Annotated in this window: 412 protein-coding genes, 7 tRNA genes, 2 other RNA genes and 1 pseudogene (1 of these 422 only partly in view); 281 read left to right on the top strand and 141 right to left on the bottom strand. The window is 68.1% G+C overall.

The window, feature by feature from the left end:
• Window positions 1-1202, top strand: partial view of a glycoside hydrolase family 13 protein gene (locus tag C5B99_RS10615; RefSeq protein ID WP_104241686.1) — the 3' portion only. The gene continues 496 nt to the left of window position 1, outside the view; only the last 1202 of its 1698 coding nucleotides appear in the window; the start codon falls outside the window, past its left edge; the stop codon is at window positions 1200-1202.
• Between the two features lie 216 nt (window positions 1203-1418).
• On the opposite strand, the gene C5B99_RS10610 is transcribed toward C5B99_RS10615, so the two are convergent.
• The 3 genes from C5B99_RS10610 to C5B99_RS10600 form a co-directional block, all read right to left on the bottom strand.
• Complete coding sequence (locus C5B99_RS10610) at window positions 1419-2972, bottom strand: HNH endonuclease signature motif containing protein (protein WP_146081983.1); 1554 nt, start codon at window positions 2970-2972, stop codon at window positions 1419-1421.
• 345 nt (window positions 2973-3317) lie between these two features.
• The gene (locus C5B99_RS10605; protein ID WP_104241684.1) at window positions 3318-4286 is read right to left on the bottom strand and encodes an SDR family NAD(P)-dependent oxidoreductase; all 969 of its coding nucleotides are present in this window, start codon (window positions 4284-4286) and stop codon (window positions 3318-3320) included.
• A gap of 56 nt (window positions 4287-4342) precedes the next feature.
• Window positions 4343-6325 carry a beta-galactosidase gene (locus tag C5B99_RS10600; protein WP_104242139.1) on the bottom strand — a complete coding sequence of 661 codons (1983 nt, stop codon included), beginning with the start codon at window positions 6323-6325 and terminating at the stop codon, window positions 4343-4345.
• Between the two features lie 90 nt (window positions 6326-6415).
• Here C5B99_RS10600 and C5B99_RS10595 point away from each other — a divergent pair, with 90 nt between their 5' ends.
• Window positions 6416-7435, top strand: a complete 1020-nt coding sequence (locus C5B99_RS10595) for an aldo/keto reductase (RefSeq protein ID WP_104241683.1) — start codon at window positions 6416-6418, stop codon at window positions 7433-7435.
• 26 nt (window positions 7436-7461) lie between these two features.
• Here C5B99_RS10595 and C5B99_RS10590 read toward each other — a convergent pair whose 3' ends face one another.
• Window positions 7462-8391, bottom strand: coding sequence for a LysR substrate-binding domain-containing protein (locus C5B99_RS10590; RefSeq protein WP_258063142.1), 930 nt, complete (start codon window positions 8389-8391; stop codon window positions 7462-7464).
• A 289-nt stretch (window positions 8392-8680) separates the two neighbouring features.
• Here C5B99_RS10590 and C5B99_RS10585 point away from each other — a divergent pair, with 289 nt between their 5' ends.
• The 7 genes from C5B99_RS10585 (at window position 8681) to C5B99_RS10555 (ending at window position 16534) form a co-directional block, all read left to right on the top strand.
• Entirely contained in the window at window positions 8681-9979 is a 1299-nt protein-coding gene (locus tag C5B99_RS10585) for an NAD(P)/FAD-dependent oxidoreductase (RefSeq protein WP_104241682.1), read from the top strand.
• Entirely contained in the window at window positions 9976-10410 is a 435-nt protein-coding gene (locus C5B99_RS10580; RefSeq protein WP_104241681.1) for a RidA family protein, read from the top strand. Before C5B99_RS10585 ends, C5B99_RS10580 begins: the two co-directional genes overlap by 4 nt.
• Window positions 10407-11078, top strand: a complete 672-nt coding sequence (locus C5B99_RS10575) for a DUF1028 domain-containing protein (protein WP_104241680.1) — start codon at window positions 10407-10409, stop codon at window positions 11076-11078. The genes C5B99_RS10580 and C5B99_RS10575 overlap by 4 nt, the downstream gene beginning before the upstream one ends.
• Window positions 11071-12252, top strand: a complete 1182-nt coding sequence (locus C5B99_RS10570; protein ID WP_104241679.1) for a M20 family metallopeptidase — start codon at window positions 11071-11073, stop codon at window positions 12250-12252. Before C5B99_RS10575 ends, C5B99_RS10570 begins: the two co-directional genes overlap by 8 nt.
• Before the next feature lie 15 nt (window positions 12253-12267).
• Window positions 12268-12750 carry a hypothetical protein gene (locus C5B99_RS10565; protein ID WP_146081982.1) on the top strand — a complete coding sequence of 161 codons (483 nt, stop codon included), beginning with the start codon at window positions 12268-12270 and terminating at the stop codon, window positions 12748-12750.
• 191 nt (window positions 12751-12941) lie between these two features.
• Window positions 12942-14435 carry an aldehyde dehydrogenase family protein gene (locus C5B99_RS10560; protein ID WP_104241677.1) on the top strand — a complete coding sequence of 498 codons (1494 nt, stop codon included), beginning with the start codon at window positions 12942-12944 and terminating at the stop codon, window positions 14433-14435.
• 92 nt (window positions 14436-14527) lie between these two features.
• Complete coding sequence (locus C5B99_RS10555) at window positions 14528-16534, top strand: primary-amine oxidase (protein WP_104241676.1); 2007 nt, start codon at window positions 14528-14530, stop codon at window positions 16532-16534.
• A gap of 180 nt (window positions 16535-16714) precedes the next feature.
• Here C5B99_RS10555 and C5B99_RS10550 read toward each other — a convergent pair whose 3' ends face one another.
• The gene (locus C5B99_RS10550; protein WP_104241675.1) at window positions 16715-18151 is read right to left on the bottom strand and encodes a cytosine permease; all 1437 of its coding nucleotides are present in this window, start codon (window positions 18149-18151) and stop codon (window positions 16715-16717) included.
• Window positions 18152-18520: 369 nt separating this feature from the next.
• Here C5B99_RS10550 and C5B99_RS10545 point away from each other — a divergent pair, with 369 nt between their 5' ends.
• From C5B99_RS10545 to C5B99_RS10525, 5 genes are all read left to right on the top strand, one after another.
• Entirely contained in the window at window positions 18521-20059 is a 1539-nt protein-coding gene (locus tag C5B99_RS10545) for a GMC family oxidoreductase (protein ID WP_219819632.1), read from the top strand.
• A gap of 127 nt (window positions 20060-20186) precedes the next feature.
• Complete coding sequence (locus C5B99_RS10540) at window positions 20187-20684, top strand: Asp23/Gls24 family envelope stress response protein (RefSeq protein WP_104241673.1); 498 nt, start codon at window positions 20187-20189, stop codon at window positions 20682-20684.
• A 126-nt stretch (window positions 20685-20810) separates the two neighbouring features.
• Window positions 20811-20993, top strand: a complete 183-nt coding sequence (locus C5B99_RS10535) for a hypothetical protein (protein ID WP_104241672.1) — start codon at window positions 20811-20813, stop codon at window positions 20991-20993.
• Between the two features lie 206 nt (window positions 20994-21199).
• Window positions 21200-22141, top strand: coding sequence for an alpha/beta hydrolase (locus tag C5B99_RS10530; protein ID WP_104241671.1), 942 nt, complete (start codon window positions 21200-21202; stop codon window positions 22139-22141).
• A 149-nt stretch (window positions 22142-22290) separates the two neighbouring features.
• Window positions 22291-23349 (top strand): magnesium and cobalt transport protein CorA, encoded by a 1059-nt coding sequence (locus tag C5B99_RS10525; RefSeq protein WP_104241670.1) that lies wholly within the window; start codon window positions 22291-22293, stop codon window positions 23347-23349.
• A 37-nt stretch (window positions 23350-23386) separates the two neighbouring features.
• Here C5B99_RS10525 and C5B99_RS10520 read toward each other — a convergent pair whose 3' ends face one another.
• Together C5B99_RS10520 and C5B99_RS10515 are read right to left on the bottom strand one after the other, a co-directional pair.
• Complete coding sequence (locus C5B99_RS10520) at window positions 23387-24238, bottom strand: Cof-type HAD-IIB family hydrolase (protein ID WP_181064985.1); 852 nt, start codon at window positions 24236-24238, stop codon at window positions 23387-23389.
• Between the two features lie 4 nt (window positions 24239-24242).
• Window positions 24243-24890, bottom strand: coding sequence for an isochorismatase family protein (locus C5B99_RS10515; protein ID WP_104241668.1), 648 nt, complete (start codon window positions 24888-24890; stop codon window positions 24243-24245).
• 140 nt (window positions 24891-25030) lie between these two features.
• Here C5B99_RS10515 and C5B99_RS10510 point away from each other — a divergent pair, with 140 nt between their 5' ends.
• From C5B99_RS10510 to C5B99_RS10480, 7 genes are all read left to right on the top strand, one after another.
• The gene (locus C5B99_RS10510) at window positions 25031-25975 is read left to right on the top strand and encodes a GlxA family transcriptional regulator (protein ID WP_104241667.1); all 945 of its coding nucleotides are present in this window, start codon (window positions 25031-25033) and stop codon (window positions 25973-25975) included.
• A gap of 290 nt (window positions 25976-26265) precedes the next feature.
• Window positions 26266-28851 (top strand): nitrite reductase large subunit NirB, encoded by a 2586-nt coding sequence (gene nirB / locus C5B99_RS10505; protein ID WP_104241666.1) that lies wholly within the window; start codon window positions 26266-26268, stop codon window positions 28849-28851.
• Window positions 28848-29237, top strand: coding sequence for a nitrite reductase small subunit NirD (gene nirD / locus C5B99_RS10500; protein WP_104241665.1), 390 nt, complete (start codon window positions 28848-28850; stop codon window positions 29235-29237). The genes nirB and nirD overlap by 4 nt, the downstream gene beginning before the upstream one ends.
• On the top strand, window positions 29234-30469 hold the full coding sequence (gene cobA / locus C5B99_RS10495) for a uroporphyrinogen-III C-methyltransferase (protein ID WP_104241664.1): 1236 nt from the start codon (window positions 29234-29236) through the stop codon (window positions 30467-30469). Before nirD ends, cobA begins: the two co-directional genes overlap by 4 nt.
• Window positions 30466-31647 carry a uroporphyrinogen-III synthase gene (locus C5B99_RS10490; protein ID WP_104241663.1) on the top strand — a complete coding sequence of 394 codons (1182 nt, stop codon included), beginning with the start codon at window positions 30466-30468 and terminating at the stop codon, window positions 31645-31647. Before cobA ends, C5B99_RS10490 begins: the two co-directional genes overlap by 4 nt.
• A 27-nt stretch (window positions 31648-31674) precedes the next feature.
• A complete protein-coding gene (locus tag C5B99_RS10485) occupies window positions 31675-32388 on the top strand; it encodes a sirohydrochlorin chelatase (protein WP_104242135.1) in 714 nt (237 codons plus the stop codon).
• Between the two features lie 149 nt (window positions 32389-32537).
• Window positions 32538-33392, top strand: coding sequence for a formate/nitrite transporter family protein (locus tag C5B99_RS10480; protein ID WP_104241662.1), 855 nt, complete (start codon window positions 32538-32540; stop codon window positions 33390-33392).
• Between the two features lie 246 nt (window positions 33393-33638).
• Here C5B99_RS10480 and gndA read toward each other — a convergent pair whose 3' ends face one another.
• Complete coding sequence (gene gndA / locus C5B99_RS10475) at window positions 33639-35111, bottom strand: NADP-dependent phosphogluconate dehydrogenase (RefSeq protein ID WP_104241661.1); 1473 nt, start codon at window positions 35109-35111, stop codon at window positions 33639-33641.
• 212 nt (window positions 35112-35323) lie between these two features.
• On the opposite strand from gndA, the gene C5B99_RS10470 reads away from it, so the two are divergent.
• The 6 genes from C5B99_RS10470 to C5B99_RS19490 all read left to right on the top strand — a co-directional run bounded on the left by C5B99_RS10470 (window position 35324) and on the right by C5B99_RS19490 (window position 42677).
• The gene (locus tag C5B99_RS10470) at window positions 35324-36157 is read left to right on the top strand and encodes a hypothetical protein (RefSeq protein ID WP_104241660.1); all 834 of its coding nucleotides are present in this window, start codon (window positions 35324-35326) and stop codon (window positions 36155-36157) included.
• 178 nt (window positions 36158-36335) lie between these two features.
• Entirely contained in the window at window positions 36336-36935 is a 600-nt protein-coding gene (locus tag C5B99_RS10465; RefSeq protein ID WP_104241659.1) for a 50S ribosomal protein L25/general stress protein Ctc, read from the top strand.
• Between the two features lie 131 nt (window positions 36936-37066).
• Window positions 37067-37660 (top strand): aminoacyl-tRNA hydrolase, encoded by a 594-nt coding sequence (gene pth, locus C5B99_RS10460; RefSeq protein ID WP_104241658.1) that lies wholly within the window; start codon window positions 37067-37069, stop codon window positions 37658-37660.
• Entirely contained in the window at window positions 37657-38094 is a 438-nt protein-coding gene (gene dtd, locus C5B99_RS10455) for a D-aminoacyl-tRNA deacylase (RefSeq protein ID WP_104241657.1), read from the top strand. The genes pth and dtd overlap by 4 nt, the downstream gene beginning before the upstream one ends.
• 72 nt (window positions 38095-38166) lie before the next feature.
• Window positions 38167-41781 (top strand): transcription-repair coupling factor, encoded by a 3615-nt coding sequence (mfd, locus tag C5B99_RS10450; protein WP_374953464.1) that lies wholly within the window; start codon window positions 38167-38169, stop codon window positions 41779-41781.
• A gap of 2 nt (window positions 41782-41783) precedes the next feature.
• Window positions 41784-42677, top strand: a complete 894-nt coding sequence (locus C5B99_RS19490) for a MazG nucleotide pyrophosphohydrolase domain-containing protein (RefSeq protein WP_104241656.1) — start codon at window positions 41784-41786, stop codon at window positions 42675-42677.
• A 124-nt stretch (window positions 42678-42801) separates the two neighbouring features.
• Here C5B99_RS19490 and C5B99_RS10440 read toward each other — a convergent pair whose 3' ends face one another.
• The gene (locus tag C5B99_RS10440) at window positions 42802-44052 is read right to left on the bottom strand and encodes a winged helix-turn-helix domain-containing protein (RefSeq protein ID WP_104241655.1); all 1251 of its coding nucleotides are present in this window, start codon (window positions 44050-44052) and stop codon (window positions 42802-42804) included.
• A 25-nt stretch (window positions 44053-44077) separates the two neighbouring features.
• On the opposite strand from C5B99_RS10440, the gene hisS reads away from it, so the two are divergent.
• From hisS to C5B99_RS10405, 7 genes are all read left to right on the top strand, one after another.
• Window positions 44078-45394, top strand: coding sequence for a histidine--tRNA ligase (gene hisS / locus C5B99_RS10435; RefSeq protein ID WP_104241654.1), 1317 nt, complete (start codon window positions 44078-44080; stop codon window positions 45392-45394).
• Window positions 45395-45582: 188 nt separating this feature from the next.
• Window positions 45583-46863, top strand: coding sequence for a phosphopyruvate hydratase (gene eno, locus C5B99_RS10430; RefSeq protein WP_104241653.1), 1281 nt, complete (start codon window positions 45583-45585; stop codon window positions 46861-46863).
• A gap of 119 nt (window positions 46864-46982) precedes the next feature.
• On the top strand, window positions 46983-47678 hold the full coding sequence (locus tag C5B99_RS10425) for a septum formation initiator family protein (protein ID WP_181064984.1): 696 nt from the start codon (window positions 46983-46985) through the stop codon (window positions 47676-47678).
• 70 nt (window positions 47679-47748) lie between these two features.
• Complete coding sequence (locus C5B99_RS10420; RefSeq protein WP_258063141.1) at window positions 47749-48279, top strand: DUF501 domain-containing protein; 531 nt, start codon at window positions 47749-47751, stop codon at window positions 48277-48279.
• A 51-nt stretch (window positions 48280-48330) separates the two neighbouring features.
• Window positions 48331-49857, top strand: a complete 1527-nt coding sequence (locus tag C5B99_RS10415) for an NAD(P)/FAD-dependent oxidoreductase (protein ID WP_104241651.1) — start codon at window positions 48331-48333, stop codon at window positions 49855-49857.
• 52 nt (window positions 49858-49909) lie between these two features.
• A tRNA-Leu gene (locus C5B99_RS10410) sits at window positions 49910-49983 on the top strand.
• A 147-nt stretch (window positions 49984-50130) separates the two neighbouring features.
• Window positions 50131-50946 (top strand): shikimate 5-dehydrogenase, encoded by an 816-nt coding sequence (locus C5B99_RS10405; protein ID WP_104241650.1) that lies wholly within the window; start codon window positions 50131-50133, stop codon window positions 50944-50946.
• Between the two features lie 49 nt (window positions 50947-50995).
• On the opposite strand, the gene C5B99_RS10400 is transcribed toward C5B99_RS10405, so the two are convergent.
• Complete coding sequence (locus C5B99_RS10400; protein ID WP_104241649.1) at window positions 50996-52492, bottom strand: ATP-binding cassette domain-containing protein; 1497 nt, start codon at window positions 52490-52492, stop codon at window positions 50996-50998.
• A gap of 479 nt (window positions 52493-52971) precedes the next feature.
• Here C5B99_RS10400 and C5B99_RS10395 point away from each other — a divergent pair, with 479 nt between their 5' ends.
• The 6 genes from C5B99_RS10395 (at window position 52972) to ilvA (ending at window position 58202) form a co-directional block, all read left to right on the top strand.
• Window positions 52972-53340: a hypothetical protein gene (locus C5B99_RS10395; protein WP_104241648.1), complete on the top strand. Its 369-nt coding sequence runs from the start codon at window positions 52972-52974 to the stop codon at window positions 53338-53340.
• Window positions 53341-53439: 99 nt separating this feature from the next.
• A complete protein-coding gene (lipB, locus tag C5B99_RS10390; protein WP_104241647.1) occupies window positions 53440-54087 on the top strand; it encodes a lipoyl(octanoyl) transferase LipB in 648 nt (215 codons plus the stop codon).
• A complete protein-coding gene (lipA, locus tag C5B99_RS10385; protein WP_104241646.1) occupies window positions 54084-55076 on the top strand; it encodes a lipoyl synthase in 993 nt (330 codons plus the stop codon). Before lipB ends, lipA begins: the two co-directional genes overlap by 4 nt.
• Before the next feature lie 39 nt (window positions 55077-55115).
• Window positions 55116-55685 carry a LemA family protein gene (locus tag C5B99_RS10380; protein ID WP_104241645.1) on the top strand — a complete coding sequence of 190 codons (570 nt, stop codon included), beginning with the start codon at window positions 55116-55118 and terminating at the stop codon, window positions 55683-55685.
• A 40-nt stretch (window positions 55686-55725) separates the two neighbouring features.
• On the top strand, window positions 55726-56958 hold the full coding sequence (locus tag C5B99_RS10375; RefSeq protein ID WP_104241644.1) for an AI-2E family transporter: 1233 nt from the start codon (window positions 55726-55728) through the stop codon (window positions 56956-56958).
• Complete coding sequence (gene ilvA, locus C5B99_RS10370; protein WP_104241643.1) at window positions 56955-58202, top strand: threonine ammonia-lyase; 1248 nt, start codon at window positions 56955-56957, stop codon at window positions 58200-58202. The genes C5B99_RS10375 and ilvA overlap by 4 nt, the downstream gene beginning before the upstream one ends.
• A gap of 85 nt (window positions 58203-58287) precedes the next feature.
• On the opposite strand, the gene greA is transcribed toward ilvA, so the two are convergent.
• Both greA and C5B99_RS10360 read right to left on the bottom strand, forming a co-directional pair.
• Window positions 58288-58773 carry a transcription elongation factor GreA gene (greA, locus tag C5B99_RS10365; protein WP_104241642.1) on the bottom strand — a complete coding sequence of 162 codons (486 nt, stop codon included), beginning with the start codon at window positions 58771-58773 and terminating at the stop codon, window positions 58288-58290.
• A 67-nt stretch (window positions 58774-58840) separates the two neighbouring features.
• Window positions 58841-59281, bottom strand: coding sequence for a DUF4307 domain-containing protein (locus tag C5B99_RS10360; RefSeq protein ID WP_104241641.1), 441 nt, complete (start codon window positions 59279-59281; stop codon window positions 58841-58843).
• Window positions 59282-59390: 109 nt separating this feature from the next.
• Here C5B99_RS10360 and mca point away from each other — a divergent pair, with 109 nt between their 5' ends.
• Together mca and C5B99_RS10350 are read left to right on the top strand one after the other, a co-directional pair.
• Window positions 59391-60272, top strand: a complete 882-nt coding sequence (gene mca, locus C5B99_RS10355; RefSeq protein ID WP_104241640.1) for a mycothiol conjugate amidase Mca — start codon at window positions 59391-59393, stop codon at window positions 60270-60272.
• On the top strand, window positions 60269-60622 hold the full coding sequence (locus tag C5B99_RS10350) for a hypothetical protein (protein ID WP_374953437.1): 354 nt from the start codon (window positions 60269-60271) through the stop codon (window positions 60620-60622). Before mca ends, C5B99_RS10350 begins: the two co-directional genes overlap by 4 nt.
• On the opposite strand, the gene C5B99_RS10345 is transcribed toward C5B99_RS10350, so the two are convergent.
• Window positions 60619-61359: a hemolysin III family protein gene (locus C5B99_RS10345; RefSeq protein ID WP_258063140.1), complete on the bottom strand. Its 741-nt coding sequence runs from the start codon at window positions 61357-61359 to the stop codon at window positions 60619-60621. The two genes, C5B99_RS10350 and C5B99_RS10345, sit on opposite strands and share 4 nt — an antisense overlap.
• A 70-nt stretch (window positions 61360-61429) precedes the next feature.
• Here C5B99_RS10345 and C5B99_RS10340 point away from each other — a divergent pair, with 70 nt between their 5' ends.
• From C5B99_RS10340 to C5B99_RS10330, 3 genes are all read left to right on the top strand, one after another.
• A complete protein-coding gene (locus C5B99_RS10340; RefSeq protein ID WP_374953192.1) occupies window positions 61430-62206 on the top strand; it encodes an isoprenyl transferase in 777 nt (258 codons plus the stop codon).
• Window positions 62207-62464: 258 nt separating this feature from the next.
• Complete coding sequence (locus C5B99_RS10335; protein WP_258063174.1) at window positions 62465-63784, top strand: PhoH family protein; 1320 nt, start codon at window positions 62465-62467, stop codon at window positions 63782-63784.
• Between the two features lie 102 nt (window positions 63785-63886).
• A complete protein-coding gene (locus C5B99_RS10330; protein ID WP_104241637.1) occupies window positions 63887-64513 on the top strand; it encodes a prepilin peptidase in 627 nt (208 codons plus the stop codon).
• A gap of 104 nt (window positions 64514-64617) precedes the next feature.
• On the opposite strand, the gene C5B99_RS10325 is transcribed toward C5B99_RS10330, so the two are convergent.
• The 6 genes from C5B99_RS10325 to fbaA form a co-directional block, all read right to left on the bottom strand.
• Entirely contained in the window at window positions 64618-65979 is a 1362-nt protein-coding gene (locus tag C5B99_RS10325; RefSeq protein ID WP_374953467.1) for a class II fumarate hydratase, read from the bottom strand.
• Window positions 65980-66080: 101 nt separating this feature from the next.
• Window positions 66081-66728, bottom strand: coding sequence for a DUF4245 family protein (locus C5B99_RS10320; protein WP_104241635.1), 648 nt, complete (start codon window positions 66726-66728; stop codon window positions 66081-66083).
• On the bottom strand, window positions 66728-66964 hold the full coding sequence (locus C5B99_RS10315) for an exodeoxyribonuclease VII small subunit (protein WP_104241634.1): 237 nt from the start codon (window positions 66962-66964) through the stop codon (window positions 66728-66730). Before C5B99_RS10315 ends, C5B99_RS10320 begins: the two co-directional genes overlap by 1 nt.
• Window positions 66961-68262 (bottom strand): exodeoxyribonuclease VII large subunit, encoded by a 1302-nt coding sequence (gene xseA, locus C5B99_RS10310; RefSeq protein WP_374953466.1) that lies wholly within the window; start codon window positions 68260-68262, stop codon window positions 66961-66963. Before xseA ends, C5B99_RS10315 begins: the two co-directional genes overlap by 4 nt.
• A gap of 189 nt (window positions 68263-68451) precedes the next feature.
• Window positions 68452-68898: a DUF6264 family protein gene (locus tag C5B99_RS10305; protein ID WP_146081981.1), complete on the bottom strand. Its 447-nt coding sequence runs from the start codon at window positions 68896-68898 to the stop codon at window positions 68452-68454.
• Window positions 68895-69920: a class II fructose-bisphosphate aldolase gene (gene fbaA / locus C5B99_RS10300; protein WP_104241631.1), complete on the bottom strand. Its 1026-nt coding sequence runs from the start codon at window positions 69918-69920 to the stop codon at window positions 68895-68897. The genes C5B99_RS10305 and fbaA overlap by 4 nt, the downstream gene beginning before the upstream one ends.
• Before the next feature lie 232 nt (window positions 69921-70152).
• Between fbaA and glpX the strand changes: the two genes are divergently transcribed.
• Window positions 70153-71085, top strand: coding sequence for a class II fructose-bisphosphatase (glpX, locus tag C5B99_RS10295; RefSeq protein WP_228496858.1), 933 nt, complete (start codon window positions 70153-70155; stop codon window positions 71083-71085).
• 162 nt (window positions 71086-71247) lie between these two features.
• Here the strand turns inward: glpX and C5B99_RS10290 are convergent, their stop codons facing one another.
• Entirely contained in the window at window positions 71248-72471 is a 1224-nt protein-coding gene (locus tag C5B99_RS10290; RefSeq protein ID WP_104241629.1) for a DNA recombination protein RmuC, read from the bottom strand.
• A gap of 30 nt (window positions 72472-72501) precedes the next feature.
• Complete coding sequence (locus tag C5B99_RS10285; protein WP_228496608.1) at window positions 72502-73131, bottom strand: 3'-5' exonuclease; 630 nt, start codon at window positions 73129-73131, stop codon at window positions 72502-72504.
• A 68-nt stretch (window positions 73132-73199) separates the two neighbouring features.
• Here C5B99_RS10285 and ychF point away from each other — a divergent pair, with 68 nt between their 5' ends.
• From ychF to C5B99_RS10265, 4 genes are all read left to right on the top strand, one after another.
• Window positions 73200-74273 carry a redox-regulated ATPase YchF gene (gene ychF / locus C5B99_RS10280; protein WP_104242123.1) on the top strand — a complete coding sequence of 358 codons (1074 nt, stop codon included), beginning with the start codon at window positions 73200-73202 and terminating at the stop codon, window positions 74271-74273.
• A gap of 33 nt (window positions 74274-74306) precedes the next feature.
• Entirely contained in the window at window positions 74307-74588 is a 282-nt protein-coding gene (locus tag C5B99_RS10275) for a type II toxin-antitoxin system RelE/ParE family toxin (RefSeq protein WP_104241628.1), read from the top strand.
• Window positions 74563-74883: a HigA family addiction module antitoxin gene (locus C5B99_RS10270; protein WP_104241627.1), complete on the top strand. Its 321-nt coding sequence runs from the start codon at window positions 74563-74565 to the stop codon at window positions 74881-74883. The genes C5B99_RS10275 and C5B99_RS10270 overlap by 26 nt, the downstream gene beginning before the upstream one ends.
• Before the next feature lie 91 nt (window positions 74884-74974).
• Window positions 74975-75673: a mismatch-specific DNA-glycosylase gene (locus C5B99_RS10265; RefSeq protein ID WP_104242121.1), complete on the top strand. Its 699-nt coding sequence runs from the start codon at window positions 74975-74977 to the stop codon at window positions 75671-75673.
• 40 nt (window positions 75674-75713) lie between these two features.
• On the opposite strand, the gene C5B99_RS10260 is transcribed toward C5B99_RS10265, so the two are convergent.
• Entirely contained in the window at window positions 75714-76907 is a 1194-nt protein-coding gene (locus C5B99_RS10260; RefSeq protein ID WP_104241626.1) for a N(5)-(carboxyethyl)ornithine synthase, read from the bottom strand.
• Window positions 76908-77059: 152 nt separating this feature from the next.
• Between C5B99_RS10260 and C5B99_RS10255 the strand changes: the two genes are divergently transcribed.
• The 3 genes from C5B99_RS10255 to C5B99_RS10245 all read left to right on the top strand — a co-directional run bounded on the left by C5B99_RS10255 (window position 77060) and on the right by C5B99_RS10245 (window position 81745).
• Window positions 77060-79297 (top strand): hypothetical protein, encoded by a 2238-nt coding sequence (locus tag C5B99_RS10255; RefSeq protein ID WP_104241625.1) that lies wholly within the window; start codon window positions 77060-77062, stop codon window positions 79295-79297.
• Window positions 79294-81066 (top strand): HSP90 family protein, encoded by a 1773-nt coding sequence (locus tag C5B99_RS10250; RefSeq protein ID WP_181064982.1) that lies wholly within the window; start codon window positions 79294-79296, stop codon window positions 81064-81066. Before C5B99_RS10255 ends, C5B99_RS10250 begins: the two co-directional genes overlap by 4 nt.
• Before the next feature lie 67 nt (window positions 81067-81133).
• Window positions 81134-81745: a dihydrofolate reductase family protein gene (locus C5B99_RS10245; RefSeq protein ID WP_104241623.1), complete on the top strand. Its 612-nt coding sequence runs from the start codon at window positions 81134-81136 to the stop codon at window positions 81743-81745.
• Between the two features lie 52 nt (window positions 81746-81797).
• On the opposite strand, the gene C5B99_RS10240 is transcribed toward C5B99_RS10245, so the two are convergent.
• Window positions 81798-82232: a hypothetical protein gene (locus C5B99_RS10240; RefSeq protein ID WP_104241622.1), complete on the bottom strand. Its 435-nt coding sequence runs from the start codon at window positions 82230-82232 to the stop codon at window positions 81798-81800.
• A 180-nt stretch (window positions 82233-82412) separates the two neighbouring features.
• Here C5B99_RS10240 and C5B99_RS10235 point away from each other — a divergent pair, with 180 nt between their 5' ends.
• Window positions 82413-82811, top strand: coding sequence for a VOC family protein (locus C5B99_RS10235; protein WP_104241621.1), 399 nt, complete (start codon window positions 82413-82415; stop codon window positions 82809-82811).
• Between the two features lie 69 nt (window positions 82812-82880).
• On the top strand, window positions 82881-83240 hold the full coding sequence (locus C5B99_RS10230) for a DUF2695 domain-containing protein (protein WP_104241620.1): 360 nt from the start codon (window positions 82881-82883) through the stop codon (window positions 83238-83240).
• Window positions 83241-83246: 6 nt separating this feature from the next.
• Here C5B99_RS10230 and C5B99_RS10225 read toward each other — a convergent pair whose 3' ends face one another.
• Window positions 83247-83609 (bottom strand): TraR/DksA C4-type zinc finger protein, encoded by a 363-nt coding sequence (locus C5B99_RS10225; RefSeq protein WP_104241619.1) that lies wholly within the window; start codon window positions 83607-83609, stop codon window positions 83247-83249.
• Window positions 83610-83747: 138 nt separating this feature from the next.
• Here C5B99_RS10225 and C5B99_RS10220 point away from each other — a divergent pair, with 138 nt between their 5' ends.
• The 7 genes from C5B99_RS10220 (at window position 83748) to C5B99_RS10190 (ending at window position 92031) form a co-directional block, all read left to right on the top strand.
• A complete protein-coding gene (locus C5B99_RS10220; RefSeq protein ID WP_104241618.1) occupies window positions 83748-84998 on the top strand; it encodes an NAD(P)/FAD-dependent oxidoreductase in 1251 nt (416 codons plus the stop codon).
• Window positions 84999-85029: 31 nt separating this feature from the next.
• Window positions 85030-86595 carry a cryptochrome/photolyase family protein gene (locus C5B99_RS10215; RefSeq protein WP_258063138.1) on the top strand — a complete coding sequence of 522 codons (1566 nt, stop codon included), beginning with the start codon at window positions 85030-85032 and terminating at the stop codon, window positions 86593-86595.
• Between the two features lie 122 nt (window positions 86596-86717).
• Complete coding sequence (locus tag C5B99_RS10210) at window positions 86718-87128, top strand: VOC family protein (RefSeq protein WP_104241616.1); 411 nt, start codon at window positions 86718-86720, stop codon at window positions 87126-87128.
• Window positions 87129-87288: 160 nt separating this feature from the next.
• Window positions 87289-88689, top strand: coding sequence for an MFS transporter (locus tag C5B99_RS10205; RefSeq protein WP_104241615.1), 1401 nt, complete (start codon window positions 87289-87291; stop codon window positions 88687-88689).
• Between the two features lie 80 nt (window positions 88690-88769).
• Window positions 88770-89207: a Rieske (2Fe-2S) protein gene (locus C5B99_RS10200; protein ID WP_104241614.1), complete on the top strand. Its 438-nt coding sequence runs from the start codon at window positions 88770-88772 to the stop codon at window positions 89205-89207.
• Window positions 89204-91342 carry a 4-alpha-glucanotransferase gene (gene malQ / locus C5B99_RS10195; RefSeq protein ID WP_104241613.1) on the top strand — a complete coding sequence of 713 codons (2139 nt, stop codon included), beginning with the start codon at window positions 89204-89206 and terminating at the stop codon, window positions 91340-91342. The genes C5B99_RS10200 and malQ overlap by 4 nt, the downstream gene beginning before the upstream one ends.
• Window positions 91343-91347: 5 nt before the next feature.
• Entirely contained in the window at window positions 91348-92031 is a 684-nt protein-coding gene (locus C5B99_RS10190; RefSeq protein WP_146081980.1) for a hypothetical protein, read from the top strand.
• A gap of 61 nt (window positions 92032-92092) precedes the next feature.
• On the opposite strand, the gene C5B99_RS10185 is transcribed toward C5B99_RS10190, so the two are convergent.
• Window positions 92093-92899 (bottom strand): CPBP family intramembrane glutamic endopeptidase, encoded by an 807-nt coding sequence (locus C5B99_RS10185; RefSeq protein WP_104241611.1) that lies wholly within the window; start codon window positions 92897-92899, stop codon window positions 92093-92095.
• Between the two features lie 189 nt (window positions 92900-93088).
• On the opposite strand from C5B99_RS10185, the gene C5B99_RS10180 reads away from it, so the two are divergent.
• The 3 genes from C5B99_RS10180 (at window position 93089) to C5B99_RS10170 (ending at window position 97854) form a co-directional block, all read left to right on the top strand.
• The gene (locus C5B99_RS10180; protein ID WP_104241610.1) at window positions 93089-94957 is read left to right on the top strand and encodes an ABC transporter family substrate-binding protein; all 1869 of its coding nucleotides are present in this window, start codon (window positions 93089-93091) and stop codon (window positions 94955-94957) included.
• Between the two features lie 153 nt (window positions 94958-95110).
• Complete coding sequence (locus tag C5B99_RS10175) at window positions 95111-96685, top strand: ABC transporter permease (protein WP_104241609.1); 1575 nt, start codon at window positions 95111-95113, stop codon at window positions 96683-96685.
• A 14-nt stretch (window positions 96686-96699) separates the two neighbouring features.
• On the top strand, window positions 96700-97854 hold the full coding sequence (locus tag C5B99_RS10170) for an ABC transporter permease (RefSeq protein ID WP_104241608.1): 1155 nt from the start codon (window positions 96700-96702) through the stop codon (window positions 97852-97854).
• A 44-nt stretch (window positions 97855-97898) separates the two neighbouring features.
• On the opposite strand, the gene C5B99_RS10165 is transcribed toward C5B99_RS10170, so the two are convergent.
• A complete protein-coding gene (locus tag C5B99_RS10165) occupies window positions 97899-98504 on the bottom strand; it encodes a hypothetical protein (protein ID WP_146080502.1) in 606 nt (201 codons plus the stop codon).
• Window positions 98505-98584: 80 nt separating this feature from the next.
• Between C5B99_RS10165 and C5B99_RS10160 the strand changes: the two genes are divergently transcribed.
• From C5B99_RS10160 to C5B99_RS10135, 6 genes are all read left to right on the top strand, one after another.
• Window positions 98585-100378, top strand: a complete 1794-nt coding sequence (locus C5B99_RS10160) for an ABC transporter ATP-binding protein (RefSeq protein ID WP_104241606.1) — start codon at window positions 98585-98587, stop codon at window positions 100376-100378.
• Between the two features lie 107 nt (window positions 100379-100485).
• Complete coding sequence (gene typA / locus C5B99_RS10155; RefSeq protein ID WP_104241605.1) at window positions 100486-102402, top strand: translational GTPase TypA; 1917 nt, start codon at window positions 100486-100488, stop codon at window positions 102400-102402.
• Window positions 102403-102447: 45 nt separating this feature from the next.
• The gene (locus tag C5B99_RS19285; RefSeq protein WP_181064981.1) at window positions 102448-102900 is read left to right on the top strand and encodes a hypothetical protein; all 453 of its coding nucleotides are present in this window, start codon (window positions 102448-102450) and stop codon (window positions 102898-102900) included.
• Between the two features lie 14 nt (window positions 102901-102914).
• Window positions 102915-103241: a ferredoxin gene (gene fdxA, locus C5B99_RS19625; protein WP_104241603.1), complete on the top strand. Its 327-nt coding sequence runs from the start codon at window positions 102915-102917 to the stop codon at window positions 103239-103241.
• A complete protein-coding gene (dapC, locus tag C5B99_RS10140) occupies window positions 103238-104368 on the top strand; it encodes a succinyldiaminopimelate transaminase (protein WP_104241602.1) in 1131 nt (376 codons plus the stop codon). Before fdxA ends, dapC begins: the two co-directional genes overlap by 4 nt.
• A gap of 130 nt (window positions 104369-104498) precedes the next feature.
• Window positions 104499-105833, top strand: a complete 1335-nt coding sequence (locus C5B99_RS10135; protein WP_104241601.1) for a citrate synthase — start codon at window positions 104499-104501, stop codon at window positions 105831-105833.
• Between the two features lie 191 nt (window positions 105834-106024).
• Here the strand turns inward: C5B99_RS10135 and dapD are convergent, their stop codons facing one another.
• Window positions 106025-107008, bottom strand: coding sequence for a 2,3,4,5-tetrahydropyridine-2,6-dicarboxylate N-succinyltransferase (dapD, locus tag C5B99_RS10130; protein ID WP_104241600.1), 984 nt, complete (start codon window positions 107006-107008; stop codon window positions 106025-106027).
• Window positions 107009-107083: 75 nt separating this feature from the next.
• Between dapD and dapE the strand changes: the two genes are divergently transcribed.
• Entirely contained in the window at window positions 107084-108214 is a 1131-nt protein-coding gene (dapE, locus tag C5B99_RS10125) for a succinyl-diaminopimelate desuccinylase (RefSeq protein ID WP_104241599.1), read from the top strand.
• Entirely contained in the window at window positions 108196-109458 is a 1263-nt protein-coding gene (locus C5B99_RS10120) for a hypothetical protein (RefSeq protein WP_104241598.1), read from the top strand. The genes dapE and C5B99_RS10120 overlap by 19 nt, the downstream gene beginning before the upstream one ends.
• Window positions 109459-109550: 92 nt before the next feature.
• On the opposite strand, the gene C5B99_RS10115 is transcribed toward C5B99_RS10120, so the two are convergent.
• Window positions 109551-110147, bottom strand: coding sequence for a superoxide dismutase (locus C5B99_RS10115; RefSeq protein WP_104241597.1), 597 nt, complete (start codon window positions 110145-110147; stop codon window positions 109551-109553).
• Window positions 110148-110364: 217 nt separating this feature from the next.
• On the opposite strand from C5B99_RS10115, the gene C5B99_RS10110 reads away from it, so the two are divergent.
• Window positions 110365-110535: a DUF3117 domain-containing protein gene (locus C5B99_RS10110; RefSeq protein WP_082775374.1), complete on the top strand. Its 171-nt coding sequence runs from the start codon at window positions 110365-110367 to the stop codon at window positions 110533-110535.
• Between the two features lie 101 nt (window positions 110536-110636).
• Here the strand turns inward: C5B99_RS10110 and C5B99_RS10105 are convergent, their stop codons facing one another.
• Window positions 110637-111266: an O-methyltransferase gene (locus C5B99_RS10105; RefSeq protein ID WP_104241596.1), complete on the bottom strand. Its 630-nt coding sequence runs from the start codon at window positions 111264-111266 to the stop codon at window positions 110637-110639.
• Window positions 111267-111401: 135 nt separating this feature from the next.
• Between C5B99_RS10105 and C5B99_RS10100 the strand changes: the two genes are divergently transcribed.
• Window positions 111402-111821: a Sec-independent protein translocase TatB gene (locus tag C5B99_RS10100; protein ID WP_374953186.1), complete on the top strand. Its 420-nt coding sequence runs from the start codon at window positions 111402-111404 to the stop codon at window positions 111819-111821.
• Between the two features lie 65 nt (window positions 111822-111886).
• On the opposite strand, the gene C5B99_RS10095 is transcribed toward C5B99_RS10100, so the two are convergent.
• Genes C5B99_RS10095 through C5B99_RS10085 form a run of 3 tightly spaced genes read right to left on the bottom strand, consistent with a single transcriptional unit; the run spans window position 111887 to window position 115021 of the window.
• On the bottom strand, window positions 111887-113011 hold the full coding sequence (locus C5B99_RS10095) for an Mrp/NBP35 family ATP-binding protein (protein WP_104242119.1): 1125 nt from the start codon (window positions 113009-113011) through the stop codon (window positions 111887-111889).
• Between the two features lie 5 nt (window positions 113012-113016).
• On the bottom strand, window positions 113017-113694 hold the full coding sequence (locus C5B99_RS10090; protein WP_104241594.1) for a DUF1003 domain-containing protein: 678 nt from the start codon (window positions 113692-113694) through the stop codon (window positions 113017-113019).
• The gene (locus C5B99_RS10085; protein ID WP_104242117.1) at window positions 113681-115021 is read right to left on the bottom strand and encodes a magnesium transporter MgtE N-terminal domain-containing protein; all 1341 of its coding nucleotides are present in this window, start codon (window positions 115019-115021) and stop codon (window positions 113681-113683) included. The genes C5B99_RS10090 and C5B99_RS10085 overlap by 14 nt, the downstream gene beginning before the upstream one ends.
• 96 nt (window positions 115022-115117) lie before the next feature.
• Here C5B99_RS10085 and C5B99_RS10080 point away from each other — a divergent pair, with 96 nt between their 5' ends.
• Window positions 115118-115891 (top strand): general stress protein, encoded by a 774-nt coding sequence (locus tag C5B99_RS10080; protein WP_146081979.1) that lies wholly within the window; start codon window positions 115118-115120, stop codon window positions 115889-115891.
• A gap of 21 nt (window positions 115892-115912) precedes the next feature.
• Here C5B99_RS10080 and C5B99_RS10075 read toward each other — a convergent pair whose 3' ends face one another.
• Window positions 115913-117493, bottom strand: coding sequence for an aminopeptidase P family protein (locus C5B99_RS10075; protein ID WP_374953463.1), 1581 nt, complete (start codon window positions 117491-117493; stop codon window positions 115913-115915).
• Window positions 117494-117560: 67 nt separating this feature from the next.
• Window positions 117561-118616 (bottom strand): endonuclease/exonuclease/phosphatase family protein, encoded by a 1056-nt coding sequence (locus C5B99_RS10070; protein ID WP_104242113.1) that lies wholly within the window; start codon window positions 118614-118616, stop codon window positions 117561-117563.
• Between the two features lie 86 nt (window positions 118617-118702).
• Here C5B99_RS10070 and C5B99_RS10065 point away from each other — a divergent pair, with 86 nt between their 5' ends.
• Window positions 118703-119578 (top strand): PHP domain-containing protein, encoded by an 876-nt coding sequence (locus tag C5B99_RS10065; RefSeq protein WP_104241592.1) that lies wholly within the window; start codon window positions 118703-118705, stop codon window positions 119576-119578.
• A gap of 105 nt (window positions 119579-119683) precedes the next feature.
• On the opposite strand, the gene C5B99_RS10060 is transcribed toward C5B99_RS10065, so the two are convergent.
• The gene (locus C5B99_RS10060) at window positions 119684-121183 is read right to left on the bottom strand and encodes a DEAD/DEAH box helicase (RefSeq protein WP_104241591.1); all 1500 of its coding nucleotides are present in this window, start codon (window positions 121181-121183) and stop codon (window positions 119684-119686) included.
• A 199-nt stretch (window positions 121184-121382) separates the two neighbouring features.
• Between C5B99_RS10060 and C5B99_RS10055 the strand changes: the two genes are divergently transcribed.
• Complete coding sequence (locus C5B99_RS10055) at window positions 121383-122114, top strand: ferritin-like fold-containing protein (RefSeq protein ID WP_104241590.1); 732 nt, start codon at window positions 121383-121385, stop codon at window positions 122112-122114.
• Window positions 122115-122253: 139 nt separating this feature from the next.
• On the opposite strand, the gene C5B99_RS10050 is transcribed toward C5B99_RS10055, so the two are convergent.
• Together C5B99_RS10050 and C5B99_RS10045 are read right to left on the bottom strand one after the other, a co-directional pair.
• Window positions 122254-122577: a hypothetical protein gene (locus C5B99_RS10050; protein WP_146080504.1), complete on the bottom strand. Its 324-nt coding sequence runs from the start codon at window positions 122575-122577 to the stop codon at window positions 122254-122256.
• Between the two features lie 8 nt (window positions 122578-122585).
• Entirely contained in the window at window positions 122586-122810 is a 225-nt protein-coding gene (locus C5B99_RS10045) for a DUF3107 domain-containing protein (protein ID WP_104241588.1), read from the bottom strand.
• A gap of 165 nt (window positions 122811-122975) precedes the next feature.
• Between C5B99_RS10045 and C5B99_RS10040 the strand changes: the two genes are divergently transcribed.
• A complete protein-coding gene (locus C5B99_RS10040) occupies window positions 122976-126332 on the top strand; it encodes a UrvD/REP family ATP-dependent DNA helicase (protein ID WP_104241587.1) in 3357 nt (1118 codons plus the stop codon).
• The gene (locus C5B99_RS10035; RefSeq protein ID WP_104241586.1) at window positions 126329-129643 is read left to right on the top strand and encodes an ATP-dependent DNA helicase; all 3315 of its coding nucleotides are present in this window, start codon (window positions 126329-126331) and stop codon (window positions 129641-129643) included. Before C5B99_RS10040 ends, C5B99_RS10035 begins: the two co-directional genes overlap by 4 nt.
• Here the strand turns inward: C5B99_RS10035 and C5B99_RS10030 are convergent.
• The gene (locus C5B99_RS10030; RefSeq protein WP_104241585.1) at window positions 129618-130808 is read right to left on the bottom strand and encodes a phosphotransferase; all 1191 of its coding nucleotides are present in this window, start codon (window positions 130806-130808) and stop codon (window positions 129618-129620) included. The two genes, C5B99_RS10035 and C5B99_RS10030, sit on opposite strands and share 26 nt — an antisense overlap.
• A gap of 94 nt (window positions 130809-130902) precedes the next feature.
• Between C5B99_RS10030 and nudC the strand changes: the two genes are divergently transcribed.
• A complete protein-coding gene (gene nudC, locus C5B99_RS10025; protein WP_258063137.1) occupies window positions 130903-131841 on the top strand; it encodes an NAD(+) diphosphatase in 939 nt (312 codons plus the stop codon).
• A complete protein-coding gene (locus C5B99_RS10020; RefSeq protein ID WP_258063136.1) occupies window positions 131825-133597 on the top strand; it encodes an ATP-dependent helicase in 1773 nt (590 codons plus the stop codon). Before nudC ends, C5B99_RS10020 begins: the two co-directional genes overlap by 17 nt.
• Window positions 133598-134493: 896 nt before the next feature.
• Here the strand turns inward: C5B99_RS10020 and C5B99_RS10015 are convergent.
• Window positions 134494-135861, bottom strand: a complete 1368-nt coding sequence (locus tag C5B99_RS10015) for a zinc-dependent metalloprotease (protein WP_104241583.1) — start codon at window positions 135859-135861, stop codon at window positions 134494-134496.
• 130 nt (window positions 135862-135991) lie between these two features.
• On the opposite strand from C5B99_RS10015, the gene C5B99_RS10010 reads away from it, so the two are divergent.
• The 3 genes from C5B99_RS10010 (at window position 135992) to C5B99_RS10000 (ending at window position 140965) form a co-directional block, all read left to right on the top strand.
• Complete coding sequence (locus tag C5B99_RS10010; RefSeq protein ID WP_104241582.1) at window positions 135992-137209, top strand: PDZ domain-containing protein; 1218 nt, start codon at window positions 135992-135994, stop codon at window positions 137207-137209.
• Window positions 137210-137367: 158 nt separating this feature from the next.
• Entirely contained in the window at window positions 137368-140307 is a 2940-nt protein-coding gene (locus tag C5B99_RS10005; RefSeq protein ID WP_181057785.1) for a UPF0182 family protein, read from the top strand.
• Window positions 140308-140888: 581 nt separating this feature from the next.
• Window positions 140889-140965, top strand: a tRNA-Met gene (locus C5B99_RS10000).
• On the opposite strand, the pseudogene C5B99_RS19820 reads toward C5B99_RS10000, so the two are convergent.
• From C5B99_RS19820 to C5B99_RS09980, 3 genes and pseudogenes are all read right to left on the bottom strand, one after another.
• Window positions 140922-141926, bottom strand: a pseudogene (locus tag C5B99_RS19820) (IS1249 family transposase); the annotation flags it as partial. The gene C5B99_RS10000 and the pseudogene C5B99_RS19820 sit on opposite strands and share 44 nt — an antisense overlap.
• Window positions 141927-142277: 351 nt before the next feature.
• The gene (locus C5B99_RS09985) at window positions 142278-143486 is read right to left on the bottom strand and encodes a hypothetical protein (protein WP_104241579.1); all 1209 of its coding nucleotides are present in this window, start codon (window positions 143484-143486) and stop codon (window positions 142278-142280) included.
• Between the two features lie 246 nt (window positions 143487-143732).
• Window positions 143733-144179 (bottom strand): hypothetical protein, encoded by a 447-nt coding sequence (locus C5B99_RS09980; RefSeq protein WP_146081978.1) that lies wholly within the window; start codon window positions 144177-144179, stop codon window positions 143733-143735.
• A 560-nt stretch (window positions 144180-144739) separates the two neighbouring features.
• On the opposite strand from C5B99_RS09980, the gene C5B99_RS19005 reads away from it, so the two are divergent.
• From C5B99_RS19005 to C5B99_RS09955, 5 genes are all read left to right on the top strand, one after another.
• Complete coding sequence (locus C5B99_RS19005) at window positions 144740-144958, top strand: hypothetical protein (protein ID WP_146080981.1); 219 nt, start codon at window positions 144740-144742, stop codon at window positions 144956-144958.
• A gap of 234 nt (window positions 144959-145192) precedes the next feature.
• Window positions 145193-145390 carry a hypothetical protein gene (locus tag C5B99_RS09970; RefSeq protein WP_104241576.1) on the top strand — a complete coding sequence of 66 codons (198 nt, stop codon included), beginning with the start codon at window positions 145193-145195 and terminating at the stop codon, window positions 145388-145390.
• 2 nt (window positions 145391-145392) lie between these two features.
• Window positions 145393-145989, top strand: coding sequence for a hypothetical protein (locus tag C5B99_RS09965; RefSeq protein WP_104241575.1), 597 nt, complete (start codon window positions 145393-145395; stop codon window positions 145987-145989).
• A gap of 461 nt (window positions 145990-146450) precedes the next feature.
• A complete protein-coding gene (locus C5B99_RS09960) occupies window positions 146451-146714 on the top strand; it encodes a hypothetical protein (RefSeq protein WP_104241574.1) in 264 nt (87 codons plus the stop codon).
• A gap of 1253 nt (window positions 146715-147967) precedes the next feature.
• Window positions 147968-148858, top strand: coding sequence for a DUF817 domain-containing protein (locus tag C5B99_RS09955; RefSeq protein ID WP_104241573.1), 891 nt, complete (start codon window positions 147968-147970; stop codon window positions 148856-148858).
• Here the strand turns inward: C5B99_RS09955 and C5B99_RS09950 are convergent.
• Window positions 148855-150384 carry a cell wall metabolism sensor histidine kinase WalK gene (locus tag C5B99_RS09950; RefSeq protein ID WP_104241572.1) on the bottom strand — a complete coding sequence of 510 codons (1530 nt, stop codon included), beginning with the start codon at window positions 150382-150384 and terminating at the stop codon, window positions 148855-148857. The two genes, C5B99_RS09955 and C5B99_RS09950, sit on opposite strands and share 4 nt — an antisense overlap.
• Entirely contained in the window at window positions 150381-151160 is a 780-nt protein-coding gene (locus C5B99_RS09945; protein ID WP_104241571.1) for a response regulator transcription factor, read from the bottom strand. Before C5B99_RS09945 ends, C5B99_RS09950 begins: the two co-directional genes overlap by 4 nt.
• 111 nt (window positions 151161-151271) lie before the next feature.
• Between C5B99_RS09945 and C5B99_RS09940 the strand changes: the two genes are divergently transcribed.
• Entirely contained in the window at window positions 151272-151901 is a 630-nt protein-coding gene (locus tag C5B99_RS09940; RefSeq protein WP_181062961.1) for a GNAT family N-acetyltransferase, read from the top strand.
• On the opposite strand, the gene dnaE is transcribed toward C5B99_RS09940, so the two are convergent.
• Both dnaE and C5B99_RS09930 read right to left on the bottom strand, forming a co-directional pair.
• Window positions 151820-155173, bottom strand: a complete 3354-nt coding sequence (gene dnaE, locus C5B99_RS09935; RefSeq protein ID WP_104241569.1) for a DNA polymerase III subunit alpha — start codon at window positions 155171-155173, stop codon at window positions 151820-151822. The genes C5B99_RS09940 and dnaE overlap by 82 nt on opposite strands.
• Window positions 155174-155180: 7 nt before the next feature.
• Window positions 155181-155465, bottom strand: a complete 285-nt coding sequence (locus C5B99_RS09930) for a hypothetical protein (RefSeq protein ID WP_104241568.1) — start codon at window positions 155463-155465, stop codon at window positions 155181-155183.
• A 180-nt stretch (window positions 155466-155645) separates the two neighbouring features.
• On the opposite strand from C5B99_RS09930, the gene C5B99_RS09925 reads away from it, so the two are divergent.
• The 4 genes from C5B99_RS09925 (at window position 155646) to C5B99_RS09910 (ending at window position 161545) form a co-directional block, all read left to right on the top strand.
• The gene (locus C5B99_RS09925; protein WP_104241567.1) at window positions 155646-156794 is read left to right on the top strand and encodes a mandelate racemase/muconate lactonizing enzyme family protein; all 1149 of its coding nucleotides are present in this window, start codon (window positions 155646-155648) and stop codon (window positions 156792-156794) included.
• A 135-nt stretch (window positions 156795-156929) separates the two neighbouring features.
• The gene (locus C5B99_RS09920; protein ID WP_181057787.1) at window positions 156930-158246 is read left to right on the top strand and encodes an MFS transporter; all 1317 of its coding nucleotides are present in this window, start codon (window positions 156930-156932) and stop codon (window positions 158244-158246) included.
• Complete coding sequence (locus tag C5B99_RS09915; RefSeq protein ID WP_104241565.1) at window positions 158243-160753, top strand: glycosyl hydrolase; 2511 nt, start codon at window positions 158243-158245, stop codon at window positions 160751-160753. The genes C5B99_RS09920 and C5B99_RS09915 overlap by 4 nt, the downstream gene beginning before the upstream one ends.
• Window positions 160754-160858: 105 nt before the next feature.
• Window positions 160859-161545: a FadR/GntR family transcriptional regulator gene (locus tag C5B99_RS09910; RefSeq protein ID WP_104241564.1), complete on the top strand. Its 687-nt coding sequence runs from the start codon at window positions 160859-160861 to the stop codon at window positions 161543-161545.
• Window positions 161546-161556: 11 nt separating this feature from the next.
• Here the strand turns inward: C5B99_RS09910 and C5B99_RS09905 are convergent, their stop codons facing one another.
• Window positions 161557-162297, bottom strand: coding sequence for an SOS response-associated peptidase (locus C5B99_RS09905; protein ID WP_104241563.1), 741 nt, complete (start codon window positions 162295-162297; stop codon window positions 161557-161559).
• Between the two features lie 69 nt (window positions 162298-162366).
• On the opposite strand from C5B99_RS09905, the gene hisC reads away from it, so the two are divergent.
• Both hisC and C5B99_RS09895 read left to right on the top strand, forming a co-directional pair.
• Complete coding sequence (hisC, locus tag C5B99_RS09900; RefSeq protein WP_104241562.1) at window positions 162367-163434, top strand: histidinol-phosphate transaminase; 1068 nt, start codon at window positions 162367-162369, stop codon at window positions 163432-163434.
• Window positions 163431-164720 carry an ATP-binding protein gene (locus C5B99_RS09895; RefSeq protein WP_104241561.1) on the top strand — a complete coding sequence of 430 codons (1290 nt, stop codon included), beginning with the start codon at window positions 163431-163433 and terminating at the stop codon, window positions 164718-164720. The genes hisC and C5B99_RS09895 overlap by 4 nt, the downstream gene beginning before the upstream one ends.
• A gap of 171 nt (window positions 164721-164891) precedes the next feature.
• Here C5B99_RS09895 and C5B99_RS09890 read toward each other — a convergent pair whose 3' ends face one another.
• Entirely contained in the window at window positions 164892-165272 is a 381-nt protein-coding gene (locus tag C5B99_RS09890; RefSeq protein ID WP_104241560.1) for a hypothetical protein, read from the bottom strand.
• 147 nt (window positions 165273-165419) lie between these two features.
• Here C5B99_RS09890 and C5B99_RS09885 point away from each other — a divergent pair, with 147 nt between their 5' ends.
• Window positions 165420-166322, top strand: coding sequence for a carbon-nitrogen hydrolase family protein (locus C5B99_RS09885; RefSeq protein ID WP_104241559.1), 903 nt, complete (start codon window positions 165420-165422; stop codon window positions 166320-166322).
• A gap of 4 nt (window positions 166323-166326) precedes the next feature.
• On the opposite strand, the gene C5B99_RS09880 is transcribed toward C5B99_RS09885, so the two are convergent.
• Window positions 166327-167532, bottom strand: a complete 1206-nt coding sequence (locus C5B99_RS09880) for an aminotransferase class I/II-fold pyridoxal phosphate-dependent enzyme (RefSeq protein ID WP_104241558.1) — start codon at window positions 167530-167532, stop codon at window positions 166327-166329.
• Between the two features lie 140 nt (window positions 167533-167672).
• On the opposite strand from C5B99_RS09880, the gene C5B99_RS09875 reads away from it, so the two are divergent.
• On the top strand, window positions 167673-168989 hold the full coding sequence (locus C5B99_RS09875; RefSeq protein WP_181064980.1) for a S1C family serine protease: 1317 nt from the start codon (window positions 167673-167675) through the stop codon (window positions 168987-168989).
• Between the two features lie 9 nt (window positions 168990-168998).
• Here the strand turns inward: C5B99_RS09875 and C5B99_RS09870 are convergent, their stop codons facing one another.
• Window positions 168999-169895 (bottom strand): hypothetical protein, encoded by an 897-nt coding sequence (locus C5B99_RS09870; protein ID WP_104241556.1) that lies wholly within the window; start codon window positions 169893-169895, stop codon window positions 168999-169001.
• A 131-nt stretch (window positions 169896-170026) separates the two neighbouring features.
• Here C5B99_RS09870 and C5B99_RS09865 point away from each other — a divergent pair, with 131 nt between their 5' ends.
• The 3 genes from C5B99_RS09865 to C5B99_RS09855 are packed head-to-tail and all read left to right on the top strand — an operon-like array spanning window position 170027 to window position 172962.
• A complete protein-coding gene (locus C5B99_RS09865; RefSeq protein WP_308471423.1) occupies window positions 170027-171082 on the top strand; it encodes an ABC transporter ATP-binding protein in 1056 nt (351 codons plus the stop codon).
• The gene (locus C5B99_RS09860; RefSeq protein ID WP_104241555.1) at window positions 171058-172629 is read left to right on the top strand and encodes a hypothetical protein; all 1572 of its coding nucleotides are present in this window, start codon (window positions 171058-171060) and stop codon (window positions 172627-172629) included. The genes C5B99_RS09865 and C5B99_RS09860 overlap by 25 nt, the downstream gene beginning before the upstream one ends.
• A gap of 42 nt (window positions 172630-172671) precedes the next feature.
• On the top strand, window positions 172672-172962 hold the full coding sequence (locus C5B99_RS09855; protein WP_104242105.1) for a DUF3039 domain-containing protein: 291 nt from the start codon (window positions 172672-172674) through the stop codon (window positions 172960-172962).
• Between the two features lie 110 nt (window positions 172963-173072).
• On the opposite strand, the gene C5B99_RS09850 is transcribed toward C5B99_RS09855, so the two are convergent.
• Window positions 173073-174413 carry a nicotinate phosphoribosyltransferase gene (locus C5B99_RS09850; protein WP_104241554.1) on the bottom strand — a complete coding sequence of 447 codons (1341 nt, stop codon included), beginning with the start codon at window positions 174411-174413 and terminating at the stop codon, window positions 173073-173075.
• Window positions 174414-174503: 90 nt separating this feature from the next.
• Between C5B99_RS09850 and murI the strand changes: the two genes are divergently transcribed.
• Genes murI through rdgB form a run of 3 tightly spaced genes read left to right on the top strand, consistent with a single transcriptional unit; the run spans window position 174504 to window position 176739 of the window.
• Complete coding sequence (murI, locus tag C5B99_RS09845; RefSeq protein ID WP_104241553.1) at window positions 174504-175337, top strand: glutamate racemase; 834 nt, start codon at window positions 174504-174506, stop codon at window positions 175335-175337.
• A 50-nt stretch (window positions 175338-175387) separates the two neighbouring features.
• Window positions 175388-176119 (top strand): ribonuclease PH, encoded by a 732-nt coding sequence (rph, locus tag C5B99_RS09840; protein ID WP_104241552.1) that lies wholly within the window; start codon window positions 175388-175390, stop codon window positions 176117-176119.
• On the top strand, window positions 176116-176739 hold the full coding sequence (gene rdgB, locus C5B99_RS09835; RefSeq protein ID WP_104241551.1) for an RdgB/HAM1 family non-canonical purine NTP pyrophosphatase: 624 nt from the start codon (window positions 176116-176118) through the stop codon (window positions 176737-176739). Before rph ends, rdgB begins: the two co-directional genes overlap by 4 nt.
• 493 nt (window positions 176740-177232) lie before the next feature.
• On the opposite strand, the gene C5B99_RS09830 is transcribed toward rdgB, so the two are convergent.
• Together C5B99_RS09830 and C5B99_RS09825 are read right to left on the bottom strand one after the other, a co-directional pair.
• On the bottom strand, window positions 177233-178609 hold the full coding sequence (locus C5B99_RS09830) for an aspartate aminotransferase family protein (RefSeq protein WP_104241550.1): 1377 nt from the start codon (window positions 178607-178609) through the stop codon (window positions 177233-177235).
• Between the two features lie 155 nt (window positions 178610-178764).
• Window positions 178765-178846 (bottom strand) — tRNA-Leu (locus tag C5B99_RS09825).
• A gap of 123 nt (window positions 178847-178969) precedes the next feature.
• Here C5B99_RS09825 and C5B99_RS09820 point away from each other — a divergent pair.
• Window positions 178970-180199 carry a CpaF family protein gene (locus tag C5B99_RS09820; RefSeq protein ID WP_104241549.1) on the top strand — a complete coding sequence of 410 codons (1230 nt, stop codon included), beginning with the start codon at window positions 178970-178972 and terminating at the stop codon, window positions 180197-180199.
• Here C5B99_RS09820 and C5B99_RS19815 read toward each other — a convergent pair.
• From C5B99_RS19815 to C5B99_RS19275, 4 genes are all read right to left on the bottom strand, one after another.
• Entirely contained in the window at window positions 180090-180539 is a 450-nt protein-coding gene (locus C5B99_RS19815) for an HIRAN domain-containing protein (RefSeq protein WP_374953462.1), read from the bottom strand. The genes C5B99_RS09820 and C5B99_RS19815 overlap by 110 nt on opposite strands.
• Window positions 180540-180789: 250 nt before the next feature.
• A complete protein-coding gene (locus C5B99_RS09815) occupies window positions 180790-182478 on the bottom strand; it encodes an LPXTG cell wall anchor domain-containing protein (RefSeq protein ID WP_104241548.1) in 1689 nt (562 codons plus the stop codon).
• A 261-nt stretch (window positions 182479-182739) separates the two neighbouring features.
• The gene (locus tag C5B99_RS19280; RefSeq protein WP_181059263.1) at window positions 182740-182892 is read right to left on the bottom strand and encodes a hypothetical protein; all 153 of its coding nucleotides are present in this window, start codon (window positions 182890-182892) and stop codon (window positions 182740-182742) included.
• Window positions 182885-183061: a hypothetical protein gene (locus C5B99_RS19275; protein WP_181059265.1), complete on the bottom strand. Its 177-nt coding sequence runs from the start codon at window positions 183059-183061 to the stop codon at window positions 182885-182887. The genes C5B99_RS19280 and C5B99_RS19275 overlap by 8 nt, the downstream gene beginning before the upstream one ends.
• Window positions 183062-183211: 150 nt before the next feature.
• On the opposite strand from C5B99_RS19275, the gene C5B99_RS19620 reads away from it, so the two are divergent.
• The 11 genes from C5B99_RS19620 (at window position 183212) to smpB (ending at window position 190627) form a co-directional block, all read left to right on the top strand.
• Window positions 183212-183337: a hypothetical protein gene (locus C5B99_RS19620; protein WP_258063135.1), complete on the top strand. Its 126-nt coding sequence runs from the start codon at window positions 183212-183214 to the stop codon at window positions 183335-183337.
• A gap of 424 nt (window positions 183338-183761) precedes the next feature.
• The gene (locus C5B99_RS09810) at window positions 183762-184625 is read left to right on the top strand and encodes a type II secretion system F family protein (RefSeq protein WP_104241547.1); all 864 of its coding nucleotides are present in this window, start codon (window positions 183762-183764) and stop codon (window positions 184623-184625) included.
• Window positions 184622-185560 carry a type II secretion system F family protein gene (locus C5B99_RS09805; RefSeq protein WP_104241546.1) on the top strand — a complete coding sequence of 313 codons (939 nt, stop codon included), beginning with the start codon at window positions 184622-184624 and terminating at the stop codon, window positions 185558-185560. The genes C5B99_RS09810 and C5B99_RS09805 overlap by 4 nt, the downstream gene beginning before the upstream one ends.
• A gap of 21 nt (window positions 185561-185581) precedes the next feature.
• Entirely contained in the window at window positions 185582-185758 is a 177-nt protein-coding gene (locus C5B99_RS19270) for a hypothetical protein (protein WP_181057789.1), read from the top strand.
• Window positions 185745-186164, top strand: coding sequence for a TadE/TadG family type IV pilus assembly protein (locus C5B99_RS09800; RefSeq protein WP_258063134.1), 420 nt, complete (start codon window positions 185745-185747; stop codon window positions 186162-186164). Before C5B99_RS19270 ends, C5B99_RS09800 begins: the two co-directional genes overlap by 14 nt.
• A complete protein-coding gene (locus C5B99_RS09795; protein WP_104241544.1) occupies window positions 186133-186591 on the top strand; it encodes a pilus assembly protein TadE in 459 nt (152 codons plus the stop codon). The genes C5B99_RS09800 and C5B99_RS09795 overlap by 32 nt, the downstream gene beginning before the upstream one ends.
• 59 nt (window positions 186592-186650) lie before the next feature.
• Window positions 186651-187055 carry a hypothetical protein gene (locus C5B99_RS09790; protein WP_146081977.1) on the top strand — a complete coding sequence of 135 codons (405 nt, stop codon included), beginning with the start codon at window positions 186651-186653 and terminating at the stop codon, window positions 187053-187055.
• A gap of 54 nt (window positions 187056-187109) precedes the next feature.
• Window positions 187110-188225 (top strand): peptide chain release factor 2, encoded by a 1116-nt coding sequence (prfB, locus tag C5B99_RS09785; protein WP_104241542.1) that lies wholly within the window; start codon window positions 187110-187112, stop codon window positions 188223-188225.
• Window positions 188226-188308: 83 nt separating this feature from the next.
• Window positions 188309-189151: a cell division ATP-binding protein FtsE gene (gene ftsE / locus C5B99_RS09780; protein WP_104241541.1), complete on the top strand. Its 843-nt coding sequence runs from the start codon at window positions 188309-188311 to the stop codon at window positions 189149-189151.
• A complete protein-coding gene (ftsX, locus tag C5B99_RS09775) occupies window positions 189148-190059 on the top strand; it encodes a permease-like cell division protein FtsX (RefSeq protein WP_104241540.1) in 912 nt (303 codons plus the stop codon). Before ftsE ends, ftsX begins: the two co-directional genes overlap by 4 nt.
• Before the next feature lie 91 nt (window positions 190060-190150).
• Window positions 190151-190627, top strand: coding sequence for an SsrA-binding protein SmpB (gene smpB, locus C5B99_RS09770; protein WP_104241539.1), 477 nt, complete (start codon window positions 190151-190153; stop codon window positions 190625-190627).
• A gap of 92 nt (window positions 190628-190719) precedes the next feature.
• On the opposite strand, the gene C5B99_RS09765 is transcribed toward smpB, so the two are convergent.
• Window positions 190720-192774: a hypothetical protein gene (locus tag C5B99_RS09765; RefSeq protein ID WP_104241538.1), complete on the bottom strand. Its 2055-nt coding sequence runs from the start codon at window positions 192772-192774 to the stop codon at window positions 190720-190722.
• A 171-nt stretch (window positions 192775-192945) separates the two neighbouring features.
• Here C5B99_RS09765 and ssrA point away from each other — a divergent pair.
• Window positions 192946-193314: a transfer-messenger RNA gene (gene ssrA / locus C5B99_RS09760) on the top strand.
• 82 nt (window positions 193315-193396) lie between these two features.
• On the opposite strand, the gene C5B99_RS09755 is transcribed toward ssrA, so the two are convergent.
• From C5B99_RS09755 to C5B99_RS09745, 3 genes are all read right to left on the bottom strand, one after another.
• The gene (locus C5B99_RS09755) at window positions 193397-194041 is read right to left on the bottom strand and encodes a DNA-3-methyladenine glycosylase I (protein WP_104241537.1); all 645 of its coding nucleotides are present in this window, start codon (window positions 194039-194041) and stop codon (window positions 193397-193399) included.
• Between the two features lie 149 nt (window positions 194042-194190).
• Window positions 194191-194634, bottom strand: a complete 444-nt coding sequence (locus tag C5B99_RS09750) for a septum formation family protein (RefSeq protein ID WP_146081976.1) — start codon at window positions 194632-194634, stop codon at window positions 194191-194193.
• A gap of 9 nt (window positions 194635-194643) precedes the next feature.
• Window positions 194644-195219: a septum formation family protein gene (locus C5B99_RS09745; RefSeq protein ID WP_104241535.1), complete on the bottom strand. Its 576-nt coding sequence runs from the start codon at window positions 195217-195219 to the stop codon at window positions 194644-194646.
• Window positions 195220-195378: 159 nt separating this feature from the next.
• Here C5B99_RS09745 and C5B99_RS09740 point away from each other — a divergent pair, with 159 nt between their 5' ends.
• A complete protein-coding gene (locus tag C5B99_RS09740; protein WP_104241534.1) occupies window positions 195379-196932 on the top strand; it encodes an MFS transporter in 1554 nt (517 codons plus the stop codon).
• A 42-nt stretch (window positions 196933-196974) separates the two neighbouring features.
• On the opposite strand, the gene C5B99_RS09735 is transcribed toward C5B99_RS09740, so the two are convergent.
• From C5B99_RS09735 to aroA, 3 genes are read right to left on the bottom strand one after another with little or no spacing between them, the layout of a single operon-like run.
• Window positions 196975-197790: an inositol monophosphatase family protein gene (locus C5B99_RS09735; protein WP_104241533.1), complete on the bottom strand. Its 816-nt coding sequence runs from the start codon at window positions 197788-197790 to the stop codon at window positions 196975-196977.
• A gap of 26 nt (window positions 197791-197816) precedes the next feature.
• Entirely contained in the window at window positions 197817-198878 is a 1062-nt protein-coding gene (rsgA, locus tag C5B99_RS09730; RefSeq protein WP_104241532.1) for a ribosome small subunit-dependent GTPase A, read from the bottom strand.
• A gap of 2 nt (window positions 198879-198880) precedes the next feature.
• Window positions 198881-200326: a 3-phosphoshikimate 1-carboxyvinyltransferase gene (aroA, locus tag C5B99_RS09725; RefSeq protein WP_104241531.1), complete on the bottom strand. Its 1446-nt coding sequence runs from the start codon at window positions 200324-200326 to the stop codon at window positions 198881-198883.
• Between the two features lie 149 nt (window positions 200327-200475).
• On the opposite strand from aroA, the gene C5B99_RS09720 reads away from it, so the two are divergent.
• From C5B99_RS09720 to C5B99_RS09710, 3 genes are all read left to right on the top strand, one after another.
• Entirely contained in the window at window positions 200476-201111 is a 636-nt protein-coding gene (locus C5B99_RS09720; RefSeq protein WP_104241530.1) for a sigma-70 family RNA polymerase sigma factor, read from the top strand.
• Window positions 201108-201368, top strand: coding sequence for a zf-HC2 domain-containing protein (locus tag C5B99_RS09715; RefSeq protein WP_104241529.1), 261 nt, complete (start codon window positions 201108-201110; stop codon window positions 201366-201368). Before C5B99_RS09720 ends, C5B99_RS09715 begins: the two co-directional genes overlap by 4 nt.
• Before the next feature lie 88 nt (window positions 201369-201456).
• Window positions 201457-201942, top strand: coding sequence for a hypothetical protein (locus C5B99_RS09710; RefSeq protein ID WP_146081975.1), 486 nt, complete (start codon window positions 201457-201459; stop codon window positions 201940-201942).
• An 83-nt stretch (window positions 201943-202025) separates the two neighbouring features.
• Here the strand turns inward: C5B99_RS09710 and C5B99_RS09705 are convergent, their stop codons facing one another.
• Window positions 202026-205733, bottom strand: a complete 3708-nt coding sequence (locus C5B99_RS09705) for a multifunctional oxoglutarate decarboxylase/oxoglutarate dehydrogenase thiamine pyrophosphate-binding subunit/dihydrolipoyllysine-residue succinyltransferase subunit (protein ID WP_104241527.1) — start codon at window positions 205731-205733, stop codon at window positions 202026-202028.
• 145 nt (window positions 205734-205878) lie between these two features.
• On the opposite strand from C5B99_RS09705, the gene C5B99_RS09700 reads away from it, so the two are divergent.
• The 5 genes from C5B99_RS09700 (at window position 205879) to C5B99_RS09680 (ending at window position 212292) form a co-directional block, all read left to right on the top strand.
• Window positions 205879-207318 carry a GuaB1 family IMP dehydrogenase-related protein gene (locus tag C5B99_RS09700; protein WP_104241526.1) on the top strand — a complete coding sequence of 480 codons (1440 nt, stop codon included), beginning with the start codon at window positions 205879-205881 and terminating at the stop codon, window positions 207316-207318.
• Window positions 207319-207499: 181 nt separating this feature from the next.
• On the top strand, window positions 207500-208846 hold the full coding sequence (locus C5B99_RS09695; RefSeq protein ID WP_104242103.1) for a hemolysin family protein: 1347 nt from the start codon (window positions 207500-207502) through the stop codon (window positions 208844-208846).
• Window positions 208839-209882 carry a hemolysin family protein gene (locus C5B99_RS09690; RefSeq protein ID WP_104241525.1) on the top strand — a complete coding sequence of 348 codons (1044 nt, stop codon included), beginning with the start codon at window positions 208839-208841 and terminating at the stop codon, window positions 209880-209882. Before C5B99_RS09695 ends, C5B99_RS09690 begins: the two co-directional genes overlap by 8 nt.
• 68 nt (window positions 209883-209950) lie before the next feature.
• Window positions 209951-210886 carry an ADP/ATP-dependent (S)-NAD(P)H-hydrate dehydratase gene (locus C5B99_RS09685; protein WP_181064979.1) on the top strand — a complete coding sequence of 312 codons (936 nt, stop codon included), beginning with the start codon at window positions 209951-209953 and terminating at the stop codon, window positions 210884-210886.
• A gap of 20 nt (window positions 210887-210906) precedes the next feature.
• Window positions 210907-212292 carry a glycosyltransferase 87 family protein gene (locus C5B99_RS09680; protein WP_104241523.1) on the top strand — a complete coding sequence of 462 codons (1386 nt, stop codon included), beginning with the start codon at window positions 210907-210909 and terminating at the stop codon, window positions 212290-212292.
• Here C5B99_RS09680 and C5B99_RS09675 read toward each other — a convergent pair.
• Together C5B99_RS09675 and C5B99_RS09670 are read right to left on the bottom strand one after the other, a co-directional pair.
• Window positions 212185-213393 carry a homoserine O-acetyltransferase gene (locus C5B99_RS09675; RefSeq protein WP_104241522.1) on the bottom strand — a complete coding sequence of 403 codons (1209 nt, stop codon included), beginning with the start codon at window positions 213391-213393 and terminating at the stop codon, window positions 212185-212187. The two genes, C5B99_RS09680 and C5B99_RS09675, sit on opposite strands and share 108 nt — an antisense overlap.
• A 28-nt stretch (window positions 213394-213421) precedes the next feature.
• Complete coding sequence (locus C5B99_RS09670) at window positions 213422-214711, bottom strand: bifunctional o-acetylhomoserine/o-acetylserine sulfhydrylase (RefSeq protein ID WP_104241521.1); 1290 nt, start codon at window positions 214709-214711, stop codon at window positions 213422-213424.
• A 144-nt stretch (window positions 214712-214855) separates the two neighbouring features.
• Here C5B99_RS09670 and C5B99_RS09665 point away from each other — a divergent pair, with 144 nt between their 5' ends.
• Genes C5B99_RS09665 through C5B99_RS09650 form a run of 4 tightly spaced genes read left to right on the top strand, consistent with a single transcriptional unit; the run spans window position 214856 to window position 218641 of the window.
• Complete coding sequence (locus C5B99_RS09665; protein WP_104241520.1) at window positions 214856-215677, top strand: SDR family oxidoreductase; 822 nt, start codon at window positions 214856-214858, stop codon at window positions 215675-215677.
• Entirely contained in the window at window positions 215674-216405 is a 732-nt protein-coding gene (locus C5B99_RS09660; RefSeq protein WP_104241519.1) for a Type 1 glutamine amidotransferase-like domain-containing protein, read from the top strand. The genes C5B99_RS09665 and C5B99_RS09660 overlap by 4 nt, the downstream gene beginning before the upstream one ends.
• Window positions 216402-217124 carry a uracil-DNA glycosylase gene (locus C5B99_RS09655; protein WP_104241518.1) on the top strand — a complete coding sequence of 241 codons (723 nt, stop codon included), beginning with the start codon at window positions 216402-216404 and terminating at the stop codon, window positions 217122-217124. The genes C5B99_RS09660 and C5B99_RS09655 overlap by 4 nt, the downstream gene beginning before the upstream one ends.
• Before the next feature lie 47 nt (window positions 217125-217171).
• Window positions 217172-218641, top strand: a complete 1470-nt coding sequence (locus C5B99_RS09650; protein WP_104241517.1) for an amidase — start codon at window positions 217172-217174, stop codon at window positions 218639-218641.
• A gap of 6 nt (window positions 218642-218647) precedes the next feature.
• On the opposite strand, the gene C5B99_RS09645 is transcribed toward C5B99_RS09650, so the two are convergent.
• From C5B99_RS09645 to C5B99_RS09635, 3 genes are all read right to left on the bottom strand, one after another.
• Window positions 218648-219043, bottom strand: coding sequence for a Fe-S oxidoreductase (locus C5B99_RS09645; protein ID WP_104241516.1), 396 nt, complete (start codon window positions 219041-219043; stop codon window positions 218648-218650).
• Between the two features lie 107 nt (window positions 219044-219150).
• Entirely contained in the window at window positions 219151-219906 is a 756-nt protein-coding gene (locus C5B99_RS09640; RefSeq protein ID WP_104241515.1) for a PspA/IM30 family protein, read from the bottom strand.
• An 89-nt stretch (window positions 219907-219995) separates the two neighbouring features.
• The gene (locus tag C5B99_RS09635; RefSeq protein WP_181064978.1) at window positions 219996-222140 is read right to left on the bottom strand and encodes a TPM domain-containing protein; all 2145 of its coding nucleotides are present in this window, start codon (window positions 222138-222140) and stop codon (window positions 219996-219998) included.
• A 222-nt stretch (window positions 222141-222362) separates the two neighbouring features.
• Between C5B99_RS09635 and C5B99_RS09630 the strand changes: the two genes are divergently transcribed.
• Complete coding sequence (locus tag C5B99_RS09630; protein WP_181062988.1) at window positions 222363-222665, top strand: DivIVA domain-containing protein; 303 nt, start codon at window positions 222363-222365, stop codon at window positions 222663-222665.
• 68 nt (window positions 222666-222733) lie between these two features.
• Complete coding sequence (locus C5B99_RS09625; protein WP_104241512.1) at window positions 222734-223564, top strand: siderophore-interacting protein; 831 nt, start codon at window positions 222734-222736, stop codon at window positions 223562-223564.
• A gap of 21 nt (window positions 223565-223585) precedes the next feature.
• On the opposite strand, the gene C5B99_RS09620 is transcribed toward C5B99_RS09625, so the two are convergent.
• The 4 genes from C5B99_RS09620 to C5B99_RS09605 all read right to left on the bottom strand — a co-directional run bounded on the left by C5B99_RS09620 (window position 223586) and on the right by C5B99_RS09605 (window position 227069).
• Window positions 223586-225025: an SDR family NAD(P)-dependent oxidoreductase gene (locus C5B99_RS09620; RefSeq protein WP_104242101.1), complete on the bottom strand. Its 1440-nt coding sequence runs from the start codon at window positions 225023-225025 to the stop codon at window positions 223586-223588.
• A gap of 152 nt (window positions 225026-225177) precedes the next feature.
• On the bottom strand, window positions 225178-226431 hold the full coding sequence (fmdA, locus tag C5B99_RS09615; RefSeq protein ID WP_104241511.1) for a formamidase: 1254 nt from the start codon (window positions 226429-226431) through the stop codon (window positions 225178-225180).
• 78 nt (window positions 226432-226509) lie between these two features.
• The gene (locus tag C5B99_RS19810; RefSeq protein ID WP_181057795.1) at window positions 226510-226797 is read right to left on the bottom strand and encodes a zinc ribbon domain-containing protein; all 288 of its coding nucleotides are present in this window, start codon (window positions 226795-226797) and stop codon (window positions 226510-226512) included.
• A 199-nt stretch (window positions 226798-226996) separates the two neighbouring features.
• Window positions 226997-227069 (bottom strand) — tRNA-Arg (locus C5B99_RS09605).
• A 130-nt stretch (window positions 227070-227199) separates the two neighbouring features.
• On the opposite strand from C5B99_RS09605, the gene C5B99_RS09600 reads away from it, so the two are divergent.
• The 9 genes from C5B99_RS09600 to prfA all read left to right on the top strand — a co-directional run bounded on the left by C5B99_RS09600 (window position 227200) and on the right by prfA (window position 238861).
• On the top strand, window positions 227200-227991 hold the full coding sequence (locus C5B99_RS09600) for a transglutaminase family protein (RefSeq protein ID WP_181057844.1): 792 nt from the start codon (window positions 227200-227202) through the stop codon (window positions 227989-227991).
• A gap of 57 nt (window positions 227992-228048) precedes the next feature.
• A complete protein-coding gene (gene argS / locus C5B99_RS09595; protein WP_104241508.1) occupies window positions 228049-229713 on the top strand; it encodes an arginine--tRNA ligase in 1665 nt (554 codons plus the stop codon).
• A gap of 6 nt (window positions 229714-229719) precedes the next feature.
• Window positions 229720-230505: a DUF2993 domain-containing protein gene (locus tag C5B99_RS09590; RefSeq protein ID WP_104241507.1), complete on the top strand. Its 786-nt coding sequence runs from the start codon at window positions 229720-229722 to the stop codon at window positions 230503-230505.
• 107 nt (window positions 230506-230612) lie between these two features.
• Window positions 230613-231728: an LmeA family phospholipid-binding protein gene (locus C5B99_RS09585; protein ID WP_104241506.1), complete on the top strand. Its 1116-nt coding sequence runs from the start codon at window positions 230613-230615 to the stop codon at window positions 231726-231728.
• A gap of 66 nt (window positions 231729-231794) precedes the next feature.
• Window positions 231795-233255, top strand: coding sequence for a diaminopimelate decarboxylase (gene lysA, locus C5B99_RS09580; protein WP_104241505.1), 1461 nt, complete (start codon window positions 231795-231797; stop codon window positions 233253-233255).
• 13 nt (window positions 233256-233268) lie between these two features.
• Window positions 233269-234621, top strand: coding sequence for a homoserine dehydrogenase (locus tag C5B99_RS09575; RefSeq protein ID WP_104241504.1), 1353 nt, complete (start codon window positions 233269-233271; stop codon window positions 234619-234621).
• A gap of 96 nt (window positions 234622-234717) precedes the next feature.
• The gene (thrB, locus tag C5B99_RS09570) at window positions 234718-235668 is read left to right on the top strand and encodes a homoserine kinase (protein WP_104241503.1); all 951 of its coding nucleotides are present in this window, start codon (window positions 234718-234720) and stop codon (window positions 235666-235668) included.
• A 143-nt stretch (window positions 235669-235811) separates the two neighbouring features.
• Complete coding sequence (rho, locus tag C5B99_RS09565) at window positions 235812-237761, top strand: transcription termination factor Rho (protein WP_104241502.1); 1950 nt, start codon at window positions 235812-235814, stop codon at window positions 237759-237761.
• A gap of 17 nt (window positions 237762-237778) precedes the next feature.
• Window positions 237779-238861, top strand: a complete 1083-nt coding sequence (gene prfA, locus C5B99_RS09560; protein ID WP_104241501.1) for a peptide chain release factor 1 — start codon at window positions 237779-237781, stop codon at window positions 238859-238861.
• Between the two features lie 140 nt (window positions 238862-239001).
• Here prfA and cysE read toward each other — a convergent pair whose 3' ends face one another.
• Window positions 239002-239604, bottom strand: coding sequence for a serine O-acetyltransferase (cysE, locus tag C5B99_RS09555; protein ID WP_104241500.1), 603 nt, complete (start codon window positions 239602-239604; stop codon window positions 239002-239004).
• A 3-nt stretch (window positions 239605-239607) separates the two neighbouring features.
• Window positions 239608-240543, bottom strand: a complete 936-nt coding sequence (cysK, locus tag C5B99_RS09550) for a cysteine synthase A (protein ID WP_258063133.1) — start codon at window positions 240541-240543, stop codon at window positions 239608-239610.
• A gap of 134 nt (window positions 240544-240677) precedes the next feature.
• Between cysK and prmC the strand changes: the two genes are divergently transcribed.
• From prmC to C5B99_RS09470, 16 genes are all read left to right on the top strand, one after another.
• Window positions 240678-241589, top strand: coding sequence for a peptide chain release factor N(5)-glutamine methyltransferase (prmC, locus tag C5B99_RS09545; RefSeq protein ID WP_181059281.1), 912 nt, complete (start codon window positions 240678-240680; stop codon window positions 241587-241589).
• Between the two features lie 6 nt (window positions 241590-241595).
• Entirely contained in the window at window positions 241596-242369 is a 774-nt protein-coding gene (locus C5B99_RS09540) for an L-threonylcarbamoyladenylate synthase (RefSeq protein ID WP_104241497.1), read from the top strand.
• A 1-nt stretch (window position 242370) separates the two neighbouring features.
• Complete coding sequence (locus C5B99_RS09535; protein WP_104241496.1) at window positions 242371-243582, top strand: MraY family glycosyltransferase; 1212 nt, start codon at window positions 242371-242373, stop codon at window positions 243580-243582.
• Window positions 243579-244019: a hypothetical protein gene (locus C5B99_RS09530; protein WP_104241495.1), complete on the top strand. Its 441-nt coding sequence runs from the start codon at window positions 243579-243581 to the stop codon at window positions 244017-244019. Before C5B99_RS09535 ends, C5B99_RS09530 begins: the two co-directional genes overlap by 4 nt.
• 174 nt (window positions 244020-244193) lie before the next feature.
• A complete protein-coding gene (gene atpB, locus C5B99_RS09525; RefSeq protein WP_104242099.1) occupies window positions 244194-245021 on the top strand; it encodes a F0F1 ATP synthase subunit A in 828 nt (275 codons plus the stop codon).
• A gap of 58 nt (window positions 245022-245079) precedes the next feature.
• The gene (atpE, locus tag C5B99_RS09520; protein ID WP_104241494.1) at window positions 245080-245310 is read left to right on the top strand and encodes an ATP synthase F0 subunit C; all 231 of its coding nucleotides are present in this window, start codon (window positions 245080-245082) and stop codon (window positions 245308-245310) included.
• 12 nt (window positions 245311-245322) lie between these two features.
• Window positions 245323-245889 carry a F0F1 ATP synthase subunit B gene (locus tag C5B99_RS09515; RefSeq protein WP_104241493.1) on the top strand — a complete coding sequence of 189 codons (567 nt, stop codon included), beginning with the start codon at window positions 245323-245325 and terminating at the stop codon, window positions 245887-245889.
• Window positions 245889-246680, top strand: coding sequence for a F0F1 ATP synthase subunit delta (locus C5B99_RS09510; protein ID WP_104241492.1), 792 nt, complete (start codon window positions 245889-245891; stop codon window positions 246678-246680). Before C5B99_RS09515 ends, C5B99_RS09510 begins: the two co-directional genes overlap by 1 nt.
• A gap of 52 nt (window positions 246681-246732) precedes the next feature.
• Complete coding sequence (gene atpA / locus C5B99_RS09505) at window positions 246733-248358, top strand: F0F1 ATP synthase subunit alpha (protein ID WP_104241491.1); 1626 nt, start codon at window positions 246733-246735, stop codon at window positions 248356-248358.
• A 38-nt stretch (window positions 248359-248396) separates the two neighbouring features.
• Window positions 248397-249299 (top strand): F0F1 ATP synthase subunit gamma, encoded by a 903-nt coding sequence (locus C5B99_RS09500; protein ID WP_104241490.1) that lies wholly within the window; start codon window positions 248397-248399, stop codon window positions 249297-249299.
• A 30-nt stretch (window positions 249300-249329) separates the two neighbouring features.
• Window positions 249330-250796 (top strand): F0F1 ATP synthase subunit beta, encoded by a 1467-nt coding sequence (atpD, locus tag C5B99_RS09495; protein WP_104241489.1) that lies wholly within the window; start codon window positions 249330-249332, stop codon window positions 250794-250796.
• Window positions 250797-250798: 2 nt separating this feature from the next.
• Window positions 250799-251077, top strand: coding sequence for a F0F1 ATP synthase subunit epsilon (locus C5B99_RS09490; protein ID WP_104241488.1), 279 nt, complete (start codon window positions 250799-250801; stop codon window positions 251075-251077).
• Window positions 251074-251889 carry a YaaA family protein gene (locus tag C5B99_RS09485; RefSeq protein ID WP_104241487.1) on the top strand — a complete coding sequence of 272 codons (816 nt, stop codon included), beginning with the start codon at window positions 251074-251076 and terminating at the stop codon, window positions 251887-251889. The genes C5B99_RS09490 and C5B99_RS09485 overlap by 4 nt, the downstream gene beginning before the upstream one ends.
• A gap of 171 nt (window positions 251890-252060) precedes the next feature.
• Window positions 252061-252786: a DUF5684 domain-containing protein gene (locus tag C5B99_RS19260; RefSeq protein WP_181057798.1), complete on the top strand. Its 726-nt coding sequence runs from the start codon at window positions 252061-252063 to the stop codon at window positions 252784-252786.
• 156 nt (window positions 252787-252942) lie between these two features.
• Window positions 252943-254052 carry a DUF4192 family protein gene (locus C5B99_RS09475; RefSeq protein WP_104241486.1) on the top strand — a complete coding sequence of 370 codons (1110 nt, stop codon included), beginning with the start codon at window positions 252943-252945 and terminating at the stop codon, window positions 254050-254052.
• A gap of 124 nt (window positions 254053-254176) precedes the next feature.
• Window positions 254177-257020, top strand: coding sequence for an FtsK/SpoIIIE domain-containing protein (locus tag C5B99_RS09470; protein ID WP_181059283.1), 2844 nt, complete (start codon window positions 254177-254179; stop codon window positions 257018-257020).
• Here C5B99_RS09470 and C5B99_RS09465 read toward each other — a convergent pair.
• Complete coding sequence (locus tag C5B99_RS09465; protein WP_104241484.1) at window positions 256986-257999, bottom strand: asparaginase; 1014 nt, start codon at window positions 257997-257999, stop codon at window positions 256986-256988. The genes C5B99_RS09470 and C5B99_RS09465 overlap by 35 nt on opposite strands.
• A gap of 111 nt (window positions 258000-258110) precedes the next feature.
• Here C5B99_RS09465 and C5B99_RS09460 point away from each other — a divergent pair, with 111 nt between their 5' ends.
• The 12 genes from C5B99_RS09460 to rbfA all read left to right on the top strand — a co-directional run bounded on the left by C5B99_RS09460 (window position 258111) and on the right by rbfA (window position 271482).
• A complete protein-coding gene (locus tag C5B99_RS09460; RefSeq protein WP_104241483.1) occupies window positions 258111-259448 on the top strand; it encodes an RIP metalloprotease in 1338 nt (445 codons plus the stop codon).
• 123 nt (window positions 259449-259571) lie between these two features.
• Entirely contained in the window at window positions 259572-260576 is a 1005-nt protein-coding gene (locus C5B99_RS09455) for an AAA family ATPase (protein WP_374953440.1), read from the top strand.
• Window positions 260577-260578: 2 nt separating this feature from the next.
• The gene (locus tag C5B99_RS09450) at window positions 260579-261475 is read left to right on the top strand and encodes a DUF58 domain-containing protein (RefSeq protein ID WP_104241482.1); all 897 of its coding nucleotides are present in this window, start codon (window positions 260579-260581) and stop codon (window positions 261473-261475) included.
• A complete protein-coding gene (locus C5B99_RS09445) occupies window positions 261462-261950 on the top strand; it encodes a hypothetical protein (protein ID WP_104241481.1) in 489 nt (162 codons plus the stop codon). Before C5B99_RS09450 ends, C5B99_RS09445 begins: the two co-directional genes overlap by 14 nt.
• Window positions 261941-262936 (top strand): VWA domain-containing protein, encoded by a 996-nt coding sequence (locus tag C5B99_RS09440; protein ID WP_146080508.1) that lies wholly within the window; start codon window positions 261941-261943, stop codon window positions 262934-262936. The genes C5B99_RS09445 and C5B99_RS09440 overlap by 10 nt, the downstream gene beginning before the upstream one ends.
• Window positions 262933-263919 carry a VWA domain-containing protein gene (locus C5B99_RS09435; protein ID WP_104241479.1) on the top strand — a complete coding sequence of 329 codons (987 nt, stop codon included), beginning with the start codon at window positions 262933-262935 and terminating at the stop codon, window positions 263917-263919. The genes C5B99_RS09440 and C5B99_RS09435 overlap by 4 nt, the downstream gene beginning before the upstream one ends.
• Window positions 263916-264638, top strand: coding sequence for a hypothetical protein (locus C5B99_RS09430; RefSeq protein WP_146080991.1), 723 nt, complete (start codon window positions 263916-263918; stop codon window positions 264636-264638). The genes C5B99_RS09435 and C5B99_RS09430 overlap by 4 nt, the downstream gene beginning before the upstream one ends.
• An 84-nt stretch (window positions 264639-264722) precedes the next feature.
• Window positions 264723-266501 (top strand): proline--tRNA ligase, encoded by a 1779-nt coding sequence (locus tag C5B99_RS09425; protein ID WP_181059285.1) that lies wholly within the window; start codon window positions 264723-264725, stop codon window positions 266499-266501.
• A 109-nt stretch (window positions 266502-266610) separates the two neighbouring features.
• A complete protein-coding gene (gene nusA / locus C5B99_RS09420; RefSeq protein ID WP_104241476.1) occupies window positions 266611-267630 on the top strand; it encodes a transcription termination factor NusA in 1020 nt (339 codons plus the stop codon).
• Window positions 267536-267916: a YlxR family protein gene (locus C5B99_RS09415; protein WP_308471422.1), complete on the top strand. Its 381-nt coding sequence runs from the start codon at window positions 267536-267538 to the stop codon at window positions 267914-267916. The genes nusA and C5B99_RS09415 overlap by 95 nt, the downstream gene beginning before the upstream one ends.
• Before the next feature lie 96 nt (window positions 267917-268012).
• A complete protein-coding gene (gene infB / locus C5B99_RS09410; RefSeq protein WP_104241474.1) occupies window positions 268013-270892 on the top strand; it encodes a translation initiation factor IF-2 in 2880 nt (959 codons plus the stop codon).
• Between the two features lie 155 nt (window positions 270893-271047).
• Window positions 271048-271482, top strand: coding sequence for a 30S ribosome-binding factor RbfA (rbfA, locus tag C5B99_RS09405; RefSeq protein WP_104241473.1), 435 nt, complete (start codon window positions 271048-271050; stop codon window positions 271480-271482).
• A gap of 42 nt (window positions 271483-271524) precedes the next feature.
• Here the strand turns inward: rbfA and C5B99_RS09400 are convergent, their stop codons facing one another.
• A complete protein-coding gene (locus tag C5B99_RS09400) occupies window positions 271525-273492 on the bottom strand; it encodes a 2-dehydropantoate 2-reductase (protein ID WP_104241472.1) in 1968 nt (655 codons plus the stop codon).
• Between the two features lie 51 nt (window positions 273493-273543).
• Here C5B99_RS09400 and truB point away from each other — a divergent pair, with 51 nt between their 5' ends.
• Genes truB through C5B99_RS09380 form a run of 4 tightly spaced genes read left to right on the top strand, consistent with a single transcriptional unit; the run spans window position 273544 to window position 276242 of the window.
• Window positions 273544-274467 carry a tRNA pseudouridine(55) synthase TruB gene (gene truB, locus C5B99_RS09395; protein ID WP_104241471.1) on the top strand — a complete coding sequence of 308 codons (924 nt, stop codon included), beginning with the start codon at window positions 273544-273546 and terminating at the stop codon, window positions 274465-274467.
• Window positions 274464-274850, top strand: a complete 387-nt coding sequence (locus tag C5B99_RS09390) for a hypothetical protein (RefSeq protein ID WP_104241470.1) — start codon at window positions 274464-274466, stop codon at window positions 274848-274850. The genes truB and C5B99_RS09390 overlap by 4 nt, the downstream gene beginning before the upstream one ends.
• Window positions 274850-275299 carry a hypothetical protein gene (locus C5B99_RS09385; RefSeq protein ID WP_104241469.1) on the top strand — a complete coding sequence of 150 codons (450 nt, stop codon included), beginning with the start codon at window positions 274850-274852 and terminating at the stop codon, window positions 275297-275299. The genes C5B99_RS09390 and C5B99_RS09385 overlap by 1 nt, the downstream gene beginning before the upstream one ends.
• Window positions 275283-276242 carry a bifunctional riboflavin kinase/FAD synthetase gene (locus C5B99_RS09380; RefSeq protein WP_104241468.1) on the top strand — a complete coding sequence of 320 codons (960 nt, stop codon included), beginning with the start codon at window positions 275283-275285 and terminating at the stop codon, window positions 276240-276242. The genes C5B99_RS09385 and C5B99_RS09380 overlap by 17 nt, the downstream gene beginning before the upstream one ends.
• On the opposite strand, the gene C5B99_RS09375 is transcribed toward C5B99_RS09380, so the two are convergent.
• Window positions 276230-276904: a maleylpyruvate isomerase family mycothiol-dependent enzyme gene (locus C5B99_RS09375; protein ID WP_104298641.1), complete on the bottom strand. Its 675-nt coding sequence runs from the start codon at window positions 276902-276904 to the stop codon at window positions 276230-276232. The genes C5B99_RS09380 and C5B99_RS09375 overlap by 13 nt on opposite strands.
• A gap of 265 nt (window positions 276905-277169) precedes the next feature.
• Here C5B99_RS09375 and C5B99_RS09370 point away from each other — a divergent pair, with 265 nt between their 5' ends.
• Both C5B99_RS09370 and C5B99_RS09365 read left to right on the top strand, forming a co-directional pair.
• Window positions 277170-279326, top strand: a complete 2157-nt coding sequence (locus C5B99_RS09370; RefSeq protein WP_104241466.1) for a DEAD/DEAH box helicase — start codon at window positions 277170-277172, stop codon at window positions 279324-279326.
• Window positions 279327-279377: 51 nt separating this feature from the next.
• Entirely contained in the window at window positions 279378-280874 is a 1497-nt protein-coding gene (locus tag C5B99_RS09365; protein ID WP_104241465.1) for an aspartate ammonia-lyase, read from the top strand.
• A 135-nt stretch (window positions 280875-281009) separates the two neighbouring features.
• On the opposite strand, the gene C5B99_RS09360 is transcribed toward C5B99_RS09365, so the two are convergent.
• Window positions 281010-281474 (bottom strand): hypothetical protein, encoded by a 465-nt coding sequence (locus C5B99_RS09360; RefSeq protein ID WP_104241464.1) that lies wholly within the window; start codon window positions 281472-281474, stop codon window positions 281010-281012.
• Between the two features lie 169 nt (window positions 281475-281643).
• Between C5B99_RS09360 and C5B99_RS09355 the strand changes: the two genes are divergently transcribed.
• From C5B99_RS09355 to C5B99_RS09310, 10 genes are all read left to right on the top strand, one after another.
• Window positions 281644-282825 (top strand): PrsW family intramembrane metalloprotease, encoded by a 1182-nt coding sequence (locus tag C5B99_RS09355; protein ID WP_181059287.1) that lies wholly within the window; start codon window positions 281644-281646, stop codon window positions 282823-282825.
• The gene (locus C5B99_RS09350) at window positions 282822-284102 is read left to right on the top strand and encodes a PrsW family intramembrane metalloprotease (protein WP_146081974.1); all 1281 of its coding nucleotides are present in this window, start codon (window positions 282822-282824) and stop codon (window positions 284100-284102) included. The genes C5B99_RS09355 and C5B99_RS09350 overlap by 4 nt, the downstream gene beginning before the upstream one ends.
• A 3-nt stretch (window positions 284103-284105) precedes the next feature.
• Window positions 284106-284480 carry an FKBP-type peptidyl-prolyl cis-trans isomerase gene (locus tag C5B99_RS09345; RefSeq protein ID WP_068480291.1) on the top strand — a complete coding sequence of 125 codons (375 nt, stop codon included), beginning with the start codon at window positions 284106-284108 and terminating at the stop codon, window positions 284478-284480.
• A gap of 110 nt (window positions 284481-284590) precedes the next feature.
• On the top strand, window positions 284591-284860 hold the full coding sequence (gene rpsO / locus C5B99_RS09340; RefSeq protein ID WP_104241461.1) for a 30S ribosomal protein S15: 270 nt from the start codon (window positions 284591-284593) through the stop codon (window positions 284858-284860).
• A 112-nt stretch (window positions 284861-284972) separates the two neighbouring features.
• A complete protein-coding gene (ppk2, locus tag C5B99_RS09335; protein ID WP_104241460.1) occupies window positions 284973-286055 on the top strand; it encodes a polyphosphate kinase 2 in 1083 nt (360 codons plus the stop codon).
• A gap of 236 nt (window positions 286056-286291) precedes the next feature.
• Window positions 286292-288550 (top strand): polyribonucleotide nucleotidyltransferase, encoded by a 2259-nt coding sequence (locus C5B99_RS09330; RefSeq protein ID WP_104241459.1) that lies wholly within the window; start codon window positions 286292-286294, stop codon window positions 288548-288550.
• A 136-nt stretch (window positions 288551-288686) separates the two neighbouring features.
• Window positions 288687-290036 (top strand): pitrilysin family protein, encoded by a 1350-nt coding sequence (locus C5B99_RS09325; RefSeq protein WP_104241458.1) that lies wholly within the window; start codon window positions 288687-288689, stop codon window positions 290034-290036.
• Window positions 290036-290635: a histidine phosphatase family protein gene (locus C5B99_RS09320; protein WP_104241457.1), complete on the top strand. Its 600-nt coding sequence runs from the start codon at window positions 290036-290038 to the stop codon at window positions 290633-290635. Before C5B99_RS09325 ends, C5B99_RS09320 begins: the two co-directional genes overlap by 1 nt.
• 72 nt (window positions 290636-290707) lie before the next feature.
• Complete coding sequence (gene dapB, locus C5B99_RS09315; RefSeq protein WP_104241456.1) at window positions 290708-291445, top strand: 4-hydroxy-tetrahydrodipicolinate reductase; 738 nt, start codon at window positions 290708-290710, stop codon at window positions 291443-291445.
• Complete coding sequence (locus tag C5B99_RS09310; protein ID WP_258063132.1) at window positions 291442-291903, top strand: hypothetical protein; 462 nt, start codon at window positions 291442-291444, stop codon at window positions 291901-291903. The genes dapB and C5B99_RS09310 overlap by 4 nt, the downstream gene beginning before the upstream one ends.
• An 18-nt stretch (window positions 291904-291921) precedes the next feature.
• Here the strand turns inward: C5B99_RS09310 and C5B99_RS09305 are convergent, their stop codons facing one another.
• Window positions 291922-292875, bottom strand: coding sequence for a TIGR01777 family oxidoreductase (locus C5B99_RS09305; RefSeq protein WP_104241455.1), 954 nt, complete (start codon window positions 292873-292875; stop codon window positions 291922-291924).
• A 140-nt stretch (window positions 292876-293015) separates the two neighbouring features.
• Between C5B99_RS09305 and hemW the strand changes: the two genes are divergently transcribed.
• A complete protein-coding gene (gene hemW, locus C5B99_RS09300) occupies window positions 293016-294227 on the top strand; it encodes a radical SAM family heme chaperone HemW (protein WP_104241454.1) in 1212 nt (403 codons plus the stop codon).
• A gap of 6 nt (window positions 294228-294233) precedes the next feature.
• Here hemW and C5B99_RS09295 read toward each other — a convergent pair whose 3' ends face one another.
• Window positions 294234-294797 carry a DUF4870 domain-containing protein gene (locus C5B99_RS09295; protein ID WP_181064977.1) on the bottom strand — a complete coding sequence of 188 codons (564 nt, stop codon included), beginning with the start codon at window positions 294795-294797 and terminating at the stop codon, window positions 294234-294236.
• Window positions 294798-294950: 153 nt separating this feature from the next.
• Between C5B99_RS09295 and hrcA the strand changes: the two genes are divergently transcribed.
• The 11 genes from hrcA (at window position 294951) to leuA (ending at window position 305885) form a co-directional block, all read left to right on the top strand.
• Window positions 294951-295982, top strand: coding sequence for a heat-inducible transcriptional repressor HrcA (gene hrcA / locus C5B99_RS09290; protein ID WP_104241452.1), 1032 nt, complete (start codon window positions 294951-294953; stop codon window positions 295980-295982).
• Between the two features lie 88 nt (window positions 295983-296070).
• The gene (gene dnaJ / locus C5B99_RS09285; RefSeq protein ID WP_104241451.1) at window positions 296071-297156 is read left to right on the top strand and encodes a molecular chaperone DnaJ; all 1086 of its coding nucleotides are present in this window, start codon (window positions 296071-296073) and stop codon (window positions 297154-297156) included.
• Between the two features lies 1 nt (window position 297157).
• The gene (locus tag C5B99_RS09280) at window positions 297158-297928 is read left to right on the top strand and encodes a 16S rRNA (uracil(1498)-N(3))-methyltransferase (RefSeq protein ID WP_104241450.1); all 771 of its coding nucleotides are present in this window, start codon (window positions 297158-297160) and stop codon (window positions 297926-297928) included.
• A gap of 9 nt (window positions 297929-297937) precedes the next feature.
• Window positions 297938-298288, top strand: coding sequence for a histidine triad nucleotide-binding protein (locus C5B99_RS09275; RefSeq protein WP_104241449.1), 351 nt, complete (start codon window positions 297938-297940; stop codon window positions 298286-298288).
• Between the two features lie 88 nt (window positions 298289-298376).
• On the top strand, window positions 298377-299330 hold the full coding sequence (locus tag C5B99_RS09270) for a PhoH family protein (protein WP_104242093.1): 954 nt from the start codon (window positions 298377-298379) through the stop codon (window positions 299328-299330).
• Window positions 299327-299794, top strand: coding sequence for an rRNA maturation RNase YbeY (gene ybeY, locus C5B99_RS09265; RefSeq protein ID WP_104241448.1), 468 nt, complete (start codon window positions 299327-299329; stop codon window positions 299792-299794). Before C5B99_RS09270 ends, ybeY begins: the two co-directional genes overlap by 4 nt.
• Window positions 299791-301065: a hemolysin family protein gene (locus C5B99_RS09260; RefSeq protein ID WP_104241447.1), complete on the top strand. Its 1275-nt coding sequence runs from the start codon at window positions 299791-299793 to the stop codon at window positions 301063-301065. Before ybeY ends, C5B99_RS09260 begins: the two co-directional genes overlap by 4 nt.
• On the top strand, window positions 301062-301952 hold the full coding sequence (gene era, locus C5B99_RS09255) for a GTPase Era (protein WP_104241446.1): 891 nt from the start codon (window positions 301062-301064) through the stop codon (window positions 301950-301952). The genes C5B99_RS09260 and era overlap by 4 nt, the downstream gene beginning before the upstream one ends.
• The gene (locus C5B99_RS09250) at window positions 301918-303303 is read left to right on the top strand and encodes a sensor histidine kinase (RefSeq protein ID WP_104241445.1); all 1386 of its coding nucleotides are present in this window, start codon (window positions 301918-301920) and stop codon (window positions 303301-303303) included. Before era ends, C5B99_RS09250 begins: the two co-directional genes overlap by 35 nt.
• Window positions 303300-303956, top strand: coding sequence for a response regulator transcription factor (locus C5B99_RS09245; RefSeq protein WP_104241444.1), 657 nt, complete (start codon window positions 303300-303302; stop codon window positions 303954-303956). Before C5B99_RS09250 ends, C5B99_RS09245 begins: the two co-directional genes overlap by 4 nt.
• A gap of 156 nt (window positions 303957-304112) precedes the next feature.
• A complete protein-coding gene (leuA, locus tag C5B99_RS09240) occupies window positions 304113-305885 on the top strand; it encodes a 2-isopropylmalate synthase (RefSeq protein ID WP_104241443.1) in 1773 nt (590 codons plus the stop codon).
• A 41-nt stretch (window positions 305886-305926) separates the two neighbouring features.
• Here leuA and C5B99_RS09235 read toward each other — a convergent pair whose 3' ends face one another.
• A complete protein-coding gene (locus C5B99_RS09235; protein ID WP_104241442.1) occupies window positions 305927-306718 on the bottom strand; it encodes a trimeric intracellular cation channel family protein in 792 nt (263 codons plus the stop codon).
• Between the two features lie 84 nt (window positions 306719-306802).
• Between C5B99_RS09235 and recO the strand changes: the two genes are divergently transcribed.
• Together recO and C5B99_RS09225 are read left to right on the top strand one after the other, a co-directional pair.
• Window positions 306803-307642 carry a DNA repair protein RecO gene (gene recO, locus C5B99_RS09230; RefSeq protein WP_104241441.1) on the top strand — a complete coding sequence of 280 codons (840 nt, stop codon included), beginning with the start codon at window positions 306803-306805 and terminating at the stop codon, window positions 307640-307642.
• Window positions 307639-308460 (top strand): isoprenyl transferase, encoded by an 822-nt coding sequence (locus C5B99_RS09225; protein WP_104241440.1) that lies wholly within the window; start codon window positions 307639-307641, stop codon window positions 308458-308460. The genes recO and C5B99_RS09225 overlap by 4 nt, the downstream gene beginning before the upstream one ends.
• A 27-nt stretch (window positions 308461-308487) precedes the next feature.
• Here the strand turns inward: C5B99_RS09225 and C5B99_RS09220 are convergent, their stop codons facing one another.
• The gene (locus C5B99_RS09220) at window positions 308488-310902 is read right to left on the bottom strand and encodes a hypothetical protein (protein WP_146081973.1); all 2415 of its coding nucleotides are present in this window, start codon (window positions 310900-310902) and stop codon (window positions 308488-308490) included.
• Between the two features lie 244 nt (window positions 310903-311146).
• On the opposite strand from C5B99_RS09220, the gene C5B99_RS09215 reads away from it, so the two are divergent.
• From C5B99_RS09215 to hutI, 17 genes are all read left to right on the top strand, one after another.
• Window positions 311147-312526, top strand: a complete 1380-nt coding sequence (locus C5B99_RS09215; protein ID WP_104241438.1) for a glycine--tRNA ligase — start codon at window positions 311147-311149, stop codon at window positions 312524-312526.
• A 28-nt stretch (window positions 312527-312554) separates the two neighbouring features.
• Window positions 312555-313145, top strand: a complete 591-nt coding sequence (locus tag C5B99_RS09210; protein ID WP_181064976.1) for a DUF4352 domain-containing protein — start codon at window positions 312555-312557, stop codon at window positions 313143-313145.
• A 77-nt stretch (window positions 313146-313222) separates the two neighbouring features.
• The gene (gene dusB, locus C5B99_RS09205; protein WP_104241436.1) at window positions 313223-314377 is read left to right on the top strand and encodes a tRNA dihydrouridine synthase DusB; all 1155 of its coding nucleotides are present in this window, start codon (window positions 313223-313225) and stop codon (window positions 314375-314377) included.
• Window positions 314378-314379: 2 nt separating this feature from the next.
• Entirely contained in the window at window positions 314380-315678 is a 1299-nt protein-coding gene (locus tag C5B99_RS09200) for a deoxyguanosinetriphosphate triphosphohydrolase (protein ID WP_258063131.1), read from the top strand.
• The gene (gene dnaG, locus C5B99_RS09195) at window positions 315669-317651 is read left to right on the top strand and encodes a DNA primase (RefSeq protein WP_104241435.1); all 1983 of its coding nucleotides are present in this window, start codon (window positions 315669-315671) and stop codon (window positions 317649-317651) included. The genes C5B99_RS09200 and dnaG overlap by 10 nt, the downstream gene beginning before the upstream one ends.
• Window positions 317652-317731: 80 nt before the next feature.
• Window positions 317732-318739 (top strand): ATP-binding cassette domain-containing protein, encoded by a 1008-nt coding sequence (locus C5B99_RS09190; RefSeq protein WP_104241434.1) that lies wholly within the window; start codon window positions 317732-317734, stop codon window positions 318737-318739.
• Window positions 318740-318745: 6 nt separating this feature from the next.
• Window positions 318746-319753 carry an NAD(P)-dependent oxidoreductase gene (locus tag C5B99_RS09185; RefSeq protein ID WP_181064975.1) on the top strand — a complete coding sequence of 336 codons (1008 nt, stop codon included), beginning with the start codon at window positions 318746-318748 and terminating at the stop codon, window positions 319751-319753.
• A 98-nt stretch (window positions 319754-319851) separates the two neighbouring features.
• Window positions 319852-319924 (top strand) — tRNA-Asn (locus C5B99_RS09180).
• Between the two features lie 103 nt (window positions 319925-320027).
• Window positions 320028-321284 (top strand): D-arabinono-1,4-lactone oxidase, encoded by a 1257-nt coding sequence (locus C5B99_RS09175; RefSeq protein ID WP_104241433.1) that lies wholly within the window; start codon window positions 320028-320030, stop codon window positions 321282-321284.
• A gap of 152 nt (window positions 321285-321436) precedes the next feature.
• Window positions 321437-322537, top strand: a complete 1101-nt coding sequence (locus C5B99_RS09170; protein WP_104241432.1) for a M23 family metallopeptidase — start codon at window positions 321437-321439, stop codon at window positions 322535-322537.
• A gap of 155 nt (window positions 322538-322692) precedes the next feature.
• Complete coding sequence (locus tag C5B99_RS09165) at window positions 322693-323898, top strand: glutathionylspermidine synthase family protein (protein ID WP_219819630.1); 1206 nt, start codon at window positions 322693-322695, stop codon at window positions 323896-323898.
• Complete coding sequence (locus C5B99_RS09160; RefSeq protein ID WP_104241431.1) at window positions 323895-324494, top strand: hypothetical protein; 600 nt, start codon at window positions 323895-323897, stop codon at window positions 324492-324494. The genes C5B99_RS09165 and C5B99_RS09160 overlap by 4 nt, the downstream gene beginning before the upstream one ends.
• 38 nt (window positions 324495-324532) lie before the next feature.
• A complete protein-coding gene (locus C5B99_RS09155; protein WP_104241430.1) occupies window positions 324533-325066 on the top strand; it encodes a HutD family protein in 534 nt (177 codons plus the stop codon).
• 106 nt (window positions 325067-325172) lie between these two features.
• Entirely contained in the window at window positions 325173-325847 is a 675-nt protein-coding gene (locus tag C5B99_RS09150; protein ID WP_104241429.1) for an IclR family transcriptional regulator, read from the top strand.
• Window positions 325848-325910: 63 nt separating this feature from the next.
• On the top strand, window positions 325911-327569 hold the full coding sequence (gene hutU / locus C5B99_RS09145; RefSeq protein WP_104241428.1) for a urocanate hydratase: 1659 nt from the start codon (window positions 325911-325913) through the stop codon (window positions 327567-327569).
• Window positions 327570-327636: 67 nt separating this feature from the next.
• Window positions 327637-328995 (top strand): formimidoylglutamate deiminase, encoded by a 1359-nt coding sequence (locus C5B99_RS09140; protein ID WP_104241427.1) that lies wholly within the window; start codon window positions 327637-327639, stop codon window positions 328993-328995.
• Window positions 328992-330149 (top strand): imidazolonepropionase, encoded by a 1158-nt coding sequence (gene hutI / locus C5B99_RS09135; protein ID WP_104241426.1) that lies wholly within the window; start codon window positions 328992-328994, stop codon window positions 330147-330149. The genes C5B99_RS09140 and hutI overlap by 4 nt, the downstream gene beginning before the upstream one ends.
• A gap of 32 nt (window positions 330150-330181) precedes the next feature.
• On the opposite strand, the gene C5B99_RS09130 is transcribed toward hutI, so the two are convergent.
• Both C5B99_RS09130 and def read right to left on the bottom strand, forming a co-directional pair.
• Entirely contained in the window at window positions 330182-330460 is a 279-nt protein-coding gene (locus C5B99_RS09130) for a hypothetical protein (RefSeq protein WP_104241425.1), read from the bottom strand.
• A 41-nt stretch (window positions 330461-330501) separates the two neighbouring features.
• On the bottom strand, window positions 330502-331077 hold the full coding sequence (def, locus tag C5B99_RS09125) for a peptide deformylase (RefSeq protein ID WP_104241424.1): 576 nt from the start codon (window positions 331075-331077) through the stop codon (window positions 330502-330504).
• 65 nt (window positions 331078-331142) lie between these two features.
• Between def and C5B99_RS09120 the strand changes: the two genes are divergently transcribed.
• Both C5B99_RS09120 and C5B99_RS09115 read left to right on the top strand, forming a co-directional pair.
• Window positions 331143-332246: a DMT family transporter gene (locus tag C5B99_RS09120; protein ID WP_104241423.1), complete on the top strand. Its 1104-nt coding sequence runs from the start codon at window positions 331143-331145 to the stop codon at window positions 332244-332246.
• Window positions 332247-332365: 119 nt separating this feature from the next.
• Window positions 332366-333619, top strand: a complete 1254-nt coding sequence (locus C5B99_RS09115) for a glycosyltransferase (RefSeq protein ID WP_258063130.1) — start codon at window positions 332366-332368, stop codon at window positions 333617-333619.
• A gap of 37 nt (window positions 333620-333656) precedes the next feature.
• Here C5B99_RS09115 and map (C5B99_RS09110) read toward each other — a convergent pair whose 3' ends face one another.
• A complete protein-coding gene (gene map / locus C5B99_RS09110) occupies window positions 333657-334457 on the bottom strand; it encodes a type I methionyl aminopeptidase (protein WP_104241422.1) in 801 nt (266 codons plus the stop codon).
• A gap of 76 nt (window positions 334458-334533) precedes the next feature.
• Here map (C5B99_RS09110) and C5B99_RS09105 point away from each other — a divergent pair, with 76 nt between their 5' ends.
• A complete protein-coding gene (locus C5B99_RS09105; RefSeq protein WP_104241421.1) occupies window positions 334534-334830 on the top strand; it encodes a helix-turn-helix transcriptional regulator in 297 nt (98 codons plus the stop codon).
• A 6-nt stretch (window positions 334831-334836) separates the two neighbouring features.
• Here C5B99_RS09105 and C5B99_RS09100 read toward each other — a convergent pair whose 3' ends face one another.
• Window positions 334837-335181 (bottom strand): thiamine-binding protein, encoded by a 345-nt coding sequence (locus C5B99_RS09100; protein ID WP_104242083.1) that lies wholly within the window; start codon window positions 335179-335181, stop codon window positions 334837-334839.
• A 274-nt stretch (window positions 335182-335455) separates the two neighbouring features.
• Here C5B99_RS09100 and C5B99_RS09095 point away from each other — a divergent pair, with 274 nt between their 5' ends.
• The gene (locus C5B99_RS09095) at window positions 335456-336532 is read left to right on the top strand and encodes a DUF5677 domain-containing protein (protein WP_104241420.1); all 1077 of its coding nucleotides are present in this window, start codon (window positions 335456-335458) and stop codon (window positions 336530-336532) included.
• Window positions 336533-338130: 1598 nt separating this feature from the next.
• On the opposite strand, the gene C5B99_RS09090 is transcribed toward C5B99_RS09095, so the two are convergent.
• Window positions 338131-338334 (bottom strand): AlpA family transcriptional regulator, encoded by a 204-nt coding sequence (locus tag C5B99_RS09090; RefSeq protein WP_104241419.1) that lies wholly within the window; start codon window positions 338332-338334, stop codon window positions 338131-338133.
• 103 nt (window positions 338335-338437) lie between these two features.
• Here C5B99_RS09090 and C5B99_RS19485 point away from each other — a divergent pair, with 103 nt between their 5' ends.
• From C5B99_RS19485 to C5B99_RS09070, 4 genes are all read left to right on the top strand, one after another.
• Window positions 338438-338911, top strand: a complete 474-nt coding sequence (locus C5B99_RS19485; protein ID WP_219819629.1) for a hypothetical protein — start codon at window positions 338438-338440, stop codon at window positions 338909-338911.
• Between the two features lie 128 nt (window positions 338912-339039).
• Window positions 339040-339732 (top strand): hypothetical protein, encoded by a 693-nt coding sequence (locus C5B99_RS09080; RefSeq protein ID WP_146081972.1) that lies wholly within the window; start codon window positions 339040-339042, stop codon window positions 339730-339732.
• Between the two features lie 26 nt (window positions 339733-339758).
• The gene (locus C5B99_RS09075; RefSeq protein WP_104241417.1) at window positions 339759-339992 is read left to right on the top strand and encodes a hypothetical protein; all 234 of its coding nucleotides are present in this window, start codon (window positions 339759-339761) and stop codon (window positions 339990-339992) included.
• 455 nt (window positions 339993-340447) lie between these two features.
• Window positions 340448-341209 (top strand): site-specific integrase, encoded by a 762-nt coding sequence (locus C5B99_RS09070; RefSeq protein WP_181064974.1) that lies wholly within the window; start codon window positions 340448-340450, stop codon window positions 341207-341209.
• Here the strand turns inward: C5B99_RS09070 and C5B99_RS09065 are convergent.
• A tRNA-Ile gene (locus C5B99_RS09065) sits at window positions 341207-341281 on the bottom strand. The genes C5B99_RS09070 and C5B99_RS09065 overlap by 3 nt on opposite strands.
• 130 nt (window positions 341282-341411) lie before the next feature.
• Between C5B99_RS09065 and C5B99_RS09060 the strand changes: the two genes are divergently transcribed.
• From C5B99_RS09060 to C5B99_RS09030, 7 genes are all read left to right on the top strand, one after another.
• Window positions 341412-342023, top strand: coding sequence for a ScbR family autoregulator-binding transcription factor (locus tag C5B99_RS09060; protein ID WP_181059305.1), 612 nt, complete (start codon window positions 341412-341414; stop codon window positions 342021-342023).
• A gap of 188 nt (window positions 342024-342211) precedes the next feature.
• Complete coding sequence (locus C5B99_RS09055) at window positions 342212-345937, top strand: efflux RND transporter permease subunit (protein WP_258063129.1); 3726 nt, start codon at window positions 342212-342214, stop codon at window positions 345935-345937.
• Window positions 345938-346040: 103 nt separating this feature from the next.
• Window positions 346041-347186, top strand: coding sequence for a glutamate 5-kinase (gene proB, locus C5B99_RS09050; protein ID WP_104241413.1), 1146 nt, complete (start codon window positions 346041-346043; stop codon window positions 347184-347186).
• A 32-nt stretch (window positions 347187-347218) separates the two neighbouring features.
• A complete protein-coding gene (locus C5B99_RS09045; RefSeq protein ID WP_104241412.1) occupies window positions 347219-348538 on the top strand; it encodes a glutamate-5-semialdehyde dehydrogenase in 1320 nt (439 codons plus the stop codon).
• A gap of 94 nt (window positions 348539-348632) precedes the next feature.
• Window positions 348633-349103, top strand: coding sequence for a hypothetical protein (locus tag C5B99_RS09040; RefSeq protein WP_104241411.1), 471 nt, complete (start codon window positions 348633-348635; stop codon window positions 349101-349103).
• 52 nt (window positions 349104-349155) lie between these two features.
• Window positions 349156-351705, top strand: coding sequence for an alpha-glucan family phosphorylase (gene glgP, locus C5B99_RS09035; protein WP_104241410.1), 2550 nt, complete (start codon window positions 349156-349158; stop codon window positions 351703-351705).
• Between the two features lie 177 nt (window positions 351706-351882).
• Window positions 351883-352389, top strand: a complete 507-nt coding sequence (locus C5B99_RS09030) for a DUF3145 domain-containing protein (protein WP_104241409.1) — start codon at window positions 351883-351885, stop codon at window positions 352387-352389.
• Between the two features lie 139 nt (window positions 352390-352528).
• On the opposite strand, the gene C5B99_RS09025 is transcribed toward C5B99_RS09030, so the two are convergent.
• The 6 genes from C5B99_RS09025 to aceE all read right to left on the bottom strand — a co-directional run bounded on the left by C5B99_RS09025 (window position 352529) and on the right by aceE (window position 360277).
• Entirely contained in the window at window positions 352529-353770 is a 1242-nt protein-coding gene (locus C5B99_RS09025) for a beta-ketoacyl synthase (protein WP_104241408.1), read from the bottom strand.
• A 90-nt stretch (window positions 353771-353860) separates the two neighbouring features.
• Complete coding sequence (locus tag C5B99_RS09020) at window positions 353861-354106, bottom strand: acyl carrier protein (protein ID WP_068479114.1); 246 nt, start codon at window positions 354104-354106, stop codon at window positions 353861-353863.
• A gap of 89 nt (window positions 354107-354195) precedes the next feature.
• On the bottom strand, window positions 354196-355206 hold the full coding sequence (locus tag C5B99_RS09015; protein WP_104241407.1) for a beta-ketoacyl-ACP synthase III: 1011 nt from the start codon (window positions 355204-355206) through the stop codon (window positions 354196-354198).
• A gap of 39 nt (window positions 355207-355245) precedes the next feature.
• Entirely contained in the window at window positions 355246-356169 is a 924-nt protein-coding gene (locus C5B99_RS09010) for an ACP S-malonyltransferase (RefSeq protein ID WP_104241406.1), read from the bottom strand.
• 78 nt (window positions 356170-356247) lie between these two features.
• Window positions 356248-357492, bottom strand: coding sequence for a CdaR family transcriptional regulator (locus C5B99_RS09005; RefSeq protein ID WP_104241405.1), 1245 nt, complete (start codon window positions 357490-357492; stop codon window positions 356248-356250).
• A 40-nt stretch (window positions 357493-357532) separates the two neighbouring features.
• Complete coding sequence (aceE, locus tag C5B99_RS09000; RefSeq protein WP_104242081.1) at window positions 357533-360277, bottom strand: pyruvate dehydrogenase (acetyl-transferring), homodimeric type; 2745 nt, start codon at window positions 360275-360277, stop codon at window positions 357533-357535.
• 168 nt (window positions 360278-360445) lie between these two features.
• Here aceE and C5B99_RS08995 point away from each other — a divergent pair, with 168 nt between their 5' ends.
• Together C5B99_RS08995 and C5B99_RS08990 are read left to right on the top strand one after the other, a co-directional pair.
• On the top strand, window positions 360446-360940 hold the full coding sequence (locus tag C5B99_RS08995; protein ID WP_219819628.1) for a redoxin domain-containing protein: 495 nt from the start codon (window positions 360446-360448) through the stop codon (window positions 360938-360940).
• Window positions 360931-361006: transfer RNA gene (locus C5B99_RS08990), tRNA-Val, on the top strand. The genes C5B99_RS08995 and C5B99_RS08990 overlap by 10 nt, the downstream gene beginning before the upstream one ends.
• A 230-nt stretch (window positions 361007-361236) precedes the next feature.
• Here C5B99_RS08990 and C5B99_RS08985 read toward each other — a convergent pair.
• Window positions 361237-361494, bottom strand: a complete 258-nt coding sequence (locus tag C5B99_RS08985) for a hypothetical protein (RefSeq protein WP_104241403.1) — start codon at window positions 361492-361494, stop codon at window positions 361237-361239.
• Window positions 361495-361728: 234 nt separating this feature from the next.
• Between C5B99_RS08985 and C5B99_RS19000 the strand changes: the two genes are divergently transcribed.
• Together C5B99_RS19000 and C5B99_RS08975 are read left to right on the top strand one after the other, a co-directional pair.
• The gene (locus tag C5B99_RS19000; protein ID WP_146081971.1) at window positions 361729-362088 is read left to right on the top strand and encodes a hypothetical protein; all 360 of its coding nucleotides are present in this window, start codon (window positions 361729-361731) and stop codon (window positions 362086-362088) included.
• 599 nt (window positions 362089-362687) lie between these two features.
• Window positions 362688-363371, top strand: a complete 684-nt coding sequence (locus C5B99_RS08975; RefSeq protein WP_104241401.1) for a hypothetical protein — start codon at window positions 362688-362690, stop codon at window positions 363369-363371.
• 93 nt (window positions 363372-363464) lie between these two features.
• Here the strand turns inward: C5B99_RS08975 and C5B99_RS08970 are convergent, their stop codons facing one another.
• Entirely contained in the window at window positions 363465-364523 is a 1059-nt protein-coding gene (locus C5B99_RS08970) for a hypothetical protein (protein ID WP_104241400.1), read from the bottom strand.
• Between the two features lie 438 nt (window positions 364524-364961).
• Between C5B99_RS08970 and C5B99_RS18995 the strand changes: the two genes are divergently transcribed.
• Window positions 364962-365645: a hypothetical protein gene (locus tag C5B99_RS18995; protein ID WP_146081001.1), complete on the top strand. Its 684-nt coding sequence runs from the start codon at window positions 364962-364964 to the stop codon at window positions 365643-365645.
• A 364-nt stretch (window positions 365646-366009) separates the two neighbouring features.
• Here the strand turns inward: C5B99_RS18995 and C5B99_RS08960 are convergent, their stop codons facing one another.
• Window positions 366010-366357 carry a hypothetical protein gene (locus C5B99_RS08960; protein WP_104241398.1) on the bottom strand — a complete coding sequence of 116 codons (348 nt, stop codon included), beginning with the start codon at window positions 366355-366357 and terminating at the stop codon, window positions 366010-366012.
• A gap of 119 nt (window positions 366358-366476) precedes the next feature.
• On the opposite strand from C5B99_RS08960, the gene C5B99_RS08955 reads away from it, so the two are divergent.
• Together C5B99_RS08955 and C5B99_RS08950 are read left to right on the top strand one after the other, a co-directional pair.
• Complete coding sequence (locus tag C5B99_RS08955; RefSeq protein ID WP_146080520.1) at window positions 366477-367007, top strand: hypothetical protein; 531 nt, start codon at window positions 366477-366479, stop codon at window positions 367005-367007.
• A gap of 52 nt (window positions 367008-367059) precedes the next feature.
• On the top strand, window positions 367060-367581 hold the full coding sequence (locus C5B99_RS08950) for a hypothetical protein (RefSeq protein WP_104241396.1): 522 nt from the start codon (window positions 367060-367062) through the stop codon (window positions 367579-367581).
• Between the two features lie 26 nt (window positions 367582-367607).
• On the opposite strand, the gene C5B99_RS08945 is transcribed toward C5B99_RS08950, so the two are convergent.
• Window positions 367608-368078 (bottom strand): GNAT family N-acetyltransferase, encoded by a 471-nt coding sequence (locus C5B99_RS08945; RefSeq protein ID WP_104241395.1) that lies wholly within the window; start codon window positions 368076-368078, stop codon window positions 367608-367610.
• Between the two features lie 23 nt (window positions 368079-368101).
• Window positions 368102-368827 (bottom strand): hypothetical protein, encoded by a 726-nt coding sequence (locus tag C5B99_RS08940; RefSeq protein ID WP_104241394.1) that lies wholly within the window; start codon window positions 368825-368827, stop codon window positions 368102-368104.
• A gap of 200 nt (window positions 368828-369027) precedes the next feature.
• Between C5B99_RS08940 and C5B99_RS08935 the strand changes: the two genes are divergently transcribed.
• On the top strand, window positions 369028-369567 hold the full coding sequence (locus C5B99_RS08935) for a hypothetical protein (RefSeq protein ID WP_104241393.1): 540 nt from the start codon (window positions 369028-369030) through the stop codon (window positions 369565-369567).
• A gap of 85 nt (window positions 369568-369652) precedes the next feature.
• On the opposite strand, the gene C5B99_RS08930 is transcribed toward C5B99_RS08935, so the two are convergent.
• From C5B99_RS08930 to C5B99_RS08905, 6 genes are all read right to left on the bottom strand, one after another.
• A complete protein-coding gene (locus C5B99_RS08930) occupies window positions 369653-370072 on the bottom strand; it encodes a hypothetical protein (RefSeq protein WP_104241392.1) in 420 nt (139 codons plus the stop codon).
• 12 nt (window positions 370073-370084) lie between these two features.
• Window positions 370085-370585, bottom strand: a complete 501-nt coding sequence (locus C5B99_RS08925; RefSeq protein WP_104241391.1) for a DUF1990 family protein — start codon at window positions 370583-370585, stop codon at window positions 370085-370087.
• A 6-nt stretch (window positions 370586-370591) separates the two neighbouring features.
• A complete protein-coding gene (locus C5B99_RS19255; protein ID WP_181064972.1) occupies window positions 370592-371638 on the bottom strand; it encodes a hypothetical protein in 1047 nt (348 codons plus the stop codon).
• Between the two features lie 109 nt (window positions 371639-371747).
• Window positions 371748-372725, bottom strand: a complete 978-nt coding sequence (locus C5B99_RS08915; protein ID WP_104241390.1) for a zinc-binding dehydrogenase — start codon at window positions 372723-372725, stop codon at window positions 371748-371750.
• A gap of 2 nt (window positions 372726-372727) precedes the next feature.
• Entirely contained in the window at window positions 372728-373150 is a 423-nt protein-coding gene (locus C5B99_RS08910; protein WP_104241389.1) for an organic hydroperoxide resistance protein, read from the bottom strand.
• Window positions 373151-373152: 2 nt separating this feature from the next.
• Window positions 373153-373611 carry a MarR family winged helix-turn-helix transcriptional regulator gene (locus C5B99_RS08905; protein WP_181059309.1) on the bottom strand — a complete coding sequence of 153 codons (459 nt, stop codon included), beginning with the start codon at window positions 373609-373611 and terminating at the stop codon, window positions 373153-373155.
• Between the two features lie 464 nt (window positions 373612-374075).
• On the opposite strand from C5B99_RS08905, the gene C5B99_RS18990 reads away from it, so the two are divergent.
• Window positions 374076-374282 carry a hypothetical protein gene (locus C5B99_RS18990; RefSeq protein ID WP_146081970.1) on the top strand — a complete coding sequence of 69 codons (207 nt, stop codon included), beginning with the start codon at window positions 374076-374078 and terminating at the stop codon, window positions 374280-374282.
• Between the two features lie 90 nt (window positions 374283-374372).
• Here C5B99_RS18990 and C5B99_RS08895 read toward each other — a convergent pair whose 3' ends face one another.
• Window positions 374373-375053: a Pr6Pr family membrane protein gene (locus C5B99_RS08895; RefSeq protein WP_104241386.1), complete on the bottom strand. Its 681-nt coding sequence runs from the start codon at window positions 375051-375053 to the stop codon at window positions 374373-374375.
• A 64-nt stretch (window positions 375054-375117) separates the two neighbouring features.
• Here C5B99_RS08895 and C5B99_RS08890 point away from each other — a divergent pair, with 64 nt between their 5' ends.
• Entirely contained in the window at window positions 375118-376149 is a 1032-nt protein-coding gene (locus tag C5B99_RS08890) for a sensor histidine kinase (protein ID WP_104241385.1), read from the top strand.
• A gap of 35 nt (window positions 376150-376184) precedes the next feature.
• Here the strand turns inward: C5B99_RS08890 and C5B99_RS08885 are convergent, their stop codons facing one another.
• The 4 genes from C5B99_RS08885 to C5B99_RS08870 all read right to left on the bottom strand — a co-directional run bounded on the left by C5B99_RS08885 (window position 376185) and on the right by C5B99_RS08870 (window position 380681).
• Window positions 376185-377078 (bottom strand): SDR family oxidoreductase, encoded by an 894-nt coding sequence (locus C5B99_RS08885; RefSeq protein ID WP_104241384.1) that lies wholly within the window; start codon window positions 377076-377078, stop codon window positions 376185-376187.
• Between the two features lie 52 nt (window positions 377079-377130).
• Window positions 377131-377931 carry an SDR family NAD(P)-dependent oxidoreductase gene (locus C5B99_RS08880; RefSeq protein ID WP_104241383.1) on the bottom strand — a complete coding sequence of 267 codons (801 nt, stop codon included), beginning with the start codon at window positions 377929-377931 and terminating at the stop codon, window positions 377131-377133.
• Between the two features lie 61 nt (window positions 377932-377992).
• Window positions 377993-378883, bottom strand: a complete 891-nt coding sequence (locus C5B99_RS08875) for an SMP-30/gluconolactonase/LRE family protein (protein WP_104241382.1) — start codon at window positions 378881-378883, stop codon at window positions 377993-377995.
• Entirely contained in the window at window positions 378873-380681 is a 1809-nt protein-coding gene (locus C5B99_RS08870; protein ID WP_104242079.1) for a glycoside hydrolase family 15 protein, read from the bottom strand. Before C5B99_RS08870 ends, C5B99_RS08875 begins: the two co-directional genes overlap by 11 nt.
• Before the next feature lie 210 nt (window positions 380682-380891).
• Between C5B99_RS08870 and C5B99_RS08865 the strand changes: the two genes are divergently transcribed.
• Genes C5B99_RS08865 through C5B99_RS08840 form a run of 6 tightly spaced genes read left to right on the top strand, consistent with a single transcriptional unit; the run spans window position 380892 to window position 387190 of the window.
• The gene (locus C5B99_RS08865; RefSeq protein WP_104241381.1) at window positions 380892-381962 is read left to right on the top strand and encodes an acyl-CoA dehydrogenase family protein; all 1071 of its coding nucleotides are present in this window, start codon (window positions 380892-380894) and stop codon (window positions 381960-381962) included.
• Window positions 381959-383446: a bifunctional PIG-L family deacetylase/class I SAM-dependent methyltransferase gene (locus C5B99_RS08860; protein ID WP_104241380.1), complete on the top strand. Its 1488-nt coding sequence runs from the start codon at window positions 381959-381961 to the stop codon at window positions 383444-383446. Before C5B99_RS08865 ends, C5B99_RS08860 begins: the two co-directional genes overlap by 4 nt.
• Window positions 383443-384273: a glycosyltransferase family 2 protein gene (locus tag C5B99_RS08855; RefSeq protein ID WP_104241379.1), complete on the top strand. Its 831-nt coding sequence runs from the start codon at window positions 383443-383445 to the stop codon at window positions 384271-384273. The genes C5B99_RS08860 and C5B99_RS08855 overlap by 4 nt, the downstream gene beginning before the upstream one ends.
• Entirely contained in the window at window positions 384270-384797 is a 528-nt protein-coding gene (locus C5B99_RS08850; protein ID WP_104241378.1) for a hypothetical protein, read from the top strand. Before C5B99_RS08855 ends, C5B99_RS08850 begins: the two co-directional genes overlap by 4 nt.
• Entirely contained in the window at window positions 384794-386221 is a 1428-nt protein-coding gene (locus tag C5B99_RS08845) for an NAD(P)/FAD-dependent oxidoreductase (protein ID WP_104241377.1), read from the top strand. Before C5B99_RS08850 ends, C5B99_RS08845 begins: the two co-directional genes overlap by 4 nt.
• 30 nt (window positions 386222-386251) lie before the next feature.
• Window positions 386252-387190, top strand: coding sequence for an aldose 1-epimerase family protein (locus tag C5B99_RS08840; RefSeq protein WP_104241376.1), 939 nt, complete (start codon window positions 386252-386254; stop codon window positions 387188-387190).
• A 2-nt stretch (window positions 387191-387192) separates the two neighbouring features.
• On the opposite strand, the gene C5B99_RS08835 is transcribed toward C5B99_RS08840, so the two are convergent.
• On the bottom strand, window positions 387193-388179 hold the full coding sequence (locus C5B99_RS08835; RefSeq protein WP_181064971.1) for a LacI family DNA-binding transcriptional regulator: 987 nt from the start codon (window positions 388177-388179) through the stop codon (window positions 387193-387195).
• 174 nt (window positions 388180-388353) lie between these two features.
• Between C5B99_RS08835 and C5B99_RS08830 the strand changes: the two genes are divergently transcribed.
• From C5B99_RS08830 to C5B99_RS08820, 3 genes are all read left to right on the top strand, one after another.
• Complete coding sequence (locus C5B99_RS08830; protein ID WP_104241374.1) at window positions 388354-389178, top strand: Nif3-like dinuclear metal center hexameric protein; 825 nt, start codon at window positions 388354-388356, stop codon at window positions 389176-389178.
• Between the two features lie 101 nt (window positions 389179-389279).
• Window positions 389280-390014: a zinc ribbon domain-containing protein gene (locus tag C5B99_RS08825; protein ID WP_104241373.1), complete on the top strand. Its 735-nt coding sequence runs from the start codon at window positions 389280-389282 to the stop codon at window positions 390012-390014.
• Between the two features lie 149 nt (window positions 390015-390163).
• Window positions 390164-391312, top strand: a complete 1149-nt coding sequence (locus C5B99_RS08820; RefSeq protein ID WP_104241372.1) for an ABC transporter ATP-binding protein — start codon at window positions 390164-390166, stop codon at window positions 391310-391312.
• A 200-nt stretch (window positions 391313-391512) separates the two neighbouring features.
• Here C5B99_RS08820 and C5B99_RS08815 read toward each other — a convergent pair whose 3' ends face one another.
• The 3 genes from C5B99_RS08815 to C5B99_RS08805 all read right to left on the bottom strand — a co-directional run bounded on the left by C5B99_RS08815 (window position 391513) and on the right by C5B99_RS08805 (window position 395030).
• Window positions 391513-392475, bottom strand: coding sequence for a carbohydrate ABC transporter permease (locus C5B99_RS08815; RefSeq protein WP_104241371.1), 963 nt, complete (start codon window positions 392473-392475; stop codon window positions 391513-391515).
• Window positions 392472-393602 (bottom strand): carbohydrate ABC transporter permease, encoded by a 1131-nt coding sequence (locus C5B99_RS08810; protein ID WP_104241370.1) that lies wholly within the window; start codon window positions 393600-393602, stop codon window positions 392472-392474. The genes C5B99_RS08815 and C5B99_RS08810 overlap by 4 nt, the downstream gene beginning before the upstream one ends.
• Window positions 393603-393713: 111 nt before the next feature.
• On the bottom strand, window positions 393714-395030 hold the full coding sequence (locus C5B99_RS08805) for an ABC transporter substrate-binding protein (RefSeq protein WP_104241369.1): 1317 nt from the start codon (window positions 395028-395030) through the stop codon (window positions 393714-393716).
• A gap of 322 nt (window positions 395031-395352) precedes the next feature.
• Here C5B99_RS08805 and rnpB point away from each other — a divergent pair.
• An RNA gene (gene rnpB, locus C5B99_RS08800) (RNase P RNA component class A) lies at window positions 395353-395719 on the top strand.
• 89 nt (window positions 395720-395808) lie between these two features.
• Here the strand turns inward: rnpB and ppgK are convergent.
• Together ppgK and map (C5B99_RS08790) are read right to left on the bottom strand one after the other, a co-directional pair.
• Complete coding sequence (gene ppgK / locus C5B99_RS08795; protein WP_104242077.1) at window positions 395809-396591, bottom strand: polyphosphate--glucose phosphotransferase; 783 nt, start codon at window positions 396589-396591, stop codon at window positions 395809-395811.
• A 40-nt stretch (window positions 396592-396631) separates the two neighbouring features.
• Window positions 396632-397504: a type I methionyl aminopeptidase gene (gene map, locus C5B99_RS08790; RefSeq protein WP_104241368.1), complete on the bottom strand. Its 873-nt coding sequence runs from the start codon at window positions 397502-397504 to the stop codon at window positions 396632-396634.
• Window positions 397505-397516: 12 nt separating this feature from the next.
• On the opposite strand from map (C5B99_RS08790), the gene C5B99_RS08785 reads away from it, so the two are divergent.
• Window positions 397517-397705 carry a hypothetical protein gene (locus C5B99_RS08785; RefSeq protein ID WP_104241367.1) on the top strand — a complete coding sequence of 63 codons (189 nt, stop codon included), beginning with the start codon at window positions 397517-397519 and terminating at the stop codon, window positions 397703-397705.
• 33 nt (window positions 397706-397738) lie between these two features.
• Here C5B99_RS08785 and panB read toward each other — a convergent pair whose 3' ends face one another.
• The gene (panB, locus tag C5B99_RS08780; RefSeq protein WP_228496594.1) at window positions 397739-398566 is read right to left on the bottom strand and encodes a 3-methyl-2-oxobutanoate hydroxymethyltransferase; all 828 of its coding nucleotides are present in this window, start codon (window positions 398564-398566) and stop codon (window positions 397739-397741) included.
• A gap of 75 nt (window positions 398567-398641) precedes the next feature.
• On the opposite strand from panB, the gene glnA (C5B99_RS08775) reads away from it, so the two are divergent.
• Window positions 398642-399979, top strand: coding sequence for a type I glutamate--ammonia ligase (gene glnA, locus C5B99_RS08775; RefSeq protein WP_104241365.1), 1338 nt, complete (start codon window positions 398642-398644; stop codon window positions 399977-399979).
• 3 nt (window positions 399980-399982) lie between these two features.
• Window positions 399983-403000: a bifunctional [glutamine synthetase] adenylyltransferase/[glutamine synthetase]-adenylyl-L-tyrosine phosphorylase gene (locus C5B99_RS08770; RefSeq protein ID WP_104241364.1), complete on the top strand. Its 3018-nt coding sequence runs from the start codon at window positions 399983-399985 to the stop codon at window positions 402998-403000.
• 57 nt (window positions 403001-403057) lie between these two features.
• Here the strand turns inward: C5B99_RS08770 and C5B99_RS08765 are convergent, their stop codons facing one another.
• Both C5B99_RS08765 and glnA (C5B99_RS08760) read right to left on the bottom strand, forming a co-directional pair.
• On the bottom strand, window positions 403058-403384 hold the full coding sequence (locus C5B99_RS08765) for a hypothetical protein (RefSeq protein ID WP_104241363.1): 327 nt from the start codon (window positions 403382-403384) through the stop codon (window positions 403058-403060).
• 134 nt (window positions 403385-403518) lie between these two features.
• A complete protein-coding gene (gene glnA, locus C5B99_RS08760) occupies window positions 403519-404943 on the bottom strand; it encodes a type I glutamate--ammonia ligase (protein WP_068492563.1) in 1425 nt (474 codons plus the stop codon).
• A gap of 169 nt (window positions 404944-405112) precedes the next feature.
• Here glnA (C5B99_RS08760) and C5B99_RS08755 point away from each other — a divergent pair, with 169 nt between their 5' ends.
• Complete coding sequence (locus tag C5B99_RS08755; RefSeq protein ID WP_104241362.1) at window positions 405113-405538, top strand: RDD family protein; 426 nt, start codon at window positions 405113-405115, stop codon at window positions 405536-405538.
• Window positions 405539-405574: 36 nt separating this feature from the next.
• On the opposite strand, the gene C5B99_RS08750 is transcribed toward C5B99_RS08755, so the two are convergent.
• Window positions 405575-406294, bottom strand: a complete 720-nt coding sequence (locus C5B99_RS08750) for a DUF4191 domain-containing protein (RefSeq protein ID WP_104241361.1) — start codon at window positions 406292-406294, stop codon at window positions 405575-405577.
• Between the two features lie 116 nt (window positions 406295-406410).
• Here C5B99_RS08750 and C5B99_RS08745 point away from each other — a divergent pair, with 116 nt between their 5' ends.
• Window positions 406411-408135, top strand: a complete 1725-nt coding sequence (locus C5B99_RS08745; RefSeq protein ID WP_104241360.1) for a hypothetical protein — start codon at window positions 406411-406413, stop codon at window positions 408133-408135.
• A gap of 5 nt (window positions 408136-408140) precedes the next feature.
• Here C5B99_RS08745 and sucB read toward each other — a convergent pair whose 3' ends face one another.
• The 3 genes from sucB to C5B99_RS08730 all read right to left on the bottom strand — a co-directional run bounded on the left by sucB (window position 408141) and on the right by C5B99_RS08730 (window position 412613).
• Window positions 408141-409622: a 2-oxoglutarate dehydrogenase, E2 component, dihydrolipoamide succinyltransferase gene (gene sucB / locus C5B99_RS08740; protein WP_104241359.1), complete on the bottom strand. Its 1482-nt coding sequence runs from the start codon at window positions 409620-409622 to the stop codon at window positions 408141-408143.
• A 32-nt stretch (window positions 409623-409654) separates the two neighbouring features.
• On the bottom strand, window positions 409655-411055 hold the full coding sequence (gene lpdA / locus C5B99_RS08735; protein ID WP_228496588.1) for a dihydrolipoyl dehydrogenase: 1401 nt from the start codon (window positions 411053-411055) through the stop codon (window positions 409655-409657).
• A 91-nt stretch (window positions 411056-411146) separates the two neighbouring features.
• Window positions 411147-412613 (bottom strand): leucyl aminopeptidase, encoded by a 1467-nt coding sequence (locus C5B99_RS08730; protein WP_104242075.1) that lies wholly within the window; start codon window positions 412611-412613, stop codon window positions 411147-411149.
• A gap of 102 nt (window positions 412614-412715) precedes the next feature.
• Between C5B99_RS08730 and C5B99_RS08725 the strand changes: the two genes are divergently transcribed.
• From C5B99_RS08725 to C5B99_RS08715, 3 genes are all read left to right on the top strand, one after another.
• A complete protein-coding gene (locus tag C5B99_RS08725) occupies window positions 412716-413630 on the top strand; it encodes a proteasome assembly chaperone family protein (protein ID WP_104241357.1) in 915 nt (304 codons plus the stop codon).
• A 101-nt stretch (window positions 413631-413731) separates the two neighbouring features.
• Window positions 413732-415048 carry a nitrate/nitrite transporter gene (locus C5B99_RS08720; RefSeq protein WP_104241356.1) on the top strand — a complete coding sequence of 439 codons (1317 nt, stop codon included), beginning with the start codon at window positions 413732-413734 and terminating at the stop codon, window positions 415046-415048.
• A gap of 131 nt (window positions 415049-415179) precedes the next feature.
• The gene (locus C5B99_RS08715; RefSeq protein WP_104241355.1) at window positions 415180-416586 is read left to right on the top strand and encodes an RNA polymerase sigma factor; all 1407 of its coding nucleotides are present in this window, start codon (window positions 415180-415182) and stop codon (window positions 416584-416586) included.
• A gap of 87 nt (window positions 416587-416673) precedes the next feature.
• Here C5B99_RS08715 and C5B99_RS08710 read toward each other — a convergent pair whose 3' ends face one another.
• On the bottom strand, window positions 416674-416913 hold the full coding sequence (locus tag C5B99_RS08710) for a hypothetical protein (protein ID WP_104241354.1): 240 nt from the start codon (window positions 416911-416913) through the stop codon (window positions 416674-416676).
• A gap of 228 nt (window positions 416914-417141) precedes the next feature.
• Here C5B99_RS08710 and C5B99_RS08705 point away from each other — a divergent pair, with 228 nt between their 5' ends.
• Together C5B99_RS08705 and C5B99_RS08700 are read left to right on the top strand one after the other, a co-directional pair.
• The gene (locus C5B99_RS08705) at window positions 417142-418425 is read left to right on the top strand and encodes a Mur ligase family protein (protein ID WP_228496586.1); all 1284 of its coding nucleotides are present in this window, start codon (window positions 417142-417144) and stop codon (window positions 418423-418425) included.
• Complete coding sequence (locus C5B99_RS08700) at window positions 418422-419180, top strand: type 1 glutamine amidotransferase (protein WP_104241353.1); 759 nt, start codon at window positions 418422-418424, stop codon at window positions 419178-419180. The genes C5B99_RS08705 and C5B99_RS08700 overlap by 4 nt, the downstream gene beginning before the upstream one ends.
• 69 nt (window positions 419181-419249) lie before the next feature.
• Here C5B99_RS08700 and C5B99_RS08695 read toward each other — a convergent pair whose 3' ends face one another.
• The gene (locus C5B99_RS08695) at window positions 419250-420302 is read right to left on the bottom strand and encodes an alanine racemase (protein WP_104241352.1); all 1053 of its coding nucleotides are present in this window, start codon (window positions 420300-420302) and stop codon (window positions 419250-419252) included.
• The gene (locus tag C5B99_RS19480; RefSeq protein ID WP_219819482.1) at window positions 420299-420979 is read right to left on the bottom strand and encodes an alanine racemase C-terminal domain-containing protein; all 681 of its coding nucleotides are present in this window, start codon (window positions 420977-420979) and stop codon (window positions 420299-420301) included. The genes C5B99_RS08695 and C5B99_RS19480 overlap by 4 nt, the downstream gene beginning before the upstream one ends.
• A 218-nt stretch (window positions 420980-421197) precedes the next feature.
• Between C5B99_RS19480 and C5B99_RS08685 the strand changes: the two genes are divergently transcribed.
• Window positions 421198-423297, top strand: coding sequence for a type IIA DNA topoisomerase subunit B (locus tag C5B99_RS08685; protein ID WP_104241351.1), 2100 nt, complete (start codon window positions 421198-421200; stop codon window positions 423295-423297).
• A gap of 85 nt (window positions 423298-423382) precedes the next feature.
• Here C5B99_RS08685 and C5B99_RS08680 read toward each other — a convergent pair whose 3' ends face one another.
• A complete protein-coding gene (locus tag C5B99_RS08680) occupies window positions 423383-425935 on the bottom strand; it encodes a DNA topoisomerase (ATP-hydrolyzing) subunit A (protein WP_258063125.1) in 2553 nt (850 codons plus the stop codon).
• A 51-nt stretch (window positions 425936-425986) separates the two neighbouring features.
• On the opposite strand from C5B99_RS08680, the gene C5B99_RS08675 reads away from it, so the two are divergent.
• Entirely contained in the window at window positions 425987-427135 is a 1149-nt protein-coding gene (locus C5B99_RS08675; RefSeq protein ID WP_104241350.1) for an alkaline phosphatase family protein, read from the top strand.
• 9 nt (window positions 427136-427144) lie between these two features.
• On the opposite strand, the gene sepH is transcribed toward C5B99_RS08675, so the two are convergent.
• Complete coding sequence (gene sepH, locus C5B99_RS08670) at window positions 427145-428245, bottom strand: septation protein SepH (protein WP_104241349.1); 1101 nt, start codon at window positions 428243-428245, stop codon at window positions 427145-427147.
• A 214-nt stretch (window positions 428246-428459) separates the two neighbouring features.
• On the opposite strand from sepH, the gene C5B99_RS08665 reads away from it, so the two are divergent.
• On the top strand, window positions 428460-428756 hold the full coding sequence (locus C5B99_RS08665) for a DUF4193 domain-containing protein (protein ID WP_104241348.1): 297 nt from the start codon (window positions 428460-428462) through the stop codon (window positions 428754-428756).
• A gap of 113 nt (window positions 428757-428869) precedes the next feature.
• Here C5B99_RS08665 and C5B99_RS08660 read toward each other — a convergent pair whose 3' ends face one another.
• On the bottom strand, window positions 428870-429334 hold the full coding sequence (locus tag C5B99_RS08660) for a DUF3093 domain-containing protein (RefSeq protein ID WP_104241347.1): 465 nt from the start codon (window positions 429332-429334) through the stop codon (window positions 428870-428872).
• A gap of 75 nt (window positions 429335-429409) precedes the next feature.
• On the opposite strand from C5B99_RS08660, the gene dut reads away from it, so the two are divergent.
• From dut to C5B99_RS08635, 5 genes are all read left to right on the top strand, one after another.
• Complete coding sequence (dut, locus tag C5B99_RS08655; protein WP_201297641.1) at window positions 429410-429871, top strand: dUTP diphosphatase; 462 nt, start codon at window positions 429410-429412, stop codon at window positions 429869-429871.
• Window positions 429858-430613 carry a DUF3710 domain-containing protein gene (locus C5B99_RS08650; protein WP_104241346.1) on the top strand — a complete coding sequence of 252 codons (756 nt, stop codon included), beginning with the start codon at window positions 429858-429860 and terminating at the stop codon, window positions 430611-430613. The genes dut and C5B99_RS08650 overlap by 14 nt, the downstream gene beginning before the upstream one ends.
• Window positions 430610-431359: a DUF3159 domain-containing protein gene (locus tag C5B99_RS08645; protein ID WP_104241345.1), complete on the top strand. Its 750-nt coding sequence runs from the start codon at window positions 430610-430612 to the stop codon at window positions 431357-431359. The genes C5B99_RS08650 and C5B99_RS08645 overlap by 4 nt, the downstream gene beginning before the upstream one ends.
• Window positions 431360-431478: 119 nt before the next feature.
• Complete coding sequence (gene acnA / locus C5B99_RS08640; RefSeq protein ID WP_104241344.1) at window positions 431479-434295, top strand: aconitate hydratase AcnA; 2817 nt, start codon at window positions 431479-431481, stop codon at window positions 434293-434295.
• 153 nt (window positions 434296-434448) lie between these two features.
• Window positions 434449-435600 (top strand): glycerol dehydrogenase, encoded by a 1152-nt coding sequence (locus tag C5B99_RS08635; RefSeq protein WP_104241343.1) that lies wholly within the window; start codon window positions 434449-434451, stop codon window positions 435598-435600.
• 76 nt (window positions 435601-435676) lie between these two features.
• Here the strand turns inward: C5B99_RS08635 and C5B99_RS08630 are convergent, their stop codons facing one another.
• From C5B99_RS08630 to C5B99_RS08615, 4 genes are read right to left on the bottom strand one after another with little or no spacing between them, the layout of a single operon-like run.
• Window positions 435677-437818, bottom strand: a complete 2142-nt coding sequence (locus C5B99_RS08630; RefSeq protein ID WP_104241342.1) for a 3-hydroxyacyl-CoA dehydrogenase NAD-binding domain-containing protein — start codon at window positions 437816-437818, stop codon at window positions 435677-435679.
• A 5-nt stretch (window positions 437819-437823) separates the two neighbouring features.
• Window positions 437824-439065 carry a thiolase family protein gene (locus tag C5B99_RS08625; protein ID WP_104241341.1) on the bottom strand — a complete coding sequence of 414 codons (1242 nt, stop codon included), beginning with the start codon at window positions 439063-439065 and terminating at the stop codon, window positions 437824-437826.
• A gap of 60 nt (window positions 439066-439125) precedes the next feature.
• Window positions 439126-440352, bottom strand: a complete 1227-nt coding sequence (locus C5B99_RS08620; RefSeq protein WP_104241340.1) for an HRDC domain-containing protein — start codon at window positions 440350-440352, stop codon at window positions 439126-439128.
• The gene (locus C5B99_RS08615) at window positions 440342-440947 is read right to left on the bottom strand and encodes a DUF3000 domain-containing protein (protein WP_104241339.1); all 606 of its coding nucleotides are present in this window, start codon (window positions 440945-440947) and stop codon (window positions 440342-440344) included. The genes C5B99_RS08620 and C5B99_RS08615 overlap by 11 nt, the downstream gene beginning before the upstream one ends.
• A gap of 104 nt (window positions 440948-441051) precedes the next feature.
• On the opposite strand from C5B99_RS08615, the gene C5B99_RS08610 reads away from it, so the two are divergent.
• The gene (locus C5B99_RS08610) at window positions 441052-442233 is read left to right on the top strand and encodes an alpha/beta hydrolase (protein WP_104241338.1); all 1182 of its coding nucleotides are present in this window, start codon (window positions 441052-441054) and stop codon (window positions 442231-442233) included.
• Here the strand turns inward: C5B99_RS08610 and C5B99_RS08605 are convergent.
• The gene (locus C5B99_RS08605; protein ID WP_104241337.1) at window positions 442230-442673 is read right to left on the bottom strand and encodes a SufE family protein; all 444 of its coding nucleotides are present in this window, start codon (window positions 442671-442673) and stop codon (window positions 442230-442232) included. The two genes, C5B99_RS08610 and C5B99_RS08605, sit on opposite strands and share 4 nt — an antisense overlap.
• A 169-nt stretch (window positions 442674-442842) precedes the next feature.
• Here C5B99_RS08605 and zapE point away from each other — a divergent pair, with 169 nt between their 5' ends.
• The 4 genes from zapE (at window position 442843) to C5B99_RS08585 (ending at window position 446881) form a co-directional block, all read left to right on the top strand.
• Window positions 442843-443829, top strand: coding sequence for a cell division protein ZapE (zapE, locus tag C5B99_RS08600; RefSeq protein ID WP_104242065.1), 987 nt, complete (start codon window positions 442843-442845; stop codon window positions 443827-443829).
• A 205-nt stretch (window positions 443830-444034) separates the two neighbouring features.
• On the top strand, window positions 444035-445267 hold the full coding sequence (locus C5B99_RS08595; protein ID WP_104241336.1) for an ammonium transporter: 1233 nt from the start codon (window positions 444035-444037) through the stop codon (window positions 445265-445267).
• Window positions 445268-445389: 122 nt separating this feature from the next.
• Window positions 445390-445890 (top strand): DUF456 domain-containing protein, encoded by a 501-nt coding sequence (locus C5B99_RS08590; protein WP_104241335.1) that lies wholly within the window; start codon window positions 445390-445392, stop codon window positions 445888-445890.
• 112 nt (window positions 445891-446002) lie between these two features.
• A complete protein-coding gene (locus C5B99_RS08585) occupies window positions 446003-446881 on the top strand; it encodes a hypothetical protein (RefSeq protein WP_104241334.1) in 879 nt (292 codons plus the stop codon).
• Between the two features lie 104 nt (window positions 446882-446985).
• On the opposite strand, the gene C5B99_RS08580 is transcribed toward C5B99_RS08585, so the two are convergent.
• Window positions 446986-449850, bottom strand: a complete 2865-nt coding sequence (locus C5B99_RS08580; RefSeq protein WP_181064970.1) for an ExeM/NucH family extracellular endonuclease — start codon at window positions 449848-449850, stop codon at window positions 446986-446988.
• Window positions 449851-449956: 106 nt separating this feature from the next.
• The gene (locus C5B99_RS08575) at window positions 449957-450964 is read right to left on the bottom strand and encodes a Ku protein (protein WP_104241332.1); all 1008 of its coding nucleotides are present in this window, start codon (window positions 450962-450964) and stop codon (window positions 449957-449959) included.
• 93 nt (window positions 450965-451057) lie between these two features.
• On the opposite strand from C5B99_RS08575, the gene C5B99_RS08570 reads away from it, so the two are divergent.
• Window positions 451058-453460, top strand: coding sequence for an ATP-dependent DNA ligase (locus tag C5B99_RS08570; RefSeq protein WP_104241331.1), 2403 nt, complete (start codon window positions 451058-451060; stop codon window positions 453458-453460).
• A 90-nt stretch (window positions 453461-453550) separates the two neighbouring features.
• Here C5B99_RS08570 and C5B99_RS08565 read toward each other — a convergent pair whose 3' ends face one another.
• The gene (locus C5B99_RS08565) at window positions 453551-453754 is read right to left on the bottom strand and encodes a hypothetical protein (RefSeq protein WP_146080211.1); all 204 of its coding nucleotides are present in this window, start codon (window positions 453752-453754) and stop codon (window positions 453551-453553) included.
• A gap of 143 nt (window positions 453755-453897) precedes the next feature.
• On the opposite strand from C5B99_RS08565, the gene C5B99_RS08560 reads away from it, so the two are divergent.
• Both C5B99_RS08560 and C5B99_RS08555 read left to right on the top strand, forming a co-directional pair.
• On the top strand, window positions 453898-454461 hold the full coding sequence (locus C5B99_RS08560) for a hypothetical protein (RefSeq protein WP_104241329.1): 564 nt from the start codon (window positions 453898-453900) through the stop codon (window positions 454459-454461).
• A gap of 87 nt (window positions 454462-454548) precedes the next feature.
• Window positions 454549-454767, top strand: coding sequence for a DUF3263 domain-containing protein (locus C5B99_RS08555; protein WP_104241328.1), 219 nt, complete (start codon window positions 454549-454551; stop codon window positions 454765-454767).
• A 42-nt stretch (window positions 454768-454809) separates the two neighbouring features.
• On the opposite strand, the gene C5B99_RS19475 is transcribed toward C5B99_RS08555, so the two are convergent.
• Complete coding sequence (locus tag C5B99_RS19475; RefSeq protein ID WP_219819627.1) at window positions 454810-455223, bottom strand: DUF5996 family protein; 414 nt, start codon at window positions 455221-455223, stop codon at window positions 454810-454812.
• Between C5B99_RS19475 and C5B99_RS08550 the strand changes: the two genes are divergently transcribed.
• Both C5B99_RS08550 and C5B99_RS08545 read left to right on the top strand, forming a co-directional pair.
• Entirely contained in the window at window positions 455175-455417 is a 243-nt protein-coding gene (locus tag C5B99_RS08550; protein WP_104241327.1) for a hypothetical protein, read from the top strand. The genes C5B99_RS19475 and C5B99_RS08550 overlap by 49 nt on opposite strands.
• Window positions 455418-455485: 68 nt before the next feature.
• The gene (locus tag C5B99_RS08545; protein WP_104241326.1) at window positions 455486-455812 is read left to right on the top strand and encodes a hypothetical protein; all 327 of its coding nucleotides are present in this window, start codon (window positions 455486-455488) and stop codon (window positions 455810-455812) included.
• 19 nt (window positions 455813-455831) lie between these two features.
• Here C5B99_RS08545 and C5B99_RS08540 read toward each other — a convergent pair whose 3' ends face one another.
• On the bottom strand, window positions 455832-456038 hold the full coding sequence (locus C5B99_RS08540) for a hypothetical protein (protein ID WP_104241325.1): 207 nt from the start codon (window positions 456036-456038) through the stop codon (window positions 455832-455834).
• Between the two features lie 87 nt (window positions 456039-456125).
• Here C5B99_RS08540 and C5B99_RS08535 point away from each other — a divergent pair, with 87 nt between their 5' ends.
• Entirely contained in the window at window positions 456126-456815 is a 690-nt protein-coding gene (locus C5B99_RS08535; protein WP_104241324.1) for a hypothetical protein, read from the top strand.
• Window positions 456816-457064 lie beyond the last annotated feature (249 nt).

The following is a 457064-nucleotide window of genomic DNA, read 5'->3' as shown; positions in this document are numbered from 1 at the left end:
GCGGACCGGCTTGGCATCGTGTCGAGGACGGCCAGTGGTACTTCCACAACTTCGCGGTCGAGCAGCCCGACTTCAACTGGGCGAACCCCGAGGTGCGGGCCGATTTCCTGCACACCCTGCGGTTCTGGTCAGACCGAGGTGTTGATGGCTTCCGCATCGACGTCGCCCACATGCTGACGAAGGACCTCAGCGGCGAGCTGCCGTCGAAGGCGGTGCTCGACGCGTTGCCCTTCGACGGCAATCACCCCATCATCGACCGCGACGACGTGCACGAGGTCTACGCCGAGTGGCGCAAGGTCTTCAACTCGTACGACCCACCGCGGACGGCCGTCGCCGAGGCTTGGGTCGAGCGTGATCGCCGCCCGCGCTACGCGAGCCCGGAGGGGCTCGGGCAGGCCTTCAACTTCGATCTCCTCGAGGCCGACTTCGATGCCCGCCAGTTCTCGAGCATCGTGACCGACAACCTCGAGCTCGCCGAGCGCTCTGGGTCGTCGACCACGTGGGTGCTGTCGAACCACGACGTGGTGCGTCACGCGACGCGCTACGGACTCCCGCATCCGGAGCGCAGCGAGAAGGGGCACCCGGTCGTGAAGCACGGCTCTGAGTGGCTGCTCTCGGGTGGCGAGCACCCTGTGCTCGACGCGGAGGGTGGGCTGCGTCGGGCGCGCGCGGCGACGCTGTTCACGCTCGGGCTGCCCGGTTCTGCGTACCTGTACCAGGGTGAGGAGCTCGGGCTCCACGAGGTCGCCGACATCCCGGACTCGGACCGCCAGGACCCCACCTTCTTCCGCAACCCCGGCGTCGACATCGGCCGCGACGGGTGCCGTGTTCCTCTGCCTTGGGTTGCCGAGGGTCGATCGTTCGGGTTCGGGGAAGCGGATGCGCACCTTCCCCAGCCCGGATGGTTCGGCGCGTCGGCCGTCGAGCTCCAGGAAGAGGACGCCGGTTCGGCGCTTGCGCTCTACCGGAAGGCCCTCGCGCTGCGGCACGAGCTGCAGAGCGGGGAGCAGCTCGAGTGGCTGCCGAGCGGGAGCGCGGACGTGCTTCGCTTCGCCCGCCCGAACGGCTGGGAGATCGTGACGAACTTCGGGTCCGAGCCGTTCGACCTGGGCGCTGACGTCGAGGTGCTGCTGCGCAGCGACCTCGACAGCGGCACAGACTTGGCGGGCGAGACGACCGCGTGGGTGCGTCGCCCGGCCTAGTCGGGGCTCGGTAGCCGGAGCCCGTCGGCGACCAACGGTAGGCGGCGGGAAGTGTGAAGTAGCAAGAAGGAGAGAGCGAGCAGCGCGGAGCGACTCGCGACTCCCACTTGGGTGCGCCCTCGCTCGTCTCAGGAGCGAGGGCGCACCTCTGCGAGCGCGCCTCGTGGAGGCAGCGCGTCGCCCGCGGGTCGCGTCGCCCGGGGTCGCGTCGCCGAGTCAGAACGGTGGCGCGCTGGAGTTGGGGCCGAGCTGCGGCGGCGGGTCTTCTTCAGGGACCGAGCGCTCACTCGAGTTGGGCCCTGGGTGCTCGTCCGCTGGTCTGAAGAGTTGATCGGTGGGTCTGAAGGTGGGGCCGTGGGGTTCGGGGTGATCGATGTAGGTTTTTCCGCTTGGGGTGGTCCATTCGAGGGTGCCGCCGTCGTGTTGGGTGACGGTCCAGGCGGTGTGGTGCTTGATGATGTGGTGGTTTTTGCAGAAGTCGCTGAGGTTCCAGGTGGCGGTTGTGCCGCCGTATTGGTGGTCGATGGTGTGGTCGAGTTCGCAGTTCGTGGCGGGTTGGCGGCAGCCGATGAAGCGGCAGTGGATGTCGCGGGCTTTCAGGAAGGCGCGCATGGCCGCGGTGGGGGTGTAGGAGTCGACGGCTTGGAGTGCTCCGGTGATGGGGTGGGTGAGGAGGCGGATGAAGGCGGGTGCGGTCGCGGCGAGGTGTTTCGCGTCTTCGATGGGCATGGGGGACATGCCCTCGAGCAGCGCCGGTGCGCGGCGAGGACGGCCATCTCTGCCGGCTTCGGTCGGGCCTCCGCCTCCGCTGCCGTCCACGCCGGTGTCGGTGTGGGTGAGGAGTGTCGTGATGGGGATGCTGAGCTGCACGGTGGCTTGAATGCCCTTCGCGGCGCTCGAGATGGTGGGGTCGCTGGTGAGGAGCAGGTCCGCGATCACGTCGGACATGACCTGGTCGAGGGTGCGCTCATCCGGCGCGACCGTCTCACCTGTCTCGCCCGTTTCGGCGGTCTCGCCGGCCCGACCGGCTGTGCTGCTCTTGGGGGTGGTGTTGGTGGCTTGCTTGGGGCGGGCTCTGATGATGGCTTTGCTCTGCTTCCGCGCTCGGTCGCGGATCGCGTGCGCGACGAACGAGCTCATGAGCACCCGCAGGATGCTCATGCCGTCGCCGAGGTCCTCAACGCTCACGCGGCGCCGTTGCTTCGCGCGTTCGTGGCGTTGGTCGATGGACTCCCCGGTGAGCTCTTCCGCGACGCGCTCGGCCGCGTGCTGCAGCGCTGCCGGCGGGAGCGGCTCCCGGCGGCAGCGTTCCAGCATGAGCTGGACGAACTCGCCCCGCCGGTGGGTCTGCTCGGCCGGGTCGTCGTGGTTGACCTTCAGGCCGGTCTCGACGAGCTTGTGCACCTGCGCGGGGGTAGCAGCATTGCTCTCGAGCGCGAGGGCGAGGGCCGGGAACTCGCGCAGCGTCACGGATGCGGACGCGAGGTGTCCCTGGGCGGTGCCGGCGGCGAGCTTCACGAGCAGAGCGACCTCGTTCGCGATCGATCGCACGTGCATGGCCGATTCCGCGCATCCCTCAGCGACATCGAGGGCGTGCCCGAAGTCGTAGGCGGCGGCGTGGGCTCGCAGTTGCAGGGCGGCGCCGGCCGCGAGCATCGCCGCGGCTGCTTCCTCCATCGCGAGAATCTCGGACCGTCGAGCCGCGACAGAAGCCGGGTCCGAAGGGTCGAACCCCGGATCGGCCACGTCGTTGCTGCGGTGCTGTTGCATGGACCCAAGTATACCGGACCGGTCCGATTTTGGGGAGGGTCGTGCATAACTTTTGCGGGCTCCCGAAGCCACATGCGGGCGTTCACGGGAGGTATCCCCAGAAACGGCAGGCACTCAGCTTGGTCGATATTCGTAGCTGTGTGCGATTAGCCGCCCTGTGTGCACGTGAAATAGCATTCACAAAAGTCTAACGAGGCGGAAGCTGGTCCCGATGGGAATGCTCACGAAGGCACCGCGACCCGCCGACGCCCCGACCCGTGCCATCACGGGCGCGCGCGCCCACCTCGCGCGCCCACCTCCGTGCCTACTCCCGTGCCGGTTCAGCCAGCAGCTCTCGGAGCGCGGTCAGCATTCGCGGGGCCTGGAGGCCTCGTCCGCGAGGAGTGACTCTGAGAGCTCCCAGAGTCTGCGAGCGGCATCAGGGTCGACGGCGTGCGGGACGACGCCGTGCACGCCGTCGGTGACCTCCTCGACGAGCTGCGCCGGGTGGCAGTCCTCGTAGTAGGCCGGCGTGCCGGGTCCGAGCTCGGCGCGGGTTGCGACGTACACGGACGTCGCGGCGCCCTGCTCGGGTGTCTTGGTCGGGAAGCGTCGCTTCATGTCGGCGAGCACCTCGGGGTCCCAGTGTCGCTGCAGGTTCGTCCAGATCCCTCCGGGCATGAGCGCCGCGGCCGTGATGCCGCGGTCGGCCCAGCGCCGCGTCGCCTCGAGCGCGAAGAGCACGTTCGCGGTCTTCGACTGCCCGTATGCGAGTCCGGAGTCGTAGTCGTCCCTGACGAAGAAGGGGTCGTCGAAGCGGATGCCGCTCGAGGCGTGCCCGCTCGAGCTCACGACCACGACGCGCGCGTTCCCCGCCTCGGTGAGGGCGGGCAGCAGCGCATTGGCGAGCGCGAAGTGCCCGAGGTGGTTGACGGCGAACTGCAGCTCCCAGCCGCCCGGGGTTCTGAGCTCCGGGGTGTGCATGATGCCGGCGTTGTTCACGAGCAGGTGCAGGGGTCCGGTCCAGGCCTGGGCGAGCCTCTGCACGGTCGCGAGGTCGGCGAGGTCCAGGTGCTCGACGCGCACGTCCGGGTTGCTGGTGGATGCGCGAATGTCGGCCGCGGTGCGCTCGCCGGCGTCGAGGTCGCGGACGGCGAGCGTCACCGCCGCCCCCGCCGAGGCGAGCGCGCGGGCCGTCTCGACGCCGATGCCGGAGCTCGCGCCCGTCACGAGCGCGGTCCTGCCGGTGAGGTCGATACCCTCGATGACGTCGAGGGCCGTCGAGCTCGCATCGAACTGGGGCGTGCCGAACGCGGGCGTCGTCTGGGGTGTCATGACTCGTTCCTATCAGCGCGCCGTGACGAGACCCTGACCGTTTCGGAGTGCGCCCGTCAGTCGTCGGCGCGCGGAACGGCGACGACGCGGACGCTCCCGCCCGGGACGGTTTCGTCGGAGCTCACCGCCCTGTCGGCGAGGAGGTCGTGCCCGGCGATGCCCGCGCCCGCATCCAGCGCCCCGTGGTTGATCTGGAACACGTAGTCGGTGCCGTCGCCGTGGCGCACGACGGTCTCGAGGTCGCTGATCGGTGAGTATGGGGAGTCGGCGCTGTCGAGCACGGCCGTGACGAACCCGTCGAGGTCTGCACCGTCGAGCGCGGTGGAGAGGTACCAGGCGGTGCCCTCTCCGAAGCTGTTCCGGGTGATCGCCGGTCGGCCCGCGCCGGGCCCGTCGGCGAAGTCGGTGACGCTGTGTGCGCCCTGGAGCTCGATGTCGTCGCTCCAGACACGGCCTATCGATCCGTCGGCGAGCGTCGTCCGCTCCCCGGCGCGCAGGGGGAGGAACTCCTCGATGACAAGTCCGAGCACGTCGCGGAGCTGCCCCGGGTATGGGCCGGTCGGCACGTCGTCGTTGCTCGAGACGATGCCGGAGAAGTAGGAGAAGGCGAGCGTGCCGCCTCCTGAGGCGTAGTCGCGGAGGTTGGCGGCGGCGTCGTCCTCGATGAGGTACAGGGAGGGGGCGAACACGACGTCGTAACCGGTGACGTCGGCGGCGGGGTGGACGAAGTCGACCGTCACGCCGCGGCGCCAGAGTGCCGAGTAGAACGCTTCGACCCGTTCCCGGTGGTCGAGGTCGACGGACGGCCGCCAGTCGAGGTCCTGCGCCCAGAAGGAGGTCCAGTCCCAGGCGATCGCGACCCGAGCGTGCACTCGGGACCCGAGGATCGGGGCGAGGGCGGTCAGGTCGGCTCCGAGCGCGACGGACTCGCGCCACTTCCGCGATGCCTCGCCGGCCTGGGGGATGAGGGCGGAGTGGAACTTCTCTGCGCCCTTCTGTCCTGCCCGCACCTGGAAGAACAGCACCGCGTCGGCGCCACGGGCCGCGTGTGCGAGGCTGTTGCGCCGCATCTCGCCCGGGCGCTTGGCGATGTTGCGGGGCTGCCAGTTCACGGCGGAGGTCGAGTGCTCCATGAGGATCCACGGCTTGCCTCGGGCGAGTGAGCGTGTCAGGTCGGCGGCGCGTGAGAGCTGGATGTGGTTGTCGTCTTGCTCGGCGGTGAGGTAGTGGTCGTTGGCGACGATGTCGACCTCGTCGGCCCACTGCCACAGGTCGACGCTCGGGCAGATGCCTGCCATGAAGTTCGTGGTGATGGGCTGCGGGGCGTGCTCGCGGATCACGTCGCGTTCGGCCTTGAAGCACTCGAGCAGCGCCGCCGAGCTGAAGCGATGGAAGTCGAGGCGATGGGCGGGGTTGCTCGCCGTTCCCGAGGTGCGAGGGGCGTCGATCTCGTCCCAGGAACCGTAGCGCTGCCCCCAGAAGTTCGTGCCCCAGGCCGCGTTGAGGGTGTCGAGTGTGGCGTAGCGGTCCTGCAGCCAGGCGCGGAACGCGGTGACGGAGGCGTCGTCGTAGCTCTCCGTGATCGGGGCGCCGTACTCGTTGTGCACGTGCCAGAGCACGACTGCCGGGTGCTGCGCGTAGCGTTCTGCGAGCTTCGCCGCGATGGCCGTCGCTGCGAGGCGGTATTCCGGGGAGCTTGGGCTGACGATGCCGCGCGAGCCGAAGGCCAGGGGGGCGCCGTCGCGAGTGACGGCCCTCGTGTGCGGGTACTTCCGGTAGAACCAGGCGGGCGGGGAGGCGGTCGGCGTCGCGAGGTCGACGTCGATGCCGGCGGCGTGGAGCAGCCCGATGATCTCGTCGAGCACCGTGAAGTCGTAGACGCCCTCCTCTGGCTCGATGAGGGCCCACGAGAAGATGCCGATGCTGACGAGGTTGATGCCGGCGTCGCGCATGAGGCGGATGTCCTCGTCCCACACTTCACGAGGCCACTGCTCGGGGTTGTAGTCGCCGCCGAAGCGGATCTTCTGGGGGCCGGGCATCCACGTCGATGTGTTCACCCGAAAGAGCTTACGTCATCGTAAATGTTGCGCGCCATTGACTTACGAAAGTGAAAGTGGCTGAATCGGTGCATGACCGACGAATCGCGCCCCGCCTACGAGGCTGCCCCCGACCGGTACGAGCGGATGCGCTACAGCCGTTCCGGAAGGAGCGGGCTGAAGCTCCCAGAGCTCTCCCTCGGCCTCTGGCACAACTTCGGGCGGGAGCGGCCCCTCGAGACGCAGCGGGCGATCCTGCGCCGGGCGTTCGACCTCGGCATCACCCATTTCGACCTGGCGAACAACTACGGCCCGCCGCCCGGCTCAGCCGAGGAGAACTTCGGCCGGATCTTCGCGCAGGACCTCGCCGCCCACCGCGACGAGATCCTCGTCTCCTCGAAGGCGGGCTACGCCATGTGGTCGGGGCCATACGGAGAGTGGGGGTCGCGCAAGAGCGTGCTCGCCTCGCTCGACCAGTCGCTCGGCCGCCTGGGCCTCGACTACGTCGACATCTTCTACTCGCACCGATTCGACCCGGAGACGCCGCTCGAGGAGACGATGGGGGCACTCGCCACGGCGGTCGACTCCGGGCGGGCGCTGTACGTCGGCGTCTCGAACTACGACCCCGCCCAGACGCGCGAGGCGGCGCGCCTCCTCGCGGGACACGGCATCCCGCTCACCATCCACCAGCCCAGGTACTCGATGTTCGACCGCCACATCGAGCGGGGCTTGCTGCCCGTGCTGGATGAGGTCGGGGCCGGCGGGATCGTGTTCTCCCCGCTTGCGCAGGGGCTCCTCACCGACCGCTACCTCGGTGGTGACGTGCCGGAGACCTCGCGGGCCGCGACGTCCAGGTTCCTGTCTGCCGATGGAATCGACGCCGAGTACCTCGCCCGGGCCCGCGCGCTGAACGACATCGCGGCGGGGCGCGGGCAGACGCTGGCGCAGCTCGCGCTGAGCTGGGTGCTCCGGCACCCGCAGGTGACGAGCGCGCTCATCGGCGCGTCGAGCGTCGGGCAGCTCGAGCAGAACGTGGCCGCGCTGGAAGCGCCGGCGCTGACCGAGGCCGAGCTCGCCGCGATCGAGCCCTTCGCCGTGGATGGCTCCGTCTAGCGTCTGGCCGAACGCCGGGGCTCGCTTCAGCTGGCGTCGGCTGTCGTCCCGAAGAGCTCGCGTGCGAGCTTCGCGATGACACGGACCTTGGCGCTCGGCTTGACTTCGGAGAGGCGCACGAAGCAGACGTCGAGGGGCGCGACCTTCTCGGCGATCGGCACCGAGACGAGTTCGCCTCCGTCGTAGGTCTGCGGCATCTCCGGGCGGTGGTTGAGGATCGAGAACCCGTGCCCGCGCGCGACGAGCGAGCGAACGGTCTCGTAGCTCCTCGAGCTGTAGCGCACGGCGGGGTGCACGCCCGCGTCGGCCAGCATGCCGAGGAAGTAGTCGCGCGAGTGGGCGATGTCGAGGAGGATCAGGTCCTCCTCGGCGAGCTCCGCCAGCTTGATCCGCTTCCGCTGCGCGAGGTGATGGTCGACGGGCAGGATGATGTGCGGCGGCGACGCGTACAGGTGGTCGAACGTGAGGTCGTGCACCGCCCCGAAGTCGTAGGCGATCGCCCCCTCCACCGAGCCGTTGAGGAGGAGCTCGACCGTGCCGTCGACATCGGCCTCGATGATCTCGATCTGCAGCTCGGGGTGCTCCTCCTTGACCCGGGAGATGAGCCTGGGGAGCACGAAGGGGGCCAGCGTGACGAAGCAGGCGAGGCGCAGGGTCCCGCGCACGGAGGTGTGGTGACCGCGCACGTTGTCGGCGACCTCGTCGACTTGGGCGAGGAGCGGCTGCGCGTCGCGGAGCAGCTGCGTGCCCGCATCCGTCAGTGCGAGTCCCTTGCTGCGCTGGCGGATGAAGAGCTGCACGCCGAGCGACCGCTCGAGCTGGGCGATGGCGGTCGAGACGGCTGACTGCGCGACGTGCAGGTCGAGGGATGCCTCGGTCATCGACTGCTTGGTCGCGGCGGCGACGAAGTACTTTAGCTGGCTGAGGGTCATGTCGAAGCGGCTGGATCTGGCCATGCACGGATGGTATCTCGACTGATGATGTGAGCGACGCTCCAGTTCACTAATTCTGATGCCGTTCTGGGAGGCCGAGAAGCCCTCGTGGCCCGAGATTCCCGGCGACGACGGACCCACATCAAGAGATTCGATGGACTGCCTCGGCAACGCATATTTGCCGCCACTTCCGCGGTGGGGTTTGGTGGGAGTCACTCGGGGCGGACGACGTGGCCGCCCAGCGATCAGGTGCTTCCGGCTTCGGCCGGGGTGTGGCTCGCGAGCGAGTTTCTTCGCCAGCATGGAGGTTCGTATGTCGTTCCAGGAGACGGAAGTGCTCGTCGTGGGTGCCGGCCAGGCCGGAGTCGCGATGAGCGAGCACCTGACGAGACGTGGGGTGCCGCACCTCGTGATCGAGCGGGAGCGCGTCGCCGAGCGGTGGCGGACGGGCCGCTGGGATTCGCTCGTCGCCAACGGGCCGGCCTGGCACGACCGGTTCCCGTCGATGGAGATCGAGGGCGTCGCGCCTGACGCGTTCGCGACCAAGGACCAGATGGCCGACTACTTCGAGCAGTACGCGGAGCGCTTCGGCGCCCCGGTCCGCTGCGGAGTCGAGGTCACCGAGGTGCGCAGGCGCGAGGGCGTTCCCGGCTTCCACGTGCAGACGAGCGAAGGCCAGATCGATGCGCGCTACGTCGTGGCCGCCACCGGGCCATTCCAGCGGCCCGTGTTCCCGGCGATCGTGCCGGCCGAGACCGGCATCGAGCAGCTCCACTCGAGCGCGTACCGCAACCCGGAGCAGCTGGCCGACGGCGCGGTCCTCGTGGTCGGCGCAGGCTCCTCCGGCGTGCAGATCGCCGATGAGCTGCGCCGCTCCGGCCGGGAGGTCTTCCTCTCCGTCGGCCCCCACGACCGCCCGCCGCGTGCCTACCGGGATCGCGACTTCGTCTGGTGGCTCGGCGTGCTCGGCAAGTGGGAGGCCTCGGCGCCGCCTCGCGGCGCGGAGCATGTGACGATTGCCGTCAGCGGCGCGAGAGGCGGGCACACGGTCGACTTCCGTGCGCTCGCGGCGAGCGGCATCACGCTCGTGGGTCGCACGAACAGCTGCGAGGGCGGGGTCATCAGCTTCGGGCCGGACCTGGCCAAGAACATCGCCGACGGCGACGCCAACTACCTGTCCGTCCTCGACGAGGCGGATGCGTTCATCGCGCGCAACGGGATGGACCTCCCGGAGGAGCCGGAAGCGCGCGTCTTCGGTCCCATCCCGGAGTGCGTCGAGCATCCGCTCGCACAGCTCGACCTGGCTGAGGCAGGCATCACCTCGATCATCTGGGCGACCGGCTTCGCCGTCGACTACAGCTGGCTGCCGGTCGAGGCCGTGGACGAGCGCGGTCGCCCCAAGCAGCAGCGTGGCGTCTCGACGGAACCCGGCATCTACTTCCTCGGCCTGCCGTGGCAGTCCCGGCGCGGCTCGAGCTTCATCTGGGGCGTCTGGCACGACGCGAGCTACGTCGCCGACCAGATCATGATCCAGCGCGGCTACGCCGACTACCGCACGGAACCCAGTACCAGCAGCGCCCCCGTCCCCGCCTCGATCGGAGCTTCGCGATGACCACGCACACCCGCATCCGCCCCTTCAACACGAAGGTGACCTATCCCGAGCAGAACCTCGACAACGATCTCTGTCAGGCGGTCGTGGCCGGCGGAGTCGTCTACCTGCGCGGGCAGATCGGCCAGGACCTGGAGTCGCGCGAGTCCGTCGGGATCGGCGATGTCGAGGCGCAGGCGGAGAAGGCGATGGCGAACATCGCCATGCTGCTCGACGAGGCAGGCTCGTCGCTCGACGACATCGTGAAGGTGACCGTCTACATCATCGACCCGCGCTACCGGGAGCCCGTCTATCGCGTCATGGGACGGTGGCTGAAGGGTGTGCATCCCGTGTCGACCGGCATCGTGGTGAGCGCCCTCGCGCGCCCCGAGTGGCTCGTCGAGATCGACGCGACGGCCGTCATCAGCACGCCGGCGGACGGGGATGCCCAGTGACGTTCTCCATCGTGGCCAGAGACGAGACGGGAGCCCTCGGCTCCGCGATCTGCTCGTCGTCGCCTGCAGTGGCCGCGCGGTGCACGCACCTCGCCGATGGTGTCGGTGCCGTCAACTCGCAGAACGTGACCGACCCGAGGCTCGGACCGATCCTGCTCGAGGCGTTGCGCACGGGCGCGTCGGCTCAGGAGGCGCTCGACACCGTCACCGCGCAGACGGAGCACATCGAGTACCGGCAGCTGCTGGTCGTGGATGCGGCTGGCGGGTCGGCCGTCTACTCGGGCGGCCGGGCGCTCGGCATCTTCGGCGACAGCCAGGGCCAGGGGGTCGCCGCGGGCGGAAACATGCTCGCAGCGGCCACGATTCCAGACCTCATGGTGGCCGCCTTCGGCAGCGCCGCGGGCGAGCTGGAGGAGCGGCTGCTCGCTGCGTTGCGGGCGGCCATCGCGGCCGGCGGCGAGGCTGGGCCGGTGCACTCGGCGGGGCTCTCCGTGGTTCGGGCCGCTGGCTGGCGGGTGACCGACCTTCGCGTCGACTGGACGGACGCCGACCCAGTCGCCGAGCTTGGCGACCTCCTCGAGGTCTGGCTGCCGCAGCGCGACGACTACGTCTCCCGCGGCATCGACCCGACGGTGGCTCCTTCCTATGGGGTGCCCGGAGATGAGTGACCTCAGCATCGAGGACGCCAAGCGCCGCGCAGACGAGCGCGTCTCGGAGGCGGCGCCGTCGCTCATCGCGCTCTCCGAGCGACTGCACGCCAACCCGGAGACCGCGTGGCAGGAGCACCAGGCTGCCGCGTGGGTCGCGACGGCGCTGGAGGATGCGGGCTTCGCGGTGCAGCGCGCCTACCTCGGCTTCGCGACGGCCATCCTCGCCGAGTACGGCACGGGGCCGCTCAAGATCGGCATCATGGCCGAGTACGACGCCCTCCCGGGGCTCGGGCACGCGTGCGGCCACAACCTGATCGCGGCCTCCGCAGTCGGGGCGGGCCTCGCGCTCCTCCCGCTCGCCGAGGAGCTCGGCGTGACGGTGCGCGTCTACGGGACACCCGCGGAAGAGGGCGGCGGAGGAAAGATCGAGCTCATCGAGGCCGGAGCGTTCGCCGACCTCGACCTCGCGATCATGGTGCATCCTGCCCCCGTCGACGTCGCCGAGGCGAGGCCGTTCGCGGTCTCCCACAGCCACATCACCTACGAGGGGGTTTCGGCGCACGCCGCGGCGTATCCGGACGAGGGCGTCAACGCGAACGACGCGTTCCTCATCGCGCAGCTCGCGCTCGGGCTGCTCCGACAGCAGCTGCCCGCCGACACGCGCGTGCACGGTATCCAGACGGTCGGTGGGTTCGCGCCGAACGCGATCCCCGAGCACACGGAGGGGCGCTGGTACGTGCGCGCCAACACGCTCGAGGAGCTGCACCGGCTCGAGGAGCGCGTGAACCGCTGCTTCGAGGCGGGGGCGCTGGCGAGCGGCAGCACGCTGCGCATCGAGCCGGAGAGCAAGCCATACGCGGAGTTCCGGACCGACGAGAAGGCGCTGGCGGCGTACACGGCCAACGCGATCGCCCGCGGTCGGGTCTTCGCCGACCCGTCGACTGCCGGTCGCATGAACCGCGCCTCCACCGACATGGGCAACGTCTCGCAGCTCGTCCCCGCGATCCACCCGTACATCGGCGTCGACTCGCTGCCTTTCGCCAATCACCAGAAGGAGTTCGCAGCGGCCTGCGTCGGGCCCGCCGCCGAGCGTGCGCTGGTGGATGCGTCGGTGCTGATCGCCTGGACGGTCATCGATGTCGCGTCCGCCGCAGCATCCGCGTCCCGCTCGGACGGCCTCGGCGAGGGCTGACGCCCCGCCTCGCTCATGAGCACCATGGTGAGGGGCCTCCCGCGGACCGAGGGGCAACGACCGGGAGCCTCCTGGTGGGTGCACCACGCGGTCATGCTCGTCGCGATGATCCCGTGCCTCGTGAGTGCGCACGAGCCGATGCTGCACGTCGGGGGAGCGGTGCTGATCTACCTGCTCTGCATGGCGACCGCCCGTCGATGCCGGAGGGACGGCCAGCACCTGCCGGCCCTCGTGGACGAGCTGGCCATGCTCGCGCTGCTCGTGGCTGGCTTCCTCGCGGGCCACGCCGGCGAGGCGACCATGGCGTCGTCGCACCACGGGGGCCAGGGGAGCGTGCAGCTCGCGCACCTCATCGCCGCCGCGACGGCGTTCGCCTGGCTGACGGCACGCGGGCTGCTGTGGCGAGACCTCGCCATGGGTCCGCGGCTCGGGCAGGTGTCGTTCGCCGTCAACGCGACGATGGTGGCCTGGATGCTCGTGGCGACGCTCGCCGGGTGAGCCTGCCTGCGACAACGTCGGCATCGAAGATGCAGATGCAGTAGATCGAAATCGTGTGCTTGGTAGATGTGCCGACGTGACGCAGTGTGGATGCACCACCGACAGCGATGTCGCTCGGCCACGCGCGGGTCGACGACACCGCTGAGCATTCCAGAGCACGACCCGAGTGCCCCCGACGAATGGAGACGCAGATGGAAGAGCCCACCTCGATCGACTGGCACGCCCGCGCCCAGTCCCTCACGCCAGATGGGCGCCTCTTCATCGACGGCGTCCGCGCCCACGCGTCGGACGGCGCCGTCGTCTCCAGCATCAACCCCGCGACGGCCCAGGCGTTCGCCGCAGTCGCCGCCGGGACCACGCAGGACACCGAGCGAGCCGTCGCGACGGCCAGGGCCTCGTTCGAGGCCGGCACGTGGAGCGGCCTCGCCGCCGCCGACCGGGGCCTGATCATGCAGCGCTGGGCGGACCTCGTCGAGCTCCGCGCCGAGGAGTTCGCCCTCCTCGAGACCCTCGACATGGGCAAGCCGATCGGGCAGTCCATGACCGTGGATGTTCCCGGGTCCGTCGCGACCATCCGCTGGTACGCGGAACTCGCCGACAAGCTCGGCGACGAGGTGCCATCGACGCCCCCTGGCTCGACTGCCGTCGTCTCGCGCGTGCCGCTCGGCGTCGTCGCCGCCATCACGCCGTGGAACTACCCCATGGAGATCGCCTGCTGGAAGATCGCGCCCGCGCTCGCGGTCGGGAACAGCGTCGTCCTGAAGCCGGCCTCCGAGTCGTCGCTGACCGCGCTCCTGCTGGCGGAGCTCGCCGTCGAGGCAGGGGTGCCCGCCGGTGTCCTGAACGTCGTCACGGGCTCCGGCCGCGTGGTCGGCGAAGCCCTCGCACGGCACCGTGGCGTCGACGCCCTGACTTTCACCGGATCCACTGCGGTCTCGAAGCGACTGCTCGTGGCGTCCGGCGAGAGCAACATGAAGCGCCTCTCGCTCGAAGCTGGCGGCAAGAGCGCGAACCTCGTGTTCGCCGACGTCGAGTCGGTCGAGCTCGCCGCCGAGAAGGCGGCCTTCGGCGCCTTCTACAACCAGGGCGAGGTGTGCTCGGCGAACTCCCGCATCTACGTGCAGCGCCCCGTGCTCGACGCCTTCATCTCCGCCTTCCAGCTCGCCGCCAGCTCCTACGCTCCCGGGGATCCCCTCGACTGGTCGACCGGCGGCGGCGCGCTCGTGAACGAGTCCCACACGGACGACATCGAGCGTGCCGTGGATGCTGGACGCTCCGCTGGCGACATCCTCTTCGGCGGCGAGCGCATCGAGCGCGGAGCGTCGCGGGCGTTCTACGCGCCCACCGCGGTGGCAGGCCTCGACGCGAAGCACCCGCTGGTCGTCGACGAGCTCTTCGGGCCCGTCGCCACCATCATCGCCTTCGACGACGAGGACGACGCCGTCCGCCAGGCGAACGACTCCGCCTACGGCCTCGCGGCCTCGGTCTGGACCTCGAACTTCGCCAGGGCGCACCGTGTCGCCGACCGGCTCGTCGCAGGAACCGTCTCGGTCAACACCGTCGACGCGCTCGGCCTCACGACGCCGTTCGGCGGCTTCCGCGAGTCCGGGTTCGGGCGCGACCTGTCCCGCCACGCGATCGACAACTACGTCGGCCTCAAGACCACCTGGTTCCAGCACGGCTGAACCGCGTGCCGCACCCCGACCGCGCAACGGTCGAGTGGTGCTTCCGATCTCCGACGGGGAGAGTCCCCGTCGTTCCGCGCGAGGAGGCGCTCATGACCACAACAGAACCCCTGCACACCACGGGTCAGCGGGTGTCGCACCTCGACGAGGTCCGGCATCCGCTCGACCCGCTCACCGCCACCGAGATCGAGCGCGGCCGTTCCATCCTCGAGGCCGAAGGGCTCCTCACCGAGCAGAGCCGGTTCCCGAGCGTCATGCCCGTCGAGCCGGACAAGGAGTTCGTCCGCGGCTTCACCGAGGGCGGCCCGCTGCGCCGCCGCGTCGAGTACGTCGTGCTCGAGACGGACACGGGCGTCTCCACCGAATACGTCGTCGACCTGGACGCCGGCGTCATCGCATCCCGTGACGTGGTGGCAAGCGGGGAGTTCCCCTACGGGCAGCCCGCCTACCTCTTCGAGGAGTACGACCGCGCGATGGAGATCGCCAAGTCGAGCGAGGAATGGCAGGCCGCGATGCGCCGCCGCGGCCTCGAGGATCGCATCGAAGACGCGTTCTGCTCCCCGCTGGCCCCCGGCTACTTCGGCTACGAGGACGAGATCGGGCGACGGATGATCCGCTCCCTCACGTTCCTCCGCGACCACCCGGACGACGTCGCCTGGGCGCACCCCGTCGAGGGCCTGCTCGTGACGATCGACCTCACGACCGGGAAGGTCGTGAGCGTCTTCGACGAGGGCGACGTCGTCACCGCGGCGACCTCAGGGCGCTACGACGACGAGCACGTGGGGCCTGCGCGATCCACGCTCAAACCCATCGAGATCACGCAGCCGGAAGGCCCGAGCTTCGCCGTCGACGGCTCCCTCGTCGACTGGGAAGGGTGGCAGTTCCGCGTCGGCTTCAACGCGCGGGAAGGGCTCGTCCTCAACCAGCTCAGCTTCCTCGACGGCGAGGAGCGCCGACCGATCATGTACCGCGGCTCCGTTCCCGAGATGATCGTGCCCTACGGCGACACCTCCCGGAACCGGTACTGGATCAGCTACTTCGACGCCGGCGAGTACTACCTCGGCAAGAGCGCCAACTCGCTTGCGCTCGGCTGCGACTGCCTCGGCGTCATCCACTACTTCGACGGCATGAGCCACGACGACCACGGACACGCCATGCGCGTGCCCCAGGCGATCTGCATGCACGAGGAGGACGCGTCGATCCTCTACAAGCACACCGAGTTCGGCTACGGAACGGATGTGCGTCGGCAGCGGCGCCTCGTCATCTCCTACATCGCCACGGTCGGCAACTACGACTACGGCTTCTACTGGCACCTGTACCTCGACGGCACCATCGAGGTCGAGGCCAAGGCGACCGGGCTCGTGTTCAACGGCTCGGGAGTGCCGGGGGCGTCCGAGGCGCACCGGCTGGAGATCGCGCCGGGGCTGTTCGCGCCGGTGCACCAGCACATCTTCTGCGCGCGGCTCGACATGGAAGTCGACGGACCGGACAACTACGTCGACAGGTCGGAGGTGCGACGCATCCCGATGGGGGAGCAGAACCCCTATGGCAACGCCTTCACGTGGGCTCGCGAGCGGATCGAGACCGAGGGCGGCTTCGACGATGACCGCTCGGTGCGACGGACCTGGCACATCGGGTCGAACGCGCGCCGCAACGCGATCGGCAAGTCGACCGAGTACGAGCTGCTCGGCGAAGGGTGGCCGACGCTGCTCGCCGACCCCGAGTCGAGCGTCTACCAGCGAGCGACCTTCGCCGCCCACAACACGTGGGTCACGAAGTACCACGAGGACGAGCGCTGGCCGGCCGGCAAGTACCCGAACCAGCACGCGGGCGGCGCGGGGCTTCCCGCGTATGTCGACGATGCCGAGTCCGTCGACGGTGGAGACATCGTCGTCTGGCACTCCTTCGGTCCAACGCACCTGCCGCGCCCGGAGGACTTCCCGATCATGCCCGTCGACATCTACCGTCTCCAGCTGAAGCCGTACGGCTTCTTCGACCGCAACCCGGCGCTGGATGTGCCCGACTGGGCGACACGAGGGGCTGGCTCCTGCTGCTCGCACAGCGCGGAGCGCAGGTACGGTCGCATGCCCGCCGAGTAGGCCAGGAACGACTCGAAGGTGCGCCGCGCGGAGATCCGCGCGGCGCACCTTCGCGTGTGGGCCGAGAGCCGGGGCCGGCGCCGAGGGTCGGGGCGAACACCGAGAAGCGGCGCTGACACCGAGAATCGGGCCAGGAGCGAGTGCACTCGCTCCGGGCCCGATGTCCTTCTCCGTGCGGGGTTAGCTTTTGGCGACGGCCCCTGGAGCGGTGGAGTCCACCGCGACGGGCACGCTCACGAGGTCGCCATCGTCCCGCTTCGTCACCTTGACGAGCACCAGGTAGGCGACCGCGCTGACGACGAAGCCGACGATCCACGCGACATCCACGTTCCCGAGGGGAGCCGCGAGCGGGCCCGTGTAGAACGCGGAGATCATGAACGGTGCCTGCGCGAGAAGGCCGAGCGCGTAGGTGCCGAGGCCGACGGCGTTCCAGCGACCGTAGCGTCCGCCGTCGCGCTGGAAGAGCTCATCGACGGCGTACTCGCCCTTTCGGACGATGAAGTAGTCGACGAGGTTGATGGCGGACCAGGGGATGAGCACGTAGAGCAGGAGCGCGACGAAGCCCTGGAAGACGACCATGAAGTCGGAGTCGCCGGCCATCGCGCCCAACGTGGCGATGACGCCGCAGATGATCGTCGCCGTCACGCGGGTGCGGCTCGTGATCGTGATGCGGCTGAAGCTCGACTGCGCAGCGGTGAGCGCGCACATCACACCCGAGTACAGCTCGGCGGCGTTGATGACGGCGGCGGTCAGGCCGAAGATCAGCAGCACGACGATGCCGACGGGACCGAGCAGCTCGGCGAGCGCGCCGAGCGGGTTCTCCGGGTTGGCGGCGCCGAGCAGCACGCCGAGGACCATGACGAACACGCTGCTCAGGACGAGCCCGAGGTAGGTCGCCCAGAAGGCCGCCGCGGGGCCCGTCTTCTTGGGGAGATACCGGGAGTAGTCGGAGACGTAGGGAGCGTAGGCCAGCTGCCAGACGATGCCGATGGCGAGCATCCCGAAGAAGCCCTCCGTCGTGAAGCCGGCCTCGGCGCGCTGCGAGGTGACCGCCGGGTTCATGAGCAGCCCGACCATCGCGACGATGACGGCGACCGCGATGAGGGTCGAGAGCACCTTCATGATCTTCTGCAGCAGGTCGTAGCCGACGATCGCGATGACGATGCCGACGACGGCCAGCACGGGGATGGTCAGCGAGCCGGGGAGCCAGGGGAAGACGGCGACGAGGCTGTCCTTCGCGACCACGAGGATGCTCGCGAAGAAGCCGAGGAACATGAGCAGCGCGATGGCCGCCAGGAGGCTGCCGCCCAGGTAGCCGAACTGCGCACGGGCCTGGAGCATCTGCGGGATCCCGAGGTGCGGGCCCTGGGAGGCGTGGAGGGCCGCTCCGAACGCGCCGATGAGGTTGCCCGTCAGGATGGCGACGATGCTCCAGCCGATCGAGAGGCCGAATCCGCCGCTGGCGAGTGCCCCGGTGACGACGGTGAGGGGCAGCATGTTGATGCCGACCCAGATCGCGAAGAGCGACCAGACGGATCCGGTCCGCTCGTTCTCGGGGATGGGAAGGATGTGTCTGGTCTCGAATTGGACCACGGATGTTGCGGGTGTTTCGGGCATGGCGAACTCCAGGGGTCGGCGTCGTTGCCGCGTCGCAGTCCTGGCCTCAGATCTGGCGGAAGGAGTGCGGTTGCGTGCTTCGAACCTAGCCGCGCGGCGGCCCTCGGTGGATAGCGATTGGCGATCAGCCGCATCGCTTCGCGAGATGCGCCGCGGTGGCGGATCGCGGCGTTCATCGCGCGGCATCCACTGGAGGGCCCAGGATGGAGCCCCGGCGTTTCCCATTCGTTTCAGGAATGTTGAGGCGACTTTGCATCACGGAAAGCGATGCACGTCTTCAGGCTTTCGTATTTGCGTCGCCACGGTCGAAGCTCGGATGCTGGGAGCGAGCCCGAGTCGCAGACCGGCATCAACCGAGCGGAGTCGCACGTGAACGCAGAAGTCCAGCAGCTGTTCGACTACGTCGTCGTCGGCGGCGGAACAGCGGGGAGCATCGTCGCGTCGCGCTTGAGCGAGGACCCGAGCGTCACCGTCGCGCTCATCGAGGCTGGGCCCAGCGACGTCGACGAGCCGCGAGCCGGCAGCATCCGTCGCTGGGCCGAGATGCTCGAGGGCGAATACGACCTCGACTACCGCAGCGTGCCGCAGGCCCGCGGCAACTCGTTCATCCGTCAGGCCAGGCTGCGCATCCTCGGAGGCTGCTCGACCGCGAACACCATGATCAGCTGGCGTCCCCTGCGCGGCGACCTCGAGGAGTGGGCGGCGGCGGGAGTCGAGGGGTGGGGCTACGAGGAGGTGAGCCGGGCCTTCGACCGGATCGCTGCGCCGATGGTTCCGGTCGCGGATGCTGACCGCAATCCGTACATCCAGGATGCGGTGACCTCCGCCGCCGCGGCGCTCGACCTGCCGCAGCGACGCCGGTGGAATGCCGAGGAGTTCGTCGAGGGCGCTGGCTTCTTCGAGATCGGCTACTACCCGGAGAACAACGACCGAGCCTCGAGCTCGCGCGCCTACCTCCACGACAACCTCGACCGGCCGAACCTGACGGTCGTGCTGAGCTCCATCGTCGAGCGACTGACCATCGAGGGCGGCCGTGTCACGGGCGTCCTCGTGCGGCCCGAGCGCGGCGAAGCGCACCAGATCACGGCGCGGCGCGAGGTCGTCCTGAGCTGCGGTGCCATCGACACCCCGGCGCTCCTGCAGCGATCCGGAATCGGCCCAGCCGAGGTGCTGCGAGCTGCCGGCGTTGAGCCCATCCTCGACCTGGCCGGGGTCGGCGAGAACCTCCAGGATCACGCGGAGGGCCTCGTCGTCTGGGAGGCGAGCGGCGAGCGCTCCGAGGTGTGCGCGACGGGCTGGGATGCCGGCTACGTCGTGCGCGTCGACCCAGAGAGCGCCGTCCCCGACATCTCGACGCACATCCCGCTCCACTCCTGGACGGTGCACGCCGAGCGGTTCGGCGCGGACATCCCGGCCAACAACGTGTCGCTCGCGCCGAACGTCGCGAAGCCGCGCAGTCGCGGACGCGTGTGGATTACGTCCCCGTCGCCCGACGAGGCCCCGTCCATCGACTACGAGTACTTCACCGATGCGGACGGCCGCGACGAGGCCATGCTCGTCGAGGGCGCCAAGCTCGCGCGCCGAGTCGCGCAGCAGGAGCCGTTCGCCTCGCACCTCGTGCGGGAGGTGTTCCCCGGCCCCGACGTCGTGTCCGACGAGGAGCTCTCCGAAGTGCTCCGCGCGACGCACCAGACCGTCTACCACGTGTCCTGCACGGCACGGATGGGCGCGGCGGGGGATGCGCTCGCGGTGGTCGACTCGAGGCTGCGCGTGCACGGCATCGAGGGCCTGCGCATCGCCGACGCGTCGGTCTTCCCCACGATCCCGGCGCTGAACCCGGTCGGCACGGTCATGACGGTTGCGGAGCGCGCCGTCGACTTCATCCGCGAGGACGCCGGGGCGCGCTGAGCTTTTCCCTGAGTGTTCGCCGAGAGGCTCGAGAACTTTGTGACGCAATGGCGGTGGACCACGTCTCCCTTGTAACGCCCCACAGCGGTGCACCGGCACCAGGGCTCGAAACCAAGGAGAGCATCCCATGACGAACGTCACCCCCAACGCTTCCGCCACCCCCAGCACCGTGGCAGCGCCGAAGACGGACGCGGCCTCGAAGAGCGTCGTGACGTCCGGCCACGCGGGCACTGAGCTCGCCTCCACCCACGGCACGACGACCGTCGTCGACAGCGTCGTCGCCCGTGTCGCGGGCATCGCTGCCCGCGAAGCCCGTGGGGTCTACGACCTCGGTGGCGGTGCGGCCCGCGCGATCGGCGCCATCCGCAATGCGCTCAACGCGAGCGACCAGAGCCAGGGCGTGAGCGTCGAGGTCGGCGAGAAGCAGGTCGCCGTCGACATCACGATCGTCGCCGAGTACCCGGTCTCGCTGCAGGACGTCGCCGACGGCGTCCGCGCCGACGTGATCCGCGCCGTCGAGTCGATCGTCGGCCTCGAGGTCACCGAGGTGAACGTCACCATCAACGACGTGCACCTGCCGAGCGACGACAACCAGGAAGAGCCCGCAGGAGCGCGCGTCGAGTAGTCAGCAGCACGAAGCCAGCGCGCCTCCAAGCGGGTGCCTGCCCTCGGAACCCATCACCTCAGCCGGCCTGGCCGCCGATCGGCGGCCAGGCCGCGCCAGTTAACACACCCCGAAAGCGAGTCACCCATGTTCCTGCGAATCGTCACCTTCGTGCTCGGAATCGTCGTCAAGAAGCGCAGCGCCAAGAAGAAGCGCCAGCAGCAGGCGGACGCCCGCGCCAAGCACACCGCGAAGTCCAAGAAGTCCGGCAAGTCCAAGCACGGTGCCCGCTCGAAGCGGAGCTCGAGCAGCCGCGGCCGTCGACGCTGATCCTGCGTCCGTGCATAAAGCCCACCCGTTCCCGTGGCCGAGCCCGGCCGCCGTCGCAGAGGCCGTCGCGGTCGCCGCTCGGTCGGTCCACGCCTGAGGACGCCATCGGCTGAAGGCCAGAACTCAGGCCTTCGGCCGATGTGCTCGGCCAGTCCGAGCGGAAGACTCATCTGGTCGGCGCGTGGTGCGCCGCAGGAGAGGCGTGAGTGAAGAAGTTCGTGAAGAGGGCACTGCTCGGGGTTGCGGCGGTATGCACGGTGGTTGCGCTCGCGTTGGTGTCGACGACGGTCGTGCACGCGGTGGCGTCTGGGATCGAGAGCGGCCGGATCGAGCAGTACGGGCAGAAGGTCGACGTCGACGGTCGCCAGATGAACGTCCTCGTCGCGGGCGACGCCGCCGACACGATCGTGCTGCTCCCCGGCTCCGGCACGGCGTCCCCGGTCCTCGACTTCCAGCCCCTGGTCGACGACCTGGCGCGGGATCACCGCGTCATCGTCGTCGAGCCGTTCGGCTACGGGCTCAGCGATGGCACGGATCGAGAGCGCACGACGGAGAACGTCGTCGCGGAGGTTCACGCGGCGCTGCAAGAGCTCGGCGTCGATCGCTACATCCTCATGGGCCACTCCATCGCCGGCATCTACGGGCTCGAGTTCGCCGAGCGCTACCCCGACGAGGTGACGGCGTTCGTGGGGATCGACACCAGCGTCCCCGGTCAGCCGGGCATGGACGAGGAGTTCCCGACGGGCCTCTTCGCAGCGGTCAGGAACCTCGGCCTCATGCGACTCATCACCGCCATCGGGGGAGTCGGCTACGACGAGCCCGTCTACACCGATGAAGCTCGCGAGCAGATCACGCTCATCAGCAACCGGAACTCGCTCAGCCCGACCTACCTCGACGAGATGGACCACTTCGGGAGCAACTTCGGGAACGCGCTCGGCACGAGCTTCCCGGAGCAGTTGCCGCTCCTCCTCTTCGTGGAGGCCGACAACGCGAACAACGGCGACTGGATCGGCCTGCACGAGCGGCAGGCCGCCGAGGTCAGCGACGGCACGGTCATTCCCGTGGATGGGGAGCACTACCTCCACCACACGCACGCCGCCGAGATCGCGCAGGACTTCCGGGAGTGGCAGCTGGCGCGTTCCCTCTGAGGGTTCTCGCTTGCCGGGGGATGCATCGGCGGCTGGTTGTCGACGTGCGAGGAAGTAGTGTCAGTCGGCGGGGCGGCACCATGGTCCGCGGCTGATCGCTCAGCTGCCGTGGAAGCCCCACCGACATCCGACGTGCTAGGAGGGCAGCCATGGCCTTGATCGACAATGGGATCTACGTGAAGGGGCGTCGCTGCTTCACCCCGGTGACGCTCGATGAGACGTTCGAGAAGCTGCGCGAGCACGCTGGCATGGCCTGGATCGGCCTCTTCCAGCCGAGCAACGAGGAGCTCGACGCGGTCGCCAAGGAGTTCGATCTGCATCCGCTCGCCGTCGAGGATGCACGGGTCGGGCACCAGCGGCCGAAGATCGAACGCTACGGCAGCACCCTCTTCGTGGTGCTCCGACCCGCCTGGTACGTCGATGCCACCGAGACGGTGCACTTCGGCGAGATCCACCTGTTCGTCGGCCCCGAGTTCGTCGTCACGGTCAGGCACGCGGCACGCCCGGAGCTGGGAGACGTCCGGCACCGGATGGAGCAGAGTCCCGCCCTCCTGAGCCTCGGCCCCGAGGCTGTCCTCTACTCGGTGCTCGACCAGGTCGTCGACGGATACGCCCCCGTGACCGCCGGCCTCGAGAACGACATCGACGAGATCGAGGATCAGCTCTTCGCGGGCGACGAACGCGTCACGCGCCGCATCTACGAGCTCCTCGGCGAGGTCATCAACTTCCAGCGGGCGACGAGTCCGCTGCGAACCATCCTCGAAGCGCTCCTGCGGGGCGCCGAGAAGTACAACACCAGCGAGGAGCTCCGCGCCCGCTACCGAGACGTCCTCGACCATTCGCTGCGCATCGCGGAGCGCGCCGACTCCTTCCGAGTGCTGTTGGAGAACGCCCTGACCGTGCACAGCACGTTGGTCACGCAGCAGCAGAACGAGGCCATGCGGGAACTCTCGGAGGCCAGCCTCGCGCAGAGCGAGGAGACGAAGAAGCTCTCCGAGCAGAGCATCGCCCAGAACGAGGAGATCAAGAAGATCACCAGCTGGGCGGCGATCCTCTTCGCCCCGAGCCTCGTCGGCACGGTCTACGGCATGAACTTCACGAACATGCCGGAGCTCGAGGCCGAATGGGGGTACCCGCTCGCGCTCTTCGGGATGCTAGCGCTCGGCGTCGTCCTCTGGTCGGTCTTCAAATGGAAGAAGTGGCTCTAGGCCGTGTCCGACGAGGTGTCGCCGACCGCCGGTGAGCTCACCGGCCTGCGTGCGCCTCGACGAGGCCGAGACGCACGAACGCCGCGTGGAGTCCGTCCTCGTCCACCGCCCCGGTGACGAGGTCGGCGGCAGCCTTGGCCTCGGCGGTCCCGTTGCCCATCGCGACGCCAACGCCGCACGCGACCAGCATCTCGAGGTCGTTGCCGCTGTCTCCGACGGCGATCGTGTCCTCCATGCCGAGGCCGAGCACGGGGAGCAGGGCCTCGATCGCCGCCGCCTTGTGGACGCCGCGCATCGAGATCTCGCCCCCGCCGTTGCCGAGGCCCGGCATGGTGCCGCCGACGATCGCGTAGGCGCTCCCGAGTCGGGCCTGCACTCGATCGAAGGAGGCCTCGTCGTCGCTGCTGAACACGACCTTGGCGGTCTGGTCGAACTTCATCGGGCCGGAGTCGACGACGTGGTGCCGCAGGCCCGAGTTCTCGATGTCCGTGTAGCCGAACCCCGTGAGCAGGCGCCGCATGCGCGAACGGTGCCCCTCGGTCGTGTGCATCCCGTGTCGCCCCTGCAGGCTGTAGTCGATGCCGAGATCGTCCAGCTCCGCGGCCAGCGAGCGGGCGTCCGCCTCGTCCAGGTGCAGGTCCACGAGCCAGGTGCCCGCGTGCTGCACGTAGGCGCCCGCGCCCGCGACCATGCCGTCGAAGCCGATCTCCTCCACTCGGGGGTCGATCTCGAGCGGGCTCCGGCCGGTCGCGAGGAAGACGAGGTGACCCCTGGACTGGGCCGCGTGGATGGCCGCCGCCGCTGAGGGTGGCACGTTGCCGAGCCCGTCCGTCAGGGTTCCGTCGATGTCGAGGAACACGGCCCGCCGAGAAGTGGTGCTGATCGTCACCTGACTATTGTCCAGCCTGACGGGCCGAGCGCGCGACACCGGCCACGGCCGAGGTCGGCAGGTTGTCCTTCGGGAGTGGCTGGCCCGCCTCGACGGCCGCCGCCCAGTCCCCGCTCGCCGCGACCGCCGCGAGATTGGACTGCAGGAGCGCCATCAGGGTGGAGTGCACGGTCTTCGCCGACGCGAAACCGGCGCTGTTCGCGAGGTTGATCGCGCCGGTCGCGTCGGAGAGCACCTCAACATCGATGCCGAGTTCCTCAGCAGCCACAGCAGACGCGATGATGCAGTTGTTGGTCATGTAGCCGACGAACGTCACCGTGTCGACGTCGGCCGCCCGCAGCCAGGCGAGTAGCTCTGTCTCGGCGAAGACCGAGCTGAAGCGCTTCGTGATCGCCTTCCACGCGGGCCGCCGTCGTGCCTCGACATCGGGGTGCAGCGCGAACTCCGGCATCGTCGGGTTGAACACGGGAGCCTGATCTCCAGACGAGTGCTGGACGACGGCGATCGGAATGCCCGCCGCCTCCGCGGCGTCGATCGTCGCCGTGATGCGAGGAAGCGAATCAACGTGGGGCGGGTGGTGGATCTCGAGGGGCCCCGAGAAGTACTGCAGCTGGACATCGACGAGGACAAGTGCTCTGCGAGGGGAGGTCATGATCTGTGCTCCTCTTGGGGTGCGGGGTGTGGGTTGGAGCGGCGGCGCGTCGCCCGCATCCATCATCTGCCTTCGCTGCGAGGGAGGCTATTGGCAGAAAAACCTCTCTACAATGGAATCACGCCAAAGGAGGCAGGGACATGAGAATTGCCGTGTACGCGTTCAATGGCGCGACGGTCTTCCACCTCTCGGTGCCCCACCTCGTCTTCGACGAGGTCGCGCGCAGCGGCGCCGCGCCCTGGGAGACGTTCCTCTTCTCCGACGAGCCAGGGTCCATCCGAACCGCCGAGGGGTACACGATCGGCGGCATCCGAGGACTCAGCAGTGCCGCAGACGCCGACATCGTCGTCATCCCGTCCTGGATCGAGGACGGAGTTCCCCCGGCAGCGGGCCTCACCCGGATGCTGCGGGACCAGCACGACCTCGGCATCCCCATCGTCGGCCTCTGCCTCGGCGCGAACGCCCTCGCCGACGCGGGCCTCCTCGCCGGCCGCAGTGCCGTCACCCACTGGACGAGCACGGCAGAGCTCGCAGGGCGCCACCCCGACATCGACGTCCAACCGGCCGCCCTGTACCTCGACCACGGCGACGTCATGACCTCTGCGGGGACCGCATCCGGCATCGACGCCTGCCTTCATATCGTGCGAACCAGACTGGGGTCCGAGGTCGCGAACCGAGTCGCCCGTCACCTGGTCGTGGCACCCCACCGCGAGGGCGACCAAGCCCAGTACATCGAACGCCCGGTCCCGCCAGAGGCCTCAGGGGGAGCGATCGCTGCGACGTGCGCGTTTGTGCTCGAGCACCTTGCGGATGACCTCAGCGTCGACCGCCTCGCCACCGTCGCCCACCTGAGCCAGCGGTCGTTCGTGCGCGCCTTTCGAGAATCGACGGGGGCGACCCCCGCAGCTTGGGTGAGGTCGCGTCGCCTCGACGAAGCCCGCCGCCTGCTCGAGACGAGCGACCGCGCCATCGACCAGATCGCCGCCCTCTGCGGCTTCGGGAGCCCGGTCACGTTCCGCCAGAACTTCGCGACCGCGTTCGGCAGCACCCCGTCGAGCTACCGGCGCCGCTTCGACGCGCGCTGAAGCCCAACAGCGCCGCCGATGCCAGCAGCACCGCCAGCGCGGTTTCCCGTTTCTCACTCCTCACACCCTCCGCGAGCGCACGTGCCAAGGAAGTTGCCTCGGGGAAACAGCAGCACGCACCTCGTGAAACATGCGGTTTCTACGCTCTGACATGTCAGCGACCACCCGTCGCCGTTCATCAACGGAGGAGCCACGATGCGCGCACCCACTCGAGCACACCGAGACGAGCTGTGATGACCCCGAAACAATTGCCGCACGGTGACGAAACATCGCAGACCTACGCTCACGACATGCCAGCCCCCGCGCCCCGCTCTCGCCACGTCGTGGTGATCGGCGCTGGCATGGTCGCGCACCGATTCATCGAGTCGCTGCGATCGCAGGACTCCGATGGGGTCTGGGCGATCACCGTCATCGGCGACGAGCCGTGGCGACCCTACGACCGGGTGCAGCTCACGAGCACCTTCTCGGGCGTCGCCCCAGCCGCCCTCGAGCTGGGCAGGCCGCTCATGTGGTCGCACCCCAACGTGACGCTCCGCACCTCCGAGACCGTGACGAGCATCCAACCGGAGACCCGCACCCTCGTCACCTCCCTCGGCGCGACCGAGCACTACGACGAGCTCGTCATCGCCACCGGGTCCGCCGCCGCGAAGCCCCCGATCGCGGGAGTGGATGCGCCAGGCGTGCACGTGTACCGCACGGTCCACGACGTGGTCGCGCTGAAGGCGGAGGTTGCGGAGTTGTCACAGCGACTCGGCCGCACCGTCCGCGGCGCGGTCGTCGGTGGGGGACTCCTCGGCCTCGAGGCCGCAGGAGCCATGGTCGCCCTCGGCGCCGAGTGCACCGTCGTCCAATCGTCCGGCCACCTCATGTCCGCCCAGCTCGACGCGGGTGGCGGCGAAGCCCTCCGTCTCCTCATCGAGCATCTCGGCGTGGATGTGCGCACCGGTTCACGAGCCAGCGCTGTCGTCCTCGACACCGAGGGCCGCGCGGCGGGACTCGACTTCCCGAACGGCGAACCCGAGCTCGCCGACCTCGTCGTCTTCGCCGTCGGCATCCGGCCCCGTGACGAGCTCGCGCGTGACGCCGGGCTCGCGCTCGGCGTTCGCGGTGGCATCGAGGTCGACGACGCCTGCCGAGCATCCGTCGCCAACATCTTCGCGATCGGCGAGGTCGCCTCCATCGACGGCGAGTGCTTCGGGCTCGTCGCCCCCGGATACTCCATGGCCGAGGTCGTCGCGAACCGCCTCACCGGGGGAGCGGCGACCTTCCCCGGAGTCGACCTCTCGACGAAGCTCAAGCTGACGGGCGTCGACGTGGCGAGCTTCGGCGACGCCTTCGCCGAGTCGCCCGGCGCGCTCGAGGTCACCTACGCCGACCCGGTTGGCGGCGTCTACAAGAAGCTCGTCATGTCCGACGACGGGAAGGTGCTGCTCGGCGGCATGCTCGTCGGCGACGCCTCCGCCTACACCTCCCTGCGCCCGATGGTCGGGCGCGAGCTCGGCACCGACCCGGCCGCGTACCTGCTGCCGGCCGACGGCATGCCGGAGGTCGGCGGCGACCTGCCCGACGACGCCACCGTCTGCTCCTGCAACAACGTCTCGGTCGGCGCGGTGCGCGGCGCCGTCACCGACCACGCCTGCACCGACCTCGCGGGCGTCAAGGCCTGCACCAACGCGGGCACCGCGTGCGGCTCCTGCGTGCCGCTCGTGAAGAAGATCTTCTCCACGGAGCTCGCGAAGACCGGCGTCGAGGTAAGCAACGCTCTCTGCGAGCACTTCGCGATGTCCCGCGCCGGGCTCTTCGATGCCGTCCGCGTCACTGGCCTCCACACCTTCACGGGCATCATCGAGCGGCACGGCAACGGGGGCCGAGGCTGCGACATCTGCCGCCCGGTCGTCGCCTCGATCCTCGCGTCCCTCGGCAACGGGCACATCCTCAAGGGCGAGCAGGCAGCCCTGCAGGACACCAACGACCACGTCATGGCGAACATGCAGAAGGACGGCACCTACTCGGTCGTCCCACGCATCCCCGGCGGCGAGGTCACCCCGGACGGGCTCATCGCGATCGGCGCCGTCGCCAAGGAGTACGGCCTCTACACGAAGATCACCGGCGGCCAGCGCATCGACCTCTTCGGCGCACGAATCGAGCAGCTGCCCGAGATCTGGAAGAAGCTCGTCGACGCCGGGTTCGAGTCAGGGCAGGCGTACGGCAAGGCGCTGCGCAACGTGAAGTCGTGCGTCGGCTCCACCTGGTGCCGGTACGGCGTGCAGGACTCGGTGGCCATGGCCATCTTCCTCGAACTGCGCTTCCGCGGCCTCCGCTCGCCGCACAAGCTGAAGTTCGGCGTCTCGGGATGCGCGCGCGAATGCGCCGAGGCGCGCGCGAAGGACGTGGGTGTCATCGCCACGGAGAAGGGCTGGAACCTGTACGTCGGCGGCAACGGTGGCTTCACGCCACGCCACGCGGAGCTGCTCGTCGAGGACCTCGACGACGAGCAGCTCATCACCGCCATCGACCGCTTCATCGGCTACTACATCCGCACCGCGGACCGGATGCAGCGCACGGCCCGCTGGATCGAGGACCTCGACGGCGGCATCGACACCCTCCGCGCCGTCGTCCTCGAGGACAGCCTCGGCATCGCGGCGGACCTCGACGCCATGGTCGCGAACCACGTCGACAACTACAAGGACGAATGGCAGGAGGCGCTCAACGACCCCGAGGTCATGGAGCGGTTCGTCTCCTTCGTCAACGCCCCCACCACGCCGGACCCCTCGCTCGGCTACGTGCCAGAGCGAGGGCAGCTCCGCCCGGCAAACGACACCGACCGCAGCGCCGGCACGGTCATCGCAGGAACGACCTTGGAGGTCCGACGATGAGCATCGCCATCGACACGCAGACGGTCGACGCCGCGGCCGCGCAGACGCAGTGGGTCGCCGTCTGCCCGCTGAGCGCCCTCCACCCGGAACGTGGGGTCGCCGCCATCCTCGACGGAACGCAGATCGCGCTCTTCCGCCTCGGCGACGAGTCGGTGTTCGCCGTGCAGCAATCCGACCCGTACTCCGGCTCGCAGGTCATGAGCCGTGGCCTCGTCGGCACTCGCGGCGGACGGCTCACCGTCGCCTCGCCCATGTTCAAGCAGGTCTTCGACCTCGCCACGGGCGAATGCCTCGACAGCGTCGGCAAAGAGGAGCGCACCCTCCTCACCTACCCCGTGCGCATCCAGCACGGCACCGTGCTCGTCGACCTCGGAGGCACACGATGAGCACGCTCATGGCACTCGACTTCACCGGCCGCGACGTCGTCATCGTCGGCGCGGGTACCGTCTCCGCGAGACGCGCCCAGAAGTTCGTCACGGCCGGCGCATCTGTCACGATCGTCGCCCCCGAACTCGGCGGCACGATCGGCGGGCTCGTCGCCGACGGACTCGTCACCTGGCTCGCCGAGCCCGTCCGCGCAGACCACCTCGACGGTGCCTGGTTCGTCCACACCGCCACCGGCGACCAGACCACAGACCTGCTCGTCGCCGAATGGGCCAACGAGCGACGCGTCTGGTGCGTGAACGCGAGCGACGCATCCGCCGGGAGCGCCAAGACTCCCGCCACCTCCGACGCCGGGGCCGTCGAGATCGGTGTCGTCTCGAAGCAGGGCGCCGACCCGCGCCGCAGCCGCCTCATCTGCGACCAGCTCGCCGAGAACCTGCGCGCCGGGGACATCGACCTGCGCCGCCACCGTGCAGGCACAGGGCGGGTCGTGCTCGTCGGCGGGGGACCCGGCGACGCCGACCTCTTGACGCTCCGCGGCCGCCGCGCCCTCGCGGAGGCCGACGTCGTCGTCACCGACCGCCTCGGGCCGCGCTCGGTGCTCGCCGAGCTGCCCGCCGACGTCGAGATCATCGACGTGGGCAAGCAGCCCAAGCACCACCCCGTGCCGCAGGACGAGATCAACCGCATCCTCGTCGAGAAGGCCGAGCAGGGGCTCGTCGTCGTGCGCCTCAAAGGCGGAGACCCCTTCGTCTACGGGCGGGGTGGCGAGGAGGTGCTCGCCTGCAACGAAGCGGGCATCGACGTCGAGGTCGTCCCCGGCATCAGCAGCGCCATCTCCGTCCCGGCCGCCGCGGGCATCCCGGTCACGCACCGCGGCGTCGCCAACTCATTCCAGGTCGTGACCGGCCACCAGCGACTCGGAGCCGAACTCCTCAGATCGGTGAAGGGCGACACATGCACCCTCGTGGTGCTCATGGGAGTCTCCGCCCTCGGCCGCATCTGCGACGAGCTCGTCGACGCCGGAGTCCGAGACGACATGCCCGTCGCCATCGTCGAGAACGGACACACGCCCCGCCAGCGCGTCACGCGCGGCAGCCTCCGCACGATCGACGCCACAGCGCGCAGCGTCGGCGTCGCCAACCCCGCCATCATCATCATCGGCGAAGTCGCCCAGTTCGGCCTCCTGCAGGCCGCTCGTTCGCTCCAAGAACAGGACGCACTGTCAGCATGAGCCTCCCACCAGCGAGCGGTGCACGCACCCGCCCTCCCCAGGAACAGCACCTGGCAGGCGTCGTCGTCGTCGTGACAAGCGATCGCCGCTCCGGTGAGCTCGCGACCGCCCTCGAACGACGCGGCGCGATCATCCGCCACTCGCCCTCGCTCACCATGACCGCCGTCGAAGACGACGCCGACCTGCTCGACGCGACGAAGCGCGTCATCGCGAACCCTCCGGACATCGTCGTCGCCACCACCGGCGTCGGCTTCCGAGGGTGGATCGACGCAGCGGATGCGCACGGGCTCGCGGAGGACCTCGTCGCGGTGCTCTCAAACGCGCGCATCGTCGCGAGGGGGCCGAAGGCACGCGGGGCGATCCAAGCGGCCGGGCTCAACGCCGACTGGGTGGCCGAGTCGGAGACCTCCGCCGAGCTCGCCCAGTTCCTGCTCGCAGAAGGCGTCGAGGGCGCGCGCATCGCCCTGCAGCACCACGGCTCGGGAGCCGACGGACTCGACGAGGAGTTCCTCGCCGCGGGGGCCGACGTCGAGAGCCTCATCGTGTACCGGTGGGGGCCACCCGCCGACCCGGCGCTGCTCTCGCGGTGGGCCTTCAAAGCGGCGGACGGCGAGGTCGACGCGATCGTGTTCACGTCGGCGCCGGGCGTCTCCGCCTGGCTCGAGTCGTTCTCCAGCGACGCGGACGCGGACGACGCCGAGAAGAGCGGCGGCGCGCTCGACCGGATCCGTCAGCGCTGCCGCGATGGGTCGCTCGTGACCGTCGCCGTCGGCCCCATCACTGCCGCCCCGCTCCGCTCGGTCGGCATCGAACCCGTCGTCCCGAAGCGCGGACGGCTCGGCGCGCTCATCCGCGAGCTCATCGAGCACTACGCGCAGCGCGCTGCCGAAGGCATCGAGACCGAAGCGGGACGCCTCTTCCTCCGCTCCAGCTGCGCCGTCATCGGCGACGACGTCATCGAGCTCTCGCCGGGTGCCCTGCGCGTCCTGCGCCTCCTCGCCGGCAACCCGGGCGGTGTCGTCACGAGGGAGCAGATCCTCGCCAGGCTGCCGGGCAGCCCGACGACCACCCATGCGGCTGACGTCGCTGTCGCCCGCCTCCGCGAATCCTTCGGCGACCGAGCGATCGTGCAGACCGTCGTGAAGCGCGGCTACCGACTGCGCATCCGCACGAGCTGATCCCAGGCCAAGAGAGTGAGCACGGAGATGAACGAGCAGCCCCCGCGTCCCACGATCCTCGTGGGTGCATCCCACGGGACGGACAACACCGACGGGCAGGCCGTCATCCGTGAGCTGCTGCGGCGCGCCCAGCAGCTGCGGCCCGACGTGCAGGTCGTCGAAGCGTTCGTCGACGTCCAGCAGCCGAGCCTCGTCGAGGTGCTCGCGGGGCTCCCGGAGGACGCCGACGTCGTAGTCGTGCCCGTGCTGCTCACGGTCGGATTCCACACGCAGGTCGACATCGCCGAAGCCGTCGCCGCACGCCCCGGCACCTCCGTGGCCGCCCCGCTCGGGCCCGACGCGCGCCTCTCGCAGCTGCTCTGGGAGCGTCTCCTCGAAGCTGGCGGCAGTGCCGAAGACGGAGTCGTCATTGCCGTCGCGGGCTCCACGGCCGCCGCCGCCGTGCCCCGCTTCCACGAGCTGCGCGAGCAGTTCAACGGCATCGGCGGTGCGGATGCGCTCCTCGGCTACGGCGCGGCCCTCGACCCGCGCGTGCTCGCCGCCGTCGATATCGCCAGGCGCCAGCGACCCGGCGCGAGCGTCAGCATCGCCAGCTACCTCCTCACCCCTGGCTTCTTCCACGACCGGGTGTCGGAGGCGGGAGCCGACATCGTGGCGGCGCCCCTCGGCGTGGACGACCGCATCGCGGAGATCATCCTCGAGCGGTTCGACGCCGTCGTCACCACGGCGGCGCTCGTCTGACGGCCCTTCTCACAGCGCGCGGACGGAGGCGAGAGGGAATGGAAACCAGAACGCACCGCACGAGCCACGGAGCCGAAACTGCACGCGAATAGCGTGTGGACACCGGGCCGAACACGGCCACAGAGCACCGCCAGAGCGAAAGGGAACCTGTGTCCTACGTCAAGCCGAACGACCTCGTCACCACCATGATCGATGCCGGCGAGAGCAAGATCTTCCTCTCGACCCGCGACACCATCATCCGCTCCACGATGGGCGGCGCCTTCCTCACCATCGCCGCGGCCTTCGCCGTCACCGTCAGCGTGACGACCGGCGTCCCGCTCCTCGGCGCCCTGCTCTTTCCCGTCGGCTTCATCATGCTGTACCTGCTCGGCTACGACCTCCTCACGGGAGTCTTCGTGCTCGGCCCGCTCGCCTGGCTCGACAAGCGGCCCGGTGTCACGCTCCGGGGCGTGCTCCGCAACTGGGGCCTCGTGTTCGTCGGCAACTTCATCGGCGCCTTCACGATCGCCGTGCTCATGGCCATCGTCGTCACGAACGGCTTCGCGACACCCCCGAACGCGGTGGGCGAGGCCATCGGCCACATCGGCGAAGGCCGAACCGTCGGCTACGCCGAGCACGGTGCCTCCGGGATGCTCACGCTGTTCGTCCGTGCGGTGCTCTGCAACGCCATGGTCGCGACCGGAGTTGCACTCGCCATGATCTCCAAGAGTGTCTCCGGCAAGGTCATCGCCATGTGGATGCCCATCATGCTGTTCTTCTTCATGGGCTTCGAGCATTCCATCGTGAACATGTTCCTGTTCCCGTCTGGCCTGCTCCTCGGTGCCGACTTCACGCTCCTGGACTACCTCATCTGGAACGAGATCCCCACGGTCGTGGGCAACCTCGTCGGCGGACTGCTCTTCGTCGGCCTGCCGCTGTACTTCACCTACGGCCGCACCGGTACGCCTCGAGCGGTGGCCGCCAAGCTCGCTGCGACCGAGGCGAAGGCCCCTGCCGCGGTCTGAGCTGCCCGCTCACCCGACTGACCCGCCCACCCGGGTGGAAGAGTCAGCCAGATGCATCCTCCTTTGTTCGGGAGCCTGCTTCTGGCTGACTCTTCTCGGGTTTCTGCGCTGTTCTCAGCCCACCGCCACCGCCACCGCCCAGCGGGGGAGCTCCGCGCCTCTCCGCGCACGCGAAAGGCCCCGGCCCTCAGGCGGTTGCCTGAAGACCGGGGCCTCGCGCGTTGCTTCTGCGGTTCGCCGAGCTCGCTACGCGTTGTGCTCGGTGCGGTCGCCGGACCAGTCGGTGTGGAAGACGCCGTCGCGGTCGACGCGCTTGTAGGTGTGGGCGCCGAAGAAGTCGCGCTGCCCCTGGATGAGGGCGGCGGGGAGGCGCTCGGCGCGCAGTCCGTCGTAGTAGGACAGCGACGAGGAGAACGCGGGGGCGGGGATGCCGGCCTGCGCTGCCTGGACGACGACGCGGCGCCATGCGGCCTGCGCTGTGTCGACGGCCTCGCGGAAGAACGGTGCGGTGACGAGGGCGACGAGCTCGGGGTTCTCGGCGTAGGCCTCGGTGATGCGGTTCAGGAAGCGGGCGCGGATGATGCAGCCTGCACGCCAGATCGCGGCGATGTCGCCCTTCTTGATGTCCCAGCCGTACTGCTCGGCGCCGGCGATGATGGCGTCGAATCCCTGCGAGTAGGCGATGATCTTCGACGCGTAGAGCGCGAGGCGCACGTCTTCGACGAAGCCGTCGGCGTCTTCGACCTGGAAGCCGTCGGGGCCGGGGAGGGTGCGGGATGCGGCGCGCTGCTCGAGCTTGGAGGACACGGAGCGGGCGAACACGGCTTCGGCGATGCCGGAGACGGGCACGCCGAGGTCGAGCGCGGTCTGCACCGTCCAGGCGCCGGTGCCCTTGGCCCCGGCGGCGTCGAGGATGACGTCCACGAGCGGGAGCTGCGTGTCGGCGTCGACCTGGCGGAGCACCTCTGCGGTGATCTCGATGAGGTACGACTCGAGCTCGCCCTTGTTCCACTCGGCGAAGATCTCGGCGATCTCGGCGGGGGACTTTCCGGTGCCGCGGCGGATGAGGTCGTAGGCCTCTGCGATGAGCTGCATGTCGGCGTACTCGATGCCGTTGTGGATCATCTTCACGAAGTGGCCGGCGCCGTCGGTGCCGACGTGGGTGACGCAGGGCTCGCCCTCGGCGACCGCGGCGATGGTGCGCAGGATCGGGCCGAGGGTCTCGTACGACTCGACGGTGCCGCCCGGCATGAGGGAGGGGCCGTTGAGGGCGCCCTCTTCGCCGCCGGAGATGCCGCAGCCCACGAAGTGGATGCCCGTGGAGCGCACGGCTGCCTCGCGGCGGCGGGTGTCGGTGAAGAGGGCGTTGCCGCCATCCACGATGATGTCGCCAGGCTCGAACGCCTCGACGAGCTGGTTGATGACCGCGTCGGTGCCGGCGCCCGCCTGCACCATGATGATCGCCGTGCGGGGCTTCTGGAGGGAAGCCGCGAAGTCGGCGACCGACTCGGAGGGCACGAACCCGGCCTCGGGGTGCTCCGCGACGAGCGTGCGGGTGCGCTCGGGCGAGCGGTTGTACACGGCGACGGTGTTGCCCTCGCGGCTCGCGAGGTTGCGTGCGAGGTTGGAGCCCATGACGGCCATGCCGACGACGCCGATGTTCGCGCTTGGGGACGAGCCGGTTTCCGAGGAGATCGAGGGGGCAGCGTCAGTGGTCATAGATGCGTCTCTTTCAAAGTGGATGCGAGCTCCCGTCAGGGCGATGCACGGGACACTCCACGGTATTGCACGACGGGCAGTCGTACCCTGACTTGTGGCACGAGCGAGGCAACCATTTCAGAACATGACGAAACGGCGCCGGATTCGGCACACAGCCAGGACGATAGCTGGCTGCATGCGTGACCGCGAGCACCAAGACAGGAGACACTCCAGTGGCTGACCATGACGCCCGCACGAGAGCCTATGATTTCGGGCGCCCAGACGATGACGGCGACGCCATCACCGATGAGCAGCCCACGACGGCGATGCCGCGGACTCGCGCGACGCCGTCCACCTCTCGGGCGTCGTCATCCAGCCTGTACGAGGGAAGCGACGAGTCGACTCGCGTCATCCCGCAGCAGGCTCCGCCGCCGGCTCCCGCGTCCGCGCCCGCGGCACCTGGTCGTCCGGCAGCAGCGGCTCGGTCGCCGCGAGCCGGTCAGCAGTCCGGTCTCGCGGATGCGCGTGGCAGCGAGGCGCGAAGCGGCCGCGCCCGCGAGTCGGCGAGCCCGAACGTGTGGGCGCGCATTGGCTCGGTCTTCCTCGCCGTCCCGCTCTACGTGATCTGCGTGGTCGCGTTCAGCGCCATCCCCGTGCTGATCATCGTCTCGGGCGTCTCGTCATCGGCGGGCAGCTTCCTCGGCGACGGCGTGGGTGTCTCGCCAGTGTGGACGATGCTCGTCACGATGCTCGCGGCCGTCGGCTTCTTCCTCATGGCCCTCACGATGCGCCTGTCCGGCACGGGCTCGGTCGTCTCCGGGGCACTTTCGGTGCTCGCGGGGCTCGGCTGCTTCCTGCTGCACGCGCAGATCACGGCCGCGCTCGTCGCGGCTCCCCTCTGGCAGGAGGAGCTCTCGACGTTCCAGCTGTTCGCGGGTCCGGCATCCGGCATGGCGGTCTCGCTGCTCGCCGCCGAACTTGTCGTCTTCGGGTTCGCGATGCTGGGCGCAGGAGCTGCTGTCAGCAGCGCCAGGCGCCACGGCTGGCGCAAGGCCGTCGGCTTCTAGCGGCAGCTCGTTCTGACGGTTTCGAGGAACGGCCCCACGCGGCGCCCGTCATGGCGTAAAGTGGGGGGCTGAACTTCGGCGAGGGGCCGTAAGGCCCGTGATCGACGCGGTGATGTGTCCTTGAATGGGCCTCCACACGCTTCCTCAGTCTGTCGAGAACCACCATCAAGGAGACAACATGGCAGAGACCAACAAGCTCAGTGTCGAACTGCGCGAATCGTTCGGCAAGGGTGCAGCGCGCAAGATCCGTGCTGCCGGCAAGATCCCCGCGGTCCTCTACGGCCACGGCACCGAGCCCCGCCACCTGACCCTCCCGGGTCACGAGACGATGCTGCTCATCCGCAAGGCGAACGCGCTCATCGAGCTCGACATCGAGGGTGACACGCAGCTCGCGCTCGTCCGCGACGTCCAGCGCGACCCGGTGCGCCAGATCATCGAGCACCTCGACCTCGCGGTCATCCGCAAGGGCGAGCGCGTCGAGGTCGACGTGCCGCTGCACCTCATCGGCGAGCCCTTCCCGGGCACGATCGCCGTCCAGGACGCGACGACGATCCTCGTCGCCGCAGACGCGACGGCTATCCCGAGCTTCATCGAGGTCTCGGTCGAGGGCCTCGAGGATGGCACGCTCATCCACCGCGAAGACCTCAAGCTCCCCGAGGGCACCGTTCTCGTCGACCTCGCTGAGGACGCCGAAGAGGTCGCTCTCGTCTCGATCCAGACGCCTCGTGGCGAGGACGAGGACGAGGACGCCGAGGAAGAAGCAGCCGCGGCCGAGTAGTTCCTCGTCTGGCGTCGTTGACTCGACGTATCGTCGGAAGGCGGGTGGCTTCGGCTGCCCGCCTTTCGCGTCCCATCATCCGTGGACGAGCCGCCGCCCGCCGCGTCCCGTCCCATGAAAGGCTTTGCAGCATGGCAGCAGACACCTGGCTCGTCGTCGGACTCGGCAATCCCGGCGAGAAGTACGCGAAGAACCGTCACAACGTCGGGCAGTTCGTCGTGGATGAGCTCGCGAAGCGCATCGGGGCCAGCTTCTCGCGGCACACCAAGGCGAACGCTCGTGTGGCGGAGGGGCGCACGGCTCCCGGCGGCCCGAAGCTCGTGCTGGCGAAGTCGAACGGCTACATGAACACCTCGGGTGGCCCCGTCTCGCAGCTCGTCGACTACTACGGGGTCGATGTCGACCACGTCGTCGTCGTGCACGACGAGCTCGATCTGCCCTTCGACACGTTGAAGCTCAAGGTCGGCGGCGGCCACGGCGGTCACAACGGCCTGCGCGACATCAGCGCGGCGCTGGGCGATCCCGGGTACCTGCGTGTGCGCGTCGGCATCGGGCGCCCGCCCGGACGTCAGGACGCCGCGGACTTCGTGCTGAAGGACTTCGCGGGCAGCGAGCGGGAAGTGCTCCCCGTCCTCGTCGGCGACGCGGCAGACGCGGTCGAGCTCATCGCGCTCGAGGGCATGCAAGCCGCGCAACTTCGAGTGCACACGGCAGCTGGCGCGTGAAGCTCGTCGTCCAGCGCGTCACCGAGGCGAGCGTCACGGTCGGCGATCGCACGGTCGGCCGCATCGACGAGGCCGGGCTCCTCATCCTCGTCGGCGTGACCCACGCGGATACCCCGGCGGATGCAGCCAAGCTCGCCCGCAAGCTGCTCGGGCTGCGCATCCTGAACGACGAGAAGTCCGTCGTCGATACGGGCTCGCCGCTGCTCGTCGTCAGCCAGTTCACGCTGTACGGGGATGCGCGCAAGGGGCGGCGCCCGTCCTGGTCGCTCGCGAGTGGTCGCGAGCATTCCGAGCCGCTGGTCGAGGCCTTCGTCTCGGACCTCCGCGCCGGTGGAGTGCGCGTGGAGACCGGTGAGTTCGGCGCCATGATGAAGGTCGCGAGCGTCAACGACGGACCGTTCACCGTGCTGCTCGAATCGGCAGAACTCGCGTAGCTCGCTCTCAGCGCAGAAGAGAGCCTGGGGACTGTAGGAAGTATCTTCCCCTCGGCGCGTACAATTCCCCGAGTGACTCTGCACGGCTTCGTACGCTCCATCCAGTCCACCCCTTCCTTCGAGCGCGCCATGGGGCGCGCCGGTCGCGACACCGACTTCTCGCTCGTCGATGGGGCAAGGGCCCCGCTCATCGCGAACCTCCTCGCCGCACGCCAGACCGAGCTCGGCGCCGCCCCGATGCTGTTCGTGCTCACCGCGACGAGCCGTGAGACCGAGCAGTTCGGCGCCGACCTGCAGTCGTTCGTGCCGGATGCGCACATCGCGGAGTTCCCGGCGTGGGAGACGCTCCCGCATGAGCGGCTGAGCCCCTCCGTCGAGACCACCGGCCGCCGACTTCGTGCCATGCGCGAGCTCACCGACTGGAAGGCGGGGGAGCGCACCGCGCCGTTCGTGCTGCTCGCCTCCGTGCGCGCCGCCCTCCAGCCACTCCTGCCCGGCCTCGACGCGGCCACGACCATCCGCCTCGAGCGCGGCTCTCGTGGCAACGACCTCTCGAGCCTCGCCCTGCAGCTCGTCGACCTCGCCTACTCGCGGGTCGACATGGTCACGCGACGAGGCGAGTTCGCCGTCCGCGGCGGGATCCTCGACGTGTTCCCACCGGATGCGTCGCACGCCCTCCGCATCGACTTCTTCGGCGATGAGGTCGACGAGATCCGCGTGTTCTCGGTCGCGGATCAGCGCTCGCTCGAGTCCGAGGTCACCGAGGCGCTCATCACCCCGGCGCGCGAGCTGCTGCTCACCGAGAGCGTGCGCCAGCGCGCACGCGAGATGCAGCACGAGTTCCCGAACCTGCAGCAGATGCTTGCGAAGATCGCCGAGGGCATCCCCTCCGAGGGCATGGAATCGCTCGCCCCTGCGCTCGTGAGCGAGCTCGTCCCGATCACGAGCTACCTGCCGGAGGACGCCGCCATGGCGGTGCTCTCACCCGAACGAGTCGCGACGCGCGCCGTGCACCTCTCCGAGACGAACCACGAGTTCCTCGAGGCCGCCTGGAGTGCCGCGACCGCCGGTGCGGATGCCCCCATCGACCTCAGCTCCGGCGACTTCCTCAGCGTCTCCGGCCTCCGCGACGCTCGCGGCGCCCGGCCGTGGTGGTCGCTCTCGCCGTTCCAGTCGCTGGAGATCCCGGAGGAGCAGCTCGACGCGAGCGAGATCCTCGCCGTGAAGATCGAGGGCGACGCGGTGCCCAGCTTCGCCGGCAACGCCGACGGCGCGATCGAGCACGTCTCGGCGCTCCTCAAGGAGGGCTGGCGCGTCGTCGTCACGAGCCAGGGGCCCGGCCTCGTGGAGCGTGCCAGCCAGCTGCTCTCCGAGCATGGCGATGCTGCGAGGCTCGTCGACGAGCTGCCCGACGAGCTCGAGACTGGCGTCGCCTACCTCACCCAGTCACCCGTCTCCACGGGCGTCCAGGTGCCAGGTCAGAAGCTCGCGCTCGTCACCGAGACCGACTTCTTCGGACGCGCCGTCGGATACGACTCGCGCCAGCCGAAGAAGCTCGCCAGACGACGCGCCAACTCGGTCGTCGACCCGCTGCAGCTCAAAGCCGGTGACTTCGTCGTGCACGAGACGCACGGCATCGGCAAGTTCATCGAGCTGCGCCAGCGAGAGGTCCAGGCGGGCGGCAGGAACGCCCCCAAGACCGTGCGCGAGTACCTCCTCATCGAGTACGCGCCGTCCAAACGCGGCCAGCCGGGTGACAAGCTGTTCATCCCGACCGAGCAGCTCGACCAGCTCACGAAGTACGTCGGCGGCGAGGCGCCCGCCCTCTCGAAGATGGGCGGCTCCGACTGGTCGGCCGCGAAGGGCAAGGCCCGCAAGGCCGTGCGCGACATCGCCGTGGAGCTCGTGAAGCTCTACAGCACCCGCATGGCCTCGAAGGGGTACGCGTTCGGGCCCGATACGCCCTGGCAGCACGAGCTCGAGGAGGCGTTCCCGTTCGTGGAGACGCCCGACCAGCTGCAGACCGTCGACGAGATCAAGCGCGACATGGAGCGACCCATCCCCATGGACCGCCTCGTCTCGGGCGACGTGGGCTTCGGCAAGACCGAGGTCGCCGTGCGTGCCGCGTTCAAGGCGGTGCAGGACGGCAAGCAGGTCGTCATCCTCGTGCCGACGACGCTGCTCGTCCGTCAGCACCACGAGACCTTCTCGGAGCGGATGGCGGGTTTCCCCGTCACCATCAAGCCCCTCAGCCGGTTCCAGTCGAAGAAGGAGTCGGAGGAGACGATCCGCGGCCTCGCCGACGGCTCCGTCGACATCGTCATCGGAACGCATCGCCTCCTCACCGACACCATCGCGTACAAGGACGTCGGCCTGATCGTCATCGACGAGGAGCAGCGGTTCGGCGTCGAGCACAAGGACGCGCTCAAGAAGCTCAAGGCCAACGTCGACATCCTCGCGATGAGCGCGACGCCCATCCCTCGGACGCTCGAGATGGCGGTGACGGGGATCCGCGAGATGTCGACCCTCGCGACCCCACCGGAAGACCGGCACCCGATCCTCACGTTCGTGGGCGCCAAGTCCGAGCGGCAGGTCGCCGCCGCGATCCGCCGCGAGCTGCTGCGCGAGGGGCAGGTGTTCTACGTGCACAACCGCACCGCATCCATCAACCGGGTGGCGGCGGAGATCGCCGAGCTGGTGCCGGAAGCGCGGGTCGCGGTCGCGCACGGCAAGCTCAGCGAAGCGCGGCTCGAGCAGATCATCGTCGACTTCTGGGAACGCAAGTTCGACGTGCTCGTCTCGACCACCATCGTCGAGACCGGCCTCGACATCGCCAACGCGAACACGCTCATCATCGACGACGCCGAGCGCTACGGGCTCAGCCAGCTGCACCAGCTGCGCGGACGTGTGGGTCGTGGACGCGAGCGCGCCTACGCCTACCTGCTGTACGACGGAACGCGCCCGCTCACGGAGACGGCGACCGACCGCCTCGAGACGATCGCGGCCAACAACGAGCTCGGCTCCGGCATGCAGGTGGCCCTCAAGGACCTCGAGATCCGCGGCGCGGGAAACCTGCTCGGCGGCGAGCAGTCCGGCCACATCGCCGGCGTCGGCTTCGATCTGTACCTGCGCATGATCGGCGAGGCCGTCAACACCTTCCGCGGCGAGGTCGCCGAGGGGCAGACGGAGCTGCGGCTCGAGATCCCCGTGGATGCCCGCGTGCCCGAGGACTACGTCGCGAGTGAGCGACTGCGCCTCGAGGCCTACCAGAAGCTGTCGAGTGCCTCCAGCCCCAACGCGAAGCCGGGCCAGATCGGGCTCGTCCTCGAGGAGCTGCAGGACCGCTACGGGGAGCCGCCCATCGAGGTGCAGCGCCTCATCGAGGTCTCGAAGCTGCGCCGCCTCGCCGTCAAGGCTGGCCTCGGCGAGCTCGTCGTGTTCGGCAAGACGCTGCGCATCGGACCCGCCGAGCTGAGCGACTCCAAGCAGATGCGCCTGCGGCGCATGTATCCGGGGTCGAAGATCGTCGATGCCACGAGCTCGCTCGCGATCCCCATCCTCGAGGGGCGCGACGGCAACCCGCCGAGCGACGAGGAGATGCTCATCTGGGTGCGCAACATCCTCAAGGCCATCTTCGAGGTGGAGGACGAGGTCGTCGAGGTCCCCAGTGACACGGAGGCCAAGTAGCCGTGGGGGAGGCGAGCGATCGTCCCGAGCTGCTCCGGCTGCTCAGCGTCGTGGAGGCGTTCCGCGGAGACGCCGGATGCGCCTGGTACGAGGAGCAGACCCACGCAACGCTCGTGAAGTACCTCACGGAGGAGTCCGCGGAGCTCGTCGAGGCGCTCGAGAGCGACGACCCCACCGACATCCGCGAGGAGCTCGGCGACGTGCTCTTCCAGGTGCTCTTCCACTCGGACATCGCCGCCCAGCGGGCGCAGGGCGCCTTCACGCTCGAGGACGTCGCTCGTGAGCAGGCCGACAAGCTCGTGCGCCGGAACCCGCACGTCTTCGGGCCGACGCCCACCCGCGACATCGACGAGATCATCCGCCTCTGGCAGGAGGCCAAGGCCATCGAGAAGCGCGACCGCACGAGCGTGCTCGACGGCGTGCCCCGCGGGATGTCGGCGCTTGCGCTCGCGCAGAAGCTGCTCGGCAAGGAGCGCCAGCTCGGTGCGGCCGCCGTCTCAGCCGCTGCCTCGCCCGCCGCCTCGCCCAGCGATTCGCCCGTCGCCTCGCCCGCCGCCGCCTCGCCCAGCGATTCGCCCGCTGCCTCGCCCAGCGATTCGCCCGTCGCCTCCCCCAGCGATTCGGGATGGGTTGGGCGCTTCGGGATGGAAAGCAAGCCATCCGGAAGCGTGGAAGCCATCCCGAAACCCGGGGTGGGAGAGGAGGGCGCAGCCACCGGGGACGCGCCTGACGAGGAACTGACGCTGGGGCGAACGCTGCTTGCGCTCGTGCGCGACGCGGATGCACGGGGGCTCGACGCCGAGCGTGCGATGCGGCTCGCCAACCGCGAACTCGAGGCGCGCATCCGATCGGCCGAAGCCGAAGCCGAAGCCGAAGCCGAAACGCGAGACGCCTGAACTACGTGATCGCTGCCCGTTGAATACCCCTCTGGGGCAAGACTTGGAGGGCGAAGCGCCGGGCAGCGTTCGACCAGGCCGGCGGGCCGGGCAGGCAGGCGGGAAGGCCGGCCGCGGCGTCGCGTCAGCTCGTCGACGTGAGCGCGCCGCCCAGGTCGCGGGCGAGATTGCCACGGTCGGCCACGACGATGTCGTCGAGGTGCTGCCAGGCGGCGGCATCGCGCAGCAGCACGGCGGTGCGTTCGGCGATGTCGGCGGGCGCATCCGCCTCGCTCCATGCAGATTGCACGCGCAGGATGCGCGACTGCCGGTCGTTCTTCAGGTCGACGCGGCCGACCACCGCGTCGCCGAGCAGGATCGGCAGGGAGTAATAGCCGTAGACCCGCTTCTCGGCGGGTGTGTAGATCTCGATGCGGTAGTGGAAGTCGTGCATCCGCTCGGCTCTCGGTCGGAACCAGACGACGGGGTCGAAGGGCGAGAGGAGCGCTGCCGCGTCCATCGCGCGTGGCCGCCTCGCGTCGCGATGCAGCCACGCCGTTCCCGACTGACCGTCCTTGCCCCACTCGGCGACTCGGACGGGCAGGACCTCGCCGGAGTCGGCGAGCTCTTCGAGCGCCGTCTTCGTGAGCGCCATCGGCACGCGGAAGTAGTCGGCCAGGTCGGCCGTGGTGCCGATGCCGTGGGCGGCGGCGGCCATGCCGGTGAGCGCACGGACCGCGTCGCGCGTGCTCACCTCGGCGCCGAGCACCTCGGGCGGCAGCACCTGCTCCGGCAGCGCGTAGCGCCGCTCGAAGCCCTTGCGGGGTGCTGATGCGAGCTCACCCCAGCGGAAGAGGTACTCGAGCACGATCTTGACGTCCGACCACTCCCACCAGGAGCCGCGCCGCTTGTTGGCCTCGTGCTCGAACTCGCTGGCGGCGAGCGGGCCTCGCTGGAGGAGTTCGGCACGCAGCCACGCGATCGTCGCCGCGTGGCCCTCGAGGAACTCTGCGTTCTTGCGGCGGTCTCGTTCCTCTTTGTCGCGCATCCGCCACCCGAAGAGCGGGAGCGACGAGACGGGGAGCAGCGCCGCTTCGTGGGCCCAGTACTCCGTGAGGCGCGGTTGGCGACCGGACGCGAGACGGTCGAGTGCTGCCTTGTCGTAGTCGCCCAGTCGAGAGAAGACGGGCATGTAGTGGCTGCGCTCCCACACGTTCACGGAGTCGATCTGCAGCAGGTGGATGCGCGAGAGCAGCGAGCCCAGCTGCCGCGTTCCGGCTTCGGTCGCGGCCTTCCGCCCGCCGAACCCCTGGGCCGCGAGCGCGATGCGTCTGGCCTGAGCCGCACCGATGAGGGGGAGCTGGCCGGTCACGCGGCGCCCCCGAATCCGTCGCATGCGATCATCCTGCGAGAATAGTGCAATGGCTTCTCAGATCACTCCGCCTCGTGGCATGCGCGATTTCCTTCCGGCAGACAAGCGCAGGCGCGAGCGCATCCTCGGGACGATCCGCGAGGTGTACACGAGGCACGGCTTCGATGAGATCGAGACGCCGGTCGTCGAGGACGCCGCGCGGCTGCACTCGGGGCTCGGCGGCGACAACGAGAAGCTGTCCTTCGCCGTCATGAAGCGCGCGCTCGACGCCGAGGCGCTTGCCGCTGCCGCCGAGGCCGGCGACCCTCTCGCGCTGAGCGACCTTGGTCTGCGCTTCGACCTGACGGTGCCGCTCGCGCGGTTCGTCGCCACGCACCGCGGAACCCTGCCCGGGGTATTCCGCAGCCTGCAGATGGCGCCGGTCTGGCGCGCGGAGCGGCCGCAGAAGGGGCGCTACCGGCAGTTCGTGCAGTGCGACATCGACATCATCGGCGAGCCGGGTGCGCTCGCCGAGGTCGAGCTGCTGGTCGCGTCATCGGCCGCGCTCGTCGAGCTCGGCCTCGACAACTGCACGATCCGAGTCAACGACCGGCGCCTGCTCACCGCTCTGCTCGTGCACTGCGGATTCGCGGAATCCGAGCACGGCGCCGCACTCATCACGATCGACAAGCTCGACAAGATCGGGCCAGAGGGAGTGGCGGCTGAGCTCGCGACGCTCAACGCGACGGCCGCGCTGCAGCTCGCGGCGGCGCTCGCCACGTGGGCGCCCCTGCTCGAGACCGGCATCCGTCTTGATCGCGCGACGGTGCTCACGAGCCTGCCCGGTGCGCTCCGGGAGGACCCGGCCGTCGTCGAGGTCGTCGAGGGCATGGTCGAGATCGCGGATGCGGCCTTCGCGGCGGGCGCCTCCATCCGGCTCGTGTTCGACCCGAGCCTCGTGCGTGGCATGGGCTACTACACGGGCACGATCTTCGAGGCGGCGCACCCGGAGTCGGGCTCCTCGGTCGGGGGTGGCGGACGCTACGACGGCATGATCGGCCGTTTCCTTGGTCAGGATGTGCCGGCGTGCGGGTTCTCGATCGGCTTCGAGCGCATCGTCGACCTCGCGCAGCTGCCCGACTCGGGCGAGGAGCGTGCCGTGGCGCTGCTCTTCGACAAGCGAGCGTCGGTCGCTGACATCGCGAAGGTCAAGGGCGTGGTCGTGCGCTCCGGAGCGTCGCGCGTGCGCGTCGCCAAGAAGCCCAAGAACGTGCGCGGCCTTCTTGCCTCGCTCGCCGAGCAGGGGTTCACGCACGTGGCCCACGTGCGCGACGAGCACGTCGCCGCGCCCGAGACGCTCAGCTTCGAGGCGCTCCAGGGCTCGTAGCCTGGCACCTCCGAACGAGGGGGAGCGCTTCTCGGCACGATCCCCGCGGGGCGGAGGTCGCAAGCCACGTCGCCCACCTCGTGACGTCAGCGCGTCCGCGCCCTCCTCACGTTCCGCCGACCCCGATACACTGACGAAGGACCGCGTCTCTGGCGGTCCGTACGCTACTGATTCGCAAGGAGCATCCTGTGGCCCTTATTGACGTCGTCCACGCCCGCGAGATCCTCGATTCCCGAGGCAACCCAACCGTCGAGGTCGAGGTTCTGCTCGATGACGGATCGACCGGCCGTGCGGCTGTGCCGTCCGGCGCATCCACCGGCGCCTTCGAAGCCTTCGAGCTGCGCGACGGCGACGCCGACCGCTACCTCGGCAAGGGCGTCCAGAAGGCCGTCGAGGCCGTCATCGACGAGATCGACCCCGCCATCGAGTTCTTCGACGCCAGCGACCAGCGTCTCGTCGACGAGGAGCTCAAGGAGCTCGACGGTACCCCCAACAAGAAGCGCCTCGGCGCGAACGCCATCCTCGGCGTGAGCCTCGCAGTCGCGAAGGCAGCAGCCGACTCGGCTGGCCTCCCGCTCTTCCGCTACGTCGGCGGCCCCAACGCTCACGTGCTCCCCGTGCCGATGATGAACATCATCAACGGTGGCGCGCACGCTGACAACGGCATCGACGTGCAGGAGTTCATGATCCTCCCCATCGGTGCAGAGACCTTCAGCGAGGCGCTTCGCTGGGGCACCGAGGTGTACCACCAGCTCAAGAAGACCCTTCACTCCAAGGGCTACGCAACGGGCCTCGGCGACGAGGGCGGCTTCGCCCCCGACCTGCCCAACACGCGTGCGGCACTCGACCTCATCGTCGAGGCCATCGGCGCGACGAAGTACGAGCTCGGCACCGACATCGTGCTCGGCATGGACGTCGCCTCGAGCGAGTTCTTCAAGGACGGCAAGTACCACTTCGAGGGTGCTGAGGTCTCGGCTGAGGAGATGACGTCCTTCTACGAGAAGCTCGTCGCCGACTACCCGATCGTCACGATCGAGGACCCGCTGGACGAGGACGACTGGTCCGGCTACCAGGCCCTCACGGCCGCCATCGGCGCCAAGGTGCAGATCGTCGGCGACGACCTGTTCGTCACCAACCCGGAGCGCCTCCAGCGCGGCATCACGGAGGGCGCAGCGAACTCGCTCCTCGTGAAGGTCAACCAGATCGGCACGCTCACCGAGACGCTCGACGCTGTCTCGCTCGCGCAGCGCGCCGGCTACACGGCGATCCTGTCGCACCGTTCGGGCGAGACCGAGGATGCGACGATCGCGCACCTCGCGGTCGCCACGAACTCCGGCCAGATCAAGACGGGTGCGCCTGCCCGCACCGACCGCGTCGCGAAGTACAACGAGCTCCTCCGCATCGAGGAAGAGCTCGGCGACGCAGCCGTCTACGCAGGCCGCAGCGCCTTCCCCCGCCACAAGGCTTAGGCATTCGGGCCGGTCGACGCGGCTCACCGCCGCGCTGATCAACGCGACACACGAACGGGTCGGGGCAAGTCCCCGGCCCGTTCGGCATGATGGGAAGCCGACACGGGAGGGGGATGCGCATGGCGAAGTCGACGGGAAAGTCGAGCTCGGGCCGGAGCGGGGGAGCCGAGTCGAAGGCCACGCCGCGCGCTCCGTCGAGGCCGAACGCGGGCGCGAAGTCGAGCGGGAGCGCCAAGCCGAAGGGCGGCACCCCAGCCAAGGCGGCGGCGAAGGGCTCGTCGAAGTCCACCCCGTCGAAGGCCACGCCCTCGAAGTCGAGGTCCCGCTCCAAGCCGTCGTCGTCGTCGCCGCGCAAGCAGTCGTCCAGCGGCTCGTCGAGCGGGTCGTCGAAACAACGGCGTCGTATCCCGACCGTGCGCCCGAACGGCGCGACCGTGCTCGTGGCACTCGTCGTGATCCTCGGCATCGCGGTGCTGGCACCCACCGCGCAGCGCTACATCGCGCAGCGGCAGTACGTCGCGCAGCTGCAGGCCGAGCTGACGGAGACGCAGCAGAGCGTGGATGAGATCGCCACGGAACGCGACAGGTGGAGCGACCCCGCCTACATCCAGTCGCAGGCCCGCGGGCGCCTCTTGTTCGTCATGCCCGGCGACACGAGCTACCTCGTGCTCGACCCGCCCGCCACCAACAAGCAGCAGCAGAGCAACATCAGCACCGAGCTCCACGAGACGCAGGCCAGCTGGCTCGACAGCTTCGTCGAGTCGATGGTGACCGCCGGCACCGCGCCGGCACCCGCGCCCACCCCGGGCGACTAGCACCACGAAGCACATCGAACCCCGCGGATCGTCACTCCAGCGCATCCGCCCGCAGAACCGAAAGCGACTAATGCTCGAGTACTCAGTAGCCAGCGAACGCGACCTCGAGGTCATGGGGGAGCAGCTCGGCCGCCCCATGCGGGGTGTCGTCGGGATCGGCGCCCGGTGCGTCTGCGGCAACCCGACAGTCGTCGTCACGCGCCCACGGCTGCCCGACGGCACACCGTTCCCCACGCTCTACTACCTGTCTCATCCCGCCGCGACCATCGCGATGTCGCAGATCGAGGCGGAGCAGATCATGCCGGAGATGCAGCAGCGGTTGAGCGACGACGAGGAGTTCCGTGTCGCCTACCTGGCCGCACACGAGCGCTACCTCGCCGAACGCGAATCGCTCGAGGTCGTCGAGGAGATCGCCGGTGTCACCGCCGGCGGCATGCCCACGCGCGTGAAGTGCCTCCACGCCCTGGCCGCCCATTCGCTGGTCGCGGGGCCCGGAGTGAACCCCGTCGGAGACTGGGCGCTCGAGCTGTCCACCTGGTCTCCGAAGCGCTGCGTGTGCGCGAACCCGGGCGATGCACTCGCCCGTGACGCGCAGGAGTAGACTTGACAAGGTTTTCCTCGCCCAACCATCGCATGCAGGGAGTACAAGTACGTGACTAAGATTCTCATCGTTGGCGGAGGCTACGCCGGCTTTTACACGGCGTGGCAGCTCGAGAAGCAGCTGAACCCGGGCGAAGCCCAGGTCACAGTCGTCGATCCGCTGCCGTACATGACGTACCAGCCATTCCTCCCAGAGGTCATCAGCGGCAACATCGAGCCGCGTCACGCAGTCGTCTCGCTGCGTCGCCACCTCAAGCGCTCGCGCGTCATCACGGCTGAGGTCACGAACATCGACCACGCCACGAAGACGGCGACCATCACGCCCCAGATCGGCGAGCCGTACACGGTCAACTACGACATCATCGTGGTCACCGCCGGCGCCGTCTCGCGCACCTTCCCGATCCCCGGCATCGCCGACAACGCGATCGGCGTGAAGACGGTCGAAGAGGCCACGTGGATCCGCGACACGATGATCGACAACTTCAACAAGGCGTCGACCATGGCCCCGGGCCCGGAGCGCACGCGCCTCCTCACGTTCGTCGTCGTCGGCGGTGGCTTCGCCGGCATCGAGTCGTTCGCCGAGATGCGCTCGCTCGCGACCGCGCTGCTGGAGGACTACCCGTCGCTGCAGTTCGACGACGTGCACTTCCACCTCATCGAGGCTGCCGGGCGCATCATGCCCGAGGTGTCGGAAGACACCGCACTGTGGGTCATCAAGAACCTCGCGGAGCGCGGCGCGACGGTGCACCTCAACACGCAGGTCACCTCTGCGGTCGATGGCGTCGTCGAGACCTCGGCTGGCGACAAGTTCCCCACCGATGTCATCGTCTGGACCGCCGGCGTCATGGCAGCTCCGATCATCAAGAGCAACAGCGACCTCCCGGTCGACGAGCGCGGACGCCTCCGGGCACGCGCCGACCTCCGTGTCGAGGGCGACAACGGCATCGTCCAGGACGCCTGGGCGGCCGGCGACGTCTCGGCGGTCCCCGACCTCTCCGGTGGTGGAGTCGGCGGCTTCTGCGTGCCGAACGCCCAGCACGCGGTCCGTCAGGGCAAGCTCATGGCCTCCAACCTCGTGGCGACGCTCCGCGGCGGAACGCCGAAGGACTACTACCACGAGAACATGGGCGCGGTTGCCGGTCTCGGCATCGGCGTCGGCGCATTCCAGTCGGGCACCTTCGCCCTGACCGGTGTGCTCGCCTGGCTCGCCCACCGTGGCTACCACGACCTGGCGATCCCGACCGTCGAGCGCAAGATCCGCGTGCTCACGGGCTGGATCAACAACTTCGTGCTCGGCCGCGACTTCGTCTCGCTCAGCGCCCGCGAGACGCCTCGCGCCGGTTTCGAGCGGTTCGCTTCGCGTCCCCGCCCGGCAGCCCCCGAGGCCAAGGCGGATGCGCCGAAGAAGCTCCCCGCGTCGAGCGAGCACGGCGGCGACAAGGCTGCCGCCTCGACCGAGAAGCCTGCGGCGGACACCAGCGGCAAGACGGTGACCGAGAAGGTCGCCGCTGAAGCGGGATCGGCTGCTCCGAAGCCCGCCGCGCGCGCGGCCAAGGCGCCTGCTGGCGACAGCAAGTAGCTGACCTCGTCGGGGCCGTCACATCTTCGGATGCGGCGGCCCCGACGTGTACGCCCCTATGGCCCAACTGGCAGAGGCAGAGGACTTAAAATCCTTGTGTTCTGGGTTCGAATCCCAGTGGGGGCACTGAGCAACGACTCCGGCTCGCGTCGAGCTTCGCGCGCAACCGCCGCATCCCTCACCTCGACGTCCTGCCCGTCTGATCGCTGTGGTGTGTCCGCGTTCGTGGCAGCTGCTGGGGCGCACTCGGCGCCGACCCGCGATACTGGCCGTATGCCGATTCTCAACAAGGACATGACCCTCTGCATCTCGCTCGCCGCGCGGCCGTCGAACCTGGGGACGCGGTTCCACAACTACCTCTACGAGGAGCTCGGTCTCAACTTCATCTACAAGGCCTTCACGACGGACGACATCGAGGGCGCGATCCGCGGTGTCACCGCGCTCGGCATCCGCGGATGCTCCGTGTCGATGCCCTTCAAGGAAGCCGTGATCGCGCTCGTCGACGAGCTCGACCCTTCCGCCCTGGCTATCGAGTCGGTCAACACGATCGTGAATGACGGCGGCAGGCTCATCGCGTCGAACACCGACTACGAGGCCATCGCCGAGCTCATCGCCGAGCACGACATCAGCTCGACGCTGCCGGTGGTCGTGCGCGGTGCCGGTGGCATGGCGAAGGCCGTCGTCGCGGCGTTCCGGGACGCCGGCTTCGGCGATCTGACCGTCGTCGCGCGCAATGAGATCGCCGGCACCGCCCTCGCAGAGAAGTACGGGTACCGGTGGCAGAGCGCCGACCCCGAGCCAGGTGCCTTCGTGCTGGTCAATGTCACGCCCCTGGGCATGACCGGGGCAGACGAGGCCGTGCTGTCGTTCAGCGAGGAGCAGGTGGCCGCCGCTGCACTCGTGTTCGACGTCGTCGCCTTCCCGGCGGAGACCCCACTCATCAGGCTCGCACGAGCGCAGGGTGTTCCCGTGGTCACCGGTGCCGCTGTTGCCGCCCTGCAGGCGGCCAGGCAGTTCGAGAAGTACACGGGGGAGCGCATCACCGCCGAGCAGGTCGAGCGGGCGGCCGCCTTCTCTCGAGAGCTCTAGGCCGCTCGACGGGACCGGGGCGCCGCGGTCTCGGTGGCGAGCCAACCTGCTACGTGGCCGTGGCTGCTCGGCGCCCAACTCGTTCGGCGCGCTGGGCGCCGAGCATTGCGTGCACGATCATGTCCTCGTCGAGCAGCTCGGAGCGTCCCTCGAGCGCGGTCCTGCCGTTGGCGAGCACCACGACGCGGTGGCTCCACCTGAGCAGCTCGGTGAGATCTGTGCCCAGGAACACGACCGCCGTGCCGGTCTCGGCGAGGCTGTGGAGGAAGGTGAAGACGGCACGACGTGCGCCGACGTCGACGCCCTGCGTCGGGTGAGCGAGCACGAGCACCGTGCCGCCGCGCTCGACGGCACGGATGAACTCGGCTTTCTGCTGGTCTCCGCCCGAGAGCTCTGCGAGCGCGGTGTGGATGCTCGCGGTGTTGATGCGCAGTCGGTGCACGAGGTCGATCATCTTCCTCGCCCGCGAGATCTCCGCGCCGAGGGTCGCATCAGTCGCGCCGACGCCGTGGATGAGGCTCCGGTCGGCGTCGAACCCCGGAACCGCGTCCGCGAGGAAGCTCACGCCGTGAGCTTCGGCGACGCCTGCCTCTGCCAGGTCGACAGGCTCCCCGAACAGCTCCACGTGGCCCTGCTGCGGGCGGGTCGCGCCACCGAGGATCTCGATGAGCTGACGGACGCCCGAGTCGTGCGTCCCCGTGACGCCAACGACCTCGCCCGGCCGCACGTGGAGATCGACGCCGTGCAGAAGGCGCCCGTCGCCGACGCCGAACGCGGCGAGCGCGGCACGGTGCGCATCCTCCCCGGAGCTCGCGAGGCTCGCTTCCGCGTCCGGCAGCTCGCCGATGAGCATGACCGTGAGCTCCTCGGCGCTGAGCCCGCCGATGGGGGTGTCGATGGCGATCGTGCCGTCACGGAGCAGGAGGACGCGGTCGACGATCGACTGCACCTCGTCCATGCGGTGCGTGATGTACAGGATGCTTCGGCCCTGCGAGGCGAGCTGCCGGAGCACTCGGTGCAGGAGCGCGATCTCGTGGTCCGCGAGCGTGACGGCCACCTCGTCGATCACGACGAGCTGCGCCTCCTCGGCGAGCATGCGAACGACCTCGACGAGCGCGCGACGACCCCGGTCGAGCTCATCGATCATCGCGTGAAGATCGAGTTCGGTGCTGGTCTGCTCGACGAGTTCCCGTGCGCGTTCGAGAACCGCCTCGTGCGACTCATCGGCCCGATAGGTGTTGCGGAAGAGCGCCTGCGCGACCGTCAGGCCCCTCGGCGGCTCCGCGTTCTGGGTGATCACTCCGACGCCGCAGGCCTGCGCCTCCGCGAGTGAGGCAGGCGCGTACGGCTCCTCGCCGAGAATCATGGTTCCGGATTCGAGCTGCTGGCGTCCGACGAGTGTGCTCACGAGCGTGCTCTTTCCTGCGCCGTTGACGCCGATGAGCCCGACGATCTGCCCCCGATACAGGGTGAGGTCGACCGCCCGGAGCACCTGTCGGTTGCCGTACGAAGTCGTTGCGCCGATCAGGTGCACAAGAGTTTCCATCGTTCCCCCTCGATAGATGTGCGAAGCATGATTCTCAGAGCGAAACAGCTCCGCGTGTCTGCCCCCCTCGCGGAGATCCGCGAACTCAGACGACTCCAATCTATACGAGATCGGCGCTCTGCATGGCCAGAGCACCGCTCGGGTGTGCGCTACTGTCGTTTCGGCTGCTATCTGCAGCTGATGCCGACACGTACAACGTCGGCCTGATGTTCACGCGCAGACACCCTTCTCGCCGGTCGATCGGATGAGGGAACCGGATCTACCTGCCGTGTGGACGACGGCCGACGTGACGGGGTGGCCGCTCCGCGAGCATGCAGGACCGCTCGCGTACGGTGCGCCGCTCGCGGATCGTTGTCCCGTCGGCATGGGCGAGTCGGATGCCTCATTCACTTCGACAGGGACGATGGTGCAGGACGACATCTGACCTGCAGGTCCGGGGTCGATGAGGCAGCGACACAAAAACAAGGGGGAGACAAGACATGAGTTCACTCGATGAGGCCATCAACCAGCTGCTGAGCATCGAAGGCGCGACGGGGGCCGCGATCGTCGACTACGCGAGCGGCATGGCGCTGGCGCAGGGCGGCAATCCGTCGTTCGATCTCGGCATCGCCGCCGCGGGCAACGCCAACGTCGTGCGCGCGAAGCTCAGCACGATGTCCGAGCTCGGCATCGCCGATGAGATCGACGACATCCTGATCACGCTGAGTTCGCAGTACCACCTCATCAACGTCCTCAACTCGCAGGGGTCGAGCGGTCTGTTCATCTATCTGGTGCTCAATCGCACGAGCGCCAACCTGGCGCTCGCTCGCCACAAGCTGAAGGTGGTTGCTGCGCAGATCGCGGTGTAACCGGCGTCGGTCGTGCCGGCATGAGGGCCGCCCAGAACGGTGCCCCTCGTGCCGGCAAGCAGTTGTTGTACTTCGTACAGAATATGCAACACTGTCGTCATGATGCATGTGCTGACGCCGGGATTCGAGCCCACCACGGTCGACTACGCGGAGGCTCTCGCGCTCCAGCGGCGGCTGCACGCCGAGCGCGTTCGGGGAGACCGGGGCGACGCGCTTGTCCTCCTCGAACACCCGAGCGTCTACACGGCGGGGCGCCTCACCAGGCGGAGCGAACGGCCCAGCGACGGCACGCCCGTCGTCGAGGTCGACCGCGGAGGGCGGCTGACCTGGCATGGGCCCGGCCAGCTCGTCGGCTATCCGATCGTCAAGCTGCCCGAGCCCATCGACGTCGTCGCCCACGTCCGCCGCCTCGAGGCGGCCCTCATCGAGCTCGTCGCCGAGTTCGGCGTCGAGGGCGTGCAGGTCGACGGCCGTTCCGGCGTGTGGGTCGAGGACGACCACGGTGCTCGGAAGATCGCCGCGATCGGGGTCCGTGTCGTCGAAGGCTGCACGATGCACGGCTTCGCGCTCAACTGCTCCAACTCCCTCGAGCCCTTCAGCCGCATCGTGCCGTGCGGCATCGCCGACGCCGGAGTCACGTCCCTGAGCGCGGAGCTCGGGCTGTCGATCACCCCCGCGGAGGTTGCTCCGAGAGCGGCCGAACTACTCACCGCTCACCTCGGTGTCGACGCGGGAGTCGCAGCGTGACGATCAAGCCCGAGGGCCGCAAGCTGCTCCGCGTCGAGGCGCGGAACGCCCAGACACCCATCGAGCGCAAGCCGGAGTGGATCAAGACGAGAGCGAAGATGGGGCCGGAGTTCCGGCAGGTCTCGGAGCTCGTCAAGGCGGGCGGCCTGCACACCGTCTGCCAGGAGGCAGGCTGCCCGAACATCTACGAATGCTGGGAGGACAGGGAGGCCACGTTCCTCATCGGCGGTTCGCAGTGCACCCGTCGCTGCGACTTCTGCCAGATCGATACGGGCAAGCCTGCCGACTACGACACCGACGAGCCGCGCCGGGTGGCGGAGTCCGTCACGACCATGGGGCTGCGCTACGCGACCGTGACCGGAGTCGCCCGTGATGACCTGCCGGACGAGGGCGCCTGGCTGCACGCGGAGACGGTCCGGCGCATCCACGCCGAGAACCCGGGGACCGGTGTCGAGATCCTCGCGACGGACTTCTCCGGCAACCCTGCGCTTCTCGGAGAGGTCTTCTCCTCGAGGCCCGAGGTGTTCGCGCACAACGTGGAGACCGTGCCTCGCATCTTCAAGCGCATCCGCCCCGCCTTCAGATACGAGCGCTCGCTCGACGTCCTCACGCAGGCCAGGGCCGCGGGGCTCGTCACGAAGTCCAACCTGATCCTCGGCATGGGGGAGGAGCGCGATGAGATCGAGCAGGCGCTCGCCGACCTTCACGATGCGGGCTGCGACATCATCACGCTCACGCAGTATCTCCGGCCGAGCCCAAGGCACCTGCCCGTGGCGCGGTGGGTCAAGCCGCAGGAGTTCATCGCGCTCAAGGCCGTGGCCGAGGAGATCGGCTTCCTCGGGGTGCTCGCCGGCCCGCTCGTCCGCTCCTCCTACCGCGCCGGTCGACTCTGGGCACAGGCTGCTCGACGCCGCGGGATGCCCATCCCGCAGCATCTTCAGCACCTCGCGGACTCCGCATCCAGCGAATTCGCTCAAGCGGTGGGCTGACCCCGCCGTCTCGCAGTCGAGGCGGGTTACCATTCCGGCATGCTCGAAGTCTGGATCGCTGTCGGAGCCGTGCTCCTCATCGTCATCGCCGTAGTCGTCTACGTCGTCGCCACCAACCGCTCGCTCAAGCGCCTGAGCGCCCGCGTCGACGGAGCGTGGAGCGACATCACGACGCAACTGGCGGCCCGCGAGGAGCTGCTCCCGCAGCTCGAGACGCGTGTGCGCGGCCTCGCGACGCATGAGGACAAGGTCTTCGCGGCGTTCGAGGAGGCTCGAGCCGCGAGTTCGCGCGCGACGACACCCGAAGAGGTGAGCGCGGCCGAGAACCTCGTGCAGGGCTCGCTGCGCGGCGTGTTCGCCGCGGCAGAGGCATACCCGCAGCTCCAGTCCAGCCGCGAGTTCCTGCAGCTGCAGTCCGACCTCGTCGACGTGGAGAACCGCATCCAGGCGTCGCGTCGCTTCTACAACGGGGGAGTGCGCGAGTACAACACCAAGGTGAAGGTGTTCCCGAACAACCTCGTCGCGGGCCCGCTCCACTTCGAGCAGCGGACCTTCTTCGAGGTCGCCGACCGGGCTGCCATCTCGCAGCCCCCTCGGGTGCAGTTCTAATGGCATCGCAGCGTCCGCGGGCGCTCCTAGTATTGAGCCTATGACCGAACGCGACCTCGACGAGACTGCCGCCAAGGCGGCATCGCCGAGAACCGGCTCCACCCTGGCGCAGAACCCCACGCCAGCGCTCCGCAACGAGAGCGAGGACGAGCTCGTGCCCCGGGGGCTGCGCATCGGCGCGGCCTGGGCCTGGCGCACCGTGGCCATCCTGCTGGCCCTGATTCCCCTCGGGTGGCTCGTCGCACAGGCATCGATCCTCGTCATTCCGCTGCTCGTGGCCGCGCTCCTGGCGTCGCTGCTCGCACCGCTCATGAAGTGGCTCGTGGGTGTCGGCCTCCCGAGGTGGGCGGCGCTCATCCTGTCGCTCATCGTCCTGCTGGTCGCGATCGGCACGCTGATCAGCCTGGTCGTCAGCCAGTTCGCGCAAGGCTTCAACCTCGACCTGGGCAAGCTCGAGGCTCAGTACCAGCTGGCGCTGCAGTTCCTCAGAGACTCCCCGCTGCATGTCACCGAGGAGCAAGTCGACGCGGGACTCAGCGAGATCGTCGGCTGGGTGCAGTCGAACGTGAACTCCATCGCGTCCCAGGCGGTCTCGGTCGGCTCCAATGTCGTCGCCTTCCTCGCCGGCACGCTCGTCACCGCCTTCGCCCTGATCTTCTATCTCCTCGACGGCCGCAGCATCTGGCTCTTCATCGTGTCGATCTTCCCCAAGAAGGCGCGCGCCGCCATCGACGGTGCTGGCCAGCGGGGCTGGATCTCGGTCGGCCACTACGTGCGCGTCCAGGTGCTCGTCGCGCTCATCGACGCCGTCGGCATCTACCTCGGTGCCGTCATCCTGCAGGTGCCGTTCGCGTTGCCGATCGGCGTGATCGTCTTCCTCGCGTCGTTCGTCCCCTACATCGGCGCGATCTCGGCCGGCACGATCGCCGTCGCCGTGGCGCTGGCCTACAACGGCTTCCTCAATGCGCTCATCATGCTCATCGTCGTCGTCGCGGTCATGCAGATCGAGTCGCACATCCTGCAGCCGCTCATCATGGGCAGCGCCGTGAAACTGCACCCGCTCGCGGTGCTGTTGTCGGTGAGCGCAGGAACCATCTTCGGCGGCATCGCCGGCGCCGTCTTCGCCGTTCCCCTCGTCGCGGCAGGCAAGGTCATGGTCCAGTTCATCTCGCGTGGCACTTGGCGCGATGACCCCGACCCGACGAAGATCACGCAAACCCCCGTATCCAAGCGCGAGAAGGCCAAGCGCGAGAAGAAGGCAAGCACGGTATGACCGCTCCCACCATCACGCTGGAACAGATCGTCGCCGCACGTGAAATCGTGCGGCAGGTCATCTCCCAGACCCCCATCGACTCGGCCCGGTTCCTGTCCGAGAAGCTCGGCTCTCCTGTGCTCCTCAAGTGCGAGAACATGCAGCGCACGGGCTCGTACAAGATCCGCGGGGCGACGTACCGCCTTTCGCGGCTGAGCGAGGAGCAGCGCTCGCGTGGAGTCGTGGCCGCCTCGGCCGGCAACCACGCGCAGGGCGTCGCCTTCGCGGCCCGCGAGCTCGGCATCAAGGCGACGATCTTCATGCCGGTCGGCGTTCCGCTGCCGAAGCTGCAGGCGACCCGCGGCTACGGTGCAGAGGTCGTCCTGACCGGCGTCAACGTGGCGGATGCGCTCGTCGCGGCCAAGCAGTTCGCCGTCGACACCGGGGCCGAGTTCATCCACCCGTACGACCACGCCGACATCATCACGGGCCAGGCCACCCTCGCGCTGGACATCCTCGAGCAGGCGCCCGACGTCGACACGATCATCGTGCCCATCGGCGGCGGCGGGCTCATCTCGGGCGTCAGCGTCGCGGCGAAGCTCCTCGGCGAGCAGCGTGGGCGGCCCATCCGCATCATCGGCGTGCAGGCGGCCAACTCTGCGCCGTTCCCCGTCTCGCTCGAGGCCGGCTACCCCGTGAAGATCCAGGCTCGCCCGACCATCGCCGACGGCATCGCCGTCGACATGCCCGGCGAGATCACCTTCGAGGTGGTCCGCAATCTCGTCGACGAGGTCGTCACCGTCTCGGAAGACGACATCTCGCGCGCCATCCTGCTCCTCGTCGAGCGGGCCAAGCTCGTGGCCGAGCCGGCAGGTGCGACCGCCGTCGCTGCCATCCTCGCGGACAAGATCAAGGACGCGGGCACCACGGTCGCCATCCTGTCCGGCGGCAACATCGACCCGCTCATGCTCGAGAAGGTGCTGAGCCGCGGCCTCGCCGCCTCTGACCGCTACCTGAAGCTCGTCATCGAGCTGCAGGACGTTCCCGGCCAGCTCGCGCTGATCGCGAAGACCATCAGCGAGGTGAACGCGAACGTGGTCGAGGTGCTGCACACCCGCCACAACAAGGGTCTGCAGGTGAGCCACGTCGAGCTTGAGGTGTCGGTCGAGACTCGAGGCACCGAGCACTCCCACCAGGTGATGGATGCGCTGCGTGCGCTCGGCTACCAGCCGCGGACGAGCAGGGACGCGTCCCCGCTTCCCTGATCGCGAGCACCCTCGCAGGAACGAGAAGAGGACCTCCCGCGGGAGGTCCTCTTCGTGTGTCCGAGTGCGTGGCCGCGTCGAACGGCTACGGGTGGAAGGTCTCGACCTCGGTGATCTCGACGTCGATGGAGTTGCCGTTCGGCGCCTCGTAGCTCGTGGATGCGCCGATCGCGAGGCCGAGGATCGAGGCTCCGAGCGGGCTCTCGCCCGAGTAGACGCGCAGCTGGGTCTGAGACGCCATCTCGCGGCTGCCGAGGAGGAACTTCTGCTCCTTGCCGCCGATCTTCGCCGTCACGACGGTGCCCGTCTCGACGATGCCGGACGCTTCTGGCGCTTCGCGGACCTCGGAGTTCTTCAGCATCGTCTCGAGCTGGTTGATGCGGGCTTCGATCTTGCCCTGCTCGTCCTTCGCCGCGTGGTAGCCGGCGTTCTCCTTGAGGTCGCCGTCTTCGCGCGCCTCTTCGATGCGCTTGGCGATCTCTTCACGACCGTTCACAGCGAGCTCGTCGAGCTCCGCCTTGAGGCGGTCATACGTCTCCTGGGTGAGCCAGGTCACCGATGGGTTAGCCATGCTGGAACTCCTTGTGCAGCCGGATACGACCAAAGCCCTGACGCGAGTCAGGGCCTCTGGTGCCATTCTACGGCAACCAGCATTCCTTCACCAAAGCCGTGGTTCCTGCCTTCGTGGTGCGCACCTGCGCGTTGAGGACCTGCGAGGCCTCGTCGGTCGCGGGGACGTCGACGATGTCCCAGCCGACGACCGCCTGCTGCTCGTCGCGGATCTCGATCGCGCACGTCGCCTCGGTTCCGGCAGGGGCGGTGATGCGGTAGTCGAAGCTCACGTTCGCGTCGTCGACGATGGAGAAGCGCACCGTGTCGGCTCGGATCGCCGAGGAGGAGACAGGGCCGACCGTCGTCGTCGCCCAGAAAGCGACGACGGCGATGACGAAGATGCCGACGACCATCCAGATCCAGCGCTCCGGCTTCTTCTCCGAGCGAGGCGCGCGGGCGCCGTAGCGGTCGACGAGGTCAGCTGAGGTGGCGGCGGTGTCGGCGCGGGTCTCGCGTTCAGCTGACACGTGGATTCCTCTCGACTGAGGGCGGGCGCGGCCAGAAAGTGCGGGCCGCGCGAGATAGGCTCTCTGTCTAGGTTAACGTTCCCCGAGGAGACCAGTGACACTTCGACTGATGGCGGTCCACGCCCATCCCGACGACGAGTCCAGCAAGGGCGCCGCGACATACGCCGCGTACCGTGCCAAGGGCGCCGAGGTCATGGTGGTGAGCTGCACCGGAGGCGAGGCCGGCGACATCCTCAACCCGGGTCTCGAGTCCGTCTCGCACGCCCAGCGCGACCTGGCGGGACTCCGGCGCGTCGAGATGGCTGCCGCCCAGGAGTTCCTCGGCGTCGAGCACCGCTGGCTCGGGTACGTCGACTCCGGCATGGCCTCGGAGGACGGATCGCTGCCGCTGAACTCGTTCGCGAGCATCCCCCTCGACATCTCCGCGCGTCCGCTGCTGCGCCTGGTCAGGGAGTTCCGCCCGCACGTGCTCGTCACGTACGACGAGAACGGCGGCTACCCGCACCCCGACCACATCCGCACCCACGACATCTCGATGCGCGTGTGGCGGGAGTCGGGCCTCGCGACGCACCCCGAGCTGGGCTCGCCGTGGCGCATCTCGAAGCTGTACTACGACCGCACCATGAACGGGAAGCGGGCAGACAGCCTCCTGCAGCACATCAAGGCGCTCGACCCCGAGTCGCCGCTGCTCGAGCGCCTCGAGCAGATGCTCGCCTGGATGCGAGACAAGCCGAGCAACGTGACGACGCAGATCCAGATCGACGAGTTCTTCGACGCCCGCGACTCGGCGCTTCGCTCGCACGCGAGCCAGGTGGCGCCTGACAGCGGGTTCTTCGCGATTCCTCGCGACATCGAGGCCGCGGCGTACCCGTACGACGACTTCGAGCTCGTCGACTCCCGAGTGGATGCCCCGACGCCAGAGACCGACCTGTTCTCGGGCGTCGACGAACGCAACGACGACAAGCAGGGCGCTGCGGAGGCCTCCGAGTGATGCTGCTCGCCTCCGCCCAGTCCTGGGTGCTGTCGCTTGCGGCGACGGCGCCGACGCCTGGGGAGGAGCTGCCCTTCAACCCGGACGACGTGACGCCGGGCCCGCTCGGCTTCTTCGTCTTCATCTTCGTCGCCGTCGCGACCGGCCTCCTGGTGATGGACCTCATCCGCCGCACGAGTCGGGTGCAGGCGAGGGCTCGTATCCGCGAACAGCTGCAGGCCGAGATGGCAGCGAACGAGGGAACGGTGGCCGAGGGCACCGAGAGCCCTCAGCTCGGCCAGGAGCCCGAGGAGCAGGCCGCGCCTGAGCATCGCGAGCCCGACCACGAACCCCCGGCGGCCAAGCCCTAGGCGAAGACCGGCGGGTCGATGCAGAGCAGCAGGATGCCCGTCCACTGGCTGAGGAACGCCAGCACCGTGAACACGTGGAACAGCTCGTGGAAGCCGAAGTGCCCCGGCCAGAAATTGGGGCGTTTGAGCGCGTAGAAGACGGCGCCGGCCGTGTAGAACAGGCCGCCGACGACGATGAGCACCACCGTGGCCACGTTCACGGCGGCGATGTCGCCGAGGTAGGCGACGGCAGCCCAGCCGAGCGCGATGTACAGGGCGACGTACAGCCACCGCGGGGCGCCGATCCAGAACACGCGGAAGCAGATGCCAAGCAGCGCTGCGCCCCAGACGATCGCGAACAGCGGCCACCCCTTCTCCGGCGGCAGCGCGACCAGCGCTATGGGTGCGTAGGTCCCAGAGATGAGCAGGAAGATGTTCGCGTGATCGAACCGCTTGAGGGCGACCCGCGTCTTCTCGCTCCAGTTGAAGCGGTGGTAGAGGGCGGAGATGCCGAAGAGCAGCCAGGAGCAGATCGCGTAGAGCGCGCAGGCCAGCTTGGCGGTCGTGCCCTCGGCGAGCACGATGAGCACGATCCCCGCCGCGATCGAGACGGGAAGCGTGCCGGCGTGCACCCAGCCCCGCCACGATGGCTTCGCCTCGGCGACGCTCGCGCCCGATTCAGCTTCGAGCAGGGGCAAGTGCACGGTGGGCTCCTGGCCCGAGTCGAGTTCCGAATCCGCGTGATGTTCTGAAGCCACCCTCGCACTCTACGCGGCCCCGTGCACGTGCATCTGACCCGTGGTCCGGTACGTTGTTCGAACCATGTCGATGATTCCCACGAGCCTGCGGAGCTTCCTGTACGGGCTGTACACGAGGCGACTGCGCCGATCTCTGCACGGTCGTCCCAAGCCGAAGCACGTCGCGATGATCATCGACGGCAACCGGCGTTGGGCCAGGCAGCTCGGGTTGCGGGATGCGGCCCAGGGGCACGCAGCGGGGGCCGCCAAGATGATGGAGTTCCTCGCCTGGTGCGACCGGGAAGGCGTCCAGGTCGTGACCCTCTACCTCCTGTCGAACGACAACCTCAAGAACCGCAGCAGCGAAGAGCTCGACGCGCTCATCGACATCATCGAGAAGCTCGCGATGCAGATCGCCGACAACGCGCGCTGGCGGGTGCACCACGCCGGATCTCCCGAGCACCTCCCTTCCGGACTCGGGGCGACGCTCGAGCGTCTGCAACGCGACACGGCGCAGCGTCGAGGCATGCACGTGAACCTCGCGGTCGGGTACGGAGGCCGCAGCGAGATCGTCGACGCGATGCGCAGGATCGTGCGCGCACACGCGGCAGATGGTGGCGACGTCGCGGCCCTCGCGGACATCCTCACGCCTGACCTCATCGCCGAGCACCTCTACACGGGCGGCCAGCCGGACCCCGACCTGGTCATCCGCACCTCCGGTGAGCAGCGGCTCAGCGACTTCATGCTGTGGCAGTCTGCGCACTCCGAGTTCTACTTCGTCGAGGCACTGGGACCCGACCTGCGCGAGGTCGATTTCCTCCGCGCGCTGCGCGACTTCGCGTCCCGCCAGCGACGCTACGGCCAGTAGCCGCGACGCTCCCAGACACGACACGAAATTTAACTTTCGCCTGCGCGTGGCGTGGTCCCCGCCGTCGTACGTTAATGCCATCAGGTACGGTGCCTGATCGAAACGGCCACAGGTTCCCGAAGTTCGTTTCCCCCTACCGAGTGCCCCTGTGGTCGGAACGTAACCCAGCGACGAGCGAGAGCTTGGCGAAGGAGCGGAACTGCCGTGATACCCGCACAGCGCAACACCGACCACCTCGAGAACGAGGAAGGGGGCGCCGTGCATGCCGCGGTTCCCGACTCGTCCATCTCGACCCGCACCTACGTGCTCGACACGTCGGTGCTGCTCAGCGATCCGAGGGCACTCTTCCGCTTCGCGGAGCACGCGGTCGTCATCCCCGTGGTCGTGATCACGGAGCTGGAGAAGAAGCGCCACGACCCGGAGATCGGGTACTTCGCCCGCCAGGCGCTCAGGTTCCTCGACGAGCTGCGCATCAAGCATGAGCGCCTCGATTTCCCCATCGCCATCGGGGAGGCAGGCGGCACGCTGCGCGTCGAGCTCAACCACTCGAACATGAGCGTCCTCCCCAGCGGAATGCAGCTGGGAGACAACGACACACGCATCCTGGCCGTCGCGCAGAACCTCGCTGGTGAGGGCCTCGCCGTGACGGTGGTGTCCAAGGACCTCCCGATGCGCGTGAAAGCCTCGGCGATCGGCCTGGCTGCTGAGGAGTACCGAGCCGAGCTGGCCCGCGACACCGGTTACACGGGGGTCGCCGAGATCTCCCTCGGCGCGGACGAGCTCGACACGCTGTACACGGACGAGACGGTCGCGACCGCCACCGTCGACGAACTGCCCATCAACACGAGCCTCGTGATCCACTCGGACCGCGGATCAGCACTCGGACGCGTGTCGGGGAAGGGCGCCGTCCGACTCGTCCGCGGCGACTTGGACGTGTTCGGCGTGCACGGGCGGTCTGCGGAGCAGCGACTCGCCATCGACCTGCTGCTCGACTCCTCGATCGGCATCGTCTCCCTCGGCGGACGCGCGGGCACTGGGAAGAGTGCCCTCGCCCTGGCTGCAGGGCTCGAGTCGGTGCTCGAGCGCGGGCTGCACCGGAAGATCATGGTCTTCCGACCGCTCTTCGCCGTCGGCGGGCAGGAGCTCGGCTTCCTGCCCGGCGATCAGGGCGAGAAGATGAACCCGTGGGGCCAGGCGGTCTACGACGCCCTGTCGGCGATCGTGTCGGAGAACGTCATCGACGAGGTCATGGACCGGGGGATGCTCGAGATCCTGCCCCTGACGCACATCCGGGGCCGGTCGCTGCACGACGCGTTCGTGATCGTCGACGAGGCGCAGTCGCTCGAGCGGAACGTGCTGCTCACGATGCTCTCTCGGATCGGCAAGAACTCTCGCGTGGTGCTCACCCATGATGTGGCGCAGCGGGACAACCTGCGCGTCGGCCGGCACGATGGGGTGGCCTCGGTCATCGAGACCTTGAAGGGACACAAGCTCTTCGCCCACATGACGCTCACGCGGTCCGAGCGCAGCGACATCGCGGCGCTCGTCACGGAGCTGCTCGGCGACTACGAGGTGTGATGGGGACGCGGGCCCGGCTCGGTTGCGCTGCACCGAGTCGGGCCTCGACCTGGCCTGTGGGGAACTTCTGCGGGTGGCTCCAGATCTGACTAGTGTCCGGGCATGGCAGAACGTGCGGAGGCCGACCCCCTTACTGTGACGGGGCCGGATCCCCTGCGCGGTGCTTCGGACGCGCAGGGTCCGGTCCCGCGGTCACGGTGGTCGCGCGCCGGAGCGGCGCTGTGCGTCGGGGCGCTGCTCGTGATCGGCGTGGCATCGGCGGTCCCGCAGCACCCGGAGCTCCTGCCGGCGGCGCTCGCCGTCGCAGCGGTTACTCCACGACTCGTGGCGGTGGATGCCCGGGAGCACCGGCTGCCGAATCGCCTCGTCGCGCTCGGGGCGCTCGGGGTCCTCATCGCCTGGGTCGCCGACTGGGCGCTGCACGGAACGCCGGATCTTCTCGCCGCCGCCACCGGCGCCGCGGCAGGGGCCGTCCTGCTCGTCCTGGCGCTCACCGGCGGCCTCGGCATGGGCGATGTGAAGCTCGGGGCCGTGCTCAGCTGGGCGGCGGCGCTCGTCGACCCCTCGCTCGCCGTGCTCCTCGGCGTGCTGGCGATCCTCATCGGGGGAGTGCAGAGCGTCGTCGTCCTGGCACGGACCCGGGATCGCCGTCGCAGCATCGCGTTCGGGCCGGCGCTGCTCGCCGGGTACTGGCTTCCCGTCTTGTGGCTCGCCGTGCCGTTCGGGTAGTGCCGGCGCTCGCGCTCGCGCTCGTGCTGTCGAGGCGCAGGCCTCTGGGGACGCAGAAGGCCCGCCGGGTTCTCCCGGCGGGCCTTCTGCTGTCGGCTCTTCGCCTACAGGTTGGGCGTGGTCATGCTGAGCACGTCGAGCTTCTCGTCGAGCTGCTCTTCCGTGATGTCGCCGCGCTCGACGTAGCCGAGGTCGATGACGGACTGGCGCACCGTGACCTTGTTGGCAACCGAGTACTTCGCGATCTTGGCTGCCGCCTCGTACCCGATGATGCGGTTGAGCGGGGTCACGATCGAGGGCGACGACTCGGCGAGCGCGCGGGCACGCTCCTCGTTCGCGACGAGGCCATCGACGGTCTTGTCGGCGAGCACACGCACGCCATTGGAGAGGAGGCGAATCGACTCGAGGAGCGCGGTTCCCATGACCGGGATCTGCACGTTGAGCTCGAACGAGCCGGACGCTCCGCCGAAGACGATGGCTGCGTCGTTGCCGATGACGCGCGAGGCGACCATGAGCACGGCCTCCGGGACGACCGGGTTCACCTTGCCCGGCATGATCGAGGAGCCAGGCTGCAGGTCGGGGATCTGGATCTCGCCGAGTCCCGTGTTCGGGCCCGAGCCCATCCAGCGGAGGTCGTTGTTGATCTTGATGAGGCTCACCGCGATGGTGCGCAGCGCGCCGGAGGCCTCGACGAGGCCGTCGCGTGCGCCCTGAGCCTCGAAGTGGTCGAGGGCCTCGGTGAGCGGGAGCTTCGCGTTGTCGGCGAGCTCGGCGATGACCTGCTGAGAGAAGCCGGCAGGCGTGTTGATGCCGGTGCCGGTCGCGGTGCCGCCGAGGGGGACCTCAGCGACGCGCGAGATGGTCGACTGCACGCGCTCGATGCCGAGGCGGATCTGACGGGCGTAGCCCGCGAACTCCTGTCCCAGCGTGACCGGGGTGGCGTCCATGAGGTGCGTGCGCCCGGCCTTGACGGTGGATGCCCACTGCTGCGCCTTGCGGTCCAGGGCCTCGGCGAGGTGCGTGAGACCCGGGATGAGGTCGTTGAGGAGCGCGTCCGTCACGGCGACGTGCACGGAGGTCGGGAAGACGTCGTTCGACGACTGCGACGCGTTGACGTGGTCGTTGGGGTGGACGGGGCCGCCGAGGCCGCGCGTCGCGAGTGTCGCGAGGACCTCGTTGATGTTCATGTTCGAGGAGGTGCCGGACCCGGTCTGGTAGACGTCGACCGGGAACTGGTCGAGGTACTTGCCGTCGATGATTTGCTCAGCGGCCTCAACGATCGAGTCGGACACCGGCTGCTCGATGATTCCGAGCTTCGCGTTGACGATCGCGGCGGCGCGCTTGATGCGCGCGAGGGCGATGATCTGGCCCGGCTCGAGGCCTGCACCGGAGATGGGGAAGTTCTCGACTGCGCGCTGCGTCTGCGCGGCGTAGAGGGCGTTCTTGGGAACGCGGACCTCGCCCATCGTGTCGTGCTCGATGCGGTACTCGTCTTGATTTTCCACCACGTTGTGTGACCTTTCCAGGTAGCCGATCTCTGTCCGAGCCAGCCTATCGAGTCCTGGCCTCAGTCGAGGTCGGCCGCGACCAGCTCTGCCAGCTTCGTGACCGTCTCGGGGGAGTTGTTGCCGTAGACGAGGTAGGCCTGGCCGTCCTGCTCGTGGACGAGCATGTAGGCCCGGTTGCCTGCATCCTCCGGGCTGAGGTCGGTCGCGTCGTATTCGATCCAGTCGAGGCCGCCGACCTGCACGGTTCCCGTCGGGGTGCGCTCGCGCGTCGCGTCCAGCAGCCAGGTGGGGTTGACGCCGATGCCCTGGCTGACGCCGACGTACTCGGTGGGTGCGCCCTTCGGGCCGACCAGGAAGCCGATGTACCACTCGCTGACGCCGTCGGCGCTTGTGCGGATCTCGGCTTCGTTCGCGGTCCAGTCCGCCGGAACCTGAGGCACGACCAGCGGGGCGGCGAAGTCGCCCTGCGCGCTCTGCGCCTCTGACGCGAAATCGACGTCGAAGGTCACGGGAGTGTCGTTGCGCGGCACGATCGCCACGATGAACAGCACGAGGCCCAGCGACACCAGGAGCGAGTAGACGAGGTTGTTGATCGTCTTGCGCTTCCGGTATAGCCGCGAAGACTCGGCCTTGCGCGCGAACGTCTCCTCCGGGGTCTCCGGCCGCCCGAGTTCCGCGACGACCGGTGGCTGCTTCTGCTTGGCCATCAGGCCTCGTCCAGAGCTTCGTCGTCGCGTCGACGTGCCGCCTCGAGGCGCTTCCTGGCGCCGAGGAGCCAGGACTCGCAGTGCGCGGCGAGCTGCTCCCCGCGCTCCCAGAGCTTGAGCGACGCCTCGAGGGAGGCGCTGCCCTGCTCGAGCTGGCTCACGACCGAGATGAGCTCGTCGCGTGCCTGCTCGTAGCTGAGCTCGGCGATGTCGGTCTGTTCCTGCATGGTGGTCATTCTACGTTCGCCTCCGTTGCGCCGTCCGGGGCGCCTGGTGTGATGATGGCCTCGCCGCCGAGCGACGAGGCTGAGATGCGGCCATCGGCCGTTCGGATGCGGAGCTCGGTCGACGCGGGGGCGTCCTGCCATCCTGTGACGAGCGACTTCGCACCACCGTCGACGCGTTCGACGATGGAGTAGCCGCGCTCGAGCGTGCCCTGCGGCGAGAGGCCCCGCAGGTGCCTCGCCAGCGATTCGAGCCGGTCGTGTTCGCGGTCGATTCGCCGAGTGATGAGCTCTTCGCCGCGTTGGGAGGCGCGCATGAGCTCCTCGCCGCGCTGGTCGATGATCCACGACGGGTTGGCGAGCGCTGGCCGTGAGACGAGCGACTCGAGGGCGTTGGACTCGCTGCGCACACGGTCGACGATGCGCTGCAGGATGCGGGCTCTGGCCTGCTGGACGCCAGCGAGCTCCTCCGCGACGTCCGGCACGACGCGCTTGGCGGCGTCTGTCGGGGTGGAGGCGCGCAGGTCGGCGACGTCGTCGAGGATCGGACGGTCGGCCTCGTGGCCGATGGCGCTGACGACGGGCGTGGAGAGCGTCGCGACGAGGCGCACCAGGCTCTCGTCGCTGAACGGCAGCAGGTGCTGGAAGTCGCCGCCGCCTCGGGCGACGATGATGACGTCGACCTCGGGGTCGGCGTCGAGCTCGCGGAGCGCGGCGGAGACCTCGGCAACGGTGCGGTCACCCTGCACGGGGGTGTGGATTGTGCGGAACTGCACCGCTGGCCAGCGGAGCTCGGAGTTGCGGCGCACGTCCTTCTCCGCGTCGGACTCGCGCCCCGTGATGAGACCGATGGTGCCCGGCAGGAAGGGGAGGGGCTTCTTGCGCTCGTCGGCGAAGAGGCCTTCTGCCGCCAGCTGCTTCCGGAGTCGCTCGAGCCGCTCGAGAAGATCGCCGAGCCCGACGTGCCGGAGGTCCGAGACCTGCATCGACAGCGTGCCGCCCTTGACCCAGAAGTCGGGCTTGATGCTGGCGATGACGCGGTCACCCTGCTTGAACTCGCTGTCGAGACGCTGCACGACGCTGCGCCAAGCGGTGACCGACAGGGTTGCGTCCGCGTCGAGGTCCTTGATCTTCCCGTAGGCGTGCCCACCGCGGATGCTCCAGCCGGTGAGCTCTCCCTCGATCCAGACCGACCCGAGGCGTGCGATCCAGTCGCGGACGAGCTCTGAGACGACGCTGACGGGCCACGGCGCATCCGGCGTTGACTTCGGGGGCTGGATGACGACCACGTGCCTCTTCTCGAATCTGATGTCTCCCGCTGCGATCGCGGAGGGAGCGTGCTGCTGGGCACAAAGAATCGGCCGCCGCATGCGAGATCGAGGATATCGCGTGCGGCGGCCGATGCTTCAGTGCTGTGGAGAACCCGGCCCGCCCGGGCGGCCAGGTGGCTCGCCCGGGCAGGCACGTGGTGACGTCAGCGTGACTGCTGTCGCCACGCCCTACGTGGAGGTTGGCGTCGGCATCGGCAGGGCGCCGCTCGAGATGGCCTCGAGCAGTTCACCGTGCATCAGGATCGCGGCGATCGTGAAGCCGAAGATCGTGATGAGGGTGACGACGGCGCCGATGATCGGGATCCACATCGCCCGCTTGCCGGCCTTCCAGCGGACGAGCGTCAGGTACAGCGTGAGGGCGTAGATCGCCGGCAGTACCAGGACAGCGGTGGTGGACAGGGAGCCGAGACCCTCAGGTCGCACGTAGCCGCTGATCCCGAAGTCCTCGTAGAGCAGGGCCATCTGGCCCGCCAACGAGTTCTCCGTGAACGTCGTCATGTTCAGGACTGTGGCGACGAGGCCGAGCACGAGGAACCCGATGCCGAGGAAGCGGTCGTTCTTCCGCTTTACCTCCTGCACCGAGTCCTGCGGCTCGGATCCCGGCGTCACGCTCACGCGGCCGAGTGACCGAACGAGCCGAGCTGCTTGGTGGCCTCGATGATGCGAGCCGCCATGGCGGTCTCGGCCTTCTTGCCCCATGAGCGGGGGTCGTAGACCTTCTTGTTGCCCACTTCGCCGTCGATCTTGAGGAAGCCGTCGTAGTTCTTCAGGACGGTGTCGGCGACGGAGCGGCTGAACGCGTACTGCGTGTCGGTGTCGATGTTCATCTTGATGACGCCGTTGCGGACCGCCTCGGCGATCTCCTCGTCGGTCGATCCCGAACCGCCGTGGAAGACGAGGTCGAGCGGCTTGGCGCCGGTTCCGTACTTGGCTGCGAGGCCTGCCTGGATCTCCGCGAGGAGCTCGGGGCGCAGCTTGACGTTGCCCGGCTTGTAGACGCCGTGGACGTTGCCGAAGGTGAGCGCGGCCATGTAGCGGCCGCGGTCGCCGAGGCCCAGTGCCTCGACGGTCGCGATGGCGTCGTCGAGCGTCGTGTACAGGTGCTCGTTGATCTCGTGCGCGACGCCGTCTTCTTCGCCGCCGACGACGCCGATCTCGACTTCGAGGATCTGGTTGTTGGCCTGCGTGAGCTTCAGGATCTTCGACGCGATCTCGAGGTTCTCCGTGAGCGGCACAGCCGAGCCGTCCCACATGTGCGACTGGAAGATCGGCTCGCCGCCGCGCTTGATCTGGTCAGCGGATGCCTCGAGGAGCGGGTAGACGAAGCCGTCGAGCGCGTCCTTCGGGCAGTGGTCGGTGTGCAGCGCGACCGTGATCGGGTAGTTCTTCGCGACCTCGTGCGCGAATGCGGCCATGGCGAGCGCACCGGAGGCGCGAGCCTTGACGGACTGGCCGGCGAAGTAGTCGGCACCGCCCGTGGTGACCTGGAGGATGCCGTCTGAGCCGGCTTCGGTGAGACCCTGGAGGACGGAGTTGATCGTCGACGAGCTGGAGACGTTGATCGCTGGGTACGCGAAGCCGCCTTCCTTGGCTCGGTTCAGCATCTCGGCGTACTGGTCCGGTGTTGCGATGGGCATATGTGCTCCTTCAGCGCTTGGAACTTACGACTGAAGTCTAGCCAGGGCCGCCGACTTTCTCCGAGCGCTCGTACTAGGGTTGAGAACCGGATGGCGCGGAGCAATGGTGTCGTGTGATTGCTCGGCGAGAACGTCCATAACGCCAGCGAAAGGGACCCTTGTGACCTCATCTTCCGCCACTTCAACTCCGGAGCACGGGCAGCTCTTCGCGAACCCCGACCGCAACCTCGCTATGGAGTTGGTGCGTGCGACCGAGGCTGCGGCCATCCGGGCGACGCCGTTCATCGGGCGAGGTGACAAGAACGCCGCCGACGGTGCGGCGGTCGACGCCATGCGCAAGTTCCTCTCGACCGTCGATTTCGCCGGTGTCGTCGTCATCGGCGAGGGCGAGAAGGACGAAGCCCCGATGCTCTTCAACGGCGAGCAGGTCGGCAACGGGCAGGGCCCCGACTGCGATATCGCCGTCGACCCGATCGATGGCACGAGCCTCACGGCCGCTGGCCGGCAGAACGCGCTGAGCGTCATCGCCGTGGCCGACCGCGGCTCGATGTACAACCCGAAGGACCTCTTCTACATGGAGAAGATCGTCACGGGTCCCGAGGGTGTCGGCGTCATCGACCTGGCCCGCCCGATCGGCGAGAACATCCGCGCCCTCTCCAAGGCGAAGAACAAGCCGGTCGAGGACATGGTCATCGCCGTGCTCGACCGTCCGCGCCATGAGGAGCTCATCAACGAGATCCGCGCGGCGGGTGCCGGCACACAGCTCATGCTCGATGGCGACGTCGCCGGTGGCATCAACGCAGCGCGCGGCACCGGGCGCATCGACATGTGCGTCGGCATCGGCGGAACTCCCGAGGGCATTATCACGGCGTGCGCCATCAAGGCACTCGGCGGCGTGCTGCAGGGCCGCTGGTACCCGCGCAACGCCGAGGAGCGCGAGCGCGCGATCGCTGCCGGGCATGACCTGGACGCAGTGCTCACGCAGGACGACCTAGTCCGCACCGAGAACACGTACTTCGTGGCGACGGGTGTGACCGACGGTGGACTGTGCGCCGGGGTTCGCCGGTCCGGCAATCGCATCTTCACGGACTCGGTGGTGCTCCGGTCCCGCTCCGGCACCGTGCGTCGTGTGACGGCCGAGCACCTCGCGGACAAGTGGCTCTGATCTCCGCCGGCAGCTGACGCAGCTCTTCTGGAGCTGCCGCCAAAGCGCTGCCAGTCTGATGTTCCCGGCGTTCACCGTCGCGGCATCGGGCTGGCAGCGTTTGTCGTTGAGGAGCCGTTCGCGTGCGGTTCTTCCGGGAGTTCGCCCGTTCGAGGGGTCGGGTCAGCGCTCCGTGAGCTCGGGCTGCGTGTCTCGATGCTCGGTGAGTTCGGGTGCGGTGAGCCCGCGAAGCTGCTCCTCGACGGGGCGCGGCGTGCTGATGGGGGAGCCGATGTTGAGGGCGTCCAGCTTTCGAGCGGTGGGGAGGACTCGCGTCTCGAGGGAGCCCAGGAACGCGTTGTAGCTGGTGGTGGCGCCAGCCAGCGACCGGCCGAGCTTGTCGATGTGCGTGGCCAGCGTGCCGAGACGCGTGTGGAGCTGGGTGCTGAGTTCGAAGATCTCGTGGGCCTGGTCTTCGAGCACGTCCTGCTGCCAGGCGTAGGCGATGGCGCGGAGGGTGGCCCAGAGCGAGACGGGAGACGTGACCGCGACTCCGCGGTGGATCGCGTCTTCCAGGAGCGACGGGTCGGAGGCGACTGCGGCCGAGAGCGCCGACTCGCTGGGGACGAACGCGATGACCAGTTCGGGGGATCCGGGCACCGCGCTCGGGTAGCCGCGCGCGGCGAGGGCGGTGACGTGTGAGCGAAGGGCCTTCGCGTGGTCGCTCATGAGGCTGCGCCGGCGTGCGGTCTCCTCCTGGTCGCCGAGTTCGCTGAGCTGGCTCGCGGCGAGATACTTCGCCATCGGGGCCTTCGCGTCGATGACGAGGTGCTTGCCCCCTGGCAGGTGCACGATCATGTCCGGGCGCCCCGCGCCCTGCTCCCCGGTGAGCGTGACCTGCGTGTCGAAGTCGACGCGCTCGATCATTCCGGAGGCCTCGACGATGTTGCGAAGCTGGGCCTCGCCCCACACACCTCGTGCCTGGTTGGACTGCAGAGCGGAGGCGAGCGAGTCGGTTGTCGCCCGCAGGCGCTCGTCAGCTTCGTGCTGGTTGCGGAGCTGCTCGCTGAGCTCGCCGTGCTGCTGCAGGCGCTGCTCCTCGATGGCGGCGACGGCGCGGCGCATGAGTTCGAGCTGCTTGTTCACCGGGGCGAGCGCCGTGAGCACCTGCTGTTCGCCGACGTCCTTCGTGCGGCGCGCCTCGAGCTGCGAGCGCTCCCGTGCGAGCACCTCCTCGAGGTGCTGCTCGGCGGTGGAGCGTGCCTCGCTCGCAGCGAGGGCGCGTGCGCTGGCACCCGCCAGCTCGGTCGCCAGCTGTTGGCGCTGGTTCGCTCCCCGCATCGCGGCGATCGCGAAACCGACGATGAGGCCGAGGAGGAGGCCGATGACGAGCGGGAGAAGGTCCATGCATCCACCCTCGCAGGTGCCTCCGACATTTCAGGCGAAGGTGGCCGCCGCGGTGAGTGTCGCGGCGAGTTCCCGCTCCCTGCTGAGCTCGATGCGCTCGATGTCGACGCCCGTCGACGCGCCCACGTCGGCGAGTTCCACAGCTCCCAGCCTTCGTGAGACGTCGACGACGATGGCGGCGCTCGCCTCCGCATCGGAGACGGGGTCGTGGTGCACGAGCGTCGTGAAGCCTGCCGCCTCCGCGGCCACCGGGAGGCGGTAGGAGTGCAGCTCGTAGCTGCGTCTCGCGAGTCGGAGCGAGCAGAAGTAGGCGAGCGGTGGAAGCGTCGTGTTCGTCGCAAGGCTGATCGTGACGGCCACGCCGATGTCGAAACGCGCGTTGTGCGCGACCAGCACATCGTCTCCGACGAAGGCCAGGAGACGGGGGAGCTGCTCCTCCCAGGTCAGAGCACTGCGGGTCATCTCCCGGCTGATGCCGTGCAGCTGGACGTTGAAGGGCAGGAACGCGTCGTGGGGCTGCGGGGGCTGGATGAGCCAGCTGGCGCGCTCGACGACGGCACCGTCCCGCACCTTGACGAGTCCGACGGCGCACGCTGAGGCCGGAGAGCCGTTGGCGGTCTCGAAGTCGATCGCGGTGAAGTCGATGGTCACGTCATTCATGGTGGCACGAACCTGGCGTCGGTCGAATCGGGTGTGGCGCATCCGGTGGGCAAGTACGATAGGTGCTCGTGGCTCTTACTCTTGGCATCGTCGGCCTGCCCAACGTCGGCAAATCGACCCTTTTCAACGCACTCACGAAGAACCAGGTTCTCGCGGCGAACTACCCGTTCGCCACGATCGAGCCCAACGTGGGGGTCGTCGAGCTGCCGGATGCACGGCTGAAGGTGCTCGCCGAGATCTTCGGCTCTGAGCGCATCCTGCCCGCCGCAGTGTCGTTCGTCGACATCGCCGGCATCGTGCGCGGTGCGAGCGAGGGCGAGGGGCTCGGCAACCAGTTCCTCGCCAACATTCGCGAGGCGGACGCGATCGTGCAGGTCGTGCGCGGCTTCGAGGACGGCGACGTCGTGCACGTCGACGGCAAGGTCGAGCCCGCGAGCGACATGGAGACGATCAACACCGAGCTGATCCTCGCCGACCTGCAGACCATCGAGAAGGCGCTCCCGCGCTTCGAGAAGGAGGTCAAGCAGAAGCGTCTTGACTCCTCCGTGCTCGAGGCGGCGAACGAGGCGAAGGCGGCGCTCGACGAGGGCACGCTGCTCTCGGCCACCAAGATCGACCTCGAGCCCATCAAGGAGCTCGGCCTGCTGACGGCCAAGCCCATGATCTTCGTCTTCAACATCGACGAGGCCGCGCTGAGCAGCGAGGAGAAGCTGGCTGAGCTCGCGGCGCTGGTCGCTCCGGCGAAGGCGATCTTCCTCGACGCGCAGACCGAGTCCGAGCTCATCGACCTCGACCCCGAGGAAGCCGCCGAGCTCCTCGCGTCGCTCGGTCAGGACGAGTCGGGCCTCAGCCAGCTCGCCCGCATCGGCTTCGACACGCTCGGGCTGCAGACCTACCTCACCGCGGGCCCCAAGGAGTCGCGCGCGTGGACGATCCGCAAGGGCTGGAAGGCCCCAGCGGCGGCCGGCGTCATCCACACCGACTTCGAGCGCGGCTTCATCAAGGCCGAGGTCATCTCGTTCGAGGACCTCGTCGAGACCGGCTCCACCGCTGAGGCTCGCGCCAAGGGCAAGGCCCGCATGGAGGGCAAGGAGTACGTCATGCAGGACGGCGACGTCGTGGAGTTCCGCTTTAACGTCTAGCGTTATTGACGCTCTGCGTTATACGCTGACCTCGTGATCAGATCGTTCGGGAGCAAGGAGACCGAGCGCATCTGGCGCGAGCAGTATGTCAAGGGCGTCGATCGGGCGGTCCAACGAGCAACCCTGAGGAAGCTCGAGCTGATCCATGCGGCGAAAGATGCGGAAGATCTGAGGATCCCTCCGGGGAACCGCCTGGAGAAGCTGGCTGGCGATCGACGCGGTCAACACAGTATCCGTGTGAACTCCCAGTGGCGTATCTGCTTCGTCTGGAGAGAGGGAGGGGCGGAAGATGTCGAACTCATCGACTATCACTGACGCGGACGCGATCGAGCCGATCCACCCAGGGGAAATCCTGATGGAGGACTTCATCGAGGGGTTCGGCATCACGCAGAACAAGCTCGCGGTGTCCATCGGTGTGCCTCCGCGTCGGATCAACGAGATCGTGCACGGCAAACGCGGCATCACCGCCGACACCGCGATCCGACTGGCGCGGTACTTCGGGACGTCGGAGGAGTTCTGGATGAACCTGCAGTCGAACTACGAGTTGCGACTCGAGCGCAGGGCTCTGCGCGACAAGGTTGCCGCGATCACACCGTTGAAGGTCGCATGACGGATCTGTCGATCGGTGTCTCTGCGCACGGTGACGCAGTCGACGCTGAATGCCTGTCGCCGTGACTCCGCATGGCTCGGATGGCGTGAAGATGTCGTCCCTTTCTCCGCCTCGTGCGGCTGGAGTTGAGATCGACCCGTCGACTTCCTCGTCGGTCCCGGCCAAGGAGCGTCGCGCGTCCCCACTCGGCGGGCGCAAGCCCGTGACCGCCGAGCTGGCACAGTTCCAGACGCCCGATGAGCACGCCATGGACGACATCCTCCCCGTCGACCTCGCGACGGTTCGTTTGCTTATCGTGGGCGTCAACCCGGGACTGTGGACGGCCGCGGTCAATGCCCCCTTCGCGCGACCCGGCAACCGATTCTGGCCATCGCTCCACCGGGCCGGCTTCACGGATCACACCGTCGACGCATCGCGTGGCCTGTCTGCGTCAGACGAGCAGCAGCTGCTCGGCCGGGGCATCGCGCTCACGAACCTCGTGGGCCGAGCGACGGCGCGTGCCGACGAGCTGACGCCCTCGGAGCTGCGCGAAGGCGGCCGGCGAGTCATCGAGCGCGTGCATGAGATGCGGCCCGACGCAGTTGCCGTCGCCGGGATCACCGCATTCCGCACCGCGTTCGGCCTGCCGAAGTCGAAGCTCGGGCGTCAGGAGGCGGGGACTGTCCCGGGCTGGCCGGAGGACGTCGACCTGTGGGTCGTCCCTCAGCCCAGCGGGTTGAACGCGCACGAGACGATCGACACCCTCGCCGCCAAATGGCGAGAGGTCTGGGACTCGCTTCCTGCCGAGTGACGACGCAGCCCTCACGTCATGGACAACCAGGCATGCTCCGTCAGGACGCGAGCGGCACCTGGGCGGTGACAACGCGGTGCGGGTACTCGGCTTCGCGCCCCTGGAAGCTCAGGATGCTCGGGTTCTGGATCACACCGTCCCGAATCTCGATCGCGCGAGTGAGCGTCGCACTCTCAGCCCACGCCTCCGGGCCTTCGAGAGCGGGGCGGAGGAACGGGAGCAGGGCCTCGCTGATGTCCCAGGTGGCGGAGTTCCACAGGTAGGACGGGCTGTGGTCGACGGCGTAGTAGTTGACGCCCTGCCCGACCGTGAACATCGGCTGCTCGAACGTCGTGGGCCGTGCCCACTCGAACCCCATGCCCTCGTCGCAGGAGACGTCGATGATGAGGCTCCCCGTCGAGAACCGCGCGAGGTTCTCCGTGAGGAGGTAGGTCAACGGCGCGGCGACATCCTGGAAGGTGCAGTTGACGACGATGTCGTAGGTGGCCAGGAAGTCGGGGAGCAGCCAATCGCCCTGCTCGGTGCTGACGGTGCTCAGGTGCGTGGGTCCGTCATCCGTGTTGAGCTGCGTGATGTGGGCGTTGTGGATAGGAGAGCCCACGGCCGCCGCGCCGCGCTGTGTCAGCACCTCGATGTCGTGGATGCCGTGCGCGTTCAGCGCCGTCACCGCGCCTCGAGCGGTCGCACCGAAGCCGATCACGACTGCCCTGAGGCGAGGGCCGTAGAGGCCCGTCAGCCCGATGAGGCTGAGCGCGTGGATGACGGAGCAGTAGCCGGCGAGCTCGTTGTTCTTGTGGAAGACATGCAGGCTCATGTCACCCTGCGGCGTCCAGTGGTTCATCGCCTCGAACGCGATCAGCGTCAGCTTCCTGTCGATGGCGATCTGCGTCACCTCCGGGTCCTGGACGCAGTGCGGCCACCCCCAGAGCACCCGCCCCGGCGCGAGCGCCGCGACATCCGCAGCCTGCGGCTTCGGGAGCAGGAGCACGTCAGCGGAGGCGAGGACCTCGGCTCGCTCGGCGACCCTCCCGACACGCGATTCCACGTAACCGGGCTCGAGCTGGAAGTCGGCCCCGTAGCCGCGCTCCACGATCATGCGAGCCCGCACATCCGCGTCGATCCGATCGAGGTGATGCGGGTGGAGGGGAAGCCGGCGTTCGTTCTCCATCGAGGAGTCGGCGAGGACTCCGAGCGAGAGCAGCGGAGCGCGGGTGGAGGCGACAGCGGACGACATGGGATCCCATCATTGGGGAACCAGAGTCAGCTCCTGCCCTGACAGTACGCCCATTTCGGGCAGGCGCATTCGCTAGGGTGACCGGCAGCCACCTTCCCCAGCGTCCAAGCGTGCGGTGACCTCGGGAAGCAGACCGCAGCTTGGAGGCCCAGATGATCGCGTACTCAGAGATCGCCACGCTCGACGCCGAGCAGCACGAGCGCATCCAAGCTCTCTTCGAACGCAGCTCCGCGATCTGGGACCTTCCCGAGGACGAGGGCAAGCTCGAGGTCTGGGACGAGTTCATCGAGGACTGCGAGCGCGCCGAGTTCCCTCACCTCATCGCGAGCGCCCGCTTCGGCCAGTACACGACCCTCGTCAAGGCGGGACTCGCGGTCCGAGCGCTCGATGCGTACGTGCGGCTCATGCAGGTCATCCACCGCCATGGCGACCTCATCGCGCCCGAGAACGTCGGGCGCATGCTCAATTCCATCGCGACCGCGAGCATGACGCTCGTCGACGACCCGGCGGTGTCGCTTGAGCAGATCGCCCGCGCCATCGACCTCGTCGAGCAGCAGATACGACAGCGCGGTGCCGACATCGTGGGCGTCTACGTGGCGCGCGCCGTGGTCTCCGCGGCCAGGGGAGACGCCGACGCGACGTTCGACTGGATCCAACGGTGGCGATCCGAGAACAGCGTCGAGTGGCGGCCGGACGACTCCGGCGTCATCCAGATGGAGCTGCCGCTCGTCGCGCGCTTCGATCTGCCGCGCGCGACGGAGACGCTCGAGCAGCGGCTGCGGATGCTCGAGATCGACCCGGGTCAGTTCGACGCCACGCGTTCCGACGCGGAGAACGCCACGCCCCTCCTCATCCTGCTCGCCTTCTTCTACGTGCGCGCCGGCCGTCGAAGCGACGCGAACCTCATCGCCGACCAGCTCCTCGCCGGGATCGGGGCCTCCCGACTCGCGCGGGACGGGGTCGCGGAGTTCCTCATCCCAGTCCTCGAGGAGCGTCCGGAGGCCGCGCTCGAGGCCGTCGACCACACCCTCCGCAACCTGCACCTCGACGGGAGCGACTGGGAGGCCACCGCCGCCACGGCGCGCAACCGCATCCTCGCCGACCCGACCGGGGACGAGGGCGGGCTGCTGCGAGCGCTCGCCGAGGAGGCTGCCGCCACGCTCGACCGACGCGGCGGAACCGACGTGCACTCGCGGGAGCTCGACGAGTTCAGGTGGGCCGGCCTGCCCGCACCGACGCGACCGGAGGCTGCCGATGACGAGGGCGTCTGGGGCGACGTGGAAGAGCGAGCGGAGACGATCCTCGCGTCCGGCTGGCTGCCGCGCACCGCCTCGGTCAGCATGGACGAGCCGCCCATCTCCATCAAGCACCGCTACGTCGCGCACCTCGGCGCCACGATGGACCTTCTCTCGGCCGAGACCTCCCAGGACGCCGACGCCCTCGCGGCCTCGCTCTCCGCGCGCTCAGAGCAGCTGAAGTGCGCCACCACTCGGTACTGCGTGCCGCTGCTGCATGGCCTGCGCGCCGGCCAGCAGGGCGACATCGCCACGCTCGTGCGCGACTTCCGCGCGGCCCAGGTGGAGCTTCGGAACGACTCGGACGCGATCGAGGACTCCATCGCGGCCATCGGCGAGCGCTTCTTCGCCGTGACCGTCGACCAGGCGGTCGCCGCGCCCTACGTCACCTGGCCGGAGATCGAGGAGCTCATCGAGGCAGAGGTGCGCCTCCGAGCGGTCACCGGGGGACCCACCGCCCACCTGACCCTCGCACGCGCGGAGGTGGCGGCCCACCGCGGCGACACGGCGTCGCTGCGCGCCGCCCTCGAGCAACTCGGACCCCAGCTGGAAGCGGAGAGCCGGATGCTCGATCGGGTCACGGTCGACCTCGAAGTCGTCCGCCTCACCGCGTTCGCGGCGCCTGCGTTCGCGGCGGCAACCGCGAGAGGGATCCTCGCGGACGGCGACGCTGAGCAGGTGCGCGCCGCGACCGCCTGGCTGTGCTGGCTGGACGCTCGGTCAGGGAACAGAGCCGCCGCCTCGGCCGAGCTGGCCCGCATCCTCAAGAGTGTCGACGGCGACGTGGACGCGTTCGGTCCGCTGCCCGGATGGGTGCTGCTCGAGGGGATAGCCGCACCCGGCGTCGAGCTCGGGCCGCTCATCGACGCGCTGCTGGCGGACGTCGACGAGTCGCCGAGCGACCTGATGATCTTCGCCGCGTGCGGCAGCGCCCTGCTCGCCACGGCCCCCGACGACCCTCGAGGGCCGGACCTCCGTGCGCTCGCCGCCGACATCACCCGCCGACTGGATGCCCGCAACGGCGATGACCGCTGGAGCACCTGGGTGCGCGAGAGATGGTTCGCGGGCGACGCTTCCTTCGGGGCGTCCGCATGAGCGGGGAGAGCTTCCGCGTCGACCTGCGCGGCATCGTCGACATCCTGTCCCATCACCTGTACTCGAGTCCGCGCGTGTACCTCCGCGAGCTCATCCAGAACGCCAGGGACGCGGTCGTAGCCAGGAGCGAGCTCGATCCGACCGCGCCCCAGGAGATCGCGGTCGAGGTCGAGGACGGTGGGGCCGTGCTGGTCCGCGACCATGGCATCGGGCTGACCGAGGAGGAGATGCGGTCGGTGCTCGCCACCATCGGCGCGTCGAGCAAGCGCAGCGACTTCACCCGAGTGCGCCGACAGTACCTCGGCCAGTTCGGCATCGGCCTCCTCTCCTGCTTCCTGATCGCGGATCGCATCGAGGTGCGCTCGCGCAGCGCGCGCTCGGCGGACGCGCCGACGATGAGCTGGGTTGGGAGCTCGGACGGCACGTTCACGATCACACCCGCGGAGACTCCGTTGCCGGACGCGGGCACCGAGGTGCGCGTTCAGGCTCGCGCCGACGACCGAGAATGGGTCGACCCGGTGCGGGTGCGTCTGCTCGCCGAGCGCTTCGCCAGCCTGCTTGAGCTCCCGATCTCGCTGCGCACGACCCCCCGGCACCCGCCGGAGCTCGTCAGCACCAGGACGCCACCGTGGCGGACCTCCGACTTCGAGGCGGCCGAGTGGTGTCGCCGTGAGTTCGGGTTCATGCCCCTCGCAGTGCTCCCCGTCGACGTCCCGACCGCGGGTGTGGTCGGCGTCGCCTTCATCTCGGACAGCCCGGGGCGGGTCGGGAACCGACACGGCGACACGGTCTACTCGCACGGCATGTTCGTCGCCGACGACAACGTGCAGCTCGCTCCGAACTGGGCCTACTTCGTGCGGCTCGCCGTCGAGGGCGGCGACCTGCCCCTGACCGCATCCCGCGAGTCCCTCCAGGACTCGTCGGCGATCGGCGAGGTGAAGGCGCAGATCGGCACGCAGCTCCGGCAGTGCATCGAGCACTTCGCGCTGCGCGATCCGGTCGGCTTCGACCGATTCATGGACGTGCACGCGAAGGGCATCCTCGCGATGGCGGCGGGGGACGACGACATGCTCGACCTCGTGATCGGCCACGTGCCCTGGGAGACCAGCGAGGGCACGATGACCCTCGCCCAGATCCTGCGCATCTCGGACGACGTGCAGTACACCGCCTCGATGACCGACTTCACGGCGTTCGCGCCGCTGCTTCGCGCGAGGAAGGCGCTGCTGGTGAACGGCTCCTACGTGTACGGGAGCGAGATCCTGCGCAAGGTGCGCGAGCGTCGTGGGCACGCGGCGCGCGTTCGGGCGTTCGACCCCCACTCGTTCCTCGACGAGCTGCCGGAGCCGCGTGACGACGACGCTGCGGCTCGAGGATTCGAATCGCAGGCGCGCATCGTCCTCGACCGGCTCGGGGTCGATCTCGACCTGCGGGAGTTCGCCCCTGCATCCACCCCTTCCCTGTTCGTCGCCGCATCGAGCGAGCAGTACCGGGGTCAACCGACCGATGCCGACGCGGAAGCGGACCCGTGGGCGGACCTCCTCAGCGCACCGGCGTCGCAGCCCACGCGACCGAGGCTCGTCATGAACGTGTCGAGCGACGCGGTGCGCTCGCTTGGGCAGGTGCGTGACGAGCGCGTGCGTGCCGAAGCGATCAGCGGCCTGTACGTCATCGGCCTGCTGCGAGCCGGCGAGACGCTCGACGAGCGGCACGGTGAGCTGCTCAGCAGCACGCTGCACACGCTGATCGCCGCGGCGGGCTCCGGGGCGTGACAGGGCGACGAGACCGGGAGTAGGGTCGCGTTCACGGGCCGATCCCGCGTCGACGGAAGGACTCTCGATGTCCGACACCACCTGCCACATGTCCATCTCCCTGGACGGCTTCGTCGCGGGTCCCGAGCAGAGCGCGGAGCATCCGCTCGGCCGAAGAGGGCACGAGCTGCACGGCTGGCACATCGGCGACCCACGGGCGACGGACGCCGACGAGCTCGCGACCGGCTGGCTCATGCGACCTCGCGGCGCCTACGTGATGGGGCGGAACATGTTCGGTCCCGTTCGCGGCGAGTGGGATGAGGATTGGCGCGGGTGGTGGGGTGACGAGCCGCCGTACCACGCGCCGGTCTTCGTGCTCACGCACCACGCACGCGACCCCATCGAGATGCAGGGCGGCACGAGCTTCCACTTCGTCACGGGCGGCTTCGACGCGGCCTACGCCAGGGCCGTCGAGGCCGCTGGAGGCAAGGGCGTCGACATCGCCGGCGGCGCTTCCACCGTTCGACAGGCGCTCAACGCGGGGGTTGTCGACGAGCTCACGCTCGACGTCGCGCCAGTGCTGCTCGGCTCCGGCGAGCGGATGTTCGACGGCGTCGAGGTGTTCGACTACGAACCCGTCGAGGTGCTGCACTCGCCCCTGTCGACGCACATCCGCTACCGGAGGTCGGCCAAGCGCTGACCGCACCGGGCCGGCAGGGGTCTGCCCGTCATCTCTCCTCGAGGGGCTCAGCTCAGCCGGCGGCCTTGCGGACGTGGTCCGCGATGGTCTTCTCGGTCTCGGGGGTGAGGCTGATGAGCGCGAACGACGTCACCCAGAGGTTGCCGTCGTCGAGCTGCGCTGCCTCCTCGAACCCGAGCGTCGCGTACCTCGTCGTGAACTTCGAGGCCGCCTTGAAGAACACGACGACCTTGCCGTCGGCGTCGGTGTAGGCGGGGAACCCGTACCAGGTCTTCGGCATGAGCTGCGGGGCGACCTCCTTCACGATGCGGTCGATGCCCTCGGCGAGCACTCGATCCTCGTCTGTCATCTCTGAGATGGCCTTCTGGATGGCGGCGTCGCCAGCGGCGCGGTTCTTCCCGGCCTTCTGCTCAGCGCGCAGCTCTGCGGCGCGCTGCTTGACCGCGTCCCGCTCGTCCTTCGACAGTCCAGCCGTCTTCTCCGCCATTGCGCGCTCCTTCTCCGTGTTCCTGACCGGTGGTTCAGGACCAAACGTACGACCCATCGGGGCTGCGCGCTTCTCTGAAACTGCTTGGACCCGCCATCGAGGCCCCATGGCATCCCGCTCGCACCCAGCTCCGGCCAGCAGGATGGGCTGATCGTGATGGGCCGGTCTGAGGAGGCACGCATGGGACTTCGCTGGTATTCGACCGTCGTCGACGCGCACGACCACCGTGCGCTTGCGGCCTGGTGGGCGGAGACGCTCGACTGGCAGGTGAGCTTCGAGGACGAGAACGAGGCCGCGGTCATCCCCAAGTGGCTCGACGAGGAGAACCCGGGGGTGCCGTTCGAGCAGGTCGGGCCGGGACTCGTCTTCGTGCCGGTTGCGGACGAGCGGACGGTGAAGAACCGGTTGCACATCGACCTCGCCGCCCCGTTGCACGAGAGCCAGGTGGCGCACGTCGACGCGCTGCTCGCCCGCGGGGCCAGCCGAGCTGACGTGGGGCAGGGGGAGGACACCACGTGGGTCGTGCTGCGCGACCCAGAGGGCAACGAATTCTGCGTCCTCTCGTCTCGGGAGTCCTGAGCGCCGTCCCGCACACCACCCCCGCGAGTGGCCCGTCAGAATGTCGGTGGTCCGGTCCAAACTGTCGGCATGACAGATCAACGAATTGACAGAGAAGCCGAGTCCTTCGTGCGGAGCCTCGCCGGTGAGCTCCTTGCGCCGAGATCAGGGGAGTGCGTGCTCTGCTACGTCGCCGACCAGCTCGACGAGTTCGGATGCGATGGAACGCATCGGTTCTCGAAGTGGTACCAGGAGCGCCAGGCGCCGCGGGCAACCGCGCTCCTCGAGCGACTCGGCCGCATGGGCGCCTACTGCGACTGCGAGATCTTCCTGAACGCCGCTGATGCCGGCGAGGGCGAGCCCCAGGTCCTGCCAGCCTGCCTAGGCGTTCGTCGCGGGTCGACGCAGCCCTGCAGGCTCTGGTGGACAGAGCGCGGAAGCGCCTACTGACCTCGGTCAGCGACGAGGGAGCGACCGCTCCGCGCAGGCGACGCACTGCTCGGCGAACGGGCGCACGCGCAGGCGCTGGTCCGGAATCCGCCTGCCGCACGTCACGCAGACACCGTAGGTGCCCGCCTCGATGCGCAGCAGCGCTGCTTCGATCTGCCGGAGCTCCGACTTCGCGGCGTCGGACTGGCCTGCGAGCCTCGACCACTCCGCCGAGAGGGGCGCCCCATCTGGGTCGTGCTCGTCGTCATCGTTGAGCGACGCACGATCATGCACCAGCGACTCGAGGGCGGCCGCACTGCTCGCGACACGCCCTGCAGCGAGCAACCGCAGGGCCTCCAGGCGTTCCGCGTGCGTGTCAGCTCCATCCATGCCGCCATTCTTGTCCAGCACACGCCGGAAGTCCTGACGGAACCCGAACCGCCTGAACCGCCTGAAGTGCCTGAAGCGCTCAGGGGCGGCCCGGGTTGCTCACGGACAATGACGCACTACGCCATCGAACGGAGTTTTATGGACACGGACGTCGTCATCATCGGAGCCGGACTCGCCGGCCTTCGGGCAGCGCAGAGCCTCGAGTCTCGTGGACAGAGCGTGGTCGTCCTGGAGACGCACGACGAGGTCGGCGGACGAGTCCGCACCGAGGCCATCGACGGGTTCCTCTGCGACCGGGGCTTCCAGGTGCTCAACCCCGCCTACCCGGCACTCAGGGAGTGCGTCGACCTGGGGGCGCTCGAGCTGCAGAGCTTCGGCGTCGGGGCGATCGTGCGATCAGGCGAGAAGGCGACGACGCTCGCGCATCCGATCCGCCACCCTCAGCACGCGCTGCGCACCCTGCTGAGCGCACACACCCCGCTCTCCGATCTCGTCGCGCTTGCCCGGTGGCTCGGCCCGACGCTGCTGAGACCCGACTCGGAACAGGCGGGCACCGACCAGGAGCTCGGCGCCTCGTTCGACGATGCGGGGCTCACCGGCCGCCTCCGCACCGACCTGCTCGACACCTTCCTCGCCGGTGTCCTCGCCGACAGCAGCGGCACCTCGTCTGCCGCCTACGTCAAGCAGCTCGTCCGCTACTTCGCCCTTGGCGCGCCGGGACTCCCCAAGGACGGCATGCGCGCGCTGCCGGCACAGATGGCCGCGGGGCTCCACGAACCCGTGCGGCTCGGCACCGTTGCGCGCGACGTCGAGGAGACGTCTGGCGGGGTGAGGGTGACCACAGACCGCGGCACCATCCTGGCTCGCGCCGCGATCGTCGCGGTGGCGCCCGACGAACTGCCCGCGGTGACAGGCCAGACGGCGCCGAAGACCCACGGGCTGACGACCTGGTGGTTCCGGGCGACGGGTACGCCGCGAACCGGGCCCTTCCTGCTGCTCGACGCCTCGCGTGCTGGCGGGGGACCGGCTGGGCCCATCTGGAACACCGCCGTCATCTCGGAGGTCGCGCCCTCCTACGCCCCAGCAGGAGCGCACCTCGTGCAGGCGACGACCCTGCTCGATCGCCTGGACGGGCTGGCGAGCGAGGCGGAGGTGCGCCGTGATCTCGCACGCCTGTACAAGACCTCCACCGCGGATTGGGAGGTGATCACGCACCACGTCATCCCGCACACGCTCCCGGTCCAGCTGCCACCCCTGCGGGATCGCGGGCCACAGCTCCTGGGGGAGCGGGTCGTCGTGACCGGGGACCACCGCGAGACGGGGTCGATCCAAGGGGCGCTCGTCGCCGGCCAGCGAGCGGCAGCGGCAGTCGCCGAGTCCCTTGCCTGAGCCGGCCAGGAAGGGCGGCAGTCTGCGCCTGGTGTTCCCGAACCAGCTCTTCGAGGAGCACCTCGCAGCGCCGGTCGGCACCCGCTTCGTGCTGATCGAGCACGAGCTCCTCTTCCGCCAGTACCGATTCCACTCGCACAAGCTGGTCCTCCACCGGGCCTCCCTTGCGCGGTTCGCGAAGAGGCTCACCGGGCACGGCTTCGCCGTCGAGTACCTCGAGAGCAGGAAGGAGCTGCCTTCCAAGCGGCAGCTGGCCGAGCTCATCCGCCGCGAGGCGCCTCGCCGGGTCACGTGGTTCGACGTGGTCGACGACTGGCTCGAGCGCGACCTCCTCGGCGCGCTCGAAGCTGGTGGCTACACGTGGAGCGGCGACGACGAGCTCGAGTCGCCCAACTTCCTCACTGGGCGAGCCGAAATCGACGCGTGGTTCTCGGGCAACGATGCTCGCATGCACGCCTTCTACATCTGGCAGCGCCGGCGACTCGGTCTTCTGCTCGACGAGGACGGTGAGCCCCTCGGCGGGCGGTGGTCGTTCGATGCCGAGAACCGCAAGAAGCTGCCCCGCGGGTATGTGCCACCGAAGGTCGCGCGCTTCGAGGGGCATCCCGTGCTGCAGCGGGAGGGGACGTTCGACCTCGACGCGCTCCTGGGGGACGAGCCGGCGGCAGGCAGCGCCGAGCCTAGGAACGCCGACGTCGAGGAGGCCATCGCGTGGGTCGGCAGCGAGTTCCCCGATGCCCCTGGCGACCCGACGACGTTCGTGTGGCCGACGGACGCCGACGAGGCCCAACGTCACCTGGCGGAGTTCGTCCGGGAGCGGCTTCGCGACTTCGGGCCCTACGAGGATGCGATCTCGAGCGAGCATCCTTTCCTCAACCACGGGCTCCTGACCCCGGCACTGAACATCGGCCTGCTGGACCCGAGGCAGGTCGTCCAAGCCGCGCTCGATGCGGCCGACACGGAGACAGCCCTCGCCTCCCTCGAGGGCTTCGTCCGCCAGGTCATCGGGTGGCGCGAGTACATGCGGGCCACCTACCAGGTTCGCGGTCGAGAGCTGCGGACCTCGAATGCCCTGGAGCATCACGGGCGCCTGGCCCCCGGCTGGTGGCAGGGCACGACAGGACTCGAGCCGGTCGACCTCGTCATCTCCCGTGTCCTCGAGACCGGCTACGCCCACCACATCGAGCGGCTCATGGTGCTCGGCAACGCCATGTCGCTGCTGCGCATCCACCCCGACGAGGTCTACCGCTGGTTCATGGAGCTGTTCGTCGACGCCTACGACTGGGTGATGGTGCCGAACGTCTACGCGATGAGCCAGTTCGCGGCGGGCGCGGACATCACGACCAAGCCGTACGTCTCCGGCAGCAACTACCTGCGCAAGATGTCCGACCTGCCCGCTGGCGACTGGACTGCTCGGTGGGACGCCCTCTACTGGGCCTTCGTGGACGACCATCGTGCGGTGTTCGCGAGGAACCCTCGCACCCAGATGACCGTCGCGCTCCTCGACCGGATGGAGCCGGAGAAGCGGGCCGAGCACCTGGCGACCGCGGCCGAGATCCTGCGTCCGTCAGCAGCATCGGCAGACGCGGACCGCTGAGCGGAGAAGCCGGCCACCGCAAGGCCCGAATCCCGCATTTTCCTCCTAGGATCGTGAGACGACGAGGACCGCGTCATCTCAAGATCCCGTCATCACATGATCCACGTGCAAAGGAGCCGCTCATGGGCGCGTCCATGGTCTTTCCGAACTTCCCCGTCGCCGATGTCAAGGCGGCGACCGACTTCTACGTCGGCCTCGGCTTCACCGTGAATCCGATGTTCTCCGATGACAGCACGAGCTGCATCGTCGTGAGCGAGCAGGTGGCGATCATGCTGCTGCAGACGGAGCGCTTCCAGGGCTTCCTCCCCGAGGGGGCAGAGGCGATCCTCGGTGGCAACCGTCACGAGAGCACAACAGCCCTGCTCCTCGGCAGCGACGCGGAGGTCGACGAGATCGCGGCGAAGGCCGAGGCGGGTGGTGCGAAGATCCACCGTCCCGCGGAAGCCAACGAGTTCGGCATGTACGGCGCCGCCTTCGATGACCTCGACGGCCACCTGTGGGAGGTCTTCCACATGGCCGCGCCCGAGGCGTAGCCACCCGACGCCAACCCCCACAGGGGAACGCCGAGCGTGACCTCTCGGCACCTCGGCTCCACCTGGCTCCATTGCCGATTGCGGCACGGGGACTGGTGGAGCCGTTTCCCGTCTGGCACGGTTAGGCGTCCACTCCACTCCCGCACCCTTGGATACGCACATGACCGAGCCTCGCCCGGCAGACAGCCCCGCCGCCGCAGCACCGCAGGTACCCCTCACGCGCAACCAGCGCCTCGACCGGCTCCCGTTCACGGGCAGGCACCGGAAGCTGCTCTTCGGCTCCGGCATCGGCTGGGCGCTCGACGCCATGGACGTGAGCCTCATCTCGTTCGTGATGGCCGCGCTCGCGGTGCAGTGGAGTCTCGACGCGACGACGCTCTCGTTCATCGCGTCCATCGGTTTCGTCGGGATGGCGATCGGGGCGAGCCTCGGCGGTCTGCTGGCCGACAAGCTCGGCCGGCGTCAGGTCTTCGCCGCCACGCTGCTCATCTACGGCCTCGCGACGGGAGCCTCGGCGCTCGCGGCGTCGGTGGCGGCGCTCATCGTGCTCCGCTTCGTCGTCGGCCTCGGGCTCGGGGCTGAGCTCCCCGTCGCGTCCACACTCGTGAGCGAGTATGCGCCGAAGCGCATCCGCGGCCGAGTCGTCGTGCTGCTCGAGGCCTTCTGGGCCGTGGGCTGGATCGGTGCCGCGCTCATCGGCGCCTTCATCATCCCGCTGTCCGACGACGGCTGGCGCTGGGCGCTGCTGACGGGTCTGCTGCCCGCGATCTACGCGGTCGTCGTGCGCTTCGGGCTGCCGGAGTCGGTGCGCTTCCTGGAGAGCAAGGGCAAATACGGGGAGGCCGAACGCGCCGTTCGGCAGTTCGAGGAGTCGGCGGGGGTGGATGCGCCGGAAGCGTCGGCCGTCGAGGCCACGGACCGCGCGCAGGCCGCTGAGCGCGCGAGTGCGGCGTCCGGCGCGCGGCCGGCGCGGTGGCGTGACCTGTGGGCTCCCGCGCTGCGCCGCAGGACGGCCGCGCTCTGGGCGGTGTGGTTCTGCATCAACCTCAGCTACTACGGCGCGTTCATCTGGATCCCGAGCCTGCTGGTCGGCCAGGGGTTCACGCTCGTGAAGTCGTTCGAGTTCACGTTGATCATCACGCTCGCGCAGCTGCCTGGCTACGTCGTAGCCGCCTTCCTCATCGAGCGGATCGGCAGGAGGGCGACACTCGCGATCTTCCTGCTCGGCTCGGCGGGGGCCGCCTTCTGGTTCGGCTTCGCGACCACGGAAGGCACCATCCTGGCCGCAGGAATGTGCCTGTCGTTCTTCAACCTCGGCGCCTGGGGTGCCCTGTACGCGATCGGACCCGAGCTCTACCCGACGAGACTGCGGGCATCCGGAACGGGGGCGGCGGCAGGCTTCGGCAGGATCGCGTCGATCATCGCGCCGCTGCTTGTCCCCGTCATGCTGGCCGCCGGCGGAGGCGTGCTCGTCTTCAGCGTGTTCTCGGCGGCCTTCCTCCTCGCGGCCGCCGCGGCATTCACCCTTCCCGAGCTCATGGGCACCGAACTCGAGGAGTAGCGCTGCGCGAAGCCCGTGCTCCGTGCGCGGACCGCGCGCGCCGCAGCTCGACCGAGGCGGTCGCCGACTAGCCTGGAGCCGTGAGCGAACGACAGGATCCTTCACGACGCGGGGTCATACGGGGAAGCGCGGCGGTCGGCGGAGGAATCGCGACGGCGGCGCTGCTCGCTGGCTGCGGAGGGCCAGACAGCGAAGGTGCCGGCGGTTCCGCTGCAGAAGCCGCTGCGGCGGCGAGCGGTTCCATCCCGCTCACCGAGGTGCCCGTGGGCGGTGGGGCCATCGTCGCAGCCACTGAGACCGTCATCACGCAGCCGGCGGCTGGCGAGTTCTTCGCCTTCAGCTCGATCTGCACGCATCAGGGATGCCCGGTCTCGCAGGTCACCGCGGAGCACATCATCTGTCCATGCCATTCGAGCCACTACGACACGAGGACCGGCGAGCCCGTCTCCGGACCAGCCAACCAGGCCCTCGCCCCGCGCACCGTCACCGTCACCGAAACTGAGGTCGAATACTCGTGAGCATCACCAACATCGAGGCGATCCGCGACCTCGCGTCGAACGCCGGCCTGGAAGTCGAGTACTGGGGCTGGCGGGGCGAGAAGGAGCAGGTGTCGCCGGAAACGTTGGCGGCGGTGCTCGATGCGCTCGGGCTGTCGGCGAACACCGATGACGAGGTGGCCTCATCGACCGTCGCCTTCGAGGAGCGTCCGTGGCGGCGCACGGTGCCCGCCTGCACGACCGTGCGCGCGGGGAGTTCCGCGAGCGTCTTCATCCACGTGCCGCACGGCAGCGCCGTCACCGCAGAGGTTCGGCTCGAGGATGGCACCGTCCGCCAGCTCGAGCAGCTCGACAACTGGGTCGACCCGCGCAGCATCGACGGCGCGCTCGTCGGGCGAGCCACGTTCGCCGTGCCGACCGACCTGCCGACGGGCTGGCACTTGATCGCCGCCAGCGTCGGCGAGGGAGCTGCCGCCGTGGAGGAGGCGGACTCGGGCACGCTCATCGTCGTGCCGAGGACCACGCCATGGCCCGAGCAGCGCTCCTGGGGACTGTTCACGCAGCTGTACCAGCTGCGCTCCTCCACGTCCTGGGGCATCGGCGACCTCCGCGATCTCTCGGTGCTGACCGCCTGGGGCGCTGAGCGCGATGCCGACTTCGTGCTCGTCAACCCGTTGAACGCGAACCCTCCGGTCTCACCGCTCGAGCCGTCCCCGTACCTGCCGACCTCGAGGCAATTCGTCGACCCCCTCATCCTCAACATCGACTGGGCTGCCGTCTTCGTCTCGGAGCGCGCGCCGCTCCCAGCCTCGACGATCGAGCTCCTCTCGGGGCTCGCAGCCGCGGCCATCGTCGGGAACGGCATCGACACGATCGACCGCGACGAGGCCTGGGCGCTGAAGGAACCCGCCCTGCGCGCGCTCTTCGAGACCTGGCGGTCGGCGAACGTGGTCGACGACGAGTTCGAGGACTTCCGACGAGCCTCGGGTGAGCCACTCGAGCGGTTCGGCGTCTTCTGCGCCATCTCGAGCGTCCATGGCCGTGACTCCCGCGAGTGGCCGCGCGAGCTGGCGACGGCCAACGGAGCCGAGGTGCTCCCGTTCGCCATCGCGCACGCCGAGGACACCGAGTTCCATGTGTGGCTCCAGTGCCTCCTCGAGGTGCAGGCGAGGAGGGTGCAGTCCGAGGCCAGGGCCGCAGGGATGTCGCTGGGAGTCGTGCACGACCTCCCCGTCGGCGTGCATGCCGGTGGCGCTGACGCCTGGTCGTTCGGCGCGGCGATGGCCCGTGGCGTGACGGTCGGGGTACCTGCCGACCAGTACAACCAGTTCGGTCAGAACTGGTCCCAGCCGCCGTGGCGCCCAGACATGCTCGCCGAGCTCGGCTACGCGCCGTACCGGGACATGCTCCGCGCCGTCTTCCGCAACGCGGGCGCCGTCCGCATCGACCACATCCTTGGCTTCTTCCGCCTCTGGTGGATCCCGGAGGGGAACACCGCGAAGGACGGCTGCTTCGTGCGCACCGACGCGGAGGCGATGCTCGGCATCCTCGCGCTCGAGGCCGAGCGCGCCGGCGCCGTCGTGATCGGCGAGGATCTCGGCACGGTGCCGCCCGAGGCTCGGGATGCACTGGCTGAGCGGGGCATGCTCGGCGCCTCGGTGCTCTGGTTCGAGTGGGAAGAAGACGGTGTCCCACTCGCCGCCGAGGACTACCGGCGCGCCTGCCTGGCGACGGTGACGACACATGATCTGCCGCCGACGGCCGGGTTCCTGGCCCTCGAGCATCTTGACGTTCGCGAGCGCCTCGGCCTCCTCGAGGGCTCCGTCGAAGAGGCGAGGGCCGAGGAGACCGAGACGATCTCGAAGGTCGTGGACCGCCTCCGGACGGCGGGTCTGGTGGGGGAGGAGCCCTCCAACGAGGATCTCGTCGTCGCGCTCCACGAGTACCTGGCGGCCTCCTCGGCGCAGCTCTTCGGGGTCGGGGTCTCCGATCTGGCCGGTGACCGCCGCGGCGTGAACCAGCCGGGCACGGCCGACGAGTACCCGAACTGGCGCGTCCCGATGACGGATGCGAGTGGTCGTCTGGTGCTGCTCGAGGAGCTGCTCGCCTCGCCGCTGGCGGCGAGGATCGCGGCCTCCTCGGCCAGATCTGAGTGATCTCCATGAGGCGCGTCGACCGCTGGCGGTCCCGGCGGGGTCGGGGCGGCCTCCTGGTCGGGGCGCTCGGCATCCTGCTGCTGCTCTCCGCCTGCTCGCCGGCGTGGCCCGAGCCCTCTCCCGGCCCGGCTGAGGCGGTTGACGTGATCGCCACCCCGGGGGCGACGCCGGTTCCCACGGCCACTTCGAGCCCCGTGAACGTGCAGGTCGTGGCGGCGCCGCGCGTGGCCGAGAACGAGAACCCCAAGCCGGTCGACGGCGAGCTGCGCTTCACCCGTGGGCAGTGGGCGACCGTCCTCGGCGCGAGCGGAGAGCCCGTCGGCCGCTTCACGGTGACGGGGGTCTCCTTCGGCGTGAAATGCCTCGCTGCGGACGCGCCGAAGGCGAAGGGGAGCTACGTGGCCATCCAGCTGCAGGTCGAAGGCTACGGCGCGTTGGGGGCAGAGCATGACGGCGGGGGCTACGGGCCCGTCTTCGGGTTGAACGACCTGCAGCTCCTCGAGCAGAACTCCGAGTCGCGTCTCGGCGGTTCCATCGCAGAGGACTGCATGGACGGCTCGGTGGAGCAGCGCGAGTACGGGGTCGGCACGGAGTCCGGCTACCTCGTCTTCGACGTGCCCAAGAAGAAGTTCGACGTCGTCTGGGAGTACGGCGAGCAGACGTTCCGCTACGTCAACCTCATGCAGTGACGCGCCTCACTCTCTGACGAGGGCACGCAGGGGATGCCTGCGAATCGCTCCAACCGCGGGCTCAGGTGAAGAGCTGGGGGAGGAGTGCCGCCGCCAGGGGATAGCCGAGGAACGAGACGGCATCGAGGATGAAGTGGGCGACCACGAGCCCACCCACGCGCCCCCTGCGCAGGAACCACCACGAGAACAGCGCGCCCATGGCCACGTTCCCGATGGCCATTCCCGGCCCCTGGTACAGGTGGTAGGAACCGCGCAGCAGCGACGAGGCGACGATGATCTGCCACGTCGCCCACCCGAGTTCACGCAGTCTCGTCACGAGGTAGCCGACGACGACGACCTCCTCGAGCAGTGCCGCTCGCAGCGCGGCGAGCAGCAGCAGGATCACGGTCCACCAGGTGATCTCCTGGGCGCTCGCCTCGACCGAGAGCGTGAGGCCGAGGGCCCGCGTCGCCAGGTAGAACAGGATGCCGGGGATGCCGATGCAGGCGGCGAGCAGGAGACCATGGCCCACGTCGCGGACCGGCTGGCGCGCATCCAGACCGAGCCTCCGGAAGCCGGAGACCGTGGGTGTCCAGAGCAGCCAGATAACGAGCGCCACGGGGACGAGGTCGGTGGCGACGCTCATGAGCTGCAGGAGCGCGTCGAAGAGCGGCCTGGCGTCGCGGGAGGCGTTCAGCGTGGTGGTCTGGTCGGCGATGGCTGTGTCGCGGGTGGCCCGCTCGGCGAGCGAGATGATGGCGTAGAGGCTGGACGGGAGGATCGCCAGCGCGAGGACGATCCAGATCTCCCAGCGCGTGCGGATGCGCGCGGAACGGTCCAGGAGTGGGGGACCTTCACTGACCGTGACGTCAATGCGCGAATGTGACATGTCGGCAGTCTACGAACGCCGACGGGCTTGTGTGAGATGAACAAGACCCGTTTCGTGTGCGTAACAATCTTCTGAATTGGCAAGAGGGCGCGCGCGCGGGGGCGTAGGTTCAACGGGTATTTGTCGAGAATTCACAGAGTCCGTGGATCTTCGACGCTCACACCCCCATGTTTCCCCCAAGGAGGTCCTATGAGGACATCACGAGTTATCGCCACGGGAGCCATCGTCGCCACAAGCGCGTTGGTGCTCGCTGGCTGCTCCGCCCCGAACCGCGATCCGGAGATCGTCGGTGGCTCCGCCATCACGGTTGCCTGGAACGATCCGTTCTTCGCGTTCAACGTCAACACCTCGGCCAACAACGCCGCGGCGAACGCCAACATCGTCCACGTCACGTCGGACGGCTTCATCGACTACGACCCGACCCCTGAGCTCGTGGAGAACACCGAGTTCGGCACGGTCGAAGAGGTCTCGAGCGACCCGCTCACCATCAAGTACACGGTCAACGACGCGGTGACCTGGAGCGACGGGACGCCGTTCGACGGCGCCGACCTGCTCCTCACCTGGGCTGCCAACACGACGCACCGTTCCGCCGGCGAGGTCCCAGAGGCCGAGTACGACGACGAGGGCAACGTCACCAACCAGGACGCGATCGACGCGGCCGCAGACGCTGGCGTCTACTGGGGAACCGACCCGGCTCCCGGCCTCCAGCTCGATCTCGCCTCGGCAGTTCCGACGCTGGCCGACGACAACAAGTCGTTCACGGTCGTCTACGACCAGCCGTACGCCGACTGGAAGACCATGTTCGCGCCGGACACGACGGCGATCTCGGCACACGGCACCGTCCAGCTCGCCTACCCGGGTGAGTACGACGACGCGCAGGCCGCCAAGGATGCCTTCATCACGGCCGTCAACGACAACGACACCGCCTTCCTCGGCAAGGTCGCGTCCGAGTACCGCACGGGCTACGACTACACCTCGATGCCAGAGGAGCCGCAGAAGACGCTCTCCAACGGCCCGTACACGATCACGGATCTCGTCGAGAACCAGTACGTGACGCTCACGGCCCGCGAGGACTACACGTGGGGCCCGCTGCCGCACTACGAGACCATCACGATCCGCTTCATCCCGGACCCGCAGGCACAGGTGCAGGCGCTCCAGAACGGTGAAGTCCAGATCGTCTCCGGCCAGCCGACGACCGACCTCCTGCAGCAGCTCGAGGCCACCGAGGGCATCGAGTGGGAGTCCTCGCTCGAGGGCACCTACGAGCACGTCGACCTCCAGGTCGCCAACGGCGGCGTCTTCGACCCCGCGACCTACGGCGGCGACGAGGCCAAGGCCCAGCAGATCCGCGAGGCCTTCCTGCTCACGATCCCGCGCCAGGAGATCGTCGAGAAGCTCATCACGCCGATCGCACCGGATGCGACCACCCGCGACTCGCTCGTGTTCCTCCCCGGAGCCGACGGCTACGAGGATTCCGTCGCCGCCAGCGGCGTCGACCGCTACTCGGGCGACGACGCGGCCATCGAAGAGGCCAAGGGCCTCCTCGCGCAGGCCGGCGTTGCCAACCCGTCCGTCCGCTTCATGACGGCATCGTCGAACCCGCGCCGCCAGCAGGAGCTGCAGCTCATCAAGGCCTCGGCTGAGAAGGCCGGCTTCACGATCGTCGACGCGAGCGCCGAGGACTGGTCCACCGTGCTCACGACGCAGACCGACGCCTACGACGCGGCCCTCTTCGGATGGCAGTCCGAGGGTCTCGGTGTCGGCGAGCCGTCCCCGAACTACATCACGGGCGGCATCAACAACTACTACGGCTGGAGCGACCCCGAGCTGGACCAGATCCTCAAGGACGTCGAGGTCACCCTCGACCCGGCTGAGGCTCAGGGCAAGCTCGTCGACGCCGAGAAGATCATCATGGACAAGTCCTGGTCCGTGCCGATCTTCCAGTTCCCCGGCGTGGTCGCCTGGAGCGACCAGGTTGCGAACGTCAAGCCCGGATTCCTCTCCCCGCAGTACTTCTGGAACGCCTGGGAGTGGGCACCCGTGGAAGCCGCTGAGTAGTCACACCAGCGTCGAGCTCTCGACGCGCTGACCGCCGCGCGGTCAGACCAAGCGACGGCGGGAGTACCGTAGTCTTCTCGACTGCGGGACTCCCGCCTCGTCTGTTCGCGGCCACACCCCGGCCGAATGCCTCCTCCAGAACAGGACACCTCTGTGCTGAGATTCACCCTCCGACGCCTCTTCGTGTCGATCTTCATCCTGCTTGGCGCGCTCTTCATCGTGTACAACCTCGTCGCGATCTCGAAGGACCCGCTCGCGGACATCTTGGAGTCCACGGCTCCCAACAAGGAGCAGCTCATCGCCGCGCGCGTGGAGCTCCTGCAACTGGATGTGCCCGCCCCAGCCCGCTTCTTCCTCTGGCTCGGCGGCATCCTCGGGTTCTTCATCCCGACCTTCGACGACCCGAACGGACTGTTCGGCTTCCTCGGCAACAACTTCTCCATGGGCGTCAACATCGTCGGCCAGGACGTTGGACCGCTCATCGCCTCGGCGGTCGGTCAGACCCTGCAGCTCGTCACCGCCGCGACGCTCATCGCCGTCGTGATCGGCGTCGCCGTCGGCGTGACGACCGCTCTGCGCCAGTACTCGGGCTACGACTACACGGTGACGTTCCTGTCGTTCCTCACGTACTCGCTGCCGATCTTCTTCGTCGCCGTGCTGCTGAAGCAGTACATGGCCATCGGCTTCAACGACTTCCTGCAGGCCCCGCAGATACCGATACCGATGCTGCTGCTCATCGGCGTGGTCATCGGCTTCATCTTCATGTCGATCATCGGGGGGCCCGCAAAGACGCGAGCCATCGTGTTCGGCGCCGGCACCGCCGGCAGCATCGCGATCCTGTTCGGGATGGAGCTGCTCGACTGGTTCCGCAACCCTGGCCTCGGCACGGTCCTGATCATCTTCCTCGGACTCGCCACGGTGCTCATCACCGCGGCGCTGACGGTCGGCCTCTCCCACCGCCGCAACCTCATCGTCACCGGTGCGGTCGCGGTCGTCGGGGGAGCGCTCTGGTACCCGCTGCAGTTCGCGATGACGAACGAGATCGGCGCCTGGTTCCCGATCGTCCTCATCGTCGCCTTCACCGCCATCGCCTACTTCGCTGGAAAGTTCTTCGGCGGCCTCGACAAGCGCAACGTCGCAGGCAACGCGGCGATCGTCGGCTTCGTCGTCTCGCTGCTGCTCGTCATCGACCGCGTCATGCAGACCTGGTCCGGCTACTACGACCAGACCGGCGGACGACCGATCGCGACGGTCGGCGCATCCAGCCCGCAGCTCGGCTCCGACCCGTCCATCTGGCTGCAGATGCTCGACGGCTTCACGCATCTGCTGCTGCCGACCATCGCGATCATGGTCATCTCCATCGCGAGCTACAGCCGATACTCCCGCTCGAGCCTGCTCGAGATCATGAACCAGGACTACGTGCGGACCGCTCGCGCGAAGGGCCTGCCGGAGCGCACGGTGGTCATGCGCCACGCACTGCGCAACTCGCTCATCCCGATCACCACGATCGTCGCGGCCGACGTCGGAGCCATCATCTCCGGCGCGATCGTGACCGAGCAGATCTTCGGCTGGAGGGCGATGGGCTCGATCTTCTCGGAGTCGCTGCGCAACGTCGACCTCAACCCGCTCATGGGCTACGTCCTCGTGACCGCCGCCCTCACGGTGATCTTCAACCTGATCGCCGACATCCTGTACTCCGTCCTCGACCCGCGAATCCGCCTGAGCTGAGAGAGGGCTGAGCTATGACGACTCCGAACTTCACTGAGATCACCTCACCCCAGCCGCACGGCCCCGGGGACGAGCTGACCATCGAGCAGCGAGAGACCATCGGCCTGAGCCAGGGCCAGATCGTCTGGCGCCGGTTCGTGCGCCACACGGGAGCGATGGTCTCGACCGCCGTCCTCCTGGTCATCGTGCTGCTCGTCTTCACCTCCGTCGGCATCGTCGTGCCGTGGTGGGACTTCTCCGAGGGCAAGTTCACGCAGATCCAGGTCCCCGGCTGGTGGGCCTACGACTGGAACTCCATCGCCCCCATCGAGAACGGCGGCAACCCGACCTTCGTGAGCCTGTTCGACTGGGGCTCGCACCCGTTCGGTCAGGACGAGATCGGCCGCGACATCTTCGCCCGCGTCATGCGCGGAACGCAGCAGTCGCTCACGGTCATGTTCATCTACGGCATCCTCGCCGCGGTCATCGGCATCATCGTCGGCGGCATCGCGGGCTACTACCGCGGATGGGTCGACAACGTGCTCATGCGCGTCACCGACCTCTTCCTCGTCATCCCGACGCTCGTCTTCGCGGCCGTCCTCGGCCAGCTCGCCGGCCAGAACGAGGTCCTCCGGGCCTACGGTGCCGTCTCGCTTGCCGTCGTGCTGGGTCTCGTCGGCTGGATGTCGCTCGCCCGCCTCGTGCGCGGAGAGTTCCTGACGCTCCGAGAGCGCGAGTTCGTCGACGCCGCGCGGGTCGCCGGTGCATCGGGACGCCGCATCATCTTCCGCCACATCCTGCCGAACGCCCTCGGCGTGGTCATCGTCTCCACGACCCTGCTCATGAGCGCGGCGATCATCCTCGAGGCCAACCTGTCGTTCCTGGGCTTCGGCATCCAGCCGCCAGACGTCTCGCTCGGCCAGATCGTGCAGGAATACCAGGGTGCGTTCGCCACTCGCCCGTGGCTGTTCTGGTTCCCGGGCGCCTTCATCGTCGCCATCGCGCTGTGCATCAACTTCATCGGCGACGGACTGCGCGACGCGTTCGACCCGCGCCAGCGCAAGATCCCCGGCAACGGCACCTGGTCGCGCATGTGGCGCACGCTCACGTCGCGCGACGGCCGCCCCACCAAGGGCGACACGAGCACGGGTGGCGCGAGCACGGGTGACGCGAGCAAGGCGGATGTGTGACGCGCCTCGTCGCAGAGCGCGCCCCTCGCCTGGTCCTCGCCGGGCTAGATGGCGATGAGCGCGCCGACCACGAGCACCGTCGTGATGAGCACCACCGTGTTCAGCACGTTCTGGGTGCGCACGACCGGACCGATCGGCGTTCCAGCGTCTCGCTGCTGCTGAGCCCGGCGATGCGTGAGGTTCACGGCAGCGTCGCCGGAGTAGGTTCCGGGGGCCGCGCTCGTGCGGATGCTCTGGGACTCGTCCGTGAGCCGGCGCGGGTCCTTCCACAGGAGCGGATCGCGCGGGTCCATGCGCTCAGCGCTGAGTCGGTCGGGCGGGGGAGCAGCCCACGCGCTGACCTTGCCCTCCGGCGTCGTGACGGTGAAGCCGCGCGTCGTCTCGACGAGCTCGATCTGCCCGTAGGGCACGACCGTCTTCTTGAGCGGGTTGTTCACCTCGAGCGCATCGTCCGTGAAGACGACGCTCGGGCTCACCAGGGTGATCCATCCGAGGCCGAGGGCCAGGATGGGCAGCGGCAGCACCGAGAGCAGGTGCCGCTCGGCTCCCGGAGTGATCATCACGGAGATGACGGCGACGAGCGCCATCGCGGCGATGACGCCGTAGACGACAAGACCCATACGGGGGCGGAGAACGGTTCGCTCGGACACCCGCCCATTCTCGCAGAGGCCGCACGGCCCACACCCCAGACAGCACGCGCTGCAACCGCAGCCCACCGGGAGGCACGCTCATGAGCACGACTTCACGCAAAGACGACGCGACGCCGATCCTCGAGGTCCAGGATCTGAGTGTCGAGTTCTGGGTCGGCGGCGACTGGGTCACCGCCGCGAAGGACATCAACTACGTGGTCCGGCCGGGCGAGGTGCTCGCCATCGTCGGCGAGTCGGGTTCCGGCAAGTCCGTGTCGTCCATGACGCTCCTCGACCTCCTCCCGAAGAACGGGCGCACCTCCGGCAGCGCGAAGCTCAACGGCACCGAGCTCATCGGGGCGCCGCAGTCGACGCTGCGCCGCGCTCGAGGCAACGACATCGCGGTGATCTTCCAGGAGCCCATGACGGCGCTCAACCCGGTGCTGACGATCGGGTTCCAGATCTCGGAGGCGCTGCGCATCCACAACCCAACGATGACGCCGAACGCCGCCAGGGAGCGCGCGCTCGAGCTCCTGCGTCTCGTCGAGATGCCCAACCCGGCGAAGGCGTTCGACTCGTACCCGCACCAGCTGTCCGGCGGGCAGCGGCAGCGCGCCATGATCGCGCAGTCGCTCAGCTGCGACCCTGACCTCCTCATCGCGGATGAGCCGACGACGGCCCTCGACGTGACGATCCAGGCCGAGATCCTCGAGCTCATGCGGTCGCTGCACGAGCGCCTCAACTCGGCGATCGTCATCATCACGCACGACATGGGCGTGGTCGCCGACATCGCCGACAACGTCATCGTGATGAAGGGCGGCGAGATCGTCGAGCGCGGCACCGTGCGAGAGATCTTCAAGAACCCGCAGCACGCCTACACCAAGACGCTGCTCGACGCGGTTCCGCACCTGGGCACCGGAGCGGCGAGCGGGCTGGATGCGCGCGAGTTCACGGGCGAGCCGGCGCTCGTCGTGCAGAACGCCGATATCGAGTACCCGAAGCAGGGCCGCGTCCCCGCGTTCAAGGCCGTCGAGGACGCGACCTTCGAGATCTACCCGGGCGAGATCGTGAGCGTCGTCGGAGAGTCGGGATCGGGGAAGACCACGGTCGCTCGCGCGGTCGTCGGGCTGCTGCCGGTCGCCGCCGGCTCGATGAAGCTCAACGGCGTCGAGCTGAACGGGGTCTCGAGGCACGACCTCGCGAAGGTGCGCCGCGATATCGGCATCGTCTTCCAGGACCCGGGCTCGTCGCTCAACCCGAGGTGGCCCGTCGGGCAGTCGATCGCTGAGCCGCTCATCCTCGAGAAGAAGCTGACGAAGGCGGAGATCGAGGCGCGAGTCGGCGAGCTGCTCGACCAGGTCGAGCTTCCCCGCTCGTTCCGCAACCGCTACCCGAACGAGCTGTCCGGCGGACAGCGTCAGCGCATCGGCATCGCCCGCGCCCTGGCGCTCGAGCCGAAGCTCCTCGTCGCCGATGAGCCCACCTCCGCCCTGGACGTGTCGGTGCAGAAGCGCGTGCTCGAGCTGCTCGTCGAGATCCAGCAGCGGCTGCAGTTCGCCGTGCTGTTCGTGACGCACGACCTGGCCGTCGTCGACCAGCTGGCGAACCGGGTCATCGTCATGAACCACGGCAAGATCGTGGAGCAGGGGCCGACGGACCAGATCCTCCGTGCTCCGCAGGACCCGTACACGCAGCGCCTCGTCGCCGCCGTGCCGGTGCCGGACCCCGACGAGCAGGCGATCCGCCGAGCCGAGCGGGCCGCGCTCAAGCGCGCAACCGAGGGCGCGGTCACGGCCGAGGTCCTCGGCGACAACATCGTGGCCTCGGATGCTCCTTCGGCGCAGCAGGAGGACATCCTGCGCGCCGAGGCGGAGGAGCGGGAATCCGGCCAGTGACTCGATAGAAACTTCGGCCAGCGTGGGGGCGATCTCACGCTGGTCGGGAGGCGTGTCCTCCGTGACGTAGGATGAACTGCCCTTTTCTCAAATGAAAGCACCCTTGAATGACTGCTGTGCCTGTCGCCCACCGTTCTGAACTCCGTAACGTCGCCATCGTGGCGCACGTCGACCACGGCAAGACGACCCTCGTCGACGCCATGCTGAAGCAGACGGGCTCGTTTGGCGAGCACGACAGCAACTCGACCGAAGCCCGAGTCATGGACTCGAACGACCTCGAGCGTGAAAAGGGCATCACCATCCTCGCCAAGAACACGGCGATCTCCTACAAGGGGAAGCACGCCACGGATGGCCCGATCACGATCAACGTGATCGACACCCCTGGCCACGCCGACTTCGGTGGCGAGGTCGAGCGCGGCCTGTCCATGGTCGACGGTGTCGTCCTCCTCGTCGACGCCTCCGAGGGGCCCCTCCCGCAGACCCGCTTCGTGCTCCGCAAGGCGCTCGCCGCGAACCTCCCGGTCATCCTGTGCGTCAACAAGACCGACCGTCCGGACGCGCGCATCGACGAGGTCGTCGCCGAGAGCCAGGACCTGCTCCTGGGTCTCGCCTCCGACATGGCCGACGAGGCGCCCGATCTCGACATCGACGCGCTCCTCGACCTGCCCGTCCTCTACGCCTCGGGCCGCGCTGGTGCCGCTTCGCACAACCAGCCCGCCGACGGCGAGCTGCCGGACAACGACGACCTCGAGCCGCTCTTCGAGACGATCCTCAAGCACATCCAGCCGCCGGCCTTCGACCCGGAGGCGCCGCTGCAGGCGCACGTGACGAACCTGGACAGCTCGCCGTTCCTCGGTCGTCTCGCTCTGCTGCGCGTCTTCAACGGCACGCTCAAGAAGGGCCAGAACGTGGCCTGGGTGAAGAACGACGGCTCGGTGCACAACGTGCGCATCACGGAGCTGCTCGAGACGAAGGCGCTCGACCGCGTCCCCACCGACTCCGCTGGCCCCGGTGACATCGTCGCCGTCGCCGGCATCCCCGAGATCATGATCGGCGAGACGATCGCCGACCCGGAGGACATCCGTCCGCTTCCCGGCATCACGGTCGACGAGCCCGCCATCTCGATGACGATCGGCACGAACACCTCGCCCATCATGGGCAAGGTCAAGGGCCACAAGCTCACCTCGCGCATGGTCAAGGACCGCCTCGACCGCGAGCTCATCGGCAACGTCTCGATCCGCGTCCTCGACATCGGGCGCCCGGACGCCTGGGAAGTCCAGGGCCGTGGCGAGCTCGCGCTCTCCGTCCTCATCGAGAACATGCGCCGCGAGGGCTTCGAGCTCACCGCCGGCAAGCCGCAGGTGGTCACGAAGATCGTCGACGGCAAGACCCACGAGCCGTTCGAGCACCTCACGATCGACTCGCCGGAAGAGCACCTCGGCGCCATCACGCAGCTCCTCGCCGCGCGCAAGGGCCGCATGGAGTCGATGTCGAACCACGGCACGGGCTGGGTCCGCATGGAGTTCATCATCCCGTCGCGAGGCCTCATCGGCTTCCGCAGCGAGTTCATGACGAGCACGCGTGGAACCGGTATCGCGAACGCCATCTCGCACGGCTACGAGCCGTGGGCCGGCCAGATCACGACCCGCATCTCGGGTTCGATCGTCGCCGACCGCGCGGGAGTCGCGACGCCGTTCGCGATGCAGGCACTGCAGGAGCGCATGTCGTTCTTCGTGCAGCCGACCGAAGAGGTCTACGAGGGCATGGTCATCGGCGAGAACTCGCGCGCCGACGACATGGACGTCAACGTGACCAAGGAGAAGAAGCTCACGAACATGCGTTCCGCCAACGCGGACACGTTCGAGTCGATGACGCCTTCTCGCCAGCTCACGCTCGAGGAGTGCCTCGAGTTCGCCCGCGAGGACGAGTGCGTCGAGGTCACGCCCGAGAAGATCCGCATCCGCAAGCTGCTCCTCGACGGCAACGCGCGTGCGCGTGCCACCTCGCGCGCCAAGAAGCAGTAGTTGCGCGTGCGCCCTCGCACGGCAACACGTGAACAGTAAGGTCGTATGACGGAAGTCATCGAACAGCCTGCCGCAGAGCAGCGAACCGGGGAACGCATCCTCGGGGCGCTGCTCTACGCGCTTTTCGGCCTCATCGTCGGCACCGTGACCACGTTCCTCCACCGTGGCCGCGTCGAGCTCTTCGAGACGACGCTCTGGGTGGGCATCGTGCTCGGCCTCGTCTGCATCCTGTGCCTCGGCATCGGCCTGCGCCTGTACCTCGTCGATCGGTGGATGAGCACCGGGTTCGCTGTCGGGGTCATCGCCGCGGTCGTCGGCCTCGGCGTCTGGAATCCGGGCTCGAGCGTCGTCGTGGTCGGTGACGTGGTCGGCCTCGCCTGGCTCGCCCTTGCGTCCCTCGTCGCGGCGGGCTGCGCGTTCTGGCCCGCCCTGCCGAGCCGCCGATCGCGAACGGCGACCGGCGGCGGCGAGTACGATGAGAGATCGCAACCGAGCTAGGAGGAGTCACCTCAGTGACCTACGTCATCGCCCTTCCCTGTGTCGACGTGAAGGACCGGGCCTGCATCGATGAGTGCCCCGTCGACTGCATCTACGAGGGCGATCGGATGCTCTACATCCACCCCGACGAATGCGTCGACTGCGGTGCCTGCGAACCCGTCTGCCCCGTCGAGGCCATCTACTACGAGGACGACCTGCCCGAGGAGTGGAGCGAGTACTACACCGCGAACGTCGACTTCTTCTCCGAGATCGGCTCGCCAGGGGGAGCGGCGAAGGTCGGCGTCATCCACCACGACCACCCGGTCATCGCGGCGCTCGAACCGCAGGGAGAGGGCGCGTGACGCTCGGCGAGCTGCCCGACTACCCCTGGGACCAGCTGACGCCCTACATCGACCAGGCGAACGCGCACCCGGATGGTGCCCTCGACCTCTCGATCGGCTCTCCCGTCGACCCGACGCCTGAGATCGTTCGCGCGGCGCTGCGGGAGCACGCAGACGCGCACTCCTACCCGACCACGATCGGCACACCGGAAGCCAGGGACGCCGTCGTCGCCTGGTTCGCGCGGTGCCGTGGCGTGAGCGGCCTGCTGCGCTCGAACACGATGCTCACGGTCGGCTCGAAGGAGTTCGTCGCGACGACGGCCTTCTTCCTGCGACTCGGCGAGGGCGACACGGTCGTCTACCCTGCCCGGGCCTACCCGACGTACGAGATCGGCGCGGTCTTCGCCGGAGCCGAGGGCTTCGCGGGCGACGACCCCGCGGCCTGGCCGGAATCGACGAAGCTCATCTGGCTCAACAGCCCAGGCAACCCCGACGGCCGAGTGCTCGGCGTCGAGGAGCTCGCGGCAGCCGTCGCCCGTGCTCGCGAGCTGGGCGCCGTCATCGTCAACGACGAGTGCTACGCGGAACTCGGCTGGGGGGACTGGTCGGGGGAGCGCATCCCGAGCATCCTCGACGAGCGGGTCACGGGTGGAGATCTCAGCAACATCCTCGCGTGCTCGTCCCTCTCGAAGCGGTCGAATCTGGCGGGCTACCGGGCGGCCTACGTCGCGGGTGACGCGCAGCTCATCTCGCGCCTGCTCACGGCACGCAAGCACGCGGGGCTCATCGTCCCGGCCCCGGTGCAGGCGGCCGTCGTGGCTGCGCTCGGCGACGACGAGCATGCCGTCGAGCAGTACAACCGCTACCTCCGTCGCCGAGAGGTGCTCCTTCCCGCGCTCCAGGCGTGGGGGCTGCGCATCGAGCACAGCGAGGCGGGCCTCTACCTGTGGGGCACCAAGGGCGACGACTCCTGGGCAACGATCGAGGAGCTCGCAGAGCTCGGCATCATCGCGGGGCCCGGGGTCTTCTACGGCGAGGCCGGCGGGCGGCACGTCCGAGTCTCCCTCACGGCCACGGATGCGCACATCGACGAGGCCGCGCGGCGCCTCATCGCGGCCAGTCCTGACCATTCCGTGCAAGCTCAGTAGGTATCGAACAGCACATCGCGAGTTTCATTGTGGATTCGCATAGTCACCTGGTCGACCGATTAGGCTATGAGAACACTGCGCGTTCTGCGTGCTCGCCGGGGAGCATCCCCCACCCGCTCGAGGAGGATCTGTGACTGAACAGCACAAGCAGGCTGAGGCCCACCGGAATGAGGCGGACTCAGCCACCTTCAGGATCGGCGACAGGACAGCTGAGTTCCCCGTTCTGCGCGCTACCGAAGGCGCTGACGCGGTCGACATCTCGACGTTCATGAAGCAGACCGGGTACACCACGCTCGACCAGGGCTTCGTCAACACCTCGTCGACCAAGTCGGCGATCACGTACATCGATGGTGCCAACGGCATCCTCCGCTACCGCGGGTATCCGATCGAGGAGCTCGCCTCCAAGTCGAGCTTCCTCGAGGTCGCGTACCTGCTGCTCTACGGCCAGCTGCCGACCGAGTCGGAGTACGAGAACTTCACCGACCGCATCCGCCACCACACGCTCCTCCACGAGGACCTCAAGCGCTTCTTCACGGCACTGCCGCCGCACGCGCACCCGATGTCCGTGCTGTCGAGCGCCGTCAACGCGCTTTCGACGTACTACGAGGATTCCCTCGACGTCCACAACCCCGAGATGGTCGAGCAGTCGACCATCCGCCTCCTCGCGAAGATCCCGGTCATCGCCGCCTACGCGCACAAGAAGAGCATCGGCCAGGCGTTCCTGTACCCGGACAACTCGCTCGACTTCGTCGACAACTTCCTCAAGCTCAACTTCGGCAACCTCGCGGAGCCCTACGAGGTCAACCCCGTGCTCTCGAAGGCACTCGAGCGCCTCCTCATCCTGCACGCCGACCACGAGCAGAACGCGTCGACCTCGACCGTGCGTCTCGTCGGCTCGACCGAGGCGAACATGTACTCCTCGATCTCCGCTGGCATCAGCGCCCTCAATGGCCCGCTGCACGGTGGCGCCAACGAGGCCGTCCTCAAGATGCTCGCGCAGATCCAGGAATCCGGCGAGGGCGTCGACCGCTTCGTCGAGCGAGTCAAGAACAAGGAAGACGGCGTGCGCCTCATGGGCTTCGGCCACCGGGTGTACAAGAGCTACGACCCCCGTGCGAAGCTCGTCAAGGAGTCCGCGGACGAGGTGCTCGCCGCGCTCGGCGTCAACGACCCGCTTCTGGAGCTCGCGACGCAGCTCGAGCAGGTCGCCTTGAACGACGACTACTTCAAAGAGCGAAGCCTGTATCCGAACGTCGACTTCTACACGGGCCTCATCTACAAGGCGATGGGCTTCCCGACGCGCATGTTCACGGTGCTGTTCGCCATTGGGCGCCTCCCCGGCTGGCTCGCGCACTGGCGTGAGGCGAACGCGGATGCCAAGACCAAGATCGGGCGCCCGCAGCAGCTCTACACGGGTGAGGCCGAGCGCCACTACCCGGAGAACCGCGGCTTCCAGCTGCTCTGACGTCAGACCCGCGCAGGTGACGCGTGCCGCCGCAGCCTGGAATCCCCTGTGAGGGGTTCCGCTGCGACGGCACGCGTTCTACGCTGATCGAACAAGACACTCCCCGCTCGAGCCGCACGACAGGTGGCCAGCGGGGAGTGTTGTTCTGTCTCCGGGCTGCTGACCACAGGGTCAGTCCGAAGGCATTCGGGTCAGGCGTGCAGGGCGTCGTTGAGCTGGATGCCAGCCCCGGTCCGCGCCAGGGCCTCGACCGCGCCATTGACCGAGTTCCGTCGGAACAGCAGGTTCGGCACACCGGAGAGCGCCGACGCCTTGACCGACTGCGGCTCGCCGATCTGGCCATCGGGGTCGCTCTGGCCGATGAGCGAGACCTTGGTTCCGGCGGTCACGTAGAGGCCGGCCTCGACGATCGAGTCGTCGCCCAGCGAGATGCCGATCCCGGAGTTCGCGCCGAGCAGGGCGCGCTCGCCGATGCGGATGCGCTCCTTGCCGCCGCCGGAGAGCGTGCCCATGATGGACGCTCCGCCGCCGATGTCGCTGCCTGCTCCGAGGACCACGCCCTGCGAGACGCGCCCTTCCACCATCGAGCGGCCGAGGGTGCCAGCGTTGAAGTTCACGAAGCCCTCGTGCATGACGACCGTGCCTGGTGCCAGGTGCGCGCCGAGACGGACCCGTCCGCCGTCGGCGATGCGCACGTCCGCCGGCATCACGTAGTCGAGGAGGCGTGGGAACTTGTCGATCGCGTAGACCTGGATGCCCTCGCGCTGGAGGATCGCGCGCGACGAGGCGGCGAGGTCGGGTCGCATGGGGCCGACGTTGGTCCAGGCGTTGGTCGGCAGGTGGCCGAAGATGCCATCGAGGTTGATGCTGTTCGGCTCGACGATGAGGTGGCTCAGGAGGTGCAGGCGGAGGTAGGCGTCGACGACGCTCTCGACGGGCTCATCGAGCCGCACCGTTACGGTGACCGGGCTGACCTGTACCTGGCGACGCTCGTCGTCGTAGGAGAGCGCCGCGAAGCTGGCGGGAGAGATGTGCGGGTCGCGGCCCTCTGGCAGCGGGCCGAGCGCGGGGGTCGGGAACCAGGCATCGAGCACCTGTCCGTCGTTCGTGATCGTGGCGAGGCCGTCGCCCCAAGCTGTCCGCTGGTCGTGGGAGGTGGGTGCATCGTTGGTCATGCGCTCCAGGCTACCCAGGGAAGGGCCCGCGCGGGCACCGCGCTGTGCTCTTGCCGAGCACTTAGGCTTGAACCCATGTCTTCCTTCGCGAGTGGCGACGCCCTCGACCTGACGCGACCCTCCACCGAGCTCACGCGCCTGCTGTGTGACATTCCCTCTGTCTCCGGAGACGAGGCGACGATCGCCGACGCCATCGAGGCCGCGCTGGCGCCGTTCGCGCATCTCGAGGTGCAGCGGCTCGGCAACACCATCGTGGCGCGCACCTCGCTCGGGCGCGCTCAGCGGGTCGCGATCGCGGGGCACATCGACACCGTGCCGATCAACGAGAACCTCCCGACGCGACTCGAGGTCCTCTCTCCCGAGCAGGCCGCGGCAGATGTGCCGGATACGCCGTCTGGGGAGTACCTCTGGGGGCGCGGCACGGTCGACATGAAGGCCGGCGTTGCCGTGCAGCTGAGGCTCGCAGCTGAGCTCGTGGAGCCCGCCGTCGACGTGACCTGGATCTGGTACGACAACGAGGAGGTCGCGTCCGAGCTGAACGGGCTGGGGCTGCTCGCGGATGCCCGGCCGGAGCTCCTGGCCGCCGACTTCGCGATCCTGGGCGAACCCACGAAGGGCGAGGTCGAGGGCGGCTGCAACGGCACCATCCGCGTCGACATCCGGACCAGGGGGAAGCGCGCCCACTCGGCACGCGCGTGGGTGGGGGAGAACGCCATCCACAAGGCGGCGCCCATCCTCGAGCGGCTCGCGGCGTTCGAGCCTGCTACGGTGCCCGTCGAGGGCCTCGAGTACCGGGAAGGGCTCAATGCCGTCCGCATCTCTGGCGGGGTCGCCGGCAACGTGATCCCCGACGAGTGCGTCGTGCACGTCAACTACCGCTTCGCCCCGGACAAGACGCTCGATGAAGCCGAGGAGAAGCTGAGAGCGTGGTTCGGTGACTTCGAGCTCGACTTCGTCGACCGCTCTCCCGCAGCCAGGCCGGGACTCGACGCCCCTCTGGCCCGCGGATTCCTCGAAGCGGTCGGCGCAGAGGCGAAGCCCAAGTACGGGTGGACGGACGTGGCCAGGTTCTCGGCGCTCGGCATCCCCGCGGTGAACTACGGCCCTGGCGACCCGCTCAAGGCGCACGCCGACGACGAACGTGTGCTCCTCTCCGAGATCACGCGAGTCGAGGAGGGGCTGCGGACATGGCTGACCTCACGCTAGCGAGGACGGGCCGCGAGGAGTTCACGATCGCCGCGGACACCAGGCCGACGTACTTCTCGTACTACTGGAGCCGCCTCCCGGCCCTGGCGCAGGTCGCCATCATCTTCTTCGGAACGCGGGTCGTGACGACCGTCTTCCTGCTGGCCTTCGCATCCCAGCAGCAGGAGACCTGGCAGTCGCCGGCGAAACCCGACCTGTGGACCTTCTCCAACCTGTGGGACTCGGCCTGGTTCGAGCGCATCGGAACCGGTGGGCCGTTCGGCTATTCGAGCGAGCTGCCCCGAAACGACGAGGGGCAGGTCACTGAGAACGCGTGGGCCTTCATGCCGCTCTACCCGGTCCTGGTCCGTGGGCTCATGGTGGCGACGACGCTGCCGTGGGAAGTGGCGTCCGTGCTCGTCGCGACGGCGTTCGGGTTCGCGGCGGCCTGGGTCTTCAACCGGACCCTCGCGCTTGTGGTCGACAAGAGCACCACCGCGTTCGCGACGCTGCTCTTCTGCATCGCTCCGACGAGCCCCCTGCTCCAGCTCGGCTATGCGGAGAGCGCGCAGAGCTTCTTCGTCGCGCTGCTGCTGTACCTGCTCATCAAGCGCCAGTGGCTGGTCATGCTTCCCGTCATCGTGCTCGCCTCGTTCACACGCCCGACTGGGCTCGCGTGGGCCATGACGCTGGGGCTCTACTTCCTCGCACGCTGGTGGATGCACGCCAAGGGTCGCGAGGCGTTCCCACGCCCTGAGGTCATCAAGGTCATGGCCGCCGGGATGCTCTCCGCGGTCGCGGGCTTCGGCTGGCTGCTCATCGCCTGGGCCGTGACCGGAGTCCCATCCGCGTACATCGACACGGAGCTCGCCTGGCGCATCCACTACACGGGGCCCATCGAGCTGGAGCCGTTCACGGGGTGGTTCCACGGCTCGACGTTCTGGTTCGGCCAGCCGATCGGGGCGATCATCGTGGTGCTCTTCGTCATCGTCGTGGTCGGCGCCATCGCGCTGCCGATCATGCGCAGGCTCGGCATCGAGATCCGCATCTGGCTCTTCAGCTACTTCACGTACCTCTTCGCCGTCTTCTTCCCGCAGTCGAGCACGTTCCGGCTGCTCATGCCGATGTTCCCGATCCTCGGCGCCGTCGCGATCCCCAAGTCGCCGCTCTACCGGGTGAGCGTCGTCGTGCTCATGCTCGTCGGGCAGCTCCTCTGGCTCTACGTCTGCTGGTACACCGTGGAGGGCGACTGGACCCCCGCGTAGTCGGTCCGGCCCCCACACGCAGCGATCGCCGCATCCATCACCGGATGCGGCGATCGCCGTCTGTGCTGAGCGCTGGGGTCGCGTCAGTCGCGTCAGCCGCGTGCCGCGTCGAGGCGCTGGCCCACGTTCTCCCAGTTCACGATGTTCCAGAAGGCCTTGATGTAGTCGGCCCGAACGTTCTGGTAGTCGAGGTAGTAGGCGTGCTCCCACACATCGAGCTGCAGCAGCGGGATGACCCCGAACGGGATGTTGCCCTGCTGGTCGAAGAGCTGGAACGTGGTGAGGTTGCCACCCGTCTGGTCGTAGCCGAGCACGGCCCAGCCGGAGCCCTGCACGCCGAGCGCCACGGCGGTGAACTGCGCCTGGAACTTCTCGAGACCGCCGAACTGCTCGTCGATCGCATCCTTGATGCCACCAGCGGGCTCCCCGCCTTCCGGCGAGAGGTTGGTCCAGAAGACGCTGTGGTTGACGTGTCCGCCCAGGTTGAAGGCGAGGTCCTTCTCGAGCTTGTTGATGTTCGCGAGGTTGCCGCTGTCGCGCGCCTCGGCGATCTGCTCGAGTGCCGTGTTGGCGCCCTTCACGTAGGTCGCGTGGTGCTTGTCGTGATGCAGCTCCATGATGCGTGCCGAGATGTGGGGCTCGAGTGCCGCGTAGTCGTAGGGGAGGTCGGGAAGCGTGTATTCAGCCACGTGAGGTCCTTTCGATCATCTGGCCAGGACAGAAGGCGCCATCGACGCCAACGAAATTCGACGCTACACCTCGGTTCTGGCCGTTCCCCTCGCCGTTTCCTCGCAAGTCGGACCGAATTTGATCCACGACTTTGCGCATTCCGGAGGGCCGAATGCACACTCGGTCCGCGAATTTGGGATACTAGGGAGACACTGCACAAATCTTGGAGGCGCAATTATGGCCGCGATGAAACCGCGTACTGGTGACGGACCTATGGAAGCCATCCGCGAAACACGGCTGATCATCGTTCGTGTACCCCTAGAGGGTGGCGGGCGCCTCGTGGTGTCCGTCAACGACGACGAGGCCCGCGAGCTTCGCGACGCGCTGAGCGCAGTCGTCGGCGAATAGCCGATTCGCACGGGGAGAAGGGCGTCGACCACCATGGTCGGCGCCCTTCTTCTTCGTTCCTCGTGTCTGAATCCAGCGCCTCGGCGTGCAGCGTGCTGCGCTCAGCGCAGCTTCGTGAGCTGGAGGATGCCACCGTCGAGCGGCAGCAGAGCCAGGCGCAGATCCTCCTGGAGATCGAACTCGGAGTAGAGGGCGCGCAGGCCACTCGTCAGCGCGTCGCGTCGGGCCGGTGAAGCGACCTTACCGCCGTTGAGCGCACCAAGGGCGACGATCGTGCCGCCGGGGCGGATGAGGCGCAGCCCATGCTGCAGATGCGCGCCGATGTGCGCGATGTCGCCTCCGATGACGACCAGGTCGTAGCCGCCCTCGGTCATCCGAGGCAGCACGTCCTGTGGGTGACCCGTGATGAAGCGGAGGCTCGCGCCCCGCGCCCCCGCCGAGATCAGCAGACGCCGCGCGTGCCCGAGGTACTCGGGCTCGGCGTCGATGCAGGTGATCGTCGAGCTCGGCGCCCCGCGCCAGACCGCGTGCGTGAGCACCCCCGCGCCGGTCCCGATCTCGATGATCGTGGCGGCTCCCGTCGCGGCCGCGAGGAACGTCAGGTGAGCCGCGGTTGCGGCAGAGGGGAGCGGCAGTCCCAGCTCGAGCGTCAGCTGACGAGCATCCCGGACGAGGGCACCGTCCACGATTCGCTCGTTGATGTAGCGCGAGCTGAGCTCCAGTTCAGACATTCTTCAAGACTAGCGGCGGGCGAGGTCCCGGAGTCCGATTCCCGCATCCGGGTTCTGGCCTCCCGGGGTGAGGCGTCGGCGCATCCCAGACCCTATGATGGGACGGTGTTTGGGCTGACGTTTGAGAAGTTGCTGTTGATCGGCATTATCGCGGCCTTCATCATCGGTCCCGACAAGCTCCCGAAAGCTGCCGAGCGTCTCGCTGATGCGGTCAAGTGGCTTCGTGGCGCGTCCACGAACGCGAAGTCGCGCATGAAAGAGGAGATGGGCGACGATTTCGCCGATGTCGACTGGCGCAAGCTCGATCCTCGCCAGTATGACCCTCGCCGCATCATCCGCGACGCGCTTCTCGCCGAGGATGAGCCTGCTGCGCCTCAGCCTGCCCCCGTGAATGGCGCTTCTGCGTCTGCCGCTGCGAGCGCCGCGACTCTCGCAGCCGGAGCAGCCGCGGCCGCCGCCGCGCCGGGGAGCGCCTCGCGACCGAGCTGGGCTTCGAGCGCACAGCCGTCCGCATCGATCGTCGGTCCCGTGCCGTTCGACGCCGAAGCCACCTGATCTGAGTCCCATCCGAGACGCCGAGGCACCGGCCACTCGACCAGGAGACGGACGAGCTCGGGACCCTAGACGAGCGAGACTGGAAGCCTTCGACCGCTGAGTCCGCGAGGCTGAGCGAGCAGGGCGTCCGCCGCGCGCTGGAGCGCCTCGCCTGCAGGTTCCGTCGGCTCGGCCCGCAGCAGGGGAGTGCCGGCGTCGCCAGACTCGCGGAGCGTCTGGCTCACCGGCACCTCGGCGAGCAAGGCGACCGCGTCGCCCTCCGCGCTGAGGCGCTCTGCGACGGCCAGCCCTCCGCCTTCGCCGAAGAGCGCGACCCGGCCCCCGTCCGGCGAGGCGAAGGGGGACATCGTCTCGATGACGCCGACGACCCGCTGCCCGGTCTTCCTGGCCAGAGCCCCGGAGCGCCAGGCGACGTCGGCGGCAGCCGCCTGCGGAGTCGTGACGACGAGGACCTCGGCGCTCGGGAGGAGCTGGCCGAGCGAGATCGCGATGTCGCCGGTACCAGGCGGCAGGTCGAGCAGCAGCACGTCGAGATCCCCGAAGTAGACGTCGGTGAGGAACTGCTCGATCGTTCGATGCAGCATCGGGCCGCGCCACGCGACGACCTGAGCATCGTCGCCGAGGAACATGCCGATCGAGATGAGCTTCACGCCGTGCGACTCAGGGGGCACGATCATGTCCCCGATCCGCGTCGGTGCCAAGTCGTGCCCCAGCCCGAAGAGGCCGGGGATGGAGTAGCCGTGGACGTCGGCGTCGATGAGGCCGACGTTGAGTCCGCGCCGTGCGAAGGCGGCGGCGAGGTTCGCGGTGACCGTGGACTTGCCGACGCCCCCCTTGCCGCTCGTGACGGCGATGACGCGCGTCAGCGAGTCGCGACCGAAGGGATGCACGCGGCCAGCGCGGGAGCCCCGCAGCCGTTCGGTGAGGGCCGTCCGCTGCTCGCGCGTCATGACGCCGATCTCGAGATCGTATCCGGTGTCGTCGACGACCGACTCGATCGCGGAGCGCACCTCCCGCTCGATCTGACGCGCCGCCGGGCACCCGACGATCGTGAGCCGCAGCTCGACCTCGAAGGACCCGTCTGGGCGCTCGTCGACGCGCTCGATCATCCCGAGCTCGGTGACCGGTAGGCGTAGCTCGGGGTCGTTGACGCCAGCGAGCGCGCTCCAGATGCTGTCGGCGGTCGTCACGTCGCTCACACCGACTCTTCTGCCGACTTGGCTGCGCGCTTCCTGTCTCGGATCGCCTCTGCGCGGCGCCTCGCTGAGTCGCTCACCCGCTGCTGCTCGCGCGAGATGGTCTCGGAGCCCTCTTCGTCTGGGTCGTCGAGGTCCTCGATGTCCTCCAGCAGGGCACGCAGCTCGGCACGGATGAAGTCCTTCGACGCCAGGTCCTTCGTGAGCACTCGGAGGGCCACGATCTCGCGAGCCAGGTACTCGAGGTCGGCGGAGTTGCGCTCCGCTCGCTGCCGGTCCTGGGCGATCTGCACCCGGTCGCGGTCGTCCTGTCGGTTCTGCGCGAGCAGCAGCATGGGGGCAGCGTAGGAGGCCTGCAGCGACAGCATGAGGGTCAAGGCGATGAAGCCGAGGTCAGCGGAGTCGAAGCGCAGCTCGATGGGGGCCATCGAGTTCCACACCACCCAGAACACGACGAAGAGCGAGAGGCCCACGAGGAAGGCCGGCGTGCCCATGGCACGCGCGAACGCCTCCATCCCCCGGCCGAATGCGTCGCTCCGGTCGTGGTCGCGGTTCTCCGAGTCATCCCCGCGCGAATCGCGCGGGTCGCGGGAGTCTCGCCGCGGCTTCGGCCGAGGGCGTCGGAGATGCAGGCCCTTCACCTTGGGGCGCTCGAGATCGTCTTCACGACGTGCCATGAGTCCTCCGGGCGGCTGGAGAGTTGGCTGGGGCGGTGACGACACGCTTGGTGCCGACGCGCTGGGAGACGCGACTGGGGACGACCTCGCCCTCGGCGTCGACCTGACGCCAGTCCTCCGGCAGGAGGTGGTCGAGGACGTCGTCGATGGTCACGACGCCGACGAGGCGGTGCGCGTCGTCGATGACGGGAAGCGCGACGAGGTCGTAGCTCGCGAGGACACGCGCCACCTCGGCGTCACGCATCGTCGTGGGCGCAGGTTCCATCTCGCGGTCCAGGATCGTGTCGAGTCGCTCGTGCGGGGGATATCTGAGGAGCCGCTGGAAGTGGACGAGGCCCAGGTAGCGCCCCGTTGGCGGCTCGTAGGGGGAGAGGGTCACGAAGACGCTCGTCGCGAGCGCCGCGGGGAGGTCCTTGCGGCGGATGAGCACCAGCGCCTCGGCGACCGTCGCGTCGCCGGGCAGGATCACCGGGTCCGTCGTCATCAGGCCGCCGGCGGTGTCGGGGGCGAACTCGAGGAGCATGCGAACCTCTTCGGCCTCCTCCGGGTCCATGCGCTGCAGGAGCGCCTCGCTCTTGACCGCGTCGAGCTTCGCGACGAGGTCGGCGGCGTCGTCTGGCTGCATGCGGTCGAGCACGTCGGCCGCGTGCTCCTCGTCGAGCCACTCGATGATCGTGACCTGGTCGGACTCGCGCATCTCCTCGAGCACGTCCGCCAGCCGCTCGTCCGGCAGCATGCTGACGACCTCTTTGAGGCGTGCATCCGGCAGGTCGAGGAGCGCGGTGGCGAAGTCGCTCGGCTTCATGTCCGAGTGCGCGGTCAGGAACTGCGTCGCCGCCTGCTGCTCGCCGATCGTGAGTTCAGGAGTGACCTCTCCCCATGGCGCGAAACGGGTCGGCCCCGTCCCGAACAGCTGCTTGCTCTTGCGGGGCAGGCGCACGAAGAGCTGGCCGACGCTCCAGTTCCCCTGCGCGTCCTCCTCGATCTGCACGTCCTCGATGGTCCCGGATGCCGTGCCGTCGTTGAACGTGACGGCGCGGTCGGCGAGGTCCGCGAGGACACGCACCTCCTGCCCGTGCTGCACGAAGGGCCGAGAGTCGATCTCGCCGCTCACGACGATCTGACCGGACCCGATCGACTCCACCTGGCGGATGGGGATGAAGATCAGGCGCTTGCTCTTCGTCTCGACGACGAGCCCGTTGACACGCGGGGAGTGTGCCGCGCGGTACTCGACGATGACATCGCGGACCTTGCCGATCCGGTCGCCGTCTTCGTCGAAGACGGGGCACGCGGAAAGACGCGCTGTAAAGACCTTGGAGACGCTCACGGGCCAATGGTAGTCGCCGCGGGCGGCTCGCCAGCCAACAGCGAACATGTGACCGGTCCGCCGCCATTCCAAGGCACGTGCTGAGAGAATGGGGGCATGACAACCCCAGGCACGACGACACGTGGCGCCCGCAGCCGGTTCCCCAAGGTTCCCGAGGGAGACGTGATCGCCAGCCTCGACAGCTACGAGGCTGCTCGCGCCGTCGTGGACGGTCTCGCGAAGCAGGACTTCCCGGTCTCGACCGTCTCCATCCTGGGCAGCCACCTGCGCACCGTCGAGCGCGTCACGGGCCGCATGTCGTTCGGCAAGGCCGCGCTCGGCGCCGTCGGCACGGGTGTGATGCTCGGCCTCTTCGTCGGGCTCCTCGTGCTCATCATCACTCCCGGGGTCGGCTTCGAGACGCTCATCGCGATCCTCCCGGTCGCGATCGGCTTCTCCGTGATCTGGAGCGTCATCGGCTACGCGCTCAACCCGCAGCGCCGGCAGTTCACGTCGGTCATGCAGGTCGTCGCGACCCACTTCGACGTCGTCGTTCCCCGTGAACACGCGGCGAAGGCGCGTGGCCTCGTCGGAACGCCGCAGGGGGCCGTCGGCGTCACGCCAGCCCAGCAGGCGCAAGGCGAGCCCGCCGTCGCTGCACGTCCCGCGCCGCTCGCCCCTGAGGTGCCTCAGCAGGCTCCCGCCGCCGCGCACACCCCCGGTGCCGAGCCGGCACCGGCCGGTCAGGCGGCGCCGACTCCCGAGGCGCAGGAGCCGGCGGCACCCCGTCGCACCTACTCGGAGGCGCAGGCGGAGATGCGACGCCTCGAGCGCGAGCGGCGAGCCAAGCAGGCCGCGGAGGACCGTTCCGGGCCGAGCGCGCAGTCCTGACCCGGGCGGCCCGGACCTGACCTAGTCGGAGTTGCGACTCGCGAACCAGGCCTCGACCTCGTCGACGGTGCGCGGGATGCCGCGCGAGAGGTTCTCCGCTCCGTCGGCGGTCACGAGGATGTCGTCCTCGATGCGCACGCCGATGCCCCTGAGCTGCTCTGGCACGGTCAGGTCGTCTGGCTGCAGGTAGAGTCCCGGCTCGATCGTGAAGACCATGCCGGCCTCGAGCACGCCGTCCAGGTAGAGCTCACGCCGCGCCTTCGCGCAGTCGTGCACGTCGATGCCGAGGTGGTGGCTCGTGCCGTGCACCATGTAGCGGCGGTAGAGCTGCTCTGCGGGGTCGCTGCCCTCGACGCCCAGCGGCATCCCCAGTTCCTGCGTGCGCGCCGCGATGACCTCCATCGCGGTGTCGTGGATGGTGCGGAAGGTGATGCCGGGGCGGACGATCGCCAGCGCCGCGTCAGCGGCCTCGAGCACGATCTCGTAGACCAGGCGCTGCTCTTCGGAGAAGCGGCCCGCGACGGGGATCGTGCGGGTGATGTCCGCGGTGAAGAGCGAGTCGACCTCGACACCTGCATCCACCAGGATCAGCTCGCCCGCGTTCACGGCTCCTGAGTTCTTCGTCCAGTGCAGGATGCACGCGTGGCTGCCCGAGGCGGCGATCGTGTCGTAGCCCACGTCGTTGCCCTCGAGGCGGGCTCTCGCCTGGAAGACGCCTTCGACGATGCGCTCGCCACGTGGGTGCTGAGCTGCCCTCGCCAGGGAGCCGACGATGTCGTCGAACCCGGCCGCGGTCGCGGCGACGGCCTCTCGCATCTGGGCGACCTCGTAGGAGTCCTTCACGAGCCGCAGCTCGCTGAGGTCCTGAGCGAGGAGCGCGTCCTCTGCGAGCAGGGCGTCGAACTCGGCGTCAGGCAGCGACATGGTGCGCCGAGCCTCGTCGACGCGCCCCGTCAGGTCCGGGTCCGCCTCTCGAAGCACCAGGGTGCGGGCGTCCGTCACGAGGCCGAGCTCGGAGAACTCGCTGAGATCGCGGGCAGCGACGTCGAGGTCGGCTGCGGTCTGCGCGAGCGACGGGCGCGGCCCGATCCAGAACTCGCCGATCTCGGAGTTCGCGTAGAACTCATCGCTGTCGCGGCCGGCACGCTCCCGGAAGTACACCGTGGCCTCGTGGCCGTCGTCGACCGGATCGAGGACCAGGACGGCCCCGGGCTCCGCGTCGGAACCCCATCCGGTCAGTTGCGAGAAGGCCGAGTGAGCGCGGAAGCGGTAGTCGGTGTCATTGGAGCGCTGCTTGAGGCGTCCGGCAGGCACGACGAGGCGCTCCCCGCGGTGCCGGGCCGAGATCGCCTCGCGGTGGCCGGCAGCAGTCGGGACGGAGACCCGAGCCTCGGGGAGGGGCTCGTCTCGGTCTGCCCAGCCGCGCATGATCTGCGCGCGGAAGGCGTCGCTCTTCGGAGTCGTGCTGCGGTTCTCGTTCTCGTTCGCCGGCGCTTCGGCGGGCTCGACGCCTTCTGCGGTCTCGGCAGCCTCATCGGTCGCTGGAGCGACGGCGGGGGAGGCTGTGGCGGACAGTGTGCTGGCGCGGTCGGAAGTAGTCACCCCCACATTCTCGCGCGGAAAACTGGGTGGCGCGGTCAGCAGGACCGAACCACGAGAGCAGACAGGCTCAGCCCGAGGAGGAGGGGGTCAGCTGCGCGAAGACGGGACGGTGGTCGCTGCCCGCCGTGTCACGGGAGAGCAGGACCTCGAAGCCCGTGACGCTCCACTCGCTCGTCGCCATGACGCGGTCGATGTTCGCGCCCAGCAGCGGCGGCACACCTGCCGTCCACGTGCCGACGGACCCATTGCCGGTCGCGAGCGCTGCGTCAGCGCAGGCACCGAGCTGGCTCGAATCGTCGACCCCGAGGCCGGAGAGGTGATCGAGGGTCGAGTTGAAGTCGCCCGCCATGATCGTGTTGCTCGAGCACTGCTGGGCGAGCCACTCGAGGTCGGCGTTCCACGCGTTCATGTTGCCGGGAGTCGGGGAGACCGGATGCGCCGCGATGATCGTCGGCCCGTCGCCATCCACGGGCACCGCGATGACGGTCGGCAGCGTGCTCGTGTCGCCCCGATCGGTCACGACCTCGTAGTCGCCGAGGTCAGGGGAGATGAGCAGCGTCGTGGAGGTCGCCTTGTAGTCCTCGTCGACCGTGTGCGTGTGCACCCACATCGGGGAACCCGCCTCGGACATCTGGGCCGCGATCTCCACGCCGAGCTCCTCCGTCGTCTCGGGCAGCACCACGACATCGGCGCCGACTTCGACGGCCAGCTCGGCGATCGAAGGAGATCCGGGCGCATCGCCGCGGGTGTTCCAGCTGAGGATGTTGATGCTCTCCGGCGAATCGCTCCCCGCGACGGGGGAGCCGAGACCCCGGTCGACGAGCACCGCCGCCGTCGACGCGACGAAGATCGCGATGACGAGGGTCGTCATCCCGAGCACCGCACGTGCCTTGCGGGAAGCCAGGACCGGGATGAGGAGCAGCAGCATGATCGCCGTCGCGCCGATCGCCACGGGAAGCCTGAAGGAGATCGCCTGGGCCACGAGCGGCGACCGCTGCAGGTCCAGGAGCTGGGGCCAGCCGAGCACGACCGCCGCCGCGAGCGCGATGAGCCCGAGGACGAGCCCCGCCGCCCGGTAACCGGCGATCGAGGATCTTCTGCGTGGTGGTGAGGTACTCGGCATGACCGCCCCAGCGTAGTCTGCGTCGACAGGGGAGGCTGGGAGGCGCATGGCGATTGCCCATCCGAGCCCTGTGCTTTGATCGGAGCATGACCACCTTCGACAAGCCAGGCATCGACCTCCACACCCACTCGGTGGTCTCCGACGGGACCGAGGCGCCAGGGGAGGTCATCCGGCAGGCGGCGAGAGCCGGCCTCGAGGCAGTCGCGCTCACCGACCACGACACGACGGCAGGCTGGGCACAGGCCCGGGCCGCCGCGCTCGACGTGGGCATCACCTTCATCCCGGGCATCGAGTTCTCCTCGCAGCTCAACCACGCCAGCGTGCACGTGCTCGGCTACCTCATCGATCCCGCAGACGAGGTCATGCTCGCCGAGATGCAGCAGGTCCGCGAGTCGCGTGTCTCGCGAGCCGAGCGCATGGTGCAGATGATCGGCGGTGACCACGACCTCAGCTGGGACGACGTCCTCGCCGTCACGGAGCCTGGCGCGACGGTGGGTCGGCCGCATATCGCCGACGCGCTGGTCGCGAAGGGCCTCGTCGCGAGCCGAGTCGCCGCCTTCGAGACGATCCTCCACTGGCGCGGCGGCTACTACGTGGCGCACTACGCCCCGAGCCCCTTCGACGCGGTCAAGCTCATTCGCCGTGCGGGCGGCGTCCCCGTCCTCGCGCACCCGGGATCGAGGGGGAGGCGCGGCATGGACACGGAGACCCTCGAGGGCCTGATCGAGGCGGGCCTCGGCGGCCTCGAGGTCGGGCACCGCGAGAACGACGCAGCCAGCAGAGCGATCCTCCTCGAGGTCGCCGCGCGGCACGATCTGATCATCACCGGATCCAGCGACTACCACGGGACCGGAAAGCCCAACCAGCTCGGAGAGAACACGACCGAGCTCGGGCAGCTGCGGCGCATCATCGAGCAGGCCACGGGGAGTGAACCCGTGCGCGGCGCGGGGCTGCGGCTGTAGCCGCCGACTCGCCTTCCGCCGGCCGGACACGACGACCCTCCGTGCGAGACGGCAAACGGCGCCGAGCGGATGCTCGGCGCCGTTGCGCGGTTCGTGCCTCGAACGCTACTCGCTGGCCTGGGACCCCTGGCGCGGGGCGCCGGACTCGCTGCCGGACCCGCCACGACGGCGGCGACGGCGCCGAGCCGGACGCTCTGCCCCGGCCTCGCCAGCAGGCTGCTCGCCGGCGGCCGTCGACTCCGTGCGCGGCGCGGTCTCGGCCGGAGCCGCAGCTGCGTCGTCGCTGCGGCGACGCGAGCGCGAGCGAGCCGGACGATCGGCGGAGCCTCGTGAGCTGGAGCCACGGTCGCTGCGTTCTCCGCCGCGTTCTCCGCCGCGTTCTCCGGTGTGACGGCTGCCGGGCGACTGCACCTCGCGCTTCGGCGCAGCGATGCGTCCCTTCGTGCCCTCGGGGATGCGCATGTCGGCGTAGAAGTGCGGCGAGGACGAGTACGTCTCGACGGGCTCTTCTGCACCGAGCTCGAGTGCCTTCGAGATGAGCGCCCACTTGTGCAGGTCGTCCCAGTCGATGAAGGTCACGGCGATGCCCGTGTTGCCGGCGCGCCCCGTGCGACCGACTCGGTGGAGGTAGGCCTTCTCGTCTTCCGGGATGGTGTGGTTGATGACGTGCGAGACATCGTCGACATCGATGCCGCGGGCTGCGACGTCGGTCGCGATGAGCACGTCCTTCTTGCCGGCCTTGAACGCGGCCATGGCACGCTCGCGCTGCTCCTGGTTGAGGTCGCCGTGCACGGCTGCCGCCTTGAACCCACGGTCGGTGAGCTCCTCCATGAGCTTCGCAGCTGCGCGCTTGGTGCGCGTGAAGATGACGGTCTTGCCGCGACCCTCGGCCTGCAGGATGCGGGCGATCATCTCGTCCTTGTCTAGCGGGTGAGCGCGGTAGATGACGTGCTCGATGTTCGCCTGCGTGATGCCCTCATCCGGGTCAGTCGCGCGGATGTGGATCGGCTTCGTCATGAAGCGACGGGCCAGCGCGACGATCGGGCCGGGCATCGTCGCCGAGAAGAGCATGGTGTGGCGGGTCGCCGGCGTCTGCGCGAAGAGGCGATCGATGTCGGAGAGGAAGCCGAGGTCGAGCATCTTGTCGGCCTCGTCGAGCACCATCTCACGCACGTTGGAGAGGTTGAGCATGCGCTGCTGCGCGAGGTCGAGGAGGCGGCCAGGCGTGCCGACGACGATCTGAGCGCCGGCCTTGAGCTGCTCGATCTGGCCCTCGTAGGCCTTGCCGCCGTAGATCGGGACGACGGTGGTGCTGCGCCCGGTGACGGCGATCTGCAGGTCTTCGTAGACCTGGACGGCGAGTTCGCGCGTTGGCACGACGACAAGCGCCTGGACGCCGTGAGCCGGGTCGAGGCCGAGTCGCTGGATGAGCGGGAGGCCGAAGCCGAAGGTCTTGCCAGTGCCCGTCTTGGCCTGGCCGATGATGTCCTGCCCGCTGAGCGCGAGAGGAATCGTCTGCTCCTGAATGGGGAACGGCTCGGTGATGCCGTGTCCCTCGAGCGCCGAGACGATGTCGGCATCGATGGAAAGGTCGGAGAACTTCACGAGTGAAACGCCCTGTCTGCAATTGTGGGATGCGCCCGGGAAGTCGAAGGGCGCCGAACGGCCGCGGTCGCGGCATCGCCACAGTCTAGCGAATACCTTGAATTCGGTCCTCAGCACGCCCGCGCATCCGTTGTTCGCCCGGAAACGGTCTGCACGGACCTGCGACGAAGGGAACTTCTCTGGCACATAGGATGAGCGTGTGAAGCCAGTATTCGGAAGGCGCGGCGGAGACCGATCCCAGGACGACGCAGCCCCAGCATCCGCGCCGAGGCCAGCGACGTCGCTCGGCGACCTGCTGGTTCCCGCCGACGTGCTCGTGGCGCGCGCAGCCTACCTCGAGCTGCTCCTCTTCCAAGAGCTTTCTGCCATCGTGAATGAAGCCCCCGCCCTTGCCAACAAGCAGCACATCGGCGCTGCGGCGAACGCGGCGCTCGAACGCCACAGGGCCCTGCTGGGCGGGGCGGAAGCCGCCGCGGCTCCCGACGCGATCGCGCGCATCGGCGATGCGGCCACGCACTTCGCCGGCTATCCAGAGCGTGTCCTCGGCCACGACTGGGCGCAGCGGCTCCTCAGCTGCCATCTCTCGTCCGGCTTCTTCCGCGACTTCTTCGGAGAGGTCGCCGAGTACGGCGGCGAGAGCTACCGGGCCGCGCTTGCGCCGGTGTTCCTCACCGACGAGGAGCGCGACCAGCTGGTTCCCGTCATCGACGCAGCGATCCACTTCGAGGACGGTCTCGGCGACCGCCTGGCGATGTGGGGACGGCGCATCGTCGGAGACACGGTGCTCGCGATCCGGCTCGCGCTCGACGTTCCCCTCGGCTCGAGCGGAGACGCCTTGATCCCCGACGGGGAAGCGCAGCTCGAGAAGCTGGCCTCGGTGCTCTACGCCGGCCACTCGCGCCGCATGAACACGCTCGGGCTCGCGGCCTAGGAGCCCGCGATCCAGGAAGCGCGCGGCGGTATCGCCGCGCCCGCAGCCCACGACGAAGGCCCCCGTCCTCGACCGCTCCGATGAGCGTTCCGAGTGGCGGGGGCCTTCGGGGGTGTTCGAGCCGAGTGCGCTCGCGTGGCTAGGCGCTCTGCGCGCGGCCGAGGTGGCTCAGCCGGTGCAGGAGATCGTCGTCGTCATGCTGGCGACGGCTGCTGAGCGACCACCCGACGGACACCGTGGCGATCGCCGCGACCGCGAGGGTGATGACCCAGATCCAGCCGCCGTCGTAGGCGAGCCACGGGGCGGAGGTCTGGAGCCACGTCAGCGCCTGCCAGACGACGAGGGCGACGATGCCGCCGAGCGCCGGGAGCAGCACGGGGCCGCGCGTCGATCGGTGCGGTGCCGCGAACTGCACGGCGATGCCGAGGAGGATCCCCGCGAGGCCCGCGAACATGAGTTCCATGGCCGAGGCTAGGCGATGAAGCCGACGCGACGGGCCTGGTCGCCCGAGAGCTCCACGTAGAGGATGCTCTGGGTGGAGACGAGGTATGAGCGTGACTTCGAGTCGTGCAGCTTCACGATCGCTGCGTCCTTCGCGACTGCCTCTTCGATGATGCGCTCGAAGTCATCCTTGGTGAGGTCGGTCTCGAACGAGAGCTCTCGTGGGGCGTGCTTGATGCCGATGCGAACTTCCACTTGGCGCCTTTCGAATGCGAACGGGTGTCTGGCAAGGCTACCGGCAGCCTGCCTGGCGCGCGCACATTGACGGCGCCTTTCGCCGTGGGCGCAACAGTGCGCCCATCGCGCCGTGACATCCCGTGCGCAACCGTCGATGTCGGTGGCCCGAGATACCGTGACTGCATGACTTCAAGCGCCGCATTCGACGCCGTGCCCCTCGACGCCGCACAGCGGGCCGTGCTCGAGGCCTCGATGCGCTCGCATGTCAGCGTCGTCGGTGCGCCGGGCTCCGGCAAGACGACGACCCTCGTCGAACTGCTCGCGAAGCGAGTTCTCTCGGACGGGCTCTCCACCGCCGAGGTGCTCGCGCTGACGCCAGACCGCCGCAGTGCCGCGCGGCTCCGGGAGGTCATCGGCGAACGGCTCTCGGTCAGCACTCCCGGGGCGATGGCGCGCACGCCCGAGTCCGTCGCGTTCGAGATCGTGCGCGCGGACCGCGCGAGGCAGGGCCTGCAGGCGCCGCAGCTCTTCACGGGGGCCGATGAGGACACGATCCTCGCGGAGCTCATCCAGAGCGATCTCGAGGCGCGTTCCGCGACCGGCCACGAGCAGCTGCACGCGGCACCCATCGAGTGGGCGCCGCCCGTGAGCGTCGAGACCATCGGCCTCCGCGGCTTCCGAGCAGAGGTCCGCGACCTCCTGGCGGCCATGTCCGAGTACGACGTGACGCCCGAGCGACTCGAGGAACTCGCGCACCTGAGGCCCGTGTGGTCGGGAGCAGCGGCCTTGGCCCGCCAATTCCGCGAGAGCATTGCGCAGGCGAAGCCGAATGCCTTCGACACGCCAGGCATCGTGCTCGAGGCCGTCAGCATCGTCCACGCGGCTGAGCGGCTCGACGCCTTCTCCGAGCTCAAGCTGCTCCTCGTCGACGACGTCCAGGAGTTCACCGAGTCGGTAAGGCGGCTGCTCGCGGCCTTCGCGCTGCGCGGGGTGCGCGTCGTCGCCTTCGGCGACCCCGACATCACCACGGGAGGGTTCCGCGGTTCGCGTCCCGAGCTGGCTGCCGACTGGCGGGGAGAGACCCGCGGCTCGCTCGAAGAGCCGCTGAGGCTCGTACTCGGCACGGCCCACCGTGGCGGCGCCGAGCTCCGTGCATTCGTGCGGGGGGTCACCGAGGGCATCGGCGTGCAGCGGGAGCTGCGGCACCGGGCAGCCGAGACACCCCGAGTCGGCGGGCCGCCGGAGTCCGCCCCTCCGGCGGTGGCTCGTCTCTCGGCCCCATCGTCCGCTGCCGAGTGCCGGGGCATCGCCGACTACCTCCGTGAACTGCACCTGCTGCACGGCGTGCCGTGGGACGAGATGGCCGTCATCACGCGTCGAGGCGGGAGCATCGAGTCGCTTCGTCGTCAGCTCGCGAAGCTCGAGGTGCCCACGAGTTCCTCTCAGGCGCTCCCTGCGGCAAGCGACCGCGCCGTGCAGGCCGTCGTCCGACTCGCCGCCATCGCCAGCGGTGCTCAGGAGCTCACGGCGGAGGCGATCTCGGAGCTCGCCGCCTCGCCGGTCTTCGCGATCGACCCCGTGCAGCTGCGGCGGGTCCGGCGCGCACTGCGCCTCGACGAGATCGCGGCCGGTGGGAACCGGCCGGCCGACGATCTCCTCGTCGAAGCCGTTTCCCGCGTCGCAGGGCTGCGCCTCCTGACCGACCCGGATGCCCCCGCCTCCGCGACGTTCGAGCGCCTACTCGCGACTGGCGGTTCTGCAACCGGCCGAAGCGCCACGCGCGCCCTCCAGCAGCTGGGGGCCCTCCTGCGTGCGGTGTCTGGTGAGATCGCGGCCGCGAACGGGCAGCAGCGCAGCATCGCAGCCGACGAGGTGCTCTTCGCCGTGTGGGAGCGTCTCGGCCTCGCCAAGTCCTGGCGCGAGCTGGCGCTCGGCTCCGGGCCCCGCGCCGAGCAGCTCAGCGCGCACCTCGACGCACTCGTCACGCTCTTCGACGTCGGCAAGAGATTCGTGGAGCGGCAGCCTGACGCCAGCATCCGCGACTTCCTCGAGCAGTGGACGGGAAGCGAGGTCACGGCGGACTCGCTGGCAAGCCGTACGCACGGTGGCACGGTGACCGTCACCACGCCGGCGGCTGTGCTCGGGCGGGAGTTCAGGGTCGTCGTCGTCGCAGGCCTCTCCGACGGCGTCTGGCCCAACCTCCGTCTTCGCGATTCACTCCTCGGCGCCGGACAGCTCGCGGAGCTCGAACGGGGCATCGACACGACCCGCGACCTCGTCGACCGTCGACTCGAGGTGCTGCACGACGAGCGACGGATGTTCGCGCAGGCCGTCTCCAGGTCCTCCGAGTGGCTCCTCCTGACGGCCGAGGAGAGCGAGGACAGCGCGCCCTCCCCGTTCTTCCTGCTCACACCCCGCACCTGGCCAGTAATCCCCGCGGCAGCCGAGACCGCCGCCGAGGGCGCGCTGACGCTCCGCGCGATCGTGGGGGAGCTGCGTCGCACGGCGATGCTGGAAGGCGTCGACCGGTCAGCGGCCGCTGGCCTCGCAACGCTCGCGCAGGAGGGGGTGCCCGGCGCGGCGCCCTCCGAGTGGTACGGCCTCGCGGGGTCCACCACGGGCAAGCCACTGCACGACCCGAGCGACCCAGAGGCGAACATCCCCGTCTCTCCATCCAATATCGAGAGCTTCGAGGACTGCGGCGTCAACTGGTTCGTCAGCTCCCACGGGGGTGGGAGCACAAGCGAGAGCATGAACGTCGGCAACATCGTGCACGCTGCGGCCGAATTCGAGTTCCCAGACCTCGAAGCCCGCACAGCATTCGCGCAGGCGAGGCTGCGGTCGAGCGACTTCGACGCCCCCTGGCAGGAGACCGCCGTTCGAGCCAAGGTCGACGAGCTCGTGCGGAACCTCTCCGCCTACCTGCACCGGGTCTCGCTCGGGGGAGGGACGCTCCTCGGCGCCGAGCGAGCCTTCTCCGTCGAAGTCCGGGTCGAAGGCGAGGACACCGCCAAGATCACCCTGCGCGGCAAGATCGACCGCATCGAGAGCACGGCGGCTGGCTCGGTCGACGTCGTCGACTTCAAGACCGGCAGATCCATGCCGTCGAACGACTCCATGTCGTCCAACGCGCAGCTCGCCGCGTACCAGATCGCGCTCACCTCGGGTGCCGTGAGCGACCCCGTCGAGCGTCCTGTCCAAGCCGTCGAACTCCCTCCGCGCAGCGACCGTGGAACGCAGATTCCGGCGACACCGGTGCACGAGGCCAAGCTCGTCTTCCTGGCGAAGCCCACGAAGAAGCTCGAGTGGAGCGAACGCACGCAGCAGCCGTTCGACGACGAGGCCACTGCCGAGTTCTTCGAACGAGTCCGCTCGGTCGCCCTCGGCATGATCGGCATCCCGGAGCCCCTCGGGTCCGGTTCCAGCTCGGATGAGCTCGCAGACGCCCACTACCAGGCCCACCTCGAGTCGCACTGCCTCGGCTCGTTCGGTGGCGGACGAGCGTGCGCGCTGCACGCCGCATCGGAGGTCACCGAATGACGCACACCTGGCCCATGGGAGCCGTTACGCACGGCGACATCGCGTTGGCGCTCGCCGACAACGATCCGTCCCGCATGCTCGAGCCGACGCCCGAGCAGCGTCTCGTCATCGAGGCGCCCCCGGTTCCGAGCCTCGTCATGGCAGGTGCCGGAAGCGGCAAGACGCAGACCATGGTGCAGCGCATCGTCTGGCTCGTCGCTGCGCAGGGCGTGCATCCCACCGAGATCCTCGGCCTCACGTTCACTCGGAAGGCCGCAGGAGAACTCCGCGAACGCGTGCAGCTCGCCCTCGCCCGGCTCCGCAGCGAGGGGCTCGTCGGAGGAGACGAGTTCGCGTCCCCGGAGGTCTCGACCTACAACTCGTTCGCCAACCGGGTGTTCTCCGAGAACGCGCTGCTCATCGGGCAGGAGCCGGATGCCCGCATCGTCGACGAGATGACCGCCTTCGCGCTCATGCGCAGTGTCGTGCTGGCAAGCGACGACACCAGGCTCAGCTCGCTCGACCTGCAGCTCGGAGCCATCACGAGCCTCGCTCTCGGCGTCGCACGTGCGATGCGCGACAACCGGCTCTCTGCCGCGGCCTGCGAGTCCTTCGTCGAGGAATTCCGGAGGGTTGCCGAGCTCCCCGGTCGGGGCACGGCGAACACGCCGTTGAAGCCGGTGGTCGACGCCGTGGCGACCCTGGATGAGCTGCCGATCTTTATCGGGCTGGCTGAGCGCTACCAGCTCGAGAAGCGCAAGCGGGGGCTCATCGAGTTCTCCGACCAGGTCACCTTCGCGGCGGAGATCTGCTCGAGCACGCCGGCCGTCGTCGAGGAGCTGCGGGCCAGGCACCGGTTCGTCATCCTCGACGAGTACCAGGACACGAGCGTCGGCCAGACGCGTCTGCTCGGCACGATCTTCGGCGACCACCCCGTGCTCGCCGTCGGCGACCCGAAGCAGTCCATCTACGGCTGGCGTGGAGCCAGCCCGGGCAACATGCGTCGATTCCATGGCGACTTCAGGTCTCGTATCGTGCCGCCCGATGAGGAACCCACGTTCCAGCTCTCGATCTCCTGGCGCAACGACGCCAGGATCCTCGACTCGGCGAACCAGGTCGCCGCACGGCTGCCGGAGGCCAACGACCCCGGTGTCACGCAGCTCGGCACCCGGCCAGGGGCAGGCGAGGGGCGGGTCTCTCTTGCCTTCCCCGAGACGCTCGACGACGAGGCGGCCGCCGTCGCGACCTGGATGCGAGAGCGGATCGTCGTCGACGGCGACGCCGACGGCGACACCCACGTCGATGCCAGACCGCCGTCCGGCGCCGTGCTCCTGCGCGCGCGGAAGCTCCTCCCGCTCTTCTCCGCAGCGCTGACGAGCGCGGGCGTGCCCAACCGGGTCATCGGTCTCGGCGGGCTGCTCTCGGCCCCGGAGGTCGTCGACCTCCGCTGCGCCATGCGCGTCGCGCACGACTCAACCGCAGGCAACGAGCTCATCCGCCTGCTCGTCGGCGCGAGATTCCAGTTCGGCCTCGCCGACGTCAAGGCGATCCACGACGTCTCGCGCAGCCTCGCCAACCGCGACGTCACCATGGCGTCTCTGGCTGACGAGGTGCGGGCAAGCAAACGCGAGCTCGCGACGGGCGACGACGAGGTGCCCCTGCAGGAGGCCCTCGACTTCCTCGCGTCCCGGATCGCCTCGGAAGCTCGCCGAACCGAGCCCGACACCTGGCTGGCCGGTCTCAGCCCCGGCGCCCGACAGCGCATCCCTGCCGTCAGCGAGCTGATCGCCGAGCTCCGCCGGAACTCAGGACTCCCCATCACGAGCTTCGTCGACGCCACGATCGCGCTCATGGGCCTCGATCTCGAGGTCACCGCGAACCCCGGCAACATCGCAAGAGTCGGCAACCTCGACGCCTTCGCCGAAGCGGCGGCCGCATTCTCCTCCGCCGAACCGGATGCCGACCTCGGCGCGTTCCTCGACTGGGTGGAGATCGCCGCAGGCGACGACTCGCTCGCGCCGGTGCAGGAGCAGGCCGAGCCCGGCGTGGTCCAGCTGCTGAGCATCCACGGCTCCAAGGGGCTCGAATGGGACTTCGTCGCAGTTCCCCGCAGCGTGGAGGGGGAGATGCCGAGCACCTCGAGAGACGGGCTCGGCTGGATCCGACGCGGCGTCATCCCCTACGAGCTCCTCCTCGACGCGCACGACCGTCCGGAGCTCCCGTGGCGAGACGCTGAGACGCAGAAGGAACTCGCCGACCTGATGGTCGACCTCAAGGAGCGCATCAAGGAGCGCAACGACGACGAGGAACGCCGACTCGCCTACGTCGCCTACACCCGCGCCCGGCACGAGCTGCTCATCGCCGGCTCGTACTGGAGCGCCATCCACAAGACCGCCCGCAAGGTCTCGGTGTTCGTCGACGAGCTGGCTGAAGCCGGCATCATCGACACCCCACCGGAGAACACCCTCGACGAGGCGCCGGCATCACTCGCCGCCGACAGCGTGGCCTGGCCCCATGCCCCCTTCAGCCCGGAGCGTCACGAGCGGGTGACCGAGCTCGCACAGGCCGTCGCCCACGCCCGGGACACCCAGGCCGCACCAGGCGGAGCGCTCGCGAGGCGCATCGAGCTGCTGCTCCGCGAACGCGCCGAGCGCAGCACCGTGATGAGCGTCGAGCTCCCTGCGCGCTTCGCCGCATCGAAGTTCAAGGACCTCGTCACCGACCCGGCGGAGATCGCGGCTCAGCTGCGCCGGCCGATGCCGCAGAAGCCCTTCAGGCAGACCCGCATCGGCACCATGTTCCACGCCTGGGTCGAGGCCCACTACGCGGCCCCCAACGCGGGAGGGGACCTCCTCGGCATGGCGGAGATCTTCGGCACGGAAGACGGCGCGCTGAGCAGCCTGGCCGACGCCTCGAACGCCGACTTCGCTGAGCTCGAACGCCTCCAGGAGGCGTTCCTCGAGACCCCATGGCCGCACCGGACCCCCGTCCTCGTGGAGCAGACGATCGAGTTCCGACTCGGCGATCGGACCGTCGTCTGCAAGATCGACGCGGTCTTCGAACACGAGGGACGCATCGAGGTCGTCGACTGGAAGACGGGCAGGGTTCCGAGCGGCGATAGCGCACGCTGGGAGCGCCAGCTGCAGCTCGCGCTCTACACGCTGGCCTACTCCGAGCACACGGGGGTGCCGCCCGAGCGCATCGACGCCGTGCTCGTCTACGTCCGAGAGGGCGAGGAGATCCGAGTCCCTGAGGTCACCGGGCGAGCAGAGCTCGAACGGCTGCTGGCGGAAGCCGAGGCAGCCCTCAGCGCAGCGAGTCCGTCCGCATGAAGTCGTTCGGCGGGGTGTCGTCGTCGAGGTCATCCTCGGCGGCGTGATCCATGTCGACGTCCGGACTGTCATCGGGATGCACTCCCGACGGGGCACCGGACGGCGACTCGTGCACCAGACCGGGGAGCACGCCGCTCCCGGTGTCGTGCGCGTCGGGCTGATGAGCCGGACGCCTTCCGGCGGCTTCCTTGAGCAGCTCCTGCACCTCGGCGATGTCGAGCACGGGCAGCGTCTCGTGCACCAGCGGCTGCGCGGGGGCCCGGTGGATGCGGTCGACGAGCGAGTCGAGCATCCCCTCGGCGTCCGAGATGATGTCCGCGTCACCGGCCTCGACCCCGTGCAGCAGCCAGCGAGCGAGCTCCAGCTCCGCGTAGAGGAGGGCCCGCTGCCGCAGCTGCCGGTCCACCGTTCCCGGCGCCTCGTCCGTGTACTCGTCGAGGATGCCCCTCGCGATCGCCCCGTCCAGCGACGAGATCCAGTGCAGGTCTCGAGCGGGGTCACCGACGCGGAGGTCGCTCCAGCCGAGCACCCCCCTCACCTGGTTGCCGTCGGTGATGATCGAGGACAGGCCGAGCGCCCCGTGGATGACCGTCGGCTGGAACTGCCAGAGCGAATCGTCGTCGATGGCCGCGCTCCAGCGGCGATCGAGGGTGACGGGCAGACGCCCGGTCTCCTTCGCTCGCGCGATCGTCTGGGCGGCGGCCTGCCTGGCCTCCGAGGCGGTGAGCGTCGGCATCCCTGCAGCCTCGACTGGCCCCTTGGGGAGGGAATGGACGGACGCGATGGCGCGCCCGAGGCTCACGAGGAACAGCGTCCCGGGCTCGAGGGGCTCGCGGTCGGCCGGAATGCCTCGAAGGTACGTGTAGACCGCGACGCGCTCGCGCTTCTCGGCGAGATGACCGAGGACTTCCGAGACCTGGAAGGGGAGCCTGCTGCGCATCCCAGGCGTCAGCACGGCGAGCGCACGGACGTCGGCGAGCTGCTCCTGTGCCGCAGCCGACGAGGTCGGGCGGCGCGCGATGACGGTCTCGCCGTCGGCGAGGGTCAGCAGGGCGGCGTCGAAGTCACCGTGCGCCCCGAACGTGTGCTCGAGGGCCGCAGCCACATCGAGGTCGGGTACAGCGGCCACTGCAAGTGCCGCGAGTTCCAGCGAGAGCTCAGCCATGGCTCCAGGTTAGGAGGCACGGCGAAGCCTGAGTGCGTGCCACGCCCGCACGGCCTCGAGGCGACCTAGGATGAATCCGCCTATGAATCACTTCATGTCTCGTCTCCCTCTTGCCCAGCAGCAGACCGATCGCGACCACGAGCGCCGCAGCGAACCCGGTCTCGTGCAGTCGCTCTTCGCCGACGGCGCCACCCGTGTGCTCGTCCTGAACGGCGGCAAGGCGCTCATGCGGTCGGCGGGTGACGGCCCCAAGCTCGAGCTGCTGTCCGCGACCAGCGAGCGCGCGACGCTCCTCGCGCCGGTTGTCGCCGACGCCGTGTACCTGGGCAGGACTCTCGCCGACGACGAAGACCTGCCGCGCGGCACCTCGGTCGTCTCGGTCAGCGTCGACGACGCACTCGCGGCGGCGATCGAACCGGATGCCCGACTGTGGGCCGGGCTCATGGAGACCGCCGCTCATCTCGGGGCGGTGCACTGCGGACTGTTCACCGAGGCTCTCGCCATCACGAACTGGCACGACTCGCACGCCTTCTCGCCACGCACGGGCTCGGCTACGAGCGCCGGCCTCGCCGGCTGGGTGAGGCAGGCCGAGGGCGAGAAGCACGTGAGCTTCCCCCGCACGGATGCCGCCATCATCGCCGCGGTGCTCGATCGTGACGATCGGATCCTGCTCGGCGCGAACGTGAGGTGGAACCCACGCCGCTTCTCCCTCCTGGCGGGCTTCGTCGAACCGGGGGAGTCGTTCGAGGCCGCGGTCGCGCGGGAGATCTACGAGGAGGCACGGGCGCACGTCGTCGAGCCGAGGTACTTGGGCTCGCAGCCCTGGCCGTTCCCCGCGAGCATCATGGTCGGCTTCACGGCGAAGCTCCACCCGGACCAGGATCCGGCCACCGTCGAGCCCGACAACGACGAGATCGTCGAGCTGGGGTGGTTCACCCGGGACGAGGTCAGGGCCATCGAAGATCGCCTGCCCGGTCCCACCTCCATCGCCCGCGCGATCATCGACGCCTGGCTCAGTGGTCACCTCGACTGACGCGGACAGCCTCGCGCAGTCGTCGACGGCGGATGTGAGCCTGCTGGCGTCGCTCAACGATGCCCAGCGGGAGGCGGCGCTCGCTCTTGTCGGCCCCGTCTGCATCCTGGCAGGTGCCGGGACGGGCAAGACGCGGACGATCACGCACCGCATCGCGTACGGCATCCGCGCCGGGGTGTACGACCCTTCGCGGGTGCTCGCCCTGACCTTCACGGCGAAGGCGGCGGGGGAGCTGCGTGGGCGACTCCGAGATCTGGGAGCATCCGGCGTTGCGGCACGCACCTTCCACGCGGCGGCGCTCAGCCAGCTCGGCTTCTTCTGGCCGCACACGGTCGGCGGCCCCGCCCCGGCCATCGTCAAGGGCAAGGGCAGGCTCATCGCCGAGTCCGCGGAGCGCATCGGTCTGCGGCTCGATCCTGCCGGCGTGCGCGACATGGCGACCGAGATCGAGTGGCGCAAGGTGCGTGAGCTGTCCCTCGAGGAGTACGCCATCCAGCTGCGGTCGTCGCGATCGCTGCCGAAGGGGGTCAGCGACGACGCTGCTCTCGGCCTGCTGCAGGCCTACGAGGACATCAAGGACGAGCGTCGCCAGATGGACTTCGAGGATGTGCTGCTGGCCACCGTCGGCATGCTCGAGCTCGAACCGTGGGTCACGCAGCGTGTGCGCGAGCAGTACCGGTTCTTCGTCGTGGACGAGTACCAGGACGTCTCGCCGCTGCAGCAGCGGCTGCTGCAGCTGTGGCTGGGTGCGCGTCGTGAGCTGTGCGTCGTCGGCGACGCGGCCCAGACGATCTACTCGTTCGCCGGCGCCTCGAGTTCCTTCCTGACGGGGTTCCCTGAGCGGTATCCGGATGCGCGGGTCGTGCGCCTCGAGGACAACTACCGCTCCTCGTCCGCCATCATCGGCGTCGCGAACGAGGTCGCCAGGCATGTGCCGTACGCGCTCACGCTCGAGCCCGCGGCCGAGACGCCCAGGCGCGAGCCCCTGCCCGAGGTGCTGCAGTTCCACGACGACGACGACGAGGCTCGCGGTGTCGTCCACCGGATCGGCGAGGATCTGCGAGGCGGCATCCCCATCGAGAGCATCGCCGTGCTGTACCGGACGAACGTGCAGGCCGCCGCCATCGAGCGTGCTCTCCAGGACTCGGGCATCGCCTACTCGGCCATCGGCCAGCGGCGCTTCTTCGACCAGCCCGAGGTGCGCCAGGCGCTCAGCGCCCTACGTGCCGCCGTCATGCAGGAGACCACGGGGCCGTTGTTCCAGGCAGTGAGCGACGTGCTCCGCGATCTTGGCTGGACCCACGAGCCTCCCGCCGATTCCGGCGCCCTGCGCGACCGCTGGAACTCCTGGGATGCGCTGCTCCGCCTCGCCGACGCCCAGCCGCACGGCACGAAGCTCGCCGAGTTCTCGGCGGAGCTGCAGCAGCGCGCGAAGATGCAGTACGAGCCGGAGCTGCGAGCGGTGACCCTCTCGAGCATCCACGCCGCGAAGGGCCTCGAATGGGACAGCGTGACCATCGTCGGCGTCAGCGAGGGGCTGCTGCCGATCTGGTACGCGGAGACGCAGGATGAGCTCGACGAGGAGCGCAGGCTCCTGTACGTCGCCGTCACGCGCGCGCGGAAGCGTCTGCGTCTGACGCACGCGCAGTACGGCGGTCGGCGCGACGCGGAGCGGCCGGCTTCTCGCTTCCTGGCAGAGCTAGGCACCCGCATTCGTCGTGGAACGAACGGGGCGTTCGGCGGACCTCGCCGGTGAGCGAGTCGATCGTCAGGACCTCCGGACTGCAATAGCGCGAGGCGGTTCCGTCGCGAAGCCACGACGACACCGCGTCGACGACCAGGCTGCGAACGACCTCCCTCGTGAGGCGCGGGAGCTGGGCGCGCGTCGTGAGCGCGAGCTGGGTGGCGATGGCAGCCCAGGCGCGATCGGTGTCCAGTCGGTTCAGGTCCTCGCAGCGTTGGCAGGGGGTGCGGCCGGGCACGACGAATGGACCGATGCTCGCGTCGAGGTCGCCCGCGACGACGGCGAGGTGCGGCACATCCCAGGCCATGAGCGGCGTGTACCGCCGAGGCGGGAGGACGTAGTCTCCGCAGTCGACGACGAGGCCGATCTCTGCGGGTCTCGGGGGCTGGTAATCGCCGCGCGCGCTTCGCACCGTGCAGCCGAGCGCCGCGACGTGCCCGGCGAGGTCGTCGCCGGCGATCGTGCCGCGTACGAGGATGACGGGTGGTCGCGCCTTGCCGCGAGGTGCGGCTGCCCCGGACCTCCGGCGCGGCGAGACGGGTACCGGTTCGAGGAGCGCCCGCACGAGCCCGAGCAACGCCTCGATCTCGTCGCCGTTCAGTCCGAGTCGTGCGCCCCGCTCATGGAACTGCGCGAGCGTGCCGCCGCTCCGCAGCGACTCGATGAGCCGCTCGATGGCCGCGCTCGGGTTGCGGATGACCGCACGAGCGTTCACGCCGCCCAGTTGCAGCTCGGTGGGGGAGCGCCACACGAGGGGCACGCCAGGTGGCAATCGCAGTTCCATGCAGAGATCCTGCTGGAACGCTCGAAGCCCCGCAGGAGTTCTCCACAGCCCACGTCGGACGAGGCCGAGCCCGAGCCAGGACCGCAGCCATGACCGGTGGCTGCGGTCTGCCGGAGGCGCGAGATCAGCTCGTTGGCGTGTCGCCACCCTCCGGTGCGTCGCCGAACGCCGAGGGGTCGTCGAGGAACTTCGTCAGCGCCTCGTCGTACTCGTCGGCGGGGAGCTCGCCGAATCCGAGCCTCGTGACGAGTGCCTCGGGGTGGTCGATGTCCTCGCTCGTCGGGAGAGCGTCGAAGTGGGCCCAGAGCTCGTCACGGGCGGCCGCTCCGTGCGCTTCCGAGACTGCGCGCCACATGGCGGCAGCCTCGCGGAGGCGGCGTGGACGGAGCTCGAGCCCGACCAGCGAGGCGAAGGCGCGCTCGGCGGGGCCGCCGACGGCGCGACGGCGCCGCACGGTCTCCGCGAGTGCGACCGACTTCGGCAATCTCGCTGTCGCGTCTTCCGTGACGACGTCGACCCAGCCCTCGATGAGGGCGAGCATGGTCTCGAGGCGGGCGAGTGCCGCCTCCTGCTGCTCCGTGCGGGGCGGGATGAAGGCGCCCTCGGAGAGCGCAGCCCTGATCCCGTCCGGGTCGCTCGGGTCGAGCGTCTGCGCGAGCTCCTCCATACGGGAGACGTCGATGCTCACCCCTCTCGCGAACTCCGTGATCGAGGAGATGAGGTGCAGGCGCAGCCACTTGGCGTGCTGGAAGAGCCTCGCGTGGGCTGTCTCGCGGACGGCGAGGTAGAGCTCGATCTGCTCGCGGTCGACGTCGAGACCCTCGGCGAAGTCGTCGATGTTCTGCGGCAGGAGCGAGGGACGGCTGTGGTCGAGCACCGGCACGCCGATGTCGCCTCCGGCGACGACCTCCTCAGCGAGGTTGCCGACGACCTGGCCGAGCTGCACGGCGAACATCGCGCCGCCGATGCCGCGCATCATCGAGGACGACTGGCCGAGCAGCTGCGCCATCTCGGGCGGGGTCTGCTCGGTGAGCACGTTCATGAGGGCGTCGGCGATGCTCGTCGCGACGGGCTCGGAGAGCGAGGTCCAGAACTGGATGGAGCCGGTGATCCACTCGAGTCGGGTGAGCGTCGCTGGCGACTCGCTGAGCTCCCCGAGCTGGGTCGCCTCGCTGAGCCACAGCTGCGCGACGCGGAAGGCCTGGTCGAATCGGGCTGCCTCCTCGGAGCTGATCTCGCGGTTCTTGGGCTGCGCGACCCGACGGGCCTGGTCGCGTGCGACCTGCCAGTCCAGTCCGTTGCCCGGGTTCGCGACGGCCGCCTGCAGCTGCGCCAGCAGCGCCTGCACCGCGGCAGGGTCGTTCGGGAGCCCAGCGACTCCCGCCAGCTTGGCGGGGTCGAAGCCTCCCTGCCCGCTCAGCAGCTCGCGGAGCAGCTTGCGCAGCTCGTCTTCGGATCCGTCGTCGGGAATCGGTCCCTGTGCATCACTCATTCCGCACCTCCCAGCGCTTGGATCTACGCTAGCTCGTGGCCCCTCCAAGGAAGGGTCGCCGTGACTGCGTATGCGCCGAGTGCCTTGCGCCACGGGCGAACAATAGCCGCAGGACATCGAAACGAGCGCAGTGACCTTCTTCTCCGAACCCTCCTCAGAGGGGGATGCCCGAGTTCGCGAGCAGTCAGAGGCGTTTGCCAGGGCGCACGAGGCGAACCGCCGCCGCAGCGAGGAGGGCTCGAGGCGGGCGCGCGTCGGACTCGTCTTCCTCTCCATCGGGATGCTCCTGCTCGTCGCCCTCGGCTTCAGTCCGGCGCCGTACGTCGTGCGCTCTCCCGGCCCCGTCTTCGACGCGCTCGGCACGGTGCAGGCCTCGCAGGAGGACACGACGCAGGTCGAGGTCATCACGATCGGCGGGGCCGACACGTTCGAGCCGTCTGACGGGCAGCTCGACGTCATGACCGTGAACGTCGGGGGCCGGCCGGAGAACCTGCCCAACTGGTTCGAGGTCTTCATCGCTCTTGTCACGCCATCCAACGACGTCCTCCCCGTCGAGGCGTACTACGCCGACGCGGAGACCGGCGAGCAGCGCGATGCGCAGAACGCCGCGCTCATGCAGGGTTCTGAGGCCGATGCGATCGCCGCAGCGCTCATCAACGAGGGGTACGACGTCGGAACTGCGCTGGCGGTCGTCTCGGTCGGGGAGGACGGGGCTGCGGCGGGCATGCTCGAGCCCGGGGACATCGTCAAATCCGTCAGTGGGATCCCGGTCGACTCGACGGAGGGCCTGCCAGCGGCCGTGGCCGAGGCATCCGGGGGCGACCTCGACAGTCTCGGACCGGTCGACGTCGTCGTGGATCGGGCCGGCGAGAGCAAGACGTTCTCGATCACGCCACGCCCGGGACTCGTCGAGGGGGAGGAGCGGCCGCTGCTCGGAGTCACGGTCGCCACCCAGCACGAGTTCCCGATCGATGTCGACATCGAACTCGGCAACGTCGGCGGACCGAGCGCGGGGCTCATCTTCGCGCTCGCCGTGTCCGACAAGCTCGTCGACGGCGACCTCACACAGGGCCTGCACATCGCGGGCACCGGCACGATGTCGCCCGATGGCACGGTCGGCAGCATCGGCGGCATCACGCAGAAGCTCTACGCCGCCGTGGAGGTCGGCGCCGACCTCTTCCTCGCGCCAGCGGACAACTGCAAGGACGTCCTGGACGGGGGCATCCCCGGTGACATCCCGGTCTACGCCGTGTCCTCGCTGAACGAGGCGGAGCAGGTCATCCAGACGGTTGGGGACGGCGGAGACACCGGCGCGCTGCGCACCTGCGAATCGGTTCTCGGCTCATGACCCACGCCAGTCTCAGTTTTGCCAGGCAGTTGCCAGATAAACTCCTCTAGTTCCCCTTTCTCGGAAAACAAACGGCCCCTCCAGGCAATGACAGGTACGACGTGACAAGCACTGCAGCTCAACAGCCCCAGAGTCCGAAACCCGCCAGCCGACGTCGGATGGGACCGCTCACGATCACACTGCTGATCGTCGTGGCGCTCCTCGTCGTCTTCTTCTGGTTCGCTGGCCGATACGCGGACGTGCTCTGGTACGACCAGCTCGGCGTCCTCGAGGTCCTCCTCACCGAGTGGGGTGCCGGGGCGATCATGTTCGCCATCGGACTCGTCGGCATGGGCGTTCCCCTCTACGCCAACCTGCAGATCGCCTACCGTGCGCGTCCGGTCTACGCCAAGCTCAACGAGCAGCTCGACCGCTACCAGCAGGTCATCGAGCCGATCCGTCGCGGTGCGATGATCTTCGTCCCCGCTATCTTCGGCCTCTTCGCCGGCGTCGCGCTCATCGCCTCCTGGCAGACCGTGCTGATGTGGATGAACTCCACTCCGTTCGGCGAGACCGACCCGGTCTTCAACCTGGACGTCTCGTTCTACATCTTCCAGCTGCCGTTCTTCCGAGGCGTCGTCGCGTTCGTGAGCGCCGTCGTGCTCCTCTCGCTGATCCTGACCGCGGCAACGCTGTACCTGTACGGCGGAATCCGCGTGACCGGTCGCGAGGTCGTCATCTCCAAGAGCGCCCGCACGCACATCGCGATCCTCGCGGGTCTCTACATGCTCGTGCAGGCGGTCAGCTTCTGGCTCGACCGATACGCCGCGCTCAACACGCTCTCCGGTCGCTGGACGGGTGTGCTCTACACCGAGGCGAACGCGACCATCCCCGGTCAGGGCATCCTGGCCGGAGCCGCGATCGTCGTGGCCGTCCTCTTCTTCATCGCCGCGGCCATCGGTCGCTGGCGTCTGCCGCTCGTCGGCACGGCCCTGCTCGTCATCGTCGGCCTCGTGGTCGGCATGGTCTACCCGTGGATCGTCCAGCAGTTCCAGGTCGGACCGAGCGAGCAGGCACTCGAGACCCCGTACATCCAGAACAACATCGATGCGACCCGAAGCGCCTATGGGCTCGATCAGATCGAGGAGATCAACTACGCCGCAGAGACGACGGTCAGCCAGGGGCAGCTCCGGAACGACGCCGACACCACGGCGAATATCCGCATCCTCGACCCATCGCTCGTCTCGCCGACCTTCGCGCAGTTCGAGCAGGAGCGTGCGTACTACCAGTTCCCTGACCGCCTCCACGTCGACCGCTACGAGATCGACGGCCAGGTTCAGGACGCCGTCGGCTCCGTCCGCGACATCAACATCGCCGGTCTTGGCGCTGACGCGCAGTCCTGGGTCAACAACACCATCGTCTACACGCACGGCTACGGCCTCGTGACGGCGTACGGCAACCAGCGTGGACCCGACGGTCAGCCCCTCTTCATCGAGGGCGGCATGCCCAGCGAAGGCGCACTCGGCGATTTCGAGCCGCGCGTGTACTTCGGGCAGTCCTCGCCCGAGTACTCCATCGTCGGCGCCCCGGAAGGCTCCCAGCCCGCCGAGTTCGACCACGTCTCCGGTGCCGACGGCGCAACGCAGACGTACAACACGTTCACCGGCGAAGGCGGCCCCGACCTCGGGAACTTCTTCAACCGCCTCGTCTACGCGATCAAGTTCCAGTCCGAGCAGATCCTGCTCTCCGAGTACGTCAACGACGAGTCGCAGATCCTCTACGACCGCGACCCTGCCGAGCGCGTGCAGGCCGCTGCCCCGTACCTGACGATCGATTCCGACCCGTACCCCTCGGTCGTGGACGGACGCCTCACCTGGATCGTGGACGGCTACACGACGAGCAACAAGTACCCGTACTCGGAGCTGGCTGGTCTCCAGAACCTGCTCGAGGACGCGGATACGCCAGCGTCGTCGCTGCCACCAGAGGTCATCAACTACATGCGCAACTCGGTGAAGGCGACCGTGGACGCGTACGACGGAAGCGTCACGCTCTACGCGTTCGACGAGACCGACCCGATCCTGCAGACCTGGCAGAAGGTCTTCCCGTCGACGCTCAAGAACGTGTCGGAGATGTCGGGTGAGCTGCTGAGCCACATCCGGTACCCCACGGACATGTTCAAGGTGCAGCGCGAGATGTTCGCCAGGTACCACGTGACCGACGCGAGCACGTTCTACAACCAGACGAACGCCTGGCAGCTGCCGCAGAACCCCACCGGGGGAGAAGCGTCACAGCCTCCGTACTACCTGACGATGCAGCTCCCGGGTCAGGAGTCGGCGTTCTCGATCTACTCCACCTACATCCCGTTGACAAACGCGAACGCGCAGTCGAGGAACGTGCTGAGGGGGTATCTCGCCGCCAACTCCAACGCGGGATCCACGGACGGAACCGTCGCGGATACGTACGGGAAGATAACTCTGCTGCGAGTCGAGAACGACAACGTCAATGGCCCTGGCCAGGTGCAGAACATCTTCAACTCGAACGAGACGGTCGCCAACCAGCTGAACCTGCTTGAGCGAGGCGGTCAGACGCAGGTGCTGCGAGGAAACCTCCTCACGGTGCCGGTCGGCGAAGGGTTCCTGTACGTGCAGCCTGTCTACGTCGAGTCGACCGGTGAGACCAGCTACCCGCTGCTGAGGCGCGTGCTCGTCGCATTCGGCGACAAGATCGCGTTCCAGCCGACGCTCGACGAGGCGCTCGATGAGCTCTTCGGCGGCGACGCCGGTGCTGATGCAGGTGACGGCGGCGTCGAGGTTACCGACGACCTGCCTGTCGACTCGGTCCCTGACGACACGACCGCGACGCCTGCACCGACCGCGACGACTCCGCCCTCGGGCGGCGGCACGGGAACTCCTCAGGAGCAGCTCTCGACCGCGCTGGCGGACGCTGAGAAGGCCCTCGAGGATCGGACGGCCGCGTACGCGAACAACGACCTCGTTGCGGCCGCCGAGGCCGACCAGCGGCTCACCGAGGCGCTGAACCGTGCCCGTGACGCGGACAGCCAGGTGTCCGGCACGTCGGTGACACCGAGCGATTCCCCGGAGCCGACGCCGACCACGTAGGCGCCGAGCTGTACACGCCGACGGGCGTCACCCTTTCGAGGGTGGCGCCCGTCGGCGTCTGCGTGCCCGGACGTCCGCGCCTGCGCACGCTCCCGCTCCCGCGTGCTGGTGCTCCCGCGTGCTCACGTGCCCGCGTGCTCACGTGCCTGCGTGCCCGCGTGCCCGCGTGCCCGCGTGCCCGCGTGCCCGCGTGCCTGCGTGCCTGCGTGCCCGCGCTCCCCGGCGTCCCGAGGCTGAAGTTGTGGGCAAGAGCTGTTCAGGAGTCCCCTGACGACCTCAGGCCACAACTCTCTGCCCGGTGGTGGGGCAGACGACGCGGGCCGGCGGCGTTGGGTTGGGATGTGGGGTTGGGCTGCGTCGCGAGCGCGTGGTCTTCGCTCGGGGCGCGACGCGCCCGGGATGCGTCTCATGGCGGACTCCGCAGCGGGAATTCGCGCGAAACCGAGGAGATTTGGCCCTGATGCGGGCCCGCGGAGGAGCCTGCGGCAGGTGCCTCATGCCCCCGACACGCCGGCTTTTCCGGGGAAGTGGGGGTCTGAGTTGCACGACGCTAGGACCGCTGGTAATGTTTTCTCTTGTGCCGCGGGGTGGAGCAGTTCGGTAGCTCGCCGGGCTCATAACCCGGAGGTCGTAGGTTCAAATCCTGCCCCCGCAACCAGATCCGCACAAGTTGGGATTGCTCGAAAGAGCAAGATGTAACTGCGGCACAAGGCCCGCTTCCTTTCGAGGAAGCGGGCCTTTCGCATTCCCCGCCACCGCGCGAAGAGGCGTCCACTGAGGCTTATAGGACAAAACGTGTGGATGAGCTCGCGCGTGTAGAGGAACCATTCCGCGGCGCGTTTCATGTGGGCCTCGCTCATCCCGCGGTGGTTGCGCAACGTGGTGCGGATGCCGTTGTTGATGCCGCCCTCGAGCGGGCTCGTGGTGCGCGCGTTCCCGTGGGACACGAACGTGAACAGATGCCCGTTGCCGGAGAGGCGGCTCAGCAGCAGCCACGCTTTGCGGAGTCGGTCGTGGGTCCACCATTTGCTCCACCCGTCGGCGGAGCGTTGCTTCGTGAGTTGCCCGTGCTGCTGCCACCAGGCCTGCAAGCCCAGCTGCCAAGCGACGGCGGTGTCCGCGTCGACGACCCGGGAGAGCGCTCTGGAGAGCTTCAGCAAGTCGCGGCCGGCATGGGTTCTCGGGCGCAGCGTGAGGTGACGACGGACATTCATCTGCACGTGAAAGATGCAGCGCTGGATCTTCGTGTCCGGCCAGCCGACGCGAACCGCCGACGCGAACCCGGCCCCGCCGTCGCAGACCACCACCAGAGGAGCGGGGATCCGCGTCAAGAGCGCCGTCCAAGCGGCCGCCGACTCGCGGGCGCACCACTGCCATGCCAGCACCTGCAAGTCCTCGGTGACCGCGATCAGCGGACACCACGAACCGACATAAATTCCATCAACGAGCACCACCTGATGCGTCGTCTCGACCGGGCCGAGTGTTGGCTCGATCTCCCAGCACCACGCGGTCCGGCGTCGCAGTTGCCGGGCGGCGCTCGGCCCGCCGAGCTCGTTTTGGGAGTGCTTCCCGAGCAGCCACTGCAGGAACTCCCGAAGCTCGTTGCGGCGAGCGAGGTCAGCGCGCTTTCTGACCTATGACGACCCGCAGTTCAAGCACCGCCACCGCTGCGTCCCCGCGGGAGTCTTCCCGTTCTTCACGAGCCGTTGCCCGCATACCAAACAAGTCGTCGAGTTGGCGTCGTTTCCCACGACTAAGGGTCTCGGACTAAGACCACCCCTCGACACGCCTGCAACGGCGGGCCTAGATGAAGATCCCATACACACGTTCTGTCCTATAACCCGCATGTCGGGGGTTCTTCTTTTCTTGTCCCCGCTCAGATATCCACCAAGAACCCCTCCCGAGTCACAGCATGCCGCGGCGTCTCGGGAGGGGTTCTTTTCGTGTGCGAAGTGCAGAAATGTCAGGTCCTAGCCGATGCTCGCGCCACCCCACAAGAACGTCGCAGATTCGAGCTTCGTCACGTACGCACTGTGCGCGACTTTCATGAGGTCAGGGCCTTCCGGAACGGCAGCGACGATGCCGAGAGGTATGAGCCGACCATTCGCGGGGTCGTAGGCGGCCACAGGTCCTCCGCTATCCCCCTTGATGAAGTTCGCGGGCTGCGCCCAGAAGCGCTGGATCTGGCAGTACCACTCCGAGTCGTAGTACAAGCAGCCTGCTGATGGGATGCCCTGGTAGGAGATGGTGCCCTGGCCAGATTTCTGGCCAGAAACAAGCACCTGAGCACCAGTGGAGAGCGAACTGGCGGGATAAACGCCGTAAGCGGGAAGTGAGCTGCTGGTGTTTGTACCGCCGACCCAGACGCGCTGCGAGTACGAGCTGCCCTTGATCACCATCGCGTCGATCTTTGCCGACACAAGTGAACTCGTCGTCGTTCCCATGTAATAGCCGTTGTGCGTATACGTGCCGTGTGGGCAGTGGTCTGCTGTCACAGATCCCGTTTGGTTGATCCGGAACGCGTTCGAGCAGCCGCTGGTTCGGTTGTCTCCATTGAACGAGGGGTAGTCGTTGTACCGACCGGCTCCTTCGACGCCGAGGCCCTCGATATCGATGCGGACGAGTTTCCCAAACTGCGATGCGTGGCGGCCGATGATCTCGGCGTCGTCTTCGCCCGCCAGGATCTGCAGCTGCCCGGCAAGGGGATCGGGTATGAGGGCCACGTTGACCGTTTCGCCGCTCACAGAACGGACGTCGGTGAACGAATCTTGGATCGTGCAGACTTGGTTCATGCTGGGCGCAGCCTTGGCCTCCACACGAACAGGAACACCTTCGGCGCTCAATGTGTCGAGGGCTTCCTGGATCTTGGGATCACCCTTGGCAAGCACGGCGAGTGTGTTATCCGGAGACTCGGCCCAGCGCTCTGTCGCAACAACAACAACACCAGCGAAGCGCCCCTCGCCGTTAGGCTCCGTGTACAGATCCATGAAGTCATCTGGATGCGCACGGAGAGTTTGCGCACGCAACGTCAGGAACGCGGCGTCCTTCGCCTCGTACTCGTCGTAGGGGAGCGAGCTGTCCTTGTAGCCGATGCCGCCTGCCGGATAAACTCCCGAACGGAAAAGGCATTCCCCCTGCGTGTCCAGGCCCTCAACGAGTTTGAGATTCGTCGTGTCCATCGGCTCAATGTCGACGTTCTTCTCATCCGCTGCTTCTGATGGCGCGGCGCTTGCTGGCAACGATGGCAGCCCTGCGAGTAGCAACGTCGCTACCCCCGTGGCCGCCAAGATGCTCTTTGATACCCATGTTTTTCGATGAATAGCCAATGTCACCCCCCGGTCAACGAATCGAGTATCAGCCGCACGTGCGGCTGATACTCAGGAAGATATGGGCGTGAAAGCGGGCCCACAAGAGCAAAGTTGAGATCAGTCGTCAATCTGACCGATGAAGACAACTTCTTCTGGGCTGCAATTCTCCGGGAATCCGGGGACATCCCCTGGGATAAGGTCCGAACGATAGCCACCCCCGCCATTGATGAACTCTCCAGTCAAGAAGTCACGACCGTCGGAGAGGACAATGCCATCGCCCGCAGAGTTCAGCGTCGTTCCGTAGGGAAACTGTGCCACGTAGAATCCCGCGGGGGAGTCAGGAATGTCCAGACCCCAGCAACCGGCTGCGTCCTGGGCCAACGTGCCCGCTGCCTCAGCTGCTCCCATTGCTTCGAGTTTTTCCGGTGCTGTCCAGAGCAAGCTTGCATTATCTGCGTCACCCGGGGAAGTGGGTGCGGGTTGGTGCGCGGTCGGCGTCGCGGAGCACGCAGTGAGCACGACGAAAAGGAGTGCACCGCTGGAGATAGCAATAGTCTTTCGCATGGAATGTGTCTACCAGTCTTCGCGAAGATCCGATAGAGAACAGCGCATCGCGAAACGCCAACCGAGGAGCCTTGCTCTCCAAACTGTCGCGACAGATTCGTCTCAACACGCTGAAACGACACGCGTCGGTCCGGTATCGACATCAGAACGTGTTCGGCGTGGACGAGAACATGGTCAGCGCCTGTCGGGGGCGGCGCGCGTCGCTGTGCGCGCCGGACAAAAGGACCGCTGCGCAAGCACACCAACACCGAGGAGGGGTGCCCATGACGGGCACATCGGATGTCTTTGATCGAACGAAGCTACCGGTCGGAGGGTCGATGCTGGCTGTGCCTACTGCACCTAATGGGGCATCCGGGACACATGAGGCTGCGGCTCTCCCGGTCCGGATCGAGATCGGGCTCGCAGTCCTGGGTCGCGTGCACAGCGTGCCGCGCACGCACCACAGCGATGAGACTCAGCTCTTCATCAGCGCGGGATCTCGACGAGAATGGCTCCGCGCTGCTCGCATCGCAAAGACGCCTCAGCTGTGGCGTCGGGGATACCCCGCTGTCGGGGCTGTCATGGCTGCGATTCGCGAGGGCGGATCGCTGCTCGAGGAATACGCCGTCGTAGCGAGCTCGCGCCGGCTCCTCCGTGGTCTCGGTCGTGGCAAGCTGCAGCCGAACTGCAACTACAGATTGCTGCCGGGCGTGACGGCCACTGTCGAGGCCAGCAACGCTGACGGCAGCGCCAACCTCGTCAGCCTTCGGTTCCGATCCCACGCACGTGAGGTGCGCTGACTCAACTCGCGGAAGCTTGCCCCGACCTCGACGTGTGATGGAGAAGTCCACCGCGTCGGGGCTTCTCCTGTTCATCAACATGGCGATCGCAGGCCGCGTCAGGCTCAGAAAGAACCCGAGTGGCGCGTGAGGGCGAATTTGACCTCGCCGTTCCATCCTCGATAACGTCGAGAAGAGCAGCCACGGAAGCCAGGTGCCCGCAATGGTGCACGGCGCAACGATTGGAGCACGCCTATGATTCGGCGCTGGTTGCCTTATCTCCTGGTGGCGATTGTCTTTATCGTCAGCGTTATCTTCATCTTCGACCGGCTTGATCCACCATTTAATGTCCTGGTCTCAGTCTTCATTATTTTGCCGCTGGCAATCCTGGTGCGATATGTCACGCAACGACTGCGGCCCAGGGACGTGATCGAGGAAACAGAAGAGGTATAGACGTGCTGAAGACCACCACAAAGACTGCCCTCGCAAGTCTTGCCATCGCATCGGTGTCCATCTTCGGAGCGACAGCCGCATCAGCAAGTCCGCAAACGACGCAGCAAGCCCAGGTCCAGTCGACGAACACCATCCAGGGGGATGGATTCGAGATCGTGAACGAGTCGTCGACGTCAGCGCTCATCACCGTCCCAGACGGCTCCATCACGGAGTCGAACGGCGTCTTCACGCTCCAGACAGGCAGCGGCTTGCAAGCGCTTGCCAACGAAGTCACCACGGATGCCGGTACGTACGCCCTGACGATTGAGCGCGTGTCGGACAACCAGGTTCGCGTCATCACGCCAGAGCCTTCTGCGTCATCCGCCGAAAGCAGCAGTAGCCGCACCGACAATCCGCGCGCTGTCGAGGGTTGGGAAGGCAGCTGGGATCAGTGCGTCAGCAAGGCCATGACGACCGGCATCCTCTCAGGCGCTGTGGGAGGCATGATCGCGGCCGGACCTGCTGCCGCTGCAGCCGCTGCAGCCGCCGGCATGATCACCGCTGGTGCCGTCGCGGTGCTGGTCGATTGCTGGGGTAAGCCCTTCATCTCCGCGAGCTAGCTTCGCCCCGTGCCCCGAGCACACATACCCAGGAAAGCCCTCCCGGCGCAGTATCTCTGCTGCGCCGGGACGGCTTGTTTTCTCGCATGTTCTCGTCACAAGGTGCTCGCCGGCGGCGTATCTGCCGATTGCAGCGAACCATACGCAGCAACAAAACGGCTGCCCTTCGACGAGGCGACAGAACGCCTCCCGTTCGCTGCACCGAGCGGCGCGGGGGACTGGAGTGAGCTACCAACACAGCGGCTCGCGCACCCGGACGATGTACCGACGGAGCGACTCGACTTGTAGTTCATCTCGATCGTGGACGAAGCCTTCTCGGCGCAGATCACGTTGCTGCCCGGGAGGGCTCTCTTCTCTCGGATGTTCGGCAGAGCAACTCTCTCAGAGCATCACCCCGCCGCCGCAGGATTCTGCGTTGCAGCGCGCCGCGGTCGGGCTCGTCTAGCTGTCAGAATCAGCACATGACTGCGCCTGGTCCTCCTGAGCTCAACGCGAGCATGAACCCCCTGCACCGCGACGTGAGGATGGCGATCCTCGAGCGCATCTTGATGCTCGGCGATGAAGCAGAGACGGGGTATCTCGAAGTCAAGAGCGACGTCGACCTCAACAAGCCATTGGGCCGGGCGAAAGTAGCAGAGTTCCTGCTCGGTGCAGCGAACCGCGACCCGAAGTCGGCGTCACGCTTCTTCCACGGACATGCCGTCATGGTCATCGGCGCTCACTAGGGCAGCGCTCCGGGCATACCCAAGGGCATCGAAGACCAGGAGCTGCTGCGCTCGCTGCAACCGTATATCGGCGAGCACTTCCCCTTGCCTGAGATCTTCCGGTTGCCAGCTGGCGAGGATCCAACCCGCGAAGTACTCGTTGTCGTCGCGCTGCCTCCTGAGCCAGGGCAGACCATGTTTCCGTGTCACAAGGCGTTCCAGCCCAGCGACAAGCAGGACACGAAGCACAGCCTCGCGAACGGGGCGGTCTATGTCCGCACATCGACCGAGACACGAGTCGCTCAAAATGGGGGAGATCCAAGCGCTGGTGCTCCGTGCGCAGGCTGGCGGGCAGCCTGAACGGCCTCCGATCGATCTCGAGATCAAGATCGGGTCGATCAACCGCCCACTGAGCGTCGACCACGGGCTGAGCTTCGCCTACGGCCGTGAAGAGTCGAAGTTCATAGAGGCTGCTGAGCAGCGTGCCAATCAGCGCCGCAACGATCCGATGTCGACCATCCTGGGGTCAGTCCCGTTTCCAGGACAGGTAACGAAGTCTGACGCGGAGATGCGACGGCGCTCAAGATTCCGCTCCTCAATACCGAGCGGACCCACGTCTGGAGGACCACGCTGCACACGCTCTACAATGACGGCACCGTCCCGATCGCGGTCCTCGACGCCCAATTCGGGAACTCCGAAAAGGTGCGAGCAAGGCACTACACGGACCCGACGAACCCCTCGGACCTTCGGAATCGAACCCAAGAACTCCACGCTGAAGCAGGGATTTCCAAGCCCAAGAAGACGCACAAAAGTACGCAAAGGCTCCGAACCTTGTAGGTCCTGAGTGATCCCGCTACTGCCGCTCATTCAGTTCGAAACTGCAGGCTGACCTGGGATGAGTACCGGTAATGCTGGGCAACTCGGGTGCGGCGTCACATAGCCCGGAGGTCGTAGGTTCAAATCCTGCCCCCGCAACCAGATCCGCACAAGTTGGGATTGCTCGAAAGAGCAAAATGTAACTGCGGCACAAGGCCCGCTTCCTTTCGAGGAAGCGGGCCTTTCGCATTCCGCGCCACCGCGCGAGGAGGCGTCCAGTGATCGGCCCGGAATCCCGGTCTCTGTGGATCGATCTCTTCCCCCTCTCCCTGTCCCCGTCGACGCGGACGGTTCCCGGGCGTCATGGCCAGCCTCAGCGGGCTCGCGGACAGGTGCCGCTAGTGTCGGCCATTCGACGTGCGCCGATCGTTGGCGCTGGAGGAGAGCGGCGGTTCCAGGTGGCCAGATTCACGAGCCTCGAGCAGCGCATCGACGACGTCGCGGGGCGCCTCCTCGAGCGTGCCCCCGCACGCGGCCTCAGGGCCGGCCTCGTCGAGTTCCTGGTCTTCGGGCTCAAGCAGGCCTGGGCGTGCATCTTCGGGGCGCTCATGCTCGTCGTGATCATCGCCGCGAGACTCTGGTATCCGGACGATGCGCTGCTGGCACGCAACGATGCCCTCGTCATCGCCGCCGTCGCAATCCAGATCTTCATGGTCGTGGCCAGGCTCGAGACCGGCCGCGAGCTGCTGGTCATCCTCGCCTTCCACGTCGTCGGCACGGGAATGGAGCTGTTCAAGACGAGCGTCGGCTCGTGGAGCTACGCGTCTGGGGGAGTGCTGCACATCGGCCCCGTGCCGCTCTACACGGGCTTCATGTACGCGGCGGTCGGCTCGTACATGTGCCGCGTCTACCGGCTCTTCGACCTGCGGTTCTCCAGGTACCCGCGCATCTGGCTCACCGTGGTCGCGGCCGTGGCCATCTACGTGAACTTCTTCACGCACCACTACGCCTACGACTTCCGGTACGTGCTCCTGGTGTTCGTGGCCGTGCTGTGGGGCCGCACGTGGATGCACTTCCGCGTGTTCCGGAGGACGCTCCGGATGCCCTTGCTCGTGGCGTTCCTGCTCGTCGCCCTGTTCATCTGGTTCGCCGAGAACATCGGCACCTTCGTCGGTGCGTGGGTGTACCCGAATCAGGAGCACGGCTGGGAGCTCGTGTCGATCACGAAGCTCCTCTCGTGGTTCCTGCTCATGATCATCTCCGTGGTGATGGTCACGCTCGCGTACCCGCCGAGGCCGCCAGGCAGCGGAGAGGGCGCAGTTCCCGTGTCTCGTGAGGTTACGGGCTAGTCCCAGGCCTTGGCCGCGGGGATCCGCACGATGAAGGCGGCGCCGTCCTCGGACTCGGCGGCGATCTGTCCGCCGTGCGCCTCGACGATGGACTTCACGATCGCGAGTCCGAGGCCAGTGCTGCCGGACGCGCGGGTCCTGGCGGAGTCGCCGCGGGCGAACCGCGAGAAGAGATCCTCGCGGAGCGTCTGGGGGATGCCCGGCCCGTCGTCGCGAACGATGAGGACCGCCTCGCGCCCCGTCGCCGACGCGGCCGCGAGCTCGTAGCGCACGGAGACGTTGACGTGCGTGCCCTTCGGGGTGTGCAGGCTGGCGTTGGAGAGCAGGTTCACGACGATCTGGTGGAGGCGCTCCCAGTCGCCGAGCACCGAGACCTCGCTGGGCGGCACGGTCGCGCTCCAGTGGCGGTCGGCGTCGCTCGCCTGCGCGTCGCTGACGGCGTTGATGACGAGCTCGGACAGGTCGACCGTGTCGAACTGCAGGTCCTGTCCCTCGTCGAGGCGGGCGAGCAGGAGGAGGTCGTTGACCAGCGAGCTCATGCGAGTCGCCTCGGACTCGATGCGTGCGAGAGACCGCTCGGTGGTGTCGGGCAGCGACGCCGAATCCTGCCGGGTGAGCTCCGCGTACCCCTGGATCGCGGCGAGCGGCGTCCGCAGCTCGTGGCTCGCGTCCGTGACGAAGCGACGCATCCGCTGGTCCGCCGCGGTGCGCACGGCGAAGGCCTCGTCGACGTGCGCGAGGAGCTTGTCGAGGGCCTCGCTCACCTTGCCGACCTCGGTGCGAGGGTCGATGTCGTCGAGCTTCACGGCCCTGCGGAGGCCGACCTCGCCAGAGGCGAGGGGCATCTGCGCGACGTTCTCGGCGGCCGTGACCACGCGCGACAGGGGACGCATGGCGACTCGCATGACGAGCGCAACGAGGAGGACGATGAGGCCGATCCCGAGCGAGGAGAGCACGAGCGTGAGGACGGTCTGGTTGAAGGTCGCGTCACGGGCGGTGTCGAGGGAGACGGCGGAGATGAGGGCGTAGCTCGGGTCGCCGTCCCACTCGTGGATCATGACGCGGAAGTCGCCGGCGGCGTCATCGAGCTTGATCGTCTCGAGCAGCGAGTGCTGGGTCGCGAAGCCGGGCGACTGGACCAGTGCCGTGAGCTCGTTCTTGATGGTCTGGTCGCATTCGACCGCGGAGGTCTCGCTGAACGATGCGGAGTCGATGATCTCGCCGTCGTGGGCGAGGGCGATGATGGTGCCCGGCGCGTGGCCGACGAAGTTGATGAGGGGCTTGACCTTCGGCGCCGCCGAGTCGCCCATCTTCGAGGGGTGCGGATGCGTGCCCGGGACGTCGACGCGGTACTTGTCGACGGAGTTCTCCAGCACCGACATGGAGGCGGCGAGCTGCGTGTTGACGACGCTCGTGATGGCGGAGTTGAGGGTGACGACGTTCATGATGCCGATCGCGCTCATCACGAAGGCGACGACGAGGGTGACGCCGACGATGATGCGCGCGCGCAGCGTCCACGGCCTCATTCTGCTGGCCTGATGACGTAGCCGACGCCGCGCACCGTGTGGATCATGGGGGTGCGGCCGGCGTCGATCTTCTTGCGCAGGTAGGACACGTACAGGTCGACGATGCTCGCCTTGCCGGCGAAGTCGTAGTTCCAGACGCGGTCGAGGATCTGGGCTCTGCTGAGGACCCGCTTCGGGTTGCGCATGAAGTAGCGCAGCAGCTCGAACTCGGTGGTGGTGAGCGCGACGGGGTCGCTGCCGCGGCGCACCTCGTAGCTGCTCTCGTCGAGGAAGAGGTCGCCGACCCGCAGCTGGGAGGCGTCGTCGGCGACCGCCTCACCGGCGCGCTGGATGAGGCCGCGCAGTCTGGCGACGAGCTCCTCGAGGCTGAAGGGCTTCGTCATGTAGTCGTCGCCGCCGGCGGTGAGCCCGATGATGCGGTCGTCGATGGAGTCCTTCGCGGTGAGGAAGAGCACCGGTGTGGCGTGTCCCTGACCTCGGAGGTTCCTGAGAATGCTGAGGCCGTCGATGTCCGGGAGCATGATGTCGAGCACGACGACGTCCGGCCGCTCGGCGGTGAACTTCGCGAGCGCATCCCGGCCGTTGTTGGCGACGCCGACCTGCCACCCCTCGTAGGAGAGGGCGAGGCTGACGAGGTTCGTCAGGGTCTCTTCGTCGTCGACGAGCAGCACGCGGATGGGGGTGCCGTCTGGGCGGTGGAGTCGGGGGAGCTGCGCGAGGACCGCCCGACGGCGACCGGGCTCGATGATCGGGTCAGCGGCGGCGGAATCGGGCATTCCATCATCGTGTCATGGGAACGGCGTCGTGGCGGGGTGTTCGCTGCTCCTCATAGGAAGCTCAAATCTTCTCTCACGCGGGGCATGAGAGGAGTTCGTAACCTGCGACGCATGACACTCCAGCGAATCCAGCAGCCCGACCTCGGGAGCCGTGCGCCGGGCGTCAAGAAGGACCTGCAGGGTGGCCTCTTCCACCGTCCGCGTTTCCTCCGCGGCCCCCGCACCGAGCGTCCGTTCGACGCGCCCCAGCTGTTCACGGAGCGCCTGGTGCTCCGCCCCCACGACGTGCGTGACGCGGAGGCCTGGCACGAGATCGTGTCCGACGCCGAGGTCGTCCGCTACCTGCACTGGAAGCAGCGCGACCTGACGGAGGCGACCGAGCACCTGAGCCGCCGCACGACGCACACGCGTCTCTGGCAGACGGGCGACTTCATGGCCCTGGCCGTCGAGCACGACGGCAAGCTCATCGGGGACGTGTCGGTGCACCTGCGCGACGTCGAGCCCGAGCACCGCTCTGCGGAGCTCGGCTGGATCATGCACCCGGGATGCGCGGGACAGGGCTTCGCCACCGAGGCGGCGGATGCGCTGGTCGAGTACCTGCGCGACTATGTCGGCGTGAAGCGCGTGCTCGCGGTCATGGACCTGGAGAACGAGGCGTCCTACGCGCTCGCGAGGCGCCTCGGGCTGGCGGAGGTCTCCCGTTCGGACGACTCGAGGACCACGGCGCTCGACCTCGTCTGAGCGGTTCCCGCGGCACCGGACGCGGACATGAGCTGTGCGACCTCGAGGAGGTCCCACGCCATGTCGCCCGTCACGGAGATGCCCTTGGCGCCCGATCGGCGAGTCTTCCCCCGCGCCAGCATGTAGTGCGTGCGGAACACCCGGTTGCCTGCACGCTCCTGCGCGTCGTGGAAGAACACGATCTGCGAGAGTCCGGTGCTGTCGTCGAGGGAGACGAACACCGTGCGCCGTCCGCCACGCATGGGTGGGGTGTTCGTGGCACGCCGCACCCCCGCGATGAGCACGTCGGTGCCGCCTGGCAGGTCCATGAGCGAGCTCGCTGGAGTGACTCCGAGCTGACGGAAGAGCGGGAAGAAGCGCTCCATCTGGTGCCGGCTCACGCCGAGGCCGAGCTCCTGCAGCTCCAGGTCGGTCTGCGTCTTCCCGTGCAGGTCCATGGTGGTCACCCCGCGAAGCTCCGGGATGGGCAGGGGGAACGCGAACGCCTGCTGGTGCTCCGGTACTCGCGTCGGCGTGCTCGTGAGCGAGCGGATGAACGCGAGCAGCTCGTGCCGCCTGCGCGGCTCGTAGTCGATGAACACGTCGAGCGCCCCCACTCTGGCGAGGGAGTCGAGCGTGCTCCGGCGTGGTCGGACACGAGCGCGGAAGTCGGCGAGCGAGTCGAACGGCTGGTGCTCGGCGACCCTGTCGCGTTCCGCCGATGACATGCCGCGCACATCCGCGAGGGACATGCGAACCCCGTCGCGTCCATCCGGGAGCGGCTCGACCGTGTACTCGAGCCCTGAACGCTGCACGTCGATCGGGAGGAGCGGGATGCCCAGATGCCTCGCCTCGGCGATGATGAGGTCCTTGCCCCACATGCCGGGGTCGTGGGTGAGGAGGCCCGCCCAGAAGTGCGCGGCTCGATGGGTCTTGAGCCAGGCGCTCTGGAAGGTGGGCAGGGCGAACGCAGCGCCGTGGGCTTTCGCGAAGCCGAAGCTGCCGAAGCCGGCGAGCACCTTCCATGACCGATCGATGATCTCTGGCGGGAACCCACGCTCTGCGGCCCTGCCGCGCACGAGCTCCTCGATGCGCGGCACGAGCTCGGGCTTCGCGAGCCAGCGTCGGTACACGTCGGCGAGCTCGAGGCCGCACCCCGTGAGCTCGTCGAAGATGCGCATGACCTGCTCGTGGAAGACGACGACGCCTTTCGTCTCGAGCAGGATCGGCTTGAGCCTCGGATGGATGTAGTCGGGCATCACCTCCCCGTGGCGGGCCCTGAGGAAGTGGAGTGGCATGTTGTTCTGCATGGGGCCAGGGCGGAACAGGGAGATGTCGATGACGAGGTCGTTGAACACCTCTGGCTGCAGCTTGCCGACGAGCTCCATCTGCCCCGGGCTCTCGACCTGGAAGATGCCGAGGGTCTTCGTCGAGCGGATGGTCTCGTAGGTCGCCTCGTCGTCGAGGGGAAGCGCATCGAGGTCGAGTTCCTCACCGCGGGTGCGCTTCAGCTCCTTCACGGCGTGGGCCATGGCGCTTTGCATGCGCACCCCGAGGATGTCGAGCTTGATGAGCCCCATCGGGTCCATGTCGTGCTTGTCGAACTGGCTCATGGGCAGGCCGATCCCCGACATCTGCACGGGAGTGCGGTCGAGGAGCGAGACATCGGAGAGGATGACCCCGCACGGGTGCACGGAGATGTGCCTCGGCAGGGAGTCGAGCCGCTCCGTCGCCTCCACGAGCACCTCGAGCTGCCGTGAGCGACGCACCTCCTCCGCGAACTCGCGAAGCTCGGGCTTCTCGGCGAGGGCCTGCCTGAAGCGCTTCGCGGAGAAGCGCCACAGCTCCTTGGCGATGCGGTCGACTTCGCCGTCGGCGAGCCCGAGGGCGAGGCCCGCATCGCGGACTGCGCCCCTCGACCCGTAGGTGTTGACCATCGACATGAGGGTGACCCGCTGCCCGCCGAACTCGTCGAAGATGCGGTGGTAGACGCGGTGGCGCTCTGCGCTCTCCACATCGAGGTCGATGTCGGGGAGCGTGCGTCGCTCATCGGAGAGGAAGCGCTCCCAGATGAGCCCGAGGGAGACGGGCTCGACGTGGCTCGTGTACAGGAGGTAGTTGAGCAGCGATCCGACACCTGAACCCCTGGCCTGCACGCGGACCCCCATCTCCTTGATGAGCTCGACGACGTGCGAGACGGTGAGGAAGTAGGGGGCGAAGCCCAGCTTCCGCACCGTCCTGAGCTCGTGGGCGAGGCGGTCCTGCAGCTCCCGCTCGTGGGCGGCGGATGCACCCGGGTAGCGCGCGGGGATCGCGGCTTCCGCCTTCGCCCTGAGCACCTCGAATGGGTCGCCGTGGATGCCGAAGCGGCTGACCTCCGGCATGCGCGGGGTGCCGATACCCGCATCTCGCTCCGGGTCGATGACGCAGCTCTCGGCGAGCAGCCTCGTCTGGGCGAGGAGGTCATCGGCGGCCGAGGCTGCGTGCCCGCCGGCATCCGCCACCATGCGCGCGACCTGCCGCATGAGGTTCGCCGGCTTGAGCCAGGCCTGCGCCGTCGGCGCCAGCTCGATGTCGTCGAGCGCACGCCTCGCCCGCACGGCATCGGCGATGTCGACCGTCGCCGCCTCCTCGGGGGAGGCGTAGCGCACGGCGTTGGTGAGCACTGCCCGCAGCCCGGACTCTGTTGCGAGGCCCAGCATCCGCGTCGCGGCCGTGACCGACCCCGGGGTGCCAGGCTCGGCGAGATGGCAGACGATCTCGACGACGAGCGAGGCGCGCGGGAGCCCGTGCCGCCAAGCACGCAGACGCTCTCTGGCCAGACCCAGCTGGGCAGCTGAGGCTGCCGTGCCGACGTCGCTCGTCGGGCCGAGCAGGACGGTGAGTCTCGTCGCCCCCTCGTCGGTGCAGGCGAGCTCGGCCAGGCGGGCGAGGGGGATGCTCGGCTCGTGGATGCGCGTGGCGGCGCTCGCGGTGGTCTCGTGGGCGGCTGAGACGGCCCGGCAGAGCGCCGCGTACCCGGAGCCGCCGTCACCTCCGGCTGCGAGCACGACGACCCGGCCGAGGGGCTCGCCTCGCTCGTCGTGCACGGCGAGTTCGCTGCCGAGGACAGCCCGAAGGCTCGCGGTCCTGCATGCGAGGAGGTGCTTGACCGCGCCGGAGATGCCGTCGCGGTCGGTGAGCGCGAGCGTGTCGAGGTCTCGCTCGGCGGCGGCCTGGGCCAGCACCTCGGGAGGCGAGACCGCATAGTGCGCGCTGAAGCCCGACGAGACGTGCAGGTGCGGGAAGCTCATCGCGTCGTCACTCCCAGCTCAGTGCGAGTCGCCAGCCGCCTGGGGCGCGACAGAGGTCGTACAGGTGCTCCCCGTGCTGTTCGCGGGGGCTGTCGCGAACGGCGGTGACGCGCCACAGCTCCTGGTCGATGCGCGTGGGGGAGGAGTCTCCGTGCCACCACGGCGGGAGTCTGCGGAAGTAGGCCTGCGGCTGGCCGGTGACGGTGTAGAGGAAGCGCTGCCACACGAAGGAGGTCGGCTGCCCGTCGCCGCTGATGGCGACCTCGATGTTGTCGTCGATGACGGTCGGCATGGGCTCCTCCTTCGCTTCTTCGAATCTGTATTCGAACGTGCATCCAGCGTAAATCGCACCACCGACAGTGGCAACCGCAAGCCTCAGTCACAGGATGAAGGTGGGGGAGTTCAAGCTAGACAGATTCTAAATCTGTCTGATAGCTTTCGGGAAGAACGTCACCCTCAAGGACGAAGGACTATGACTCACACCCCAGACGCCACCCGTTCGGCAGACTCCATCCGTTCGATCGAGCTGTCCAAGCTCCGCCTCCCGCTGGCCACTCCGATCTCCGACGCGAAGGTCTTCACGGGGAGGCAGAAGCCCATGACGGAGGTCGTCTTCCTCATCGCCGAGATCCAGACAGCGCAGGGCTTCTCCGGCCACGGCTTCAGCTACTCGAAGCGCGCCGGCGGCGCCGCCCAGTACGCCCACGCCCGCGAGGTCGCCGAGGCCGCGCTCGGTGAGGACCCGAACGACATCCAGAAGCTGTACTCGAAGCTGCTCTGGGCCGGAGCATCCGTCGGCCGCTCCGGCGTCGCGACCCAGGCGCTCGCGGCACTCGATATCGCGCTCTACGACCTCAAGGCGAAGCGGGCCGGCCTGCCCCTCTCGAAGCTGCTCGGCGCGCACCGGGACTCGGTCCGGACGTACAACACGTCAGGCGGGTTCCTGAACGCGTCCCTCGACGAGGTCCGCGAGCGTGCGACGCAGTCGATCGCGGAGGGCATCGGCGGGATCAAGGTCAAGGTCGGGCTGCCGGACACCGCCGAGGACCTCCGCCGAGTCCGCGCCGTCCGCGAGCACATCGGCGCGAGCGTGCCGCTCATGGTCGACGCGAACCAGCAGTGGGACCGCGCGACCGCGCTGCGCATGGGGCGGCGCTTCGAGGAGCTCGACCTCGCGTGGATCGAGGAGCCACTCGACGCCTACGACGCCGAAGGGCACGCCGACCTCGCACGCGCGCTCGACACCCCGATCGCGACGGGGGAGATGCTCGCGTCGGTCGCCGAGCACCGGCAGCTCATCGCCGCGAGGGCCTGCGACATCATCCAGCCGGATGCGCCCCGCATCGGCGGGATCACGAACTTCCTGCGCCTCATGACCCTCGCCGACGAGGCGGGCCTCGACCTCGCCCCGCACTTCGCGATGGAGATCCACCTGCACCTCGCCGCGTGCTACCCGCGTGAGCCGTGGGTCGAGCACTTCGACTGGCTCGACCCCCTCTTCGAGGAGCGCCTCGAGACGCGCGACGGGCGGATGCTCGTCCCCGACCGCCCAGGGCTCGGCTTCACCTTCAGCGAGCAGGCCCGCGCCTGGACGACCGAGAGCGTCACGCTGACCGTCTGACCGCCTGACCGCCTGAGCGGACACCACCACCACTTCCTCGGCGCGCGTCGCCGAGGCCATGAGTTCGACTGCGCGGCCTGAGCCGCGCGCTTGCCGACGATGTCGTCGGCGATACTGACAGAGAGGTCCTCGAACATGTCCAAGAAGCCAATGTCCACCCGCAAGATGTGGTGGATCGCACTCATCTCGGGAATGGCGTCCTATATCGACGCCGCCGCGATGACCTCGAGCGGGACGGCCCTGGTGCTCCTCAAGGACACCCTGGCCCTGACCCCGGAGATCATCGGGGTGCTGTCCTCGGCGCTCACGTTCTCGGTTGCCATCGGCGCCCTCTTCGGCGGGCGCCTCGGCGATCTGCTCGGACGCAAGGCGGTCTTCATCGCGACCATGGTCATGATCGCCGCGGGTTCGGCGCTGCTGGTGTTCGTCGAGGTGTTCCCAGGGCTGCTCGCCGGCATGATCCTCGTCGGGCTCGGCGCGGGCGCTGACCTGCCGGTCTCCCTCGCGACGATCTCGGAGATGGCCAAGTCCGGACTGCGCAGCAGCATGATCGGCTTCACCCACTTCCTCTGGAAGATCGGCAGCATGGTCGCGCTCGGGCTCGCGACCATCGTCGGCAGCATGGGCCAGCTCGGGGCGCAGATCCTGTTCGGGCACATCCTCGTGGTCACCCTGCTGACGCTCGTCGCGAGGTTCGCGGTTCCGGAGTCGACGCTGTGGCTCGAGCAGCGCGAGGCGGAGAAGGCGGGTGCCACGAGCCGCTCGGATGCGGCGCTCGGGTGGAGCACGCTGAAGACGCTCCTCAGGGCGCCCTTCGCGAAGTACTTCATCGTGCTCGCCGTCTTCTACACGCTCATGAACCTCGGTTCGAACACGGTGAGCCAGTACGGGGCCTACATGTACACGGAGGTTGCCGACTCCACGGTCCAGGTCTACTCGACGGTGAAGCTCATCACCATGTTCCTCGGCGCGATCCTCGTCCTCCTGTTCATGCGGGTCGTCGGGACACGGTGGCGGATGAGCTGGTTCGTGGGAGGCGCGATCTGCACGATCACGGCCATGTGCGTTCCGCTCGTCTTCGGCGTGACTGAGTCGACGCTGAACATCATGATGTTCCTGTGGCTCATCGGCACCGTGTTCGCTGGGGAGGGCATCATGAAGATCTGGACCCAGGAGTCGTTCCCGACGCTGCTGCGTTCCTCAGCGCAGGGCGCGATCATCGCCATTGCGCGATTCGGCTCGTCGGCGCTCGTGCTCGTCACTCCGGTCGTCCTGGCGACCGGCCCTGGGGCGCTCTTCGGGTTCCTCGCTGGCTCCTGCCTCGTCGCGGTGGTCCTCGCCTTCGTGGTGTTCGCGCGCCAGCGCACGACCGTCATCGACCAGGAGGAGGCGGACGCCGCCGCCGAGCAGAGCGCATCCGCGGACCGGGCGCGCCTCGAGGTGCGGGGATGAGCGGCACGATGCAGGAGGTCGTGCAGGTGCTCCGGGGCGAGACCGGTCACGCGGCACCGCTCATGCGCTGGTGGTGGTTCTCGACGCACGTGAGCGAGGCGGCGATCGACGCCGACCTGGACGCCATGCTGGCCGCTGGGATCGGCGGGGTCGAGCTCGCATTCGTGTACCCGGTGGATGAGGGCGGGCCGCGTTTCGGTGATCCGGAGTTCCTCTCGCTCGTGGGCTTCGCCGCGCGAGGGGCGCGGCGGCGGGGGCTGCGCTTCGATCTCACGCTCGGCGCGGGATGGCCGTTCGGCGGGCCGCACGTCGACGCGTCGACGGCAGCTCGGGGGCTCCACTGGGAGCGGATCGAGCTCGCACCCGGCGCGACCGAGCTCGTCTTCCGGCCCTCGTTCGACGGTGATGCGCTGGTGAGCGCGTACGTGGGCGCCGGCTCCATCCAGGAGCTGCCCGCCGAGTGGGTGCTCGCCGAATGCGGGGAGCGCATCCACGTCCCGGCCCTGGGCGGCGGGCCGAGAGTTCTCCTGGTCGCGGTCTCTCGCCTCACCGGCCAGAACGTGAAGCGCGCGCCCCGAGGTGCTGAGGGGCTGGTGCTCGACCACTACTCGGCGGTCGCCGTGCAGGCGCACCTGGAGGCGGTCGCGACGCCACTCCTGGCCGCGGCGGGGGCCACGCGTGTGCACGCGGGGTTCTGCGACAGCTTCGAGGTGTACGAGTCCGATTGGACGACGGAGCTTCCTCGGGAGTTCCTCGCTCGACGGGGCTACGACCTGCTCCCGGAGCTCTGGCGGCTGGAGATCGACGGCGACGGCACGGCTCGGGTGCGCACCGACGTCATGACGACGCTCAGGGAGCTGTTCGAGGAGCACTTCGTGCAGGCGTTCGGAGACTGGGCGCACGGACACGGCCTGCTCTTCCGCGCGCAGTGCTACGGGGAGCCGCCCATGCTCATGAGCAGCTATCGCGACGTGGATCTCATCGAGGGCGAGGGGTGGGGATGGCGGCGATGGACGAAGAACGCGTGGGCGGTCTCCGCGGCCGGCGCCTACGGCAGGTCGCCCGTGTCCTCGGAGACGTGGACCTGGGTGCATTCACCGTCGTTCCGGGCGGGGCCGGCCGACCTGCTGGGGGAGGCCTACGAGCATCTGCTGAGTGGCGTCAACCTCCTCGTCGGCCACGGCTGGCCGCTCGGGGGAGCGCTCGGTCACGGACAGCCGGTGTTCTACGCGTCCGGTGCTCTCGACTCGAGGAACCCGTGGTGGCCGGTCGCGCGTGAGCTGTTCTCTGGGCTCGCTCGCGTGAGCGCCGTCCTCCAGCTGGGCGAGCGGATCGCGCAGGTCGCCATCTACCATCCGGTGGCCGAGCTGCTGGCGAGCGCCGAGGGGGAGCGTCCGTTCGACCTATGGCGGCAGACTCGTCGCTACGTGGACGACGAGTTCGTCTCGGCGGTGCGCACCACCGGCCTCGACTACGACCTCGTCGACGACGCGCTCCTCGAGGTCGGCGGCGCAGACCGCTTCGAGGTGCTGCTCGTGCCGGCGGGCTGCGCGCTCTCCGCCGCCGCGGCGCAGCTCCTGTCGTCGGCGGGTGTTCGCGTGGTCCACCTCTCGGCGTCCCTCGGCCAGGAGCGGCGGGCAGAGATCCGCGCCGCCGTGCACGGGATGGTCCCGCCGCTCGCGACGAGCGCACCGGACACCGTCGGGGTCACGACCCGCCAGCTCGAGGGCTCGCGCATCTCCCTGCTGGTGAACACCGGGGAGCGTTCGGCCGACGTCGTGTTGAGAGCCTGCGACGACAGCACGCTCACCGTGTGGGACGCCGTCTCCGGGCGGAGACGAGCGGTGGTGCGGGACGACGCCAGCCGTACCGTGCGCCTCGGGTCCTACGAGGCCGTGCTCGTCGGCCAGACTCGGGGAGAGGGGCCGGTGGGCGTCGACGAGCTGGAGACGACCGGCCCGGTGCTGGGCCACGGCCACGAGGAGCCCCTCGCGGCAGGCTGGTTCGTGCGCACATCCAGCGGACGTCGGCCCGTCACGCTGCCCCACACGTGGGAGGACGACCCGGAGGTCGCCCACGACGACGAGCAGCTGGTGTACGAGACGACGGTGGAGCTCGAGCGCCCCGCCTCCGCTGCCCTCGACTTCGGCGACGCCAACGTGCCCGAGGTCAGGGCCGAGCGTCGGGAGAACTCCTTCGCGCTCCCGGCTGACCCGCCTGTCGGCGCGGCTGCGAGCGTCGAGGTGGACGGCCTGCCCGTGGGGAGCGTCTGGCGGGCGCCCTACTCCGTCCAGCTCGGACGGCTCGCCGTGGGGCGCCACACGATCACGGTGACGGTCTCCGCGCTCGGGGTTCGAGGGGCCGCGGCGCGGGCGATCGATGGGACGAGCCCCGCGGCGCGAGCCGCGAACGGCGTCAGGTTCCGAGTGCAGGATGCGAGCCGAAGGCGGGACGGGGTGCGCTCCGGCATCCTCCGGGTGCCGACGCTGCGGCTCAGCGCTGACTGACGCGCGTCGGACGCACACCGTCGGAGACGCGCCCCGAGGAGCTTCCTCCTCGAGGCCCCCGCCCGCCCCGCACGGCGTCCGGGCGAGGGATGGCACGATGTGTGCATGAGCATGACGCGCGCCGAGGAGATCGCCAAGGTCCTGGCTGACCGCATCGTCGAGGGAAGCATCGCTCCCGGCGACCGGCTGCCGAGCGAGGGCGGCCTCGTCGAGGAGTTCGGGGCAAGCCGGAGCGTCGTCCGCGAAGCGCTGCACCGCCTGCAGTCGCGCGGCCTCGTGCGCACGCGGGTGGGATCGGGAAGCTACGCCCTCACCCCTCCCGTCGCGACGACTGGCGACGACTGGCTGGGCGCGCACTCCGAAGCGGAGCGCGCAGAGCTCCACGCCTTCCGAATCGCCGTGGAGGTCGAGGCCGCCGCGCTCGCGGCCCGCTCCCCGTCAGCGCAGGAGATCGCCGAGATCGACGCGGCCCTCGCCTCCCTCGCGAAGGCGAGCTTGCCGAGCGAGACCGTCGACGCGGACTTCGCCTTCCACCGTGCGATCGCAGCCGCGTCCGGCAACCGCTACTTCCTGACGGCCCTCGACCGGATGGGCGCGCGCGCCATCATCCTGCCTCCCGCGCGCATCTCCGACGTGGACCGCAACGCGGCCGAGGCCGCCGCCGTGCTCGCCGAGCACCGGGCTGTCGCCGACGCCATCCGCCTCGCCGACCCCGTCGCTGCCGCAGCGGCAGTGCGCACCCACCTCGCGGCGTCCACCGCGCGCCGAGCCGCCCGCGGCACCGGCTCCTGACTCCTCGCTGACTACCCCGGCGTGCTGACGGGGGCCATCAGCTGCGGCCCCGTGCTAGACACCCGACCCACCTCGGGGCCGACCTCGTGCATGGCGAGCGTCGACGCCAGCTCGACACCCGCCTGGCTCGCCTCGTCGAGCAGCCCCTGCGTGCCCACCACCGACTGGTCGAGCCACGCATCCCAGAGCGCGCGCGGCAGCATGAGCGGCATGCGGTCATGGATGCTCGCCAGCTCACCCGTCGACCCCCGCGTCAGGATCGTCGTCGTCAGCAGCCACCTGGACGGATCATCGCCGGGCTTCGTGGGGTCCGCCCACCAGGAGTACAGGCCAGCGAACGCGATGAGCTCGTCGTCGTGCTCCGGGTGGATGAAGAACGGCGTCTTCGACCCGGACTTCGTGCCATCTGCCTTCTTGCGCCACTCGTAGTAGCCGACAGCGGGCACGATCGCTCGCCGCTGCTTCACCGGCCCACGGAACGTCGGCTTCTCCAGCACCGTCTCGATGCGCGCATTGAACGCCTTTGACGAGAAGCTCGGATCCTTCGCGAACGGCGGCAGCAGCCCCCACCTCGCACGCTCGACGCGGCGAACCGCGGCCCCACCGCCCTTGGGCTCGGGCTCCACCACCACGGGGACCGGGTCGGTCGGGGGAGTGTTGAACGACGGCTCCGGCAGATCAGCGCCGAGGGCCTCGATATCGAAGAGCGCCTCGACGTGCTCGACTGCTGGGGTGACATAGCGACCGCACATGGCCCAACGCTACGACAGCGCCGCCCACGGCGCGCGCTGCAAGCTTCGGATTCTCTGTACGCTCAGTGCATGGTTAAGCAGCGCAGCGCCCTCGACAGCATCCCCGCCTACAAGCAGGGTGCCATGCCGAGCACCAGCGACGTCGTCAAGCTCTCCTCCAACGAGAACCCGTTCCCGCCGCTCGCCTCCGTGCGCGCCGCCGTTGCCGAAGAGTTCGAGCGCATCCACCTCTACCCGTCCATGGCGGCACCGGAGCTCACCTCGCGCGTCGCGACGCTCCAGGGCGTCGAACCCGAGAACATCGTCTTCGGAGCAGGCTCCGTCGAGGTGGCCACACAGCTCGTCCAGGCCAGCGCGGGACAAGGCGACGAGGTCATGTTCGCCTGGCGCAGCTTCGAGGCGTACCCGATCATCGCGATCGGCGCAGGAGCGACGCCGGTGCAGGTGCCCCTCACCGCCGACGAGCGCCACGACCTCGACGCCATGGTCGACGCCATCACCGACCGCACCGCGATCATCTTCGTCTGCAACCCCAACAACCCCACGGGAGCGACCCTCACACACGCCGAGGTCCGTGCATTCATCACGCGCGTCCCCAGCGACGTGCTCGTCGTCATCGACGAGGCCTACGAGCACTTCAACCGCGACGCGGAGACCGCCATCGGCATCGACCTCTACCGGGAGTTCCCCAACGTCGCCGTCTTGCACACCTTCTCCAAGGCCTACGGCCTCGCAGGACTCCGCATCGGCTATGCCGTCGCCCAGGCAGACGTCGCAGCCAACCTCCGCAAGGTCTCCGTGCCCTTCGCGGTCTCCGCCCTCGCCCAGACCGCCGCCCTCGCCTCCCTCGACGCCGAAGCCGAGCTCGGTGAGCGCATCGACGACATCGTCAGCGAACGCGCCCGCGTCACCGAGGAGCTCCGGGCCCAGGGCTGGAACGTGGGCGAATCCCAGGCGAACTTCGTCTGGCTCAGGCTCGGCGACGACACCGAGCTCATCGACGCCGCACTCACCCGCTCCGGCGTGCTCGCCCGCGCCTTCCCCGGCGAAGGCATCCGCATCACCATCGGCTCGCCGGAAGCCAACCGCCGCGCACTCGCCGCGCTCGCGGGAGTCAGACAGGAGGCGACACGATGAGCACCTGGCGCATCCGCGATTTCCAGCCGACGGACATGGACGCGCTGCTCCGCCTCTGGGAGCAGCACCGCCGCTCCGGCACGGAGCCCGTGTACGGCCTCAGCGAGGTCATCGCCTCGACCCGCAAGGACACCGCCGTCGTCGCGGTCGCCGGCGAGAAGATCGTCGGCGTCGCGGTTGCGCGGGCGGCCCACGACCAGGGCTGGATCGTGTTCTTCGGGACCGAAGACGAATGGCGCCGCCGCGGAATCGGCGGAGCGCTGCTCGCCTCCCTCGAGCAGCGGATGGCCCAGCACGGGCTGCAGAAGCTCACGATCCTCGTTCCTGACGAGCAGACGCAGGTGGGGGCGCTCACGAAGGCAGGGTTCGCCGACAAACGCCACCTGCGCTACTTCGAACGTGAGATCCGCGTCAAGCAGCAGGAGATGGTGGCCCTTCGCGAGCTTGGCGGCCGCATCCTGCCTTCCGACCGCTGGGACGCGATCGGCGGCATGCAGCACGAGAAGGACGTGCTCGAGCGACGACTCGTGCTGCCGCTCAGCGACCCCGACCTCGCCGAGGAGTACGGCGTCGTGCCGCCTCGCGCGATCGTGCTCTTCGGCCCTCCGGGCACGGGCAAGACGACCTTCGCGAAGGGCATCGCCTCCCGTCTCGGCTGGCCGTTCGTCGAGGTCTTCCCGTCCCGCCTGTCGGCGTCGCCGCGTGGCCTCGCCGGCGAGCTGCGCGAGACGTTCGAGCAGGTCGAGTCGCTCGAGCATGCCGTCGTCTTCATCGACGAGGTCGAGGAGATCGCGTCGCACCGAGGCGGGGAGCCGCCGTCGCCCACGCAGGGCGTCACCAACGAGCTCCTGAAGATCATCCCAGCCTTCCGGGAGAAGCCAGGGCGGCTCCTCATCTGCGCCACCAACTTCATCCGCGCCCTCGACCAGGCGTTCCTTCGCCACGGCCGCTTCGACTACGTCATCCCCATCGGGCTGCCGGATGCCGCCGCGCGCCGCGCGATCTGGGAGCGGTACGTGCCCGAGTCGGTGAGCGACTCCGTCGACGTCCCCGCGCTTGTCGAGCAGACGAGCGGATACTCGCCCGCCGACATCGAGTTCGCGGCACGCCGCGCCTCGCAGGTCGCGCTCGAGCGTGCCGTCGCCGCGCGTAACTCCGGCGACGTGGTGCCGCTCGGCCCCACCACCGACGACTTCCTCGCCGCCATCTCCTCGACGCGAACGACCGTGTCGAGTGAGGTCGAGCGCGAGTTCGAGGAGGACATCTCGGCGATCGCCCGCGTGTAGCGGGGCTCGGCTGTCCAACATCAGTGCAGAACGGCGTCGAAGGCCGCGGTTCCGGCGCTATCGGCCGAATATCGCACCGAAGTTGGACAGCGGCCGGCCGCGGACCGCGCGTTCAAGCGAAGAAGAGGGGCCGGATGCGATGCATCCGGCCCCTCTTCTGTGCAGCTGAGGCTAGGCCTTCTTGGCTGCGCTCGCTTCGTCGTCGGAGGTGATGTCGAAGTCGTCGACCTCGTCATCGCCGGCCGGGTCGAGCTCTGCTTCGACCTCGTCGAGGTCGTCGTCCTCGTCGGAGTCCTCGAGCTCGCTCTCGATCTCGTCGATCCACTCGTCGAGGAGGTCTTCTGCGGCTTCGTCGTCGGAGGCGGACTGCACCTCGAGGGTGCCGTCGCCCCACAGACGGGAGGAGACGCGGACGTCGTCGGTGTCCTCGACGGCGTCGTGTGCCTCCGACTCGAACTCGTTGGCGATCTTCGCCGCTTCGTCTTCGGATTCGGCTTCGATGACGAGCGCCGAGACGACCTCGTATTTCAAGAGCACGGCGTAGGTAGGCATGGGGCGACTCCTCGTGACTGCGAGCGCACCGCTCGCAGAATGAAGGTACTCGTGACCGAGCGCCCAGACAAGCTGAGGCCGGTGCGTCGCGGATGACACCTTGGTGAAGAGTTTCCCGCGTCTCGGCGCTCGACGTAGGCTCGCGTCATGCCACTCGACGCGCCTGCCCCCCTCGATGCGACCGCCAGTGCACGCGGCGGCGCGGCCAAGCGGTCTCCGCTCGCCGTCGCCGTCGCCGTCGCCGTCGCCGTCGCCCAGTACGCCCCGGGCTCGGATCTCGCGGAGAACGAGCGGCTGCTGCGCGAGAACGTCGCTCTCGCGGCGGACCGCGGGGCCCAGCTGGTCGTCGTGCCCGAGTACGCGAGCTTCTTCCTGCCGGAGCTCGGGCCGGAGTTCGTGCGGAACGCGCAGGACCTCGATGGGCCCTTCGTCTCGCTCATGCGCTCGCTTGCGGCAGAGCACGGCGTGACGATCGTCGCGGGGCTCGTGGCGACGTCGGAGGACCCGCAGCGCTTCGCCAACACGCTGGTCGCCGTCGATGCCACGGGCGAGGTCGTCGCCCAGTACCGCAAGGTGCATCTCTACGACGCGTTCGGGGCGAAGGAGAGCGACTGGGTCGTGGCCGGCGATACGGCCGCGCCGCAGACGTTCGTGGTCGGCGGCGTCCGGGTCGGGTTGCAGACCTGCTACGACCTTCGGTTCCCCGAGGTCTCGAGGACCCTCGTGGATGCGGGGGCCGAGCTCATCGCGATCCCCGCGGAATGGGTGCGCGGACCGTTGAAGGAGCATCACTGGACGACCCTGCTCGCGGCCCGCGCCATCGAGAACACGGTCTACTTTGCTGCGGCCGACCATCCAGCCCCCATCGGCGTCGGCCACAGCGCCGTCATCGACCCCAGGGGTGCGACGATCGCGGGCGGGGGCATCGAGGCTGGGCTTTCCATCGGCTGGGTGTCGCTCGAGGTGCTCGACTCGGTTCGCGAGCAGAACCCGGCGCTCGAGCTCCGGAGGTACCGGGTCGTGCCGGTGGAGGCAGCGCCGACGGACTGAGCCGCTACCGGCTGAGCTCGCCCAGCCGGTCGAGCCTGCGCATGCCCTCATCGAGCACCTCGTCGCTCTTGCAGAACGCGAAGCGGACCAGCGAGCGGTAGTCGCCCTGCCGCTCCGGGGTGCACAGCGCGGCGACGGGGATGCCGACCACCCCGATCTCGCGCGGCAGCCGCCGGCAGAGCTCGGTCGCATCCGTGTACCCGATGCTCGCCGCGTCGGCGATCGCGAAGTAGCCGGATGCCGGAGTCGCCGTCTCCAAGCCGCGGCTGCGCAGCGCGGTCACGAGCAGGTCGCGCTTGGCCCGGAGGCGCTGGCGTTCCTCGTCGAAACGACGCTCCGGGAGTCTCAGCCCGACAGCGACGGCTGGCTGGAACGGCCCGCTGCCGACGTAGCTGAGGTACTGCTTCACCGCGAGCACGGCCTCGATGAGGGCGGCGGGCCCGGTGACCCAGCCGACTTTCCAGCCGGTCACGCTGAAGGTCTTGCCTGCCGAGCCGATGCTGAGCGTGCGCGACGCCGCCCCCGGGAGGCTGGCGATGGCGACATGCGCCCCGTCGAAGACGAGGTGCTCGTAGACCTCGTCGGTGACGATGATCGCGTCGTGGCGCGCGGCGAGGTCCACGATGAGCTGGAGCGTCTCGCGGGGGAGCACGGCACCCGTCGGGTTGTGCGGCGTGTTGACGATGATGAGGCGGGTCCGGTCGGAGACCGCGCGCCGCAGCTCATCGTGATCTGGCCGGAACGCGGGCCACCTGAGCGGGACGGTCACGAGGCGGGCATCGGCGAGCCGAGCGAGCGCCCCATACGCGTCGTAGTGGGGTTCGAGGACCACGATGTCCTCGCCAGGCTCGACGAGCCCGAGCACCGTCGCGGCGAGTGCCTCGGTGGCGCCGACCGTGACGAGGACTTCCCGGTCGGGGTCGAGCGTGACGCCGTGGAACCGCAGCTGGTGCTCGGCGATCGCGGCGCGCAGATCTGCGGTCCCCCGGGGCGGCGGGTACTGGTTCTCGCCGCGCGCGATCGCCTCGATCGCCGCATCCAGCAGCTCCCGCGGCCCGGCGTAGTCCGGGAACCCCTGCCCCAGATTCACCGATCCCGTGGTGCGGGCGAGCTCGGTCATCTCGCCGAAGACCGTGCCCTGCAGTTCGCCACTCGGGGAGAGGAGGCCAGCCCCCTGGGCCGCCCGGAGCCATGGTCCGTCTCTGCGCATGCATCCAGTCTGTCACCGGCCGAGTCACGATCGAATCTCGAACCGCGACGTGCCGCCGAAACCAGAGCGATCGCTCCGTTCGCTCCCTAGACTTGCGCCACGGATGCGCCCCGACGCATCGAGAGAACGTCAGGATCCTCATGCTCGACTCATCACCCGCTGCGGGCGCCGACGCGAACAGCGCGCAGACCCAGTCGAGCGCTGCGCGGGCCGAGGAGCACGGCCGCCACCGAGCCGGGGCCCACCTGCACTCCATCCACGACGATGCACCCGTGATCAGCCGGCGCACCGGCCTCCTCGTCGTCGCGGGCATCGCAGTGGTCGCGGCGGTCGTCGGCGGGCTGAGCGGGGCGCTCATCACGGCGAATGTGCTCAACCAGCCCAACCAGGACGCCCAGCGTCTCACGCAGCCGCTCGGCTCCCCGAGCGAGCCGACCGCCCCGCTGCCGGGAGAGGCCAGCGCGGCGATCGTCGGGGCCGCCCCGAGCGTGGTCACGCTCACGGTCTCGACGCCGACTCGCACCGAGACGGGGTCTGGCGTCATCTACTCGGGCGACGGCCTGGTCATCACCAACGCCCACGTCGTGACGCTCGACGGCACGGTCTCGGATGCGCAGATCACGGCGACCACCAGCGACGGCCGCGTCTTCACGACCACTCGGGTCGGCTTGGACGTGCTCGCCGACGTCGCGGTGCTGCGGCTGACCGACGCCAGCGGACTCCAACCCGCCTCCTTCGCCGACTCCGACCAGATCGTGGTCGGCCAGTCCACGATCGTGCTCGGGGCTCCGCTCGGGCTCGCCGGCACCGCGACGACGGGTGTGGTGTCCGCCGTCAACCGCAGCATCGAGATCGCGTCGGCCGCGGTGCCGCCGACGGTCGACGAGAACGCCGCCACCGATTCGCCCCTCAGCTCCACCACCGATCCGGGCAAGAGCATCGTCCAGCTTCCCGTCATCCAGACGGACGCCGCCATCAACCCGGGCAACTCTGGCGGTGCCATGCTGAACGCGAACGGCGAGGTCATCGGCATCAACGTGGCGATCGCGGGCACCAAGTCCGGTGGCCAGGGGCAGGCCGCCTCGAGCGGCAGCATCGGCCTCGGCTTCGCGCTGCCCGCGAACTACGCCGTCCAGATCGCCGCACAGCTCGCGGCCGGGCAGACGCCGTCGCACGGCGCGCTCGGGGCGACGGTGCGCAACGCGGCGACCGTCGCGACGAGCAGCCAGAGCATCGTGGGCGCCTACGTCGACAGCGTCGTGGAGAACGGCGCCGCCTCGATCGCGGGCCTCAGCAGGGGAGACATCGTCACGTACATCGGCACGGTCCCCGTGTCGAACGCCAACGACCTCATCGCGCACGTCCGCGTCTACGAGGCGGGGGAGGTGGCCACGCTCACCGTCGTCCGCCAGGGCGAGGTGATCGAGGTCGAGGTGTCCCTCGACGCGGCGGCCTAGGCGGACTCCCTAGGAGACCCCGTCGGTCTCCTTGCCCTTGCCCCGCGTGAGCGCGAGGGGCACCCGGAAGAAGCTGAACGGCCCGCGCGTCAGCGCCTTGTGGTCGTCGCCGTCGTCCGGCTTGGAGCTGGCGAACTGCGGGTGCAACTCGATGGGGAAGCTCGCGGGGGCCACACCGAACGCCTCGCGGGACGTGCGCACGACCTCGTTGCTGAGTATCCGGTTGCCGGCACCCCCGATGACGGCGCCGATACCGAACGGCACGAGCCGCCCGACCGTGCTCGCCGACTGGCGAACGACGAAGCGCTTGAGGAACATCGACTGGATGCGCCCGGACAGCTCGCCGACCATCGCCCGCGGGAGCCGCTTCGTCACGATCTCGCCCCAGAACACCTGCTTCGCCGGGCCCTTGCCGAAGGCCTGACCCGCGAACTGCTGGATGAGGTTCTTGCTGGCCTTGCCGAGCATGAGGGACTGGATGAGGGTCCGCGCGCGCACGGGATCGGAGATGGGGAGTCCGTGGATCTCGGCGACCGCCTGGCCGAACAGGGAGGTCATCTCGAGGAAGCCAGCGGTCTCGACACCCGTCACGGCGAGGGACGCCGCCGTGCCGACGCCCGGCACCATCGCGGCGGCGCCAGCTGCGCCCCCGCTCACGGTCGTCGCGTTGAGGTACTGCTGCTCGATCTTCTTGATGAGCTCGCTCGGGGTCGCATCCGGGTACTTTCCGCGGAGGATGCGGATCTGTCGCAGCACGATCGGGCGCTGGATGGCCATGAGTCGGTCGAGCCAGATCTTGTCCTGCTCTCCGGCTGCCGCAGCCTGCTGCTCGTCGCGCGGCGGCAACGGGGCGTAGCTCGCCGCGTCGGCACCTTCGTTGACGCGCGGAGTGCTGGAATCTGACACTGGACCTCCTCGTGATGGCACGGCCGAGCGCGGAGCGCATGGCGACGCGAGCAGTGTATGAGGACACGCCTGGGTGGAGCTTGGAGTCGCAGGGGCGGCGCGGCACGCCGGATCGTTGGTACGGTTGAGCGATGTCTTCGAAGAGCTCAGACGTCGGCGATGGCGCCGCCGACGATGTGAACGAGAGTGCTGCCAGCCCAGACGTACCGGAGGGCGACGCGAGTCGACCCCAGGCGATCATGGTCGAGGCGATCGTCGTCGACGACAGCGTGACCGCTTCATCGCTCGCAGAGGAGGAGGCCGCGGCGCAGGAGTCCGGCCTTCCCGCTGCCGTCAGGAACCCGGTGCTGGGTGCCGCGACGGCAGAGGGCCTCTCGACGATGACGCCCGTCACGCGTGTCACCGAGGCACCCGACCGTGAACTCGGCGACACCGTGCTGTCCGTCACCGGCCTCACGAAGCGCTTCGGTGCGGACGTCGCCGTCAACGACGTCACCTTCGAGGTCCGTCGTGGCTCCTTCACGGGCATCGTCGGACCGAACGGTGCCGGCAAGACGACGACCCTGTCGATGGCGACGGGGCTGCTCAAGCCGACGAGCGGCACCGTCGAGGTGCTCGGCCTCGACGTGTGGAAGAACCCGAAGGCCGCGCATCCCCACATCGGCATCCTCCCGGACCGGCTGCGTCTCTTCGACCAGCTCACGGGCGGACAGCTCCTCTACTACTCGGGACTCCTCCGCGGCCTCTCGCCCGCGGACTCGCGGTCGCGAACCGAGTCGCTCGTGCATGCCTTCGAGCTCGAGTCGGCCGCCAACCGCCTCGTCGTCGACTACTCGGCGGGCATGACGAAGAAGATCTCGCTCGCCGCCGCTCTCATCCACTCGCCGGAGCTGCTGGTGCTCGACGAGCCGTTCGACACGATCGACCCGGTGTCGGCGGGGCAGCTCATCGACATCCTGCTCGAGTACGTGCAGCGCGGGGGAACGGTGCTGCTCTCGAGCCACAGCATGGACCTCGTGCAGCGCGTCTGCGACCACGTCGCCGTGATCGTTCGTGGCGAGCTTCTCGCTTCCGGCACGGTGAGCGAAGTGCGCGGCAACATCACACTCGAAGAACGCTTCCGCGACCTCGTGCGCGGCACGCCACAGATGGAGGGGCTCGATTGGCTGGACATCTCCTTCAACTGAAGCTGCAGTCGATCCGCAACGGCGCTCGGCGCGACTCGCAGCATCGGGGGGCATGGATCGGCACGCTCCTGCTGTCGATCCTCGCCGCCGTCTTCGCCCTGTTCGCGGTCCTGTCGCTGCTCGACTCCGACATCGAGGCGAAACGCGAGGGGGCCATCATCGCTGGCTCGCTCGTGACCATCGCGACCGGGCTCGTGAGCGTGTTCGTGACGCCGATCGCCGCGATCGATCCGCGCTCGCTCGCCGTCATGGGCTTCTCGCCCCGGCGGTCGGCCTGGCTGGCGCTCGGCACGGCGTTTGTCAGCGTGCCGTCGTTCGCGATCACGATCGTCCTGCTGGCAGGGCTCCTGCTCTGGACCGGCGACTCGACAGGCCTGCTCGTCGCCATCGTCGGCGCCGCGCTGGTCCTCGCGACGCTCGTCGTGCTGTCGCGCCTCGCTGGCCTCGTCGGTGAGGACCTGCGGGCCAGGCGGCTCGTGAGCGACGCCCGCGCAGCGCTTGTCCTCGTGCTCCTGCTCCTCGCGTCGCCCATCGTGTTCGTCGCTGTGTCCGTCGACTGGCAGCTGGGTGAGCACGAAGCCGTCAGCGCCGCGCTCGAGGTGCTCTCGCTCTCTCCCATCGCGGCCCCGTGGGCGGCAGCGGCGAGTGCGACAGGCGGAGACCTGCAGCTCGCCTTCGGGAAGCTCGGCATCGGTGCGGTCACGCTCGTCGTGCTGCTCGTGCTCTGGCAGGTCGTCGCCGGCCGAGTCGCCTCCGCTGCGCTCGGCGGCGACGAGACCGAGCTCGTCGATCTCGGCGCGTTCGGCGCCTTCGGCCGCTCGCCTGCGCTTGTCGTGGCGGCGCGGACGGTCACGTACTGGATGCGCGACCCGCGGTACGTCGTCGTCAACGTCTCGATCATCCTCATCCCGCTGCTCGCCCTGATCCCGCTGGCGGTCGTCGGCGTCGAGCCGCGGCACCTGGCGCTGCTTCCCTTGCCGCTGCTGGCGTTCTTCATCGGGTGGACCCTCCACAACGATCTCGCCTTCGACGGCTCTGCGGTGTGGATGCACGTGACGAGCGGCATGTCCGGGCTCTCCGACCGCTTCGGTCGCGCCCTCCCGACGCTCGTCTTCGGCACGGTGGTCGTCGTGCTCGGCGCACTCGTGACCTGGCTCATCGTGGGCGAGTGGGGCACGATCCTCGCCCTCGTCGGCCTGTCGCTCGGCTTGCTCTTCGCGGCGACGGGCTTCTCGAGCATCGGCAGCGTGCTGCACCCGTATCCGGTGGCGCGACCGGGCGACTCGCCGTTCAGCCAGCCCGTGCGGTCTTGGGGATCCGGCGTGTTCTGGCACCCCACGACCGGCTTCATCGCGATCCTCCTCATGGGCCCGTCCGTCTACGCGGGCCTCGTCGCCCTCAACGGCGGCGAGTCCTGGTGGAACTTCGTCGCCCTCGGCTGGGGTGTCGTGGTGGGGCTCATCGTCCTCATCGTGGGCTTGAACGCGGGCGCCAGGCAGTTCGAGCGCCGCTCCAGCGAGATCATGGCGTTCGCGCAGAGCGCGTAGCCATCCGGTGGGGCCCGCGGTTTGCGTTCTAAGATGATCGGCATGACGTTCTCCAGCACCCCAACGGGCCCCGGCGGGCCAGACGAGACCGGCGGCGGCACGGCGATCCTCGATCGCGAGCTCGAGCAGCTCCTCAACGAGGAGCAGACCGACGACCCGGGCGATCACGACAAGTTCTCGCACTACGTGCGCAAGGAGAAGATCCTCGAGTCGGCGGTGACGGGCAAGCCGGTGCGCGCGCTATGCGGCAAGAAGTGGCTGCCGAACAGCAACCCCGACCGCTTCCCCGTCTGCCCGAACTGCAAGGCGGTGTACGACAAGATGAAGGGCTGAGCCGCGCATCCACCGGATGCACGAGGCTCACCCGCACGCGCGACGGCCGCGAACCCGAGATGGGTTCGCGGCCGTTGTGCTGTCCGGCGTCGAGGTGCCGGGTGGGGCTGTCAGACCCAGACGGTCTCGCGGCCGTCCTGCTCGACGAAGACCGTCGGGAGGGCGGCCTCGCCCGCGTGGAGGCGGAGCGCGCCGATCGGCAGTTCGTCGATGGCGGTGCGGTGGTGCTCTCGGGCGCTCTGCACGCCAGCCTGGCCCGTGTACTCCTCGTTGATGACACCGTCGACGACGAGGTCGACGAGCAGCGAGCGGTCGCTCTTGTCGGAGACAGGGGGAGCGCCGATGCCGACGACCTCGGCCTCGGCGATCCCGTGCTCGTCGCGGCGGCGGACGGGGAACTTCTCGCCGCCCACGCTGACCTTGCCCGTGGAACGCTTGGCGACCGACACCCACTCGCCGTCCTCGCCGCGGCGGGCGACGAGCTTGTAGACCATGCCGGAGGCGACGGAGCCCGAGCCAGTGACGACGCTCGTGCCGACGCCGAACGAGTCGACGGGGCTCGCACCGAGTCCCGCGATGGCGAACTCATCGAGGTCGTTCGTGACCGTGATGCTGGTCGCGGTGTTGCCGAGCTCGTCGAGCTGCGCGCGCACCTCCGCGACGAGCGTCGGCAGGTCGCCGGAGTCGAGGCGCACGCCGCCCAGCTCTCGGCCGGCGACCTCGACCGCGAGGCGCACGCCCTCGCGAACGTCGTACGTGTCGACGAGCAGCGTCGTGCCGGCACCGAGGGTGGCGACCTGCGAGGCGAACGCCTCGCGCTCGGAGTCGTGCAGCAGGGTGAACGAGTGCGCGGCGGTTCCCATCGTCGGCACACCCCAGCTGCGTCCGGCCTCCAGGTTGCTCGTGGCCTTGAATCCGGCGATGTAGGCGGCGCGGGCCGCCGCGACCGCCGAGCGCTCACCGGTGCGGCGCGAGCCCATCTCGGCAAGCGGTCGGCCCCGGGCGACGGAGACCATGCGCGCGGCGGCGGAGGCGACCGCGCAGTCGTAGTTGTAGATGCTCAGCAGGAGCGTCTCGAGGATGACGCCCTCGGCGAAGGTCGAGCGAACCTCGAGGATGGGGGAGCCGGGGAAGTAGATCTCGCCCTCGCGGTAGCCGCGGATGGTGCCAGAGAAGCGGTAGTCCGCGAGCCAGTCGAGGGTCTTGGGGGAGACGATCGAGTGCTCGCGGAGGTGCGCCAGCTCGGCGTCCCCGAAGCGGAAGTCGCGCAGCAGCTCGAGCGCGCGCCCGACCCCCGCCACGACTCCGTAGCGGCGCCCGCTCGGCAGGCGCCTCCCGAAGAGCTCGAAGACGCTGTCACGATCGGCGGTGCCGGCGTTGACCGCGGCATCGATCATCGTGAACTCGTACTGGTCGGTGAGGAAGCCGGTAGACGGCCGTTCGGAAGTCACCGCCCCAGCCTAGGCGCAGCCGCGGGGCGCGCAAGGGTGCTCGGCGTGCGCATCCGCCCCAACTGATGCCTGGGAGTAGACTCGGCACTCATGAGCGAGGCACCGATCGGCGTATTTGACTCTGGTGTCGGCGGGCTGACGGTCGCGAGGGAGATCCGGGCGCAGCTGCCGGGGGAGTCGCTCCTCTACGTCGGAGACACCGAGCACACGCCGTATGGCCCGAAGCCGATCGCCGACGTCAGGCGTCTGTCGCTCGCGGTCCTCGACGAGCTCGTCGAGCAGGACGTCAAGATGCTCGTCATCGCCTGCAACACCGCGTCTGCCGCGGTGCTGCGGGATGCGCGTGAACGCTACGACGTGCCGGTCGTGGAGGTCATCGCGCCGGCCGTGCGAGCTGCCGTGAGCGCGACGCACAACAACCGCATCGGGGTGCTCTGCACCGAGGCGACCCTGTCATCACGTGCGTACGACGACGCTTTCGCGGCGGCCCCCCACCTCGAGATCTTCTCGCAGGCCTGCCCGCTGTTCGTGGAGTACGTGGAGCGAGGCGACACGACGAGCCCAGAGCTGGTGCAGCATGCCGAGGAGTATCTGGCGCCGATCAAGGCGGCTGGCGTCGACACCGTCGTCCTCGGCTGCACGCACTATCCGTTCCTGAAGGGCGTGCTCGGCTACGTGCTCGGCCCGGACGTCCGCCTCGTCTCGAGCGACGTGGAGACGGCACAGGACGTGTACCGCGTGCTCGCCTCGAACGGCCTCCTCAACGCCAGCGGGCGAGCCCCGCAGTACTCCTACCGGGCGACGGGCGAGAACACGGAGGCGTTCGTGAACCTCGCCGGTCGCTTCCTCGGCCCCGACGTGCGCCACGTGGAGCGACTCATGACGGAGGCCATCAACCTGCCGCCGTCGATGCGCCGACCCTGACGCGCCGCGCCCCGATTTCCAGCACCGCATCCGACCCCTTGGAGGGACCAATGACCGAAGCACGCGCAGACGGCCGCACCCACGACCAGCTTCGCCCCGTGACGATCGAGAAGGGCTGGAGCGAGCAGGCCGAGGGCTCGGCCCTCATCTCGTTCGGGAAGACGAAGGTGCTGTGCACCGCCTCGTTCACGCCCGGCGTGCCGCGCTGGCTCAAGGGGCAGGGCAAGGGCTGGGTCACGGCCGAGTACGCGATGCTCCCGCGCGCCACGAACGACCGCAACAGCCGTGAGTCCGTGAAGGGCAAGATCGGCGGGCGCACGCACGAGATCTCCCGCCTTGTCGGCCGCTCGCTGCGCGCGGCCGTCGACATGTCGGCGCTCGGCGAGAACACGATCGTCATCGACTGCGACGTGCTGCAGGCCGACGGCGGCACGCGCACCGCGGCGATCACTGGCGCCTACGTGGCGCTGGCCCAGTCGATCGAGTGGGCGAAGGCCAACAAGCACGTGCCGGCGAAGGCGAACGTGCTCACGCGCTCGGTTGCCGCGATCTCGGTGGGCATCGTCGACGGCGTCCCGCTGCTCGACCTGGCCTACGTCGAGGACGTCCGCGCCGGCACGGACATGAACGTCGTCGCGACGGGCGACGGCAAGCTCATCGAGGTGCAGGGCACCGCCGAGGGCGCGCCGTTCGACCGCGAGGAGCTCGACCGTCTCCTCGATATCGCCCTCGCGGGCACGGCGACGCTCACGGAGCTGCAGAACGAGGCGCTCAAGGCATGAGCGAGCCGGTCCGGGTTGTCCTCGCCTCCCACAACGCGCACAAGCTGATCGAGCTGCGACGCATCCTGGGCGCGCAGCTCGACGGCCTCGAGCTCGTCGCCTACGACGGCCCCGAGCCGCGCGAGACCGGTCTCAGCTTCGAGAGCAACGCGCTCCTCAAGGCACGCGCCGCGGCAGAGCACACGGGGCTCCCGGCGCTGGCCGACGATTCGGGCATCTCGGTGGACGTGCTCGGCGGCTCGCCCGGCATCTTCTCCGCCCGCTGGTCCGGGCCCGCGAAGGACGCGAAGGAGAACCTCGAGCTGCTGCTGTGGCAGCTGAGCGACGTGTCGCATCCGAACCGCGCGGCGCAGTTCGTCGCGGCAGCCGCGCTGGTCGTGCCGGCGTCTGCATCGGCGACGGGCGAGGAGCTGAGCGAGGCCGTGCTCGGCGTGTGGCCCGGCCGCATCCTCGAGCAGCGGAGCGGGGACCACGGGTTCGGCTACGACCCCATCTTCCAGCCCGACGGCGCCGAAGGCTCAGCCGCTGACCTCACGGACGCCGAGAAGGACGCCTCGAGCCACCGCCGCCGCGCGTTCGACGCGCTCGCGCCGAAGCTGCGCGCGGCCCTCGGCCTGTAGCCCCGCGAACCGCTTCGGGATGGGTTCCTCGTTTCCGGATGGAAAGCAACCCATCCGGAAGCGCGAAGCCCATCCCGAGGTTGGGCTTTTCGCTTCCCGGGTCCACTACGCGACCGCGTCCGCGTGCCGGAGCCGCACGTGCATCACGCCCTGAGCTCCCCGCCGACGGCCGTGGTCTTTCCGCCCAGCGAACAGCTTCGGGATGGGTTCCTCGCTTCCGGATGGAAAGCAACCCATCCGGAAGCGTGAAAGCCATCCCGAGGTTGAGTTTTTCGCGTCCCGGGTCCATCACGCGACCGCGTCCGCGTGCCGGAGCCGCACGTGCATCACACGCTGAGCTCCCCGCCGACGGCCGTGGTCTTTCCGCCCAGCGACCAGCTTCGGGATGAGTTCCTCGCTTCCGGATGGCGAGCAACCCATCCGGAAGCGCGGAACCCATCCCGAGGCTGAGGAGCGAGGTCGAGACCGCGCGCGCGGTGCCCGCAGCCGACCGCTAGAGGAGTGAGCTGGCCTCGGTGAGCACGCCGCGCAGTGTCTGCTCGATCTCGTCGAATTCTGCCTGCCCGATGGTGAGGGGCGGAGCGAGCTGGATGACGGGGTCGCCTCGGTCGTCGGCCCGGCAGTAGAGGCCAGCGTCGAAGAGTGCCTTGGAGAGGAAGCCGCGCAGAAGGCGCTCGGATTCCTCGTCGTTGAAGGTCTCTCGGGTGTCCTTGTCCTTGACGAGCTCGATGCCGAAGAAGTACCCGTCGCCGCGGACGTCGCCGACGATCGGAATGTCGAGGAGCTTCTCGAGGGACGCGCGGAAGTGCGGCGAGTTCTCCTTGACGTTCTGCGTGAGGCGTTCTTCCTCGAAGATGTTCAGGTTCTCGAGGGCGACTGCTGCGGAGACGGGGTGCCCGCCGAAGGTGTAGCCGTGCGAGAACGACGTCTGGCCGTGCTTGAACGGCTCGTAGATGCGGTCGCTCACGATGGTGGCGCCGATCGGGGAGTAGCCGCTGGTCATGCCCTTGGCGCAGGTGATCATGTCGGGCTGGATGTCGTACGTGGTGGATGCGAACATGTCGCCGATGCGGCCGAATCCGGTGATCACCTCGTCGGCGACGAGCAGCACGTCGTACTTCGTGCAGATCTCGCGCACGCGCTGGAAGTAGCCGGGGGGAGGCGTGAAGCAGCCGCCGGAGTTCTGGACGGGCTCGAGGAACACCGCCGCGACGGTCTCTGGTCCTTCGAAGAGGATCATCTCCTCGATGCGGTTCGCGGCCCACTGGCCGAACTCGACGAGGTTGTCGCCGTGCTCGGGAGCGCGGTAGAAGTTCGTGTTCGGCACGCGGAAGCCGCCGGGGGTGAGCGGTTCGAACATCGCCTTCATCGCGGGGATGCCCGTGATGGCGAGGGCGCCCTGCGGCGTGCCGTGGTAGGCCACCGAGCGGGAGATGACCTTGTGCTTGGTGGGCTGTCCCTGCAGCTTCCAGTAGTACTTGGCGAGCTTGAAGGCGGTCTCGACGGCTTCGCCGCCGCCCGTGGAGAAGAACACGCGGTTGAGGTCGCCTGGCGCGTAGTCGGCGAGGCGGTCGGCGAGTTCGATGGCGTTCGGGTGGGCGTACGACCAGATGGGGAAGAACGCGAGCTCCGCGGCCTGCTTGGCGGCGGTCTCGGCGAGGCGCTGGCGGCCGTGGCCCGCGTTGACGACGAAGAGGCCGGAGAGGCCGTCGAAGTACTTGTTGCCCTTCGAATCCCAGATGTGGTGCCCGTCGCCCTTGACGATGATCGGCACCCCGGCGCCGTCTTCCATCACGGACTGGCGCGAGAAGTGCATCCAGAGGTGATCCTTGGCTTTCTGCTGCAGGTCTGCTTCGTTGAATTCGGTCATCGTCGATGCTCCTTCTCAGTGCTGATACTGGAACCGTACCCGTTGGTCGGGAGCGCCGGAACAGACAGACTGTCGAGTCGGAGGAGCTTCAAGCGCCTGAGTCGCGCTCGCACGCAGGCGGGCAGCTGGACGCAGGGAACCAAGAACAAGGACAGTGCGGAAGGCGGGACTTGAACCCGCACGCTCGAAAGCACAGGAACCTAAATCCTGCGTGTCTGCCAATTTCACCACTCCCGCAAGCACGAGCGAACCCGTGTGCTGAGGCCAGTCTAGGGCGGCGCTGCAGCGCCGAGAAGCCGCGACGCGCAAGGCCTGTGGATAACTCCTGCGGCGTTTTCGAGTCTTGGGCATGCTGTCGCCGTGAGCATCGCGGTAAGCACTATCACTGACCGAATCCGTCGTCGTGTCCTGTTGGAGGGCATCGACCTCGGGGGCGATCGCGCGCGGGCAGCCGACATCGCGCGCGAGGAGGTGCGGGGGTACGCGGAGGAAGCGCTGGGCTCGTCGCTGCCGTTGGTCCACGATGAGGAGGCCACGACGCGTGAGGTGCTGGCCCGGGTGACCGGTTTCGGTGCTCTCCAGCCCTACCTCGACGATCCGGAGATCGAGGAGATCTGGATCAACGCACCTTCCCGGGTATTCGTTGCTCGGGGCGGCGTACCCGAGCTCACGTCAACGGTCGTCCCGGAGACTGACCTGCGCGATCTCATCGAGCGGATGCTCCAGTCGAGCGGCAGGCGAGTCGACTTGTCCTCGCCGTTCGTGGATGCCTCGCTCCCGAACGGCGAGCGGCTGCACGTGGCCGTCCCCGAGGTGACCAGGCGCTACCCGTCCGTGAATATCCGCAAGTTCTCGCGCCGTATCCGAGACCTCTCCCACCTCGTCGAGCGCGAGGCGCTGACCGCGCAGGCGGCGGAGTTCTTGCAGCTCGCGGTCCTCGCCGGCTGCAACATCCTCGTCTCGGGCGCGACCCACACCGGCAAGACCACTATGATCAACGCGCTCCTCTCCTCGGTGCGCAGCGAAGAACGCATCGTCACCGTCGAGGAGACCTTCGAACTCGATCTCGTCGCCCGCGACGTCGTCGCGCTGCAATGCCGACAGGCGAGCCTCGAGGGCACCGGCGAGATCACGTTGCGCCGCCTCATCAAGGAAGCCCTGCGCATGAGACCCGACTGGCTCGTGGTCGGCGAAGTGCGGGAAGCGGAGAGCCTCGACCTCCTGATCGCCCTCAACAGCGGAATGCCCGGAATCTCCAGCATCCACGCGAACACGGCGAGGGATGCGCTCGTCAAGCTCTCCACGTTGCCGCTCCTCGCGGGACGCAACATCGACAGCGCGTTCGTGGTGCCCACCGTTGCCAGCTGCATCGACCTCGTCGTGCACCTCGAGATGACCGCATCGGGAACACGACACGTGGGGGAGATCCTCGCCCCGACCGGAACGGTGACCGGCCAGGTCATCGAGGCGGCCACCCTCTTCAACCGTGGACGCGCGCAACTCGAATCGTCCGGATCCCCTCCGCCGCGAACCGCGAAGTTCGAGGCGCACGGCTTGGATGCTGCGCGTGTCCTTCGGCGGTCCCTGTGACCGTTCTGCCGGCGCTGGTGATGGGGCGGGAATCTCGAACATCGTGAGCGCGAGGTTGTGGCCGCAGAGCAGCGAGCGACGCGACCGGCGTTCTCGGCGACCTCTGCGACGGCGCACAGCGGATGCTCGCGAGCGCGTCGGGTGTCGCGATGACTACGCGCACATGTCTCGCCGCGACCGACGACTGAGCGCCTGCGATGAAGATCGCAGCAAGCTCGACGTCGGCGTCGAGCTGCTGGGCGACGCGACGCGCCATGACCTTTGGCACGTAGCCGATCTTGACCCCGTCGGCGAAGACCGGCACCGCGATCGGATCGTAGTCGTCGTCAGGTTCGCGCACGGGAGTTGCGGTTCGCCCAGCTCGTGAGTCCGCTTGTCTCTCTTAGTAGTGCTCCAATCCGCGGAGTTGCGCCGTCCAGATCCCGAGGGCAGCAAGTTTTAGCAGCCCACATTCACGAGCTTGCCTGTGGTCACCTCGCTGAGCCACAACTCGTCACCGTGCGGCTTGAGCCGGAGTCTGTCTGGAGAGGTGAGGAGCTCATCCCATTGGGACGAGTGCAGGTAGATCGAATCGGGGTTAGCCATCGCATCTACGACTCGCGGTGTCCGCGGCGCTTGCTGGAAATAAGCGCGGCTCCGAGCACGACGATTCCAGCTGCTCCAAGGAGGATCGGCCACAAGTTCTCAGCGCCCGTCGAGGCCAAGACGGCCTGATCAGTCTCCGTCGACGATGAGCCGGTCGGCTGGGAGGAAGGAGCGGTGGGCACAGCCGGCGTCGTCGGCGCAGGGGTCTGCGTTGCAGCTGTCTCGACCGGTGCTGGTGACTGCGTGGCGACTGGCTCGACAGGCGGTGGCGAAGCCGTCGGGGGAGCTGTTGCCGTCGCGGTGGGCTTGACGGGCTCGGTCGGCGTCGGTGTGCCCGTTGGGGGTGCTGTCGGTCCTGTCGGCGATGAGGAGGTCGGTGTCGGTGTTGGCACCGGAGTCGGCGTGACCGATGGAGGTGCGGTCACCGTCGGCGAGGGCGTGCGCGGCGGGATCGGTGCCTTCTTGGGGAGGATCGTCAGCGGCGGAAGCCCGGCGATGATCGGGTGGTCTGCCGTCAGGGTCGTGGTGTTGCCGAATTCGTCTCGGAGCAGCGCTCCCACGACCTTGAACTCGCCCTCGCCCCAGAACGGCTCCTCAGCCTCGACGGGAGGCACCCACAAGTCATCGCCAGAGTCCCCGGAGACGACGTCGCCCAACCGTTTGTTGCTGCTTCCACCAAGTGTGTAGATCTTTCCCCGCCCGATCTCGAGGTAGAACGTGGCCTCGTCGATATCGCTCTGGTCGCGGATCGTCCAGTTGAGCAGCTCTGGCCCATCGCCCATCCGGACGGTTGACTGCACGAATCCAGCAGAGAGGAGTTCCGGGGCGGTCACGTCTGGTCCACCCACGTCGACCACTGTGAAGGTCGCCGCGGAAGCGAGGACCTCGTTGTCGGCTGAGGTGGCAGTCGGGCTGTAGTTTTCGTGCTCGTCACCGGCGTAGAAGCTGTACACGCGGTATTCCCCGAGTGCCCATGTGGAGTTTTTGACGGTGAGATGCAGGGACCCGGAGACAAGGTCTCCGTCTCGGGTCGTGGCGTTTCGGTCGAAACCGCTGGCCTGGTACCTGCCCCCGTTTGGGTCCACGATCAAGAGAGAGAAATCTGTGACTCGGCTGCTCTCACGCACCGTCCAATTGAACCGAATGACGTCGCTTTGCCGGACTTCGTCCGGCGCGACCACCTCGAGGGCGACGAGCTCGGGATCTTGCTGGTCTCCGTCGGTGCCGACCTCGATCTGCAGCTTCGGGAGTGCGCTGATGATCGGGTCTTCCTCCGCTGCGTACCCGAAGACGCCCCACTCGTCGAAGAACCCGAGGCTCTCCACCCGCCATTCACCGGTCGCCCATTCTGTGCCACCGGTCGTGCACGTCGTCGTGCCGCTGACGATGTCTCCGTCGCGCACGCCGACGACAGGATCGAACTGTCCGCAGGTTTTTCGTTCCAGAGTTGATGACCCCGTCCCGGTCTCAAGGCTGATGGCACTCGACGCTATGCCGCGGGGGTGACGCACGCTCCAGTTGATCCGGATCTCGTCGCCGCCTCCGACGGTCGTGGGCGTTACGAGCTCGGCGGACACGAGTTCAGGCCCGACGTCGAACTCGTTGAATGCGTACGCGGGGAGCGCGGGTATCAGGGCTACTGAGAACATCAGGGCGGCTGTGGAGGCGCAGAGGAGGGCGGCGAGCTTTTTCACGTGTCTCCGTCGACAGAGGGCGGGGGTCCGCTCAGACTAGTGCCGATGTCGAACAGCCCGGGGCAGAAGTTTGCTGCGCTCGTCAACGACGAAAAGCCCCTCCCGCCGCCGTCAGGCAGGGGAGGGGCTTCGGTCGCTTCGGCGTGTTCGCCACGGCCAGCGCCGGGACGGCGAAGCGTCCGGGCACCTCGAGGGGGCCGCCAACTTGCTCAGCTGCGAGCTTCGCGGTGCCCTCGTTGTGCTCGCCGTGGGTTTCGAGAGTCAGGTGAGCTCCTTCGGAGTCGGTGCGTTGCCGCGCCAGGCGGCGGGAATGAGATCGCCAACGCCGGCCGCGTCCAGAACACGGATCATGCGGGTAGCGACGAACGGAGCCGCGATCGCCGCAACGATCGCGACGATTGCCGGGTCAAGCATTGGCGTGGATCGTCGTGAGCTCGTCGGTGGCGGGGTAGCTGACTCGATGTCGGTAGAAGCGGACGATGAGCCGCAGCACGCGCCGGAACGGGATCAGTACGAGCAGCGCGAGACCGATGCCGGCGACCCAGCGCTGGTTATCGCCGGACGCCGCGGTCAGGAGCAGCACGGCCGGGCAGACCGTGAGCGCCGCGATGAGAAAGAGCGTTGCGCGGGCTCAAACTGCTTGAGGTGAGGGAAAGAGACGCCCAGGACGGCGCCCGAGAGCGAGAGGCTGGAGACTAGGGGGTCGACGAGCGGCTCAGAGCAGTGCTGGCCGATGCATCGCCCCGAAGATGCCGAGGACGATGATGCCGACGTCGGACAGCGGCAGGAAGAAGCGGGCGTCGAGCTGGTCGTCGCGCTCGTGGGCGGGAACTGCGCCCGCGCCTCATCGGATGCGTGAGGCTGGCGAGCGCGGAAGGTCGATGTGCGCCTCTATCAGCTCTGACTACATGCGGCTCTCCCCGTCGAGCGTAGATCCGTCTCTCTGTTGAGTACACGCTGGGGTGATGTCGGGCTACCTGTCCTGTGGAGATTGGACTTGCCTGTTCTGTGCACTGTCCGTCCAGCACAGGCCCTCGTCCGTGTTCTTCTCAGAGACTCCGTTCGGCCCGGACTTCAGGCAGGTGAAGGCCGAACCGGGGGCACGCTCAGCATCAGGCCAGAGGTCACGTTGAGTGCTTGTGGATAACCTCTGCGCGGCTACCCCCTTTCAGACATGCTGACGCGGTGAGCATCGCGGTAAGCACTTTCATTGGTCCAAGTACTCAATGTGCCTTGTTCGAGGCGCACGGGTTGGATGCGGCGCGTGTCCTTCGGCGGTCCCTGTGACCGTTCTGCTGGCGCTGGTGATGGGGGCGGGAGTCTCGATCATCGTGAGCGCGAGGCTGTGGCCGCAGAGCAGCGAGCGACGCGAACGACGCCTGTCCAAGGTTGCCGACTTCGAGGCAGATCTCAGGCGGGCCGGGTTCGAGCGGGTGCCCATCGGCGTGTTCGCGGGTGCTGCCTTCGCGCTCGGGCTCGCGTTGGGTGCCGTGGCGCTCGCTCTCACGGGGGTAGTTGCTGTTGCCCTCATCGCTCTTGTCGGTGGCTCGGTGGCTCCGGTCGCGATCGTGCGGGTGAGGTCCGTGCAGCGGCGCAACCGGAACCGTCTCGTGTGGCCGGACGTGGTCGATCACCTGGTGGCGTCCATCCGTTCCGGTGTGGCCCTGCCCGAGGGGGTCGCGGGGCTGGCTGAATCGGGGCCGGTGGTGCTGCGGGAGGACTTCGCCGCCTATACCCGCCAGTACCGCCTGACGGGCAGCTTCCGGGTGGCTCTCGACGAGCTGAAGGAGCGGCTCGCCGACCCGACCGCAGACCGCATCCTCGAGACACTTCGCATGTCCAGAGACGTCGGCGGATCGGAGCTCCCCACGGTGCTCAAGAGCCTCGGCAGCTACCTGCGAGAAGAGCAGGCCGTGCGCCACGAAGTCGAGGCCAAGCAGTCCTGGGTCATGAACGCCGCCAAGCTCGGCTCGGCCGCACCCTGGATCGTCCTGCTCATGCTGGGAACCAGGCCCGAGGCGGCGAGCGCCTTCAACAGCCTCGAGGGCGCGATCGTGATCCTCATCGGCCTGGGCGTGACCGTGGCCGCCTACCTGCTCATGCTCCGCATCGCGAAACTCAAAGACGACCGCAGGTGGTTCGCATGAACGAGACACTCGGCTGGGCCGTGCTCTGCGGGCTCGGACTCGGAATCGGCCTCTGGACGTTGCTCGCCGCCGTCCCGCGCCTCTCCAAGCCGAACCTCGCGGAGCGTCTCGCCCCGCACCTCCTGGACATCTCGGCGGCGGCGCGAGCCGACGTGCAGAAGACCGCGAGCGACCCGCTCCCTATCCTCGGAACGCTCGCCGCCCCATTCGCCGCGAGAGGCAGAGCCCTCCTCGATGAAGTGCTCGGCGGCAGCGACCGCATCACCGCGCAGCTGCGCCAATCGGGCTCCACGACCAGGCTCGAACGGTTCCGAGCCGAACAGCTCACCTGGGGACTCGTTGCGGCTGGCCTGGGCCTGAGTGTCGGCCTCTTGCTCGGCGCGACCCGCGGAATCCCGGTCCTCGCCCAGATCCTCCTGCCTCTCCTCCTCGGCTGTGTCGGCATCTTCCTCCGCGACCGGGCCCTCGGCCGCGCCGCGCAGCGCCGTCACCGACGCATCGCCAGCGAGTTCCCCACCGTCGTCGAGTTCCTCTCCCTCAGCCTCTCGGCAGGTGAGGGCATCTTCGACAGCCTGAAGCGCGTCGCCAGCGTGAGCACCGGCGAGCTCGCGAAGGAGTTCGCGCGAGTCGTCCACCACGTCAACACCGGCGTCTCGCTGTCCGATGCGCTCCACGAGATGACCAGGGGCGTCCGCTACCTGCCGCTCGACCGCTGCGTCGAGCACATGATCTCCGCACTCGAACGTGGGGCGCCGCTCGTCGAAGTGCTCCGCGCGCAAGCGAGCGACGCACGGGAACTCGGCAAACGCGACCTCCTGGAATCCGCCGGCCGGAAGGAAGTGCAGATGCTCGTTCCGCTCATCTTCCTCATCCTCCCCACGACCATCCTGTTCGCCCTCTATCCCGCCGTCTTCGTGCTCCGCACGAGCTTCTGACCGACACCCGAAAGGCACACCATGCAGTTCCTGCACGCACTCCGAAACCGAGCCAGCTCCGAACGCGGCGACGTCCCCGGTTGGGTCCTCATCACGATCATGTCTGCGGGTTTGGTGATCCTCCTCTGGACCGTCGCCGGCGACCTCCTCGTCGACGTCTTCCAGAACGCCATCACCCGCGTCAGTGACTTCAACTAGCCGCCCCCACCCGCGCGGCGTGATGCGCGACGAGACCGGTTCGGCAGTCGCCGAATGGGTCATGGTGTCGGCGATGCTCCTCCTCCTCACGCTCACCGTCCTGCAGGTGGGCTTCGCCCTGCACGTTCGCACGACGCTCCTGGACGCCGCGGGGGAAGGCGCGAGGCACGCCGGGCTCTTCGGAGGCGGCCTCGAAGCGGGGGAGACCCGAGCGGCAGACCTCATCACGGTCGCCATCGGTCCCGGCTACGCCCAGGACGTGACGGCCACAACAACCGAGACCGACGGATCACCGACCATCGCGGTCACCGTGCGCTCACCACTGCCGCTGATCGGCCTGATCGGCCTCCCCGACGCCCTGGAGGTGACCGGACATGCGCCGACCGAGACGCTCGAGACTGAGTGACGATCGGGGCTCGGCCTCCCTCGAATTCCTGACGCTCGGCACGCTGCTCATCGTGCCGCTCGCCTACCTCATGCTGACGCTGTCCTCGCTCCAGGGTGCGAGCATCGCCGCCGAGTCTGCGGCACGCAACGCGGCGAGACTGCTCGCAGCGGACCCCGCCGCAGCCGACACCCAGGCCCTTGCCGAGGCCACGATCGCACTTGCGACCGCCGACCACGGATTCGACGCGAAGCTCGTCGAGCAGACGGTGGAGTGCCGCGGCCCGGACCCCAGCTGCACCGCCCCCGGCTCGGTGCTCGCGGTCACCGTCACGATCGCCGTACCGCTGCCGTTCGCATCCAGCCTCACCGACTCGGCGACGCCGATCTCGGTCCCCACGAGCGCGACCTCCTCGTTCGCCGTCACGCGCTTCGGCCTGTCCACGTGAGCGGGATGCGCGCGCGAGCACGAGCGGGCCTGCGATGGACGCGCGGGGAGCGCGGCAGCGTGCTCCCGCTCATCCTCGTCTTCCTCATGATCGGGCTCACCGCGGCCTACGTGCTCGTCGCGGCCACTTCGCTGTCCATCGAGCGCAAGCGCCTCCTCACGATCGCCGACGCCGTCGCGCTCTCCGCCTCCGAGAGCTTCTCCGCCGCCGACGTGGTCTTCGGCGACGGGGAACTCCAACCGGTCCTCAGCCAGACGCGCGTGGAAGACCGCGCCCTCGCGACCCTCGAGGACCTCTCCGCGGCGCGCGCCGACAGCATCACGCTGGACTCCGCGACTGCACCCGACGGTGTCACCGCGCACATCGTCATCACCGGCGCATGGTCGCCACCCCTCGCCCACGCGCTCCTCCCGACAGGACTTCGGATCACCGTCTCCAGCGACGCAAGAGTCGTGCTGAGCTGACACGATGCGCGCCGGCCAGCACCGCCCAGCCCCGACGGCTAGTCTTGGGGGATCATGATCAACCTTGACCTCGCCTCGGAGATCACTGCCCTGCGCAGCACCTTCGGAGACATCAGCGCCGTGCTCAACCCCGACAAGCTCCGCGCGAAGGTGGTGGAGCTCGAGGCCGAAGCGTCCGTCCCCGACCTCTGGAACGACACGGACAACGCGCAGAAGGTCACCTCCGCCCTCAGCCACGCCCAGTCCGACCTCAAGCGTCTCGACGAGATCGAGCAGCGCCTCGACGACCTCGAAGTGCTCGCGCAGATGGCCGTCGAGATGGAAGACGAGGACACGGCTGAGGAAGCCCGAGCCGAGCTCAAGTCGATCACCAAGGTCATCGGCAACCTCGAAGTGCAGACCCTCCTCGACGGCGAGTTCGACCCCCGCCCGGCCGTCATCACCATCCGCGCCGGCGCCGGCGGCGTCGACGCCTCCGACTTCGCAGAGATGCTGCTTCGCATGTACCTCCGCTGGGCTGAGCAGCACAGCTACAAGGTCTCCGTCCTCGACACGAGCTACGCAGAGCAGGCGGGCATCAAGTCGGCCACCATCGAGATCGACAGCCCGTACGCCTTCGGCACGCTCTCCGTCGAGGCTGGCACGCATCGCCTCGTGCGCATGAGCCCCTTCAACTCCGCAGGCAGCCGCGAGACGAGCTTCGCCGCCGTCGAGGTCGTGCCGCTCATCGAGCAGACCGAGTCGATCGAGATCCCGGACAACGACATGCGCGTGGATGTGTTCCGCTCGTCCGGCCCCGGTGGCCAGTCCGTCAACACGACCGACTCCGCCGTCCGCATCACGCACCTGCCGACCGGCATCGTCGTGAGCTGCCAGAACGAGAAGAGCCAGATCCAGAACCGCGCCGCCGCGCTCCGCGTCCTCCAGTCGCGCCTCCTCCTGCTCCGCCGCGAGGAGGAGAACGCACAGAAGAAGGAGCTCGCCGGCAACATCACCGCCAGCTGGGGAGACCAGATGCGGTCCTACGTCCTCGCCCCCTACAAGATGGTGAAGGACCTCCGCAGCCAGCACGAGACCGGCAACACCGACAAGGTCTTCGACGGCGACATCGACGCATTCATCGCCGCCGGCATCCGCTGGCGCAAGCGCGGAGAGGCCGACGCCGCCTAGCTCGGGTCGCTGACCATCGCGTCTGACCACTTCTGCATGTCGCGCCGGGCTGACGCCAGTCCGGTGCCTACCCTGTTAGCGCCATGATCAGATTCGATAACGTCGCCAAGGTCTACCCTGGCACCGCCGCCCCCGCACTCGACGACATCACCTTCGAGGTGCTGCGCGGCGAGTTCGTGTTCCTCGTCGGCCCCTCGGGCTCCGGCAAGTCCAGCGTCCTCCGCCTCATCCTCCGAGAAGACGCACCCAGCCGAGGCCAGGTGCACGTGCTCGGCCAGGACCTGCGCCGCATCTCCAACCGCAAGGTGCCGTACTACCGGCGCAGCATCGGCATGGTGTTCCAGGACTTCCGCCTCCTCGCAGGGAAGACCGTCTTCGAGAACGTCGCCTACGCGCTCGAAGCGCTCGGCAAGTCGCGTGGGCACGTCGCGAAGGCGGTCCCCGACGTCCTCAAGACCGTCGGCCTCGGCGACAAGGCCAACCGGTTCCCGCACGAGCTCTCCGGCGGTGAACAGCAGCGAGTCGCGATCGCGCGCGCCGTCGTCAACAAGCCGGACATCCTCCTCGCGGACGAGCCGACCGGAAACCTCGACCCCGTCACGAGCCGCGGCATCATGCGCCTCCTCGCGCGCATCAACGCCAACGGCACGACCGTCGTCATGGCCACCCACGACGTATCCATCGTCGACGAGGAACGCAGGCGCGTCATCGAGCTCGACGGCGGCATCATCATGCGCGACGAGTCAGACGGCGTCTATCAGCCCGGGATCGTCCCCCTCACCGAAGCCGAGACGGCAGCCGCCAACCAGCTCGAGCAGGACGACGAAGCCGCAGTCGAATCTCAGGCACCCACATCCATCGCCGACTCGATCGCCTCGCGCGTCGCCGGCCAACCGACCACGAAGAACACTGGAGACGTCAAATGATCGGCCGCGTATTCGCCGAGATGTGGCAGGGACTGCGCCGCAACTCGAGCATGGTCATCTCCGTCGTGCTCGTCACCTTCGTCTCCCTGACGTTCGTCGGCGCCGGAATCCTCATGCAGCAGCAGATCAGCAGCATGAAGTCGTTCTGGTACGACCGCGCCCAGGTCTCGGTCGACCTCTGCTCCTCCGTCTCGAGCGCCCCCAACTGTGCCGGTGGGCAGGCCAGCGAGTCGCAGCGCGAGGCCGTCGAAGCGGCCCTCCAGGGTGCCGTCCTCACGCCGTACATCAACGAGTACGTCTTCGAGGACCAGGACCAGGCCTACGCGAACTTCCAGCAGCAGTTCGCCGGCGACCCGATCGTCTCCTTCGTCGAGCCCGAGTACCTCTCCGAGAGCTTCCTCATCACGCTGACCGACCCCGACCAGGCGGACATCATCATCCAGCAGCTCGAGGGCTACGACGGGGTCGAAGCGGTCACCGACCAGCGGCAGTACCTCGAGAGCATCTTCGAGCTGCTCAACGTCGCGAGCCTCTCCGCCATCGGCATCGCCGTCGTCATGCTCGTCGCGGCCGCCCTGCTCATCGCGACCACGATCCGCCTCTCCGCCATCAGTCGCCGACGCGAGATCGGCATCATGCGTCTCGTCGGAGCCTCGAACCGCTACATCCAGGCGCCGTTCATCCTCGAGGGAATCGTGGCCGCCCTCATCGGCGCAGTCCTCGCGTCGGGGGCGACGCTCGCCATCGCCCACTTCTTCGTGCAGGGCTACCTTGGACGCCAGCTGCCCTTCGTCTCCCTCATCGGAGTCCCGGAGGCGCTGCTTGCGCTCCCCGTGCTGCTCGTGGTGAGCGTGCTGCTCGCCTGGGCGTCGGCGCGCATCGCGATCAACAAGTACCTCAAGGTCTGACCCGCACGAAACCCGCAGAGTAGACCGATGGACAGCCCGTGTCGTAAGATAGCGGGCTGTCCATCGTCTGCCGTCGAGAGAGGAAGAGGCCATGCCAAAGGAGCAAGGGACAAAGCCTGTCGCGACGAACCGTCGAGCCAGGCACGACTATCTGATCGAGGACACCCTCGAAGCGGGCATCGTGCTCAACGGGACCGAGGTGAAGTCGCTGCGTCAGGGGCGCGCTTCCCTCGTCGATGGATACGCGTACATCGACCGCGGTGAGGCGTGGCTCGACGCCGTGCACATCCCCGAGTACCTCGAGGGCACCTGGAACAACCACGCCCCGCGCCGCAAGCGCAAGCTCCTGCTGCACAAGGAGCAGATCCGCAAGCTCGCGATGAAGACCAAGGAGGGCGGGTACACGCTCGTCCCGCTCACGCTGTACTTCCTGAACGGCCGGGCCAAGGTCGAACTCGCCGTCGCCAAGGGCAAGCGCGAGTTCGACAAGCGCCACGCCCTCCGCGAGCGTCAGGACAAGCGCGAGGCCGACAGGGCCGTAGCCTCCCGCAAGTACATGGGGGAGTGACCCCCGGCGGTCCTCGAACGACGAGCGGCAACAGCGAAGCGGCCCCCGATCCAGTGGATCGGGGGCCGCATCGCTGTCCGCGCTTCAGGCGGTCAGCGCACGCTCTCGACGAGCGTCGCGATCGAGCTCTCGTGCGCCGAGAGGAGCGTCTTCAGGCTGCGCGACTGCCAGCCCCGATCGCTCTGCCCGTTGGAGGAGGGATCAGCGCTCCACCAGGCCGCCTGCACGGCCGCATCCGCCGCATCGAACGAGTCGAACATCGCCGTGAACAGCGGTGCCGAGTTCGCGAAGGGAACTGCGCCGACGGTGAGGCTGAGCGTCTCCGAGCGGTACGAGTCGGAAGCCGCCTGCGCCGCATCCGCTGCCTTGCCGAATTCGGTGCTGTAGCTCGTGCACACGTCGCTGAGCTCGTCGAGGAAGCAGTCGGACGCGGCTAGGTCGGCGATCCCTCGGTAGAAGTCGACGTAGGTCGACTTGATGGAATCGGCGATCTTGGTGCCGATGTTCGGGTCGCTGTAGTCGGGGCAGCCCGTCGACACGTTGCACGGGTAGTACAGGTTGTTCCCGAGGTCGATGTTCTGGCCGTCCGGAATGGTGAAGACCGTGCTGGACAGTGCCGCGAGCTGCGTTCCGAACGTGTTGTAGATCGAGTTGTACTTCGGGAACGCCTCGCAGAACTGCTGCAGGGCGGCGACGTCGGCACTGGCCGTGTCGGCGAAGTTCGCGACGATGTCGCGTCGCTCACTCAGCCCATCGCTCTCGGTCTGCGCCTCCTTGTACGCCTCGGAGGCGTCTGCGCCCTCTTCAACCGTGAGCGCGGGCACGGTCGAGCTCGCGAGGTCGGTGATGGTCGTCTCGGCTGTCGCCACGTTTCCGCAGCGGGTCGAGAAGTCGGACATCTGCGCCGCGGACTGCGAGAAGAAGTCGGTGTTCTCGCCGAGCGATGCGGAGATCGTGACGTTCGAGGCGAGGTCGAGGTTCTCGGTCGTCCAGTCGGCGTAGTGCGCGTCGAGATCGGTCTGGAACGCCGCCGCCAGCTCGTCGCCGCGGTTCACGTTGTTGTTGTGGATGGTCACGGGGATCGCCACGGCCGCGCCCACGAGGACAACAACTCCGATGATCGCCGGGATCAGGATCGCAGGCTTGCGGAACCAGGGCTTCTTCCGCTGGGCGCCGTTGCCGAAGTCGTTCGGGCCACCGGGGCCGCCGCCCTGGAAGCCGCCGCCTCCGTTGTCGCCGAACGCTGGCGCGCCGACAGCCTGGCCGGGTGCTTGACCCGGCGCGTAGGGGGCTGGGGTCTGGTTGTCCGGCGTGCCGTTCCACGCACCGGCCTGCTGCTGTGCGCCGTAGGCCGCGCCGAAGGCGGGAGCTGCCGCGGCCGACGCGGTGGAGCCGTAGGCCGGTGCCTCATTCCCGCCACCGTAGGCGGGCGGGAGGTTCTGGTCGCCGTACGCCGGGGCGTCGAAGCCGCCCTGACCCGGGCCCTGCCCCTGGCCGTCCTGGCCGGCGGGGGCGTTCCAGGCTGGTGTCTGCGTCGTCGGTGCGTCCTGCGCCTCTGGGGCAGACTGCCCCCAGGCGGGAGCTGACGCCTGCTGGTCCCACGCTGCGCCGGGAGCCGCTGCGCCCTGGTCGATCCAAGCCCCCTGATCCTGGGCGGGGGACTGGTCCCAGCTCGGTGCGGCAGGCGCTCCCGAGTCGAGGATCTCCGTCTGGTTGCTGTCGCCGCGTCCGAGAACCGCCGTCTGGTTCCCTTCGCCGAAGCCGAGGACCTCGGTGCTGTTCTGCTCGGGCGGGGCCGTCTCTTCGTGCGAGGAATCCGCGACAGGGGTCACGGGTGCAGACGGCACGTCCTGCTCTGGGGACTGCGACCAAGTGGGGGCCGCGGGGGCCTCGTACCCGGTCGCATCCGGAGCAGGCGCGTCGGGCTGCTGCTCAGCGGGTCGGCCGAAGTGCGCGCCGAAACCTTCGTGCCCGGACGCCGCGTCGGCGTTCCCGGACTGCTCGGTCACCTCTGGCAGGTCCTGCTGCGGTGGTTCACCCGCCTGCGTCTCCTGAGACTCGCCCCCAGACTCCGGGGCGTGTTCGTCGCCGTTCTCGGGCTTCTGCCAATTCGGGCGCCCGAATCCTTCAAAGTCATTGCCGCTCATGGGGTTCAGGTTACTGGTCCTCCCGGGAATCGCCTTCAGGCTTGCCCTGAGCAGCCCAGGACGTGGATTTCTCGGCCGACTTGACGTATGTTTAGGAGCTGCCAGTTGTTCTGGCAGCTGCAACTCAACAGTGCTCATGACGTGGAACGCCGCCGAGGAGACTCGGCTCACGGGGATGATCGGTTTCGACATGACTGGTGAATCGGCGTGAAGCGGGTCGAGGATGCGGGGTTATCTCGTAAACGCCCCTCGCAAAACATAGGTGCTAACGCTAAGCGCACCGACTTCGCCCTCGCTGCTTAAGCGAGTCCGATAGTCCGTCAGCCCGGGGGAGTTCCCGCTCCGGTAGCTGGCGTCATTAAGGGAACTTGCTGTGGTGTTGTGTTTCAGGGCACCACGGGACTTGCACTGGAACTGGGCTCGTCGATCAAGGTGTCTGTCCCCATGATCGGAGCCAAGTAGAACAGTAGACAGACTGCACCCGGAGAAGCCGCGGTTTCGTAGTTGTGGACGGGGGTTCGATTCCCCCCATCTCCACGAAACCCACGTCATGAGCAACGCCCCGACTGCCAGGTCATCGACTCGGCAGCCGGGGCACTGTTGTCTCTGCGGGTGACGCCGCTCAGCTCTCCGGCCACACCCCGGAGCTGCCGCGCCTATGGCTGCCGACCAGGTGCGTGTCCACGACGCCGATGGCTTCCATGAGCGCGAAGAGGTTGGTCGGTCCGACGAAGCTGAAGCCGCGCGCTTTGAGCTGCTTCGTCAGCCACCTCGACTCCTCGCTGCTGCTCGGGACCTCGGCAACGGTCGTGGGCCTCGGCGTCACCTGCGGCTTCGCGCTCCAGACCAGCTCGTGCAGCGGTTCGCTCTCGCGAAGGACGATCGTCGCGCGCGCGTTCTTGATGATCGACGAGATCTTCAGGCGGTTGCGGATGACACCCGCGTCGAGCATCAGCCGCTCGAGGTCGTCGTCACCGAACTCGGCGACGGCATCCACGTCGAAGCCGCTGAACGCGGCGCGCAGAAGGGGACGACGCTGCAGGATGAGCCGCCACGAGAGCCCGGATTGGAAGATCTCCAGGCAGAGCCGTTCGAACACGCCTCGCTCGTCAACGATCGGCATGCCCCACTCCGTGTCGTAGTAGTCCATCAGCAGCTGATCCTGGCTCGCCCAGGGCGGGCGGGCCAGCCCATCTTCGCCGATCACGAGCTCTGTCGAGGCACTCGCCGAGGGGAGCGCTGCGGTCGGCTGGGTGGATGCTGGCATGGGTCTTTCCTCTCCGGACGCGGAATCCTGCAATCTCCGCGAACCGGGACGGACGCGAACGGCACTGATCGAGAACCTGCTGTGTCGAGAACGGTACCCGGAGCCTCCGACACCCGCCGCGCTTGTCCACAGCCGACCGAGCGGAGGAGCTAGCTTCCCGCTGGTACGTGCGAGCCGGTCAGCTCCTCGCCATCGCTGCTCGCGACGAGGCAGGCGAGGTCGCGGTCTCCCTCGGCCCAGCTCGCCTCACTCGGCACGAGGTGCAGGGCAGTGAGCCCCGCCGTGACGTCGGAGCCGAGCCCGGCGAAGTCTGCGGCGCACCGTACGTCGGCCTCTGCGGTCAGAGCCTCCTCGCCTGGGAAGTCCTCGCCCAGCTCCGAGGGCGTGATGGACAGCACCTGGTAGAGATGCGGGGTGTCGCAGGCCCCAGCGATCGTGGCGACCGTCTGCTCTGCGTTCGACGAGAAGCAGTCACCGACAGACAGCTCCGTGATCGGCACCGTCCGCGGAGCATCCGGCGATACAGTGCAGGCCGTCAGCGCGGCCCCCGCGAGGAGCGCGGTCAGGAGCGTTGCAGGGAGTCGGTGAGCCACGCTCTCAGGCTAGCTGGCTGAGCCCGCTGCCGTGCCCGCCGTCGGCTGGCCGTCCACCGGGGTCACGATGCAGAGGACCTCGCGGTCGCCGCCGCCCCACGACTCAGCACTCGGGACGATACCGGTGTAGTTCCAGCTCGTCAGGAAGGGCTCGGCGCCGATGAATCCGGTGAAGGCGGCCGAGCAGATGTCCTGGAGCGCCGTGTCCACCGCGGCGTCGCCCGGGAAATCGGCTCCACCCTGCATGTCTTCCGTGTGGTACGCCTCGAAGGTGTGCAGCGAGTCGCAGTTCGGGAACAGCTCGGCGTCATCGGCACCGGACTCGAGGTCGAAGCAGTCGCCCACCTGGAGATCTTCGATGCCGGTCATCGTCCCTGCGACCGCCGTCGGCGTTGGCGTGGCGGTCTCGCTCTCCGTCGGCGTGGTCGTCGACGACTCGGTCGCCTCTGCCGTGGACGTCGTCGTCACCACCGGGTCCGAGCCGCCACCCGCGAGGGTCGTGACCAGCGTGCATCCGCTGAGCAGGAGGAGGGCGCTGAGCCCAAGGGACGCGCCTGCGGCGCTTCGTACGGCGGCGGTTCGCATCGTTGCTCCTCGTGGGGGTGTACGTGGTCCAGAGCTCCATGCCGCTCCCGGAGTCGCGACTGGACCAGTCTATTGCCGCATTCCCGAAGATCACCACTGAGGCCCCGACCGGCGAAGCGGCCCATGCGGTTCCCGAGAGCGGCGTAGCATGTGCTCCATATGCCACGAGACGCGACTTCCCCCAAGCAGCGGTCAGACGAACAGCTCGAAGCGACCTCACCGTCGTCCGCGTCGTCGCCATCCACGCAGGAAGCATCGCGCTGGCCAGCCTTCGCCGTGTGCGCGGCGGTCGCGGTCCTCACGATCCTGGACCTCGCCAAGGTCAACGTGACCCTCGGGCCGATCGAGCACACCCTCGGGGCGGCCTCGTCCGACGTGCAGCTCATCGTGGCCGGCTACGTCCTCGCGTTCGGCATCCTCCTCGTCCCCTCGGGCAGGCTCGGCGACCTCTGGAACCGCAAGCGCCTGTTCCTCATCGGCCTCGTCGCCTTCGGACTCGCCTCGCTCGTGTGCGCGCTGAGCGTCACGACGGAGATGCTCATCGGCGGGCGCATCCTGCAGGGATTCGCGGCCGGCATACTCATGCCCCAGGTGCTCGGACTCATCCAGCAGCTCTTCACGGGGCAGGAGCGCGGCAGGGCCTTCGGCATCTTCGGCGCCATCGTGGGTCTCGGCACGGCGTTCGGGCCGACCATCGGCGGGCTGCTCATCGGCCTCCTCGGGGAAGAGGCGGGCTGGCGCTGGACCTTCGCGATGAACGTCCCGCTCGCCCTCATCGTGCTCCCGTTCGCCTGGCGTCTCCTGCCGTCGAAGCAGGAGGTGGCTCGGGGGCAGACCCTCGACCTCTTCGGCGTCGCCCTCCTGGGCCTGGCCGTGCTCACGACGATGCTGCCCTTCGTCCTCACCTCGGGACGCGACACCGACAACCCCGCACGGTGGTGGCTGATCGCACCGGCGGTCGCACTCTTCGTCGGCTTCATCCTCTGGGAACGGCGCTACCTCCGTCTCGGCAAGACCCCCGTCGTCGACTTCGCGCTCTTCCGTACGCCCTCGTACCGGTACGGGGTGCTCATCACGACGCTCTTCTTCGCGGCCATGCCGGTCGGCTTCCTGCTCGTGACGCTGTTCCTCCAGCAGGGACTCGGACATCCGGCCGTGCTGGTCGGAGCAGTCTCGGTGCCATACGCCCTCACGTCCGCCGTGGTCGCCGCGGTGTCGGGCAAGTGGACGTTCCACCACGGCGCGACGCTCGTCGCTGTCGGCGTCGCCCTCTTCGCGGTGGGCTACGCGGTAGTGCTCGTCGTCACCCAACTGGCTGAGCCGGAGCTCTCGCCGTACCTGGTGAGCGCCGCCCTCATCATCTCCGGGGCGGGGGCGGGGCTCGTCATGGGGGCGAACCAGATGCGGATGCTGCTGCATGTTCCCGTCGAGCAGGCCGGCATCGCAGGCTCGTTCGCGCAGGTCGGTCAGCGCCTCGGGAACGCGATGGGGCTCGCGATCGGCAGCTCCGTCTTCTTCGCTGGCGTCGCGGCACTGCAGGTCGCGGGAACGGGCCCGGACACGAGCTCGCCCGTGGTCCAGGAGGCGTACAAGGCGTCCGTCGCGGGCGGGCTCATCGTCGTCATCGGGCTGTCCTGCATCACGCTCGTGGTCGCCATCGTCGACCTCGCCGGCCACCGCAGACGCCAGCGCGCCCAACCAGCGGGGGAGTGAACCGCGCGGGCCGGGACCCGGGCGGAGATCAGCGGGCCGAGGTCAGCGCGCGGCGAGCGCCCTGAGCGCCTGCTCGTGCAGGAGGCCATTCGTGGCGAGGGCGCTCCCGTGCCACGGCCCCTCCTCGCCATCCATGCTCGTGAACGTGCCGCCGGCTTCGACGACGATCGGCACGATCGCGGCCATGTCGTACGGCTGCAGATCGAACTCGCCCGCGACCTCCATCGCGCCTTCCGCGACCAGCATGTACGACCAGACCTCGCCGACCGCGCGCGTGCGCCACACGGCACGGCTGAACTCCAGCAGCTGCGCTGAACGCCCCGCTTCGTCCCAGCCCTTGAGGCTGTTGTAGCTGATGGAGGCGCGTTCGAGCTCGTCGACGGCGCTCACCTGGATGCGCCGGTCCGTCGCGACGTCGATGTCGCTGAGGTCGTCATCGAGATACGCGCCTTGGCCAGTCGCGCCCCACCATCGGCGGTTGAGGCCAGGTGCCGAGACGACGCCCACCTCGGGGACGCCGTCGATGACGAGGGAGATGAGCGTCGCCCAGATCGGGATGCCGCGCATGAAGTTCGCCGTGCCGTCGATCGGGTCGATGATCCACTGTCGGCGGGAGGTGCCGTGCGAGCCGTACTCCTCGCCCAGGATGGCGTCGCTTGGACGTGTCTCCGCGAGGCGCGAGCGCAGCGCCTGCTCGACAGCGCGGTCCGCATCCGTCACCGGAGTGCGGTCCTCCTTTTCGTACACCCCGAGCGAGCGCGAGTTGAAGTGCTTCATCGAGATCGCGTCGGCGATGTCGGCGAGCTCTCTCGCGAGGCGGAGGTCGGAGGAGAGCGGATGCAGGAGTTCGGTGGCCACCAGCTCAGCCTAGGCCAGCCCGGTGATCAGTAGGCGGTGTCCGCTGCCTGATCGAGGGAGAGGAACAGGCGTCGCAAGGAGTCGAGCCTGGCGATTCCCGCCTCGTCGAGCTCCCCGTCGCGCACGGCGTCGTCGAGCGCGCAGTCCGGGGCGTCGGCCCGGTGCGTGCAGCCTCGAGGGCACTCCTCGGCGATCACGGAGAGCTCGGTGAAGCCCTGCAGCACGTTGTCGCGGTTCACGTGTCCGAGGCCGAAGGAGCGGACGCCCGGGGTGTCGATGATCCAGCCGGTGCGGCCGTCCGAGGCCTCGACGCGGACGGCCAGCGTGGAGGAGGACGTGTGCCGGCCACGACCGGTGACCGCATTCACGACACCCGTCTCGCGAAGGGTGCCGGGGACCAGAGCGTTGACGAGGGTCGACTTGCCGACGCCTGAGTGGCCGACGGCCACGGTCGTGTGCCCGCTGAGAGCGGCGCGGAGCTCCTCGATGGGCTCTCCGCCGGGGCGAGACTCGAAGACCTTCACGCCGAGGGGCTCGACGAGCGCACGGAGCTCATCCGCAGGCGCCACGTCGGTCTTCGTCAGCACGAGGAGCGGTTGGATGCCGGCGTCGAGCGCAGCGACGAGGTAGCGGTCGATGAGCCGAGGCCGCGGCTCGGGCTGGGCCGTCGCGGCGACGATGAGCATCTGATCGGCGTTCGCGACGATGACGCGCTCGACCTGATCGGTGTCGTCGGCGCTGCGTCGGAGCAGCGTCTTGCGCTCGCAGATGCGGACGATGCGGGAGAGGCTGCCGGTGTCACCGGTGGTGTCGCCGACGAGGTCCACGAGGTCGCCTGTCACGATCGCCGTGCGGCCGATCTCTCGCGCCTTCGCGGCGGTGACCGTGCGTTCCTCTGGTGTTCCCTCGTCGAGGAGCACCGTGTAGCGGCCACGGTCGACGGTGACGACGCGCCCCGTCACCGCATCGCTGTGCTTCGGGCGCTGCTTGGACCTGGGCTTGTTCGCCTTGGGGTTCGGGCGGACTCGGATGTCCTCCTCATCCCAGTCGCCGTAGGCGTCGAACGCGTCGCCGAGTGAGCGGGACACGGTCAGATGGCGAAGGCCGCGAGGTCGACGCTGCCGTCGTCCTCGCCCTCATCCGGGTCGCTGTGCGTGCCCTGGTCGAGCATGTCCTGCCAGAGCTGCACGAATTGGGGCAGGGTCTTGTTCGTCGCGTGGATGTCGTCGACCGTGACTCCCGCGATGGCGAGACCGACGATGGCACCCGAGGTGGCCATTCGGTGGTCCTCGTAGCTTCGCCATTCGTGCGCCGTGCGCTCTCCTGGAACGATCTCGAGTCCGTCTTCGAGCTCTGTGACCTCGCAGCCGATGCCGCGCAGCTCTGCCGCGATGGCCGCGACGCGGTCGGTCTCGTGACCGCGGAGGTGCGCGATCCCCGTGATGCGGCTCGTGGTCGTGCACAGCCCGCACAGCGCTGCCAGGTTCGGGGCGAGCTCACCGGCCTCGGAGAGATCCAGGTCGACACCTGGCACCTCGGCTCCCTCGGCGATGCCGCGCTCGACCGTGCAGGTGAGCACGCCGTCCTCGACCGAGATGGTCGCGCCGAACAGGGGGAGGAGATGCTGGAGGTGCGAACCGACCTGCGTGGTCGACTCCGGCCAGTCCTCGATCGAGACGCTGCCGCCAGCGACGAGCGCGGCGATCAGGAACGGCTCGGCGTTGGAGAGGTCCGGCTCGATCGTCAGCTCGCGCCCGTCGATGGCGCCGGGCTCGGCCCGCCAGGTGCCGGGGGTCGAGTCGTCGATGTCGACGCCGCGCTCGCGCAGCGCCGCCAGCGTCATGTCGATGTGCGGCTGGCTCGGAACCCGATCGCCGGAGTGGATGAGCGTGAGTCCGTCCGTGAAGCGCGCGCCCGCCATGAGCAGCCCGGAAACGAACTGGCTGGAGGCTCCTGCGTCGATCGTGATCTCGCCGCCCGCGACCTCACCGGTGCCGTACAGCGAGAAGGGCAGGCCGCCCCTGCCGTCGTCGCGCACTTCCACGCCGAGCGCCTTGAGCGCATCCACCGTGCCCTTCATCGGGCGTCGGCGTGCGGCCTCGTCGCCGTCGAAGGCCACCGGGCCGAGCGCGAGGGATGCGAGCGGGGGAACGAACCGCATGACCGTGCCCGCGAGACCGCAGTCGATCGAGACGCCGCCTTCGAGCTCACCGGGCGTGATCTCGAGATCGTTCCCGAACCGCCCGTCGCCGGGCACCTCGGTGATCTGGGTGCCGAGCTGCCGAAGCGCGTCGATCATGAGCTCCGTGTCTCTGGCCCAGAGCGGGTGCCGGAGCTTCGATGGCCCCTCCGCAAGCGCCGAGAGCACGAGCTCGCGATTCGTGAGGCTCTTCGACCCGGGGATCTGCAGGCGCGCGTCGATCGGCGAAGTCGCCGTCGGAGCCTCCCACGGACCGTCGCCGAGGGTCAGCGGCTCGCTGCCCTCGTCATCTCGGTACAGGTCGAAGCGTGGTCCGGAATAGCCAAAGATCTCCATTGGTTGACAACGATACCGCCACACACGCGCGCACCACCCGGAAATGCGTTTCCACCTGACATCGAAGAGGAGGGCAGCCCTTGCCGACAACGCTCGCGCCGCCGAGGCGTCAAGCCGCTGAGCGGCGCACGGCAGTACACTCACGCGTAATGAGTGAGCAGAAGTCGCCTCAGGCGACCCCAGACCAGGACGAACTCCGGCAGCTGTTCGAGGAGCAGGCGCTGCAGTACATCGACCAGTTGTACGCGGCGGCCATGCGCATGACTCGGAACCCCGCGGATGCGCAGGATCTCGTGCAGGAGACCTTCGTGAAGGCCTTCGTCGCGTTCGCTCGCTTCGAGCAGGGCACGAACCTCAAAGCGTGGCTGTACCGAATCCTCACGAACCTCTTCATCAACTCGTACCGCAAGAAGCAACGGGAACCGTACGCGAATGCGCTCGAGGACCTCGAGGACTGGCAGCTGGGCGGCGCCGAGTCGGCGACCGCGCAGACGTCTTCGCGGTCGGCTGAGGCCGAGGCGATCGACCACCTTCCCGATTCGACGGTGAAGGACGCCCTCCAGGCGATCCCGGAGGACTTCCGCCTCGCGGTCTTCCTCGCGGATGTGGAGGGCTTCTCCTACAAGGAGATCGCAGACATCATGAAGACCCCCGTCGGCACCGTCATGTCGCGGCTCCACCGCGGCAGGCGTCTGCTTCGCGATCGCCTCACCGGCTACGCGAGGGAGAACGGCATCATTCCGCCCTTGGACGGGGACGAGCAGGAAACAGGGAGCAAGAAATGACCGATTGCGGCTGCGAGAAAGCGAAGGACGCCCTCGAGGAGTACCTGCGCAACGAGCTCGCCAGTACAGATGCGAGCGACATTCGCGAGCACCTCGAGCACTGCAAGGACTGCGAGAGCGAGCTGCACGTGAATCGTTCGCTCATGGAGGTCGTGCAGCGAGCCTGCAAGGAGCGCGCTCCGGAGGAACTGCGGATGCACGTGCTCGACCAGCTCCGCAGCATCCAGCGCTCGCACGGCACGCCCGTCGCGAACTGAGCCGAGCAGCACCGAGACGCCCTCGCGGCAGATGACTGCAGACCCGAACGATGACGCATGGCGCGCTCTGTCGGAGCGCGTCGGCGAAGTGGCAGCCGAACTGGACGCGCGGGCTGCCAGGCGTGAGACGCTCGGCGAGCTCGTCGAGCGCCGTCCGGTGCTCGGGATCCGTCGCGGGCCCGTCATGCGACGTGTCTCCAGTGTCTGGCGGCTGCGCGAGCTGCTGCTGGACCACCAGGGCGGGCTGTACCGGGTCGGTTCGGTCATTCGCGTCGCCAAGCAGCCCGACCACTACAGCGAGCAGTCAGCCCTCGCCGCCGAGCGTCGCCGCGTCCAGCTGGCCGCGCTGCGCTCGGGCTTCGAGGTGGGCGAGACCGTCAACTACGGCGCGACGCCGATCCAGCTCTCTGACGGCCTGGGTGTCGACGCGCACCCTGGGCTGGAGGTCGTCGGCGGCGAGGTCGTGCTGCACTGGGGTGCCGTGCCCGGCGCCCAGGCGGGTCTCGGCGCCGGCAGCTCGAGCGCGCTCGCCGCGTACCTCGACGACGCCGTGGCGCTCCTGACCGGTCGTTAGCGGCACACGCGCACGCACACGACGAAGACGCCCGCCCGATTGCTCGGAGCGGGCGTCTTCGTCGTGCAGACGAGGCGCGAAGCCTAGTCGGCGAGAACGCCCTCGATGAGCTCAGCCTGCTGGCGCTGGTGAGCCTTCATGGTGCCCACGGAAGGAGCAGAGGACTCCGGTCGTGTGACGGCTCGGATCGTGCGTCCTTCGAGCATGGGGGCGAGGTGCGTGCGGATGAACGGCCACGCTCCCTGGTTCTCCGGCTCGTCCTGCGCGTAGACGATCTCCGCGTTCGGGTACTCGGCGAGGAGGCGGTTGATCTCTTCACCTGGCATCGGGTAGAACTGCTCGAGACGCACGAGCGCGACGCTCGTGTCCTCGCGCTTGTCGAGCTCCGCACGCAGGTCGTAGTGCAGCTTGCCCGCGTGCAGCACGACGCGGCGCACGGCCGCCTTGTCCGTGATCCGCTCGTCATCGAGGACGGGGCGGAACGAGCCGTTCGTGAAGTCCTCGACCGGCGAGACGGCGCTGCGGAGACGCAGCATCGACTTCGGCGTGAAGATCACGAGTGGCTTGCGGGGACGCGCGTACGCCTGGCGGCGCAGCAGGTGGAAGTGCGAAGCCGGCGTGGACGGCATCGCGACCGTCATGTTCTCTTCCGCGGCGAGCGTCAGGAAGCGCTCGATGCGCGCCGACGAGTGGTCGGGGCCCTGGCCCTCGTAGCCGTGGGGGAGCAGCAGCACGACGCTCGAGCGCTGGTTCCACTTCTGCTCGGACGCCGAGATGAACTCGTCGATGATGGTCTGCGCGCCGTTGACGAAGTCACCGAACTGCGCTTCCCAGAGCACGAGCGCGTCAGGTCGCTCGACCGAGTAGCCGTACTCGAAGCCCAGCACCGCGTACTCGCTGAGGAACGAGTCGTAGATGGAGATCGGTGCCTGGTTGTCGCTGAGGTTCGACAGCGGCAGCCAGTTCTGGCCGTTGAGGCGATCGTGGAAGAGCGCGTGGCGCTGCACGAACGTGCCGCGGCGCGAGTCCTGGCCCGACATGCGCACCGGCGTGCCCTCCATGAGGAGCGAGCCGAGCGCGAGGAGCTCGCCGAATGCCCAGTCGATGCCACCGTCTCGGCTCATCTGCTCCCGCTTGGAGAGCACCGCCTTGAGCTTCGTGTGCACCGAGAAGCCCTCTGGCGGGTTCCCGTGCGCGTCGCCGATGATCTCGACGACCTCGCGTGCGACGGCGGTCGAGTCCGGCTCGGAGCGGTGGTTCTCCTCGCGAGAGCCGACGGCTGAGAGCTCGGCCGCGGAGATGGGCGTCGACTGCGTCTGCGCCTGGTGGGTCTCCGCGAAGGCGCGCTCGAGGCGGTCGTGGAAGTCCTTCTGCGCCGCGTCGAACTCGTCCTGCGTGATGTCGCCACGGCCGACGAGGGCTTCCGCGTAGAGCTTGCGGACCGAGCGCTTCGCCTCGATGAGGTTGTACATGAGGGGCTGCGTCATCGACGGGTCGTCGCCCTCGTTGTGGCCACGGCGACGGTACGAGATGAGGTCGATGACGACATCGCGCTTGAAGCGCTGGCGGTAGGCGAACGCGAGCTCGGCGACGCGAGCCACCGATTCGGGGTCGTCGCCGTTCACGTGGAAGACGGGAGCCGAGATGGCCTTCGCGACGTCGGTCGAGTACATCGACGAGCGGGCGTCGCGCGGGGTGGTCGTGAAGCCGACCTGGTTGTTGATGTTCACGTGGATCGTGCCACCCGTGCGGTAGGCGCGGAGCTGCGACATCTGCATCGTCTCGTAGACGACACCCTGGCCGGCCATCGCCGCGTCACCGTGGATGAGGATCGGCAGCACGGCGTCGCGGCCGTCGGACTTGCGGTCGATCTTGCCGCGCACGATGCCTTCGAGCACGCCGTTCACCGCCTCGAGGTGCGAGGGGTTGGCGGCGAGGTAGACGGGGATCGTCGCGCCGGATGCCGCCGTGAAGGTTCCCTCGATGCCGAGGTGGTACTTCACGTCGCCGGAGTTGCCGCGTCCGGAGCTGGACTGCACGCCCTCGAACTCGCGGAAGATCTGCCCGTAGGTCTTCCCCGCGATGTTCGTGAGGACGTTGAGGCGACCACGGTGGGCCATGCCGATGGCGACCTCGTCGAGGTCCTCCTCCGCTGCGCCCTGGATGATCGTGTCGAGCAGCGAGATGACCGACTCGGATCCCTCGAGGGAGAAGCGCTTCTGGCCGACGTACTTCGTCTGCAGGAAGGTCTCGAACGCCTCAGCCTCGTTGAGCTTGTTGAGGATGCGCATCTGCTCTTCGTGCGTGGGCTTCGTGTACGGGTGCTCCAGCTCGTCCTGGAACCAGGCGCGCTGCTCCGGGTCCTGGATGTGCATGTACTCGATGCCGATCGTGCGGCAGTAGGAGTCGCGCAGGATGCCGAGGATGTCGCGGAGCTTGAGCATCCGCTGGCTGCCGCCGAAGCCGTCCGCGACGAACTCGCGCTCGAGGTCCCAGAACGTGAGTCCGTGATTCTCGATCTCGAGGTCGGGATGCGTGCGCTGCACGTACTGCAGCGGGTCGATGTCCGCCATCATGTGGCCGCGGACGCGGTACATGTTGATGAGCTGCTGCACGCGCGCCGTCTTGTTGATGGACGCGGCGAGGTCGACGTGCACGTCCTGCGACCACACGACGGGCTTGTACGGGATGCGCAGCGAGGCGAAGATCTCCTCGTAGAAGTTGTGCTTGCCCGTGAGGTGCTCGTGCACGATCTTGAGGAACTCGCCGGAGCCGGCGCCCTGGATGACCCGGTGGTCGTAGGTGCTCGAGATGGTGAGGCGCTTCGAGATGGCGAGGTCGTCGAGGACGTGCTGCGCCATGCCCTGATAGGGGGCCGGGTAGTCGAGGGCGCCGGCACCGATGATGGCGCCCTGCCCCTTCATGAGCCTCGGGACGGACTGGAGGGTTCCCATGCCGCCCGGGTTCGTGAGCGAGATGGTGGTGCCCGCGTAGTCGTCTCCGCTGAGCTTGTTCTGGCGTCCGCGCTTGATGAGCTCCTCGTACGCCCCCAGGAACTCGCGGAAGTTGAGGGTCTCGGCCTGCTTGATGCTCGGCACGACCAGGGCGCGGGTTCCGTCCGGCTTCGGCACGTCGATCGCGATACCGAGGTTGACGTGCGCTGGCTCGATGGCGGATGGCTTGCCGTCGATCTCGTCGTAGTAGACGTTCATGCTGGGGAACTTGATGAGCGCCTTCACGAGCGCCCAGCCGATGAGGTGCGTGAACGAGACCTTGCCACCGCGGGTCCGCCGGAGGTGGTTGTTGATCACGATGCGGTTGTCGATCATGAGCTTCGCGGGGATCTCGCGGTAGCTCGTGGCCGTCGGCACCTGCAGGGAGATGTCCATGTTCTTGGCGATGGCCTTCGCCATGCCCTTGAGCGGCGACACGATGTTCTCGCGCGACGGGGCCTTCTCCTTGTCAGCGGCGGGTGCATCCGCTGGGATGAGCTTCTCCTGAGGGGCTGCGGCAGTCGTCTTCGCCTGCTTGCGAGCCTCACCGTCGGCCGCTGGCTTCTTCGCCTCAGCCGCGGGAGCCGGAGCCGCCTTGGCGGGCTGAGCCGCTGGCGCCGTCTTCGCGGGAGCAGCGCCCTGCTGCTTCGCGTACTGCTCGAGCGTTGGCCACCAGGCCTCGTCTACGCTCTTCGGGTCCTTGACGTACTTTTCGTACATCTCCTCGACGAGCCAGTCATTGGCTCCGAAATCGGACTTTGCTTCGTCTGTACCCGCACTGGTCAAATGACTCGCCACCTGAGTTCGTCTCGCGTTCGTCTAGTGATGCGGGACGCGCCGAATCTGGGCGGCGACCCCATCGAGTGACAAGCCTAACGCCCTTGGCGAGCGCTCTGCGCGAAAGTGGGGTGAGGAGGGGGCTCCGCAAAGTAATCTGGAGGCCATGCACTTCTCTGGTCCTGCCCCTCACCACGAGCTCACCTACTCCGATGTGTTCCTCATTCCGAGTCGTTCCGACGTGGGTTCGAGACTCAACGTCTCGCTCGCCCCGGACGACGGGACCGGCATGACGATTCCGCTGGTCGCCTCGAACATGAACGCGGTCACCGGGCCCCGCATGGCAGCCGCCATAGCGCGCCGCGGCGGGCTCGGAGTCCTTCCCCAGGACATGTCGCTGGAGGAGCTGCAAGCCGCCATCCGCTGGGTGAAGTCGCAGGATCCGGTGCTGGACACTCCGTTCACGGCGAAGGGCGAGGCGACGGTCGGCGACGTGCTCGAGCTCGTGCCGCCGGTGGCCGGCTTCGGCGTCTCGGTGCTCGGGCCCACCGGAGATGTGCTGGGAGTCCTGCAGGCCTCGACCCTCGCGCGTGTCCCGAGCGACGCCGTGCTCGCCGACCTCAGCCACCACTTCGTCGACGAGATCCCCGTCTCGCTCGCGCGCGACTCGCGCGCGGTCTTCAACTCGTTCGCCGAGACCGGGTCGAACTTCGCCCCCGTCCGGACCGAGGCCGGCGAGGTCGCGACGGTCACCTCGGGCGGTGCCCTCCGCAGCACGATCTACCGCCCCGCGCTCGATTCGGAGGGACGCCTGCGTGTCGCGGTCGCCGTCGGCGTGTCGCGCAACGCGCTCGAGCGTGCTCGGGCACTCGTGGAAGCCGGTGCCGACGTCCTCGTGCTCGACACGGCACACGGCCACCAGGGGAGCATGCTGCGCGCCATCGAGGCGGTCCGCGGCGCGGAGCTCGGTGTTCCCATCGTCGCCGGGAACGTGGTGAGCGGAAGCGGAGTCCACGACCTCGTGTCGGCCGGGGCGAGCATCATCAAGGTCGGCGTCGGACCGGGTGCGATGTGCACGACCCGCATGATGACGGCCGTGGGTCGTCCGCAGTTCTCGGCCGTGCTGGAGACCTCGGAGACGGCGCACGCGCTCGGGGCACGCGTATGGGCAGATGGGGGAGTGCGCTACCCGCGCGACGTCGCGCTCGCGCTCGCCGCGGGAGGCTCCGCCGTCATGATCGGCTCGTGGTTCGCCGGCACCGTCGAAGCGCCTGGCACGGTGCGGACGGACGAGTCGGGCAACTGGTTCAAGGAGTCGTTCGGCATGGCGTCGACCAAGGCCGTCGAGGCTCGGTTCGGCGACCTCGAGCCCTACGAGCGCGCCCGCAAGCTGCTCTTCGCGGAAGGGATCTCGTCCTCGAAGATCATGCTCGACCCGAAGCGTCCAGGTCTCGACGACCTGATCGACATGATCACGACGGGCGTTCGCTCGTCCTTCACCTACGCGGGCGCCGACTCGCTGCCCGAGTTCCGCCAGCGCGCGAAGGTCGGCATCCAGTCGGCCGCCGGCTACGAAGAGGGCAAGGCCCTCCCGGTGTCCTGGTAGTCGCGGTCGCGTGAGGGTGGTCTTCGCTATACTTCGTGGCAACTATGGACGATGACCATCCTCCGCGATCCGCACCCTCACGCGCCGCAGCTCTGCCTGCGTTGAGCGCCTGCTCCTCTCCGGCTCGGCATCCCCGAAGCATCCCCGTATCGAGGGGTGAGGGTTCGTGAACGAGTGGGTCATGCTCGGCATCGGCGTCCTCCTGACGGTGGGGACCGGCGTCTTCGTCGGGTCGGAGTTCGCGCTCGTCAACCTCGACCGCAACGACCTCGAGAAGCGTCGGGAACGCGGGGAGAAGCGCCTCACCCCGACCATCAACGCGCTCAAGCACACGTCGACGCACCTCTCGAGCGCGCAGCTCGGGATCACGCTGACGACCCTCCTCACCGGCTACACGATGGAGCCGGCCATCTCGTCGCTGCTCTCGTCGCCGCTCGGCGCCGTTGGGCTGCCGGAGGACGCCGTGCGCCCCGTCGGCGCCGTGCTCGCGATCGTGATCGCCACGGGGCTCTCGATGGTCATGGGGGAGCTGATCCCGAAGAACTTCGCGCTGGCCGTGCCGCGTGCGACGGCGAAGTTCCTCATCCCGCTGCAGGTCGCGTTCACAACCGTCTTCCGCCCCGCCGTCGCGGTGCTCAACGGAAGCGCCAATGGCCTCATCCGGGCCCTCGGCATCGAGCCCAAGGAGGAGCTCTCCGGCGCCCGCACGGCGGAGGAGCTCTCGAGCCTCGTCCGCCGCTCCGCGCTCGTCGGACTGCTCGAGGGCGAGCGGGCGGTGCTCTTGAGCCGCACGCTGCGGTTCTCCGACCACATCGCGGCGGACGTCATGACGCCCAGGCCGCGTGTGCAGTCCATCGCGGTCGACGCGCCGGTCCAGGACCTCATCGACCTCGCGAAGTCGACGGGCCATTCCCGATTCCCGGTGACCGGTGAGGACATCGACGAGATCGTCGGCGTCGCCCACCTGAAGAATGCCGTCTCGCTGCCGCTCGATCGCCGCCGTTCCGTGCCGGTCGGCGCGATCAAGACAGATGCGCTGCTCGTGCCGGAGACGCTGGGGCTCGACGCTCTGCTCGCCGAGCTCCGCTCCGGCGGCTTCCAGCTCGCCGTCGTCCTCGACGAGTACGGCGGCACGAACGGGGTCGTCACTCTCGAGGATCTCGTGGAGGAGATCGTCGGCGAGCTCGTCGACGAGCACGACCGAGCGCATCTCGACGTCGTGCGCGCCAAGGGCCGCACGACGTTCGACGGGATGCTCCGGCCGGATGAGGTACGGGACCGCCTGAATATCGAGCTCGACGACGACGGGCCCTTCGAGACCGTCGCTGGCTTCATGATGAACGCGCTCGAGCGCATCCCCGCGGTCGGCGACGAGGTGCAGGTCCCCGTCGGCACGTTCCGCGTCGAGCGGATGGAGGGTCGCCGGGTCGATCGGGTCGCGTTCACGCCGAACGAGTCCTACGAGTCGAGGGAGGCGCTCATGCAGCGCCTCGCCGACAAGCACGCCGAGAAGGAGAACCGTGGCTGAGTACTGGTCTGGACTCGCCTGGCTCGTGGTGCTCCTCGCCGCGAACGCCTTCTTCGTCGGCGCGGAGTTCGCGGTCATCTCCGCGAAGCGATCGCAGATCGAGCCCCGAGCCGAGCGCGGCAGCAAAGCCGCCCAGCAGACGCTCTACGCGATGGAGCATGCGACCGGCATGCTCGCGACGAGCCAGCTCGGCATCACCGTCTGCTCGCTGCTGATCCTCAACGTCTCTGAGCCGGCGCTGCATCACCTGCTCGAGATCCCGCTCTCCGCGACGGGGCTCAGCGAGGAGATGATCTCGACCATCGCGTTCGTCATCGCGCTCATCGTCGTCTCGTACCTGCACGTCGTGCTCGGCGAGATGGTCCCCAAGAACATCTCCTTCTCGGTGCCTGACCGCGCGGCGCTCCTGCTCGCCCCGCCGCTCGTGTTCTTCTCGCGGCTGTTCGCACCGGTCATCTGGGCGCTGAACGGCATCGCGAACACGACGCTGCGCCTGTTCGGCGTCGAGCCGAAGGCCGAGACGACGAGTGCGTTCACCTTCGACGAGGTCGCGGGCATCGTCGAGCAGTCCAAGCGCGAGGGTGTACTCATGGATCGTGCCGGCACGCTCTCGAACACCTTCGAGTTCACGGCGAAGAAGGTCGCCGCGGTCGCGATCGCGGGCGAGCAGCTCGTGGTGCTGCCGCCGGAGGCGACGCCGGAGATGCTGCAGCGCGCGGTCTCCGAGCACGGCTACTCGCGCTACATCATCCTGGACGAGGAAGGTGAATTCTCCGGCTACGTGCACCTGAAGGACGTGCTCGACCTCGACAAGCCGGACGAGTTCGACCAGCCCATCCCGGTCAAGCGCATCCGCTCGCTCGACTCGATGCACGACGAGGCCGACCTCGAGGACGCGCTCGCCACGATGCGGCGCACTGGGAGCCACCTGGCAAGGGTCCTCGATCGAGAGGGCAACACGCTCGGCGTGCTGTTCCTCGAGGACATCATCGAGGAGCTCGTCGGCGAGATCCGGGACGCGACTGCTCGCCACTGATTGCCGGTCTCCTCGCCGGAGCGCGGTGGCGACTTGGCGTGTCGTCGAAGAGCGACCAGTATGGCCGGGTGAGGGAATTCGATGCTCAGGATGCCGCGGCCAGCGTCTTCGCGCCGCGCGAGGACGACCACAAGTACCGCCGGGGTGTCACGGCGTTCGTGACGGGCTCCACGCACTACCCGGGCGCCGCCGTCCTGGGGACGAGGGCCGCCCTCGCGACCGGGATCGGGATGGTGCGCTACGCCGGGGGCGAGGCGGAGACCAAGGCGGTGCTGTGGCAGAGTCCGGAGGTCGTCGCCGATCTCGCGTCGTTCGATGCGCTTGTCGTCGGGTCCGGAGTGGATCCGAAGGACGTGCGGCGCACCAGCGAGGCGCGGGAAGCGCTCGATCGTGCTCGGGAGCTCGACGCCACGGTCATCGCCGATTCCGGCGCGCTCGGGCAGATCGCCAAGCGCGTGCTGGGAGGCCACCACGTGCGCCGATGCATCCTGACGCCCCATGCGGCCGAGCTCGCCGCCCTCATCACGAAGCTCGAGGACACCGAGGTTCATGCCACAGACGTCATCAAGGAGCCGGAACAGGCTGTCCGCCTCGTGACGGATCGTCTCGGCTGCACGCTCGTGCTCAAGGGGCATCGCACCTACATCGCGGGGGACGGTCCGACGATCGTCGTGGATGCTCCGGGAGCCTGGCTCGCCACGGCGGGGACCGGTGATGTGCTGGCCGGGGCCATGGGTGCGCTGAGCGCCGTCGCCTCGAAGCGAGACGTGGCCGAGCAGCCGGAGCCGCAGCACCTCGCGGGAGCGGCTGTCTGGCTGCACGCGCGAGCTGGCTGGCTGGCGTCGCAGCTGAACGCGGGAAACGCTGAGGCCGCTTCCGCGCTGCTGGCCCCGATCGACGAGCTCACGAGGTTCGGTCCTGGTGCGCCGATCAGGGCGAGCGACGCGACCGCTGCGTTGCCGCGCCTCGTCGGAGCGCTCGTGGCGTCCAAGCTGCGCGCCTGACCTGGGGTAGCTTGTCCCGCATGACTTCGTCGTGGATCGCCCGTCACTGGCCGGGCCCTCTCTCGATCGTGACGCTCTGGCTTGCCTTCGCGGGCGTCCATTACGTGCTGATCCTCGTGAACCTCTACTCGCTCTCGAACCCTATGGGCGACGTGTTCCAGGTCTACCGCGGGTGGGTCGACCAGGCCCAGCTGGGGCAGGTGCCCGGTATCGATACGACGTTCGTGTACCCGCTGCCCTCGCTCCTGCCGATGCTGGTGGCAGACGCGGTCGGAGGGCAGGCGAACTACGGTCTGGGCTGGCTGCTGGTGGTCGCGGCCGGCAACGCCGTGGCGTTCGCGGCGCTGACGCTTTGGCGCCCCTCGTCTCGCGACGCCAGGCTCCGGCAGATCGCCGCCTGGTGGTGGCTCGTGCTCATGGCCCTGCTCGGACCGGTGGCGCTCGGCCGCATCGATGCGGTGAGCGTGCCGATCGCGATCCTCGCGCTGCTGGCGCTTCGGCGTCGTCCCGAGATCGCGGGTGCCCTGCTCACGTTCGGCGCATGGCTCAAGATCTGGCCAGCTGCCGTGTTCGCGGCGGCCTTCATCGTGCTGCGCCACCGACTCTGGCTCGTTGCTGGTGCCGTCGTCGTGTGCGCTGCCGTGCTCATCCCGGCCCTCGCGCTCGGTGGCGGGTCGAACGTGTTCTCCTTCGTGACCGAGCAGACGGGGCGAGGGCTGCAGGTCGAGGCGGTCGCCGCGACCGTGCCGATGTGGCTCGCGTCGATGCAGGTGCCTGGCTACGACGCCTACTACTCGATGGAGATCCTGACCTTCCAGGTCGACGGTCCCGGCACGGAGTTCGTGAGCGCTCTGCTCACGCCGGTGCTTGGCGTGGCCGTGCTCGGCGTGGTGCTGCTCGCACTTGTTTCCAAGCGTCGTGGCATGCCGTTCACGCGCCTGTTCCCGGCCTTGTCGCTCGCGCTCGTGCTCTCGTTCATCGTCTTCAACAAGGTCGGCTCGCCGCAGTTCATCACGTGGCTCGCGCCGGTCATCGTGTTCGGGCTCATCGTCGACGTCAGGCGCTTCGCGCTGCCCGCCGGCATCGCCCTCTGCATCGCCTGGCTCACGCAGATCATCTATCCAGGCAACTACAACTTCGTGACCGATGCCCACTCCGCCGGCGTCGCGCTCCTCGCGGGTCGCAACGGGCTGCTGGTCGTGCTGCTCGTCTGGGCGCTCTGGGCGATGTGGCCGCGCAGCAGGCGAGCTGTGCGCGCGGCTCCGAGCGGCAGCTCGGCGGCTCGCACACCCGCCAGCTCAGCCGTTCGCGAGCATGGAGCGGATGGCGTCGCCGACGTGGTGGATCTCGAGCAGGAACCCGTCGTGGCCGAAGTTCGACCTGATCGTGACGGCTCTGTCGCCTGAGTAGCTGTTCTGCACGCCCGCGGCGATGCGGTGCTGCGTCTCGGGCGGGAAGAGCACGTCCGTCGAGATGCCGATGACCATGGTGGATGCGGTGACGCGCGCGAGCGCGGCATCGAGGCCTCCGCGGTCGCGGCCGACGTTGTGCGAGCTCATGGCCGTCAGCAGCGTGATGTAGCTGTTGGCGTCGAAGCGACGCGTGAAGCGGTTGCCGTGGAAGTCGAGGTAGGACTCGACGGCGTAGCGCCCTTCGTCCTGCTCCGGGCTGAGGTTGGACTGCCAGCTGCGTCCGAAGCGGTCGTCGAGCTCGGTGCCCGACCGGTAGTTGAGCATGGCGAGGCGCCGCGCGAGGGCGAGGCCGCGGTGCGGTCCGAAGCCGGCGGGCTCGTCCGCGTAGTCGCCGCCGTTGAAGTTCGGATCGAGCCTGATGGCGTCGATCTGCAGGGTGTTCTGCGCGATGGTCTGCGCGTCGGACGCCGCAGGTGCGCTCATCACGACGAGCCGCTGCGTGCGGTCGGGGTACATGATGCCCCACTCGAGCGCGTGCATGCCGCCCATGGAGCCGCCGATGACGGCGGCGAACGAGGCGATGCCGAGTTCGTCCGCGAGCAGCGCCTGCGCTCGCACCTGGTCGCGGATCGTGAGCACCGGGAAGGAGGATCCGTACGCGTTCCCGCGAGCATCGAGGCTCGCGGGTCCCGTCGAGCCCTGGCAGCCGCCGAGCATGTTGGGGGCGATCACGAAGTAGCGGTCCGTGTCGAGAGGGGCCCCGGGACCGACGATGCCCGGCCACCAGCCTGCGGTCGGATGCCCGGGCCCGAGCGGCCCCTCCACGTGCGAGTCGCCGGTGAGCGCGTGGAGCACGAGGATCGCGTTCGAGCGGTCGGCGTTGAGCGTGCCCCACGTCTCGTAGGCGAGCCGGATGAGCGGGAGCTCGCCGCCGTGCTCGGGGCTGAACGCCCCGAGCCAGGCGAACTGGCGGTGGCCGACGTCGTCACCGTCGCGCCACGCGCCCGAGGCGGGCGGCCTCAGCGAGACCGCCCGCAATTCGTCGTTCGGAATTCTGCCGCTCGGCGGCGAGATGCCGTGATCTGTCCAGTCCATCAGCGCCAGGCTAGCGGCTACCCCGCGCCTAGGCGCGAAGCGAGTCGAGGGCCTGCGAGAGGTCCGCGATGAGGTCGTCGACGTTCTCGAGGCCGACCGAGAGGCGCACGAGTCCGGGGTTGATGCCGGATGCGAGGAGCTGCTCTGGGGTGAGCTGCGAGTGCGTCGTCGACGGCGGGTGGACGATGAGGCTGCGCACGTCGCCGATGTTTGCGAGGTGGCTGAAGAGCTGCACGCGCTCGACGAGCTTGCGGCCAGCTTCGACGCCGCCGCGGAGCTCGAACGACAGGATGGCACCTGCGCCGTTCGGTGCGTAGCGCTTCGCCAGGGCATTCCAGGGGCTCGTCTCGAGGCCCGCGTAGTTGACGTTCTGCACCTCGGCGTGGCCCTGGAGCCACGACGCGATCGCGGTCGCGTTGGAGACGTGGCGCTCCATGCGGAGGCTCAGCGTCTCGACGCCCTGCAGGATCTGCCAGGACGAAGCGGGTGCGATGGATGCGCCGATGTCGCGCAGCAGCTGCACGCGGGCCTTGGTGTGGAACGCGTTGGCGTTGCCGAGGGCACCCGTGTAGCTGAGGCCGTCGTAGCTCGGGTCGGGCTCGGACAGGCCAGGGAAGCGGTCCTTGTGCTCATCCCAGGGGAAGGTGCCGCCGTCGACGATGACGCCGCCGATCACGGCGCCGTGGCCGCCGAGGAACTTCGTCGCGGAGTGGACGACGATGTCGGCCCCGTGCTCGAAGGGCCGGATGAGGAAGGGGGTGGCGATGGTGTTGTCGACGATGAGGGGCACGCCGACCTCGTGGGCGACCGTGGCGACCGTCTCGATGTCGAGGATGTTGACGGCCGGGTTGCCGATCGTCTCGCCGAAGAACAGCTTCGTGTTGTCCTTCGCCGCTGCCCGCCAGGCGTCTGGGTTGTTCTGGTCCTCGACGAAGGTGACGTCGATGCCGAGCTTCGCGAACGTGTACTTGAAGAGGTTGAACGTGCCGCCGTAGATGGACGTCGAGGACACGATGTGGTCGCCGGCCCCCGCGATGTTCAGGATCGCGAACGTCTCTGCCGCCTGGCCGGAGGCGAGCGCGAGAGCCCCGCTGCCGCCTTCGAGGTCGGCGATGCGCGCCTCGAGCACCGCGGTCGTGGGGTTCGTGATGCGCGTGTAGATGTTCCCGGCGCGCGAGAGCGAGAAGAGATCGGCCGCGTGCTGTGCGTCATCGAACACGTACGAGGTCGTCTGGTAGATCGGGGTGACGACCGCGTTGGTCGTGGGGTCGGGGGCAGAGCCTGCGTGGATCTGCCTGGTCTCGAAGCTCTGGGTCATGGGTAGCCTCCGTGTCGGCCGCGACCCGACTGGACAGTCGGGTGGCACCGAGTGTGGCAGTGGGCGCTGGCGCGGGCAACGGAGCGGGACACAAATCGTCACGCGTGCCAGGCGCGGCGCGCGGCCGCATGCCACGATGGAGGCATGCCTGAAGAACAGAGAACGCGTGTTGTCGTAGTGACGGGAGCGAGCAGCGGGATCGGCCGGTCGACGGTCAGGTCGTTGCGCGCAGAGGGCAGAGTGGTGCTCGCGACTGCGCGCCGTGCCGACCGGCTCGAGGAGCTCGCCGCCGAGACCGGCGCGGAGGTGCTGGCGGGGGACATCACCGATGACGCCTTCGTGGCCGAGCTCCGAGACACCGCGAGCCGGCTCGGAGAGGTCGAGGCCCTGGTCAACGTCGCCGGGGGAGCGTTCGGCACCGAGAGCGTCGAGGAGAGCAGCATCGCCGACTGGCAGCTGATGTTCGAGCTCAACGTCCTCGGCACGAAGCGCGTCATCACGGCGTTCCTGCCGCTGCTGCGTGCATCCGCCGCGAGCAGCACGGACGAGTTCCCACACGCGGACATCGTCACGGTGACCTCCACGGCCGGGCGTGTCATCTACCAGGGCGGTGGCGGCTACGTCGCGACGAAGGCCGCGGAGGCGGCGATGATCGGGGTGCTGCGCCTCGAGCTCGGCGGTGAGCCCATCCGGGTCATCGACATCGCGCCTGGGATGGTGCACACGGAGGAGTTCACGCTCAAGCGGATGCGGGGCGACGGGGCCTCGGCCGACAAGCTCTACGAGGGCGTCGATCATCCGCTCACCGCGGAGGACATCGCGGCGACGATCCAGCTGGCGCTGCACCTTCCCGGTCACGTCAACGTCGACGAGCTCGTCGTGCGTCCGGTGGCGCAGCGGGAGCAGTTCCAGCTGCACCGCGGCCCCCTCGTCATGAAGGGCGCCACGAAGGGGGCCGGCGAGTGAGCATCTTCCTGGTAGGCGGCGGAGACGGTTCAGGGGTCGAGCTCGCGCTCGCCCAGCTCGCGGGCGAGGCTCGAAGCCGCGCCGCCGGAGCGACGCCCGTCATCGCGGTCATCGCGGTCGGGGAGAACCCCGAGCCCGTTGCGGACTGGTTCGCGGACCGACTCCGATCGGTCGACCCTGGCGTCCTGGCGACTCCCGTGCTCGCCCGGAGCACGGCGAGCGGTGAACCGCTCGACGAGATCGATCTCGCCAGCTTCTCGACGGCCCACGGCATCCTCGTCTGCGGAGGCCACACCCCCGCGTATCTCGCCGCACTGGCGCCGCTCGCGACCGATATCCGCCGCCTGGTGGCCAAGGGCGTCTCCTACCTCGGCTACTCGGCTGGCGCCGCCATCGCCGCGGACGAGGCCATCATCGGCGGGTGGCGCATCGGCGGGGTGCCCGTCGCCCCGGAGGAATCCGGCGAGGGACTCGACGAGGTGACGTTCGAGGCTGGCCTCGGGCTGGTCGATCTGACCATCGAGGCGCACGCCGCTCAGTGGGGTCTCGTCGCGCTGTGCGCGGCGAGCATCGAAGCGGGACTCGCGGAGCGCATCCTCGCCGTCGACGAGGACACCGTCCTCAAGGTCGGTGAGGGCGCGCTGGAGATCCTCGGGTCAGGGAGCGTCTGGCAGCTGACCGCGGGGGAGGGCGGCGTCACGGTCTCCTCCAGCCGAGCCTCGGAATGACGGAGCTGCGCGGGCTCGGCGATCTGCATCGGCTCGACCCCGGGTGGGCTCGGGCGCTCGAGCCTGCGACCGGCCGCCTGGAGGAGATCGCGGAGCGGCTGAAGCTGGAGGAGGATGCCGGCCGCGGCTTCCTGCCTGCTCCTGAGCACATCCTTCGGGCATTCGAGGCCCCACTCGACGACGTCCGGGTCCTGATCGTGGGCCAGGACCCGTATCCGACTCCAGGCCATCCCATCGGACTTTCCTTCGCGACCGATCGCCACGTCCGGCCGCTCCCTCGAAGCCTCGCGAACATCTACCGGGAGCTGCACGACGACCTGGGCATCGAAGCGGCCACCACCGGCGATCTCTCGCGGTGGAGCGCGCAGGGAGTCCTCCTCCTGAACCGTGTCCTGACGGTCGGCGCCGGCACGGCGGGCTCGCACCGCGCGTTCGGCTGGCAGTCGGTCACGGATCTGGCGATCGAGGCCCTGGTGGCCCGCCAGCGTCCGCTCGTTGCCATCCTCTGGGGCAAGGACGCGCAGGCCCTCGCCCCGCTGCTCGGCGAGACCCCGACCCTCGTGAGCGCGCACCCGAGCCCGCTCTCCGCCTCCCGCGGCTTCTTCGGCTCCCGCCCGTTCTCGCGGACCAACGAGCTGCTGCGGCAGCAGGGTGCGGATCCGGTCGACTGGCGGGTCGTCGAGACGCCCCAGGGCGCCACGCAGCCACCCCTGTTCTAGGTGCGCCAGACCGAGCGCCACCGACACGAGCATCAGAGAGGCACATCATGAGTCAAGAGCTGCACACCCTCGGCGCCGTCAGGCAGAGGCAGCTGCTCGCGAGCGGCGAGCTCTCGCCGGTGGCGCTCACGAGCGCCTACCTGGCACGTCTGGACGCGGATGGGGGTGCATCCGGAGCCTTCATCACGGTCACCGCGGACCGCGCATTGGAGCGAGCTCGAGCGCTCGAGCGGGAACCCTCGTCCGCATCTCGCCGCGGGGACCGGCACGAGGCTCCGCTCTGGGGGATGCCCTTCGCTGACAAGGACCTCGAACCGCGCGCCGACGTGCCGACCTCCTTCGGCTCGCGTGCCTTCGCCGGGTACGTGCCGGAGGAGAGCTCGCCGCTGGTCGAGACCATGGACGCCGCCGGCGGCATCAGCCTGGGGAAGACGAACACGCCCGAGTTCGGTCTCCCCGCCTACACCGAGAACGCCGTGGCCCCGCCGGCGGTCACCCCGTGGGGTGCCGGGCTCGGGGCCGGCGGCTCCTCGGGAGGCGCGGCGGCGGCTGTCGCAGCCGGCCTCATTCCGTTCGCGCCGGGGTCGGACGGTGGCGGGTCCATCCGCATCCCCGCTTCCGCCTGCGGTCTGGTCGGTCTCAAGCCGAGCCGGGGCCGAGTACCGGATGGGTCGGGCGTCGGCTCTCTCGCGGGGCTCCCCGTCTCGGGCCCCATCGCGAGGAGCACGGCGGATGCCGCGCTCCTGCTCGACGGGATGATCGCCCGGCGCGGGGACGGCAGCCAGGCCGACCGGAGTGCCCTCACGGCACCGGCGGGGGAGCGTTCCTACCTCGACGCCCTGGACGCACCCCTTCAGAAGCTGCGGATCGGCGTCAACTGCTGGTCGCCGTGGTCCACGGAGTACGAGATCGCGCTCGACGACGACGTCGCCGCGGTCTTCGAGGCCGCCAAGGAGCAGCTCTCGCGACTCGGACACGAGCTCGTGCCGGTCACGCCGACGGACGCGCCCGAGTACTTCGACGCATTCCGAACGGTGTGGCAGGCCGGTGCGTCGACGATCCCCCTGGAGGGGCCAGCGCTGGAGACCCTGGAGCCCCTCACCCGGTGGCTCGTCGGCGTCGGACGGACGAAGGGTGCCGCGGAGCTGGCTGCCTCGCTCGCGTCGCTCGCCGCGTTCGAGCGCTCGATCATCCACCAGTACTCGGACGTCGACGTCGTCCTGACCCCGACGCTCGCGATGACGCCTCGGCCGCTCGGCTGGTTCGATGCGGGCGACGGGGAGCGGAACTTCGAGCAGCAGTGCCAGTACACGCCGTACACGTCCTACGTGAACGTCACCGGGCTGCCGGCCATCACCATGCCCGTCGGGTTCGCGAACGGCCTGCCGGCGGGGGTGCAGGCCATCGGTCGGCCGGGCGACGAGGCGACGCTCCTTCGGCTGTCGCTGCAGCTCGAGCGTGAGATCGACTGGCCGAGCAGGTACCCGCCCGCCTGGGATGGCGCGGCGCGTCCCTGAGGCTGCTCAGCTCTTCGATGCGGGGCGTCGGCGGGCCGGGAGGTAGTTGCCGTCCTCGAGTCCCGCCTCGATCTCGTAGCGGTTCTTGAGCGGGTCGAAGCCGGCGAGCCAGTAGAGCGGCGGGAACAGGAAGCCGTAGCGCTTCCACTGCTCGACGTGCACGCGCTCGTGGCGGAACACCCGTTCGCCGACGGTGTCGCGAGTGAGGTAGACCCGGCCGACGCACGTCCCGCCCCGGCGGAACGCCCACTTGGGCAGGCCACTGCAGACGATGAGCCCGTCGTGGTTCTCGACGCGGCCCGTGGAGAGCGGCACGCCGACCGCGAGTCCGACGGCCGTCGCCGCGTGGTAGCCGAGCCGTGACAGCGGCGAATCGAGGAACACGCTCTTCAAGAGGTTCATGGGTGAGGACCTTCGTTCGCTGGTGCGTTGGCGGCTGGAAAGGAGGACGCCGCTGAGACCCGACCGTGTGAGACGGGTCCCAGCGGCGAACGCTTGCGCTGGGAGGCTTAGAAGCTCTGCTCCGGCGCGTCGATGGCGGCAGGTGCGCGCTGGCCCTGCTTGAGCGCGGCGAGCCGGGCCTCGACCTCGGTCAGCTTGCCGAGGTCCTCGAGCTGGTTGAACTGCGAGTCGAGGCTCGAGGTCTGCAGCTCCTGCTGGCCGCGCACGAGCGCCTCCTGCCGGCGGACCTTCTCCTCGAAGCGACCCAGGTCGCTGGTCGGGTCCATCACGTTGATGCTGCCGAGGGCCTCGTTGACCTTCTGCTGCGCCTCAGCCGTCTTGGCGCGGGCCGCGAGCTGGTCGCGCTTCGCGCCGAGCTGGCGGAGCTTCTCGCGCATGCCGTCGAGGCCGCCCTTGAGCTGCTCGACGACCTGCGTCTGGGTGCGGATCTGCGGCTCGGCCGTGCGAGCTTCCGTCTCGGACTCGATCTGGCGCGACAGGGCCACCTTCGCGAGGTTGTCGAACTTCTGCGCGTCGACCTCGTCGTTCGCCGCGCGCAGCTCGTCGGCCTTGCGGCTGGCGGCGAGGGCCTTGTTGCCCCATTCGGACGCGGCCTGGACGTCTTCCCGGTAGTCGTCCTCGAGCATGCGAAGCTGGCCGATGGTCTGCGCGATCGCCGCCTCCGCCTCCTTGATGTTCGAGCTGAAGTCGCGGATGAGCTGGTCGATCATGAGCTGCGGGTCTTCCGCGTTGTCGATGAGCGAGTTGATGTTCGCGCGGACGAGCTGGCTGATTCGTCCGAAGATGGACTGCTTGTTGGACATCGAGTGCTTCCTTTTCGCTGGTGATCCGTGATGAATGGCCGTGATGTGTCGGAGTGATCGTGGAGCGCTGTCTCCGCGCTGGGTGCGCGTCAGCGCCTTCTGCCGCCGCCCGAGGAGCGGAAGCCCCCTCCCGAGGAGCGGAAGCCGCCAGATGAGCGGAAGCCCGACGAGCCGCCGCTCGATCGGCGGCCAGAGCCGCCGCCCCACGAGCTGCCGCCGCCCCAGGAGCTTCGGCTGGAGGAGCCGCTGTTGCTGATGAGACCGCCGAGGATACCGCCCAGGAGTCCGGAGTTGAAGCTGCTGTTGGAGTTCGAACCCGAGGACACACCCCAGCTCTGCTCGTAGCCGCTGCGCTGCATCTGCACCTGGCTTCTCGCCTGCTCTGTGGCCCGCTCGGCGAGGCTGATGGCGCTCTTGGCGCGCTGCATCGCCTCTTCAGGCTGGGTGGCCGCGAGCTGCTCCGCCGTGCGGAGCTCGGTCTCCGCCTGCTGGATTCGCGCGCGCGGCTCGCTCTCCACGGCACCTCGACGTGCGTCGATGAACTGGAGTCCGCCCGTGACGGCGGAGCGAGCCTGGGCGAGGGCGACGTCGAGCTGTCTGCGCAGCCCCGCCAGGCGCTCGTGCTCCTGGAGGAGCGACGCGATCGCTGCGTCGAGGGCCTCGTCCGCCTCCCTGAGGCCTCCGAGCGTCCTGAGCGGATCTGCGGCCGAGGCGCTGCCGGAGCGGGCCCTGGCGATCGCCTCCTGGGCGGTGGCCTGCGCCGCGGCGGCAGCTGCTGCGACATCCGGCTGCAGCGACGCCTGTTGGACGAGCTGGGTGCTGCGCGCGAGACCGGCCTCCAGCTCGCCGATCTCCTGGCGGATGAGCTGCTCCGCGTTCTCGAGGTCGCTGGCGGCGGCGCCGATGGAGCCCAGAACCGAGGTCACCTGCGAGAGCGCGAGCTGCGCGTCGCCGATATCGACGGCGGCTGGCCCCGTCCGTCCTTCGCGGAGACCGCTGTCTGCGTTCTGCGTCTCGGTGCGCGCGAGCGCAAGCAGCTCGCGAGCGTGGCTGGTCGAGTCGTCGACCGTGGAGAGCGCCTGCGGGCTGTAGCGGGCGCGGAGCGCCGTCAGCTGGGACTCGGCGCCCTGCATCTGTCCTTCGAGTCGGTCGAGTTCGCCGCGGACCTGCCTGAGCAGCTCTGGCGCGTTGCGCTCCATGTCCCGGAGCTTCTCGAAGCGCGCTGCCTGTTCGGCGACGCGCTGCTCTGCCAGGTTCACGAAACCGAGGATGGCCTCGTTCATCTGCATCTGGGCTGGCAGCGGCTCTGGTTCGGTGTCGAGATACTGGCCTTGGACGCCGAACGCACGACGCAGCTGCTGGCGGGCATCCGCCACCGCTGCCCGGTACTCGGCAACCGGCTCGGGTCCGAACTGCGCCTCGGCGAAGCTGACCTCCTGGTCGGCGGAGTTCACCAGGTTGTCGACCCTGACGAGCTCGCCGGCCGCGCGCTGCCCGAGCTGCTCGAGTTGCGCCTTCTGCTCGGCCTCCGTCGCCTGCTGGCCCTTCTTCTTCTTGCGCCGAGCGCTGAGCACGACGAAGAGGATGATCAGGGCGACCACGACGATGAACCCGCCAACGAAGAGGAAGATCGTGCCGACGGCGGCACCCGTCACGAGTTCGCCGCCGCCCGCGCCGCCGCTGGTCGTGCCGGTACCGGTGAGCTCCTGGCGGATCGAGTCCGCCGCCGAGATAGCGGCCTGACCGTACTGCCCGGAGTCGAGGTTCGGGGCGATCGACTGCGTCTCGATGTCGCGCAGGGCACCGTCGCCCAGGGGGAACGCGCTGTCGGTGTTGAGTCCGAAGTCGAGCTGGTCGACACCGACGTACAGGATGACGGCCTCGGAGCCGAGGTCGTTGGCCGAAGCGAACTCGCTGGCCCAGTCGAACCCAGAGCTCGGGTTGGAGAAGCGATCGACGATCGCGAAGTACATCGTGTAGTCGGTCTCGGCCTCGAGTGTCGATATCGCCTGCTCGATATCGGAGGTGTCGCCGGTGACGAGCCCATTCGGGTCGAAGATGTGGCCCTGCGGCGAGCCGGGGCTCTCGGCCGGGGCTATGTCGGTGGAGGAGCCGGAGGAAGTGATCGGAGAGACCTCGGCGGATGCTGGCGCACTCGTTCCGAGGAGTGCTGCGGCAGCGATGCCGAGCAGAGCGAGCGCACGACGCACGGAGACCCCTTTCTGGCCGGTCATCGGCCTTCTCCGTAACGCTAGCGGGGTGTAGCCGTGAAGAACGTGATTGTTGTGCGCGTGGTGACGCCACGAGTGAACAGGCGGCGAACAGCGCCTGTCGCAGGTGAGCGCTTGGTGACGATCCGGCGTCGATGTGTGATTCCACATGGAGTTCCGTAGAATTGTCGCGCACCGGACAAGCACTCCTTGTCCGGTTTTCACATGAGACACCGGAGGTTCAACGTGCGAAGTGAAGATGTACGCACCAAGCGTTTTAACGCGCTGAAGTTCGACGGATGCTACGACGTCCGAGAGGTCGACCAGTTCCTCGACCAAGCCGCCGCCGCGCTCGAGGCGTACGAGAGGGGCCTGCGGGAGCAGGCGCAGCTCGTCAGGTCCCACGAGGTCGAGGCCGTCAAGTTCACGTCCCGCGTCTACGAGCGCGGCTACTCCGCCCAGGAGGTGGATGTCTTCCTCGAGCAGCTCGCGGAGGCGCTCGGCAGCTACGAGACAGAGTCCGGCGCCGAGGGGCTCGCGCAGCGCTGAGCGACAGGCGCGCCTCAGGAGGGCTTGTTAGGCTGGCCTAACTCACCCCGAACGAGGAGCCCACAACCGTGACAGACGTCGTTACCCAGAAGCCCCGCAAGCGGGGACCCACCGTCCGCCTGAGTGTGGAGCGCACCGAGCGGCTCAGTCGCTCGCTGGTCCGGGTCCACTTCCTCGGGGCAGACCTCGACGACTTCGACCTCGAGCACGCCGACACCTACCTGAAGCTGCACTTCGGCGGAGGCGTCGGCGAGCTCGAGCTGCCGTTCGATCTCCAAGAGCTCCGCGCGACGCTTCCCACCGAGCAGGTCCCCGTCCGGCGCACCTACACGGTTCGCGGGATCGACCGCGCGAGCGGCACGGTCTCCGTCGACTTCGTCGTCCATGGCGACGCAGGTGTCGCCGGCCCGTGGGCTCGCGACGCGAAGCCGGGCGACGTCATCGTGGCCACGACACCGCACGGTGCCTACTCGCCGCTCCCCGAGAGCGACTGGCATCTCATCTGCGGTGACGAGTCCGCACTCCCGGCGATCGCCCGAACCCTCGAAGCGCTCCCCGAGGACGCGAAGGGCGCGGTCCTCGTGGAGGTAGCCGGGGAGGAGGACCACATCGAGCTCGCGGCCCCGACGGGGGTCAGCGTCCAGTGGCTCCACCGAGGCGAGCATGGCGGGTTCGACCAACAGCTGATCGCGGCAGCCGTCGAGGACCTGGCGTTCCCTGATGGGCTCGTGCAGGTCTTCGCACACGGCGAGCGCGAGCAGATGAAGCGACTCAGGAAGATCTTCTCCGCCCGTGGCGTCGAGCGCTCGCAGCTCTCCCTCTCCGGCTACTGGGCCGCAGGACGCACGGAAGACGCCTTCCAGAGCGAGAAGCGCGAGCCCGTCGGCCAGATCTTCTGATCCGGCGAGCTCGCCCTCCCGCTACCAGGAGCCGGGCTTGTAGTCCTTGAGGAAGACCCCGAAGAGGTCCTCGCCCGACTCGCCGCGCACGATCGGGTCGTAGACGCGGGCCGCACCGTCGACGAGGTCGAGGGGGGCGTGGAAGCCCTCCTCGGCGAGGCGGATCTTCGTGAAATGGGGCCGCTCATCCGTGATCCAGCCAGTGTCGACGGCGGTCATGAGGATGCGGTCGCTCTCGAACATCTCCCGAGCGCTGGTGCGCGTGAGCATGTTCAGGGCCGCCTTCGCCATGTTCGTGTGGGGGTGGCCCGGGCCCTTGTAGCCGCGTCCGAAGACCCCCTCCATCGCGGAGACGTTGACGATGTAGGTGCGGCGCGCCGACGACGCCTTGAGCGCGCCACGGAGCCTGCTCACGAGCAGGAACGGTGCCGTCATGTTCGCGAGCTGCACTTCGAGCATCTCGAGGGGCTCGACCTCGTCGACGTGCTGCGTCCACGAGTTGATGTGCAGCTCGTCCGGGAGCAGGCCGCCCGCGTCGATGGCGGTGCCAGCCGCGAGCCGCTCGAGCGACGAGGAGCCGGCAGCCATGGCGTCTGCGGTCAGCTCCTCGGCCGTGCGTCCCGCCGCCGAGGACAGGATCGGGTGCGCGGCGACCGACTCCGCCAGGGCGAGCGGGTGCGCGTCGTTCGTGTGCCCGAAGGTCACGAGCTCGGGAAGCGGCCCGTCCGGCAGCGGCGCGAGCTCCGCCTCGACGAGCGGCGCGTAGGAGCCGGGGGAGCGGCGCACCGTCTGGGCGGCATTGTTGATGAGGATGTCCAGCGGGCCAGCGGCCGTGACGGAGTCGGCGAGGCCCATGACCTGTGCGGGATCACGGAGGTCGATGCCGACGATCTTGAGCCGGTCGATCCACTCCGGCGAGTCGGGCAGGGCCGAGAACCGGCGGACGGCGTCGCGCGGGAAGCGCGTCGTGATCGTCGTGTGGGCGCCGTCGCGGAGCAGCCGCAGCGCGATGTACATCCCGATCTTCGCTCGACCGCCCGTGAGCAGGGCCCGCTTGCCGGTCAGGTCGGCGCGCGCATCGCGCTTCGAGTGGCTGAAGGCGGCGCATTCTGGGCAGAGCTGGTGGTAGAAGGCGTCGACCACCGTGTACGGCTGCTTGCAGATGTAGCAGGCGCGTGGCTTGAGCAGCTCGCCGGCCGTCGGGGCGGTCGTCGAGGTCGAGATCGGGATGCCGCGGGTCTCGTCGTCGATGCGGTCCGGTGCGCCCGTGGCGGTCGCGGCGACGACGGCCTTGTCGGCGTCGGCGATGCGCTGGCGCTTCGCGGCGCGCCCGACGCGCTTCACGTCCTTGAAGAACTGCGCCGTCGCCCGACGGACCGTGATGAAGTCCGGGTCCTCGCGGTCGTAGGCGGAGAGCTGCTCGAGCACGCGCAGGGTCGTCGCGAGGTCGGCCTCGGCGATGCGCTCTGGCGCGAATTCCGCGCCGTCGGTCTCTTCTGGCGTCGCCGTGGGCGTATCGTCTGGGGTCTCGGAAGGCACACGAGATTGTAGAGGCCAGCGGGCAGGCGCGCCACACGCGCCCACCCGCCGGCCTCGCGGGCCTCACCCCTCGACTAGGAGGCGACCGCCCTCGGCGCCCCCATGCCGGGGTCGATCTGGTCCGGGCCGTTCGCCGACGGGCGCACGTCGAAGTCGAAGATCGCCGTGGGCAGATAGACGGTGGAGCACGAGTTCGGGATGTCGACGACGCCGGAGAGTCGACCCTCGATGGGGGCCGAGCCGAGGAGCAGGTAGGCCTGCTCCGGTGCGTAGCCGAACTTCGTGAGGTAGTCGATCGCGTGCAGGCATGCCCGCTGGTAGGACAGATGGGAGTCGAGGTAGCGCTGCTCCCCGTCGAGCGTGACCGACGTGCCGGAGAACGCGATCCACTCGCTGTAGTTGGGCTCCACATTGCCCGGCATGAAGATGGCGTTCTCCGAGACGCCGTACGTCTCCATGCCTCCCTTGATCAGGTCGACGCGCACATCCATGAAGCCGCCCATCTCGATGGCGCCGCAGAAGGTGATCTCCCCATCGCCCTGGGAGAAGTGCAGGTCGCCCATCGACAGGTTCGCGCCGTCGACGAAGACGGGGTAGAAGATGCGGGTGCCCTTCGAGAGGTTCTTGATGTCCTGGTTGCCGCCGTTCTCGCGCGGGGGAGCCGTCCTGGCGGCCTCGCCGGCGACACGATCGAACTCGGAATCCGGGAGCGAGCCGAGCACGGCGAACTGCGGCTCCGGCGGCAGCGCGAGTGGCGGCACCCTGCCTGGGTCGGTCGCGATGAGCTTTCCCTCACGCGCGTTCCACTTCGCCAGCAGCTCCGCCGACGGAGCCGTCCCCATGAGGCCCGGGTGGATGAGGCCCGTGAAGGACACCCCGGGCACGTGACGTGACGTGGCCGTCTGGCCGCTGAAGTCCCAGATCGCCTTGTAGGCGTCCGGGAACTGATCGGTGAGGAACCCTCCGCCGTTCTCCTTCGCGAAAATTCCCGTGTAGCCCCACCCCTGGCCTGCGAGCGGACCCTTCTCCTGAGGAATCGGGCCGACGTCGAGGATGTCGACGATGAGGAGGTCGCCAGGTTTCGCACCCTCGATCCGGAACGGCCCGCTCAGCTTGTGCACCGTCAGCAGCGGCGCGTTCAGGATGTCCTCTGCGGAGTCGTCGTTGACGATCGCCCCGTCGAACCACTCCCGGCAGTCGACGCGGAACTCGTCGCCGGGCTTCACCGTCGCGACCGGCGGGATCTCCGGATGCCACCTGTTGTGGCCGATCTTCTCCTGGTCCTCGAACTTCTTCGTCGAGTCGAGTGGAAACAGCACGTCTGGCATGGCTCGGTCCTTTTCGTCGGTGACCGATTCGCCGTCCCTTGCGTGGCGGCAGCCTCGGTCGGTGCGAGCCCCGCGACGTCAGTGTCGCGGCAGCTTCGCGTGGAGTGGGTTGCGAGTGATGCCGCCGCCGGGTCTCCGAGGAGCTCCGGGGAGCGAGGTCACGACGTCCGGCTCATGCGCGGATCTCGAGGCGGCATCGATGAGGCCGTAGGCGGAAGAGCCTGCGACGGAGAGATGCGGGGCAGCCGGGCGGCGCCTCGCGTCTTGCCCGCACTCGGGACACACGGATCTCTCCGGCACCGAGTGCATGGTGTGCACCTCGTCGAAGCGGTGCGCGCTCTCGCACCGATACGTGTAGGTGGGCATCCTTGCCTCCCCTCGTCGAGGTACTGCCGACCGTAGCGGTGGGGCGCCGAGAGTGTCAATGTCCTCTCGGACACGCGTGCTGCGCGTCGGCGGGCGGATCCCAGCGTGTGAGCAGGAGCGTCCGCACGCTGCGGACGCGGAAGGGCCCGGTGCTGCTGAGCAGCGCCGGGCCCTTGCGATGTCACCAGACATCGAGATGTGCCCCCGACAGGAGTCGAACCTGCGACCTTCGGTACCGGAAACCGGTGCTCTATCCACTGAGCTACGGAGGCGGATGCGGAACTGAGCTTTCAGCAACGCGGAGCCAATACTAACAGGGCGCGAGGGTGCCCGAACGCCACTGCTCGCCGCCACGCGCGGCTGTGGGGGATGGCCACGGGAGCGTGACACAATCCGCTGGTGATGCGAAAGATCGAATCTGCCATTGACCTCGAACTCGACGGGGAAGCCGACCTCGTGTTCTCGATCGCTGCCCACACTCTGGCGAACCTTGAGAGCGAGTCGTTCACGATCACGGGTGACGGCGTGCCCCTCGACGTCATCGAATCCATCGACCGCTCCGAGTGCCGGCTGCACCGCGTGACGACCTCCGCGAAGCACATCGAGATGCGCTACTCCGCGACGGTGCTCGACCGCGCGCAGCCGAACGAGCCGGAGGAGCTGGACCTCATCCAGTTCCGCCGTCCGTCCCGCTACGCGGAGTCGGACCTCCTCGGACCGACCGCGCGGTCGATGTTCCGCGGCAAGCAGGGCTTCGAGCTCGTCGACGCGGTCGTCGACTGGGTCTCCAGGAACATCAGCTACGTGCCGGGCTCGAGCGCCCCGACCGACGGCGCGCGCGACACCTTCCTGAAGCGCCAGGGCGTCTGCCGCGACTTCGCTCACCTGACGATCGCGTTCCTGCGCGCCAACGACCTCCCGGCGCGCCTCGTCTCCGTGTACGCGCCGGGGCTCGTGCCCATGGACTTCCACGCCGTCGTCGAGGTGCTGGTCGACGGAGCCTGGTACGTCGTCGACTCGACGCACCTCGCGCCGCGCCGCCTCATGCAGCGCATCGCGAGCGGTCGGGATGCCGCGGACACGGCGTTCCTGAGCAACACGATCGCGAACCTCCGCCTGTCCAAGCTGCACGTCGACGCGACCTCGAGCGAGGTCATCCTCGAGGACTGGACCGAGCGGGTGCAGCTGGGTTGACGGTGGCGCGAGCAAGCGCCGCCGACGGCCCTCGAGCGCCTCTAGGATGGGAGGCCTATGACTTCTCCAGCTCTCGTCACGGCACTCACCACCGCTGTCAACGCCGCGCTCGCGCCCCTCGAGGGCGCTGAGGGCATCACCGTCCCCGAGACGGACATCGTTCTCGAACGGCCGCGCAACCGCGACCACGGCGACTGGGCATCGAACATCGCGATGCGCCTCGCGAAGCGCGTCGGCACCAACCCGCGTGAGCTGGCCTCCGGCATCGTCGAACAGCTGATCCTCGACCCGCAGGTGGCGAGTGCAGATGTCGCGGGACCCGGCTTCATCAACATCACCCTCGACACGGCCACGGCGGGCGCGCTCGCCAAGGTGATCGTCGACGCCGGATCGGCCTACGGCAATGGCGACTCGCTCGCCGGCGTCAAGCTCAACCTCGAGTTCGTCTCCGCCAACCCGACGGGCCCCATCCACATGGGCGGTGTCCGCTGGGCGGCCGTCGGCGACTCCCTGGCCCGCGTCCTCACGGCGGCAGGTGCCGACGTGACGCGCGAGTACTACTTCAACGACCACGGGGCGCAGATCGACCGCTTCGCGCGGTCGCTCCTCGCGGCGTACCTCGGCGAGGGCACTCCGGAGGACGGCTACGGCGGTGCCTACATCAGCGACATCGCCGGGCAGGTTGCCGCGGCCTACGGTGAGGGCATCGCGGAGCTCGACAGGGAGGCCCAGCAGGAGGTCTTCCGCTCCAAGGGCGTCGAGCAGATGTTCGGCGAGATCAAGCAGAAGCTGCACGACTTCGGCGTCGACTTCGACGTGTTCTTCCACGAGGATTCGGTGCACGAGTCCGGTGCGGTCTCGCGGGCCATCGAGCGCCTCCGCGAGCAGGGCCAGATCTTCGAGCAGGACGGTGCGCAGTGGCTGCGCACCACCGAGTTCGGCGACGACAAGGACCGCGTCGTCGTTCGATCCAACGGCAGCCCGACCTACATGGCCGGCGATATCGGCTACTACCTCGACAAGCGCGAGCGTGGCTTCGACCAGTGCATCATCATGCTCGGCGCCGACCACCACGGCTACGTCGCGCGCATGATGGCGATGGTCGCGGCGTTCGGCGACCAGCCGGGCGTCAACCTGCAGATCCTCATCGGCCAGATGGTGAATCTCGTGAAGGACGGCGAGCCCGTGCGCATGTCGAAGCGCGCCGGCACGATCGTGACGCTCGACGACCTCGTCGACGCCGTCGGCGTCGACGCGGGCCGCTACGCGCTCGTGCGCTCCTCGGCGAACTCGACGCTCGACATCGACCTCGACGTCCTCGCGCAGCGCACCAACGACAACCCCGTCTACTACGTGCAGTACGCGCACGCCCGGACCTGCGCGGTCGGACGCAACGCCGCCGAGTCCGGCGTCGACCGCTCGGTCTTCGAGCCGTCGCTGCTCGACCACGAGTCCGAGTCGGCGCTCCTCGGGGCGCTGCAGGACTTCCCGCGCGTCGTCGCGGCCGCCGCCGAGCTGCGCGAGCCGCACCGCGTCGCGCGCTTCGCGGAGGAGCTCGCTGGCCTCTACCACCGCTGGTACGACAGCTGCCGTGTCATCCCGCGTGGGGACGACGAGATCACCGACCTCCACCGCACCCGCCTGTGGCTGAACGACGCCACGAGCACGGTCCTGCGCTCGGCACTCACCATGCTCGGCGTCTCGGCTCCCGAGCGGATGTAGTCGGACGTGACCGCGCTCGGTCCGCCGGAGGAGCGCATCCAGCTCCTGCGGACGTCGCGTGCACGCAGCTGGGTCAAGGCCTCGCTCTGGCTGCTCGGCGCCCTGCTGCTGCTCGTCGGCCTCGACGTCGGGGTTCGCCTCGTCGCGCAGGATCGCATCGCCCAGCAGGTGCAGGACACGCTCCCGCCCGGGGTGGACGGTGAGGTCAGCGCGCGCGTGCACGGCTTCTCGACGCTGTGGCAGCTCGCCACCGGTCGGGCGAGCCACGTCACGGTGTCAGCGGATGAGCTCACCGCCTACGGCCTGAACCTGGCGGCGACCGTGGACGCGTACGGCGTGCACATCTTCGACGGGATGCGGACCGAGATGCTCACGGGCACGCTCAACGTGCCGGAAGCGACCCTCGAGGGCGTTGCCGCGCTCCCCGGAACCGATGCGTCGCTGGAACTCGGCGACGACGAGCTGTCCTACCGGTCGACGGTCTCCATCCTGGGCCTCACGGGCACGCTCACCGTCGACGCGCAGCTGCGCCTCGTCGATGGCGAGGTGATCATCGATCCGACGGACGTCGAGGTGTCAGGGACGGCCTTTGGACAGGCCCTCACGCAGGCGCTCCCTGACATCGCGGAGTTCGCGGTGCCGATCTGCACCGCCGACTACCTCCCCGCCGGTCTGCACGTGTCCGAGCTGCGCATCGCGGAGGGGATGCTCACGGTCGGCGTCGAGGCGAGGAACATCGCACTCTCTGCCGAGATCCCGGATTCCGGGGAGTTCTCCACCTGTCGCGACTAGTTTCGAGCTGCGACGATGGGGTCCGTGCCGACGAGGCCGCCCCGACGCGCTCGACGGATCGCACTCCGCGCGACGTCGGCCGGCCGCCGAAGAACTGGAGAACTGAGATGAGCATGCCGCCGAACGGACAGGGCTTCGGGCAGCAGCCGGGGCAGGGCCAGCATCCCGGATACGGTCAGCAGGCATCGCAGCCCGGGTACGGACAGCAGCCCGGCCAGCCGCAGCAGCCCGGACACGGCCAAGCACCCCAGCAGCAGCCCCCGTACGGCCAGGGCTCCGGGTACCCGCAGCCCTCGCAGCAGCCCGGCTACGGGCAGCAGCCGCAAGGACCGGGCTACGGCCAGCAGCAGCGGCCGCAGCAGTTCGGCCAGCCGCAGCACGGCGGCGCCCCACAGCAGTACGCGCAGTCGGGCGGTCAGCCGCCGCACGGTCAGCAGCCGGGTCCGTGGCAGGGCGGCCAGCCCCCGCAGGGCAAGAGGCCTCGGCCCTGGTACGCGCAATGGTGGCTCTGGACGGGCGTCGGTGTCGTCGTGATCGCCGGTGGTCTCGTCGTGGGCGAGGCCGTGGCCCGGGGGAACGTCACGAGCGCACTCGAGGAGCAGGCGGGGAAGATCGTCATCGACAACTACGGCGAGGCGGCGGCCCCGAGCGAGTACGCCGTCACGGTGGATGGCTTCAGCGTCCTCGCGCAGCTCCTCACCGGCAAGATCGAGCACGCCACCATGACGTCGCAGGGCGACGGCGACATCACCGTGGGCATCGACCTCACGGGCATCGACGCGTCGCTCGAAGGTCCCGTGGACTCGACCACGGTCGATCTCGTCGTCTCGACCGACGTCCTCGACGGCGTTCCTGCCGCGCTCCAGGGCGAGGAGAGCGAGATCAACACCGACTCCTACGACACGACCATCAGCTACGGCGACAACGTGATCAACATCGAGGCCATCAGCGGCACCGGCGAGTGGCAGGTGAAGGTCGAGTCCGAGCTCGGCTACGAGGCGACGGACGGCAAGCTCTTCGTGACGAGCGACAGCAGCATGACGCTCTTCGGGACCAGCATCCCGTTCGGCTCGAACGAGAAGGTCGAGGTGCCGACCTGTGCGGACTCGGAGCTCGAGGCGCAGGTCACCGAGGCGACCGTCTCCAGCGACGCGATCTCGTTCTCGTGGAAGGTCGACGGCGCGCAGCTGAGCGAGCTGCCCGCGGTGGCCGACTGCCTGTAGTCCGGCCGCGTGCGCGCTTGGGCCTCTCGCCTGTTCCGGCGAGGGGCCAGCCGATAGCATGCTCTGGTGCCTGAAGCTCTCCACGAACCCCACGCCACCCGCCAGACGGCTGCCAGCCCCCTGGCGCCCGCCGACCTCGATGTTCCGTCGGATCTCAACGAGCTCGACTCCCACGTCTGGTCGAGGAACGCCGCCCGAGCAGTTGACGGGGCGATCGAGATCGCGGGCATGGACGTCCGAGCGCTTGCGGAGCGGTTCGCGACGCCGCTCTACATCGTCGACGAGGTCGACGCCCGCGCGCGTGCAGCGGAGACCGTCGCCGCCTTCGCCGCCGCCTTCGAGCCCCTCGGCGTCACCGCCAAGGTCTACTACGCGGGCAAGGCGTTCCTGAGCGCCGACGTCGTCCGCTGGATGCTCGAGGCGGGCTGCGCCATCGACGTCTGCAGCGAAGGCGAGCTCGCCCTCGCGATCGCCGCGGGCGCACCACCCGCACGCATCGGCTTCCACGGCAACAACAAGTCGACGCGCGAGATCGGCATCGCCGTCGCCGCCGGTATCGGGGCGATCGTGCTCGACAGCTCCCAGGAGCTCGACCGCGTCGCGGTGGCCGCCCTGGCCGCGGGCGTTCGGCAGCCCGTGAGGCTGCGCGTCAACTCCGGTGTGCACGCCTCGACACACGAGTTCCTCGCCACGAGCCGAGAGGACCAGAAGTTCGGCATCCCCCTCGACGAGGTGGATGCGTTCGTCGCGCGCATCCGCGAGCACGATTCCCTAGAGTTCCTCGGCCTGCACTCGCACATCGGCTCGCAGATCTTCGACGCCGATGGGTTCGGCGAGGCCGCCGACCGCCTCGTCGAAGTCCACGCTCGCCTCCTCGAAGGGGGACCGGTTCCGGAGCTGAACCTCGGGGGTGGCTACGGCATCGCCTACCTGCCGCGCGAGACGCCCACCGACATCCGCACGATGGCCTCCCACATCGCCTCCCACGTGGCAGCGGCCTGCTCGAGGCTCGGCGTCGCAGTGCCGAACATGGCCTTCGAACCGGGGCGGACCATCATCGGCCCCGCCGGGACCGCCTTGTACGAGGTCGGGACGACGAAGACCGTTCGAGTCCCGCTCGACGAGGGCGGCAGTGCCGAGCGACTCTACGTCTCCGTCGACGGCGGCATGAGCGACAACGTCAGGGCGGCCCTCTACGAGGCCGAGTACAGCGTTCGCCTGGCTTCGCGGGCCTCCGCGGCCGACGCAGCGCTCGTTCGTGTCGTTGGAAAACACTGCGAGTCCGGCGACATCGTCGTTCTGGCAGACTATCTTCCGAGCGATGTCGCCCCTGGCGACCTCGTCGCCGTGCCAGCGACCGGCGCATACTGCTGGTCGCTCTCGAGCAACTACAACATGATCGGCCGACCGGCCGTCGTCGCGGTTCGCGACGGCGAGGCGCGCACGCTGATCCGTGCGGAGTCCGTGGCCGATCTGCTTGCCAGAGACGCGGGACTCCCAGCTGCCGTGACCGATGAGCGCCCGTAACCGAGGAGAACCGATGAACCAGAACCGACCCATCCGAGTCGCCCTGCTCGGCGCGGGATCCGTCGGGTCGCAGGTCGCCCGCATCCTGATCGAGAACGCCGACGAGCTCGCCGCTCGTGTCGGCGCTCCGCTGCTGCTGACCGGTATCGCCGTCCGCAACGTCGATGCGAAGCGCGACGTGGATCTGCCGAAGGAGCTCTTCACCGACGACGCGGAGCGGCTCATCCTCGGCTCCGACATAGTCATCGAGCTCATGGGCGGCATCGACCCGGCGAAGGGCCTCATCTCCCTGGCGCTGTCGACGGGTGCCGACGTCGTGACGGCGAACAAGGCGCTCGTCGCGGCGCATGGCCCCGAGCTCTTCGACCAGGCAAGGCGCGTCGGCGCTCAGCTCACCTACGAGGCCGCCGTCGCCGGCGCCATCCCGATCATCCGCCCCCTGCGCGACAGCCTCGCGGGCGACCGGGTCGAGCGCATCCTCGGCATCGTGAACGGCACGACGAACTTCATCCTCGACCGGATGCACACACGCGGCGACTCGCTCGAGGAAGCGCTGCGCATCGCCACCGACCTCGGTTACGCGGAAGCCGACCCGACGGCCGACATCGGCGGCTACGACGCCCAGCAGAAGGCGGCGATCCTCGCCTCTATCGCCTTCCACACCGAGGTCCCCGTCGAGCTCGTGCACCGCGAGGGCATCACCGAGATCACGATCGAGCAGATCGAGCGCGCCAAGGCGGCGGGCTTCGTCGTGAAGCTCCTCGCGATCTGCGAGCGCGTCACGACCGCCGACGGAGTCGAGGGCATCTCAGCGCGCGTGTACCCCGCGCTCGTCGACGCGCAGCACCCGCTCGCGTCGGTGCACGGCGGCAACAACGCCGTCTTCGTGCAGGCGCAGGCAGCCGGCGACCTCATGTTCTACGGCGCCGGCGCCGGGGGAGTGGAGACCGCGTCAGCCGTGCTCGGCGACCTCGTCTCCTCCGCCCGTCGACGCGTCAACGGTGGCCCTGGCCTCGGCGAGTCGACGCACGCCGACCTGCCCGTCCTCGACGTCGGCGAGATCACCACGCGCTACCAGATCATCCTCGAGGTGCACGACCGTCCAGGCGTGCTCGCCGAGATCGCGAAGGTCTTCAGCGACTTCGGCGTCTCCGTCTCGACGCTCGAGCAGCGCAGCGCCGACTCGGGCGATGCGACGGCTGGTTCCGGCGCACCATCGACCGGCGAGGCCGAGCGGGGCGCCACGCTCGTCATCGGCACGCACTCGGCGACCGAGCGAGCGCTCTCAGCGCTTGCGCAGGCGCTCGCCGAGCACGAGGCATCACGGCGGGTCTCCGGGGTGCTCCGTGTCGAGGGCGCGCTCTAACGCAGGGCGGTTCGACGCCGCCGACGGCACCCCGTCGGCCGTCATGCCCATCGATATCAATCCAATCGCAACAGTCCTCTGCCTAGGAGTCGCAGCATGAAGCAGGTCGAACAGGCGCGTCGCGTCGAAGTCAAGGTCCCCGCGACGAGCGCCAATCTCGGTCCGGGCTTCGACACCCTCGGACTCGCGCTTGCCGTGTACGACACGCTTGTCGTCGAGAGCGCGCCGAGCGGCGTGCTCGAGATCGAGGTCCAGGGAGTGGGGGCGGACAGCGTGCCCCGCGACGCCTCGCACCTCGTGGTGCAGTCTATCGAGCACACGCTGAACGGACTGGGCTACGAGCTGCCCGGGCTGCGCATCAGCGCCGTCAACACGATCCCGCACGGGCGAGGCATGGGCTCATCCGGCGCCGCCATCGTCTCCGGCGTCATGGCGGCTGCCGCGCTCGTGTCGAACGACGTCGATGTCGACGCGGACACGCTGCTGCGCTTCGCCACCGAGCTCGAGGGACACCCCGACAACGTCGCGCCCTGCCTCTTCGGCAGCCTCACGATCGCCTGGGTCGGCGAGAACGGCCCGCGCTCCAAGCAGCTGCTCGTGCACCGTGGCGTCTCGCCCATCGTGCTCATCCCGACGGAGACGATGTCGACGAAGCTCGCCAGGAGCCTCCAGCCGGAGAGCGTCCCCCACGCCGACGCGATCTTCAACCTCTCCCGCTCGGCGCTGCTCGTCGCCGCACTCGTGCAGAGCCCGGAGCTGCTCTTCGAGGCGACGGAGGACCGGCTCCACCAGAGCTACCGCGCATCCGCGATGCCCTTCACGAGCGGCCTCGTCGCCGAGCTGCGCGCCGCGGGGCTGCCCGCCGTGGTCTCCGGTGCGGGCCCGAGCGTCCTCGTGCTGTGCTCCAGCCCCGAGCAGCGCCTGCAGGCGGCCGCCGTCGCCGAGGCCAACACGCAGACGAAGTGGAACGCCATCATGCCCGCCGTTGATTTCCTCGGTGCTACAGTTGAGGTGCTGTCGGGCGACGCGGCCACACTCTCGGTGTAGGCACAGCGCGACAGCTTCAACTCTCCGAGCAGCGGAGTACGCACCCCCCTCGATTTCTGTCGATGTGGTTCAGAGTGTGTGAGAAGTCCCGCTCGCTCGATCTGAACACCGCAGAACGCGGTAGAGGTAAGGACTCACAGCAGATGACTGACACAACACCAACTGCGGGGCAGGAAGCCCCGCTCACCTCGATGAAGGTCGCCGACCTCCAGGCGCTTGCCGCCGGACTCCAGATCCGCGGCGCACGCAGCCTGCGGAAGGGAGCACTCATCGAGGCCATCGAGGCCGCACGCTCGAGCGCCGAGCCCGAGACGGTCGCCGCAGAGGCTCCGGCCGAAGCGGTTGAGGAGCACTCGGCACCCGTCGAGCCTTCCGCCCCCGAGGCCGAAGCGCCGACCTTCGTCGTCGATGAGACACCGGCCGTCACCGAGGACGACCGCACGGCGAACGACCGCACCGAGGCGCCGGCATCCGAGGTCTCCGAGGCCGAGCAGTCCTCGGCCCCGAGCGTCCCCGAGCTGTCCCTCGACGACCTCGTCCTCCCGCCCGCCCGCGGCGAAGCCTCAGAGCAGGACGACGCACGCGACGAGGACCAGGGCCGCGCCGGCCAGCGCAAGCGCGGTCGCGGTCGTGGACGCCGTGGTCGCGGAGCCGACAACGAGCAGGGCACGGACAACGCTGAGCCGGCCGCCAAGCAGGATGAGGCGCCAGCAGAGCAGAGCGGCGACGTGCAGGACGACGAGCAGCAGGGCGGACGCCGCCAGCGCGGACGCTCTCGCGGACGCGGCGGCGAGCAGGCACAGGGCCGTCCCGAGACCCCGCAGGCCCAGGACGCTCCGTCCGACGACGAGACCGACGAGCAGCGCCGCAGCCGCGGCGGACGCTACCGCGACCGCAAGCGCGGACGCGGAGGCGCTGAGGACACCGAGCCGGAGATCGCAGCCGACGACGTCCTCCTGCCCATCGCCGGCATCCTCGACGTCCTCGACAACTACGCCTTCGTCCGCACCAGCGGCTACCTCCCGGGACCCAACGACGTCTACGTGTCGCTCGCGCAGGTCAAGAAGTACCAGCTCCGCAAGGGCGACGCCGTCGTCGGCGCCATCCGCCAGCCGCGCGAGGGCGAGAACCAGCACGGCCGCCAGAAGTTCAACGCGATCGTCCGGTTCGACGCCATCAACGGCCAGTCGCCGGAGGAGCCGCGCCAGCGTCCCGACTTCGACTCGCTGACCGCGCTCTACCCGCAGGAGCGTCTCCGTCTCGAGACGAGCGAAGATCGCGTCGCGACTCGACTCATGGACCTCTTCGCGCCCATCGGCAAGGGCACACGTGGCCTCATCGTCGCCCCGCCCAAGTCGGGCAAATCGATCGTCCTCGAGCAGGTCGCAGCTGCCGTCGCGAAGAACAGCCCAGACGTGCACCTCATGGTCGTCCTCATCGACGAGCGTCCCGAAGAGGTGACGCACATGCAGCGCACCATCCAGGGCGAGGTCGTCGCGGCCACCTTCGACCTCCCGGCCGACGACCAGACGACCGTCGCGGAACTCGCCATCGAGCGAGCCAAGCGCCTCGTCGAGCTCGGCCACGACGTCGTCGTGCTGCTCGACGGCGTCACCCAGCTGTGCCGCGCCTACAACCTCGCGGCACCCGCATCCGGACGCATCCTGCCCGGCGGCGTCGACGCGTCCGCGCTCACCCCCGTTCGACGCTTCTTCGGCTCCGCCAAGAACGTCGAGAACGGTGGATCGCTCACGATCCTCGCCACGGCGATGATCGGCACCGGCTCCAAGACCGAGGACACCATCCTCGAGTCGTTCGCGGGAACCGGGAACATGGAGCTTCGCCTCTCGCGCGACATCGCCGACAAGCGCGTCTTCCCGGCCATCGACATCTCGCACTCGCAGACGCTCCGCGAGGAGCAGCTGCTCACGCCGCAGGAAGTCGAAGCGACCTGGAGCATCCGCCGTGGGCTCACGGGAGGCAACGCGCTCCTGTCGCTCGAAGCCGTCCTGGCACGAGTCGCCAGCACGACCACCAACGCAGAGTTCCTCGCTTCCGTCGCGAAGCAGCCCATCCGCGCAGCCAAGGCGTAGTCGTGGCCAGACACGAGATGGCCGACTCCGTTCGGCAGCTTCGCGCCGAGCACGAAGACCTGCAGGAGCAGCTCGCCGACCCCGAGCTGCACGCCAACCCGGCGCGCGCCAAGAAGGTCAACAGGCGCTACGCGCAGCTCGCGCAGATCCTCGCGGCGGACGCCTCGAGGGCCGAGCTCGAGGACGACCTCGAGGCGGCGCGAGAGCTCGCGAAGGAAGACGAGTCGTTCGCGGAAGAGGTTCCCGTGCTGGAGGAGAACCTGCGCGTCGCGCAGGAGAAGCTCCGCCGCCTCCTCATCCCGCGTGACCCCGACGATGGACGCGACGTCATCATGGAGATCAAGGGCGGTGAGGGCGGCGAGGAATCGGCGCTCTTCGCCGCCGACCTCCTCCGCATGTACTCGCACTACGCGGAGCAGCGCGGCTGGAAGACCGAGATCATCTCCTCGACGGAGAGCGACCTCGGTGGCTTCAAGGACGTCCAGGTCGCCATCAAGGGCAATGCGAACGACCCGGCACTCGGTGTGTGGGCCAGCCTCAAGTACGAGGGTGGCGTGCACCGCGTCCAGCGGGTGCCGGCGACCGAGTCGCAGGGCCGCATCCACACCTCGACGACGGGCGTGCTCGTCTTCCCCGAGGTCGATGAGCCCGAGGAGATCGAGGTCAGCCCGAACGACCTCAAGATCGACGTCTTCCGTTCCTCAGGCCCTGGCGGCCAGTCGGTGAACACGACGGACTCGGCGGTGCGCATCACGCACATCCCGACCGGCATCGTCGTGTCGATGCAGAACGAGAAGAGCCAGATCCAGAACCGCGCCGCCGGCATGCGAGTGCTGCTCGCGAGGCTGCTCGCTCACCAGCAGGAGCAGATCGCCGCGGCTGAGTCGGAAGCCCGCTCCGGCCAGATCCGCACCATGGATCGCTCCGAGCGCATCCGCACGTACAACTTCCCGGAGAACCGCATTGCGGATCACCGGACGGGGTACAAGTCGTACAACCTCGACCACGTGATGAACGGGGCCCTCGGTCCGGTCATCCAGTCGGCCATCGCTGCCGACGAGGAAGCCCGGCTCGCGGCGCTCTCCGGCAACGACGACTAGACGCACCACCGCAACGCGAGACGGCGACCAGCAGATCTGCTGGTCGCCGTTTCTCTGTCTGCAACGCGGAGACGTCCGCAGTGCTTAGACCTCTACAGGCCGATGCATCCCGCTGGTTCGGGTCGAACCTTTGAGATCTTTTAGATCTCGTAGTATCCGACCAGATCCTGTTCCGCGGAGGTCCGCTGGCGGATGCGTGCCGGAACCCCCGTCAGCACGGAGTTGGGCGGTGCGTCGCGCGTGACGACCGCGTTCGCACCCACTCGCGAGTCGTCGCCCACCGTGATGTTGCCGAGGAGCTTCGCCCCGGCTCCGATCAGGACGCGGCTTCCGACCGTTGGGTGCCGCTTGACGCGATGACCCGACGTGCCTCCGAGCGTGACGCCGTGGTAGATGAGGACATCGTCCCCGACGATCGCCGTCTCGCCGATGACGATGCCCATGCCGTGGTCGATCACGACTCTGCGGCCGATCCGGGCACCGGGATGGATCTCGACACCGGTCGCGAAGCGATTGAACTGCGAGAGCGTGCGCGCGAGCAGTTTCGTGCCAGGGCGCATCCAGAGCGTGTGGGCCGCGCGGTGCAGCCACAGGGCGTGGAGTCCCGAGTAGTTGACGACGATCTCGAGCTTCGAGCGGGCCGCCGGGTCGTTCTTCCGCGTCGCCGCGATGTCCTCCCTGACCCGACGCCAAACGCCGACACCATGCGGTGCCGGCGTTCGACGAGGAGCTGCCGTTGCCACTCGCTAGTCGCGCAGGTCGTCGAAGAGCACCGTCGAGAGGTAGCGCTCGCCGGTGTCGCAGATGATGACGACGATGTTCTTCCCTGCGTTCTCCGGACGCCTTCCGATCTCGAGAGCGGCCCAGAGGTTCGCTCCGCTCGAGATGCCGCTGAAGATGCCCTCGGTCGAGGTCAGTGCGCGGGAGACGCGGATGCTGTCCTCGAGTGTTGCGTCGAGCACCTCGTCGATGACGTCACGGTCGAGCACATCGGGAACAAAGTTCGCGCCGAGGCCCTGGATCTTGTGCGGCCCGGCCTTGCCCTCCGTGAGGAGCGGCGAGTCCTTGGGCTCGACGGCCACGATCTTGACGTCGGGCTTGCGCTCCTTGAGCACCTGCCCGACACCGGAGATGGTGCCGCCCGTGCCGACACCGGCGACGAAGATGTCGACCTCGCCGTCGGTGTCCGCCCAGATCTCCTCCGCCGTCGTCTCGCGGTGGATCTGCACGTTGGCTTCGTTCTCGAACTGTCGGGCGAGGATCGCGCCAGGCGTCTCGGCGACGATCTCCTTGGCGCGTGCGACGGCTCCGCGCATGCCCTCTGGGCCTGGCGTGAGCACGAGCTCCGCGCCGAAGGCCTTCAGGAGCTGGCGGCGCTCGATGGACATGGTCTCGGGCATCGCCAGGATGACGCGGTAGCCACGGGAGGCGCCGAGCATGGCGAGCGCGATACCCGTGTTGCCCGACGTGCCCTCGACGATCGTCCCACCGGGCTGCAGCTCGCCACTCTGCTCAGCTGCGCGGATGATGCCAAGGCCCAGGCGGTCCTTGACGGAGGAGCCAGGACCGAAGAACTCGAGCTTGGCGAGGATGTTCGCGCCGGTGTCGTTGATGCGGCCGAGCTTGACGAGCGGGGTGCGGCCGACGACCTCGGTGATGTCGTTGTAGATCTTTCCAGTCACTTCGTGCCCTTCTGGGATGCTGTGTGAACTTCGTGGGAGTCGCTGGCTGCGTCCGCCCGCGGCAATCGTCCCAATCATCTCCCTCGCGAATGCTGTGGATGACGCCGCGAGTCGATGTGCGGAAGACTCTACCCATGATCTTGCACATGGACGAGCTGCGGAAGCGGGTTCGCGAACAGCTGAAGGCGGCCGGTATCGCGGACGAACGCACCGAGACGGACATCCTCCTCGCAGCGGTGCTGCGCGTCCCCCGCGGCGAGGTGCAGATGCGTTCGCTTCTCGGTCGCGAGGTGTCCGAGGGGGACGCTCAGGCCGTGACGAAGGCGGCGTCGCGTCGTGCGCGTCGCGAACCGCTCCAGCATGTCACCGGACGGGCTCCGTTCATCGACATGGAGCTGGCGGTGGGACCCGGGGCGTTCGTCCCGCGCCCGGAGACGGAATCGCTGGTCACGGCTGCGGTCGAACTCCTCGGCCGCGCAGGTCCGGCACCGGCGGGGCTCACGGGCGTCGACGTCGGGTCCGGCACCGGGGCCGTCGCGCTCGGCGTGGCTCGCCTCCACGGAGGCATCAGGATGACGGCGATCGAGCGATCCAGTGCCGCCTGGCCCTGGCTGCGGTCCAACGTCGCGAGCTATGGCGAGGGGGCGGTGGCCACGTTCTTCGGGGACGCCGCCCGCATGTTCGCGGCGCTCCCGTCGGGGTCGCTCGACCTCGTGGTCTCCAACCCTCCTTACGTACCGGCGGCGAACCGCCCGGAGAGCAGGGAGGTCTGGCACCACGACCCCGAGGTGGCGCTCTACTCGGGCCGGGACGGCCTCGACTTCATCCGGAAGCTCGCGACCTGGTCTGCCCTTGCCCTCCGACCAGAGGGCGTCCTCGTCGTCGAGCACGAGGACACCCAGGGTGCAGAGATTCGCGAGATCTTCGGCAGCGCGGGCTTCCGCAGCGCAGCGACCGCCAGAGACTTCACCGGCCGTGACCGCATCACATCTGCCGTCCGCTCCGCGTCGAACGAGGATGACTCCGGCCGCCCGGCTATCATGTGACGAAGAATGGGACAGATCTACGCCACCACAGACTCACTCGACCTCCTGGCAGCGGTCCGTGCGGCACGCACGGCCATCGCGAGCGGCGAGGTCATCGTCATGCCGACCGACACGGTCTACGGCATAGCCGCAGACGCCTTCTCGGCGCAAGCGGTCCAGCGTCTCCTCGACGCCAAGGGGCGCACCAGGGCGACGCCGCCGCCGGTGCTCGTCGCGAACCACGAGACGCTCGACGCGCTCGCTGAGAACGTGCATCCCCTCGCCCGTCAGCTCTTCGAGCGCTTCGCGCCAGGGCCGTTGACCGTCATCCTGCAGGCCCGTGGATCGCTGCAGTGGGACCTCGGCGACACGAACGGCACCGTCGCCCTGCGCATCCCCGACAGCAGGCTCGCTCGCGAACTCCTGAAGGAGACGGGGCCGCTCGCGGTCTCGAGCGCGAACAAGCACGGTGAGCCGGCGGCCACGACAGCAGAGGAAGCGCTGGCAGCGCTCGGGGATGCCGTTGGAGTCTTCCTCGACGGCGGCCCTGCCGGGGGAGAGGCATCGACGATCGTGGATGCGACGCCGCTCACGCGGGGCGAGCCAGCGCGCATCGTTCGGCAGGGGGCTCTCTCCCGGGCACTCATCGAGGAGGTGCTCGGCGACAAGCTGGCGCCGTTCGACGCCGTCGAACCCGCGGGCGACCCGAGCGGGGAGACCGTCGCGCTCAGCTCGCCGGACGCCGAGCCTGCCGAGGAGACCCGCTCGCGAGCAGAGCCGGCAGCGGGGCACGAGTCCTAGCGTGCGGATCTATCTCGCCCTCGTCGTCGGCACAGCGCTGGTCACGCTCGTGCTCGTCTACGTGGTCTGGCGACTCGCCATGCGCTTCGAGTGGTATCCGCCGGTGCGCGAGCGCGACGTCCACACGACCCCGAAGCCGCGCCTCGGCGGTGTCGCGATGTTCGTCGGCATGCTGCTCGCACTGGCGGCGGCATCCCAGATCCCCTTCTTCTCCCTCGTCTTCGAGCAGCCGGGGCGCATCTGGGCACTCGTCGGGGCCGCATCCCTCATCGTCCTCATCGGGGTCATCGACGACTTCATCGATCTGGACTGGATGACGAAGCTCGCGGGGCAGGTCCTCGCAGCCATCCTCCTCGCCTGGCAGGGAGTCGCCATCACATCGCTGCCGATCGGCGGCATCACGGTCGGCTCGCAGTGGATGTCGATCGCCATCACCGTGCTCGCCGTCGTCCTCGTCATGAACGCGGTGAACTTCATCGATGGCCTCGATGGCCTCGTGGCAGGTGTGGCGATCATCGCCAACGGCGTCTTCCTCGTCTACAGCTACGTGCTCAGCGAGTTCGCGGGCCAGACCGGCCGCTTCACCATGGGGGCGTTGCTCTCCGCCATCGTCATCGGCATCTGCCTCGGCTTCCTCGTGCTGAACTGGTACCCCTCCAAGATGTTCATGGGGGACGGGGGAGCGCTCCTCGTCGGCCTCCTCATGGCTGCCAGCGCGGTTGCCGTGACCGGCGAGGTCGACCCGCAGACCATCAGTCGGACGGAACTCTGGCCGGCCTTCCTGCCCATGATCATCCCGTTCGCCGTTCTGATCGTCCCGCTGCTCGACTTCTCTCTCGCCGTCTTCCGGCGGATGAGGGCGGGCAAGTCTCCCTTCACGGCCGACCGCAAGCATCTCCACCACAGGCTGCTCGACATGGGCCACTCCCAGCGATGGGCGGTCGTCGTGTTCTACTCCTGGACCGCGGTCGTGTCCGTTGGCGCGCTCATGGCATTCGCGGCCGATCTCATCTCGATCCCCATCGGCGTCGTCATCGGCTTTGTCGTCGTCGGCTTCGTCGCCTGCACACTCGCCACCATGGCACCGATCAGCCGACGGAAGGCTCTCGAGCGTCGGGCGCAGAAAGCGCCGGGAGAGAGCCCCCACGACGAGCTGGCTGAAGCAAACGCCTCGCTGCTCAAAGCAGCACCCGAATCCGGAATGGACGCATGAACTCCTCCACGACCCCCACCTCTGTGCCGATCTTCAAGAGCATCCTGAAGTGGTCCGTCGTCGTCGCGATCGCCGTCGCGGTCCTCGGCGGCGCCATCGGCTTCCTCGCGGTCGGCATCAACGGACTCTGGAGCGCGCTCTTCGCCGCTGCCATCACGCTCCTCTTCACCGGCATCACGGTCGTCTCCGTGATCCTCGCCTCGCACCTCGATCAGATCTTCTTCATGGCGACGATCCTCGGCGCCTGGATCCTCAAGTTCATCGTCTTCCTCGGCGCGCTGTTCCTCATCAGGGACCTGCCGATCGTGCACCTCTTCACCCTCTGGCTGTGCCTGGTCGTCGCCGTGATCGCGACCGTGGTCGTCGATGTCGTCTGCGTCGTGCGCGGCCGCATGGGGAACGTCAGCGACGTTCGACTGCCCGGCGACGACAAATAGTAGAAAAGTTCCGCCTGGAGGCCAGAAGTGCACTCCTGCCTGGGGATTTCTTGATAGGCTGATCCAGGTGCGCCGAGAAGGGGTCCTTCCCGTGTGTGCACCCGCCCGAACTCATCGAAGCGCAGCAACGACAGCTGCGCCCCGAGACAGGAGAGTGCTCTGTTCGCCTCAGCCCTGAATCTGCCAGTTTTCATCGCTGCCGCGGAGGACAACAGCATCTTCCACCCGCCGTCGCTTGACCACGAGTTCTTCCTCGAGGCAGTGGCGTTCGCCGGCACGCCGTTCGAACTGAACCGCATCATCCTGGTCCGACTCCTCGCGATCGCCGTCCTGCTGCTGCTCTTCTGGCTTGCTCTCCGCAGCCCGAAGGTCATCCCGGGCAAGGGCCAGTCCCTCGCCGAGATGGCCATCGGCTTCGTCAAGTCGCAGATCGCAGACGGCATCCTCGGCGAGAAGCTCGGCCACAAGTACCTGCCGCTGCTGTCGGCAATGTTCTTCGGCATCTTCGCGATGAACATCACGGGCATCATCCCCGGACTGAACATCGCCGGAACCGCGCTCATCGGCATGCCGCTCGTGCTGGCCGTGGTCTCGTACATCGCCTTCATCTACGCGGGCTTCCGTGAAGCCGGCCCCGGCACGTTCTTCAAGAACGCCCTCTTCCCGAGCGGTGTGCCGTGGCCCATGTACATCCTGCTGACGCCGATCGAGTTCATCAACATCTTCATCGTGCGCCCGGTCTCGCTCGCTCTGCGACTCTTCCTCAACATGATGGTCGGCCACCTGCTGCTCGTCCTCACGTTCAGCGCGACGAACTTCTTCGTCATCACCTACTCGATGCAGGGCCCAGGCGGCCCGCTCGACATGCTGTTCGGCATCCCCACGCTCCTCGGCGGCTTCGTGATGACGCTCGTCGAGATCCTCGCGGCGGTCCTCCAGGCCTTCGTGTTCACGCTCCTCACCGCGGTCTTCATCCAGCAGGCCGCTGCCAAGAGCCACTAAGACCCACCTGACTCACGCGAAGCATCCTGCTTCACCACCCATACGGAAGGAAACCCCTGTGGAAACCACCACGCTCGCCGAGATCTCCGGCAACATCGCTACCGTCGGCTACGGCCTCTCTGCAATCGGCCCCGGCATCGGCATCGGTATCGTCGCCGGCAAGACCGTCGAGGCCATGGCACGTCAGCCCGAGATGGCTGGCCGCCTCCAGGTCACCATGTTCCTCGGTATCGCCTTCACCGAGCTGCTCGCCTTCATCGGCGTCGCAACGTTCTTCATCTTCCAGTAAGCGGGTCCGCACATGAGCACTTTCGCACTGTCGGCGGTTACGTCGACTCTCGCAGCGGAAGAGGGCAACGTCCTCCTTCCCGCTACGTATGACATCGTCTGGTCGGCGGTCGTCTTCGTTGTGCTCGGATTCTTCTTCTGGAAGTTCGCCATCCCGGCGCTCCGCAAGGTGCTCGACGAGCGCGAAGCGCAGATCGAGGGCGGCATCCGCAAGGCGGAGATCGCTCAGGCCGAGGCTGCTGCCAAGCGCGACGAGAACGAGAAGCTTCTCGCTGCGGCACGAACCGAAGCTGCGGAGATCCGCGAGCAGGCTCGAGTCGACGCAGATCAGATCAAGGTCCAGAAGAAGGCCGAGACGCAGGCTGAGCTCGACCGCATGACCGCCTCCGCCAAGGCTCAGATCGAGGCGGAGCGCCAGACGGCGATCGTCTCGCTCCGCGCCGAGGTCGGCACGCTTGCACTCGACCTCGCCTCCGGCGTCGTCGGGGAGAGCCTGCGCGAGGACAACCGCTCGACGGCCTACGTCGACCGGTTCCTGAGCGAGCTCGACAACGACCAGAAGGCAGGAACGCACAGCTGATGGGAAGCGCGACCAGACACGCACTGGCAGCCCTCAAGAACAGCGTCGACGGCTGGGGCCAGGCAGAGCTGCAGGATGCTGAGCAGGTGTTCGCCGCGGTCAACGCTGCGGGTGCCAACCAGCACCTCCTCGTTGCACTGTCGAACCCGGCCGCCGACGTCAGCGCCAGGCGCGAGCTCGCGGTGAGGGTCTTCGGCTCTCACCTGAGCCCGCGCGCGCTGCAGCTCCTTCAGGATGCTGTCAGCCAGACCTGGTCGAGCAACCATGAGTTCGCGCTCGGCCTGCAGGAACTCGCAGTCCGTGCGACGGCGCAGACCGCAGGGGAGCAGTCGGCTATCGCCGCCGAGCTCACCACGGTCGCCGACACGATCAGCGCCAACCCGGAGCTCGAGCTCACCCTCGGCTCTCGTCTCGGCGACTCGGCCGTGAAGGCGAAGCTCATCGAGCGTCTCTTCGCGGGCAAGATCAGCGCGCCAAGCCTGCTGATCCTCCGAGAGCTCGTGGGAAACCCGCTCGGCCGCCGCACTCGTCGCCTCCTCACCTGGGCAGGCGAAGTGGTCGCCGACCAGGCAGGTCGCTCCGTCGCAACGGTCACCGTCGCAAGTCCGCTCGCCCCCGAGCAGCTCGCGAAGCTCGAGGCCGGTCTGACACGTCGATTCAACCGACGCGTCTCCGTCACGACGATCATCGACCCGAAGATCATCGGCGGCCTGCGCGTGCAGCTTGGCGATGACGTGATCGACGACAGCGTCGCCGCTCGACTCAACAACCTCCGCCTGCAGCTCGCCTGAGCCTCACGCACTGAAACTCTCGGGGCGAGGCCCCGGACGACAAGGGAAGAACATGTCAGAACTCACAATCAATCCGGATGAGATCCGCGACGCTCTCCAGCAGTTCGCTTCCTCATACCGTCCGGAAGGCGCCACGGCGACCGAGGTCGGCACCGTGGTTGACGCCTCGGACGGCATTGCGCACGTCGAGGGTCTTCCTGGCGTCATGGCCAACGAGCTCATCACCTTCGCAGACGGAACGCTCGGTCTCGCACAGAACCTCGACGAGAGCAGCATCGGCGTCATCGTCCTCGGCGAGTTCCAGGGCATCGTCGAAGGCATGGAAGTCCGCCGCACCGGCGAAGTCCTCTCCGTCCCCGTCGGCGAGGGCTACCTCGGCCGCGTGGTCGACCCACTCGGCAACGCGATCGACGGACTCGGCGAGATCGCCACGTCCGGACGTCGCGCCCTGGAGCTCCAGGCGCCTGGCGTCATGGACCGCAAGTCGGTTCACGAGCCGCTCGAGACCGGCATCAAGGCCATCGACGCGATGATCCCCGTTGGCCGTGGCCAGCGTCAGCTCATCATCGGCGACCGCCAGACCGGCAAGACGGCGATCGCGATCGACGCGATCATCAACCAGAAGGCCAACTGGGAGTCCGGAGACGTCAACAAGCAGGTTCGCTGCATCTACGTTGCCGTCGGCCAGAAGGGCTCGACCATCGCCTCCGTCAAGGGCGCCCTGGAAGACGCCGGCGCGATGGAGTACACGACGATCGTGGCGTCCCCCGCCTCGGACCCCGCCGGCTTCAAGTACCTCGCCCCGTACACGGGCTCGGCCATCGGCCAGCACTGGATGTACGAGGGCAAGCACGTCCTGATCGTCTTCGATGACCTGTCGAAGCAGGCTGAGGCCTACCGCGCCGTGTCGCTCCTCCTGCGCCGCCCGCCGGGACGCGAGGCCTACCCAGGTGACGTGTTCTACCTGCACTCCCGCCTCCTCGAGCGTTGCGCCAAGCTCTCCGATGCGATGGGTGCCGGCTCCATGACCGGGCTTCCGATCATCGAGACCAAGGCGAACGACGTCTCGGCGTACATCCCGACCAACGTGATCTCGATCACGGACGGCCAGATCTTCCTCCAGTCCGACCTCTTCAACGCCAACCAGCGTCCAGCGGTCGACGTCGGAATCTCGGTCTCGCGAGTCGGTGGCGACGCCCAGCAGAAGCACATCAAGAAGGTCTCGGGAACGCTCAAGCTCGAGCTCGCGCAGTACCGCTCGCAGCAGGCCTTCGCGATGTTCGCGTCGGACCTCGACGCGACGACGCGCCGTCAGCTCGAACGTGGAGCGCGCCTCACGGAGCTCCTCAAGCAGCCGCAGTACTCGCCGTACCCCGTCGAGCAGCAGGTCGTCGCGATCTGGGCTGGAACGAACGGCAAGCTCGATCTCGTGCCGGTCGACGAGATCCTGCGCTTCGAGAACGAGCTCCTCGAGTACCTCGAGCGCAACACCGACGTCCTCGCCCGCCTCCGCGACAGCGGAAAGCTCGAGGACGACACGCTGAAGGCCATGGCCGAAGGCGTCGACGGCTTCTCGAAGACGTACCTCAAGAACGACGGAACTCCGCTCGTCGCTAGCGCCGAACAGGTCGCCGCTGACGAGATCGAGCAGGAGAAGATCGTCAAGAAGCGCCGCTAGGCGCCCTCGACGACTTCGACGACGAGCACAGGAGAAGCATGGGAGCACAACTTCGGGTCTACCGGCAGAAGATCAAGTCTGCCCAGACGATGAAGAAGGTCACCCGCGCCATGGAGCTGATCGCCACTTCGCGCATCACCAAGGCGCGGAAACGCATGGCCGAGTCGAACCCGTACGCGCAGGCGATCACCGAGGCAGTCTCGGCAGTCGCAAGCTACACGGACATCGATCACATCCTCGTCACCGAGCGCGAAGAGGTCCGCCGCGTCGCGGTTGTCGTCTTCACGAGCGACCGAGGCCTCAACGGAGCCTTCTCCTCGAGCGTTCTGCGCGAGGCCGAGGGCCTCACCAACACGCTCGAGGCCGAGGGCAAGGAAGTTGTCCACTACCTCGTCGGGCGCAAGGCGGTCGGCTACTTCGCCTTCCGCAAGCGTGCAAGCGAGAAGCAGTGGACGGGTGCCACCGACCTTCCGGTCTTCCAGACCGCGAAGGAACTGGGCGAAGCCCTCGTCGAACGGTTCACGATTCCGTTCGAAGAGGGTGGCGTGGAGGAGATCCACTACGTCTACAACCGGTTCCAGTCGATGGTCACGCAGACGCCGACCGTCGTCCGGCTCCTGCCGCTCGAGGTCGTCGACAGCGAAGACGTCGCCGAAGCTGACGAGGCCCCGCTGCTCCCGCTGTACGAGTTCGAGCCGGATGCGGAGACCGTGCTTCACGCACTGCTTCCGGACTACATCCAGGCGCGCCTCTTCAACGCCATGCTGCACTCCGCCGCATCCGAGCACGCTGCCCGCCAGCGCGCCATGAGCGCGGCTTCCGACAACGCAGACACCCTGGTGCGCGACTACACCAGGCTCGCGAACAACGCGCGCCAGGCAGAGATCACGCAGCAGATTTCCGAGATCGTGGGCGGCGCGGACGCGCTCGCAACCGCATAACCGCGCGAACACGCAAGAAAAGGACAAGACATGACGACGCACATCGTCTCCGACAGGGAAGACACGACGGCTCCGGCCGGTGTCGGCCGGATCGCCCGTGTCACGGGTCCCGTTGTCGACATCGAGTTCCCGCATGACGCCATCCCCGGCATCTACCACGCCCTCGAGACCGAGGTGAGCCTTGGCGACCAGTCGCTCAAGCTCACGCTCGAGGTCGCACAGCACCTGGGCGACGACCTCGTCCGCGCCATCGCGCTCAAGCCCACCGACGGACTCGTCCGCGGCCAGGAAGTTCGCGACACCGGAGCTCCGATCTCGGTGCCCGTCGGCGACGTCACCAAGGGCAAGGTCTTCAGCGTCACCGGTGAAGTGCTCAACGAGACGATGCTCTCAGAGCCCTACGAGATCACCGAGCGCTGGCCCATCCACCGCGAGCCCCCGGCCTTCGACCAGCTCGAGTCCAAGACCGAGCTCTTCGAGACCGGCATCAAGAGCATCGACCTCCTCACCCCGTACGTCCAGGGTGGAAAGATCGGTCTCTTCGGTGGAGCCGGCGTCGGCAAGACCGTCCTCATCCAGGAGATGATCCAGCGAGTCGCGCAGGACCACGGCGGCGTCTCGGTCTTCGCCGGTGTCGGCGAGCGCACCCGTGAGGGCAACGACCTCATCTACGAGATGGAAGAAGCAGGCGTCTTCGACAAGACCGCGCTTGTGTTCGGCCAGATGGACGAGCCGCCGGGAACGCGACTCCGCGTCGCCCTCTCGGCCCTCACCATGGCTGAGTACTTCCGTGACGTGCAGAAGCAGGACGTGCTCCTCTTCATCGACAACATCTTCCGCTTCACGCAGGCGGGTTCCGAGGTCTCGACGCTGCTCGGCCGCATGCCGTCCGCCGTCGGCTACCAGCCGAACCTCGCCGACGAGATGGGTGTGCTCCAGGAGCGCATCACGTCGACGCGTGGCCACTCGATCACGTCCCTGCAGGCGATCTACGTGCCTGCCGACGACTACACCGACCCGGCTCCCGCGACGACGTTCGCCCACCTCGACGCGACGACGGAGCTCTCGCGAGAGATCGCGTCGAAGGGCCTCTACCCGGCCATCGACCCGCTCACCTCGACGAGCCGCATCCTCGACCCGCGCTACCTGGGCGCCGACCACTACCGGGTCGCGACCGAGGTCAAGCAGATCCTCCAGAAGAACAAGGAACTGCAGGAGATCATTGCGATCCTCGGTGTCGACGAGCTCTCCGAGGAAGACAAGATCACCGTCTCCCGCGCCCGTCGCATCCAGCAGTTCCTCTCGCAGAACACCTACATGGCGAAGAAGTTCACCGGTGTCGAGGGCTCCACGGTTCCCCTCAAGGAGACCATCGAGTCGTTCGACGCCATCGCCAAGGGTGACTTCGACCACGTCGCCGAGCAGGCCTTCTTCAACGTCGGTGGTATCAACGACGTCGAGGAGAAGTGGGCGCAGATGCAGAAGGACAACGCATAGTCATGGCAGGCAAAGGCGAACTGACCGTCAAGGTCGTCGAAGCAACCAAGCTCGTCTGGGAAGGCGGCGCGACCATGGTCGTTGCTCGCACCTCCGAAGGCGAGATCGGAATCCTCTCCGGCCACGAGCCCATGCTCGCGTCCCTGGGGTCCGGCCAGGTTCGCATCACGACCACCGACGGATCGAAGATCGTCGCCAACGCTGAGGGCGGGTTCCTCTCGGTGAACAGCGACGTCGTCACGGTCGTCGCCGGCGAGGCTGAACTCGTCTCCGGGGAGTGACCGAACGTCTCCTGCTGCTGTTGCCGCCGTCCGAAACCAAACGGGACGGCGGCAACGCTGCGTTCGGCGACGATCTGGTGCAGACACCGGAAGCAGGCGGACTGAGCTGGGCCGCGACCTTCTCGGACGTGCGAGAGGCCGCCGCCAGCGAGCTGCAGCAGCTCTCCCACGACGCGGATGCCGCCCGCAAGGTGTTGAAGATCTCGGAGAAGCAGGCCGCGCTGGAGCTGGAACGCAACCGCAGCCTGCGCTCCAGCCCCCGTATGGCGGCGCTGCTGCGCTACACGGGCGTCCTGTACGACGCCCTCGACGCCTCCTCGCTGAGTGACCATCAGCTCGGCTGGGCCGCGCACCACGTTGCCGTTCACTCGGCCCTCTTCGGGCTCGTCGGCGGGGGAGAGGGCATCCCCGCCTACCGTCTGTCCGCAGGGTCGCGCCTCGGAGGTGTCGCCCCAGCGAATCGCTGGGCTCAGGCGACGGCTCGGGCGCTCGCCGAGCACGAGGGGCTCGTGATCGATCTGCGCTCGAAGGCCTACTCAGCGCTCGGACCGGTGGAGTCTGCCGAGCGACACGTCACCATCGACGTCGTCTCCCGGACTCCGGACGGTGAGCTTCGCTCGCTGAACCACTTCAACAAACGCGGCAAGGGCCTCTTCACGCGCGGTCTCATCATGCTCGCCGCCGAGCAGGCGAAACGAGCCGACGCGATTCGGGATGCCCACGAACTCGCTGACTTCAGTCGTGATGCCGGCTGGGATCTTGAACCCACCGAGCCCGGATGCGCTCGCCTGATCGTGCCCGAGGGCCTTTGACGGTGACACGCCTCGCTCGCCAAGGCGAGCGGTTGCGGGCCCCGGGGAGGTCTCCCCATCGACAAGGGGCTCGAAACGCCGCTACTTTGTACCAAGTCTGCCTACGCTGACTCGCGTGCACATCGAGCACGCGACGCAGACGTCGACTGAATATCAGAAAGTGACTCCTCAATGGAAATCTTCTCCTACGGCGATCAGACCGCAGCAGGAATCGGCGCGCTAGGAATCCTGCTCTACTTCGTCATCCTCCTCGGCGCCTACGCCCTCTCCTCGTGGCTGATGTCGAAGGTGTTCACGAAGATGGGCATCGAGGCTTGGAAGGCCTGGGTCCCCGTCTACAACCAGTGGACCTTCGTCGAAGCAGCGGGCTTCCCCGGATGGTGGGTGCTCGTCGGTTTCATTCCCGGTGTGAACATCGCCCTGGTTGTGCTGCTCGCCATCGCGGCGTACCGAATCGGACAGGGCTTCGGCAAGGGCGGCGCGTGGGTCGTCCTCTACATCTTCCTGCCCATCGTCTGGTTCGCCATCGTCGGGTTCGACAGCTCCCGCTGGAACCCCGCGCTCATGAACCTCGGCTCGCAGGCCTACGGCCAGCCTCAGGGTGCCGTCGGCTACCCGCAGCAGGGCGCTCCCGTCCAGCAGCCATACGGTCAGGCTCCTGCTCAGCAGGGGTATGGTCAGGCTCCTGCCCAGCAGCCGTATGGTCAGGCTCCGACCCAGCAGGGGTACGGTCAGCCGCCCGCGCAGCAGCCGTATGGTCAGGCTCCGACCCAGCAGGGGTACGGTCAGCCGCCCGCGCAGCAGCCCTACGGTCAGGCCCCGACCCAGCAGCCGCCCCTCGGCCAGAACCCGGGCAACCAGCAGCCGTACGGACAGCAGAACCCGCCCCAGCACTGATACGCACGCAGTCGTCTGAGCGAGCACGCCACGTGGATTCGGTTCCACGTGGCGTGCTCTTGTCACTCCGGTGTCCCCGCGCCTCGACTCGTCACGTTCTCCACAGCCTGATGTCTCGGAGATCGCGGCAGACTGGCGTGCGCCTAGCTTCTGCCTATGGAACGGATTCGACTCAGCACGCCCAAGCAGATCCTCGACGCGGTCCCCAAGCTCCTGGGATACTCGCCCATCGGATCGCTCGTCGCCATCCCGCTCAGCGGCCGACGAGGGGGTGTGGTTCTGCGATTCGACCTGCCCAGTCTGTCGAACTCGCGTGCGGTCAACGCAGCACCGTACGCGAGTGCCGTGATCGGGCACCTGGCATATCTCAGCAACATCGAGCGCGTGGTCTTCGTCTTCAGCCCGAACCTCCCGTTCGGCAGCGGTCCGACGCCGCCGCACTCGGAGCTGGCAGAGGCGCTTGTCGAGTTCGGGGACCGGGCGGGCATCGAGGTCGTCCTCTGCCTCTGCAGAGCGTTGGACGCCTGGGGCGTGTACGGCTGCGATGATCCTGATTGCTGTGATGTCGGGCCGAGGGCGCTCGGCGCTCAGGATGCGTGGCGTGAGGCGGCAGAGCCGGCGATCCACGCCGATATCGCATCAGCCCCCGCCGCACGGAGGAGGGCGTTCGCTGAGGCCGACGAACGGCACGCCCAGGTGCACGAGGGCGAGGACGACTTCTCCGGGATGCGCCAGGGGTGGCTCGCGGCGCTCACGCCCGCGGTCGGCCGTTCCGGACTGAGCGACGCCCAGCTCGCAGGGCTGCTCTGCATGCTGCGCGGGCGTCGGACGTCGGAGCTCCTGCTGACGACGGTCGCCTTCGGTGATCGAGACGAGCTCCTGTCGCTGGCGCCGATCTGGGCCAGCCTGCTGCCGGAGGAGAGCACAGGGCCACAGCTGCCTTCGTTCTCGCGAGAACGAGTTCGCACGGCTGTCGCCTGCCTCCGCGAGCTCGGCGCACTCGTGGACCTCGACGATGAACCGGGTCTGCTCGCTGGGATCGCCTGGCTCGAATGGGCTTCGGGCCGTGCGAGCGCCGGGGCGGCCTTTGCTCGGCGTGCTCTTGGTCGACGCCCTGATGACCGGGTGGCCGCGAGCGTCGTCTGGCTTGTCGAGCGCTGCGTGCTGCCACCATGGCTCTCGGATGTCCATGATTGGCTCACCGAGACCGAGACCGAGACCGAGACCGAGGCCGAAGGCGGGTCTGCGGCCTGGCGTGAGGGCTAGCGGACTGGTCGGCACCACGCCAGCCGACCGATTCGCACCAGCCGACCGATCCGCCCCGGCAGACGGAGTCGTCCACCTGCCCACGATCGTCCCCGGTGAACGCACGGTTGTCTTTCCAGCGCTCATGGCTCTTGCACCGGTTGTCGTCGCGCTTGTCCTCTGGGCGCTGCTGTCCTCGCCCGTGATGCTGGCCTTCGCTTTTCTCGGGCCAGTGATGGCGGTGGCCAGCTATGCGGAGTCGAGACGTCAGTCGCGAGCAGAGCACGGGCGAGCTCAGGCGGTCTTCGAGAGCGAACTCGATGTCTGCGTGCGGGAGGCCCGGGTGCTCGCTCGGCACGACCTCCGAGAACTCCATCGTTCCGCGCCTGGGGCTCGGGCGCTCATCTCGGGTGGATCAGCTGCCCGGGAGTCCCAGCTGAACCTGGGCTTCGGGTGTGTGCGCGCCCGGTTCAAGATCCAGGGAGAGCTCCGCGAGCTGCCCGACGAGGCGCACGCGCGCCTCGAGCCGTTCCTCGTCCTCGAGGACGCTCCCGTCCTAGCCGACAGCGAGAGGGTCAGGCTCACCGGCAACCCGCACCTGATGCTCGCGGTCAGTCGCGCGCTGCTGCTCCAGCGTGCCGCCGGCCGCGTCGCCATCGGCGCCGGCGCGGTTGGGGAGGCATTGAACGGCGAGATCCGAGGGCTCCGAGGGGACTGGCGCCCTGTCCTCGCGGCGGATCACGGCCCCGGGATGCTCCTCGACTTCGGCACCGACTTCGACCCCCGCGCCAGTGCCTCTAGCCCCTCACCGCGTCCGCGCACACCGCGCCGCGAGGTCCGCATCCGGATGCTGAGCCCGACTCGGGCGAGCGTGGAGCTCGCTGACGGTCAGTCTCTGACGGTGCGACCGGAGCTGGTCACCGTCGAGGAGCTGCGCGCCTTCGCCCAGCGAAGAGCGCCGTGCGAGTCCGGCCAACTGATCGAGGGCCCCTACGGTGATGCCGCCGCCGCAGCCTCGACGCTTCGCCTCCGGAGGGTGCCCCATCACGCATCGCTGGCAGCGCAGATCGGTACCCGGAACGGTGTGGCGTTCCAGGTCGACCTCGTCGCGGCCGGACCCCACGCCGTTGTCGGCGGGACGACCGGGTCCGGCAAGAGCGAGCTGCTGGTCACCTGGGTCCTCGCGATGACGGCCACGAGGTCCACTCGTGACGTGCAGGTGCTCTGCTTCGACTTCAAGGGCGGTGCGACCTTCGACCCGATCGCCGCCCTCCCGCACTGTGTGGGCGTGGTCACGGACCTCGACGACCACGAGGCGCGGCGGGCGGCAACGAGTCTGAGCGCCGAGATCCGCTTCCGTGAGCGGGCTCTCCGTGCTGCCGGTGCGAAGCATGTGGGCGAGCTGCCGAGCCTTGCCAGGCTCGTCGTCGTCGTCGACGAGTACCAGGCGCTCGTCGACTCGGATGCCGAGCTCCAAGCGGTGTTCTCCGACATCTCCGCGCGCGGGAGGAGCCTCGGCGTCCACCTCATCCTCTGCGCGCAGCAGCCAGCGTCCGCGGTCAGGGGCGCGACGCTCGCGAACTGCAGCATCCGCATCAGCCTGCGCGTCATCGCCGAGGCCGACAGCACGGCCGTCATCGGCAGCGGGGCCGCCGCCGACCTCCCCGCATCGACGCCTGGAGTTGCGATCATCGTGGCGGGAGACGGGGCAGCACGGGTGCAGGTGCAGCGATCCTCACCGGACACGATCGCGGCCTGCATCCGAGCTTGCGCAGAGCGCGAGGCGCATCTCGGCGGGACGCTCCCGCGGCCTCCCTGGCTCCCGGCCCTGCCGGCGGAGATCGCCGCCAGCGCACTTGAAGAGCCGAGCACCCTCGATGCGTCCGGCACCCTCGATGCACCCAGCGGACGGGGTCTCGCTTTCGGTATCGCGGACGACACGGAGCTTCGACGTCAGCCGACCGCCGTCTTCTCTCCGGAGCGCGGGGCGATGCTGGTCATCGGCGGGCCGCGCACGGGCAAGACCGGATGCCTTGCGATGCTCGCCGAGACAGCACGGACCGAGCTCGGCGCCGAATCCCCGGCTGTCGTCGTGCTCAGCGTTGATCCCGAGACGGCTTGGGACCAGCTCTGGAGCCCCGAGCTCACGTCTCGCCACGGGCTGCTCCTCGCCGATGACGTCGACCTGTTCCTGTCGCAGGTCGACGAGCCGTATCGCTCCGCCTTCGCCGAGCGATTGACGCTGCTCCTTCGCCGCTCAGCCACCGGGCTCCCCGCCGTCGTGTTCACCGCGAGCAGAGCAACGGGTCATGCTTCGGTGTTGGTGGCTGCCGCAGCTCAGACGCTGCGTCTGGTCGGCGGCGATCGCGCCGCCTACGTCATGGCAGGGGGAGAGCCCTCAGATCACCGCAGCCATGCCGGACCGGGGCGAGCGAACTGGCACGGTCTTCCCTGCCAGGTCGCGCGTTCGACTCGACCCCTCCGCGCACTTCGAGGGCACTCCGACCACGCAGGAGACCCTCGAGATGCCCTTGCGCTGTCCGACACGGAGAACCTGCTGGTTGCTGCGCGCCGTATCGAGCCCCTTCGCCGCATCCTCGAGGCACGGGGCTTCGCCTGCACGACTCTCGACGCCTGGCTGGGTGACCGCGCACCTGGCGCCGGACCGATGCAGGCGCCGAACGCGGATGCCGCGTACAGGCGGGCCGTGCTCGGCATCGTCGACGAGTGGCAGGCGCAGTTCGGGCTGCTGTCGCGACTAGCCGCGGAGCATCCGGTGCTGCTCTCAGGTCTGAGCACGGGGGAGCATCGCACGCTGCTGCGGGGTGATCCGCTGCCGCCACCGGTCCTCGATGCCCGGCGGGGCGCCGTCCTCCGAGGTCGCAGCGGTGACATGACCCGCATTCGCTGGACTGACGAAGAGGCACGCCTGGACGGGCCCAGTGCCCCTCCGGCTAGAGACTCGTCGGGACCGCCGACCCCACCATGATCTCGCCGACGAGCACGCCCCCACCCAGGACCTCGAGGCCGAGGCGCGGCAGCAGCTGCTGCACACGGGTCACATCGGCCGCCCCAGCCGCCACGAGCAGCTGCAGGCCGACGAGCGTGCTGGCGCGGTTTGAGCCGTCGAGCATCTTCATGGCGACTGCCGTGCCGTCGGGGGCGGCCATGACGAGCACACCCTCGGCGCCGGACTTCGCCAGGACGCCCAACTCCGACACGACGATCGAGTTCGGCCGTTCGTGGCCCTCGATGAGCCAGCCGTTCGCGAGGACCGAACGCCAGACCGACGCGGCTGCTTTGAACAGCGGGAACGGAGAAGCTGCGCTCGACGTGGCGAGGCGGCTCGCGGCGGACGCCAACCCGACGAGGCTCACGGCGAAGACCGGCGCGCCGCAGCCATCGATCCCCACCGCGCTCGGGCGTTCCCGGGTCATCCGCTCGATCGTGTCCTTGATGGCGAGCTGCAGAGGATGCTCGGCGGCGAGGTAGCCCTCGACCGGCCAGCCCTGCGCCACGCAGGCAGCCAGCATGGCGGCGTGCTTGCCGCTGCACTCCATGTACACGGCCGCCGATGCCTCGCCCGCTCGAACGAGGGCGTCCCTCGAGGCGCGGTCTCTCGGCCAGGAAGCCGGACAGGCGAGCGCGCGGTCGTCGAGGCCCGAAGCATGGAGGATCTCGCGCACGTGCGCGACGTGAGCCGGGGAGCCCGAGTGGCTCCCGCATGCGATCGCCGTCTGCTCATCCGTCAGCTGCGCGCCGAGCGCCAGGGCAGTCTGCGCCTGGAACAGCTTGAGGGTCGATCGAGGGAACACAGGCTGGTGCCCGTCGCCGAGCTCGGCCCGGAGCGTCGCATCGGCATTCGTGACCACCGCGGCTCCGATGTGCCTGGATTCCACGAAGCCTGATCGAGTGACGATGGCGAGTTCGACGGCGGCTTCAGCCGGCAGGGTTGATGCTTGGCTCATGATCGGGCAAGCCTACGGGGTGCGTGGCCCGCATCGAGGGCAGCCCCCGGCCCGGCGACCAAGGCGGATCGACAGCAAGAGGACGGCTCAGCAGGTCTACGCTTGACCTCCGTGGAATCTGTCTTGCTCTTCATCGTCGGCGTGCTGGCCGCAGTCATCGGCCTCGCGGCGTCGATCGCGTTGCACGAAGTGGGCCATCTCGTGCCAGCCAAGCGCTTCGGCGTGCGGGTCACGCAGTACATGATCGGCTTCGGGCCGACGCTGTTCTCCCGTCGACGCGGCGAGACGGAGTATGGAGTCAAGGCGATCCCGCTCGGCGGCTACGTCGCGATGATCGGCATGTACCCGCCAGCGAGGGCCGGCGAGGCCGCACGCACGGGTGGCACCGGGTTCATGTCGAGCATGATCGACGACGCCAGGCTGGCTTCCGCCGAGGGAGTCGAACCCGGGGAGGAGGGGCGCACGTACGCGTCTCTGCCCGTCTGGAAGCGCATCGTCATCATGGTCGGCGGGCCCGCCATGAACTTCGTCATCGCGATCCTCGGGTTCATGATCGTGTGCTCGGGGTTCGGTCTCTACCAGCCGTCGACCACGGTCGGCTCGGTCTACGAGTGCGTCGTCGCCGCCGGTGCGGTGGCGCCGGCCGAGGGCGAGCCCTGCGAGACGCCCGCGCCAGCGTTCGAGGCCGGGCTCATGCCCGGGGACACGATCACGAGCGTCGACGGCGTGCCTGCCGACAGCTGGGACGTGCTGCAGGACGCGATCCGAGTGAGTCCGGGTGCGTCGATCTCGCTGGGCGTCGAGCGGGCCGGCGAGCAGCTGCAGCTCGAGCTCACTCCCCGAGTGAACACCGTCTACGAGCTGGACGAGCTGACGGGCGCGCGCGTCGAAGCCGCGGATGGCTCCTACGTGACCGAGGAGGTCGGGTTCGTCGGCATCACTCCAACGCAGGAGCGCACTCGTCAGTCGCCGCTCTACGCGTTCACGATGGCAGAGGCGAACGTGCGCGCCGTCGGGAACTTCCTCATCACCATGCCGGAGCGCATCGTCGAGATGTGGAACGCCGGATTCGGCGGCGCCGAACGAGACCCGAACGGGCCCATGAGCGTCGTCGGAGTCGGCCGCATCACGGGCGAGGTGGCCGCCGAGACGAGCATCCCGGTCGTGGACAGGGTCGCGACGATCGTGCAGCTGGTCGCATCCGTCAACATCGCGCTCGGCGTCATCAACCTGGTTCCGTTGCCGCCGCTCGACGGCGGCCACGTGCTCGCAGCGCTCATCGACGGGATCCGTCGTCGCCTCGCGAAGCTCTTCGGACGCCCAGACCCCGGTCCATTCGACACCGCCAAGCTCCTGCCTGTGACCTTGGTCATCGCGGGGTGCCTCATGGCGATGAGCGCGCTGTTCATCTACGTTGACATCGTCAATCCGATCCGGCTGTTCGAGTAGCCTCCGGAGAGCTGAACGCGGGGGCCGGGCGAGATCATTACGCTTTCCCTTGGAAAACACTGAAGTGCACGAGGCGAGATCACAAGAGTCGGCAGGCAGACCCCGCCGCAGGAAGAAGGATCCGTGACGATTGTCGGCGGTCAGCAGCTCAAGCTCAGCCAGCAGGAGCTCCAGGAGGCGGGCAGGTCCATCGGCGCCGTCTCGCGGGCCTTCGCCCACAAGGTCGTCGGTCAGACGCAGCTCCGCGAGACGTTGCTGGTCGGGCTCATGTCGGGCGGACACGTCCTGCTGGAATCCGTCCCCGGCCTCGCGAAGACGACGGCGGCGCAGACGCTCGCGCAGTCGGTGCGCGGTTCCTTCAGCCGCATCCAGTGCACCCCCGACCTGCTCCCGTCCGACATCGTCGGCACCCAGATCTACGACGCGGCGGAGCACCGCTTCTCGACGCAGCTCGGGCCCGTGCACGCGAACTTCGTGCTCCTCGACGAGATCAATCGCTCGAGCGCCAAGACCCAGTCGGCCATGCTCGAGGCCATGCAGGAGCGACAGACGACCATCGGCGGCACGCTCTACCCGCTGCCGGACCCGTTCCTCGTGATCGCGACGCAGAACCCGATCGAGCAGGAGGGAACCTACGTCCTGCCAGAGGCGCAGCTCGACCGGTTCATGCTCAAGGACGTGCTCGAGTACCCGAATCCGGCAGAGGAGTCCGAGATCCTGAGGCGCATCGACGAGGGTGTGTTCGATCACGGCGAGCCAGCCGCCGTCGATCTGCAGGACGTCACTCGCCTGCAGGAGCTCACCTCGCGCGTCTACGTGGACAAGGCGATCACCGAGTACATCGTCGGCCTCGTCTACGTCACGCGCCACGCGGGCGAGTACATCGCACCGGAGCTCGCACGCCTCGTCGAGGTCGGCGCCTCGCCACGCGCCTCGATCAACTTCGCCAAGGGCGCGCGAGCCGTCGCGCTGCTGCAGGGGCGCGACCATGTGGTCCCCGAGGACGTGCGCAGGCTCGCGCACCGCATCCTCCGCCACCGCATCATCCTGGGCTTCGAGGCGGATGCCACGGGTGTGCGCGTCGAGCAGATCATCGACGCCGTGCTCGGGGCTGTCCGCACTCCGTGACCATGGCAAGCGAGCGACCCCTCCTCTCGAAGGTCAAGTCGAAGATGTTCCTGCACGCGCGACGGCGCGTGCTGCACATGCTCGACGGTCAGTACTCGTCGCACTTGCGTGGCCGCAGCATGGACTTCGATGATCTTCGGGAGTACGTCCCGGGTGACGAGATCAAGGACATCGACTGGAAGGCGAGCGCGAGGACCGGTCAGCCGCTCGTGAAGCGCTACGTCGCCGAGCGGCGGCACCGGGTGCTCTTCGCGGTCGATGGCGGGCGCAACATGGCCGCGCTCTCTGCGAGCGGCGAGCCGAAGCGCGAGGTGCTCGTCTCCGCCCTCGGCATCCTCGGCTACCTCGCCATCCGGCACGGCGACGAGGTGGGGCTGGTCACGGGCAGCTCTGCCGGCATCAGGCAGCTGCCGTTCCGCAGCACGTCGTCGGCGCTCGAGCGGATGCTGCACGCGGTCTACGACGGCGTGGGCCTCGGGACGGCCACGAGCGATATGAACGCCATCCTCGAGCGGGTCCGCCTCACGGTCCGTCATCGGGCGCTCCTCGTCGTCATCGCCGACGAGTTCGACTGGGACGACGAGCGAGCGGCCCTCGTCCGTCGCCTTGCCGCGCAGCACGAGATCGTCTGGCTGCAGATCACGGATGCCGAGCCGCACCTCCGAGGGAGGCGCGGTGAGCTGGCCTTCGATGTCGAGGGCAACTGGGCCATGCCGAGCCTCTTCGGCGGCGACCGGCTGCTCGAGCGAGAATTCGAGTATGCGGAGCAGAAGCGCACCATCGAGATGGAGCAGACGTTCGAGGCGAACGCGGTCTCCTACGCCGAGGTCGCGAGCGAGCAGCAGGTCGCTCCGGTTCTCCTGGCTCTCCTGAAAGCGAGGGCGAATGTTCGCCGCTGATGTGCAACCGCCAGAGGGGACCGTCATCCCCGTCATCGACTACGCCCAGTTCTGGCTGGTGCTCGGGTTCCTGATCCTCGCGGCCATCGTCGCCTACTACTTCCTCGTCGTGTACCTGACGCGTCCTCGGCCGCCCAAGGCCGCGCCAGTGCTCCCGCCGGCCAGGCCTCCCGTGCGCGCGCTGCAGCAGGAGTACCTGGAGCGTGTGGACGAGGTGGCTTCGAGGGCGGCAGCGGGGGAACTCACGCCCCGCCGAGCCCACGCCGAGCTGAGCGTGCTGGTCCGCGGCTTCGTCGCAGCTGTCTCGACCGTGCCGGCAGACAAGATGACGCTCACCGACCTCAGGCGCACGGAGCTGCGCGGTGTCTCCCACACCGTCGGCCAGTATTACCCGATGGTCTTCGGGGCGCACGATCCGAGCGGTGCTGAGGCCGGCGTGGCGGCGGCACGGGAGGTGATCGCGACATGGCGGTAGCGATGTGGTGGCTGAGTCTCTCCCTGATCGCCGCCGCGGCGATCGTCGCGGGTCTCGCCTGGTGGAGGATGCGGAGGAAAGGGCAGGCCAACGCGATCCCGGTCGCGAACTCCCGGCGTCTCACGAGGCTCCCCGCCTATCGTCGCGCGGTGGCTCGGTACTCGAGCCTCATGACCGCGGTCGGTGTCGTGCTCGCGATCCTCCTGGCGGTCACGAGCGTCGCAGCGGGCCGCTGGGTCTACCAGCGCGTCGAGTCCCCGGAGAAGTTCAACAGGGACATCGTGCTCTGCCTCGACATCTCGGGCTCGATGGTGGAGTACGACGTCGAGGTCCTCGACCGGTACCTCGAGATGCTCCCCGGCTTCGACGGGGAGCGGATGTCGCTCATGCTGTGGGATGCAACCGCGGTTCAGCTCTTCCCCCTGACCGATGACTACGCCTTCGTCGAGACGCAGCTGCAGCAGGTCCGCGATGAGATGGAGTCCGCCTCGGGCGGGTCCAACGCCGAGTACTCGTTTGCCCAGGGCACGCAGAGTGCGGCCGGCGCGTCGCTCGTGGGAGACGGACTCGCGTCCTGTGCCATGACCTTCGGCGAGTTCGATCCGGCGGCCGATGACGGCAGGTCGCGGTCGATCATCTTCGCGACGGACAACGCCGTCAACGGGGATCCGCTCGTCTCGTTCCCAGAGGCGGCGGAGTACACCGAGGCGCGTGGCATCACGATCTACGCGCTCGACGCGAACCAGTTCGAGGACGCGTTCGCGGACCAGTTCCGGACGACGGTCCTGCAGGCGGACGGGAGCTATTTCAAGCTCACCGATCCTGCGAGCGTGTCCGGCATCGTCGACCAGATCACGAGCGAGCAGACCTCGCTCATGGTCGGTCAGCCCCAGCTGCTCATCACCGACCGGCCGAATGTGTGGCTCATGCTCATGCTGGTGTTCGCGTCCATCTACGTCGTGCTCGCCTGGAGGCTCCGACTATGACCTGGAATCCGATCCTCCCCGCGTTTGTCCTGGTCCTGCTCGGCATGGCGCTGCTCGGCTTCTGCGTCTTCGCGCTCGTCCGGGCGGCAGACCGACGTCGGCGAATCAACTGGGCGCTCCGGCTCGCTGCGTGCGCGCTCGTCGTGCTCGCGGCGTTCCGTCCGGGCATCGGGAGCGCCTCGGCGCCGAACCTCGAGAGCGACGTGGACGTGCTGTTCGTCGTCGACACGACGGCGAGCATGGTCGCTGAGGACTGGGACGGCGCGCCGAGGCTCGACGGGGCGAAGGCGGACATCTCGGCACTCGCGGCGGCTCACGAGGGCGCGCGCTTCGGGGTGGTCACCTTCGATGCTGCCGCCGTGCAGCGACTGCCGTTCACCGCGGATACGACGGCCCTCGACTCGCTTGTGCAGACGCTTCGTCCTGAGGTGACGCAGTACTCGCGTGGCAGCTCCATCTCCATCGCGGAGCCGCTGGTCGAGGACGTCCTCAAGGCCGCGGCTGAGGCTGAACCCGAGCGGGCACGCATCGTCTACTACCTGGGCGACGGCGAGCAGACCGCCGACACCGAGCCGGAGTCCTTCCGAGGGCTTGCCGGGTATCTCGCCGGGGGTGCGGTCCTCGGCTACGGGACGGAGGCGGGTGGTCCGATGAAGGAGACCGCAGGCACGCTGGACACCGGCGAGCCGAGCTACATCGTGGATGCGCAGGGCCAGCAGGCGCTCTCGGTCATCGACCCGGCAGCTCTGCAGACCATCGCCGACGATCTCGTGGTGCCGCTCGAGATCCGCGAACCGGGCACCGAGGTCGTGGCCGCCGATATCGACAGCAGCCGGGTGACGCAGACGGGCGGGAGCGCGGAGACGGCGTTCGAGGTCTACTGGATGCTCGCGGCAGCGGCGTTCCTCCTGCTGCTTCGGGACGTCTGGGAGTCCATTCGCCACTTCATCGAACTGAGCAGGGCAAGGGGAGGTTCCGCATGAGTCGACGCACCAGGACACCGCGATCTGCGGTTCCGGACGCGGCCAGAGCCGTGAAGCGCCGTCGACGCTTCATCGTGTTCAGCATCCCGTTCGCGCTCCTCGCGGCCGCGTTCGCGACGAAGCTCATCAGCATGTCGGTGATCGCTGATCGGACGGTATCCCTCTACTCGGAGGGCGACTACGAGGGCAGCATGAACTCGGCGCAGCAGCAGAAGTTCGTCAACATCCTCGAGGCCTGGAAGGCCCCGTACAACACGGGCACCTCGATGCTGCAACTGGGGCTGCTCGATGAGGCTCGGAGCGAGCTCGAGACAGCGCTCCCGATGGCCGAGCCGCCTCAGCAGTGCCCGATCCGCGCCAACCTCGCGATCACGATCGAACGCCTGGGCGACGCGCGGCTTGCGGCAGACGACAAGGCCGGCGCCGTCGCCCTCTGGCAGGAGGCGCTTGCCGTCGTGGATGCGCGTGACCCGAGCTGCGCCTCTACCGAGTTCGAGCCTCCGACGACCGAGTCGACCGAGCGCATCCAGCAGAAGCTGCAGGAGCAGTCCGAGGCGCAGGAGCCGAACGAGGGGGAGGAGCCCCCGGAGTCGACGCAGTCGCCCGAGATGACCGAGCTCGAGGAGAAGCTGGAGCAGAACCAGCAGGATCGGCAGGATGAGCTCGACCAGGAGCGTGGCGAGACCGAAGGCGACTCGTCGTACGACAAGCCGTGGTGAGGCATGGCCGCGCCGCTTTCGGCGTGGCCATGGCCTCGATCCACGAGACAGCGCACTGCCTCGTGCACGACTAGCATTGGCCGGGTGACTACTCGCCTCTCCAAGCTCTTTGTCCGCACCCTCCGCGAAGACCCCGTCGACGCCGAGGTCGCAAGCCACAGGCTCCTCGTCCGCGCCGGCTACATCCGTCGTCAGGCGCCTGGCGTCTTCGCGTGGCTGCCGCTCGGCCTGAAGGTGAAGCGGCGCATCGAGCAGATCGTCCGCGAGGAGATGGAAGCCGCCGGCGCCCAGGAGGTCCACTTCCCGGGGATCCTGCCCGCGGACTTCTACGAGGCCACCGGGCGCCTCGACGACTTCGGCGACGGCATCTTCCGTCTCGAGGACCGGAAGGGCGCACCGCTCGTGCTGGCGCCCACCCACGAGGAGGCCTTCACCCTCGCGGTCAAGGATCTCTACTCGTCCTACAAGGATCTGCCCCTCGCGATCTACCAGATCCAGGACAAGTACCGCGACGAGGCACGGCCCCGCGCCGGCCTGCTGCGCGGCCGCGAGTTCACGATGAAGGACGCCTACTCGTTCGACATCGACGATGCCGGGCTGGACGTGAGCTACCAGGCGCAGCGGGATGCCTACGAGCGCATCTTCGACCGCCTCGGCCTCGAGTACGTCATCGTCGCGGCCAACGCTGGCGCCATGGGCGGCTCGCGCAGCGAGGAGTTCCTGCACCCGACACCCGTCGGGGAGGACACCTTCGTGCGCTCGCCTGGCGGGTATGCGGCCAACGTCGAGGCCTACGCAGCGCCGACCCCTGCGCCGATCGATGCGGGCTCCGCCGGCCCTGCCACGGTCTTCGACTCGCCGGATACGCCGACCATCGCGACGCTCGTCGCGCATGCGAACGAGACCGTGCCGAAGGTCGACGGCCGCGACTGGACCGCCGCGGACACGCTCAAGAACGTCGTCATCGCGCGCCTGAACACGGATGGCACCCGAGACGTCGTCGTCGTCGGCATCCCCGGTGATCGAGAGCTCGACCTCAAGCGCCTCGAGACCGCACTGCAGCCGGCCGAGGTGGAAGCCGCGACAGCGGAGGACTTCGCGAAGCACCCCGGTCTCGTTCGCGGCTACATCGGCCCGTGGGCTGCCCAGGGGCCGGTGCTCGGCGAGGAGTCGAGCACGGGCCTCGCCTACTTCCTCGACGAGACGGTCGCCGAGGGATCGAGCTGGATCACCGGCGCGAACATCGCGGGCAAGCACGTGCACTCACTGGTCGTCGGGCGCGACTTCACGGCCGATGCGCGGGTCGGAGCAGCCGAGGTGCGCGATGGCGACCAGGCTCCCGACGGCAGCGGCCCCATCACGACGGCACGCGGCACCGAGATCGGGCACGTCTTCCAGCTCGGCCGCAAGTACGCGGAGGCGCTCGGGCTCAAGGTGCTCAACGAGCAAGGCAAGCTCACGACCGTGACGATGGGCTCATACGGCATCGGAGTGACCCGCAACCTCGCGCTCATCGCAGAGGCGAACCACGACGACCGTGGCCTGATCTGGCCGGAGCAGGTGGCTCCGTTCGATGTGCAGATCGTCGCGACGGGACGCAACGAGGAGCCCTTCGCCGTGGCGGAGGAGCTCTCGGCCGCGTTCGATGCCGCTGGTCTCGACGTGCTCTACGACGATCGCAAGAAGGTCTCGCCCGGCGTGAAGTTCGGTGACGCCGAGCTGCTCGGCGTGCCGTGGATCGTCATCGCGGGCAAGGGCGCAGTCGACGGGCAGGTCGAGCTCTGGAACCGCCGGACGAACGAGCGCGACGCGGTCTCCAAGGACGACGTGCTCGAACTGCTGCTGTCCAAGCGCGGCAACTGAGCTCACTGCGGGATGGGGCCTCCGCTCGCCCCATCCCGCGTGCCCGACGGGGAGCTCCGTGCGCCAGCATGCGGTAAACTCGTTCTTTCATCTGAATAGAGGGAGCGCCATGAAGATCGACCTTGCTGTCCTGAGGATTCTCGAGCGAGAGCGTGAGATTCCATTCGAGGAGCTTGCCAGCATTCTCGAGCAGGCGATCCTGACCGCGTACGAGAAGCACGTGTCGCAGGAACTCGGCCAGGACGTGCCGCCGGCCTCGACCCGCGTGCACCTCGACCGCAAGAGCGGTGAGGTCAACGTCTTCGTGCCGGAGATGGACGACGACGGCGAGATCATCGGAGAAGCGCAGCTTCCGGCCGACGATTTCGGACGAGTGGCCGCGTTCGCTGCCAAGCAGGTCATCAACCAGCGCATCCGCGACATCGGCGACGACAAGGTCCTCGGCGAGTTCCGGGGGCGTGAGGGCGACATCGTCGCTGGCGTGATTCAGCAGGGTCCGAACCCCCGCATGATCCACGTCGACCTGGGAACGGTCGAGGCCATCCTGCCGCCTGAGGAGCAGGTGCCCGGTGAGGACTACTCCCACGGGCGTCGCCTCCGCGTCTTCGTGACCAAGGTCGAGCGCGGCAGCAAGGGGCCGCAGATCACGGTTTCTCGAACCCACCCGTCACTCGTGCGCAAGCTGTTCGCGCTCGAGGTGCCCGAGATCGCGAGCGGCGTCGTCGAGATCGTCTCGCTGGCGCGCGAGGCCGGACACCGCACGAAGATCGCCGTGCGCGCCACCCAGGAGGGGATCAACCCCAAGGGGGCCTGCATCGGCGAGCTCGGTGCCCGCGTGCGTGCCGTGACCAACGAGCTCGGCGAGGAGAAGATCGACATCGTCGACTACTCCGAGGACCTGCCGACGTTCGTGGCGAGTGCCCTCAGCCCGGCCAAGGTGTCGAGCGCGTTCGTGATCGACCGCGCCACGAAGGCAGTTCGTGCCCTCGTTCCCGACTTCCAGCTGTCGCTCGCGATCGGCAAGGAGGGGCAGAATGCGCGCCTCGCTGCCAAGCTCACGGGGGCGAGAATCGATATCCAGCCCGACTCGATCCTCGAAGACGGAGACGAAGCGCGCGCAGAGGGGTAGTATGTCGTCTGTACGAACGTGCGTTGGATGCCGTTCGCGCTCAGAACGAAGTCAGCTCCTCAGGGTTGTGCTTCGTCAGGGAAGTCTCGAAGTCGATATCTCGGCGAGTCTCCCCGGGCGCGGAGCCTGGATCCATCCGACCGCGGAGTGCACCAAGCTGGCGATTGAGCGGCGCGCATTCCTGCGGGCCTTCAAGACAGGCAAGGTGGACACCGAGGCGCTCAGCAGGCACGCGAGCACATTGGAGCAGGGCGAACGCACTGCTCCGACCACGAGAAAAGGCTGATCGGACCATGGACAACTCATGAGTGACTCACGATGAGGCACATCCGACTTTTTTAATGGTCCGCTCCTATCTGGGCGGGCCCCAGACAGGAGAAAAGTGGCAAAACCACGCGTACACGAAATCGCCAGCGAGATGGGCGTCGATTCCAAGACCGCCCTCAAGACTCTTCAGGACATGGGCGAGTTCGTTAAGAGCGCTTCGTCGAGCGTCGAGCCCCCCGTGGCCCGTCGCCTTCGCGAGGCACTGAAGTCCAACGCCGCCGGCGGCGCGCAGCCTCAGGCTGCTGCTCCCGCGGCTTCGAAGCCGGGCGCTCCGCGTCCCGGCGGAGCGACCCCGTCAAGCGTTCGTCCGGGCAGCAAGCCAGGACCGTCCGCTCCCTCGGCACCGGCAGCCCCCGCCGAGCCGGCCAAGAAGGCCGCTCCCGCAGGCTCGTCGGCACCGACCCCCGGGCCCAAGCGCAAGCCTGAGCCAGCTCCCGCACCGGCACCGGCGGCTCCCGCCGCGCCGGCCGCTGCAGCTGCTCCTGCTCCTGCGGCTCCGGCCGCACCCGCGGCTGACGCTGGTGAGGCGAAGCCGAGCGCGCAGCGTCCCGCTGCCCCCGGTGATGCGAAGCCGGCGCAGGCAGATGGTGGCGCAAGCCCCTCGATCCCGCGTCCCCGTGGTCCCCGTCCCGGACCGCGTCCGGGCAACAACCCCTTCGCGTCGAGCCAGGGCATGGGTCGATCGCGTCCGGGCAACAACCCGTTCGCTTCCAACCAGGGCATGCGCCCAGGTGGCGGAGCAGGCGGCGGACCCCGTCCCGGTGGCGCAGGCGGACCGCGTCCGGCGAGCCCAGGCGGACCCCGCCCGGCAGCTCCGCGCCCAGGCCAGCCCCGCGTGCTCCCCGGAGCTCGTCCAGCAGGTGCAGGTCGGCCAGGCGGCCGTCCGGGCGCCGGCGGCGCCGGCGGTGGACGTCCAGGCGGCGCCCCCGGTGCAGGTGGCGGCTTCGCCCCACGCCCAGGTGGCGGTGGCGGTCGCCCAGGTGGCGGTCGCGGTCGCGGCTCGACGGCTGGTGCGTTCGGTCGCGGTGGCGGAAAGTCGAAGGCACGCAAGTCCAAGCGGACGAAGCGCGCAGAATTCGAGATGCGGGAAGCCCCGAGCGTCGGCGGCGTCAAGGTCCGTCGCGGAGACGGCAGCACGCCGATCCGTCTGCGTCGTGGCGCCTCCATCTCGGACTTCGCTGAGAAGATCGACGCCAGCCCCGGCGACCTCGTGACCGTGCTGTTCCACCTCGGTGAGATGGCCACGGCGACGGAGTCGCTCGACGAGGCGACGTTCGAGGTCCTCGGTGAGGAACTCGGCTACCGCATCCAGATCGTCAGCCCGGAAGACGAAGACCGTGAGCTCCTCGAGGGCTTCTCGATCGACCTCGACCAGGAAGCCGAGGACGAAGGCGACGACGTCCTCGAGATCCGGCCGCCGGTTGTCACCGTCATGGGTCACGTCGACCACGGAAAGACGCGCCTCCTCGACGCGATCCGCAACGCGAACGTCGTCGACGGAGAAGCGGGCGGCATCACGCAGCACATCGGTGCCTACCAGGTCTGGCACGAGCATGAGGGCATCGAACGCGCCATCACGTTCATCGACACGCCAGGTCACGAGGCCTTCACGGCCATGCGTGCCCGTGGTGCCCAGGTCACCGACATCGCGATCCTCGTGGTCGCGGCGGACGACGGCATCATGCCGCAGACGGTCGAGGCGCTCAACCACGCCCAGGCCGCGAACGTGCCGATCGTCGTCGCAGTGAACAAGGTCGACAAGGAAGACGCGAACCCGTCGAAGGTCCGCGCACAGCTGACCGAGTACGGACTCGTCGCCGAGGAGTTCGGTGGCGACACGATGTTCGTCGACGTCTCGGCCCGCAACAACGTCAACATCGACAGCCTCATCGAGGCAGTCCTGCTGACGGCAGATGCTGGTCTCGACCTGCGCGCAAACCCCAACAAGGAAGCGCGCGGTATCGCGATCGAGGCGAAGCTCGACAAGGGACGCGGTGCGGTTGCGACCGTGCTCATCCAGTCGGGAACGCTCCGAGTCGGAGACCCGATCGTGGCCGGTACGGCCTACGGTCGCGTCCGGGCGATGCTCGACGAGAACGGTCAGGTCGTCACCGAAGCTGAGCCGTCGCGCCCAGTCCAGGTGCAGGGCCTCTCGAGCGTTCCTCGCGCAGGCGACACCTTCATCGTCACGGAAGAAGACCGCACCGCGCGTCAGATCGCCGAGAAGCGTGAAGCCGTGGAGCGCAACGCCAGCCTGGCGAAGTCCCGCAAGCGCATCAGCCTCGAGGACTTCACCCGTGCACTCGAAGAGGGCAAGGTCGAGTCGCTCAACCTCATCATCAAGGGTGACGTCTCCGGTGCCGTCGAGGCACTCGAGGAGTCGCTGCTCAAGATCGATGTGGACGACTCGGTGCAGCTGCGCATCATCCACCGCGGTGTCGGCGCCATCACGGAGTCCGACGTCAACCTCGCCACGGTCGACAACGCCATCATCATCGGCTTCAACGTGCGCCCCGACACGAAGGCGCGCGAGCGCGCCGCTCGTGAAGGTGTGGATGTCCGCTTCTACTCGGTCATCTACGGGGCACTCGAGGACATCGAGAACTCGCTCAAGGGCATGCTCAAGCCCGAGTTCGAAGAGGTCCAGTCGGGTGTCGCGGAGATCCGCGAGGTGTTCCGCTCCTCCAAGTTCGGAAACATCGCCGGATGTATCGTGCGCAGCGGAACCATCACCAGGAACGCGACGGCTCGCGTCATCCGCGACGGCATCGTCATCGCGGACAACCTGGCGATCGACTCGCTCCGTCGATTCAAGGATGATGTCACCGAGGTCCGCACGGACTTCGAGTGCGGTATCGGCCTCGGCAAGTACAACGACATCCAGATCGGTGACGAGATCGAGACGACCGAGCTCGTCGAGAAGCCTCGCGTCTAGCTGTTTGACCGAGTCGCTGCGCTGAGCTGGTCTCAGCGTGGACTCGCGGGCGGGGTCCTGGCCAACTGGCCGGGGCCCCGTCTTCAGCTGCTGAGCAGTATCGACACCGCAGACGCATTTGACGCTCTGCACCAGCACACGAGAAAGTAGCCATCATGGTCGATCATTCACGGGCACTGCGACTCGCAGACCGCATCAAGGTCATCGTCGCGAAGACGCTCGAGCGCGGCGTGAAGGACCCGAGACTCGGGTTCGTCACGATCACCGACGTCCGCGTCACTGGGGACCTCCAGCACGCAACCATCTTCTACACCGTCTACGGCGACCTGAAGGAACGCCGCGACACCGCGGCGGCGCTCCGGAGCGCGACGGGCATGCTGCGCACGGAGGTGGGCAAGAACATCACCTCTCGCCTGACGCCGAGCCTGGAGTTCGTTCCCGACGCGATCCCCGAGAACGCCGACGCCATCGCCGCGTTGCTCCGCGAGGCACACGAGCGTGATGTGGCGTCGGCGCAGCAGGCGAAGACAGCGAGCTACGCCGGCGACGCTGACCCCTACGAGAAGAAGGACGAGCCAGAGGAGTCCTGAGCCTCGGCTCCGCAGCTTGGGCGCTCGCCGGCGGCTGGACGATCAGTCGCCGGCGAGCGCTATCTGCGCCTCAGCTCTGCGCACGATCAGACCGTCGTTCTGCAGTGAGGAGATGGCGCGTTCGAAGCGGGCTTCATCGAGCCCTCCCGGGGCGAGGTGGCTGCGGAGGAACTCGATCTCCACGCCGCCGGGGATGGCCCTGAGTTCTCTGAGGACGAGGCCGCGCATCTCGCGGTCCGAGCCAGCGAACTTCGCCTGCCGCTTCTTGACTGCGCTGGAGCGTGGCCGCCCTGCCGCGAACCAAGCGCAGGTGGCGACGATCGGGCACACCTCGCAGTTGGGGCGCTTGGCCGTGCAGACGAGGGCGCCGAGTTCCATCGATGCGGCGTTCCAGAGGTTCGCGGCCTGCGTCTCGCTCGGGGAGACGGCCAACATCTCCGCCGCGTCTCGGACGGCCGACGGACCCCACGGGGTCTCTTCGCCGAGGAAGGCGCGGGACAGCACTCGTCGGACGTTCGTGTCGACGACCGGTTCTGGCACGCCGTGGGCGAAGGACATGACGGCGGAAGCCGTGTACGGGCCAACCCCCGGCAGGGCGAGGAGCGCATCCCGTGTGCTCGGCACCACGCCGGCGTGCTCGGCCGTGATGGCACGTGCGCAGGCGAGCAGCCAGAGCGCGCGCCGAGGGTAGCCGAGCCGGTCCCAGAACCGCAGCACCTCAGCCTCGGATGCCTCTGCCATCGCGCCCGGCGTCGGCCACCGCTCCATGAAGTCGAGCCATTTGGGTTCGACGCGCGCGGCCTGCGTCTGCTGCAGCATGGTCTCGCTCACGAGCACTCCCCATGGGGTGGTCGTCGGCGCCCGCCACGCGAGGGCGCGCTGCTCTCGGGCGAACCAGTCGTTGACCGTCGACGTCAGGACAGTCCTCCGCAGCTCGGCGGGGGAGAGGCTCGGTTGGCCCTGCTCTCTCCCGTGGACCAGCGAGGTCAGCGCTGCGTTCACCGGGGTGGGGACGCCCTGCGCGACCCCGTGGACGACGACGGCACCGTTGAGCGCGTCGATCTCCGTGGCCTCGCCGCGTCGGATGCTCTGCAGCGTCGACGCGTAGTTGGGGGTCGCGCCGAACGCAGCGGTGAGCTCCACGGCGAGCCGGGTGTTGCGCGCCATGGTGGCCTCGGCATCCTTCGGCACTGAAGCAGCGAGCGTCGCCAGCGTCTCGTCGAGCGGCCCGAGGGCCTCGAGGTGCGCACCCTCGGCTGCGGCCACGGCGAGCAGCTCGCCGATGCTCGCGGCGAGGACCGCCGACAGATCGCCGTCCAGGCCGGTCTCCTGCACGCTGGCGCCGGTCACGGCCGGGACCGCGTTGACCTGGTTGATGAGCAGCTTGCTCCACTGCGCCGAGCGCAGGTCTCCGGTGACGACGCAGTGGACCGCGGTCTCGAGCGATCGCGCGGTCGCTGCCAGCTCTCGCGTGTCTTCGGGGGATGCCGCTCCGAGCATGAGCATTCCGGTCGCGGTGGCTTCGATCTCGTCGGGTGCCGGCCTGTTGACGGCGAAGGTGGCGAGGCCCCCGACGACGATTCCCGACCGCTGTTCGTCGGGCACGACGGAGAGCATCTGCTCGAGGGTCGACACTCCGTCGAGGCCGTTCTGCACGATCACGGTGGTGGTCGCCGCAACCATCGACAGGTGGGGCTGGACGGCCTGCTTGGTGTCCTGCGCCTTGACCGCGACGAGCACCAGGTCGAATGCCCCGCGGAGAACGGAGACCTGTTCGAAGGTCGCGCTGTGCTCCCCGAAGGCGCCCCGGAGCACGAGACGGCGTGCATGCGCCTGCTCGGCAGACTCGGGCTCGACCGGAGACCGCCGCGAGGTGAGGACGACCTCGTGGCCCGCCCTGTCCAGGAGGAGGGCCAGAGTGCCGCCCACAGCACCGACACCGATGACCGCCACTCGCATCCCGTTCTCTCCTTCGCCCGTCCCGAACCAGTCGCGTCCTGCGGTCGTCACCGCGCTCGACGACCGGGAACGAGCCTACGGGCACCATAGAATGTTGGGGACATGACGACTCCACCTCCTGGCCCGAACGGCATCCTCCTTCTCGACAAGCCGCAGGGCCCGACCAGCCACACGCTCGTCGCGACGACCAGGCGGGCGCTCGGCACGCGGAAGGTCGGCCACGCGGGCACGCTCGATCCCATGGCATCCGGACTCATGATCCTCGGCGTCGGGGGAGCGACCCGCCTGCTCACCTACTTCGTCGGCGACGACAAGGAGTACTTCGCGACGGTTCGTCTCGGCGTGTCGACGAATACCGAGGATGCCGAAGGCGAGCTTACAGCGACGGCACCGGGAGGTGCAGTCGCTGCGGTGACCCCCGAGCGCATCGAGGCGGCCATGGCCGCCCTGCGAGGCCCGATCAGTCAGATCCCGTCATCCGTCAGTGCCATCAAGGTCGACGGGGTCCGCGCGTACAAGCGGGTGCGCGACGGCGAGGAGGTCAAGCTGGCCGCGCGGGCTGTGACGATCTCCGAGCTCGAGCTGCTGGCCTCGCGGAGTGGGCTTGCCGGAGAGACGCCGGTGCTCGACCTCGACGTCCGGGTCGCCTGCTCATCCGGCACCTATATCCGCGCCCTCGCACGGGACCTCGGCGACGCACTCGGCACGGGGGCGCACCTCACCGCGCTCAGGCGCTCTCGCGTGGGTGACTTCAGCATCTCCGACGCGGTCGCGCCGGACGCCCAGGACCTCGAGCTCCGACTGCTGAGTCCTGCGGCGGCCGCACTCCGGCGCTTCCCGGCCCTCGAGGCGACCGGTCAGCAGGCCGCGGATCTTCGCAACGGCAAGAAGCTCCGAGCGGCAGACGGCACCGGAGACGGCCTGCTGGCGGCCATCGACCCGGAGGGCAGCCTCATCGGCATCGCCAGGGCATCCGCCGGCGTGCTCAAGACGGAGTTCAACATGCCGACGGGAACCGGCTCGTGATCGAGTGGTTCACGTGGGTCCTCTGCCTCGTGAGCGCGGGGGCCGGCATCCTGTGCCTCATCGCCGGCGCGAGTGGTCGCAAGCCGGGAGACGTCACGGTCGGCGCCGTCGCACTCGTGGAGCTGCTGCTCGTGGTGCAGTTCGTGATGGCGCTCATCGCGCCAGCGGCCGGCAACGAGCCAGTCGGCGACGCGCTCGAATTCTGGATGTACTGGGTCGTGGCCGTGATCATCCCCCCGGCCGCCGTCTTCTGGGGGCTGGTGGAGCGCACGAAGTGGTCGACCATCATCCTGGGCGTCGCGGCGCTCACGATCGGCGTCATGGTGTTCCGCATGCACCAGATCTGGATCGGCGCCAGCCCGTTCATCGGAGTCGCGTCGTGATGCGCGCGCGTGGATCGAACGCTGAGGGGAACGCCTATCGCGGCGCCCACGGCGCCGGTCGTGTGCTCGTCGTGGTCTACGCGGTGCTGGCGCTCGCATCGATGGGACGCAGCTCCTACCAGCTGCTGTCGAAGCTCGACGAGGCGCCCCTCGCCTACTCGCTGTCAGCCGCGGCTGCCCTCGTCTACCTGCTCGCGACCATCGCACTCGTGCGGCACGGGCGGGCGTGGAACCTCGTCGCGTGGTGCACGATCGTGTTCGAGCTCGTCGGCGTGCTCGTGGTCGGCTCGCTCACCGAGTTCCACCCGGAACTGTTCCCCTCCGATACCGTCTGGTCGGCCTTCGGGGTCGGCTACGCGTATATTCCTCTTGTGCTCCCGATCCTCGGCATCGCATGGCTCGAGACGGGACGATCGAGACGAAAGAGGGAACGTGCGGCTGTTCACTGACCTGGCCGAGCTGCCAGCGGAGCCGACGCCGAGCGCTGTGACGGTCGGCAAGTTCGACGGCGTCCACCGGGGCCACAGATGGCTGCTCTCGCGGCTCGTCGAAGAGGCCTCCGCGCGCGGAATCGAGCCGGTCGCGGTCACCTTCGACCGGCATCCGCTCTCGCTCATCAAGCCCGGCGTCGAGCCCGAGCCGATCACGTCGCTCTCGCAGAAGATCGAGCTCCTCGAGAAGACGGGCCTCAGCGCGACCCTCGTGCTGCCGTTCGACGACGAGCTCGCCGGGATGAGCCCCGAGGCGTTCGTGCGCGAGCTGCTCGTCGGCGCCCTCCACATGCGCCTCATCGTCGTGGGCAAGGACTTCCGCTTCGGCGCCAAGGGCGCAGGAGACGTCGATCTCCTGCGTGAGCTGGCCGCGACGAGCGGATTCGAGATCGTCATCGCCGACGACGAGATGGCCGAGGACGAACGCTCGCACCTCGAGCGACGTGCCTCATCGACCTGGGTTCGGGAACTGCTCGCCCTCGGTGACGTCCGTGGGGCCGCCGAGGTGCTCGGCCACCATCACTCGCTTGTCGGCGAGGTCGTGCACGGCGCCAAACGGGGCCGCGAGCTCGGGTTCCCGACGGCGAACCTGTCCCCGGAGCTCGAAGGGCTCATCCCCGCAGACGGCGTGTACGCGGGATGGTTCCGCGGCGGTGACGTCGAGGCCCCTGCCGCGATCTCCATCGGCAACAACCCCACGTTCGACGGCGTGCCTCGCAAGCAGGTCGAGGCGCACCTCATCGGTGAAACCGTCGACCTCTACGGACTCGTCGCAGAACTCGAGTTCGTCGAACGCATCCGAGGCATGGAGAAGTTCGACAGCATCGAAGCGCTGAAGGACCGCATGGCCCTCGACGTCGAAGAAGCTGCCGAGACGCTCGGCGGGAGCTACGTCGTCTGACTCGGCTGCTCGTCGAGCGTGACCTCGCGACCGAAGAGCCTCAGCACGATGCGCGCGGCGGTGGCCTCGAGCACGGGTCCCTTGTCGCCGATCTGCCAGCGTGCGTCCGTGGCGCGGAGGCGGTTGCGCTTGGCGAGCGACGCCGCCGAGGTCAGCGGGACCCGTGTTCGGACGAGTGCGACCGCGCTCGTCGACCGCGGGCTGAGACGGATGCGCAGGCCAAGCGCCTCGGTCATGTCGTAGGTGTGGACGACGGCTTCCGTGAGCTCGGAGATTCCCGCGCGGTTCGGCGAGACCACCTTCTCGGCGGCGATCGCACGGATGCGAGCGACGAGCTCGTCGGTCGGGGCCGCGCCCTCGCGCTTGGCGACGTCGTCGAGGTAGGAGTCCACGCGCAGCCCGTTGCGCAGCACGCCTCGGGAGGCGTCGCGGAGGAGCGTCGAGGTGGGGGAGCCGAGTCGCCAGGTGAGGTGCCCCGCGACGTCACGGACGCTCCACCCCTCGCACTTGCTCGGCGAGTCCCACTGCTCAGGGGTCAGGCCGGCGAGGAGAGCTGCAGTGCGGTCGAGCGTCGTCGCGATGTGAGCGCTCCAGTCGCCTGCGACCCGCTTCGACGGCGTGAAGTACGGCCGGTCGGGATCTGGGAAGGGGCGTTGAGGCACCTGACGATTATCGCACCAGAGCGGAGTCTGTGCGGGGCAACGACACGTCGTTCCCGAGTCGAAACCTGCGGGTCGCCTGGCGTACACTGTGATCGCCGGTGCCTGAGGGAATCTGAACTCTCCTCGTCACCTGCATGACATCCGGGAGCTCGTCACTCGAGTGGGCCGAGGCCCGCCTCACTGCCGGTCGCCGCGTTCGGCGCCGATGCTGCGACCTCCGCCCGGCTCAACTTCCCGATCCCTGCCACGTTGCATAAGGAGGGGCATGTCTCGTAGGACACGCGCCCAAGCCGGCGGTCGCGCCGGCGTTCACACGCCGCCGCGGAACCGCAAGCCGGTCGATAACACCGGCGTCATCCCACAGCTCGCGAAGGCGGCACGGGAGGTCGAGGCCTCGGCGCAGCGCGGCAAGGTCTCGCCGTCGAATCGCACCAAGTTCCAGGTCATCGCGCTGCTGATGCGCGAGGAGCGCGCGAAGGCCAAGGAGACCAGCGAGCTCAGCGAGCATGACCGTGCAGAGGCGCTCAAGCGCCTCGACGGCCTCGCCTCGATCCTCGCCAAGACCGCTGCGCGCGACACCTCGCTCATCAGCCTCCTCGAGCCCGGCGCTCCGGTCAGCGAAGCAGCGAAGGCGCTGCGCAAGCAGATGCTCTTCGCCGGTGGCATCGAGATGGTGGTCGACGAGCAGCCAGAGCCCGAGGCCCAGGCCGAGAAGCTGCCGCCGGAGATCGCGCAGCGACAGGTCCTTCCCGGCTCCGTCAAGGCGCGCACCCGATCGAACCCGTTCCTGGCGCCAGTGCTCACGAGCGTCAACTCCACAGCTCCGCACTACTCGAGACTGTCCAACTGGGAGCTCCTCGGCCCGCTCCTCCGCGCGTTCGAGACGGGCGCAGGCGGGAACGCGGCCTCGATGGAGCTGCCTCCTGCTCCCCGCTGGGACCGCATCTCGCCTCCAGGCCAGGAGCTCATGGATCACCAGGCGAGGCTGCTCGCGAGCGTCGCCGACGGGCACCGGGCCTACCTGCTCGCGGACGAGCCCGGGCTCGGCAAGACGGCGCAGGCGCTGCTCGCCGCGTCGGTCGCCGAGGCGTACCCGCTGCTCTGCGTCGTCCCGAACGTCGTGAAGACGAACTGGGCGCGAGAGGTCCAGCGCTGGACCCCGAACCGTCGGGTCACGGTCATCTCCGGAGACGGTCAGGGCATCGACGCCTTCGCCGATGTCTTCGTGGTCAACTACGAGATCCTCGACCGCCACCTCGGCTGGCTCACGTCGCTCGGCTTCAAGGGCATGGTGCTCGACGAGGCGCACTTCATCAAGAACCTGCAGTCGCAGCGGTCGCGGCTCGTCATGCAGCTCGCGAACAGCATCAGGGCTCGCGTGCCCGGCGCCGACCCGCTGCTCATGGCGCTCACCGGAACGCCGCTCATCAACGACGTCGATGACTTCAAGGCGATCTGGCAGTTCCTCGGCTGGCTCGAAGGCGACAGGCCCTCGCAGCTGCTGCTCGACCGTCTCGACGAGACGGGCCTCGTGCCCAGCGATCCCGGCTTCCTGGCGGCGGCACGGCAGGCGGTCATCGATCTCGGGATCGTCCGCAGGCGCAAGATCGACGTGGCCGCGGATCTTCCGGCGAAGCGCGTCGTGGACATGCCCGTCGAGCTCGACTCGGATGAGGGCAGGAGCATTCGCGCAGCGGAGGCGGCGCTCGTCTCGCGTCTGCTCGAGCGGTACCGCCGGATGGCGGCCGCTGCCGGGCTCGAGCCCGGCGCCGTCGACCTGGATCGCGTTCGCATGATCGCCCGCCAGGAGGTCGAGGAGTCGAAGGCCTCGTCGACGGGAGCCAGCATCTTCACGATGCTCCGCACCATCGGCGCGGCGAAGGCCCGGCTCGCGGCTGAGTACGCCGGCCAGATCGCTCGCTCTGCGGGCAAGGTCGTGTTCTTCGCCAAGCACATCGAGGTCATGGATGCGGCGGAGCGGACGTTCGCGGAGAACGAGATCTCCTCGGTCTCCATCCGAGGCGACCAGACCTCGGCAGCGCGACAGGCCGCGATCGACGCCTTCCAGAACGACCCGAGCGTGCAGGTCGTCGTCTGCTCGCTCCTGGCCGCTGGAGTCGGGTTGAACCTGCAGGCGGCGTCCGACGTGGTGCTCGCCGAGCTCAGCTGGACTGCCGCGGAGCAGACCCAGGCCATCGACCGCGTGCACCGCATCGGCCAGGAAGAGCCGGTCACCGCGTGGCGCATCGTCGCGGCGCAGACCATCGACGCGCGCATCGCCGAGCTCATCGACAACAAGCAGGGCCTCGCCCTGCGTGCCCTCGAGGGAATCGACGCTGGCGAGCTGTCGGCTGACAGCATCCAGGTGGATGCGCTCGCGAGTCTTCTCGAGGCGGCGATCCGAGGAGCGCGTCGGCAGTAGGCTGAGGTCAGCGCGGAAACTCAGACGACGAAGTTGGAGGACCATCAGGTCATGTCAGAAACGCAGGAATTCCGTGTCGAACGCGACTCGCTCGGCGAGATGCGGATCCCCGCAGGTGCCTACTGGGGTGTGAACACCGCCCGCGCGCTGGAGAACTTCTCGATCAGTCGACGTCAGATCAGCGTGTACCCGGACTTCATCGTCGCCTACGCGCAGGTCAAGCAGGCCGCAGCGCGCGCCAACCTCGAGATCGGCGTGCTCGACCAGGAGCGCTCGTGGCTCATCGATCGCGCGTGCCAGGACATCATCGACGGCAAGCTGCACGAGGAATTCGTGGTCGGCGTCATCCAGGGCGGTGCCGGGACGAGCACCAACATGAATGTCAACGAGGTCATCGCGAACCGCGCGCTCGAGCTCGCCGGTCGCGAGTTCGGAGATTACGAGTTCCTCTCCCCGAACGACCACGTGAACCGATCGCAGTCCACGAACGACACGTACCCGAGTGCGGTCAAGGTCGCGCTCGTCCACGCGACCGAGCGTCTCATCGACGAGTTCACGCTGCTGCAGAACGCGTTCCGCGTGAAGGGCAGCGAGTTCAAGCACATCCTGAAGATCGGCCGCACGCAGCTCCAGGATGCCGTGCCGATGACGCTGGGCCAGGAGTTCAGCGGCTTCTCCACGACCATCGGCGAGGACATCCAGCGCCTCCGCGACGTGCTGCCGCTGCTGCTCGAGCTCAACCTCGGTGCGACGGCGATCGGGACCGGCATCACGGCTGAGGCGAGCTACGCGTCCGCCGTCATGCGCCAGCTCCGCAAGATCACGGGCTACAACGACCTGCAGACGGCGCACGACCTCATCGAGGCCACGAGCGACACCGGCGTGTTCATGTCGCTCTCGAGCGTCATCAAGCGCACCGCGATGAAGCTGTCGAAGATCTGCAACGACCTCCGGCTGCTGTCCTCCGGCCCACAGGCTGGCCTCGGCGAGATCAACCTTCCGGCGCGGCAGGCTGGCTCCTCGATCATGCCCGGCAAGGTCAACCCGGTCATCCCCGAGGCGGTCAATCAGGTCGCGTTCGTCATCGCGGGGGCGGATGTCACGGTCTCCATGGCATCCGAGGCTGGGCAGCTGCAGCTCAACGCGTTCGAGCCCGTCATGCTCCACACGCTCATGCAGAACTCCGCCTGGCTCCGCCGCGCCGCGCGCACCCTGCGCGTGAACTGCATCGACGGCATCACCGCCAACGAGGAGCTGCTCGCGTCCCGCGTCTCCAGCTCCGTCGGCGTGGTCACGGCCCTCACGCCCTACATCGGCTACTCGGAGGCGTCGAAGCTCGCCAAGGAGGCCCTCACCACCAAGTCGACCATCGCCGACCTGGTCGTCGAACGCGGGCTCCTGAGCCGGGAGGAAGTCACGAGCATCCTCTCGCCCGAGCGGCTCTCCGGCATCCAGGCCGTCACGAGCGCCATCCCGATCATCACGCAGGCGCAGGCCACGGCTCTCGAGGACAGCCTCGACCGCGCCGATCTGCGTGACTTCTCCTAACGCTGCCGGCGTCCGCCCGTAGCGGGCGTCACCACAGCAGAACGGCCCCTCCGGTGCAGTGCACCGGAGGGGCCGTTTCGTTCCCTGCGCTGTCGGTCGGGGCCGCGTGAGCCGCAGCGCACGACCGAGAGCGAGCTACTCGGGGCGCTTGCCTTCGGGGTCCTGCTCCGGCGTCGACTCGCCCTCGACGGCAGCATGGCGTGGCGAGCTCGTGTCACCGGGGGAGAACATGGCGTCTGCGTCGTCGTCCTCGAACGTCTCGAGGACATCTTCGCGGGCCTGACCGGCTCGCACCAGCGTCTGCACCTGTGACTCGATGCTCTTCTCGACTTCTTCCTCGACCCGACGCTTGACGTCGTCGAAACCATCGTCGACGCGCTTGCGCATCTCGTCGAGCTGCTCGTCGACGCGCCGACGCATGTCCTCCAGCTGGGTATCGCTGCGGCGGCGCAGGTCTTCAGCGGACACCGTCATCCGCTCCGCGAAGGCCTTCGACCTGCCGCCGATGTCTTTCGCGACCTCTTCCGCGTGCACTCGACTCGTGCTGATCCCAGCGATGAAGCCGACAGTGGCACCGAGAAGAAATCCGAGACGCATCATGCTTCTAATCTACCGTGCGCTGAGCCCGGACGACTGGTCGTTCGCCTGACCCGCGTCCGCTTGGCTATGCTGACCGCAGCGAGCCGACGAGGCGGGGAGACCCGTGCGCGCCGCGAGGCCCGAATGTCTCTGCTTCGGGCAGCCACCCCCAATGCACGGAGGACCATCGATGAGCAGTGCCACGTCAGTCGCGCCGAAGCGGCGCAGAAGGCTGACTCGGGGCAGGCTCACCTGGCTGCTTCTGCTGGGCTTCGCGGTGCTGCTCTCCGTCGGGGTCGTCGCCTGGCTCTTCAGCGAGCTGCGCTTCGCCGCGCTCACGATGGCGATACCCGCTCTCGTGCCCCTCGGGCTCGTCCTCACGGCTGTCTGGTGGCTCGACCGCTGGGAGCCAGAGCCGCGGATCCTGCTCGCCTTCGGACTGTTCTGGGGTGCAGGGGCCTCGGTCGTCGGGACTCTCGTCACCGGCGGCATGATGCTCGATGTCGCCCGCTCGTACCTGGCAACCGAGGGTGCCGTGAGCAAGTTCTCCGTGCTGATCCAGTCGCCGATCTCCGAGGAGTCCATCAAGGCCGTCGGCCTGTTCCTCATCCTGATCTTCGCGCGGAGGCACTTCGACAGCCCGCTCGACGGCTTCAGCTACGCGGCCGTCATCGGCGCAGGCTTCGCCTTCACGGAGAACATCATCTACTTCTCCCAGGCCGCGGAATCGGCTTCGGGCTTCGCGTCGACGTTCATCGTGCGCGGCATCCTCTCGCCGTTCGCGCACGCACTCTTCACCGGCATCACCGGCATGGCCATCGGCTGGGGAGCCCGCAGAGGCGGCTGGCGGCGGCCGATCCTCATGGGCCTCGGCGGGCTCGTCATCGCGATCCTCGCTCATGCCTTCTGGAACGGCGGAAGCCTGCTCATCCTCCCGCTGCTCGGAGTCGACCCGAGCAATCAGTTCGGCTGGCTCATCTTCTACCTCGTCGTGCAGCTGCCCATCTTCCTGCTGCTGGCCTGGTTCCTCGTCAAGCTGCACGACCGCGACCGCCTCATCATCGTCGACCGTCTGGGCGAGTACGCGGATGCCGGATGGTTCACGACATCGGAGGTCGCGATGATCGGGGACTGGAGCGCGCGCGAGCAGGCGTTCGCGTGGGCCAAGTCCGTGAGCCCCGAGGCCGACCGCGCGATGCGCGGCTTCGTCCAGGACGCGTCGAGGCTCGCCTTCGCCCGCGAGCACGCCAGGGTCAACAAGCGAGACCCGAATCGGAGAGTCGTGGAGAAGCGCATGCTCGACCGCGTCAAGGAGCACCGTTCGCAGCTCGCGGCCTTCGGCGCGGCCGGACCCAGGGTGGCCACCTCGTGACCGGACCCATGCACGCGGACGGGCGTTGGGGCGCACCAGCCGGTCAGCGCCAGATCGACCCCCAGTTCGTGCTCCCGCAGGCCCCCACGAAGGGTGAGCTGGCGATGCGCATCACGACGATCGTCGTCATGTGCCTGGCCGCGCTCATCATCGCCGTCGTCCTGTTCCTCGCGTATCTCGGCAGCAGCGACGTCGTGCTCCTCGGCAGCGTGCTCGCCGCGCTCGTCCCGCTCTTCGTCGTGTGGATGGTCGTGTGGCTCATCGACCGGTGGGAGCCCGAGCCGCGCATCCTGCTCATCGGCGCCGTGTTCTGGGGAGGCGGCATCGCGGTCGGTGGCGCGCTGCTCACGGGCCTGGTCCGCGAGGTCCTCCTTCCGGGAGCCCTGCCCGCCTGGTGGGGCCCATCCGTCGAGGCGCCCGTCGGCGAGGAGATCTGGAAGGGCCTCGGTCTCGTCGTCATCTACGCAGTCGCGCGTCGTCACTTCAACGGACCGACGGACGGCCTCGTCTACGGAGCTCTGCTCGGCGCGGGCTTCGCGTTCACGGAGAACATCCTCTACTTCTCCTCGATGTGGCAGGAAGCAGGGGTCGGGGGCTTCGTCGCCCAGTACTTCATCCGGGGCATTGCCCTGCCGCTGCTGCACCCGATGTGCGTCTCGCTGACCGGCATCGGAATGGGCATCGGCGCCCGTCGCGGTGGCTGGGGCTCGGCGCTCGGCGGCTTCGCACTGGGTCTCATCCCCGCGATGGCCCTTCACGCGCTCTGGAACGTCGGCTCGGGTCTCGTGCAGCAGTCTGCTGGCATCCTGGGGCTCATCGCGTTCTTCGCGCTGGTCATGGTGCCGATCTTCCTCGCCTGGATCGTGACGATCCTCCTCCTGCGACGGAAGGATGCCCGCATCATCGTGGAGCGCCTGTCCGAGTACGCCGCTGTCGGCTGGTACTCGCAGGCCGAGATCAGGATGCTCTCCACGATGCGCGGCCGATCGAGCGCGAGGTCCTGGGCGCGCCGGTCCGGGAAGCGCGCGGACAAGGCCATGCGCGACTTCATCACCGAGTCCACGCGTCTCGCGAGCGTCCGGCACCAGGTCGTCCTCGACCCGAATCGCACGAGCAAGCTGCTCGACGAACGGCTCCTGCTCCGGCATCTCGGGGAGCTCCGAGGCGAGCTGATCCAGGCACAGGCACAGGTACACGCACAGCCGCAGATGCAGCCGCAGACACAGCCGCACGGCGCGTCATCCGGGACTCGTCCAGGCTCCGGCGCTTGGATGTAGAGCATGACAAACACTGATCGCACCAAGCCAGAAGTCGACTTCCCGGGTGGAGAGGCACCAGCAGAGCTGGTCATCGAGGACATCATCGTGGGCGACGGGGCAGTCGCGGAGCCGTCCTCGACGGTCGACGTGCACTACCTCGGCGTCGAGTTCGAGTCCGGCGAGGAGTTCGACTCCTCGTGGAACCGGGGCGAGTCGGTCAACTTCCCGCTGAAGGCGCTTGTGCGCGGCTGGCAGGAAGGCATCCCGGGCATGCAGGTCGGCGGCCGCCGCAAGCTCGTCCTCCCGCCGCACCTCGCCTACGGCGCCGCTGGCGGAGGGCACCCGCTCTCCGGCAAGACGCTGGTCTTCATCATCGACCTGCTGGGCGTGAGCTGACCCCTCCCGATCTGCTATGCTCTTTCGGTTGCCGTGAAACGGCCGCGGATGAAGAGAGCTCGCACATTGTGTGCCGAGCGCCGCGCAACGAAAGAGAAGGGGGTCTGTCAATGGCACTAAGCGCTGAGGGCAAGAAGGCCATCATCGAAGAGTACGCAACGCACCCGGGTGACACTGGTTCCCCTGAAGTTCAGGTTGCCATCCTCACCACGCGAATCAAGGAGCTCACCGAGCACCTCAAGGAGCACAAGCACGACCACCACTCGCGTCGTGGTCTCCTCCTGCTTGTGGGTCAGCGTCGTCGTCTGCTCGGCTACCTCGCCGACGTCGACATCTCGCGTTACCGTTCGCTCATCGAGCGACTCGGCCTTCGCCGCTAAGCACTTTCTGCGAAGAGCCCCTGCCATCGGCAGGGGCTCTTTTCGCGTGCAGCGGCGCCTGGTCGTCCACATGGGGCCCAGGCGTGGAAGCCCCGGCGCTAGGCTGAGCGACATGGCAGCCTCTCGAACTCCAGCAAAGCCGCACGCAGACGCCAAGGGTCAGACGAAGGCCTCGGAATCGGGCAATGACGCCCGCGTGGAGGCCGGCGCATCGGACTCCACCTCGACGAGTCGCGCTCGGAAGCAGGGCGCAGGCTCTCAGGCCGCGTACCGCCTCAACCGGGCGGGCATCCCGGACATGACCCCGGAGGTGGACGAACTCGCCGAGCTGCGCGACGAGGACCCGCTTGGCGAGGCCTGGCGCCACGGCTACCCCTACGACGCCAAGCTGCCGCGCAAGGAGTACGAGAAGCAGAAGCGCGCGGTGCAGATCGAGCTCCTGAAGCTCCAGACCTGGATCAAGGAGACGGGGCAGAAGGTCGTCATCATCTTCGAGGGCCGGGACGCGGCAGGCAAGGGTGGTGCGATCAAGCGCTTCATGGAGCACCTGAACCCTCGCGGTGCTCGCACCGTCGCGCTCGAGAAGCCGACGGAGAAGGAGCAGACGCAGTGGTACTTCCAGCGATACGTCGAGCATCTGCCCTCTGGAGGCGAGATCGTCCTGCTGGATCGCTCCTGGTACAACCGTGCGGGCGTCGAGCGCGTCATGGGGTACTGCACCCCGACCGAGTACCTCGAATTCACGCGTTCCGCTCCCGAGTTCGAGCGCATGCTCGTCAACTCCGGCACGACCATCATCAAATTCTGGTTCTCGGTCGGTCGGGCGGAGCAGCTCGCGCGCTTCGCGGCCCGTCGCGACGACCCGGTGCGCCAGTGGAAGCTGAGCCCGACCGACCTCGCGTCTCTCGACAAGTGGGACGAGTACAGCGAAGCCAAGGAGGCGATGTTCTTCTACACGGACACCGCCGAATCGCCGTGGACGGTGGTCAAGTCGAACGACAAGAAGCGGGCGAGGCTCGAGGCCATGCGCTACGTCCTCTCCCAGTTCGACTACCCCTCGAAGGACGAGAGCATCGCGCACGCTGCTGACAAGAAGATCGTCGGGTCGCCGAGCAAGCTCTACGACGAGGGGGAGAAGCCGACGGGGGAGTTCCCTCTCGTGAAGGAGCTCCCTCGCCCGTCTCGCAAGAAGTAGGGGCGCCCGTGCGGCACTCGCCGCACGGGTTCCAGCTGCTCGTCGCCCTCCGCTGGTAGAGTCAGCAGCGCAATCATTCAAGACACGCGGGGCGGCGAGTAGCTGGTCCTCGGTGGTGGGTTCCTGTCGATGCGCTAGAGGCGCTCATTCGGCAGTGGTCTTCTACTGACGATCAGCCCGGGAAGACCCGGTCGCGCTTGCCCTTCGCGTGCACACACGCAGAAGGAGGAGACCTCTTGGAAGGTCCCGAAATCAAGTTCTCTGAAGTCGTTCTCGACAACGGCAAGCACGGCCAGCGCAAGATCCGCTTCGAAGCAGGGCGTCTCGCCCAGCAGGCGCAGGGCTCTGCCGTCGCCTACCTCGACGACGAGACGATGCTGCTGTCGGCAACGAGCATCTCGAAGAACCCGAAGGAGAACTTCGACTTCTTCCCGCTCACGATCGATGTCGAAGAGCGCAGCTACGCCGCCGGCAAGATCCCCGGATCGTTCTTCCGTCGTGAGGGACGCCCGTCGACGGAGGCCATCCTGGTCTGCCGCCTCATCGACCGGCCGTTGCGCCCCTCGTTCGTCAAGGGCCTCCGCAACGAGGTCCAGGTCGTCGTGACGGTGCTCTCGATCGCTCCCGGTGAGTTCTACGACGCCCTCGCGATCAACGCGGCTTCGCTGTCCTCGCAGCTCAGCGGTGTGCCGTTCTCCGGCCCCATCGCCGGTGTCCGCCTCGCGCTCATCGACGGCCAGTGGGTCGCGTTCCCCAAGTTCGAGCAGCTCGCCGATGCCGTCTTCGACCTGACGGTCGCCGGCCGTCTCGTCACGAAGGCCGACGGCACCGAGGACATCGCCATCATGATGGTCGAGGCCGAAGCCACCGAGCACGCGTGGGGCCTCATCCAGGCCGGCGCGCAGAAGCCCGACGAGGCTGTCGTCGCACAGGGCCTCGAGGCTTCCAAGCCGTTCCTCACGCAGCTCGTGAAGGCACAGCAGGAGCTCGCAGACCAGGCCGCGAAGCCCGTCGTCGAGTACCCGGTCTTCCTCCCGTACACGCAGGAGGCCCTCGACGCGGTCACTGCCATCGCGCACGACGGACTCGTCGACGTGTACCAGATCGCCGGCAAGATCGAGCGCCAGGATGCTGACGACGCGCTCAAGGCCAGCGTCAAGGAGCAGATCGCCGCGAAGATCGAAAGCGGAGAGCTCGACGCCTCCGTCGCCGGTCAGGTGTCGGCCGCCTACAAGACCGTCACGAAGGACGTCGTCCGCGGACGCATCCTCCGTGAGGGCAAGCGCATGGACGGTCGCGGCGTCGCCGACATCCGTCAGCTCGATGCAGAGGTCGACGTCGTGCCACGCGTGCACGGATCGGCGATCTTCCAGCGCGGCGAGACGCAGATCCTCGGCGTCACCACGCTGAACATGCTCAAGCTCGAGCAGCAGATCGACTCGCTCTCGCCGATCACGTCGAAGCGCTACCTGCACCACTACAACTTCCCGCCGTACTCGACGGGTGAGACCGGACGCGTCGGCTCGCCGAAGCGTCGCGAGATCGGGCACGGCTTCCTCGCCGAGCGCGCCATCGTCCCGGTTCTCCCGAGCCGCGAGGAGTTCCCCTACGCGATCCGTCAGGTCTCGGAAGCGCTCAGCTCCAACGGCTCCACGTCGATGGGCTCCGTCTGCGCCTCCACCCTGTCGCTGCTCAACGCCGGTGTGCCGCTGCGCGCTCCTGTCGCGGGCATCGCCATGGGTCTCGTGTCCGACGAGGTCGACGGCGAGACGCGCTACGCGGCGCTCACCGACATCCTCGGCGCAGAAGACGCGCTCGGCGACATGGACTTCAAGGTCGCCGGTACCGCGGAGTTCGTCACGGCCATCCAGCTGGACACGAAGCTCGACGGAATCCCGACGTCGGTTCTCGATGGCGCCCTGACGCAGGCTCGCGATGCTCGCATCCAGATCCTCGACAAGGCCATCAACGCCGTCATCGACACGCCGGACGAGCTCGCTGCCACGGCACCGCGCATCATCTCGGTCCGCGTTCCGATCGACAAGATCGGCGAGGTGATCGGGCCAAAGGGCAAGGTCATCAACCAGATCCAGGACGACACCGGAGCCGACATCTCCATCGAGGACGACGGCACCGTGTACATCGGCGCTGTCGACGGTCCGTCCGCCGAGGCCGCTCGTGCAGCGGTCAACGCCATCGCGAACCCGACGAACCCTGAGGTCGGCGAGCAGTACCTGGGAACGGTCGTCAAGATCGCATCCTTCGGTGCCTTCGTCTCCCTGCTCCCGGGCAAGGACGGCCTGCTGCACATCTCCGAGGTGCGCAAGCTCGCCGGTGGCAAGCGCGTCGAGAACGTCGAAGACGTGCTCGGCGTCGGCCAGAAGATCCTCGTCGAGATCACGAAGGTCGACGACCGCGGCAAGCTGTCGCTCGCACCCGTGCTCGAGGAGGCAGCTGCAGAAGAGGGCGTCGCTCTCGAGGCAGGCGCTGAGTAGCTCAGCCCACCTCTGTTCTGAAGGGCCCCGCGCATCCGTGCGCGGGGCCCTTTGGCGTCTCGCGAGGTCTCGAGCCGCTGGGAGTTGTCTCGCGGCTGACGCCGGGACGGTCAACACGCTCTAGGCTTGACTGGTTATGCGCGATGCCATTGAACTGCCACTTGACCTTCCCGAGATCGAAGCACGAGTGTCGAACGGCGGTCTCTTCCGACGTTCGGTGCTGCCGAGCGGGGTGCGCCTCCTGACCGAGGAAGTCGTCGGCGCGGCGAGCACCAGCATCGGCCTGTGGGTGCCGGTCGGCTCCCGGGACGAGCTCCCGCACGAGTACGGTTCCACGCACTTCCTCGAGCATCTGCTCTTCAAGGGCACGCCGACACGGTCCGCCTTCGAGGTATCTGCGGCCTTCGAGCGCGTCGGTGGAGAGGTGAACGCGCAGACCGCGAAGGAGCACACGCTCTACCACGCGAAGGTCCGCGATGCCGACCTCCCGATGGCCGTCGAAGTCCTGAGCGACATGATCACCTCGAGTGTGATCGACGCCGCGGAGTTCGAGATCGAGCGCGGCGTCATCATCGAGGAGCTCGCGATGGCGGACGACGACCCGAACGACGTGGTCTGGGAGCGGTTCTACGAGACGCTCCTCGGTGCGCATCCGCTCGCGAGGCCCATCGGCGGCACGCCTGCCTCGATCAGGGCCGCTGACCGCGACGCCGTGTGGAGCTCGTACCGCCAGCACTACCGTCCGGAGGAGCTCGTCGTGACTATCGCGGGGGCCGTCAACCACGACGTCGTCCGCGAGCAGCTCGAGCGCAACCTCCGGGCCGGCGGGTGGGACCTCGACGCACGCGCCGTCCCCGTCTCCCGCAGGGCCACGACGCTCGAGCCGGGCTCCGCGGTGCCGACAGGACCGCTCTCGGCCATCGAGCGCCCGCTCGAGCAGCTGGCCCTGGTCATCGGTGGCCAGGGAATCACGCAGCTCGACCCGCGCAGGGAGGCATTCGGCCTCATGCATCGGATCTTCGGTGGTGGCATGTCGTCCCGCCTCTTCCAGGAGATCCGCGAGAAGCGCGGGCTCGCCTACTCCGTGTACTCGTTCGGCGGTAGCCACTCCGATGTGGGGGTGACGGGCATGTACGCGGGATGCGCTCCCGACAACGTGCTGGAGACGGTCAGGGTGCTGCGCCAGGAGGCGGAGAAGCTCGTCCAGGACGGGGTCACCGCGACGGAGCTGGCCGACGCGAAGAGCGCGAGTGCCGGCGGCTCCGCTCTCGCGATCGAGGACGCCGACACTCGCATGTCTCGCCTCGGGCGCGCGGAGATCCACACGGGTCGCTTCTACGACCTCGAGGCGGCGCTCTCGCGGGTCGAAGCCGTGTCGCTCGACGAGGTGCAGTCCGTCGCGGCCGACATGTTCAGTGGGGAGCTCGTCGCGTCTGCGGTCGGTAAGCTCTCCTCGGAAGCAAGGACCGAACTGGAGCGCCGCTGATGTCGCACTACCTCTACCTCGTCAGGCATGGCGAGCAGGAGAACGCCGAGCACGGAATCACCGACGGCCCGCTGTCGGAGCGTGGTCGGGCCCAGGCTCATCTGATCGGCCGCAGGCTCGCGGGCGTCCCGCTCAGCGAGTCCTACACGTCGCCGCTGGATCGCGCTGTCGAGACGAGCGCGGTGATCGACCAGTACACGAGCGGTCCCGCCGCGCTCGAATCGACGCTGCTCTTCGACTGCATCCCCACGGGGCAGGACGGTGCGCCGTCGACGTACGACAGCTTCTTCGGCGGCATCGCTGACGAGGTCGTCGACGCCGGCATGGCGCAGATGAACGACGCGTACGACACGTTCTTCAGCAAGAGCCGCGACGACCGCCACACCCTGCTCGTGACCCACAACTTCGTGATCGGCGAATTCGTGCGTCGGGTGCTCGACGCCCCAGACTGGCGCTGGCTCGGCCTCAACTCCGTGAACACCGGTCTCACGGTGGTCCGGGTGCGGACCAGGAAGCCGGCTGAGCTGCTGCTCTTCAACGACCTGTCGCACCTGACGCCGGAACTGCGCACGGGAGTCAGCACCTCGATCGCCGTCTGAGGTCGTCGGGCCTGCCGCCGGGAGCCTCCCGCGTCGTCTGCTCGGCCTGCCGATGGCCGTACGCTTGTGGGCATGGAAACAAAGGTCGCCGTGCTGGGCGCTTCTGGCCGCATGGGAACACTGATCACACGGATCCTCGAGACGACCGATGGGCTCCGCTTCCATGCGGGGCTGACGAGTTCTTCTTCACTCGATGAGATGCTCGGCGCCGACGTGCTCATCGACGTCTCGCGGCTCGAGGCGTCGGAGGCGGCGGTTCCCTTCGCCCTCGACCATGGCATCGACGTCGTCGTCGGCACGAGCGGCTGGGACGAGCAGCGGATCGCCGGCATCTCTGGCCTCGTGCCTCCGGAGCGTGCCGTCGTCTTCGTCCCGAACTTCTCTCTGGGCTCGGTGCTCGGCACCGCGCTTGCGAGCGTCGCGGGGCGCTTCTTCGAATCGATCGAGATCGTCGAAGCGCACCATGACAAGAAGGTGGATTCGCCGTCAGGGACCGCTGTGCGGACCGCGGAGCGGATCGCGACCTCGAGGGAACGGCCACTCGCCGCTGCGAACAGCGAGCAGGACGCTCGGGGGCAACTCGTCTCGGGCGTACCCATCCACAGTCTGCGGCTACGTGGAGTCGTGGCAGATCAGCAGGTGATCTTCGGGGGAGAAGGTGAAGTGCTGACGATTCGCCACGAGACGATCTCGCAGGAGGCCTACGTGCATGGCATCAAGCTCGCCATCACGCATGCGGTCGAGACGCGGGGCACGACAGTCGGGCTCGACGGCGTGCTCGGCCTCGACGGACTGTCGGGTCGCTCGTGAAGAGCAACCTGGCCACGAAGCTCGGCGTCGCCGCCGTGACCCTGCTCCTGCTGCTCTACATCGTCTTCGTCTCGGGCATGGCGGTCTCGCTGTTCGCGGGCGATATCGTCGCCAAGGTGATGGGTGCCGCACTCATCGTGTTCCCGGTCCTCGCGGTCGTCTTCGTGGCCCGTGAGCTGCTCTTCGGGATGCAGACGGAACGACTGCTCGGACGTATGGCGGACGCCGGCGAGCTGCCGGAGGACGACCTGCCCAAGCGACCGAGCGGACGCGTCGTCCGTGAGGCGGCCGACGAGGACTTTCCGAGGTGGAAGTCCGAGGTCGAGGCCGCTCCTGAAGACTGGAGGACGTGGATGCGCCTCGGTCTTGCGTACTCGGCCTCGGGGGACCGAAAGCGAGCCAGGGCTTCTCTGCGCGAGGGCATTCGCCTCGAGAAGGCCGCTCGCGCCAGGGCGTGAGCGGCCCGGCTCGAAGGGTCAGACCCCGGCGCCAGGCTCCGGCTCGAACTCCGGCGACTTGAGGGCCAGCTCGACGGCCTGACCCGCGGTGCGATCCTTGAAGGTGAAGCCCGCGTCGAGCAGGCGCTTCGGGCGGATCTGCTGGTCGGCGAGGAACAGCTCACGGCCCGCCTTCTGGAGGGTGAGGTCGATGAGCGTCGATGGCGCCTTGAGCTTGTAGGGGCGCCCGAGCTCGTCGGCCAGCTGCTGCTGGATCTCGTCGGCGGTCGCGGGTGTGGGGCCGACCAGGTTGTAGGGCCCCTGCGCGTCGTCGGACTCGAGCAGGAAGCGGAGCGCGCGCACTTCGTCGCGCAGGCTCACCCACGGCCAGTGCTGCGTGCCGTCACCCAGCTGCGAGAGCAACCCGACGCTTGCCAGGGTCTTCAGGACGGTCAGGACACCGCCGCGCCCCAGGACGAGACCGGTGCGGGCGAGGACGACCCTGGTGCCCTCCGGGGCTGTCTGAGCCGCGCGCTCCCAGCGGTCGACGACACGCGGGAGGAACTCGTCGGTCTCGGGCAGTGCCGAGTCCTCGTCGAGTACCTGCCCCGGCCGGTCGCCGTACGCGCCCGACGCGGAACCGTTGATGAGGAGCGCCGGGGGCGTGGAGGAGGCCGCCATAGCACCGGTGATCGTGAGCGTCGCGTTGACGCGGGAGCGAAGGATCTCCTTCTTCACGTTGTAGGTCCACGGCAGCTTGCTGAGCGGTGACCCGGAGAGGTTCACGACTGCATCCACGCCGTCGAGGACCCTCGCGTCCAGAGTTCGCTGGGCGGGGTTCCACCGGAACTCGCTGGCGTCCTTCGGGTCGCGCCTGACGAGCCGCGTGACGCGGTGGCCGTGCGCGTGCAGCTCCTCGATGAGACGGTGGCCGATCATTCCGGATGCGCCGGAGACGAGAACGTGCTTTGGGGAGGTCGCCTGAGTGCTCATGACCTCGAAGGTAGTCGTGTCAGTTGGGCGCGAGCGCAACGCGGGGCCGTGCTCGGCTGATCGCGCGCCTGAATGCGCCTAGGCTGTGCGGGTGCATCACGTGAACCTCGCCCCGAACACGGCCCAGCCGAACGGCCATCTTGGCACCTAGCGCGCTGCCGCTCGGCGAGCCGGTGCCGCCGAGCGGAGAGCTCCCAGGCCAGGCACTGGTCGGCGCCGAGTCACGAGACTTCGGCGTCTACATCCACGTGCCCTTCTGCCGCGTGCGATGCGGCTACTGCGACTTCAACACCTACACGGCGGAAGAGCTCGGAGGGGTCTCGCGTTCCAGCTATGCCGGCGAGGTGGAGAAGGAGATGGTGATCGCCGAGCGGGTGCTGAGCGGTGCCCCTCGCGAGGTATCCACCGTCTTCTTCGGTGGCGGAACGCCGACTCTCCTTCCCGTCAGCGACCTTGCGGCGATGCTCGAGGGAGTGCGCAGTCGCTGGGGCCTCGCCCCAGACGCGGAGGTGACCGTCGAGGCGAACCCCGACTCGGTCGGCGAGCGTGAGCTCGCCGAGCTCCGGGCTGCTGGAGTGACCCGAGTCAGCTTCGGGATGCAGTCCGCCGTCCCGCACGTCCTCAGCGTCCTCGAGCGCACCCACGATCCCGCACGCATCCCGATCGTGGTCGCCGCAGCGAAGCGAGTCGGGCTCGAGCCGAGCCTCGACCTGATCTACGGCACTCCCGGCGAGTCCATCGACGACTGGCGCCGATCGCTCGACATGGCGCTGGCGCAGGAGCCGCTGCACGTGAGCGCGTATGCGCTCATCATCGAGGAGGGCACGAAGCTGGCCAGGCAGATCCGCCGCGGCGAGGTGCCCGCTGTGGACGACGACCTGCAGGCCGACATGTACGAGCTCGCAGAGGAGCGACTCTCAGCGGCCGGGTTCGAGTGGTACGAGGTCAGCAACTGGTCGCTCGACGGCAAGCACGCGTCTCGCCACAACCTCTCCTACTGGCGAGATGCGGACTGGTGGGGATTCGGGCCAGGCGCGCACAGCCACGTGGGTGGTGTGCGCTGGTGGAACGCCAAGCATCCGAGCGCCTACGCAGCGAGGCTTGCTGAGGGCATCACCCCGGCCATGGGGCGCGAAGTGCTCGACGAGGAGACGAAGCGCTTCGAGCGGATCATGCTCGGCTCGCGTCTGCGGGAGGGCCTCGCGATCTCCGAGCTGGACGACTCCAGCGTCGTCGCCGAGCTCATCGCCGAGTCGCTCGTCGACGGGAGGGCCGCGCTGAAGGGCAGGCTCGTCCCGACGCTCCGCGGTCGGCTCATGGCAGACGCGATCGTGCGCCGAATCGCCGCCTGAGCCGGCTCAGCTCACGAACCGGAAGGTGACCGGGTACCGGTAGGGGAGACCCTTGTTCGCCTGGACCGCGCCGAGAATGGCGTAGACGACGACGGCAACCCAGAGCAGCGGGTAGAGGAGCGGGACGATCAGCGCCAGCGGGCCGCCGATCAGCGAGAGCAGCGAGATGACGCCGATGCCGAGGTACACGATCGCAACGGTGATGCCGAAGTTGAGCGCCTCGCGGCCCTCGCTGTCGGCGAGAGGCCCCCTCCGCCGCGTGACGAGCCAGAGGATGAGCGGCCCGACGGCCGGGGCGACGATGTTGAGCAGGTGATCGAAGGTTCCGACGAGGCGGTCGCCGTCTCGGGTCAGGGGCGGTTCTGTCCCATTCTGCGGGCCCGACTGCTGGTACTGCCCGCCCTGCGGGTGCCCGTAGGGAGGCTGCTGTCCGTACGGGACCTGCTGACCGTGGGGAGCCTGCTGCCCGTACGGTGGCTGCTGCCCGTAGGGTCCCGGCCGGTCGTATGGCGGCTGCCGAGGCTGATCCTGGTGTCCTGGCGGCGGGGTCGGTGCGTTCTGATCTGACACGGGGTTCCTCTCGTCGGTTTCGCCCACGCTACTGCGCGTGCCCTCCGAGGGCCTGGCATCCTGCTGGTGGCGTGAGCGGAAAGCGGTAGGATTGGCAGTCTCAGGTTCGGAGTGCCAGTCCGACTCGCAGCAGCTCGTCGAGGGAGGAGCATCGTGGTTTCAGACAGAAGCATGCAGGTGCTCCGCGTCATCGTCACCGACTACGTCACGAGTCGTGAGCCGGTGGGCTCCAAGTCGATCGCAGACCGTCACGATTTCGGCGTCTCCGCGGCCACCATCCGCAACGACATGGCACAGCTCGAAGACGCCGAGCTCATCGTGGCCCCGCACACGTCCTCCGGGCGCATCCCGACCGACAAGGGCTACCGACTCTTCGTCGACCGGCTCGCCGAGTTCAGGCCGCTCTCCGGGGCGCAGCGTCGGGCGATCGAGACGTTCATCGAGGGCAGCGACGACGTCGACGAGGTGCTCGGACGGTCGGTGCGACTGCTGGCGCAGCTCACCAACTCCGTCGCGATCGCGCAGTACCCCTCGCTCGCGAACGCCGCCATCCAGCACGTCGAGTTCGTCCTGCTGTCGAGCATGCGCGTCCTCACGGTCCTCATCACCGACTCGGGCCGCGTCGAGCAGCGCATCGGGCATCTGCGTGCCGAGGTGAGCGTCGAGCAGCTGCATGTGCTCCGGGACCGGCTGGCCGGCCGCCTCGTCGGGAAGACGGTCGCGCGCGCTTCCACGGAGCTCAGGGATGTCAGCGGCATCATGGGGGAGCGAGACGCGGAGCTCTTCGCTCCCGTCATCGCCAACCTGCTCGAGCTCGTCCTGGCGCACCGCCAGGAGCGCCTCGTCATGGCGGGCACCGCGAACCTCGCCCGGACCGAACGTGACTTCCCCTCGAGCATCCTGCCCGTCCTCGAGGCCATCGAGGAGCAGGTGGTCCTCCTGCGGCTGCTCGACGAGCTCCACTCCAGCCCCGAGGCCTACTCGGTCAGCATCGGCCAGGAGAACGTCGACCTGGGCCTCGGCGAGACGGCTATCTTGACGAGCGGCTACCGCAGCTCCGGGAGCGACGCGCGTCTCGGCGTCGTCGGGCCGACGAGAATGGACTACCCGAGGAATATCCAGGCCGTTCGAGTGGTTGCGAGTTACCTGTCACGGGTGCTCGACGAGCAGCACTCGGACGACTGACCCACACCGCCAGATCACTCGGCGGATGCACCCGGCGCCTGACAACGCAGGCGTGACACACACAGATGCAAAGAAGGAGTCGCCACTCTTGGCAGACCACTACGACGTGCTCGGCGTGAGCCGTGAGGCGTCCCAGGACGAGATCAAGAAGGCCTACCGCAAGCTGGCACGCCAGCTGCACCCGGACGTCAACCCGTCCGAAGATGCCGCGGAGCGCTTCAAGTCCGTCACGCACGCCTACGACACGCTCATCGACCCCGAGCGGCGCCGGCAGTACGACCAGGGCGGCCCAGATGGGCAGTCCTTCGGCGGCTTCGGCGACATCTTCGAGACCTTCTTCGGCCAGCAGGGCTCCCGCGGACCCCGCTCGCGCGCGGAACGCGGCCAGGACGCGCTCGTGCGCGTCGAACTCGACCTCGACGAGGTCATGTTCGGCACGCACCGGGACCTCGAGGTCACGACGGCGATCGCCTGCGAGAACTGCCAGGGCACCTGCTGCGCGCCAGGCACCTCGCCGACGACGTGCTCGGCATGCGGTGGGGCCGGGTCCGTGCAGCGACAGGTGCGCTCCATCCTCGGCATGGTCGTCACGAACCAGCCGTGCGCGCAGTGCCGCGGCTACGGCACGGTCATCGAGCACCCGTGCGACACGTGCCACGGCCAGGGGCGCGTCCGATCGAACGTGAGCATCCCGGTCGACATCCCGTCCGGTGTGGACTCCGGGCTGCGCATCCACCTTCCCGGTCGGGGCGAAGCCGGACCAGCAGGGGGAGCGAACGGCGACCTCTACCTCGAGATCCGCGTGCGCCCGCACGAGGTCTTCTCGCGAGACGGCGATGACCTCCAGTGCGTCGTCGAGGTGTCGATGGCCGACGCGATCCTGGGCACCTCGACCACGGTCGGTGCGCTCGACGGCGACGTCGACCTGCAGATCCCCGCGGGCGTGCAGTCGGGTGAGGTGCTGACCGTTCGCGGTCGGGGCATCACGCGGCTTCGCTCGACGCATCGCGGCGACCTCGACATCGCCGTCCAGGTCGTGACCCCGGCGAAGCTCGACGGCAGGTCGCGCAAGCTGATCGAGGAGTTCGCTGCCCGTCATCGCCACGAGGCCCCTCGCCTCGCGCGGGAGAAGCAGGGGATGTTCTCGAAGCTCCGCGACCGTTTCGGTCGCTGACGTGGCGTGGCTCTACCTCGTTGAGGACCTCGACGAGGCGCTGCGCGTCGGCGGCGTCGTCGAGGTGCGCGGCGCGGAAGCCAAGCACATGGCGGTCGCGCGGATGCGAGTGGGCGAACGTGTGCAGCTCGGCGACGGGCGCGGCTTCGTCGTCGATGGCGAGCTCGCTCTGACTGAGCGCGACCGCGCACTCGTCACGGTCCTCGCCGCGCGGCGAGTGGCGCAGTCGGCTCCGCGTGTCACGGTTGTCCAGGCACTCGCGAAGGGCGGGCGAGACGACCTCGCCGTGCAGGTCGCGACGGAGCTCGGAGCCGCGGCGTTCGTGCCATGGCAGGCGAAGCGCAGCGTGAGCCGCTGGGACCAGAAGGCCGAGAAGGGGCGTGAGCGGTGGGCATCCATCGCCAGGGAGGCCAGCAAGCAGAGCCTCGCCGCGTGGGTCCCGGATGTGGCCCCGCTGCACTCGACGGGTGAGGTCGCAACGCTCGCCGGTCACGCGCCGATGCTGGTCCTCGACCCGCTCGGCGACACCTCGCTGCGCCAGGCCCTCGTCGAGCAGGTCCCGGCAGGCGCTTCCGGGCTGACGCTCGTCGTCGGGCCAGAGGGCGGCATCGACGAGAGCGAATTCGAGGCCTTCGAGGCTGCCGGCGCCAGGCGCGTGCACCTCGGCGCTGGCGTTCTTCGAACCTCGAGTGCGGCTCCCGCCGCGATCGCGGCGATCCTGGCGCTGAGCGGCACGTGGGACTCTCGGTCCCGCGCGAGTGCCGAGTCGTAGGCTGGTCTCATGTCGAGTTCAGAGCCGTCCATCTTCACGCGCATCATCAACCGCGAGATCCCAGCCGACATCGTGTTCGAGTCCGAGCGGGTCATCGCCTTCAAGGACATCAGCCCGAAGGCGCCCGTGCACCTTCTTGTGGTGCCCAAGACCCAGGAGTACGCGAACGTCGCCCAGCTCGCGGCAGGCGACCCGGCACTGCTCGCCGAGGTCATCGCGGTCGCCCAGGGGCTCGCCGATCAGCACACCGACAGCGAATTCCGGCTCATCTTCAACTCGGGGGCGGCAGCAGGTCAGACCGTCTTCCACGTACACGCCCACGTCCTCGGCGGAGGACTCTCGGAAGGATCCCTTGCCTAGTCAAGACAGTTCACCGTCCCAAGGTCCCGGGGAGCCCGGCACCTGGACTGATTTCGTGGAGCAGACCACCACGGTCGAAGGCGTCGCCATGGTGCGGCTCCTCGGGCCCGGCGACCGGCTGCTCAAGTCCGTCGAGCGCGAGCACCCCCGCGTGCGCGTGCTCGCGCGCGGGAACGAGATCACCTTCAGCGGCGAGCGAGACGACGTCGTCGCAGCCGAGGCGCTCCTGCGCGAGATCACTGCGATGGCGCGCAGCGGCGTCGACCTCGAGCCAGCTCAGGTCGAGCGCTCCCAGCGGCTCATCGACCGTGGCGAGGAGACCCCAACGGACGTGCTCGGCCAGTCCATCGTGCAGTCCCGTGGCAAGGTCATCCGCCCGAAGACACTCGGCCAGAAGCAGTACGTGGATGCGATCGACGACAACACGATCGTCTTCGGCATCGGGCCCGCCGGAACGGGCAAGACCTACCTCGCGATGGCGAAGGCGGTGCAGGCCCTGCAGCGCAAGGAGGTCACGCGGATCATCCTGACTCGCCCGGCCGTCGAAGCCGGCGAGCGCCTCGGCTACCTGCCGGGGACCCTCAACGACAAGATCGACCCGTACCTGCGGCCGCTCTTCGACGCGCTCAACGAGATGCTCGACCCGGAGGTCGTGGTCAAGCTCATGGCGAGCGGGACGATCGAGGTCGCGCCGCTCGCCTACATGCGCGGGCGCACGCTCAACGACGCCTTCGTGGTGCTCGACGAGGCGCAGAACACGACGCCGGAGCAGATGAAGATGTTCCTGACGAGGCTCGGGTTCGGATCGAAGATGGTCGTCACGGGGGACATCACGCAGCTCGACCTGCCCATGGGGGCCTCGGGACTGAAGCTCGTGACCCACGTGCTCGGCGGCATCGACGAGGTGCACTTCTCGCACCTCACGAGCGACGACGTCGTCAGGCACACCCTCGTGGCCCGCATCGTCGACGCCTACACCGAGTACGACCAGAAGAAGCAGGCGGACGATCACCGACGCCAGGACAGGAACGCAAGCCGATGAGCATCGAGGTCAACAACGAGGCCAGCTACGAGGTCGACGAAGGCGCCCTGCAGCGCGTCGCCGCGTACGCGCTCGACCAGCTGCACGTGCACGCCGAGTCGGAGCTCGCGATCGTGCTCGTCGAGGTCGGCCCCATGGAGGAGCTGCACGTGCAGTGGATGGGTGAACCCGGCCCCACCGACGTGCTCAGCTTCCCGATGGACGAGCTTCGGCCAGGCAACGTCGATCGGCAGACGCCTCCTGGACTGCTCGGAGACATCGTGCTCTGCCCGCAGGTCGCGACCGACCAGGCGAAGGCCGCCGGGCACAGCATGATGGACGAGCTCCTGCTGCTCACGACCCACGGAGTCCTGCACCTGCTGGGCTTCGACCACGCCGAGCCCGAGGAGGAGAAGCAGATGTTCGGGCTCCAGCGCGATCTCCTCGTCGGCTTCCACCTTCAGGAGAGGAAGCGCGCCAGATGACCGCGGCTCTGCTCGTCGCCGCCATCGTGCTGATGGTAGCGATGAGCGGGTTGCTCGCCGCGACGGAAGCGGTCATCGCGCGTCTCTCGAAGCCGGAGCTCGAGCACCTCGCCGCGGGGAGCCGCGCGAAGCGCTCGATCGAGGCGATCGCCGCCGATCCCGGTGCCCACAGCAACGCGCTGACGTTCGCACGCGTGCTCTTCGAGAGCATGTCGGCCGTCCTGGTGACGCTCATCCTGACCGATCTCTTCGACGTCAGGTGGCAGGCGTTCCTCGTCTCCGTTGCCATCATGATCCTGGTCTCGTTCATCATCGCCGGCACGAGTCCGCGAAGCGTCGCGCGGGCGCATCCCCAGCAGGTGATGGCCTTCGCGGCCCCCATCGCGCGCGGAGTCCGGCTCGTGATCGGGCCGGTCGCAGATCTGCTCGTCGTGCTCGGCGATCGCGTGACCCCTGGGCGTCCGCAGCGCCTCGGCTCCGTCTCGAGCGAGGAGGAGCTCCTCAACATGGTCGATGAGGCAGCAGACCTCAAGGTGCTCGAGCACGGCGACCGGGAGCTCATCCACTCCGTCTTCGAGTTCTCCGACCGGCTCGTCCGGGAAGTCATGGTCGCTCGAACGGACATGGTCACGGTCGACGGCGACGCCGGGGTGCGGGAAGCGCTCGAGCAGTTCCTCGAGACCGGCATCTCCCGTGCTCCGGTCATCGGCCGGGACAGCGACGACATCCTCGGGATCCTCTACCTCAAGGACCTGGTGCGGCATTCGCTGCAGGACGAGGCGGAGGCGAGCCCCGCGGTCGAGCTCGCCCGGCCCGCCGACTTCGTCCCGGAGTCGCTGCGCGCCGACCTGCTGCTGCGCCGCATGCAGGCGTCCGCGACCCACCTCGCCATGGTTGTCGACGAGTACGGCGGCATAGCGGGCCTCGTGACCCTCGAGGATCTCATCGAGGAGCTCGTGGGAGAGATCAGCGACGAGTACGATCGACCGAATGACGAGCCGCGGAAGCTGCTCGATGGGCGATACCGGGTGTCGTCTCGCCTCGCGACGGGGGAGCTCGGCGATCTCTTCGACATCGAGCTCGAGTTCGACGACGTCGACTCCGTGGGCGGGCTGCTCGCGAAGTCGCTGTCCAAGATCCCCGAACGAGGGGACAGGGCGGTGGTCGACGGCATCGAGCTCGTCGCCGAGCGAGTCGGACCCCGCAAGCGCATTCTCACTGTCCTGGCGCGCCGCCTGGAACCACTTCAAGAGTCAGGAATCGAAGCATGACGAACTACCGAGCAGGATTCGTGACCTTCGTCGGTCGCCCGAACGTGGGCAAGTCCACTCTGACGAACGCGCTGGTCGGCGAGAAGATCGCCATCATCTCCGACAAGCCGCAGACCACTCGCCGTGCCGTGCGAGGCATCGTCCACCGCGAAGACGGACAGATCATCATCGTCGACACCCCCGGCATGCACCGTCCGCGGACGCTCCTGGGGGAGCGCCTCAACGATGTCGTGCACGCGACGGTCGCGGAAGTGGATGTCATCGGGTTCTGCGTGCCGGCCAACGAGCCCGTCGGCCCGGGCGATCGCTTCATCAACGAGCAGCTGGATGAGGCCCCCAAGGCTCGCAAGATCGCCATCGTGACGAAGGCGGAGACCGTGAGCCGGGACGTCCTGGCCTCTCGCCTCGTCGACGTCCAGGGTCTCCGCGAATGGGATGACATCATCCCCGTCTCAGCAGCTGAGGACATCCAGCTGGACACGCTCACGGGAATCATCCTCGGGCTGCTCCCCGAGTCCGAGCCCCTGTACCCGAGCGACATGAAGACCGAGGAGTCGTTCGAGCAGCGTGCCGCGGAACTCGTTCGCGAGGCGGCGCTCGAGGGTGTGCACGACGAGCTCCCGCACTCGATCGCGGTCACGGTCGAGGAGATCGTGACGCGGGACGACGGCGTCACGCGCGAGCTGTACGTCAACATCGTCGTCGAGCGCGACAGCCAGAAGGGCATCATCATCGGGCGCGGCGGCGAGCGGCTGAAGCGCATCCGAGAGCAGGCGCAGCGTGAGATCTCGCAGATCACCGAGGGGCGTGTCATCGTCTCCATCCGCGTGAAGGTGGCGAAGGAGTGGCAGCGTGACCCGAAGCAGCTCGGACGCCTCGGCTTCTGAGCCGCGGTCCGTCGATGCTCTCGCGGCTGGTGGACAGCCGCGGGAGTCCTTCTTCGCGGCAGTCGGCGGGCTGTGGAAGGCGCACACCTACCGCCTGACGTGGCTGCAGTGGGTGACCGACATCATCCTCGGGCTCCTCTTCGCGCTCACGTTCGGCCTGCCCCTCGACTACGACGCCGGGGACGGCACGACGCTGACCTGGCTGCTCCTGCCTTCCTGGGTGCTCTTCACGGTCGCGATGATCATCCGGCGCTACGCGCCATGGCCGAGCTTCCTGATCGTCGTGCTCGCGGCACTGCTGAAGTCGGTCTTCGCGTTCGGCCCGCATCCGCAGGATGTCGCGATCTACCTCAGCATCTACGCCGCGGTCGCCTACGGCAGCCGTGCCCTTGTCATCAGCTCCGCCGTCTACGGCGTCGTGGCACCGACGATCATCGTGGCGCTCATCCCGCACTGGAATCCGACGAGCTTCACCTGGGAGTCCATCGCCACGAACGTCGAGGGCAGCCGCGACGCGTTCCTGTTCGCTGCGGCGTTGATCTGGCTGCTCTTCGTCGGGGCTGGAGTCGTGGCCTGGTTGGCAGGGCTCCTCCGCCGCGCGCATCTGCGGGCCCAGGAGGTCAAGAACCGGGCGGCGATCGTGGAGCTCGAGCGCATCCGAGCGCAGGAGCAGCTGGCCGCTGAACAGGAGCGAACGCAGATCGCGAGAGACATGCACGACGTGGTCGCGCACTCCCTGGCCGTGGTCGTCGCCCAGGCCGACGGCGCGCGGTACGCGATGAAGAGCAACCCCGATTCGGCGGAGGCGGCGCTCGGGACGATCTCCTCGACGGCCAGAAGCGCGCTCGTCGACGTCCGTGGCCTTCTCGGGCAGCTTCGGCACAGCCAGGAGGCCGGTCCGGAACCTGGCCTCGACGAACTGCCCGCACTGTATTCCAGGATGCGCGCGGCCGGCCTCGACCTGCAGCTGGAGACGAGAGGCGAGCCTCGGACCCTCACGACGCAGGCGCAGGGCGCTGTGTTCCGCTTGGTGCAGGAGTCGTTGACCAACGTGCTCAAGCACGGCGATGCCGCGAGGCCCGTCGTCGTGCGACTGAGCTGGGGGCAGGTCTTCGAGGCGACGATCCTCAACTCCGTCGCGGAGCCCCCGCACCCGAGAGGCGAGGGCGGGCACGGACTCGTCGGCATGGCGGAGCGCGTCGGCATCGCAGGCGGTAACGTGCAGGCTGAACGGCTTGGTGCGCAGTTTCGCGTGCACGCCTGGCTGCCCATAGCCTCGCCGCAGGGGGCCGCCGGGGCCGAGCTCGACAGCGACGGCACTCGCTCCACAACCGAGAGGCACACATTTTGACCAGTTCCCAGATCACCGTCGCGCTCGTCGACGATCAGCCTCTCTTCCGCAGCGGAATCCGGATGCTCATCGACAGCCAGGAGGACATGCGCTTCATCGGCGAGGCGAGCGACGGAGTCGCGGCGGTCTCGCTGGCGAAGGCGCTCAAGCCCGATGTGATGCTCATGGATGTGCGCATGCCGGGGCAGGACGGCCTCGAGTCGACGAAGCAGATCGTCGCGAGCGGGTCGTCAACACGCATCCTGGTGCTCACGACCTTCGACCTCGACGAGGCGGTCGCGAAGGCAGTCGGGGCGGGCGCCAGCGGGTTCCTGCTGAAGGACGCCGATCCGGAGTTCCTGCTCGCGGCGGTCCGGACCGTGGCGACAGGTGCCGAGGTCTTCGCCGCTCAGGCCACCGCCGACCTGATCAGGCGCTATTCGGCCGCCGTTCCGGCTTCGCGCGCCGTGCCGCAGCAGTTCACGACGCTCACCGAGCGCGAGCGAGAGATGTTCGCGCTCGCCTCTCGCGGCCTCTCGAACGGGGAGATCGCCCGACAGGAGTTCCTGAGCGAGGCCACTGTGAAGACGCACATCTCGCGGGTGCTCGCGAAGCTCGGGCTCCGCGACCGGGTGCAGCTGGTCGTCTTCGCCTACGAGCACGGCCTCAACTGACCGCGCGGGTGAACTCCGCGCCTCGGTGCTACGCTGGGCCAATGCTGTTCGGCACCCTCCTTCTTCGTTGCCGCGGCGAGGCTTCGCTCTAAGCCCCCTCGCCGCGGAGTCTGCTGTCGGCTTAGCACGACAAGAAGATGTGATCCGGAGCTAAAAATGAAGAACATGCAGCAGCCGTCATCGATGCCAGCGCACCGCTACGTCCCGCACCACGAGCAGATCGCCGTCGATCTGCCCGACCGCACCTGGCCCTCCAAGCGCATCGAGCGCGCACCGCGCTGGTGTGCCGTCGACCTGCGCGACGGGAACCAGGCGCTCATCGACCCGATGTCCCCGGAGCGCAAGCGCGCGCTCTTCGACCTCCTGGTCCGCATGGGGTACAAGGAGATCGAGGTCGGGTTCCCCTCGGCCAGCCAGACCGACTTCGACTTCGTCCGCTCGCTGATCGAAGAGAACGTCATCCCTGACGACGTGACGATCCAGGTGCTCACGCAGGCGCGTGGCCACCTGATCACCCGCACCTTCGAGTCGCTGAAGGGCGCGAAGCAGGCGATCGTGCACCTGTACAACTCGACGAGCGTCCTGCAGCGCGAGGTCGTGTTCCGCAAGGACCGCCAGGGCATCATCGACATCGCCCTCGAGGGTGTCCGTCTGTGCCGTGAAGCCGAGGCGATCGTTCCCGACACGAAGATCTACTACGAGTACTCGCCAGAGAGCTACACGGGCACGGAGCTCGACTTCGCGGTCGACATCTGCAACCAGGTCATCGAGGGCTTCGACGCGAGCCCCGAGCGTCCCGTCATCATCAACCTGCCGGCGACCGTCGAGATGTCCACACCGAACATCTACGCGGACTCGATCGAATGGATGCATCGCAACCTGACGCGGCGAGAGAGCGTCGTGCTCTCCCTGCATCCCCACAACGACCGCGGCACGGGTGTGGCCGCCGCCGAACTCGGCTACCTCGCCGGCGCCGACCGCATCGAGGGCTGCCTCTTCGGGAACGGCGAGCGCACGGGCAACGTCGACCTGGTCACCCTCGGCGTGAACATGTTCACCCAGGGCATCGACCCGCAGATCGACTTCTCCGACATCGACGGCATCCGCCGCACGGTCGAGTACTGCACGCAGCTGCCCGTCGGAGAGCGCGCCCCCTGGGGTGGCGACCTGGTCTACACGGCCTTCTCGGGCTCGCACCAGGACGCGATCAAGAAGGGCTTCGAGGCCATGGCCGCGAAGGCCGACGCGCTCGGCGTGTCCGTCGACGAGCTCACGTGGGAGGTCCCGTACCTGCCCGTCGACCCTCGCGACCTCGGCCGGAGCTACGAAGCCGTCATCCGCGTGAACTCCCAGTCCGGCAAGGGCGGAGTCGCCTACCTGCTCAAGGAGCACCACAACCTCGACCTGCCGCGACGTCTGCAGATCGAGTTCTCCGGGGTCGTGCAGAACAAGACCGACTCAGAGGGCGGCGAGGTCTCGACCGACGCCATCTGGCGAATCTTCAACGACGAGTACCTGCCCGCGGAGAGCGAGCAGCACAAGTGGGGTCGTTTCGAGCTGTTCCGCACGGCGACGAGCTCAGCGCTCGACGGAGCCGTCGACCTGAGCGTCGCGCTGCGCGACGGGTCGGGAGTGGCCGAGCACGCCTCGCAGGGCAACGGGCCGCTCGACGCCTTCATGAAGCTGCTCGGGCAGCAGGGCCTGCAGGTCGAGCTGCTCGACTACGTCGAGCACTCGCTGTCCGTGGGTGGCGACGCGCGCGCCGCGGCCTACATCGAGCTGGACGTCGCGGGCGTGCGCCTCTGGGGAGTCGGTATCGACAGCGACATCTCGACGGCGTCGCTCAAGGCCATCGTGTCCGGCGTCAACAGGGCGCTGCGCGGCGAGACCGAAGCCGAGCTCGATGCTCAGCTGACGACGGTCGCGTAGGCGCGACCGGCACGTTCAACGGGCGGGCACCCGGCCGGAGGTCACTCCGAGCTCGGGTTGCTCGCCCGCTTCTGTTCGATGATGTCGATCGGTCGGGTGTCGGGGGCGTGCAGGCCCGACGCCTCGAGAATCTCCTGGTCGGTGAAGGGCAGCTCCCGCTCGGGCCTGCCCGTCCGAGGCGACCTCCGGATTCGTGGCATCTTCAGCGCGATCTGCTCGGGCAGACTGAGCCCGAACCAGACGCTGGCCATGCGCACGGCGAAGGTCACCGCGACGCAGATCACGATGCCGATGATCTGGGAGACGCCGAACGCGTCTGCCAGCACGAACGCTGCGCTGCCTGCCGTCGCGGCCACGGCGTAGAGGGAGCCGACGAAGAGGATGCCGACCGGCATCCCGAGCAGCATGTCGCGGACCACGCCTCCGCCGGCCGCGGTCACGGTTCCCACGAGCAGCGTCGGCAGGATCGGGAGGTCGAAGTTCATGGCCTTGAGCGTGCCGACCGCGCAGAAGAAGCCGAGCGCCGCCGCGTCGAGGACCGAGACCAGGCCGTCCATGCGTCTGAGCAGTCGCTGCAGGAGCATCCCGCCGAGTGCCGCCGCCCCAGCTGTGAAGAGGAACCACTCCGTCTCCATGCTCACCGGACGGATGCCGAGGAGGAGATCGCGGATGATGCCGCCGCCGAGACCCACGGTGATGCCGATGATGACGACGCCGAGCCAGTCGAGCTTCTTGTCGCGGAACTGCTCCGCGACCATGGCCGCGGTGATCGCGCCGATGGCGATGGCCGTGAGGTCCAGCCAGAGGGGGAGCGTCGTGGCGGGCGAATCCATGGTCTCAATGCTCCCACAGCGCCGTGCTGAGCCGAGTCACGCGTGGTTCCCGGCTCTCGCTGCTCGGAGGGCCATACTGGGGTGATGCCCACCTATCGTGACGAGGCGGTTGTCCTTCGAACCCAGCGCCTCGGCGAAGCCGACCGCATCGTCACACTGCTCGGCAAGGAACGCGGAAAGGTGCGGGCTGTGGCCCGCGGGGTTCGTCGGACGTCGTCGAAGTTCGGCGCTCGGCTCGAGCCGTTCATGGTCGTGGACGTGCAGTGCTACGCGGGTCGCAACCTGGACACCGTCACGCAGGCTGTGACGCTCGCCGCGTACGGGCGGGACCTGGTCGAGGACTACTCCAGGTATTCGGCCGCTTCCGTCATCGTGGAGGCCGCCGAGCGAGTGGCGGAGGCTGAGCCGTCGCCCCAGCAGTACACGCTGGTCATCGGGGCCCTGCGGGCGCTCACCCTCGGCGCGAGGGCGTCCCAGGACATCCTCGACTCGTACCTGCTCCGCTCGCTCTCGCTCGCCGGCTGGGCCCCCGCGCTCGATGACTGCGCGAGGTGCGGAGCCCCGGGGCCGCACGAGCGATTCAGCGTGCAGCTCGGGGGAGTCGTGTGCCAACGATGCACTCCAGCGGGGATCGTGCGAGTGGACGAGGCGACGGTGCAGGCGGTGCGCGCGCTGCTGTCCGGCGATTGGGCGATGCTCGACGGCATCGAGGTCTCGGCCAGGGCACGTGCCAGTGGAATCGTCTCGGCCTACTCGCAGCACTATCTCGACAAGAAGCTCAGATCGATGCAGGTCCTCGAACACGACCGCCTGCTCGGACGCCTGGAGCCGGCGACCGCGGTCGCTCTGAGCAGCGCGGGCGGCGGGGCAATCAACGGAGACAACGACCCGGGCGCGGAGCCCGGCACGGAGGAGACGGCATGAGCCGGAGCAGGCAGGCGCAGACGTTCAAGCCGGTCGACTGGACGGGTGTCTATCCGCCGGCGTTCGAGGCGTCCGAGGTCCCCTCGCACGTGGCGGTTGTCATGGACGGCAACGGCCGCTGGGCCAACCAGCGCGGTCTGCCGCGGATCGAGGGCCACCGAGCCGGGGAAGCTGCCCTCCTCGACGTCGTCGCGGGCGCCCTCCAGGTCGGGGTGAAGCACCTCAGCGCCTACGCGTTCTCCACGGAGAACTGGAAGCGCTCACCCGAGGAGGTGCGCTTCCTCATGGGCTTCAACCGCGATGTCCTCCATCGGCAGCGCGACCAGCTGAACGAGTGGGGGGTGCGCATCCGCTGGGCTGGGCGGGAGCCGCGCCTGTGGAAGTCGGTCATCAAGGACCTGCAGCTTGCCGAGCGCCTGACGAAGGACAACACTCGGATGACGCTCACGATGTGCGTGAACTACGGAGGGCGCCTCGAGATCGCCGACGCCGTGAAGCGCATCGCCGAAGAGGTTCGCGAGGGGAGGCTGCGACCAGAGCGCGTCACGGAGCAGACCATCGCCAAGTACCTCTACGACCCGGAGATGCCGGATGTCGACCTCTTCGTGCGATCGAGCGGTGAGCAGCGGACGAGCAACTTCCTGCTCTGGCAGGCTGCCTATGCGGAGATGTGCTTCCTCAACACGCTCTGGCCGGATTTCTCTCGCACCGACCTCTGGGAGGCGATCGAGCGCTACGCGGGCCGGGAGCGCAGGTTCGGTGGCGCCGTGGATGCGCCGACTCGCGTCGACGCCCCCGCCCCGACCGACGCCAGCTGAGACGGCGGGGGCGGGCGCGCCGCGAGATCAGCGGAATTCGACGGTGACCTTCTCCCCGTCGATGGCGAAGGTGCCCTGCTCCCAGATCGTGTCCGATCCTTTCGTGGTTCGCCCACTCTCGCCTGCCGAGATGTACGTGGCGAGACCTCCCTCGATCTCGAAGGAGTCGGAGGTATCGCTGACGGTCACGGTCGGATAGGTGGCGATGCTCCAGTTCACGCTTCGATTCGCGCCGGAGGCGTAGGTGCTGAACGGGCATCCGACGGGAGCCGCGGCCGTCGAGGAGGCACACTCGTCGATCTTGGCGGTGACCGCGGATTCCACCGCGGACTGCAACGCCTCGGTCGGCGTGTAGACGACGTTGCGGTTTGCGACGTGGTCGTCGGCGATGGTGCCGACACGCACCGGCTGGTTCGAGGTGGAGTAGAACTCGGAGATCGTTCCCGTGACGGGGTAGATCGCCGGGTAAGCGTCGAACTGCACCCAGCTCACCGGCTGACTGCCTTCCCAGGTTCGAGAGTCGACGGGGTCGGGGGTCACCGTGACGGCGCCGATCGTGAGGTCCATGGCATGACTCGTGCCGACGGCCGAGGCGAAGACCAAGGGTGTGAGGATCCGCCAGTGCTCGAGCACCAGGAACTCATTGTCAACGCGTTCAGCGACGAGCACGGCCGTCTCCGTCGTCCCGCCGAGCCTGTAGGTGACCTGCACGTTCTTGGTCTCGCGGCCTGAACCCACCGCTGCGGGCGTCGACGGAGTCAGCCAGCCATCCGCGGCGGGTGTCGTGGCGGCTTCGAGCTCGACGATGTCGAGGACGGTGATCCGCTCGGTCGCGGCGGCGAGCATCTCGTCGCTCACATACTGTCGCTGAGCGCTCTCTATGTTGGGGTCGACGAGTTCGCCGGCCAGGCTCGCGTTGCCGTCGGCGATGGCCTGCACGTAGCGGCGGGCTTCCGCGATCGCGCCGCGGTGGCCGTTGACTGCGGTGACCGCAGTGGCGGTTGCCGCGATGATGATCGCCGCGATGGCGAGGGCGGCGCCAGCGCGACGCAGCCTCCGGCGCGCGGGTGCCCCGAGCTGCCGAGCAGTCCACGCAGGTGGGGTGGATGCGGCGGGCTGGGCGATCAGTGGCGGACGTGTCTCCGATCCGTCGGCAGCAGGCGCGCGCCCACGGTCGAGACGCGCGAGCAGGCTGACCGCACGGGAATGGAGCCGCGGCGCGATGATCCTGAGTCGAGGCGGCAGCGCCCAGGCGAGAAGCTCGACTGCCAGCGCCCAGATCGCGAAGAGCGCGGGGGTCCAGAACGAGGGCCTGACGCTGATCGTGAGGTCGCCGAGCGAGAAGCCGAGTGCCGATGCCGATCCGGTGAGCACCACCGGCAGGAGCATGGACGTGAGGATCGTCCAGACCAGCAGGGCTGCGGCAGGCAGGCGCCAGAGGCTCGACCATTGCGGGAAGCGTGTCTCGGGCCGACCGACCCCGATGAGCACGGCACTCGCGACCGTCGCGGCGACAACCGGAAGGAGGGCGAGCCACGCATAGGGGAGCTCAGGCGAGAAGACCGACGCGACTGTGCTCGGCCCGAAGGGGATGCTCACGGCGATGGCACCCAGGTGCCCGAGGATCAGGGTGGTGAGGGCGAGGTGCGGTGCCGCGGCCAGGAGCACCGGCACCGACGTCAACGGGCTCTCCGACTGTGCGACGCCGAGGATCATCGCGATGATGCCGAGGAGCGAGCCGGCCACTGCGAGCGTCGCGGTGTAGATGCCGAGCTCCGCCCCGAGGAGCCGCAGCTCTCGTGACCGCGAGCCGGGCAGCGGCGTCTGAGGTGCTCGACCAGGACGGCCTCGTGCGGCAAGAGAACGACCGAGCCATCCGCTCAGGAAGATCGACGTGAACGCCACAGGCGCGAGTGCCGGGCTCAGCGCGGTGACGGTGGCAGCCGCGCCCGGCGTGTCGAGACGCAGGCCGGGTGCTGCGACGCAGAGGAGGAGGACCGCGAACGTGCCGCTTGAGACTGCGGCCGCTCCGAGCCTGCCGCGCCTGCCTCGATCCGCCCCGCGCCGCTCGAGGCCATAGGCAGTCGCGAGGCTCACTGCCAGGACGAACGCCAGCGACGCGAGGGGCCACAGTCCGAGCGTCAGGCCGCTGCCGCCGGTCAGGGAGAAGCCGCCGACTGACTCAACGCCCAGTCTGAGCTGGCCTGAGAAGGGGAGCGCCGTGAGCAGGAGGACGAATTGCCAGAGCAGCTCGAATCCCGACGCCGCGTTCGAGGCGCTCGGCTGACTCCCCGGCGCGAGGTCGCTGAGAAGGAGGGCCAACGCGGAGCTCAGACCGGCTCCGCTGAAGAGCGCGGCGACGGCGCAGGCTCCGGCGTGTAGAGCACTCGTGGTGATCGGATTCTTGTCGACAGCGCTGGTCGGCGATGATGTGGGAGTCACAGAGGGTGCCCTTCGGATGCGCGACGTCCTGGGGGACAACGCCATACGAATGTTCAGATGATTCGCGACATCGTTGCAGACCACCGTGCGGGCGCAGCGCGGCAGAAGCGGATCTGTGGAGAACGCCTCGTGGACGGCCTTCCGGCATGGAGCCGCTGACGAGCCTGGCGCTTGACTAGACTGACGACTTGCGGCGGACACGACCCTGGGTTCGCCTTCGACACCTCAGCAGGAGTTTCTCTCAATGGCGCAAACCACGCTCGACAAGGTCATCGCTCTCGCGAAGCGGCGGGGCTTCGTCTTCCAAGCGGGCGAGATCTACGGAGGCACTCGCGCCTCTTGGGACTACGGCCCCCTTGGCGTCGAACTCAAGGAGAACATCAAGAAGCAGTGGTGGCAGACGTTCGTCCGCGGCCGCGCGGACATGGTGGGACTCGACTCCTCGATCATCCTGCCCAAGGCGGTCTGGGAGGCATCCGGCCACGTCGCGACCTTCACCGACCCGCTGGTCGAGTGCACGAGCTGCCACAAGCGCCACCGCCAGGACCACCTCATCGAGGCGTTCGAGGCGAAGAAGAACCGCGCGCCGGAAGGCATGTCCGACATCGTCTGCCCTGACTGCGGGACCAAGGGGCAGTGGACCGAACCCCAGCTGTTCTCCGGCCTCGTGAAGACCTACCTCGGTCCCGTCGACAACGAGGCGGGACTGCACTACATGCGTCCCGAGACCGCCCAGGGCATCTTCGTGAACTTCAACAACGTGCTCACCACGTCGAGGAAGAAGCCTCCCTTCGGCATCGGACAGGTCGGAAAGGCGTTCCGCAACGAGATCACGCCAGGGAACTTCATCTTCCGCACGCGTGAGTTCGAGCAGATGGAGATCGAGTTCTTCGTGCACCCGGATGAGGCGCAGAAGTGGTTCGAGGACTGGGTCGAGGCCTGCTGGAACTGGTTCACGGACCTCGGGCTGAACCCCGACAACATGCGGCGCTTCGACGTTCCCAAGGAGGAGCGCGCGCACTACTCGGCCGGAACGATCGACTTCGAGTACCAGTTCGGCTTCAAGGGAACCGGCTGGGGTGAGCTCATGGGGGTGGCGAACCGCACGGACTACGACCTCACGTCGCACTCGACCGCGTCCGGCACCGGCCTCAACTACTTCGATCAGGCCTCGGGAGAGCGCTACACGCCATTCGTGATCGAGCCGAGCTTCGGCCTGACGCGATCCATGATGGCGTTCCTCGTCGACTCCTACGTCGAGGAGGAGGCGCCGAACGCCAAGGGCGGCGTCGACATCCGCACCGTTCTGCGGCTCGACCCTCGCCTCGCGCCCATCAAGGTCGCGGTGCTGCCGCTGAGCCGTGACGAACGCCTCAGCCCCGTCGCGCGCGAGCTGGGCGACAAGCTCCGCAAGCACTGGAACATCGACGTCGACGACGCGGGCCAGATCGGCCGCCGGTACCGGCGCCAGGATGAGATCGGCACGCCGTTCTGCGTGACGGTCGACTTCGACACGCTCGAGGACAACGCCGTGACCGTCCGCGAACGCGACTCGATGGCCCAGGAGCGAGTCGCCCTGGACCAGCTCGAGGCGTACCTCGCTGTTCGTCTGCTCGGAGCCTGATCGCGCCTCCCGAGTGAACCAGGACGTCGTGGGAACCAGCGAGCGCCCGTCCGCGAGAACGCGGGCGGGTCGCTCGCTGCGGCCTGCGCTCCTGACCATCGCGGCTGGGCTTGTCCTGCTCGCCGTGCTCAGCTACGTGTTCATCTCGGCCCGGGCTACCGACCGGGGAGCCGCCACGCTGGATGCACCGTCGGCGTTCGCCGAGTGGCGGGGCGAGGCCTCGGAGCTGCTCCCACGCGGCACGGTGAGCGTCGGTGGTGTGCAGCTGTCGGCAACCGAGATCCAGTGCGGCCTGCCGCGGCACGATTGGCGGGGCGGCAGCGCGAGCGCCGCCGGCCAGTTCTGCGTCGTCGACGTCGATCTCCGCAATGGGAGCGGCGAGTCGATCTCCCTCGCGCCGGACGTCTTCGAGCTCGAAGACGCTGCGGGGCAGACGTCGATCGCAGACCACGAGACCACCGCCTACGGCACCGACCTGCCTGCCGGTCCCGCGGAGGAGAAGCAGCTCCTCCCATCCGCCTCCACCCGCGTCCATCTGGTCTTCGATGTCTCGACCTCGGCGGCGGGTCCGATGGAGCTGAAGTTCGAGCCTGCTCCCGAGCTGAGGATCGTCTTCTGAGGCGACGAGGGGCTCCTGTTCGAACGTGTCGGGGCTGGCGTGCGAAAGTCGCCTCGACCTGCGAGAATTGATCGGTTATGACCTTGACTGCACTCGACTCGAAGCCGCTGCGCATCGGCCCCCTGGTTCTCGACGTCCCAGTTGTGCTCGCGCCCATGGCGGGCATCACGAATTCCGCCTTCCGGCGCCTCTGCCGCGAGTACGGCGCGGGCCTCTACGTCTCGGAGATGATCACCTCGCGCGCGCTCGTCGAGCGGACGCCGGTGACCATGCGCCTCATCGAGCACCACGAGTCGGAAGAGGTCAGGAGCATCCAGCTCTACGGGGTCGACCCCAAGACCGTCCGCGAGGCCGTCACGATGCTCGTGGCCGAGGACCGAGCGGACCACATCGATCTCAACTTCGGATGCCCGGTTCCCAAAGTCACGAAGCGTGGAGGCGGGGCCGCGCTGCCGTGGAAGACCTCCCTCTTCCGGGCCATCGTCGAGGGGGCCGCGGAGGCCTCCGGTGACATCCCGCTCACCATCAAGATGCGCAAGGGCATCGACGACGATCACCTGACCTACCTGGAAGCCGGCCGTATCGCGGAGGGTGCTGGCGTCGCAGCCGTCGCACTCCACGGGCGCACGGCCTCGCAGTTCTACTCGGGGCAGGCTGACTGGGATGCCATCGGCAAGCTCAAGGAGACCGTCACGAGCATCCCGGTGCTGGGCAACGGCGATATCTGGGCGGGCGAGGACGCGTTGCGGATGATGGAGCAGACCGGATGCGACGGCGTCGTGGTCGGGCGCGGCTGCCTCGGGCGCCCCTGGCTCTTCGGCGACCTCACTGCTGCCTTCCGCGGCGACTCGACGCGCATCCAGCCGACGCTCGGGGCGGTGGGCGACGCGATCCGTCGACACACCGAGCTCCTCGCGGAGTTCCACCAGGAAGAGGCCCGCGCCTGCCGTGAGATGCGCAAGCACATGTCGTGGTACCTGAAGGGCTACCCGGTGGGCTCCGATGTGCGCTCCGGTCTCGCGCTCATGTCGACGCTCGAGGAGCTCGACGGCCTTCTGGCTCAGCTCGATCGCGACCAGGCCTACCCTGGACAGGACGCCGAGGGCCCTCGCGGGCGAGCGGGAACGCCCAAGCGGCCGTCGCTGCCGGACCGCTGGCTCGAGTCTCGCGAGCTCAACGAGGACCAGAAGGCGAATATCTCCGCCGCCGAGCTGTCCCACTCGGGAGGCTGAGGGTGACGCTTCCCCCTGAGCCGATCGACCGGAGTCCTTACGGCGACCACGATCGAGAGCGCTTCCTCCCCGAGCACCACGAGAACCGTCGACGTTCGACGTTCGCCAGGGACCGGGCGCGGCTCGTCCACTCGAGCGCGCTGCGCAGGCTGGCGGCCAAGACGCAGGTGCTCTCGCCGACGGCCGGTATCGACGCTGCACGCAACCGGCTGACGCACTCCCTCGAGGTCGCGCAGGTGGGACGCGAGATCGCCGGCACGCTCGAACTCGATCCCGACATCGTGGACACGGCGTGCCTGGCCCACGACCTCGGGCATCCGCCGTTCGGGCACAACGGCGAGAAGGCGCTCAACGAGTGGGCGCAGGACATCGGCGGGTTCGAGGGCAACGCCCAGACCCTCCGCATCGTCGCCCGCCTCGAGCCGAAGGTGTTCGGCCCCGACGGTCAGCACTACGGACTCAACCTCACTCGGGCGAGCCTCGATGCGAGCTGCAAGTACCCCTGGACTCGGGAGGCGGGGGCGGAGCGCGACACGGGAAAGTTCGGCGTGTACGCCGACGACCGCCCGGTCTTCGACTGGGTGCGGCAGGGCGCGCCTGAGGGGCGAACCAGCATCGAGGCACAGGTCATGGACCTGAGCGACGACATCGCCTACTCGGTGCACGACCTCGAAGACGCCATCGTTGAGTCGTTCGTCTCGCTCCCCGAACTCGACGACCTCGCCAACCGCCCGGCGATCCTGTACGCGGCCGCCGACTGGTCGGGGTCGAAGTTCTCCGAGGAGGAACTCGACGAGGCGTTCACTCGCCTGCAGGCGCAGCCCTACTGGATGCGCGAGTACGACGGGTCGAGGGTCGCGCAGGCGGGGCTCAAGAACCTGACGTCGCAGCTCATCGGCCGCTTCGCGAAGGCCGCGACGGCAGCCACGTGGGCCGCGCAGCCGGGGGAGTCGCTCATCCGGTACCGCGCCTCGCTGGTCGTGCCACGCGAGATCCGCGCCGAGATCGCGCTGCTCAAGGGCATCGTCGCGGGCTTCGTCATGTCGCTGGATGCGCGTCGGCCCATCTACGAGCACCAGCGGAAGATCCTGGTCGAGCTGTCGGACATGTTCTGGCAGACCGGCGACCAGCACCTCGACGCGGCGTTCGCCGCCGATTTCCGGGCGGCCGGTGACGACACCGAACGCAAGCGGGTCGTCGTCGACCAGGTCGCGAACCTCACCGACAAGGGCGCTCTCGTCTGGCACGACCGGCTCGCTGCGGCGTCGGAGGTGCCGTCTAGGGTGGCTTCATGGCACTGATCCGCAAGAGCGATATCGAGGAGGTTCGCTCTCGCACGGACATCTCCGAGATCGTCGGCGACCATGTCACCCTCAAGAACGCGGGGATCGGGTCGAAGAAGGGGCTCTGCCCGTTCCACGACGAGCGCACGCCGAGCTTCCACGTGCGGCCGCAGCTCGGCTACTACCACTGCTTCGGGTGCGGGGAGTCCGGTGACGTCTTCACCTTCCTGCAGAAGATGGACCACGTCACGTTCTCCGAGGCCGTCGAGCGCCTCGCGGGGCGCCTCGGGTACGCCCTCACGTACGAGGACGGCGGCCATGCACCCGACCACTCGAAGCGTCTCAGGCTGCTGCAGGCGCACACGGCCGCCGAGACCTACTACCGCGAGCAGCTGCAGGCGCCCGGGGCGGAAGCGGCTCGTGAGTTCCTGGGCGGGCGGGGGTTCGATCCGAGTGCCGCGGCCATGTTCGGTGTCGGGTACGCGCCGCAGGGGTGGGACTCCCTGTCGAAGCACCTCGCGGGCCTCGGCTTCACGACGCCGGAGCTGAAGGAGTCGGGGCTGCTCTCGACCAACGAACGCGGCTCGAGCTACGACCGCTTCCGCGGCCGGGTCATGTGGCCCATCCGCGACACCTCTGGTCAGACCGTGGGGTTCGGGGCGCGAAGGCTCTATGACGACGACAAGGGGCCCAAGTACCTCAACACCCCCGAGTCCCCGATCTACCACAAGGCGCAGGTCCTCTACGGGCTCGACGTCGCGAAGCGCGAGATCGCCAAGCAGCGCCGGGTTGTCGTGGTCGAGGGGTACACCGACGTCATGGCCGCTCATCTCGCGGGTGTCCAGACGGCGGTCGCCACGTGCGGAACCTCGTTCGGCGTCGACCACATCAAAGTGCTGCGCAGGATCATGGACGATGAATCCGCCGGCGGACAGGTGATCTTCACCTTCGACCCAGACGAGGCCGGCAAGAAGGCCGCGATGCGGGCGTTCGCGGAGGAGCAGCGCTTCGTGGCACAGACCTTCGTCGCCGTGGCGCGCGACGGGCTCGACCCCTGCGATCTCCGTCTCGCGCGGGGTAATGCTGCCGTGCGCGAGCTCATCGACCATCCCATGCCGATGTACGAGTTCGTCATCTCGCAGCAGCTGCTCGGGCACGATCTCGACACCGTCGAGGGGAGGGTCGCTGCCCTCCGGCAGGCGGCTCCGGTGGTCGCCGGCATCCGCGACCCTGCGATGAGGCCCGGCTACTCGAGGCGCCTTGCGGGAATGCTCGGGATCGACCTCGTGCAGGTGGAGCAGGCCGTGCGCGCGGCGAGGGGCGCCAGCAAGAACGCGCCGCGCGGGCAGGCGGCGACTCGGGCTCCGGCTCGTGTGCCCGACCAGCGCTCTCGACCGGGCGGGCAACGCGGTCCGTCCTCCGGTCACTTCGAGGAGGAGCCGCCGTTCCCCGACGGCGAGGGGTACGACTTCCCGCCCGACACGAGCGACTTCGGCGGCGGCGCAGTGCGCGCGGTGCGCATGAGCGACCTGCCGAACGATCCCGTCACTCGCCTCGAGCGCGACACGCTGATGGCGGTGCTGCAGCATCCGAGGCGGCTCTCCGACGAGCGCTTCCAGCAGGTCATGGCGGCGGGCTTCACGAACGCGTCGCTCTCGACGGTGCGCGATGGCATCGTCGCGACCCGAGACTCCCTGGGCTCGATGGAGTGGATCACGCGGATCGGGGAGGAAGTGCCGCAGGCGTTCACGACGCTCGTGACCGAGCTTGCCATGGCGTCGATTCCCGCGGGGAGCAAGGACGAGCAGATCGACCTGTATGTCCGGTCGCTGAGCGCATCGCTGGTAGAGCGCGACCTCCTGCGGAGGAAGGCGGAGCTGCTGGGGGCGCTGCAGCGAACGGATGGGCGTGCGGAGCCGGAGCGCTTCCGGTCGCTGAACGAGCAGCTCATGTCGATCGAGAATCAGAAGCGCGAGCTGCGCGAAGGCTAGGCTCGCACGGTGGGCTCGTTGCTCGAAGGCCGAGCGACGGGTGTTCCGGCGGGTTCGGAGAACAAAAGGGGAGACCAGGCATGGCAACGAGCGCAGATCATCAACGGGCCGTCGTCGCCGACGACCTGTCGATCTCCTACATCGAGCACGGGTCGAATCGAAAGCATGAAGCCGTCAGCGGCATCTCGTTCGAGCTCGAGCCCGGTGAGATCCTGGGCGTCGTGGGCACGGCCGGGTCCGGCAAGTCGGCCCTGGGGCGCATCCTGTCCGGCCGTCGCCGCCCCGGCAAGGGGGAGTGGCCGTTCATCACGGGCGGCACGCTCGAGGTCGTCGGCATGGACCTGCGCCACCCGTCGCGGCTCGACCGCCGGCGCATCGATCTGGACATCGGCTACCTCGCGCAGGACTCCGGCGACCAGCTGCGCAACGACCTGACGGTGGCCGAGAACATCGCGGAGCCCATCCTCTCGCGCGATCGCTCGTTCGACCGGAAGCGTCTCGGGCGAGCTGCGGCCATGCTCATCGACGCGGTCGACCTCGAGCTCGGCATGCTGGGCAAGTTCCCGTTCGAGCTGTCGCGAGGCCAGCGTCAGCGCGTTGCGTTCGCCCAGGCCCTCATCGTGGAGCCGAGCGTGCTTGTCGTCGACGAGCCTGCGCAGGGCGTCGACATCATCGCGAGGCCGGCGCTCTTCAGCTTGCTCGAGCGCATCAACGTGGCCCGTAACTGCACGATGATCCTGCTCAGCCATGATCTCCGCGCGATCGAGCGTCTGACGAAGAACGTGCTGGTGCTCGACCGCGGCTTCGTGCTTGCGCGCGGCACCATCGACCAGGTCCTCGCCGACCCGCATCACGCCTACCTGAAGCGCATGCGGGAGGCGCGCGAGTACGCCCTGACGCCCCTGCCAGGGCTCGTCGAACGCGAGACGCTCGCCGCGATGGATCTCGTTGCGGATGGCCTGTTCGGCGACCCCGACGTGGAGCAGCAGAGCGCGGATGCCCAGCGCACCGCCCGCGAGCAGCTTGTGTCCCAGCGCGCGGAGTTCGCCCGCTTTCAGACTGACGAAGACGGCACCGAGAAGGAGTAACAGCGGATGAGCGCGAGCAGCACGCAGGTTCAGCACACGGCGAGGTTGGCTGAGGAGGCGACCCTGCTCGAGGGGGATGCTCGCCCCGAATCCGGGGCAGTGACGCTGCTCCCCGAGGGCGATGCTGCCCCGTTCGCTGACGCGGTCGTCGCGAACGGCGGACGACTCGTGGACCTCGGCCCGGAGACGCGAGGGATCGTCTACCTGTCCGCATCCAAGGTGCAGGGGCTGATCGACGCTCTCGAGGCGAACCCGCAGGTCACCTGGGTGCAGCTGCCCTTCGCCGGCATCGACAACTTCGCGGCCAAGCTGAAGCCGCACGCCGAGCGTGGGGTGCTCTTCACCTCGGCGAAGGGTGCGTACGCCGAGCCCGTCGCGGAGCATGCGCTTGCGCTGACGCTCGGCCTGCTGCGCGAGTTCCCTCGGCGCCTTGCGGCGCGCACGTGGGAGAAGAAGACGGGCACCTCGCTGTACGGCAGGCACGTTGTCATCATCGGTGCTGGCGGCATCGCGCTCGAGCTCCTCGACCTGCTCGAGCCATTCCGCGTGACGACGACGATCGTCCGGGCTCGCGACCTGCCGGTTGAGGGTTCCACTCGCACCGTGACCGCAGACAGGCTCGATGAGGTGCTGCCTGACGCTGACGTCGTCATTGTGGCCGCGGCTGCGACCGATGAGACGCGCGGCCTCATCAACGAGCAGCGCCTGCGTGCCATGAAGGAGACCGCGGTGCTCGTGAACATCGCCAGGGGGCCTCTGGTCGACCCAGACGCGCTCCAGGTGGCGCTCGAGGAGTCCTGGATCGCTGGGGCCGGTCTCGACGTCACCTCGCCCGAGCCGCTGCCGGACGGGCACCCGCTGTGGACCACGCCGCGTCTCATCATCACGCCGCACGCGGCGGATACGCCCGAGATGGTGCAGCCGCTGCTCCAGGAGCGTGTGCGCCGCAACGTGGAGGCGTTCGTGTCCACTGGCCGGTTCGTGGGCATCGCGGATCCGGTTCGGGGCTACTGAGGAGGGCTTGAAGACGGCGGATTCGGGGTGCGCGCGACACGCCAGCGGCTCGATTTCGCATTCGGGCGAAGGTGTTGCTAGTCTCTTCGAGTTGCCAATCCCTGATAGCTCAATTGGCAGAGCAGCCGGCTGTTAACCGGCAGGTTGATGGTTCGAGTCCATCTCAGGGAGCAAGCAGAACCCCAGCGCTTCATGCGCTGGGGTTCTTTCGTTTCCGGGCATCTCGTGATCCTCTAGTGGGGTCAGACCATCCCGACACGAGGGCGTGCAGCGAATGAGCAGAGGCGGGTCGAGTCAGGACCGGATGAACTGGGCGCGCTCGCTGCGCTTCTCTGCTCGGGAGATCGTGGAGCCGACGTCGTTCGGCGAGGCCGCGGGCGTCATCGCGAGCGCCAGCCGTGTGCATGCCCTCGGTACGAGACACTCCTTCAGCGACGTCGCGGACACCAGTGGTGTGCTGGTGAGCCTGCGGCAAGTGCCCACGGATCTTGTCATCGACGGGCTCGCGGGGACGGCGGTCATGAGCGCAGCAGTCCCGTACGGACGAGTAGCGCCGCGGCTCGATGAGGCAGGCTCTGCGCTCCACAACGCCGGTTCCCTGCCGCATATCTCCGTCGGCGGAGCTGTCGCCACCGGGACGCACGGATCCGGGACTGCCCTCGGCTCCCTCAGCACCGCGGTGCGTGCTCTCGAGATCCTCGGTCCAGACGGTTCGCTCCGGACCATCGAGCGGGGCTCCGAAGGATTCCTCGGCGCAGTTCTCCACCTCGGCCTGCTCGGGGTAGTCACGCGGGTCACCTTGGATATCCAGCCGCGCTACAGCATGCGACAGGACGCTTACGGGCCAATGCCTTGGCGCACCTATCTCGAGAACCTTGATCAGGTCCATCGGGCTGGCTATTCGGTCAGCGCATTCACGACCTTCGACGGTGCCGTCAGCGAGGTGCTCGTGAAGTCCCGAATTCCGGAATACGAGGACGACATCGACGTCGAGGATGATCTGTTCGGATCGCCCCGCCTCCCGGGCGGGGCAGACTCCGAAAGCGTGACCGCTCGGGACGGCTCGGTGGGACCCTGGTGGGATCGGCTTCCCCACTTTCCGATCGCCTCAACACCGAGCGTCGGCTCAGAGCTGCAGAGTGAGCACTTCGTGCCGCTCCGGCATGCGACGGCCGCGCTCGAGGCGGTCCGGGCGCATTCCGCTAGCCTGCAACCGCTGCTGCACGTCTGCGAGCTCAGGACGATGGCGGGGGATGAGCTCTGGCTCAGCCCGACTCAGGGTGAGGACGTGCTCTGCGTGGCGTTCACGTGGAAGAAGCTCGCGGCGCCCGTCCTGGAGCTCCTGTCCGTCATCGAGCGCAGCCTCAGCCCGTTCGAGGCGAGGCCCCACTGGGGCAAGCTCACCTCGCTCGGCCGCGACGAATTCAACGAACTGTATGCGCGCCTGCCCTCATTCCGTCGCCTTGTCTCCGAGGCGGATGCAGATCGGAAATTCGTGTCCCCGTTCAGCGAGCGCCTTCTGGATATCTGAGGGGAATCGCAACGTGCACTGTCGCGAGAGTGTGCCGGAATGCGCGCGATACGCCACCAGTCTCTGAATCAGTACTTCCGCATTCGCGCGAGGGTCTTTAGACTCGGACACGTCGCCCGTGAAGCACCAATTGCAGAATTGCAGGAGACTCCTTGCCGAAGTCATCCACCGCCACGTCAGACACCCACCTCGACGTCCCGGGCCGGCGCGCGCGCAGAGCAAAAGAACGCCGCCGCGCCAGGCTTCTCGCCGTTCCCGTCGTCGCCGCGACGCTCGGCCTCATCGCTGCCGCGTCGATCGGCGCAGCTGCCGTCACGGGTGCGGTCGACGACGGCCAGTCGACGGTGCCGGTCGTGTCCTCGAAGGAACACGACGGAGTCACCTACACCGTTTCCGGCAGCGTTCCGGGGCAGCTCATCGGCACCCGCGACATTCCTGTCGTGCAGGGAACCGGTGCCGGATCCGCCGGTGGCACGGTGGCACCGGGCGTCCAGTGGCCCGTCGACATGAGCCTCGTGCGAATCAGCGACGGCTTCGGACCGCGCAACTCACCGTGCTCGGGATGCTCCTCGAACCACCGCGGCCTCGATATGGCCGGCCCCCAGGGCACGCGGGTCGGGACCATCGCCAACGGCATCGTGATCGAGTCCGTTCCGACCGACAGCGGCGGCCTCGGAGCCCACGTCGTCGTCGAGCACCGCATCGACGGCCTGCAAGTGCGTTCCGTGTACGCCCACCTTGTCGCAGGTTCGCCAGCGGTCAAGGTCGGCGACGAGGTCAGGACCGGACAGCTCGTGGGCCTGCTCGGCAACACCGGCGCCTCGACCGGGCCGCACCTGCACCTCGAGACCATCGTCGACGGAACCCACGTCGACCCGCAGAAGTTCCTCAACAAGTACGCGGATGGGGCTGCCGTGGACATCTTCGGCGAGGCGCCGACGTGGAACCCGCCGACGAACGATCCGTCAGAGAAGGACTACTGGGAACCGGGCGAGGATACGCCGAAGCCGCCGGCTGACCAGGTCCCTGACACGCCCGCGCAGCCCGCCCAGCCCTCGACGCCCCCGAAGGACACGACGTCGCCGGCGCCGTCTCCCACGGAGACCGAGTCGTCCACGCCGCCGCCGTCCACGTCGCCGAGCCAGGAGCCCGAGTCTCCGAGCCCAGCTCCGTCGCAGTCGCAGGAGCCAGCGGCCCCGACGCCGCCGGCGGAGTCCGAGTCGGCCGCACCTGGCCCGTCGACGGGTTCGTAGGCACGGCACTCTGCCACGGCCCTGGAAGGACCAGGCCGCGGCCTCCTCTCAGCACCATTTCTCCGGGTATTCTCGACCCCCTGGCCCTACTGTTGCTGGGGGATGCTCGTCGGCAGTTCAGCCGGTGAGTGAAGAGATCCGAGGATGGACGAGCTGTGATTCGCACGTACAGTGCTCCGCGCGCCGATTGGCGAGCGAGGTTCGACTCGATCGGCTTCACCTTCTACGACATGGAGTCCGAGGGCGGGCGGCCGTACTGGCAGGAAGAAGCGGCCTACGGCTTCTCAGGGGCCGAGATCGATGCGTTCGAGGAGGCGACGGCTGAGCTGTTCCGGCTCTGCATGGAGGCCTGCGAGCGCATCGTGCGCGATCGTCGCTTCGCGGAGTTCGGCATCCCGGTCGAGCTCTGGGACCTCGTCGAGAAGTCTTGGGACGAGGACGATCCCACCGTGTACGGACGATTCGACCTCGCGTACGACGCGGCGGGAACGATCAAGCTCCTCGAATTCAACGCGGATACGCCCACGTCGCTCGTGGAGTCCGCCGCCGCGCAATGGCAGTGGCTCGTCGAGACACGGGGTGACGGCGCCGACCAGTTCAACCTCCTGCACGAGCTGCTCGTGGAGCAGTGGGTGCACCTCCGAGTGCAGCGCTGGTTCCTCCCGCAGGGCGCGCGCCTCCATCTCGCGTCACTGCACGATAGCGGCGACGGGCAGCTCATCGTCGAGGACGCCGACACCGTTGGCTACATGGCGGAGACCGCGCGTCTCGCCGGTTTCGAGGTGAAGCAGATCTTCATGGAGGATGTGCAGTTCGATGAGGACGCCCACGGCTTCATCGACGGCGACGGGGAGCGCATCGAGCGCATCTTCAAGCTGTACCCCTGGGAGTGGATGGTGCGTGAGGAGTTCGCGCAGTACTTCCCGACCACGCGAGCGACAACCGCCTGGGTCGAGCCGATCTGGAAGATGATGCTCTCCAACAAGCAGCTCCTGGTCGTGCTCTGGGAGCTCTTCCCGGATCATCCGCTGCTGCTCGCGGCCTACCCGACTCCCGATCGACTTCGTGGCAGGGCGTACGTCGAGAAGCCGAAGCTCGGACGCGAGGGCGCCAACGTCACGATGTACGACCTCGTGGGGCGCAAGACGGCCGAGAACGGCGGCGACTACGGCGCGGAGGGCTTCGTGTACCAGGAGCGGGCCACGCTCGCGAACATCGACGGCAAGACGGTCATCGTGGGTTCCTGGATCGTGGGTGAGACGCCTGCCGGTATCGACGTTCGGGAGACCAGTGGGCCCATCACGGGCGACCTCGCCGAGTTCGTGCCCCACTACATCACCGACCATGAGGAGCGACCATGACGTACGAACCGAAGCTGCGCCGCAGCCGTGGCGTGACCCTGTCCAGAATCGCCCGCCCGTCGACGCCGAAGACCGTCGGAGCGATGGGAGTCGCGGCCGCCATGATGTTCCTCGCTGGCTGCAGCACCGTCCCAGATGATGGGGTCGTGGTCGAAGGCGCCGACGGCGAGAACTACGTGCTGCCCGATGGTGCGGAACGCCCGACCTACACGTCGAAGGAGGACTGCCTCGCCGATGTGAACGAGCAGATCCAGCTCCTCGAGCAGCAGGGTGAGCAGGTCGAGGGGGACGCCGAGTCGCTGTGCGAGTCGTCCAGCAGCTACGGAACCCACTACAGCTCCGCACTCTGGCTGGGGCCGGTGCTCTTCGCGTCCTCCCGCTGGAACAGCACTCGCGTGAGCTCGTGGGCACCCGTCACCTCCGGCGGGTTCGCGGCCCCCGGCTCCTCCGCTCACTCCGACGTCGCCCAGAAGGCCCCAGCGGGAGCGACCGTCGGCTCGAGGGCACCATTGAAGAGCGGTTTCGGGGCGACGGGGAAGTCCGGGTTCGGCTCGACGGTGAAGGGCGGCGGCAGCGGCAGCTCGACGGGCGGCTGACCTCTCTCGGCCCGGTCGCGGGGCTGGAGAATGGGGGCATGACCTCCGCCGACGTGATCCGCTACGACGACCTCCAGCCCGCGCCCTGGCAGAACGGTCTGGGGGTGACTCGCACCATCAGAGCCATGCCGGCCGGGGGCGGCTGGTCGCTGAGTATCGCGACGATCGAGCAGCGAGCCGAGTTCTCGCTCATCCCGGGAACTCAGCGTGCGCAGCTCGCGATCGACGCGGTGCGTCTCGAGATCGACGGCCGAGAGGTGGTGCTCGGCCCGGGGGAGCAGGCGCGGTTCGCCGGCACGCAGCACGTCGTCGGGGCATCCGTCGCTGGCAGCTCGCAGGTGCTGAATCTCATGTACTCCGATGCGATTCCCGCTCTCGATGTCGCCGTGGTCCGAGATGCTCGCGAGCTGCCACTCGATTCCGTGGCAGTCGTCGTTCTCGACGGCGAGCTGATCTGCGGGCCGCTGGTCCTCGCCCGCTTCGACACGGTGGTGCTCGAGGGAAGCGTCAGACCGTCGATCTCCGGCCTGCGCGGGCTGTTCGCGGTCGTTCGAGCAGCCGCGCGGAACTGAGGGTGCATTGCCATTTGATGGCAGAACCGTTTTACTAGGTGGAAACAAGCGCGGTCGATCCGCGTAACGATCCACGTCTACGGTTGCCTGCAATGAAGGAGGCACGATGGCCGAACCCTCGACCCGAACAGTCGAACGGGCGCTCTCCCTGCTCGCGATCGTCTGCGAGCACGGCAGCCTGAGCCTGGCCGAGAGCTCGCGCCTCGCGGAACTCTCACCCAGTACGTCGCTCCGGCTGCTGCGCACGCTCGAATCCTCGGGGTTCGTGAGCCGCGATGAAGCGGGTGATTTCCACGCCGGGAGCCGGATCGTGCAGCTCGGGGCGCGAGCGCTCTCGAACGACAACCTCGTGCTGCTCTGCTCGCCGGCTATGCGCGACATCGCCGATTCGACCGGCGAGTCGGTCTACCTCAGCGTGCCCGGTCACGCGGACCAGGCGCTCTACATCGCCATCCATGAGGGCACCCAGTCGGTGCGGCACACCAACTGGGTCGGACGCACTATTCCGCTCGAGGGCTCGGCTTCCGGACGGGTGCTTCGCGGTGAGAGGCCCGCCGTCGGCTACGTCACGCTCGAGAGCGGCGTCGAGAAGGACGTCACCGCGGTTGCGGCCCCGGTCGTGCTCCACGAGCGAGTCATCGCCTCGCTCAGTGTGCTGGTTCCGAGCTACCGCATCACGCCGAGCAAGGTCGAGCGCTACGGCGCCCTCCTCAGCGGCGCGGCCGCCAGCATCGAGCACTCACTCAGCGCGACCACGTCAGCGCGCCCCGGCCCTGCCTGAGCCGGCCCGGGCAGCACTCGTCCCCCTTCCTCAACTCTTTCCGGTCACCAAGGGATCACGCACATGAACGCACACGAGAACATCAGGGCCCCACGCGGGTCGCAGCTCACTGCGAAGAGCTGGCAGACCGAGGCGCCGCTGCGCATGCTCATGAACAACCTCGATCCGGAAGTGGCCGAGCACCCGGAGAGCCTGGTCGTCTACGGCGGCACGGGCAAGGCGGCGCGCAACTGGGAGGCGTACGACGCGATTGTCCGCACCCTCACGACTCTGGAGGATGACGAGACGCTGCTCGTCCAATCGGGGAAGCCGGTCGGCGTCTTCCGCACCCACGAGTGGGCGCCTCGGGTCCTCATCGCGAACTCGAACCTCGTCGGAGACTGGGCCAACTGGCCCGAGTTCCGACGACTCGAGGCTGCCGGCCTCACGATGTATGGCCAGATGACGGCGGGTTCCTGGATCTACATCGGCACGCAGGGCATCCTCCAGGGCACCTACGAGACGTTCGCGGCCGCCGCTGAGAAGCGCTTCGGCGGCACGCTGGCGGGCACCCTGACGCTCACGGGTGGCGCGGGTGGCATGGGCGGTGCGCAGCCGCTCGCCGTCACGATGAACGAGGGTGTGGTCCTCATCGTCGACGTGGACGCGAGCCGGCTCGAGCGCCGCGTGGAGCACGGCTACCTCGACGAGATGACACACGACCTCGACGACGCGATCGAGCGCGTGCTTGCCGCGAAGCAGGCCCGCGAGCCTCGCTCCGTCGGCGTGGTCGGCAACGCGGCGACGATCTTCCCGCTCCTCCTCGAGCGTGGCGTCGCCATCGACATGGTCACCGACCAGACGAGCGCGCACGACCCACTCGCCTACCTCCCAGAGGGCGTGAGCGTCGAGGAGTGGAAGGCCGAGGCAGAGCGCGACCCGGTCGGCTTCACGGAGCGCGCCCGCGCCTCCATGGCCAAGCAGGTCGAGGCCATGGTCGGGTTCCAGGATGCCGGTGCCGAGGTCTTCGACTACGGCAACTCCATCCGGGCCGAGGCGAAGCTCGGCGGGAACGAGCGAGCCTTCGAGTTCCCGGGATTCGTGCCAGCGCACATCCGCCCGCAGTTCGAGGAGGGGCGCGGACCCTTCCGATGGGTGGCGCTCTCCGGCGACCCCGCTGACATCGCCGCGACCGACCGAGCGATTCTCGAGCTGTTCCCCGACGACGAGCGACTGCACCGCTGGGTCACGGCCGCGAGCGACAAGGTGCACTTCGAGGGCCTTCCGGCCAGGATCTGCTGGCTCGGCTACCAGGAGCGGCACCTCGCCGGGCTCAAGTTCAACGAGATGGTCGCCACCGGCGAGCTCTCCGCGCCCATCGTCATCGGCCGGGACCACCTCGATTCCGGCTCGGTCGCCTCGCCGTACCGCGAGACCGAGTCGATGAAGGACGGTTCGGACGCGATCGCGGACTGGCCTCTCCTGAACGCGCTCCTCAACACCGCCTCGGGAGCCACCTGGGTCTCCCTCCACCACGGCGGCGGCGTCGGGATCGGCAGGTCGATCCACTCCGGTCAGGTCATCGTGGCCGACGGCACCGACCTCGCCGCGCAGAAGATCGAGCGCGTGCTCACCAACGACCCCGGCACGGGTGTCATGCGGCACGTGGACGCTGGCTACGAGCACGCCGCCGATATCGCGAGGGAACGCGGACTGCGGGTGCCCATGTGGGAGGGCCAATGACCGAGCGGCGCACCGCGCTCCGCGAGGTCGCCATCACCGAGAAGTCCTCCGGCAGCGAGGTCCGCCCATGAGCGTGGAGTGGGTCTGGATCGAGACCCTCGTCCGCGGCGATGAGGTCCTGCGCGCTGTTAGGCTCCGCTGCGAATCGGGGGAGGTCGTCGAAGAGCAGCTTGGTGTGCCCGCCGCCGATGGCGACCTGGTCCTCGGCACCGTCTTCCCCGCCTTCGGCAACGCGCACTCGCACGTCTTCCACCGCCTGCTCCGCGGGCGAACGCACGCAGACGGCGGGAACTTCTGGTCCTGGCGGGACAAGATGTATGCCATCGCGGGCCGGCTCACGCCCGAATCGCTGGAGCGGATCGCCACGGCCTGTTATATCGAGATGGTGGCGAGCGGATGGGGAGCCGTTGGCGAGTTCCACTACGTCCACCATCAGCCCGACGGCACGCCCTACCCCGACCACGACATGGAGCTGGCTCTCGCGCGTGCCGCCGAGACCGCTGGCATCCGCTTGACTCTGCTCGACACGTGCTACCTCGCCGGCTCGATAGGAACGGGGCTCTCAGCGCAGCAGCGTCGGTTCGGAGATGGCCACGCAGCGCGGTGGATCGCGCGGTGGTTCTCACTCCGGGAACGGCTCAGGGCCGATCATCCGCAGGTTGTGCTCGGCGCTGCCCTCCACTCCGTGCGGGCTGTGCCGACGGCCGCGATCGCAGAGATCACCCGCGCTCTCCCGGACGACGTTCCCCTGCACGTCCACCTGTCAGAGCAGGTCGCGGAGAACGAGCAGAGCCTGGCAGCCCACGGGCGCACGCCCACCGAGCTGCTCGCCGACGCCGGAGCGCTCACCCGCCGCCTGAGCGTCGTCCACGCGACGCACCTGAGCGAGCACGACATCGCGCTCCTCGGCGCAGCTGGCGTGCACGCGGTCTTCTGCCCGACCACGGAAGCCGATCTCGGCGACGGCATCGGCCCGGGCACGGAGCTCGCCGCCGCCGGCGCCCGGCTGGCGGTCGGCTCGGACCAGAACGCGGTTGTCGACCCCCTCCTCGAACTGCGCGGCCTCGAGGCCGGCGAACGGCTCCGCTCGCAGACGAGGGGACGGTTCTCGCCCGGTGAGCTCACCGAGATCGGCACGACGGCCGGGTACGCGTCGCTCGGCTTCGCCCCGCCTGCGACGCTTGGCGGGCCGTTCGACCTCGTCGAGGTCGACGCCGCCTCCGTGCGGACCGCGGGCTCGCACCCCGCACAGCTCGTGCTCACGGGAACGTCGAGCGACGTGCTCCGCACGGTGGTCGCGGGCCGGGTCGTCTATGACCGCGAGAGTGACTCGGCGCGGATGGCGCGGGCGGCCGCCGAGCTCGCCGTGCTCTCGGCGGACCCATCATCCAGCGCCGACGGAATCTCAGCAGGGAGCAGCACATGAGCGCGACGGTCTTCAGGAACATCGGCGAGCTCACGACCAACGGAGACCTCGGGGTGCTGCACGACGCGGCGCTTGTGCTCGACGGCCAGCGGGTGGTGTGGGTCGGCGCGGACGTGGATGCGCCAGCGGCCGACAGCAGCTTCGACGTGGGCGGCCGAGCCGTGCTGCCTGGGTGGGTCGATTCCCACACCCACCTCGCCTTCGCGGGGGACCGGTCGACGGAGTTCGCGGCGCGGATGGCGGGGGAGACGTACACGGCGGGCGGCATCAAGGTCTCCGTCGAACGCACGCGCGCAGCGAGCGGTGACGAGCTGCGCTCGCTCATGGCTGAGCGCATCCGCGCCGCCAACGTCAACGGCACCACGTGGCTCGAGACCAAGACGGGATACGGCCTCGATGTCGAGACCGAGGAGCGCTCCGGGCGCCTCGCGGCGGAGTTCGGTCAGGATGTGACGTTCCTCGGTGCGCACGTCGTGCCGGACGGCTGGGACGCAGACGACTACGTGGCCCTCGTGACGGGCCCCATGCTGCAGGCGGTTCGTCCGTACGTGGCCTGGATGGATGTGTTCTGCGAGCGCGGTGCTTTCGACGAGGCGCAGTCGAGGGCGGTACTGCAGGCCGGCCTCGACTCCGGTCTCGGACTGCGGGTCCACGGCAATCAGCTCGGTCCCGGCCCCGGGGCGAGGCTGGCGGTGGAGCTGGGGGCGGCGAGCGTCGACCACTGCAATTTCCTTGACGACGAGGACATCGACCGGCTCGCCGCGTCGAGCACCGTGGCCACGCTGCTTCCCGCCTGCGACCTGTCGACTCGCCAGCCGTTCCCGCCGGCTCGGAGCCTCATCGATGCCGGGGCGACGGTTGCGCTGGCGAGCAACTGCAACCCGGGAACCTCGTACACGACGTCCATGGCCTTCTGCGTCGCCACGGCGGTGCTGCAGATGCATCTGAGCGTCGAAGAGGCGGTCTGGTCGGCCACGATGGGCGGTGCCGTCGCGCTGCGTCGGCGCGAGGGTGAGCTGCCGATCGGAGGGCTCATGCCTGGCTTCCGTGCAGACCTCCAGGTGCTCGACGCCCCCTCGGTCACGCACCTGGCCTACAGACCGGGGATGCAGCTGACGCAGGCGGTCTGGCAGGCGGGCATCCGTCTCGTCTGAGCTGCGCGGCTCCGCACGATGGGGCACAGGGCTCACTCCCATCGGAGCACCAGCCGCCAGCCGTCCGGGTCTCTGCGCAGGTCGTAGAGGCACGCGTCTGCGTCGTGCCCGTCGCGACTCGCGCTGACCCGCCAGAACTCGGTGTCGAGGCGCGACGGGTCGCCCTCGCCGGCCCACCAACGCTGCTGGACCCGCCGATAGAACGACTGCGGCAGGCCATGCACGATGTAGGCGAAGCGCTCCCACCAGAAGACGGATGGGAGCTCGTCGACGAGTTCGACCTCGATGGGGTCGTCAAGCGCTGTGGTCATGTCGGAACCCTCGCAGGAGCCACCGACAATGACCGGGCGGTTCAGCCCTCGAGGTCGTCCACGCCTGGCAGCCAGCTCTTCCCCGGCCCGCCCCAGCTGCGCTTGCGCATGACCTTGAACGCATCCTTGTACCAGGGATGCTCGAGGCGGTCGGCGTAGATGATGCCGTTGAGGTGGTCGTACTCGTGCTGCAGGATGCGCGCGAACCAGCCCTCTGCCTCGATCTCGTACTGCGAGCCGTCCAGGTCGGAGGCGCGCAGCAGCGCGCGCTCGGACCTGCGGAGGGGGTAGCGCTCGCCCGGGAACGAGAGGCACCCCTCCGATTCGAGCTCGTCGTCCAGCTCGAGCAGGGACTCGGGCTCGGCCGGCGTCACGTACAACTCGGGGTTGATGGCCACGCCACGGCGCATCGTGCCATCCGCCTCCTCGTAGGAGTAGACGAAGAGGCGCTTGCCGACGCCGACCTGGGGGCCCGCGAGGCCGACGCCGGGGGCCGCATCCATGGTCTCGAACATGTCCGCGACGAGCTGGCGGATCTCATCGGTGATCTCGTCGACCGGGGCGGCAGCTTCGTGGAGGACTGGCTCGCCGTAGATGCGAATTGGGAGAGTTGTCATCCCATCAGCGTATCTTCGCGGCAACATCCCTTCACGACGCGCGCCGCACAATAGGATTGCCCATCATGACCATCGCACCCCTCAGTGATCTGGCAGTGCTTCCGGGGCTCTCCCCGGTCCAGATGATCGGCATTCCCCTCGCGCTCGTCGGCGCGGTCTTCATGTCGCTGGGCGCCATGTACCAGCACCGCGGTGTCAGCAAGGTCGAGGCGGCGAGCGGCACGAGTGGTGCTGCCGGGCTCAACCTGAAGCATCTCCTGGCGCTGCTGAGCCGACCCTCCTGGGTCGTCGGCACCGTGATGCTCGGTCTCGCAGTGGTCTTGCAACTCGCTTCGTTCGTCTTCTCGCCGATCATCGTGGTGCAGCCGCTCGGGGTCGTCTCCCTGCTGCTGACGACGCTCCTGACCGCCCGTGCGATCCGCCAGCGGCTCCCGAACGTGAAGATCTTCGCGGTGGCGCTGTGCATCATCGGCGTCGGCGCGTTTGTCACCGTGGCGGCGCTCTTCGCGAAGGAGGGGGCGATCTCCGATGAGCAGGTCTCGACGGTGCTCGTCCTCCTCGCGATCGTCGTGGTCGTCTTCGGCACGGCGTTCTTCTTGCTCCGCAAGCGCTTCAAGGCCCTCATCTACGTGCTGGGCGCCGGCATCATCTACGGCTTCGTCGCGACGCTGGCCAAGATCACGATCAACCGCATCCAGCACGACAACTTCGAGTGGCTCACCCTCATCTGCCTCGTCGCGCTGCTCGTCGCGACGGGCGTCGGCGGCTACTTCGTCCAGAATGCCTACGCCTCGGGACCGCCGGACATGGTCATCGCCGGACTCACGGTCATCGACCCGATCATCGCCGTGGCCATCGCCATCGCCGTGCTTGGCGAGGCGAGCGCTGCACCGTGGTACGCCTTCGTGATGTTCATCGTCTCTGGTGCCATCGCCGTGACGGGCGTCTTCGTGCTCGAGCGGGGGCAGACCGAGGATGAGGTCGAGGCGGTGCGCCGGAGCGCAGTGGAGGGGCGCGGTGCACTCGATCTCGAGGGTCGCCGCCACGACGCCGAGGGCCGAGCTGCGGGCACGCCGTCCGACGATGGGGACCGAGTCGAGCAGCGAATCGAGGCGCCGGGCCGCAGCGCCGCCTCGAAGCACGGGCCCGCCCGCACTATCGACCAATAGCAGAGCTTCAGCGTGTGCTGCGGCTCCGCCTCAGCGCTCGGCCAGTACCATGACGTGAGATTCCGCGAGCGACGACCACCACCTGTCGCGAGCCCAGATGAGATCGAGGTCACCACCCCGTGCCGAATGAAGGTCGTTCACCAAGCAGCACCGCCGTCGCAGCAGATGGCGAGCGGCCGCTCAAGATCCTGATCGCGGGGGACACCTTCACGCCCAACGTCAACGGTGCCGCCAAGTTCACGGAGCACCTCGCCTCCGGAATGGCCGCGCGAGGGCACGACGTGCACGTCATGGTCCCTGCCGCCAGCAGGCGTCACGGAACGTGGACCGAGCAGTACGACGGTCAGAACATCACCGCCCACCGTCTCCGTTCGCACCGCTGGTGGGCACACGACTGGCTGCGTTACGCGCCGCCGTGGCACATCCGCGCAGAGTCGCAGCGTGTTGTCGACGAGGTGCGCCCCGACGTCGTGCACTTCCAGTCGGCGGTGATCATCGGCCGCGGTGTCGCGATCGAAGCTGAGAAGCGCGGCATCCGGATCATCGGCACGAATCACCTCATGATCGAGAACCTCGTCGATCATTCGCTCCTGCCGCAGGCTCTGCGCGGGCTTGCCGCGAGCATCTGGTGGAAGGATGCGCGTTCCACGCTCGGACGTGCGACGGCCATCACGACGCCGACACGTCGCGCCGCGGACTTCCTCGAGGCCAACGGCGGCATCTCCGATGTGCTCGCGATCTCGTGCGGCATCCGAACCTCCGACTACACCTTCGACTTCTCACCGCGTGAGGCGAAGCGCATCCTCTTCGTCGGTCGCGTGACCGGCGAGAAGAAGATCGATGTGCTGCTGCGTGCCCTCACGCTGCTCCCTGGCGACGTGCACCTCGACATCGTGGGAGGCGGCGACCAGAAGAAGAACCTGCAGTCGCTCGCGAAGCAGCTCGGGCTCGCCGACCGGGTGAGATTCCACGGCTACTTGAGCGACAAGGAGCTTCGCCGCATGTACACGCGCGCCTCCGTGTTCGCGATGCCGTCGATCGCCGAGCTGCAGTCGATCGCGACGATGGAGGCGATGGCCTCCGGGCTGCCGGTCGTCGCGGCCGACGCGATGGCGCTGCCCCACCTGGTGCACGACGGCGAGAACGGCTTCCTGTTCGAGCCCAACAACAAGCGGGACCTCGCGGAGAAGCTCTCGAAAGTGCTCTCCCTCTCCTCCTCCGAGCGGGAAGAGCTGGGTCGCGCCGGACTCGACCTCGTGCGCATGCACGACATCGACCGCACGCTCGAGCTCTTCGAGCGCCTCTATCGGGGAGCCTCGGTCAAGGACGTCGCCCGCGACTCCGTCAACGAGCAGGATCACTCGCTCGACTGACCCGGGGGCGACGGCGCTCCGTCGATGCCCGCCTGCCTCACGCCGTTTCCGGCGCGGGGGCCTCTTGCTTCGCGGGCAGGGTCAGGATGCGCGCCCCGTTCGCCGTGATCGCGATGGTGTGCTCGGTGTGCGCGGTGCGGCATCCTGTCGCGCTGCGAAGCGTCCAGCCATCGTCGTCGGTGACGAGCGTGCGAGTGTCGGCCATGACCCAGGGTTCGATCGCGAGCAGCATTCCTGCGCGGAGGCGAACGCCGCGGCCGGGGCGGCCGTCGTTCGCGACGTGCGGGTCCTGGTGCATCGTCGAGCCGATTCCGTGCCCGCCGAACTCCATGTTGATCGCGTAGCCCGCGCTCGTGAGCACCGAGCCGATCGCGTGCGAGATGTCGCCCATGCGGGCGTCAGGTCTCGCGACGGCGATGGCGGCCTCGAGTGCGCGCTCGGTCGTCTCGATGAGGGCTTCATCGCGAGGGTCGCGGGTGGGCCCGACGATGAAGCTGATCGCGGCATCCGCGGCGATGCCCTCGGTGATGATCGCGAGGTCGAGCGTCAGGAGGTCGCCGTCTGCGAGGCGGTAGTGGTACGGCTTGCCGTGGAGGACCGCATCGTTCACCGCGGTGCAGATGTAGTGCCCGAACGGGCCACGCCCGAATGGCGGCTCATAGTCGACGTAGCAGGAGGTCGCGCCGGCGTCGAGGATCATCGCCTTGGCCCAGCTGTCGATCTCGAGCAGGTCGGTGCCGACTCGGACGCGAGCCTTCAGGTCCTGCAGGATCGTGCCGACGAGTCGGCCCGTTCGTGCGGCGCGCTCGACTTCAGCCTCGTTGAGGATCTCGATCATCGGGGGACGTCCTTCCGGAGGTGCTGACTCTGCCAATAAGTATCCCGGTAAAGATATACCGGATTAGTATCGGGTCATGGTCAGACTCCCGCTCAGCCCCGAGGAGATCGAACGAGGGGAACGCCTGGGCCTCCTCCTCCGACGATCACGAGGCGACCGCGCCATGCTGCGCGTGGCGCTCGACGCGGGTGTATCGCCCGAGACGCTGAGGAAGATCGAGTCAGGGCGAGTCGCGACGCCTGCGTTCTCCACGATCGCCGCGATAGCCGGTGTGCTCGGCGTCTCGCTGGACGACGTCTGGGCTCAGATCAGCGCGCCGGATGCCGCGGGCGACGCACCGGACGCCGGTGTGCAGATCCGCGCGGCCGGCTGACGGCTCCTAGCTCGACTGTGCGGAACGCGCTTCGAGCGCGGATTCCAGACGCTCGACCTTGCCGTCGAGCTCGCCGCTGTGGCCCGGACGGATGTCGGCCTTCAGGACCAACGAGACGCGGGTCCCGAACTGCCCGACGGCCTCGGTTGCGGCCTTGACGACGGCGAACACCTCGTCCCACTCGCCCTCGATAGTCGTGAACATCGAATCGGTGCGGTTCGGGAGGCCGGAGGCGCGCACGACGGCGACCGCCGCGGCGACCGCGTTGTGCAGTGACGCGTCGCCCTCTCCCGGGGAAGGGGCGTCTGGACTCGGGGTGCCGCTTGGTGCGACGGAGAAGGCAACGATCATGCTGACCATCGTGCCACGAGGGGGCCTCGAGGTGGCCTGCAATCGAGACAAGAGTAGGGCGGGTGGGACTCGAACCCGATAGACCACCCCACAACGACGGGCGAGACGACGAGATGCCCGGAATTACGGGCATCTACGGTCCCCCTCAATCACCCCGTGGAGGTCGAATCTCGAGCGACTGTGGGCAAAATGTGGGCACCCGTGGGTCAGGATCACAAACATTTTCCGTGCCTCGATGACGTCACTTTCCGGACGGTCATGCCAAGGTCTGGATATGACCGACTACACAATCTCCATGGGGCTCCGGACGACCGACCGCCTGGACCCAGACGAACTAGCCGTGTACGTCGCCCGCGTGCGAGAGGGCGACGGTCAAGCCCTAGCCGACTTCAGAGCGATTCGCGGCGCTGTCAGAGAGCGCATCCACCTCGATCTGGCGCCCCAGTTTGAGGCCATCAGCATCCTGCACCTGCACGCAGTCGAAGCACTCAACTGGTCCAGTAAGACCTTCGCGGGCCTGCACGACGATGGTGCTCTTGACGAGGCTGAACTCATGGCATTTGACGTACTCGGGGGCCTGGCTGTCCGTGGGCTCAAAGTCATGGAGGAGGTCGCGTGGCTACTGGAAGGAGGATTCAAGGAGGGTGCCGCTGCGAGAGCACGCACGCTACACGAACTCGCCATCACGTCCATGGTGCTCGCCAAGTACGGCAGCCCCGAGGGGCAACACGGCGACCTGTACCAGCGGTACCTCGATCACGAGGGCGTCTTCGTCCCGACGGTTGCACGCGACCTTGTGGTCGCAGGAGGCGACGCGATAGCCCAGACGCTGGATGCAGACGTTCTCGAGATTCTCACTAAGCGGCGTGAAGCTCTGATCGAGAAGTACGGGACAGATTTCCGCGCGATGTGGGGCTGGGCAGCGGTACTGCTACCGAAGAGAACTCCCGCGAATATGGCGACAGTCTCAGATCTGGTAGAACCGGGCCTGATGGCCCTGTACGGGATGGCCAGCCCCGAGGTTCACGCCGGATCTCAAGGACTACGAGATAGCTACGAGTTCGTGGACGGGATTCGCCACTACGTTGTTGGCCCCGTCTCACACGATTCCGGGTACGTGCGCAACCTAGCCGTTACGTTCGCTCTCTCCTTGCTCGAAATGGCAGTGCCCGCAGTCATCGAAGCACCCGACGGGAAGAGGGTCGATAGCGGAGCCAAGTTCCTCGGGGCGCTCGACGTATATGCGAGAGCCGCTCGTGCTGATGGATCACAAGGCGAGCCCCAGGAACACCAAGACCAGCGGGACTCGTCAAGAAGCGAGTCACCCAGAGGATCGAATCCCCACGTCTAGGACGCTGCAGAAGGTGCGCCGCGAACACAATCCGCGGGCCCCTCGTCGCATCTGAGACGGCAAACGGTCGGATCTGAGATCCGGCCGTTCTACGCCCCGCGTTGTGCTTTCGCGAAGCCCGGTTGGTGATGGGGTTCGCCATCGTCTGCCGCCGCCACTCTGCGAGGAGCGTTTCGAGCTCAACCTCGATGTAGCCGCCGTGGACGCGCTGCCGGATTTGGCCCGAGTTGCGCCACCTGCGCAGCTGCGCAGGTGCGGTGACGTGCGACCGACCCGGCGCGCACGGTCTCACACAGGACAGGATACTTCGTCCCGATTCCATCGCCAGATAAGCGTGCTCGACTCGCTGTTCATCGGTCTGCTCTCCGTGCGAGCATGGGGGCATGCTGGTGAGGACGCGATGCCTGGTGTGCGACGAGGTGCACCTTCTCACACGGGACGGCGCGATGAGCATCCATCTGAACCGCACCGGCGCTCGATGCCCTGGGTCTGTTGGGGTCGCTCCACGAGACCGCGACGGTGGCCAGGATTCCGACACAGGCGGCCTCTGGTCGGCTGCTGGCGCGGTCAAGCCGAAGCTACAGCTCGAGCGCAACCATCCGCCGTACTCATCTCAATGGCACCCCTGCGACGCCTGCGGGTTACGCGTGCCGGTCACAATCTACGGGAAGCTTGCGGAGCACAGACTTGGACATGCCAAGCGACCTCTCTCCAAGACGGGCGCGAAGGCGGCGCGGCGCCTGTGTGCTGGCTCAGGTTTCGCCGTGCCGGAGTACGATCTCCGATTCAAGGTCGCATCTCCGCCCGTCCTTGCCCCATCTGTGGTGAAACCGCCTCTGCCACCCATGCGGGACATCACGTGTCCCCGTTGCGGTGTGGTGGTGAAAACGAGAAGCGGCGACCGTCTTCCGGCCCACCAGCGGCCCAGTTTCAAGTGGTGCGCCGAGGGCCGCGCGCCTACCGAGACCGAGCGATCGCGCGCCAAGGGCCGGAGACGCAAGGGAAGCGTGTGGCCGATGCGAGGAGGGCTGCCGACTCTCGGTGGCAGTGGACGCTAGCTACTGCACATAGGCACAGGACGAGCCATCACCTGAGGAGATCAGTCTCACGGGCGGTCCTTGACCGCGCCGGTTGTTGTGCTCACCCTGGGGGCCATGTCGATGACGAAGCTGCGGTGTATGGCCTGCCACCTCTTGCGAAAGTACGACGCCGTACTCGAGCGGTTCGAAGCGCATGTCTTCGAGGGAACGAGCGTGCCGATCTTCGACTAGGGAAGGTGCTTGTGGTCAACCCGCCAACCTCGAACCGTGGACACAGGAACGTTGATCATTTCGGAGACTTGTTCGTCGGACACCCAAGTGGGGCGATGGGCGGGGTCTGGGATTTTCTGCGTGCTCTAGTTTCGCGCGCCGTATCGGTCGGTTTGCTGTCGCTTTGTGGTGTCGAGCCACGCGAGGTACTCGCTCCACGCGTAGAGCACCACTCGCGTGTTCGGCTTCCAGGACCGCCGCCGCGAGACCGCTGCCTCGCGAGCGCGGCGACGGTGAGTCCGGGGACGCGCTCGCACAGCTGCTGCGGTGTCAGGAAGTTGGGGCCACTCACGGGTTGTGCCTTTCGATCCACGCCTCAAGCTCACCGAGCTGGTAGCGCACGAGCCGTCCGAGCTTGACCGCCTGTGGCCCGCGGTCACCTCCGTCTCGCACGTCCAAGTACTTCCACTCGCGCAGCAGATTGGGGCGGATCGCGAGCAGTTCGGCGGCTTGTTCTGTCGTCAAAAGGGGGTCGTCAGCGAGTCCGGGCATGCACCGATCATGTAGGGATTGGTTGCAGATTCGCTGGCGATGACCCTTGGGCCTCTCCCCGGCTCCCGTCGCTCTTCGCATAGAGAGAAGGAGACCCGAGCTCGTGGCGACTCGCTCGAGCATCACGAGTGTCACCCGGTCGACGCTCGTCGCTGGTGGCTTGCAGGCCTCAATTCTCATCCTGATCGAAAGGCGCGATGGGAAGGAAGCGGCGAGCGCCGCGGATGCGCTGCGCACCCAGACCACCAGGAACGAGACCGGCCTGCTCGTCCCGCTCCGCAACCATAGCGTCACCAAGCCCGCGACGTCACCCATCGACACGGTGAGCGCGGAAGGGAACCACCACGGCCTCGTCATGCGCAACAACACTGGCGGTGCCGAGATGACGACCCCCGTCGTCGAGCCGCTGCGCACGCTCACCACCGCTGGCCACCAGTCACTCATCGACGCGGAGCTCCCATCCCTCGACGTCGACGACTGCGAGTTCCGGATGCTCGAGCCCGACGAGATCAAACGCGGCATGACGTTCCCCGCCGACTGCCAGCTGCTCCGCATCAAGCGCGAGCAGGTCAAGTAGTCCGGCAACGCCGTAACCCCACCAGCAGCGCGTGACCTGTTCACGGCCGTCGCCGAATCCCTCACCCTCGCGGCCTGACCGCCTGAGGCAAAATCCGGAAGAAGCCCCCATGCCGCTAGCCTGTGCTCGTGCAGATAACTGATGCGGCCATCGCCGCCGCCAATACGGGATTCACGCCTGCGGGCATAGTTGCAATTGTCCTGGGTATTCTCACCATTGCGGTGGGTGTCCCCGGGGCCCTGTACTACTACAAAAACAACCCAAAGATGAGCCTCGACTATTGGGTTTCGTCGGTTCCTCTGGTGAGCCAGGACGTAACTCGAGACGACGTGGAGATCACGGCGGGGGGAGTGACTGTTCCGGACCCGGTCTTCACGGAGATCACCGTTTACTCCAACAGTCGCGCCGACATCGAATCGGACTTCTTCGACTCTCAGCAGCCACTCACGCTGACCGTGACGTACAAGGGGACCGTCATCTTGGACCCGGTCGTGGGTGAAATCGCAGTTGCGACTGCGGCAACGCTCGACAAGACCGTCTACACGATCTCTCCTCAGCTCATCAAGAAGAAGTCGAAGAGCGTCATCACCTTCATCTCATCTGGCCCGGTGGAGGTGGCTCGTAAGTCATCTCTCAAGAACATTCCTTTCGAGGAGGTTCCCGGCAAGAAATCGAGCCGAGCTGCGCAGCGGGCCAACGTCGATGAAACCGTCAGCTACCTTCGTCGGTTCTACATGTTGGGCGCCTTAGGGCTGGTGATGGTCTACATGATGGTCCTCCTCCAGCTCTTCGAATTCGTTGGGCTTCCATTTCGGTATTAGCGGCCTCACCTGGGATAATCGACCCCATGAACACCGAGCCGACCTACCTGACAACGCGTGCAGCAGCACGCCGCGTCGGGAGGTCGGTTCGTTCGTTGCGGACGTGGCGCCGCGACGGCATGCAGGTGCGCTTCGTGGGCCGCCGCATGGAGGTCGAGGAAGAGCACCTGCTCCTCTGGTGGAGGCAGAAGACCTTTGCGAATCCCGTCACCCCGTACCGGATCCGAAGATCTCAGAAAGAAATTTACGTATCGACTTAACGGGGGAGCGTCTTCACCCTGTTTAGTAAAGATCGACACAGTTCCAGAAGGCCCCGGAACGATCCCTGGCAGCAGCCACATCGCCGGGGCTTCGTCGTATCCGGACAGTGCACCCGCCCCCGCGTGAGACCGGGCAGGACGGGACGGCCGCCGGCCGCCAGCTCAGCGTCGTGTCGTAGACGAGCAGAGGGCGAGGACCGCTGACTCGGGGGAGTCAGCGGCCCCACCTCACCCCACACTTGCGTAGGTGACCATGGGCAGGTCCGAGCCCCGCCAGTTCCAAGCCGACCGCACCGCGTTTAGAGCCGAATGCGAAGCCGCCGACCTCCCATGCTGGCTGTGCCCGCAACCCATCGACTACCAAGCACCCGTCGACGACTGCAGCAACGACGACCATCTCGCGCGCCCACGGCGTGTTGCACGGCATCCTCTCCGACGCCGTGCGCGATCGCCAGGTGAGCACGAACGTCGCGGCCAAGCTCAAACTGCCCGGCAAGGTCAGCGCGCCCCGCAGCTACCTCACACACCGCCAGGTCGACGCCTTCGCGAGTGCCACCCGTACCGCCGAGCAAGCCGCGATCATCCGGGCGTTGGCCTACACGGGCCTCCGCTGGGGTGAACTCACCGGCTTACGCGTCCGCAACGTCGACCTGCAGCGGCGCCGCATCCACGTCACGGAGAACGCAGTGAGAGTCGGTGCGGAGATCGTCACCGGCAGCCCGAAGACCCACGAGAAACGCTCCGTGCGGTTCTCCCCGTTCCTGCGCCGAGTCCTCTCCGAACGTGTCGAGGGCAAGACACGAGACGCTCTGGTCTTCGGGAACGGCGTCGATCACATCCGCCCGCCGGCGACAGATCACGCATGGTTCGCGGCCGCCGCCAACCGAGTGCGAACCAACGATACGAGCTTCCCCGAGAAGCTGACGCCGCATGATCTGAGGCACACGGCAGCGTCGCTCGCGATCGCATCTGGGGCGAGCGTGCTGCTCATTCAACGCATGCTCGGGCATGCTTCCGCGGCGATGACTCCGGACACCTACGCGGACATGTTCGACACCGACCTCGACGCCGTGGGGGACTCACTTGAGCGTGCCCGCTCGAGCGCGCTCAAACGGGGTCAGTCGCGGCGGCTTGTGGGCAAAGCGGCGAAACCGGAAAGCGAAGAGGCCCGCTCTTCCCCCATAGATCAGGGGATAACGGGCCTCAGAGGCGAGTAGGGCGGGTGGGACTCGAACCCACGCATCGTCCAGTTATGAGCCGGATGCCTTAACCAGCTTGGCTACCGCCCCAAGCGCTGTCGATTGTATCCAGAATTCGCGCACACGTGCGGTGGGCGACGGGCTCGACGGGCGCAGGTCTAGACTGATGCCCCAGAAGCGGGGTCGGAGCCGACCTCGGATGCACGAAAAGCAGGGGATGATGAAGCGAGCTGAACAGCGAGCGCAGACGAGACAGGCGCTGCTCGAAGCGGCTTCGCTCGAGTTCGAGGCCAATGGCTATGCCGCCACAGTCCTCAGTGATATCTCGGACCGACTCGGCATGACCAAGGGAACGGTCTACTTCCACTTCCCGACGAAGGCGCTCCTTGCCAAGGCCGTCTCGGCGACCTGGACTGAGATGTGGGATGCGGAGATCGCTCGCTCCCGCGACCGCGGGCTCTCGCTCGACGAGCTCGAGTCACTGATGATCCGGATCGCAGAGCGGTTCCAGTCCGATTCGCTCATGCGGGCCACGATCCGTCTGGTGCGCGAACGCGAGCTCATCGAGGAAGAGCTTCCGAGGCCCTTCGACGCCTGGCTCGAAGTGACCAAGGAAGCGCTGCAGGCGTCTCGGGAATCGGGGGTGCTCCGCGACGACATCGACGTCGACGCGGCCGCCTGGCAGGTGCTCGCGAACCTGGTCGGCATCCAGATGCTCATGCAGGATCTCAACGACGGCAGGAGCATCGTCGAGCGCGTTCGAGAGATGTGGGCGGTCCACCGCGTGACACTCGCGAACCCGGGCCGAACGGCTGACGTCGCGTCGTCGTGAACATGTGATCGAGACGGGGCGCCGACCTCGTCGCGAGGAGACAGCGATGCCGGCAAAGATCAGTCTCTAGTAGGGCATGAAACTCCCGGAACCAGTCCTTTCGGGTGATTCCGAGGATCTTCACGGTCGACAGTATGGGAGGGCGTCGGGTTGTCACCCGGCGCCCTGTCGCGTCGAAAGGTCCCTCTGTGTCTGTGCTCACTCGTCTGAGTCTCAAGTATCGAATTCTGATCGGACTGCTGACCGCTGCAATCGCGGCGGCCGGAATCATCTCGACGGCGCAGCTCAAGCAGGAGCTCATGCCGTCGGTGGAGGTCCCGCAGGGATTCGTGACGGCGACACTGACCGGGGCCTCGCCCGACGTCATGGTGACCGAGGTCACCGAGCCCATCGAGAACGCACTCCGAGGCGTCTCGGAAGTGCAGTCCGTGACGTCGACGACGTCGGAGGGGTTCGCCCAGATCGTCGTCTCCTGGAGCTTCGACGCTGACAAGACGCAGGTCGAGGCCGAGCTCCTATCCGCCGTCGAGTCGACGAAGTCGCTCCGCCCCGAGTCCTCCACGGCAGAGCTCAACACGTTCTCGCTCGACGCGCTCCCCGTGCTGACGCTCGGCGCATCCTCAGACACAGACACTGCGACGCTCTCGAAGACGCTCACCGACTCCGTGCTGCCCGCTCTCTCGCAGGTCGACGGAGTGCAGAACGTCGAAGTCTCCGGCACCCGCGAGGAGCGAGTGGAGATCAGCCTCCGCCAGGCGGACGTCGAAGCGCTCAAGATCGACACCGCGTCGATCGAACCGACGCTCACTGCCGCTGGCATCGTGCTCCCCGCTGGAGACGTCACGAGCGGCACCGGGGAGATCTCCGTGCAGGTCGGGTCGCAGCTCAGCTCCCTGGATGCCATCCGCGCCCTCCCGTTCACGACGGAGGACTCGACCGTGCTGCTCTCGCAGTTCGCGGATGTCGACATAAAGGAGATCCCCGCGACCTCCATCTCCAGGGTCAACGGCGCGGAGACCCTGACGCTGAGTGTCACGAAGGCGTCCGACGCGAGCACGGTCTCCGTCGCGCACGGCGTCACGGAGAAGCTCGCAGAGGTCACACCCGGACTGCCCTCGAACGTCGTCTTCACGGAGATCGAGAACCAGGCACCGTACATCGAGCAGTCGATCCACGACCTCTCGGTCGAGGGTGGGCTCGGCCTCATCTTCGCCGTCCTCGTCATCTTCCTGTTCCTCGCCTCGTTCCGGTCGACGATCGTCGCGGCGATCTCGATCCCGATGTCCCTGCTCATCACGATGGTGGGCCTGAACGTGGGGGAGTACTCGCTCAACATCCTGACCCTCGGAGCGCTCACCATCGCGGTCGGACGAGTCGTGGACGACTCGATCGTCGTGATCGAGAACATCAAGCGTCGGCAGGGTGACGGCGCCCTGACGCTCGAGGGGATCGTGGGCTCCGTCGGCCAGGTCGCTGGCGCCATCACCGCCTCGACGCTCACGACGGTCGCGGTCTTCCTCCCGATCGCGTTCGTCGGGGACATCGTCGGCCAGCTCTTCCGACCGTTCGCGGTGACGGTCTCCATCGCGCTGGTCGCGTCCCTCGTCGTCGCGCTGACGATCGTCCCGGTGTTCGCGTACTGGATGCTGCGTCGCCCCTCGAAGCCCATGAAGCGCGAGCGGTTCGTCCGTGCGCGTGCAGCCCAGGCCGCCTGGACCGCACGCCAGGAGGAAGCAGCCGAGGGACGTTGGGCTCGTCAGTCGGCGAAGCTCGAGGCGAAGAACGAGAAGCGGGAGCAGCGCGGGAAGTCAGCGCTGCCGGTCCCCACCGCCGCCCCCGGTGTCGTCGCGGCACGGGGCGATGGTGAGGAGGGATCGCCGTACGACGGACTGCAGCGAGCCTTCGTGCCCATCCTCGACGCGACCCTGCGGCACCCACGCCGCACGATCGCGGCCGCGCTCGCCCTGCTGCTGCTCACCGGCATCGGCGCAACCGCGCTCCGTAGCGACTTCCTCGGCAGCATGGGCGATGAGACGGTCCTCGTCGAGCAGAAGCTCCCGCAGGGCACGACCATCGACGAGAGCTTGGCGGGCGCCGAGAAGCTCGAGGCCGTCCTCGCCACGAAGGGGAGCGTCGAGACGTTCGTGAGCTCCATCGGGGCCGGCGGTGCTGGCGGATTCGGAGGCGGTGGAGCAGAGAGCACCTCGATCACCGTGATCCCCGCAGAGGGGCAGGATGCGGAGACGGTCGCCAACAGTCTGCGCTCGGACTTCGGCGGGCTCAGCGATGTCGGCGAGGTGACCGTGACCACTGCGGCTTCCTCAGCTCTGGCATCGGACGTTCAACTTGCAATCCAGGGCAACGACGCGGACTCGCTGAGCCAGGCGGCCACGCAGCTCGGCGATGCCGTCAAGGACCTCCCCGGCGTGACGGCGGTCTCGAACGACCTCAGCACGGGCGGCAACGTGGTCATGGTCGACGTCGACCGCAGCAAGGCGGCGGGCTACGGCTACACGCAGGCGACCGTCGGCCAGGCGGTCTCCGCCGCGCTGACCGGGACCCCGCTGGGCACGGTGCGCCTCGAGGGCGTCGACCGCGACATCGTGATCGCGCCGACGCAGGGGCCAGTCGCGCTCGATCAGCTCGCCCTCATGCAGCTTCCGGTGACGGCGGTGCAGCAGCAGCGCGCCATCACGGACGCGACGGACGCGTTCACGGAGGAACAGGAGACGAAGGCCGAGGAGCAGGAGGCTGAGGCGGTCGAGCAGATGCAGGAGACCGTCGACGACGCCGTCGAGGCTCGGGACACGGTGTCCGCGCAGCTCGGCGAGCTGCAGACGCAGCTCGCGACGTTGCAGACGGCGCCGCTGACCCCAGCGGTTCCCGACGCCGGCTCCAGCATGACCCCGGAGCAGGCGGCGCAGGCGGAACGGGACGCGCAGATCGCCGCCCTGACCGAAGCGATCGCTCAAGCGGAATCGGGCATCGAGCAGGCCAACGCCGGTGTCGACGCGGCCGTCAAGGCTCAGGAGGACATGGCGGCTCAGTCGCTCGAGGCAAAGGAGCTGCAGGCCAGGCAGGAAGGGCTCGCCGACACGAAGGCGACGCCCATCCGGCTCGGCGACATCGCAGAGGTCCGCGAGGAGGCGACCCCTGGCGCGATCACCCGCAACGACGGCGCGCGCCAGGTCACGGTCTCGGTCACTCCGGCCGAGGGGCAGTTGGGAACCGTCACGCAGGCCGTCTACGCGGCGACCGACGGTCTCGAGCTTCCCGCCGGTGTCACGTTCGTCGTCGGAGGTGCGTCCGCCGACCAGGACGAGTCGTTCCAGCAGCTCGGCATGGCGATGCTCCTCGCCATCGTGCTCGTGTTCCTCATCATGGTGGCGACCTTCCGCAGCCTGATGCAGCCGCTCATCCTGCTCGTCTCGGTGCCGTTCGCCGCCACGGGAGCGGTGGCACTGCTCCTGCTCACGGATACGCCGCTCGGCCTGCCGTCGCTCATCGGACTCCTCATGCTGATCGGGATCGTGGTCACGAACGCAATCGTGCTCATCGACCTCATCAACCACATCAGGGAACGTGGTTCGAGCGTGCACGACGCGATCGTGCACGGGACGAGGCTGCGCCTCCGTCCGATCCTCATGACCGCTGCGGCGACGATCTTCGCGCTTGTGCCGATGTCGCTTGGCCTGACCGGGGGTGGCGTGTTCATCTCCAAGCCGCTCGCCATCGTCGTGATCGGCGGCCTGATCAGCTCGACGCTGCTCACGCTGGTGCTGGTCCCCGTCCTCTACTCCAGCGTCGAGCGCCGGAACGATCGACGGGCTGCCAAGCGCGCGGCTCGCAGGGAGCGCAAGGCCGAGGCTGCCGCCGAGAAGACGGCAATCGCCGCGGCTCCCGCCGGAAGCTGATGCAGGGTGGTGCCGCGCAGCAGCGCGGCGCCACCCTGAGCCGATGTGACGCGAGTCGGCGGCAGAATTCGGCAAGCTCCGACGATCGGGAGAGAATAGCCGGATGCATCCGATAGCCGCCCGTGCCCAGCTCGCGACCGCCCACCGCATCGTGGTCAAGATCGGCTCCTCATCGCTCACGGGCGCCGACGGGCACCTGAACCTCGAAGCCCTGCGCTCGCTCGTGCAGGTCATCGCGGATCGCCACGACAAGGGACTCCAGACCCTCCTCGTCACCTCGGGCGCGGTCGCCGCCGGCATCGGGCCCCTCGGTCTCCCATCGAGGCCGCGCGACGTGGCGACTGCCCAGGCTGCCGCCTCCGTCGGGCAGGGGATGCTCGTGGCCCGGTACGCAGAGGCGTTCGCGGATCGAGCCATCACCGTCGGGCAGATCCTGCTCACGGCAGAGGACACCGTGCGGCGCACCCGCTACAAGAACGCGCAGCGATCGCTCGAGCGCCTGTTCAGGCTCGCGGTCGTGCCGATCGTGAACGAGAACGACGCGGTCGTGACCGATGAGCTCCGCTTCGGCGACAACGACCGGCTCGCCGCGCTGGTCGCCCAGCTCGTCGGGGCCGACGCGCTTGTCCTGCTCACGGACGTCGACGGCCTGTACGACGGCCCGCCCAGCCGCGAGGGCACACGGCGCATCTCCGAGGTGCTCGGCCCGAGCGATCTTGAAGGCATCGAGGTCTCCGGCAGGGGCAGCGACGTCGGAACGGGTGGCATGCTCACCAAGCTCGAGTCGGTCTCCATCGCCACGGGATCGGGCATGCCCGTCGTGTTGACGAAGGCGGAGAACGCGCGCGCGGCCATTGACGGGGAGCGTGTCGGCACGTGGTTCGCCCCGACCGGGAAGCGATCGTCGCGCAAGCGCCTCTGGATCGCCCACGCCGCGCGGGTGCAGGGCAAGATCGTGCTCGACGACGGCGCCGTCGACGCCGTGCTCGGTGGGCGAGCCTCGCTGCTGGCTGCCGGAATCGTGGGCGTCGAGGGCGAGTTCGTCGCCGGCGACCCGGTCGAGCTGGTCTCGAAGGAGGGCGTCGTCATCGCACGAGGCCTCAGCGGCTTCGATGCCGTCGAGATCCCCGACATGCTCGGGCAGTCGTCGAGTTCGCTGCGCGAGTCGCTTGGGACCGGGTACGACCGCGAGGTCATCCATCGCGACGACCTGGTGCTCGTGCGCCCGAAGGGGATCCGCGTCGGCTGAGGGCGACCGCTCGCGGCGTAGAATGCTCTGTCATGACGATCTTGCAGGATGAGCGCGCGGACACGGCGGACCAGGGCGACGCGGACGAGCTGGCGAGCACCGCCATCATCGAGCTCGCCGGGCGGGCACGGGCGGCATCGCGCGTGCTGGCTCGATCGACGCGTGCGCAGAAGGACGGGGCGCTCGTCGCCCTCGCGGAGGCCCTCGTGCGTGCGACGCCCGAGATCCTCGCCGGCAATGCGCAGGACCTCGAGCGCGGGCGCGTCTCGGGCATGTCCGAAGGTCTCCTCGACCGTCTCGCACTGGACGAGTCCCGCATTCGAGCGATCGCCGACTCCCTGCTCGAGGTCGCGGCGCTGCCCGACCCCGTCGGTGCAGTCGTCCGAGGATCGACCCTGGCCAATGGGCTCCGACTCCGACAGCTGCGTGTTCCGATGGGGGTCATCGGTGTCATCTACGAGGCCCGTCCCAACGTCACCGTCGACGTCGCCGGGCTCGCGCTGAAGAGCGGCAACGCCGTGCTCCTCCGCGGCGGATCCGCCGCCGAGCACTCCAACTCGGCCATCATCGGCACGCTTCGGTCGGCACTGGATGCGTACGGGCTGCCCGCCGATCTCGTGCAGTCGATCGACGAGTACGGCCGCCCCGGAGCCCGCGCACTCATGCGAGCCCGCGGCCACGTCGACCTCGTCGTCCCTCGTGGCGGTGCCGGTCTCATCCAGACCGTCGTCCGCGAGTCTCGAGTTCCCGTCATCGAGACGGGAGTCGGCAACTGCCACGTCTTCGTCGACAGCACCGCCGAGCTCGACATGGCGCTCGAGATCCTCATCAACTCGAAGACGCACCGAGTCGGCGTCTGCAACGCGGCAGAGACCCTGCTGGTGCACTCGGATGCGGCAGAGGCGTTTCTCCCCGGCGCCCTCGCGGCGCTTGCTGAGCGCGGGGTCCGCATCCATGGCGACGACCGCACGAGGGCCGTGGCGCCTCAGGGTGTCGAGGTGCTCGAGGCGACACACGATGACTGGGCGACGGAGTACCTCGACTACGAGATCGCAGTGCGAGTCGTCGACGACTTCGATCAGGCGCTTGTGCACATCCGCGAGTTCAGCACCGGCCACACCGAGGCGATCGTCACGAGCTCGCTGCAGGCCGCAGAGCGCTTCACCGCTGAGGTCGACGCCGCAGCCGTCATCGTGAACGCGTCGACGCGCTTCACGGATGGCGGCCAGTTCGGGCTCGGCGCCGAGCTGGGCATCTCGACCCAGAAGCTGCACGCTCGCGGGCCGATGGGGCTCGAAGAGCTCACGACGACGAAGTGGGTTGTCACGGGCGACGGCCAGATTCGCGCCTGAGCTGCGGCACCTCCCGCGCGAAGATCAGTCCAGGTGATGACGCGTTCCGTCAGGCTCGCCGCGTAGCCTGATCGGAGACGTTGAAGGGACGATCATGACCAGCACCCCACTGCCCATCGAGAACCAGCCGTCGAACTTCGACCAGCACGACGCCTTCGCCCAGGCGCCGAGCACGGAACGCCCCCAGGGCCTCGATCGAGTCTTCCTCGGTGAGCTCGAGGTGTCCCGAGATCGCATCTCGGGTCCGTACGGCTCCCTCCCGACGGAGGGCTCGACCGTGTTCGTCACGAACATGTCGCGCGTCGAGCGTGCCATCCCGACGTGGGCGATCATCGTCGCGATCGCCGGGTTCTTCGTCCTGACGATCTTCAGCCTCCTGTTCCTGCTGGTGAAGGAGGATCGCGTCGTCGGCGGATACGAGGTCCGCATCTCGAATCCGACGGGAACGCTCACGAGCTTCGTGCCGGTTGATGCGCGCTCCGCCGCCTGGATCTGGCAGGACCTCCAGGGCCGTGCGGCCGCCGCGCGGGAGCTCATCGCGTCGGTAACTTCCACCGTTCGCTGACGTTCATCTCGGCGACGCGGTGGCGCCGTGTTTCGGCGCTACGCTGGAGCGCGTGAAGGCCTACGACTCGCTGTCCGTATCCACTGTTCTCCCTCCTGAACTCGCGCCGCTGCGCACTCTCGCCAAGAATCTGCGCTGGTCCTGGCGCTCGAGCGCCGAACGGCTCTTCGCCGGCATCGACGAGCAGCTGTGGCGAGCGTGCGGCCGCAATCCCATCGTGATGCTTCGCTCACTTCCGGCATCCCGCGTCGCCGAGCTCGCGGCAGATCCCGAGTTCGTCGCGCGGCTCGGTCACGAAGCCGAGGACCTCTCGGCCTACCTCGACAGCGACCGCTGGTTCCACAAGCACACGCGGGGTACCGCGGACGAGGCGACGAGCGTTGCCTACTTCTCGATGGAGTTCGGGATCACGGAGTCGCTCCCCGTCTACTCCGGCGGTCTCGGTGTGCTCGCGGGCGACCATCTCAAGAGCGCAAGCGACCTCGGGGCGCCGATCATCGGCGTCGGCCTCCTCTACACCTACGGGTACTTCTCGCAGACCTTGTCTCGCGAGGGATGGCAGCAGGAGGCTTACGCGGAGCATCCGCCGAAGGACCTCGCCGTCGATCCCGTGTTGGACGCGTCGGGTGCCCAGTCCCGCGTCTCTCTTGCCTTCCCGGACGGGCGGACGCTCGAGATCGCACTCTGGGAGGCCCAGGTCGGCACTGTGCCGCTACTGCTCCTCGACACGAACCTTCCGGAGAACCCTGAGGATCTCCGCGCGATCACGGATCGGCTCTACGGTGGAGACGCCGAGCACCGCATCCGGCAGGAGCTGGTGCTCGGCGTCGGCGGAGTACGAGCCGTGCAGGCGTACGCGGAACTCAACGGACGCCGGCAGCCGACCGTCTTCCACCTCAACGAGGGGCACGCGGGCTTCTCGGGCGTCGAGCGCATCGGTCAGCTGATGGCTGGCGGCGAGACGTTCGAAACCGCGCTCGCCGCAGTGCGGTCGAGCACCGTCTTCACGACGCACACGCCGGTTCCCGCCGGCATCGACCGCTTCGACGCACATCTCGTGCAGCGCTACCTCGGCTCGTCCGGCGGTCTGACCCTGGTGCCTGACGTTCCGCTGGCACGCATCATGGAGCTCGGGGCGGAAGACGACCCTGGCCGCTTCAACATGGCGCACCTCGGTCTCCGCCTCGCGCAGTACGCCAACGGCGTCGCGAAGCTGCATGGCGTCGTGTCCCGAGGCATGTTCGCCAAGCTGTATCCGGGTGTGGCCGCAGAGGAAGTCCCGATCGGCTCGATCACCAACGGCGTCCACATCCCGAGCTGGACCCGCCCGTCGATGCTCCGGGTCATCGAAGCCATGAACGGCGGACGCGAGCTCGCGACGTCCGGCACGTGGAACCACCCGGAGGCGGTCGGGGCTGAGGAGCTCTGGCGCATCCGCGGTGAGCTGCGGGCCGAGCTCGTCAGACGGGCCCGCGAATCGGTTCGCGCCTCGTGGCAGGCGCGAGGCGCACAGGACGCGGAACTCGGCTGGATCCGAGACGTGCTGGATCCCGAGCGGCTCACGATCGGCTTCGCTCGTCGAGTCTCGACCTACAAGCGCCTCACCCTCATGCTGCAGGACCGAGATCGGCTCGCCCGCATCCTCAACAATCCCGATCGTCCCGTCCAGTTCGTCATCGCCGGCAAGGCGCATCCCGCCGATATGGGCGGCAAGCAGCTCTTGCAGGAGCTGGTGAACTTCGCCGATGAGGCGGGGGTTCGCGACCGCATCGTGTTCCTCCCCGACTACAACGTCACGATCGCGAAGCACCTCGTGGCCGGCAGCGATGTGTGGCTGAACAACCCCGTGCGTCCACAGGAGGCATCCGGCACCTCGGGCATGAAGGCCGTCATGAACGGGTGCCTGACGTTCTCGATCTCAGATGGCTGGTGGGATGAGATGGCGGACGACGCTGTCGGGTGGACGATTCCTGACACCAGCGGAGTCGATGAGCGCACGCGTGACGCTCTTGAGGCCGGTGCGCTCTACGACATCCTCGAGCATGAGATCGCGCCGCTGTTCTACGCGCGCGATGAGCGTGGCCTTCCTGTCGAGTGGGTGGAGAAGGTCCGCCGTTCCGTGTCGGTTGTCGGCCCGAAGGTCGCCGCCGAGCGCATGGTGCGGGACTACGTCACCGACCTCTACCTGCCCGCGGGCCGTTCGGCACGCGTTGCCTCCGACCTCGTCGCTACACGCTCGTTCGCGACTTGGCTCGGCGACGTGCGGGCGGCCTGGCCGGGCGTCCGCGTCGAGTCCGTGGTCGCGGAGAACCGCGAGCCGAAGGCGGGGGAGAGCGTCCGTCTCTCGGCAAGAGTCGAACTCGGCGGGCTGAGCACTGACGACGTCCTCGTCGAAGCCGTCGTGGGTGCTCCCGGCGCCGAGGGCGAGCTGCAGGACACTCGGATCGTCGAGATGCGGCCTGCCCACGAGGGGGGATCCACGTTTGTCGTCGACGTCCCGATTGACGAGCCTGGACTGCTCGGCTACACCGTCCGGGTGCAGCCGAGGCACGCGTTCCTGCAGGCTTCGGCCGAGCTGGGACTGGTCCGTCTCCCCGTGTAGGAGATCGCTCCTGGGTGGCGGCGCCGAAAGTAATGACAGGCTTGTCATTCGGCGTCGTCGTCGGGCATAATTCAAGTGACGACAGAAATGTCGACGTCTGGTAAACGATGCAGTTCGCATCCATTCATCACGTGATCGTTGGGGAAGACGAATCACCAAACGAATGGAGGAGAACTCATGGTTGCACCGAACGCAGGAGGGGTGCTCTACGTGCACTCCTCTCCTAAGGCGCTTTGCCAGCACGTCGAGTGGGGTGTCGGTCGCGCCCTCGGGTACGCCGTCAACCTTCCCTGGATCGACCAACCGGTCATTCCAGGGCAGTTGCGTGCGGAGTTCACCTGGGAAGGCGAGCCTGGCGCTGGGGCGGCCATCGCGTCGCACCTGCGCGGCTGGGCCCACCTTCGCTTCGAAGTCACCGAGGACGCGCGTCCTGGCGTCGATGGCGGTCGCTGGATGCACACGCCTGAGCTTGGTATCTACTACGCCCAGACGGATGCCTCTGGCGGCGTCGTGGTTCCGGAAGATCGCGTTCGGTACGCGATGGAGATCGCTGGCGGCAACGCCTCCGAGCTCCACCGCGAGCTGCGCCTCGCGCTTGGGCAGGCTTGGGACGACGAGTTGGAGCCTTTCCGCATCGCCGGCGACGAGAGTCCCGTCGTGTGGATGCACCACCGAGTCGGCTAGGCCCGCCAAGCGGATGGTCCGCTGAGAGGCGGACCGGAAGCTGTTCTCGACACTCCAAGACTGTGGCCCCTCAGGTTCTCACCTGAGGGGCCACAGTTCTTGCTGCCGGACGTCGAGGCGGCCGGCAGAGGGGGAGGATCTACACTCCGCGGAACGCGACGACGGCGTTGTGCCCGCCGAAGCCGAACGAGGTCGAGATGGCGACCTTGCCCGGTGCGTCGAAGGGACGCGGCTCGGTGACGACGTCGAGGTGGATCGCGGGGTCCTGCTCGTTGAGGTTGATCGTCGGGGGCAGTGTCCCCTCCGAGAGGGCAAGCACGGTGAACATGGCCTCGAGGGCTCCCGCGCCGCCGAGCAGGTGGCCTGTGGACGCCTTGGTCGCGGAGACGGGAATGGAGGCGAGGTGCTCGCCGAAGACCGACTTCAGCGCCGTGAACTCAGCGATGTCGCCGACGGGCGTCGAGGTGGCGTGTGCGTTGATGTGCGTGACGTCCTCGACGGACACACCGGCCTGGCCCAGTGCGGCGGTGATCGCTCGTGCCGCCCCGGTGCCCTCTGGGTCCGGTGCCGTGATGTGGTGTGCATCCGCCGTGACGCCCCCGCCGATGAGCTCAGCGTAGATGCGCGCACCGCGCGCGAGCGCGTGCTCCTCGGTCTCGAGCACGAGCGCCGCAGCACCCTCGCCCAGGACGAAGCCGTCTCGGCTCACGTCGTAGGGACGTGACGCGTGCGATGGGTCGTCGTTGCGCTTCGACAGAGCCTGCATCGCCGCGAAGGAGGCGACAGGGAGCGGGTGGATTGCCGCCTCGGAGCCACCGGCGACGACGACATCGGCGAGGCCCTGCTGGAGGTGCTCGTAGGCGTCTGCAATGGCTTCCGTGCTGGATGCGCATGCTGAGACGACCGTGCGAACACCGGCGCGGGCCTTGATGTCCATGCCGATCGCTGCTCCTGGGCCGTTCGGCATGAGCATGGGAACGGTGAGCGGCATGACCCGGCGCGGGCCCTTCTCGCGGAGCGTGTCCCAGGCGTCGAGGAGCGTCCAGACTCCGCCGATGCCGGTTGCCCAGTCGACGAGGAGGCGTTCGGCGGGGATATCGCCGACGGTGAGGCCTGCATCGGCGAAGGCCTCACGGCCCGCGATGAGCGCGAACTGGCTTGAGGGGTCGAGGCGCTTGGCCTCGTGGCGGGGGAGTACCTCGCTTGCCGGGACCTTTGCGGTCGCGGCGAATTCGATGGGGATCTCGTACTTCGCGACCCATTCGGCCTCGAGTGTGCGAGCTCCTGATTCACCGGCGAGGAGCGCTTCCCAGGTGCTGCGGGCGGTGCCGCCCAGCGGGGAAGTCGCACCGATGCCGGTGACGACGATTTTCTTGGTCATGACAACTGCTCCTGAATGAACTGGGGCGAAGGTGAGACAGTCACTAAGAGTGGGCGGCAGAAGCCGCCCACTCGAAGTGAGGGATCGTCCTTAGGACGCTGCGACGATGAAGTTGACGGCGTCGCCCACGGTCTTGAGGTTTGCGACCTCGTCGTCCGGGATCTTGACGTCGAACTTCTCTTCAGCGTTGACGACGATCGTCATCATGGAGATCGAGTCGATGTCGAGGTCGTCGGTGAAAGACTTCTCAACGGTGACCGTGTCAGCCGCGATTCCGGTCTCGTCGTTTACGAGCTCAGCGAGTCCCGCGAGAACTTCGTCGTTGGTAAGTGCCATGGTGTTTCTCCTTGATTGTCAATGACCGAGCCAAGTGTATTGGTCGGCGGGGGTGCGTGGGGGAGGCGTGCGGTGACTTCTGGGGCCCGTTAGGGCAGGACGACGACCTGGGCGCCGTACACGAGGCCCGCGCCGAAGCCGATCTGCAGGGCGAGTCCGCCCGACAGCTCGGGGTTCTCCTCGAGCAGGCGATGCGTCGCGAGGGGCACGGAAGCGGCCGATGTGTTGCCGGTCGTTGCGATGTCGCGGGCGATGATGACGTGGTCGGGCAGCGCGAGCTGCTTGGCGAACTCGTCGACGATGCGCATGTTCGCCTGGTGTGGGATGAACGCGGAGAGCTGATCGGCGGTGACGCCTGCCTCTTCCAGTGCGCGGCGCGCGACCTTCGCCATGTCCCAGACGGCCCAGCGGAAGACGCTCGGCCCGTCTTGGCGCAGTGTCGGCCACTCGGAGCCGCCCTGGCGGTAGTCCTGCAGGCTCGCGTTCATGGAGACGGCTTCCCACCGGGACCCATCGGAGCCGAGGATCGACTTGGAGATGCCGGGAGCGTCGCTCGGGCCGATGATCGCAGCCCCCGCGCCGTCGCCGAGCAGGAAGGAGATCGTGCGGTCCGTGGGGTCGATGAGGTCCGACAGCTTCTCGGTGCCGACGACCAGGACATGCTCGGCGACTCCAGTGCGAACCAGCGCATCCGCCTGCGCGACGGCGTAGCAGTAGCCGGCGCACGCGGCGTTGAGGTCGTAGGCAGCAGCCGGCGTCGCACCGACGAGGTCGGCGAGGCGCGCAGCGAGCGACGGGGTCTGCATCTCGTTGCTGATGGTCGCGACGATGACGGCGCCGATGCGGCTCGGGTCGATGCCCGAGCGTTCGATGGCCTCGCGTGAGGCATCGACGGCGAGATCGAGCGCGCTCGTCTCCTCGTTCGCTCGGACGCGGGTGATGACTCCCGTGCGCTGGCGGATCCACTCGTCAGACGAGTTGATCGGCTCGATGATCTCCGAGTTCGGGACGACGCGCTCGCCGCGGGCGGCACCCATGGCGAGGATGCGCGTGTACTGCGCGCCCGTCGACTGCACAAGGGTCGGTGTTGCTGTGGTCATGCGAGTCCTCTCGAGGATGCTCTTGGCAGTTCGGTGTGCTCAGGCGTCGGCCGCGATGCGTTCGCGTGCCACGTCGAGGTCTGCGGGAGTGGAGAGTGCGAGGGTCGGGGTTCCCTTGAGTGCTCGCTTCGCGAGTCCGCTCAGGGTGCCGGCCGGGGCGAGCTCGATGAGCGAGGTGACTCCGGCGTCGGCGAAGGAGCGCATGCAGGCGTCCCAGCGCACTGGCTGCGCGAGCTGCCGGATGAGGGCCGCACGGAACTCCACTCCGTCGGTGACGACCGAGCCGGTCTCGTTCGACCAGATCGTGCGGACGGGGTCTCGGACCTCGAAGTGCTCAGCATCCGCGGCCAGCGTCGTGCGCGCCTGCTCCATGTAGCGGGTGTGGAAGGCGCCTGCGACCTTGAGCGGGATCACGCGTGTTCCTGGTGCGGGCTCGCTGCGGAGCGACGCGAGTGCCTCGGGTGCGCCGGCCGCGACGATCTGTCCGCCGCCGTTGAAGTTGGCGGGGGTGAGGTCGAGTTCCGCGAGGCGTGCGAGAACCACGTCCTCGTCACCGCCGAGAACAGCGCTCATGCTGGTGGGAGTCGCGGCGGCGTCCTGTGCCATCAGCTGCGAACGCCGCGCGACGAACCGCATCGCGGTGTCGGCGTCGAAGATTCCCGCCGCGTAGGCGGCCGTGATCTCGCCGACGGAGTGGCCGGCGACCCCACCGATCGCCGCTGCCGCGCCGGGGATCTCCATGAGGGAGTTCCAGGCGAGGATGCCGGCGGCGACGATGAGGGGCTGTGCGACTGCGGTGTCGCGGATCGTGTCGGCGTCAGACTCCGTGCCGTGCTTCACGAGGTCGATGCCGGACGAGGCGGACAGCTGCTCGAGGGTGTCTCGGTTCCTGGTGTCTTCGATCCAGGGGAGCAGGAAGCCTGGAGTCTGGGAACCCTGGCCTGGGCAGGTGACGACAATCATGGATTCCATCATGACAGCACCTGAGCGTTCAGCCCTGTAGCAACAGTCCCAAGAACTCGAAAGATCATTAGAGGTTTTCTAGTGCGAGGTGCGGCGGCTGCGTCGAGCCACGTTGCTTGCGGGGGTTCCGCCCGACTGGCGGCGGGGCTCTGGCTGCTTCGGCTCGGCGATGTTCCCGAGGATCAGCGCGCACTGGAGAATGAGCGCCTCTCGCGGTCCGGTGGCGTCCCAGCCGATGACCTCGCTGACGCGCTTGAGGCGGTAGCGGACCGTGTTGGGGTGCACGAAGAGCTCGCGGGCCGTCGCCTCGAGCGAACGTCCGTTGTCGAGGTAGCACCAGAGCGTCGTCAGCAGGTCGCTCTGGTGATCGGCGAGTGGCCTGAAGACCCTCGCTACGAGCGTCTGCCGTGCGAGCGGGTCGCCCGCGAGGGCACGTTCTGGGAGGAGCTCGTCGGCCAGCATGGGGCGCTGCGCCTTCCTCCACGCACCCGCCACTGCGAAGCCGGCGAGCGCGGCGCGGGCGCTGCGAGAGGCCTCGACCACGCTCGGCACGGGCGGGCCGAGGACGAGGCGGCCGTCGCCGAAGCTGGGCTCCAGCCGCTCGGCGATCTCCATGAAGGGCACCTGCTCGCCTTCGTCGCCTTCACCGGTGGGGTGGGCTCGACCGATGACGAGCACCAGCCGACCTCCCTGCACGCCGACGAGGAGGTCGACCTTGTTGTGGCGCGCCGTCCTGCGGATCTGGTCGACCTCGAGGATCCTCGGGGTCGTCCCGACGAGCACGCTGACCTCGCCGTGCCCGTGCCAGCCGAGCGCGGCGATACGGCTCGGGAGCTCGTCGTCGTGCTCGCCGGTGAGGATCGAGTCGACGACGAGCGCCTCGAGGCGCGCATCCCACAGGCCTCTGGCCTCGGCCGCACGTGCGTACACGTCGGCCGCGGCGAACGCGATATCTCGCGAATACTTCAGCACCGCTTCACGCACGTCGCCGTCGGTCAGCTTCGTGCGCTCCTCAACGACCTCCACGACAACCCGGATGAGCTGCAGCGTCTGCTGCAGGCTCACCGAGCGGAGGAGCTCTCGAGGTGCCGAGTCGAACACGTCGGCCGCCACCCATGGGGTGGCAGTCGGGTCCTCGAACCAGGCGATGAAGGATGAGATGCCCGACTGGGCGACGAGGCCTACGGCACTACGTCGCCCAGGGGGCATGTCACCGAACCAGGGAAGGGTGTCTTCCAAGCGCTTCACCGTTGCGGTCGAGAGCTCTCCCGAGATCGATCGCAGCCAGTTGAGCGTCTGTTCCTTCGTGCGTGGAGCGGGCATGATTCCGAACTGTGAGGAGGCGAGCAGGGGAGGAGCGCTGTTAGGCGTCTCCGCCCGCGCTGCCGCTCGTGCCGGCCTTCGGGTTGTGGAGGTCGTACTTGTCGATGGCCTCCTGCACGACCGAACGGTCGATCTTGCCCTGCGTCGCGAGGCGCTCGAGAGCACGAACGACGACGGAGTGGCTGTCGATCAGGTAGTACCGACGTGCGGCGGGACGCGTGTCGGAGATGCCGAAGTCGTCGGCACCGAGCGTCGTGAAGTCGTTCTTCACGAACGGACGGATCTGGTCCTGAACCGCGTGCGAGAAGTCGCTCACGGCGATGACGGGGCCTTCCGACGCCTGGAGCTTGTCCGTGACGAAGGGAACCTTGGGCTCCTCGTTCGGGTGCGTCCAGTTGTACTCCTCGGCACGGAGGCCGTCGCGACGGAGCTCGTTCCAGGACGTGACCGACCAGACTTCAGCCGCAACACCCCAGTCCTTCTCCAGGAGCTCCTGCGCTTCGAGGATCCACGGCACACCGACACCCGAGGCGAGCAACTGGACGCGCGGTCCCTGCGCTTCGGTTCCCTTGAGGTAGTAGATGCCCTTGAGGATGCCCTCGACGTCCACGTTCTCCGGCTCAGCTGGCTGAGCCATCGGCTCGTTGTACACCGTGAGGTAGTACATGACGTTCGGGTCCTGCTTCGGGTTCTCCGACTGGGAATCCGGGCCGTACATCCGCTCGATACCCGCTTGCATGATGTGTGCGAGCTCGTAGGCGAAGGCGGGGTCGTAGGTGACGACTGCCGGGTTGGTGGCTGCGATGATCGGCGAGTGGCCGTCCATGTGCTGCAGGCCCTCGCCGGCGAGCGTCGTGCGCCCGGCCGTGGCTCCGATGAGGAAGCCGCGCGTGAGCTGGTCTGCCGCCGCCCACATGGCGTCGGCGGTGCGCTGGAACCCGAACATGGAGTAGTACATGTAGATCGGGATCATCGCCTCGCCGTGCGTCGAGTACGACGAACCGGCTGCCGTGAACGCGCCCATGGCGCCGGCCTCGTTGATGCCGACGTGGTTGATCTGCCCCTGCTCGCTCTCGCGGTAGGCGAGGAGCAGCTCGCGGTCGACCGACATGTAGTGCTGGCCGTTCGGGTTGTAGATCTTCGCGGTCGGGAAGAACGCGTCGACGCCGAAGGTGCGGGCCTCGTCCGGGATGATCGGGACGATGCGCGACCCGAAGTCCTTGGACCGCATGAGGTCCTTGAGGAGGCGGACGAACGCCATCGTCGAAGCGATCTCCTGTGTGCCGGAGCCCTTCTTGATGGACGCGTAGGTCTTGTCGTCCGGCACGGCGATCTGCGTGAACTTCGAGCGACGCTCCGGCACGAACCCGCCGAGCTCACGGCGACGCTCCTGCATGTACTGGATCGCCTCGTTGTCGGGACCCGGGTTGTAGTAGGGGGGCTGGTAGACGTCGGCCTCGAGTGCTGCATCCGAGATCGGGATGTGCAGCTGGTCGCGGAACGCCTTCAGGTCGGGAAGCGTGAGCTTCTTCATCTGGTGCGTCGCGTTGCGGCCCTCGAAGTGCGGTCCGAGACCGTAGCCCTTGATGGTGTGCGCGAGGATGACGGTCGGCTGTCCCTTGTGCTCGGTCGCCGCCTTGTACGCCGCGTAGACCTTGCGGTAGTCGTGGCCGCCTCGCTTCAGGCCCCAGATCTCGTCGTCGCTGTAGTTCTCGACGAGCTTGAGCGCCTCGGGGTCGCGTCCGAAGAAGTTCTCGCGAACGAATCCGCCCGACTCGGTCTTGTACGTCTGGAAGTCGCCATCGGGCGTCTCGTTCATCAGGGTGCGCAGCGCGCCCTTGTCGTCGCGCTCGAGGAGCGAGTCCCACTCGCGACCCCAGACGACCTTGATGACGTGCCAGCCGGCGCCGCGGAAGAAGCTCTCGAGCTCCTGGATGATCTTGCCATTGCCGCGAACCGGGCCGTCGAGGCGCTGCAGGTTGCAGTTGACGACGAAGGTGAGGTTGTCGAGGTTCTGGTTGGCTGCGACCTGCAGCTGTCCGCGCGACTCGACCTCATCCATCTCGCCGTCGCCGAGGTAGGCCCAGACGTGCGAGCCGGAGGCGTCTTTCATGCCGCGGTTGGTGAGGTACTTGTTGAACTGTGCCTGCCAGATCGCGTTGAGCGGCCCGATGCCCATCGAGACAGTCGGGAACTGCCAGAAGTCCTTCATGAGGCGGGGGTGCGGGTACGACGGCATGCCGTGCGGGGCAGCGGACTGCTCCTGGCGGAAGCCGTCGAGCTGCTCGGCGCTGATCTGCCCCTGCAGGAAGGCGCGCGAGTAGTTGCCGGGGGAGGCGTGCCCCTGGAAGAAGACCTGGTCGGGCCCATCCGCGTGGTCGTAGCCCTTGAAGAAGTGGTTCAGACCCACTTCGTAGAGGGTCGCCTGCGAGGCGTAGGAGGAGATGTGGCCGCCGACGGCGACCCCTTCGCGCTGGGCGCGCTGCACCGTCATGGCCGCGTTCCAGCGGATCCATGAGCGGTAGGTGCGCTCCAGCGACTCGTCACCTGGGAACTCTGGCTCGTCCTCGGGCGCAATCGAGTTCACGTAATCGGTGGTTGGAACCATGGGAACGCCGAGGTGGCGCTCCCGAGACCGCTCAAGAAGGCTGAGCATGATGTCTCGTCCGCGCTGGTGTCCCTGCGCGTCTACGACCGCATCGAGCGATTCGCGCCATTCGGCGGTCTCCTCGGGGTCGCTGTCAACGTAATGCTCTGAGTACGGATCCTGGTTGTTAACAGCCACCGTCGACCTCATTTCGTTCCGGGTTCGTCACGTCTATGGCGCGCGCCAGGTTATGACGCGCAGTCCACCGGCTAGCCTATCTTTGGTTTGTGCGATGCACACGCAGGTTGGCGTGAATCCTTGTCGAAGCGCGCACAACCGAACATCGCCGTCGGAGAGGGCCTGATCGTGAGCGAATTCGCGCCGCCGCTTGAGCCCATTTCTCTGGTCGACCACCGGGGTGGGATGGGCGTGGTGGCCGGGCCGGCACCGTCATCGCGGCTCGTCGTGTTCGTTCCCATGGCATTCACGCCCGTGTGCGCCGACGAGATCTCCGACCTCGCCCAGCTGGTGAGTGAAGCCCGGAATCGGCCCGAGTGGGGCTCCGCGCTCGAGGCTCCCGAGGTGCTCGTCGTCTCGACCGACAGCTCAGCTGCGCTGCGAGCGTGGCTCGTCGAGCTCGGCGCGGATGCACTCCTCACCGGCTGCAGCGACTTCTGGCCGCACGGTTCGGCTGCCCGTGCGTATGGTGCGTTCGACGAGGCCGCTGGCACCGCGATGCGACGCTCATTCCTCGTCAGGGCCGACGGCAGCCACCGGGTTGCCGCATCCGCGCGCCCCGGTGAGGCCCGCGTTCGATCGGACCACGCGGCCGCGCTACACTTGCTCGCCGAGGGCCTTTAGCTCAGCTGGTAGAGCGCCACGTTTACACCGTGGATGTCGTCGGTTCGATCCCGGCAGGGCCCACCACTCCGTATCCCTGGTCAGGGCCATCTGCGTTTCCGTCCACTTCAGGAGCGCAGCGGTGGTTCCCAGCGGGAACGCGTCTTCGGTCAAGGAACCTGACATCGACTTCACGCCCCAGAAGAGTGCGCCCCGGACGACCAGGGCCCCGGCGCAGTCCACACGAGGCGCAGTCCACACGAGAGCGCCGCTGGCTCGACAGATGAGAGGCAGCGGCGCGGTCGTGATCTTGTCGACTAATAGGACAGCGCGACCTTGGACTTCCACACATTGCCGCTCTTGGCGCAGGTCGTTCGGAACGCGGCGTCATAGCCGTTGCCGCCCTGGCGGGCCATGTAGCGGTCGGCGTAGTGCTCGCACAGCTGGAACGAGGGGCCCGTCACGTAGGCGTAGGCGACTCCGGCCTGCGCGGGCGCCGCGGCGGTGACTGCGCCAGCGGCGAGCATGATCGCTCCAACGACCCCGCCGACGATCTTCTTCGTTGTGGAACCCATGGTGTCTCCTCACTCGGCTCTGTCCTGGTGCCACGACCATATCGGCGCCCAGCGATCCGTTGCCAGGGAAGTTCTGCCCGTTCCGCTGGGGACTCGCCCGGAGTCTGACTCAAGTTCTGGGACACCCCGTGACCGGCCGTGACAGTGGCGCACACATATCCATCGCCCCTCGAAGGGGAACACTCATGGGCGCACCCGCGCTCGCTTCGGGCGTCCGACCTGTACCGTCGAAGCATGAATCTCGAGGCGGGGGAAGAGAATGTGGTCCCAGACCTGCCACCTCGCTCTTCAGTGCCGGTGGGGGCAGAGCGCACCGACTCGTCAGGCATCGTGTGGAGGGCCGGAGTCGACGCCTGGGAGCGAGTCCCGGAACGCCACGGAATGGGCCTCTTCTTGAACGGGCGCCGCGCCGGGATATTCCGTGCTGTGGCTTTGGTGTCCGTGCTGGCAGTCATCTTTCTCGTGCCGCTCGTCGACGCCTGGTGGATGAAAGTCCTGGTTTTCGCCCTCTGCGCCGTGCCGTTCTTCCTCGCAGTCGGGATCACCCGATGGGCGATCGTCAGAGACTCCAGGAACCCGGTGGACGAGCAGTAGACCTAGCCCTGAGCGGTTGGCAGAAGAGCACGTCGGTTGCCGGTGATCGCGCACGCTTCGGCGGTGAGAGTCGGGGCCCTCGCAGGTTGCTGAGAGACAGGTCCTGGGGCGCGTATCGATGGAGGCCGCGCGCATCTGGGTGCACGACACCGCGAGGCCTTCATCGTGCTTCCGATGTAACCCGTGGCGCTCGGGGATGGAGGAGCACCTGCGGATCGAGCTTGGGGAAGCAACGGAACCCGCATCACGTGGTGATTCACTTTCCAGCGCCGGTCTGTAGTGAAGGCCTTGGCCGTCGATCCCGCGACAGCCAGGTTCTATCCTGCGCCAAGGCGACCTGAGGAATCTTCGCGCGTGCTGGACTCTGTACAAGAGAGTGAAACGAGTTCCACGTGCCCCAATCATCCCCACTCGGGTATGCCCGTCTCCAGGCTCGGGAATCCAAAGACAGCGTTCACTTTGCCGCGTTACTCAACAGCACCGGCATCACGCTGGTCAACACGGAACATGCCGAGAGCTACAGCATCTCAGCGCTCCGAGGCCCATCCTTCATCTGTGCGTGGGCGAGCGTCCCCGCATCGAGCTACCAAGTGCACCGGATGGGAACGTCGATCGAGTCGCGGACATTGTTCGTCTTCGCGAACGCCGGTCAGGTCCACGTCGGGTTGGACGGGCAGACGGTGCCGCTCGCCCGCGGGGAGGTGTCTGCCGTCGCCCCGGGGAGCTCAACCATCGAGCTCATCGCTGCGGGTGAGCGGACCGAGGTCATCCTGTTCAGCATCGACTTGCCGGTTGCCGGGCGCGGCGATTCTGCTTCTCCCTTGGAAGGCATCACGCGGCTCGTCGACCCAACGCTCAACACGTTCGTCTTCACAGCCTGCTACGGCCTCTCGCAGGCACCCACGCCAGTGTCCAAAGCGACCGCGGACACGATTGAACACGCTGCCGCAACCCTCGCCCGAGGCCTGCTGGCGCGCATGGCTCACCTGCAGGAGCCCGACCTCTACCTGGCCTCCTTGAGGCACATCCGTCTGCATGCTGCTGACGCCAGCCTCACCCCCGTCTCTCTCGCAGATCGGTTCAAGGTCTCGACGCGCAAGCTGCAGGTTCGCTACAACCAGGAAGGCGACACTGTCGTCTCCGCCATCAGACGAAGCCGGGCGGTCATCGCGCGCAGCATCTGGCAACAGGAGCCCTCCCTCGCCGCATCGGTCGTCGCCTCGAGGTCGGGGTTCGCGTCCGCTCGGGGCCTGCGACGCGCACTCGCCGAACTCCCCGACTGAGGTTGCTCACAAGACCGGGCTCGTGGGCGCACCACACCATGTTGGACGGGAGGTTTTCGAACCCGGTCGCGTGCGGTTGCTCGCCCTGCCACCTCAGACGCACCAGCTCAGTGAGATGTAGCCCGCGTGCCCACGAGCGGCCCCCGACAGGAGACCGGAAGGTGCAAGCACGTAGTTGCTGATGGGAGTGCCGAGGGCAGTCGCCGCGCGGTACGAAGAGCCAGCGGCTCCGGTGCCGGTGGAGATGGTGAGACGGGTGGTGCCGGTGAACTGCGACCCGACCATTCCTCCACCTCCGCCCCCTGCGTAGCCGCCGCCCCCGCCACCGGCGGAAGCGGCGAAGGAGCCCCCGCCGTTGTTCAGCCGGGCGGCACCGTTGCCGCCATTGCCGCCGCCGTTGGAGCCGAGCCCGAAGTTCTGACCGTTCGACCCCTCGACCCTGGTCGGCGGTCCCCAGTTGCCATTGGCGACCCGATACTGGGCCGTGCCACCGCGCGTGCCGCCGACAGGGCCATCCGCGGCGGTGGCAGGGTTCACCGCGAGTCCCGGAGCGGTGGAGTTCACGCTGCCGACCGCGCCGACACGTCCGTTGGGGGCGGAGCTACCGGCGTTCGCTGTCCCGTAGTTGAATCCAGTCGTCGCGTCCGGTGCCTGATACACGGTCGTCTGCTGCGTCGAGCCTTGAACGGTCTCTCGTACGGCGGAACCGCCTCCTCCGCCGGAGACCACGAGCGGAGTCCCACCGAGCGCTCCGAGCAGGAGTGCGCTGCCGCCACCACCGGCACCCGCAGGGCCACCAGGGTTGTCGCGGGGGCCGGGCGTCGAGTTTCCCCCACTGCCGTACCCAGTTCCGCCGGCGGCCGTGGTGCCGTCTGTCTTCACCTCGCCGCCCTGCCCGACCACGATCCCGAAGGTACGCTGCGCGACCGTGGCGTTGGTGGGCAGCGTGATGCGCCCACTGGAATTCGCCCCCTGGCCGCCAGCGACGGTGGAGCCCGCACCGCCCCCGGCACCCCGCACAACGAAATCGACGTACCTCGCCCCAGCCGGCACTGTGAAGGTGGTCAGCTGTCCGGCGGTACTGAAGACCTGGCTGGCCGTCGTGCACGTCGATGCCGCCGCGACTGGAACTGCCGTTGCTGTTGCCAGCACGGGGAGGCTCCATGCCGCCCCGCGCAGAATGCTGCGCCGGCCATGGTCTTTTGCATCACCTGTCATGTGTTCTCTCGCTTTTCTCGAGTCGTGGGGGACGCGGCTCGCGTGAGAGCGGCACGTGCGCATTCGGAACTGCTGCTCATCCTGGGGAGATCCGCGCGGGAATGCGACGGGTGATCTCCTGACTGCGGATAAGCGACGATTTTCTGCGCAAAATGTCCCGCACGCTTCTTTGTCGTTCCGTGGGGACTTCGAGCGAGTGCGTCACCGAAGAGCTGTAGACAGAGGCGCGTGAGTTGATGTCAGTGCGGTTCGGTGTCGTGAACAGGCACCCGAGCGGACCGCTGGCGACACAAAAACGCACGCAACCGACGAAATTCCGCATCTCAGCGCCGAAAAGCACTTCTGCGCCCCCCGCGTTGTTACTTTTCCCGCATGAACCCACGTGAAACCGCGCACCAGCCTTCAGGCACGCATCTCTCCCGGCGCAACATCGTGACAGCAGGGGCTTGGTCCGTGCCGATCCTGGTCTCGGCCATCTCCTCTCCGCTTGCCTCCGCATCCCGTGAGCCTCGCGTGGATCCGACGGTCACGCGTGTGAGCTCGGGAGGCAGCACGACGCAACCGTACGATCAGTCTCCTTTGCGGTATGAAGCGACCGGCACGTCGGCAAATTCGGCTATATACCAGGACAACAGCGCCTATAACACGCGCATCTACGTTCGCAATAACGGTCCGGAAACGATGCCAGCGGGGTCGACGCTCACCATTTCGATTGTCGTATATCCCGCCTCAGGCGCGTACATCGACATCTCCGCATTCCAATCCGGTACCGCGGCACTTGGTATCAACAGCTCCACTATGACGGGTGGAGCGTTGACGTTCTCGGGCCCTTCCGGATCCAGCGGTGGGTCAATGAATCGGGTCTTCACCATCAATCGCCCTATCCCATCGGGATCGGAGTTCATGATCCAGATCGCGTTCAATATCGCCGACATTAGCGCCGAGCGGCAGCAGGGCGGTCTCAGCGCCCGAATCACAGCCCCAACCGGAACCGTCGATACGAACACAGGCAACAACGTGCGCATCAGCGCGGGCGACGTGTACTACGTGCGCTAGCCGCGTTCCTTCAGGGGTTCGAGGAGCGTCTTCCCCGAGCAGAACGCCCCCGCGCAGGCTTGTGAGCTCCCACGCTTGCCAGGCGAAGCGCGGGGGTGTTCGCGGTCCGCAGTCTTCACCGGCACCGGAGCGCTCGCCAGCGAGCACGAAGAATGCGCTGGTTTCGAGAGCACTCGTGGCGCTCGGCTCTCCAGCGGATCACGCCGAGTGAGGTGAAGCCTCAAGCAGGCGGCACACCCGCTACCCGAGGGGCGCGTTCATACTGGCTGCCCAGTCGCGGATCGCTCGACGCTCACTGTCGCCGCAGATGTACCCGTAGGCGCTTTCAGTGACCCCATCGCTCAGGGTCCAGTCGTTGAAGTAGCTATGGGCGTAGCAGTCGGCCATTGCTTCTTTGCTGCCCTGGAACAGGCCCTGGAGGAGGAGCGGTTGATAGCCGCCGGTCGTCCGGGTAACGCGTGTCGTCTGCCTTCTGGAACACGTGCGCGAGCTCATGCACAGTGGTCATCTTGCTGTGCCCGGCCGCGTCGACGATGCCTTCGCTGACAGACCCGCCCGCATTCACTTGGCGAGCCTGCGCATCGGCAACGCGCTGCTCCAGCTCCGCGCGGAACGTGCTTGTCTGGGAGGCGATGCCCTCGACGGAGTACACGCTGAGGTTTGGGTCCACCATCTTGGCGTCCTGGTCTTCCCTCCAGTCGAACAGCACCACGAGGGGCTCAACCGGGCATCGCTCGCCTCATCGTGTGCCCGTGTTCACGGGAGCAGAACCGTGGTGCGCTCGCCGCGGGGCACTGTCAGCTGTGAGTGCCCAGTAACTAACATGTGGGCATGACCTCTCAGATGCCGTTCATTCGAGCCACATTCTCCGGCGCCCTCGTCAACCCGGCAGGAAACGGGTACGTGCCAGGAAACGTGGAGGTCAGCGACGGTTGGGTGACGCTCTGGGCACTCACGCCAGACGGGTGGACGGTCGTGGTTCGTGCGCCAGCGCCAGAGGTGAGCGTCAGGTCGACCGCGCAAAAGATCCGCCTCTCCGTCGGCGGACGGCAGTACCTGCTCCTCGCTGACCCCGATGCCGTGATTCGCGCGCTCGGGTACAGCACGGCCGGGGCCGTCGCGGCCGTCCTCGACCGACCGGTTGCGGGAGCCGCAGCTGACGTCGGAGCCCTCCGGAACCAGATCTCGGCTGCCAACTCGTGGAATGTGGGCGGAGGTCCGCAGTTCCTCGATGCCGCACGACAGTCAGGAGCGCGCGTCTCACGGCTCGGGTACGGGGCGATCGCAGCGATCGGATGTGGAGCCGGCATCGCCGCGGTGCTGCTCGTCACCGTCATAACGGTCCTCATCATCACGCTCTGACGGACCCCAGCGCTGCCCCGTGAAGAAAGGCCGTCAGGCCTATGCTGAGCCGGTGCACACCACCGAACGTTTCGCGGGGCTCGTCGAAGCCGAACTTGCCGACAAGCCCTTCGCGGTCGTTCGAGTACCAGGCGGCTTTGACGTCGGCTTCGCACTCGCCGATGCCCGGTGGGTGAGCATCCTCGCGGTCAACGACGTCCGCGACAGCATCACGTACAACGTTCGAGTGAACGAGCGCGCGGGGAAGTTCAGCATCAACGACACCCTGCGTCGGATCAGCTGGAGCGCCGGGGTATTCGGAATGGTCCCTCGACTCGGCTTCTCGATGTCGTACCAGTCGGGCCGGGTCAAGTACGGTCGCGTGATCCAGCTCGGCGTCGCGCCCGGTGGCTTCGAGGTGGCGTTCAGCCCCGAGGAGGAACGGGCTCGCATCAGAGCGATCGGGCAGGAGCTCGGTCTGAAGCCGGGGCTGAGCAGGTCTGTCCTGATCGGGCTCTGGACTGCTGGCGGGGTCATCGGTCTGTGCATCCTCGGCGCGGCGATCGCGCTCATCATCCAAGCGTTCCTCGGGTAGTGCCGCCGGACGCCCTTGTGCGACACCTAGCTTGGTGTCGCCTCACCACTGTGCGGAGTCGCGTTGTAGGTGATCGATTCCGAGAGCGCTCCGAACTGCTCGTAGAGGCGTCGCGCTGGGTCGTTTCCTGGCTTTGTCGTCCACCGGAGCACCGAGAACGCCCCCGTCTCCAGCTGCGCCGCGAGGTGGCTCAGCATCATTCGCGCGACGCCGCGTCCTCTTGCTTCAGGGCGGGTGAAGAGATCGTCCAGGTAGATGCCCGCGTCGCCGAGGATCGGGCGAGGGAAGCGGCGGTAGTGCGCGAACCCGAGGAGCCCTTCATCGTCCTCGACCACGATTGCCTGCAACGCCTGGTCGGCGTGGATCCAGGACCACACGACTTCGTTAATGCTGGCGTCCGGAGAGTAGCCGGCCGTCTGTCGGTACGAGTCAAACATCTCCGACCAGGCGACTCGATCACTCACTTGGATTTCACGAAGAGTCAGCGCCTCAAGCATGGGCGGACTCTATCGCGGTCAGATCAGGGCAGGTCGAGTTCCCATGCGCCCCGCTGGGAGACGAAGATCAGCGAAGGACCGGCCGCGAGCTCCCCTCGAAAGTCGGCATCCCTGCGCTGCTCGCTGACCGCCTCGTACGGTGTCTCTCCACCGCCGGTGCCGTCTGCGCCCGAGCGGTACTCCGTGATCGACATGCCGACCCCGGTGTCCGGCTTCACGCCCGTGAACGCGCCGCCCGGACCGTCGTAGAGATACGCGCCGTACCCCGTCCCGGATTCGGGGAGCTGGGGCGCAGAGTCGATGGGACGAACGGTGACCTCCCAGGCTCCGTCGGCGTCGACGAGCAGTGCCGAGGGCGGCTCGTTCGCTGCCCACCACATCGTCTGGCCGGCGAAGGAAGTCGGGTCTGCTGTATAGCCTTCGATGCTCGTGTCCAGCAGGATCATCCCGAGCTCACCCTCGGAGTCCTCGGTCCACAGCGTCAGGGGTGCGCTGCCGTCATAGGCGATGTCGATGATGCCGGAACGTGCCTTGGAGACCTCGGCGGGCAGCTCGACGCGCAGCTCGCCGGTCCCATTCGACGTGTACTCATCGAATGTTCCGAAGCTCTCGGAAGCCCACTCGGCCGAGTCGGCCGGGGGAACGAGCGAGGACGGTGGCGGAGGTGCGGAGTCTGTTTTCTGATTCTCAGGGGGCGCCACCGACGAGCATCCGGTCAGCACAACGGCTGCCGCGAGCAACGCGATCAAGAGATGAGGGCGTGCTCCGGCGCTTCGTCGAGAACTCGCTCCTGGACTTCGGCGCATGCTCTGAGCCTAGAGAAGGTGGAGCATCATGGCGAGGGGTCTGTCTGCGCTCAAGAATCGTCGGCTCACCCTCAGTCCTTGCCGTCCGGCCTTCGTTAGGGTGGCACGGACCTGTATGGGCGGCGACAGCTCAGGAGAAGATCATGCCGAATCGAGCACACCGCGCGGAGGAAGAATCGCTCGTCGACTTCCTCGTGGATTACACCCCCGTCGAGGCGAAGTTCGCGTTGTCTACCGGCGACACTCCGCTCCTTCGAGCGATGCTGAATGCCGATCTGCTCGCCCGTGTCGGCATCGCGGAACGGCTCCTCGACGACGGCGCGGATGCCGCGGTCACGCTCGGGTCGGGGCTCAACGCCCTGCACCTGCTCTTCTCGAACCGAGAGCACGACCTCGACAGGGAAGCGGTGCTCGTCGGCCGACTCATCGCGGGCGGTGCCGACCCGAATGCGGTGTCCAAACGCCAGGGGCCGCCACTGCTCGTCATGATCGACTCGGGGATGGCGTCGCTTGCCGGGGTAGGCGCTGTCATCGACGCGATCACCGAGTCGACGACGATCGACCTCGAGGTGCTCGTCAACCGCAAGGGGAGACCGCGGAAGACGCTGCGTGACGAGATCGCGAGCACTCCGTGGCACCTTCCGGAGGTGAGGGAGCGCTTGGAGATTCCGCAGGATCAGTGAGGGCCGCTGACGCCGCGACCGGAGAGACCAGCCGTTCTCGCAGGAGTCCGGGCTTCGTCAGGTGGCAAGATGCGCGTTTCTCGTCTCAGCCTCCGACCGCGTAGACGTTGTTCGAGACCTGGGTCGCGTGGCTCGGCGCATCGTGCCCGTCCGGGACGACGAAGAACGTGGGTCCGCCTCCGGTACCTGTCGTCATCGTGCCGCCGGGCCCAGCGCATCCGCCGACCCAGTCGTCAGCGTTCGCGTAGGCGAGCAGGCAGACCGCGAGGTCGTCGGATCCAGCGCTCAACCAGAGGTCGGTACCGGCGTAGTCTCCGACCCACCGAACGGTGTCGGCGTCGAACTCATCCAGGGCGTACTCGGGGAGGTCGGCGGGTACAACCTTGTCAGCTGGCGGTGCCTCGTCGAGGTCGGCGTAGGTGGATGCTGCGGCTGAGCACGCGGAGGTCGCTCCGAGCAGGAGTGCAGCGCCAGCGAGGGTGAGCGCCTTCGGAGTGCGTGACATCTCCCCATGCTGTCACGGGCGACTCCTCAGTGCCTCGAGGTACCGCCGAGTCATCCCCGTCTGCACGCGCCGGGCGATCGGACCGCCGATGCGCGTGAACCAGCGACCCGGAGCCGAGAACGCGACGATGCTGAACACGACCTCATCCGTCTCGGTCAAGCGGACCTCGAACCGTTCCTCACCTCGTTCCGGATGCCCGGGCAGCGTCCCATATGCGAAGCCACAGGAGGTCGCGGTGCGCTCGGCCCAGACGACGAGGCAGGGGATTCGGAACCGCAGCGGCCCGATGCGCAACCGCATGACCACGCGCGTGCCCTCGCGAAGCGGGATATCGGAGAGCTGAACCTCGGCTCCTGCTCGGCGCTGCGCCTGTCCTTCGAGCAGCTCGATGGCTGCCCGCTCGAACGTGCCGCGCCCGTGCCCGATGACGAGCGACTCGCGGACGTGGCGGTAGCCGCTCGGCAGCCTCTTCTCGGCGGTTGCGCCGACCTCCGCGTAGGTGAGCTCGGACATCGGGCGTCAGTAGTTCGCGGGCTCGTCGACCGCGGACGCAGAGACGACCGCGGCGATCTGCATGCCCTCTGTAGCGCTCGTGAACAACGCCACGAACAGGTCGTCGCCTACTGGCCAGAGGTCGACGTGCTCGATCGACGTCACCACCAGCTTGTTTGCCGCCCAGGAGTCCTTCGCTGGCGCTTCAGCCCGCGGGGCGCCCCATGCCGCGATGAACGCGGACCGCACGTCACTCATCAGGCTGGCGAGGGTCGTCTCTTCGTCGAGCCCGGTCGGCTCCCGCCCCGTGATGATCTCCAGCTCGTGCCCCCAGGCTGCGGTCGTCAGCCGCAGTCCATCGAGTCGACGGAAGCGGATGCCGTCGATACGCGGTTCGTGGAGCAGCTTCCTGCAGGCCGAGACGACCGCATCGATGTCCACGGACGGCAGGATGAACGGGGTGGTGTCCGGCTCCGGTGCGGGACCCCCGGCCGGGACTTCCAGCTCCTCGCCCTTGACCTCACCGACCCAGGCGTCGAAGGGGTCCGGCTCGCGGACCGACCACTCCGGTGGCACCGAGACATCGAACTCCTGCTCGACCCAGGCGCGGAACTCTGCGAGGGCAGCTACCGATTCGGCGTCTTCGTCGATGGGTGCTTCGCCGATGGAGTAGCTGTTCAGCTCCAGGTAGCCGATGGCCAGGAGGCGGAGGAAGTCGACGGCGTCGTCAGCGGCGAAGAGTCGCTCGCCCTCGGAGCCGAGGACGACCACGCGCACCTCGTCGGAAGGGTCTCGCCAGAGCGCCGCGAAGCCTCCGGTTCCGTCGGTCTGGCCGAGGGGGAACAGTCGGTCGTGTCCGTTCTCTCCTGGCTCGAACCAGCCGGTGAGCGTCTCGGTGGGGGAGAAGGTGATGCCGAGCTCTGCCGTTCCGGCGTACGGAGTCAGGAAGTAGCCGTGCTTGTTCTCGAACCCCCACCCCTGAGCCTCCATCCACGTCCAGGCCCGTTCGAGGGGCTCCGGGATGCTCATCTCCGGCGGGAGCTTCGGTGTGAGGAGCTGTGAGAGTTTCGACATGGCTCAAGCATGCCTGCGTCGTTTGAATGAGTTCGGAGAGTGAAGCTGCGTCCGGACGACAAGAGCCCCGCCCCACACTTCGTGGGACGGGGCAGGGGCTCGGCGGGAGCTACGGGCGGAGCAGCACCTTGCCGACACGGCCGGAGGTGAGGCTCGCCTCGACCGCATCCGTGATCTTCTCGAATGGGAACACCTCGGCTACAGGAACCGTCAGCTGACCAGATCCGAGGTGCTGGAGCAGCTCCCCGAACAGGCGCTGCTTGAGGCCGGCGTCGATGGACTGGCTGACCTTGCTGCCCCAGAATCCGCGCACCGTGGCCTGCTTGAAGATGACGTCACCGGAGGACAGCTCGAGCGTGGGGGACGCCATGGCGCCGAAGACGACGAGCTCGCCGTTCTCGGCGAGGAGCGAGAGCACCTCGCCGGCGGACTTGCCGCCCACCGACTCGATGCCGACCTTGATGGGTGCGCCGCCCGTGATCTCGGCGACCCGGTCCCGCCAGCCCTCGGAGCTGGTCGCGACGATGCGCTCGATGCCCTGCTCGCGCAGCTCCTCGACGCCCTCATCGCGGCGCACGAGGCCGACGACGTTCACGCCTCGCGCGGCTCCGAGCTGCGCGATCATGCGGCCGACCGCGCCATTCGCGGCGTTCTGCACAAGCCAGTCGCCGCGCTCGAGGCCAAGCGACTCGAGCAGGCTGATGGCGCTGAAGGGCATCGCGACGAGCTGCGCGGCCGCTTCGTCCGGGACGGAATCCGGCACGGGGACAAGGCCTGCAGCCGGGGTGGTCACGTACTCGGCCCAAGCGCCGAACGACCCGCCAGTGGCGACCCGCTGACCGACAGCCAGCGAATCGACCTCGGCGCCGAGCGCGTCGACGATGCCGACGGCCTCGGTTCCGGCCCGCGCCGGCAACTCCGGCTTGAAGCCGTAGGTTCCACGCACGGTCCAGAGGTCGTGGTTGTGGATGGGGGAGAGCAGGATGCGCAGGCGCACCTCGCCGGGGCCGGGCTGCGGAAGCTCGTGATCCTCGACGGTCAGGACGTCCTGGGGTTCTCCGAAAGTGGAGTGGGTGATGGTGCGCATGTTCAGTCCTCCGAGACTGTGATCGTGACGTCGATGTTGCCGCGGGTGGCGTTCGAGTAGGGGCAGACCTGATGGGCGGCGTCGGCGAGTGCCTGTGCTTCGTCATGTCCCAGGTTCGGGATCACGACTTCCAGCAGCACGGCGAGCTGGAATCCGCCTTCGCCGTTCGGCCCGATGTGCACGCGGCCGCCAACGCTCGAGTCTCGAACGTCGACCTTCTTGCCTCTGGCGACGGCGTGCAGCGCCGAGTGGAAGCAGGCCGCGTATCCCGCGGCGAAGAGCTGCTCGGGGTTCGCGCCGCCGCCTGGCCCGCCCATCTCCTTGGGGATGGCCATCGTGAGGTCGACGGTGCCGTCGCTCGTGACGACGCGACCGTCTCGTCCCTGGCCGGTCGAGAGCGCTTCCGCGGTGTAGAGCACGTCCACAGCTAGTCCTTCTTTCCTTGTGATTCCGCCTGTGCGGCGGTGGTTTGCATGGTCTCAGTCAGGTGCTGCAGCGTGCGCAGGAGCGCCGCCGCCGATTCCTGGCTGTCGAGGCCGGTCCCCGCGGCGATGCGGGCCGGGATGTGCGAGAGCTGTCCGCGCAATGCGGTGCCGCGCTCGGCGAGTGCGACCACGACGACTCGTTCGTCACCTCGACGTCGCTCGCGGGTGATGAGTCCTGCATCCGCCATGCGCTTCAGGAGCGGTGAGAGGGTGCCGGAGTCGAGCTGCAGGAGCTCCCCGAGGGAGCTCACCGATTGCTCACCGTCGTTCCAGAGGATCACGAGCACGAGGTACTGCGGATACGTGATGCCAACTGGCTCGAGCAGCTTGCGGTAGGCCTGCGTCGTGGCGCGGCTTGCGGCGTAGAGGGAGAAGCAGATCATCTCGTCGGTTACCGGCATAGATAAAGCATTGCACACAAGTGAGTTGTGCACAACTCAATCTGGGAAGGGAGCAACGCTTGCCCATGTGGCGGCTCAGGTCAGGTCTGGACTGGCAGAGCCGTGCACGCCGGGCCTCAGCACGACGACGACAGGGCCACCTGCGCGACCGGGGAACCGTGACCTGAACGTAGCCGTCCGGGCCGATCAGAGGGGATAGATTGATGGCTCCCCAACACGGAGGAGCGCCTGTGGCCCGCCCGTCGTCGAACAAGCGTCGCAGCCCCGGAGCGAGCGGCGCGAAGCGCGTCCGAACGACCACGCGGGCAGGTCGCGGGAATGCCCGCCCGCCGCGCGTCGGCTCGACGACAGCGAAGCGGAGCCAGCCGCCCCGCCGGCAGAACTCCTCCGCGCGGACTGCGACGCGTGCGAAGCGTTCGCCGAGCGCGCGCCGCGCGACTCCCTGGTGGACGCAGCCGACGACCGTGACCTCATCGCTCCGCTATCCCCGCCTCGCGGCGGCCGGCTTCCTGCTGGTTGTCACCGCCGTCACGCTCGCCGCCACCTTCGGAATCCTGTGGCTGTTCGTCCCCGACGTCGCTCTGCGTACCCTCGAGCAGTGCATCCAGTTCGGGACGCGCCTTGTGGGTCTCGGCCAGGCCATGGTCGACGCCGTGGCTCGGCTGCTCTGACCGACCGCGGTCTTCCGCTCGCCCACCGTGCTCGTGCGACCGTGCGGGGCCTCGACGAACGGGTGACGTCAGCGAGGGGATGCCCGCAGTTCAGAGCCGAGGGCGGATCGTGGAGGCGACTCGCTGCTGAACTGTCGCTCCGAGCAGGCCGCGGAATCGCGAGGCCCACCAGACGAGCGACGCGGCCGCGATGAGGGCGACGAGGAGGCCCACGACGTGGAGCGCCAGGAGAGCCATGCCGCGCTCCGGCAGCAGGAAGCCGTATGGCACCCACCCGTCAGTCGCGCCTCGCAGCAGCACGACGAGCATCCACAGGAGCGGGTAGGGGAGCACGAGCCAGAGCCCACGCCACGGGAGTGGGCGGCGATCTCCGACGATCAGCCAGTCGAGGACCACGTAGGCGGGGAAGACCACGTGCAGGATGGCGCTCACCCAGGGAGGTGCGGAGCCCGTACCAGGGACGAGGGCGTTGTAGATCACCCCGACGATGATCATGCAGCTCGTGGCGATCGCACGCAGCAGGGTGAGCCAATTTGGGGCCGTGCGCCCGCGGACAGCGAGGACGCCAGCGGCGATGAGGAGCAGACTCGTGAACAGGCTCGTCTGATTCGTGAAGTAGCCGAAGAAGTCGAACGGGTTGTCGTCGCCGACCTCGATCCTGCCCGCGTAGGTGAACCCGAGCAGCCCGATGATGCCGAGCCCGACGACGATCCGCAGCGCAGCGACAAGGGCAGGCGCCCTCGCGGTCGTCGTCTTCGGAGTGCTCGTCACCTGCGTCAGCCTAGGGCCGCGCGGCTGACACGTGACTGCGACCGGCCCATCTACGATCGGGACCGTGACCGACGACTCCCTCCTTCGCGACCAAGCAGCCCCCGACTCGCCCGAAGCCGGGTTGGCCGATGCCATCGATGAGGTCCTCGAGGCCGCGACGACGCTGCTCCTCGAGCGTGGCGACGCCGCCGTCGAGGATGGGCAGCTTGATCCGGTGTTCCGAGCCCACGTCGTCGGCATCCTCACAGAGGCGTGGACGAGGTTGGCCGGTCTCCGCGACTACGGGCACCTGCAAGCGCCCGCCGCAATGGATCTGGGCCTCATGCAGGCGACCGCCGATGTCCTCCTGTCGCAGGGATTGCACCCAGCGCAGCCCCTCGTCTCGGCGAACCTCCTGTTCGAGACCGCGCTCCCCGTCTTCGCGGGTCGCCTTCCTGTGCCGACCGTGACCGTCGCGCTCGTCCTGCACGCGAGCGTCTTCGGCAGGTTCGTCCCTGGTGCGCTCGCCTACGCCGAGACGCTGCGCACCCAGCTCTCCGGCGTCCAGCGAGTGGCCGAGCTCAGGCTGGCTCGCCAGCTTCGCGAGACCGTGCTGCCCTCGCTTGCCGGCGATGACGCTGCCCTCGTGGAGGCGATGGCCTGGGATCTGGAGCGTCCCGCCCCCGCAGGCTTCCCGGATGCCCTCATGGACTACGCCGCGCACGAGCTGGCGGGCGCGGCTCCCGTCGAGGTCACGGAGATCGGGACGAGGGGCGCGGTATCGGCGCCAGCCGCCGAAGAGCTCCACGCGATCGCCGTCGAGGCGATCCGGAACGCCCGGCGGCATGCAGGGGCGAGCCGCATCGACGTGGTCGTGCTCTGGCGGCCCTCCACGCTGGTGCTCACGGTCACCGATGACGGCACCGGCGCCGCAGCGCCCCTCGAGCAGCTCGCGGCGACCACGTTCGGGGTCGCATCCATGCGCCAGCGCGCAGCGCTGGTGCACGCCCGCATCCGCTTCGAGACGGACGAGACCGGAACGACCGTGACCATCACCTGCCCGACGACGGCTGGCCCGGAGACGACCCCGGAAACGAGCGCGGACGCCCGAGCCTGAGGCCCGGGCGCCCGCTCCCGTGGGACAGGGGAGCCCTACGGTGTCGGCATGCCGCCGTTCACGTTCAGTGTCTCGCCGAGCACATAGCTCGACTCGGGCGACGCGAGGAAGACGTAAGCGGGCGCAAGCTCAGCCGGCTGACCCATGCGGCCGAGCGGCGTGTCCTCGCCGAACTCCTCGACCTTCTCCGGCGGCTGCCCGTCGGTGACCTGCAGAGGCGTCCAGATCGGTCCGGGGGCGACGGCGTTCACGCGGATGCCCTTGGGCGCGAGCTGCTGGGCGAGCGCCTTCGTGAAGGCGTTGATGGTCGCCTTCGTCGACGCGTAGTCGACGAGGATGGCCGCGGGCGAGTAGGCCTGGATCGACGTCGTGTTGATGATCGTCGAACCCGGCGGGAGGTGGGGGATCGCGGCCTTGGAGATCTCGAACATCGCGTAGACGTTGACCTTGAACGTCTCGTCGAACTGCTCGCTCGTGAGCGTCGTGAGGTCTTCGTTGAAGATCTGCTTGCCCGCGTTGTTGACGAGGATGTCGAGTCCGCCGAGCTTCGCGACCGCCGCATCCGCAAGGCCCTTGACATACTTGTCGTCGGTCAGGTCGCCGGGGAGCTGCACCACGTTGACGCCCGCGTCCTGGGCGATGGCGGTGATCCGGTCGGCGTCCTCCTGCTCCTCGGGCAGGTAGGCGATGGCGACGTCGGCGCCTTCGCGGGCGAACGCGATGACCGTGGCCGCCCCGATGCCGGAGTCGCCGCCGGTCACGAGCGCGCGACGCCCCTTGAGGCGCCCGGATCCCTCGTAGGTGCTCTCACCAAGGTCCGCCGTGTCGCGGAGCTTCGAGTCGAGGCCCGGCTCGGTCTGGTCGTCGGAGTTCGGCGAGATCTCGCTGTAGAGCTTGGTGGGGTCGGTGAAGGTGTACTGATTTGCCATGTTCGTCTCCTGTACGTGGTGTCTGTCGTGGTGTGCGGGCGCAGAGCGGCGGCTAGATCGTCGCGACCGAGCCCGAGTCGACCCGGTAGTTCGAACCGTTCACGAACGAGGCCCGGTCTGAGCAGAGGAAGGTGATGACGGAGGCGACCTCGCTCGGCTCGCCGCGGCGGCCCAGCTCCATGTACGGTCGCTCCTCGTCGAGGAACGACTCGATCGCCTCGTCGACGTCCGTGCCGAGCTCCTTGGCGCGCTTCTCCATCATCGCGTCGGTCATCGGCGTCGAGATGAAGGCCGGGGAGACCGCGTTCACGAGCAGTCCCTCCGACGCGTAGCTGCGCGAGAGTCCTTTGGAGAGCGCGAGGATGCCGGCCTTCGCCGCGCAGTAGGGAAGCTCGTCGTCGTAGGGCTGCACCGCATCCTCAGAGGCGAGGAACACGATCCTGCCCCAACCGCCCTTGCGGAGCGAGGGGAGGAACTGCCGGACGAGCCGGACGGGACCGAGCAGGTCGATCTCCACGGTCTTCGTCCATCCCTCGTCGTCGATCTCGTGGAATAGCCCCTGCGCCCCGGTGATCCCCGCGGACTGCACGAGGATGTCGATGTCGCCCACGTGCTCCTGCACGAAGCCGTGCAGTTCGGCGAGCTCATCGAGTCGGGTGATGTCGGCCGCGTGCGCGAACAGCCTGCCGTCCGGCGCCTCGAGCTTGGCGGCCGCCTCCGCGAGTGCGTCCGGGTCCTTGTCGCTCAGGACGACGATCGCGCCCTCGTCGAGCAGCTGCCTGGCGGTCTCCCAGCCGATGCCGGAGTCCCCTCCGGTGATGAGTGCCTTCTTGCCGTTAATGCCGAGATCCATGTGCGTGTCTCCAGTCTTGGTTCGAGAAGTGACGTGCGTGGGGAAGAAAAGAATGAGGGGGTCACTGCGGGCCCGCGGATGCCCCGAAGACGTTGGCGGGGCGACCGTGACCGACGCCCTCGATGGCGAAGATCGAGCCGCTGAGGGGTGCGTCGACGAGGTCGCTCTCGGTGAGGTTCTCTCGCGCCGTTCCGACGAACAGCGTCGAGAGCCCGTCGCCGCCGAAGGCGACCGACGTGACGTTCGGCGCCGGAAGGGTGAGGTCACCCAACGGCGACGCGCTGGCGTCCCAGTGCGCCACGCGTCCAGCCCCGTAGATGCCGTTCCAGAACGAGCCGTCGACGTCCCTGGCCAGCCCGTCCGAGTTGCGCCCGTGGATGAACGGCTCCAGCTCGCCGAGGTCGTCGGGGCCAGGGCCGTAGCTCGCCCGGTAGACGGTCTGCGTCGACGTGTCGGTCACGAAGATCGTGTCGCCGGAGTCGCTCCATTCGAGGCCGTTCGTCGTGTGGAACCCACCGAGGAGCAGTCGGACGGTGCCGTCGGCGTCGAAGGTGTACAGGGCTCCATCCGCCGCGGGCGACGTGGTGTTCATCGACCCGACGACGAAGCGGCCGAACGGGTCGACCTTGCCCTCGTTGAAGCGGATGCCACCGTGGGAGTGGACGACGGAGGCGATGGTCTTCTGCAGCTCACCGTCCGGCCCGAGCACGACGATGCGGTCCTGGAGCGACGCCACGAAGCCACCCCCGGCGGCTGGCTGCACGGCGCTGACCGGGGCGGGGAGAGCGGAGACTCGGTCGTCGCTGCCGTCGCGAGCCCCGTCGAGCCTCGCCCGATGGAAGGTGCCCATCGTGATGTCGACCCAGGCGAGTTCGGAGGTGCGAGCATCCCACCAGATGCTCTCGACGAGCACCGAGCGCAGCTCGCGGAAGACGGTCGGTTCACTGGTCATCTGTGGCTTCTTCCGGTGCGAGCTGTCTGATCAGGAGGGCGGCGTTGATGAGCGCGAGGTGGCTGAGTCCCTGCGGGAGGTTGCCCCAGAAGGCACCGTCGCCTGTGGCGATCATCTCGGCGAGCAGCCCGACGTCGTTGGTCTGCTCGACGAGCTCGTCCATTGCCGCGATCGCCTCCGAGGAACGGCCGACGCAGGCGAGCGCCGAGACCCGCCAGAAGGCGCAGGCGACGAAGGTGTGCTCTTCGCTGGCGACTCCCGAGTACCGGTAGAGGAGAGCGCCGTGGCCGAGTTCCCTGCTCAGGGCGTCGATGGTGGACGACATGCGCTCACCGCGATCGAAGCCGCTCGGCGCGTGGAGCAGTACGGAGGCGTCGAGGCGATCCGAGCCGGGATGCATGACGTAGCTGGCGAGCTCCTCAGACCAGCAGTGCTCCAGCGTCCACGCTCGGATGCGCTCCCGTTCCGCTCGCCAGCGGTCGACGTCTCCTTCGATGTGCGCGCCCTCCGCGAGCGCGATCGCGTCGTTGAGCGCTTGCCAGCACCCCATCTTGGAGGAGGTGTAGTGCTGTTCTTCGCCGAGCTCCCACATTCCTGCGTCTCGCTTGCGCCAGTCGTCGCAGGCCTTGTCGGCCACCTTGGCGAGGAGTCGTGCGGTTTCGACGTCGAGGAGGTTGCCGTCGTCGACGTAGGTGCGGCTGATGGCGATGAGGTCGCCGTAGATGCCGAGCTGCAGCTGCCCTTGCGCGGGGTTTCCCGTCACGACGGGACTGTTGCCGCGCCATCCGGGGACGTCGTACTTCTCGACGCCCGCGCACGTCTCGCCGTTGAGCGAGTACATGACGTAGATGTCCGGGCCCTGCTCGCGGATGGTGCGCAGCAGCCAGGAGATGGCCGCGTGCGTCTCCTCCCTGAGCCCGAACCAGACGAGCGCGTGCGCGGTGTAGGCGAGGTCGCGGATCCAGGCGAACCGGTAGTCCCAGTTCTTGCCGCCTGCCGGGTTCTCGGGCAGCGACGACGTTCCCGCCGCGGCGATAGCACCCGTGGGACTGTAGATGAGGAGCTTCAGCGCCAGCGCGCTGCGCTGCACCTGATTGGACCATGGGCCTTCGTAGGAGAACTCCTCGGACCAGCTCAGCCAGCTCTCGATGGTTCGGTCGATGCCCTTGTCGACGTTCTCTGGCTCGGGAACGCGGAGGGGCTCGCCCTCGGTGGCGGTCAGGACCAGCAGGTGTCGCGAGTCGGGTGCGGTCGTGAACCCGCCGCGGAGCTCGGCCTCCTCCGCTCCGCTGCGTGGGTCGGCGCTCTCGGGGCCGTGCTCGCTGCCGACGACGGCGAGGGAGAGCTCACCGCAGCGGATGATGGTGTGCTGACCGACGCGGTCGAGCCACGGGGATCTGGTGCCGAGCATCGTGCCGGGTACGACGCGCCAGGTGAACTCGACGCTGCCTTCGATGCCGTCGATTCGTCGGGCGAGCTCGGCCCAGGGCAGGCGCCCGGCGACGCCCGTGACCATGGCGTCGGTGACGCGTGCCACACCGCTCGCGCTCGTGTAGGTGGTCTCGAGCACGTTGGTCTGCTCGATGTAGCGCCTCGTGGACGTGAAGTCGCCCGCGGGGGTCAGCTCGACGTACCCGCCTGTCTCGTCGTCGAGGAGGCGCGCGAAGACCGGGAGCGAGTCGAGGTTGGGCAGCGGCAGCCAGTCGACGCGTCCGTCGGGTGTGACGAGGGCGATGGTGCGCCCGTCGCCGATGGCGGCGTAGTCGCGAAGGGGGAATCCGGGGGGAGTCTGCGTCATGAGGGTCACGACGCTACGGGAAGGCTCGGTCCGCTCCGTGGGAGTTTCCTCCGCGTGCCTGAGCGCCTGCCGCTACTCGTGAGCGCGCGTGGTTAACGGGTCGCTCGCCTGGTGTCAACCCTCCTGTGACCTCACGGTCGGCGTGCGTAGCGTGCTGTGGACCGGGGAGTGCAGCATCCCGCCGTTGGGTATGGCTGGAGGGAGAACAGGGTGCTCGAGTTCATGGGCAGGATCGGGGTCGACGCCGACTTCTGGGACGGCAGCGCCCGGCTCCTCGAATCCGCCGAGGAGTGCGCAGGGGACGCCCCGCAGATGCTCGGCGCCCTGCGCGAGCTCCCTCCTGTCCCAGTGCCTGGACGCGGTCGCACTCGCTCGCTGCTGCATCTGCTGTCGAGCATCGCCGCGATCGATCTCACCGCCGCCCGTGTCGTCGAGCCGCACTTCGACGCCGCCGCGATCCTCGCGCAGACGGGGGCGGAAGTCGGACGCGGTGAAGCCTGGGGTGTCTTCGCTTCTGCGTCGCCGGTGGCTGTCCGCTGGCTTCCGGGGGCAGACTCGCACAGCGTGGCCGAGGGTGCAGACGCTGAGCTGACCGGCACCAAGCGCTGGTGCTCGCTCGCAGCGAAACTCGATCGCGCCCTCGTCACCGCGTCGGATTCGATGGGGGAGTGGATGTTCGTGGTCGACCTCCGGCAGGCGGCGGTGGTGCCGCGCGGCGGCGGGGCACCCTTGACCGGCCTCCGTGGAGTGCCGAGCGGGCCGGTCGATCTCCACTCGGCGACTGCGAGAGCCGTGGGGGATGTCGCCGACTGGTACACCTCGCGTCCGGGGTTCGCTTGGGGTGGGATCGCCGTTGCCGCCGTGTGGTTCGGGGGAGCGGTGGCCCTCGGGCGTGCGCTCGAACGCGCTGTGGGCGGCAGGGAACCGGACCAGCTCGGTCTCGCCTGGCTCGGTGAGGCAGATCGTCTGCTGCACGGCGTCCAGGTCCAGCTCGACGACGCCGCCGACCGCATCGACGCGGGAAGCGCCGACTGGGCTCTTGCCCAACGGGTGCGCGGGAACACCGCCTCCGCCTGCTGGCGCCTGCTGGCACTCTGCGGAGAAGCCATGGGGCCTGGCCCCCTCGCCTTCGACGCCACGCACGCACGACGTGTCGCCGACCTCACCATGTACCTCAGCCAGCATCACGGAGCCCGCGACGACGCAGCGCACGGGCAGCAGCTCGCGGCCGCGCTGCACCGCTCCTCCGAAGCCCCATCGATCTCGGGGGACGACTCGTGATCGGCGCCGCATCGGTGGAGTTCACACATCTGGACACGGGGACACCAGAGGCAGCCTGGCTGGAAGCCGGTATCGAGCACCTTCCGACCCTCGCGCTGAAAGATGCCCTCGGCCCGGAGACGCTGCTCATCGTCGGAGCCGCGCACCCCGACGACGAGTGCCTCGGCGCCGCCGGCCTCATCCGCAGGGCACTCGCGGCCGGAGCCGCCGTGCGCGTCCTGCTGTGCACCTGGGGCGAGGCCTCGCACCCAGCTTCGCCGAGCGTCGAGCCCCCGGCGCTCGCCGAGCTGCGACGAGCAGAGTTCCACGAGGCACTCAGACGGCTTCGCACGAGTCCGTCAGCGGGGTCCGAGGCCACCGGCGGCCAGTCGGGCTCCATCGAGTCGGTCGAGCTCGGCCTCGGCGACGGCCAGCTCTCGCAGTCCACCGACCTCATCGCAGACGCCGCAGCGAAGATGGTCCGGGATTCGCCGGCACAGCGTGTCGTCATCGCCGCGCCCTACCGGAGAGACGGACACACGGACCACGACACCGTCGGTGCCGCGCTCGCGCGGGCCGCCGCCGAGTCCGGCGCGCTGCTCCTCGAGTTCCCGATCTGGTTCTGGCACTGGGCACACCCCGCGCGCGACAGCGAGTGGCGTCACTGGATGCGGCTCCCGCTCTCACCGCGTGAGACCGACGCCAAGGCGGCCGCCCTCGACGCGCATGCCTCGCAGCTGCACGCGCTCTCCGACGAGATCGGCGATGAGACGGTGCTCGGGGCCAGCCAGGTCGAGCACTTCTCGAGGAGCTTCGAGGTCTTCCGGGTGACGGCGAGCGCGACGCGCGACGCCGGCTCGGCGAGTCACACGTTCGATGGCGTCCATGCAGACGCGGACGACCCTTGGGACCTTCGGTCCAGCTGGTACGAGCGGCGCAAGCTCGCCCTCATGGTCGGGATGCTGCCCGGCGAGACGTACCGGCGCGCCCTCGAGATCGGCTGCTCCATCGGCGAGAGCACCGCAGCGCTCGCTGAACGGTGCGATCACCTGCTCGCCGTCGACGCGAGTGCCACCGCCCTCGGCCTCGCCGCGGCGAGACTCGCCGATCTCACGGGCGTCGATCTGGCCAAGGCAACCCTGCCGCACGACTGGGACAGACTCGGTCTCGGACCCGGTCAGCTCGATCTCGTCATCGTCTCCGAGACCGGCTACTACCTGGCGGAGGACGAGCTCTGCGAGCTCCTCGCCAACTCCCGCCGAGCCCTCTCGCCGACCGGCGTGCTCGTCCTCTGCCACTGGCGTGGTCCGATCGACGGCTGGCCGCTCGACGGCGACCGAGTGCACGCCCTCGCAGCACGACTCGGCATGCGCAGCCTCGCCTCCTACGTGCAGGACGAGACCCTCATCGACATCTACGAGAACGGGATGCCGCCGAGTGGCGGTTCCTGCTTCGCCTCGGCCGCAGCCTCTGATGCTCAACAGTCTGCGAGCGCGGCCGGATGACGGTGACGAGTCCGGTGAGCGGTCCGGCGACCGGTGCGGGGAGCTCGAGCACCCCCATCCGCGATCTGCGGATCGTGGTGCCCGCCCGCGACGAAGCGGAGACGCTGGCCGAGTGCCTCGCCGCGTTGACGGTCGCGATGGACTCGATCCGCTGCGCGAGCGCAGGTGTTCGGGTGCAGCTTGTCCTCGTCCTCGACAGCTGCCGCGACGCGAGCGCGCGGATAGCGGCCCGAGCCTCCGAGCGGGACGAGCGCATCCGCGTGATCGAGGGCCTGCACGGCTCTGTCGGCGAAGCCAGACGTGCGGGGGTGAGGGCCGCTCTCAGCCTCAGCTCCGGGGGCGACCCGACAGCCGTCGACCCGACCTCGACGTGGATCGCCTCCACCGATGCCGACTCCGCCGTGCCGCGGGGCTGGCTGCTCACACACCTCGAGTTCGCCGACGCAGGCATCGACCTCCTGCTGGGGACGGTGAACGTCGAACCCCAGGCAGATGCTCCGCACATCGAGGCCAGGTGGCGTCGGGACTACTCGAGCGTCGAAGGGCACCCGCACATCCACGGTGCCAACCTCGGCGTCCGGGCCTCGGCCTACCTCGCCGCCGGTGGGTTCCCTCCGATCCGGGAACACGAGGACACCGGCCTCGCCGCCGCGGTCAGCGCGTGCGGCTTCACCGTGCATTCGACGGCTAGCTCACCCGTCCTGACATCGGGACGGCAACGCGGACGCACGCCGGGCGGCTTCGCTGGCTACCTGGAAGACCTGTGCGCCCCGAATCTCGAGCCACGAGACAATCGGGATACGGCAAGCGAGAGGAGCAGGGCATGACAACGGCACGAGGATTCGACCACGACGTCTACGCGGGGTATCTCAACGCGCACCTCCTGGCCTCGGAGGCGGGGCTGCGCGCATTCAAGTCAGCCAAGGCGACGTGGGCCGGATCGCCGCACGAGCAGACGATGCGGTTGCTCATCGCCCACATCGCGGCCGACCGCCGCGACCTGGCGTCGCTCATCGATCAGCTCGGCTACCGCGAGTCGTTCCTGAAGCTCTGGCTCACGAACGCGGCGCGCGTGGCCGGCACATTCAACCCGGTGAACATCCTGCGCCTCAGGCAGCGCCCGAGCACGCAGCTCGAACTCGACACCCTCACCGGCATGGTGCGCGCCAAGCTCTCCATGTGGGAGGCGCTCATCGCAGTGCAGCCCCGGGACCCGCGACTCGTGCTCTCCGGCTTGCAGGAACTCGAAGCCCGTGCGCACACCCAGATCGAGCTCATCCAGAGCATCAGCCGCGACTCCGTCGAGGAACGATTCCTCGAGCAGGACCCACGGGCGGGCGCAGGGCGGTGAGCCGCCGAGCGGTTGTCGTCGGGGCGGGTCCGAACGGACTCACAGCTGCAGCGCTCCTTGCGAGGCGCGGCGTCGAGGTCACCGTGTACGAGCGGGACCCCCAGATCGGAGGAGCGGCGAGGTCCGCCGAGCTGTTCGGGCCCGGTTTCGTGAGCGACCTCGGGGCTGCGGCGCATCCCTTCGGCGTCGCGAGCCCGGCGTTTCGCGAGCTTGAGCTCGAGCAGAACGGGCTCGAATGGGTGCAGCCCGAGATCCCGATGGCGCACCCGCTGCCAGGCGGCCGCGCGGCGATGCTGCACAGGGACATCGAACGCACGGTCCAGGAGCTCGGTGTCGACGGCCCCAACTGGCGACGCCTGCACGAGCACTTCTCGCACCATCCCTTCGAGACGGTGGAGAACGCGATGGGTCCGCTCCTGCGAATTCCCCCGCATCCCGTCGACATGGTGCGACTCGGGGTCTTGGGGGCCCTGCCGGCGGCGACGCTCGCGAACCTCGTCTTCCGAAGCGGCGCGGCCAAGGCACTCCTCGCCGGCTCCTCGGCGCACGCGACGCTGCCGCTCACCCGACCGCTGACATCGGCGTTCGGCATCGCCTTCGGCGCCCTCGGCCACAGCACCGGGTGGCCCGTGGCGAAGGGCGGCTCGGCGAGCATCACGGATGCGCTCGCCAGGGTGCTGCTCGCCAACGGCGGCCGCATCGAGACCAACGCAGAGGTCACCGACCTCCGCGACCTCCCGCGAGCTGACGCCGTCCTCCTCGACCTCACGCCGAAGCAGATCCTCCGCATCGCCCCGGAGCAGCTGGAGTCGCGCTACGCCGCTCACCTCGCACGATGGAAGTACGGGGCTGGCGTGCACAAGATCGACTACCTGCTCGACGGGCCCGTGCCGTGGGAGGACGCGCGGGTCGCGTCCGCCGGCACCGTGCACGTCGGCGGGGAGTTCCGGCAGATCATCGAGGCCGAACGCGACATCAACTGCGGGCGCATGCCGGAGAAGCCGTTTGTCATGGTCACGCAGCAATCCGCTGCGGACGCGAGCAGGACACACGATGGCAGGCAGGTCCTCTGGTCGTACGCGCACGTCCCGAACGGCACAGCGCTCGACGTGCGCCCAGCTCTCGAAGCACAGATCGAACGCTTCGCGCCCGGCTTCGCAGACGTGGTCCTCGAACGTCGAGAGTGGTCGCCGAGCGCGCTCGAAGCGTGGAACCCGAACCTGGTCGGCGGTGACATCGGCGGCGGCTCGATGGCGGGCACGCAGCAGCTGTTCCGGCCGGCGCCCTCGCTGCATCCCTACCGCGCCGGACGACGGGGACTCTACGTGTGCTCGTCGTCGACGCCGCCCGGGGGCGGGGTCCACGGCATGCCGGGTCTGCACGCTGCACGCGCCGTGATGCGCGATTGGGCACGCCGCGACTGAGCCGTCGGCGCGTCCCGCTACGGTGGACGCATGCATCCACCAGTCACCGGTCCCCAGCACGAGGTTGTGAGCGGACGAGTCCGCGTCAAGGTCGGCCGGGTCGCTGCGGTGCTCCGTTCCCTCGAGGTCGGCGGCGTGCAGCTCGTCGAGGACTTCGGCGACGATGTGCTCCCACCCTTCGGCGCTGGCCTGACGCTGTTCCCCTGGCCGAACAGGGTCAGGGATGGCCGATGGGCGCACGACGGGAAGACGCAGCAGCTCGACATCACGGAGCCAAGCAAGGGCAACGCCTCGCACGGTCTCATGCGCAACACGGAGTACGCGGTCGTCGGAGAGACAGGCTCGGGCCTCGAACTCTCCGCGACGGTGTTCCCGCAGCACGGCTGGCCCTTCACGCTCCGCCACACGGTGCGGTACGAGGCCGTCGACGACGGTCTCGTCGTCACGCACACGGTCGCCAATCTCGGCACGCAGAAGGCGCTCTTCGCGGTCGGAGCTCACCCGTACTTCCGCGTCGGAGAGGAGCCGATCGCCGATCTCGTCGTCAGCGCCGACCTCGTCGAGCGCGTGCTGCTCGATGATCGACTGCTCCCGGTCGGAACCGAGCCCGTCGTGTCGGGAGGAACGTTCGACCTTCGTGCGGGTCGCAGGGTGGGCGATCTCGACCTCAACTACGCCTTCCGCGTCCGCCCTTCCGGTGACCGCACGCTGCTGAGCGTCGAGTCCGCGGCCGGGGCTCGCCTCGAGCTCTGGGGCGACGCCGACTTCCGGCACCTCCAGCTCTACACGCCCGCCGACTTCCCCCGCCCCGAAGAGCACCACGGAGGCACTGGTCTTGCGTTCGCCGCGGAGCCGATGACGTCACCACCGGACGCCCTCAATTCGGGCGTCGACCTCATCGAGCTCGACGTCGCGCAGGTCTGGAGCGGTTCGTGGGGAGTTCGCTTCTCGCCGGCAGACGAGAGCTGAGCTCAGACGCCCTTGCCCGAAGAACGGCGGACGACGAGCCGCGGTTCGACGAGCAGTTCCTGCGGCAGCGATTCGTTGCCCGCCTCGGCCTCGATGAGCCACCTCGCGGCTTCTCGTCCGATGACCCCGTTGTGCGGGTCGACGGAGGTGAGCGAGACACCGGCGATGGATGCGAGGAACGAGTTGTCGTAGCCTGTGAGCGCCACGTCGTCCGTCGTCAGGCCGCGCTCCTCGAGTGCACGTTGTACGCCGAGGGCGGCAAGGTCGTTTGGTGCGATGATCGCGGTCGGCTGGGTCGCACGGGACAGCAGGCTCGTCGCCGCGACGTAGCCTCCGAGCTCGGTGAAGTCGCTCTCCTGGACCTGCACGTGTCCGGAGAGTCCGTGCGCCGTCATCGCTTCCTCGTAGGCTTCCGCCCGGCTGCGGCCGGCGGCGGCAAGCCCTCCGAGATGCGCGATGTCGCGGTGGCCGAGGGAGGTCAGGTGCTCGACCAGGAGCGCGAGGCCCTTGCGGTCGTCGGTTCGCACGCAGCCCGCGTTCGGCAGCCCTTCGGCAAGGCCGGATGCCACGACGACGGGACGATCCTCCGCGAGAGCACCGAGCGAGGCGGCATCAGGAAGGGAGCCGGCGATGAGGACGCTCCTCGGCCGCAGATCGCTGAGCGTCGCGATCGTGCCCTCGTCGAGCTGGCGCACGGTCCCCGACTCTGGCAGCACGGCGGTTGTCATCAGCCCGCGCCGACCGGCCCGGTCGAACTCCAGGCTCGCCGCGTCGATGATCTCCGCGAACACGGGGTTGATCGGGTCTGCCACGAGAATCCCGATGAAGTCGCTCATGTTGGTCGCCAGCGACCTCGCGAGCAGATTCGGTCGGAACCCCAGCTCTTCGGCGGCTGCGAGCACACGGCTCTTCCGCGCCTCGCTGACCTTCTCCGGATCGCTGTACACGAGCGAGACGAGCGACTTGGACACGCCGGCAACCGCCGCCACGTCGCGAATCGTTGGACGCTTTGCGGGATTTGGGACAGCACGACGCTGTTGCTCTGACAAGAGGTCTCCTGGGGGAAACTCTGGGAGAAGGGCTCCGGGGGAGGGAGCTTCGGAGTGCTAACACTACGCGGAAAGTGCGGTACCCGACGGCAGCACCGCCGGTAGAATCGCCCCATGGTGACCCGACTGCGCGACGTGCTCATTTTCGGAGAGCGGAACTGGCCCTCGTCAGGAGCGGAGTCCTGGGACTCGGTCGGTCTCGTCTCCGGCGCGCTCGACGCTGAGGTGGGCCGCATCCTCCTCGCAGTCGATGCCGCCCAGCTGACCGTGAGTGAAGCCGTCGACACATCCGCCGACCTCCTGCTCGTGCATCATCCGCTGCTTCTGCGCGGCGTCACGGCCGTGGCGGAGTCGAGCGCGAAGGGCTCGCTCCTCGCGCAGCTCATCCGCGCGGACTGCGCGCTTCTCGCAGCGCACACGAACGCCGACGTCGTGGAGACCGGCACGTCGGCGGCACTCGCCGCTGCGCTCCGGCTCGAACAGGTCACGCCGATCGTGCCGTCCGCAGACAACCCCGACCGCGGCCTCGGACGCGTCGGCGTCCTCCCGCAGCCCATGACGCTCGGGGCGCTCGCACGGGCTCTCGCGGGCATACTGCCGGCAACCGCGACGGGGATCCGAGCAGCGGGCTCCTTCGACCGCCTCGTCGAGACCGTCGCGCTGTGCGGCGGAGCCGGCGACTCGCTGCTCGAGGACCCGAAGGTCGTCGGGGCCGACGTCTACATCACGAGCGATCTTCGCCACCACCCGGCCTCGGAGTCGCTCGAGCAGACACTCGCACGCGGTCGGGGGCCCGCACTCATCGACACCTCGCACTGGGCGAGCGAGTGGCTGTGGCTCGACCATGCTGCTCGTGAGCTGCGCGCGGAATTCCCGCAACTCGACGTCGAGGTGTCCGAGCTCCGCACCGACCCGTGGGAGTTCGCCATTCCCCAGTAGTGCGCGGCGGGCCACGTGCGCGCCCTGCGCGGGCGGCACACGACTTCACGACAGAATGAGGGAACTATGAACGACAACCAAGACATGAACCGGGGCCAGGCATGAAGGCCAGCGAAGCAGACCAGCGCCGTCTGCTCGACCTGGCCGAGGTCGACACCAAGCGCCGCCGTGTGCAGCACGTCGCGAAGAACCTGCCAGAGCAGCACCACCTGAACGCCCTCGACGAGGAGCGGACGAAGCACCGCGCTGAGGTCGTGCAGCTGCTCGGTCAGCTCGAGGACTCGCGCAGCGAACTCAAGAAGATCGAGTCGGATGTGGAGACTGTCGAGGCGCGTCTGAAGCGCGACAACGACCGGCTGCAGGGTGCGTCGAGCCGGAAGGACATCGAGGCGCTGCAGCGCGAGATCGAGGTGCTCCAGCGGCGCCGCACGATCCTCGAGGACGGCGAGCTCGTGGTCATGCAGCGCGTGGAGGAGCAGACCGCGGCGCACGAGGGCGCGCTCGAATCGCAGCGAAGCGTCGAAGACCGCGCGCGGGAGCTCACGGTGCTGCGCGACGCCGCTCGCGACAACCTCAAGGGCGAGTACCGTGTCCTCTCCGAGCAGCGGGCGAGCGTCCTCGCGAGCCTGCCGGCTGACCTCGTCGCGCTGTACGAGAAGCAGCGTGAGCGCTACGGCGTCGGCGCGGCCGAGCTCATCGGCAACATCACGACCGGAACCAACGTGGCTCTCGACCGGCCCGAGCTCGAGAAGATCCGCCGCGCCGCGCCGGATGACGTCGTGATCTGCCCGGACTCTGGCGCCGTCCTGGTCCGCACGGAGAAGTCCGCGCTCTGATCTGAGAAAGTCGAGCGCCCGCCGCTGAGTTCTGACATACTCAGTGGCGGAGCGCCGACGGCGTCGCTTGAAGTGAAACGCATCGTTGCTCCTCACCTATTACTACGGATCGTCCGGCACGTACCTGCCGGTAATGAGGGAGTACTCCTATGGCAACTGTGACCTTTGAAAGCGCATCGCGCGTCTACACCGAGGGCGCTCGTCCCGCGGTCGACAGCCTGGATCTCGAGATCGACGACGGAGAGTTCCTCGTCCTCGTCGGACCATCCGGCTGCGGCAAGTCGACATCGCTGCGCATGCTGGCAGGGCTCGAAGAGGTGAATCACGGCCGCATCCTGATAGGCGACCGCGACGTCACGCACCTCCCGCCCAAGGACCGCGATATCGCCATGGTGTTCCAGAGCTACGCGCTCTACCCGCACATGACGGTCGGCGAGAACATGGGCTTCGCGCTCAAGATCGCTGGCATCAACAAGGAAGAGCGCGCCAAGCGTGTCCTCGAGGCCGCCAAGATCCTCGACCTCGAGCCGTACCTCGACCGCAAGCCGAAGGCGCTCTCCGGTGGTCAGCGTCAGCGTGTCGCCATGGGTCGCGCCATCGTGCGCAGCCCCCAGGTCTTCCTCATGGATGAGCCGCTCTCCAACCTCGACGCGAAGCTCCGTGTGCAGACGCGTACGCAGATCGCGAGCCTCACCCGCCGCCTCGGCGTCACAACGGTCTACGTCACGCACGACCAGACCGAGGCCCTCACGATGGGTGACCGCATCGCGGTCCTCAAGGACGGGGTCCTCCAGCAGGTCGGAACGCCGCGCGAGCTCTACGCGAAGCCGAAGAACGTCTTCGTCGCCGGCTTCATCGGCAGCCCGTCGATGAACATCTTCGGTGCCGACCTCACCTCAGAGGGCGTGCGCTTCGGAACCGACGTCATCCCGCTCGAGCGCGCCACGCTGGCAAAGCTCAAGTCCGGTACCGCCACGGTCGGAGTCCGCCCCGACGACATCATCATCTCGCGCGAGGAGAAGCCGGGCCTCAAGGTCGAGGTCGACCTCGTCGAGGAGCTGGGCGCTGAGGGCTACCTCTACGGCCACTCGATCATCGACGGAACGCGCACAGACATCGTCGCTCGCGTCGACGGCCGCAGCCACCCTGAGGTGGGCGAGACGATCTACGTCACCACGGACAACGACCACATCCACATCTTCGACCCGGAGACCGAGCAGCGCATCAGCGGTGCGCTCACGGAGGCCATCCGCCTGCAGGAGGCGAACGACGCTCTCGCGAGCGGAGCCGCCAACTAGCACGCTTCTCCAGAGCGGCGAACGCCCTCCCCAGATCACAGATCTGGGGAGGGCGTTCTGCTGTGCGACCGAGGAGATGCGTCGGTATGGGGGAGCGAGGGAGCGGGCACCACGAACTGCTGCGTCAGCGCACGACTGAGGGGGAGCCGGCTGGCTCCCCCTCAGTCGTGTGATGCGAGCGCCCGAGGGCGCCGACGGGATTAGCCCTTCGTGGATCCTGCCAGCAGGCCGCGGACGAAGTAGCGCTGCAGCGAGAAGAACACGATGAGGGGCACGAGGATGGAGAGGAACGCACCAGCCGTGAGGAGCGGCCATTCCTGACCACGCGAACCCGTGATCTCGGCGAGCAGCTTCGTCATGGGGGCCACCGCACCGTCCGCGAAGACGAGCGCGACCAGCAGATCGTTCCAGACCCAGAGGAACTGGAAGATGCCGAACGAGGCCACGGCGGGCAGCGTCAGCGGCACGATGATGCGGAAGAAGATCTGGCCGTGGCTCGCACCGTCGACGCGAGCTGCCTCGATGACCTCACGCGGGATCTCCGAGATGAAGTTGTGCAGCAGGAAGATGGCGAGCGGCATGGCGAAGATCGAGTGAGCGATCCACACCTGTGCGAAGCCAGCATCTGCTCCGAACGCGGCGATCACGGGGACACCGAAGATCTCACCGCGGGCGAAGAGCTGCAGCAGCGGCACGAGTGCCATCTGGATCGGCACGACCTGGAGGGCGAAGACGAGGATGAACAGCCAGTTCTTGCCTTTGAAGTCCATCCACGCGAACGCGTACGCGGCGAGCAGCGCGATCGCGAGCGGGATGACCGTCGCGGGGAGCGCGATGACGATGGAGTTCAGGAACGCCTGCGCCATCGTGAGCTGCGTATTGCCGGAGGCGAGCACTTCGACATAGTTGTCGAAGGTCAGGCCCCAGTTCTGGAAGATCGTCCACCAGCCGGTGCTGACGACCTCCGCCTTGGGTCGGAACGAGGAGACGAAGAGCCCGAAGGTCGGGATGGTCCACACCACGGCGATCGTGATCGCAGCGATGGTGGCCCAGCGGCTGGTGAGGTTCTTCTTCACCTTGCCGCTTGTGCTCTTCTCGCCTCGTGCGAGCTGTTCCGCCGTCTTCGTGTCGACGGGCAGTTCGACTGGAACGATGGCGCTCATCGGATCTCCCTCTGCTTCTTCATCTGGTTCGCGTTGTAGATGATGATCGGCAGCACGAGGATGAACAGCACGACCGCGAAGGCGGCCGATCGTCCGGTCTCGAAGGTCTTGAACTGCGTGTACATCTCGTTCGCGATGACGCTCGTGTCGTTCGCGCCCGCGGTCATCGTGCGAACGATGTCGAAGACCTTGAGCGAGGCGATGGAGATCGTCGTGACGACGACGACGAGCGAGGAACGGATGCCGGGGACCGTGACGTTGATGAATCGCTGCCACGGGTTGGCACCGTCGAGGGACGCGGCTTCGATCTGGTCCATCGGAACGCCCTTGATGGCGGCCGAGAGCACGACCATGGCGAAACCGGTCTGCACCCAGATGAGCACGATGATGAGGAAGAACGTGTTCAGTGGCGACTCGGCGAGGAAGTCGTATGGCTGCCCGCCGAACCAGACGATGATCTGGTTGAGGAGGCCGATCTGGTCCTGATCGGCTGGTCGTGCCGTGTACATGAACCGGAAGATGATGGACGCGCCCACGAACGAGATCGCCATGGGCATGAAGACGAGCGCCTTCAGGAACTTCTCACCACGCGACTTGTCGATGAACACGGCGTAGGCGAGGCCCGCGACTGTCGACAGGATCGGCGTCACGACGACCCAGATGATCGTGTTGAGGACGGTCCGGATTCCGCTTGGCTGCGTGAAGATCCAGATGAAGTTCTCGAGGCCGACGAAGTCGCCGGACTTGTTCGTGAACGCCTGGCCGGTGGTCTGGATGCTCGGGACGATGAGTCCGATGATCACCAGGATCAGCGCAGGTGCGAGGAAGCCGATGAGGCCGATCAGGTAGCCGGCGCCTTCACGCGACCGCTGGTCGAACCAGAAGAGCAGCGCACCGAGCAGGATGGCGACGATCGCCGCCCAGGTGTAGGTGCCGAGGATGAACACGAGTGCGACTGGGACTGCGATGCAGACGACGAGCCGCAGGATCGTGTATTTCTTGCCGGGTCGAGGGGCGAGCTCGACGAAGTAGACGATGAGCGCAACCACCGCGAGGAACGCGATGATGACGATCGGGACTTGCAGGAGTGGCGGCAGTTGGGCCAGCCACGTGAAGAAACTTGCCATTGTGACCTTCCAGGGTGGCAGACAAGCACGTGCGCGGGGGACGTCGTCGTCCGTGCGGTGGAATGCGTGTGGAGCACCCGGCGCGAGGCCGAGTGCTCCACAACACGGTGCTTAGCTGGAGGGCCAGCCTGATTCGATCTGGGTGGTCACGGTGTTGACGTCCGTGCCGTTGATCCAGTCGATGATGCCCTTCCAGAACGTTCCTGCTCCCACTGCCGAGGGCATGAGGTCAGATCCGTCGAAGCGGAAGGTTGTCGCCGGGTCCTGGAGGATCGCGATGGACTCCTGCAGGATGGGGCTGGACGCGCTTGCCGGGTCGAGACCGGTGTTCGCGCTGATCACGCCTCCGAGGGAGACGCGGCTGTTCGCCCACTCAGGGCTGGAGAGGTACTCCTGGACCTTGACCGTGTCCTCGTCCGCGTTGAACGATCCCACGATCTCGCCGCCGCCCGTGACGGCGAGTTCCTTGCCCTCGACGGGCGGGGTCATGAAGGCCCAGACGTCGCCGTCCTCACCGACCGTGCCGCCCGCTTCGGTGATGAAGCCGTCGTAGAAGGAAGCCTGGTGGTGCAGCGCGCACGTGCCGTCGACGAGCTTCGCGGCTGGGTCGCCGAATGCGGTCGAGTTGATGGAGCGCACGTCGCCGAAGCCTGCGTTGACGTAGTCGGGGTTCGTGAGGATCTTGCCTGCTTCATCGAACGCGGCCTGGATGCGCGGGTCGGTGAAGGGAATCTCGTTCGCGACCCACTGGTCGTAGACCTCTGGTCCCTGCTGGCGGATGACCAGGTCTTCGATCCAGTCGGTGCCCGGCCAGCCGGTTGCGGCGTCTGAGCCGAAGCCGGCGCACCAGGGCGCGGTTCCGGTCTTGGCCTGGATCTCGCCGGTGAGCGTGATGAGCTCTTCCCACGTCTTCGGCACTTCGTATCCGTTGTCCTTGAAGAACTTCGGCGAGTACCAGACGAAGCCCTTGAGGTTCGCCATGAGTGGCGCCCCGTAGACCGTGCCGTCGTACGAGGAGTACGTCTTCCAGTCTTCCGACCAGTACTGCTCGAGGTTGCTGACGACGCCTTCCGGTGCCTCCGTGAGCAGGCCGCCACTGGCGAGGTCGCCCATGAGGCCGGGCTGCGGGAAGATTGCGATGTCCGGCGGGGTACCGCCCTGGGCTCGAACGGAGATCTGCGTCTCGAACTCCTTGGAGCCTTCGTAGACGATCTCGATGCCGTTCTCTTCCGCCCAGCCGGCCCACGATTCCTCGAGGAGCTCGGCTTCGGCGTCGACGATCGTGCCGTAGATCGTGACCTTGTTGTCGCTTGGGCCGCCCGAGCTGTCCTGCACGCCGGGGCCACCGGAACAGGCGGTCAGGGCGAGACCGGCGACTGCGAGTGCGGCAACCGATGTTGCGGCACGTCGCTTCGTGGATGTTGTCATTGAACTCCTCCTTAAGTCCTTGACTGCGAGCGAACCGCCGTTCCGGGCAGTCATTGCCCAGATTTGCTGCAAGAGCTCGTCGGTTCGGCCACGGCATTCCTGAGAGCTGCGTGTGGAAATGCCGTGCGCTTTTGGAGCGTACACGAACTCGTCAGTTGATCCACGCCGTTCACTAAGTCGTTATGAAGGGATGTCCAGCTGCGGTGAATATGGCACGTTCCTCGCTCTGACCCCTGCTCATGGAAGCATCATTCGCTCACGCTGGGTCAGGTTGTCTGGACAATTTCCGGAGCGTTCTCCAGGCACTACGATGGTGCGTGAGCAGGTCGACCAGGCGGTCGCGTCATGGGAAGCCATGCCGAGGAACGTCCGGGCTCCGCAGAGCAGGACGGTGGGTAACGCCCACCCGGGGAAACCCGCGAGACAGTGCCACAGAAAGCAGACCGCCCCGCCGCGTCCTTCGGGATGCAGGGGTAAGGGTGAAAGGGTGGGGTAAGAGCCCACCGGGCGCCTGGTGACAGGCGCCGCAAGGTAAACCTCGTCCGGAGCAAGGCCATACAGGGGATGACGACGCTGCTCGCCGAGTCCCCGGGTAGGCCGCTAGATGCACGCGGCAACGTGTGCGCGAGAGAGATGGCCGCCCCCGATTCACATCGGGACAGAACCCGGCGTATCGGTCGGCCTGCTCACTCTCTTGGTCGCGGTGCCGGGCTTGAAGCTGTTCTGGCTTCCGGCCCGGCCTCCGCCGTTCGATTCAGCGCGTGTCGAGGGTCGGGGATCAGACCCAGTGCTCGGCTGCGAGGCATGCTGAGCCGACGATGCCAGCGTTGTTCATGAACTCGGCGACGACGATGGGGGTCTCGACGTCGATGTAGTGCAGGAACTCGTCTGCCTGCTTGGAGATACCGCCCGAGACGATGAAGACGTCGGGGGAGAAGAGCGCCTCGAGCTGACGGTAATAGGGAGTGAGTCGCGAACCCCATTCCGAGAACGACAGCTCATCGCGCTCGCGCACCTTCGACGAGGCGAACTTCTCGTAGTCGCTGTGGTCGCCGATGCTGATATGCCCGAGCTCGGAGTTCGGGAACAGGTGGCCCCCGTAGAACATGGCCGTCCCGATGCCCGTGCCGAGCGTCGTCATGATGACGCTGTCGAGTCGCCCGTGCGCCACGCCGAAGCGCACCTCCGCGATGCCGGCCGCGTCTGCATCGTTCGCGAGCGCCACTTCGCGCCCGACCGCCTCGGAGAAGGCCGCCCTGGCGGCGAAGTCGATCCAGCGCGGCGAGATGTTGGCCGCGGAGCGCGTCACCCCGTGCTTGACGATGGCGGGAACGCTGATGCCCACCGGGACGTCCGTGTCGCCGTCGAGGTCCTTGTCCCAGATCTTGCGGACGATCTCCATGGTCGCGTCGATGACCTCGCGCGGGTCACCGCCGACCGGCGTCGGCACCTTGCGCCGCTTGGAGAGCAGCTCGCCCGTGCGAAGGTCGACGAGCGCCCCCTTGATGCCGGTGCCGCCGATGTCGATGCCGATGGCCTTGGTGGCTCTGCTCTTGCCCATGCGTGTGAGCATATCGGGAGCAGGGTGCCCGTTCGCGCCGTCAGGCCGATGGCACGGTGAGGAGCCGCGGGCCGCCTGAGGTGACGACGACGGTGTGCTCCCACTGGGCGCACCGAGAGCCGTCGGAGGTCACGACGGTCCAGCCGTCATCCCAGAGGCGCCAGTCCGAGGTTCCGAGCGTGAGCATCGGCTCGACGGTGAAGACCATTCCTTCTTCGATGACCGTGGTGTACTGCGGGGAGTCGTAGTGCGGGATGATCAGGCCGGAGTGGAACGCGCCACCGACACCGTGGCCCGTGTAGTCGCGCACGACCCCGTAGCCGAACCTGCCCGCGTACTTCTCGATGACTCGCCCGATGACGTTGACCTGCCGTCCGGGCTTGGCTGCGGCTATGCCGCGCATCATGGCCTCGTGCGTGCGCTCGACGAGCAGCCGCGACTCGTCGGCGACGTCGCCGACGAGGTACATGCGGTTCGTGTCTCCGTGCATGCCCTCGAAGTAGGCAGTGATGTCGACGTTGAGGATGTCCCCGGATTCGAGCATCGTGTCGTCTGGGATCCCGTGGCAGATCACCTCGTTGAGCGAGGTGCAGCTCGATTTCGGGAACCCGCGGTAGCCGAGCGTCGACGGATAGGCGCCTCGCGCGGTCACGAAGTCGTGCGCGATGCTGTCGAGCTCATCGGTGGTGACGCCTGGGACGGCGAACTGCTCGAGGTGCTCGAGGGCATCGGCGGCGATGGCGGATGCCCGTTCGATCCGGGCGATCTCCTCCGGCGTGTAGACGTCCCCGCCCGTCCACGTGTCCGGAGCCTGCTTGCCGACGTACGGCGGGCGGGCGATGGCGGCTGGGACGGATCTGGCCGAGGCGCTGCGGCCGGGGATGAGGAGTCCTGTATTCGGGTCTTTCGGCATACGCTTGAGCCTATGACCGATACGCATGCACAGGAATTCTGGTACAACTCGCGCACGGGCGAGGTCGAGGTCGGACGGCAGTCCCTCGGCTCCGAGCTCGTCGGCCCGTTCGCATCCGAGGCAGAGGCGAAGCGCGCCCCTGAGAAGCTTCAGGAGCGCGCGAAGGCCTGGGCTGAGGAAGAGGCCGAAGAGGACCGCTGACCTTCGGCGTCCCTCCTCGTTCTCGAGGCGGCCCTAGCCGGACTGGTCCTCGAAGCTCTCCGCCTCCGAGGGGAACGCGCCTGACTTGACCTCGTCGCGGTAGCTCGATGCGGCGTCGAGGAGGATGCCGCGCAGGTCGGCGTACTTGCGCACGAAGCGCGGCATGCGACCGGTGCCGAGGCCCATCGCGTCGGTCCACACGAGGATCTGGCCGTCGCACTCGGCACCGGCGCCGATGCCGATGGTCGGGATGACGAGCTCCCGCGTGATCTCCGCGGCCAGGACGGCTGGGACCATCTCGAGGACCACGCTGAACGCGCCGGCCTCCTGCACCGCCCGAGCGTCTGCTCGAACTCGCTCCGCCGCGTCGCCTCGGCCCTGCACGACGTGCCCGCCGAGGCCGTGCTCGCTCTGCGGGGTGTAGCCGATGTGGGCCATCACGGGGATCCCGGCCTCGACGATGCGCTTGATGGTGGCCTGCGAACGCACGCCGCCCTCGAGCTTCACGGCCTGCACGCCGGCCTCCTTCATGAACCTGACCGCGGTGTCCAGAGCCTGCTCGGGTCCGCGCTCGTAGCTGCCGAACGGAAGATCTGCGACGACGAGGGCTCGCGACACGCCGCGTGCGACGGAGCGTGCCATGGGAATCAGCTCGTCGACCGTGACGGGCAGCGTCGAGGTCTCACCGAGCACCGTCGTGGCCGCGGAGTCTCCGACGAGGAGCACGTCGATGCCTGCCTCGTCAAACACCGCAGCGGTCATGGCGTCGTAGCTCGTGAGCGCGGTGATGCGCTCGCCGGCGGCCTTGGCCGTCTGAAAGTGTCGAATTCGGACTCGCTTCGGTGCACTGGCCTGAGACATGCAGGCCATCATACGGCGGGGCGGCCTCAGGCCCAGTAGCCTAGGGGGAGGCGCACAACAAGAATTGGAGCCCGAGTGGACAAGCAGCAGGACTTCGTACTCCGCCAGATCGAGGAGCGCGGGATCAAGTTCATCCGCCTGTGGTTTACGGATGTTCTCGGAACACTGAAGTCCGTGGCAATCGCACCGGCGGAGGTGGAGGGTGCCTTCAACGAGGGCATCGGACTCGACGGCTCAGCCGTCGAGGGGTTCACGAGGCGGTCTGAGGCCGACATGCTCCTGCACCCGGATCCGTCGACGTTCCAGATGCTCCCGTGGCGCGGTGAGATCGACCCGACCGCTCGGATGTTCTGCGACATCTCCACTCCGGACGGGCAGCCCTCGGTCACCGACCCGCGACGCGTGCTTCGCCGCGCGCTGGACGTGGCGTCGGCGCAGGGCTTCACCTTCTACGTGCACCCCGAGATCGAGTTCTACCTGCTGAAGTCCGACGAGGCACTCAGCGGCGAGCCGGTGCCGGCAGACAACGCTGGCTACTTCGACAACGTGCCAGGCGGAACCGCTCACGACTTCCGTCGTCGCGCAGTGCGCATCCTGGAAGACCTGGGCATCTCGGTCGAGTACAGCCACCACGAGGCCGGCCCGGGCCAGAACGAGATCGACCTCAGGTTCTCGGATGCGCTCAACACGGCCGACAACGTCATGACGTTCCGCACCGTGGTCAAGGAAGTTGCCATCGAGCAGGGCGTGTACGCCACGTTCATGCCCAAGCCGATGTGGCAGCACCCTGGCAGCGGCATGCACACGCACGTCTCGCTCTTCGAGGGCGACACGAACGTGTTCCACGAGCCGGGCGCCGAGTACCAGCTGTCGAAGATCGGCAGGCACTTCGTCGCGGGTCTCCTCAAGCACGCGCCGGAGATCACGGCTGTGACGAACCAGTTCGTCAACTCCTACAAGCGCATCTGGGGCGGAGACGAGGCCCCGAGCTACGCGTGCTGGGGCCACAACAACAGCTCTGCGCTCGTGCGCATCCCGACCTACAAGCCGAACAAGGGTGGCTCGGCTCGGGTCGAGTACCGCGGCATCGACTCCGCGGCAAACCCGTACCTCGCGTACGCGGTCCTGCTCTCGGCCGGCCTCAAGGGCGTGTCGGAGGAGTACGAGCTCCCGGCCGAGATCGAGGGAGACATCTGGGAGATGTCACCGCGTGAGCGCAGCGTGCTCGGCTTCGACCCGCTGCCGTCGAGCCTCAACGAGGCCATCGCCATCATGGAGAACTCGGAGCTTGTCGCCGAGACGCTCGGAGAGCAGGTCTTCGCCTACTTCCTCGCGAACAAGCGTGCGGAATGGAAGCAGTACCGCGCTCAGGTGACCCCCTTCGAGCTCGCCTCGAACCTGCACTCCTTGTAAGCCGTGCGCTCTGACGGTCTGCGAACGCGCCTCGCGAGGGCGGGTTTCGCTGCGCCCAGCGAAGCCGAGCCGCGCCTTGTGGAGCTCGCCGAGCTGACCGGGGTGCGTGCAGACGACGTGTTCTCCGTCGTCGACGAGCGCGTCGCCGATCCGGACCAGGCGCTCCAGTGGCTCGTGTATCTCGCGCGGCAGCACCCGAGTGCCGTCGACTCGCTGTTCGCGGAGCGACCCAACGCCAAGACCGTCGTCCGTCTGCTCGGGGCGTCGACAGGCCTGGCCGAGTTCTTCCTGCGCCACCCGCGCACGATGGAGGTCGTGCAGTCCGGCGAGTCCGAGCTGCCGACCCGTGCCGAGCTGCAACGCCGGATGGCGGCGAGTGTCGGCGTCGACGCCGACCAGGCGGACGCCGACGGCGGATTCGGCATGGCTGTCGCGCAGATCACGGGCTCTGAGGCGATTCGATCCCTCCGCATCCGCTACCGCACCGAACTGGCCCGCATCACCGCCTTCGACCTGGCCCAGGACGACCAGCGCGGGTGCGTCCGCGAGGTGAGTCGTGCTCTTGCCGACCTCGCAGGAGAGACGCTGGATGCCGCGATCATGGTCGCCCGTGCAGAGACCCAGGCGCCACCGAGCGGATTCGGACGCTTCCCTGCCGAGGACGTCGAGTGCGTTCGCCTCTCGGTGATCGGCATGGGCAAGGCCGGCGCCGAGGAGCTCAACTACATCAGCGACGTCGACATCATGTTCGTCGCCGAATCGTCCGATCCGGAGCGCGTCGCTGTTCCGAAGGCCGTCGAGATCGGCACGAGGCTCGCCAGCCTCACGATGCGCGTCATCGACTCGACGGACATCGAGCCAGCGCTCTGGGAGGTGGATGCGAACCTCAGGCCGGAGGGCAAGGACGGTGCGCTCGTGCGCACGATCGACTCGTACGCGCGCTACTACGAGCGGTGGGCGAAGAACTGGGAGTTCCAGGCACTCATCAAGTCCAGGGCCATGGCGGGCGACCTGAGGCTCGGAGAGGAATTCGAGCGCCGCGTCGAGCCGCTGATCTGGGCGAGCGCCAGCCGCGCGGACTTCGTCGACCAGGTACGGGCGATGCGCGAGCGCGTGACCGAGCATATCCCTGCAGAGGAAGTCGATCTGCAGATCAAGCTCGGACCTGGCGGGCTCCGCGATATCGAGTTCACCGTCCAGCTCCTTCAGCTCGTGCATGGTCAGCATGACGAGACCGTGAGGGAACGGTCGACGCTCGCGGCGCTCGAGGCGCTCAGCGAGGGCGGCTACATCGGGCGCGACGACGCGAATCAGTTCTCCTCCGACTACGAGTTCCTTCGCCTGCTCGAGCACCGGATCCAGCTGCGTGCCCTGCGGCGCACGCACCTCATGCCGACGAGCGACATCGAACGTGCCGTCCTGGCTCGCTCGGCGAGCTTCGCGAACTCACGCGAGCTCACCGACGAGTGGCAGCGGGTGAAGCTCCGTGTCCGCGGTCTGCACGAGAAGGTCTTCTATCGCCCACTGCTCTCCGCGGTCGCGGCGCTGCCCACGGAGGGGTTCGCGCTGAGCTCGGACCAGGCGGAGGCTCGCCTGCGCGCCATCGGATTCCTCGACCCGCGGGGCGCGCTCGCGCACATCACTGCGCTCGTGAAGGGGGTGTCCCGCAGAGCGATCATGCAGCGCACGCTGCTGCCGGTGCTCATCGACTGGTTCTCGCAGGGCAGCGACCCCGACAGCGGATTCCTCGCCTTCAGGAAGCTCTCGGAGCGGCTCGGCGACACCGCGTGGTACCTGAGGCTCCTGCGCGACAGCTCGGCGGCGGCCAAGCGGCTCACGCAGCTGCTCTCCGGTTCGAAGTTCGCAGCAGAGTTCTTCGAGCTCTACCCGGAGGCGGTGAAGTGGCTGGACGACGACGCCCAGCTGAAGCCCCGCACCCTCACCGCGCTGCTCGACGAGGTCGCCACCACGATCCGCCGCCACGACGACGAGGTTGCCCTTCGGAGGGCCCTTCGCACGTTCCGTCGGCGCGAGGTCCTGCGCCTGGCCATCGGCGGTCTTCTCAGCCTCATCGACATCAAGCAGACGGGCGCGGGTCTCTCCGACATCGCGACGGCGACGCTCCACGGTGCGTACGACGCGGTCCGACGCATCGACAAGGTCGAGTACCCTCCGTTCGCGATCATCGCCATGGGCCGTTACGGCGGTCGCGAGCTCGGCTTCGGCTCGGATCTCGACGTCCTCTACGTCTTCGAGAAGGGCGACTTCGAGAACCCCGACCTCGCGAGTCGGCGAGCCCTGTCGCTCGTGCACCGGATCGTGGAGTTCACGGCCGACCCGCGCATGCCGATCGACCTGGATGCGGGGCTCCGCCCTGAGGGCAAGTCCGGGCCCCTCGTCCGGTCGCTGTCCGCCTACCGCAGCTACTACGCCCGCTGGTCGCTCGGCTGGGAGACCCAGGCGCTGCTGCGTGCCCACGACGTCGTCGGGGATGCCAACGTGCGTGACCGGTTCATGGACCTCGTCGACGAGGTCCGGTACGGCAAGGAGCTGTCCGAGGACGGCCTTCGCGAGGTACGGCGCATCAAGGCGAGAGTCGAGAACGAGCGGCTGCCGCAAGGAGCGGATCCAACGCGACATCTCAAGCTCGGGCGCGGCTCGCTGAGCGACGTCGAGTGGCTCGCCCAGACCCTGCAGCTGCAGCACGCGACGCATCGCACGTCCCTTCGGACGACATCGACGCTCGGCACCATCGACGCCGCACAGGACGAGGAGCTGCTGACGCCGACCGACGCCAATCAGCTGCGCGACGCCTGGCTGCTGGCCTCGCGGGTGCGCTCGGCGCTGTACCTGGCGACGAACAAGCAGTCCGACCTGCTGCCCCAGGACGGTCCGACGCTCGATGCAGTGGCACGTGCACTGGGCTACGCGCCGGGCTCGGGCCCGCACCTCGAGGACGACTACCTCGGGGAGACCCGCCGCGCTCGTCGCGTCTTCGAGCGACTCTTCTACGGCGAGTAGCCGCCCGCTCCTTGCTCCGTCAGACGCGGACGAGAGCGAGGACTGAGAGCCTTCGACCTAGGACTGCGCGGACTGCTGCTCGATGATGGCGCGCTCGAGGCTGTCGGCGATCAGGACCGCGTCGAGGCCGGACTGCCTGCCGATGCCGACGGCGTGCTGGGCCTCGTGTGAGGCGAGTGCCTGCAACGCGGACTTCGGCGTCGTGAACTCGTGGGCGAGGAGCTCGTCGATGGCACTGTCGACGTCCGCGTTGTGCCGGTGCCAGTCCTCGCTCTGCGGCTCGGACGAGAGCCGACGGACGGCCGCGGCGTGGATGCTCGCGGCGAGCCGCTTGTGGTGGTCGATCGCGGCCAGAGCCTGCTCGTGGAGTTCTGCTTCATCCATCCACCCAGCCTGCCATGCCGTCCAGCGCCTACCTGGAAGGCACGGGGGTGCCGGCGTGCACATCGCCACGCGCAAAACGCCCGGCCCGCCTCGCAGAGTGCGAGACGGGCCGGGCGTGGAGCTACCGCGACGAGTTAGACGCCGTAGTAGAGCTCGAACTCGTACGGGTGCGGGCGCTGCGCGAGCGGCTGCACTTCGTTGACCGTCTTGTAGTTGATCCAGTTCTCGATGAGCTCCGGCGTGAAGACGTTGCCCTTGGTGAGGTACTCGTGGTCAGCCTCGAGAGCTGCGAGCGCCTCAGGCAGCGAGGTGGCGAGCTGCGGGATGCTCTTCGCCTCTTCCGGGGGAAGCTCGTAGAGGTCCTTATCGACGGGCTCGTGCGGCTCGATGCGGTTCTGGATACCGTCGAGGCCTGCCATGAGCTGGGCCGCGAACGCGAGGTACGGGTTGGCCGAGGCGTCCGGTGCGCGGAACTCGATGCGCTTCGCCTTCGGGTTGGAGCCCGTGATCGGGATGCGGATCGCAGCCGAGCGGTTTCCTGCCGAGTAGACCAGGTTGATGGGAGCCTCGAAGCCCTTCACCAGGCGGTGGTAGGAGTTCGTCGTCGGGTTGGTGAACGCCGCGAGCGAGTTGGCGTGCGCAAGCAGACCGCCGATGTACCAGCGAGCCGTGTCGGAGAGCGAACCGTAGCCGGCCTCGTCGTAGAAGAGCGGCTCGCCGTCCTTCCAGAGCGACTGGTGCGTGTGCATGCCCGAGCCGTTGTCGTTGTAGAGCGGCTTCGGCATGAACGTGGCCGACTTGCCCCACTGCTCAGCGGTGTTCTTGACGATGTACTTGAACTTCAGGATGTCATCTGCAGCGCTGACCATCGTGTCGAAGCGGTAGTTGATCTCCTGCTGCCCGCCGGTGCCCACCTCGTGGTGCGAGCGCTCGAGGATGAAACCAGCCTCGATGAGCTTGAGCGTGATGTCGTCGCGCAGGTCTGCCGTCTTGTCGACGGGGGAGACGGGGAAGTAGCCACCCTTGAACGGCGTCTTGTTGCCGAGGTTGCCGCCCTCTTCTTCGCGGCCGGAGTTCCAGGCGCCCTCTTCGGAGTCGACCGAGTAGAAGCTCTGGTTCGACGTCACGGAGTAGCGCACGTCGTCGAAGATGTAGAACTCGGCCTCGGGAGCGAAGAACGCTGTGTCGGCGATGCCCGTCGAGGACAGGTAGTCGACAGCCTTCTTCGCGACCTGGCGCGGGTCGCGGTGGTAGATCTCACCGGTGCGCGGGTTGTAGATGTCGAAGACCATGATCAGGGTCTTGGCGTCACGGAACGGGTCGAGGTACGCGGTCGTCACGTCGGGGATGAGCTGCATGTCCGACTCGTGGATCGACGCGAAACCGCGGATCGAGGAGCCGTCGAAGAGCTGGCCGACGGAGAAGAACTCCTCGTCGACGGTCGACGCGGGGATGTTGAAGTGCTGCTGCACACCCGGGAGGTCGGTGAAGCGGATGTCGAGGAACTTGACATCGTTATCGGCGATATAGGCGAGGACTTCAGACGGTTCTTTGAACATGGCTTCTCCGGGTCGTGTCGAAGGTGTTGGCGGACGGGGTCCTGTCACAAGCTAACCACTCGCTGTTGCCCCTTGGTCACTGTTATGTTTCGTGCACGTTACGCAGAGCGTGATATGCAGGGGCGATCGGGCACCGAGGAGGCTCGGATTGCGAAGGTAAACTGTCCGGATGCCCGCACAGTCAAGCAGTCCGGAGTTCGCACGCCCGGAGAACAACCGCTACCCGGGCTACCGCCTCGGCTACCCCGAGGAAGGGCGAGGCTCGATAGGCCCCATGCGCCGACGCATCCCTGCCCTCATCGTGGACTACGCCCTCGCTGCCGGCGTCGCGTTCCTCTTCTTCGACTACGAGTCGATCGCGATCCTGCTCCTCTTCTTCTCCATGAGCTCCGTGGGCATCATGCTCTTCGGGGGTTCGGCGGGACACCTGCTGTTCCGGATGCGCGTGACCAGACTCGATGGCTCAGCCCCCGGCTACGTGCGTCCCCTCATCCGCCAGCTCCTCGTGACGCTCGTGCTGCCCATGCTCGTCTGGGACAGCGACCAACGCGGCGGCCACGACATCATGACAAAACTCGCCCTGCGGCTCGTGTAGAGCGACAGGGCGAGTCTCTGGCGGGGATGCTGCGGATCAGCGCATCTGCGAACGCGACGAGCGCATCCGCATCGGGTCAATGCCCTTGGGGATCGGGAGCGCGTTGCTGCCGAGCGCCTTGAGTCGGCTCGTCACGGCGACGATCTCCGGCTTGGTGAGCTTCTTCGGGAGCTTGTTGAGGGTCTTGCGGACCTTGACGAGCTTCACGTCGTCGGCGCCCGTCCCCACGTGGAAGTGGTGGATGGGCACGTTCGGCAGGATTCGCGCGGTCTTGCGGCGCTCGTCGTCGAGCAGTCGCTTGGTGCCGGACTTGCTGCCCTCGGTGAGGATGACAACGCCGGGCTTGCCGATCGCACGGTAGACCGCATCCTGCGTCTTCGCGTTGAAGGCGACCGGCATCTCGCTGGTCTGCCAGGTTCCGCGCATGGCGCTGGTGAGCACCTGGCCGGTTGCACCGGCGCGCCCTTCGAGTTGCCCGAAGGCCACCCGCTCGGCGCGCCAGTTCAGCGTGAACATGAAGAGGAGCACGCCGACCATGAGGCCGAGGATCATCGTGAGGATCCAGATGAGCGCGTTCGATCCAGGCAGGAAGATGCTCACGAGCGCTGCGATGATCAGGGGGACGAGCACGGCAGCGGCCATGATCCAAGGTGCGGTCTTGTCGTACTTGACCGTCATCTTGAGAACTTGCCAGATCTGCTTGAAGCGACCTGGTTCTTTTTCCGCTGCTGGGCTGGCTTGTGGAGAGTTCGCCATAGTGCATCCAGAATACCGGCACTTCACCCCGTATTCACATTCGGACTCGTGACGACTTCTCCACAGACGATGAAGCTGGTGCACTCCGCTGGTGTGGGGACCGTCAGACTCCCGTTGTGCGAGCCAGAAATCTGCCGGGAACCGACCGCCTCGACCGCCCCGAGTACTTCGACGTCGTGGGCTGGCGGGTCGTCGAGGTGCTCGACGACACCGGCGCCTGGCATCGCCTCCTGGCGGTGTCGAGGGAGCAGGCGGCACCGGATGAGGAGGAGTGGCTCTCCGGGGCAGCAGACGTCTCGCAACCGCAGCTTCCTGCCGCAGCTCTCAACGGCACGGTTGAGCTTGTCGTGGAGGTCGAGGCGAGCGGGGGACCGACGCTCACCGAGCTCTGCGAGGTCTTCGACGAGGTCAGCGCCCCGAGCATCCCCGTGCTGCTCGACATTGGTCTGACGGATCGCCGAGAGGCCGTGGCGGTACTCGAAGCGACGATCGGATCCAGCGTGGGGGAGCTGCTCGACCGGCCATACCCTCTCGCGACCGGTGAGATCGTGACGATCCTCGCTCCGCTCGCCGAGACGCTCGCCGAGCTTCACCGAGCGGGCCTCGCTCTCGGCGGCTTGGGCCTCGAGGACGTTCGGCTCACCGCTCAGGGGCGACCCGTCGTCAAGAGGTGGGACACGCTGTCACGCCTCGAGGGGTTCGACGACCGGCTGCAGCCCGGCATCGTCCGCGACTGGAAGGCCTTCGAGGGCTTCGCCGATCTGGTCCTCGCGCAGCTGCCGACCGAGCTCGAGCTGCCGGCGGCACTCGAGCGCGAACTCGACAGGTGCTTGAGCGGTGATGTGGATGCTGAGCTGCCCGAGCGCCTGCTCGACGCGCTCTTCGCCTGGCACGATGCCAGTGATATCCAGGACCCGGCTGCGGGAGAGCGCTCTCCACGTCGGGCCTTGCTGGCGCACGAGTCGACGCTGCCGCACGTGGCTCCGGCTACCGGCGGGCACGATGACTTCGATCCTGCGGGTGCCGACACGCGCCGCTTGACCAGTTCGCTGCTCGACGGCGACGACGACGCAGACGGGGACTTCGCCGAGGCAGGCGCTGCAGGCAGAGACGTCCGCCTCGGGCACTCCCTGCGGGCCCGAGGGGAAGCCAGACGTCGAGATCGCCCCGAGGCTCCCGATCAGCGGGCGTCTCGCGGTGGGCGGAGCAGGAGGCGGCAGCGGGCGCGTCGGCAGCCGGGTTTCCTGCGCCGCACGCTGGGCACCATCAGGCTGCCTTTTCGCATCGCGGCAGCTGCCGCAGTGGTCCTGTGCATCTGCGCCGCGGCGCTGGGGCTGCTCGGTGAGGTACCTGGTGGGGGAGAGGATCCGGCTCCGAGCGTGCGAGCGAGCGATGCCGGGCCCGCACACACCGCTGAGTCGGGCCCTCCGAGCTCCGGGAACCCGCCGGTGAACGAGACGATGCCCGTCGCCGACTCAGCTGGGGCCCCTGACTGGCACGCACGCGCCATGGCGGACGATCCGACCGTCGCCGTGCTGGCCCTGGTCGAGCGGCGGGCCGAGTGCCTTGCCAGCGAGACCGCCGGTTGTCTCGAGGAGGTGTACCAGAGTGGCGCGCCGGGCCTGCACGCGGACCTCGCCCGCGGTGGGGGCGCAGCAGACCAGCTCGCGGGACTGACAGCGGCGACACTCAGGGATCGCTACGGCGACCTCGTCGTGGTGGATCTGTGGTCGGCGGACGCGATCCAGGCCGCAGAGACACCACCGGCCTCCCTCACGATTGCTCGTGGGGAGGCCGGCTGGCGTCTGCGGGATGTCCGAGGAGCGGCAGCTCCTCAGTGACGGCTCTAGAGTCCGAGCTGTCCTTCGAACGCGCCCTCTTCGAGGCGGTTCTTCACCTGCGAGAGGAAGCGAGCAGCGTCGGCACCGTCGATGATGCGGTGGTCGTAGCTCAGCGCGAGGAAGACCAGCGAGCGAATCGCGATGGACTCCTGGCCGTCTGCCGTCTTCACGACAGCCGGACGCTTCGCGACGATCCCGGTTCCGAGGATCGCGCTCTGCGGGAGGAAGACGACGGGCGTGTCGAACAGCGCGCCGCGCGAGCCCGTGTTCGTGACCGTGAACGTTCCGCCGGCAAGCTCGTCCGGGAGCAGCTTGTTGTCACGCGTGCGCTCGGCGAGGTCAGCGATCTGGCCTGCGAGGCCGGCGATGTCGAACTGCGACGCCTTCTTGATGACCGGCGTGAGTAGGCCGCGCTCGGTGTCGACCGCCATGGCGATGTTCTCGGACTCCGGGTAGACGATGGAGTCTCCGTCGACCGTGGAGTTGATGATCGGGAAGCTCTGGAGCGCTTCTGCCGCCGCGAGGGTGAAGAACGGCAGGAACGAGAGCTTGTTGCCCGTCTTCGCGTGGAAGTCGCCCTTGACGCGGTCACGCAGCTGCGCGATGCGAGTCACGTCGACCTCGACGACCGTCGTGAGCTGGGCCGTCGAGTTCATCGAAGCGACAGCACGCTCGGCAACGACCTTGCGGAGACGCGACATCTTCGCCGTCGTGCCACGCAGCTCGGAGACCTCGAACGGGGTGGGCTCGCCGGGGGTGCCGGCCGAGGCTGCCGCTGCCGGAGCTGCGGACTTGCTCGACTCAGCGAAGGCGACGACGTCTTCCTTGCGGATGCGCCCGCCGACTCCGGTGCCCTGGACCTTCGAGAGGTCGACGCCAGCGTCTGCCGCGAGCTTGCGAACGAGCGGCGTGACGTAGCGGGGGTCGGAGCTCGAGGCGGCCTGCGCCGTCTCACCAGCCTGCTTGGGCTGCGAAGGCTGCTTGGGCTGCGCCGGCGGCTTCGGAGCGGAAGCGGACTGCTGCGCCGTCTGCGCGGCAGGGGTCGCTGCCTGCTTGGCGGGAGCCTCAGACGTCGTCTCCTTCTCGGGAGCCGGCTCTGCGTAGCCCTCGTCTTCCTTGTCTGCAGGGGCCTCTTCGGCCTCGGGAGCCGCGGCGGGCTGCGAGGTCGACTCGGCCGCTTCCTCGACCTCGGGCTCGGCCTGAGCCTCTTCGGCCGCAGGAGCGCTGTCGTCGGAGGACGACGCGCCGGAGCCGTCGCCGAGGCGAGCGAGCACTGCGCCGACCTCGACGGTCTCGTCTTCGCCAACGAGGATCTCCTCGAGGACGCCGGCGATGGGCGACGGGATCTCGGTGTCGACCTTGTCCGTCGAGACCTCGAGCAGTGGCTCGTCGACCTCGACGGTGTCGCCGACGCTCTTCAGCCAGCGGGTGACGGTTCCTTCGGTGACACTCTCGCCGAGTGCCGGGAGCGTTACGTCTTCGCTCATGATGTGGGTTCTCCTTGAGTGGTTCTGGCTGGTCAGAGGGCGTGCAGCGGGACTCCGGCGAGCAGACGCGCTGCCTCGCCGATCGTCTCACCCTGCGTCGGGTGGGCGTGGATGAGGTGCGCGACGTCCTCTGGGTAGGCCTCCCAGTTGACGATGAGCTGAGCTTCGCTCACGAGCTCGCCGACGCGGCCGCCGATCATGTGGACACCGACGATCGGGCCGTCGTTGACGCGCACGAGCTTGACGGTGCCGCTTGTGCCGAGGATCGAGCTCTTCGCGTTGCCCGCGAGGTTGTACTCGGCCGTGGAGATGGCGTCGTCGCCGAACTTCTCTTTCGCCTTCGCCTCGGAGTAGCCGACGGATGCGATCTCCGGGTCGGAGTACGTGATCTTCGGGATGTTGATGTCCTCGACCTGCACGGGGTTGAGGCCGGCGATCTGCTCGGCGACGAAGATGCCGTGCTGGTAGCTGCGGTGCGCGAGCTGAAGGCCGGGAACGATGTCGCCGATGGCGTAGACGCCGGGGACGTTGGTCTGCAGCGTCTCGTCGACGGGCACGAAGCCGCGGTCCGTCGTGACGCCGACCTCTTCGAGGCCGATGCCGTCGGTCACGGGGCCGCGACCGACCGCGACGAGGAGCAGGTCGGCGTCGAGCACGTCGCCCGACTCGAGCTCGACGTGCACGCCGTACTCGTCCTGCGTGACGCCCTTGAAGCGGACGCCGAGCTTGAAGTCGATGCCACGCTTCTTGTAGGCGCGCTCGAGCTGCTTGGAGACGGACTCCTCTTCAGCGGGAGCGAGGTGCTTGAGGCCCTCGACGATCGTGACCTCGACGCCGAACGAGCGCCAGACGCTGGCGAACTCCAGGCCGATGACGCCGCCGCCGAGGATGACGACGCGGTTCGGGAGCCACTCGAGCTCGAGCGCCTGCTCGCTCGTGATGACGTTGCCCGAGATCTCGAGGCCCGGCAGTGAACGCGAGAAGGACCCGGTTGCGAGGACGACGTTCTTGCCCGTGAGCGTGTCGTCCCCGACCTGGACGGTCGTAGGGGAGACGAGCTTGCCCTCTCCCTGGAAGACGGTGACGCCCTTGGCCTTCAGGAGGCCCTGGAGGCCCTTGAACTTGCTGGCGACGATTCCCTCGCGGAAGGCGTTGACCTTCACGATGTCGACGCCCTGGAACTCGGTGAGCACGCCGACCGATGATGCCTCGTGTGCGTTGTCGGCAAGCTCTGCCGCGTGGAGCATGGCCTTGGTAGGCACGCAGCCACGGTGGAGGCAGGTGCCTCCGAGCTTGTCCTTCTCAACCAGAGCGACGGTTGAGCCCAGCTGAACGGCGCGGATAGCTGCGGCGTATCCCGCACTTCCTCCGCCAAGGACGACGAGGTCGAAATTGTGTTCTGACACCCGGAAAACTCCCTCAATGGAATTCATAGAGAAGCGGCGGCCGGTTTCTGGTCGCCACGCGCGGCGAAATTACCCCTCAGGGAAGCCTACACGCGTCGAACTGGCAGGAATAACCAGCTCAGGAACGGGACTCGAGCAGTGCGATGAGCGTTCGCACCATGACGCCGGTGGCGCCCTTGGGGACGTAGCCGTAGGCGGTCGAGGTGTTGTTCGAGGGGCCCGCGATGTCGAGGTGCACCCAGGGGATGGTGCCTTCGCCGTCGGCTCGCTCGCCGACGAAGCGCTCGAGGAACGCGGCCGCGACGAGCATGCCGGCCGAGCGGTTGCCGGAGCGCATGTTGGCGAGGTCAGCCACGGGGGACTTGAGCGTTTCTCCGACCTCCTCCGGGATGGGCATTGCCCAGGAGGGCTCGCCGATCGAGCGCGATGCCTCGATGACGCTGCTGATCCAGGCGTCGTCGTTGCCCATGACCGCGGTGGTGCGGTCGCCGAGGGCCACGATCTGGGCGCCGGTCAGCGTCGCGATGTCGATGATGAGGTCGGGGTGCTCCTCGCTGGCTGCGGCGATGCCGTCGGCCATGACGATGCGGCCCTCTGCGTCGGTGTTGGTGATCTCGACGGTTTTGCCGCCGTAGATCGTCACGACGTCGTCGGGGCGTGTGGCCGTGCTCGAAGGCATGTTCTCGGCGATGCAGAGCCAGCCCGTGATGGCGACCTTGATGTCGAGCTCGACCGCTGCCTGGAGAACGCCGACGATCGTCGCTGCTCCGGCCATGTCGAACTTCATGCCGACCATGGAGCCGGCTGGCTTGAGCGAGAGTCCGCCCGTGTCGAAGGTGATGCCCTTCCCGACGAGCGCGACGTGCAGCTGCGCGCCCTCCGGCCGGTAGTCGAGACGGACGAGACGTGGGCCGCGCGAGGAGCCCTGTCCGACGGCCGTCAGGCCGCCGAAGCCCCCATCGCGCAGCTGCTCGGCGTCCCAGACCCGGGACTCGATGCCCTTCGACTCTGCGACCCGCACCGCGATATCGGCGAGGGCGGCCGGAGGGAGGTCGTTCGGTGGCGTGTTGACGGCATCCTGGACCAGAGCGACGGACGACGCGATGGCGCTCACCCTGGCGATCTCGGCGGATGCGCGAGCCTCATCGGCAGTCACGACGCTGATCGTCGCCAGCGCGGCGTCATCTTCCTCGGACTTGTAAGGCGTGAAGCGGTAGCTGGCAAGGACGACGCCGAGGAGGACTGCCTCGCGGATCGCGGGGTCGAGGGCGTCGACATCGATGGAGATGGCCGAGGTGGCGACTGCGCGAGCCAGGGCACCTCCTGCTCGCCTCGCCTGCTCCTCGTCGCTCGCGTCGCCGAGACCGAGGGCGATGGCCGCCCGGACGCCGCCCTCGACCGGGATGGCGATCTTCTGCGTCTCGCCGCTCTTGCCGAGGAAGCCCGTGGCCTCGAGATACGGCTCGAGATCCGGCAGCCCGGCGGGAGCCGAGACGGTGAGCGATTCCTCCAGTCGGATCACGGGGAGCACCAGCAGCTGTGCATCGGGAGCGGATTCGGCGAGTTCCAGGGTGGCAAGCGTCATGCAGGCCAGCATATTGCGAGCGCGCGGAGCCACGCCTGCCGTCTCGTGCGCCAAGCGCGAACGCCCGTACCAACGTCAGCCTTCCGACCTAGCATTGGAGCCATGAGCGAGACTGAGCGCATCTTCCGAGTGGCTGCCGCATGGCATGACGTCCCTGCAGGCCTGCCCCTCATCGTCGCGCTGCGTGGTGGTCACGACGCCGGAGCTGTGGCGGCGCAGGTCTCCGACGAGATCATCGGTCTCGACGAGGACGCCCGGATCGTCGCGGAGTTCGATGTCGACGAGCTCTACGACTACCGCGCGCGACGCCCGATCGTGTCCGTCTCGAACGGTCGAGTGAAGTCCGTGTCGTCACCTCGTCTCGACCTCAGGCTCGTCGCCGACGAGCTCGGCCAGGAGTTCCTATTCCTCTCTGGCTTCGAACCGGACTACCGGTGGCGGCTGTTCAGCGAGGCGCTCGTGCATGCTGTCGACGCGCTCGAGGTCTCCTCGACGACCTGGGTGCACGCCGTGCCCATGCCGGTTCCCCACACGCGTCCCATCCGCATCGCGGCGACCGGCAATCGCGAGGAGCTCGTGGATTCCCTCTCCGTTTGGAACCCGACGACGGAGGCGCCGGCTCACGTCATGCAGTACTTCCAGGTGCGGGCTGAGGAGCTCGGCCATCCCGTTCTGAGCCTCGCGATGCTGATTCCGCACTACGTCGCCGACTCCTCGGTGCCGGCAGGGGCGGTCGCGGCGCTGTCCGCCCTGGGAAGCGCGACCGGTCGCATGATCGCCACCGAGGCGTTGCGTGAGCGGGATCGCACGTTCCGCGCTGGCGTCGATGCCGAGCTCGAGTCCAATCCGGATGGGCAGAAGCTCATCCACGCCCTCGAGACGCAGCACGACGCCTACCTGCAGAATCTCGCGGTGACCAACGACTTCGAGGACGCGGCCGGCGAGCTGCCCTCTGCAGACCAGCTCGCCGCGGAGATCGAGCGCTACCTGGCGCTCGGCCGCGACGACGACGCCTGAGGTCCTGCCCGGGTTCGTCCCGGTGACCGTTTCGGTGTGACGGCCTTCTCGTCCGCGCCGTGTGGCGTGTCCCGGTGGCGGGACGCGAGACAATAGTTCAGATGAACCGCCGCCTTGCTCCCGCGATGTTCGCCATCACGGCGATCGCCTACATGGTCGCCGTCACGCAGCGATCGTCACTCGGGGTCGCCGGCGTGCTCGCCAGCGAGCGTTTCGAGGTCGGGGCCGCTGCGCTGTCGACGCTGGCCGTCGCGCAGCTGGCGGTCTATGCCGCCCTGCAGATTCCGGTCGGCATGCTGCTCGACCGATTCGGGCCGTCGAGGCTCATCCTCGTCGGGGCGCTGCTCATGTCCGGAGGGCAGCTGATCGTGGCGCTTGCGCCGGAACTCGGTGTCGCGGTCATGGGTCGGATGCTCGTCGGGGCCGGGGACGCGACGACCTTCGTCTCAGGGCTCCGGATCATCGCCGCGTGGTTCCCGCCGCGGCGGGTGCCGGTCTTCGTGCAGTGGTACGGCAACCTCGGCCAGCTGGGACAGGTGCTCTCTGCTGTCCCGTTCGGCTTCCTGCTGCGGTCGACGTCCTGGACACCGGCGTTCCTCTCCGTCGCGAGCCTTGCGCTGATCACCTCGGTCGCGGTGGCGGTGTTCCTGCGGGACAGCCCGGAGCTGCGCAGAGCCGGCGAGGCGATCAGCGTCCGTGGCGTCATGGGGAAGGTCGCCCAGGCCGCGCGCCGACCGGGAACAAGACTCGGCTTCTGGGCGCACTTCACGACGCAGTTCCCTGGAACGGTCTTCGGCCTGCTGTGGGGGTTCCCGCTCATGACGCAGGGCATGGGGCTGGAGCCGGCCCTTGCCTCGTCGCTGCTCCCCGTGATCGTGCTCGCGGGAATGGTCCTCGGCCCATTCCTCGGGGTGCTCACGGGGCGATACCCGCTCCGGCGTTCCAACCTCGTGCTGATCTGCGCCCTGCTCATCCTGGGCGTCTGGGTGGCGATGCTCCTGTGGCCCGGCCTGCCGCCGCTCTGGCTCCTGATCGTGCTCCTGGTCGTGATGGGCATCGGCGGCTCGGGCTCGGCGATCGGCTTCGACTACGCTCGCACCTTCAACCCCGCTTCGAGCCTCGGATCGGCGTCCGGCATCGTGAACGTCGGGGGATTCGTCGCGAGCTTCACGACCATGTTCCTGATCGGCATCTCGCTGGACGGGCTCGGCATCGGCGTGGCGGGAGCAGTGGACTGGCAGCAGTACAAGCTCGCGTTCTGGGTGATCCCCGGCATCATGCTCATCGGGCTGAGCGGCCTGCTGCTCAGCAGACGACGCACGAGGGGTCGCATGGCGCGCGATGAGGGAATAATCATCGACCCGCTCTGGGTTGCAATAGGCAGGAGATGGTTCGGGTCGGGCAGGCGTGGGATGTGAATCTCACGCGTGAATCCAAGGTTTCTCCCGAAACCGTGCCATAATCAACGGATGGACCCTGCGGGTCTGCCTCTGCGCAGACTTGACAAGGGCCTTCCTTATGCCCGCACCGTGACGAGAGGGGTCTGAACATGGCGACACGCACGGGAGCTACCACGGCTACTGCAGAAGCAACCGAGGACATCAAGAAGGCGCCAGCGCGCAAGCGCGCAGCGCCGGTCAAGAAGGCGAGCGCCGAATCGAGTGCCGCTGTCGAGACCGAGAGCGCAGCTGACGAAGCAGCGGGCACCAAGAAGCCTGCCGCGAAGCGCGCACCTGCGAAGCGCAAGGCAGCGACTGCCTCGGAGGGCGCGCCAGCCAAGGCTGCGCCCCGCAAGCGGGCGGCCACGAAGAAGAAGGCTGAAGGCGACGAGCCGGAAGACGGCGTCGAAGAAGGCGAGATCGAAGAGGTCGATGTCGACGCGGATGCGTCCGATGCCGTCGACTCCGACGACGACTCGGTCAAGCCGGCCGACCCGAAGGACGCGAAGGCCGACTCCGAGAAGGCGCGCGTCAAGGGCGCCATCGTGCTCACGCCGAGTGACGACGAGGAAGAGACCCCGGTCTACTCCGCTGCGATCACCGGCGCGACGGCCGACCCCGTCAAGGACTACCTGAAGCAGATCGGAAAGGTCGCACTGCTGAACGCGGCCGAAGAGGTCGACCTAGCCATGCGCATCGAGGCGGGCCTGTTCGCCGCCGAGAAGCTCAAGGAGCAGGAGGGCGAGCTCGACAAGCAGCTCGTTCGCGAGCTCAAGTGGGTCTCCCGTGACGGCGATCGCGCGAAGAGCCACCTCCTCGGCGCCAACCTCCGACTGGTCGTGAGCCTCGCCAAGCGGTACACGGGTCGCGGCATGCAGTTCCTGGATCTGATCCAGGAGGGAAACATGGGCCTCATCCGTGCAGTCGAGAAGTTCGACTACACGAAGGGCTTCAAGTTCTCGACGTACGCCACCTGGTGGATCCGTCAGGCGATCACGCGCGCAATGGCCGACCAGGCGCGCACGATCCGCATCCCGGTGCACATGGTCGAGGTCATCAACAAGCTGGCTCGCGTGCAGCGCCAGATGCTGCAGGACCTCGGTCGCGAGCCCACGCCTGAGGAGCTCGCCAAGGAGCTCGACATGACGCCCGAGAAGGTCGTCGAGGTGCAGAAGTACGGTCGCGAGCCGATCTCGCTCCACACCCCGCTTGGTGAAGACGGCGACAGCGAGTTCGGTGACCTCATCGAGGACACCGAGGCTGTCGTTCCAGCCGACGCAGTGAGCTTCACGATGCTGCAGCGTCAGCTCGAGTCGCTGCTCGACTCGCTTGCAGAGCGCGAAGCTGGCGTCATCCGCATGCGCTTCGGCCTCGGAGACGGCATGCCGAAGACGCTTGACCAGATCGGCGACACGTTCGGCGTGACCCGCGAGCGTATCCGCCAGATCGAGTCGAAGACGATGGCGAAGCTGCGTCACCCGTCACGCTCGCAGTCGCTGCGCGACTACCTCGAGTAGGCACGAATCCAGTACGACGAAGGCCCGGATGCTTGCATCCGGGCCTTCGTCGTACGCGGTCGAACCGCGGTGGTGTCTCGGTGGCGGCTACTCCGCCGGCTGACCAGCCGCAGCCTTCTCGCCGTGCAGGCGCGAGGTCTCGTCGTGCCAGGCCACCGCCTGCTTGCGGAGCTTCTCTTCGTGGCGCGTCGCGTGGTGCGCGCAGAAGAGGAGTTCGCCGGCGCTCAGCTGGACGCGGACGTAGGCCTGAGCTCCACACGCGTCGCAACGGTCTGTTGCGGCAATTGGCGCCGAGTCGGTGCGCAGGGCCGTTGTGCTTTCCGTCATGATGCCTCCAAAGCTTCAGTGATCTGCCGATCAGGACAATTAGAGCACGGGCACCGGATTCCCGTGTGCTTTCGGCGGTCAGGTTCGCCCTGCGCGTAGCAGTGTTTCACCCGCGTGACGACCCGGGGTCCGTCGTGGGCGCGTGAGATACTGGCCGCGGTCGGCGAGCCGGGGGATTCTCGCCGCAGACGCTGACGCGCACGTGGTTGCGCAGGATGAGGAGTGTGCATGGGTGGCAAGCTGCGGCGGATGATCGCCGTCGGTCTCGGACGGAGCGCGCGCGGAGCGATGCGTCTCCGCGGAGGCGGCTCAGCAGTCCCCGGCAGAGTGGCGCTCGCCATCTCCCCGGACTTCCTCGAGACGGCCGTGGCGAAGCTCCCGCTCGGCGTCATCTTCGTCTCCGGGTCGAACGGCAAGTCGACGACGACGCACTTCCTGACCCGCATGCTTCGGCGGCACGGGCTCAGGGTGTTCACGAACTCCTCCGGCGGCAACCTCCCGCAGGGCATCGCGTCGTCGATGCTCCCGGATGTCGACGTCAACGGCAACCTGCGAGCGGACATCGCTGTCCTCGAGGTCGACGAGGCCTACGGGCCCCGCCTCCTCCCGCACCTGCATCCACGCGGGGTGCTGCTCCTCAACGTGCAGGTCGATCAGCTGAACCGCTTCTACGACCCGTCTCGGGTCACTGAGTTCCTCAGGACCATCGCGGCCGCATGCGGCGACTTCAGCGTCCTGAACGCCGATGACGCATCGCTTCGCGGACTTCCCGTCTCGCTGGATGCGCCGGTGACCTGGTTCGGGGTCGCACCTGAGCTCATCGAGCAGTCCCCGAATGGTCTCTCGAACTTCGATGACATCTCAGCCGCGAGCGTCGAGGTCGCCGCAGGCGAGCGCGCCGTGCAGGTCGTGGCACTGCAGGGGCGCGATGCGACGCTGCGGATCGGCGACGAGGAGCTGGAGATCCGTCTCCCCGCGCGTGGCCTGCACTACGCGCTCGATGCTGCTGGTGCAGCGGCGACTGCTCAGCGCATCCTCGGCGATTCCTTCGTTCCTGCGTTAGTCGCGGAGGCGCTCGGCGAGTCGCAGACCGTGTACGGGCGTGGTGAGGTGATGAGCGTCCGCGGGGAGGACATCGAGATCATCATGATGAAGAACCCGCCAAGCCTGCAGATGAACCTCGATGCGCTCGAGGAGGCTCCGGAGCAGGTGTTCGTCTCCGTCGACGAGGGAACCCCCGACCCGTCCTGGATCTTCGGTGCCGATCTCAGCCGCCTCGAGCACGTCGACGTTGTCTCCGGCACGAAGGCATGGCAGATCGCGACGAGGCTCGGCTACGGCGACATTCCGGTCGGTCTCGTGGAGCCCAGCCTCGGGGAGGCGCTCGAGAAGTTCCTGGCGCTGCCCAAGCCCAGCCGCGGCATGAAGACCATGATCGTCAACTACGAGCAGATGATGTCGATTCGCCGCCGACTCGGGCAATCGGGTATCGAGGGGAAGGTCAACTCATGAAGCTGCGAATCGCTCACCTCTACCCGGTGGAGCTCGGGATCAACGGAGATGTCGGCAACGTCACGGTGCTCGCGAAGCGTGCGCGGGTGCGCGGCTTCGATGTCGAAGTCGTGAACGTCGGACGTGGGGCGGCCTCGCTGCCCGGCGACATCGACCTGCTGCACGTCGGCTCCGGCCCTCTTGCTGCCGTGCAGACGGTGCAGGCGGACGCGCTGCAGCACGCTGAGCAGCTCCGCGACCTCGTCGCGGCTGGCCTGCCGCTGCTCGCGATCGGCGGAGGGTGGGAGCTGCTCGGATCGAGCATCACCCACGATGACGGCGAGCTCACCGGTCTCGGCGTCTTCGCCTCCAGAGCTGTCCGGGAGCCGGCGCAGAGCGTCGCGGAGACGGTCGTGCGCACCCCGGGTGGACTCCTCGCGGGGTTCGCGAACCACAATGCCGTCACCTCCCTCGACGCGGGGTCGGAGCCGCTCGGCGAGGTTGTCCGTGGCTTCGGCAACGGCGGCTCAGCTGCGGAGAACAGCGGAGCCGAGGGCGTGCAGCGCCTGGGCGCGATCGGGACGCACCTGCACGGCCCCATCCTCGCCTTGAACCCCACGCTGGCAGACCAGCTCCTGCAGCAGGCCGTGCATCGTCACGATGCTGACCGCACGCTCGGAGACGGCGGAGCGGAACTGGAACGACTCGACGGCTGGTCGCAGAACGCACGCCACGCGTTGATGCGGAGGATCGGCGTCTCCGCTCCAGCAGTCTGACCCAGAGGTCTGACGGTCTGACCGTCTGAGTGGGGCGCTGGCGTGCTTCAGCGCACGCCAGCGCGTCGCTCAGCGGCGGCTGAAACTCCGCGGGACGCGGGAGGTGAGTCCCGTCACGATCTCGTCGCCGACGGTGTCGCCCCACACCGCCCACTGCTCCGCGGTCGCCTCTCCCTGCGAGCCGTCGCCGAAGACGATGCACGGTGCGCCCGCCGAGATGCCATCAGCATCGCTCGGGAGCGCGACAACCGTCTCGTCGACGCCCACCTCGACGACCGGTGCGACGTGCCCGTCGACAACCACGTAGGCGCCTGAGTCGGGGTCGGACTGGATGCCGTCGCCGAAGCCCACGGCAATGCTCGCCAGGCCGTGGCGCGCATCCAGGACCGGGGCTCGCAGCTGCATGGCCGGCCTCAGCCCGAGGTCCGCCGCACTTCGATCGCCGAACGGCGAGATGCCGTAGGCGGCGATGCCGACCCTCACGAGGTCGAAGTGCGCCTCGGGCAGATCGATGACGGCCGCGCTCGCTCCGAGATGGAGGAGCTCGAACTCCGCGCCGAGGCTTCTGGCTTCCTGGACGGCGGCCTCGAACAGGGCCGTCGATGCGAGGTCGGCACTGTGCGAGGTGTCGGAGAGATGGCTCCACGCGGCGACGACCTCGAGCTTGCCGAGCGACTGCAGCCTGAGGGCCTCCGTGACGAACTCGGCCCAGCGCGGCTGGTCGGCGCCCCCGCGGTGCAGGCCGGTGTCGATCTTGAGGTGCACTCGTGGTGTGCGCGCCGCGTCGCTCGCCGCAATCGCCTCCAGTTGCCAGAACGTCTGCACGCCGAGGTCGACTCGCGCTTCTGCCGCGGCCGCGAAGTCGGTGTCCTGGCCATGCATCCAGGCGAAGAGGGGCACCTCCACGCCTGCAGCGCGGAGATCGATCCCCGCGGTCGACTCCAGAACGCCGAAGGAGGAGACCCCAGCCTCCAGCCCCGTGCGCACGACCTCGTGCAGGCCGTGCCCATAGGCGTTCGACTTGACGGCAAGCATGAACTGCGAGCCGGAGGCAAGCTCCTTCAGGGCGCTGATGTTGTGGCTGATGGCCTCGAGATCGACGTGCGCCGTTGCGCGGCTCATGTGTAGCTCCGTTCGAATCGGGGACTCATCCGGCTCGCGATGGCCGCAGCTCGCAGGCCGGTCGCATGCTGCCAGTCGAGGATGCTCGGCTCGCCGACGGCCGGGTCGCCGAAGAGGGTCGCCAGCTCGCCCGGCTGCGCTTCTGCGCCGAGCAGGTCGACGGAGAACTGGTCCATCGAGATGGCGCCGACGATGGTGCGCGTCTTCCCGCCGATGAGCACGGATGCGGTGTTCGAGGCACGGCGGACAACCCCGTGGGCGTAGCCGACGCCGACGAGTGCGAGCTGCGTCGCTTCCGTCGTGACGTAGCTGTACCCGTAGGACACGCCCTCGCCGGCTCCGACATCCTTCACGGCCAGGATCTCGGCGCTCACGCGCATCGCGGGCCGGTAGGCGCGATCCGTGAGCCCGAACAGGGAGCCGCCCGTGATCCTGTCGGAGTTCACGGAGTCCGCGTCGAGCAGCTTCGTGCTCAGATGCGACAGGGAGGCGCGCTCGAGCCCAGGGGAGACGATGAAGCCGTCGTATCCCTCGCTGTCGAGTGCTTCTGCGACGCGGAGAGCGCCATGGCCGTAGGCGTCTGCGCGCAGGTCGGCGTAGCTGGCCGTCTCCGAACCGAGGAGTCGGGTCGAGTTCTCGCGGATCGCGCGGAGGTCGATGTGGATGCGTCTGCGCACCGGCTCGGGAGTCTGCACGTTGTGCCCTCTCTGGTCGTCGCTGGCGTGGTCAGGCTAGCACCGGCGGTTCGGGGGCCCGCTGAGGCGCGCGTGTGGGCGCTGTGGTGTGGGAGCCGCGAGAAAGCCCGCATCCGGTCTACGCTCGAAGGTGGCCTGCCGCTGAACGCGGTTGGCCGAGATCACAGGCACGATGACGCAGAAGAAGGACGAGGACCTCGGTGGCGAATTCCGGAGACGCATACTCAGCCAGACACCTCTCGGTGCTCGACGGGCTCGATGCGGTCCGGAAGCGGCCGGGCATGTACATCGGCTCGACCGACTCGCGTGGCCTCATGCACTGCCTGTGGGAGATCATCGACAACTCGGTCGACGAGGCCCTTGCCGGTCACGGCTCACGCATCCGAGTCCAGCTGCACAGCGATGGATCCGTCAGCGTCGATGACGACGGGCGAGGCGTCCCCGTCGACATCGAGCCGAAGACCGGTCTCAGCGGCGTCGAGGTCGTCTTCACCAAGCTCCACGCGGGTGGCAAGTTCGGCGCAAGCAACTACGGGTCGGCGGGAGGCCTCCACGGTGTCGGTGCCTCGGTGGTGAACGCGCTCTCCGCGCGCCTCGACGTCGAGGTCGACCGGGGCGGGAAGACCTACGCGATGAGCTTCCGGCGCGGCGAGCCAGGCATCTTCGAGGATGGTGCCGGCGGGCCCAGCCCGACGTCGAACTTCGTCCCCTTCACGGATACGAGCGAGCTCCGCGTCGTGGGCAAAGCGAAGCGCGGCGTCACCGGCACACGGGTTCGCTATTGGGCTGACCCGCAGGTGTTCATCCGCGAGGCGAGCTTCCAGACCAACGACCTCGCCGAGCGCGCGAGGCAGACGGCGTTCCTGGTACCAGGCCTCGAGATGGTCATCGAGGATGCCCGTGACGAGTCGGTCGCGCCCACGACGCAGCAGTTCCGCTTCGACGGCGGGATCACGGAATTCGCCGACTTCCTGGCACCGGACGCTCCGACGACGGACACCTGGCGCATCGAGGGGAGCGGGGAATTCACGGAGACCATCCCGGTGCTCGACGACGAGGGCCTCCAGCTCGTGACGAAGGAAGTCGCGCGCACGATGCACGTCGATCTCGCGTTGCGCTGGGGCACCGGCTACGAGACGACCGTGAAGAGCTTCGTGAACATCATCTCGACGCCCAAGGGCGGCTCTCACCTCGCCGGGTTCGAGCAGGGGATGCTCCGTTTCTTCCGGGCAGAGGTCGAGAAGAATGCCCGACGCCTCAAGGTCGGCAACGACAAGCTCGACAAGGACGACGTCCTGGCGGGCCTCACCGCCGTCGTGACGGTCCGCATCCCGGAGCCCCAGTTCGAGGGGCAGACGAAGGAGGTCCTGGGAACGCCAGCGGCCAGGGCGATCGTCCAGAAGGCCGTGACGGCAGGCCTGACCGAGAAGTTCTCGTCGACCAAGCGCCAGGACAAGGCCGAGGCCAACCTCCTGCTCGACAAGGTCGTGCAGGAGATGAAGTCGCGCCTCTCCGCTCGCGCCCACAAGGAGACGCAGCGACGCAAGAACGCACTCGAGAGCTCCTCGCTGCCGACCAAGCTCGTCGACTGCCGATCGAACGATGTGGCGCAGAGCGAGCTCTTCATCGTCGAGGGTGACTCCGCGCTCGGCACCGCGAAGCCGGCGAGGAACTCGGAGTTCCAGGCGCTCCTCCCCATCCGCGGCAAGATCCTCAACGTGCAGAAGGCCTCGGTCTCCGACATGCTCTCCAACTCGGAGTGCGCGTCGATCATCCAGGTCGTCGGCGCAGGGTCGGGGCGCAGCTTCGACATCGGCCAGGCTCGCTACGGCAAGGTCATCCTGATGAGCGACGCCGACGTCGACGGCGCGCACATCAGGACGCTGCTGCTCACGCTCTTCTTCCGCTACATGAGGCCCATGCTCGACGCGGGTCGTGTCTTCGCGGCCGTGCCGCCCCTGCACAGGGTGGTCATCATGCATGCGGGCAGGAAGCCCAACGAGACCGTCTACACCTACTCCGAGAAGGAACTGCACACGCTGCTCTCGAAGCTCGAGAAGCAGGGGAAGCGGTACCAGGATCCGATCCAGCGCTACAAGGGCCTCGGCGAGATGGATGAGGACCAGCTCTGGAACACGACCATGGACCCGAGCGCGCGCCTGCTCAGGCGCGTCACGAACGCGGATGCGCACAACGCCGAGCGCGTGTTCGATCTGCTCATGGGCAGCGAGGTCGCGCCTCGCAAGGAGTTCATCATCGAAGGATCCGAGCACGTGGCTCGGGCGGACATCGACGTCTAGCTGGACAGCTCGGCGGCCAGGACGCCGGACGCAAGAGGCCGGCTCCCGATCGGGGGCCGGCCTCTGGCATGCTGCGCGCAGCAGCTCAGTCTGTCGCCGGTGTCTCAGGGCTGCTCTCGGCTGACGACGCGTCGGCGTCGGCGGCGGCGTCGGCGTCGGCGAGTGGTGTCGGGTCTCCGATGCCGCGTCCGATGAGGTCGACGACCTGGTCGAGTGGCGTGCCAGACGCGTCGCGCTTCGCGCCGCCCGTCGGGAGGGCGCGGATGGCACCATCACGCGCGTTGCCGAACGGGGCGCCCGGGCCGACCCAGGCGGCGCTGAGGCGTCGCTCCCCGCGCAGGAGCCGCTGGGCCCGGACCCCGCCGGTCGCGCGCCCCTTCGCCGGGAACTCGCTGAGGCTGGACACCTTCGCCGTGCCCGAGTCGGTGCCCTCGAGGGCGTCCTCGTTGCGCGCGACGCTCGCGACCTCGCAGATCTCGACGTTGGCCGCCGCGACGACGGAGAACGCGAGGACCACGGCGCCGTCGGAGACCTTCATGCCGGCCATGCCGGCCGCGGAACGGCCCTGCGGACGAACGAGCTTCCCCGAGAAGCGCAGCAGCTGCGCGTCATCCGTCACGAAGACCAGCTCATCCTCGTCGGACGCGAGGGCGGCCCCGACGACCTCGTCCCCGGCCTTGAGCGTCATGATCTCGAGCTCTCGGTTCTTGCCGAAGTCGATGCCCGTCACCCGCTTGACGACACCCAGCTTCGTCCCGAGCGCGATCGGCGTCTCCTGGTCGATGGGCACGAGCGCGACGACCTGCTCCTTGGGGCTCGTGAGCCCGATGAAGTCGTGTGCCTTGACTCCGGCCGAGAGCAGCACCGACCCCTGGGGGCTGGAGGGGAGGGCCACGACGGGCACGCGAATCAACCGCCCGAGGTTCGTGACGGCGCCGAGCTCGCCCTGGACCGTCGTGGTGACGTGGGAGCGCACAGCGTCGTGCTTGCTGCGCCTCGAAGGCTGCTGGAGGCGCGCATCCGCGTCAGCCGTGTCGACCCTGAGGAGCCGCCCCGTGGTGGAGAGCAGCACCTGGGTGGGCGAGTCCGCGAGCTGCAGCTGCGTGGTCTCGATCGCCTTGCCACGCTTCGGCGGGGTGCCCTGGCCCTCGGTGAGCAGCGTGCGTCGCGGCGTCGCGAAGCGGTCGCTGGTCTCCTGGAGCTCGGAGCCGACCTGCGCGCGCAGCAGTTTCTCATCGCCGAGCAGACGCTCGAGCTCAGCGATCTCCTGCTTGAGCTGATCGCGCTCCGACTCGAGCTCGATGCGCGAGAACTTCGTGAGGCGGCGCAGGCGCAGCTCCAGGATGTAGTCCGACTGCAGCTCCGAGAGATCGAAGACGATGCGCAGCCGCTCGCCGGCCGCCGAGGCGTCGTCGCTCGACCGGATGATCTGGATGACCTCATCGATGTCGAGGATCGCGACGAGGAGGCCCTCGACGAGGTGCAGGCGCTCGAGCCTCCGCGCGAGCCGGAAGGCGCTTCGCCTGCGCACCACCTGGATGCGGTGGTCGAGGTACACGCGGAGCAGCTCGATGAGCCCGAGCGTCTGCGGACCCCCGTTGACCAGCGCCACGTTGTTGATGTGGAACATGTCCTCGAGGGGCGTGTGCCGGTACAGCTGCTCGAGCACGGCGTCTGGGTCGAATCCGGTCTTGATCTCGATGACGAGGCGCAGGCCGTGCTTGCGGTCGGTGAGATCGGCGACGTCGCTGATACCGGCGAGCTTCTTCGCCTGGACGCCGTCCTTGATCTTCTCGATGACCTTCTCGGGTCCGACCATGTAGGGGAGCTCGGTCACGACGATGCCCGACTTGCGGGCTGTCACCCGTTCCACGCTCGCTGTGGCACGCGTCCGGAATGATCCGCGACCTCCTGCGTACGCATCCCTGATGCCGTCGAGGCCCGTGATCCGCGCGCCGGACGGCAGGTCCGGGCCCGGGATGAACTGCATGATCTCCTCGAGCGTCGCACCGGGGTTCTCGAGCAGGTGCAGCGCCCCCGCGATCACCTCTCCGAGGTTGTGCGGCGCCATGTTCGTGGCCATGCCCACCGCGATGCCACTCGCTCCGTTGACGAGGAGATGCGGCCAGGCTGCAGGAAGCACTTCGGGCTGCGTGGTCGAGTTGTCGTAGTTCGGCACGAAGTCGACGACGTCCTCGTCGAGCTCCGCGGTGAGCGCCAGAGCGGCGGCATCGAGGCGAGCCTCCGTGTAGCGCGGGGCTGCCGGGCCGTCATCGAGCGATCCGAAGTTGCCGTGCCCATCGATCGTCGGCACGCGCTGCACGAAGCCCTGGGCCATGCGCACGAGCGCATCGTAGATGGCGGTGTCGCCGTGGGGGTGGAGGCGTCCCATGACCTCGCCCACGACGCGCGCCGACTTCACGTGCCCCCGGTCGGGTCGGAGCCCCATCTCGGCCATCTGGTAGAGGATGCGCCGCTGGACCGGCTTCAGGCCGTCGCGCGCATCCGGGAGCGCTCTCGCGTAGATGACCGAGTACGCGTACTCGAGGAAAGAGGACTGCATCTCTGTCGAGACGTCGATGTCCTCGATGCGCTGCTCGCTCATCGAAGCGGAGTCGTCGTTGCGTGTTGTACTCATGTCACCTGTCGGGAGGGTCGTGCTCGGCGCCCCTGTGGGAGACTGGGACGGATGTCGTCCATGCTATTCAGCGCGGCGAGCGGTCGCCCGACGCTCTCCGACGTGTTGCCGAATTCGCTCGCTTCTCTGCGGGGTGAGACCGGGTCCCTCGGGCTGCCGGAGACCCGCTCGGTCGTGGTCATGCTCGTCGACGGGCTCGGAGCCTCGATGCTCCGCGCCCGCACGGGGCACGCCAGGCGCCTCACGGCGGACTGGCGCAAGAAGGACACCGCCTTCTCGTTCCCGTCGACCACCGTCGCGGGGATCACCTCGCTCACGACGGCGACTCGAGCTGGTGAGCACGGGCTGCTCGGCTACTCCCTCTTCGACCGGGCTGCTGGGGTCATCCGCAACCAGCTCTCGGGCTGGGGGGACGGGATGGACCCCGCAACCTGGCAGCTGCGCCGCACGATCTTCGAGGAGCTGCGTGACGGGGGCTCCGAGGTGCAGAGCATCGTCGTGGGCATGCCGCAGTACCGCGACTCCGGCCTCACGCACGCCTCCCTCCGTGGTGCCCTCTACCTTGAGGGCGGCACGATGCAGGAGCGGGTCGAGGTCACGCTGCGGGCACTCGACGACCACCCTCGCGCGCTCATCTACCTGTACAACGCGGAGCTCGACCAGGCGGGGCACGCCCATGGCTGGGAGTCGGACGCCTGGCTGGCACGCCTGGAGGAGCTCGACGCGGCCTTCGACGGACTCGCCAGGGGAGTGGATGCCGGTACCGGCATCCTCGTCACTGCCGACCACGGCATGATCGACATCCCCAGGCATCGCCAGATCGATGTCGACGACGACGACCCGCTCTTCGACGGCGTGCTCGCCATGGCGGGCGAGCCACGGCTTCGCCACCTCTACCTCGAGCCGGGAGCGCCGGCGGACGCGGCGGGAGACCTGCGCGACAGGTGGATCGCATCCCAGGGTGCGCGCGCCACGATCGTCACGCGGCAGGAGGCGGTCTCCGACGGGTGGTACGGACCGAATGTCGACCCCGTCGCTGCAGAGCGAATCGGCGATGTCGTCGTCGCGGCGACGAAGGGAGTCACGTTCTACGCCGCTTCGATGCAGTCAGGTGCAAGGCTCGTCGTCGGCCAGCATGGATCGATCACTCCGGAAGAGACGATCGTCCCACTCATCCGCGCGGGGGCCTTCACGCGCTGAGACGCGTCGCTACTCGTCGCTGCGGGTCCCGAAGACGATCTCGTCCCAGCTCGGCATCGCGGCGCGCCCGGTGCGCTTCGACGAGTGCTTCGACGGTGCGGGTTCGTGCGCCTCGTGCTTGGGGTCATCGAGTCCGTCGAGCGGGACGTCGACTGCCCGCACACCACCTGAGCCGAGATCGCTCGGCTCGATGGTCTCCGTCTCGAAGCTGTCCTCGTCCCGAACTCGGGGAGTGAAGAGCTTGACGGGCGTCTGCTCGGACGCTGTCGAGTGAGCATCGTCGCTCTCGCGCCCTGAGTCCTGATCATCGCCGTCCTCGGCGTCGTCCTCGAAGGACTGCGGGACGCGCTCCCCGCGACGTCGCCGGAGGGCCTCGAGGAGATCCGCCGTCTCGTGGTGCTGCTGCTCGGTCGCTCGCTCGAGTCGTGACGCCGCGGCACCGATCCACGAGACCGGCTCCTTGCTCACCGGCTCCACGGAGGGTGCCGGTGAGCCTTCACGCTGCGGGGGCTCCATGACGGCGCGGAGCCGGGGGCTGCCGAGCGACGCGGGCTCGCCCTGCTGCGAGAGCATCGTCGCCGTCGGGTTCAGAGGGGTGAGCGCCTGCGTCTTCGGCTCGAAGCCCCACAGCGCTTCTCGCGAGATCTCGTCCACGGCGAACGACAGGCCGATTCTCCAGCCCTCTTCGTCGTCCTTCCAGGCATCCCAGATGATTGCGGCCGCCGAGGATGCCTCGAGGCGGTCGTCGATGACCTCGCCGAAGCTCGTGCCGTCCTGGCCGAGGGGGTCGGTGTCGGTCTTCAGCCGAACGGTGACCGCGCGCGCCTGGCGCACGAGGTAGTCGCGCTCGGCGCGAACCGGTCCCTCGAAGCGGACCACGTCCTCACGGGCTGCCCCAGTGAGCTCGATGACCTCGTCGATCGTCTTCCCGGCGCGGATGAGCTGCTGGATGGCCCGCGGAGGCACCTTCGGCGCGTCGACGCGAGTGGAGATGCGCGGGCGCAGCGCGTCGCGGAGCGCTTCGTCGATCACGACGCGGAAGCGCTGGCCGTCATCTCCGGACACGACGAGGGCACCTTCATCCAGGTCGATGAATCTGAGCTCATGCATGCTCGTACTCCTTGGCGTTGCCGATTCCTGCGCCACAGCATCACACGCGACGAGGGCGGAATCGGGGAGCCCCGGGGCGCGCCGTCCAACTCAGGCGAGTATTCGATCTCGCTCCGCGCGAACACTGCTCACTTCGGTTTGAGTTTCACCCCTGAGTCGTGCACAATTGCCGCGCCTGGGGGAGTTCCCCCCCATTGAAGAGATTTGGATAGGTATGGCGACCGACTACGACGCACCTCGCAAGACCGACGATGACGCAGAGTCCATCGAGGCGCTGAAGGAGCGAGTGCCGGATCGTCTCTCCGGCAGCGTTGACGCCGAAGATGCGGACAACCCCGGCAGCTTCGACCTCTCTGCAGCAGACCTCGCAGACGTTGAACTCGAGACCGTGGTGATCCCGCCGCAGGCCGACGAGTTCACCTGCGTCGAGTGCTTCCTCGTCAAGCACCGCTCGCAGCTCGAGAAGAGCTCGGCCCTCGGGCCGATCTGCCACGACTGCGCAACCGCCTGATCGAAGGCAGAGCACACGACCGAAGCCGCATCCTCAGGGATGCGGCTTCGGTCGTCTGTCGGTGAGACAGGGGAACGCGGCTCAGGGTCGAGCGACGGGCGCGCCCCGCTGCATCAGCTCGTCTGACGCCTGTTCACGGCCCGAGCCTCGGTGATGGCAGCCGCGAGCTCGGTGGGCCGACGCGTCGAGATGAGCCAGTAGGGGACCGGGTCCGCGTCGTCGGTGATCTCGATCGTGAGCGAGGTCGGGATCCAGCCGCGGATGCACAGCCAGGCACGCAGGTCCAGCTGGGGGCCCGCGGCGAGACGAGCACGCTCACGGGTCGTGTGGGGGAGGCACTGCCCGGTGAAGCTCAGTGGCACGTGGGCGCCCGCGACCCGGACCTGGGTCGCCGTGACCTCGATGATGGGCGAGTAGGCGAGGACGAGCGTGAGGAACGCGGCGTAGAGCGTCACTGCGATGGCCGCGCCGATCCAGAAGTTGATCGGCGTGAACACGAGGATGACGGCGGGCACCATGAGGAAGCCGACGGCGTACACCCACGCGGCTGGCCACAAGCGCTCGTGGAAGACAGGCATGGAGATATTGCATCACGCTTTGTCGTGCGCCGCTGTCAGATCACGATCCGGTCACGCCTCGGCTAGGCTCGTACGGTGAGCATTGCCATAGATGTGCCCGTCTCGGGCGTCCTCCCCACGTTCGCCCAGCCAGGCGACGCCGGGGCCGACCTGATCGCGACCGAATCCGTCACTCTCGCCCCCGGCCAGCGCGCCGTCGTGGGCACGGGAGTTCGACTCGAGCTTCCGGCGGGAACCGTCGGCTTCGTGATGCCGCGCTCGGGGCTGGCGGCGAAGCACGGCATAACGCTCGTCAACGCGCCTGGCACCATCGACTCCGGCTATCGGGGTGAGGTGAAGGTGATCATGCTCAACACCGATTCGTCCGAGAGCTACGCCATCGCGGCAGGCGACCGGATCGCGCAGCTCGTGGTCATGCAGCTCGCGCCAGTGCGTTTCATCCAGACCGAGCAGCTCTCCGCCTCGCAGCGTGGAGAGGGCGGCTTCGGCTCCACCGGCTATTCGTCTGACCAGGAGGCACCCAATGGGACTGTTTGATTTCCTCAAGAAGGAAGAAGAGAAGCCTGAGAAGGCCGACAAGCTCACCGTCGACGATGACGGCATCGACGAGGAAGAACTCGACGACGCGGTTGAGCTCGAAGACGACGAGGACATGGACGCGAAGTCCGCGCCTGACGATCGCGAGACCCGCGGGCCCTTCGATATCTCCGAGGCGAGCCCCGCGAAGCGCTACGTGGACCTGGGGGCGCTGCGCATCCCGGCGCGCGAAGGACTCGGGCTCCGGCTCGAGGTCGAGGAGAAGACGAAGCGACTCGTCGCCGTCGCCCTCGACTACAAGGAGTCGACCATGCAGATCCAGGCGTTCGCAGCGCCACGGTCCACCGGCCTCTGGCACTCGATCATGGCCCAGCTCGCCGAGCAGGTCCGCAAGCAGGGCGGAACGGCGGAAGAGGTGGAGGGCATCCTCGGCCCCGTCCTCGACACGAAGATCCCGGTCGTCATCAAGGGTGCTGCGTCGAACCAGACCAGGTCCGCGCGCTTCTTCGGCGTCGATGGTCCTCGCTGGTTCCTCCGAGGCGTCCTGACGGGCAAGGCGTTGCGCGACGAGGCCACCCGCGTCGAGCTCGTCGAGCTGTTCAGGAGTGTCGTCGTCGTCCGCGGTGATGCCCCGCTGCCGCCACGTGAGCTCCTGACGCTCGTCGTCCCGAAGGCCATGGCCGACCCGACGTCGAAGACGGCAACCGAGGACGCCGCATCCGGGGAGGCAGAGCAGGCATGACGCTGCCCGAGGACGAACGGCCCGAGCAGGCAGAGCCCTCCGCCGACGCGCCCAACAGGCGCAAGCTGGAAGACGCCGCGAAGTCGTCGTCGCTCGGCAGGCTCACGGAGGGCGGCATCTCCGGCGCGTCGCTCCTGGCTGCCATGGGCGGTGTTCGCGGCCTGGTCGAGACACTGCTTCCAGGCATCGTGTTCCTCGTGCTGTTCACCCTCGGCACCGAGTTGTGGATCGCCGTCCTCGCGCCGGCGGTCCTCGGTCTCCTCTTCATCGTGGTCCGCGCAGTGCAGAAGGAGCCCGTCGTTCCCGCGATCTCGGGCCTCGTCGCGCTCCTGATCTCCGGCATCCTCGCGATGACGACGGGCAGGGGCGAGAACTTCTACCTCGTCGGGTTCTACACCAACGCCGCCTACGGTGCGGCTCTGCTCGTCTCGGTCCTCGTCCGCTGGCCCGTCATCGGTCTGGTCACGGGGCTCATCACCGGGCAGGGGTCGAGCTGGCGCCAGGACCGCGCGATGCTGCGGTGGATGTCCGTCATCACGCTCGTGTGGGTCGGCTTCTTCGCGCTTCGACTCGTCGTGCAGCTGCCTCTCTACTTCGCCGGCAACGTCGAGGCGCTCGGCCTCGCCCGGCTGCTCATGGGCACCCCCATGTATGCCGTCGTCCTGGTCGTGACGGTGCTCTTCGTCCGGGCGCTCCTGAGTGCGTCCCGGTCGGGAGAGCAGAGTGAACCAGGTAAAGTATCTTGATGTCAAGATAAAAGCGTCTCGATCAACTCAGGATCACCTTCGAGGCAAGCCACGGCGAGACGCGAGATGATTGCTGGGCGCGGGCCGCGCACCCAGAGTTGCAAAGAAGGAGCCGAGACGTGACCGCAGTCAACAGCTTCGGAGCCAAAGACACGCTCAGTGTCGACGGCACCGAGTACGAGATCTTCCGCATCGACAAGGTTGAGGGGTTCGAGAAACTCCCCTTCAGCCTCAAGGTTCTCCTCGAGAACCTCCTCCGCACCGAAGACGGCGCGAATGTGACCGCAGAGCAGATCCAGAAGCTCGGTTCGTGGGTGCCTTCGGCAGACCCGGACACCGAGATCCAGTTCTCTCCAGCGCGTGTCGTCCTCCAGGACTTCACCGGTGTTCCCTGCATCGTCGACCTCGCCACCATGCGCGAGGCCGTGACCCAGCTGGGCGGTGACCCCGAGAAGGTCAACCCGCTCGCTCCCGCTGAGCTCGTCATCGACCACTCGGTCATCGCCGACCTCTTCGGTCAGGCCGACGCGCTCGAGCGCAACGTCGAGATCGAGTACCAGCGCAACGGCGAGCGCTACCAGTTCCTCCGCTGGGGCCAGACCGCCTTCGAGGACTTCAAGGTCGTCCCCCCGGGAACGGGCATCGTCCACCAGGTCAACATCGAGTACCTGGCGCGCGTCACCTTCGTCCGCGAGGTGGGCGGCGTGCTGCAGGCCTACCCGGACACCCTCGTCGGCACCGACTCCCACACCACGATGGTCAACGGACTCGGCGTGCTCGGCTGGGGCGTCGGCGGCATCGAGGCAGAGGCGGCCATGCTCGGCCAGCCCGTGTCGATGCTCATCCCGAAGGTCGTCGGCTTCAAGCTCAAGGGCCAGATCCCCATGGGCGTCACCGCGACCGACGTCGTCCTCACGATCACCGACCTCCTGCGCAAGCACGGCGTCGTCGGCAAGTTCGTCGAGTTCTACGGCGAAGGTGTCGGCGCAGTGCCGCTCGCCAACCGCGCCACGATCGGCAACATGAGCCCCGAGTTCGGCTCGACGGCCGCCATGTTCCCGATCGACGACGAGACCCTCAGCTACCTGCGCCTCACGGGCCGCAGCGAGGAGCAGGTCAAGCTCGTCGAGGCGTACGCCAAGGAGCAGCACCTCTGGCACGACCCGAGCAAGGAGCTCTCCTACTCGGAGTACCTCGAGCTCGACCTCTCGACCGTCGTCCCGTCGATCGCCGGCCCCCGCCGCCCGCAGGACCGCATCGAGCTGTCCAAGGCCAAGGGCCAGTTCGGCGCCGACCTCAACGACTACACGGCGGAAGACTTCGGACTCGTCGACGTCGCCGGAGAGGACAGCTTCCCGGCGTCAGACCCCGCCAAGCTCACGCCGACCTCCGAGGACTCCGACGTCCGCGAGCAGCAGACGGCGCCGACCTTCTCGCACGACCGCAAGCCGGTCCAGGTGCAGGGTGCTGACGGCCAGAGCTACACGATCGACCACGGCTCGGTCGCCATCGCGGCCATCACGAGCTGCACGAACACCTCCAACCCGTCGGTCATGCTCGCGGCGGGTCTTCTCGCCAAGAAGGCGAGCGAGCGCGGCCTGAAGGCGAAGCCGTGGGTCAAGACCACGCTCGCCCCCGGCTCGAAGGTCGTCACGAACTACTACGAGAAGGCCGGACTCACCGACTCGCTCGAGGCGCTCGGCTTCTACACGGTCGGATACGGCTGCACGACGTGCATCGGCAACTCTGGTCCCCTCAACGAGGAGATCTCCGAGGCGATCAACGACAACGACCTCGCCGTCACCGCTGTCCTCTCCGGAAACCGCAACTTCGAGGGTCGCATCAACCCCGACGTGAAGATGAACTACCTGGCTTCGCCGCCGCTGGTCATCGCCTACGCGCTCGCCGGAACGATGGACTTCGACTTCGAGACGCAGGCGCTCGGCAAGGACTCCGACGGCAAGGACGTCTTCCTCAGCGAGATCTGGCCGACCGCAGACGAGGTGCAGTCCACGATCGACACGTCCATCGACACGGACATGTTCACGCGCGAGTACGGCGCGGTCTTCGACGGCGACGAGCGCTGGCGCTCGCTCCCCACGCCCACCGGCGCCACGTTCGAGTGGGATGACCAGTCGACGTACGTCCGGAAGCCCCCGTACTTCGATGGCATGGTCATGGAGCTCACGCCGGTCACCGACATCAAGAGCGCGCGTGTGCTCGCCAAGCTCGGCGACTCGGTCACGACCGACCACATCAGCCCTGCTGGATCGATCAAGGCAGACAGCCCCGCCGGAAAGTACCTGACGGAGCACGGCGTCGGCCGCAAGGACTTCAACTCCTACGGCTCGCGTCGCGGCAACCACGAGATCATGATCCGTGGAACGTTCGCGAACATCCGCCTCAAGAACCAGCTCCTCGACGGCGTCGAGGGCGGCTACACGCGTGACTTCACGCAGCCCGACGGCCCGCAGTCGTTCATCTACGACGCCGCGCAGAACTACGCGGAGTCCGGCACGCCGCTGGTCGTCCTCGGTGGCAAGGAGTACGGCTCCGGCTCTTCTCGCGACTGGGCTGCCAAGGGCACGAGCCTGCTCGGCGTCCGCGCCGTCATCGTCGAGAGCTTCGAGCGCATCCACCGCTCGAACCTCATCGGCATGGGTGTCGTCCCGCTGCAGTTCCCGGCAGGCGAGAGCTGGGCATCGCTCGGCCTCGATGGCACGGAGTCGATCTCGATCGAGGGCATCGAGAAGCTCAACGAGGGCTCCACGCCCAAGACGGTGCACGTCATCGCTGAGCCCACCTCTGACTCGCCCGAGGGCAAGCAGACGATCGAGTTCGATGCTGTCGTCCGCATCGACACCCCCGGTGAAGCCGACTACTACCGCAACGGCGGAATCCTGCAGTACGTGCTCCGCCAGCTCGCCACGGCGTAGCGGGCGCAGCGCAGAACCGAAGGGCGGAGCCGAGAGGCTCCGCCCTTTGGCGTCGTACACGATTCGCGTCCTCCCTCGCTGAGTACGGGCGCTGTGCGCGTGCATCTCCGGTCGATACCGTTGGAGCGATTTCCCACGACGAAGGAGTTCCGCATGAGCACTGAGATTCCCATCCGCACCGTACTGAGCCCAGGCCGCTATGTGCAGGGCAAGGGCGCACTTGCACGGCTCGGGGAGTTCGTCGCGCAGATCGGGTCCACTCCGCTGCTGCTCGCGGACGACTTCGTCTGGGACCTCCTCGGGGAGCGCCTCTCGACCTCGTTCACCGGGGGAGAGGCCGAGGTCCCGCGCGAGCGCTTCAACGGAGTCGCCTCCTCGGGAGAGATCGACCGCATCGTCGAGGTCATCACGGCGAGCGGCAGCGACGTGATCGTCGCCGTCGGTGGAGGCAGCACGATCGACGCCGCGAAGGCCGCGGGCTACCTCGCTGGTGTCCGATGGGTAAGTGTCCCCACGGTCGCATCCACCGACGCGCCGACCTCGGCGCTCGCCGTCATCTACACGGAGGCAGGGGAGTTCGAGGAGTACCGCTTCTTCCCGCGCAACCCCGACCTCGTGCTCATCGACTCCCAGCTCGTGGCGGATGCACCCGCACGGTTCCTCGTGGCTGGTTTCGGCGATGCGCTGGCCACCTGGCTCGAGGCCCGTGCGACGAGCCGCTCCAACGCGAGCACGATGGCGGGTGGGCTGCCCACGCAGACCGGAACGGCCCTCGCGAAGCTCAGCTGGGACGTCCTCTGGGAGAACGCGGCGACCGCGCTGGACGCCGTCGAGGACGGCGTGGTGACGCCGGCTCTCGAGCGCGCCATCGAGGCGAACACGCTGCTCTCGGGACTCGGCTTCGAGTCAGGTGGGCTCGCTGCCGCCCACGCGATCCACAACGGGCTGACAGCCGCCCCGCAGACGCATGGCCTGCAGCACGGCGAGAAGGTCAACATCGGATCGATCGCTCAGCTCATCCTGGAGGGGGCGCCCGCAGAGGAGATTCGGGATTTCATCGTCTTCACCACGAAGCTCGGGCTTCCGACGACGCTCACGGAGATCGGGCTCTCCACCGACGACAAGCACGAGCTGCGGCTCGTCGCCGAGGCCGCGACCGTGGCGGGGGAGACGATCCACAACATGCCGTTCGCGGTGACGTCCGACGATGTCATCGCCGCGCTCACCTCGCTCGAGCGGCTCTCGCGCCGTATCCGCGCCGAGGCCGGGCTCCCCGAGCCTGTCAAGTACCACGCCAAGCACTGACGACGACCCCACGACACGAAGGCGCCTCCTCACCCGAGCTTCGGGGAGGAGGCGCCTTCGTTGTCAGCTGACGGGGTCAGTGCGACGCGGCTCCGCGGATCGGCGGCGTATGGAAGGTGCCTCCGAACGCCTTCTGGGAGGCTCCGACCCGGTCGAGGTAGGGCGTGATGCCTCCCGCCTGGAACGGGTAGCCAGCTCCCAGGATGAGGCACAGATCGATGTCCTCCGGCCCCGCAACGACCTGCTCATCGAGCATCCGCTTGATCTCGTCGGCGAGGCCGACCTCGACGCGGTCGGCGAATGAGGCGGCGGTCATCGGCGTCTTGCCACCCGCGACGATCTGCACGGCCTTCTTGTCGAAGCCCTTCACGCGGCCCTTGCCGTCACGGTCGTACAGTTTGCCGTAGTCGGCCAGCCTGTGGAGGTTCTCGGACTCGAAGAACCGGTCAGGAAACGCCTTGTGATGCGTGTCGAGCACGTGGGCGCCGACCTTGAGCCCCACCAGCTCGAGCAGCTCGAACGGTGTCATCGGGAGGCCGATCCTGTCGAGCGCGTGGTCCACGGTCTCGAACGAGGTGCCGGTGTCGACCGCGTTCATGGCCTCGCCAAGGACCTTGGCGAGGACGCGGTTCACGACGAATCCTGGCGCATCCCTGGTGATGACGGCGGTCTTCTTGAGGTTCTTCGCGGTTGCCATCGCCGTCGCCAGCGTCGCGTCGTCGGTGCTGTCGGTCCGCACGACCTCGATGAGCGGCATCTGCGCGACGGGGTTGAAGAAGTGGAAGCCCACGAGGCGCTCCGGATGTTCGAGCTGAGCGCCGATCTCCGCGACCGAGAGCGAGGAGGTGTTCGTGGCGAGAACGGTCTCGGGTCCCACGATCTTCTCGAAGTCCGCGAAGACCTGCTGCTTGACGCCCAGCTCCTCGAAGACCGCCTCGATGACCCAGTCGCAGTCCGCGAACTCGCTCCGGTCGGTCGTGCCGTGGACGAGGCCGATCAGTCGGCCGTACTCGTCGCTCTCGATCCGCCCCTTCTCGTGCAGCTTCTCGAGCTCGCGCCGGATGGCCGCGACTCCCGTGTCGACGCGAGCCTGGTCGAGATCGGTGATGACGACCGGCACCTTCAGGCGGCGCACGAAGAGCGTCGCGAACTGTGTCGCCATGAGGCCGGCACCGATGACGCCGACCTTGTCGATGCGGCGAGCGAGGGCCTTGTCCGGGGCGCCTGCGGGGCGCTTCGCACGCTTCTGCACCAGGTTGAAGGCGTAGATCGAGGCCACAAACTGGTCGCCGGAGATGAGGTCGGCCAGGGCCTCGTCCTCCGCGGCGAAGCCCTTCTCCCGGTCGTCGCCCTTCGCGAGCTTCAGCAGCTCGAGTGCGCGGTAGGGAGCGAGCGCGACGGTGCCGAGCTTCTCCTCAAGCGACTTCCTGGCGATGCTGATCGCGAGATCCCACTTCGCGAGGCGCTCGAGGCGTCCGGGAGCGTTCGGCCGCTTGACCTCGATGTCTCCGCCGATGACCTTGTCGGCCCAGGCCAGCGAGTCCTCCAGGAAGTTCAAGCTCGGGAAGATCGCGTCGGCGATGCCGAGCTCCGCCACCTGGGGTCCCTTGAGCATCCGGTTCTGCTTGAGCGGATTCTCGATGATGACCTTGAGGGCGTTCTCGATGCCGATGAGGTTCGGGAGGATGCTCGCGCCTCCCCAGCCCGGAACGAGGCCGAGGAAGGTCTCGGGCAGTGCGAATGCCGGAACGGTCGCGTCGACCGTGCGGTAGTCGGAGTTGAGCCCGATCTCGACGCCGCCTCCGAGCGCGAGTCCGTTGTAGAACGTGAAGCTGGGTACTCCGAGCTTGCCGAGGGAGCCGAGCACCTCATGGCCGAGCCTCGCGAGGAGGAGCGCGACCTCTCGGCTCGGGATCGATCCCACGTTGGAGAGATCAGCTCCGGCTGCGAAGTTGAAGCGCTTGCCCGTGATCGCAACCGCATGGATATCATGGGAGGAGGCGCGGGCGCGCAGGCCGGAGAGGACCTCGCCGAGTTGGGCGAGCGTCTCCGGTCCGAGCGTGTTCGGGCGCGTGTAGTCGTGGCCGTTGTCGAGGGTGATGAGGGCCAGCGTGCGGCCGCTCGGCAGCGTGACGTCACGGACGAGCGAGTGCGTCACGACCTCGTCGGTGCTCATGGCGAGCAGGGGAGCGTAGCGTGCTCGAAGATCGGTTGCCATGGTGCTCAGCGTCCCTTCTTGCCGAAGCCTCGGCGTGCGTGCGACTTGCCGTTCCAGTTCGGGTTCTCCCAGATGACCGTGCCGCCCTGTCCGAGTCCGACGCACATCGCGGTCAGGCCGAAGCGAACCTCCGGGTGCTCCTCGAACTGCTTCGCGAGCTGCGTCATGAGGCGGACACCTGAGGATGCAAGGGGATGCCCGATGGCAATGGCTCCACCGTACGGGTTGACCGAGGGGTCGTCGTCGTCGATGCCGTAGTGGTCGAGGAACGACAGCACCTGGACGGCGAAGGCCTCGTTGAGTTCGAAGAGTCCGATGTCGTCGATCGTCATGCCGGCGCGGTCGAGGGCCTTCTCGGTCGAGGGCACGGGCCCGAGACCCATGACCTCGGGCTGCACTCCGGCGAACGCGAACGTCACCATGCGCATCTTCGGGGCGAGGCCGAACTCCTTCGCGGCGGCGCTCGAGGCCAGGATGGCGGCCGTGGCCCCGTCGTTGAGCCCGCTGGCATTTCCGGCCGTCACTCGGCCGTGCGGGCGGAACGGGGTCTTCAGCGTCGAGAGCGTCGCCATGTTCGTCTCTGGTCGGAGCGTCTCGTCGCGGGTCGCGAGGCCCCAGCCCGCTTCGGATTCGATGGCGACGGGGATGAGGTCCGGCTGCAGCTGGCCGTTCTCGTAGGCGGCAGCGGCCTTCTGCTGGCTGCGCATCGCGTAGCGGTCGCTGCGTTCGCGTGTGAGCTGCGGGAATCGATCGTGGAGTCGCTCGGCGGTCTTGCCCATGTTCAGGGCGTCACCGCTGACGAGCTGCTCAGCGACGAAGCGCGGGTTGGGGTCTGCGCCGATGCCGAGCGGGTGCCTGCCCATGTGCTCGACGCCGCCGGCGATGGTGACGTCGTAGGCCCCGAAGCCGATGCCGGACCCCATGGTGGTGACGGCCGTCATGGCGCCAGCGCACATGCGGTCGATGGCGAGGCCGGGAACGGTGTTCGGAAGTCCAGCGAGGATCGCCGTGGATCGGCCGAGCGTCAGTCCCTGGTCGCCCTGCTGGGTCGTCGCGGCGATGGCGACGTCGTCGTAGCGTTCGTGCGGGATCTGCGGGTTCCGGTCGAGGAGACCCTTGATCGCCTTGACTGCGAGGTCATCCGCACGGGTCTTCCAGTACATGCCCTTCTCGCCCGCACGTCCGAATGGGGTTCGAACGCCGTCGATGAACAACACTTCTCGATTGGCCACACTGCCTCCAAGCATCTATTGACTCGGTCATCCTATGGATGCTCGCCTGATCGGAAGCCAATGCGTCGTGTGAAGCTACGAATCCTCGTCGTTCTGCACGGAAGTCAATTGGTCAGCTTCTACAAAAGCCGAGGCGATTCCCTGTGCAACCTCGCTGGTCTGCCAGGCCCGTGCGCCGAGCTCGCGCAGGTGCTCGGCGACGGCGTCGGCGGAGACAGGCTGACGCGGGACCCAGGCGGCTCGCCGCAGCAGCTCCGGCGTGAGCAGGTTCTCAACCGGCATGTGGAGGGTCTCAGCGTGGGCGACGAGGAACTCGCGCGCGAGCTTCAGCCGACGGTCCGCCTCGGGGGAGCGTTGCTCCCACTGGCGGTGGTGCGGCATGCGGTCCGGGTCCCGTGGCGCCTGCGGAGGCAGCTCCTCGGTCGTGAGTCCGCGCTCGACGGCACCCCACCAGCGGTCGAGCTGGGTTCGGGATGCGCGTCCGGTAAATTCCTTCAGGCGTGCCAGCTCGCCTCGAGTGCGGGGCATGGCTGTCGCGACCGCTGCGAGCGCCCGGTCGGGGAAGAGTCGCCCGGGGGCGGTGTCGGTACTGCGCGCCGCCTCGTCGCGAGAGAGCCAGAGCTCCCTCGCCACAGCGAGGGCCCTCGGGCTGCGGAGCCGGCTGATGCCGCCGATCCGACGCCACGGGTCCGGCTTCTTGACCCCCAGCTCGCGAGTGAGGATGTCCGCGAACTCCTCGCGGGCGGCATCGAGCTTCTCGGCGTCGATGAGCTCCTGGTGGAGCTGGTCCCTGACGTCGATGAGCAGCTCCACGTCGAGCGCAGCGTACGCGAGCCAGGTTTCCGGCAGTGGGCGAGTCGACCAGTCGGCGGCTGAGTGCGCCTTCTCGAGCGAGATGCCGAGCAGGCGCTCGATGACGGCGCCGAGCCCGACTCGCTCGTACCCGAGGAGCCTCGCCGCGAGCTCGGTGTCGAATATGAGGCTCGGGTCGAGATCGAGCTCGCGGAGGCACGGAAGATCCTGTGTCGCCGCGTGGAAGATCCACTCCTCGTCGCCGATGATCTCCTGCAGCCGCGCGAGCGATCCCGTCGCGATGGGATCGATGAGGAGCGTGCCGCTTCCTCGCCGGTAGAGCTGCACCAGGTAGGCGCGCTCCGAGTATCGGTATCCGGATGCGCGCTCCGCGTCCACGGCTACGGGTCCTGTGCCGGCGGCGAGACGATCGAGTGCCGCCTGCAACTGCGCTTCGGTCTCGATCACCTCCAGTCCGCCAGCTTTCAGACGGTCGGCATCAAGCCCCATCTTTCGCCTTCCTCAAGTGCTGGAGAACCTGGACTCCGTCGTCGGCCTCGGTCTCCGGGGGCATGCCCGCCAGCAGGCAGAGCAGCTCGCCCCAGGCTTCCGCGTGAGCCGCGAGGTCCGTCTCCCGTGGGGTCCAGGATGCTCTGAGTTCGATCTGGGCGCCCTCGCCCTGGTCTTCGAGCTCGCCGAAGCCGCGACCGTTGATGGTCGTCGCCGTGCCGGACGGGTGCTCGAAGGCCGCGCCTCTGGACTCGAGGGCATCCATGAGCCACGACCAGGCAACGGGCGCGAGGAAGGGGTCGACGCCGATCTCGGGTTCGAGGGGAGCCTGGGCGAAGCACACGACGCGGAAGGCGCCGCGCCAGGCTTCTGGCTCGCTCTCGTCGTGCAGCAGGATGAACCTGCCGGTTCCGAGTTCGGAATCGCTCGCGTGAGCGGTAGGCCGCACGTCTCCGGAGAGGGCGAGCGACTCGGGGGCCAGGTTCGCCGGGGGGCGGATCTCGCTCACCGTGAGGGCAGAGCGGAACTCGGCCGCACGGACCGCCTCTACGGCGGCCTCGAACTCCGGGGCGGATCGATGCAACGGGACAACCACGCGACGAGACTAGGCCTGGCCCTGGGCTCCGCAGATCAGGCGCGCCGTGTCGGAACGTCGCCCGTCCGGCGTGTTCACGGCCGGGTTGCGTCATCATCGACGTGATGTGTGCCGCAAAACGTGCCTCAACCGAGTCGTCGTCGTCGGCGACGAAATTCGCCGCAGCCTCGCTCGGCGCTCTCGTCGTGGGACTCGGGGCCGTCGTCGCGACCGCCTCGACCATGGTCGCGCGCGCAGTCGTCACCCCGCCGCGACGCCGCAAGGATCCGGTCCGCCTGCTTGGCGTCGACAAGCAGGCGGGCACCGTCACGCTCGCGCGCACGCCGGAGACGGCCGCTCCCGGGCACTACAGCCTCGTCTTCGCGGCAGAGACGGGTCGCGCCAACGTGGGTGCAGTGGTCGACGAGTCAGAGCGCACCGTCACGAGGCGCTTCTGGGGGGAGCAGGGCGCGCAGCTCGAGCGGGTGCGGTCCGTGCGCCTGGCATCCGCGCCGCAGCTGTGGGTTCGGGACCTCAATCTGCCCTGGCGCTGGGTCGATGTGCAGACGCCACTCGGTGCGATGCCAGCCTGGCTCATCCCCGCGGCTCAGGCCAGCGACTCGTGGGCGATCCACGTCCACGGTCGCGGTGCGGTCATGACGGAGCCCCTCCGGGCCGTTCCGCTCTTCCGCGGTCGAGGCTGGAACTCGCTCGTCGTGAGCTACCGCAACGACGCTCTGGCGCCGCCCTCGCCAGACGGCAAGTTCGGCCTGGGAGCCACGGAGTGGCGCGACGTCGAATCGGCGATGGACTGGGCCGTGTCCAGGGGTGCTCGGCGCATCATCCTCGTCGGGTGGTCGATGGGCGGGGGCACGGTCATGCAGGCGGCCCTCAACGCGCGACACCGGGAGCTCATCGCGGGCATCTTCCTCGAGTCTCCGGCGTTGAGCTGGCGATCGATCCTTCGTTATCAGGGGTCGGCCATGCGGCTCCCTCGATTCGTGACCGCACTCGGCATCTGGCTCATCGGCAGCCCGCTCGCGCGGCCCCTCCTCGGCCTGGAAGCGCCGATTCCGCTCTCGAAGCTGGAGATCCTTGATCGGCTCGCCGAGCTGACGGTGCCCATCCTGCTCTTCCACTCGAGTGGCGACACGGTTGTGCCGGTCGATGCGAGCCGGGAGCTCGCCAGGCGGCGCCCGGACCTCGTCACCTATCGGGAGTTCGAACGGGCCCTGCACACGCGGCTCTGGAACGTCGACAGCGGGAGGTGGGAGCAGTCGCTGGACGAGTGGCTGGCGACCTTCTAGGAGCGTCCGTCCGCCGAGAGGAGCTCGAGCAGCTGGCGCTTCGCCCGCGCCTGCAGGGCCACCATGCCGCTTCGTCGCAGCGGTGAGACCAGATCCGTGAGCCCGAGGGCGCCCGGGAGATCCTCGGGAAGTCCCAGGAGAGCCTCCGGTTGCTGCCCATCCACGCCCTGGACAAGCGCAGCCGCGAAGCCCCGTGTCATCGGCGCGCCGGGTGGAACGGAGATGCGCAGGCGCACACGCCGCTCTGGGGTCAACGAGACGTCGAAGAAGACGGGCGACTGACACTCGATGACGCGCTCGAACGACGCGGTGTCGCCCGGGTCGACGCCGGGGAGCTCTGCACCGATCTCGGCGAGGAGCTCGAGGCGGTCGCGGGGCGATACCTCGAGCAGCTCCTCGCGGAGCAGATCGAGGGATTCCGGAAGCGTGACGTCGTGCATGCCACCACGGTACCGGGCAGGTGCCCCGACGACGCGCAGCTGAGCGGCTGGCGGTAGGATCTGCAGGAGCCCGCACCGGGCATTACTCACTGGAAAGTACGAGGACTCCGTGGGCGTAGGCCGCTTGCTGCACCTGACCGAACTCTCACCGACCGTCACGGCGGCAGAGATGGTGAAGGACCTCGTGCCTCCCAGGCAGTTCGACGCCGCCAAGTTCGCCACGTACCGACCCGATCCCGAGTACCCGTCCCAGGCCGCTGCCGTTGAGGCGGGGGAGCGCTTCGCCGGAGTGAAGGCAGCTCCCGCGTCCGGGAGCAAGGGCCTCTTCGGCTTCCTCAAGAAGGCACCGCCCGTCAAGCCCGGCATCTATCTCGACGGCGGCTTCGGCGTCGGCAAGACGCACCTGCTCGCCTCGATCTGGCACGCGCACCCAGGACGCAAGTACTTCGGCACCTTCATCGAGTACACCGCGCTCGTGGGCGCTCTCGGCTATGCCGAGGCGGTCCGCTCGCTGCGGGGCACCAGCCTCATCGCCATCGACGAGTTCGAGCTCGACGACCCGGGCGACACGATGGTCATGTCCAGACTCCTCGGTGAGCTCGTCGACTCGGGTACGAGCATCGCCGCGACGAGCAACACCCCGCCGAACGCACTAGGCGAGGGTCGCTTCGCGGCCTCGGACTTCCTCCGCGAGATCACGAAGCTGGCCGACGTCTTCGACACCCTGCGCATCGACGGCACCGACTACCGGCGCCGCGACATGTCCGGCCACGCCGCCGTCACGCCGCCGGAGCGCCTCGGCTCGCTGGTGGAAGACGCGGTCGCCGACGGCAAGTCGGTCGCGTACGACGGCTTCGACGACCTCGTGCAGCACCTCGCCACCGTGCATCCGTCCAAGTACGTCCGGCTCGTCGAGGACATCGACCTCCTCGCCCTCAGCGATGTGCACGAGCTGACCGACCAGGCTGAGGCCCTCCGCTTCGTCGCCTTCATCGACCGCGTCTATGACGCGCAGATCCCTATCGCGGCATCTGGGCTCGCCCTCGACCGGATCTTCGGCGGCGGGATGATCGACGGCGGCTACCGCAAGAAGTACCTGCGCTGCGTCTCCAGGCTCATCGCCTCGACCGCGCAGGAGCAGACAGCCTCCGTGTGACGGGCGCGTCCCGTGCCACGCCTCCGGTGGCGCGATGACGCTCGCGACACAGACTCGTAACACACCGGGCCGCTCCGAAACATGATGGAAACGGTCCCGCCCCATCACTGACACGCGCCTTGCGCAGACTCATTGCATCTCCCCACTCCGTGTCACGACGACGCGGCCTCCAGGTCGCAGCACGGGTGGCGAAAGCGAGGATGCAATGGATACCGGTGGAACCGCCTGGCTGATGATCAGCGCAGCGCTTGTGCTCTTCATGACACCAGGACTCGCCCTCTTCTACGGCGGCATGGTGAAGGAAAAGAGCGTCGTGAGCATGATGATGCTCTCGTTCGGGGCCCTCGGCCTCGTCGCAGTGCTCTGGATCCTCTACGGCTACAACATGTCGGCTGTCTCGGGAGATTCCTTCTTCCAGTTCGCGGGAGACCCCCTCTCCGACTTCGCGCTCACCAACCTGATCCAGGACAGCAACGCGACCGCCGGTGCGGCCTACGGCGGCACCTTCGCCATCATCACCACTGCTCTCATCTCGGGAGCCATCGCAGACCGAGCCAAGTTCGGTGCCTGGATGCTCTTCGCCGGCATCTTCGCGACGTTCGTGTACTTCCCCGTCGCTGCCTGGGTCTGGGGCGGTGGCTGGATCATGCAGCTCGGCGCGCAGCTCGGCTTCGAGGGTGTCGAGGTCATCGACTACGCGGGTGGCACGGCGGTGCACATCAACGCCGGAGCGGCCGCGCTGGCCCTCGCTCTTGTCCTCGGCAAGCGCGTCGGCTTCGGCAAGGGCATCACGCAGCCCCACAACGTTCCTCTTGTCCTCCTCGGAACCGCGATCCTCTGGTTCGGCTGGTTCGGCTTCAACGTCGGCGCGGCGTGGGGCGACCTCGAGGGCACCGAGTTCCCGGGACCCGGACTGCTCTTCATCAACACGATCGCGGCTCCCGCCGCGGGTATCCTCGGCTGGATCATCGTCGAGAAGCTGCGCAACGGCAAGGCGACCTCGATCGGTGCCGCGTCGGGCGCGATCGCTGGCCTGGTCGCGATCACACCGGCCTGCGCCGTGCTGACGCCCGGATGGGCGCTGCTGCTCGGCCTCGTGTCCGGTGTCCTGTGCGCCTTCGCGATCGAGCTGAAGTTCAAGCTCGGCTTCGACGACTCGCTCGACGTCGTGGGCCTGCACCTCGTCGGCGGCCTCGTCGGCTCCATCTGGCCCGGCCTGTTCGCCTTCGACACCGGTCTCTTCACCGGTGGCGGGTTCGAGCAGCTCATCGTCCAGCTCATCGCTTCCCTCGGTGTCCTCCTCTACTCGTTCGGAGTGAGCTTCCTCGTGGCCTGGGTCATCCAGAAGACCATCGGCTTCCGGGTGCGCCACGAGGACGAAGTGGCCGGCGTCGACGTGGTCGTGCACGGCGAGACCGGCTACGCGCTGTCCCGCTGATCACGCGGACGGCCTTCGGGGGCCGTGCATCCACACCTGTGGATGCACGGCCCCCGTTCTCGTTCATCACCCCGAGCGCACCCCCAAGGGATGGGACTCGGCAACCCGGTACGGTTGAGGGCATGAGCGCACCTGTGATCGCAGCAATCGTCGCCGTGGTCCTGGCTATCATCGGCATCGTCGGCATCATCGTTCCCGTGCTGCCAGGCAGCATCACGATCGTCATCGGCTTCCTCGTCTGGGCGATCTTCGCCGGCTCGTGGCCCGTCTGGGTTGCGTTCGCGATCGGCGCCATTCTGCTCATCACGGGCATGATCATCGGCTGGGTGCTCACGGGGCGTGGCCTGCGCAAGAAACAGGTCCCGAATCGCTCCGTGCTCATCGGGCTCGGCTTCGGCATCGTCGGGCTGTTCGTGCTGCCGGCGTTCGGGCTGCCGATCGGCTTCGCCGTCGGTCTCGTGGCCTCGGAGTACGTGAGGGTCCGGGAGTTCCGCGCAGCTCTCGACTCGAGTTGGACCGCAGTGAAGGCGCTGGGCCTCGGCATGGTTATCGAGCTCATGTGCGCGCTCGTCGCCACGACGATTCTCGCGATCTCGGTCTTCGTCCACTTCATCTGGCTCTGAGTTTCCTGAACTCTCGGGCAGGTCTGACTTCGACTTTTGCGCAGATCCCCATACCCTGGGTGGAGCTGTCCGCGTTCTGTGCGCGAGAGCAGATCGTGTTCGGAGGAGCCGTATGTCGAACGGGGAGACCTCGAACGCCGTACTGGCGTTCGTGAAGAAGCGCCCTGGTGAGCTCGCTGCGGCGACCATGAGCGTCATCGCCGTGGGTGCCGTGGTCGCTGCGCTGACGGTCTCGAGCGGTCAGGGCGCCAAGGTCGCCGAGCCGATCGACACGGTTGCCGCCCCGGAGACGACGAGCGTTGCCGCATCGACGGCGAACTCGAGTGACGTCGTGAACCTGCACATGCTCGCGCAGCCGCTCGCCAGCCTGCCTGCTGAGCGGGTGGGATCTGCGCAGAAGACTGCGCTGGAGGATGCCCTCAAGCAGGTCAAGGACGCACTCAGTGCGACGGCGTCGGAGGCAGATTCGCTGCAGACGGCGTATACGGCGCTCCAGAACGCAGTGGGCGGTATGGCCACGAGCACGCTCGCGCTGGGTCTTGAGCATCGCCTGCAGGTGACGCTCGCATCGGCGGACATCCTCACGGCCTACGACGCTGCGCTCATCGAACTGGATGACGCCGCCGACGACCGTGCGCGCACGAGCGGCATCGCATCCGTCGTGCGCCAGGGCACCGCCGCTCAGAGCTCCCACAGCGCCGCCGTCAACTCCCAGCAGGGCGAGGACCCCAACGCGCCGGAGCCTCCACTGGATGATTCCGGAGACGACGAGCCCACCCAGGCCCCCAGCCCGTCGGAGCCGGTACCGCCGGCGCTGACGGCCCAGCCTGTCCCGGACGGTCCTGGTGCCAGCACGCCCCCGACGGAGCCCGAAGAGACACCGGCGCCGACGGATCCCCCCGTTCCGGAGCCGACCGAGGGTCCCAACGAGCCGCAACCGACCGGGGAGCCGACGCCCACCGCCGAATCGGGCAGTACACCGAGCACCTGACGCTCGGGCGTTGGCCCGGACATCAGAGAGCCGGCCGCAGTGCATCCCTGCACTGCGGCCGGCTCTTGTGCTGAGCCCGGCCGTGCGGGCGCCCGTCTGTCAGATCAGGCTCGTGCCCTGCGCCGCCTCAGGAGCAGCGCGAATGCTCCCGCGAGCAGGCTCGCCCCACCGCCGACAGCCAGGAGTGCGCCGAGATCGGCCCCGGTGCTCGCGAGCTGCTGGGCTTCCGCGCCTGGGCCATCGTCCGAGCTGTCCCCGTGTGCGCCTGGGGCCGTGGGACCTGCGCCGGGCGTCGCGAACGCACCGGGTCCACCAGCATCGCTCGGAGTCGGAGTCGGAGTCGGAGTCGCAGTCGGGGTCGACTGCGACTCGGAGGGGACCGGCGTGCTCGTCGGATCCGCCGTCGCCGTCGGCTGCGGCGACGGCTCTTCGGCGAAGTCCAGTCCGATGAGGAACGGGTTGTGATCGGAGGAGCGGTACACATCGCCCGAGTAGAGCTGTGTGCGGTTGTAGTTGTTTCGGCTGTACTCCGTGCCGACCTGCTCGTAGGCGTTGATCGTCCAGACGTCGGCGCCCGTGACCGCGTCCTCCGCTGCGTTGCTCGCCAGGATGTGGTCGAGCGACCCGACAGCGCCGCCGAAGCTGTACGAATACTCGGTACCCGGTGAGCCGGGAACTCCAGCGGCGCGGTTGCGCGCATCCCCCAGGTTCGTGAAGCCCGCATCCGCGAGCACGCGCATGGGGGCCTCGTGGGAGTAGCTGTTGAAGTCACCGGTCAGGAAGACCTGATCGGTGCCGTGCTCCGCGCGCTGTGCCTCCGTGAAGCGGACGAGGGCCTGCGCCTGCCGTGTTCGGTCGCCGTTCCAGCCACCGACGGCTGCTGCGGGTCCGACGGCGTCGTCGTCGTTGTCATTGTCGCCGTCGCCTGAACCGCCCTTCGACTTGAAGTGGTTCGCGACGACGACGAACTCCGTGTCCGTCGCTGGGTCAGAGAACGCCTGGGCGAGGGGCGCACGACCGTTCGCGAAGGCCGGGTCGTCGAGGATGCTCGAGGGGTGGCTCACCTCGACGGAGGCTGGCTGGTAGATGAACGCCGTGCGGATGACGTCGTCGCCCGTGGACGGCACCTCTGCGGGGGATGGAACGTGGGCCCACCGCTCCGAGCCTGCCGCCGTGTTGAGCGCCGTGACGAGATCGACGAGCGCCGCGTCGCGGTCCTTGCCGAAGTCCGACGAGTCCTCGATCTCCTCGAGCGCGACGATGTCGGCGTCGAGCTGATTGATCGCGGCCACGATCTTCGCTTCCTGCCTCGCGAGGTTCGCCTCGTCCCAAGCGCCGCGCGGGAGGCATCCGTTGGCGCTCACCGGCTTGCCATCCCGATCGGTGTAGCTCTCACTCGGGTCGCAGAAGTCCACGCCGAGGCTCGTAAAGTAGTTGAGCACGTTGAACGTGCCCAGCTGGAGGCTGCCGCCGACCAGCTCGGGAGCGGGCTCGCGGGCATCGGAGAAGGTGGCTGGTGCGCCGTTGCTGCCCGTGAGTGTCGATGTGGGCTGGAAGCGGTAGCTGTCGAAGGAGTAGTGCACGACAACTGGCTGCGTGAAGTTCGCTGTCGCACCGATCGTGACGGGCGACTCGATGCTCAGGTAGGGGAGCGGGATGTCGGCGTTGATGAGGCCGCCACCTTCTCGACGGAGGAAGTCAGTCGATGCGCCGTCATCGAGGATGACGCTGTTGGCGGCGTTGTACTCCGCCTGCGCGACCGCCTCTGGGCTGCCCGGTGCCCCAGCCTCCGTCGGCGTCACAAGCAGACGTTCGCCGACGGAGAGCCCGATCTCTCCGTACTGGTTGAGCGCGTAGTTGTCTGCCACTCGGTAGGTGCCAGCTGGGGCGAGGAGCATTCCCTCGAAGCGCTCCCGCTCCTCGTCCGTCTCCGGCCACTCGATCGAGAGGGGCTCTATGATGTCCGCAGGCCCGCGCTCGAGCTGCTCGACAGCGCTTGCGCTGATCTGCGTCGACTCGAACCGCTCAGCGACCCGTCCGGTGACCGCGACTCGATCGCCGATCCTGACGTTGGCGGCGGCTGCCGGGCCGTAGACGAAGATGCCGGTCGAGGCGGTGTGCGCGGTCGGGTCGGTCGCGCCTCGGGTCTGGATGTTGAAGCCGCCGAGTCCGCCTTCCGCGTAGACCGCGGTGACGATGCCCTCGGTCGTCACCGTCTGGTCGACCATCGGCGACGCCGAGCCCGTGCCCTGGATCTCCGCGATCGACGCGAGCTCCGTGCTTGGCGGCACCGTCGGGGTCGAGCTCGCCGTGGGCTCGGGGGTGGTGGTCGAGCCGTTCGCGGAGCTCTCGGGGGTCGGCGCCGCGGCGACGAAATCGGCGGAGTTCTGGTCGGTGTCGACCCCCGTCGTCGCGCGCTGCGTGCTCAGAGCATTGTCGAGTTCCGGCGCAGGAGCTGAGCCCTCGAAGACGCTCGCGGTGCCATAGCCGACAAGATCAACGACTGCAGCCGCGCCTGTGCCGTCCGCTCCGGGAGGGCTGATCACGTCGGTCGTGCTCGCGAGAGCCACGATGCCACCACGCAAGCCCATGGCGATGTCGCCGCTCGAATCAGGGGTCGGCAGCTCGCCGGTGCTGGCGCTGCCGGCTGCCAGCGCGAGGAGATAGTGACTCCCAGGTGCCACATCGCCCGAGAGTTCGGCGACTCCGCCGAGGTTGCCGCTCGCGGAGAAGTACTGGACGGACCAGCCTTCGATGCTCACCGCCGAAGCGCTCGGGTTGTAGAGCTCGACGAAGTCGTTCGAGAAGCTCGACCCCGTGTTGCCACCGCCGCCGTACGCCTCGTTGATGACGAGCTCGGTGCCGCTGGGAGCCGCGAAAGTCGGGGGCGCGGCGGCGACGAGCAGGCTGCCTCCAGCAAGTGTCGACGCGGTTCCCACCGCAAGGAGCTTCTGCCAAGTTCGAGTCACGGTGTCCTCCTGGGCGTGCGTCTGTGACGGGTCGCGGTCACCGTATCGCCACGGTCTCGCCCAGCGACTTCGCGCACGTGAACACCCGGTGAACGGGGCAGCCCGTCTACCCGGCCTTCGAGCGCGTCGCTGAGCCGGCCTTCGTGCGCTTGGCTGAAGCATCGGCCTTCGGCGCAGCCTTGGTCTTTCCCTGCTTCGCGGGAGCGGACTTCTTCGGAGTCGTCTTGCTGGCAGCGTTCTTCTTCGCGCCCGCCTTCTTCTTGCCGCTCCTGCCCTGAGCTCCGGCGCTCGACCTCGTCTTGTTCGCGACGCCCTTCTTCGCAGGTGTCGTCTTCCCCTTGTCGATGCTCCTGCGAAGCGCCTCCATGAGGTCGATCACCTCGCCGCCTGGTTCAGAATCCTCGGACTCGCCGAAGGTCGCCGCCGTGTCGAGGGCGTCCCCCTCCGCGAGCTTCGCGTCGATGAGCTGCTGCAGCTGCTCCTGGTAGTCGTCGGTGAAGCGATCCGGCGCGAAGTCGGCCGCGAACGAGTCGACCAGCGACGCCGACATCTTCAGCTCCTTCGCCGAGATCCTCACGCGTTCGTCGAGGGCCGGGAACTTCGCCTCGCGCACCTCGTCGTCCCAGAGCAGGGACTGCAGCATGAGCACGTCGCCTCGGGTCCGAAGCGCGCCCAGCCGCGACTTCTGCCGCAGCGAGAAGTGCACGATGGCGGTCCTGTCGGTCTTCTCCAGTGTCTTGCGCAGCAGCACGTACGCCTTCGCCGACTTCGAATCGGGTTCGAGGAAGTAGCTGCGGTCGAACATGATCGGGTCGAGCTGCCTGCTCGGCACGAACTCGACGACGTCGATCTCACGACTGCGCTCTTCCGGCAGCGAGCTCAGGTCCTCCTCCGTGAGCACGACGGTCCTGTCCTCCTCGGCGTAGGCCTTGTCGATGTGCTCGAAGTCGACGACCTTCCCGCAGACCTCGCAACGTCGCTGGTAGCGGATGCGCCCGCCATCCTTGTCATGGACCTGGTGCAGGTGCACGTCGTGGTCCTCGGTGGCGCTGTACAGCTTCACGGGCACATTGACGAGGCCGAAGGCGATCGAGCCTTTCCAGATGGATCTCATGCGCCCAGTACAGCCGACCAGTCACGTCGCAAACCGGGCCGAGGCTGTGTATTCGCCGTTCCACGACTCAGGAGTCGGGTGCATCCTGGGCCGATGGCGACGTCCCAGCAGACGGTGGTGGTCGAGGGGCACCGGGTGACCCTGACGAACCTCGACAAGGTGCTGTACCCCGAGTCGGGCACGACAAAAGCGGAGGTGCTCTCGTACTACGCGGAGATCGCGCCCTTCATGCTTCCGCACATCCGGCAGCGGCCGGTGACCCGGAAGCGGTGGGTGGACGGCGTCGGCACGGCAGAGCACCCCGGGAAGGTCTTCTTCCAGAAGGATCTCGAGGCGAGCGCGCCGGACTGGGTGCCGCGGGAGGGGATCGATCACCGGGACCACAGGAACGAATATCCGATCGTTCGTGATGTCGCGACGCTGACGTGGCTCGCCCAGGTCGCGGCGCTGGAGCTCCACGTGCCGCAGTGGCGCTTCTCGGCTCACGGCGCCGCTCTGAATCCGGACCGGATGGTGCTCGACCTTGATCCGGGGGAGGGCGCTGGGCTCCTGGAGTGCGCCGAGGTTGCGCGGCTCGCGCGCCGCATCCTGAGGGACATGGGGCTCGACCCGGTCCCGGTGACCAGCGGCAGCAAGGGCATCCACCTGTACACGGCCCTCGACGGAACCCACACCTCCGAGCAGGTATCGCAGGTCGCGCACGAGCTCGCGAGAGCCCTGGAGGCCGACCACCCCGAGCTCGTCGTGAGCGAGATGAGAGCGGCCCTGAGAACAGGCAAGGTGCTCGTGGACTGGAGCCAGAACAGCGCCGCGAAGACCACGATCGCTCCCTACTCGCTTCGCGGGCGCGCGCGTCCGACCGTCGCCGCTCCGCGCACGTGGCGAGAGCTCGCCTCCAACAGGCTTCGGCAGCTCGAGTTCGCCGAGGTGCTGGAGCGGATGCGCACACACGCGGATCCACTCGCACCCGTTGCCGAGGCGGGCCATGAGGACAGGCTGCTGCGCTACCGATCGATGCGCGATGCCACGAAGACGACCGAGCCCGTGCCCGAGGCCGCCCCACGCCCCTCGGACGGGCGGAGCTTCGTCATCCAGGAGCACCACGCGCGGCGGCTCCACTACGACGTCCGCCTCGAGCGCGACGGCGTGCTGGTGTCCTGGGCAGTCCCGAAGGGCATACCCCCCGAGACCACGCGGAACCACCTCGCGGTGCAGACCGAGGACCACCCGCTCGAATACGCGACGTTCGAGGGAACGATCCCGGGTGGCGAGTACGGGGCGGGCGAGGTGCACCTCTGGGACTCCGGCACCTACGAGCTCGAGAAGTGGCGGGACGGCGAGGAGGTCATCGTCACGCTCCACGGTGCGGCCTCGGGCGGACTCGGCCAGCCGACACGGGTGGCCCTCATCCGCACACGGGGGAGCAGCGATGCGAAGGACACCTGGCTGCTGCACCGGATGGAGCGAGGAAGCCCTTCGACGAAGACGCCGAAGACGAAGCGCCACGGCCCCGGGCAGGAAGGCGGCGCCGGGAGCTCGATAGCGCCCATGCTCGCAACGCCTCGCGAGGAGGGCATCTTCGAGGACGAGGAGGAGTGGGCGTTCGAGATGAAGTGGGACGGCCTCCGTATCGTCGCCACCGTGCAGCCGGACGACATCCGTCTGCGCACGAGGAACGGCAACGACGTGACGGCGGTCTACCCGGAGGTCGTCGAAGCGCTTCGGGCGAGCACGTCGGGCCGGTCGGTGGTCGTGGATGGCGAGGTCGTGGCGCTCGACCGCAGGGCACAGCCGGACTTCGGTCGGCTGCAGGCGAGGATGGGCCGGCGATCGCCGAGGGACGTGGCACAGGGCGTGAAGGACGTGCCGGTCGAGTACTTCGCGTTCGACTTGCTCGAGGTCGACTCCCAGAGCCTGCTTGGTCGGCCATACGTCGAGCGCCGTGCCCTGCTCGATGAGGTCGTGCGGGAAGAGCATGGCCTGCGGGTGCCACCGGCGATCACGGGCGACGCCCGGCTTGCCCTATCCAGCAGTGCGGAGCTCGGGCTCGAGGGCATCATGGCGAAGCGTCTCGAGAGCGTCTACCGGCCGGGACGGCGCTCAGACAGCTGGGTCAAGGTCAAGCACCACAGGTCCCAGGAGGTGATCGTCGGCGGCTGGAGGCCGGGACGCGGACGCCGGGCGGGTGCCATCGGTTCGCTGCTCCTGGGGGTGCCAGGGGCAGAGGGGCTTCGCTACGTCGGCCGGGTCGGCACCGGCTTCAGCGACCGCGAGCTGGAGCGCTCGCTCGGCAAGCTCGAGGTGGAGACGACGGGGACCTCGCCGTTCGAGGACATACCGGCGTCAGACGCGAAGGGTGCCGTCTGGGTGGGTCCGGTGTTCGTCGGGGAGGTCGAATTCGCGGAGTGGACCGCTGGCGGAAGGCTCCGGCAACCGAGCTGGCGAGGATGGAGGCCGGACAAATCACCCGCAGACGTGGAGCCTCCGGGGGACTGAGCTCCGAGCGTGAAGCCGGCCGGCGACACCTGGTCTGAGGACGACGAAGGCCGGGCCCGCCATCGCGGACCCGGCCTTGCGTGAGACCGTTCAGCCGTTGACGCCGGCGGGCGGAATCGTGTCGTCGCGGTGCTGGGCTGCGTCGTCGCGGACCTGCGTCGGCGGCTGGTCGGGTCGTTCCTGGTTCGGTTCGCCGGTGCCGAGGCCCTGGATCGACTCGGCTTCGAGCCGCTCGTTGGTCTCGTCGAGGGCGGCGTCGTTCTCGGACTCTGGGTTCGCGTGCTGATCTGACATGACAACGACCGTACGCATGTCAGCCGAGACGAAGATGAGTGCGTGACGGGCCCCTCCCGGGCTGGTCGCGCATCCGTTCACACGGAGACCATAAGGTGCTGGTGGAGAATCGGCATCGCCCGACCTTGAGGAGACCGCTGTCCATGACGAGCACCCGGCCCGTGCCGCCTGCCCACGCACGAGCGACGCCGCAGCGACGCCGGCGACGCTCACTCGGCAATGTCGTTCTCGGCGTGCTCGGCACGGCCCTCATCTTCGCTGGAGCGGCGGTCCTGGCGGCGTCGCTCTTCGCGCCGACGACGGTTGAACGCGGATACGGTCAGGTCAAAGCTGCTGTGAACGACGTCGCGGCTGAGGTGCAGCTTCCCGCGGTGCGCCTCGGTGTCGAAGGCGGACAGGCGGAACTCGACGTGTGCGACGGGGCCTTCATTGAGATGACCTCGTACCGGAACACCGTCGGCGTACCAGCCGTCTACGCCGCGCACAACAACTGCGGGGGCGACATCGTCTTGAACTGGGAGGTCGGCACGCAGTTCGAGGTCGAAGGGCAACCAGGCACGTTCGAGGTCGTCGACGTGCGGCACACGGCGAAGCACTGGGAGACGACCGAGGCGCTCATCGGGTTGCAGGGCGATTTCGCGCTGCAGTCATGCTTCTACGGCGAAGACCGGATGCAGTTCGTCGGGGTCCGTCCCGTATCCGGCTAGGGCTGAATGCCGGTTCCCGGCATGCACGAAACGGTGGCGGAAATCAAGAGCTTGAGCCTTGATTATGTCGTCACCTATCCTGCGGAGATGATCACCGCACGAGCAAGGGCGCTCCTCGACTTCGAGACCGCGAATCCTGAGCGCAGCGTCTCGAAGCTGGAGAAGATCCGAGGGCTCGGCCTGACCCCTGATGGCTACGAGGCCCGGCTTGAACTGCTGGTCGCCGACGTCGACGTCATGGCCGAGTATCCCGAGCTCGTCTATCGCTACTGGAACCAGCGGCGCGGGCAGGCATCCCGCCGCTGAGCTCCTCAGCTGGCCCGTGCTACGGCGCTCTGGCGCCCGACGTTACGCGTTCTGGTTGACGCTCTCCCAGTCGGCGAGCGTGGCCGCAGCGTTGTACGTTGCGGTCAAGAAGCTATGAAGAAGCGCATCCGGGTCAGTGGATGCACGCACCGCTTCGTAGGGCAGGAGGAACTCGCCGAGTGCGCCGTCCCAGTAGGCGCCGTCCGGAACCTGCACCTCGGCGAAGCCTGCTGGTGAGGGGTACGCATACGAGTAGTACGCGCCCTCGCCGCGGCCAGATGCGTGCGACTGACCTCCGTCTCGTGGGTGAGCAGCGTCTCCGGCAGAGGGCTGAGCAATCTCCCCCTCGCAGGCGAAGGCACGCTGGCGAGGAGCGCATAGCTTGGAGAGCGACGAAGGGATACGACATGGACAACGCAGAACGCGGAAGCAACAGGAGTGGCGCGAACGGATCAACGCAGATGAGCGTCGGCATGTCCCTCGGGCTCCTCATCGGCGTCACCCTCGCACTCATCCTGGACAGCTGGGCCATCGGACTGGGCATCGGGGTTCTGGTCGGCATCCTCATCGGAATCGTCTGGTTCCTCGCGGTCCGAGGCAGAGCTAGCCCGGACGGTGAAGGAGACGCTCGTGCAGACGCCGGCGCCTGAGCGAACGCGCTCACGTCGATCCCTGCGCGCCGTTGCACGCTGACCACAGAGATCTGCATACTGAGGCCATGCCCCGCGTTCAGCGCATCATTCTCGCGTCCGGCTTGCGGCTGACCGCTGCGCTTGCGCTGGTGGTCGTGGCGAGCCAGATCGGCATGACGTGGTACTCCGCGCCTGGCGCCAGCGGAGTCGCCACGGAGCAGACCGCGGTGTTCGAACCAGCGATCGTCGGGACCGTGGTGACCGCCCTCGCCGCGCTCGCGCTTCTCGCGCAGGTCCTGGTCGCCGCACGGCGCACCGTGCCGCGGTGGACCTGGGCTGCGTCTGGCGCAGTCTCCGCTCTCGCCGTGGTCGCAGCCGTTGTCGTGTCCACGGCAGACCGCCCAGTGTTCTAGGTCTCGCCGCTGTCGCGCGCTAACTCTGATCGGGAAGCCAATCCGAGGTGAAGACGATATCGAGGAGCATCGTCGTGATCTCCAGGCCGGCGAGGGCTCCCGCGGCCAACAGGACGATCGCGACCGTCACGACGGTTCGACGCCGTCGTCCGAGCGGGGTGAGGAGCAGGACACCGCTCGCGAGCACCACGGCGCCGAGCACGAGGCCGAACAACGGGAAGGTCATCCACGTATCTTGGCTCGACGAGAATCCTGGTGCCTGTGAGCGCGGCCGCAAAGCTGCCCCTCCGCGTCAGCCGCCTAGGATCGCGCCATGACCAAAGTCGCGGGCCCCCGATCGGGCAACGGGTACTGGGGCACGCAGATCGTCGTGACCGCGCTGCTCGGGGCCGGGAGCGTTGCAGCCAGCTACGTCCTCCTCGTCGTCAAACCGGATGAGCCGGGCGGCGCGGTCCTCATCGCGCTCATCGGCATCGCGCTCCTCACTACCTTCGCGTGGACCGTCGACACGGCGACACGGTCGACCCCGCTGGAGCGAGCTCTCTTCGCCTGGGCGATCATGCAGCACGAGGCAGCGGGACACGGGAACGACGCACTCGCGATGAGCGATGCTGCGCGGGCACGTGATGGCACCCTCGACGCCGATCGAATCCGCACCCTGCAAGCCCTTCGGCCCGGCAATCCCTACCCGACTCACCTCCCGGTCTCGGATGCAGCGAGAGGCGAACCCGCGACGGCCAGGCGAGACACCGGCCCGGACCGTACCCGCCTCGCGCTGGCCGCGCTCTTCCTCGCCTTGACAGGCCTCTACTTCAGCTGCATTCCGCCGGTGTTCATTCTCGGCTGGCCGTTCCAGCTCGCCGCGTCGATCATGGCGGTGTTCGCGATCGTGCCGCGCGGTCGTGGGCGCCGCCTGGGTATCGCCGCAGCGAGCGTGTCCGTGCTCGGGACGATCGTGACGCTCGTCTTGCTGCTCGTGAGGATCCTCCAGGCGCTCAACTGACGCTCGTCGGGTGGCACGGGCGAGGCTGCCGCAGTGCGTGGTTGAGCGCGCGGAGGAACAGCTCGATCCTCGCGTCCTCCTCTCGCAGCCTCCGATGAGCCGCCGCGATACAAGGCCCGGGCAGCGCTGGGGCGCGGATCCCGTCGTCACATCCGAGTCATCACCCTGCGCACACTCCGGCCTACCGTTTCGCGACAGCTACGTGCCAAAAAACGAAAACGTGCCACTAAATTGCTCGCAAATCCGGTT

The organism is Pseudoclavibacter sp. Z016 (assembly GCF_002931215.1).
In the GTDB taxonomy this organism is placed as follows: Bacteria; Actinomycetota; Actinomycetes; order Actinomycetales; family Microbacteriaceae; genus Pseudoclavibacter.
Note: the sequence above shows the minus strand (reverse complement) of the source record. Positions and strands in the feature narration are given on the sequence as shown.

What these genes read in the sequence shown, in the direction of transcription:
- C5B99_RS10610 (WP_146081983.1), bottom strand. Translation starts at nt 2,972, where the DNA reads ATGCAACAGCACCGCAGCAACGACGTGGCCGATCCGGGGTTCGACCCT.
- C5B99_RS10605 (WP_104241684.1), bottom strand. Translation starts at nt 4,286, where the DNA reads ATGACACCCCAGACGACGCCCGCGTTCGGCACGCCCCAGTTCGATGCG.
- C5B99_RS10600 (WP_104242139.1), bottom strand. Translation starts at nt 6,325, where the DNA reads ATGCCCGGCCCCCAGAAGATCCGCTTCGGCGGCGACTACAACCCCGAG.
- C5B99_RS10595 (WP_104241683.1), top strand. Translation starts at nt 6,416, where the DNA reads ATGACCGACGAATCGCGCCCCGCCTACGAGGCTGCCCCCGACCGGTAC.
- C5B99_RS10590 (WP_258063142.1), bottom strand. Translation starts at nt 8,391, where the DNA reads ATGGCCAGATCCAGCCGCTTCGACATGACCCTCAGCCAGCTAAAGTAC.
- C5B99_RS10585 (WP_104241682.1), top strand. Translation starts at nt 8,681, where the DNA reads ATGTCGTTCCAGGAGACGGAAGTGCTCGTCGTGGGTGCCGGCCAGGCC.
- C5B99_RS10580 (WP_104241681.1), top strand. Translation starts at nt 9,976, where the DNA reads ATGACCACGCACACCCGCATCCGCCCCTTCAACACGAAGGTGACCTAT.
- C5B99_RS10570 (WP_104241679.1), top strand. Translation starts at nt 11,071, where the DNA reads ATGAGTGACCTCAGCATCGAGGACGCCAAGCGCCGCGCAGACGAGCGC.
- C5B99_RS10565 (WP_146081982.1), top strand. Translation starts at nt 12,268, where the DNA reads ATGAGCACCATGGTGAGGGGCCTCCCGCGGACCGAGGGGCAACGACCG.
- C5B99_RS10560 (WP_104241677.1), top strand. Translation starts at nt 12,942, where the DNA reads ATGGAAGAGCCCACCTCGATCGACTGGCACGCCCGCGCCCAGTCCCTC.
- C5B99_RS10555 (WP_104241676.1), top strand. Translation starts at nt 14,528, where the DNA reads ATGACCACAACAGAACCCCTGCACACCACGGGTCAGCGGGTGTCGCAC.
- C5B99_RS10550 (WP_104241675.1), bottom strand. Translation starts at nt 18,151, where the DNA reads ATGCCCGAAACACCCGCAACATCCGTGGTCCAATTCGAGACCAGACAC.
- C5B99_RS10540 (WP_104241673.1), top strand. Translation starts at nt 20,187, where the DNA reads ATGACGAACGTCACCCCCAACGCTTCCGCCACCCCCAGCACCGTGGCA.
- C5B99_RS10535 (WP_104241672.1), top strand. Translation starts at nt 20,811, where the DNA reads ATGTTCCTGCGAATCGTCACCTTCGTGCTCGGAATCGTCGTCAAGAAG.
- C5B99_RS10525 (WP_104241670.1), top strand. Translation starts at nt 22,291, where the DNA reads ATGGCCTTGATCGACAATGGGATCTACGTGAAGGGGCGTCGCTGCTTC.
- C5B99_RS10515 (WP_104241668.1), bottom strand. Translation starts at nt 24,890, where the DNA reads ATGACCTCCCCTCGCAGAGCACTTGTCCTCGTCGATGTCCAGCTGCAG.
- C5B99_RS10510 (WP_104241667.1), top strand. Translation starts at nt 25,031, where the DNA reads ATGAGAATTGCCGTGTACGCGTTCAATGGCGCGACGGTCTTCCACCTC.
- nirB (WP_104241666.1), top strand. Translation starts at nt 26,266, where the DNA reads ATGCCAGCCCCCGCGCCCCGCTCTCGCCACGTCGTGGTGATCGGCGCT.
- nirD (WP_104241665.1), top strand. Translation starts at nt 28,848, where the DNA reads ATGAGCATCGCCATCGACACGCAGACGGTCGACGCCGCGGCCGCGCAG.
- cobA (WP_104241664.1), top strand. Translation starts at nt 29,234, where the DNA reads ATGAGCACGCTCATGGCACTCGACTTCACCGGCCGCGACGTCGTCATC.
- C5B99_RS10490 (WP_104241663.1), top strand. Translation starts at nt 30,466, where the DNA reads ATGAGCCTCCCACCAGCGAGCGGTGCACGCACCCGCCCTCCCCAGGAA.
- C5B99_RS10485 (WP_104242135.1), top strand. Translation starts at nt 31,675, where the DNA reads ATGAACGAGCAGCCCCCGCGTCCCACGATCCTCGTGGGTGCATCCCAC.
- gndA (WP_104241661.1), bottom strand. Translation starts at nt 35,111, where the DNA reads ATGACCACTGACGCTGCCCCCTCGATCTCCTCGGAAACCGGCTCGTCC.
- C5B99_RS10465 (WP_104241659.1), top strand. Translation starts at nt 36,336, where the DNA reads ATGGCAGAGACCAACAAGCTCAGTGTCGAACTGCGCGAATCGTTCGGC.
- pth (WP_104241658.1), top strand. Translation starts at nt 37,067, where the DNA reads ATGGCAGCAGACACCTGGCTCGTCGTCGGACTCGGCAATCCCGGCGAG.
- C5B99_RS10440 (WP_104241655.1), bottom strand. Translation starts at nt 44,052, where the DNA reads ATGCGACGGATTCGGGGGCGCCGCGTGACCGGCCAGCTCCCCCTCATC.
- hisS (WP_104241654.1), top strand. Translation starts at nt 44,078, where the DNA reads ATGGCTTCTCAGATCACTCCGCCTCGTGGCATGCGCGATTTCCTTCCG.
- C5B99_RS10425 (WP_181064984.1), top strand. Translation starts at nt 46,983, where the DNA reads ATGGCGAAGTCGACGGGAAAGTCGAGCTCGGGCCGGAGCGGGGGAGCC.
- C5B99_RS10420 (WP_258063141.1), top strand. Translation starts at nt 47,749, where the DNA reads ATGCTCGAGTACTCAGTAGCCAGCGAACGCGACCTCGAGGTCATGGGG.
- C5B99_RS10405 (WP_104241650.1), top strand. Translation starts at nt 50,131, where the DNA reads ATGCCGATTCTCAACAAGGACATGACCCTCTGCATCTCGCTCGCCGCG.
- C5B99_RS10400 (WP_104241649.1), bottom strand. Translation starts at nt 52,492, where the DNA reads ATGGAAACTCTTGTGCACCTGATCGGCGCAACGACTTCGTACGGCAAC.
- C5B99_RS10395 (WP_104241648.1), top strand. Translation starts at nt 52,972, where the DNA reads ATGAGTTCACTCGATGAGGCCATCAACCAGCTGCTGAGCATCGAAGGC.
- lipB (WP_104241647.1), top strand. Translation starts at nt 53,440, where the DNA reads ATGATGCATGTGCTGACGCCGGGATTCGAGCCCACCACGGTCGACTAC.
- C5B99_RS10380 (WP_104241645.1), top strand. Translation starts at nt 55,116, where the DNA reads ATGCTCGAAGTCTGGATCGCTGTCGGAGCCGTGCTCCTCATCGTCATC.
- C5B99_RS10375 (WP_104241644.1), top strand. Translation starts at nt 55,726, where the DNA reads ATGACCGAACGCGACCTCGACGAGACTGCCGCCAAGGCGGCATCGCCG.
- ilvA (WP_104241643.1), top strand. Translation starts at nt 56,955, where the DNA reads ATGACCGCTCCCACCATCACGCTGGAACAGATCGTCGCCGCACGTGAA.
- greA (WP_104241642.1), bottom strand. Translation starts at nt 58,773, where the DNA reads ATGGCTAACCCATCGGTGACCTGGCTCACCCAGGAGACGTATGACCGC.
- mca (WP_104241640.1), top strand. Translation starts at nt 59,391, where the DNA reads ATGGCGGTCCACGCCCATCCCGACGACGAGTCCAGCAAGGGCGCCGCG.
- C5B99_RS10340 (WP_374953192.1), top strand. Translation starts at nt 61,430, where the DNA reads ATGATTCCCACGAGCCTGCGGAGCTTCCTGTACGGGCTGTACACGAGG.
- C5B99_RS10330 (WP_104241637.1), top strand. Translation starts at nt 63,887, where the DNA reads ATGGCAGAACGTGCGGAGGCCGACCCCCTTACTGTGACGGGGCCGGAT.
- C5B99_RS10325 (WP_374953467.1), bottom strand. Translation starts at nt 65,979, where the DNA reads ATGGGCGAGGTCCGCGTTCCCAAGAACGCCCTCTACGCCGCGCAGACG.
- C5B99_RS10320 (WP_104241635.1), bottom strand. Translation starts at nt 66,728, where the DNA reads ATGGCCAAGCAGAAGCAGCCACCGGTCGTCGCGGAACTCGGGCGGCCG.
- C5B99_RS10315 (WP_104241634.1), bottom strand. Translation starts at nt 66,964, where the DNA reads ATGACCACCATGCAGGAACAGACCGACATCGCCGAGCTCAGCTACGAG.
- fbaA (WP_104241631.1), bottom strand. Translation starts at nt 69,920, where the DNA reads ATGCCCATCGCAACACCGGACCAGTACGCCGAGATGCTGAACCGAGCC.
- glpX (WP_228496858.1), top strand. Translation starts at nt 70,153, where the DNA reads ATGGAGTTGGTGCGTGCGACCGAGGCTGCGGCCATCCGGGCGACGCCG.
- C5B99_RS10290 (WP_104241629.1), bottom strand. Translation starts at nt 72,471, where the DNA reads ATGGACCTTCTCCCGCTCGTCATCGGCCTCCTCCTCGGCCTCATCGTC.
- C5B99_RS10285 (WP_228496608.1), bottom strand. Translation starts at nt 73,131, where the DNA reads ATGAATGACGTGACCATCGACTTCACCGCGATCGACTTCGAGACCGCC.
- C5B99_RS10270 (WP_104241627.1), top strand. Translation starts at nt 74,563, where the DNA reads ATGTCGAACTCATCGACTATCACTGACGCGGACGCGATCGAGCCGATC.
- C5B99_RS10265 (WP_104242121.1), top strand. Translation starts at nt 74,975, where the DNA reads ATGTCGTCCCTTTCTCCGCCTCGTGCGGCTGGAGTTGAGATCGACCCG.
- C5B99_RS10260 (WP_104241626.1), bottom strand. Translation starts at nt 76,907, where the DNA reads ATGTCGTCCGCTGTCGCCTCCACCCGCGCTCCGCTGCTCTCGCTCGGA.
- C5B99_RS10255 (WP_104241625.1), top strand. Translation starts at nt 77,060, where the DNA reads ATGATCGCGTACTCAGAGATCGCCACGCTCGACGCCGAGCAGCACGAG.
- C5B99_RS10250 (WP_181064982.1), top strand. Translation starts at nt 79,294, where the DNA reads ATGAGCGGGGAGAGCTTCCGCGTCGACCTGCGCGGCATCGTCGACATC.
- C5B99_RS10245 (WP_104241623.1), top strand. Translation starts at nt 81,134, where the DNA reads ATGTCCGACACCACCTGCCACATGTCCATCTCCCTGGACGGCTTCGTC.
- C5B99_RS10240 (WP_104241622.1), bottom strand. Translation starts at nt 82,232, where the DNA reads ATGGCGGAGAAGACGGCTGGACTGTCGAAGGACGAGCGGGACGCGGTC.
- C5B99_RS10235 (WP_104241621.1), top strand. Translation starts at nt 82,413, where the DNA reads ATGGGACTTCGCTGGTATTCGACCGTCGTCGACGCGCACGACCACCGT.
- C5B99_RS10230 (WP_104241620.1), top strand. Translation starts at nt 82,881, where the DNA reads ATGACAGATCAACGAATTGACAGAGAAGCCGAGTCCTTCGTGCGGAGC.
- C5B99_RS10225 (WP_104241619.1), bottom strand. Translation starts at nt 83,609, where the DNA reads ATGGATGGAGCTGACACGCACGCGGAACGCCTGGAGGCCCTGCGGTTG.
- C5B99_RS10220 (WP_104241618.1), top strand. Translation starts at nt 83,748, where the DNA reads ATGGACACGGACGTCGTCATCATCGGAGCCGGACTCGCCGGCCTTCGG.
- C5B99_RS10210 (WP_104241616.1), top strand. Translation starts at nt 86,718, where the DNA reads ATGGGCGCGTCCATGGTCTTTCCGAACTTCCCCGTCGCCGATGTCAAG.
- C5B99_RS10205 (WP_104241615.1), top strand. Translation starts at nt 87,289, where the DNA reads ATGACCGAGCCTCGCCCGGCAGACAGCCCCGCCGCCGCAGCACCGCAG.
- C5B99_RS10190 (WP_146081980.1), top strand. Translation starts at nt 91,348, where the DNA reads ATGAGGCGCGTCGACCGCTGGCGGTCCCGGCGGGGTCGGGGCGGCCTC.
- C5B99_RS10185 (WP_104241611.1), bottom strand. Translation starts at nt 92,899, where the DNA reads ATGTCACATTCGCGCATTGACGTCACGGTCAGTGAAGGTCCCCCACTC.
- C5B99_RS10180 (WP_104241610.1), top strand. Translation starts at nt 93,089, where the DNA reads ATGAGGACATCACGAGTTATCGCCACGGGAGCCATCGTCGCCACAAGC.
- C5B99_RS10170 (WP_104241608.1), top strand. Translation starts at nt 96,700, where the DNA reads ATGACGACTCCGAACTTCACTGAGATCACCTCACCCCAGCCGCACGGC.
- C5B99_RS10160 (WP_104241606.1), top strand. Translation starts at nt 98,585, where the DNA reads ATGAGCACGACTTCACGCAAAGACGACGCGACGCCGATCCTCGAGGTC.
- typA (WP_104241605.1), top strand. Translation starts at nt 100,486, where the DNA reads ATGACTGCTGTGCCTGTCGCCCACCGTTCTGAACTCCGTAACGTCGCC.
- C5B99_RS19285 (WP_181064981.1), top strand. Translation starts at nt 102,448, where the DNA reads ATGACGGAAGTCATCGAACAGCCTGCCGCAGAGCAGCGAACCGGGGAA.
- dapD (WP_104241600.1), bottom strand. Translation starts at nt 107,008, where the DNA reads ATGACCAACGATGCACCCACCTCCCACGACCAGCGGACAGCTTGGGGC.
- dapE (WP_104241599.1), top strand. Translation starts at nt 107,084, where the DNA reads ATGTCTTCCTTCGCGAGTGGCGACGCCCTCGACCTGACGCGACCCTCC.
- C5B99_RS10120 (WP_104241598.1), top strand. Translation starts at nt 108,196, where the DNA reads ATGGCTGACCTCACGCTAGCGAGGACGGGCCGCGAGGAGTTCACGATC.
- C5B99_RS10110 (WP_082775374.1), top strand. Translation starts at nt 110,365, where the DNA reads ATGGCCGCGATGAAACCGCGTACTGGTGACGGACCTATGGAAGCCATC.
- C5B99_RS10105 (WP_104241596.1), bottom strand. Translation starts at nt 111,266, where the DNA reads ATGTCTGAACTGGAGCTCAGCTCGCGCTACATCAACGAGCGAATCGTG.
- C5B99_RS10090 (WP_104241594.1), bottom strand. Translation starts at nt 113,694, where the DNA reads ATGGCACGTCGTGAAGACGATCTCGAGCGCCCCAAGGTGAAGGGCCTG.
- C5B99_RS10080 (WP_146081979.1), top strand. Translation starts at nt 115,118, where the DNA reads ATGACAACCCCAGGCACGACGACACGTGGCGCCCGCAGCCGGTTCCCC.
- C5B99_RS10070 (WP_104242113.1), bottom strand. Translation starts at nt 118,616, where the DNA reads ATGCCGAGTACCTCACCACCACGCAGAAGATCCTCGATCGCCGGTTAC.
- C5B99_RS10065 (WP_104241592.1), top strand. Translation starts at nt 118,703, where the DNA reads ATGACCACCTTCGACAAGCCAGGCATCGACCTCCACACCCACTCGGTG.
- C5B99_RS10050 (WP_146080504.1), bottom strand. Translation starts at nt 122,577, where the DNA reads ATGGAACTCATGTTCGCGGGCCTCGCGGGGATCCTCCTCGGCATCGCC.
- C5B99_RS10040 (WP_104241587.1), top strand. Translation starts at nt 122,976, where the DNA reads ATGACTTCAAGCGCCGCATTCGACGCCGTGCCCCTCGACGCCGCACAG.
- C5B99_RS10035 (WP_104241586.1), top strand. Translation starts at nt 126,329, where the DNA reads ATGACGCACACCTGGCCCATGGGAGCCGTTACGCACGGCGACATCGCG.
- C5B99_RS10030 (WP_104241585.1), bottom strand. Translation starts at nt 130,808, where the DNA reads ATGGCTGAGCTCTCGCTGGAACTCGCGGCACTTGCAGTGGCCGCTGTA.
- nudC (WP_258063137.1), top strand. Translation starts at nt 130,903, where the DNA reads ATGTCTCGTCTCCCTCTTGCCCAGCAGCAGACCGATCGCGACCACGAG.
- C5B99_RS10015 (WP_104241583.1), bottom strand. Translation starts at nt 135,861, where the DNA reads ATGAGTGATGCACAGGGACCGATTCCCGACGACGGATCCGAAGACGAG.
- C5B99_RS10005 (WP_181057785.1), top strand. Translation starts at nt 137,368, where the DNA reads ATGGGACCGCTCACGATCACACTGCTGATCGTCGTGGCGCTCCTCGTC.
- C5B99_RS09985 (WP_104241579.1), bottom strand. Translation starts at nt 143,486, where the DNA reads ATGGACACGACGAATCTCAAACTCGTTGAGGGCCTGGACACGCAGGGG.
- C5B99_RS09980 (WP_146081978.1), bottom strand. Translation starts at nt 144,179, where the DNA reads ATGCGAAAGACTATTGCTATCTCCAGCGGTGCACTCCTTTTCGTCGTG.
- C5B99_RS19005 (WP_146080981.1), top strand. Translation starts at nt 144,740, where the DNA reads ATGGCTGCGATTCGCGAGGGCGGATCGCTGCTCGAGGAATACGCCGTC.
- C5B99_RS09970 (WP_104241576.1), top strand. Translation starts at nt 145,193, where the DNA reads ATGATTCGGCGCTGGTTGCCTTATCTCCTGGTGGCGATTGTCTTTATC.
- C5B99_RS09960 (WP_104241574.1), top strand. Translation starts at nt 146,451, where the DNA reads ATGACTGCGCCTGGTCCTCCTGAGCTCAACGCGAGCATGAACCCCCTG.
- C5B99_RS09950 (WP_104241572.1), bottom strand. Translation starts at nt 150,384, where the DNA reads ATGAGGCCGTGGACGCTGCGCGCGCGCATCATCGTCGGCGTCACCCTC.
- C5B99_RS09945 (WP_104241571.1), bottom strand. Translation starts at nt 151,160, where the DNA reads ATGCCCGATTCCGCCGCCGCTGACCCGATCATCGAGCCCGGTCGCCGT.
- C5B99_RS09940 (WP_181062961.1), top strand. Translation starts at nt 151,272, where the DNA reads ATGACACTCCAGCGAATCCAGCAGCCCGACCTCGGGAGCCGTGCGCCG.
- dnaE (WP_104241569.1), bottom strand. Translation starts at nt 155,173, where the DNA reads ATGAGCTTCCCGCACCTGCACGTCTCGTCGGGCTTCAGCGCGCACTAT.
- C5B99_RS09930 (WP_104241568.1), bottom strand. Translation starts at nt 155,465, where the DNA reads ATGCCGACCGTCATCGACGACAACATCGAGGTCGCCATCAGCGGCGAC.
- C5B99_RS09925 (WP_104241567.1), top strand. Translation starts at nt 155,646, where the DNA reads ATGACTCACACCCCAGACGCCACCCGTTCGGCAGACTCCATCCGTTCG.
- C5B99_RS09920 (WP_181057787.1), top strand. Translation starts at nt 156,930, where the DNA reads ATGTCCAAGAAGCCAATGTCCACCCGCAAGATGTGGTGGATCGCACTC.
- C5B99_RS09915 (WP_104241565.1), top strand. Translation starts at nt 158,243, where the DNA reads ATGAGCGGCACGATGCAGGAGGTCGTGCAGGTGCTCCGGGGCGAGACC.
- C5B99_RS09910 (WP_104241564.1), top strand. Translation starts at nt 160,859, where the DNA reads ATGAGCATGACGCGCGCCGAGGAGATCGCCAAGGTCCTGGCTGACCGC.
- C5B99_RS09905 (WP_104241563.1), bottom strand. Translation starts at nt 162,297, where the DNA reads ATGTGCGGTCGCTATGTCACCCCAGCAGTCGAGCACGTCGAGGCGCTC.
- hisC (WP_104241562.1), top strand. Translation starts at nt 162,367, where the DNA reads ATGGTTAAGCAGCGCAGCGCCCTCGACAGCATCCCCGCCTACAAGCAG.
- C5B99_RS09895 (WP_104241561.1), top strand. Translation starts at nt 163,431, where the DNA reads ATGAGCACCTGGCGCATCCGCGATTTCCAGCCGACGGACATGGACGCG.
- C5B99_RS09890 (WP_104241560.1), bottom strand. Translation starts at nt 165,272, where the DNA reads ATGCCTACCTACGCCGTGCTCTTGAAATACGAGGTCGTCTCGGCGCTC.
- C5B99_RS09885 (WP_104241559.1), top strand. Translation starts at nt 165,420, where the DNA reads ATGCCACTCGACGCGCCTGCCCCCCTCGATGCGACCGCCAGTGCACGC.
- C5B99_RS09880 (WP_104241558.1), bottom strand. Translation starts at nt 167,532, where the DNA reads ATGCGCAGAGACGGACCATGGCTCCGGGCGGCCCAGGGGGCTGGCCTC.
- C5B99_RS09875 (WP_181064980.1), top strand. Translation starts at nt 167,673, where the DNA reads ATGCTCGACTCATCACCCGCTGCGGGCGCCGACGCGAACAGCGCGCAG.
- C5B99_RS09865 (WP_308471423.1), top strand. Translation starts at nt 170,027, where the DNA reads ATGTCTTCGAAGAGCTCAGACGTCGGCGATGGCGCCGCCGACGATGTG.
- C5B99_RS09855 (WP_104242105.1), top strand. Translation starts at nt 172,672, where the DNA reads ATGACGTTCTCCAGCACCCCAACGGGCCCCGGCGGGCCAGACGAGACC.
- murI (WP_104241553.1), top strand. Translation starts at nt 174,504, where the DNA reads ATGAGCGAGGCACCGATCGGCGTATTTGACTCTGGTGTCGGCGGGCTG.
- rph (WP_104241552.1), top strand. Translation starts at nt 175,388, where the DNA reads ATGACCGAAGCACGCGCAGACGGCCGCACCCACGACCAGCTTCGCCCC.
- rdgB (WP_104241551.1), top strand. Translation starts at nt 176,116, where the DNA reads ATGAGCGAGCCGGTCCGGGTTGTCCTCGCCTCCCACAACGCGCACAAG.
- C5B99_RS09830 (WP_104241550.1), bottom strand. Translation starts at nt 178,609, where the DNA reads ATGACCGAATTCAACGAAGCAGACCTGCAGCAGAAAGCCAAGGATCAC.
- C5B99_RS19280 (WP_181059263.1), bottom strand. Translation starts at nt 182,892, where the DNA reads ATGCTTGACCCGGCAATCGTCGCGATCGTTGCGGCGATCGCGGCTCCG.
- C5B99_RS19620 (WP_258063135.1), top strand. Translation starts at nt 183,212, where the DNA reads ATGCATCGCCCCGAAGATGCCGAGGACGATGATGCCGACGTCGGACAG.
- C5B99_RS09805 (WP_104241546.1), top strand. Translation starts at nt 184,622, where the DNA reads ATGAACGAGACACTCGGCTGGGCCGTGCTCTGCGGGCTCGGACTCGGA.
- C5B99_RS19270 (WP_181057789.1), top strand. Translation starts at nt 185,582, where the DNA reads ATGCAGTTCCTGCACGCACTCCGAAACCGAGCCAGCTCCGAACGCGGC.
- C5B99_RS09795 (WP_104241544.1), top strand. Translation starts at nt 186,133, where the DNA reads ATGCGCCGACCGAGACGCTCGAGACTGAGTGACGATCGGGGCTCGGCC.
- prfB (WP_104241542.1), top strand. Translation starts at nt 187,110, where the DNA reads ATGATCAACCTTGACCTCGCCTCGGAGATCACTGCCCTGCGCAGCACC.
- ftsE (WP_104241541.1), top strand. Translation starts at nt 188,309, where the DNA reads ATGATCAGATTCGATAACGTCGCCAAGGTCTACCCTGGCACCGCCGCC.
- ftsX (WP_104241540.1), top strand. Translation starts at nt 189,148, where the DNA reads ATGATCGGCCGCGTATTCGCCGAGATGTGGCAGGGACTGCGCCGCAAC.
- smpB (WP_104241539.1), top strand. Translation starts at nt 190,151, where the DNA reads ATGCCAAAGGAGCAAGGGACAAAGCCTGTCGCGACGAACCGTCGAGCC.
- C5B99_RS09765 (WP_104241538.1), bottom strand. Translation starts at nt 192,774, where the DNA reads ATGAGCGGCAATGACTTTGAAGGATTCGGGCGCCCGAATTGGCAGAAG.
- C5B99_RS09755 (WP_104241537.1), bottom strand. Translation starts at nt 194,041, where the DNA reads ATGCCAGCATCCACCCAGCCGACCGCAGCGCTCCCCTCGGCGAGTGCC.
- C5B99_RS09745 (WP_104241535.1), bottom strand. Translation starts at nt 195,219, where the DNA reads ATGCGAACCGCCGCCGTACGAAGCGCCGCAGGCGCGTCCCTTGGGCTC.
- C5B99_RS09740 (WP_104241534.1), top strand. Translation starts at nt 195,379, where the DNA reads ATGCCACGAGACGCGACTTCCCCCAAGCAGCGGTCAGACGAACAGCTC.
- aroA (WP_104241531.1), bottom strand. Translation starts at nt 200,326, where the DNA reads ATGGAGATCTTTGGCTATTCCGGACCACGCTTCGACCTGTACCGAGAT.
- C5B99_RS09720 (WP_104241530.1), top strand. Translation starts at nt 200,476, where the DNA reads ATGAGTGAGCAGAAGTCGCCTCAGGCGACCCCAGACCAGGACGAACTC.
- C5B99_RS09715 (WP_104241529.1), top strand. Translation starts at nt 201,108, where the DNA reads ATGACCGATTGCGGCTGCGAGAAAGCGAAGGACGCCCTCGAGGAGTAC.
- C5B99_RS09700 (WP_104241526.1), top strand. Translation starts at nt 205,879, where the DNA reads ATGCACTTCTCTGGTCCTGCCCCTCACCACGAGCTCACCTACTCCGAT.
- C5B99_RS09695 (WP_104242103.1), top strand. Translation starts at nt 207,500, where the DNA reads ATGCTCGGCATCGGCGTCCTCCTGACGGTGGGGACCGGCGTCTTCGTC.
- C5B99_RS09680 (WP_104241523.1), top strand. Translation starts at nt 210,907, where the DNA reads ATGACTTCGTCGTGGATCGCCCGTCACTGGCCGGGCCCTCTCTCGATC.
- C5B99_RS09675 (WP_104241522.1), bottom strand. Translation starts at nt 213,393, where the DNA reads ATGGACTGGACAGATCACGGCATCTCGCCGCCGAGCGGCAGAATTCCG.
- C5B99_RS09670 (WP_104241521.1), bottom strand. Translation starts at nt 214,711, where the DNA reads ATGACCCAGAGCTTCGAGACCAGGCAGATCCACGCAGGCTCTGCCCCC.
- C5B99_RS09665 (WP_104241520.1), top strand. Translation starts at nt 214,856, where the DNA reads ATGCCTGAAGAACAGAGAACGCGTGTTGTCGTAGTGACGGGAGCGAGC.
- C5B99_RS09655 (WP_104241518.1), top strand. Translation starts at nt 216,402, where the DNA reads ATGACGGAGCTGCGCGGGCTCGGCGATCTGCATCGGCTCGACCCCGGG.
- C5B99_RS09650 (WP_104241517.1), top strand. Translation starts at nt 217,172, where the DNA reads ATGAGTCAAGAGCTGCACACCCTCGGCGCCGTCAGGCAGAGGCAGCTG.
- C5B99_RS09645 (WP_104241516.1), bottom strand. Translation starts at nt 219,043, where the DNA reads ATGAACCTCTTGAAGAGCGTGTTCCTCGATTCGCCGCTGTCACGGCTC.
- C5B99_RS09640 (WP_104241515.1), bottom strand. Translation starts at nt 219,906, where the DNA reads ATGTCCAACAAGCAGTCCATCTTCGGACGAATCAGCCAGCTCGTCCGC.
- C5B99_RS09635 (WP_181064978.1), bottom strand. Translation starts at nt 222,140, where the DNA reads ATGACCGGCCAGAAAGGGGTCTCCGTGCGTCGTGCGCTCGCTCTGCTC.
- fmdA (WP_104241511.1), bottom strand. Translation starts at nt 226,431, where the DNA reads ATGCCAGACGTGCTGTTTCCACTCGACTCGACGAAGAAGTTCGAGGAC.
- C5B99_RS19810 (WP_181057795.1), bottom strand. Translation starts at nt 226,797, where the DNA reads ATGCCCACCTACACGTATCGGTGCGAGAGCGCGCACCGCTTCGACGAG.
- C5B99_RS09600 (WP_181057844.1), top strand. Translation starts at nt 227,200, where the DNA reads ATGCGAAAGATCGAATCTGCCATTGACCTCGAACTCGACGGGGAAGCC.
- argS (WP_104241508.1), top strand. Translation starts at nt 228,049, where the DNA reads ATGACTTCTCCAGCTCTCGTCACGGCACTCACCACCGCTGTCAACGCC.
- C5B99_RS09585 (WP_104241506.1), top strand. Translation starts at nt 230,613, where the DNA reads ATGAGCATGCCGCCGAACGGACAGGGCTTCGGGCAGCAGCCGGGGCAG.
- C5B99_RS09575 (WP_104241504.1), top strand. Translation starts at nt 233,269, where the DNA reads ATGAACCAGAACCGACCCATCCGAGTCGCCCTGCTCGGCGCGGGATCC.
- thrB (WP_104241503.1), top strand. Translation starts at nt 234,718, where the DNA reads ATGAAGCAGGTCGAACAGGCGCGTCGCGTCGAAGTCAAGGTCCCCGCG.
- rho (WP_104241502.1), top strand. Translation starts at nt 235,812, where the DNA reads ATGACTGACACAACACCAACTGCGGGGCAGGAAGCCCCGCTCACCTCG.
- prfA (WP_104241501.1), top strand. Translation starts at nt 237,779, where the DNA reads ATGGCCGACTCCGTTCGGCAGCTTCGCGCCGAGCACGAAGACCTGCAG.
- prmC (WP_181059281.1), top strand. Translation starts at nt 240,678, where the DNA reads ATGATCTTGCACATGGACGAGCTGCGGAAGCGGGTTCGCGAACAGCTG.
- C5B99_RS09540 (WP_104241497.1), top strand. Translation starts at nt 241,596, where the DNA reads ATGGGACAGATCTACGCCACCACAGACTCACTCGACCTCCTGGCAGCG.
- C5B99_RS09530 (WP_104241495.1), top strand. Translation starts at nt 243,579, where the DNA reads ATGAACTCCTCCACGACCCCCACCTCTGTGCCGATCTTCAAGAGCATC.
- C5B99_RS09515 (WP_104241493.1), top strand. Translation starts at nt 245,323, where the DNA reads ATGAGCACTTTCGCACTGTCGGCGGTTACGTCGACTCTCGCAGCGGAA.
- C5B99_RS09510 (WP_104241492.1), top strand. Translation starts at nt 245,889, where the DNA reads ATGGGAAGCGCGACCAGACACGCACTGGCAGCCCTCAAGAACAGCGTC.
- atpA (WP_104241491.1), top strand. Translation starts at nt 246,733, where the DNA reads ATGTCAGAACTCACAATCAATCCGGATGAGATCCGCGACGCTCTCCAG.
- C5B99_RS09500 (WP_104241490.1), top strand. Translation starts at nt 248,397, where the DNA reads ATGGGAGCACAACTTCGGGTCTACCGGCAGAAGATCAAGTCTGCCCAG.
- atpD (WP_104241489.1), top strand. Translation starts at nt 249,330, where the DNA reads ATGACGACGCACATCGTCTCCGACAGGGAAGACACGACGGCTCCGGCC.
- C5B99_RS09490 (WP_104241488.1), top strand. Translation starts at nt 250,799, where the DNA reads ATGGCAGGCAAAGGCGAACTGACCGTCAAGGTCGTCGAAGCAACCAAG.
- C5B99_RS19260 (WP_181057798.1), top strand. Translation starts at nt 252,061, where the DNA reads ATGGAAATCTTCTCCTACGGCGATCAGACCGCAGCAGGAATCGGCGCG.
- C5B99_RS09475 (WP_104241486.1), top strand. Translation starts at nt 252,943, where the DNA reads ATGGAACGGATTCGACTCAGCACGCCCAAGCAGATCCTCGACGCGGTC.
- C5B99_RS09470 (WP_181059283.1), top strand. Translation starts at nt 254,177, where the DNA reads ATGGCTCTTGCACCGGTTGTCGTCGCGCTTGTCCTCTGGGCGCTGCTG.
- C5B99_RS09465 (WP_104241484.1), bottom strand. Translation starts at nt 257,999, where the DNA reads ATGAGCCAAGCATCAACCCTGCCGGCTGAAGCCGCCGTCGAACTCGCC.
- C5B99_RS09450 (WP_104241482.1), top strand. Translation starts at nt 260,579, where the DNA reads ATGGCAAGCGAGCGACCCCTCCTCTCGAAGGTCAAGTCGAAGATGTTC.
- C5B99_RS09445 (WP_104241481.1), top strand. Translation starts at nt 261,462, where the DNA reads ATGTTCGCCGCTGATGTGCAACCGCCAGAGGGGACCGTCATCCCCGTC.
- C5B99_RS09440 (WP_146080508.1), top strand. Translation starts at nt 261,941, where the DNA reads ATGGCGGTAGCGATGTGGTGGCTGAGTCTCTCCCTGATCGCCGCCGCG.
- C5B99_RS09435 (WP_104241479.1), top strand. Translation starts at nt 262,933, where the DNA reads ATGACCTGGAATCCGATCCTCCCCGCGTTTGTCCTGGTCCTGCTCGGC.
- C5B99_RS09430 (WP_146080991.1), top strand. Translation starts at nt 263,916, where the DNA reads ATGAGTCGACGCACCAGGACACCGCGATCTGCGGTTCCGGACGCGGCC.
- nusA (WP_104241476.1), top strand. Translation starts at nt 266,611, where the DNA reads ATGAAGATCGACCTTGCTGTCCTGAGGATTCTCGAGCGAGAGCGTGAG.
- C5B99_RS09415 (WP_308471422.1), top strand. Translation starts at nt 267,536, where the DNA reads ATGCGCGCCTCGCTGCCAAGCTCACGGGGGCGAGAATCGATATCCAGC.
- rbfA (WP_104241473.1), top strand. Translation starts at nt 271,048, where the DNA reads ATGGTCGATCATTCACGGGCACTGCGACTCGCAGACCGCATCAAGGTC.
- truB (WP_104241471.1), top strand. Translation starts at nt 273,544, where the DNA reads ATGACGACTCCACCTCCTGGCCCGAACGGCATCCTCCTTCTCGACAAG.
- C5B99_RS09385 (WP_104241469.1), top strand. Translation starts at nt 274,850, where the DNA reads ATGCGCGCGCGTGGATCGAACGCTGAGGGGAACGCCTATCGCGGCGCC.
- C5B99_RS09370 (WP_104241466.1), top strand. Translation starts at nt 277,170, where the DNA reads ATGTCTCGTAGGACACGCGCCCAAGCCGGCGGTCGCGCCGGCGTTCAC.
- C5B99_RS09365 (WP_104241465.1), top strand. Translation starts at nt 279,378, where the DNA reads ATGTCAGAAACGCAGGAATTCCGTGTCGAACGCGACTCGCTCGGCGAG.
- C5B99_RS09360 (WP_104241464.1), bottom strand. Translation starts at nt 281,474, where the DNA reads ATGATGCGTCTCGGATTTCTTCTCGGTGCCACTGTCGGCTTCATCGCT.
- C5B99_RS09355 (WP_181059287.1), top strand. Translation starts at nt 281,644, where the DNA reads ATGAGCAGTGCCACGTCAGTCGCGCCGAAGCGGCGCAGAAGGCTGACT.
- C5B99_RS09345 (WP_068480291.1), top strand. Translation starts at nt 284,106, where the DNA reads ATGACAAACACTGATCGCACCAAGCCAGAAGTCGACTTCCCGGGTGGA.
- rpsO (WP_104241461.1), top strand. Translation starts at nt 284,591, where the DNA reads ATGGCACTAAGCGCTGAGGGCAAGAAGGCCATCATCGAAGAGTACGCA.
- ppk2 (WP_104241460.1), top strand. Translation starts at nt 284,973, where the DNA reads ATGGCAGCCTCTCGAACTCCAGCAAAGCCGCACGCAGACGCCAAGGGT.
- C5B99_RS09325 (WP_104241458.1), top strand. Translation starts at nt 288,687, where the DNA reads ATGCGCGATGCCATTGAACTGCCACTTGACCTTCCCGAGATCGAAGCA.
- C5B99_RS09320 (WP_104241457.1), top strand. Translation starts at nt 290,036, where the DNA reads ATGTCGCACTACCTCTACCTCGTCAGGCATGGCGAGCAGGAGAACGCC.
- dapB (WP_104241456.1), top strand. Translation starts at nt 290,708, where the DNA reads ATGGAAACAAAGGTCGCCGTGCTGGGCGCTTCTGGCCGCATGGGAACA.
- C5B99_RS09305 (WP_104241455.1), bottom strand. Translation starts at nt 292,875, where the DNA reads ATGAGCACTCAGGCGACCTCCCCAAAGCACGTTCTCGTCTCCGGCGCA.
- C5B99_RS09275 (WP_104241449.1), top strand. Translation starts at nt 297,938, where the DNA reads ATGTCGAGTTCAGAGCCGTCCATCTTCACGCGCATCATCAACCGCGAG.
- C5B99_RS09270 (WP_104242093.1), top strand. Translation starts at nt 298,377, where the DNA reads ATGGTGCGGCTCCTCGGGCCCGGCGACCGGCTGCTCAAGTCCGTCGAG.
- ybeY (WP_104241448.1), top strand. Translation starts at nt 299,327, where the DNA reads ATGAGCATCGAGGTCAACAACGAGGCCAGCTACGAGGTCGACGAAGGC.
- C5B99_RS09260 (WP_104241447.1), top strand. Translation starts at nt 299,791, where the DNA reads ATGACCGCGGCTCTGCTCGTCGCCGCCATCGTGCTGATGGTAGCGATG.
- era (WP_104241446.1), top strand. Translation starts at nt 301,062, where the DNA reads ATGACGAACTACCGAGCAGGATTCGTGACCTTCGTCGGTCGCCCGAAC.
- leuA (WP_104241443.1), top strand. Translation starts at nt 304,113, where the DNA reads ATGAAGAACATGCAGCAGCCGTCATCGATGCCAGCGCACCGCTACGTC.
- C5B99_RS09235 (WP_104241442.1), bottom strand. Translation starts at nt 306,718, where the DNA reads ATGGATTCGCCCGCCACGACGCTCCCCCTCTGGCTGGACCTCACGGCC.
- recO (WP_104241441.1), top strand. Translation starts at nt 306,803, where the DNA reads ATGCCCACCTATCGTGACGAGGCGGTTGTCCTTCGAACCCAGCGCCTC.
- C5B99_RS09225 (WP_104241440.1), top strand. Translation starts at nt 307,639, where the DNA reads ATGAGCCGGAGCAGGCAGGCGCAGACGTTCAAGCCGGTCGACTGGACG.
- C5B99_RS09215 (WP_104241438.1), top strand. Translation starts at nt 311,147, where the DNA reads ATGGCGCAAACCACGCTCGACAAGGTCATCGCTCTCGCGAAGCGGCGG.
- dusB (WP_104241436.1), top strand. Translation starts at nt 313,223, where the DNA reads ATGACCTTGACTGCACTCGACTCGAAGCCGCTGCGCATCGGCCCCCTG.
- dnaG (WP_104241435.1), top strand. Translation starts at nt 315,669, where the DNA reads ATGGCACTGATCCGCAAGAGCGATATCGAGGAGGTTCGCTCTCGCACG.
- C5B99_RS09190 (WP_104241434.1), top strand. Translation starts at nt 317,732, where the DNA reads ATGGCAACGAGCGCAGATCATCAACGGGCCGTCGTCGCCGACGACCTG.
- C5B99_RS09185 (WP_181064975.1), top strand. Translation starts at nt 318,746, where the DNA reads ATGAGCGCGAGCAGCACGCAGGTTCAGCACACGGCGAGGTTGGCTGAG.
- C5B99_RS09175 (WP_104241433.1), top strand. Translation starts at nt 320,028, where the DNA reads ATGAGCAGAGGCGGGTCGAGTCAGGACCGGATGAACTGGGCGCGCTCG.
- C5B99_RS09160 (WP_104241431.1), top strand. Translation starts at nt 323,895, where the DNA reads ATGACGTACGAACCGAAGCTGCGCCGCAGCCGTGGCGTGACCCTGTCC.
- C5B99_RS09155 (WP_104241430.1), top strand. Translation starts at nt 324,533, where the DNA reads ATGACCTCCGCCGACGTGATCCGCTACGACGACCTCCAGCCCGCGCCC.
- C5B99_RS09150 (WP_104241429.1), top strand. Translation starts at nt 325,173, where the DNA reads ATGGCCGAACCCTCGACCCGAACAGTCGAACGGGCGCTCTCCCTGCTC.
- hutU (WP_104241428.1), top strand. Translation starts at nt 325,911, where the DNA reads ATGAACGCACACGAGAACATCAGGGCCCCACGCGGGTCGCAGCTCACT.
- C5B99_RS09140 (WP_104241427.1), top strand. Translation starts at nt 327,637, where the DNA reads ATGAGCGTGGAGTGGGTCTGGATCGAGACCCTCGTCCGCGGCGATGAG.
- hutI (WP_104241426.1), top strand. Translation starts at nt 328,992, where the DNA reads ATGAGCGCGACGGTCTTCAGGAACATCGGCGAGCTCACGACCAACGGA.
- C5B99_RS09130 (WP_104241425.1), bottom strand. Translation starts at nt 330,460, where the DNA reads ATGACCACAGCGCTTGACGACCCCATCGAGGTCGAACTCGTCGACGAG.
- def (WP_104241424.1), bottom strand. Translation starts at nt 331,077, where the DNA reads ATGACAACTCTCCCAATTCGCATCTACGGCGAGCCAGTCCTCCACGAA.
- C5B99_RS09120 (WP_104241423.1), top strand. Translation starts at nt 331,143, where the DNA reads ATGACCATCGCACCCCTCAGTGATCTGGCAGTGCTTCCGGGGCTCTCC.
- map (WP_104241422.1), bottom strand. Translation starts at nt 334,457, where the DNA reads ATGATCGAGATCCTCAACGAGGCTGAAGTCGAGCGCGCCGCACGAACG.
- C5B99_RS09105 (WP_104241421.1), top strand. Translation starts at nt 334,534, where the DNA reads ATGGTCAGACTCCCGCTCAGCCCCGAGGAGATCGAACGAGGGGAACGC.
- C5B99_RS09100 (WP_104242083.1), bottom strand. Translation starts at nt 335,181, where the DNA reads ATGATCGTTGCCTTCTCCGTCGCACCAAGCGGCACCCCGAGTCCAGAC.
- C5B99_RS09095 (WP_104241420.1), top strand. Translation starts at nt 335,456, where the DNA reads ATGACCGACTACACAATCTCCATGGGGCTCCGGACGACCGACCGCCTG.
- C5B99_RS09090 (WP_104241419.1), bottom strand. Translation starts at nt 338,334, where the DNA reads ATGCCCGGACTCGCTGACGACCCCCTTTTGACGACAGAACAAGCCGCC.
- C5B99_RS09075 (WP_104241417.1), top strand. Translation starts at nt 339,759, where the DNA reads ATGAACACCGAGCCGACCTACCTGACAACGCGTGCAGCAGCACGCCGC.
- C5B99_RS09060 (WP_181059305.1), top strand. Translation starts at nt 341,412, where the DNA reads ATGAAGCGAGCTGAACAGCGAGCGCAGACGAGACAGGCGCTGCTCGAA.
- proB (WP_104241413.1), top strand. Translation starts at nt 346,041, where the DNA reads ATGCATCCGATAGCCGCCCGTGCCCAGCTCGCGACCGCCCACCGCATC.
- C5B99_RS09045 (WP_104241412.1), top strand. Translation starts at nt 347,219, where the DNA reads ATGACGATCTTGCAGGATGAGCGCGCGGACACGGCGGACCAGGGCGAC.
- C5B99_RS09040 (WP_104241411.1), top strand. Translation starts at nt 348,633, where the DNA reads ATGACCAGCACCCCACTGCCCATCGAGAACCAGCCGTCGAACTTCGAC.
- C5B99_RS09030 (WP_104241409.1), top strand. Translation starts at nt 351,883, where the DNA reads ATGGTTGCACCGAACGCAGGAGGGGTGCTCTACGTGCACTCCTCTCCT.
- C5B99_RS09025 (WP_104241408.1), bottom strand. Translation starts at nt 353,770, where the DNA reads ATGACCAAGAAAATCGTCGTCACCGGCATCGGTGCGACTTCCCCGCTG.
- C5B99_RS09020 (WP_068479114.1), bottom strand. Translation starts at nt 354,106, where the DNA reads ATGGCACTTACCAACGACGAAGTTCTCGCGGGACTCGCTGAGCTCGTA.
- C5B99_RS09015 (WP_104241407.1), bottom strand. Translation starts at nt 355,206, where the DNA reads ATGACCACAGCAACACCGACCCTTGTGCAGTCGACGGGCGCGCAGTAC.
- C5B99_RS09010 (WP_104241406.1), bottom strand. Translation starts at nt 356,169, where the DNA reads ATGATTGTCGTCACCTGCCCAGGCCAGGGTTCCCAGACTCCAGGCTTC.
- C5B99_RS09005 (WP_104241405.1), bottom strand. Translation starts at nt 357,492, where the DNA reads ATGCCCGCTCCACGCACGAAGGAACAGACGCTCAACTGGCTGCGATCG.
- C5B99_RS08985 (WP_104241403.1), bottom strand. Translation starts at nt 361,494, where the DNA reads ATGGGTTCCACAACGAAGAAGATCGTCGGCGGGGTCGTTGGAGCGATC.
- C5B99_RS19000 (WP_146081971.1), top strand. Translation starts at nt 361,729, where the DNA reads ATGAATCTCGAGGCGGGGGAAGAGAATGTGGTCCCAGACCTGCCACCT.
- C5B99_RS08975 (WP_104241401.1), top strand. Translation starts at nt 362,688, where the DNA reads ATGGGAACGTCGATCGAGTCGCGGACATTGTTCGTCTTCGCGAACGCC.
- C5B99_RS18995 (WP_146081001.1), top strand. Translation starts at nt 364,962, where the DNA reads ATGAACCCACGTGAAACCGCGCACCAGCCTTCAGGCACGCATCTCTCC.
- C5B99_RS08955 (WP_146080520.1), top strand. Translation starts at nt 366,477, where the DNA reads ATGACCTCTCAGATGCCGTTCATTCGAGCCACATTCTCCGGCGCCCTC.
- C5B99_RS08945 (WP_104241395.1), bottom strand. Translation starts at nt 368,078, where the DNA reads ATGCTTGAGGCGCTGACTCTTCGTGAAATCCAAGTGAGTGATCGAGTC.
- C5B99_RS08935 (WP_104241393.1), top strand. Translation starts at nt 369,028, where the DNA reads ATGCCGAATCGAGCACACCGCGCGGAGGAAGAATCGCTCGTCGACTTC.
- C5B99_RS08930 (WP_104241392.1), bottom strand. Translation starts at nt 370,072, where the DNA reads ATGTCACGCACTCCGAAGGCGCTCACCCTCGCTGGCGCTGCACTCCTG.
- C5B99_RS08925 (WP_104241391.1), bottom strand. Translation starts at nt 370,585, where the DNA reads ATGTCCGAGCTCACCTACGCGGAGGTCGGCGCAACCGCCGAGAAGAGG.
- C5B99_RS19255 (WP_181064972.1), bottom strand. Translation starts at nt 371,638, where the DNA reads ATGTCGAAACTCTCACAGCTCCTCACACCGAAGCTCCCGCCGGAGATG.
- C5B99_RS08915 (WP_104241390.1), bottom strand. Translation starts at nt 372,725, where the DNA reads ATGCGCACCATCACCCACTCCACTTTCGGAGAACCCCAGGACGTCCTG.
- C5B99_RS08905 (WP_181059309.1), bottom strand. Translation starts at nt 373,611, where the DNA reads ATGCCGGTAACCGACGAGATGATCTGCTTCTCCCTCTACGCCGCAAGC.
- C5B99_RS08885 (WP_104241384.1), bottom strand. Translation starts at nt 377,078, where the DNA reads ATGGCAAATCAGTACACCTTCACCGACCCCACCAAGCTCTACAGCGAG.
- C5B99_RS08880 (WP_104241383.1), bottom strand. Translation starts at nt 377,931, where the DNA reads ATGGATCTCGGCATTAACGGCAAGAAGGCACTCATCACCGGAGGGGAC.
- C5B99_RS08875 (WP_104241382.1), bottom strand. Translation starts at nt 378,883, where the DNA reads ATGACCAGTGAACCGACCGTCTTCCGCGAGCTGCGCTCGGTGCTCGTC.
- C5B99_RS08870 (WP_104242079.1), bottom strand. Translation starts at nt 380,681, where the DNA reads ATGACGCAGACTCCCCCCGGATTCCCCCTTCGCGACTACGCCGCCATC.
- C5B99_RS08855 (WP_104241379.1), top strand. Translation starts at nt 383,443, where the DNA reads ATGACGGTGACGAGTCCGGTGAGCGGTCCGGCGACCGGTGCGGGGAGC.
- C5B99_RS08850 (WP_104241378.1), top strand. Translation starts at nt 384,270, where the DNA reads ATGACAACGGCACGAGGATTCGACCACGACGTCTACGCGGGGTATCTC.
- C5B99_RS08840 (WP_104241376.1), top strand. Translation starts at nt 386,252, where the DNA reads ATGCATCCACCAGTCACCGGTCCCCAGCACGAGGTTGTGAGCGGACGA.
- C5B99_RS08830 (WP_104241374.1), top strand. Translation starts at nt 388,354, where the DNA reads ATGGTGACCCGACTGCGCGACGTGCTCATTTTCGGAGAGCGGAACTGG.
- C5B99_RS08825 (WP_104241373.1), top strand. Translation starts at nt 389,280, where the DNA reads ATGAAGGCCAGCGAAGCAGACCAGCGCCGTCTGCTCGACCTGGCCGAG.
- C5B99_RS08820 (WP_104241372.1), top strand. Translation starts at nt 390,164, where the DNA reads ATGGCAACTGTGACCTTTGAAAGCGCATCGCGCGTCTACACCGAGGGC.
- C5B99_RS08815 (WP_104241371.1), bottom strand. Translation starts at nt 392,475, where the DNA reads ATGAGCGCCATCGTTCCAGTCGAACTGCCCGTCGACACGAAGACGGCG.
- C5B99_RS08810 (WP_104241370.1), bottom strand. Translation starts at nt 393,602, where the DNA reads ATGGCAAGTTTCTTCACGTGGCTGGCCCAACTGCCGCCACTCCTGCAA.
- C5B99_RS08805 (WP_104241369.1), bottom strand. Translation starts at nt 395,030, where the DNA reads ATGACAACATCCACGAAGCGACGTGCCGCAACATCGGTTGCCGCACTC.
- ppgK (WP_104242077.1), bottom strand. Translation starts at nt 396,591, where the DNA reads ATGGGCAAGAGCAGAGCCACCAAGGCCATCGGCATCGACATCGGCGGC.
- map (WP_104241368.1), bottom strand. Translation starts at nt 397,504, where the DNA reads ATGCCGAAAGACCCGAATACAGGACTCCTCATCCCCGGCCGCAGCGCC.
- C5B99_RS08785 (WP_104241367.1), top strand. Translation starts at nt 397,517, where the DNA reads ATGACCGATACGCATGCACAGGAATTCTGGTACAACTCGCGCACGGGC.
- panB (WP_228496594.1), bottom strand. Translation starts at nt 398,566, where the DNA reads ATGTCTCAGGCCAGTGCACCGAAGCGAGTCCGAATTCGACACTTTCAG.
- C5B99_RS08765 (WP_104241363.1), bottom strand. Translation starts at nt 403,384, where the DNA reads ATGGATGAAGCAGAACTCCACGAGCAGGCTCTGGCCGCGATCGACCAC.
- glnA (WP_068492563.1), bottom strand. Translation starts at nt 404,943, where the DNA reads ATGTTCAAAGAACCGTCTGAAGTCCTCGCCTATATCGCCGATAACGAT.
- C5B99_RS08755 (WP_104241362.1), top strand. Translation starts at nt 405,113, where the DNA reads ATGCCCGCACAGTCAAGCAGTCCGGAGTTCGCACGCCCGGAGAACAAC.
- C5B99_RS08750 (WP_104241361.1), bottom strand. Translation starts at nt 406,294, where the DNA reads ATGGCGAACTCTCCACAAGCCAGCCCAGCAGCGGAAAAAGAACCAGGT.
- sucB (WP_104241359.1), bottom strand. Translation starts at nt 409,622, where the DNA reads ATGAGCGAAGACGTAACGCTCCCGGCACTCGGCGAGAGTGTCACCGAA.
- lpdA (WP_228496588.1), bottom strand. Translation starts at nt 411,055, where the DNA reads ATGAATTCCATTGAGGGAGTTTTCCGGGTGTCAGAACACAATTTCGAC.
- C5B99_RS08730 (WP_104242075.1), bottom strand. Translation starts at nt 412,613, where the DNA reads ATGACGCTTGCCACCCTGGAACTCGCCGAATCCGCTCCCGATGCACAG.
- C5B99_RS08725 (WP_104241357.1), top strand. Translation starts at nt 412,716, where the DNA reads ATGAGCGAGACTGAGCGCATCTTCCGAGTGGCTGCCGCATGGCATGAC.
- C5B99_RS08720 (WP_104241356.1), top strand. Translation starts at nt 413,732, where the DNA reads ATGAACCGCCGCCTTGCTCCCGCGATGTTCGCCATCACGGCGATCGCC.
- C5B99_RS08715 (WP_104241355.1), top strand. Translation starts at nt 415,180, where the DNA reads ATGGCGACACGCACGGGAGCTACCACGGCTACTGCAGAAGCAACCGAG.
- C5B99_RS08710 (WP_104241354.1), bottom strand. Translation starts at nt 416,913, where the DNA reads ATGACGGAAAGCACAACGGCCCTGCGCACCGACTCGGCGCCAATTGCC.
- C5B99_RS08705 (WP_228496586.1), top strand. Translation starts at nt 417,142, where the DNA reads ATGGGTGGCAAGCTGCGGCGGATGATCGCCGTCGGTCTCGGACGGAGC.
- C5B99_RS08700 (WP_104241353.1), top strand. Translation starts at nt 418,422, where the DNA reads ATGAAGCTGCGAATCGCTCACCTCTACCCGGTGGAGCTCGGGATCAAC.
- C5B99_RS08695 (WP_104241352.1), bottom strand. Translation starts at nt 420,302, where the DNA reads ATGAGCCGCGCAACGGCGCACGTCGATCTCGAGGCCATCAGCCACAAC.
- C5B99_RS08680 (WP_258063125.1), bottom strand. Translation starts at nt 425,935, where the DNA reads ATGAGTACAACACGCAACGACGACTCCGCTTCGATGAGCGAGCAGCGC.
- C5B99_RS08675 (WP_104241350.1), top strand. Translation starts at nt 425,987, where the DNA reads ATGTCGTCCATGCTATTCAGCGCGGCGAGCGGTCGCCCGACGCTCTCC.
- sepH (WP_104241349.1), bottom strand. Translation starts at nt 428,245, where the DNA reads ATGCATGAGCTCAGATTCATCGACCTGGATGAAGGTGCCCTCGTCGTG.
- C5B99_RS08665 (WP_104241348.1), top strand. Translation starts at nt 428,460, where the DNA reads ATGGCGACCGACTACGACGCACCTCGCAAGACCGACGATGACGCAGAG.
- C5B99_RS08660 (WP_104241347.1), bottom strand. Translation starts at nt 429,334, where the DNA reads ATGCCTGTCTTCCACGAGCGCTTGTGGCCAGCCGCGTGGGTGTACGCC.
- C5B99_RS08650 (WP_104241346.1), top strand. Translation starts at nt 429,858, where the DNA reads ATGGGACTGTTTGATTTCCTCAAGAAGGAAGAAGAGAAGCCTGAGAAG.
- C5B99_RS08645 (WP_104241345.1), top strand. Translation starts at nt 430,610, where the DNA reads ATGACGCTGCCCGAGGACGAACGGCCCGAGCAGGCAGAGCCCTCCGCC.
- C5B99_RS08635 (WP_104241343.1), top strand. Translation starts at nt 434,449, where the DNA reads ATGAGCACTGAGATTCCCATCCGCACCGTACTGAGCCCAGGCCGCTAT.
- C5B99_RS08630 (WP_104241342.1), bottom strand. Translation starts at nt 437,818, where the DNA reads ATGGCAACCGATCTTCGAGCACGCTACGCTCCCCTGCTCGCCATGAGC.
- C5B99_RS08625 (WP_104241341.1), bottom strand. Translation starts at nt 439,065, where the DNA reads ATGCTTGGAGGCAGTGTGGCCAATCGAGAAGTGTTGTTCATCGACGGC.
- C5B99_RS08620 (WP_104241340.1), bottom strand. Translation starts at nt 440,352, where the DNA reads ATGGGGCTTGATGCCGACCGTCTGAAAGCTGGCGGACTGGAGGTGATC.
- C5B99_RS08610 (WP_104241338.1), top strand. Translation starts at nt 441,052, where the DNA reads ATGTGTGCCGCAAAACGTGCCTCAACCGAGTCGTCGTCGTCGGCGACG.
- C5B99_RS08605 (WP_104241337.1), bottom strand. Translation starts at nt 442,673, where the DNA reads ATGCACGACGTCACGCTTCCGGAATCCCTCGATCTGCTCCGCGAGGAG.
- zapE (WP_104242065.1), top strand. Translation starts at nt 442,843, where the DNA reads ATGGTGAAGGACCTCGTGCCTCCCAGGCAGTTCGACGCCGCCAAGTTC.
- C5B99_RS08595 (WP_104241336.1), top strand. Translation starts at nt 444,035, where the DNA reads ATGGATACCGGTGGAACCGCCTGGCTGATGATCAGCGCAGCGCTTGTG.
- C5B99_RS08590 (WP_104241335.1), top strand. Translation starts at nt 445,390, where the DNA reads ATGAGCGCACCTGTGATCGCAGCAATCGTCGCCGTGGTCCTGGCTATC.
- C5B99_RS08585 (WP_104241334.1), top strand. Translation starts at nt 446,003, where the DNA reads ATGTCGAACGGGGAGACCTCGAACGCCGTACTGGCGTTCGTGAAGAAG.
- C5B99_RS08575 (WP_104241332.1), bottom strand. Translation starts at nt 450,964, where the DNA reads ATGAGATCCATCTGGAAAGGCTCGATCGCCTTCGGCCTCGTCAATGTG.
- C5B99_RS08570 (WP_104241331.1), top strand. Translation starts at nt 451,058, where the DNA reads ATGGCGACGTCCCAGCAGACGGTGGTGGTCGAGGGGCACCGGGTGACC.
- C5B99_RS08565 (WP_146080211.1), bottom strand. Translation starts at nt 453,754, where the DNA reads ATGTCAGATCAGCACGCGAACCCAGAGTCCGAGAACGACGCCGCCCTC.
- C5B99_RS08560 (WP_104241329.1), top strand. Translation starts at nt 453,898, where the DNA reads ATGACGAGCACCCGGCCCGTGCCGCCTGCCCACGCACGAGCGACGCCG.
- C5B99_RS08555 (WP_104241328.1), top strand. Translation starts at nt 454,549, where the DNA reads ATGATCACCGCACGAGCAAGGGCGCTCCTCGACTTCGAGACCGCGAAT.
- C5B99_RS08550 (WP_104241327.1), top strand. Translation starts at nt 455,175, where the DNA reads ATGGACAACGCAGAACGCGGAAGCAACAGGAGTGGCGCGAACGGATCA.
- C5B99_RS08545 (WP_104241326.1), top strand. Translation starts at nt 455,486, where the DNA reads ATGCCCCGCGTTCAGCGCATCATTCTCGCGTCCGGCTTGCGGCTGACC.
- C5B99_RS08540 (WP_104241325.1), bottom strand. Translation starts at nt 456,038, where the DNA reads ATGACCTTCCCGTTGTTCGGCCTCGTGCTCGGCGCCGTGGTGCTCGCG.
- C5B99_RS08535 (WP_104241324.1), top strand. Translation starts at nt 456,126, where the DNA reads ATGACCAAAGTCGCGGGCCCCCGATCGGGCAACGGGTACTGGGGCACG.